The organism is Hyphomicrobium methylovorum (genome assembly GCF_013626205.1).
GTDB classification, from domain to species: domain Bacteria; phylum Pseudomonadota; class Alphaproteobacteria; order Rhizobiales; family Hyphomicrobiaceae; genus Hyphomicrobium_B; species Hyphomicrobium_B methylovorum.
In genome coordinates this window covers 506406-965390 of the sequence record NZ_QHJE01000001.1, presented here as the reverse complement: position 1 = coordinate 965390, position 458985 = coordinate 506406, and the positions used below count along the sequence as shown (strand labels likewise).

At 58.9% G+C, this 458985-nt stretch carries 431 protein-coding genes, 6 tRNA genes, 1 pseudogene and 2 riboswitches (2 of these 440 running past the window's edge); of the genes and pseudogenes, 232 read left to right on the top strand and 206 right to left on the bottom strand.

Annotated elements, in window-relative coordinates; translation table 11 throughout:
• The 6 genes from addA to ahcY all read right to left on the bottom strand — a co-directional run.
• Nucleotides 1–1019, bottom strand: the beginning of a protein-coding gene (gene addA / locus DLM45_RS04820) for a double-strand break repair helicase AddA (protein ID WP_181335918.1). The gene continues 2578 nt to the left of window position 1, outside the view; 1019 of the gene's 3597 nt are visible here — the first part of the coding sequence; its start codon is at nt 1017–1019; the stop codon falls past the left edge of the window.
• Nucleotides 1016–4138 (bottom strand): double-strand break repair protein AddB, encoded by a 3123-nt coding sequence (addB, locus tag DLM45_RS04815; protein ID WP_181335916.1) that lies wholly within the window; start codon nt 4136–4138, stop codon nt 1016–1018. The genes addA and addB overlap by 4 nt, the downstream gene beginning before the upstream one ends.
• A complete protein-coding gene (locus tag DLM45_RS04810) occupies nt 4139–4897 on the bottom strand; it encodes a nucleotidyltransferase family protein (RefSeq protein ID WP_181335914.1) in 759 nt (252 codons plus the stop codon).
• A gap of 30 nt (nt 4898–4927) precedes the next feature.
• Nucleotides 4928–6472 (bottom strand): tRNA (adenosine(37)-N6)-threonylcarbamoyltransferase complex ATPase subunit type 1 TsaE, encoded by a 1545-nt coding sequence (tsaE, locus tag DLM45_RS04805; protein WP_181335912.1) that lies wholly within the window; start codon nt 6470–6472, stop codon nt 4928–4930.
• Nucleotides 6473–6507: 35 nt separating this feature from the next.
• Complete coding sequence (locus DLM45_RS04800; RefSeq protein WP_181335904.1) at nt 6508–8988, bottom strand: sensor histidine kinase; 2481 nt, start codon at nt 8986–8988, stop codon at nt 6508–6510.
• A gap of 223 nt (nt 8989–9211) precedes the next feature.
• On the bottom strand, nt 9212–10621 hold the full coding sequence (gene ahcY, locus DLM45_RS04795; RefSeq protein ID WP_181335896.1) for an adenosylhomocysteinase: 1410 nt from the start codon (nt 10619–10621) through the stop codon (nt 9212–9214).
• Between the two features lie 399 nt (nt 10622–11020).
• Between ahcY and DLM45_RS04790 the strand changes: the two genes are divergently transcribed.
• The gene (locus tag DLM45_RS04790) at nt 11021–12496 is read left to right on the top strand and encodes a TadE/TadG family type IV pilus assembly protein (protein ID WP_181335894.1); all 1476 of its coding nucleotides are present in this window, start codon (nt 11021–11023) and stop codon (nt 12494–12496) included.
• Between the two features lie 85 nt (nt 12497–12581).
• On the opposite strand, the gene DLM45_RS04785 is transcribed toward DLM45_RS04790, so the two are convergent.
• Nucleotides 12582–13253, bottom strand: coding sequence for a dienelactone hydrolase family protein (locus DLM45_RS04785; RefSeq protein ID WP_181335892.1), 672 nt, complete (start codon nt 13251–13253; stop codon nt 12582–12584).
• Nucleotides 13254–13342: 89 nt separating this feature from the next.
• Complete coding sequence (gene pyrE, locus DLM45_RS04780; RefSeq protein WP_181335890.1) at nt 13343–13921, bottom strand: orotate phosphoribosyltransferase; 579 nt, start codon at nt 13919–13921, stop codon at nt 13343–13345.
• An 83-nt stretch (nt 13922–14004) separates the two neighbouring features.
• Between pyrE and DLM45_RS04775 the strand changes: the two genes are divergently transcribed.
• The 5 genes from DLM45_RS04775 to DLM45_RS04755 all read left to right on the top strand — a co-directional run bounded on the left by DLM45_RS04775 (nt 14005) and on the right by DLM45_RS04755 (nt 19112).
• The gene (locus DLM45_RS04775) at nt 14005–15744 is read left to right on the top strand and encodes a glycosyltransferase family 39 protein (protein ID WP_343062238.1); all 1740 of its coding nucleotides are present in this window, start codon (nt 14005–14007) and stop codon (nt 15742–15744) included.
• Nucleotides 15745–15800: 56 nt separating this feature from the next.
• A complete protein-coding gene (locus DLM45_RS04770; RefSeq protein ID WP_181335886.1) occupies nt 15801–16457 on the top strand; it encodes a TlpA disulfide reductase family protein in 657 nt (218 codons plus the stop codon).
• Between the two features lie 6 nt (nt 16458–16463).
• Nucleotides 16464–17363 (top strand): formate/nitrite transporter family protein, encoded by a 900-nt coding sequence (locus DLM45_RS04765; protein WP_181335885.1) that lies wholly within the window; start codon nt 16464–16466, stop codon nt 17361–17363.
• Between the two features lie 71 nt (nt 17364–17434).
• Nucleotides 17435–18352 carry an HAD family hydrolase gene (locus DLM45_RS04760; protein WP_181335883.1) on the top strand — a complete coding sequence of 306 codons (918 nt, stop codon included), beginning with the start codon at nt 17435–17437 and terminating at the stop codon, nt 18350–18352.
• Nucleotides 18353–18551: 199 nt separating this feature from the next.
• Nucleotides 18552–19112, top strand: coding sequence for a hypothetical protein (locus DLM45_RS04755; protein WP_181335881.1), 561 nt, complete (start codon nt 18552–18554; stop codon nt 19110–19112).
• A 2-nt stretch (nt 19113–19114) separates the two neighbouring features.
• Here the strand turns inward: DLM45_RS04755 and DLM45_RS04750 are convergent, their stop codons facing one another.
• Nucleotides 19115–20461, bottom strand: a complete 1347-nt coding sequence (locus tag DLM45_RS04750; RefSeq protein WP_181335880.1) for a glycoside hydrolase family 3 protein — start codon at nt 20459–20461, stop codon at nt 19115–19117.
• Between the two features lie 93 nt (nt 20462–20554).
• Entirely contained in the window at nt 20555–21373 is an 819-nt protein-coding gene (locus tag DLM45_RS04745; RefSeq protein WP_181335878.1) for an ABC transporter substrate-binding protein, read from the bottom strand.
• 356 nt (nt 21374–21729) lie between these two features.
• Between DLM45_RS04745 and DLM45_RS04740 the strand changes: the two genes are divergently transcribed.
• Nucleotides 21730–23034: a glycosyltransferase gene (locus DLM45_RS04740; RefSeq protein WP_343062237.1), complete on the top strand. Its 1305-nt coding sequence runs from the start codon at nt 21730–21732 to the stop codon at nt 23032–23034.
• Between the two features lie 17 nt (nt 23035–23051).
• Here DLM45_RS04740 and DLM45_RS04735 read toward each other — a convergent pair whose 3' ends face one another.
• On the bottom strand, nt 23052–23399 hold the full coding sequence (locus tag DLM45_RS04735; protein ID WP_181335874.1) for a DUF3175 domain-containing protein: 348 nt from the start codon (nt 23397–23399) through the stop codon (nt 23052–23054).
• Nucleotides 23400–23547: 148 nt separating this feature from the next.
• Here DLM45_RS04735 and DLM45_RS04730 point away from each other — a divergent pair, with 148 nt between their 5' ends.
• Nucleotides 23548–24801, top strand: a complete 1254-nt coding sequence (locus DLM45_RS04730) for an SAM-dependent methyltransferase (protein WP_181335872.1) — start codon at nt 23548–23550, stop codon at nt 24799–24801.
• 76 nt (nt 24802–24877) lie between these two features.
• Here the strand turns inward: DLM45_RS04730 and DLM45_RS16380 are convergent, their stop codons facing one another.
• Both DLM45_RS16380 and DLM45_RS04725 read right to left on the bottom strand, forming a co-directional pair.
• A complete protein-coding gene (locus DLM45_RS16380; protein WP_210269797.1) occupies nt 24878–25027 on the bottom strand; it encodes a hypothetical protein in 150 nt (49 codons plus the stop codon).
• Between the two features lie 66 nt (nt 25028–25093).
• Nucleotides 25094–25279, bottom strand: coding sequence for an aa3-type cytochrome c oxidase subunit IV (locus DLM45_RS04725; RefSeq protein ID WP_181335871.1), 186 nt, complete (start codon nt 25277–25279; stop codon nt 25094–25096).
• Nucleotides 25280–25510: 231 nt separating this feature from the next.
• On the opposite strand from DLM45_RS04725, the gene DLM45_RS04720 reads away from it, so the two are divergent.
• Nucleotides 25511–26968: a phenylacetate--CoA ligase family protein gene (locus DLM45_RS04720; protein ID WP_181335870.1), complete on the top strand. Its 1458-nt coding sequence runs from the start codon at nt 25511–25513 to the stop codon at nt 26966–26968.
• Between the two features lie 79 nt (nt 26969–27047).
• Nucleotides 27048–27338 (top strand): hypothetical protein, encoded by a 291-nt coding sequence (locus DLM45_RS04715; protein WP_181335868.1) that lies wholly within the window; start codon nt 27048–27050, stop codon nt 27336–27338.
• Nucleotides 27339–27377: 39 nt separating this feature from the next.
• Here DLM45_RS04715 and DLM45_RS04710 read toward each other — a convergent pair whose 3' ends face one another.
• The 3 genes from DLM45_RS04710 to DLM45_RS04700 all read right to left on the bottom strand — a co-directional run bounded on the left by DLM45_RS04710 (nt 27378) and on the right by DLM45_RS04700 (nt 28613).
• Nucleotides 27378–27734, bottom strand: a complete 357-nt coding sequence (locus DLM45_RS04710; RefSeq protein WP_246317539.1) for a carboxymuconolactone decarboxylase family protein — start codon at nt 27732–27734, stop codon at nt 27378–27380.
• Between the two features lie 114 nt (nt 27735–27848).
• The gene (locus tag DLM45_RS04705; protein WP_181335864.1) at nt 27849–28418 is read right to left on the bottom strand and encodes a TetR/AcrR family transcriptional regulator; all 570 of its coding nucleotides are present in this window, start codon (nt 28416–28418) and stop codon (nt 27849–27851) included.
• A gap of 121 nt (nt 28419–28539) precedes the next feature.
• A tRNA-Gly gene (locus tag DLM45_RS04700) sits at nt 28540–28613 on the bottom strand.
• 206 nt (nt 28614–28819) lie between these two features.
• On the opposite strand from DLM45_RS04700, the gene DLM45_RS04695 reads away from it, so the two are divergent.
• Nucleotides 28820–29104: a hypothetical protein gene (locus DLM45_RS04695; protein ID WP_181335863.1), complete on the top strand. Its 285-nt coding sequence runs from the start codon at nt 28820–28822 to the stop codon at nt 29102–29104.
• A 54-nt stretch (nt 29105–29158) separates the two neighbouring features.
• Here DLM45_RS04695 and mscL read toward each other — a convergent pair whose 3' ends face one another.
• Nucleotides 29159–29551 carry a large-conductance mechanosensitive channel protein MscL gene (gene mscL, locus DLM45_RS04690; RefSeq protein ID WP_181335861.1) on the bottom strand — a complete coding sequence of 131 codons (393 nt, stop codon included), beginning with the start codon at nt 29549–29551 and terminating at the stop codon, nt 29159–29161.
• Between the two features lie 287 nt (nt 29552–29838).
• Between mscL and DLM45_RS04685 the strand changes: the two genes are divergently transcribed.
• A complete protein-coding gene (locus DLM45_RS04685) occupies nt 29839–30099 on the top strand; it encodes a DUF4212 domain-containing protein (protein WP_181335859.1) in 261 nt (86 codons plus the stop codon).
• Between the two features lie 9 nt (nt 30100–30108).
• The gene (locus DLM45_RS04680) at nt 30109–31953 is read left to right on the top strand and encodes a solute symporter family protein (RefSeq protein ID WP_181335857.1); all 1845 of its coding nucleotides are present in this window, start codon (nt 30109–30111) and stop codon (nt 31951–31953) included.
• Between the two features lie 29 nt (nt 31954–31982).
• Here DLM45_RS04680 and DLM45_RS04675 read toward each other — a convergent pair whose 3' ends face one another.
• Nucleotides 31983–32468, bottom strand: a complete 486-nt coding sequence (locus DLM45_RS04675; RefSeq protein ID WP_246317158.1) for a hypothetical protein — start codon at nt 32466–32468, stop codon at nt 31983–31985.
• A 364-nt stretch (nt 32469–32832) separates the two neighbouring features.
• Here DLM45_RS04675 and DLM45_RS04670 point away from each other — a divergent pair, with 364 nt between their 5' ends.
• The 3 genes from DLM45_RS04670 to DLM45_RS04660 all read left to right on the top strand — a co-directional run bounded on the left by DLM45_RS04670 (nt 32833) and on the right by DLM45_RS04660 (nt 37260).
• Entirely contained in the window at nt 32833–35430 is a 2598-nt protein-coding gene (locus DLM45_RS04670) for a tetratricopeptide repeat protein (RefSeq protein WP_181335855.1), read from the top strand.
• A gap of 115 nt (nt 35431–35545) precedes the next feature.
• Entirely contained in the window at nt 35546–36472 is a 927-nt protein-coding gene (locus DLM45_RS04665) for a sulfite exporter TauE/SafE family protein (protein WP_181335853.1), read from the top strand.
• A complete protein-coding gene (locus tag DLM45_RS04660) occupies nt 36472–37260 on the top strand; it encodes a TIGR02186 family protein (RefSeq protein ID WP_181335851.1) in 789 nt (262 codons plus the stop codon). Before DLM45_RS04665 ends, DLM45_RS04660 begins: the two co-directional genes overlap by 1 nt.
• An 8-nt stretch (nt 37261–37268) precedes the next feature.
• Here the strand turns inward: DLM45_RS04660 and pdeM are convergent, their stop codons facing one another.
• The 4 genes from pdeM to DLM45_RS04640 form a co-directional block, all read right to left on the bottom strand.
• Nucleotides 37269–37991 carry a ligase-associated DNA damage response endonuclease PdeM gene (pdeM, locus tag DLM45_RS04655; RefSeq protein ID WP_181335850.1) on the bottom strand — a complete coding sequence of 241 codons (723 nt, stop codon included), beginning with the start codon at nt 37989–37991 and terminating at the stop codon, nt 37269–37271.
• 2 nt (nt 37992–37993) lie between these two features.
• Nucleotides 37994–40549 (bottom strand): ligase-associated DNA damage response DEXH box helicase, encoded by a 2556-nt coding sequence (locus DLM45_RS04650; protein ID WP_181335848.1) that lies wholly within the window; start codon nt 40547–40549, stop codon nt 37994–37996.
• 108 nt (nt 40550–40657) lie between these two features.
• Entirely contained in the window at nt 40658–41746 is a 1089-nt protein-coding gene (locus tag DLM45_RS04645) for a quinone-dependent dihydroorotate dehydrogenase (protein ID WP_181335846.1), read from the bottom strand.
• A 5-nt stretch (nt 41747–41751) separates the two neighbouring features.
• On the bottom strand, nt 41752–42093 hold the full coding sequence (locus DLM45_RS04640) for a DUF952 domain-containing protein (RefSeq protein WP_181335844.1): 342 nt from the start codon (nt 42091–42093) through the stop codon (nt 41752–41754).
• A 180-nt stretch (nt 42094–42273) separates the two neighbouring features.
• Here DLM45_RS04640 and DLM45_RS04635 point away from each other — a divergent pair, with 180 nt between their 5' ends.
• Nucleotides 42274–44037, top strand: a complete 1764-nt coding sequence (locus DLM45_RS04635) for a GmrSD restriction endonuclease domain-containing protein (RefSeq protein ID WP_181335842.1) — start codon at nt 42274–42276, stop codon at nt 44035–44037.
• Nucleotides 44038–44050: 13 nt separating this feature from the next.
• Here DLM45_RS04635 and DLM45_RS04630 read toward each other — a convergent pair whose 3' ends face one another.
• Together DLM45_RS04630 and DLM45_RS04625 are read right to left on the bottom strand one after the other, a co-directional pair.
• Nucleotides 44051–45700: a lysine--tRNA ligase gene (locus DLM45_RS04630; RefSeq protein ID WP_181335840.1), complete on the bottom strand. Its 1650-nt coding sequence runs from the start codon at nt 45698–45700 to the stop codon at nt 44051–44053.
• Between the two features lie 120 nt (nt 45701–45820).
• A complete protein-coding gene (locus tag DLM45_RS04625) occupies nt 45821–46474 on the bottom strand; it encodes an alpha/beta fold hydrolase (protein WP_181335838.1) in 654 nt (217 codons plus the stop codon).
• A 162-nt stretch (nt 46475–46636) separates the two neighbouring features.
• Between DLM45_RS04625 and mepA the strand changes: the two genes are divergently transcribed.
• Nucleotides 46637–48085: a penicillin-insensitive murein endopeptidase gene (gene mepA / locus DLM45_RS04620; RefSeq protein ID WP_181335836.1), complete on the top strand. Its 1449-nt coding sequence runs from the start codon at nt 46637–46639 to the stop codon at nt 48083–48085.
• Nucleotides 48086–48145: 60 nt separating this feature from the next.
• Here the strand turns inward: mepA and msrA are convergent, their stop codons facing one another.
• Together msrA and DLM45_RS04610 are read right to left on the bottom strand one after the other, a co-directional pair.
• Nucleotides 48146–48805 carry a peptide-methionine (S)-S-oxide reductase MsrA gene (msrA, locus tag DLM45_RS04615; RefSeq protein WP_181335835.1) on the bottom strand — a complete coding sequence of 220 codons (660 nt, stop codon included), beginning with the start codon at nt 48803–48805 and terminating at the stop codon, nt 48146–48148.
• A 98-nt stretch (nt 48806–48903) separates the two neighbouring features.
• Nucleotides 48904–49401 (bottom strand): hypothetical protein, encoded by a 498-nt coding sequence (locus tag DLM45_RS04610; protein ID WP_181335833.1) that lies wholly within the window; start codon nt 49399–49401, stop codon nt 48904–48906.
• A gap of 122 nt (nt 49402–49523) precedes the next feature.
• Here DLM45_RS04610 and DLM45_RS04605 point away from each other — a divergent pair.
• A tRNA-Ser gene (locus tag DLM45_RS04605) sits at nt 49524–49613 on the top strand.
• Between the two features lie 69 nt (nt 49614–49682).
• Here DLM45_RS04605 and msrB read toward each other — a convergent pair.
• Nucleotides 49683–50132, bottom strand: coding sequence for a peptide-methionine (R)-S-oxide reductase MsrB (msrB, locus tag DLM45_RS04600; protein WP_181335831.1), 450 nt, complete (start codon nt 50130–50132; stop codon nt 49683–49685).
• A 96-nt stretch (nt 50133–50228) separates the two neighbouring features.
• Complete coding sequence (locus DLM45_RS04595; protein WP_181335829.1) at nt 50229–50498, bottom strand: TehB family protein; 270 nt, start codon at nt 50496–50498, stop codon at nt 50229–50231.
• 182 nt (nt 50499–50680) lie between these two features.
• On the opposite strand from DLM45_RS04595, the gene DLM45_RS04590 reads away from it, so the two are divergent.
• From DLM45_RS04590 to nusG, 5 genes are all read left to right on the top strand, one after another.
• Entirely contained in the window at nt 50681–50956 is a 276-nt protein-coding gene (locus DLM45_RS04590; RefSeq protein ID WP_181335827.1) for a hypothetical protein, read from the top strand.
• Between the two features lie 450 nt (nt 50957–51406).
• Complete coding sequence (locus tag DLM45_RS04585) at nt 51407–52327, top strand: IS1595 family transposase (protein ID WP_181338185.1); 921 nt, start codon at nt 51407–51409, stop codon at nt 52325–52327.
• A 222-nt stretch (nt 52328–52549) separates the two neighbouring features.
• Nucleotides 52550–52852 (top strand): hypothetical protein, encoded by a 303-nt coding sequence (locus DLM45_RS04580; RefSeq protein ID WP_181335826.1) that lies wholly within the window; start codon nt 52550–52552, stop codon nt 52850–52852.
• The gene (locus DLM45_RS04575; RefSeq protein WP_181335824.1) at nt 52852–53568 is read left to right on the top strand and encodes a hypothetical protein; all 717 of its coding nucleotides are present in this window, start codon (nt 52852–52854) and stop codon (nt 53566–53568) included. Before DLM45_RS04580 ends, DLM45_RS04575 begins: the two co-directional genes overlap by 1 nt.
• Nucleotides 53569–53823: 255 nt before the next feature.
• The gene (gene nusG / locus DLM45_RS04570) at nt 53824–54369 is read left to right on the top strand and encodes a transcription termination/antitermination protein NusG (protein ID WP_181335822.1); all 546 of its coding nucleotides are present in this window, start codon (nt 53824–53826) and stop codon (nt 54367–54369) included.
• Between the two features lie 23 nt (nt 54370–54392).
• Here the strand turns inward: nusG and DLM45_RS04565 are convergent, their stop codons facing one another.
• From DLM45_RS04565 to DLM45_RS04545, 5 genes are all read right to left on the bottom strand, one after another.
• Nucleotides 54393–55622, bottom strand: coding sequence for a glycosyltransferase family 4 protein (locus DLM45_RS04565; RefSeq protein ID WP_210269795.1), 1230 nt, complete (start codon nt 55620–55622; stop codon nt 54393–54395).
• Between the two features lie 80 nt (nt 55623–55702).
• A complete protein-coding gene (locus DLM45_RS04560; RefSeq protein ID WP_181335819.1) occupies nt 55703–56527 on the bottom strand; it encodes a YdcF family protein in 825 nt (274 codons plus the stop codon).
• Nucleotides 56528–56601: 74 nt separating this feature from the next.
• Nucleotides 56602–57177 (bottom strand): WcaF family extracellular polysaccharide biosynthesis acetyltransferase, encoded by a 576-nt coding sequence (locus DLM45_RS04555; RefSeq protein WP_181335817.1) that lies wholly within the window; start codon nt 57175–57177, stop codon nt 56602–56604.
• Nucleotides 57178–57296: 119 nt separating this feature from the next.
• Nucleotides 57297–57575, bottom strand: coding sequence for a hypothetical protein (locus DLM45_RS04550; RefSeq protein ID WP_181335815.1), 279 nt, complete (start codon nt 57573–57575; stop codon nt 57297–57299).
• A gap of 91 nt (nt 57576–57666) precedes the next feature.
• Nucleotides 57667–58287, bottom strand: coding sequence for a response regulator transcription factor (locus tag DLM45_RS04545; protein WP_181335814.1), 621 nt, complete (start codon nt 58285–58287; stop codon nt 57667–57669).
• Between the two features lie 283 nt (nt 58288–58570).
• On the opposite strand from DLM45_RS04545, the gene DLM45_RS04540 reads away from it, so the two are divergent.
• From DLM45_RS04540 to modC, 6 genes are all read left to right on the top strand, one after another.
• Nucleotides 58571–61687, top strand: coding sequence for a beta strand repeat-containing protein (locus DLM45_RS04540; RefSeq protein ID WP_181335813.1), 3117 nt, complete (start codon nt 58571–58573; stop codon nt 61685–61687).
• Nucleotides 61688–62081: 394 nt separating this feature from the next.
• Nucleotides 62082–62498, top strand: a complete 417-nt coding sequence (locus DLM45_RS04535; protein WP_181335812.1) for a hypothetical protein — start codon at nt 62082–62084, stop codon at nt 62496–62498.
• 31 nt (nt 62499–62529) lie between these two features.
• Complete coding sequence (locus DLM45_RS04530) at nt 62530–63534, top strand: zinc-dependent alcohol dehydrogenase family protein (protein ID WP_181335811.1); 1005 nt, start codon at nt 62530–62532, stop codon at nt 63532–63534.
• A gap of 175 nt (nt 63535–63709) precedes the next feature.
• Nucleotides 63710–64516, top strand: coding sequence for a molybdate ABC transporter substrate-binding protein (gene modA, locus DLM45_RS04525; RefSeq protein ID WP_425485196.1), 807 nt, complete (start codon nt 63710–63712; stop codon nt 64514–64516).
• 54 nt (nt 64517–64570) lie between these two features.
• Nucleotides 64571–65269 carry a molybdate ABC transporter permease subunit gene (gene modB, locus DLM45_RS04520; protein ID WP_181335810.1) on the top strand — a complete coding sequence of 233 codons (699 nt, stop codon included), beginning with the start codon at nt 64571–64573 and terminating at the stop codon, nt 65267–65269.
• Nucleotides 65266–65964, top strand: coding sequence for a molybdenum ABC transporter ATP-binding protein (modC, locus tag DLM45_RS04515; RefSeq protein ID WP_181335809.1), 699 nt, complete (start codon nt 65266–65268; stop codon nt 65962–65964). The genes modB and modC overlap by 4 nt, the downstream gene beginning before the upstream one ends.
• Nucleotides 65965–65981: 17 nt before the next feature.
• On the opposite strand, the gene DLM45_RS04510 is transcribed toward modC, so the two are convergent.
• The 3 genes from DLM45_RS04510 to DLM45_RS04500 all read right to left on the bottom strand — a co-directional run bounded on the left by DLM45_RS04510 (nt 65982) and on the right by DLM45_RS04500 (nt 68134).
• Nucleotides 65982–66341, bottom strand: a complete 360-nt coding sequence (locus tag DLM45_RS04510) for a winged helix-turn-helix domain-containing protein (protein ID WP_181335807.1) — start codon at nt 66339–66341, stop codon at nt 65982–65984.
• 108 nt (nt 66342–66449) lie between these two features.
• Nucleotides 66450–67211: an ABC transporter permease gene (locus tag DLM45_RS04505; RefSeq protein WP_181335805.1), complete on the bottom strand. Its 762-nt coding sequence runs from the start codon at nt 67209–67211 to the stop codon at nt 66450–66452.
• Nucleotides 67208–68134, bottom strand: coding sequence for an ABC transporter ATP-binding protein (locus DLM45_RS04500; protein ID WP_181335803.1), 927 nt, complete (start codon nt 68132–68134; stop codon nt 67208–67210). Before DLM45_RS04500 ends, DLM45_RS04505 begins: the two co-directional genes overlap by 4 nt.
• 536 nt (nt 68135–68670) lie before the next feature.
• Between DLM45_RS04500 and DLM45_RS04495 the strand changes: the two genes are divergently transcribed.
• The 10 genes from DLM45_RS04495 to DLM45_RS04450 all read left to right on the top strand — a co-directional run bounded on the left by DLM45_RS04495 (nt 68671) and on the right by DLM45_RS04450 (nt 79603).
• On the top strand, nt 68671–69261 hold the full coding sequence (locus DLM45_RS04495) for a TetR family transcriptional regulator (protein ID WP_181335802.1): 591 nt from the start codon (nt 68671–68673) through the stop codon (nt 69259–69261).
• A gap of 69 nt (nt 69262–69330) precedes the next feature.
• Nucleotides 69331–70164: an oxidoreductase gene (locus DLM45_RS04490; RefSeq protein ID WP_181335800.1), complete on the top strand. Its 834-nt coding sequence runs from the start codon at nt 69331–69333 to the stop codon at nt 70162–70164.
• Between the two features lie 80 nt (nt 70165–70244).
• Nucleotides 70245–71543, top strand: a complete 1299-nt coding sequence (locus tag DLM45_RS04485) for a PQQ-dependent sugar dehydrogenase (RefSeq protein WP_181335798.1) — start codon at nt 70245–70247, stop codon at nt 71541–71543.
• A gap of 194 nt (nt 71544–71737) precedes the next feature.
• Complete coding sequence (gene hpnA, locus DLM45_RS04480; protein WP_181335796.1) at nt 71738–72736, top strand: hopanoid-associated sugar epimerase; 999 nt, start codon at nt 71738–71740, stop codon at nt 72734–72736.
• Nucleotides 72733–73902, top strand: coding sequence for a glycosyltransferase (locus DLM45_RS04475; RefSeq protein ID WP_181335794.1), 1170 nt, complete (start codon nt 72733–72735; stop codon nt 73900–73902). Before hpnA ends, DLM45_RS04475 begins: the two co-directional genes overlap by 4 nt.
• On the top strand, nt 73899–74783 hold the full coding sequence (gene hpnC, locus DLM45_RS04470) for a squalene synthase HpnC (protein WP_181335792.1): 885 nt from the start codon (nt 73899–73901) through the stop codon (nt 74781–74783). Before DLM45_RS04475 ends, hpnC begins: the two co-directional genes overlap by 4 nt.
• On the top strand, nt 74780–75622 hold the full coding sequence (gene hpnD, locus DLM45_RS04465; protein ID WP_181335790.1) for a presqualene diphosphate synthase HpnD: 843 nt from the start codon (nt 74780–74782) through the stop codon (nt 75620–75622). Before hpnC ends, hpnD begins: the two co-directional genes overlap by 4 nt.
• On the top strand, nt 75622–76875 hold the full coding sequence (gene hpnE, locus DLM45_RS04460) for a hydroxysqualene dehydroxylase HpnE (protein ID WP_181335785.1): 1254 nt from the start codon (nt 75622–75624) through the stop codon (nt 76873–76875). Before hpnD ends, hpnE begins: the two co-directional genes overlap by 1 nt.
• 38 nt (nt 76876–76913) lie before the next feature.
• Nucleotides 76914–78914 (top strand): squalene--hopene cyclase, encoded by a 2001-nt coding sequence (gene shc, locus DLM45_RS04455; RefSeq protein WP_181335782.1) that lies wholly within the window; start codon nt 76914–76916, stop codon nt 78912–78914.
• Nucleotides 78915–78919: 5 nt separating this feature from the next.
• The gene (locus DLM45_RS04450; protein WP_181335775.1) at nt 78920–79603 is read left to right on the top strand and encodes a phosphorylase family protein; all 684 of its coding nucleotides are present in this window, start codon (nt 78920–78922) and stop codon (nt 79601–79603) included.
• Here the strand turns inward: DLM45_RS04450 and hpnH are convergent.
• Nucleotides 79547–80695 (bottom strand): adenosyl-hopene transferase HpnH, encoded by a 1149-nt coding sequence (hpnH, locus tag DLM45_RS04445; RefSeq protein WP_181335773.1) that lies wholly within the window; start codon nt 80693–80695, stop codon nt 79547–79549. The genes DLM45_RS04450 and hpnH overlap by 57 nt on opposite strands.
• Before the next feature lie 403 nt (nt 80696–81098).
• On the opposite strand from hpnH, the gene hpnN reads away from it, so the two are divergent.
• Nucleotides 81099–83708, top strand: coding sequence for a hopanoid transporter HpnN (gene hpnN / locus DLM45_RS04440; protein ID WP_181335772.1), 2610 nt, complete (start codon nt 81099–81101; stop codon nt 83706–83708).
• Between the two features lie 65 nt (nt 83709–83773).
• Here hpnN and hpnJ read toward each other — a convergent pair whose 3' ends face one another.
• On the bottom strand, nt 83774–85198 hold the full coding sequence (hpnJ, locus tag DLM45_RS04435) for a hopanoid biosynthesis associated radical SAM protein HpnJ (RefSeq protein WP_181335771.1): 1425 nt from the start codon (nt 85196–85198) through the stop codon (nt 83774–83776).
• Nucleotides 85199–85209: 11 nt separating this feature from the next.
• On the bottom strand, nt 85210–86343 hold the full coding sequence (gene hpnI / locus DLM45_RS04430) for a bacteriohopanetetrol glucosamine biosynthesis glycosyltransferase HpnI (protein ID WP_181335770.1): 1134 nt from the start codon (nt 86341–86343) through the stop codon (nt 85210–85212).
• Between the two features lie 114 nt (nt 86344–86457).
• On the opposite strand from hpnI (DLM45_RS04430), the gene DLM45_RS04425 reads away from it, so the two are divergent.
• Complete coding sequence (locus DLM45_RS04425) at nt 86458–87432, top strand: MlaA family lipoprotein (RefSeq protein ID WP_181335769.1); 975 nt, start codon at nt 86458–86460, stop codon at nt 87430–87432.
• Nucleotides 87433–87626: 194 nt separating this feature from the next.
• Here the strand turns inward: DLM45_RS04425 and DLM45_RS04420 are convergent, their stop codons facing one another.
• Nucleotides 87627–88262: an ABC transporter substrate-binding protein gene (locus DLM45_RS04420; RefSeq protein ID WP_181335768.1), complete on the bottom strand. Its 636-nt coding sequence runs from the start codon at nt 88260–88262 to the stop codon at nt 87627–87629.
• Nucleotides 88263–88495: 233 nt separating this feature from the next.
• Between DLM45_RS04420 and dxs the strand changes: the two genes are divergently transcribed.
• Nucleotides 88496–90436 carry a 1-deoxy-D-xylulose-5-phosphate synthase gene (dxs, locus tag DLM45_RS04415; RefSeq protein ID WP_181335767.1) on the top strand — a complete coding sequence of 647 codons (1941 nt, stop codon included), beginning with the start codon at nt 88496–88498 and terminating at the stop codon, nt 90434–90436.
• 79 nt (nt 90437–90515) lie between these two features.
• Here the strand turns inward: dxs and DLM45_RS04410 are convergent, their stop codons facing one another.
• From DLM45_RS04410 to DLM45_RS04375, 8 genes are all read right to left on the bottom strand, one after another.
• Nucleotides 90516–91508, bottom strand: coding sequence for a lysylphosphatidylglycerol synthase domain-containing protein (locus tag DLM45_RS04410; RefSeq protein WP_181335766.1), 993 nt, complete (start codon nt 91506–91508; stop codon nt 90516–90518).
• A gap of 34 nt (nt 91509–91542) precedes the next feature.
• Nucleotides 91543–92751, bottom strand: coding sequence for a bacteriohopanetetrol glucosamine biosynthesis glycosyltransferase HpnI (hpnI, locus tag DLM45_RS04405; RefSeq protein WP_181335765.1), 1209 nt, complete (start codon nt 92749–92751; stop codon nt 91543–91545).
• Between the two features lie 94 nt (nt 92752–92845).
• On the bottom strand, nt 92846–93715 hold the full coding sequence (gene hpnK, locus DLM45_RS04400) for a hopanoid biosynthesis-associated protein HpnK (RefSeq protein ID WP_181335764.1): 870 nt from the start codon (nt 93713–93715) through the stop codon (nt 92846–92848).
• On the bottom strand, nt 93712–93993 hold the full coding sequence (locus DLM45_RS04395; protein WP_246317154.1) for a hypothetical protein: 282 nt from the start codon (nt 93991–93993) through the stop codon (nt 93712–93714). Before DLM45_RS04395 ends, hpnK begins: the two co-directional genes overlap by 4 nt.
• 173 nt (nt 93994–94166) lie before the next feature.
• A complete protein-coding gene (locus DLM45_RS04390) occupies nt 94167–94523 on the bottom strand; it encodes a hypothetical protein (RefSeq protein WP_181335762.1) in 357 nt (118 codons plus the stop codon).
• Between the two features lie 145 nt (nt 94524–94668).
• Complete coding sequence (locus DLM45_RS04385; protein ID WP_210269794.1) at nt 94669–95565, bottom strand: DUF1289 domain-containing protein; 897 nt, start codon at nt 95563–95565, stop codon at nt 94669–94671.
• 6 nt (nt 95566–95571) lie between these two features.
• Nucleotides 95572–96324, bottom strand: coding sequence for a CbtA family protein (locus DLM45_RS04380; RefSeq protein ID WP_181335761.1), 753 nt, complete (start codon nt 96322–96324; stop codon nt 95572–95574).
• Between the two features lie 18 nt (nt 96325–96342).
• Nucleotides 96343–96552 (bottom strand): CbtB domain-containing protein, encoded by a 210-nt coding sequence (locus DLM45_RS04375; protein WP_181335760.1) that lies wholly within the window; start codon nt 96550–96552, stop codon nt 96343–96345.
• Nucleotides 96553–96746: 194 nt separating this feature from the next.
• Here DLM45_RS04375 and DLM45_RS04370 point away from each other — a divergent pair, with 194 nt between their 5' ends.
• The gene (locus DLM45_RS04370; protein WP_181335759.1) at nt 96747–97310 is read left to right on the top strand and encodes a histidine phosphatase family protein; all 564 of its coding nucleotides are present in this window, start codon (nt 96747–96749) and stop codon (nt 97308–97310) included.
• Nucleotides 97311–97331: 21 nt separating this feature from the next.
• On the opposite strand, the gene DLM45_RS04365 is transcribed toward DLM45_RS04370, so the two are convergent.
• The 5 genes from DLM45_RS04365 to DLM45_RS04345 form a co-directional block, all read right to left on the bottom strand.
• Nucleotides 97332–98102 carry an ATP-binding cassette domain-containing protein gene (locus tag DLM45_RS04365; protein WP_181335758.1) on the bottom strand — a complete coding sequence of 257 codons (771 nt, stop codon included), beginning with the start codon at nt 98100–98102 and terminating at the stop codon, nt 97332–97334.
• Nucleotides 98099–99088, bottom strand: a complete 990-nt coding sequence (locus tag DLM45_RS04360) for a FecCD family ABC transporter permease (RefSeq protein ID WP_181335757.1) — start codon at nt 99086–99088, stop codon at nt 98099–98101. The genes DLM45_RS04365 and DLM45_RS04360 overlap by 4 nt, the downstream gene beginning before the upstream one ends.
• Nucleotides 99085–99921, bottom strand: a complete 837-nt coding sequence (locus tag DLM45_RS04355) for an ABC transporter substrate-binding protein (protein WP_210269793.1) — start codon at nt 99919–99921, stop codon at nt 99085–99087. The genes DLM45_RS04360 and DLM45_RS04355 overlap by 4 nt, the downstream gene beginning before the upstream one ends.
• Before the next feature lie 744 nt (nt 99922–100665).
• Nucleotides 100666–102768 carry a DUF1217 domain-containing protein gene (locus tag DLM45_RS04350; RefSeq protein ID WP_181335756.1) on the bottom strand — a complete coding sequence of 701 codons (2103 nt, stop codon included), beginning with the start codon at nt 102766–102768 and terminating at the stop codon, nt 100666–100668.
• Nucleotides 102769–102949: 181 nt separating this feature from the next.
• Nucleotides 102950–103642 (bottom strand): protein-L-isoaspartate(D-aspartate) O-methyltransferase, encoded by a 693-nt coding sequence (locus tag DLM45_RS04345; protein ID WP_210269792.1) that lies wholly within the window; start codon nt 103640–103642, stop codon nt 102950–102952.
• A gap of 136 nt (nt 103643–103778) precedes the next feature.
• On the opposite strand from DLM45_RS04345, the gene DLM45_RS16455 reads away from it, so the two are divergent.
• The 3 genes from DLM45_RS16455 (at nt 103779) to ilvA (ending at nt 106821) form a co-directional block, all read left to right on the top strand.
• Nucleotides 103779–104252 (top strand): DUF6496 domain-containing protein, encoded by a 474-nt coding sequence (locus DLM45_RS16455; RefSeq protein ID WP_181335755.1) that lies wholly within the window; start codon nt 103779–103781, stop codon nt 104250–104252.
• A 242-nt stretch (nt 104253–104494) separates the two neighbouring features.
• Entirely contained in the window at nt 104495–105199 is a 705-nt protein-coding gene (locus DLM45_RS04335) for a glutathione S-transferase N-terminal domain-containing protein (RefSeq protein ID WP_181335754.1), read from the top strand.
• Nucleotides 105200–105309: 110 nt separating this feature from the next.
• On the top strand, nt 105310–106821 hold the full coding sequence (gene ilvA / locus DLM45_RS04330) for a threonine ammonia-lyase, biosynthetic (RefSeq protein WP_181335753.1): 1512 nt from the start codon (nt 105310–105312) through the stop codon (nt 106819–106821).
• 46 nt (nt 106822–106867) lie between these two features.
• On the opposite strand, the gene DLM45_RS04325 is transcribed toward ilvA, so the two are convergent.
• The 6 genes from DLM45_RS04325 to DLM45_RS04300 form a co-directional block, all read right to left on the bottom strand.
• Complete coding sequence (locus DLM45_RS04325; protein ID WP_181335752.1) at nt 106868–107815, bottom strand: multicopper oxidase domain-containing protein; 948 nt, start codon at nt 107813–107815, stop codon at nt 106868–106870.
• A gap of 43 nt (nt 107816–107858) precedes the next feature.
• Nucleotides 107859–108215 carry a c-type cytochrome gene (locus DLM45_RS04320; RefSeq protein ID WP_181335751.1) on the bottom strand — a complete coding sequence of 119 codons (357 nt, stop codon included), beginning with the start codon at nt 108213–108215 and terminating at the stop codon, nt 107859–107861.
• On the bottom strand, nt 108212–108880 hold the full coding sequence (locus DLM45_RS04315; RefSeq protein WP_181335750.1) for a c-type cytochrome: 669 nt from the start codon (nt 108878–108880) through the stop codon (nt 108212–108214). The genes DLM45_RS04320 and DLM45_RS04315 overlap by 4 nt, the downstream gene beginning before the upstream one ends.
• Before the next feature lie 20 nt (nt 108881–108900).
• Nucleotides 108901–109917 (bottom strand): multicopper oxidase domain-containing protein, encoded by a 1017-nt coding sequence (locus DLM45_RS04310; protein ID WP_246317152.1) that lies wholly within the window; start codon nt 109915–109917, stop codon nt 108901–108903.
• A 282-nt stretch (nt 109918–110199) separates the two neighbouring features.
• The gene (locus tag DLM45_RS04305) at nt 110200–110832 is read right to left on the bottom strand and encodes a tetratricopeptide repeat protein (RefSeq protein WP_210269791.1); all 633 of its coding nucleotides are present in this window, start codon (nt 110830–110832) and stop codon (nt 110200–110202) included.
• 143 nt (nt 110833–110975) lie between these two features.
• Nucleotides 110976–111437 (bottom strand): RrF2 family transcriptional regulator, encoded by a 462-nt coding sequence (locus DLM45_RS04300; protein WP_181335748.1) that lies wholly within the window; start codon nt 111435–111437, stop codon nt 110976–110978.
• A 201-nt stretch (nt 111438–111638) separates the two neighbouring features.
• A riboswitch (cobalamin riboswitch) is annotated at nt 111639–111857 on the top strand.
• A 227-nt stretch (nt 111858–112084) separates the two neighbouring features.
• Here DLM45_RS04300 and DLM45_RS04295 point away from each other — a divergent pair.
• Nucleotides 112085–114193 (top strand): TonB-dependent receptor plug domain-containing protein, encoded by a 2109-nt coding sequence (locus DLM45_RS04295; protein WP_181335747.1) that lies wholly within the window; start codon nt 112085–112087, stop codon nt 114191–114193.
• 109 nt (nt 114194–114302) lie between these two features.
• Here DLM45_RS04295 and DLM45_RS04290 read toward each other — a convergent pair whose 3' ends face one another.
• Complete coding sequence (locus tag DLM45_RS04290) at nt 114303–114989, bottom strand: adenosylcobinamide amidohydrolase (RefSeq protein ID WP_181335746.1); 687 nt, start codon at nt 114987–114989, stop codon at nt 114303–114305.
• Nucleotides 114990–115091: 102 nt separating this feature from the next.
• Between DLM45_RS04290 and DLM45_RS04285 the strand changes: the two genes are divergently transcribed.
• Complete coding sequence (locus DLM45_RS04285) at nt 115092–115589, top strand: GAF domain-containing protein (RefSeq protein WP_181335745.1); 498 nt, start codon at nt 115092–115094, stop codon at nt 115587–115589.
• On the opposite strand, the gene DLM45_RS04280 is transcribed toward DLM45_RS04285, so the two are convergent.
• Complete coding sequence (locus DLM45_RS04280) at nt 115574–116581, bottom strand: MBL fold metallo-hydrolase (RefSeq protein WP_181335744.1); 1008 nt, start codon at nt 116579–116581, stop codon at nt 115574–115576. The genes DLM45_RS04285 and DLM45_RS04280 overlap by 16 nt on opposite strands.
• Nucleotides 116582–116622: 41 nt before the next feature.
• Here DLM45_RS04280 and DLM45_RS04275 point away from each other — a divergent pair, with 41 nt between their 5' ends.
• The gene (locus DLM45_RS04275; RefSeq protein ID WP_246317535.1) at nt 116623–117501 is read left to right on the top strand and encodes a helix-turn-helix domain-containing protein; all 879 of its coding nucleotides are present in this window, start codon (nt 116623–116625) and stop codon (nt 117499–117501) included.
• Nucleotides 117502–117529: 28 nt separating this feature from the next.
• On the opposite strand, the gene ada is transcribed toward DLM45_RS04275, so the two are convergent.
• Nucleotides 117530–118633 carry a bifunctional DNA-binding transcriptional regulator/O6-methylguanine-DNA methyltransferase Ada gene (gene ada / locus DLM45_RS04270; protein ID WP_181335743.1) on the bottom strand — a complete coding sequence of 368 codons (1104 nt, stop codon included), beginning with the start codon at nt 118631–118633 and terminating at the stop codon, nt 117530–117532.
• A gap of 172 nt (nt 118634–118805) precedes the next feature.
• A riboswitch (cobalamin riboswitch) is annotated at nt 118806–119006 on the top strand.
• A 107-nt stretch (nt 119007–119113) separates the two neighbouring features.
• On the opposite strand from ada, the gene DLM45_RS04265 reads away from it, so the two are divergent.
• The 3 genes from DLM45_RS04265 to DLM45_RS04255 all read left to right on the top strand — a co-directional run bounded on the left by DLM45_RS04265 (nt 119114) and on the right by DLM45_RS04255 (nt 124585).
• Complete coding sequence (locus tag DLM45_RS04265) at nt 119114–121468, top strand: TonB-dependent receptor (protein ID WP_181335742.1); 2355 nt, start codon at nt 119114–119116, stop codon at nt 121466–121468.
• 67 nt (nt 121469–121535) lie between these two features.
• Nucleotides 121536–123056 carry a PepSY domain-containing protein gene (locus DLM45_RS04260; RefSeq protein WP_181335741.1) on the top strand — a complete coding sequence of 507 codons (1521 nt, stop codon included), beginning with the start codon at nt 121536–121538 and terminating at the stop codon, nt 123054–123056.
• Between the two features lie 227 nt (nt 123057–123283).
• The gene (locus tag DLM45_RS04255) at nt 123284–124585 is read left to right on the top strand and encodes an MFS transporter (protein ID WP_181335740.1); all 1302 of its coding nucleotides are present in this window, start codon (nt 123284–123286) and stop codon (nt 124583–124585) included.
• A gap of 19 nt (nt 124586–124604) precedes the next feature.
• Here DLM45_RS04255 and DLM45_RS04250 read toward each other — a convergent pair whose 3' ends face one another.
• The 3 genes from DLM45_RS04250 to DLM45_RS04240 are packed head-to-tail and all read right to left on the bottom strand — an operon-like array spanning nt 124605 to nt 126987.
• Nucleotides 124605–125990: a sensor histidine kinase gene (locus DLM45_RS04250; protein ID WP_181335739.1), complete on the bottom strand. Its 1386-nt coding sequence runs from the start codon at nt 125988–125990 to the stop codon at nt 124605–124607.
• A complete protein-coding gene (locus DLM45_RS04245; RefSeq protein WP_181335738.1) occupies nt 125987–126652 on the bottom strand; it encodes a response regulator transcription factor in 666 nt (221 codons plus the stop codon). The genes DLM45_RS04250 and DLM45_RS04245 overlap by 4 nt, the downstream gene beginning before the upstream one ends.
• Nucleotides 126652–126987, bottom strand: a complete 336-nt coding sequence (locus DLM45_RS04240) for a PepSY domain-containing protein (protein ID WP_181335737.1) — start codon at nt 126985–126987, stop codon at nt 126652–126654. Before DLM45_RS04240 ends, DLM45_RS04245 begins: the two co-directional genes overlap by 1 nt.
• Nucleotides 126988–127129: 142 nt before the next feature.
• Between DLM45_RS04240 and DLM45_RS04235 the strand changes: the two genes are divergently transcribed.
• Complete coding sequence (locus DLM45_RS04235; RefSeq protein ID WP_181335736.1) at nt 127130–127408, top strand: PepSY domain-containing protein; 279 nt, start codon at nt 127130–127132, stop codon at nt 127406–127408.
• Between the two features lie 68 nt (nt 127409–127476).
• Here the strand turns inward: DLM45_RS04235 and DLM45_RS04230 are convergent, their stop codons facing one another.
• Nucleotides 127477–129099 carry an ABC-F family ATP-binding cassette domain-containing protein gene (locus DLM45_RS04230; protein ID WP_181335735.1) on the bottom strand — a complete coding sequence of 541 codons (1623 nt, stop codon included), beginning with the start codon at nt 129097–129099 and terminating at the stop codon, nt 127477–127479.
• A gap of 573 nt (nt 129100–129672) precedes the next feature.
• Nucleotides 129673–129891 (bottom strand): ChaB family protein, encoded by a 219-nt coding sequence (locus DLM45_RS04225; RefSeq protein WP_181335734.1) that lies wholly within the window; start codon nt 129889–129891, stop codon nt 129673–129675.
• A gap of 472 nt (nt 129892–130363) precedes the next feature.
• Between DLM45_RS04225 and DLM45_RS04220 the strand changes: the two genes are divergently transcribed.
• The 3 genes from DLM45_RS04220 (at nt 130364) to DLM45_RS04210 (ending at nt 132310) form a co-directional block, all read left to right on the top strand.
• The gene (locus tag DLM45_RS04220) at nt 130364–131125 is read left to right on the top strand and encodes a methyltransferase domain-containing protein (protein WP_181335733.1); all 762 of its coding nucleotides are present in this window, start codon (nt 130364–130366) and stop codon (nt 131123–131125) included.
• Between the two features lie 133 nt (nt 131126–131258).
• On the top strand, nt 131259–132053 hold the full coding sequence (locus DLM45_RS04215) for a hypothetical protein (RefSeq protein WP_181335732.1): 795 nt from the start codon (nt 131259–131261) through the stop codon (nt 132051–132053).
• A gap of 11 nt (nt 132054–132064) precedes the next feature.
• On the top strand, nt 132065–132310 hold the full coding sequence (locus tag DLM45_RS04210) for a hypothetical protein (protein ID WP_181335731.1): 246 nt from the start codon (nt 132065–132067) through the stop codon (nt 132308–132310).
• Between the two features lie 19 nt (nt 132311–132329).
• On the opposite strand, the gene DLM45_RS04205 is transcribed toward DLM45_RS04210, so the two are convergent.
• The 10 genes from DLM45_RS04205 to DLM45_RS04160 form a co-directional block, all read right to left on the bottom strand.
• Nucleotides 132330–133799 (bottom strand): Na+/H+ antiporter NhaC family protein, encoded by a 1470-nt coding sequence (locus tag DLM45_RS04205; RefSeq protein ID WP_181335730.1) that lies wholly within the window; start codon nt 133797–133799, stop codon nt 132330–132332.
• A 34-nt stretch (nt 133800–133833) separates the two neighbouring features.
• Entirely contained in the window at nt 133834–135078 is a 1245-nt protein-coding gene (gene arcA / locus DLM45_RS04200) for an arginine deiminase (RefSeq protein ID WP_181335729.1), read from the bottom strand.
• A 16-nt stretch (nt 135079–135094) separates the two neighbouring features.
• Nucleotides 135095–136525, bottom strand: coding sequence for a basic amino acid/polyamine antiporter (locus DLM45_RS04195; RefSeq protein ID WP_181335728.1), 1431 nt, complete (start codon nt 136523–136525; stop codon nt 135095–135097).
• A 274-nt stretch (nt 136526–136799) separates the two neighbouring features.
• Nucleotides 136800–139922 carry a complex I subunit 5 family protein gene (locus DLM45_RS04190; protein WP_181335727.1) on the bottom strand — a complete coding sequence of 1041 codons (3123 nt, stop codon included), beginning with the start codon at nt 139920–139922 and terminating at the stop codon, nt 136800–136802.
• Nucleotides 139916–140287, bottom strand: coding sequence for a sodium:proton antiporter (locus tag DLM45_RS04185; protein WP_343062235.1), 372 nt, complete (start codon nt 140285–140287; stop codon nt 139916–139918). Before DLM45_RS04185 ends, DLM45_RS04190 begins: the two co-directional genes overlap by 7 nt.
• 22 nt (nt 140288–140309) lie before the next feature.
• Complete coding sequence (gene mbhE / locus DLM45_RS04180; protein ID WP_181335726.1) at nt 140310–141005, bottom strand: hydrogen gas-evolving membrane-bound hydrogenase subunit E; 696 nt, start codon at nt 141003–141005, stop codon at nt 140310–140312.
• Complete coding sequence (gene mnhG, locus DLM45_RS04175; RefSeq protein WP_181335725.1) at nt 141002–141343, bottom strand: monovalent cation/H(+) antiporter subunit G; 342 nt, start codon at nt 141341–141343, stop codon at nt 141002–141004. The genes mbhE and mnhG overlap by 4 nt, the downstream gene beginning before the upstream one ends.
• A 3-nt stretch (nt 141344–141346) precedes the next feature.
• A complete protein-coding gene (locus DLM45_RS04170; protein WP_181335724.1) occupies nt 141347–141589 on the bottom strand; it encodes a Na(+)/H(+) antiporter subunit B in 243 nt (80 codons plus the stop codon).
• A 1-nt stretch (nt 141590) separates the two neighbouring features.
• The gene (locus tag DLM45_RS04165) at nt 141591–141851 is read right to left on the bottom strand and encodes an MrpF/PhaF family protein (RefSeq protein ID WP_181335723.1); all 261 of its coding nucleotides are present in this window, start codon (nt 141849–141851) and stop codon (nt 141591–141593) included.
• The gene (locus DLM45_RS04160) at nt 141844–142326 is read right to left on the bottom strand and encodes a Na+/H+ antiporter subunit E (protein ID WP_181335722.1); all 483 of its coding nucleotides are present in this window, start codon (nt 142324–142326) and stop codon (nt 141844–141846) included. The genes DLM45_RS04165 and DLM45_RS04160 overlap by 8 nt, the downstream gene beginning before the upstream one ends.
• Before the next feature lie 410 nt (nt 142327–142736).
• Here DLM45_RS04160 and DLM45_RS04155 point away from each other — a divergent pair, with 410 nt between their 5' ends.
• The 3 genes from DLM45_RS04155 (at nt 142737) to DLM45_RS04145 (ending at nt 148188) form a co-directional block, all read left to right on the top strand.
• Nucleotides 142737–143822, top strand: coding sequence for an efflux RND transporter periplasmic adaptor subunit (locus DLM45_RS04155; RefSeq protein WP_181335721.1), 1086 nt, complete (start codon nt 142737–142739; stop codon nt 143820–143822).
• Nucleotides 143822–146884, top strand: a complete 3063-nt coding sequence (locus DLM45_RS04150; protein WP_181335720.1) for an efflux RND transporter permease subunit — start codon at nt 143822–143824, stop codon at nt 146882–146884. Before DLM45_RS04155 ends, DLM45_RS04150 begins: the two co-directional genes overlap by 1 nt.
• Before the next feature lie 95 nt (nt 146885–146979).
• The gene (locus tag DLM45_RS04145; protein WP_181335719.1) at nt 146980–148188 is read left to right on the top strand and encodes an acyl-CoA dehydrogenase family protein; all 1209 of its coding nucleotides are present in this window, start codon (nt 146980–146982) and stop codon (nt 148186–148188) included.
• A 50-nt stretch (nt 148189–148238) separates the two neighbouring features.
• Here the strand turns inward: DLM45_RS04145 and DLM45_RS04140 are convergent, their stop codons facing one another.
• From DLM45_RS04140 to DLM45_RS04125, 4 genes are all read right to left on the bottom strand, one after another.
• Entirely contained in the window at nt 148239–151427 is a 3189-nt protein-coding gene (locus DLM45_RS04140) for an efflux RND transporter permease subunit (protein ID WP_181335718.1), read from the bottom strand.
• Nucleotides 151424–152470 carry an efflux RND transporter periplasmic adaptor subunit gene (locus DLM45_RS04135; protein ID WP_210269790.1) on the bottom strand — a complete coding sequence of 349 codons (1047 nt, stop codon included), beginning with the start codon at nt 152468–152470 and terminating at the stop codon, nt 151424–151426. The genes DLM45_RS04140 and DLM45_RS04135 overlap by 4 nt, the downstream gene beginning before the upstream one ends.
• Nucleotides 152471–152635: 165 nt before the next feature.
• On the bottom strand, nt 152636–153166 hold the full coding sequence (locus tag DLM45_RS04130; protein WP_181335717.1) for an RrF2 family transcriptional regulator: 531 nt from the start codon (nt 153164–153166) through the stop codon (nt 152636–152638).
• A gap of 146 nt (nt 153167–153312) precedes the next feature.
• The gene (locus tag DLM45_RS04125; protein WP_181335716.1) at nt 153313–153801 is read right to left on the bottom strand and encodes an RrF2 family transcriptional regulator; all 489 of its coding nucleotides are present in this window, start codon (nt 153799–153801) and stop codon (nt 153313–153315) included.
• 87 nt (nt 153802–153888) lie between these two features.
• Between DLM45_RS04125 and DLM45_RS04120 the strand changes: the two genes are divergently transcribed.
• Nucleotides 153889–155196, top strand: a complete 1308-nt coding sequence (locus tag DLM45_RS04120) for a phytoene desaturase family protein (RefSeq protein ID WP_181335715.1) — start codon at nt 153889–153891, stop codon at nt 155194–155196.
• 102 nt (nt 155197–155298) lie between these two features.
• Here the strand turns inward: DLM45_RS04120 and DLM45_RS04115 are convergent, their stop codons facing one another.
• The 3 genes from DLM45_RS04115 to DLM45_RS04105 all read right to left on the bottom strand — a co-directional run bounded on the left by DLM45_RS04115 (nt 155299) and on the right by DLM45_RS04105 (nt 158574).
• Nucleotides 155299–155757, bottom strand: a complete 459-nt coding sequence (locus DLM45_RS04115; RefSeq protein WP_181335714.1) for a copper uptake system-associated protein — start codon at nt 155755–155757, stop codon at nt 155299–155301.
• 43 nt (nt 155758–155800) lie between these two features.
• A complete protein-coding gene (locus DLM45_RS04110; protein WP_181335713.1) occupies nt 155801–158104 on the bottom strand; it encodes a TonB-dependent receptor family protein in 2304 nt (767 codons plus the stop codon).
• A gap of 62 nt (nt 158105–158166) precedes the next feature.
• Nucleotides 158167–158574 (bottom strand): DUF2946 family protein, encoded by a 408-nt coding sequence (locus DLM45_RS04105; protein ID WP_181335712.1) that lies wholly within the window; start codon nt 158572–158574, stop codon nt 158167–158169.
• 538 nt (nt 158575–159112) lie between these two features.
• Between DLM45_RS04105 and DLM45_RS04100 the strand changes: the two genes are divergently transcribed.
• Complete coding sequence (locus DLM45_RS04100; protein ID WP_210269789.1) at nt 159113–159685, top strand: hypothetical protein; 573 nt, start codon at nt 159113–159115, stop codon at nt 159683–159685.
• A gap of 111 nt (nt 159686–159796) precedes the next feature.
• On the opposite strand, the gene DLM45_RS04095 is transcribed toward DLM45_RS04100, so the two are convergent.
• The 4 genes from DLM45_RS04095 to DLM45_RS04080 are packed head-to-tail and all read right to left on the bottom strand — an operon-like array spanning nt 159797 to nt 162880.
• Nucleotides 159797–160627 carry an alpha/beta fold hydrolase gene (locus DLM45_RS04095; protein ID WP_181335710.1) on the bottom strand — a complete coding sequence of 277 codons (831 nt, stop codon included), beginning with the start codon at nt 160625–160627 and terminating at the stop codon, nt 159797–159799.
• A gap of 59 nt (nt 160628–160686) precedes the next feature.
• Complete coding sequence (locus DLM45_RS04090) at nt 160687–161625, bottom strand: MBL fold metallo-hydrolase (protein WP_181335709.1); 939 nt, start codon at nt 161623–161625, stop codon at nt 160687–160689.
• Nucleotide 161626: 1 nt separating this feature from the next.
• Nucleotides 161627–162097, bottom strand: coding sequence for a hypothetical protein (locus DLM45_RS04085; protein ID WP_246317146.1), 471 nt, complete (start codon nt 162095–162097; stop codon nt 161627–161629).
• Between the two features lie 27 nt (nt 162098–162124).
• Nucleotides 162125–162880, bottom strand: a complete 756-nt coding sequence (locus DLM45_RS04080; protein ID WP_181335708.1) for an SDR family oxidoreductase — start codon at nt 162878–162880, stop codon at nt 162125–162127.
• A 198-nt stretch (nt 162881–163078) separates the two neighbouring features.
• Here DLM45_RS04080 and DLM45_RS04075 point away from each other — a divergent pair, with 198 nt between their 5' ends.
• On the top strand, nt 163079–164632 hold the full coding sequence (locus tag DLM45_RS04075; RefSeq protein WP_181338176.1) for a winged helix-turn-helix domain-containing protein: 1554 nt from the start codon (nt 163079–163081) through the stop codon (nt 164630–164632).
• Between the two features lie 57 nt (nt 164633–164689).
• Here the strand turns inward: DLM45_RS04075 and DLM45_RS04070 are convergent, their stop codons facing one another.
• From DLM45_RS04070 to DLM45_RS04055, 4 genes are all read right to left on the bottom strand, one after another.
• On the bottom strand, nt 164690–166894 hold the full coding sequence (locus tag DLM45_RS04070) for a family 2A encapsulin nanocompartment cargo protein cysteine desulfurase (RefSeq protein WP_181335707.1): 2205 nt from the start codon (nt 166892–166894) through the stop codon (nt 164690–164692).
• Nucleotides 166881–167792, bottom strand: coding sequence for a family 2A encapsulin nanocompartment shell protein (locus tag DLM45_RS04065; protein WP_181335706.1), 912 nt, complete (start codon nt 167790–167792; stop codon nt 166881–166883). Before DLM45_RS04065 ends, DLM45_RS04070 begins: the two co-directional genes overlap by 14 nt.
• Nucleotides 167793–167884: 92 nt before the next feature.
• On the bottom strand, nt 167885–168853 hold the full coding sequence (gene epsC, locus DLM45_RS04060; RefSeq protein WP_181335705.1) for a serine O-acetyltransferase EpsC: 969 nt from the start codon (nt 168851–168853) through the stop codon (nt 167885–167887).
• A gap of 36 nt (nt 168854–168889) precedes the next feature.
• A complete protein-coding gene (locus tag DLM45_RS04055; RefSeq protein ID WP_181335704.1) occupies nt 168890–169894 on the bottom strand; it encodes a sulfate ABC transporter substrate-binding protein in 1005 nt (334 codons plus the stop codon).
• 376 nt (nt 169895–170270) lie between these two features.
• Here DLM45_RS04055 and DLM45_RS04050 point away from each other — a divergent pair, with 376 nt between their 5' ends.
• From DLM45_RS04050 to DLM45_RS04040, 3 genes and pseudogenes are all read left to right on the top strand, one after another.
• Entirely contained in the window at nt 170271–170621 is a 351-nt protein-coding gene (locus tag DLM45_RS04050) for a hypothetical protein (protein ID WP_181335703.1), read from the top strand.
• A gap of 312 nt (nt 170622–170933) precedes the next feature.
• Nucleotides 170934–171398 (top strand): annotated as a pseudogene (locus DLM45_RS16715) (RHS repeat-associated core domain-containing protein); the annotation flags it as partial.
• A 12-nt stretch (nt 171399–171410) separates the two neighbouring features.
• Nucleotides 171411–171809 carry a DUF4279 domain-containing protein gene (locus tag DLM45_RS04040; RefSeq protein ID WP_181335702.1) on the top strand — a complete coding sequence of 133 codons (399 nt, stop codon included), beginning with the start codon at nt 171411–171413 and terminating at the stop codon, nt 171807–171809.
• A gap of 458 nt (nt 171810–172267) precedes the next feature.
• Here the strand turns inward: DLM45_RS04040 and DLM45_RS04035 are convergent.
• Both DLM45_RS04035 and DLM45_RS04030 read right to left on the bottom strand, forming a co-directional pair.
• Nucleotides 172268–172341: transfer RNA gene (locus DLM45_RS04035), tRNA-Gln, on the bottom strand.
• A 168-nt stretch (nt 172342–172509) separates the two neighbouring features.
• Entirely contained in the window at nt 172510–173316 is an 807-nt protein-coding gene (locus tag DLM45_RS04030; protein ID WP_181335701.1) for a M15 family metallopeptidase, read from the bottom strand.
• Nucleotides 173317–173521: 205 nt separating this feature from the next.
• Here DLM45_RS04030 and DLM45_RS04025 point away from each other — a divergent pair, with 205 nt between their 5' ends.
• The 7 genes from DLM45_RS04025 (at nt 173522) to DLM45_RS03995 (ending at nt 180500) form a co-directional block, all read left to right on the top strand.
• Nucleotides 173522–174799, top strand: coding sequence for a Ppx/GppA phosphatase family protein (locus tag DLM45_RS04025; RefSeq protein WP_246317145.1), 1278 nt, complete (start codon nt 173522–173524; stop codon nt 174797–174799).
• The gene (locus tag DLM45_RS04020) at nt 174796–175542 is read left to right on the top strand and encodes an SAM-dependent methyltransferase (protein ID WP_181335700.1); all 747 of its coding nucleotides are present in this window, start codon (nt 174796–174798) and stop codon (nt 175540–175542) included. Before DLM45_RS04025 ends, DLM45_RS04020 begins: the two co-directional genes overlap by 4 nt.
• 44 nt (nt 175543–175586) lie before the next feature.
• Nucleotides 175587–176096 (top strand): DUF6790 family protein, encoded by a 510-nt coding sequence (locus tag DLM45_RS04015; protein ID WP_181335699.1) that lies wholly within the window; start codon nt 175587–175589, stop codon nt 176094–176096.
• A gap of 251 nt (nt 176097–176347) precedes the next feature.
• Nucleotides 176348–177862, top strand: a complete 1515-nt coding sequence (gene guaB, locus DLM45_RS04010; RefSeq protein WP_181335698.1) for an IMP dehydrogenase — start codon at nt 176348–176350, stop codon at nt 177860–177862.
• A 36-nt stretch (nt 177863–177898) separates the two neighbouring features.
• Complete coding sequence (locus DLM45_RS04005; RefSeq protein ID WP_181335697.1) at nt 177899–178321, top strand: MAPEG family protein; 423 nt, start codon at nt 177899–177901, stop codon at nt 178319–178321.
• Nucleotides 178322–178332: 11 nt separating this feature from the next.
• On the top strand, nt 178333–179625 hold the full coding sequence (locus DLM45_RS04000; RefSeq protein WP_181335696.1) for an RsmB/NOP family class I SAM-dependent RNA methyltransferase: 1293 nt from the start codon (nt 178333–178335) through the stop codon (nt 179623–179625).
• 290 nt (nt 179626–179915) lie between these two features.
• Nucleotides 179916–180500 (top strand): SET domain-containing protein, encoded by a 585-nt coding sequence (locus DLM45_RS03995; protein WP_181335695.1) that lies wholly within the window; start codon nt 179916–179918, stop codon nt 180498–180500.
• A 12-nt stretch (nt 180501–180512) separates the two neighbouring features.
• Here DLM45_RS03995 and DLM45_RS03990 read toward each other — a convergent pair whose 3' ends face one another.
• Nucleotides 180513–180911, bottom strand: coding sequence for an SET domain-containing protein (locus DLM45_RS03990; protein WP_181335694.1), 399 nt, complete (start codon nt 180909–180911; stop codon nt 180513–180515).
• A 93-nt stretch (nt 180912–181004) separates the two neighbouring features.
• Here DLM45_RS03990 and DLM45_RS03985 point away from each other — a divergent pair, with 93 nt between their 5' ends.
• Complete coding sequence (locus DLM45_RS03985) at nt 181005–181457, top strand: TspO/MBR family protein (RefSeq protein ID WP_181335693.1); 453 nt, start codon at nt 181005–181007, stop codon at nt 181455–181457.
• Nucleotides 181458–181561: 104 nt separating this feature from the next.
• Nucleotides 181562–183109 (top strand): glutamine-hydrolyzing GMP synthase, encoded by a 1548-nt coding sequence (guaA, locus tag DLM45_RS03980; RefSeq protein ID WP_425485194.1) that lies wholly within the window; start codon nt 181562–181564, stop codon nt 183107–183109.
• A gap of 147 nt (nt 183110–183256) precedes the next feature.
• On the opposite strand, the gene DLM45_RS03975 is transcribed toward guaA, so the two are convergent.
• Nucleotides 183257–183523, bottom strand: a complete 267-nt coding sequence (locus DLM45_RS03975) for a hypothetical protein (RefSeq protein ID WP_181335691.1) — start codon at nt 183521–183523, stop codon at nt 183257–183259.
• 283 nt (nt 183524–183806) lie between these two features.
• Here DLM45_RS03975 and DLM45_RS03970 point away from each other — a divergent pair, with 283 nt between their 5' ends.
• On the top strand, nt 183807–184862 hold the full coding sequence (locus DLM45_RS03970; RefSeq protein WP_181335690.1) for a YeiH family protein: 1056 nt from the start codon (nt 183807–183809) through the stop codon (nt 184860–184862).
• A 21-nt stretch (nt 184863–184883) separates the two neighbouring features.
• Nucleotides 184884–185810, top strand: a complete 927-nt coding sequence (locus tag DLM45_RS03965) for a LysR family transcriptional regulator (RefSeq protein WP_181335689.1) — start codon at nt 184884–184886, stop codon at nt 185808–185810.
• Here the strand turns inward: DLM45_RS03965 and aat are convergent.
• The 7 genes from aat to DLM45_RS03930 form a co-directional block, all read right to left on the bottom strand.
• Nucleotides 185807–186469, bottom strand: coding sequence for a leucyl/phenylalanyl-tRNA--protein transferase (aat, locus tag DLM45_RS03960; RefSeq protein WP_181335688.1), 663 nt, complete (start codon nt 186467–186469; stop codon nt 185807–185809). The genes DLM45_RS03965 and aat overlap by 4 nt on opposite strands.
• 60 nt (nt 186470–186529) lie before the next feature.
• The gene (gene accC, locus DLM45_RS03955) at nt 186530–187870 is read right to left on the bottom strand and encodes an acetyl-CoA carboxylase biotin carboxylase subunit (protein ID WP_181335687.1); all 1341 of its coding nucleotides are present in this window, start codon (nt 187868–187870) and stop codon (nt 186530–186532) included.
• A gap of 42 nt (nt 187871–187912) precedes the next feature.
• Nucleotides 187913–188419: an acetyl-CoA carboxylase biotin carboxyl carrier protein gene (accB, locus tag DLM45_RS03950; RefSeq protein WP_181335686.1), complete on the bottom strand. Its 507-nt coding sequence runs from the start codon at nt 188417–188419 to the stop codon at nt 187913–187915.
• Between the two features lie 61 nt (nt 188420–188480).
• Nucleotides 188481–188939: a type II 3-dehydroquinate dehydratase gene (gene aroQ, locus DLM45_RS03945; protein WP_181335685.1), complete on the bottom strand. Its 459-nt coding sequence runs from the start codon at nt 188937–188939 to the stop codon at nt 188481–188483.
• Between the two features lie 161 nt (nt 188940–189100).
• The gene (locus DLM45_RS03940; RefSeq protein ID WP_181335684.1) at nt 189101–189961 is read right to left on the bottom strand and encodes a DsbA family protein; all 861 of its coding nucleotides are present in this window, start codon (nt 189959–189961) and stop codon (nt 189101–189103) included.
• A 33-nt stretch (nt 189962–189994) separates the two neighbouring features.
• Nucleotides 189995–191401, bottom strand: coding sequence for a M48 family metalloprotease (locus DLM45_RS03935; RefSeq protein ID WP_181335683.1), 1407 nt, complete (start codon nt 191399–191401; stop codon nt 189995–189997).
• Nucleotides 191402–191625: 224 nt separating this feature from the next.
• Nucleotides 191626–194682 (bottom strand): Rne/Rng family ribonuclease, encoded by a 3057-nt coding sequence (locus DLM45_RS03930; RefSeq protein ID WP_181335682.1) that lies wholly within the window; start codon nt 194680–194682, stop codon nt 191626–191628.
• Between the two features lie 771 nt (nt 194683–195453).
• Here DLM45_RS03930 and DLM45_RS03925 point away from each other — a divergent pair.
• The 3 genes from DLM45_RS03925 to prfB all read left to right on the top strand — a co-directional run bounded on the left by DLM45_RS03925 (nt 195454) and on the right by prfB (nt 200737).
• Complete coding sequence (locus tag DLM45_RS03925) at nt 195454–196725, top strand: N-acetylmuramoyl-L-alanine amidase (RefSeq protein WP_181335681.1); 1272 nt, start codon at nt 195454–195456, stop codon at nt 196723–196725.
• Between the two features lie 148 nt (nt 196726–196873).
• Nucleotides 196874–199468 (top strand): penicillin-binding protein 1A, encoded by a 2595-nt coding sequence (locus DLM45_RS03920; RefSeq protein ID WP_181335680.1) that lies wholly within the window; start codon nt 196874–196876, stop codon nt 199466–199468.
• A gap of 134 nt (nt 199469–199602) precedes the next feature.
• Nucleotides 199603–200737, top strand: a protein-coding gene (gene prfB, locus DLM45_RS03915) for a peptide chain release factor 2 (protein WP_181335679.1) whose coding sequence is annotated in 2 segments (ribosomal slippage) — nt 199603–199671 and nt 199673–200737 — 1134 coding nt in all. Because the reading frame shifts where the segments join, the coding sequence is not laid out codon by codon here.
• 57 nt (nt 200738–200794) lie between these two features.
• Here prfB and DLM45_RS03910 read toward each other — a convergent pair.
• Both DLM45_RS03910 and DLM45_RS03905 read right to left on the bottom strand, forming a co-directional pair.
• Nucleotides 200795–201184, bottom strand: a complete 390-nt coding sequence (locus tag DLM45_RS03910) for a tautomerase family protein (RefSeq protein WP_181335678.1) — start codon at nt 201182–201184, stop codon at nt 200795–200797.
• Between the two features lie 123 nt (nt 201185–201307).
• A complete protein-coding gene (locus tag DLM45_RS03905; RefSeq protein ID WP_181335677.1) occupies nt 201308–201607 on the bottom strand; it encodes a hypothetical protein in 300 nt (99 codons plus the stop codon).
• Between the two features lie 214 nt (nt 201608–201821).
• On the opposite strand from DLM45_RS03905, the gene DLM45_RS03900 reads away from it, so the two are divergent.
• From DLM45_RS03900 to DLM45_RS03885, 4 genes are all read left to right on the top strand, one after another.
• Entirely contained in the window at nt 201822–202715 is an 894-nt protein-coding gene (locus DLM45_RS03900) for a class I SAM-dependent methyltransferase (protein ID WP_181335676.1), read from the top strand.
• Nucleotides 202712–203524: a TrmH family RNA methyltransferase gene (locus DLM45_RS03895; RefSeq protein ID WP_181335675.1), complete on the top strand. Its 813-nt coding sequence runs from the start codon at nt 202712–202714 to the stop codon at nt 203522–203524. Before DLM45_RS03900 ends, DLM45_RS03895 begins: the two co-directional genes overlap by 4 nt.
• A 4-nt stretch (nt 203525–203528) precedes the next feature.
• Nucleotides 203529–204467, top strand: coding sequence for a 50S ribosomal protein L11 methyltransferase (locus tag DLM45_RS03890; RefSeq protein ID WP_181335674.1), 939 nt, complete (start codon nt 203529–203531; stop codon nt 204465–204467).
• A 67-nt stretch (nt 204468–204534) separates the two neighbouring features.
• Entirely contained in the window at nt 204535–205128 is a 594-nt protein-coding gene (locus tag DLM45_RS03885; RefSeq protein ID WP_181335673.1) for an NnrU family protein, read from the top strand.
• On the opposite strand, the gene DLM45_RS03880 is transcribed toward DLM45_RS03885, so the two are convergent.
• The 3 genes from DLM45_RS03880 to DLM45_RS03870 form a co-directional block, all read right to left on the bottom strand.
• Nucleotides 205125–205754 carry a hypothetical protein gene (locus DLM45_RS03880; protein ID WP_181335672.1) on the bottom strand — a complete coding sequence of 210 codons (630 nt, stop codon included), beginning with the start codon at nt 205752–205754 and terminating at the stop codon, nt 205125–205127. The genes DLM45_RS03885 and DLM45_RS03880 overlap by 4 nt on opposite strands.
• A complete protein-coding gene (locus tag DLM45_RS03875) occupies nt 205754–206932 on the bottom strand; it encodes an exo-alpha-sialidase (protein WP_181335671.1) in 1179 nt (392 codons plus the stop codon). The genes DLM45_RS03880 and DLM45_RS03875 overlap by 1 nt, the downstream gene beginning before the upstream one ends.
• A 113-nt stretch (nt 206933–207045) precedes the next feature.
• Complete coding sequence (locus DLM45_RS03870; RefSeq protein WP_181335670.1) at nt 207046–208680, bottom strand: L,D-transpeptidase family protein; 1635 nt, start codon at nt 208678–208680, stop codon at nt 207046–207048.
• Between the two features lie 348 nt (nt 208681–209028).
• On the opposite strand from DLM45_RS03870, the gene panB reads away from it, so the two are divergent.
• The 8 genes from panB to DLM45_RS03830 all read left to right on the top strand — a co-directional run bounded on the left by panB (nt 209029) and on the right by DLM45_RS03830 (nt 216133).
• A complete protein-coding gene (panB, locus tag DLM45_RS03865; RefSeq protein WP_181335669.1) occupies nt 209029–209907 on the top strand; it encodes a 3-methyl-2-oxobutanoate hydroxymethyltransferase in 879 nt (292 codons plus the stop codon).
• Nucleotides 209908–210057: 150 nt separating this feature from the next.
• Nucleotides 210058–210858, top strand: coding sequence for a tetratricopeptide repeat protein (locus DLM45_RS03860; RefSeq protein ID WP_181335668.1), 801 nt, complete (start codon nt 210058–210060; stop codon nt 210856–210858).
• 39 nt (nt 210859–210897) lie between these two features.
• Nucleotides 210898–212244: an outer membrane protein assembly factor BamB family protein gene (locus DLM45_RS03855; protein WP_181335667.1), complete on the top strand. Its 1347-nt coding sequence runs from the start codon at nt 210898–210900 to the stop codon at nt 212242–212244.
• Between the two features lie 88 nt (nt 212245–212332).
• Entirely contained in the window at nt 212333–213736 is a 1404-nt protein-coding gene (gene der / locus DLM45_RS03850; RefSeq protein ID WP_181335666.1) for a ribosome biogenesis GTPase Der, read from the top strand.
• Between the two features lie 136 nt (nt 213737–213872).
• Nucleotides 213873–214139, top strand: coding sequence for a hypothetical protein (locus DLM45_RS03845; protein ID WP_246317144.1), 267 nt, complete (start codon nt 213873–213875; stop codon nt 214137–214139).
• 197 nt (nt 214140–214336) lie between these two features.
• Nucleotides 214337–214783, top strand: coding sequence for a DNA polymerase III subunit chi (locus DLM45_RS03840; protein WP_181338173.1), 447 nt, complete (start codon nt 214337–214339; stop codon nt 214781–214783).
• Nucleotides 214784–214838: 55 nt separating this feature from the next.
• Nucleotides 214839–215684 (top strand): 23S rRNA (adenine(2030)-N(6))-methyltransferase RlmJ, encoded by an 846-nt coding sequence (locus DLM45_RS03835; protein WP_181335665.1) that lies wholly within the window; start codon nt 214839–214841, stop codon nt 215682–215684.
• Between the two features lie 233 nt (nt 215685–215917).
• Nucleotides 215918–216133: a cold-shock protein gene (locus DLM45_RS03830; RefSeq protein WP_181335664.1), complete on the top strand. Its 216-nt coding sequence runs from the start codon at nt 215918–215920 to the stop codon at nt 216131–216133.
• Nucleotides 216134–216290: 157 nt separating this feature from the next.
• Here DLM45_RS03830 and DLM45_RS03825 read toward each other — a convergent pair whose 3' ends face one another.
• A complete protein-coding gene (locus DLM45_RS03825; protein ID WP_181335663.1) occupies nt 216291–216578 on the bottom strand; it encodes a hypothetical protein in 288 nt (95 codons plus the stop codon).
• Between the two features lie 287 nt (nt 216579–216865).
• On the opposite strand from DLM45_RS03825, the gene DLM45_RS03820 reads away from it, so the two are divergent.
• Together DLM45_RS03820 and DLM45_RS03815 are read left to right on the top strand one after the other, a co-directional pair.
• Nucleotides 216866–217183, top strand: coding sequence for a hypothetical protein (locus DLM45_RS03820; protein ID WP_181335662.1), 318 nt, complete (start codon nt 216866–216868; stop codon nt 217181–217183).
• 161 nt (nt 217184–217344) lie between these two features.
• Entirely contained in the window at nt 217345–218133 is a 789-nt protein-coding gene (locus DLM45_RS03815; protein WP_181335661.1) for a hypothetical protein, read from the top strand.
• Nucleotides 218134–218213: 80 nt separating this feature from the next.
• On the opposite strand, the gene DLM45_RS03810 is transcribed toward DLM45_RS03815, so the two are convergent.
• Together DLM45_RS03810 and DLM45_RS03805 are read right to left on the bottom strand one after the other, a co-directional pair.
• A complete protein-coding gene (locus tag DLM45_RS03810; RefSeq protein WP_181335660.1) occupies nt 218214–218597 on the bottom strand; it encodes a response regulator in 384 nt (127 codons plus the stop codon).
• A 135-nt stretch (nt 218598–218732) separates the two neighbouring features.
• Entirely contained in the window at nt 218733–219380 is a 648-nt protein-coding gene (locus tag DLM45_RS03805; RefSeq protein ID WP_181335659.1) for a histidine phosphotransferase family protein, read from the bottom strand.
• Nucleotides 219381–219640: 260 nt separating this feature from the next.
• On the opposite strand from DLM45_RS03805, the gene DLM45_RS03800 reads away from it, so the two are divergent.
• From DLM45_RS03800 to DLM45_RS03760, 9 genes are all read left to right on the top strand, one after another.
• Nucleotides 219641–220474 (top strand): 3'(2'),5'-bisphosphate nucleotidase CysQ family protein, encoded by an 834-nt coding sequence (locus DLM45_RS03800; protein WP_181335658.1) that lies wholly within the window; start codon nt 219641–219643, stop codon nt 220472–220474.
• Nucleotides 220475–220619: 145 nt separating this feature from the next.
• A complete protein-coding gene (locus DLM45_RS03795; protein ID WP_181335657.1) occupies nt 220620–221612 on the top strand; it encodes a DUF1134 domain-containing protein in 993 nt (330 codons plus the stop codon).
• A gap of 122 nt (nt 221613–221734) precedes the next feature.
• Nucleotides 221735–223159 (top strand): hypothetical protein, encoded by a 1425-nt coding sequence (locus tag DLM45_RS03790; RefSeq protein ID WP_181335656.1) that lies wholly within the window; start codon nt 221735–221737, stop codon nt 223157–223159.
• Between the two features lie 101 nt (nt 223160–223260).
• Nucleotides 223261–224289, top strand: a complete 1029-nt coding sequence (locus tag DLM45_RS03785; protein WP_181335655.1) for a cation diffusion facilitator family transporter — start codon at nt 223261–223263, stop codon at nt 224287–224289.
• A 232-nt stretch (nt 224290–224521) separates the two neighbouring features.
• On the top strand, nt 224522–225241 hold the full coding sequence (locus DLM45_RS03780; RefSeq protein ID WP_181335654.1) for a Crp/Fnr family transcriptional regulator: 720 nt from the start codon (nt 224522–224524) through the stop codon (nt 225239–225241).
• A gap of 819 nt (nt 225242–226060) precedes the next feature.
• Nucleotides 226061–227338 carry a hypothetical protein gene (locus tag DLM45_RS03775; RefSeq protein ID WP_181335653.1) on the top strand — a complete coding sequence of 426 codons (1278 nt, stop codon included), beginning with the start codon at nt 226061–226063 and terminating at the stop codon, nt 227336–227338.
• A 93-nt stretch (nt 227339–227431) separates the two neighbouring features.
• Complete coding sequence (locus tag DLM45_RS03770) at nt 227432–229720, top strand: hypothetical protein (RefSeq protein WP_181335652.1); 2289 nt, start codon at nt 227432–227434, stop codon at nt 229718–229720.
• A 40-nt stretch (nt 229721–229760) separates the two neighbouring features.
• On the top strand, nt 229761–231662 hold the full coding sequence (locus DLM45_RS03765; protein ID WP_181335651.1) for a type I secretion system permease/ATPase: 1902 nt from the start codon (nt 229761–229763) through the stop codon (nt 231660–231662).
• Between the two features lie 45 nt (nt 231663–231707).
• Nucleotides 231708–233072: an HlyD family type I secretion periplasmic adaptor subunit gene (locus tag DLM45_RS03760; RefSeq protein ID WP_246317143.1), complete on the top strand. Its 1365-nt coding sequence runs from the start codon at nt 231708–231710 to the stop codon at nt 233070–233072.
• A gap of 91 nt (nt 233073–233163) precedes the next feature.
• Here the strand turns inward: DLM45_RS03760 and DLM45_RS03755 are convergent, their stop codons facing one another.
• Nucleotides 233164–233862, bottom strand: coding sequence for a helix-turn-helix domain-containing protein (locus DLM45_RS03755; protein WP_181335650.1), 699 nt, complete (start codon nt 233860–233862; stop codon nt 233164–233166).
• 228 nt (nt 233863–234090) lie between these two features.
• Nucleotides 234091–234348, bottom strand: a complete 258-nt coding sequence (locus DLM45_RS03750) for a hypothetical protein (RefSeq protein WP_181335649.1) — start codon at nt 234346–234348, stop codon at nt 234091–234093.
• A 202-nt stretch (nt 234349–234550) separates the two neighbouring features.
• On the opposite strand from DLM45_RS03750, the gene DLM45_RS03745 reads away from it, so the two are divergent.
• Nucleotides 234551–236665, top strand: a complete 2115-nt coding sequence (locus DLM45_RS03745; RefSeq protein WP_343062335.1) for a CHASE2 domain-containing protein — start codon at nt 234551–234553, stop codon at nt 236663–236665.
• A gap of 12 nt (nt 236666–236677) precedes the next feature.
• Here the strand turns inward: DLM45_RS03745 and DLM45_RS03740 are convergent, their stop codons facing one another.
• The 3 genes from DLM45_RS03740 to DLM45_RS03730 all read right to left on the bottom strand — a co-directional run bounded on the left by DLM45_RS03740 (nt 236678) and on the right by DLM45_RS03730 (nt 242293).
• Nucleotides 236678–237640, bottom strand: a complete 963-nt coding sequence (locus tag DLM45_RS03740; protein WP_246317141.1) for a FecR family protein — start codon at nt 237638–237640, stop codon at nt 236678–236680.
• A gap of 356 nt (nt 237641–237996) precedes the next feature.
• On the bottom strand, nt 237997–238770 hold the full coding sequence (locus DLM45_RS03735) for a ferredoxin--NADP reductase (RefSeq protein ID WP_181335647.1): 774 nt from the start codon (nt 238768–238770) through the stop codon (nt 237997–237999).
• 289 nt (nt 238771–239059) lie between these two features.
• Nucleotides 239060–242293, bottom strand: coding sequence for an autotransporter family protein (locus tag DLM45_RS03730; RefSeq protein ID WP_181335646.1), 3234 nt, complete (start codon nt 242291–242293; stop codon nt 239060–239062).
• Between the two features lie 666 nt (nt 242294–242959).
• On the opposite strand from DLM45_RS03730, the gene DLM45_RS03725 reads away from it, so the two are divergent.
• The 3 genes from DLM45_RS03725 to DLM45_RS03715 are packed head-to-tail and all read left to right on the top strand — an operon-like array spanning nt 242960 to nt 247719.
• Complete coding sequence (locus tag DLM45_RS03725) at nt 242960–245515, top strand: TonB-dependent siderophore receptor (RefSeq protein ID WP_181335645.1); 2556 nt, start codon at nt 242960–242962, stop codon at nt 245513–245515.
• Nucleotides 245516–245569: 54 nt separating this feature from the next.
• On the top strand, nt 245570–246169 hold the full coding sequence (locus DLM45_RS03720; RefSeq protein WP_181335644.1) for a hypothetical protein: 600 nt from the start codon (nt 245570–245572) through the stop codon (nt 246167–246169).
• Nucleotides 246166–247719 (top strand): PepSY-associated TM helix domain-containing protein, encoded by a 1554-nt coding sequence (locus tag DLM45_RS03715; RefSeq protein ID WP_181335643.1) that lies wholly within the window; start codon nt 246166–246168, stop codon nt 247717–247719. The genes DLM45_RS03720 and DLM45_RS03715 overlap by 4 nt, the downstream gene beginning before the upstream one ends.
• Here DLM45_RS03715 and DLM45_RS03710 read toward each other — a convergent pair.
• A complete protein-coding gene (locus DLM45_RS03710; protein WP_181335642.1) occupies nt 247712–249073 on the bottom strand; it encodes an ATP-binding protein in 1362 nt (453 codons plus the stop codon). The two genes, DLM45_RS03715 and DLM45_RS03710, sit on opposite strands and share 8 nt — an antisense overlap.
• Nucleotides 249074–249181: 108 nt before the next feature.
• Here DLM45_RS03710 and DLM45_RS03705 point away from each other — a divergent pair, with 108 nt between their 5' ends.
• Nucleotides 249182–249799, top strand: a complete 618-nt coding sequence (locus DLM45_RS03705; RefSeq protein WP_181335641.1) for a response regulator — start codon at nt 249182–249184, stop codon at nt 249797–249799.
• 8 nt (nt 249800–249807) lie between these two features.
• Here the strand turns inward: DLM45_RS03705 and DLM45_RS03700 are convergent, their stop codons facing one another.
• Complete coding sequence (locus tag DLM45_RS03700; protein ID WP_181335640.1) at nt 249808–250686, bottom strand: SUMF1/EgtB/PvdO family nonheme iron enzyme; 879 nt, start codon at nt 250684–250686, stop codon at nt 249808–249810.
• An 82-nt stretch (nt 250687–250768) separates the two neighbouring features.
• Nucleotides 250769–251284 (bottom strand): DUF3617 domain-containing protein, encoded by a 516-nt coding sequence (locus DLM45_RS03695; RefSeq protein ID WP_181335639.1) that lies wholly within the window; start codon nt 251282–251284, stop codon nt 250769–250771.
• Nucleotides 251285–251467: 183 nt separating this feature from the next.
• On the opposite strand from DLM45_RS03695, the gene DLM45_RS03690 reads away from it, so the two are divergent.
• The gene (locus DLM45_RS03690; RefSeq protein ID WP_181335638.1) at nt 251468–252577 is read left to right on the top strand and encodes a WD40 repeat domain-containing protein; all 1110 of its coding nucleotides are present in this window, start codon (nt 251468–251470) and stop codon (nt 252575–252577) included.
• A 7-nt stretch (nt 252578–252584) separates the two neighbouring features.
• Nucleotides 252585–253367 carry a vWA domain-containing protein gene (locus DLM45_RS03685; protein ID WP_210269785.1) on the top strand — a complete coding sequence of 261 codons (783 nt, stop codon included), beginning with the start codon at nt 252585–252587 and terminating at the stop codon, nt 253365–253367.
• Here DLM45_RS03685 and DLM45_RS03680 read toward each other — a convergent pair.
• A complete protein-coding gene (locus DLM45_RS03680; RefSeq protein ID WP_181335637.1) occupies nt 253333–254166 on the bottom strand; it encodes a quinoprotein dehydrogenase-associated SoxYZ-like carrier in 834 nt (277 codons plus the stop codon). The genes DLM45_RS03685 and DLM45_RS03680 overlap by 35 nt on opposite strands.
• Before the next feature lie 170 nt (nt 254167–254336).
• Between DLM45_RS03680 and DLM45_RS03675 the strand changes: the two genes are divergently transcribed.
• The 10 genes from DLM45_RS03675 (at nt 254337) to DLM45_RS03630 (ending at nt 266164) form a co-directional block, all read left to right on the top strand.
• On the top strand, nt 254337–255464 hold the full coding sequence (locus DLM45_RS03675; RefSeq protein WP_181335636.1) for a serine hydrolase domain-containing protein: 1128 nt from the start codon (nt 254337–254339) through the stop codon (nt 255462–255464).
• 516 nt (nt 255465–255980) lie between these two features.
• Complete coding sequence (locus DLM45_RS03670; protein ID WP_181335635.1) at nt 255981–257864, top strand: PQQ-dependent dehydrogenase, methanol/ethanol family; 1884 nt, start codon at nt 255981–255983, stop codon at nt 257862–257864.
• 131 nt (nt 257865–257995) lie between these two features.
• Nucleotides 257996–259804 (top strand): quinoprotein dehydrogenase-associated putative ABC transporter substrate-binding protein, encoded by a 1809-nt coding sequence (locus DLM45_RS03665; protein WP_181335634.1) that lies wholly within the window; start codon nt 257996–257998, stop codon nt 259802–259804.
• A gap of 177 nt (nt 259805–259981) precedes the next feature.
• Entirely contained in the window at nt 259982–260509 is a 528-nt protein-coding gene (locus DLM45_RS03660) for a c-type cytochrome (protein WP_210269784.1), read from the top strand.
• A 62-nt stretch (nt 260510–260571) separates the two neighbouring features.
• A complete protein-coding gene (locus DLM45_RS03655) occupies nt 260572–261777 on the top strand; it encodes an ABC transporter substrate-binding protein (protein WP_181335633.1) in 1206 nt (401 codons plus the stop codon).
• Between the two features lie 22 nt (nt 261778–261799).
• Complete coding sequence (locus tag DLM45_RS03650; protein ID WP_181335632.1) at nt 261800–262768, top strand: PQQ-dependent catabolism-associated beta-propeller protein; 969 nt, start codon at nt 261800–261802, stop codon at nt 262766–262768.
• Between the two features lie 16 nt (nt 262769–262784).
• Nucleotides 262785–264152, top strand: coding sequence for a histidine kinase (locus DLM45_RS03645; RefSeq protein WP_181335631.1), 1368 nt, complete (start codon nt 262785–262787; stop codon nt 264150–264152).
• On the top strand, nt 264149–264769 hold the full coding sequence (locus DLM45_RS03640) for a response regulator (RefSeq protein WP_181335630.1): 621 nt from the start codon (nt 264149–264151) through the stop codon (nt 264767–264769). Before DLM45_RS03645 ends, DLM45_RS03640 begins: the two co-directional genes overlap by 4 nt.
• Nucleotides 264770–265172: 403 nt before the next feature.
• Entirely contained in the window at nt 265173–265577 is a 405-nt protein-coding gene (gene lanM / locus DLM45_RS03635) for a lanmodulin LanM (protein WP_181335629.1), read from the top strand.
• A gap of 200 nt (nt 265578–265777) precedes the next feature.
• Nucleotides 265778–266164, top strand: coding sequence for a hypothetical protein (locus tag DLM45_RS03630; RefSeq protein ID WP_181335628.1), 387 nt, complete (start codon nt 265778–265780; stop codon nt 266162–266164).
• 24 nt (nt 266165–266188) lie between these two features.
• On the opposite strand, the gene DLM45_RS03625 is transcribed toward DLM45_RS03630, so the two are convergent.
• From DLM45_RS03625 to DLM45_RS03560, 14 genes are all read right to left on the bottom strand, one after another.
• Nucleotides 266189–266527, bottom strand: coding sequence for a hypothetical protein (locus DLM45_RS03625; RefSeq protein ID WP_181335627.1), 339 nt, complete (start codon nt 266525–266527; stop codon nt 266189–266191).
• 23 nt (nt 266528–266550) lie between these two features.
• Complete coding sequence (locus DLM45_RS03620) at nt 266551–267525, bottom strand: TraB/GumN family protein (RefSeq protein WP_181335626.1); 975 nt, start codon at nt 267523–267525, stop codon at nt 266551–266553.
• 40 nt (nt 267526–267565) lie between these two features.
• On the bottom strand, nt 267566–268534 hold the full coding sequence (locus DLM45_RS03615) for a YncE family protein (protein ID WP_343062234.1): 969 nt from the start codon (nt 268532–268534) through the stop codon (nt 267566–267568).
• 1 nt (nt 268535) lies between these two features.
• The gene (locus DLM45_RS03610) at nt 268536–269072 is read right to left on the bottom strand and encodes an SRPBCC family protein (RefSeq protein ID WP_181335625.1); all 537 of its coding nucleotides are present in this window, start codon (nt 269070–269072) and stop codon (nt 268536–268538) included.
• A gap of 29 nt (nt 269073–269101) precedes the next feature.
• Nucleotides 269102–270091, bottom strand: coding sequence for a vWA domain-containing protein (locus tag DLM45_RS03605; protein ID WP_181335624.1), 990 nt, complete (start codon nt 270089–270091; stop codon nt 269102–269104).
• Nucleotides 270088–270669, bottom strand: a complete 582-nt coding sequence (locus DLM45_RS03600) for a hypothetical protein (protein WP_181335623.1) — start codon at nt 270667–270669, stop codon at nt 270088–270090. Before DLM45_RS03600 ends, DLM45_RS03605 begins: the two co-directional genes overlap by 4 nt.
• On the bottom strand, nt 270659–271663 hold the full coding sequence (locus tag DLM45_RS03595) for a vWA domain-containing protein (protein WP_181335622.1): 1005 nt from the start codon (nt 271661–271663) through the stop codon (nt 270659–270661). The genes DLM45_RS03600 and DLM45_RS03595 overlap by 11 nt, the downstream gene beginning before the upstream one ends.
• Nucleotides 271660–272640 carry a nonribosomal peptide synthetase MxaA gene (locus DLM45_RS03590; RefSeq protein WP_246317137.1) on the bottom strand — a complete coding sequence of 327 codons (981 nt, stop codon included), beginning with the start codon at nt 272638–272640 and terminating at the stop codon, nt 271660–271662. Before DLM45_RS03590 ends, DLM45_RS03595 begins: the two co-directional genes overlap by 4 nt.
• Nucleotides 272637–273494 carry a DUF58 domain-containing protein gene (locus tag DLM45_RS03585; RefSeq protein WP_181335621.1) on the bottom strand — a complete coding sequence of 286 codons (858 nt, stop codon included), beginning with the start codon at nt 273492–273494 and terminating at the stop codon, nt 272637–272639. Before DLM45_RS03585 ends, DLM45_RS03590 begins: the two co-directional genes overlap by 4 nt.
• Complete coding sequence (locus DLM45_RS03580; RefSeq protein ID WP_181335620.1) at nt 273491–274549, bottom strand: AAA family ATPase; 1059 nt, start codon at nt 274547–274549, stop codon at nt 273491–273493. Before DLM45_RS03580 ends, DLM45_RS03585 begins: the two co-directional genes overlap by 4 nt.
• A 159-nt stretch (nt 274550–274708) precedes the next feature.
• Nucleotides 274709–274978 (bottom strand): methanol dehydrogenase [cytochrome c] subunit, encoded by a 270-nt coding sequence (locus tag DLM45_RS03575; protein ID WP_246317519.1) that lies wholly within the window; start codon nt 274976–274978, stop codon nt 274709–274711.
• A gap of 137 nt (nt 274979–275115) precedes the next feature.
• The gene (moxG, locus tag DLM45_RS03570; RefSeq protein ID WP_181335618.1) at nt 275116–275691 is read right to left on the bottom strand and encodes a cytochrome c(L), periplasmic; all 576 of its coding nucleotides are present in this window, start codon (nt 275689–275691) and stop codon (nt 275116–275118) included.
• Nucleotides 275692–275741: 50 nt separating this feature from the next.
• Entirely contained in the window at nt 275742–276647 is a 906-nt protein-coding gene (gene moxJ / locus DLM45_RS03565; RefSeq protein WP_181335617.1) for a methanol oxidation system protein MoxJ, read from the bottom strand.
• A gap of 245 nt (nt 276648–276892) precedes the next feature.
• Nucleotides 276893–278752: a methanol/ethanol family PQQ-dependent dehydrogenase gene (locus tag DLM45_RS03560; protein ID WP_425485227.1), complete on the bottom strand. Its 1860-nt coding sequence runs from the start codon at nt 278750–278752 to the stop codon at nt 276893–276895.
• A 411-nt stretch (nt 278753–279163) separates the two neighbouring features.
• Between DLM45_RS03560 and DLM45_RS03555 the strand changes: the two genes are divergently transcribed.
• From DLM45_RS03555 to DLM45_RS03540, 4 genes are all read left to right on the top strand, one after another.
• Nucleotides 279164–279667, top strand: coding sequence for a hypothetical protein (locus DLM45_RS03555; RefSeq protein WP_181335616.1), 504 nt, complete (start codon nt 279164–279166; stop codon nt 279665–279667).
• 20 nt (nt 279668–279687) lie between these two features.
• Nucleotides 279688–281157 carry an ATP-binding protein gene (locus DLM45_RS03550; protein WP_181335615.1) on the top strand — a complete coding sequence of 490 codons (1470 nt, stop codon included), beginning with the start codon at nt 279688–279690 and terminating at the stop codon, nt 281155–281157.
• Entirely contained in the window at nt 281154–281843 is a 690-nt protein-coding gene (locus tag DLM45_RS03545) for a response regulator transcription factor (protein ID WP_181335614.1), read from the top strand. Before DLM45_RS03550 ends, DLM45_RS03545 begins: the two co-directional genes overlap by 4 nt.
• A gap of 78 nt (nt 281844–281921) precedes the next feature.
• Complete coding sequence (locus tag DLM45_RS03540) at nt 281922–282605, top strand: hypothetical protein (protein ID WP_181335613.1); 684 nt, start codon at nt 281922–281924, stop codon at nt 282603–282605.
• Between the two features lie 88 nt (nt 282606–282693).
• Here DLM45_RS03540 and DLM45_RS03535 read toward each other — a convergent pair whose 3' ends face one another.
• The 3 genes from DLM45_RS03535 to DLM45_RS03525 form a co-directional block, all read right to left on the bottom strand.
• A complete protein-coding gene (locus tag DLM45_RS03535) occupies nt 282694–283152 on the bottom strand; it encodes a DUF3617 domain-containing protein (RefSeq protein ID WP_181335612.1) in 459 nt (152 codons plus the stop codon).
• A gap of 41 nt (nt 283153–283193) precedes the next feature.
• Nucleotides 283194–283874, bottom strand: a complete 681-nt coding sequence (locus DLM45_RS03530; protein ID WP_181335611.1) for a vWA domain-containing protein — start codon at nt 283872–283874, stop codon at nt 283194–283196.
• A gap of 235 nt (nt 283875–284109) precedes the next feature.
• Complete coding sequence (locus tag DLM45_RS03525; RefSeq protein ID WP_181335610.1) at nt 284110–284418, bottom strand: EF-hand domain-containing protein; 309 nt, start codon at nt 284416–284418, stop codon at nt 284110–284112.
• Between the two features lie 426 nt (nt 284419–284844).
• On the opposite strand from DLM45_RS03525, the gene DLM45_RS03520 reads away from it, so the two are divergent.
• Nucleotides 284845–285225 carry a hypothetical protein gene (locus DLM45_RS03520; protein WP_181335609.1) on the top strand — a complete coding sequence of 127 codons (381 nt, stop codon included), beginning with the start codon at nt 284845–284847 and terminating at the stop codon, nt 285223–285225.
• Between the two features lie 12 nt (nt 285226–285237).
• Here DLM45_RS03520 and DLM45_RS03515 read toward each other — a convergent pair whose 3' ends face one another.
• Together DLM45_RS03515 and DLM45_RS03510 are read right to left on the bottom strand one after the other, a co-directional pair.
• The gene (locus DLM45_RS03515) at nt 285238–285519 is read right to left on the bottom strand and encodes a hypothetical protein (RefSeq protein WP_181335608.1); all 282 of its coding nucleotides are present in this window, start codon (nt 285517–285519) and stop codon (nt 285238–285240) included.
• A gap of 14 nt (nt 285520–285533) precedes the next feature.
• The gene (locus DLM45_RS03510; protein WP_181335607.1) at nt 285534–285734 is read right to left on the bottom strand and encodes a hypothetical protein; all 201 of its coding nucleotides are present in this window, start codon (nt 285732–285734) and stop codon (nt 285534–285536) included.
• Nucleotides 285735–285886: 152 nt separating this feature from the next.
• Here DLM45_RS03510 and DLM45_RS03505 point away from each other — a divergent pair, with 152 nt between their 5' ends.
• Together DLM45_RS03505 and DLM45_RS03500 are read left to right on the top strand one after the other, a co-directional pair.
• A complete protein-coding gene (locus tag DLM45_RS03505) occupies nt 285887–286228 on the top strand; it encodes a hypothetical protein (RefSeq protein WP_181335606.1) in 342 nt (113 codons plus the stop codon).
• 680 nt (nt 286229–286908) lie between these two features.
• On the top strand, nt 286909–287079 hold the full coding sequence (locus tag DLM45_RS03500) for a hypothetical protein (RefSeq protein WP_181335605.1): 171 nt from the start codon (nt 286909–286911) through the stop codon (nt 287077–287079).
• 213 nt (nt 287080–287292) lie between these two features.
• On the opposite strand, the gene DLM45_RS03495 is transcribed toward DLM45_RS03500, so the two are convergent.
• Nucleotides 287293–287658, bottom strand: a complete 366-nt coding sequence (locus DLM45_RS03495; protein ID WP_181335604.1) for a hypothetical protein — start codon at nt 287656–287658, stop codon at nt 287293–287295.
• Between the two features lie 125 nt (nt 287659–287783).
• On the bottom strand, nt 287784–287981 hold the full coding sequence (locus DLM45_RS03490; protein ID WP_181335603.1) for a CsbD family protein: 198 nt from the start codon (nt 287979–287981) through the stop codon (nt 287784–287786).
• Between the two features lie 161 nt (nt 287982–288142).
• Between DLM45_RS03490 and DLM45_RS03485 the strand changes: the two genes are divergently transcribed.
• Both DLM45_RS03485 and DLM45_RS03480 read left to right on the top strand, forming a co-directional pair.
• Nucleotides 288143–288328, top strand: coding sequence for a DUF6496 domain-containing protein (locus tag DLM45_RS03485; RefSeq protein WP_181335602.1), 186 nt, complete (start codon nt 288143–288145; stop codon nt 288326–288328).
• A 223-nt stretch (nt 288329–288551) separates the two neighbouring features.
• A complete protein-coding gene (locus DLM45_RS03480; protein WP_246317132.1) occupies nt 288552–288764 on the top strand; it encodes a hypothetical protein in 213 nt (70 codons plus the stop codon).
• A 311-nt stretch (nt 288765–289075) separates the two neighbouring features.
• Here DLM45_RS03480 and DLM45_RS03475 read toward each other — a convergent pair whose 3' ends face one another.
• From DLM45_RS03475 to DLM45_RS03465, 3 genes are all read right to left on the bottom strand, one after another.
• Nucleotides 289076–289369 carry a hypothetical protein gene (locus tag DLM45_RS03475; RefSeq protein ID WP_181335600.1) on the bottom strand — a complete coding sequence of 98 codons (294 nt, stop codon included), beginning with the start codon at nt 289367–289369 and terminating at the stop codon, nt 289076–289078.
• 87 nt (nt 289370–289456) lie between these two features.
• Nucleotides 289457–291220 (bottom strand): PQQ-dependent sugar dehydrogenase, encoded by a 1764-nt coding sequence (locus DLM45_RS03470; protein ID WP_181335599.1) that lies wholly within the window; start codon nt 291218–291220, stop codon nt 289457–289459.
• 45 nt (nt 291221–291265) lie between these two features.
• Nucleotides 291266–292240 (bottom strand): SMP-30/gluconolactonase/LRE family protein, encoded by a 975-nt coding sequence (locus DLM45_RS03465; RefSeq protein WP_181335598.1) that lies wholly within the window; start codon nt 292238–292240, stop codon nt 291266–291268.
• A gap of 299 nt (nt 292241–292539) precedes the next feature.
• Between DLM45_RS03465 and DLM45_RS03460 the strand changes: the two genes are divergently transcribed.
• From DLM45_RS03460 to DLM45_RS03445, 4 genes are all read left to right on the top strand, one after another.
• Entirely contained in the window at nt 292540–293508 is a 969-nt protein-coding gene (locus tag DLM45_RS03460; protein WP_181335597.1) for a helix-turn-helix domain-containing protein, read from the top strand.
• The gene (locus tag DLM45_RS03455) at nt 293505–294557 is read left to right on the top strand and encodes a precorrin-2 dehydrogenase/sirohydrochlorin ferrochelatase family protein (RefSeq protein ID WP_181335596.1); all 1053 of its coding nucleotides are present in this window, start codon (nt 293505–293507) and stop codon (nt 294555–294557) included. The genes DLM45_RS03460 and DLM45_RS03455 overlap by 4 nt, the downstream gene beginning before the upstream one ends.
• A 343-nt stretch (nt 294558–294900) precedes the next feature.
• Nucleotides 294901–297051 (top strand): OmpA family protein, encoded by a 2151-nt coding sequence (locus tag DLM45_RS03450; RefSeq protein ID WP_181335595.1) that lies wholly within the window; start codon nt 294901–294903, stop codon nt 297049–297051.
• A 174-nt stretch (nt 297052–297225) separates the two neighbouring features.
• Nucleotides 297226–299382: a hypothetical protein gene (locus DLM45_RS03445; RefSeq protein ID WP_181335594.1), complete on the top strand. Its 2157-nt coding sequence runs from the start codon at nt 297226–297228 to the stop codon at nt 299380–299382.
• Here DLM45_RS03445 and DLM45_RS03440 read toward each other — a convergent pair.
• Together DLM45_RS03440 and DLM45_RS03435 are read right to left on the bottom strand one after the other, a co-directional pair.
• Nucleotides 299322–300314: an alpha/beta fold hydrolase gene (locus tag DLM45_RS03440; protein WP_181335593.1), complete on the bottom strand. Its 993-nt coding sequence runs from the start codon at nt 300312–300314 to the stop codon at nt 299322–299324. The two genes, DLM45_RS03445 and DLM45_RS03440, sit on opposite strands and share 61 nt — an antisense overlap.
• A 36-nt stretch (nt 300315–300350) precedes the next feature.
• Nucleotides 300351–302477: a lytic transglycosylase domain-containing protein gene (locus DLM45_RS03435; protein ID WP_343062233.1), complete on the bottom strand. Its 2127-nt coding sequence runs from the start codon at nt 302475–302477 to the stop codon at nt 300351–300353.
• A gap of 348 nt (nt 302478–302825) precedes the next feature.
• On the opposite strand from DLM45_RS03435, the gene dapA reads away from it, so the two are divergent.
• From dapA to DLM45_RS03420, 3 genes are read left to right on the top strand one after another with little or no spacing between them, the layout of a single operon-like run.
• Nucleotides 302826–303716: a 4-hydroxy-tetrahydrodipicolinate synthase gene (dapA, locus tag DLM45_RS03430; RefSeq protein ID WP_181335591.1), complete on the top strand. Its 891-nt coding sequence runs from the start codon at nt 302826–302828 to the stop codon at nt 303714–303716.
• Nucleotides 303717–303739: 23 nt separating this feature from the next.
• On the top strand, nt 303740–304213 hold the full coding sequence (gene smpB, locus DLM45_RS03425; RefSeq protein ID WP_181335590.1) for an SsrA-binding protein SmpB: 474 nt from the start codon (nt 303740–303742) through the stop codon (nt 304211–304213).
• A 6-nt stretch (nt 304214–304219) separates the two neighbouring features.
• Entirely contained in the window at nt 304220–304780 is a 561-nt protein-coding gene (locus DLM45_RS03420) for a peroxiredoxin (RefSeq protein ID WP_181335589.1), read from the top strand.
• Here the strand turns inward: DLM45_RS03420 and DLM45_RS03415 are convergent.
• Nucleotides 304704–305420, bottom strand: coding sequence for a uracil-DNA glycosylase (locus DLM45_RS03415; RefSeq protein ID WP_181335588.1), 717 nt, complete (start codon nt 305418–305420; stop codon nt 304704–304706). The two genes, DLM45_RS03420 and DLM45_RS03415, sit on opposite strands and share 77 nt — an antisense overlap.
• Before the next feature lie 25 nt (nt 305421–305445).
• The gene (locus tag DLM45_RS03410) at nt 305446–306084 is read right to left on the bottom strand and encodes a LabA-like NYN domain-containing protein (RefSeq protein WP_181335587.1); all 639 of its coding nucleotides are present in this window, start codon (nt 306082–306084) and stop codon (nt 305446–305448) included.
• Nucleotides 306085–306426: 342 nt separating this feature from the next.
• Here DLM45_RS03410 and rpoZ point away from each other — a divergent pair, with 342 nt between their 5' ends.
• The 11 genes from rpoZ to DLM45_RS03355 all read left to right on the top strand — a co-directional run bounded on the left by rpoZ (nt 306427) and on the right by DLM45_RS03355 (nt 318170).
• Entirely contained in the window at nt 306427–306879 is a 453-nt protein-coding gene (gene rpoZ, locus DLM45_RS03405; RefSeq protein ID WP_181335586.1) for a DNA-directed RNA polymerase subunit omega, read from the top strand.
• Between the two features lie 99 nt (nt 306880–306978).
• Nucleotides 306979–309198, top strand: a complete 2220-nt coding sequence (locus tag DLM45_RS03400; protein WP_181335585.1) for a RelA/SpoT family protein — start codon at nt 306979–306981, stop codon at nt 309196–309198.
• A 78-nt stretch (nt 309199–309276) separates the two neighbouring features.
• Nucleotides 309277–309825, top strand: a complete 549-nt coding sequence (locus DLM45_RS03395; RefSeq protein ID WP_246317131.1) for a DUF2062 domain-containing protein — start codon at nt 309277–309279, stop codon at nt 309823–309825.
• A gap of 62 nt (nt 309826–309887) precedes the next feature.
• Nucleotides 309888–310688: a pyridoxine 5'-phosphate synthase gene (locus DLM45_RS03390; protein WP_181335583.1), complete on the top strand. Its 801-nt coding sequence runs from the start codon at nt 309888–309890 to the stop codon at nt 310686–310688.
• Nucleotides 310685–311104, top strand: coding sequence for a holo-ACP synthase (acpS, locus tag DLM45_RS03385; RefSeq protein WP_181335582.1), 420 nt, complete (start codon nt 310685–310687; stop codon nt 311102–311104). The genes DLM45_RS03390 and acpS overlap by 4 nt, the downstream gene beginning before the upstream one ends.
• 180 nt (nt 311105–311284) lie before the next feature.
• Nucleotides 311285–312043 (top strand): signal peptidase I, encoded by a 759-nt coding sequence (gene lepB, locus DLM45_RS03380; protein WP_181335581.1) that lies wholly within the window; start codon nt 311285–311287, stop codon nt 312041–312043.
• Nucleotides 312044–312061: 18 nt separating this feature from the next.
• Nucleotides 312062–312769 (top strand): ribonuclease III, encoded by a 708-nt coding sequence (gene rnc / locus DLM45_RS03375; protein WP_181335580.1) that lies wholly within the window; start codon nt 312062–312064, stop codon nt 312767–312769.
• Nucleotides 312756–313697 carry a GTPase Era gene (gene era / locus DLM45_RS03370; protein WP_181335579.1) on the top strand — a complete coding sequence of 314 codons (942 nt, stop codon included), beginning with the start codon at nt 312756–312758 and terminating at the stop codon, nt 313695–313697. Before rnc ends, era begins: the two co-directional genes overlap by 14 nt.
• 24 nt (nt 313698–313721) lie before the next feature.
• Nucleotides 313722–314453 (top strand): DNA repair protein RecO, encoded by a 732-nt coding sequence (gene recO, locus DLM45_RS03365; protein ID WP_181335578.1) that lies wholly within the window; start codon nt 313722–313724, stop codon nt 314451–314453.
• Nucleotides 314454–314976: 523 nt separating this feature from the next.
• Nucleotides 314977–315987, top strand: coding sequence for a hypothetical protein (locus DLM45_RS03360; RefSeq protein WP_181335577.1), 1011 nt, complete (start codon nt 314977–314979; stop codon nt 315985–315987).
• A 158-nt stretch (nt 315988–316145) separates the two neighbouring features.
• Complete coding sequence (locus DLM45_RS03355; RefSeq protein WP_181335576.1) at nt 316146–318170, top strand: acetyl-CoA carboxylase biotin carboxylase subunit; 2025 nt, start codon at nt 316146–316148, stop codon at nt 318168–318170.
• Between the two features lie 104 nt (nt 318171–318274).
• Here the strand turns inward: DLM45_RS03355 and DLM45_RS03350 are convergent, their stop codons facing one another.
• Nucleotides 318275–319123, bottom strand: a complete 849-nt coding sequence (locus DLM45_RS03350) for a LysR family transcriptional regulator (RefSeq protein ID WP_181335575.1) — start codon at nt 319121–319123, stop codon at nt 318275–318277.
• Nucleotides 319124–319381: 258 nt separating this feature from the next.
• Here DLM45_RS03350 and DLM45_RS03345 point away from each other — a divergent pair, with 258 nt between their 5' ends.
• Nucleotides 319382–319753 carry a hypothetical protein gene (locus DLM45_RS03345; protein ID WP_181335574.1) on the top strand — a complete coding sequence of 124 codons (372 nt, stop codon included), beginning with the start codon at nt 319382–319384 and terminating at the stop codon, nt 319751–319753.
• An 82-nt stretch (nt 319754–319835) separates the two neighbouring features.
• Here DLM45_RS03345 and lipB read toward each other — a convergent pair whose 3' ends face one another.
• A complete protein-coding gene (gene lipB / locus DLM45_RS03340; protein ID WP_246317130.1) occupies nt 319836–320564 on the bottom strand; it encodes a lipoyl(octanoyl) transferase LipB in 729 nt (242 codons plus the stop codon).
• A gap of 358 nt (nt 320565–320922) precedes the next feature.
• Here lipB and DLM45_RS03335 point away from each other — a divergent pair.
• Nucleotides 320923–321009, top strand: a tRNA-Leu gene (locus DLM45_RS03335).
• Nucleotides 321010–321235: 226 nt separating this feature from the next.
• Here DLM45_RS03335 and DLM45_RS03330 read toward each other — a convergent pair.
• Both DLM45_RS03330 and DLM45_RS03325 read right to left on the bottom strand, forming a co-directional pair.
• A complete protein-coding gene (locus tag DLM45_RS03330; protein ID WP_181335572.1) occupies nt 321236–322585 on the bottom strand; it encodes a lipase family protein in 1350 nt (449 codons plus the stop codon).
• Nucleotides 322586–322778: 193 nt separating this feature from the next.
• Entirely contained in the window at nt 322779–323843 is a 1065-nt protein-coding gene (locus DLM45_RS03325; protein ID WP_181335571.1) for a polysaccharide deacetylase family protein, read from the bottom strand.
• 288 nt (nt 323844–324131) lie between these two features.
• On the opposite strand from DLM45_RS03325, the gene DLM45_RS03320 reads away from it, so the two are divergent.
• Complete coding sequence (locus tag DLM45_RS03320) at nt 324132–324572, top strand: GNAT family N-acetyltransferase (RefSeq protein WP_181335570.1); 441 nt, start codon at nt 324132–324134, stop codon at nt 324570–324572.
• 17 nt (nt 324573–324589) lie between these two features.
• On the opposite strand, the gene DLM45_RS03315 is transcribed toward DLM45_RS03320, so the two are convergent.
• The 5 genes from DLM45_RS03315 to DLM45_RS03295 form a co-directional block, all read right to left on the bottom strand.
• Nucleotides 324590–325555 (bottom strand): DUF6232 family protein, encoded by a 966-nt coding sequence (locus DLM45_RS03315; RefSeq protein ID WP_181335568.1) that lies wholly within the window; start codon nt 325553–325555, stop codon nt 324590–324592.
• A 103-nt stretch (nt 325556–325658) separates the two neighbouring features.
• Nucleotides 325659–327008 carry an RAD23 family protein gene (locus DLM45_RS03310; RefSeq protein ID WP_181335566.1) on the bottom strand — a complete coding sequence of 450 codons (1350 nt, stop codon included), beginning with the start codon at nt 327006–327008 and terminating at the stop codon, nt 325659–325661.
• 94 nt (nt 327009–327102) lie between these two features.
• Nucleotides 327103–327798 (bottom strand): hypothetical protein, encoded by a 696-nt coding sequence (locus DLM45_RS03305; protein WP_181335564.1) that lies wholly within the window; start codon nt 327796–327798, stop codon nt 327103–327105.
• A gap of 11 nt (nt 327799–327809) precedes the next feature.
• Nucleotides 327810–328304: a methyltransferase family protein gene (locus tag DLM45_RS03300; protein ID WP_181335563.1), complete on the bottom strand. Its 495-nt coding sequence runs from the start codon at nt 328302–328304 to the stop codon at nt 327810–327812.
• A gap of 109 nt (nt 328305–328413) precedes the next feature.
• Nucleotides 328414–328881 (bottom strand): hypothetical protein, encoded by a 468-nt coding sequence (locus tag DLM45_RS03295; RefSeq protein WP_181335561.1) that lies wholly within the window; start codon nt 328879–328881, stop codon nt 328414–328416.
• 198 nt (nt 328882–329079) lie between these two features.
• Here DLM45_RS03295 and DLM45_RS03290 point away from each other — a divergent pair, with 198 nt between their 5' ends.
• From DLM45_RS03290 to DLM45_RS03270, 5 genes are all read left to right on the top strand, one after another.
• The gene (locus tag DLM45_RS03290) at nt 329080–329514 is read left to right on the top strand and encodes a hypothetical protein (RefSeq protein ID WP_181335560.1); all 435 of its coding nucleotides are present in this window, start codon (nt 329080–329082) and stop codon (nt 329512–329514) included.
• A gap of 58 nt (nt 329515–329572) precedes the next feature.
• The gene (locus DLM45_RS03285; protein WP_181335559.1) at nt 329573–330010 is read left to right on the top strand and encodes a DUF1489 family protein; all 438 of its coding nucleotides are present in this window, start codon (nt 329573–329575) and stop codon (nt 330008–330010) included.
• 17 nt (nt 330011–330027) lie between these two features.
• Complete coding sequence (locus tag DLM45_RS03280; RefSeq protein WP_181335558.1) at nt 330028–331134, top strand: pyridoxal phosphate-dependent aminotransferase; 1107 nt, start codon at nt 330028–330030, stop codon at nt 331132–331134.
• Between the two features lie 74 nt (nt 331135–331208).
• A complete protein-coding gene (locus DLM45_RS03275; protein WP_181335557.1) occupies nt 331209–332420 on the top strand; it encodes an MFS transporter in 1212 nt (403 codons plus the stop codon).
• A 91-nt stretch (nt 332421–332511) separates the two neighbouring features.
• On the top strand, nt 332512–332814 hold the full coding sequence (locus DLM45_RS03270) for a hypothetical protein (RefSeq protein ID WP_181335556.1): 303 nt from the start codon (nt 332512–332514) through the stop codon (nt 332812–332814).
• Between the two features lie 82 nt (nt 332815–332896).
• On the opposite strand, the gene glnA is transcribed toward DLM45_RS03270, so the two are convergent.
• Together glnA and DLM45_RS03260 are read right to left on the bottom strand one after the other, a co-directional pair.
• Nucleotides 332897–334306, bottom strand: coding sequence for a type I glutamate--ammonia ligase (gene glnA, locus DLM45_RS03265; RefSeq protein WP_181335555.1), 1410 nt, complete (start codon nt 334304–334306; stop codon nt 332897–332899).
• A gap of 90 nt (nt 334307–334396) precedes the next feature.
• On the bottom strand, nt 334397–334735 hold the full coding sequence (locus tag DLM45_RS03260; protein ID WP_181338165.1) for a P-II family nitrogen regulator: 339 nt from the start codon (nt 334733–334735) through the stop codon (nt 334397–334399).
• 282 nt (nt 334736–335017) lie between these two features.
• On the opposite strand from DLM45_RS03260, the gene DLM45_RS03255 reads away from it, so the two are divergent.
• Nucleotides 335018–336574 (top strand): NAD(P)H-hydrate dehydratase, encoded by a 1557-nt coding sequence (locus DLM45_RS03255; RefSeq protein WP_181335554.1) that lies wholly within the window; start codon nt 335018–335020, stop codon nt 336572–336574.
• 7 nt (nt 336575–336581) lie between these two features.
• Here the strand turns inward: DLM45_RS03255 and DLM45_RS03250 are convergent, their stop codons facing one another.
• Complete coding sequence (locus DLM45_RS03250) at nt 336582–337136, bottom strand: thioesterase family protein (RefSeq protein WP_181335553.1); 555 nt, start codon at nt 337134–337136, stop codon at nt 336582–336584.
• A 174-nt stretch (nt 337137–337310) separates the two neighbouring features.
• Here DLM45_RS03250 and DLM45_RS03245 point away from each other — a divergent pair, with 174 nt between their 5' ends.
• A complete protein-coding gene (locus tag DLM45_RS03245) occupies nt 337311–339005 on the top strand; it encodes a tetratricopeptide repeat protein (protein ID WP_246317128.1) in 1695 nt (564 codons plus the stop codon).
• Nucleotides 339006–339213: 208 nt separating this feature from the next.
• On the top strand, nt 339214–340035 hold the full coding sequence (locus DLM45_RS03240; RefSeq protein ID WP_181335552.1) for a L,D-transpeptidase: 822 nt from the start codon (nt 339214–339216) through the stop codon (nt 340033–340035).
• Nucleotides 340036–340115: 80 nt separating this feature from the next.
• On the opposite strand, the gene DLM45_RS03235 is transcribed toward DLM45_RS03240, so the two are convergent.
• The 3 genes from DLM45_RS03235 to DLM45_RS03225 form a co-directional block, all read right to left on the bottom strand.
• The gene (locus DLM45_RS03235; RefSeq protein WP_181335551.1) at nt 340116–341357 is read right to left on the bottom strand and encodes a DUF1134 domain-containing protein; all 1242 of its coding nucleotides are present in this window, start codon (nt 341355–341357) and stop codon (nt 340116–340118) included.
• An 80-nt stretch (nt 341358–341437) separates the two neighbouring features.
• Nucleotides 341438–341848: a thioesterase family protein gene (locus DLM45_RS03230; RefSeq protein ID WP_181335550.1), complete on the bottom strand. Its 411-nt coding sequence runs from the start codon at nt 341846–341848 to the stop codon at nt 341438–341440.
• Nucleotides 341849–341974: 126 nt separating this feature from the next.
• Complete coding sequence (locus tag DLM45_RS03225) at nt 341975–342373, bottom strand: hypothetical protein (protein ID WP_181335549.1); 399 nt, start codon at nt 342371–342373, stop codon at nt 341975–341977.
• A gap of 345 nt (nt 342374–342718) precedes the next feature.
• Here DLM45_RS03225 and DLM45_RS03220 point away from each other — a divergent pair, with 345 nt between their 5' ends.
• A complete protein-coding gene (locus DLM45_RS03220; protein WP_181335548.1) occupies nt 342719–343132 on the top strand; it encodes a hypothetical protein in 414 nt (137 codons plus the stop codon).
• 102 nt (nt 343133–343234) lie between these two features.
• Here the strand turns inward: DLM45_RS03220 and DLM45_RS03215 are convergent, their stop codons facing one another.
• Nucleotides 343235–343519, bottom strand: coding sequence for a hypothetical protein (locus DLM45_RS03215; protein ID WP_181335547.1), 285 nt, complete (start codon nt 343517–343519; stop codon nt 343235–343237).
• Between the two features lie 251 nt (nt 343520–343770).
• Here DLM45_RS03215 and DLM45_RS03210 point away from each other — a divergent pair, with 251 nt between their 5' ends.
• Nucleotides 343771–344019 carry an MDR/zinc-dependent alcohol dehydrogenase-like family protein gene (locus DLM45_RS03210; protein WP_181335546.1) on the top strand — a complete coding sequence of 83 codons (249 nt, stop codon included), beginning with the start codon at nt 343771–343773 and terminating at the stop codon, nt 344017–344019.
• A gap of 11 nt (nt 344020–344030) precedes the next feature.
• On the opposite strand, the gene DLM45_RS03205 is transcribed toward DLM45_RS03210, so the two are convergent.
• Nucleotides 344031–344885 carry a DUF72 domain-containing protein gene (locus DLM45_RS03205; RefSeq protein ID WP_181335545.1) on the bottom strand — a complete coding sequence of 285 codons (855 nt, stop codon included), beginning with the start codon at nt 344883–344885 and terminating at the stop codon, nt 344031–344033.
• Nucleotides 344886–345072: 187 nt separating this feature from the next.
• Here DLM45_RS03205 and DLM45_RS03200 point away from each other — a divergent pair, with 187 nt between their 5' ends.
• Nucleotides 345073–346089, top strand: a complete 1017-nt coding sequence (locus DLM45_RS03200; protein WP_246317126.1) for an energy transducer TonB family protein — start codon at nt 345073–345075, stop codon at nt 346087–346089.
• A 15-nt stretch (nt 346090–346104) separates the two neighbouring features.
• On the opposite strand, the gene DLM45_RS16595 is transcribed toward DLM45_RS03200, so the two are convergent.
• Nucleotides 346105–346239, bottom strand: a complete 135-nt coding sequence (locus DLM45_RS16595) for a hypothetical protein (RefSeq protein ID WP_281365422.1) — start codon at nt 346237–346239, stop codon at nt 346105–346107.
• A gap of 220 nt (nt 346240–346459) precedes the next feature.
• On the opposite strand from DLM45_RS16595, the gene DLM45_RS16450 reads away from it, so the two are divergent.
• From DLM45_RS16450 to DLM45_RS03185, 3 genes are all read left to right on the top strand, one after another.
• Nucleotides 346460–346738, top strand: a complete 279-nt coding sequence (locus DLM45_RS16450; protein ID WP_246317125.1) for a hypothetical protein — start codon at nt 346460–346462, stop codon at nt 346736–346738.
• A 36-nt stretch (nt 346739–346774) separates the two neighbouring features.
• Nucleotides 346775–348043 carry an MFS transporter gene (locus DLM45_RS03190; RefSeq protein ID WP_181335544.1) on the top strand — a complete coding sequence of 423 codons (1269 nt, stop codon included), beginning with the start codon at nt 346775–346777 and terminating at the stop codon, nt 348041–348043.
• A gap of 111 nt (nt 348044–348154) precedes the next feature.
• Nucleotides 348155–348433 carry a hypothetical protein gene (locus DLM45_RS03185; RefSeq protein WP_181335543.1) on the top strand — a complete coding sequence of 93 codons (279 nt, stop codon included), beginning with the start codon at nt 348155–348157 and terminating at the stop codon, nt 348431–348433.
• A gap of 80 nt (nt 348434–348513) precedes the next feature.
• Here DLM45_RS03185 and DLM45_RS03180 read toward each other — a convergent pair whose 3' ends face one another.
• Complete coding sequence (locus DLM45_RS03180; RefSeq protein ID WP_181335542.1) at nt 348514–348801, bottom strand: hypothetical protein; 288 nt, start codon at nt 348799–348801, stop codon at nt 348514–348516.
• Between the two features lie 155 nt (nt 348802–348956).
• On the opposite strand from DLM45_RS03180, the gene DLM45_RS03175 reads away from it, so the two are divergent.
• The gene (locus DLM45_RS03175) at nt 348957–349244 is read left to right on the top strand and encodes a hypothetical protein (protein WP_181335541.1); all 288 of its coding nucleotides are present in this window, start codon (nt 348957–348959) and stop codon (nt 349242–349244) included.
• A 125-nt stretch (nt 349245–349369) separates the two neighbouring features.
• Here DLM45_RS03175 and DLM45_RS03170 read toward each other — a convergent pair whose 3' ends face one another.
• Both DLM45_RS03170 and DLM45_RS03165 read right to left on the bottom strand, forming a co-directional pair.
• Complete coding sequence (locus DLM45_RS03170) at nt 349370–349558, bottom strand: hypothetical protein (RefSeq protein WP_181335540.1); 189 nt, start codon at nt 349556–349558, stop codon at nt 349370–349372.
• 12 nt (nt 349559–349570) lie between these two features.
• Complete coding sequence (locus tag DLM45_RS03165; RefSeq protein WP_181335539.1) at nt 349571–349960, bottom strand: hypothetical protein; 390 nt, start codon at nt 349958–349960, stop codon at nt 349571–349573.
• A gap of 143 nt (nt 349961–350103) precedes the next feature.
• Here DLM45_RS03165 and DLM45_RS03160 point away from each other — a divergent pair, with 143 nt between their 5' ends.
• Nucleotides 350104–350382, top strand: coding sequence for a hypothetical protein (locus DLM45_RS03160; RefSeq protein WP_181335538.1), 279 nt, complete (start codon nt 350104–350106; stop codon nt 350380–350382).
• A 309-nt stretch (nt 350383–350691) separates the two neighbouring features.
• Nucleotides 350692–350997, top strand: a complete 306-nt coding sequence (locus DLM45_RS03155; protein ID WP_181335537.1) for a hypothetical protein — start codon at nt 350692–350694, stop codon at nt 350995–350997.
• Between the two features lie 132 nt (nt 350998–351129).
• Here the strand turns inward: DLM45_RS03155 and DLM45_RS03150 are convergent, their stop codons facing one another.
• The gene (locus DLM45_RS03150; protein ID WP_181335536.1) at nt 351130–351837 is read right to left on the bottom strand and encodes a carbonic anhydrase family protein; all 708 of its coding nucleotides are present in this window, start codon (nt 351835–351837) and stop codon (nt 351130–351132) included.
• Between the two features lie 687 nt (nt 351838–352524).
• Here DLM45_RS03150 and DLM45_RS03145 point away from each other — a divergent pair.
• Complete coding sequence (locus tag DLM45_RS03145; protein ID WP_181335535.1) at nt 352525–353463, top strand: anti-phage phospholipase; 939 nt, start codon at nt 352525–352527, stop codon at nt 353461–353463.
• A gap of 11 nt (nt 353464–353474) precedes the next feature.
• A complete protein-coding gene (locus tag DLM45_RS03140) occupies nt 353475–354362 on the top strand; it encodes an anti-phage nucleotidyltransferase (RefSeq protein ID WP_181335534.1) in 888 nt (295 codons plus the stop codon).
• A gap of 192 nt (nt 354363–354554) precedes the next feature.
• On the opposite strand, the gene DLM45_RS03135 is transcribed toward DLM45_RS03140, so the two are convergent.
• The 3 genes from DLM45_RS03135 to uvrA all read right to left on the bottom strand — a co-directional run bounded on the left by DLM45_RS03135 (nt 354555) and on the right by uvrA (nt 358722).
• Complete coding sequence (locus DLM45_RS03135) at nt 354555–355028, bottom strand: VOC family protein (RefSeq protein ID WP_181335533.1); 474 nt, start codon at nt 355026–355028, stop codon at nt 354555–354557.
• Nucleotides 355029–355150: 122 nt separating this feature from the next.
• Nucleotides 355151–355717, bottom strand: coding sequence for a cupin domain-containing protein (locus DLM45_RS03130; protein WP_181335532.1), 567 nt, complete (start codon nt 355715–355717; stop codon nt 355151–355153).
• Between the two features lie 2 nt (nt 355718–355719).
• The gene (gene uvrA, locus DLM45_RS03125; protein ID WP_425485191.1) at nt 355720–358722 is read right to left on the bottom strand and encodes an excinuclease ABC subunit UvrA; all 3003 of its coding nucleotides are present in this window, start codon (nt 358720–358722) and stop codon (nt 355720–355722) included.
• Between the two features lie 477 nt (nt 358723–359199).
• On the opposite strand from uvrA, the gene DLM45_RS03120 reads away from it, so the two are divergent.
• Nucleotides 359200–359820 (top strand): hypothetical protein, encoded by a 621-nt coding sequence (locus DLM45_RS03120; RefSeq protein WP_181335531.1) that lies wholly within the window; start codon nt 359200–359202, stop codon nt 359818–359820.
• A gap of 1112 nt (nt 359821–360932) precedes the next feature.
• Here the strand turns inward: DLM45_RS03120 and DLM45_RS03115 are convergent.
• Nucleotides 360933–361301, bottom strand: a complete 369-nt coding sequence (locus DLM45_RS03115; RefSeq protein WP_181335530.1) for a YkgJ family cysteine cluster protein — start codon at nt 361299–361301, stop codon at nt 360933–360935.
• 393 nt (nt 361302–361694) lie between these two features.
• Between DLM45_RS03115 and DLM45_RS03110 the strand changes: the two genes are divergently transcribed.
• Complete coding sequence (locus tag DLM45_RS03110) at nt 361695–362216, top strand: single-stranded DNA-binding protein (protein ID WP_181335529.1); 522 nt, start codon at nt 361695–361697, stop codon at nt 362214–362216.
• 107 nt (nt 362217–362323) lie between these two features.
• On the opposite strand, the gene DLM45_RS03105 is transcribed toward DLM45_RS03110, so the two are convergent.
• Complete coding sequence (locus tag DLM45_RS03105) at nt 362324–362701, bottom strand: c-type cytochrome (protein ID WP_181335528.1); 378 nt, start codon at nt 362699–362701, stop codon at nt 362324–362326.
• A 139-nt stretch (nt 362702–362840) separates the two neighbouring features.
• Nucleotides 362841–363473 (bottom strand): PRC-barrel domain-containing protein, encoded by a 633-nt coding sequence (locus DLM45_RS03100; protein ID WP_181335527.1) that lies wholly within the window; start codon nt 363471–363473, stop codon nt 362841–362843.
• 321 nt (nt 363474–363794) lie between these two features.
• Between DLM45_RS03100 and gyrA the strand changes: the two genes are divergently transcribed.
• From gyrA to tgt, 8 genes are all read left to right on the top strand, one after another.
• Nucleotides 363795–366551, top strand: coding sequence for a DNA gyrase subunit A (gyrA, locus tag DLM45_RS03095; protein ID WP_181335526.1), 2757 nt, complete (start codon nt 363795–363797; stop codon nt 366549–366551).
• Nucleotides 366552–366652: 101 nt separating this feature from the next.
• Nucleotides 366653–367177 carry a pantetheine-phosphate adenylyltransferase gene (coaD, locus tag DLM45_RS03090; protein ID WP_181335525.1) on the top strand — a complete coding sequence of 175 codons (525 nt, stop codon included), beginning with the start codon at nt 366653–366655 and terminating at the stop codon, nt 367175–367177.
• Between the two features lie 27 nt (nt 367178–367204).
• Nucleotides 367205–367609: an MGMT family protein gene (locus DLM45_RS03085; RefSeq protein WP_181335524.1), complete on the top strand. Its 405-nt coding sequence runs from the start codon at nt 367205–367207 to the stop codon at nt 367607–367609.
• Between the two features lie 141 nt (nt 367610–367750).
• Nucleotides 367751–368290 carry a peptidylprolyl isomerase gene (locus tag DLM45_RS03080; RefSeq protein WP_181335523.1) on the top strand — a complete coding sequence of 180 codons (540 nt, stop codon included), beginning with the start codon at nt 367751–367753 and terminating at the stop codon, nt 368288–368290.
• A 72-nt stretch (nt 368291–368362) separates the two neighbouring features.
• The gene (locus tag DLM45_RS03075; RefSeq protein WP_181335522.1) at nt 368363–368839 is read left to right on the top strand and encodes a peptidylprolyl isomerase; all 477 of its coding nucleotides are present in this window, start codon (nt 368363–368365) and stop codon (nt 368837–368839) included.
• Entirely contained in the window at nt 368839–369252 is a 414-nt protein-coding gene (locus DLM45_RS03070) for a DUF423 domain-containing protein (protein ID WP_181335521.1), read from the top strand. Before DLM45_RS03075 ends, DLM45_RS03070 begins: the two co-directional genes overlap by 1 nt.
• An 18-nt stretch (nt 369253–369270) precedes the next feature.
• Nucleotides 369271–370374 (top strand): tRNA preQ1(34) S-adenosylmethionine ribosyltransferase-isomerase QueA, encoded by a 1104-nt coding sequence (gene queA / locus DLM45_RS03065; protein WP_181335520.1) that lies wholly within the window; start codon nt 369271–369273, stop codon nt 370372–370374.
• A gap of 51 nt (nt 370375–370425) precedes the next feature.
• The gene (gene tgt, locus DLM45_RS03060; protein ID WP_343062232.1) at nt 370426–371589 is read left to right on the top strand and encodes a tRNA guanosine(34) transglycosylase Tgt; all 1164 of its coding nucleotides are present in this window, start codon (nt 370426–370428) and stop codon (nt 371587–371589) included.
• Here tgt and DLM45_RS03055 read toward each other — a convergent pair.
• Nucleotides 371567–372469 carry a DMT family transporter gene (locus DLM45_RS03055; protein WP_181335519.1) on the bottom strand — a complete coding sequence of 301 codons (903 nt, stop codon included), beginning with the start codon at nt 372467–372469 and terminating at the stop codon, nt 371567–371569. The genes tgt and DLM45_RS03055 overlap by 23 nt on opposite strands.
• 274 nt (nt 372470–372743) lie before the next feature.
• Between DLM45_RS03055 and DLM45_RS03050 the strand changes: the two genes are divergently transcribed.
• Nucleotides 372744–372818: transfer RNA gene (locus tag DLM45_RS03050), tRNA-Lys, on the top strand.
• A 224-nt stretch (nt 372819–373042) separates the two neighbouring features.
• On the opposite strand, the gene DLM45_RS03045 is transcribed toward DLM45_RS03050, so the two are convergent.
• The 3 genes from DLM45_RS03045 to ampH all read right to left on the bottom strand — a co-directional run bounded on the left by DLM45_RS03045 (nt 373043) and on the right by ampH (nt 376011).
• Nucleotides 373043–374143, bottom strand: coding sequence for a PAS domain-containing protein (locus tag DLM45_RS03045; protein ID WP_181335518.1), 1101 nt, complete (start codon nt 374141–374143; stop codon nt 373043–373045).
• Between the two features lie 285 nt (nt 374144–374428).
• The gene (locus tag DLM45_RS03040; protein ID WP_181335517.1) at nt 374429–374767 is read right to left on the bottom strand and encodes a hypothetical protein; all 339 of its coding nucleotides are present in this window, start codon (nt 374765–374767) and stop codon (nt 374429–374431) included.
• A gap of 98 nt (nt 374768–374865) precedes the next feature.
• Nucleotides 374866–376011 (bottom strand): D-alanyl-D-alanine-carboxypeptidase/endopeptidase AmpH, encoded by a 1146-nt coding sequence (gene ampH, locus DLM45_RS03035; RefSeq protein WP_181335516.1) that lies wholly within the window; start codon nt 376009–376011, stop codon nt 374866–374868.
• 274 nt (nt 376012–376285) lie between these two features.
• On the opposite strand from ampH, the gene DLM45_RS03030 reads away from it, so the two are divergent.
• Nucleotides 376286–377176, top strand: coding sequence for a LysR family transcriptional regulator (locus DLM45_RS03030; RefSeq protein WP_181335515.1), 891 nt, complete (start codon nt 376286–376288; stop codon nt 377174–377176).
• A 160-nt stretch (nt 377177–377336) separates the two neighbouring features.
• Here the strand turns inward: DLM45_RS03030 and DLM45_RS03025 are convergent, their stop codons facing one another.
• The 4 genes from DLM45_RS03025 to DLM45_RS03010 all read right to left on the bottom strand — a co-directional run bounded on the left by DLM45_RS03025 (nt 377337) and on the right by DLM45_RS03010 (nt 381190).
• A complete protein-coding gene (locus DLM45_RS03025; RefSeq protein ID WP_181335514.1) occupies nt 377337–377642 on the bottom strand; it encodes a putative quinol monooxygenase in 306 nt (101 codons plus the stop codon).
• A 161-nt stretch (nt 377643–377803) separates the two neighbouring features.
• Nucleotides 377804–378874 carry a hypothetical protein gene (locus tag DLM45_RS03020; protein ID WP_181335513.1) on the bottom strand — a complete coding sequence of 357 codons (1071 nt, stop codon included), beginning with the start codon at nt 378872–378874 and terminating at the stop codon, nt 377804–377806.
• Nucleotides 378875–379463: 589 nt separating this feature from the next.
• Nucleotides 379464–380702 (bottom strand): MFS transporter, encoded by a 1239-nt coding sequence (locus DLM45_RS03015; RefSeq protein ID WP_181335512.1) that lies wholly within the window; start codon nt 380700–380702, stop codon nt 379464–379466.
• Between the two features lie 8 nt (nt 380703–380710).
• Entirely contained in the window at nt 380711–381190 is a 480-nt protein-coding gene (locus tag DLM45_RS03010; RefSeq protein WP_181335511.1) for a MaoC family dehydratase, read from the bottom strand.
• 428 nt (nt 381191–381618) lie between these two features.
• Here DLM45_RS03010 and DLM45_RS03005 point away from each other — a divergent pair, with 428 nt between their 5' ends.
• Entirely contained in the window at nt 381619–382212 is a 594-nt protein-coding gene (locus tag DLM45_RS03005) for a TetR/AcrR family transcriptional regulator (protein ID WP_246317124.1), read from the top strand.
• A gap of 28 nt (nt 382213–382240) precedes the next feature.
• Here the strand turns inward: DLM45_RS03005 and DLM45_RS03000 are convergent, their stop codons facing one another.
• The 9 genes from DLM45_RS03000 to DLM45_RS02960 all read right to left on the bottom strand — a co-directional run bounded on the left by DLM45_RS03000 (nt 382241) and on the right by DLM45_RS02960 (nt 391053).
• Complete coding sequence (locus DLM45_RS03000) at nt 382241–382864, bottom strand: GTP cyclohydrolase II (RefSeq protein ID WP_181335510.1); 624 nt, start codon at nt 382862–382864, stop codon at nt 382241–382243.
• Nucleotides 382861–383436: a c-type cytochrome gene (locus tag DLM45_RS02995; RefSeq protein WP_181335509.1), complete on the bottom strand. Its 576-nt coding sequence runs from the start codon at nt 383434–383436 to the stop codon at nt 382861–382863. The genes DLM45_RS03000 and DLM45_RS02995 overlap by 4 nt, the downstream gene beginning before the upstream one ends.
• Complete coding sequence (gene soxC, locus DLM45_RS02990) at nt 383423–384763, bottom strand: sulfite dehydrogenase (RefSeq protein ID WP_343062231.1); 1341 nt, start codon at nt 384761–384763, stop codon at nt 383423–383425. Before soxC ends, DLM45_RS02995 begins: the two co-directional genes overlap by 14 nt.
• A 116-nt stretch (nt 384764–384879) precedes the next feature.
• Nucleotides 384880–385902: a bifunctional riboflavin kinase/FAD synthetase gene (locus DLM45_RS02985; RefSeq protein ID WP_181335508.1), complete on the bottom strand. Its 1023-nt coding sequence runs from the start codon at nt 385900–385902 to the stop codon at nt 384880–384882.
• A 118-nt stretch (nt 385903–386020) separates the two neighbouring features.
• Nucleotides 386021–386548 carry a flavin reductase family protein gene (locus DLM45_RS02980; RefSeq protein WP_181335507.1) on the bottom strand — a complete coding sequence of 176 codons (528 nt, stop codon included), beginning with the start codon at nt 386546–386548 and terminating at the stop codon, nt 386021–386023.
• A 58-nt stretch (nt 386549–386606) separates the two neighbouring features.
• On the bottom strand, nt 386607–387734 hold the full coding sequence (gene ribB / locus DLM45_RS02975) for a 3,4-dihydroxy-2-butanone-4-phosphate synthase (protein ID WP_210269781.1): 1128 nt from the start codon (nt 387732–387734) through the stop codon (nt 386607–386609).
• Nucleotides 387735–387787: 53 nt separating this feature from the next.
• On the bottom strand, nt 387788–388879 hold the full coding sequence (sfnG, locus tag DLM45_RS02970) for a dimethylsulfone monooxygenase SfnG (RefSeq protein WP_181335506.1): 1092 nt from the start codon (nt 388877–388879) through the stop codon (nt 387788–387790).
• A gap of 78 nt (nt 388880–388957) precedes the next feature.
• Nucleotides 388958–389512 (bottom strand): NAD(P)H-dependent oxidoreductase, encoded by a 555-nt coding sequence (locus DLM45_RS02965; protein WP_181335505.1) that lies wholly within the window; start codon nt 389510–389512, stop codon nt 388958–388960.
• A gap of 263 nt (nt 389513–389775) precedes the next feature.
• Entirely contained in the window at nt 389776–391053 is a 1278-nt protein-coding gene (locus tag DLM45_RS02960; RefSeq protein WP_181338157.1) for a porin, read from the bottom strand.
• A gap of 632 nt (nt 391054–391685) precedes the next feature.
• On the opposite strand from DLM45_RS02960, the gene DLM45_RS02955 reads away from it, so the two are divergent.
• The 3 genes from DLM45_RS02955 (at nt 391686) to DLM45_RS02945 (ending at nt 394229) form a co-directional block, all read left to right on the top strand.
• Entirely contained in the window at nt 391686–393125 is a 1440-nt protein-coding gene (locus DLM45_RS02955; RefSeq protein ID WP_181335504.1) for an LLM class flavin-dependent oxidoreductase, read from the top strand.
• A gap of 193 nt (nt 393126–393318) precedes the next feature.
• Nucleotides 393319–393960 carry an isochorismatase family protein gene (locus DLM45_RS02950; RefSeq protein ID WP_181335503.1) on the top strand — a complete coding sequence of 214 codons (642 nt, stop codon included), beginning with the start codon at nt 393319–393321 and terminating at the stop codon, nt 393958–393960.
• 104 nt (nt 393961–394064) lie between these two features.
• The gene (locus DLM45_RS02945; protein ID WP_181335502.1) at nt 394065–394229 is read left to right on the top strand and encodes a hypothetical protein; all 165 of its coding nucleotides are present in this window, start codon (nt 394065–394067) and stop codon (nt 394227–394229) included.
• A gap of 17 nt (nt 394230–394246) precedes the next feature.
• On the opposite strand, the gene DLM45_RS02940 is transcribed toward DLM45_RS02945, so the two are convergent.
• Both DLM45_RS02940 and DLM45_RS02935 read right to left on the bottom strand, forming a co-directional pair.
• Nucleotides 394247–394681, bottom strand: a complete 435-nt coding sequence (locus DLM45_RS02940) for a hypothetical protein (protein ID WP_181335501.1) — start codon at nt 394679–394681, stop codon at nt 394247–394249.
• Nucleotides 394682–394822: 141 nt separating this feature from the next.
• Nucleotides 394823–395218, bottom strand: coding sequence for a hypothetical protein (locus DLM45_RS02935; protein WP_181335500.1), 396 nt, complete (start codon nt 395216–395218; stop codon nt 394823–394825).
• Nucleotides 395219–395536: 318 nt separating this feature from the next.
• Here DLM45_RS02935 and DLM45_RS02930 point away from each other — a divergent pair, with 318 nt between their 5' ends.
• Nucleotides 395537–397843 carry a TonB-dependent receptor gene (locus DLM45_RS02930; protein WP_181335499.1) on the top strand — a complete coding sequence of 769 codons (2307 nt, stop codon included), beginning with the start codon at nt 395537–395539 and terminating at the stop codon, nt 397841–397843.
• A gap of 6 nt (nt 397844–397849) precedes the next feature.
• On the opposite strand, the gene DLM45_RS02925 is transcribed toward DLM45_RS02930, so the two are convergent.
• From DLM45_RS02925 to DLM45_RS02905, 5 genes are all read right to left on the bottom strand, one after another.
• Nucleotides 397850–398626, bottom strand: a complete 777-nt coding sequence (locus DLM45_RS02925; protein ID WP_181335498.1) for a 3-hydroxybutyrate dehydrogenase — start codon at nt 398624–398626, stop codon at nt 397850–397852.
• A 12-nt stretch (nt 398627–398638) separates the two neighbouring features.
• Nucleotides 398639–399382 (bottom strand): acetoacetate decarboxylase, encoded by a 744-nt coding sequence (locus tag DLM45_RS02920; protein ID WP_181335497.1) that lies wholly within the window; start codon nt 399380–399382, stop codon nt 398639–398641.
• The gene (locus DLM45_RS02915) at nt 399379–400533 is read right to left on the bottom strand and encodes a patatin-like phospholipase family protein (RefSeq protein WP_181335496.1); all 1155 of its coding nucleotides are present in this window, start codon (nt 400531–400533) and stop codon (nt 399379–399381) included. Before DLM45_RS02915 ends, DLM45_RS02920 begins: the two co-directional genes overlap by 4 nt.
• A gap of 309 nt (nt 400534–400842) precedes the next feature.
• Nucleotides 400843–402453, bottom strand: coding sequence for a DHA2 family efflux MFS transporter permease subunit (locus DLM45_RS02910; RefSeq protein WP_181335495.1), 1611 nt, complete (start codon nt 402451–402453; stop codon nt 400843–400845).
• Nucleotides 402450–403778: an HlyD family secretion protein gene (locus DLM45_RS02905; RefSeq protein ID WP_181335494.1), complete on the bottom strand. Its 1329-nt coding sequence runs from the start codon at nt 403776–403778 to the stop codon at nt 402450–402452. The genes DLM45_RS02910 and DLM45_RS02905 overlap by 4 nt, the downstream gene beginning before the upstream one ends.
• 160 nt (nt 403779–403938) lie before the next feature.
• Between DLM45_RS02905 and DLM45_RS02900 the strand changes: the two genes are divergently transcribed.
• Nucleotides 403939–404613 carry a TetR/AcrR family transcriptional regulator gene (locus DLM45_RS02900; RefSeq protein WP_181335493.1) on the top strand — a complete coding sequence of 225 codons (675 nt, stop codon included), beginning with the start codon at nt 403939–403941 and terminating at the stop codon, nt 404611–404613.
• Between the two features lie 3 nt (nt 404614–404616).
• Here DLM45_RS02900 and asnB read toward each other — a convergent pair whose 3' ends face one another.
• From asnB to DLM45_RS02885, 3 genes are all read right to left on the bottom strand, one after another.
• Complete coding sequence (gene asnB / locus DLM45_RS02895) at nt 404617–406650, bottom strand: asparagine synthase (glutamine-hydrolyzing) (RefSeq protein ID WP_181335492.1); 2034 nt, start codon at nt 406648–406650, stop codon at nt 404617–404619.
• Nucleotides 406651–406952: 302 nt separating this feature from the next.
• On the bottom strand, nt 406953–407282 hold the full coding sequence (locus DLM45_RS16445; RefSeq protein WP_246317123.1) for a hypothetical protein: 330 nt from the start codon (nt 407280–407282) through the stop codon (nt 406953–406955).
• Between the two features lie 151 nt (nt 407283–407433).
• Entirely contained in the window at nt 407434–408279 is an 846-nt protein-coding gene (locus DLM45_RS02885; RefSeq protein ID WP_181335491.1) for an AAA family ATPase, read from the bottom strand.
• A 310-nt stretch (nt 408280–408589) separates the two neighbouring features.
• Here DLM45_RS02885 and dksA point away from each other — a divergent pair, with 310 nt between their 5' ends.
• Together dksA and DLM45_RS02875 are read left to right on the top strand one after the other, a co-directional pair.
• The gene (gene dksA, locus DLM45_RS02880) at nt 408590–409321 is read left to right on the top strand and encodes an RNA polymerase-binding protein DksA (RefSeq protein ID WP_181335490.1); all 732 of its coding nucleotides are present in this window, start codon (nt 408590–408592) and stop codon (nt 409319–409321) included.
• A 142-nt stretch (nt 409322–409463) separates the two neighbouring features.
• Nucleotides 409464–409712, top strand: coding sequence for a hypothetical protein (locus tag DLM45_RS02875; protein WP_181335489.1), 249 nt, complete (start codon nt 409464–409466; stop codon nt 409710–409712).
• 26 nt (nt 409713–409738) lie between these two features.
• Here the strand turns inward: DLM45_RS02875 and DLM45_RS02870 are convergent, their stop codons facing one another.
• A complete protein-coding gene (locus DLM45_RS02870; RefSeq protein ID WP_181335488.1) occupies nt 409739–410131 on the bottom strand; it encodes a hypothetical protein in 393 nt (130 codons plus the stop codon).
• Between the two features lie 219 nt (nt 410132–410350).
• Between DLM45_RS02870 and DLM45_RS02865 the strand changes: the two genes are divergently transcribed.
• Nucleotides 410351–412918, top strand: coding sequence for a hybrid sensor histidine kinase/response regulator (locus tag DLM45_RS02865; protein ID WP_246317122.1), 2568 nt, complete (start codon nt 410351–410353; stop codon nt 412916–412918).
• A 67-nt stretch (nt 412919–412985) separates the two neighbouring features.
• On the opposite strand, the gene DLM45_RS02860 is transcribed toward DLM45_RS02865, so the two are convergent.
• Nucleotides 412986–413174 carry a hypothetical protein gene (locus DLM45_RS02860; RefSeq protein ID WP_181335486.1) on the bottom strand — a complete coding sequence of 63 codons (189 nt, stop codon included), beginning with the start codon at nt 413172–413174 and terminating at the stop codon, nt 412986–412988.
• Nucleotides 413175–413353: 179 nt separating this feature from the next.
• Here DLM45_RS02860 and recA point away from each other — a divergent pair, with 179 nt between their 5' ends.
• The 4 genes from recA (at nt 413354) to DLM45_RS02840 (ending at nt 418189) form a co-directional block, all read left to right on the top strand.
• A complete protein-coding gene (gene recA, locus DLM45_RS02855) occupies nt 413354–414490 on the top strand; it encodes a recombinase RecA (RefSeq protein ID WP_181335485.1) in 1137 nt (378 codons plus the stop codon).
• Between the two features lie 201 nt (nt 414491–414691).
• Complete coding sequence (gene alaS / locus DLM45_RS02850) at nt 414692–417394, top strand: alanine--tRNA ligase (RefSeq protein WP_181335484.1); 2703 nt, start codon at nt 414692–414694, stop codon at nt 417392–417394.
• A gap of 125 nt (nt 417395–417519) precedes the next feature.
• Complete coding sequence (locus DLM45_RS02845) at nt 417520–417990, top strand: hypothetical protein (RefSeq protein ID WP_181335483.1); 471 nt, start codon at nt 417520–417522, stop codon at nt 417988–417990.
• Nucleotides 417991–418112: 122 nt separating this feature from the next.
• Nucleotides 418113–418189: transfer RNA gene (locus DLM45_RS02840), tRNA-Asp, on the top strand.
• Nucleotides 418190–418309: 120 nt separating this feature from the next.
• Here the strand turns inward: DLM45_RS02840 and DLM45_RS02835 are convergent.
• Nucleotides 418310–418786 carry a DsrE family protein gene (locus DLM45_RS02835; protein ID WP_181335482.1) on the bottom strand — a complete coding sequence of 159 codons (477 nt, stop codon included), beginning with the start codon at nt 418784–418786 and terminating at the stop codon, nt 418310–418312.
• Between the two features lie 374 nt (nt 418787–419160).
• On the opposite strand from DLM45_RS02835, the gene DLM45_RS02830 reads away from it, so the two are divergent.
• The 38 genes from DLM45_RS02830 to bamA form a co-directional block, all read left to right on the top strand.
• The gene (locus DLM45_RS02830) at nt 419161–419778 is read left to right on the top strand and encodes an HdeD family acid-resistance protein (RefSeq protein ID WP_246317120.1); all 618 of its coding nucleotides are present in this window, start codon (nt 419161–419163) and stop codon (nt 419776–419778) included.
• A gap of 170 nt (nt 419779–419948) precedes the next feature.
• Nucleotides 419949–420314: an NADH-quinone oxidoreductase subunit A gene (locus DLM45_RS02825; protein ID WP_181335480.1), complete on the top strand. Its 366-nt coding sequence runs from the start codon at nt 419949–419951 to the stop codon at nt 420312–420314.
• A 17-nt stretch (nt 420315–420331) separates the two neighbouring features.
• Nucleotides 420332–420871 carry a NuoB/complex I 20 kDa subunit family protein gene (locus DLM45_RS02820; RefSeq protein WP_246317513.1) on the top strand — a complete coding sequence of 180 codons (540 nt, stop codon included), beginning with the start codon at nt 420332–420334 and terminating at the stop codon, nt 420869–420871.
• 73 nt (nt 420872–420944) lie between these two features.
• Nucleotides 420945–421304, top strand: coding sequence for a hypothetical protein (locus DLM45_RS02815; RefSeq protein WP_246317118.1), 360 nt, complete (start codon nt 420945–420947; stop codon nt 421302–421304).
• 5 nt (nt 421305–421309) lie between these two features.
• On the top strand, nt 421310–421921 hold the full coding sequence (locus DLM45_RS02810; RefSeq protein ID WP_181335477.1) for an NADH-quinone oxidoreductase subunit C: 612 nt from the start codon (nt 421310–421312) through the stop codon (nt 421919–421921).
• A 74-nt stretch (nt 421922–421995) separates the two neighbouring features.
• The gene (locus tag DLM45_RS02805) at nt 421996–422295 is read left to right on the top strand and encodes a hypothetical protein (RefSeq protein WP_181335476.1); all 300 of its coding nucleotides are present in this window, start codon (nt 421996–421998) and stop codon (nt 422293–422295) included.
• Nucleotides 422296–422302: 7 nt separating this feature from the next.
• Nucleotides 422303–422752 (top strand): thioesterase family protein, encoded by a 450-nt coding sequence (locus DLM45_RS02800; RefSeq protein WP_181335475.1) that lies wholly within the window; start codon nt 422303–422305, stop codon nt 422750–422752.
• Nucleotides 422753–423097: 345 nt separating this feature from the next.
• Nucleotides 423098–424288, top strand: a complete 1191-nt coding sequence (locus tag DLM45_RS02795; protein ID WP_181335474.1) for an NADH-quinone oxidoreductase subunit D — start codon at nt 423098–423100, stop codon at nt 424286–424288.
• A 144-nt stretch (nt 424289–424432) separates the two neighbouring features.
• Complete coding sequence (locus DLM45_RS02790; RefSeq protein ID WP_181335473.1) at nt 424433–424909, top strand: hypothetical protein; 477 nt, start codon at nt 424433–424435, stop codon at nt 424907–424909.
• Nucleotides 424910–425168: 259 nt separating this feature from the next.
• Nucleotides 425169–426386, top strand: coding sequence for an NADH-quinone oxidoreductase subunit NuoE (gene nuoE / locus DLM45_RS02785; RefSeq protein ID WP_181335472.1), 1218 nt, complete (start codon nt 425169–425171; stop codon nt 426384–426386).
• Between the two features lie 5 nt (nt 426387–426391).
• Entirely contained in the window at nt 426392–427678 is a 1287-nt protein-coding gene (gene nuoF / locus DLM45_RS02780) for an NADH-quinone oxidoreductase subunit NuoF (protein ID WP_181335471.1), read from the top strand.
• A gap of 79 nt (nt 427679–427757) precedes the next feature.
• Nucleotides 427758–429851: an NADH-quinone oxidoreductase subunit NuoG gene (gene nuoG / locus DLM45_RS02775; RefSeq protein WP_181335470.1), complete on the top strand. Its 2094-nt coding sequence runs from the start codon at nt 427758–427760 to the stop codon at nt 429849–429851.
• A gap of 6 nt (nt 429852–429857) precedes the next feature.
• Entirely contained in the window at nt 429858–430928 is a 1071-nt protein-coding gene (nuoH, locus tag DLM45_RS02770) for an NADH-quinone oxidoreductase subunit NuoH (RefSeq protein ID WP_181335469.1), read from the top strand.
• Nucleotides 430925–431413, top strand: coding sequence for an NADH-quinone oxidoreductase subunit NuoI (nuoI, locus tag DLM45_RS02765; RefSeq protein ID WP_181335468.1), 489 nt, complete (start codon nt 430925–430927; stop codon nt 431411–431413). The genes nuoH and nuoI overlap by 4 nt, the downstream gene beginning before the upstream one ends.
• Before the next feature lie 111 nt (nt 431414–431524).
• On the top strand, nt 431525–432172 hold the full coding sequence (locus DLM45_RS02760) for an NADH-quinone oxidoreductase subunit J (protein WP_181335467.1): 648 nt from the start codon (nt 431525–431527) through the stop codon (nt 432170–432172).
• Between the two features lie 34 nt (nt 432173–432206).
• Entirely contained in the window at nt 432207–432515 is a 309-nt protein-coding gene (nuoK, locus tag DLM45_RS02755) for an NADH-quinone oxidoreductase subunit NuoK (RefSeq protein ID WP_181335466.1), read from the top strand.
• Nucleotides 432516–432563: 48 nt separating this feature from the next.
• On the top strand, nt 432564–434522 hold the full coding sequence (gene nuoL / locus DLM45_RS02750) for an NADH-quinone oxidoreductase subunit L (RefSeq protein ID WP_181335465.1): 1959 nt from the start codon (nt 432564–432566) through the stop codon (nt 434520–434522).
• A complete protein-coding gene (locus DLM45_RS02745) occupies nt 434519–436006 on the top strand; it encodes an NADH-quinone oxidoreductase subunit M (protein ID WP_181335464.1) in 1488 nt (495 codons plus the stop codon). Before nuoL ends, DLM45_RS02745 begins: the two co-directional genes overlap by 4 nt.
• 12 nt (nt 436007–436018) lie before the next feature.
• Nucleotides 436019–437479, top strand: a complete 1461-nt coding sequence (nuoN, locus tag DLM45_RS02740; RefSeq protein ID WP_181335463.1) for an NADH-quinone oxidoreductase subunit NuoN — start codon at nt 436019–436021, stop codon at nt 437477–437479.
• Between the two features lie 6 nt (nt 437480–437485).
• Nucleotides 437486–438262 carry a biotin--[acetyl-CoA-carboxylase] ligase gene (locus tag DLM45_RS02735; RefSeq protein ID WP_181335462.1) on the top strand — a complete coding sequence of 259 codons (777 nt, stop codon included), beginning with the start codon at nt 437486–437488 and terminating at the stop codon, nt 438260–438262.
• Entirely contained in the window at nt 438259–439971 is a 1713-nt protein-coding gene (locus DLM45_RS02730) for a ribonuclease J (RefSeq protein ID WP_181335461.1), read from the top strand. The genes DLM45_RS02735 and DLM45_RS02730 overlap by 4 nt, the downstream gene beginning before the upstream one ends.
• Before the next feature lie 51 nt (nt 439972–440022).
• Nucleotides 440023–440427, top strand: coding sequence for a methylmalonyl-CoA epimerase (mce, locus tag DLM45_RS02725; protein ID WP_181335460.1), 405 nt, complete (start codon nt 440023–440025; stop codon nt 440425–440427).
• A 44-nt stretch (nt 440428–440471) separates the two neighbouring features.
• Nucleotides 440472–440696, top strand: coding sequence for a DUF1467 family protein (locus DLM45_RS02720; RefSeq protein WP_181335459.1), 225 nt, complete (start codon nt 440472–440474; stop codon nt 440694–440696).
• A gap of 187 nt (nt 440697–440883) precedes the next feature.
• Complete coding sequence (gene proS, locus DLM45_RS02715) at nt 440884–442419, top strand: proline--tRNA ligase (protein WP_181335458.1); 1536 nt, start codon at nt 440884–440886, stop codon at nt 442417–442419.
• Between the two features lie 103 nt (nt 442420–442522).
• Nucleotides 442523–443794 (top strand): lipoprotein-releasing ABC transporter permease subunit, encoded by a 1272-nt coding sequence (locus DLM45_RS02710; protein ID WP_181335457.1) that lies wholly within the window; start codon nt 442523–442525, stop codon nt 443792–443794.
• A 5-nt stretch (nt 443795–443799) separates the two neighbouring features.
• Nucleotides 443800–444522 (top strand): ABC transporter ATP-binding protein, encoded by a 723-nt coding sequence (locus DLM45_RS02705; protein WP_181335456.1) that lies wholly within the window; start codon nt 443800–443802, stop codon nt 444520–444522.
• Between the two features lie 77 nt (nt 444523–444599).
• Nucleotides 444600–448139, top strand: a complete 3540-nt coding sequence (gene dnaE / locus DLM45_RS02700; protein WP_181335455.1) for a DNA polymerase III subunit alpha — start codon at nt 444600–444602, stop codon at nt 448137–448139.
• A 131-nt stretch (nt 448140–448270) separates the two neighbouring features.
• Nucleotides 448271–448522 (top strand): hypothetical protein, encoded by a 252-nt coding sequence (locus DLM45_RS02695; protein ID WP_181335454.1) that lies wholly within the window; start codon nt 448271–448273, stop codon nt 448520–448522.
• A 108-nt stretch (nt 448523–448630) separates the two neighbouring features.
• Complete coding sequence (locus DLM45_RS02690) at nt 448631–448978, top strand: hypothetical protein (RefSeq protein WP_181335453.1); 348 nt, start codon at nt 448631–448633, stop codon at nt 448976–448978.
• 361 nt (nt 448979–449339) lie between these two features.
• Nucleotides 449340–450329, top strand: a complete 990-nt coding sequence (locus DLM45_RS02685) for a 30S ribosomal protein S2 (RefSeq protein ID WP_181335452.1) — start codon at nt 449340–449342, stop codon at nt 450327–450329.
• A 90-nt stretch (nt 450330–450419) separates the two neighbouring features.
• A complete protein-coding gene (gene tsf, locus DLM45_RS02680) occupies nt 450420–451346 on the top strand; it encodes a translation elongation factor Ts (protein WP_181335451.1) in 927 nt (308 codons plus the stop codon).
• A gap of 85 nt (nt 451347–451431) precedes the next feature.
• Nucleotides 451432–452160, top strand: coding sequence for a UMP kinase (gene pyrH / locus DLM45_RS02675; protein ID WP_181335450.1), 729 nt, complete (start codon nt 451432–451434; stop codon nt 452158–452160).
• 83 nt (nt 452161–452243) lie between these two features.
• Nucleotides 452244–452807 carry a ribosome recycling factor gene (frr, locus tag DLM45_RS02670; protein ID WP_181335449.1) on the top strand — a complete coding sequence of 188 codons (564 nt, stop codon included), beginning with the start codon at nt 452244–452246 and terminating at the stop codon, nt 452805–452807.
• A gap of 60 nt (nt 452808–452867) precedes the next feature.
• Nucleotides 452868–453629, top strand: coding sequence for an isoprenyl transferase (locus DLM45_RS02665; protein ID WP_425485185.1), 762 nt, complete (start codon nt 452868–452870; stop codon nt 453627–453629).
• Nucleotides 453630–453638: 9 nt separating this feature from the next.
• Nucleotides 453639–454511 (top strand): phosphatidate cytidylyltransferase, encoded by an 873-nt coding sequence (locus tag DLM45_RS02660; RefSeq protein WP_181335448.1) that lies wholly within the window; start codon nt 453639–453641, stop codon nt 454509–454511.
• Between the two features lie 37 nt (nt 454512–454548).
• Nucleotides 454549–455760, top strand: coding sequence for a 1-deoxy-D-xylulose-5-phosphate reductoisomerase (locus DLM45_RS02655; RefSeq protein ID WP_210269779.1), 1212 nt, complete (start codon nt 454549–454551; stop codon nt 455758–455760).
• Nucleotides 455761–455824: 64 nt separating this feature from the next.
• On the top strand, nt 455825–456979 hold the full coding sequence (rseP, locus tag DLM45_RS02650) for an RIP metalloprotease RseP (protein WP_181335446.1): 1155 nt from the start codon (nt 455825–455827) through the stop codon (nt 456977–456979).
• Between the two features lie 284 nt (nt 456980–457263).
• Nucleotides 457264–458985, top strand: the 5' portion of a protein-coding gene (gene bamA, locus DLM45_RS02645) for an outer membrane protein assembly factor BamA (protein ID WP_181335445.1). Its footprint extends 702 nt past the window's final position; 1722 of the gene's 2424 nt are visible here — the first part of the coding sequence; the start codon lies at nt 457264–457266; the stop codon falls past the right edge of the window.

Sequence of the window (458985 nt, the reverse complement as noted above, 5' to 3'; positions counted from 1 at the left end):
GCGTCCTGGCAGCGGCTATTCAAATCCGGCCTGCTTGCTGCCAACGCTTTGGTCATCACCTTGCTTTGGGGATCGCCATCCTTCTTGATGAAGTATCCGCGCAGCGCTTCGAGACGGCGCAAGGGATCCGACGCAGCCAACGCGGTTTTAAGAAGAAGAGAATTCTTGGTGTCCGTTGCGAGCCCCGTCGCGAGATGATCTGCGATCTCGCGCAGTTCGGCTGGCGACAGAACATCGGCGCACTCCGCGCAAATATTGTCCGAAGTGATCGCAAGGCGTGCGCCGAGTGATTCACGCAAATAGGCATCGATCGCTGCGAAATCGTCATCCTCGTATTCCCGCCCGCTCGCAACATCGAGCCATCTCCGCTCTTCAACGGCGGTGTTGATAAGTGCGTCGAACTGAATGTCCGTTGCGTAACGAATGATGACGTCAAGCGCGCGGCCGAGTGCGGATTGAGGTGCCGACGTGGCATCCAGTAGCGTCTGCGAAACGGCATCCGCCTTCAGCTCCTTAGCCGCAGCATCGTCGAGCACTTTGAAATCAGGTGGCACACCGGCTTCCAGCGGAAAGCGCTGCAGTAGCCGTTCGGAGAAGGCATGGATGGTTTGAATCTTGAGGCCGCCAGGCGTCTCGATGGCACTCGCGAATAGCCGCCGCGCGAGCTTCAGCGTTTCAGCAGTGGGCCGCGAACCGGTTGTCTTGGTTAGATCCTCGGTAAGTTTCTCGTCGCTTGCCGTCACCCATTCTGCGAGCACGTCGAACACACGTCGCGACATCTCCGCAGCCGCCGCCTTTGTGTACGTCAGGCAGAGAATGCGCTCGGGCTTGGTTCCAGCAAGCAGAAGCCGCAGCACGCGAAGCGTCAAAACGTGCGTTTTACCGGTGCCCGCGTTCGCTTTCACCCACGCGGAACCGGCAGGATCGGCGGCGAGCAACTGCCGCTGCGTCGTCTCCGCGACAAGCGTTTCAATCGGGACACGTTTGGTTTCGAGCGCAACGTCGGCTTTGATCGTCATGATGTCGCCTCGGCTTCAACGTGAGCCGACCATTCGGCGACGCGCGCAAGGTGCGCGTACTCATCGTACATGTAATTGTAACCGGGACGCCGAACGGCAAGGTACGGCGTGGCGGGATCGGCGAATTTCGCGATCAGACGTTCGAGCCCGGCAAGCGCCTCCTTGGCAAGCGCCTCGGCGTCGCCCTTGACGATGCGCTCTTCACCCGGCGGCTCTCCGCCATGTGCCCGGATGTATCGCAGCGCTGCGATGGCGTTTCCCGGTATGTTTTCGAACCCACTTCCTTGAAGTGCGATGGCTGCTTCGAGCGGCAGTTGCGGAGAACGCCCCTCCGCCACGGCCGAGTCGGAAGGAATGGCACCGGTTTTGTAGTCGGTGATAACAAGCGCGGTGCCGATGTCGTCGATGCGGTCTGCACGCGCTGTCAATGTGAATTTGTCCGCACCGAGCGGCAGAACAAGGCTGCCGTTGGTTTCGACAATAACTGTGCGAACGTTCTCGCGCCGCGCTGCTTCGCCCTCGGCGAACCACGTGAGAAACCGTTTCAATCGCGGCATCCAGAACGCGGCGATCCGAGTATGGCCCGTGTATTCCTTCAACAGATCCATCGCGATTGTCGTCAGCTCTCCGGCGGGATCGGCAGGCAATACCGTCGGATGCGCTTTCGCAAATCGCGCGAGCACATCGTGCACCAGCCGTCCGCGCAAACTCGCGTCGGGAGAGTCACCGAGGGGCGGAAGCGGATCGAGTTCCAGTATCTTCTGCGCATAGATCGCATAGGGATTTGCAGTCCAGCGCTCGATCTGCGTGACGCTCATGCGCCGCGGCCGCAGCGCAACGTCCGGAACAGGCGAGGGCGGCGAAATCTCTATTCGGCGCGCGGCATCGATCCGGTCTCGCGCACGCGCCCATTGCAGCCAGCGCCCGTCGGCATCGAGCAGTTTCGACAATCCGACGCCCGAAAGGAGCGCCGAAACGCGCATCAGCCAGCGTGACGGAACAGTCGGCACGCCATCGACTTTTTCGGCGCGCGTCAGATACACGGTCTCCGCGCCGAGAAGCGAAACGAAATCGTGTGCAGCACGCCCCGAGGCTTCCTCGGGCGATGGCATGCCGAGCTCATCCCGCATCGGCCTGTTGAGCCAAGCTCCAGGATCGGACGGCTCCGGCCACGTGCCTTCGTTAAGCGAACCGAGGATCAGCACATCCGGTTGCTGCATACGCGCTTCGAATGGACCCCATACGGAAACGCGCGGATGTATGAAGTTGCCGCGTTCACGCACGTTTTCGCGTGCGAGAAGCGTTGCATAAAGATCTGCGTAGTCGGCGGCAGAAATCTCAACGGACGGCGTTTCCGGCAAGAGAATTTTGGCGAAGAACGTCGAGGCAGCGTCACCGGCTTCTTTTTGCCAAAGCGGATTTCCATCTTCCGGCGACGTGACTTCATCGTCGGGCAGCGCCGCAAGCGATTCCGCTGCTTGCGCATGGGCTCTCGCGAAATCGCTAAGCGGCCGCTCACCCCGCTCCGCATAGAGCGCTGTCAGCGGTTCGAAGGCGGCGGTCAGCCGAACGATCAGATCGCGTGCCCCGTTACGATCATCGGGCCACAATCGCTGTGCAGCGCGATGCAGGCGCTGCCCGTCAAATCTCTGACTTTCCGCGTTGTCGAGAGCAGCGCGAATACCGTCCAGGCCACGTCCAAGGTACGGCGCACGAAATGCGCTGATCTCGAGCGCGCGCGCAAACTTGCGAATATCGAACGGCTTCAGCCCCGCACGACACAGCGGATGACGCAGCAGAGCCATCGTTTCGGCCGGTGCGAAATCGCTGACCACTGCATCGAGAACCAGCGACAGGAATGCACCGGGAACAGTCTTGGCAAACGGCCGTCCGGCGCTGTCATCAACGCGAATGCCCCAGGATTCCAGCCGAACTGCAACACGGCGCGCCAGCACGCGGTCCGGCGAAACGAGAGCCGCTGTACGTCCCGGCGTCTCGACCGCTTCGCGCAAGATCAGCGCTACGGCTTCCGCTTCGTCCTGCGCTGAGGGCGCGTTGATGAGCGACACGCCAGAGAGTGCGCTTTCGATTTCTGTCTGATCCGCGTTTGCGATGTAGTCGTGCCACTTCTCGGTCGTCGCCGCGGGCCGCATTGCTTCGTTGAAGAATTCGGTCCGCTTCTGCGCCTTTATGCCGATCTTGATACCCGGCAACGTTTCGATCTCACCGCGCGCAACCCCAAGCGCGTCGATCAGCTTTTTCAAACCGAATTGCGGATGCTCAGGATGCATCGCGATCGCCTGCCAGCTCTCTTCGTCCAGTGTCTGGTCCAGCGCAGGCAGCACAATCGCTCCGTTGCGGCGTTCGACGACAGCGCGCATCAATGAGACCGTCGCAGGAATGGATCCCGTCACGCCAGCAACGATAACGGCGTCATCGCGCTTCGACGTTGCGATGCGCTCGGCTTCGGCTTGAATAGAGGCGTTCCGGCGCGCTTCGGGAGACATCAAACCGGCGCTCGCCAAATGCAGCGGCCACCACTCGGTCACGATCTTCAGAAAATCGACCGTTTTCTGCCAATGCTTCGAATGCGTATCGGGCACGAGAGACTGGATGCCCGACAGCGATACGTTCTCGCGTTCGAGATTGTCCATGAGCCCGCCGAGTTCCGCCGCGAGCTGCGCAGCTTGTGCGGGTGTCGACCCCGATACGCGCCCGCCGTCAGTGTCGGCATCGAGTCCATCCCGCCAACGGGCAACAAGCTGCATCAGCAGCAATGTCCGGTCCATCGGATCGATTGCCGGAGGCTGTTCCAAGGCAGCGGCGCCGAGCCCGGTATCATCGTCGGAGAGACTAGAGATCAGTGATAGATCCTCGTCTCCTTTTGATATCGCCCGAATGCGGGGCATGATGATTGCTTCACCACCAGCTGCCGCAAGAAACGCCTCGCGAGCCGCACGCACGGCCCGCTGCGTCGGCAGCAGCAGCGTGATATTTGGAAGGGCAAGTGCTTCCGGGCGCGCCCCACCCGCCGACGGCAAATTGCCTGAGAGGATCGCGTCCGCAAGTGCACGAAGAAACGGCACGCCGGGCGGAAGAGTGAAGACATTCCGTGTCATCTAGCCGGCACCTCGCGACACCGAGCCGGGCTTCGCTGAATCTGCGATTGCTTTCTCCGCTTCGATCACCGCTTCAGGCGTACCGACATGCATCCAAAGACCATCGAGACGGAGGCCGAAAAGCCGACCCGCAGCGCGCGCCCGATCCCAAACGTGATTGAGCGAAAACGGCCCTGCTGGCGCGCCATCGAACAGTCGCGGATGCGCAATCGAAACGCCTGCGAAAACGAACGGTGCCAGCCGCGCGCCACCGCCTTGCCGTGTCAGCCGCCCCTCCGCGTCCATCGCGAAATCACCGCGGCCGGAATAGCCAATGCTCGTCGCCATCGGCGCCATGAGCAGCAAGCTGTCCATCTTCGTTTCGTCCCACGCATCGATCAGCCGATCGAGATTAGAGCCGAAACCTTCGATCCAGACGGAATCAGAATTGTGAATCAGAAACGGGTCCGCTCCGAGCAGCGGCAGCGCCCGCACCACACCACCGCCGGTATCGAGCAATGCATCACGCTCGTCGGAAATCTGAATTGTTGGCGCAGCGCGGTCGGCGAGGTGTCGTTCGATCTGATCCGCCAGATAATGAACGTTCACGACCGCATGCTCGATCTTTGCCTCGGCCAGCCGGTCGAGCACGTGATCGATTAGAGGCTTTCCGGCAAGACGCACGAGTGGCTTAGGCAGCGTATCCGTCAACGGGCGCATCCGCTCGCCTTTTCCGGCCGCCAGCAAAAACGCACGGGTCGGACGCTTCGGAGATGTCATCGCGAAAGGTCTCCGGAAAAAAAAAACGCGTTAGATTGTTAGGGACGAGGTCCGCCGATGCCGCGGCAGGTTCTCATCATACCACGCAGCAAGATCTGGCAGCGTCTCGTGTTGCAGGTTGCGTTCGAGATACCCCCAGATCCGGGGCATGTGAGCCAGATATTGGCGCTTTCCGTCACGAATTGCCAGCCGTGCGAAAATGCCGAGAATCTTCGTATTCCGCTGCGCGCCGAGCGCCGCGTAAATAGCACGAAAGGCATCCGCATCGAATGTGCGGTCGCGCTGCGAAACGAGGCCGACGTAATGATCGATCAGTTCACGCTCTAATTTTGCGGGCACATCAACCCGCGCATCCTGCAGCAGCGATACGAGATCGTAGGCCGCGGGCCCGATCAAGGCGTCCTGAAAATCGATGATGCCGACATCGCGCGGCGCTGGCCTGTCGAGTAAAATGAGATTGGGCGAATGATAGTCGCGCAGCAACCACGTTCGCGGCGCCGCCAGCATACGCTGAAAAACAGGCGCCCACGCCGCGCTGAAACGATCCCGCTCCAACTGCGTCGCATCGCGGCCATGAAGGGCTGGCCAATACCAGTCGACAAGCAACTCGGTTTCGATTGCAAGCACGTCACGATCAATCTCGGGGATGACGAACGTCCGGGCATCGCTGATTGGAATGCGTTGCTGTGGTGCGACCGCTTGCAAAGCCGCGAGCGTATCGGTCGCGCGCTGCCACAAATCCCGCTGATCGGCGGCGCCACTGACAACGAGACCGCCGAACACGCGGTCTCCGAAATCTTCGATGAGCAGTAGGCCCTGATCCAAGTCTTCTGCGAAGATGCGCGGCGTCGAAACACCCGCAGTCGAAAGCGCATTGCCCACGGCGACGAAGGCGCCGACGTCTTCTGCGAGATGCGCGATTGCACTGTAGGCTTTGCCGTCACGGATCGGCGGACCGTCAGGCCGGCGAGGGGAATCGACGAGGATCGCGCGCGTTCCGTCAGCCTTCGTCAATCGTGCGTAACGGCGAGGCGACGCGTCCCCCTGCAGATATGCAATAGAGGTGTCCGCTTCGCCCCAACCGTTAGTTTCGAGAAAAGTGCGAATAGCCGCAAAGCGCGCAAGCCTCTGCATCAGCTCGGCCGGTGCCCGAAGCGTCACGTTCCGCCGGTTGTCCGCGCGGCCTTCTTCAAAGCGCAGCGTGAAGCGCTCCGGCGGCAATCGATTGCCACCGCGAGACGGCCATTCGATCAGCGCGATCCCGCGTCTGAGCGCGGCATCGAGACCAAGCTCGTCGAGTTCATCAGGTTCCGTCAGACGATAAAGGTCGAAATGCGCAACGTCGAAGCGCCGCGTCTCGTAACTTTGCGTCAGCGTGAACGTCGGGCTCGGCACATCAAGCAACCCGTCGTCAGCAAGCGAGCGGATCAAGGCGCGCGCAAACGTCGATTTCCCGGTTCCCAGATCACCTTCGAGCCCAAGCGTATCGCCGGGCTGCACGAGAAACGCGATTTCTCCGGCGAGCCGTATCGTCTCGCTTTCCGTCAGGTCGCGGAACTGAAATGAATTCGTCATAGAACGCCGAATTTAAACTGCCCGCCTGCCTTGTGTCATGCGCGCAGGCTCTTGGGAAGCTCGATCGCCTGCTCGGGAATACGGATGGTGACGCGCGTGCCTTTGGCTTCTTCCGAGGCAATTTCAATTTGCCCGTGATGAAGCTCGACGAGGTTTTTGGCGATCACAAGACCAAGCCCCGCACCGCGGTGCTCCGACCCCCGGCTTCGGCTTTCGAAGCGCTCGAATACACGGGAAATCTGATCCTTCGGAATGCCGATGCCGTCGTCTTCGACCCGGAAGACGATATTTCCAGTTTCGCGCCAGCAGGTGAGCTTCACCGTGCCGTCTGGCTTGGAAAAACCGACGGCATTGGACAGGAGATTGTAAAGCACTTGGCGCATACGCGCTTCGTCGCCCATGAATTCATTCACGTCGTCTGCGACCGCAATGTCGATCGTCAGTCGAGACCGCACGGCGCGTTCGCGAATACCGAGAATGGCGGCATCGATGAGCGCGCGCACGCCAACAGGCTCGAGCTTCAATTCCATGCTGCCCGCGTCGATCGTCGCGAGATCGAGAATGTCGTTGATGATCGCGAGCAGCGTTTTCGACGACGTCATGATATCGGCGACGTACTCGCGTTGCTTTTCGTTGAGCTGACCCATGAATGGGCTCGCGAGCAGCTCGGCAAACCCGATGATGCTGGCAAGCGGCGTACGCAGCTCATACGAAATATGCCCGACAAAATTCGTCTTCAGACGATCCGCCGCCACCAGCGCTTCGTTGCGTTCAACGAGCGCACGCTCGGCACGCTTCGCGTCCGTCACGTCGGCGAACGTCAGAAGCGTCGCGCCGTCCGGCAGAGGCATCAGCGCATAGTCAATGACGGCGCCTTCACTGCGGATCATCTGACCCGAAAACGTCTCACGCTCATCGAGAAAGGCCGTTACCGCCCGTCCGATGCGCAGCCACGTATCCGCGTCGGGATGAAGCGTCTGCGCCGCGGCGATCACCTCGCCGACGTGCGGAAGCTCCGCCAGCTTGCGTGCGGGCATCTTCCAGATGTCGCAAAATGCTTTGTTGAAGAGCTTTAGCCGACCGTTCGTGCCGAAAACGGCGATGCCTTCATTGAGGCTTTCCAGTGTCTCGCGCTGAACGTCGATGAGCGCGTTGTAACGGGCTTCAAGCGCAAACCTCTCCGACTCGTCGACGAAGAGGAACGTCACGCCGCCATCTGGCCGTTGCTCTGCCAAAACCCGGAGAATGCGATCGTCGGTGAGGTGCCAAACGTCTTCGAGCGGCACGCCCGTGCGATAGCACGCAAGCATCTGCGCCTTCCATTCGCGGTGGCTGACGACAGGCGCGAGCAACCCGATCTCTCTCAGCCGATCGATGATCAGGCTGTCTGTCGGCTGCGTCGCAAGCCAGTCCGGATCGAGCGACCAAAGCCGCCTGAATGCCGCGTTATAGAACACGAGCTGATGCTCGGAATTAAAGATCGCAACAGCCGTTTCAACGCGATCGAGCGTTCGGTCATAGGCCGCAATCTGGCGGTCGAGTTCGCCCTGCGCTGTCTCGATCTCGGTCACGTCGATAGCCGCGCCGGCGGTCATGTTCTCAACCGGAAGCACGACCACGTCGTGCGCCTTGCGCTCGCCCCCGGCAACAAGATGCACACGCGCTTTGTAGCTGTCACCGGCAGCAATCGTTTTCACGACGGCCTTGCGTTGCCGCGTTTCGAGAAGTTCGATCTGGCGCTCCAGCACCTCCGACTCGCTGTCGGCTTCCACTGCCGCGACATAGGCCGCATTCACCCAAACGAGACGGCCATCGGAACCGCGAAGCCATGCGGGCATCGTCAGCGTGTTGAGAAGCGCGCGGCTGGAGCGGATGTCTCGTGCAAGCTTGGAGTGACGCTCGTCGATGCGCGCAATATCGAGCTTGTACCCCGAAATATCCTTGAGACGCAGAACGGCGCGTCCGCCTGCGGCGCGGCCCTCTCCTTCAAGGATACCGCCTTCGATCGTCTTCAGAATGACGCTGAACGAACGGCCGTCCACAAACAACGTATCGAGCGCCGCTTTGAGGTTATGCGCTGAGGCAGCTTCAAGCCACTGCCCGAAGCGTAGAATTTCCGTATGCGACTCCGGCAGGCCCGCAACATCAGTCAGCGTGTGCGATACGATGCGAACGGCTTGGCCCTGTTCCCAGAAGATCAGCACCTGAGGTTCAGCGCGTATGATGGCTTCAGCCGCGGCGAGGTTGCGGCGAAGCTGCAGGCTTTCTGCTTTGGCAGTTCTCGCCTCGCGCTTGGCAACGCTCCCTTTGTGCCAGATCACGCTGCCCATCAGCACGAGCGCACCGGCTCCGATAGCGAGCAGCAGCACCGTGCGAATGTCGAAGCCGCTCGTCGTAACCTCATCTCGGGATACGAGGCTCGTAAGCAGCGTCGCAACAAAGCTCATTGCCGCAAACAGCAGCAGCGCGAGTTGCCCGCGCGTGGAGATCTTCCGGCTATGTAGTGTGGCGCGCATGAAATTCCGTTGCAGCCGCAAGTTATTCGGGTGCCGGCCACCGGGCGCACGCACGCCCGGTTGGTGATCGCCCCCGTTCACCCCGAATCAACGGCGAGTATGGGACGGCCACCGTGCTCCCGCCAGCGCGCTAACCTCCCAGAAACGAAACGGCACCGGAGTGTTCCCCCAGTGCCGCCGTTTTGATCGTATTTTGCCGCTTGTCCGCGGCCCGAGCTTCGAATCAGTAGCGATACTGCTCCGACTTGAACGGGCCTTCCGGCGAGACGCCGATGTACGAAGCCTGATCCGGCCGCAGCTTCGACAGCTTGGCGCCGATCTTCTCGAGATGGAGCAGAGCCACCTTTTCGTCGAGAAGCTTCGGAAGCGTGTAGACTTCCTTCTTGTACTTGCCTTCGTTGGTGAAGAGCTCGATCTGCGCCAGCGTCTGGTTGGTGAAGGACGCCGACATCACAAACGAGGGGTGTCCCATGGCGTTGCCAAGGTTCACGAGGCGGCCTTCCGAAAGCAGAATGATCCGCTTGCCATCGGGAAACTCGATCTCGTCCACCTGCGGCTTGATGTTCGTCCACTTGAGGTTCTTCAGGCCAGCGACCTGAATTTCATTGTCGAAGTGGCCGATGTTGCAGACGATCGCGCGGTCCTTCATCGCCCGCATATCTTCGAGCCGGATGACGTCCTTATTGCCCGTCGCGGTTACGAAAATGTCGGCGCGTGGCGCGGCATCTTCCATCGTCACGACTTCATAGCCTTCCATCGCCGCCTGCAGCGCGCAGATCGGATCGATTTCCGAGACGATGACACGGCAGCCAGCGTTCCTGAGCGAAGCGGCCGAACCCTTGCCGACGTCACCGAAGCCCGCAACCATGGCGACTTTGCCAGCCATCATGACGTCAGTGCCGCGGCGAATGCCGTCGACGAGGCTTTCACGGCAGCCGTACAGGTTGTCGAATTTCGATTTCGTGACGCTGTCGTTGACGTTGATCGCCGGGAACAGCAGCGTGCCGCTCTTCTGCATCTCATAAAGGCGATGCACGCCCGTCGTCGTTTCCTCGGACACGCCCTTGATCGCCTTGGCGACCGTGCCGAACCAGCCCTTGGGCTTCTCGGCCAGCGTCGTCTTGATGAGAGCGAACAGAACCTCTTCCTCTTCCGAGGTCGCCTTATCGAGGAATGCTGTGTCGCCACCCTCGGCGCGAACACCGAGATGGATGAACAGCGTTGCGTCGCCGCCGTCGTCGAGGATCATGTTCGGCACGCCGCCGTCACCCCACTCAAACAGCTTGCGTGTGTAGTTCCAGTATTCGACGAGGGTCTCGCCCTTCCACGCAAACACCGGAATACCGGCAGCGGCGATCGCAGCCGCAGCGTGGTCTTGCGTCGAATAAATGTTGCACGACACCCAGCGGATGTCCGCTCCGAGCTCGGCCAGCGTTTCGATCAGCACAGCCGTCTGAATGGTCATATGCAACGAGCCGGCAATGCGCGCGCCCTTGAGCGGCTTTGACGGGCCATATTCTGCGCGCGTCGCCATCAGGCCGGGCATTTCCGTCTCAGCAATGGCGATTTCCTTGCGGCCCCAATCGGCCAGGCTGAGGTCCTTGACGATGTAGTCGGAGAATTTCGCGCTCATATAGTCTCCTTGGGCGACGGCGGATGTCGCGGTTTAAATGGCTGAAGGCCAAGCGCCGGCGGATGGGAGCCGATCGCTGATGCCAGCGAGAATTTGGGACCTGCGGGGGATGCTATATCGAACCGGGCCGCTCCACGCAACAAGACATAAGCAACTCTTTATGTCTTTGCGGAGGAGATGGTTCATTTACGCGCTCTGAAGTACCCTGCCTGGTGCGCGTGTATAGGATGTGTTTAATCAAATATTAATGGATAACAAAATACTAATTCGTTCGATAAAACACAGTATATTCCGTTGATAAGATGTTAATATAGTTCGAAAATACCAATAATCGTATTAATTCGTCTTAAATCACGTTCGTATTATTGTCCCCCTCAGTACAACTCTGAGGAGCTCGAGATGGAAATCGGTGGTGCTTCTGGGCGGCCGGCGCAGCCGAGCTCCGCTTTTCTCTATGTGAAGGTTTCTCTTCGGCGAGCAGCGCGACCCTTCCAGCGGTTTTCCAAAGACACGCGCGGCGACGTCGCGATGCTGTTCGGCCTGATGGCGCTCGCAATCTTCATGATGATCGGGCTCGCGGTCGACTACGGTCGCTTTATCAACGCACGCAGTCAGACGATCGCAGCGACGGACGCGGCCGTGCTTGCAGCCGCGCGCGCGCTCCAGACCAACGGCGGCGATCAGAACGCTGCTCTTGCCGTTGCCAACGCCTACTATAGTCAGGCCGTTCAGAACCGCATCGGTGTCTACAACGACACGATCAACTTCCAGATCGCCGATAAGGCGACTGCCGTCGTCACGATTGGCAACGCCACCGTCAAGACGCCCTTCATGGGCCTCGCCGGTACGAAGTCGCTGCCGATCCTGCATGCAGATGGGACCGACTATTCGAAGGCCGTTCTCGCGGTTGGCGGCAACGCTGAACTCAACCTCGAAATCTCGATGATGCTCGATATCTCGGGCTCGATGTGTGATCGCGCCCCAAGCGACTCGCAGCCTCCTTGCGCATCGGCGACGAAGCTCGATGCGATGAAGGCCGCCGCCGCAGACCTGGTCGACATTGTTGTCTGGGCCGATCAGAGCAAGTTCAAATCACGCGTGGCGATCGTTCCGTTCTCTGGTGACGTCCGCCCGACTGCGGATCTCTTCCAGTTCGCAACCGGACAGTCTCAGACGTCGTCCCCATCGAACGTTGTCTATTCGGTGAAGAAAAATAACAGAACGACGAACTACACGTACAAGCCGAGCCCGTGCGTCGCGGAACGCCCCGGTAAGATCTACACGGACGCAAAGCCGGCAAGCGGCAATTACATCCTGCGCGAATTCACCGATGATGGAAACTGCGTCGTCGCCTCGACAGCAACCGTCATGCCGATGACTAACGACAAAACGGAATTGAAAAACCGTATCTCGAGTCTGGCTGCAAAGGGCGCAACGGCGGGTCACGTCGGTACGGCATGGACATATTACATGCTGGCGCCGAACTGGGCAGACAAGATGCCAGCCATCAGCAAGCCTACGGCTTACAAAACGGCGAACACGCAAAAAATCGCCATCCTGATGACCGACGGCGAATTCAACAGCGAGCACGACAGCAAAGGCGTCACGACAACCGAAACCGGCGCTGGTTCAAGTGTGAATGCAACGTCGTCTTCCGAGCAGGCCAAGGCAATCTGCAAAGAGATGAAGAAGAACGACAATATCGAGATCTACACGGTCGGTTTCCAGCTTGGCGGAAACTCCACAGCAATCGATACGCTGTCGAATTGTGCAACCGACGCGTCGCACTTCTATCAGTCGTCAACAGGCGACGCGCTGAAGGCCGCTTTCCGCGACATCGCTCTGAAGATCTCGACGCTCTATCTTTCGCAGTAAGCATCACTGTCCAACAAACGAAATGGGGACGCCTGACCGGGCGTCCCCATTTTTGTTTTCCAGATAACGAAACGCGAAAAGCGCACTAACCAATGTGCTGTGAAAGAAACGTGCGCACGCGTCCCCACGCGGCTTCCGCCGAAGCGCGGTCATGGACAGTGCGCTGCTCGTTCATGAATGCGTGGCTCGCATCGTAGCGGTAGAGGTCGAAATTTTTCCCCGCCGCTTTCATCGCGGCTGCGAACGCATCGACCTTTTCGGGGCTCGCGAAATCATCATCATTGGCGAAGTGTCCTTGTAGCGGAACGCGGACATCAGCGGGCTTTGCGGCCTCTTCCGGCGGTATGCCGTAGAACGTGACGGCCGCCGAGAATTCAGGTACGCGACACGCTCCGATAACGGTGACGGCCCCGCCCATGCAGAATCCCGCAATGGCAACTTTCGAACTGCCACGCAGAAGAAACTGTGCAGCGCCGCGCACAGCCTGATCTGTCGCTTCGAGGAAGTTCAGCGAATTCATCTCGCGCGCCGCAGCTTCCGTATCGTGGTAGGGAATGACGGTGCCGCTGTAGAGATCGGGAGCAAGCGCGTCGTATCCCGCAAGCGCAAACCGGTCGCACAGACCTTTGATTTGGTCCTGAAGGCCCCACCATTCCTGGATGACGACAACACCCGGCGCGTTCGCCTTTCCAGCGCTCGCAAGATAGCCTTCCGCCGTTTTTCCGTCGGGCTGCGTGAACGGAATTCGTGTACCCATGTCAAGCCTTCGCAGTTGAAGCCGGTATCGAGCGTCTTGTTTAATCGCCGCAGCGTAGCCGTTCAATAACGGACGCCGTCGGGCCGCGATCAACTCCGGAAGTCGGCCAGCGTCAGAAGCGGCACGAAATCGAGACCAGCGGATTTGAACGTTTCGGCCGCACCGTCGAGACGATCCACAACCGTGATAACGCGGACGATTGTCGCCCCCTCGCTCTTGAGCGCTTCAGCGGCTTTCAGCGCCGATCCACCGGTTGTCGTCACGTCCTCGACGACGACGACCTTTTTCCCGGCCATGCTGTCGCCCTCGGCTAAGCCTTCGACGAGCGCGCGGGTTCCATGCTCTTTGGCCTGCTTGCGGACGAAGAAGGCGGGCAGATTGCGCCTGCGGGTGTGCGCGACCGCCGCAACCGCCGAAGCAATCGGCACGGCGCCCATTTCGAGGCCGCCGACGAGATCGGCGTCGACCCCCTCGAGCTGATCGAGAATGAGGCTGGCGATAAGGAAAGCGCCCTCGCTGTCCAGCATTGTGGGCTTCATGTTGAAGTAAAACGTGGATGTCTTGCCGGACGCGAGCTTGATCGCCGGCCCCTCCTGGAACGACCGGGCGTTGATGATTTCGACCAGCCGAGAGCGGTCAGCGCTCCGTTCTGAGGGATTTTGTGCCATGCGGTTTTAGTGCCTCTTGCGTTTTCCTGCCCAGATGCGCAAACACCGGATCGAAAAACCTGTCAAGTTGGGGGATTATAGTGGTGGAGCGGCGCCGCTCGCTGTTCGAGGGTTGGGCCGTGCTCGCGTCACGGCCGGCGTTGGCGTCTCTGGCGCTCCTGTTGCTTTGTCTCGCCATCTATCTGCCCGGCGTGGTCCGCCTTCCGGCCGTCGATCGGACCGAAGCTGTCTACGCGGAAACGACGCGGGACATGGTGGAGCGCGGCGCCTGGAGCGACCCCCGTTACGGTTCTGTCGTCCATCAATACCGCCCGATCGGCACGTTCTGGGCACAGGGCGCAAGCCGCTGGCTGGCGGGCGACGCCGAGGCGCGTGAGATCGTCGTCTACCGGCTGCCGTCACTGATATTCGTTACGCTCGCTGTGCTGGCTCTCTTCTGGCTGGGACGAGGCCTTGTCGGCAACGAAGCCGCGCTCATAGCCTCAGCGCTTTTCGCGGTCGCGCCGCTGACAGTTCTGGTTTCGACACTCGCCATTGCTGAAGGGCTATCGTTACTTCCCGCAACCGTCGCGATGCTCGCGCTTGCGCGGCTCTACGCCAAGGATGACGACTGGCGGATTGCACTTCTGTTTTGGGCGGCGCTGGGTCTGGGCGTACTGATAAACGCGCTTCTCGTGCCGATCATCGTCATCGTCACAATCCTCGCTCTTTACGCAATGGACCGCGATCTTTCGTGGCTGAAGCGTCTGCGCCCTCTAGTCGGTCTGCCGATAGCGCTGGCGATTGCGTCGCCGTGGCTGCTCGTTCGCGCGCACCAAGACGGCACGCCGTTCGCAGGAATGGGCTGGAGAGAGTTTCTCGGTGCATTGGGCGGCGCGCAGGACATGAAGCTCCGTGCATTTCCCGGCACATTCCTTCTCGCCGCAATGCTCGGCTTTCTTCCCGGAACTGCGCTGATTGGCACCGCTCTGAAGCGCTTTTGGGCAGACCGGGATCAGAAGCTCGCGCGCTTCCTTCTCGCTTGGCCGATAGGTTATCTCATCTATCTCGAAGCACTGTCGTCGAAGCCCGGAACGTACATGGTGCAAACCATGTTTCCGGCATTTGCGCTCGCAGTTGCACTCGTTGTCGTCAACGAAAATGGCGACGGAAAACGGCCGGAGTGGAGCGTATTCTCCATCTGGCCAACGGCTCTGTGCGTTCTTCCGCTCGCGGTATTCTTCGGCGTGTATGGCTTTTCGGGTGAAGTGCCAGCCCCCGGAGTGGCCGCCGCCATTGCACTCGTAGCGTCGCTCTTCATTTTCAGCGGTCAGCAAGGCCGCGAGGGCGCGTTGCGGCGCTGGGCCGTAACCGGTGTCATCGCGTTGGCGCTCTTCGCAGTGACCTTGCTCGGCGCAGTTCTGCCTTCGATCGAAAAGATCTGGCCCTCTCGCGAAATCGCCCATGCGATAGCATCGTGTCCGGCCGACGAGCTGGTTGTTGCTGGCTTCCGTGAGCCGTCCGCCCGCTTTGGCTTGGGCGTGGATGTGGAACGCCAGACCCCGGAAGCTATAGCCAAAGCTCTGGCAGGGCCGCGTACAGCCGTCACCGTCGTTGAAGACCGATGGGATCATGAGGTTCGCGCCGCGGCTCAAATCGAAGCGCACAAAACACTGCCCGAGCCCGTAGGCTGCGTCTCAGCCTATAATGTCATGCGCGGGTGTCCGCTTTATTTTCGCATCTATAGAACCGGAGCTGGCGCCTCGTGCGTTGTGCCGAAGCAGTTGGCCTGCCAAACTGCACCTGTTCCGGCGGGACCTGAAAAGGTCGGAGATTGCGATTGAGTTCGGTGCGATCGCCACACGCGCGCGCACGTATTTAAAACTGAGGAATATCGCCGATGTTCAATCCCGAACGCCCCCCGGAAATCATTGCGTCGCGCTGGTTGAACTCAGACAGCAAGAGAACGCTTAAAGAAGAGAAGGGCAAAGTCGTCTTTGTGACGGTCTGCCAACTCGAATGCCCCGGCTCGCAGAAATATGGCCTGCCACAAGCTATGCGCTTGCGCCGCGCCTTCGCCGAGGACGAGGTTGCGGTTTTCGGCCTGCATATGGCTTTCGAAAAATTCGCTGAGCAAACACCGGAAAAAATCGAAGCCTATCTCCAGGAGAACGGCATCACGATTCCCGTAGCGCTCGACAAGGCTGACGGCGAAAAGCTTCCCGAAACGATGAAAGCCTATGAATTGCAGGGTACGCCCGCAATTTTGCTGTTCGACCGCCAGGGTCGTCTTCGTCGCCATTATCTCGGAGCGGTCGACGATCTTCGCATAGGCGCCGAGGTCATGGCGTTGCTGATCGAGGACAAGGATAGCCCACGCGAGATGTCGATTGCGATCGAGCGCAAGCTCGGGGCCGCGCTGATTGACCCCCAAGAACATCAGCACGAACACGGTGACGATTGCGGCTGCGGACACGATCACAGCCACGACCATCATGACCACGGACACGATCACGGTGAACCGGGCCATGTGCACGGTCCGGATTGCAAACACTGAGCTGACATGGCGAAGCCCGGCGCGGACGAGACCAAAGGCGGAAAGGCGGCTCCTGCGGATGCGCCGAAAGGCGATCAGCGTCCGGGCACCGGGCTTACCCGCAAGGAACGCCAGCAGGTTCGCGAGTCCGTTCGTCATCGCCCGGCGGTCGTCTACGAGATTATTCGCATTCAGGGCGAGATCGAACTTCGCCGCCCTATGTCCGCACTCTGGTGGTCGGGCGTCGCGGCCGGCATATCGATCGGGTTTTCATTCCTGACGGAAGCGGCACTGGCGGCTCATCTTCCCGCTTCCGAGTGGAGCACGCTCGTCGCGAAGCTCGGCTACGCGGTCGGCTTCCTCATCGTCATCCTCGGACATCAGCAGCTCTTCACCGAAAACGTGCTGACCGCTGTTCTTCCTGTCATCGCCCGCAAGCAGCTATTCTGGTTTTTGAAAATGCTGCGTCTTTGGGGACTGGTGCTCGCGGCCAATCTTACGGGCTGTCTCATCTTCGCGCTGGCGCTTGCGTGGCTCCCCATCGTTCCACCAGACGTCGGTCGCGCGCTGATGGAAATTGTCGACAACGTCATGCGCAATACGCCGTTAGAGATGTTCGCCAGGGGCATCGGATCGGGCTGGCTGATCGCCGCGCTGGTCTGGATACTCTCCGCGACCGCTGGCGTTGAGTTCATCGTCATCACGTTATTGACGTACCTGATTGCGCTGTTCGGCTTCACCCATATCGTGGCGGGCAGCGTCGAAATGCTCTACGCGCTGCTTCAACACCAGATCACCTGGGACATGGCGATATTCGGATTTTTCCTGCCGACCCTGGCCGGAAACGTGTTCGGCGGCACGGTCCTGTTCTCGGTGCTGAGCTACGCACAGGTGCGCGAAGAAATTTACGCCGATCCTGACGCCTAAGCCCTGCACGGCTTTGTCACCAGCCGCGAATCGCGCTTTTCTCCGCCCTACAAGTCGAGGGAGAGGCGGAGATGGTCGAACGGTCGAGCAAGCGCGGAAAGAAGGCGCCACCTGTCGGTCGCCGCGCGCAAAGCGCAGGCAAGGAGTCCTCGCCGTCGCCGCAGGTCATCGCTCTGGTGTACGATTTCGATGGCACGCTCTCGCCGAAGCCCATGCAGGAATATGCCTTCCTGCCAAAGCTCGGCATTGAGCCGAAAGAGTTTTGGGCCGAGTGCACACGGGTGTCCAAGGCCGAGCGCGCGGACGCGCTGATTACCTACATGCATTTGCTCTACAAGAAGGCGAAGCAGCTCGATGTTCGCATCGACCGCGCTGACCTCGTCGCGCAGGGAAAGCATGTCGAACTCTATCCCGGCGTCGAAGGCTGGTTCGATGCGATGCACGCCTACGTGCACAAACGCCCCGGCGGCGCGGGCATTGAAGTTCGCCATTATCTCGTTTCGTCGGGCCTCGTCGAAATCATCGAAGGCACGAAAATCTACAAGCATTTCTCCAACGTATTTGCGAGCGAGTACTGGTTCGAAGCCTACGACCTTCCGTTTCCGAAGCGCGTCATCTCCGATACCGGCAAGACGCAATATCTCTTTCGCATCAACAAAGGCATCGAGGATCTGGGCGAGAGCATCAATGCCCACATGCCGGAAAGCAAACGGCCGATCCCGTTTTCGAATTTCATCTATTTCGGCGATGGAGATACGGACGTGCCCAGCATGGCCTTGCTGAAGAAGAACGGCGGCCACGCGGTCGCCGTTCATGAACCCGGCGAGAGCGATGCAAAGTGCGTGGAGCTGTTCAAGGCCGGACGCTGCGATTTCTACGCTGGCGCCGATTACCGCAAAGGTTCGGACCTGTTCAGGCGCACGACACTTCTCCTTGATCGGATCATCGCCGACATTCGTGTGAAGGAAGAAGTTAAGGCATTGGGCTGATGCAACTCATTCAAAATACTTCAATTCGAATGGCCCTTGAAAGGAATTGTTTGCGAGAACGGCGCTCCATTCCCAATATGCGTTTGTGTTAAATTAGGATCGCCAGTGAACGATGGGCGTCGGATCGACTGCATCCGCGTCCGGCTCGATCGGTGAATTGATACCCCGTCGAGCAGAAGCCGAGGATAAGGAGAGCGCCATGCCCGCATCTGTATCCAAACAATCCGTCGCTTCGCACAGGCTTCGTGTCATCGGCGTTATGACGGCTGTCGTGGTCGCTGCCGCGATTTTGATGTCGATCCGCGCCCACGCCGAATCCGATCCGCACGCAAACTGCAAAACGCCGTCGCGCGTCGAAGCCATGCAGCTCTTAAACCTCTGGAAAACCGGCGTCGCAACATCGACCGCTGTTCGCGTCGCGGCCTTCTACGCCGAAGACGGCACACTGGTGCCCAGCAAGGACAGCACGCCGCTGAAGGGCAAACAGGCGATCCAGACGTATTACGACGGATTTCTGCCGCGCCATCCGCAAGTGAAGTTTGTGTCTAGCAATGTCACGCCAGGCTGCAACTCGGCGAAAATCGACGGCATCGTTTTTTATCGCGTCACGGGCGAGCGCAAGGGAACGCGCAGTCTGCTCGGCGGCCGTTACAACATCGAGTTTGCGTTCCGCAATAATATCTGGGTGATCGTCAATCACTCGCTCGCGGCTAACCCGCGCAAACTCGGTGAACCGATCGCCTCCGCTGACGTGAACTGAAGCTAGCGTTGCTGTTGCGCGTGCTGCGGACTTGCCGTTTCGAACTCGTTTTCGACGAAAGCATATTTCGCCATGCGTTCGCGCGCTTCGATCTGGCGCGCCTCGTTGATCTCGCCCTTTGTGTCCGCTTCGATCAGCGCCGACATCGCGACATCGTAATGCCGCTGGGTGTACGAGATCAGCACGAGGTCAATTCCGGCGTTGACTGCTTTGACAACCGCACCGCCCAATCCTTCGGGAGATTTCGTAACGGCGCCCATGCTGAAGTCGTCGGTAACGAGTAGCGCATCTTTCTTGTCGCTCGGACGCAGCACTGAATTGATAACGGTATCTGAGAAAGACGCAGGCGTCGTGCCGTCAATCGCTTTGACGCGCACATGGCCAACCATGGTCGCAACGCCGGGCTGGCCCATCAGTCGCCGGAAGGGCACCCAGTCAGTCAGTTCAAGTTGCGCTTCTTTCGCGGTCACGTCAGCGGCATCGACGTGCGTGTCGCGCGGCACGCGGCCGAGTCCCGGAAAGTGCTTGAGCGTGCAAATGATGTTGTATTTCGTCAGCGTATCGCAATACCAACCGGCAACGTCGGCGACGACGTAAGGATCAGCGGAAATTGCGCGCCAGTAGAGCCGCGTTTCGCCATCCTTCCGGCTCGCAGGCCCGAGGCGCAGATCGACGACGGGGCCGAAATTCATCGTGACGCCGAGGCGTTCGAGTTCCTGGCCCTGCGTTTCAGCATAGTCGCGCACGGCGGTTTCGAGGTCTTCGCCCTTCTTCAATTTTCCAACGAGCGTGCCGAGCGAGGGCTGCAGCTTCAGCGGCGGAGAGAGGCGCGATACGTATCCACCTTCCTGATCGGCCGCGACCAGCAAGCGCGGCAGCCCTTGCGCTTTGCGGATGTCTTGAAGATCCCGAATGTCCTTCGCGATGTCCGCAGCCTTCCGGCCGCGCACATTATGATCGGTGATGAAGATACCCGCGACGGCACGCTTCTCGACGAGTGTGCGAACTTCCGCGAAGCTTTCAAAGCCGACCATCAACCGGCGCCCGAGACGTTCGAGACGCGCCGGATCGCTTTCCAGAATTTCCGCGCGTGTCAAAAGTTTCTCAGGACGCTTGGGGGGCGGCGGCTCGCCAAGCGTTATATTAGGCGTGGCGGCCGTTTCCTTCGCAGCGGCGGGAGCCTTCGCTTTCGATTTCTTGCGTACGATCTTGCGATGAGCACGACGCGTATGACCGGCGTTGGCCGCATGACCGCGATACGCGCGTGCACCGGCAGACTCGGACGGCACCGCAATGTAAGTTGCCGCAAAGCCAAGGAACGCGAGCACGGGCAGAACGCTACGAATCATGGTCTCCGAGATTAGCTTGCCTAGCGTCCTAATCGAGCGGAAGAACTGGTTTACGCGCCGCTTTTTATCGGCGTCCTTACCGGCGTCTTACAATTAATAAATCCTGACGGGAAAATAGCGCTGCACCAGCTCTTCGAAACGTCCCGACGCCCTTACGCGATCCAGCGCCTTATTGAGCAACAGCCGCATCCCCGGATCGTCCCTTGAGACGGCGATCGCGATACCGTTGCCAAAGAACTTCGGCTCAAGAAAAGGCCCACCGCGCATTTCGCAGCATTGCCGCGAGAGCGTTCCGTTAAGCCAGAAAGCGAGGGATATGCCGTCGTCGAATAGGAAATCGACCTTCCCGGCCGCCAGCGCCTCGCGGGCAAGGTCGGCGTTCTCATAAATGGCCAACGGGCTGTCGCGAAAGAATGTCTTGAGGTAGGCCTCGTGTGCGCTGCCGCGGGCCACTGCGATCCGTTTACCGTCGAGGCCGCCCGGAGTCATTTCGACTTTCTGGGTCTCTTTTCGGCCTGCGAAACGGCCCGGCGTATGAAAATAGCGGTCGGTAAAGGCAACATTCGAAAGCGCTGCCGCCGTCACGCGGTGCCCTGCAATCACAGCATCAGCTTCGCCGTTCTTAAGGCCAGTGAATAGCTCTTCCCACGGCCGCGCTTTGATATCGCAAGACGTGCTGAGTTCGAGGCAGATAGCGCGCGCCAGATCGACGTTGAAGCCGACCAGCACACCGTCTTCGTCGTAAAAGTCGAACGGCGGAAAATCGCTGTCGGTCAGAAATCGAATGACCACGCGCCGCGGAGCAACATCGGTTTGCTGCGTTGCGGCCTGCCCAGGCAAAGCTGCAGACGGCGCTGTCGCCTGTGCGTGAACAGGACGAGCATCGAAGAACCCGCCAAGTCCGGCGATCATCAGTATGAGAAATCTTGCGAGGTTCAGATGCAAGTGCGTCTCTCGAGTCGAAAGTGGCCGCCGGAAAATTATCGCGACCGTGTTTAGTTCCGTTGCCCGGCGGAATCCAGAGCATATACTCCTTGTTGGCCGAACCGGGGTGGCCGAAGCGGGGGGCCGCCAAAAGAATGCTGGGAAAACCATTCGACCCGCCGAACCAACGGCGAGCGACGGAAGCACGTAACCACACGACGCCTCGACACCCTCAGCCATCCTTCCAAAGGTCGATTGGGCAACTCGATCGCGCTGTAAACGATCTACGGCGGCGCGCACCGGACTTTTCCGCCGCAAGCCCGCCTCCCTTCTGGCAGCGCATCGTGTTGCTTTTCTGGCTTGCTGCGCTGACGGCAGGGATTGTTTTGCTCGAGGAGTATGGGTTGTTCGCGTGGGCCGTCACGCTCACACTACCCTTCTTCGCCGTCGCAGCCATCCGCGCCGCCGCGCTGTGGTACGTTTTGCGGAACCCGGCGGGACGGTCCGTCCCCGCCATCGATCGAAGTTACGACGACAGGCTGCCGAGTTTTTCGGTCCTCGTCCCACTCTATCAAGAGGATGAGGTCATTCCCGATCTGGTGCGGGCGATGGCGCGGCTCGACTATGCGCCGGACCGGCTCGAAATCCTGTTCATCACTGAGGTCGCAGACGCCCCAACCAGGCATGCGCTGAAGCAAGCGGGCCTCAGCCGCAACATGCGCATCGTTACGGTTCCTCACGGACAACCGAAAACAAAGCCTCGCGCGCTGAACTATGCGCTGCAGGATGCGCGCGGAACCATCGTGTCGATCTTCGATGCCGAGGATATCCCAGACTCGAACCAGCTTCGACGCGCGGCGGAAGCTTTCGTCGAAGGTGGTCCCCATCTAGCCTGCGTGCAGGCGCGTCTCACGATCTACAATTCGGAGCGCTCGTTCTTCACCCGGCAGTTCGCTTTGGAATACACCGCGCTCTTCTGCGGCATCCTCCCCGCACTCGCCAGATTTCGGCTGCCAATTCCGCTCGGAGGCACATCCAATCACTTTCGCCGAGACCTTCTTTTGAAATGCGGCGGCTGGGATCCCTTCAACGTCACCGAGGATGCCGATCTCGGCATCCGCCTGGCGCGCCTCGGCTACGAAGTCTCGACCATCCAATCCGAAACGCGCGAAGAGGCGCCCGCCCGCTGGCGCGATTGGACCGGCCAGCGCACGCGTTGGATCAAAGGCTGGATGCAGACGTATCTCGTCCACATGCGCCATCCGCTTCGGCTCTGGTATGACCTTGGCGCATGGGGCTTCGTCGGATTTCAGATCATGATCGGCGGCATGATCCTGTCGATCCTTGTTCACCCGTGGGTTTATGTCTGGCTGACCGTAGGCGCGGTGACAGGGCAGTCGCTTCTTCCCGACGAACCCCTGTTGCGGCAGCTTTGCCTTTTGAACTTAACGGTCGGCTACGGTGCCGCAATCCTTCTGACACTCGTCACGGCGTATCGTCAGAAGCGTGCCGGATCGCTGCTGTCGGTCCTATGGCTGCCGGTCTACTGGCTTGCCATTTCATATGCAGCCTACCGCGCGGTGTTCGATTTGATCCGGCGGCCGTTCTATTGGGAAAAAACCAAACACGGTGAGAGCGCGGGCAATTGAAGAGCCGCGCCGACGTCTCAGGGCTTCCTGCCGAACGCCTTACGAAGCTCCTGCTTCGCATTGTCCAGAGTCCGCAGGCGGGCCTCCGACAGGTTCTTTCCGGCGCGATTGATGTAGAACGTCAGCATCGACATCGCCGACTGGAATGGTGTCCCCTTGCGTCGTTTACTCTTCTCGGCAGACCTTTTGAGCGACTTGGCGATGTCTGCCGCACTCCGCTTCTTGAACACGGCGTCTTCCAAATCCATCGCATCGCTATTTTCGGTAACGTCGGCTGACCAATATTTTTTGGCGTGCTGCTGCGACTTGGATGCATGACTCGAGTCATGTCCGGCGCGCTTCCGATTGCTAGGTGTTGGTTTCATGAGCGTTTTTAGAAACCCGTATGAAACGGCTTCAATTTGAAGCCAACGGTTCAGCCGCGCACGCGGTTCCGAAGTCCAGCCGGCCTGGAACCATGCCGCATCAGTTTTGTTCCCTGAATGGACGCAAATAAGTGCCGGGTGAATCGCCATGCAAAGGGCTCTCCAATCCTTCCTGAATAGCTGCATTAAGCATGGCACGCTGACTATGGAATTTCCCGGCGGGTGGCAGGTTTCAGCAGGCGACGGATCGGAACCGAAACTGCGCGTCTTGATGGCTGACAAGCGTGCCGCGGCTCAGCTCCTTTTGAATCCCGAGCTGGCGTTTGGCGAACTGTTCATGGACGGCCGATTGCAGGTTCTGAACGGCACTATTTATGATCTGCTCGATCTACTCGGCCGCAATCTTCCACACATGATGCCGCCGCAGGTTGGCCGCGTCCGGCACGCGTTGAGATCGGCGCTCAAAGGATTGACGTGGCGCAACTCCGCGCGTCGTTCCCGTCAGAACGTCCATCATCACTACGACATAGATGACCGCATCTATGCGCTCTTTCTCGATTCAGACCGCCAGTACTCTTGCGGATACTTCGAGTCCGCTCGCTCTTCGCTGGAAGAAGCGCAACTCGCGAAGAAGCGCCATATCGCGGCCAAGCTTCTCGTCCCGCCCGACGCAACGGTCCTGGACATCGGCTGCGGGTGGGGCGGTATGGCGCTCTATCTGTCGGAGTTGTGCAACGCAGACGTCACTGGCCTCACGCTCTCCGGCGAACAGTTGAAAGTCGCCAAAGGCCGAGCGGAAATGAAACATCTCGACAGTCACGTTCATTTCCGGTTGCAGGATTACCGTGCGCTTGAGGGCGCGTTCGACCGAGTGGTCTCCGTTGGAATGTTCGAGCATGTCGGCCGGAAGGACTTCGCGACGTTCTTCAATGTCGTTCGCCGAAGCCTGAAGGACGACGGCATTGCCCTGCTGCATTCAATTGGCCGCCTGGACGGCAAAAGCCCCACCAATCCGTGGTTCGAAAAATACATATTTCCCGGCAGCTACCTGCCGTCGCTCGCCGAAATCTTACCGGCCATCGAGCAGTCCGGACTGATCGTAACGGACATCGAGATCTTGCGACTTCACTACGCCGACACGCTGGCAGCTTGGCGTCAAAAGTTCATAAGCCACCGGGCCGACGCCGCCGTAGCTTTAGGAGAACGCTTCTGCCGCATGTGGGAATTCTATCTCGCCGCCGCTGAAGCAGGGTTCCGGTACGGCGGATTGGTCGTGTTCCAAATTCAGCTGGCAAAGGAATTGACCACGGTGCCGCGCACCCGCGCGTACATTGCGCGGGAAGAGGAAAGGCTACGTCAGTTCGAGCAGGCTTCCGTCTCGCGCGCTATGGCGGCGGAATAAGCGAGAAACGCACGCTCCCGGAACGCCATGGTGCTGTAATGCGACGGCTCGGTCAAAACCGTTTCGCTTATCCAGGCTATCGGATCATCGCCAACCCAATGCCGAGGATAATCGCCATCGTCGAGACGACGACAATGGCAATCAGCGCAATAAAAAAATGATATCCGTCAGAGCCATCATTCGCTGATGGGCCGACGCGTCTGTTTGAAGCTTTTAGAGTACGCATAGTTTATCATCGTTCCAGTCTGCGTGAACATCTGCAAACTCGGAACGCGACCGGGAGTTCCCTAAGCTATTTTACGAAGAAAAAATAAAGCAGCAAAAGCACTGCGAGAATATGTGCGGCGAAGATAAATCCTGTTCGCACGAAGCCGTGATAAGTGTCGAGATGGTTCTGATACTCAGCGGCAGACAAATGATCGGCCGGGTCATCGGCCATTGCGTATCCGTGGTCGGTGGGCGTCGTAGAATATGCCATGATCGCCTCCATATTTGCTTGTTATAATCTAATGTCCCCTCGTTCGGCGTCGTTCCATAGAAGCGGCATTGCATACGTCCAGCGCGTACCGCCCCGTGGAATTATAGCCGAAACTCGTTCGGAGGTGATTGCGTTTTGCTCATGCCTCCCGATCTATGAATCGATGTCTGCCGGGCCCAAGACATGGGTCCGATGGGTTGCCAAACCGATTTTGCATTAAAGGTTTTTATTATGGGAATTGCCGCGCTGGCATCTGAGTTACTTGAACTTGCCACCAAACTTCATCGGCTTATTCCTCCTCGACCCGGCGAAACCCAAAAAGTCGAACAGTTGCGCGAACGCCGATTTCGCGAACTCCTTAAGCACGCTGCCGCCAAGTCTCCGTTTTACCAGCGAAGGTTTGCGGGCCTCGATCTCGAGACTTGCGCGCTCTCCGATTTGCCGGTTCTCACCAAGGCTGAGATGATGGCAAATCTCGACGACGTTTTTACGGACCGTGCGCTGAAGCGTGTCGATCTCGAGAATTTCATGGCCGACCACGCCAACATCGGCGTGTACTATCAGGGCAAATACGCGCCGTGCCATACGTCTGGAAGTCAGGGTCAGCCCGCGATCGTCGTGCAGGACAAGCACGCGATCTTCACCAGCTTCGCCGCTCAGTTCGCACGCGGCAACAAGATCAAGCGCCGCTTTCTCCCGCATATCGGCAGGCTCGTTAATCCGGCGCGCATGGTCGTCATCACCCAGCGGCCGGGCTTCTATCCAAGCAGTACGTTCTTCAACTACTTTCCCCGAGTCGCGCGCCCGTACATCGAGGTGCAACAGCTTTCTGTTTTCGACCCGCCGGATGAAATCGCGCGCCGCCTGAACGAATTCCAACCGACCTTCATCACCGGCTACACCAGTTCGCTGGAATACCTGGCGCGCGAAGAGGAAACCGGAAAGCTGCAGCTTAAGGCTGGCGGAAAACTCGAGCAGATGAACTCGATGAGTGAGCCCTTGCCCGAGGCAACGGCCGCGCGCTTAGAGAAGACGTTCGGCGTCCATGTCACGAACAGCTACAGCATGGCCGAGTGCATGGCGTTGAGTTGCGGTTGCCCGGTTCGCCGCGGCAGCCACCTCAACACGGACCTCGCAATTCTGGAAGTCGTCGATTCCGAATATCGTCCCGTGCCACCCGGCACGCCGGGCAGCAAAGTTCTGGTGACGAACCTCTACAATCTCGTGCAGCCCATCATCCGTTACGAGATTGACGACATCGTCACGATGAGTCCCGAGCCGTGCGGCTGTGGCAACGCGTTGCCGCTTGTTGCGTCTGTCGCCGGGCGCGCCAAGGATCAGCTTTGGATAGAAATGGATGGTCGGGTCCGTGACTTGCCGATCTACGTTTTTCTCGCAGCCCTGGACGGAGATCCGAACATTGGCGAGCATCAGGTTCTACAAACGGGCCTCAACGCGTTTCGCCTCTGCGCGGCGCCTCAGCCCGGAAAAACCCTGAGCGCAGAACATATAAAATCACTCGTGCAGGATTCGCTTCAGGCCGAAGGTCTCGGCGGTGTCATCGATCTTGAAATTGAGATCGTAGATCGCATCCTGCCGGACAATGCTGGCAAAGTGCGGCGCGCTAAAAACCTTTTCGGCCCGCCGCCATCCGAAATCCCGCCAAATGCGGAACGCGTCATCGCCTGAGCAGCCCCGCGCATCTAAGCCGGAACAGGGCGCGTCTTCAGGTCGTTTCTCTTACTCTGAGAGTCGAGAGGATAACGCGATGAAAGCCGTATTGTTTGCCGTTGCCGTGACCGCTGCGTGTCTCTCACCAGCGGCTGCCGAAACCAACACTGGTCCGTCAACGCCGGAACGTCCATCCAGCGTCACTCCGCAGCAGATGGAGAAGCCGGCGGGCGGTCCATCGGAAGGCACCGTACCGCGCCCCAATCAGCCTGCAACGCAGCCGTCAGCACCGGGAATCGACGCGACTGCCAAAGGTTCGGGACCGGATGGAATGGCCGGACCGCACAACCCAGTGCCGCATCCGGAAATAAATGGCACGACGCCGTAGTCAGCGTCGTGCCAGCATTGTTGGGGGGAGTTGCTTTAATTATTCAGCCGCAGCTTTGCCTTGTGAAGCCTCGCCGACGGCATCCAGCGCCCGCGCCGAATAAACGAGAGCGGCGCCGGTGTTCATCGCAATCGCGACACCCAGAGCTTCCGCAATTTCTTCTCGCGTTGCTCCATTCTCAACCGCCTTCTGCGAGTGCACCGAAATGCAACCGTCGCAGCGCGTCGTCACGGCAACGGCAAGTGAAATCAACTGGCGGGTTTTCTCATCGAGATGTGCAGTCTTTGCACCCGCGCCGCTTGCCATCAGATATCCTCCGACCGAGTCCGGCGAAAGCTTTCCAAGCTCTCCGACGCGAGCCATGAGATCATTGCGATAGTTGCCCCAGTTCATCATCGACATTTGGATATCCTCCATTTTTCGTTGTTTTAAGTGGGTTGAAGTTTCCGGACAGGTCGCATCCGAAAGAGGTGCCTGCCTTCTAGTTGGTAGGTTTGCGAGACAAAGAATTCACTTCGTCATATTCTCCACCGCCTGCCGGAAAGCGGGCTTGATGATTGTTGGATCTTTCAGAGCCCACGCAACGACGCATGCGCCCTGCAGTGTGCTCAGCAAAAGCAGCGCGCACTTACGCGGGGAAGAGCTCAAGCGCACGTCGTTCCGCGCGACGCCGTCGCGCAAAATCGCTTCAAGCCAATCCGCATGTATCTCGAAAAAGGTTTTCACGCGCTTCTGCATGGACGTCGGCAGATAGGCGACGTCCGCGGCGAGCGCACCGCAAAGTGGCATCAAACCATCACGAAGGCTCACAGCGAAGAAATCGCCGTAGCTCAGAAGCTTGCTCTTGGTGTCTGTGCGCTTCGTAGCCAGCGCGTCGAGTTCCGCCGTGAAGCGCTCAAGATACGTATCGACCAGCACAACACCAAGAAGTTCCTTGGTCGGGAAATGATGATGGATACTGGCCTTCCGGATGCCAATGCGATCCGAGAGATCGGCATAGCTGAACGCGGCGTAGCCCTTCGTCCGGATCAAAATCTCGGCTTCAGCAAGCAGCGCAGACTTCGTTTCGGTTTGTGCCATGGGGCCGAGTGTACCTACCAGTAGGTAGGGCGTCAAACACAATGATTCGCGACGCGCTTCGTGAACGCGGTTCTGGATCGCGAGCGAGCGTGATGAACGGACTATTGGGAAAGGAAAATATTGGAGCGGGCGAAGGGAATCGAACCCTCGTATGCAGCTTGGGAAGCTGCCGTTCTACCATTGAACTACGCCCGCATCGGCTATGCGTTGGCGTTCTGCCATGTTTGTCAGCGCGTGCAAAGGGGGCAGAAGCCGCGTCAGGTGACTGGCGAAAGGGGCATTCGAGGCGCTTCGGCTTGGCGAGAGCATTTCCGCCAGCCAGCTTGTGCTGCTATAATCGCTTCGTGCCGGTTCGTGAATCGAACTGCGCCGACGCTGCCTACGCCTCGGGGGACGTTTCAATGAAGAACCAGAAGCTTTTCTCGCTACTTGCGGCGCTTGCCGTTTTGGTCGCGGGCATGCCGGCTGGCTCGGTCTTCGCGGGCGACATCGATCCCACTTTGAGCCCGCCCCCCAGCGGGAAGACGCTCGATACCTCTCTTCCGCCGCAGACCTCGACCTACGATGCGGCTAAGCGAGTCGAAGACCTTGAAGCGTCCCGCGCAGAAGTTGACGGCAAGTCGAAGTCGCCGATCAGCCTCAGCGTCACCGGTTGGGTCGGATATCAGGTTATGGTCGGAAAATAACGGCCGGGCGCGATTCGAAGAACCCGCCCAGGCCGTCATAAGTTCGAACGCGGCTTAGAGCTGCTTGCTCGCCAGCAGATCGCGAATTTCCTTGAGATAGACTTCAGTCGGCGAGGGCGGCGGCGGGGTTGCTGCAACCTTCGGCCGCTGCAATCGATTGACGGTCTTCACGAGCAGGAAGATCGCAACCGCGGTGATCAGGAACTTGATGAGGGCGTTGAGAAACACACCATACTTGATGAGAACCGGATCCGTTGGCGTCGGGATAGATACCGCCAAGTTCGAGAAATCGACGCCAGCCAACAGATAGCCGATCGGCGGCATCACGATGTTATCGACGAGTGACGAGACGATCGGCGCGAAGGCCGCGCCCATAATGACGCCGACCGCAAGATCGATAACGCTGCCGCGCATCGCGAATTCTCTGAATTCGTCGACTATTTTCATCCCAATGATCCCTTCGAAGTTGGTTCCACCGTTCCGGTCTGCCGTCTGAGCCAAACCGGGCTTTCCCCGATACCGCAATGTTACGTTGATGAGCTGATTCGTTATGCGAACGCCCTGAAAAACGGTCTGGAAAAATCACCACAGACGCCACAATCGTAAGGGAAAAACGTAATTCGGACAACGCCGTGCCATAGGCCTATTAAATGGGCTCGACGTTGGACAAAACGGGGCCGCGCCGCGCATAGTCCGGCGGGGGCGCTTAGGCGCGGGGAAGCAGGGGAGGGACGATGATCGAACGGAAAGAACGCAAGCCCTATTGGCGTCATACCAAGTGGCAGGTGCTTGCAAGCCTCATCCCGTTTCTGGCAATGGTCGTGGTGCTTCCGCTTTACGCCGAACAATTGAATCGAAACCGCTTTCTTGGCTTCCCACTAGGTTACTTCCTTGCCGCGCACGGCTTCTTCGTCATAGCCGTCATTACCGTTGCCAGCTACGTCAACCGGCAGAACGCCATCGACCATTGGCACGGCGCTCACGAGGACATGTAAGGACAACGCATGGCCTTCAGCACGCGCGCGAGATTGGTCAATCCGCGTCTCGGAATCTATTTCAGCATCTTTGCGGCGCTGTTCACCGCGCTGTTCCTGCTCGTCCTGACGTTCGAGCAGTTGGACGTCAGTGAAGCGACGCTGCGGCTGCTGTTCTTCGCAGTGCCGATCGCAATCTACGCGATCATCGGCATCTCGGTGTCATCGAATGATACGCTGAATTATTTCGCCGCCGGGCGTCGCGTCCCCGCCGCGTACACCGGTCTGCTGCTCGCCACATCTGCACTCGGCGCGACGCTCGTGGTCGCGGGAACAGGAGCATTCTTCTTCGCTGGCTTCGACGCGCTCGTAATCATGCTCGGCACCTTGACGGGCTTCGTCGTCATGGCGATTGCGCTTGCACCATTCTACAGGAAGTTCGGAGCCTACACTGTGCCGAGCTATCTCGGCCGTCGTTTCGATAGCCGTCCGCTGCGCATTGCCGCGGCGGGCTTCGTCGCCGTTCCAATGCTCCTCGTACTCGCGGCGGAGCTGCGTATGGGGGCAGTCGTCGCCGGTCATCTGATCAATGCCAATCCGAATTTGATCATCTTAATGCTGGCCTTGAGCGTCGCGATAACGACGGTTGGCGGCGGCAAGCGCTCATTCACCTGGGCCGGTGTTGCGCAATCACTCGCGCTGTTTCTCGCGCTTCTTTCAGTGGCAACGGCCGTCAGCGTGATGATCACGAGCTTGCCTGTCCCGCAGCTCGCGAACGGTCCGATGGTGCGCAATCTGGTGCGCAACGAAGTGAGCGAAGGCTTACAACTTGTCGCCGCCTGGCCGATGGCGTTCGAGCTGCCGGGCGAAGGCTTTGCCGCGCTGACGAAACCTTACACGCAACCCTTCGGCGCTATCGGCCCACTTGGCTTTGCGCTCGGCACGTTCGCGATTGCAACGGGCATCGCCGCCGCGCCGTGGCTATTGCCGCGAGTGGCCGCTTGCCCGAGCGTCTACGAAGCGCGCAAGGCGCTCGGCTGGACGACAGTGTTCGCAGGCCTCGCATTGCTGACCATTTCATCCGTCGCAGTATTTATGCGCGACTTCGCGCTTGAGACAGTGATGAGTGATCGTCTCGGACCACTTCCCAAATGGCTGTTCGATGCTGCAGCAAGCCATTTCGTTACCTTCGATCAAACGGCGAGCCGCATCGGGTTCAGCGCGCTGCAATTCGACCGCGACGCTGTACTGTTCGTGCTTCCGGGTGCCACCGGCCTGCCGCATGCGTTCACTTTTCTTCTTCTTGCAGGCGCACTCGCAGGAGCACTTGTCACCGCCGGGGCAACCATCGCGTCACTCTCGGCAGTGTTGGGAGAGGATGTCGTGCAGGGGATGTCGTGGGAACCGGCAGCGCCGCATGCCAGAGTTTGGATGTCGCGCATCTTCGTCGGCGTCGTCGCTCTCTGCGGCGCGGCCCTGACGATCGTCGCGCCGACCGACCCCTTGCGCCTCGTTCTGTGGGCGCTGTCGATAACCGGCGCGAGCATGTTTCCGGTCTTGATTCTATCTGTCTGGTGGAAACGGCTCACGGCAAATGGCGCGCTCGCTGGCGTCATCGCTGGATTTGTCGCCGCCGCGCTGGCGATTCTCTTGAGTGAATCCGGAGCCATCGGTGTCGCGACACCAATCACCGGTATCCTCGGCCTGCCCGTATCGCTGGCAGCCGCTATAGGTCTCAGCATTCTGAGACCGGAGATGTCGCGCCACCTACTGGAGATCGTGCGCGACATCCGCGTTCCGGGCGGCGAGATTATTTACGACCGCGAGATGAAGCGCCTGCAAGTCAGGCAGCACGGGCGCACGCCGCCAACCTGAGTGCGTGCGCGAAACACGCAGGCACTCCGCTACAACGATCCTTTCGGCGGCACCGGGTCAGCCGGTGGCGGTGGGTTGGCTGGTGGCGGTTCGGGCTTGTCGAGATTCTTGATACGGTCTCGGAATTTCTTGTACACGCGCTCCAGATAATCGAGCGCCTGATCGACTTCCTCTTCCGTCGGAATCTGCGCCCGTCCACCCGGCGGTTCCGGCGGCCCCTCAAGCGAACGCAGCCGATCCTTGAGTTCTTTGTTTTCCTGTTCAAGGCGCGCGGTCCCATCGGGCAGCGGCACGGGACTCGTCGCGTCATCGACAGGCCTGCATGTCCAATCTGCGGGGCTCGATCCGGCACACATCGAAACGGCGCCCGTCTCCGTATCGAGACGCAGGAATCCGCCTTCAACGGGAGACATCGTGAAACGACCGGTAGCGCTTCTCATGGGCGCTTCCGCCCACGCGGCGCTCGATAGCCCGACCGCAACAAATGCCGCCGCGCACACTCGTTTCATGTCCATGACGATGTCCTCCGGTATCTGTTCGTCCAGGCTAACGCCGAAGTATGGCAAGTATGCCGAACAGGGGCGCGGCGATCGGAACGCACTTGTACTCCTGAAATGGCGAATCACATCGCGCATCGCAACGCTCGACGGCCGCGAGGGCATTTTCTCCGTTCTGCGGCGCTCTATAAGACACTGAAAGCATTATTGTTTTTAATTCGATCAAACATTAACGCGGAATTTACCCAGCTCGCTCGACTGTTCCCTCGTCGTTTTTGTCCTGCGTCCGGAAAGATAGCCTCTCTCGTGGCACGGACACCCATCGTCCTCTGCAAGTGTGCGCCATCTCCGGCCGTTCAGGCTCCGCCGCACCGAGGAACAGATGTCGAAGCCAGACCGCAACACAGAAGAGGGCCAGACCGGCGCCGGCGACGATGGCCGCGACGAACTGAAGAAGCTCTTCGACGCGATCGGTGAGCAGCTCTCCGATGCAGACCGGCGCCACGCCGCTGCTGTCGATGAAATGCAGAGTCGTGTTTCCGATCTGGCGCACGAGACTGAGGCGCTGCGCGAGCATATGCCGGAGCCATTCAGCGAAACGTTCGGCCGCATCGAAAAGGGTGTTGCTGATCTTGCGAAACGCCTCGCGGGTCAGAACGAGGAAACGACCGACGAACATTTCGCTCCGGAACCCGCAGCAGCGCGCGTTCCCGAACCCCCTCGCTTTTCGCTGGGTTTTAGCGGCGCTGAGCCAGACGTTTCAAACGTAGAGCGACGCCTCGACGCCGACGCTCCGTCCGGTGCGCATGCCATGTGGCTCGAAGATCGGTTTTCCGACATCGCCAAAGGCATCGAGCACGCGCTCGCGGAAATCAAACCGGACTCCGGCTGGAACCGCATCGGCGAGCGTTTCGATCATCTGGAGCAGCACATCACGAACGCTCTCGAAGGCGTTGCGATGCGCTCGGATCTCGGCGCCGTGCGATTGATTGAGGCGCACGTCGGCGAAGTTGTGAACCATCTCGCGGAAACGCATCAGCATCTGATGCGTCTCGACGTCATCGAGAAACAGCTCTCCACCATGTCGCAAATGCTCGGCCTCACGCCGGGCGGGCCGGAAGGCGCGGACATCTATCACGTAGCGAACTCGAACGAAGCCCGTCTGGATATCGAAGCCATTGCGCGCGCCGCAGCGGAACAGACTGCGCAGCGCGTAAGCGATATGGCTGCCAGCAAGGGCGCGGATGGATTGCGCCCGTTAATCGATCAGATGATCTCGGAATCCCGTGCGGGCCGGGAAAACACCGCGATGCATCTCGACACGCTTCAGGAAGCGATGATCCGCGTGCTCGATCGCATCGAGGCGATGGAGATCGGAAATCCCGCAGCGCCGCAGGTGGCTGAAGCGCCGCCAGCAAATCTGTTCAACCATCAGGACACGCTCGTCGAGCGCAATCCTCCAACTCTGTTGAGCGAGATCAGCGCTCCGATGTTCGGCGGCGGCGATACACTCCAGTTCGGTCCGGATGAACCGCGCGTAGGCTTGGCGCCTGTCGAGCAAGCGGACGTCAGCGAAAGCGCGGCCATCGCATACGATCCCACCGAACAGCGCCGGAGAGACTTCATCGCTGAAGCGCGCCGGGCAAAACTTCGTCTCGCGGCGAGCGATGATGAGATCGTTATCACAGCTCCAGGAGCCTCCGGCGCGTATGCGGCCGCGTCGGGCCAGCGCGGCCAAGGCGCCGAACCTGCTACGCCGCGACCGATCCGCCGCACGGCGGCAGCAGCTCCGGCAAAATCATCCGGCCCGAGCGCGCCGTCGCCGCTTCTTATCATTGTTGCCGTCGCGGTTCTGCTGATGCTGGGCGGGCTGTGGTTCATGTTGGGTGGCCGCTCGTCGAACCCATCCGCAGATCTCGCTCCGGCGCATAGCGATACCGATAGCAGCGGCGCGCGCTCAGATTCGTCAGGGGCAGCCGACACCCACGCAACGGATGCCGTTGCGCCGGATCGGAGAAGCGAACTGCCAGCAGAGAACGGTGACGCAATTACACCGACGAGAACGGGCGCCAGAACGACGCTTCCGATGCTCGGCGTCGCCGTCGACCTCGATAATCCCGTCACGAAATCCAGTTTGCAGCGGTCGGAGCGGCATCAGGCGATGGCTGCAATGTCGGGGCAATTGGGCGCCCACGCTGCGACGGGCAGTGACGCTGTCGTCGTACCCGCGTCGATGGTGCCGAGCGCAGCAGAAGTCGAAGGCGCGGGCAAAGCGATCGCGACCGTCGAGCCCACGCGGAACGGTCCGCTGGATCTTCCTGCTGCAACAGTCGGGCCGCTCTCGTTGCGCCTCGCCGCTGCCAACGGCGATCCGTCGGCGCAGTTCGAAGTCGGTTCAAGATTTGCCGAGGGCAAAGGAACGACGCAGAGCTTCAAGGACGCTGCGAAATGGTATCAGCGCGCCGCCGATCAGGGCTTTGCACCTGCGCAGTATCGGCTTGGAACGCTGTATGAGCGCGGCCTTGGTTTGAAGACGGATCGCGCAATGGCATCGCAATGGTATCTCCGCGCCGCAGAGGCCGGTAACGTCAAGGCAATGCACAATCTTGCTGTGCTCAGCGCAAACCAGACCGAAGGCTCGCCTGATTACACGACGGCCGCGCAATGGTTCGAGCAAGCTGCCGAGCGTGGCCTCGCCGACAGTCAATTCAATCTCGCCGTGCTCTATGAAAACGGCTTGGGCGTGAAGCGTGACTTGAAACAGGCGTTCATGTGGCTGTCTCTCGCCGCGCATGGCAAAGACACGGAAGCTGGCAAGCGCCGCGATATTCTTCGCGGTAAGATGACGGCCGAAGAACTCACGATGGCGGTGTCTATGGCTGCGTCGTGGCAACCGAAGGCGGTCGATCGCAATGTCAACGATCCCCGCACCGCGGGCGAAGCCTGGAAAAAGAACCCTGAAAACGGTATGAGCGGCTAACGGCGCCGCTCGACCGAGCGCCGAAGCGGGCTTGCCGTAACGGGCGCTTTGGTGTCCCTTAATCGCGCGCAGTCTCGTTCGATTGGGAACCTACCGTGTCAACTATAAGCCAGGAATGACTCTCTATCTTCCGATAGCCGAAATGCCGGTATCGGTGGGCGTCTATTTGGCGCTCGGCGCGGCCGTAGGCTTCATGTCCGGATTGTTCGGAGTGGGTGGCGGGTTCCTGCTGACACCGCTGCTGACGTTCCTCGGCATACCCCCCGCCGTCGCCGTCGCAACCTGCAACGCACACGTCGTTGCCTCTTCGGTGTCCGGCGCGGTGACGCATTACCGCCGCAACAACGTCGACGTCAAAATGGGCACCGTCATGCTCTCGGCGGGCGTGGTCGGCACGATTATCGGCGTTGAGGTCGTCCGCCTGCTTCGCAAAGCGGGCATGTTCGAGCTCGTCGTTTCACTCGCCTATGTCACGTTTCTCGGCGCCGTCGGCACGCTGATCCTGATAGAGGGCCTGCAGGCAAGGCGCCGCTCAAAGGCGACGGGCGGCTCCTCCACGCCGCGAAAGTCCGGCCAACACAGCTGGGTCGATGGCTTGCCGTTCAAGATGCGCTTCCAGCGCTCGAAGCTCTACATCAGCGCCGTACCAGCGGTGGTGATCGGCATGTTCGTCGGCTTTCTTTCCGCAATCATGGGACTTGGCGGCGGCTTCATTCTCATCCCGGCGATGATTTACATTCTGCGCATGCCGACTGCGGTCGTCGTTGGAACGTCGCTGTTTCAAATCGTCTTCACGGCGGCCGTTGCAACGGTTCTGCACGCCACACAGAATAACACCGTCGATATCGTCTTGGCCGCCATTCTTCTTGTTGGCGGTGTGATCGGCGCACAGGTGGGCACCATGGCGGGCGATAAGCTTCGGGGCGAGGAGATGCGCATTCTGCTAGGCGTGCTGGTCGTCATCGTCGCCATTCGCATGGGCTTCGATCTGGTTGCGATACCGAGCGATCTTTATTCGCTCGGTTCGCTGAAAGGATCGTGATGCGCCGCTGGTCCTTCGCCATCGTATCGCTCATGCTTTTAACCCCGGGCGGTTCGCTAGGTCAGGCGGCTGCCGGTGCGCCCGAAGGCATCGAATCGGACGCATCCACCCGCCAAGTCGCCATCACCTCCAGTTTCACCGGAACAGAAATTCTGGTCTTCGGAACGGTCGAGAATAGCGTTCAGGAGAGCCCTGAAGCAGGCACGTACGACATCGCCGTCGTTGTCGAAGGTATGCCGCAACCCGCAATTGTCCGAAGAAAAGCGCGCGTCGGTGGCATTTGGATCAATGTGTCGTCCGTGCGTTTCGCCAATCTGCCGAGCTTCTATGCGATCGCATCCACGCGCCCCATCGACGAGTTTGCCTCCGCGGAACTGCTCGATGCGGAGGGGATCGGCTTCGATCACATCCCGATGAAGGTGACGCGTGTTGCCAGCGCCGGAGATGTGAAGTCGTACAAAGAGGCGTTCATCCGTTTGAAAACGGAGGAGGGGCTCTACGTCAAATCGAACTTCGGCGTGTCGTTCATCGGCCGCAGCCTGTTCCGCTCCACCATCGCGTTGCCACCGAATGTCCCGGTCGCACCGCTCACCGCACGCGTGTTTCTCTTCAAGGATGGCAAACTTCTCGGCCGCTCGAAAAGCACGGTGATGCTCGAACGGGAGGGCCTCGAGCGCTACTTGCATTCGACGGCGTTTTCTCAGCCGTTGCTCTATGGCTTGGCGACCGTGCTGATGGCCGTCGCCGGGGGCTTGGCAGCAGCATTCGCGTTCCGCCGAACGGCCTGAGCGGCGCGTCAGTCGTCGCGAAGAAGTCGTGGTGCAACGGGGTAAAGACCCTCGTGACCCAGCATCCACACAGCCATTCCTTCCGCGCCGAACACAGGCTCGAACGCGAGATCGAGAATATTGAGCCCGCCCGTATATGCGCCGAACGCGGGCATCACGAGCCTCAGCCCATTGCCAACGAAGCACGGACGTCTGAGCGAGGTTCCGTTGAGCACCAGCCGAGCGGCCGGATGGAAATGTCCCGCGATCTCGTGTGTCGTTGCGCCAGGGCTCGGCTCATGCCTGAGCGTGATCCCCGCAACGGTCACTTCAGAAATGACGAAGCCAGCAAGAGCCCGGTCGATCTTGGGATCGTGGTTGCCGGTGATCCAGATCCAGTCTCGATCCTCCTGCAGCATGCGCAGGGATTCGATGTCGGACACGTCCATGCGCGCGGCACCGTCCACGTCGTGGAGGCTATCGCCAAGTGCGATGACCGTTTCCGGTTGGAACCTATCGATAAGCCGCGCCAGCCGCTGCAGCGTCTCACGCGTGTCATACGGCGGAAGCATCTGCCCGCGCGCCGCGAACGCTGATCCCTTCTCGAGATGGAGATCGGCGACGATCAGCGCACGTTCCTGCGGCCAGTAGAGCGCGCCCGACATATGCGCAACGAACGCCTTGCCGCAAATCGAGATATCCTGTTCGGCAAAATCTGCGAGCCCGATCCGCTCCGGCTTCAGCATTCCCATGTCTAGGTTTCCCCCATCGCTTCCTCTACGAGGATGTCGGCGGCCTCGCGCAATATGGCGTCGCGGGCTTGACCGGAAACGACTTCACGCCCGATCTCCAATAGTATCGGCACGGAGAGTGGTGACACGCGCGTGAGAGGTTGATGCCTGATTCGGTCACGCACGCGGGCCAGAAAGTCACCGAGCCGCCGGATATCCAGAAGCCCCGTGGCGGCGTCAGCCCACGCCGCTTCCAATAGAATGTGGTCCGGATCATGGCGCCGCAGAACGTCATAAATGAGATCGGTCGACATCGTCACCTGGCGACCGGATTTGACTTTGCCGGGATGCCGCCGCTCGATCAGCCCTGCGACGACGGCGGCGAGACGGAACGTCCGCTTCATCAAGTTGCTTTCCGCCAGCCAAGCATCGAGGTCGTCGCCCAGCATGTCTTCCGCGAACAGATCCGCGAGCGACAGCCGCCCATCCGCAATAAACGCGGAAATGTCACCCAGCCCCCAAACAGCAAGTGCGTAATCGTTCGCGACAAAGCCGAGCGGCCCCGCGCCAGCGCGCTCCAGCCGTCGGGTCAGCAGCATCCCTAGCGTTTGATGCGCCAACCGTCCCTCGAATGGATAAGCCACGAGAAAATGCCGACCTGCCCGCGGGAACGTCTCGATCAAGACCTCATCCGCAGCGGGAAGAACGGAGCGGTCCTTCTGCAACTCGAGCCAGTGGCTGACGGCTGGCGGCAATCCAGGCCATGCCGCCGGATCGGCAAGCATCGCGCGCACACGCGCTGCGAGATGCGTCGATAGCGGAAACTTGTTGCCGCCGTAGCTCGGCACCATCGGATCTTCGGCAGTCGTTCGCGAAACGAACACTTCCGTATCGCGCATGCCTTCAAAGCGCAGGATTTGCCCCGCGAACACGAACGTCGCGCCGCGCGGAAGCTGCTCCGCGAAGTATTCGTCCACTTCACCTAGAACCTTGCCGCCGATGTGGGTCCGGCTTTTGGCTCTGCGGGCCGAGACGAGGCGAACCTTCAGCATCGGAGAATCGACGATCGTGCCGACGTTCAAACGATACTGCTGCGCGAAACGCGGATGCGCGACGCGAAGCTTTCCGTCCTCGGTCGTCTTCAGCTTCGCGAAGCGTTCATACGTTCTGAGCGCATACCCGCCCGTCGAAACGAAAGCCACGGCACGATCGAATTGCTCACGTGACAAGCCCGCGTATGCCAAGGCCGAGCGGACTTCTGTGAACAGGTCGTCCGGGCGAAACGGCGCCTGACAGGCCATGCCGAGAATGTGCTGCGCCAGAACATCGAGCCCACCGGAGCGTGAGAGCACGGCATCCTGCGCACCCACCTCCGCCGCTTGCTGTGCCGCCCTGCATTCCAAAACCTCGAAACGGTTTCCGGGAACAAGAAGACCGCGCGACGGCTCATCCATCCTGTGATTGGCGCGGCCGATGCGTTGCAGAAAGCGGCTCGCGCCCTTCGGCGCTCCAAGATGAATCACCAGATCGACGTCGCCCCAGTCGATCCCCAGATCAAGCGTCGACGTCGCGACGACGGCCTTAAGTTTGCCCGAGGCCATCGCCGCTTCGACTTTCTTGCGCTGGGGCGCTTCGAGCGATCCGTGGTGCAGGCCGATCGGAAGATTGTCGTCGTTGATGCGCCAGAGTTCCTGAAACGCCACCTCTGCCTGAAGACGAGCATTGACGAAAACGAGCGTCAACTTGTGCGCGCGAATAGCCTCGTACACTTCGTGCATGGCATAGCGCGCGGTATGCCCGGACCACGGAATTTCGTCTTCGCTTTCGAGGATCGTGATCTCCGGCTTCGCTCCCCCCTCGACGGTGACGAGTTCAGAAAGAAGCGTCACGCGGTCGGGCTCGGTTTGTCCCACGAGGTAGCCACGCAATTCGCTCGGTCGCGCGACAGTTGCAGACAACCCAACCGTCCGCATGTTCGGCGCAAGAGTTCGAAGACGGGTGAGGTCGAGCGCCAATAGATCGCCGCGCTTGGAAGGCGCAAGCGCGTGCAGCTCGTCCAGAATGACGGTGTCGAGATCGGCAAAAAGGTACGGCGCGTCGGGATGGCTGAGCAGCAGCGCGATCTGCTCCGGCGTCGTCAACAGGATCTGCGGCGGCTTCACGCGCTGCCGCTGCCGCCGCGCGGCGGACGTATCGCCGGTCCGCGTCTCGGTACGGATGGAAAGCCCCATCTCGCTGATCGGCTGAATGAGATTGCGCTCCACGTCGGCGGCAAGCGCCTTCAGCGGCGAAACGTAGAGCGTGAAAAGCCCCGCCCCGACTTTCTTTTTCCCCTTCGCTTGCAGCGAAACGAGGCTCGGGAGAAATCCGGCGAGTGTTTTGCCAGCGCCTGTCGGCGCGATCAGCAGCGTCGATGCCCGGCGGTTGGCCGCGTCCAGCAGCGCAAGCTGATGTGGGCGTGGCGTCCATCCTCGACGCTTGAACCAAGCCGATATTTCTTGCGGAAGAGCGGGAGCACTTCCAACCGAAGGTTGGCGTCCCGGTTTTGCACTTCGCGGCTTGGACTTCGTTACAGGCATGACGACACGGAGAACGCGCTACAATCCCCGATGGTTCTCGACCCTCGGCTCTGATCAGGCGCGTAACCTATACCAGCAATCGCCAAGGTGGTGTCCCTCGCTGGTCGTCTAAAGGGCAGTGCGAGCCCACTGGTCGGCTTTCGTGCCGCGTAGCGCCGAGAGATCGCTCAAGCCCCTGCGGCGCAGTTCCTGCGCAAGATACGACTTGATCTCGCCGATCAACCCCGGCCCACGATAGACGAGCCCGGTGTACACCTGCAGAAGCGTGGCTCCGGCCTCGATCTTGGCAAGCGCCGTCTCGCCACTGTCAATGCCGCCAATGCCGATCAGCGGAACGCGCCCGCCCGTCGCCTCATAGACGCGAGCCAGCATGCTTGTTGCGCGGCGAAAAACCGGTGTGCCGGATAGACCGCCAGCTTCGCCAGCCGAGCTGTCTTTAAGCCCGTCGCGCGCAAGTGTCGTGTTGGAGACAGCGATGCCATCGACGTTGTGAGCCAGAAGCCGTTCGCACACCGGCGCAACGTCGTCGGTTGCGATGTCAGGCGCAATCTTGACGATGATCGGACGCTGAATTCCGCCCTGCGCAACGACGCGGGCGCGCGCTTCCATCACGCGCGAAAGAAGTTCGTCAAGCGCGGCCGGCGCCTGCAAGTCACGCAGTCCGGGCGTGTTCGGAGATGAAATGTTGACCGTGAAGTAGCTCGCCACGGAGCTGAATGTGATGATGCCCGAAACGTAGTCCTCGGTCCGGTCCGCGCTGTCCTTGTTCGCGCCGACGTTGACCCCGACGATGCCGGGCCGCGAGCCTCTGGCCTCAAGACGGCGGAGTGCTGCGGCATGGCCGCCGTTGTTGAAGCCCAGCCTATTGATCAGTGCGCGGTCGCTTACCAGTCGGAAGACGCGCGGTTTCGGATTGCCCGGCTGCGGCTGCGGCGTAACGGTTCCAATTTCCGCGAAGCCGCATCCCATAGCCAGAACGGCGTCCGCAACGCGGGCGTCCTTGTCGTAACCGGCGGCAATGCCTACCGGATTGGCAAAATCGAGCCCGAAGACCGTTTGCCTGAGACTTCGATCGTCGCGTCCGAGTGCCCGAGGATGGACCCCACATTCGAGCGCCTTGATAGTCGCTTCGTGCGCGTCTTCGGGTGAAAGAGCAAACAACGCCGGCCGCGCCAGGCTGTAAAGAGTGGTCAACATCCGCTTCAAGTTTCTTCCGTCAATTCAATGCCGTCACGACCTCTCTTGAGCGGCCGGTGCCAAAGCGCTTTCGATATTGGAAGAGCGCCGTAATAGTGGGGAAACAGCGCGCCGCCGCGAGAAGCTTCCCACTTCAATTCAGGTGCAAGCGACTGTTCCTCAAATGCTATGAGAACGAGGTCATTCTGGCCACTGAAATGTTTATCTAATGTACCTTGAAGCTGCTCTTTCGAAGAGAGGTGGATGAAGCCGTCGCGAACGTCATCCGGCGAGCCCAAAAAAAGCCCCGCGGCTGCGGCCGCATTCCATTCCGAAGCTCTGGCAATCTTGTAAACGATGTGGTTCATGCGTGCCCGCGGTCGATGGCTTATGTCATTCCTGTAGGACGAAGTGATCACCTGACCCAGTGGCGCGGTTATCGGAACGTTGCTATCACGAACGTATATTCGCACAACCGCATTCATACCGCCCGCTGGTATTGCTGAAGGGCGACGCCAGAGGAAGGCGATGAGGTAAAGGTTCAATTCGTGTATCCAACTGCGTCTCTCAGCATTGCAGAGCTGTTCTCTCGACCTTTCCTTTTGAATGTTCCGATATTTCAGCGGCCGTATTCGTGGGGACGGGAAGAGGCGGAGCATCTGCTTGACGACCTGATCGAGGCCGGAGGCATCGGCACCGAGGGTGCCAGGCCGCACGACTATTTTCTCGGCGCGATCCTTTTGATGGACACGCCCGGAAACGAGACGCGCAAGCTCTCCGCCAAGATGACTGCGCGCGAATTCGACGTTATCGACGGCCAGCAACGGATCGTGACGTTGATGACGTTGCTAGCCGTCCTGCGCGATCTTGAGGAAGATCCGCGCAAGCCTGTCGGCAAGAAAATAAAGACGATGCTCGTCGCGCAGCGCGGCGGCCGCTTCTTCCGGTCTGAGCGCCTGCGCCTACATTTGGCCGGACGCGATCGCCCCGTCTTTGAAGAGAAAGTCATGCGGCCCAAAGCCGCGGACGACTTCGTTGAGAGCGATACGGAAGCCGCGTCCGGAAATGCGCTGCTGGAGGTGCGCGACCGCTATCGCACGCTGCTCTCCGAGCTGTCCGGCTCGGCACGCGCAGATCTCGCGGCCTTCGTCGCCGATCGCTGCCACGTCGCGGTGATTGTCGGCAACGATATCGATCGGGCGCATCAAGTCTTCGTGGTCTTGAACGAACGCGGCAAACGCCTCCAGCGCAACGACATCATCAAGTCCGACATTTTGAGCCGCATCTCAGGAGGCGAGATGGCTTGGGCGGCTCAGAATTGGGATGAAATCAGCGCCGCGCTGGGCGACGATTTCGAAGCCTTCTTCGGCCACTTGCGCACGATCTTCGGTTACGCGCGACTGCAAATCGTGACCGGTGTGCGAACCCTGATAGATGAGCAGGGCGGCGCCGAAACGTTCTTCAAGACGATCTTTATTCCGTACGCAAAAGCCTACGTGCTGATCCGAAAAAACGGGGCGGAAGAACTGCCGCTCGAAATGCAGCGCACGCTGCAGTATCTCAATCGACTGCCAGATGCCGATTGGGCCCCGGCCGCCATTCTCGCGTTGAAGAACTGGCAGCAGGAACCTGAGCACGCGGCGTTCCTGCTCCGCGAGATCGAGCGTTTCGCAATGCTTCTACGGCTGCTTTGCGCGGGCTCCGGCAAGCGCGTGCGCCGCTTCGCAGACCTCATCAAAGTCATCCGCACCGGCGCCCCCATCTCAATCTCTCATCCCGTTCTACAGTTGACGCGCGATGAAATGCGGAGCGTCGCCTTCCATCTCCGCGACCTTCACAAACGCAATCCAAAAATCTGTCGTTTGTTGCTATTGCGGCTCAGCGATGAGCTTGGAGATTCGGCGCTAGGCGTCGATCCCGATATCTACACGATCGAGCATGTGCTGCCGCAGCGACCCTCGGCGACGAGCGTTTGGAGGCATTGGATTCCAAGCAGCGAAGAGCGCTCCGAGTTGATAGAAAACCTCGGCAACCTCGTTCTCATCACGCAAAAAGAGAACGATCGTGCGCGCAATGCCTCTTGGGCCGAGAAGCGCGAAATCTACGGCAATGGATCAGGCGCGGCGCCGCTACTCGCCATCACGCGTGATGTGCTTGGCGAAAACGAATGGCGTCGCGATCAGATCGAGCAGCGCGAGCACCGCTTGATCGGCATGATGGAAAAAATCTGGCGCATCGACATCCTGTCGCAAAAGCCGGCGCCGCGCGTGTCTGCACCCGTTGCACAGCAGAAGATCGCGCGCCTCGTCTAAGGCGTGGGGTGGATCAGCTTCCCAGTTCGCCGTTCAACGCTTTCGCAATCAACGCACGCGTTTCGGGGATTCCATAGAGCGCAATGAACGTGCCGAGCCGTGGACCGCGCTCCTGCCCTAGCAGAACCTCGTAGATCGCCTGGAACCAGTCGAGCTTCACGCCCGGCCCGCCGTTAGGTCCAACCTTCGTCGTATCCTGATAGCGGGGTATTGCGCGCCCAACGTCCAGCAGCGCGTTCTGAATGAAATTGCTGTCGGCGTCCGTTGGCAGAGACGCGAGTGTTTCATCGAGCGCCTTCAACGCGCCGACCTCAACCTCGTCCGGCGCACGGAACTTCTTCGTCGGCCTGACGAACTGATCGAAATAGCGAACAGCGCGATCGGAGAGACGATCGAGGATCGGATTGTTTTCAGGCGTTGCACCGGGCGAATAGCGCCGCAGGAATCCCCACAGCACGTCCTTGTTTTCCGCGTTCGACACCGACACGAGATTGAGCAGCAGACCGAATGTGATCGGCAACTCAGGTGCGGGCGGCTGACCCGTGTGAATATGCCAAACGGGATTGTCGAGTTGCTGCTTTGCTTCCTGTCCCGGATAGGCGGAGAGAAACTGCAGATACTCGTCCACCGCGCGCGGGATCACATCGAAATAAAGCTTCTTGGCGCTCTTGGGCTTCTGGAACATGAACAGCGATAGGCTTTCCGGCGAAGCGTAGGTCAGCCACTCTTCAATCGTCAGGCCGTTACCGCGCGACTTGGAAATCTTCTCGCCGTTCTGATCGAGAAAGAGTTCGTAGTTGAAGCCTTCGGGCGGCGTACCGCCAAGCGCCTTGCAGACCTTCGACGAAAGCGTGACGCTGTCGATCAAATCCTTGCCGGCCATTTCGTAATCGACGCCGAGCGCCGTCCAGCGCATCGCCCAGTCCGCCTTCCACTGACACTTGACGCGTCCGCCCGTGACGAGTGTTTCGATCTTCTCGCCTGTTTCGGGATCCGCGTAAGTAATCGTTCCAGCCGCGACGTCGCGCGCGATCATCGGCACTTGCAGCACCTTTCCAGTCCGTTCGGAAACGGGAAGGAACGGTGAATAGGTCGCCTGCCGCTCCGGCCCAAGCGTCGGCAGGATGATGTCCATCACCTTGTCGTAAGCCGCGAGCATCTTGAGTAGCGTCTCGTCGAACAGCCCCGACTTGTAGCACTGGCTTGCCGAATAGAACTCGTACTCGAAGCCGAAGCGATCGAGAAAATCGCGCAGCATCGCGTTGTTGTGATGCGCAAAACTTTCGAACTTACCGAACGGATCCGGCACCTGCGTCAGCGGCTTGTCCAGATACTGCTGCAGCATCTCCTGGTTGGGAACGTTCGTTGGAACCTTGCGCAGTCCGTCCATGTCATCGGAAAAACAAATGAGATGCGTCTTGCGCTCGCCGCCCGTCAGCAGTTCGAACGCGCGCCGTACCATCGTCGTGCGCGCCACCTCTCCGAACGTGCCGATATGCGGCAACCCCGACGGGCCATAGCCGGTTTCGAACAGCACCGTCTTGTCATTGCCGCCCGGTAGACGTTCGAGCCGCTTGATCAGCCTGCGCGCTTCTTCGAATGGCCAAGCCTTGGAATTGGCGCTGGCGGCGGTGTGATCTGCTGAAAAAACAGGCGTGGTCATTGCGGGCTATTGCTGCTTTACGGTCTGGTTATGGGAGAAGGGAACTGCCGGACGAAAGGCGCTTAGCCCTCAGAAGGGCTGGCAACCGTGGGCGCACCGTAGGAGCAGCGGGGAGGGGCGTCAACGGACGCTGTCGAGCCCCAAAACAAATGCCGCAACGGCGTCGGCCGCCTCAGCAAGGTTACCTTTACGCGTGAAGCCGGATGCGCCGCGCGGACCAAAATCATGGTCGCCATCGCCGATCCAGCGAAATGCGATCGATGAAGAGAGGGTCATAGCCTCAATTTCACTCTGATTGCCGAAAGGATCGCGTTCGCCCTGCACGATGAGCGCTGGCGTTTTGAGCGAGACGAGGTGATCGGTGCGAAGCGCTTCAGGCTTCCCTGGCGGATGAAACGGGTATCCGAGACATACGAGACCCGCGATTTGGCGCTGATCGTAAAGATCGTCCGCGATCATGCTCGCAACGCGCCCGCCCATCGATTTGCCGCCGATAACGATGGTTTGCGCACCGTTCGCTTGCTGCGCAATTTCGCGCACCACATCGAGGTATTCCGGGAACAATTTTTCCATGCGCGGAGGCGGTCGCCGTTTCCCCCCGTCGCGACGTTGCTCCATGTAAGCGAATTCAAAGCACGTAACCCTTAAGCCCCGCGCACCGAGAAGTTCGGACATCGCCGCAAAAAAGGGCGAGGAAACGCCAGCTCCCGCCCCGTGGGCCAGAATAAGATGGTAGGGCGCGGACGCAGGCCCCGCCTCGATTTTGAACGTCAACCGCAACTCCTAATGGCCGTCAGATGGGGATAATTATGGTACTCCGGTATCACATCGCGCCGCCGGGAAAGCGGCCCGCAGGTCACGATTTTGTTCGGAGTCGGAATTTCGCCCGAGAGTGGAGTATAACGGCTCAGACATGAAGCAAAGGCGGGATAGGGCATGAAGGCCGCAAGGCTGTTCGCGTCGCCATTCGTTCTATGCTTGATCGGGTTCGGCCTGGTCGAGGGCGGCGGCGTGTGGCCCGTCGCACCTGCATTTGCGGATCAGCAAAAATCCGCGTCGACGCCTGAACCGAAGCCCGCTTCGCCAGCAGATACAAAACCGGCCGCTGAGACCGCAACGGACGCATCGGCGTCGGATTCAAGTCTTCCGGGGTTCGTTCCGCAGAATCACAGTCTGTCCTTCGGAAGCGAGGGTGACGGCAGCGAGGAACCAGACGGCAAAGCTGCTTCCGAATCCGACGCCAAACCTGGGTCGTCCGGATCGACACAGCGCGCCATTTCGATTGAAGTCGAGCCTATCCCGTCAGAGACAGCGAGCGTCGGCAAAGACGAAACGCTGCCCGAGTGGCCGGAATTCGTCGGTGCGAAGAATCTTTTCGGCAAAGCGAAGAAGCCAGCGCCGATGGCCGCGCGCGCAATCGGTTACTACTCACGCGGATGCCTGTCCGGGGCTGTGCCGCTGCCGATCGACGGACCCGCTTGGCAAGAGATGCGGCTGTCGCGCAATCGAAATTGGGGTCATCCGTCCTTAATCGCACTCGTCAAGAAGTTGGCGATCGAATCCCAGAAGGAAGATGGCTGGCCCGGCCTTCTCGTGGGAGACATTTCGCAACCGCGCGGCGGCCCGATGCTGACCGGACACGCCAGCCATCAAGTCGGTCTCGACGCCGACATCTGGCTCACGCCGATGCCCAACCGGCGCCTTTCCTACAAGGAGCGCGAAGAGCTCGAGGCAACATCGATGCTCGACAAGACGGGCGTTGCCGTCGATCCCAAAGTTTTCACCGGCGGACAGGCGGCGCTCATCAAGCGCGCGGCGTCCTATCCCGAGGTCGAGCGGATATTCGTCCACCCGGCGATCAAAAAGGCCCTATGCGAAGGCGCGGGAACGGATCGGTTGTGGCTCAGCAAGGTGCGTCCGTACTATGGGCACTACTATCATTTCCACATCCGCACGAAATGCCCGCCCGATTTCGCGGGCTGCAAACCGCAATTCCCGACGACGAACGAGGATGGCTGCGGCAAGGAAGTCGACTGGTGGCTGTCCAGAGTGATCCCTGCGAAAACGCCAGCCGTACCGCCGCCGGTCGCTGAGAAACCCGGCATCAAACTGAAGCCGCCGAAGCCGCCTTTGATGTTGTCGGAGCTTCCGAGCGAATGTCGCGCGCTGCTCGCCTCTAAACCGGATCCCGTGACAGTTCCGAAGGCCGCCTTGTTGACTCACGTTGCCGTTAAGAAGGCGCTCGCTCAAGCAGCGGCGGCGCGGCTGGCCTTCGCAAAGGCCACTGGGCTAGTTCCGGCCAATGCCCATGAAGCAGCGAAAAGTCCTGCGCTGCGGCCGCATATCGACCACACGGTCTCTGCGGACAAGAACAAGAAGAAATAGCACGCCGCGATCGACTGAATGTCCAATCGCGGCGCGTAGGGTATGAACGGCCCGGCGGATTTAGTCGTTAGACCCCGCCGCGGGCATCGGGCAGGCGATGCCCGTTCCGCGCAGCCCGCAGTATCCATTCGGAACCTTCGCCAAATACTGCTGGTGATACTCCTCAGCGAGAAAGACGTCGCCCGCCTCTTCGATCTCGGTCGTGATACCGCCGTAACCTTTGGCGGCAATCGCGGCCTCGTAAACGCGCTTCGATGCCATCGCAGTCGCGAATTGCTCAGGCGTGGTCGTGTAGATCGCGGAGCGATACTGCGTCCCGACGTCGTTACCTTGACGGAAACCTTGCGTCGGGTCGTGCGCCTCCCAAAAGGTCTGCAACAACCGCTCATACGGCAGGACCTTCGGGTCGAACACGACAACGACAACCTCGGTATGCCCGGTTCTGCCGGTGCACACCTCGTCATAGGTCGGGTTCGGCGTGAAGCCTCCGGCATACCCCGGCGCGGTGATCCAGATGCCGTCGCCGAGTTGCCAGAAAAGCCGCTCCGCGCCCCAGAAGCACCCCAGCCCAAACACCGCCGTTTCGAGACCCTCGGGGTAAGGGCCGTGTAGCGGGCGCGAGAACAGGTAGTGCTCAGCGGACGCGGGCAAGATCGGCGTCGCACGGCCCTTGGGGGCGGCGTCAGCCGAAGGCATCGCGATGCGGGATTTTGCGAACATGGCGGTTCGATCCTGTGCTGGAAAACGGATGATCTCTATACGCGGCGCCGAGCGCTGACGTTTCAGCGAAAGCGCGGAATTCGAACCGGGACCCGCCGTCAGTAATCGTTGACGAAGATGCGAACGCGCCGCCGCGGGCGGCCAAGATACCCGGCTCCGATGGCCAGCAGCAGAAAGATCAGCGAGGCCGGAAGAGACATCAACGTCGTCAGAAATGGATCCCAGGCACCCGACGCAATGGACCGGCTGACAATGCGTTCCAGCCCCTCCACAAATGACGGCGCGTACATATCCAGATACCGAAGCAGAGAGACGCCCAGCACCGATCCGTCGCTACCCGCGGGACGGGAAATATCCGCGGCAAATGCAATCAACGCGAACAGCGCGAAGAGTGCGGCGAGGAAACGGAGCATCAGCCGTGGCCGCGTTTCAGGGTTGATGACTGCAAGAAGTAGTGCGGCAAAACAGGCGACAGTGGCGATCCGTATGAGCCAGGGCTCCGGGGCTTCGCCCGTCGTGTGCCAAAGCCAGCCAGCAATGGCCGCGGCGCTGAGCGACAAAAGAGCGAAGAATTTGAAGAGCCGGGCGCTGGTCATTAAGCAGCATATCCTGTGAGCTGGTCCATTTCTGTGGCTGCGCGTCGCTGGGGTCAAGAGCCGTCCGACTGCACGGGAGGCGTTGCGCTTCGGGCGGCGATGCGTATAGTGCGCTGCTTCGCGGAGGGGTGGCCGAGTGGTTGAAGGCGCTCGCCTGGAACGCGTGTGGGCTCGAAAGGGTCTCGTGGGTTCGAATCCCACCCCCTCCGCCAATCTTCTTCACACAGCGCACACCGGCGCTGAGCGTCTGATCGCAGGTTTCAAGCAATCATAGTTGGTGACTACGCGACATCCTCGACCTGATCGAGGTATGCGCCATACCCTTCCGCTTCCATGGCTTCGCGCGGGACGAAACGCAGTGACGCGGAATTGATGCAGTAACGCAGCCCGCCCCGATCGCGCGGCCCATCCGGAAACACATGCCCGAGGTGGCTGCCACCATGCGTCGAACGTACTTCCGTTCGAACCATGCCATGCGAAATGTCGCTCAATTCGCTGACGTTGGCCGCCTCGATCGGCTTCGTAAAGCTCGGCCAGCCGCAGCCCGATTCAAACTTGTCGGACGACGCGAACAACGGCTCGCCGGATACGATGTCGACGTAGATCCCAGATCGCTTGTTATCGAGGTATTCGCCGGTTCCCGGACGCTCCGTCCCGCTCTGCTGCGTCACGCGATATTGTTCCGGTGTAAGCCGCGCAATGGCGTCCGGATCACGCGTATAGGTCGTCATGAGAGTACCTCGCAGTCGGTGGTAGGGAGTGTGGATACGTTCGGATCGTCCGAAAGGTTACATAATCCGCAGCCCGATAAAAATCCTGCTTAGGCCCTATCGGAAGAACTCGATAAAGAATTCGGCATCCTCCGAAGGGCGGATGTGATGAACCTGTTGGGGTTCGATGATCCCGGGCGAGCCGGGTCGCAATTCGACTTGCTCGGCGCCTTCAACAAAATACTGAACAGTGCCTTTCACCACTTTCAGCTGCGCCCATACACCAGCCTTTGTCGTGTGGTTCGCGAGCAAACCAGCGGGAACCGTCTGTGCGGTGAACACCGCGGTTGTTCGATACAGGGATACGTTCTCCGGCAATACAGCCATTTGCACTCCCAAGCGCCTCAAAAACGGCGGCGCACGCGCAACGGATTTCAACCCGCCAATTTAACAGCAACCTGATTTCATTGAGCTATTTAGCGTTCATGCCTCCGAGCTGCAAAGGTTTGTAGGAACGAACCCGGCCGTCACCCGTTTGCAGTTCAAGTCGTAAGTTAGGAGGAACAATCATGGCAATCCATACCGACCCTCAAACGGGGCGTCGCACAGACACCGATATGGTCGCGCCCGCGGCGAATAACGCGTCGTGGGGCATCGCTGCCCTCGTTGTTGTCTTGGCGCTCCTTGCTTGGTTCGCCTACGGCGCAATGACCACTCCGCCGATGAACACAACAACAGTTCCGCAGGCTAATACCACCGAGACGTCGCCAGCGCCTGTAAATCCGGCACCGCCGAATGCAAACACGGCACCGGAAACGCAGCCAACCGCACCAACCACGCCCTAACTTCAGAAAGCGAGGTGAAGCGTCATGGCATTCTGGAATGAAATGAAAACCGGAAGTCGGTTCTCGCTTGATGACGCGGCCCGTTCGGCGGATCGGAGTTTGAACTGGGTCATTCTATTTATGCTGTTGGCTTTCGCATATGCGCTTTGGCCGACGGCCGCTTGGGGTCCTTCGTTGAATCGTACGATCAATGAAGCGCCAAACGTAACGGCACCTCCAGTGCCGCATGCGGAGGTAACTCCAACTGCTCCGGCACCATCCAGCACGTCGACACCGTAAGCATTGAGACGACCGACAAACGATGACGCCCCGCAGTGAATTCTGCGGGGCGTTGTCTTGTGGATAACCGACTGGAAGCGCGTGCTCTAAATAGTCATTTAGGGGGGACTATATACTTGACAGAACGCGGTCGATGGACTACATAGATGGTCAAGGAGCAATGCCATGACCATCAACATCACTGATCCTGTCTTTCATGATGAAAGCAAAGCCCGCGAGTTCTTAGAGCTTCAGCGCTGGCCTCATGGTCCGGTTTGCCCCTTCTGCAAGGAACAGAAGAACGTCGTCCGCCTCTGTGGCGAAGCCGCTAAGAAAGGACTCGTTCTCTGCCGTCCCTGCCGTAAGAAGTTTTCCGTCACGGTCGGAACCGTCATGGAGCGCTCTCATATCCCCTTGACCAAGTGGCTCATGGGCTTCCGCCTTATGGCGTCCAGCAAGAAGGGCATCAGCGCGCATCAGATGCACCGCATGATGGGCATCACCTACAAAACCGCTTGGTTCCTGAACCACCGGATTCGCGAGGCCATGGGTCTTCCTGTCTCGTCAGGACCCATTGGAGGCGAAGGCAAGATCGTTGAGGTCGATGAAACGTTTGTCGGTGGCAAAAAGAAGAACGTTCACAAGGGTAAGCCTGAGCCCAAGAAGTACCCTGTCATTGCGCTCATTGAACGTGATGGCGAAATGCGCGTCCGCCACGTTGCCAACGTCACTCAGAAGACATTCCGCGAAGTTCTGTTCACTCAGGCCGACCGCAAGTCAATCCTGATGACGGATGACAGCACTTGGTCGCGTCAGGCTGGCAAATCCTACGCCCAGCACGAAACCGTCAAGCACTCCCTTGGCGAGTACGTCAGCAAGGGCGGCATCTCGCACATCCAGACGGCAGAGAGCTTCTTCTCTCTGCTGAAGCGCGGGATCATGGGATCATTCCACTCGGTGTCCGAAGCCCACTTACAGCGCTACGCTGACGAATTTGCATTCCGTTGGAACCATCGTGACGTGGACGATGAAACCCGTGCCAACGAAATCATCAAGGCGACGGCTGGCAAGCGTCTGACCTATCGGCCGTCTGACGAAGCCTCGAACCAATAAGCAGCTCGCGAAGCGTTTTTTGGTGTGGAGGAGGAAACGCAGCCGCTTGTAACGAATCGCGAATCTCAGGATGGAAAAGGGTGCAGCGGTGAGACGCTGCACCCTGTTTTGCGTTTCCGACTACCTTAGCCCGGTGCGGAAACACGATTGCACTTCCATACTCACCATTCGGTGACTCGCGTCAAGCGCCGGGCTCAACCTTACTCACAGGAGTGAGCCCTCATGGCAGACGTCTATTGGCTAACCTTTCGTATCCACCATGATGCTGATTACGAGCATCGCTACAATCGGTTGGTTGATCTCATTCAAAGTCTAACGACTAAGTGGTGGGCCGAACCCACTGCGTTCATAGTGTTCAGATGCGATCTGGACATCGATACACTGGCCGGTCGGGTGAAGGCGAAAATTGATCCATCGAAGGATCTGGCACTCGTCGGAATGCCTGATTACAAGTCGGCGCGCCTTATTGGCGCATCCTCCGACAAGGACATCTTTGAACTGATGCCCTTCGTAAAAAAGGTCTGATGGACATCGATTGGCACGGCAAGCAGCCGTGCCAATCGCATGACGAGGCGCAGCCTAAAGGATCTCATTTGTCCCTCGTCTTTGTCGCTTTCTTCTTTCCACTTTGCTTCGGCGTGAACGGCTTCGGCGGCGTACTCAAAGCCTTCTCAATCCCGCGCATGAAGCGTTCCTCCGCGCCTGGTTCCTCTTTCAAACGCTCATCTTTCGCAGGTTTTCGCATGACGGGACCTTTTGAACTTGATCCGGACCTCGCCAAAGAGCTTGGCTTGGTGACAAATGCTTGGTCGCATTTAGAGAGCAACCTGACCACATTATTCTGTATATTAAGCAAGCTCGAAATGCATGTAGCGGCGGCTATATTTGATCTGTTCAAGTCTACGCCGACGCAACGCGAGGCTTTGCTTCGGCTTGCTCATTTATCGCCACGGACGGGCCCCCACATGGAGACAATAAAGACTCTTTTAAAGGACTACCAAAAGCTTGCCGAGCGACGGAACGAAGTTGCTCACAATCCTTTCGGCGTCAGAGAGCAAGCCGTCTACATAATGCTCAAAACGAAAGGGAAGCCGGGTCGCTACGGAATTCCATATGACACTCGCAACATTTCATCGTCGGAGATCAAGACACTGCGAGAGGATGTCTCGGAATTTATGGATCGGCTAATGCTTCTCAACCTTGCTCTGATTGAGGACGCGAAACAGACAGCATTACTTTAAATACGTCAGCCGCCGCCTCAGAATACCAATCCGTGGCTCGCTCCGAATCTCCGCCAAGGTTCGCGATTAGAGCCTGTTTCCCAGCCTCAATCATTTCTGGCGTCACCTCTATCTGAGGGACGTTCTTTTCCTTGCCGCCCTGTCGGGATGAATCATCACACATCAGAATCTGTTCCGTCAAGTATATAGTACCCCATTTAGGACTACGTTCTATTAGCCATAAAATCAGCGCGCAAAATCTGGAGCCGCCTTCGCATGGACGTATCCGCACCCGTTCTCGATCGTCAGCCTGTGGTTCGCGCGCATTGTCCCGATTGGCTCGTTATTCAAACGCATTCGAATCGGGAAGCGCTCGCAGCGGAGAACCTGCGTAATCAATTCTACGATGTGTACGCGCCCGTCATCAGCAAGCTTGCGCGCCACGCGCGGCAAACGCGAGAAGTGCGCCGCCCGCTGTTTCCCGGCTATATCTTTGTAGCCCGCCACACGCCCGCGATGCAGTGGCGCGCAATCCGAAGCACGATCGGCGTGAGATCAATCATCACGAACGGAAACACGCCGAGTACTCTCGCGAATTCGTTCATCGCCACGTTGCAAGACCGTGAAGTAAGTGGCGTCATCGCGCGCGCGGCCGCGCCGCGGGAATTGGGTGACGTGGTGCGCCTGGCGCGCGGTCCTTTCGAAGGGCTAGCCGCAACTATCGTAGCGCTGGGGGAACACGACCGCCTTGTCGTTCTGATGAATTTGCTGAACGGTGCCGTGAGGGTCCAGGTATCCGAAGATCAGCTTTCGGCAGTTTGACGCTGAGGTCGGATATCGGCGGGTTAAGCAGCGGGTATGTTCAGATCAATCTGCTCCGCTTGATCTGAAGGTTCTCCGCTCACATTAAGGCCGAGAATTGAAGCCCACGATCGAATGGCGTGAGCTTTGTCGTAATACGCTTCGCAAGCCAGACGCGCCCGCTCCCCCATTCGTTTCGTCTCCTCGCGCGCATTCATCAATTGAAGTACCGCATTCGCAAGCGCTTCAGCGTCACCCATCTGGACATGAAGCCCGCACTTATGCTGGCGGATCACGCGCGCGATTTCACCATCCGGCGCACCAATAAAGATTGATGCTCGCCCCGCTGCAGCGATTCCGTAGAATTTACTGGGAACGATCAAGCCTTCGAGCTCGGGCCTGAGGATCACCAGATGCACGTCGGCTGCGCCAAGACTCTGCGGCAAGCGTTGACGCGGTTGGTACGGCTGAAAGGAAACAGAACGCAATCCGCGCGCGTCGGCTTCGCGAGCTGCTTCGGAGAAAAGGTGCCCGCCTCCGATGAACAGCCACCGGATCGCAGGCCACGTTGCTATCGAGTTTCGTGCTTCGATCAGCGCCGCCGCAGAGAGAAGAGTCTCCACATCATGCGCGCGCCCCAGATTGCCCGAGTACCCCACGACAAAACACCCTTTGAGCCCCCACGCGTCGCGCAATGGATTGCGATCGCCGTCGACCGGTCTCAACTCTTTGCAATCCGCCCAATTCGGAATGACGGAAATGCGTGACGCAGGAGCGCCGGTCGCGGCAAGGCGGTTTGCCATAAGTTCACCGATGACGACGTTCATATCTGCACGCCGATGCGAAGCGTTGCGGATAAAGCGAAGCGCGGAAAACACCGTCCGACCCTGCGAACCGAAGACTGAGAGCGCTTCAGCCACTTCAGGAAACAGATCTTGCGACCAGACGATGACGCGCGCACCGCGCAGTCGCGCGATCGGAACAGCGATGACCGCCAGCATCGGCGGATCCGTCATCGCAACAAGAACGTCGCCTGCGCGCAGTATCCGGAGCAACGCAAAAATTGCCGAAATATAGAACGTCAAATAATCGATTGCGCGCAACAGAAGTCCATGCCGTCCGAAATTTGACGTCGCCATTCGGATCGTTTCGACACCTGATATTCGCTCGCGCTTCGGCAAAAGATCGTCGCCGCCAGAGTAGCGAAGGCGGCTGGTAACAACGCTCACGTCCGCACCGCGTTCAGCAATGCCAAACGCAAGATCAGAAAGCATTTGAGCCGTCGCCGAGTGATCGGGATGGAAGAAGCGGTTTAAGAAAATGACGCGCAACGGCTCAGATGCCGGATCGATACCTAGCGCGCCGACTTCGCGCTAGCGGCATCGTCAGGTCCAGGAAACAGCGATGAACTGCGGCCAGTGACCCAATAGGCTACGAGTCCAAGCCATTCCTTCGCGGCAAGATCCGCCCGCGCGAGGCCAGCCGAAAACGTAGAGAACGGCCGCAGCAGATCTTCCGAGCCGCGCGTTCGAAAATCGACCGGAAATGCAGTCACCTCGAAGCCCGCCTGCCGAAACGCACCCATCGCGCGCGGCATGTGATACGCAGACGTCACGAGAAGCCACGTGTCGTTTGGCGATGCGCCCACCATTCGCCGCGTGAAAGCGGCGTTCTCATACGTGTCACGCGATTCCGTTTCGATCAGAATGCGATCCGGCGATATCCCCGCATCCACCAGAAAATCCCGGACGGCATCTCCCCCATGCTCGCGATCAAACAGAGCACCGACGCCGCCGGTGAATACAACCTTTGCGTCCGGCAAACTTCGAGCGATGCGCAAGGCCTCGGTTAGTCGCTCGGCAGCTTCGTTCAAGCCAAGCCCGCCGCGCCCAGCAGTAACCCAGCCATCCTCAAATCCGCCAAGGATGATTATGCCGGTAACGCCCGAAGTCGGCGGCGATGGTTGGCGCGCGGCGAAGCGATTCTCGAGAGAGAGAACCAGAACATTACCAACCGGCAGAAAGCCCGCGACGATGATCCATGTCAGCCCTCCTCCAATAAGCCAGCGTCCCGTCCTTGGTCGAAGACGTAGTAGGGCGAGGCCAACAAGCAGGCTTATCAGCGCGAGGTTGGATGGCTGCACAATGAAGAACGCAACCCTCGATATGACGTGAAACATTCAATCCTCGCATGCGCGTACCCCACTCGACGCCACATTGCATATCCGTGCGCGAACCCGCAATGCGCCCGCGTTCAGAGACAATAGGATTGCGTTGTGCATTCTGTGTCCGCTTCTCGGCGCCTCACGCGCACTTTGAGCGCGGGAGTTCCTGAATAGATCGACCAAGGCGCTAGGTCGCGCGTCGCAACGCTTCCCAACGTCAGTATGCTTCCAACTGCAACTGAAACTCCTGGGCCGACAATGCATTTGGCGGCGAGCCACACGTGATCCGAAACAGATATGGGCCGAACGAGCAGTGTAAACTCCGGCGATGCCCAATCGTGGCTGCCGGTGCAAAGATACGCCCCCTGCGAGACGCAACAGTGCGCGCCGATGCGAACATGCGCGAGATTATCAATCCAGACGTCTTCACCGAGCCACGTATGATCCCCCACTTCAAGCCGCCACGGAAATTTGACGCGCAGTCCCGGCTTGATGACGACAGACGTTCCGATCTGCGCTCCGAACAAACGCAACAACAAACGCCGATGCGCGCTCCCAGGAATAGCCGATCGAACAAAGAGCCATTGCACGATAAGCCAGACGGCTTCCACCCAACGCGCGCGTCCGCGATCCAGAGCGCCACTCCGATAGAGATCGAGCCGCATGCCGCTCAAATGACGAAGATCACAGAATAACCGACACGCCACGCGACCATTAGAGCGACGACAATGAGAACCGGCGCGAGAGCGATCGGGCAGAGTTCCCATTTCCTTCAGAAGCGCGATTAAAATGTGCCGATCAAACCTGAAAAGATGAGAAGAAGCTGTAAGCGCCAGACCGTTCTGTTGAGCCCTGCAGCAAAGAATGCTGCTGCGCAGAAAGCGATCGTCACAACCGCATGGAAGGCCAGGACGGCCAGATCATCAGGATTTGCATCAATGCCGGACACGATGCCAATCGCCAACGCGTTGGCGACAGCAACGCATATGAGGTCAACAACGAGTAGAAGACAGCAGTGCATCTGTATCCGGCCATCAGCCGAGGCCGGTCGGCGTCCGCTCATCCCACATCGGAACGACGCAAAAAACTAACACAAAAGGACTATATAGCAACTGTGACGCGTCCGGATTTACACAACTTCAGTGCGCTCTGAGCTAATCCTGGCTGGGCGGCGCGACCAAGCCATCGGCAATGGCGAGCGCCACGGCATGTTCGCGCGTCTTGGCTCCAAGCTTATGCCGGGCATTGCTGAGATGCATGGCAACGGTCGGTAAAGCGATGTGCAATTCCTTCGCGATTTCCGAATTGGAAAGGCCGTGCGCCAGTGCCTGCACGCATTGCGTCTCCCGCTGCGTGAGGACGGAGGCTTTTGCAGGATTCAAAATGTCATCCATCGGCATGGCGCAAATAAATATTCTCATGCAGCAAATATATGACAGTTTCGCCGACTCGAGATCAGGCGCAACCCCCAAATTATGAATATTTCGTGTCCTTATGGGCACACCTATTGGTTGCAATAGCTTTTCCAACAAAAAAATAAATGAGCAGATATTCCGAGCAAAACGCGCTCGGCGTCGAGGGAAGACGACTGGCGCACCCGGAATGCGTGGGCCGATTAGGCTGACATTTGTTGAGTAACGGGGCAGAAAAATGAACTTTGTACCGCGTTTTAGTCCGTGGACGTCGTTTTTTATGGGCGTCAGCACGGTTGCGCTCATCGCAACCTTCTCAATTCCGTCGGCCTCTGCAGCAAACTGCACGACGGCCAATAACAACGTCCTTTCCGGCGCGGGTGCCGGAGCGGGAAACGGGACAGGCAGCTGCAAAGACAATACGCTGAACGGGGCAGGCACAGGTTCCGGCAATGCCACCAGCGGCACAGCAACGATTACCGATAATTACGTGGTCGGCGCAGGCTCAGCGGCAGGAAATGGGTTAAACGTCGGAAGCGGTTCGGCGAGTGCAATAATCACAAACAACACAATTTTTGGCGCGAGTTCTGGAAGCGGGAATGGCGCCGCATCAAATTTATTCGGCTCCAATTCCGCCAATGCGAATGTGAAGAACAACACTTTCATCGGCGCTGGAACAGGCTCACTGAACGGTGCAGCCACGAACACGCCTACTGCGGGAGGTAGTCACGCCATCGGCACCGCAGACGTGCTGAACAACATCGTCATTGGTGATGGCTCCGCGAGCGCAAACGGCACCGGAACGGATTCCGTTGGTTCTGGCGGTACAGTGAACGGGAAGGCCACGGTCAGTAGCAACATCATCAATGGAATGCTCTCGGGCTCTGGCAACGGCGCAAGCCTCGATGGCAACGGTCAGGCGGTTGTGTCGAACAACCTGATATGGGGCAACGCCTCCGGAAGCCTCAATGGCTCCCACACCAGTGGCAACGCAGACGCCACCGTTACGAACAACTTCATTTGGGGCGATGGCTCCGGCAGCTCCAACGGCTTAAACGCGTCGTCCACTGTCTCCGACAATTTCATCGTCGGCAGCGGCTCCGGAAGCCTGAACGCAGGAGATATCAAAAACAATACGATTTTTGGCAGTCTCTCAGGATCGAAGAACGGACAGAACTTTTCGAACAACACAGTTTTTGGATCACTGTCCGGTAGTGGAAATGGAAATAATTTCACCGACAACACCATTCTCGGAAATGGATCAGGAAATCTCGCAGGGAATAACGTCACCAACAACACCGTGATTGGATCCGCGTCAGGCAATAGCTACGCCAACGGAGCAAGCTTCAACAAAGTCTTCGGCAACGGATCGGGGAACGGGGTCAACGGCTCCGGCAACTCTGTAGTCGGCGACCTCTCCGGGAACGACGTTACCGGCGATGCAAATAGCGCTGTTGGCTTCGTGTCTGGCAACTCCGTTACTGGCAGCTTCAACTCGGCATCCGGCCTCGTGACGGGCAATGAGGTTGTTGGGTCATTCAATCAGGCAAGCGGAGCATTGTCCGGCAATCTCGTTTCCGGAGATGCCAACCAGGTAAGCGGCGTCGGCTCGGGCAACGGTGTGAACGGCAACAGCAATAAGGCGACCGGCGACGGGTCCGGAAATGACATTACGGGTTCGAACAATAAGGTCGTCGGCGATCTGTCCGGCAACGTCATATCCGGCGATCGCAACAGTGCAAACGCCTTCATGAGCGGAAATTTCGTTGATGGCGATGACAACAATGCCATCGGCACGCTCTCCGGTAACGTCGTGCAGGGAGATCGCAACACTGCTGACGGCGATGGGTCCGGCAACATCGTGTTTGGATCGGACAACCAGGTGCATGGCACCGGTTCAGGCAATGTTGTAATCGGCAACGGCAACGTCGGCATGGGGACCGGCGTCGGCAATCTGGTTTTTGGGTCAGGCAACCAGGCGTCGGGCCTGCTGTCAGGCAACCTCGTCAACGGAAGCTTCAACTCCGCCGCTGGCTTCACCACGGGCAATGGCGTTGACGGTTCATTCAATCAAGCAAGCGGGGCGTTCTCAGGTAACGCCGTCGCTGGCAACGCCAATCAGGCGAGCGGTGTCGGCTCGGGCAACTTCGTGGAAGGTGACAGCAACAAAGCGATTGGTGACGGGTCCGGCAATGTCGTTTCGGGTTCGAACAATAAGGTGATCGGCGATTTGTCCGGTAACGTTGTGCAGGGCGATCGCAACAGCGCCAACGCGTTCATGAGCGGCAATCTCGTCAACGGGAATGACAATAACGCGACCGGAACTCTCTCAGGCAATATTGTGCAGGGAGACCGCAACACTGCCGACGGCGATGGCTCCGGCAACATCGTGTTTGGATCGGACAACCAGGTGCACGGCACCGGCTCAGGCAATGTCGTATTCGGTGACGGCAACGTCGGCATGGGGACGGGCGTCGGCAATCTGGTCAATGGTTTAAGCAATCAGGCGTCCGGCTTCCTCTCGGGCAATCTCGTCCAAGGCTCGTATAACCGGGCAAGCGGCGCATTCTCCGGCAATGCTGTCTCGGGCTTCAATAATGCTGCCGCAGGCACGAACTCGGGCAACGCGATTGCCGGAAACAACAATCAGGCGAGCGGTGCCGGTTCCGGAAACGACGTCAGCGGCAATAGCAACAAAGCGATCGGCGATGGGTCCGGCAATGAAGTAGCTGGCGACTCCAACACAGTTGTCGGAGACGATTCAGGAAACGCCGTGAACGGCAGCGGAAACATTGCGCTCGGAACGGTCGTCGGTAATGACGTCAACGGAGAGTTCAATCAGGGATCTGGGTATGCCTCGGGCAATGGCGTATCGGGCTACGGAAATCAGGCGTCTGGCTCCGCTTCCGGGAACGGCGTTACCGGCTTCAATAATCAAGCAAGCGGCTACGCAACCGGCAATGGCGTAACGGGTGCGAACAACATCGCCAGCGGCTACGCATCCGGGAATGGCGTGACGGGCGACGATAATATCTCGTTCGGAACAAATTCGGGTAACGGCGTCACGGCAAACCGAACGACAGCGATCGGAAGCAGCGCTTACGCTGTATCCGACGATTCAATCGCGATCGGGACGAACGCCTCCGCAGGAGCAGGCGGCACAGGAGCCGTCGCGATTGGCAACAATTCGTTCGCGGCCGGACCGGGCGACGCGGCATACGGTCAAGGCGCAAAGGTTTACTCGGATCAAGGAACGGCCATTGGCAACAACGCGACCGTTACGGCCGGTGCGCAGCATTCGTCGGCCATCGGCGCGGGAGCCATTGTCGATAGGCCGAACGAAATGGTGTTCGGAACGCGCAACGATACGTACACCACGCCCGGCATCACGTCCGGCTTGAGCAAGGCGCGCCAGACGGACGGACCGCTCGAGGTTGTTACGTCAGATCAAAGCGGGCATCTGGCAACGGACGGCGGATCGATATTCAAATCCCTCGACGAAGCACAGTCCGGTATTGCTCTTGCAATATCGATGGTCAATCCAGACCTCGTTGACGGCGAACGTTTCGGTATCGCTGTGAATGGCGGCTTCTATGAAGGCGCGCAGGCGGTGTCCGTCGCGGCGCAGGGCGTGATCGCTCATAACGTTTTCTTTGATGGCGACCGCGTGGCGGTGTCAGGCGGTGTCGGTGTCGGCATGGATAACGGCCGCGGCAGCAGCGTCGTCGGCGGTCGAGTGGGCGCGCAGATAACATTCAGATAGTGGAGCTGCGTATTCGCTCCGAAATGGGCGCTGCATCGGGAAACCGGAGCGGCGCCCACTGCAATTCGGGTTGCCCACAAGGCACATAGCCGAGCAGGTCAGGTTCGTGCTCTAATCGCCGCCGAAGTTCGGAGTGTGCGAACAGCGCCGGCAGATGATTGCGAAATCAAGCAGAGAAGCGAAAAGAGTTTCGCGCCGTCGCCGCGGCAACGCGTGCTTGGCAATCATATCGCTTGTCTGCGTGTCAGCGAGTGCGATTTCGTTGCACGCCGCCGCAGCAGCGGAAAAAAAGCCGGCGCCGCAAGCCCCGGCGCCTTCCGCAGACAGAAACGTAGGCGCACTACAGCGTCCGCCAGCAGCTCTCGGAGTGCCGTCGCCGAGAAATCTTTTAATTATGATCCGAACCACCTTGGTGGCGTTGCAGCAGGCTAACGTGACCGGCAATTACTCAGTTCTGCGCGATCTGGCAGCGCCGTCATTTCGCGACATCAACTCCGCCGAAAGCCTGAGTGCGGCATTTGCAGGCTTGCGCGCGAGTGGTGGTGATATGGCGCCTATCGTGCTGGCGCTGCCGACGCTTTCGCGGCAACCGTTCGTCGATCAAAACGGAATGTTGCGCGTGGCCGGAACATTCGACGTTGGGACGAATGTAGTTGTGTTCGATCTCGCGTTCCAGGCGATATCCGGCATCTGGAAGGTGAACGCAATTGCCGTGAATTTTCGCGCCGCGCAGACCGCTAAGCCAGCGCCAACCCAGCCGCCTGCAACGAAGAAGACCGAGTCAAAGAAAACCAGAACATCCACCCCTTAACTGCATGATCGCAATCTTGGAGCCCACGGCAATGAAGGCATTTCATCTCACAAAGTTCGGTATCGACGGTCTAACGCAAGTCGAAGTTCCGGACGTCAAACCGGGGCGCGGACAAGTTCTCATCAAGATGCGCGCATGGTCGCTCAACTACCGCGATTATCTGGTTGTGCGTGGCGTCTACGCGCCCAAGCTGAAATTCCCGTTCCAGATCCTGTCTGACGGTGTTGGCGAGATCGTAGCGACGGGCGAAGGCGTCAAGCGCGTCAAGACCGGAGATCGCGTCGCTGGAGCCTTCATGCAGCGATGGATCGAAGGCGAACCGTCGATGGATAAATCCGCGAGCGCTCTGGGTGGCGAGCTTCCTGGGCTGGCAGCAGAGTATGTCGTTCTCGACGAGGAAGGCGTCGTGAAAGTGCCGGAGCATCTGAGCGATGAGGAGGCCGCCACGCTTCCCTGCGCGGCGGTCACGGCATGGCACGGACTGGTCACGTCGGGCAGGCTCGCTGCGGGCGAGACCGTTCTCGTCATGGGCTCTGGCGGCGTGTCGATTTTCGCTCTGCAGCTCGCGCGCATGCACGGTGCGCGTGTCATCGCAACGTCGAGCAGCGACACGAAGCTCGAACGTCTACGCGAACTCGGTGCCGCGGAGACGATCAACTATAAGGCGACACCGAATTGGGGGGCGAAAGTCCGGGACCTGACGGACGGCAAGGGAGTCGATCACGTCGTCGAGGTGGGCGGAGCCGGTACGCTTGGCCAATCGTTCGAAGCGGTGCGCATCGGCGGTCACATCGCTCTCATCGGAGTGCTGAGTGGCGGCGCCGTCAATACGATCCCGATCCTGATGAAAAATATCAAGGTGCAGGGCATTTATGTCGGCAGTCGCGCCATGTTCGAAGCGATGAACGCCGCCATCACCGACTCTGGAATGCGCCCGGTCGTCGATCGTGTCTTTCCCTTTGCGGAGCTGCCCGCCGCTCTCAAACACATGGAAAGCGGTGCACATTTCGGAAAGATTGTGCTGAAAGCGGACTAAGCGCCGAGGCCGACCGCATAACTCGAAAAATGGATGATGAGCGCGAGGCTAGCCCCTCGCGCCTGCCATTCTGTCGCGTCCGTTGCCGAAACCATGCCTAGGGACGGATCTTGCAAACGTCCATCACCTATATATTCTGACGGCTATATTGCACCACACAAAGGACCGGCTGCTCATGCTGTCACTGTTCAGCGCGCCACGCGTTTCGGCGACGTTTGTCGTCGCGTTTCTGATGCTTGCCGGTGTACTTTCGCACCCCGTTTCCGCTCAGAAAACAGAAACCACGACGACTACGATCTTTGCCGCCGCCAGTCTCAAGACGGCGCTTGATGAAGCCGCGGCCGCTTATACCAAGAGCACGGGCAATAAGATCGTCGTTTCCTATGCGGCATCATCCGCACTCGCAAAACAGATCGAGCAGGGCGCACCCGCCGATATTTTCATTTCTGCTGATCTCGATTGGATGGACTACGTCGACAAGGCGAAGTTGATAAAGGACAGCACACGCCTCAATCTCCTGGGCAATCGCTTGGTGCTCATCGCGCCCAAGTCGAGCAGCGCAAATCGAAAAATCGAAAACGGCTTCGATCTCGCCGCGGCCCTCGGAGATGGAAAACTCGCGATGGCGAACGTCAAATCGGTTCCTGCGGGCAAGTACGGTTTGGCAGCGCTAACGAAACTTGGCGCCTGGGCCGCAGTCGAGCCAAAAGTCGCTCAGGCGGAAAATGTCCGCGCAGCTCTGGCGCTCGTTGCTCAGGGCGAAGCGCCGTTTGGCATCGTCTATGAAACGGATGCAGCCGCGGAGCCAAAGGTCAAAATCGTCGACGTCTTTCCGGAAGACAGCCACGCGCCGATCATTTATCCCATCGCTGTAACAGCAGGCAGCAAGGATCCCGCTGCAGCCGAGGCCTTCATCGGGTTCCTGAAAACCCCTGAAGGACAGGCGGTCTTCAAGGGCCAGGGGTTCACCATTCTAAAGTAGCGGCCCCCCGCAATGGCGCGTAGCGGGCGGCGTGAATGAAGCGGATCGAATATCGTGTTTGGATTTTCTGCCGATGAGTGGACAGCGATCTTTCTCAGCCTCCGGGTTGCGACGGTCGCCACGCTATGCGCAGTCCCGTTTGCGATCTTCGCTGCCTACGTTCTCGCTCGTTGGCGCTTTCCCGGAAAATCGATCCTCGACGGCGTGCTGCATCTCCCCCTCGTTCTGCCACCCGTCGTAACGGGATACTTGCTCCTGTTGACGTTCGGAAAGAAGGGGGCTGTCGGTGAGGCGCTCTACAATACCTTCGGCATAACTTTCGCGTTTCGTTGGACAGGTGCAGCGCTAGCCTGCGGGATCATGGGTTTTCCGTTGATGCTGCGCGCGATCCGGCTCTCCTTTGAAGCGATTGACCGCAGGCTGGAGACCGCGGCCGGAACGCTCGGCGCCAATCGCGCCTGGACATTCGCCCTGGTAACGCTACCGCTCGCCTTGCCTGGTGTTTTGGTCGGGGCCATTCTCTGTTTCGCCAAGGCGCTCGGCGAATTTGGAGCAACGATCACGTTCGTGTCGAACATTCCCGGAGAAACCCAAACCATTCCCTCCGCGATCTACACCTACACGCAGGTTCCGGGCGGAGATGAGCAGGCGATGCGCCTGACTCTCGTTTCGATCGTGATTGCCATGCTCGCGCTGATCGCGAGCGAAGTTCTGAACCGTCGTATTCAGAAGCGCATCGCCGTATTCGAATGACAGCGCCATTTCCCGCTCTTGCGCCCATTCTGTCGGTGGACGCACATCTCTCACGCGGCGCATTCAAACTCGCCGCCGCGTTCGATGCCGGGCCCGGCATTACCGCGTTGTTCGGTCCATCGGGGTCTGGAAAATCGACGTTGCTGAACGTCATTGCGGGCGTCCTGCGGCCCGAACGCGGACACGTCGTCCTAAATGGTGAAACGCTCACCGATACGCAGAAGCGAATTTTCCTGCCGCCGCACAAACGCCGGATCGGTTTTGTGTTCCAGGACGCGCAGCTGTTTCCTCATCTGACGGTCGAACAGAATATGAAGTTCGGCCGCTGGTTTCGCCGAGCATCGCAATCGATCGCGTCGTTCGATGTCGTGGCCGATACACTTGGCATTCTTCCCCTGCTGAAGCGGCGGCCCGCCACCCTCTCCGGAGGCGAACGCCAGCGCGTTGCGCTGGCTAGGGCGCTGCTGTCGTCTCCGCAACTGCTGTTGATGGACGAACCGCTCGCGGGGCTTGATGACAAGCTGCGGCAGGAAATCATGACCCTGATCGAGCACATACGCGATGAGTTTCGCGTTCCGATCGTTTACGTCACGCACACGCGAGACGAAGTTCGGCGTCTCGCGTCTCGCGTCGTGAAGGTCGAGCAAGGTGAGGTGGAGTCGTCAGGAAGCGTGCCTGAGATTCTCGGCGCCTAGAGAGCGTCGGGCGGCAGCTACTTCCGCGCGGTCTTCTGCGGCTTGACGAGGTGCTTTTCGATCGACGCCAGCGGCTTCGAAAAAGTACTCAACGCCTTCGCTTCCATCTCGCGATACTGTTGAATGATTTCCGCACCGAATGGCGTCAGCCGCGCAGCGCCGCCGCCCTTGCCGCCATGCTGGCGCTCAATCAACGGCTCGGAAAAAATCGCGCTGAATTCGTCCATCAGATACCAAGCGCGTTTGTAGGACATATCCATCGCCTTCGCCGCGGCTGAGATGGACCCGTGTTCGCCGATCAGTTCAAGCAGCTGAATTCGGCCATGCCCGATATACCGCTCTTTGTCGAAGTCGATACGAATCCTGATCACAGTCATGCTTGGCCGTCCTGACGTTTTACGATCCGAACCGCGACTCGCGTCAGCGGTCAGTAACATATAGTGCCGGTCACAGGGGCTTGTGAATGCCGGGATGCCAGCTTCACCTCAAGCCTTGAGGCGATACCCTGTCTTGAATATCCACCAAATTACAGTCATGCAAACTACCAAAAATCCCACGATAATTGCCAAGCTTACGCTTACATCGACATCCGAAATCTCGAAAAAGCTCCAGCGGAATGCGCTGATGAGATAGACGATCGGGTTGAACAACGCGACGGTTTGCCAGTCCGGCGGCAGCATCTTGATCGAGTAAAACGTGCCGCCCAGAAACGTCAGCGGCGTAATGATCAGCATTGGAACGATCTGCAACCGTTCGAAGCCATCAGCCCAAACGCCGATGATGAAGCCGAACATGCTGAAGGTCACCGCCGTCAGGACGAGAAATCCAAACATCCAGAACGGGTGCGCAATTCGGATGTCAACGAAGATGCTCGCCGTTGCGAGGATGATCAATCCGAGAATGACCGATTTCGTCGCCGCCGCGCCGACATAACCAAGCACGATTTCGAACGGCGAGATCGGCGCCGAGAGGTGCTCGTAGATCGTTCCTGTAAAGCGCGGGAAATAGATCCCGAACGCGGCGTTCGAGGTGCTCTCCGTCAAGAGGGACAGCATGATCAGACCCGGCACGATAAACGAGCCATAGTTGATGCCTTCGATCTGGGCGATGCGCGAGCCGATCGCCGCGCCGAACACGATGAAATAGAGCGACGTCGAAAGCACCGGGGAAACGATGCTCTGCATCAGTGTCCGTCCCCAGCGGGACATCTCGAACAGGTAGATCGCGCGAACGGCTTCCAAATTCATCGCGACTGCCTCACGAGATCGACAAATATTTCCTCAAGAGAACTTTCCTTCGTGCTGAGATCTTTAAAGCCGATCTCAGCGGCGCGCATGTCGTTCAAAAGAGACGTGATTCCGGTGCGCTCCGACAGCGTGTCATAGGTGTAAATCAGCTCGTTCCCATCGTTCGCAAGCTGCAATGCGTAATGCGAAAGCGCATCGGGAATCTCCGAAAGCGGTGTGTGCAACTGTAGTCCAAGCTGCTTTTTGCCGAGCTTTCTCATCAGCTCGACTTTCTCATCCACCAAGATCAATTCGCCCTTGGCGATCACGCCGATTCTGTCGGCCATCTCTTCCGCTTCTTCGATGTAGTGCGTCGTCAAGATGATGGTGACGCCGGATTCGCGCATGCGTTTCACGATGCCCCACATCTCGCGCCGCAGTTCGACATCGACCCCGGCAGTCGGTTCGTCGAGGAATAGGATGCTTGGTTCATGCGCCAGCGCCTTGGCGATCAGCAGCCGCCGCTTCATACCGCCCGAGAGCGCGATGATTTTCGTGTCTTTCTTCTCCCAGAGAGAAAGATCGCGCAGCACTTTCTCGACGAACGCATAATTGCGCGGCTTACCGAACAGTCCGCGGCTGAAATTCACCGTGGCCCAGGGCGTCTCGAACATATCGGTCGAGAGTTCCTGCGGCACGAGGCCGATCATCGAGCGCACTGTCCGATAGTCGCGCGCGATATCCATGCCATCGACGGTGATCTTGCCGGAACTGCTATTGACGATACCGCAGATGATGCTGATCAGCGTCGTCTTGCCCGCGCCGTTTGGCCCGAGCAGCGCGAAGATTTCTCCTCGGCGGATGTCGAGATTGATGTTCTTCAGCGCATGAAAGCCGGACGCGTAAACCTTCGAAAGGTTCGCGACGGAAATGACGGCGGACATATCTGACCCTGGCTGCTCTGTGAAAATATCGGCGTCGCGAGTCGCATCGGGTACCTGAGGGACGGTGTCAACGCAACTGCCCTCAGGTACGCGCAAGTGCAACGGGGAACCGGGCGAATTTACGAGCGTCGCCAAGGTAATGCGCACCTCTCTCGCCTAGTTCAGAAATTATCGAGGCTCGGCCCCGGCCAATTGGGCCGCTCCCCCTGCAAACGCCGCGACCGAGGAAAGGCCTCGTTATCTAAGGCGGCAACCTTCCGTCCGCAGGCCGCCACGCGATCGATGGTCTCGTCAGTTTCCTCTTCTTTGGGGAAGGCTGCGCTTCTCGCGCGCCGTGCGGAAATCCAACAGAAAACGCCTCGGAGGGCTGCTTTGGGGTCTCTCATCGAGCCTTTCATACTGCGCGGCCTCCTATTATATACCAATAAGTATAGATATACGAAGGACGGTCTCCGCGCGTCAACATTTATTTTGTATCGAAGAGTACTGAATTGTATACGATTGATCTGACCAACACAAAAAGCCGGAGTCTGGCGGTGCAAAAAGGCCGTCCTCGCGAATTCGATACAGATGAGGCGCTCGATAAGGCGCTCCATGTTTTCTGGGAGCGCGGCTACGAAGGTACGTCGCTTTCGGAGTTGACGGAGGCGATGGGCATCAGCCGCCCAAGTCTGTACGCGGCATTCGGAAACAAGGAAGATCTGTTTCGGCTGGCGCTAGACCGCTATGCGCGGCAAGGACCTGGCGCAGCGCTGCAGGAAGCACTTTTGCAGCCGACAGCGAAGCTGGTTGTCGATCGCTTGCTCCGCTCCGTTGCCATTGCGCTGACGGACCCAAACAATCCGCGCGGATGCCTCGCGGTACAAGGTGCGCTCTCGTGCGGAGAGGCGTCTCAATCCATCAAGCAGGAACTCTGCCGGCGTCGTGCCGAAGGAGAAAAAGCGCTGGCCGAACGTTTCGAGCGCGCGAAAGCGGACGGCGATCTCCCGTCGAGTCTCGAACCCGCGGGCCTCGCGCGTTTCGTGATGACAGTCACTCAGGGCATGTCGGTACAAGCCGCAGGCGGTGCGTCACGCGACGATCTGGTGGCGGTTGCCGACTTCGCGCTGCAAGCCTGGCCCGCTTAGTCCAGACTGCCGAATGTTGCTTCAGAACACTCAAGCCGATTTTTGATTGCATACTAACGGAGATGATCAATGGCCAATTGGTTCATAACGGGCGTTAGCACTGGCTTTGGACGCGCGCTCGCGGAAGCTGTTCTCGCAAAGGGAGACAGCGTCACCGGTACAGTGCGCAACGATGCAGCCAAGGCTGAATTCGAGAAACTCGCGCCCGGTCGCGCACTCGCGGTTCTCCTGGACGTGACTGATCCTGAAAGCGTTCTCCGTGGCGTCAAAGAAGGCGAGCAGAAGTTTTCTGGCATCGACGTGCTGGTGAACAATGCCGGTTACGGCCTTGAGGGTGCAATCGAGGAAGTCACTCTTAGCCAGATACGGGCGCAGTTCGAAGTCAATGTCTTCGGCGCCGTCACCGTGATCCAAGCCGCGTTGCCGAACATGCGCAAACGCCGTCGCGGCCACATCGTGAATATCACGTCGATGGGCGGCCTCACCGCATTTCCAGGCGTCGGAATTTATAACGGCAGCAAGTTCGCACTAGACGGTATTTCCGAAGCGCTTGCGAAAGAGGTCAAGCCGCTCGGGATCAACGTAACGATCGTTGCGCCGGGATCGTTTCGCACGGATTGGGCCGGACGCTCGATGGTGCATGTCGATGAGCAGATCGCTGACTATGCAGCAACGGCCGGGGCATTTCGCAAATCACTCGCGGAGCGAAACGGACGTCAGGCTGGCGATCCGCAGAAGGCCGCCGAGGCGATCATTGCCGTTGTGAATTCAGATGACCCCCCGCTCCGTCTCTTGCTCGGTCCGGATGCCTTGCGCTTCGTCGGCGCAAAACTTGGAGCGTTACAGTCGGAAATCATGCGCTGGGCGCCGGTATCCGCCGCCACCAATTTTTCCGACACTTGAACGCCGCCAATAGCTTCCCCATTCCATTCTTCTGCCTTCTCGCACGGTATATCTGCTGTGCGATCGAAAAAGGATTGATTATGCTTTTGAAAACAAAAGACCGCGTTCTGGCGGCTGCGGTGATTGCGACTGCGTCATTCGGCGTGTGCGGGGCAGTTGCGCTTGCTCAAGATGACGCTGCGAAGACAGAACCTGCGAAAGTCGCGTGCGCCGCTGATCCGGAGATCACGGTGCCGCAAGGATTTTGCGCCACGATCTTCGCTGACTCCGTCGGAGCAGCTCGTCATTTAACTGTAGCAGAAGACGGCACCGTCTATGTGAACATTTCCAACCGCCACTCGAAAATCCCGGGCTCAGGCGCCTATCTTGCGCTCAAGGATAGCGATGGAGATGGTCGTGCTGATCTCAACGAATCCTTCGGCGAGGCCACAGGCGGAACGGGCATCGCGGTCTACAAAGATTGGCTCTATGCAGAAAGCGGCGATCGCATTCTGCGTTACCCGCGCAAGCAGGGAGACTTCGCCCTTCGAACTGAGCCGGAGATCGTCCTTAAAGATCTTCCAATGAAGGGTGACCATCGCGTTCGCTCGTTCGCGATTGATCCCGAAGGCCGAATGTTCGTGAATATCGGTTCGGCTACAAATTCATGTCAGGAAGACAATCGCACCGAAGGTTCGCCGGGCATCAATCCGTGTGAGGAGCTCAAGAGGCACGCTGGCGTCTGGCTCTATGATGCCAACAAGACAGAGCAGGTGTTCTCGGAAGATGATCGCTTCGCGACCGGCATCCGCAACGCCGAAGGCATCGATTTCGATTCCAAGGGAAGAATTTTTGCGACTCAGCATGGCCGCGATCAGCTCTTTCAAAACTGGCCGAAGCTGTACACGTCCGAACAGGGATCTGAGCTTCCGGCTGAAGTGCTCGTCGAATTGCAGAAGGGCGGCGACTACGGCTGGCCGTATTGCTACTTCGATGGCGAGCAGGGCAAGCTTGTGCTCGCACCTGAATACGGCGGCGACGGCGGGAAGAAGGTTGGAGACTGCGGAGAGAAGCAGACGGCAACCGCAGCGTTTCCCGCGCACTGGGGCCCGAACGACATGAAAATCTACAAGGGCGCGCAATTCCCCGCCTCGTATCGTGACGGCGCGTTCATCGCCTTTCACGGATCGTGGAATCGCTCGTCCGGTCCGCAGGAGGGCTTTAACGTCGTCTTCCAGCCGCTCGCTGATGGGAAAGCATCCGGGCCGTACCAGGTCTTCGCCGACGGCTTTCGCAAGGGCGGCCACCGTCCGGCCGGTGTCGCGGTTGGCCCGGACGGCGCTCTCTACGTCAGCGATGACGCGGCCGGGCGCATCTGGCGCATTACCTACGGCAACTGATTTCGCGTCAGCTTCTGCGTGACGATTGAGACAATCCGGCTGTGAAAACCTGAGGAAGCAGGCGCACTGCGCTTGCTTCCTGCCCGCGCATAACGCTTGATGCGGGCCGGATAGGGTTCGCCCTCGCTGCAAAGCGGCGGAGCGTTGCCGCCATCCTCACAACACGCTCAATCTATTCTACGGGACGAACGGACTTGCCTGCGAAAGATCTTGTTTTCTTGACAGGTGCGTCGGGCTTCGTCGGCTCCGCCGTCGCGCGTCGGCTGATCGCGGAGGGGTTCGCCGTGCGCGCGCTCGTTCGGCGCGAGAGCAACCGCACCAATCTCGCAGATCTCGATGCAGAGGTTGTCGAAGGTGATCTGCGAGACGCGCAAATGCTGCAGTCAGCAATGGCGGGCGCGCGTTACGTTATGCACGTCGCGGCCGATTATCGCCTGTGGGCGCCGGATCCGCGTGAAATATTTGCGTCGAACGTCGATGGAACACGCGCCGTCATGGCAGCGGCCAAGTCCAACGGTGTCGAACGCATCGTCTATACGTCGAGTGTCGCGACGTTGCGGCCCGCAACCGACGGCACTCCGGTCGACGAAACATCTCCGCTGGATGAAGCCAACGCCATTGGCGCCTACAAGAAAAGCAAGGTGCAGGCCGAGCGTCTGGTTGAACGGATGGTCGCTGAAGGCCTTCCCGCTGTCATCGTCAATCCTTCAACGCCCATCGGCCCGCGTGATGTCCGCCCAACGCCGACGGGGCGCATCGTCGTCGAAGCCGCGTCCGGACGAATGCCCGCTTACGTCGATACTGGCCTCAACCTCGTGCACGTCGATGACGTCGCGGCGGGACACGTCTCGGCGCTGACGCATGGCCGCATCGGCGAGCGCTATATTCTCGGCGGCGAGAACGTTTCGCTGGGTGAAATGCTCCGCGAGATTGCGCACCTTGTCGGCCGGCGGCCGCCAAACGTGAGCCTGCCACGCGGTCTCATCTATCCAATTGCCTATGGCGCCGAAGCAATGGCCCGCCTAACCGGCCGCGAACCGTTTGCCACCGTCGATGGATTGCGGATGGCGAAATACAAAATGTACTTTTCATCTGCCAAAGCCGCCCGTGAATTGGCGTACCGTGCGCGTCCGGTGAAAGACGCACTCGCTGATGCTCACCGCTGGTTTCGCGAAGCGGGGTATTTGAAATGAGCGTCGCGACAGTTATCGCCGCCGTTGCCTTCGCGGCATGGTGTTATCTGCTGCTGGCGCACGGCCGCTTCTGGCTTTGTCGCCAGCGCGAAGACGATGATACGTCGCCCACCACGTTCGATGCGGGCGAGGCTTGGCCCAAGGTCGTGGCGATTGTGCCCGCGCGCAATGAAGCAGACGTGCTCCCGCGTTCGTTGACATCGCTCGCCGCGCAGAACTACCCCGGCGATTTTTCGATCCTGCTGGTGGACGATCAAAGCAGTGATGGCACCGCCGTCGTCGCGCGTAAGATCGCGGAGACAGCTCCGCGCCAGATAACCGTCGTGCCTGGGGCACCGCTTCCCGCGTCCTGGACTGGCAAGGTCTGGGCAATGAACCAAGGCATCGCCGCCGCGAATGCCTCAGCCGTCGCACCCGACTATCTCCTGCTGACAGACGCCGACATCGAATATCACCCCGGCGTCCTGACTTCCCTGGTAGCGCGCGCACGCCGCCGCCGGTTGTCGTTGACGTCGGTCATGGCAAAGCTCAATTGCGAGACGTTCGCGGAACGCGTGTTCGTCCCGGCATTCATCTTCTTCTTTCAAATGCTCTACCCGTTTGCCTGGGTAAATCGCGCCAGCCGGTCAACGGCCGCGGCCGCAGGAGGCTGCATGCTCGCCGACCGCGCCGCACTTGCGAATGCGGGCGGCATTCAAGCGATCCGCGGCGCGCTCATCGACGATTGCGCACTGGCGGCTGTAATGAAGCAGCAGGGGCCGATCTGGCTCGGTCTGTCAGAGCGGGTGCTGAGCCTTCGCGTTTATTCTTCGGTGGATGAAATTCGCCGGATGGTTGCGCGCTCGGCATACGCACAGCTTCGCTATTCGCCGCTGCTTTTGCTTGGCACAGTCGTCGGCATGGCATTGCTGTATCTTGCGCCGCCCATTCTTGCCGTTGCGGCGGGCTACCCGGCGAATTTGCTTGGCGCCGCCGCCTTTGTTGGTATGGCGATCGCCTTTCAGCCGGTCTTGCGCCTCTACGGTCTTTCTCCTCTATGGGGACTGGCGCTCCCGCTCATAGCGGCGGCGTATTTGGCGTTCACCGTCGATTCGGCCTACCAGCACCGCGCCGGGCGCGGAGGTCTCTGGAAAGGCCGCGTGCAAGCGGGCGCAGGAAAACAATGACCGTCGACGCGGACTACAAATCCGGAAAGTCCGAGCGCGACGAGAATTTTCCCGTCGCCTCGCACCTTATTTCCAGCCGACACCGGGGTCCGATCCTTGCGTTCTACCGCTTTGCGCGCGCCGCCGATGATGCGGCCGACCATGCGTCGCTCACGCCCGACGCAAAACTTGCTCGTCTCGCGGATCTCGAGGACTCGCTTCTCGGCAAGTCCGAGCGCGCGGCTGATGCACTGCCGCTTCGCGCCGCGTTGCATAAACGGAATCTTTCGCCTCAACACGCGCTCGATCTTCTAAAGGCCTTCCGCCAGGACGTGACCAAATCCCGTTACGCAACCTGGGAAGAACTCATCGATTATTGCCGCTTTTCCGCAATGCCCGTTGGCCGGTTCGTTCTCGACGTACACGGGGAGCCGAAATCCACCTGGACTTCGTCTGATGCCCTTTGCGCTGCGCTTCAGATCATCAATCATCTGCAAGACTGTGGGAAAGACTACCGGACGATAAATCGGATTTACGTTCCGCAGGACGAGTTGAAGCGCTACGGCGTCGAGGACGCTGCTTTTGCTCGCGAAAAGTCTTCCCCGGAACTCCTTCAGTGCCTGCACGGCCTCGCCAAGCACACCGCGACATTGATTCCAACCGCTGCCCTGTTGCCAAAATGCGTCGCCGACTTGCGTCTTGCCGCCGAAACCTCTGTAATAGTCGCGCTAGCTGATAAGCTCGTTGCTCGGCTTGAAACGAGAGATCCGCTGAGCGGCGGGGTTCATCTTGCTAAGTCGCATGCAGCTCTTGTAGCAGGGCGAGCTGTAGCCATGACGCTGGTTCGGCGTGTCGGGGGGAAACGCAGTATGTATCGAGCCGTCGGGGATGATACCGCATGAGTTCGCAAGAACATGAGTTGGTGTCGGAAGTGGCGCCCGCGGCGACGAGCAGCTCGTTTTACGCGGCCATGCGCGTTCTCCCGTCCGCACAGCGCGACGCGATGTATCACGTCTATGCATTTTGCCGTGAGGTTGACGACGTGGCCGACAATGGCGGTCCGCGCGAAGGACGCCTCGCGGAACTCGAGTGCTATCGCTTCGACATCGAGCAGTATTATTTGACTGGCCGCACGACGCATCGCACGCGCGATCTTGCGCCGTTCATCACCGAATACGGACTTCTGAAAGATGACTTCATCGCCGTTATCGACGGCATGGAGATGGATATCGTTCGCGATATCCAGGCGCCCGATTGGAGCGTTCTCGACCTGTATTGCGATCGCGCCGCATCGGCCGTCGGTCGGCTTTCGGTCCGCATCTTCGGCATGGACGAGGCGCACGGCATCGAGCTGTCGCATCACCTCGGCCGCGCATTGCAATTGACGAACATCCTTCGCGATATCGATGAGGATGCCGCGATGGGCCGCCTCTATCTTCCGAGAGAAGCACTGCAGGACGCAGGCATATCCACCACGGATATCGCGACGATCCTCGCGCATCCAAATCTTGATCGGGCATGCCGAGGCATCGCCATGTTGACGCGCAATTATTACAATCAGGCTGAAAGAGTCATGGCGCATTGCCCGCGTCGGACAGCACGCTCGCCACGCATGATGGCGACGGTCTATCGCGGCATTCTCGAAAAACTGATCGGGCGCGGCTGGAACGCTCCACGCGCCGATGTTCGCCGGTCCAAACGCTATGTTCTGTGGGCCGTACTGCGGGACGGCATTTTCTAATGTCTGGCGGCACGACCCACATCATCGGCGCCGGTCTTGCCGGGCTGTCCGCTGCCGCGCGCCTCGCGGAGAAGGGCAGGAACGTCGTCGTGCATGAGCTCGCCCGCCATCCGGGCGGCCGCTGTCGATCCTTTTACGAGCCGACGCTCGACCTCCAAATCGACAACGGAAATCACCTGCTGTTGTCAGGAAACAGGAGCGCGCTCAGCTTTCTCGATTTGATCGGCGCCCGCGATCTGCTGCAGGGCCCGAACGAAGCGGAATTTGCTTTCGCCGACCTCCAAACCGACCAGCGCTGGACGATCCGCCCGAATAACGGATCGTTCCCCTGGTGGATTTTCTCGCGCCGCCGCCGCGTGCCAGGAACATCCGCCTTAGATTATATGTGTTTCGGCAAATTGCTCGCCGCCGGTGCTGACGAACCCGCAGGCAAACGCTTCAACCCAGAGAATGCAGCTTATAAAAAGCTCATGCGCCCGGTCCTGCTTGCGGCATTGAACTGCGATCCGGAGGAGGGGTCATCGCGCCTCACAGCGGCCGTGCTGCTCGAAACGCTCGCGCGCGGTGGGCAGGCATGCAAACCGTTGATCGCCGCACACGGCCTTGGCCCTGCTCTCGTTGATCCCGCCGTGACATACATCGAAAAGCACGGCGGCGCCGTCCGTTTCGACGTGCCATTGCGCGCGCTCGATATTTCGGGCGACCGGATCCGCGCATTGAGGTTCGCCGAAGGGCGAATCGATCTCGCAAAGAGCGATACCGTTATCCTCGCGGTTCCGGCCTGGGTCGCGCGAACGTTGATTCCTGGATTGAAAGTGCCAACCGAATATCGCGCAATCTTCAACGCGCACTTCAAGATTGCGCCACCGCCGAGCATGCCGCGCATCACTGGCGTCATCAATGGCGCAACTGAGTGGCTGTTCGCATTCGATGATCGGCTATCTGTGACGATCAGCAATGCCGACCGCTTCAACGAAGCTGAGCGCGAGCCGCTGGCCCGGCAAATCTGGTCCGAAGTTGCGCAAGTCGCGGGCATGCCGGAAATGCGCGCCACGCTGCCGCCGTGGCAGATCGTCAAGGAGCGCCGCGCCACGTTTACGGCGACACCTGCGCAGAACGCGCTTCGCCCGGATACGGCCACACGGTGGCGAAACCTGTTTCTCGCGGGCGATTGGACGGCCACCAATCTTCCGGCCACGATTGAGGGCGCGATCCGCTCGGGCGAAAAGGCCGCCAAACTGGCGACGGCCTGATCTTTCTGATAGGACCCTCCTGCCTGGAGAGACTTTCGATGCAGCTCAATACAACAGCGCTAGACCAAGGCGTCGCGTCCGCGCACGAAACGCGCACCGTCTCTGCGGCGGACCTTGAAGCCGCGATTTCATCCGCTGCAAAATCGCTTCTGGCACTTCAGCATGACGACGGGCATTACGTCTTCGAACTCGAAGCCGACGCGACGATTCCTGCTGAATACGTTCTGATGCGCCACTATCTTGCCGAGCCGGTCGATGCCGATCTGGAGCGCAAGATCGCAAACTATCTTTATCGCATCCAGTCGGCCGATGGCGGCTGGCCGCTGTTCCATGAGGGCGCATCGAACATAAGCGCCAGCGTGAAGGCCTATTTCGCGCTGAAGATGATCGGCGTCGATGTCGACGATCCGCGAATGCAGCGCGCGCGAGCTTGGATCCTGGCCGAAGGCGGCGCAGCGCAGAGCAATGTGTTCACCCGAAATTTGCTGGCGCTCTTCGGCGTCATCCCTTGGCGCGGCGTGCCAGTCGTACCCGTCGAGATCATGCTGCTTCCGCGGTGGTTCCCATTCCACCTCGACAAAATATCGTACTGGGCGCGAACGGTCGTCGTACCGTTGACGGTTCTCAATGCGCTGAAGCCACGCGCCCGAAATCCGAAGGGCGTCGACATTCCGGAGTTGTTCGTAACGCCGCCGAACGATGTCCGCGTCTGGCCAAAGGGGCCGCATCAGAAAGCTCCGTGGTCGCAAATATTCGGCGGTATCGATCGTGTGTTGCGCTTTCTCGAACCGGCATTTCCGAAATCGTTGCGCAAGCGCTCCATCGACAAGGCTGTCACATTTGTGACGACCCGTTTGAACGGGGAAGACGGTCTCGGTGCGATCTTCCCTGCCATGGTCAATTCGGTCCTCGTCTATGATGCGCTGGGCTACCCACACGACCATCCGGACTATGTGACGGCGCGGCAGTCCGTCGAGAAGTTGCTCATCGTCAAGCCGGACGAAGCCTATTGCCAGCCGTGCCTCTCGCCGGTGTGGGACACCGCACTCGCGGCGCATGCGCTGATGGAAGCCGGTGGGCCGGAAGCGGAACGCGCAGCAGATCGCGGCTTGGCTTGGCTTGCACCGCTTCAGGTGCTCGACACCGTTGGAGACTGGGCGGTGCAGCGCCCCGGCGTTCGCCCTGGTGGATGGGCATTCCAGTACGCAAACGCGCATTATCCCGACGTTGATGACACAGCAGTTGTCGTCATGGCGATGGACCGTGCCGCGAGCCGAACCGCAGCCAATGGCGGAGATCATCGCGAGGCGATGGCGCGTGGCCGCGAGTGGATCGCGGGCATGCAAAGCAAGAACGGCGGCTGGGGCGCGTTCGATGCAGATAATAACTATGAGTATCTGAACCAGATTCCGTTTTCCGATCACGGCGCGCTGCTCGACCCGCCAACGGCTGACGTCTCGGCGCGCTGCGTATCGATGTTGGCTCAGCTCGGCGAGACGCGCGCAACAAGTCCCGTTCTCGACAAGGCCGTGCGCTATCTGGAAAGCACGCAGGAGAAAGACGGAAGCTGGTACGGCCGCTGGGGCATGAACTACGTCTACGGCACATGGTCCGTGCTCTGCGCACTGAACGCAGCCGGTGTCGAACCGGAGTTACCCATCATGCGCAAAGCCGCAGACTGGCTCCTTTCGATTCAGAATTCGGATGGCGGTTGGGGCGAAGACGGCGAAAGCTATAGCCTCGAGTACGCTGGCTATCAGCAAGCGCCCAGCACGGCATCTCAGACAGCCTGGGCGCTCATGGCGTTGATGGCGGCGGGTGAGATCGATCATCCGGCCGTGCAAAGCGGCATCGCTTATCTCGCAGCAAACCAGGGCAAGGATGGCTTCTGGGGCGAAGAACGCTTCACCGCTACGGGCTTCCCGCGTGTGTTCTATCTTCGCTATCACGGCTACTCGAAATTCTTCCCGATGTGGGCGATGGCGCGCTATCGCAACTTGAAGGCTGCGAACTCCAAGACCGTATCGGTCGGGATGTGAAAGCTATGCAGGCGCGAGGCTACGTCATCGCGGCCACGGGCCTAGCTGCCGAAGCGCGACTGGCTGCAAGCGCTGAGAACGTCGTTGCTGTTGCGAGTGGTGCCAACGAAACGCGCTTGGCGGACTTGATCGAGCAAGCGCTGAGCGATGGCGCGCGCGGCATCATCAGCTTCGGCATCGCCGGTGGATTAGACCCTGCTTTGCCGTCGGGAGCGGTCGTCATCGGCACGTCGGTTTATGCCGGTGCTCGCCACGTCCCAGCCGACGCAGCCTGGACTGCGCAACTGCGCCGCTCACTGCCAGACGCGCATGCCGGACAAGTAGCGGGGTGCTCGACCGTCATTGCAGATCCGGCCACAAAAGCTGAGGTCTTCCGTGCAACCGGCGCCATCGCAGCGGACATGGAAAGCCACGTCGTCGCGCGCATTGCGGAAGAACGCGAATTGCCGTTTGCGGTGCTGCGGGTCATCGCCGATGCAGCAAATCAGGGTCTGCCGCCGGCCGCCATCAATGGATTGAAACCAGATGGCCAGCCCGACACATTCGGCGTTCTGAAATCGCTTGCAGCCGATCCCGCTCAGTTGGTCGCGCTGATCCGGACAGGCCTCGCTGCCCGGCGAGCGATGAGCGGATTACTCCGCTGCCACCGGCTTCTTGGCCCGGGCCTCGGCTACACTGATCTCGGCTAGCTTGTTCTCGACGTGGCGCGAGAAAACAAATTCAGCAGGCCGCTGATTGTGGAGCGGAATATCCGGAGCCATCGGCCCATCGGTCTTCACGCCGCGAAGCGTAACGGCCGCGAGCTTCCACGGACGCTTCACAGCATCGACCACAGCCGTCGCTTCGAAGCCGGAATGGACCATGCAGTCGGCGCACTTCTCGTAGTTGCCGGTGCCGTACTTATCCCAATCCGTGCCTTCCATCAGCTCTTTGTAAGTCTTTGTGTAGCCTTCACCGAGCAGATAGCAGGGGCGCTGCCAGCCAAAGACAGTGCGCGTGGGATTGCCCCACGGCGTACACTGGTAGGTCTGATTGCCTGCAAGAAAATCGAGAAACAGCGCGGATTGGAAGAACGGCCATGAGCGTCCGCCGCGTCCGCGCTTGAGAATATCGCGGAAGATCTGTTTCGTCTTCGTGCGGTTCAAGAAATGCTGCTGATCCGGCGCGCGCTCATAAGCGTAGCCTGGTGAAATTGTGATTCCGCCAACTCCGAGCGCCTTCACATCATCAAGAAACTTGGCAACACGCTCCGGTTCAGCGTCGCTGAAAAGCGTGCAGTTGATGTTGACGCGAAAGCCCTTCGCCTTGGCGACTTTGATGGCCTCAACGGCGCGATCGTAAACGCCCTTCTGGCAAACCGACTTGTCGTGCATCTCCTTATCGCCATCGAGATGGATCGACCAGTTGAAGCGCGTGTGCGGTTTGTAGAGTCCAATCTTCTTTTCAAGCAGCAGCGCGTTCGTGCACACGGTGACGAACTTGCCTTTTGCGAGTGCGCCTTCGACGATCTCCGGAAGCTCTTTGTGCAGCAACGGCTCGCCGCCCGCCATGACGACGACGGGCGCGCCGCACTCATCCATCGAGTGCAGGGCATCGGCAACGGAAATGCGCTGGTTGAGAATTTTGTCGGGATAATCGATCTTGCCGCAACCCGCACAGGCGAGGTTACAACGAAACAGCGGCTCGAGCATCAGAACAAGCGGATAGCGCTTGCGTCCGGTCAAGTGCTGCTTCAGCACATACGCGCCGATCGACACGGCTTGGCCTATTGGAATTCCCACCCGTCAGTGCTCCCTTGGCGACGGCCACTTATCCGAGATTAATACCCCCAGGCAATCACGACGAGAGAACGCACGATCTTCATCCCGGCGCAATTCTCGACTCGTGTTGGCGTAAATAATAACCCCAGCTCGCGCGGAAATCTTGCCTCGTAACGCCGCGTCCCTAGGAAATGGATTGGCCTTTATTAAGAAAAACCGTAGGCATTGGCACCCCGCAAACGGAATGTACGCTTATCGCGCCATAACGCTCCGGCGTTGACGTGTCAGAAAAGCAACACAGTCCGCGCGGGGAACGGATAACGATGGTTCGGTTGTCCTGTCATGGCGCTCGCGACAATCGGGGGAACATGCACAGTCTAGAGGCAGGAGGAAACGGTTTGAAGCGGCGCGCGACGGTGCAGATATGATCGAGCATTGCGTGGCCCGGCTCGTCGGCGCGTCGATGAGATTTCCCTGGCTTACGATTTTCCTCTCCTTGATGCTTTTCGTGGGTGCGGGTCACTACATTGCGAATAACTTCGCAATCACCACGGATACCAGCCAGCTAATTTCGCCGGACCTCGATTGGCGTCAACGTGAACGTCAGTTCGATGCGGCGTTTCCCCAAGGCACCGACACGATCGATGTCGTCATAGATGGCGACACACCGGAGCGCGCAGAAAATGCCGCCCGAAAACTTTTCGAAGCTCTCTCAAGTGAAACGCCAAAGCCATTCCAAACCGTCCGCAGGCGTGACGGCGGCGCTTTCTTTGAGAAGAACGGTCTGCTGTATCTCCCTCTCGAAGAGGTGGAGCTGACAACCGCCAGCCTCATCAAGACACAGCCCGTCCTTGCAACGCTCGCAGCCGATCCCACGCTCAACGGATTGGCAAAAGCGTTGAGCTTCGTTCCGATGGGCATCGATCAGGAACGCGCAACGTGGCTCGACTATGAAAAGCCCGTCACCGCGCTCGCCGATGCCATCGAAAATATGCTGGATGGCAAGCGCTCGACGTTCTCTTGGAACGAGTTGCTGTCTGGTGAACCGCCCGAATCGGGCGATCTCCGCCGCTTTCTTCAGGTGAAGCCTGTTCTCGATTACGGCGATCTGCAACCCGGAGCAGAAGCGAGCGAGCGGATACGTGAAACCGCCAAACGGTTGGACCTCACGCCCGAACACGGTGTGCGCGTCCGCCTCACCGGCGCTGTGCCGATGGCCGACGAAGAGTTCGGCACAGTTGCCGACGGCCTGTTGCTGAACACGCTTTTGACCGTTGCGGTCGTGGCGCTGATTCTGTGGTTGGCGCTGCGCTCGGGGCGCATCATCTTCGCTGTGCTGGTCGGGCTCTTTGCGGGACTTGCCATGACGGCGGCCGTAGGGCTTTGGCTCGTCGGCGCGCTCAATCTCATCTCCGTCGCGTTTGCTGTCCTGTTCGTCGGCATTGGCGTGGATTTCGGTATTCAGTTTTCGGTCAGATACCGCCACGAACGTCATATCAACGATGACCTTCGGGGCGCTCTGGTCACCGCCGGGCGCAATGCCGGACGACCGCTTGCGCTGGCCGCAGCCGCTACGACGGCTGGCTTCTATGCGTTCCTTCCGACCGATTACAGCGGCGTATCGGAACTCGGTCTGATCGCTGGAACCGGCATGATCATTGCGTTTTTGATCAGCATCACGTTCGTCCCGGCGATGCTCGCAGTCCTCAATCCGCCCGGCGAGCCGGACGACGTCGGATATCGCATGCTGGCGCCTGTCGATCGCTTCATGGCTCGGTATCGCCACGCGATTCTGGTGCTGACTGCCATCGCGGTCGTCGCAGGATTGCCGCTGCTCACGCGCCTCGAATTCGATTTCAATCCGATCAACCTGAGAAGCGCTGCAGTCGAGTCCGTCGAGACGTTCAACGACCTGATGCAAGATCCGGAAACGGCGCCGAACACGATCCAGATTTTGACCCCCTCGCTTGCGGACGCGGAAAAACTCGCAAACAGAATTGAAAGCCTTCCTGTTGTCGAACGGACGGTCACTCTCGCGAGCTTCATCCCCGACCACCAGAGTGAAAAACTCGCCCTCATCAAAGACGCCGCGAGCCTGATCGAGCCGTCGCTTGACCCTGAGAATAAACTCCCCCCTCCCACGGACGCCGAGATCAAGGTGACGCTTCAGGAGACGGCAGATGCCTTCGCCGTTGCGAGTCAGAAGGGAAGCGGCACAGCACTCGCGGCGCGCATGGCCGATATTCTGACGCGTCTCGCAATGGCGCCGCCCGAAGCGCGCAAGCGTGTCGAAACGGAGCTGATGAGCGGCTTTAATCTGCGCCTTAGCCAAATTCGCGCGGCACTCGGCGCCGACGAGGTTACGTTGGCCACGCTGCCGCCCGACATTGTCGCTGACTGGAAGACTGCTGACGGACGGGCCCGCGTCGAAGTCGCGCCGCGCGGTGACGGCAACGACAATGCAAACCTTCGCCGCTTCGCGAGCGCGGTGCTCCTCGTCGCGCCCGAGGCGACCGGCGTTCCGATTCTCATTCAGGAATCGGCAAAGACCGTAGTGCGTTCGTTTTTCCAAGCGGGCGCGCTGGCGCTCGGTTCAATCACGTTGATCCTGTTCGTGGCGCTTAGGCGCGTCTCCGATGTGCTTCTGACGTTGGTGCCGCTCTTGCTCGCAGGCGTCGTGACGCTCGAACTCTGCGTGCTTCTGAAACTGCCGCTGAACTTCGCAAACATCATCGCTTTGCCGGTGCTGCTCGGCGTCGGCGTCGCCTTCAAAATCTATTACGTGCTGGCGTGGCGCGATGGCGAAACAAGTCTGCTGGCGTCCCCTTTGACACGCGCGGTGCTCTACAGCGCGTTGACGACAGCAACCGCGTTCGGCAGCCTCTGGTTCTCGAACCATCCAGGCACGTCGAGCATGGGCGAATTGCTTGCGCTCTCGCTTTTGACGACGCTCGCGGCCGCCGTTCTCTTCCAGCCGATCCTGATGGGCCCACCGCGCCAGAACAACGATAATGAAGGCAGTCAGACGCCCTAAGCGAACTGACCACGCTCCGTCAGTTCACCAGCGGCGAGAACTTCGTGCCGCATCCGCACCCATGTTTAAGCGACGTTGCGGCGCTCGCGCAGGAACTGGAAGAACTCGACGCCTTCGCGCAGTCTCCGCTTCATCATGTCGGGACTCGTGACCATTTCGCCGACAATCGACGCGATCTTGCCCGAGCGGAAATAGAACCGCTTGTAGAAGTCCTCGACCGAATGGAAAATTTCCGAATGCGACAGATGCGGATAGTGCAGCGGCGCAACCTGCACGCCATTTTCGTCGACGAGTTCCGCGTTGGCTTCGTCCAGCCAACCTTCCTTCACAGCCTGATTGAATAGGAACGTGCCGGGATAAGGCGCGGCAAGCGAAACCTGGATCGTATGCGGGTTGATCTCGGTCGCGAACTTCACCGTCTCTTCAATCGTCTCTTTGGTCTCGCCCGGCAGCCCAAGAATGAACGTGCCGTGAATCTTGATGCCGAGTTCGTGGCAATCCTTCGTGAACTTGCGGGCCACCTCGACGCGCATGCCCTTCTTGATGTTGTGAAGGATCTGCTGGTTGCCGCTTTCATATCCAACGAGCAGCAGGCGCAAACCGTTCTCGGAAAGCACTTCGAGGGATTTGCGCGGCACGTTTGCTTTGGCGTTGCACGACCAGGTAATGCCGAGTTTGCCGAGTTCCTTGGCAATGGCTTCGGCGCGCGGCAGGTCGTCGGTGAACGTATCGTCGTCGAAGAAGAATTCCTTCACCTGCGGGAATGCAGCTCGCGCCCATTTGATCTCGTCGATCACATGGCCGACGCTGCGGGTGCGATAGTTGTGCCCGCCAACCGTCTGCGGCCAGAGGCAGAACGTGCAGCGCGATTTGCAGCCGCGTCCGGTGTAGAGCGAAATGTAGGGATGCTTCAGATAGCCGATGAAATACTTCTCGATTTCGAGATCGCGCTTGTAGACCGGCGTCACGAACGGCAGCAGGTCCATGTTTTCCAGAACCGCGCGGTCGTCGTTGTGCACGATCACGCCGCTCGAATTCCGATAGCTGATGCCCTTCACGTTGGCGAAATCGCGACCATCGGCGATTTCCTTGATCGTGAAATCGAACTCGTTGCGCGCAGCGAAATCGACAATCGGCGCAGACTGCAGGCTCTTCTCCGCCTCGACGGCAACCTTAGCGCCGATCAGACCAGCCTTGAGATTTGGATTGACCTCTTTCATCGCCTTGATGGTTGCAACATCCGAGGCGAATGAGGGCGTCGACGTGTGCAGCACGACGAGATCGTAGTCTTTCGCGATTCTCGTAACGTCGTTGAGCTTCACCTTGTGAGGCGGCGCGTCGATCAGCTTGCTGTTCTCGATCAGCGCCGCGGGCTGAGCCAGCCACGTCGGAAACCAGAACGACTTGATTTCGCGGCGCGCTTGATAGCGCGACCCGGCTCCGCCATCGAAACCGTCAAACGAGGGAGCTTGCAAAAAGAGCGTGCGCATAGTGGCGCCTTTCAAACCGGCGTAACGGACCCATCGGGATTGACGCGATAGCGACGCCCCCGCCAACTGACAGCACCCGGTGCGAAACTCGCGAGGAAAATCGCGAAGCTAAGCAGATCGCGCAGCGGACTGAGCCACAGCGTTCCGCGGTCCCCACCGGACAGCCGCTCAACTTGTATCGGAACGAAAAGCCGGGAAGCAAGGGTGGCAGCCAGAATGCCCCCGGTTATGAGGCCGAAACCACTCACTGCGGCGGCAGCAAGCGCAAATGGTAGCGGATGCGTCACGATCGAGGCAGCGTAACCGATTGGGTCCACCAGACGAATCGTTCTCGCCCAGCGAAGTTCGTGCGCAACCAGCTTCCCGAACGAATCTTCCGAAAACGTGTGGCCGATCGTGAAAGGCGGGATCGAGACCTTGAGGCCAAGCCGGCGCACGGCGTCCCCCATCGCGTAATCGTCCGCTAGAACGTCAGCAAATGCCGGGAAGCCGCCGATTCGCTCCAGCGTCTCGCGCCTCAACGCGATGGTCGATCCGAAGCATGGCTTCGCGAGCCCGAGAAATTGCCCGACAAGCACGCTTGGAAGAAAATGCTGATCGACACCGGCAGCACCGAGTCGCGCCCAAAATCCGCCGTTCGAGCGCCCGCGATAGAGGCACGTCACAAGCCCAACCTCGGGTTGCTGCAAAGCGGCCATGACATTTCGCACATAGTCATCGCGAACCAGCATGTCGCTGTCGCTTAGGATCAGAACGTCATAGGCCGCATGGTCATACATCCCGGCCAGATTCGAAATTTTCGGATTGCGTCCCAACGAACGAGTCGTGAGCGCGAGATCGATTTCTGATTCGGAAAAGCGCGCGCGCAAGTTATCCACAGCAGCAACCGCAGGATCGTGGGCGTCTTGAACCCCCAGTACGATTTGCCGCTTGCCAGGATAATTTTGCACACAAAAGGACGCGAGATTCGATTCGAGCGCCGGTTCTGCGCCGCAAAGCGGCTTCAGCAGCGTTACGTTTTCAACTTCGCGAAGATCAGGCATCTCCTGTCGCCGAAATCTGGCAACAAGAACGCCCGCAAATAGGGCGTAAAGACTACCGATAATCGCGACAAGTGTGCAAACAAGCCACAGACACGACGCCATTCTGACGTTACTTTCTGCTTCGATCCCAAGCCACAACGCTAGCTTCTCTTGTGAAGCTGCGATACAGGGATCAGATGATCGGGCAGGGGGCCCGGTAACGGGGAACGAGGGACTGTGAAGACTAGCGCCATCCTCAGTCGGGTCGGCTGTCTTGTCATCGCCACGTCGTTGACGGCGTGTGCGGGCGTGGGATCTGCGCCTGCGCCCGTGTACCTGGCGTCCCCCGAAAAAGAATCCGAACCGAAGTCGATTGCTGATCCGTACGAAAAGAGCAACCGCTCTGTCTTCGAAAGCAATCAGGACTTCAATCACTCCGTCCTTTATCCAGCCGCGAAGGCGTATAACGAGAACGTTCCGGAGCCGGTGCGCGATCGCATCGAGTCGTTCACGACCAACCTGAACGAGCCGATGGTATTCGCGAACAACGTCCTGCAGCTCAGGCCGTTGGCTGCAGCAACGACGCTCGGCCGCTTCGCAATGAATACGACGATCGGTCTCGGCGGCCTGTTTGACGTTGCGGCAACCGAAGGCCTCACACGCCAGTCGGGCGATTTCGGCCAGACGATGTACGTCTGGGGCTATCGCGAGAGTTCCTACCTCGTGCTGCCGATCATCGGACCGACCAATGTTCGCGACGCGATCGGCACGGGCGTTGAGTTCGGTGCGCAGTTGCCTCTCGCCACGTTCATGCCGACGAAAATCGCAACGCTCACCAGCCGCGTCGATCTCGCCGGAACGGTTGCGAGCCCGCTTGCAAACCTCAGCAAGGCTGAGGATATGCAGACGCTCGAAGAGAGTTCGATCGATTTCTATTCCATGCTTCGCAGCGTGACCGATCAGAAGCGTCAGGCCGAATTGCAGGAAGCGCTCGATACCAGCGCGTTGACCAGCACGCCGCCGCCGCCCGATCCAAACGCGATCGAGCCTGTCATGACGATCGTCTCGTCGCCGACGCTGTTGCCGAACTATGGGAAGAATCTCGCGAAGACAGCGAAAGCGCGGGCAAGCAACGGCACTGTCATGATCGTTGGAACGCCGAGTGCTGCGGCTCCGGCTGAAGTATCAGCAGATACCGTCTCGACGCAGTAACGGCCTGCTGCGCCAGCGTCACTGAACGTCCAAACAACAGCTCAGTTTACGAAGCGCGCAACGAGAGAGCCGCGTCGAATTCGTGTGTGCGCGCTCGCACGATCACGCACGTGCTGATGTCATACGAATGATTGTGCGGAGAAAAGAGGACGTCATGACCGGCGCTACCGAGTCGGCCATGACGTCAGAACAAATTAGCTTCCGGCGAGTAGCCTATCGCCTTGCTTTTTCAGCGAGGCAATGAGCGCATCCGGACCGCCGGCCTTCAGTATAGAACTGAATTCAGCCCGGCGGCTAGCGAGCTCACTGATTGTGCCGTCGAGATAAACGTCGACGATTCTCCAATCGGCGCCAGTTTTCCGCATTAGGTAATTGATAGCAACGGGCTTGCCGTTACTTTGTATGATCCGCGTCTTGATCATTTTGTCGCTGGGCGCGCGGTCGGTGATTTCAGCGATTTGGAATGTCTCGCCGGAGAAACCGTCGAAGCGCTTAGCATACGTCGCGGCCATCATACGAGAGAACGCGTCGGTGATGCCAGTTTTTTGCGCGGGCTGCAGCGAATCCCAACTTGAGCCGACGGCCACGCGAGTCATCGACGCAATATCGTAGGTTTTCGAAAGAACCGGCGCGAGTACCTTATAGCGCCCCTGCACGCCCAATTGTTGAGCCTGCTTCATCGTGTCGAGCAGTTTCGCATTGAGGCCATTGATGGTCTGTTCCGGCGCGTCGGCCGCCTGCACCGCGACCGCGCCGTAAAGAGAAACCGCAGCAATGGCGAAGCCACGCACGACGGACTTTCCGAATCTGGATGCTTTGGCAGCCGGCATATTCGCTCCTGTAATGCTGAACGCGCTCGCTGAACGACAAGTGTGCTGAAAAATTAGACCGCTCAAGTGGCGGCATTTTGCTCGCGACGAAGCACCTCTTGCCATTTGTGCGTCTCGTCTGCAACACTGCCACAGCAGAGTCCTGATTATTCTATTGATTCATTTTTTGAGGCTCGTCGAGGGTCCATAAATCAAGATCAAGGACCTGTCACCGTCGGGGGGATGTCTGTCTTATGGATGCAGTAGTATCACGGCCATCCAAGACGCCGATTTTAGATCGCGTTTCAACGCCGGAAGATTTGCGAAAGATACCGGAAGCTGATTTGCGTCAGCTTGCCGATGAACTTCGCATGGAAACGATCGACGCGGTGTCCGTCACGGGAGGCCATCTCGGCGCCGGGCTCGGCGTCGTCGAGCTGACGGTTGCGCTCCATTATCTATTCGATACACCGCGCGACCGGCTCATCTGGGATGTGAGCCACCAAACCTATCCGCACAAAATTCTCACCGGGCGACGCGACCGCATTCGCACGCTTAGGCAGCCGAACGGCCTTTCCGGTTTCACCAAGCGCACGGAAAGCCCTTACGATCCGTTTGGCGCAGCTCATTCGTCCACGTCCATTTCTGCAGGCCTTGGCATGGCGGTCGCGCGCGAGATGCGCGGTGACAAGAACAATGTCATCGCCGTTATCGGCGACGGCGCGATGAGTGCCGGAATGGCCTACGAAGCCATCAACAATGCTGGCGCGCGCAACGAACGTTTGATCGTTGTTCTGAATGACAATGATATGTCGATCGCTCCGCCCTCGGGTGCGTTGTCGTCCTATCTCGCCCGCACAACCTCCAGCGGCTCCTATCTCTACGTCCGCGATTTTGCCAAGCAGTTGGCAAAGCGGTTGCCGAAAAACTGGGAGCGGCGTGCCGCGCGCGTTGAAGAATATACGCGTCATCTCTGGCAGGGCGGTGCCTGGTTCGAGGAACTGGGCTTCTATTACGTTGGTCCGATCGACGGTCACGATCTTTCGCAGCTCTTGCCTGTGTTGAAGAACGTCCGCGACGCAAACCAGGGTCCGATCCTGGTTCATGTTGTGACTAAGAAAGGCAAAGGCTATCCGCCCGCCGAAGCCTCGCCCGACAAGTATCATGGCGTTGCGAAGTTCAATGTCGTAACCGGCGTGCAGGCAAAGCCGCAGGCGTCGGCGCCGTCGTACACGCGCGTCTTCGCGGATAGCTTGATCGCCGAAGCGCGAAAAGATCCGAAGGTCGTCGCAATCACGGCGGCTATGCCGGACGGCACCGGCCTCGATGTGTTCGGCAAGGAGTTCCCCGAGCGCACGTTTGACGTCGGCATCGCCGAGCAGCACGCGGTAACATTCGCGGCAGGCCTCGCGACCGAAGGCATCAAACCGTTTGCCGCGATCTATTCGACGTTCCTGCAGCGCGGCTACGATCAGGTCGTGCATGACGTCGCAATTCAGAGCCTGCCGGTTCGCTTCGCGATCGACCGCGCTGGGTTCGTCGGCGCCGACGGCTCCACGCACGCGGGTTCGTTCGATCTCGCCTATCTCGGTTGCCTGCCGAACTTCGTCATCATGGCGCCAGCCGATGAAGCCGAATTGATGCACATGGTTGCGACGGCGGCGTCGATCGATGATCGCCCGTCAGCATTCCGCTATCCACGCGGCGAAGGTACGGGCGTTGCGCTGCCCGCTGAAGGCTCCGTTCTGCCCATCGGCAAGGGCCGCATCATGCGCGAAGGAACGTCGGTCGCGCTGCTCTCGCTGGGCACGCGTCTCGGAGAAGCGTTAAAGGCTGCCGATCAACTCGCGGCGCTGGGCCTTTCGACGACCGTCGCGGATGCGCGCTTCATGAAGCCGCTCGATACCGATTTGATCCGGCAACTGGCTCTGAACCATCAGATGCTTGTGACGATCGAAGAAGGTTCGATTGGCGGCTTCGGCAGCCATGTTCTGCAGTTCCTGTCAGACAGCGGCCTGCTCGACGGCGGATTGAAGGTTCGCTCGAAAGTCATGCCCGACGTCTTTGTCGATCAGGACAAGCCGGAAGTGATGTGTCAGAAGGCGGGGCTTTCCGCGTCTGGCATCGTTGAAACAGTGCGCAAGGCGTTCGAGATCGATCAGCCTGTAGCATCCCGCGAACGCATTTTCCGCTGATCGCCCTCGCAGGCGATCACGCGGCGAGCGCGTGTCTTTCTAAGTGCTGGAAAATCGAATGACGCAGCCGCGCGTGAAGCTACGCGCGGCCGCCGTCGTCTGCTTTGGCAAGTAGCCGTCGCGCTTCGATAGCCTGCCACACAAGCAGGATCGGAATGCTAACCAGCACTTCCCGAGCGCGTTTCAGCAACGACAGCCCGAGCGCAACCTCCGGCCCCAATCCGAAAAGCGCGCCGAACGCCACATAGCCGCCTTCCTGCACGCCAGCTGCCCAGGGCACCGCGAATGCGACGCTGCGGATCGCGTAGATCAGGCTCTCGATCACGAGGATGTCGCCGAAGCTGAGCGGATGGCCCATGAACCACAGCGCTACCCACGCTTCCGCTGCGCCGACGATCCACGCCGCGAAATGGAGCAGGGTAGAAAGAGCAAGTCTGCGCGGATCGCGATAAATGTCCTCGATGCTGTCATGCAGGCTTTGCGCTGTGCCACTGTCCGTGTTCCACGATGCGGTAAGACCGAGGCGTTCGGGAAGCGACTGCAGAACGCGGAACAAGCCCATCCTCTGCGCGGCGACGAATCCCGCCATAGCCAGCGCGGAGAGCACCACGCCGAGCAAAGCCCATCCTGCCAAGGCTTCATCGGGCCGCTGCCACGCAAGGATGACGAGACCCAGCAGCGTAAAAAAGAGCTGGCTGATCGTCTCCAAGGTGAGATCGACGACGGTGCTCGCAATCGCGGGACCCGATCTGATACCGAAGGCCGTCAGCTCGCGGGCCGCCACCATTTCGCCCATGGCGGGGATAATCGCGAGTACATTGCCGACGCTGTCGCGCACCAAGCGAACCCAATGACTGACAGCAACAGCATGCGGAAACGGCGGTAAAATCAGAACGCGCCATGCAAGAGCACATAGCACGACGGACGCGAGATACGCGGCCGTCATCGCGAGAAGCCCGCGCCACCCGGCGGACAGGACAGCCTCGCCGACCGCAGCCGAGCCATAGTAGACGACCAGCGCCGTTGCGAGCGCGATGCCGAGCAGCGCGCCGATCGTCACGCTCGCTTTCATGCGGCTGGATGAGATCCGACGCCGATTTGGAATTTCATCGTGTGCCAAGAGGTGCTTTCGAGCGCTGCGAGAGTTGAGCGTCTTCGAGGGAGCGTCGCTCGTCCGCCGCCATCAGCGAGCGATATGCGCGAATGCTGAAGGTCTCCGATCCCCAAACAATGCGATTTCCAAACAGACCGGCGGCCCATGCGAAGAAGCACGCGCATTCCCGTAAAGGAACGAGCCAGATTTCTGACGGCGCATCGATCACAAATCGACGGCGCACCAGCACATGAAGCAAGAGTCGAAGCGCGATGTGCGCGCCGATAATTGCCAATCCGATAATGCTTGGCTGCGGCAACAGCAGAACGAGCAACAGCGGTAGCGGCCACGTTACGACGGACATGAACTGATCGAACGGCCGGCATGCACGTTCGGATCGCTGCCAGCGCACCTCATGCCGAAACATCTCCGCGAAGGTCTTCTCCGCCACGACCGTATCGCAGGCGTACGGCGAAAGCACCACGCGCCATCCGCGATGCGCAACGAAGCGACCCATGGAAAAATCTTCGGCGAGGCATCGCGCCAACATTTCGAAGCCGCCGATCGCATCGAGCGCTTCGCGGCGCACGGCACTCATTGCGCCGAATACAAAATCGATCCCGCGCAAACTGGAATCGACTAGCACCGACGGCACGAACCAGTCGTTTAGATACGCTGCGCCAAAGCGCGATGGCGTATTGTCGATTGGCCAGCCCTTATAAATCGACGCAACCGCACCGACACTCGCATCGTCGAACGGCGCTGCCATCGAAGCAATGCAATTCCGGTCCACCCGCACGTCGCTATCCGCGAGAACGATGAGATCGAATTTCGCGGTCTTCATGATATTCGCGAGATTCGCTGCCTTGCGGTTCGGCCCGGCGAGCGCGCCATCAACGACAAGGCGGAGATCGCGATCCGGAAACTCACGGATCAGCCGATTGACGACGGCAATGGCGGGATCGTCCGGCGTGTGCGCGCCGAAGATGACTTCGTACAGCGGATAGTCTTGCTCGCAGAAAGACCGCAGACATTGATAGAGCGTCGGCGAGTCGCCGTAGACCGGCTTGAGAACCGATACGCCGGGTCGGGGTTCAGAACCGGTCTCCGGCCGCTCGCGGAACATCAGCGTCGCGCGGACAGCGAGCAGAAGATATGCGAGCCCAGCGAGCCCGATTACGATGCCCAAGACCTGCCAAATTGAAACGACGTAGAGCGCCATGAGATCGTGTGTTCCGGTAGCCCTGCCCAGTCACACCGGCGAGCAGCCGGGGATTCGAGCGCCATAGCATACGGCGCCCCACGATTCGAGCGCTTCAGCCGAAAGCGCCCCGGAAGGGCACCAATGTGATCCCAAGCGCCGCAACTTTTGCCTTCACGGCAGCGCTCGTGAGCGCGGAAAATTCGTCCACCGGCCGATAACTTACGGGCAGATTATCTACGCCGTCCCAACGCCGCGTCGCGGGATGAAAATAGATTTCGCACGGGCCCGCCGGGATATGATCCAGAAAAGCCAGAACGCGGCTTTCGATCATTGCGCCGCTCTCGTTCAATCCAAACACATACCGGTTGACGGGCAATCCCGCAGACCTCACGCGACGTCGCAAAAGGCGCGTCTGCGCGACATAGAAGGCCCATGCCGAAAGCCGTCCACCCAATCGATCGCCCGCTGCGCGATACGACGCCAGCGGCGGCTCTACCGGAATACGCACGCCCGGATTGCCGAAAGCCGGAGCAAGCCTCGCGATGATTTTCGAGATCACCGGATGCATGTGGAAATGCTGGTGCCCGTTCACGTGGTCGAGCGGCAGACCGGTTCGCCGGAACGCTTCAAACTGCGCAGTGATCTCCGCTTCAGCTTGCCGTCGAAGCTCGGACGAGAAAAAGAGCGCCGTACCGAACTTCGTCGGGTCTGTCGAAAATCGCCCGTCCGGCCCGACAAGCCCTGGCACTTCACTCGCTGGCAGCACAGGCCGTCCATCGACGAGCGTCAAATGCAGGCCAACGCCGAGACGCGGCAATCGTCGCGCGCGCTCAACGGCCTCGTCGCACGCGGGAGCGCCCGTCATAAGACTGGCCGCAGTCAAGATCCCGCGTTCATGCGCTTGTTCGACCGCTTCGTTGACGGGCACGGAAAGTCCGAAGTCGTCAGCGGTAACGATCAGTCTATGCGAGGAGGTTTTCAATTCGCCTTCCGGCGGGTGCGTTTGGATTTCGGCGAGGGATCGATAACCTGTCGGCACGCCGGACTGAGCTTGTCGAGCTTGCGATTGAGACAGGCCACGATGCGCTTTTCATTCGGAATTTCTGAGAAGCAGAGGCTGAGGACGTCTCCCGTACAGGCAGCCTGTTCATCCGCGGTGCCGCTGTGCGCCTGACTGGCGCTGGGCGCGACAGCGACTATGAGCGCCAAGGCCGCACCAGCGGCGAGCGCGACTGAGGCCGATCTCGATTTGCTTTTCAAATGCACCATCCGATTACGCGAGGAAAAGTTTGAACAGCAACGATACGACCTTTGCATCACGTTGAAACTAAGGCCTGTCGTCTCTCCCGTGGGTCATGCCCCACCGGCCGTTCGTATTGGAAACGCCGCCCGCGTCTCACTCGTGGTTAACGCCACGACACGGCACGCGCAGCTTAAGGCGTCGTGCTCGCAGGTGGAGACGATGTGTCCGCCGGAGCAGGCGTGCCGTCACGAACTTCGCACAGCGTCGACGTATCGAGCGATGTCTTGTTCATGAATGCCCAGTTCGCAAACGCGATGTAGCAGACAGCAACCGACTGCTTGTTCTGCATCGTCACGATCACAGTGTCGGTCTTCACGGATTCCGTTGCGCGCTTCGCAACTTCGAGCGGAACGAGCGTAACGGATCTGACCTCATAGTCTTTCGCAATCAGGGATGTGAAAGACGCCTGCTGATCGTCCGCCATCGCGTGGGAGGCGGCCAGGCCAATGGCGGCGAAAGTCAGAAGTCCAAGAGCAGCGCTGCGCATCGCGTCCTCGCATATTGTTCGAATAGGCTCCCTCGTGGTTACTCCTTCGTCGCAATAGCCTCAAGTTTGAACACGCACCATGGGCCGACACTTGGGGACAAGCCAGCTATCGAATTGGAAAGCCAATGGACAGGAAAGTGATTCGCTAAGCTGCCCGGGAGGCAGTCGGATAAAAGATCGCGATGGGCGCTGCATAATCCGGGAGCGCAAGGCTCGCCGGAATATCCTCCCCGGACTTTAGAAACTCCGGCAGCAGATGCGTGTGCGCACCATCCGGAGACTTGCCGCCAGGCATCGGAATCGGCGCGAAGACTTCAATTCGGGCAAGGACCGATTCGACAACGCGGTTGGGGCCAACAGCCAGAATCTTCATGCCGACGTCCATCATGACTTCGGACCAATGCTTGCCTGCTTTTGCTTCCAACGCGGCGACAAGTTCGGAGTCGCCAGTCCGCACGCAGAAGCGATTCGTCTTGCGCCCAATGCCGAAATCGAAAAGCCGGTCGTCACGATGCTGTTCGTCGATGGCATCGATGTCAGGACCGAGCGGCGTCACCACGCTCTGCGATGGGATAGCGGCGCGCCCTCTGGGAATTCCCAAGACGATCGATCCATCGCCGAAAGCGAAGGCTCGAACTTTGTCGGTAAGCCGCAGGCGGAACGATGCGTCCGACGCGCGCGCCGTGACGCCCTCGCCGTTCATCTCGACATCGACGTTGCGATCCGGCGTGCAGGGAAATTCAGCGACCGCGCCGGGCACGCCCGTTACCCAGGAGCCTTGGCGGTCGGAAACCGTTTGCGCCGCCCAGCTGGCAATTTCGTCGCGCGTCCAGCCGAGTAACCTGATGCGAACGGAAAGCTTATCCAAACGTGCAGGCAGCATGCGCCAGACATCTTCGCGCTGCTGTTCGCTCATCGCGATCCAGTCAGTGATCTCCGAACGCGTGCGCGCACACCCGACGCATTGCCCGACCGCCTCGTCGATCCGGCAAACACCGATGCAGGGAGAATGTCTTCTTATGACTTTTTCCTGGACGTTCATTTTGCCTCAAATGGCTTTTCGCCGTGTGCCCTCCACGAGAGCACCGAACAGCAAACCGATGGATGCCCAAAGCACGCCCTGGGTTCCTAACGCGGCAATACGAAAATCCCACAAGAGCTCAGCCGGAAACGCATTCGGGACTTCGTCGATTGATGGAAGCGCGACCGACGATAATACGATCAGCAGCAAATAGATGCCGCCCCCGGAAATCGCGCCGTTCCACGGCCCTGAGAAGGTTGCCAGCCGACGGCCGATGGTGATCGCGACGGCGAGTGCCGCCAGCGAAAATACCAGCATCGTGAAGAAGAGGAGCGTGCGCTGATCGATGCTGTCGGCGTGACCCACAGCGGGCGGATTCGCCGGGTATTTCAGGCCGGGCACGAGATACATCACCGCAAATCCCATCGCCGCCAGCACGAGCGCCATCGCACGCGGCGAAAGCGAAAAGAGCCGGCCGTCGGCGAATGCGAAGACGAGTGCAAAGAGGCCGCCAAGCGCCGTTCCGTAGACAGCGACACTCACGAAGAGGCCAAGCCCAGCCTGAACGTCCCTGCTGACAAGAGCATCTTCATCGTTATGCGAATGCGTATGAGCGCCCGCCGCATCGTCATGCGTGTGTGGCGCTTCCGCAGACGCGCTCGATTCTTCAAGTGCGATGGCGCGCTCGATCGGTGGTTCGCCCACGATGCGCGCAAAGCCAAACGCGAGCAAGCTTGCCAGAAGCCCGGCAATCATGCCCCGGAGGAGAAGCTGTCCCATAAATTGTGTGCTTCCCGGCTAGTGGCAGGGAAAGCCGAGCAGATGGCGGCCGTCATGCACAAATTCATGCACGTAGCGGCCGTTGAAAATCGAAAACGCGCCTTCTTCAACGCCCACGAAATAAAGCGCGATAAGGAACAGCAGCCCGGCGAATACGGCCCAAGGCAAAATCTCGCGCACCGGAATGGGAGCGGCGGCGGTATCGAGCGAAATCGCAGAGTAGGTCATGATGTGGGATCTTCCTGGGATTGCGCGTCCCGTTCGAATTTATGCGGACTTCACAGCAGGGTCTGACTTCCGGCGAAAGAAAATGCATTCGCCGTTACAGTGGCGCGACCGTTCCGGAGTTTCACCGGTTTCCTGCCCGTGATAGTGCCAGATCACCATAAGTTCGCCCCGAAATTTGTCAACGCGGAGCCCCCATGTCACTGCGCCTGACACTTGTCTGCGCCGCTTCGACGCCCTCTCTCCGAGCCCCGGCGTTTCCCAGGGATGACGAGGGACTTGACGATCGGGGCCTGCAGGACGCGACGAGCCTGCGGCAGAATTTCACCAAGGCTGCCAGCGCCCTGAGCAGCCCGATGCGCCGGGCGCTCGATACGGCAGCGGCGATCGGCCTAGCCGCTACGGTCGAACCCCGGCTGCAGGACGTAGATTTGGGGCGCTGGGCAGGCCGCGCTCTTGCCGAGATCCAAACCGCCGAGCCCGAAGCGCTGGTCGAATGGCTGTCAGATCCGGCCGCCAACCCTCATGGCGGCGAGTCAATGGAGACGGTATGCTCGCGCGTTGCCGATTGGATGGCCGATGTGGCAAGCGGCCGTGGCCGTGTCGTTGCTGTCACGCATCCGGCTGTCATGCGAGCGGCGATCGTAACGGCGATAGAAGCCGGCCCCGCCTCCTGTCGGCGTATCGACATCGCTCCGCTGTCCATCGTCGAACTGAGCTATTTCGGTGGCAGATGGGTTTTGCAGGCACTGTCGAAATAGTGCCGCCGAAGCGACGACAACTTAAATTCTGCTTATCGGCTGAATGATGAAGCCATCCGGTCCATCGGCTACGAACACGCGAACGCCGTAAGTGCGTTCGAAGAGGCCGCTGGTAAGCACCTCCTTCGGCGGCCCGTCGGCAACGATCCGGCCCTGGTTCAACAGCAGAATGCGCGTGCACCAGCGCGCTGCAAGCGCCACTTCATGCAGCGCGAGCACAATCGTGCGGCCGTCTTCCGCGAGCCGGGTAAGAATTTCGACCAACGAAATCTGATGCCCCGGATCGAGCCCCGCCGTCGGCTCGTCTGCGATGATAATGGGAGTTTGCTGCGCCAACATTCGGGCGATCAACACGCGTGCGCGCTCACCGCCGGAGAGCTCTGACACGACACGGTCCTGAAATTCGGCCGCATCTACTTGGCGTAATGCTTCATCTGCAATCGTGCGGTCTTCGCGAGTGAAGTCAGAGAAGGGAGCCAGATGCGGCGTTCGCCCAAGCGCCACAAGGCGAGAGGCCGTTATGGGCCATGCAACTTCACGCTCTTGCGGAAGATAGCCGATCAGTTTTGCGCGTGCATGGGCGCCCAGATCTTCAAGCCGCTGGCCATCTAAAGTGATCGCCCCATGCGAGGGCAACAGCCCGGCGGTCGTTCTAAGCAGCGTCGATTTACCCGCGCCGTTCGGACCGATCAGGCCGACAACTTCACCGGCCGAAATCGAGAACGAGACGTCGCGCACAACCTCGCGACCCTTGAGACCAACCGACAGATTTTCGACTCGAATGTTCGTCACAGCACATTCTTCCGGTGTTTGATGACAAGCCAGAGGAAGAACGGAGCGCCGACAATCGCAGTCAAAACGCCGAGCTTCAGATCGCGAGCCGGTGCAATGACGCGAACAGCAACGTCAGCGGCAAGAAGCAGAGCCGCTCCAGCCAGCGCGCTCGTCAGCAGCAGGCGTTTCGGTTCAGCGCCGACCAGTGGCCGCAAAAGATGCGGTACAATGAGGCCTATGAACCCAATGCCGCCAGCAACAGCGGTCGCCGCGCCAACAGAAGCGGCGGTTCCCAAGACGGCGAGCATCTGCGTGCGCTCCAGTCGAATACCCAGGCTCCGCGCCACGTCTGGCCCGAGCGTCAAAGCATTGAGCGAGCGGCCCAGCACCGCCAGTAGGCCCCAACCGATCAGCATGAATGGCGCCGAAAGCCAGACGTGCTGCCATGACCGGTCGGTGAGCGAACCCATCATCCAGTACATCATTTCCATCGCCGCAAATGGATTGGGCGAAAGGTTGAGCGCAAGCGACGTTAAAGCAGAGGCGAAGCTCGATATCGCGATGCCCGCGAGAATGAGCGTCAACGTGCCGGCATGCACACCGGCGAGACTTTGCAGAAGCAGAACGGCGGCGATGCTCGCGCCGATCGCTGCTAACGGAAGCGCCAGCGGGAAGACGGCCGATAGCCCCGTATAGATCGCGAGCACTGCGCCGAGTGATGCCGAAGCGCTGACGCCGAGAACAGCGGGATCGGCCAGCGGGTTGCGCAAATAGCCCTGCAGAACGGCACCGGAAAGTCCGAGCGTTGCGCCAATCATCAGCCCGAGGACGGCGCGGGGCATGCGGATTTCCCACATCACCAAGCTTGCAGCCGTATCGGAACTGGTGAACAGCCCGCGCATCGACGTCGCAATATCGACGTTAGCTGGCCCGACAAGCATCGAGCCGAAAAACAGCGCGCCGGTGAGAATTGCGAGGAGGAGAATAAGAAGACGGTAGCTCATTGTGCTTGGCTATGGTCGAGTTTGCGCGCGGCCGCAACAAGAAGGCGAACGGCCTCGAGCGTGAACGGCGCTCCGCATACCATATATTTGTCTGGCACGGACGTTAGGCCTCTGTGATGCAAAAGCGCCTGCAGCGCCGGGTGATGGAAAGCCTCATACGCCATTGCTGGGGCCGTACCGAAGCGCTGACCTTCGATGACCAACTGCGGTTGCGAGATAACAAGCATCTCGAGCGGCAGCCGAACCGTCCCTGTAAGTCCTAATCGCGCGCCGAGATTTTCTAGGCCCGCACGTTCTACGATTTCGCCAGTCAGCGTGCTGCCACCAGAGGTGTAGCTATTGGCGTAAAACAGCGCGGCAAGCGGGCGGGATGCAAGAGGCTCTGGAATTGCAGCGAGCGCTTGATCGAACTCGGTCAACAACGCTTGCGCACGCTCCGGACGTTGCAGCAAGTCGCCCATGCGCACAATCTGCTGGCGAATGTCGTCGAGAGAATTCGTCGGCGGAAACGTCTCGACGCGGAATCCGAGACGCTTAAGCATCGCGACGCTCACCTGGCTCGTGTACGTGCCCGCGATAATGAGATCAGGCGCCATCGCGAAGATTTCTTCCGCACGCCCGTGGTTCTTGGCATAGCGCTTCGCCTGCTCAAAGAGCACGGAGGATTCCGGATCGGTCGCTAAATAGGAAACGGAATAGAGTTGATTGGCCCCGATGAGCATCGCGAGCTGATCGGTGCAAAGATTCATCGAGACGACCCGATGCGGACCCGGTTCAGCCGCCGCGCCCGTCGCAAAAACCAGCGCGAATGTGCTTGCGATCGACGCCAGCAACGCACGCGCCCGACACCCGGCCCGCGGCCTCGCAGTTCGATCGTGAATTCCGTTCGCCAAGTCCGCTGCCCTAGACCGAAAGCATTCCTACATCCGCCAGCACCGCATTTCTGCGAGGGCGGCATTGTAATGGCGCTATATCGAGCGCGCAGCGCTTGTAGAGCGAAAGTCGGAAAGAGCGCAAGCTGAGGCTGCGCTCGGGAAGGGGGTCGATCTAAAGAGTGTCTAAGGTCACTCGCTGGGTAGGAAAGAAGCCCTGACCCAAATTCGCCTAGAAAATTCGCGCAGAGAAGGTGCCATCACTCGCGCGTTTTATTTTGCGAAATCGTGCCCGTCGCGGCGTCCGCACGGAACGGATAGAAGGCCCGCTCTGCCCCTGTGCAGATTGCTCACATTAGAAGCGAGAAAAGGCTGGTTTAACTCTCGCTGGTAAAGCCCGCGATAGACATTTGCCGCGTTGTCCGCGAGCTGCTCGACGCCATCGGCGCTAAGGCGCATAGCCGAAACGATCAACGCGAGCTGGCATCCTTGCTCCGAGGCAACTTCATGAATTGCCAGTTTTTCAGCTGCCCGGCGAAATATCGCGCTCGCGGAAAAGAAGCTCCGCGGATTGTAGGCGCTGATCGGAGTGAGATTTGAGGTTGATACCACCACTACACGCAACTCCAGACTCGAAAATACCTTTGTGAACGGAACGCCGAAGCGTGCAGTCGGTTGCATGAAAAGAAGCGGATAACCGCGCGGCTAAATCATAAGGCTAGGGGTCGCTGCAGGCGAATTGTTGAGATCGTAGAGCGCGGCAAAGCGCGAGATGAAGGCTTCGAGCTTCTTCGGATCCTGCAGATCGGCGATCTTCAGCTTCTTGGTGATCATGTTCGCTTGCAGGTCGATATCGGCGTTCGACATGGCGGCCGGAAGACCAAGCGCCGTTTGCGTTACCTGCAGCAACGCCTTGTCGCCAAGGATGCTGTAGGCCGATGTGATCGTCTTGGCTTTGCGCTGGAAATAGAGCGCGAGGCGCACGCCTTCGTTCTGGCTACCCGCTTCTTCTTCCAGTGTCTGCCGTGCGTAATAGTCGAACGTGGAAATGATGTTCGAGCGATCTTGCGCCTGAAGACTCGGAACCGCTCTCACTTTCCCGTCCGCATCGAAGTTAAAGGCCGCCGCAAGGGTGCGATAGATCGTTTTACCCTTCTTGTTGACGAAGCTCTTCTCATCGAGCGGGTCGCTCGTCAGAATTTTCTTCAAGTCGTCGTTTGAGAGTTTTGCGTCGGCAAATCCGTAAGCTTTCAAAATGTAATCGACGAGCCGCTTGTCTTTCAGAAGACCATCAACCGATTTTATCGTCGGCAACGTATCGCCGTAGTAAGTGCTCTCGGCCTTGGTTGAGGCGTTGGCAGCCTTCGGATCTTCTACGGCCGCGTTATAAAGCTGAACCGTCGAGAGCATGCCCGTGTTCGTCTGCGCGCTACTCACGGTCTGAGCCTTGCCGTTCGTGCCGAAATTGAAAGCGGCGGCCAGGGCTTTGTACTGCGTATTGCGACTCTGATTGGCATAGCTGCCAGGGTCGGAAAGATCGCTCGTCAGAATGAGTTTGATGCGGTTCTTCGATTCCGTGCTCGGATCCAGGCCGTATGCCGTCAAAACGTACCGATAGAGGCGCGAGTTCGCCACGAGTTCATCGACGTCGGCAAGACCCGAGACCGCTTCTTTGTAGAAGGTCGTGGCGGACTCTTCCGACTTAACGGCGTCGTCGTCATAGTTCTGCATGTACGTATCGACGATGCTCTGCATCTGCGTCGTCGATTGCGCCTGTCCCGCAGGAGCGCTTCCATCCGTTCCGAAATTGAAAGCTGCCGCCAGAGTGCGATAAGCGCCAGAGGCCTGATTCGCGGCGCTATTCGGATCGTTGAGGTCGCTCGTCAGAATATCACGCAGCATTGGCTTGGACTGGTAGATCGGGTCCAGCCCTACGCCCGTCAGCGCATAGTTCAAGAGTTGATCGTCGGCGAGAAAGTCATCGACCGACGTGATTTGCGGGATTTGCGTTTGATAATATTGCGTCTTGAGAGCGGCCGCCGCGGGGCTGCTTCCGTTTCCGGTCAGCTCCATGTTGCGATAGATCGTGCCCGCGATCTTATCGTCGGATTGCGCCGATGCGCCGTTGACCGAACCGTCTGTTGCGAAGTTGAACGCCGCCGCGAGATACCGGAACCCGGCGCTCGGTAGCGTGTTGGCGAGACTGTTGGGATCCGAAAGATCGCTCGTCAGCACGCCGCGGAGCGTCGTGTCAGACATGATGTTCGCGTCGAACCCGTAGGCAGTCACCGCATAATTGAGCAGACGCGGCTGCGCGATCAACTGGTCGACCGATGTAATGGAACCGATGTTCGCTCGATAGTATTCGGCTTCGGCCGCCGCAGCGGCGCCGCGTTTGATGCGCTGATCGGAGTAAAGTCCGATCGTGTCCGCTTCGTCATTAACTTCTTGCGCCGCGACAGGCGACGCCGAGACCTCGCCGGTCTTCGAAAAATTGAACGCCTGGGCGAACTGGAGAAAGCGCGGGTCGGTCAGTTTTCGCACGAAGCTCTTGGGGTCGGTGAGATCGCTCTCAAGAACCTTGCGCATAAAGGCCTTGGCGTAGCTCATATCCTGCAGGCCATAGGCCTTCATGGCATAGGAGTACACGCGCGAATTTTTCATGAAATCGTCGACCGATTTCACCTTGCCGATATTGTCTTTGTAATATTGGCTGTCGCGCTTGACCTGCGCTTCCGAAGCGACCCGCGATAGAGATTTCGTGAGGTCTGCCGCCAGAATTCGGTAGGAGACGAAGGTCGAGATCATCATTCGCTCCCGGTTGAATTAGATGGCGCGCGCCAAAAAGGGTGCGGAGACTGGCTTACCCGAACCTTGCGGCCGAGATGCCAAACGCCGAATCAAGCTACGGCCAAGGTCGCAGCAAATCGTTTACGTTTCGGAAAGGATGGGACGCCGCTCAGATGGCTCGCGGCAGCGGCAAGCGGACCTAACCGGATTGTGGCTCGGTCTGCTCACTGATGAGAGGGACGAAGAGCACGTTGCCGAGATCCTCTTCCAGCCAACTTCGCTCGCCGGTTCGGATCATCTTGCGCAGGCTCTGACCGCTGCCCGAGCTTCCAACAGGCATGATGAGGCATCCGCCGATGGCAACCTGCTGCTGCAACTTGGGCGGAATGAATGCCCCGGCCGCCGCAACGAGAATGGCGTCGTATGGGGCATGCTCAGGCCACCCCAGCGTGCCGTCGCTCGTCTTGATCTCGATGTTGCGAAATCCGAGCGCTTTGAGGCGTCGTCGTGCACCTCGCGCCAAGGTCCCGTGCCGCTCGACGGCATAGACGCGCCTGGCGATCCTGCTCATGACGGCGGCCGCATAACCGGATCCTGCGCCAATCTCTAATACTCGGCTTGCATTCGAGAGTTGAGCGGCTTCGATCATGACGGCGACGATATAGGGCTGCGAAATCGTCTGGTTTTCACCGATCGGCAGAGGCACATCCTCATAGGCAGAGGCTCTTAGACGGGACGGCACGAAACGATCGCGCGGCACCGAACGCATTGCAGAAAGCACCGCCTCGTCGCGCACGCCGCGCGCAACAAGCTGGTGTTCGATCATTTCGTTCTGCTCGGCTGAATAGTCAGATTGTGCGCCAGCCGGGATGACGCTCAGCATCTTTTTCATGTGCTTCGCGAACCCCTTCAAAAAGAGAACCCGTGTACGGAACGGTGGTTCCGGCAGCGCACGATCGATCCGGAACTTCACGCCGCGTCTGGCGTTGCGCCAGAACGGGGCCAACGCCAGTGAATGGAGTTCGTAAATGCCCAAAACATCGCCGCGCCAGCGAAAGACGATCGGCCGCGTCATGCACGAATACGAACATCGCGAACTCAAGAGCGGACCGGAGGGCAAGGGCGGGAAGGTAAAGAGCAGACAGCAAGCCATCGCCATCGCGCTGAGTGAAGCTGGTGCCTCGAAATACGGAAGCCAGCGCGAGAACGAGAAAAACAAACGGCGCGCCGAACTTAAGGAAGCACGGGGTGAAACTGCCCAGCAGGAGCGGGAAGGCCGGTCTCACGTCGGAGCTCGGGACCGTCGCGAAAGTTCGCCTGCGATGGGTGGAAAAAATGCGACCCGCCTAACGGCCAGAGGCCGAAAGGCAGCGGCGACGCGCGCGAGAGGTGAGCCAACGCGCGACGAACTCTATCATCGCGCGCGTGAGCAGGGCATCGAAGGTCGATCAAAAATGAGCAAGCGTCAGTTGCAGAATGCGTTGCAGTCGACAAAGCGCTGATGCGTTGAATAAGAAGCGCGCCGCACCACCGTTCGCTGCGGTCCAGAGGTCCGCAATCGCATCATAGATCTGCGTTGGAGATTAGAACGAGTCGCGCCTCGCAAACTGGTCCGACAGTACCATTTGCGATGGGAGTCATGCGATGTAATGAGGGCTATCGCCTTTGCTTCTAAGTCTGCAAGGTCTAGGTGTGAGACAGTCGGAGTTCGCGTCCTACGGCACCGACGTTGATGGGATAGATGATGACGGCGCTTTCCAATTTTCCAATTACGTCACGCTGGCCGGCCGCTCATCCGGAACTCTTGCAGCTTTACTCGGCGCCAACTCAGAATGGCGTGAAGGTTTCGATCATGCTCGAGGAGATCGGTCTTCCTTACGAGCCGCACTATATCGACATCGGGAAGGATGAAACGTGGTCTCCCGAATTCTTGTCTCTCAATCCGAACGGCAAGATACCGGCAATTATCGATCCTGATGGTCCAGATGGAAGGCCGCTGTGCCTTTTCGAATCCGGAGCCATTCTCCTTTATCTGGCCGAAAAATCCGGGAAGTTTTTGCCCGCAGAGTCGAGCAGGCGTTACGAAACGATCTCTTGGCTGTTTCTACAGATGGCCGGATTTGGCCCGACGTTCGGTCAGCTAGGTTTCTTCCATAAGTTTGCGGGCAGCGCTTACGAGGATAAGCGCCCCTTGAACCGCTACGTTACGGAATCGAAGCGGCTGCTCAGGTTGCTCGAAAATCGCCTGGACCGCCGGAAGTGGGTTATGGGAAATGACTTTACGATCGTCGATATCTCGCTGCTCGGCTGGGTCCGCGGTCTGGTCGAATTCTACAATGCACGAGAAATCGTCGCTTATGACGACCTGGTGGAGGTCCCGCGGTGGCTGGAGAGCTGCCTAGCGCGACCAGCCGTTCAGCGCGGGCTGAATATCCCGGCCCGGCCTTAACTGCGCCTACAGGGGATTGGCGGTAAGCTATTTTACCGCGCAGCGGCAGCAGGTAGACCTGCTATCCTCGGCCGCGTCGCCGTGCCTGAAATTCCCATGGAAATGATCTCGTGACCGAATACGTACGAAGGATTCTTGACGCGCACGTCTATGACGTCGCTGTCGAAACGCCGCTTGAGCCGATGGTTCGGCTGAGCCAGCGGCTCGGCGCGGATGTTTTGCTGAAGCGGGAAGACCTGCAGCCGGTCTTTTCCTTCAAGATTCGCGGCGCATACAACCGGATCGCGCGACTCCCGGCAGACGCGCGGTCGGCTGGCGTGATCTGCGCGTCTGCCGGCAATCATGCGCAGGGCGTCGCGCTGTCGGCCAAAAAGCTTGGCATCGAAGCGACCATCGTGATGCCGGTCACGACACCACAGATCAAAGTCGACGCCGTACGCTACTGGGGCGGAAACGTCGTGCTGGTTGGTGACACGTTCGACGAGGCTTACATCGCGGCTATCAAACTTGCCGCCGAACGCGGATTGACGTTCGTCCACCCTTACGACGATGGCGACGTGATCGCGGGGCAGGGAACAATCGCCGTCGAAATTCTCAATCGCCATCCTGGTCCCATCGAAGCGATCTTCGTTCCGATTGGCGGCGGCGGTCTTGCAGCGGGTATCGCATCGTATGTGAAGTTTCTTCGCCCCGAGATCCGCGTCGTCGGCGTCGAACCGGCGGACGCTGCCTGCATGAAGGCTGCAATCGATAACGGTAGCCGCGTCGTTCTCGACCGCGTCGGTCTCTTCGCCGATGGCGTTGCCGTCCGTCAGGCAGGTGAAGAAACGTTCCGCATCTGCCGAGACCTGCTCGACGGCGTACTCGTTGCCGACACCGACGCGATGTGCGGCGCGATCAAAGATATTTTCGAAGATATGCGCATTCTTGCCGAACCGGCGGGCGCGTTGTCCCTTGCCGGCCTCAAGGCCTATGCGGAAGCAAACCCGGAACGCACCGGCGCGCTCGTTGCGATTTGTAGCGGCGCCAATCTGAACTTCGATCGTCTGCGTCACGTCGCGGAGCGTGCCGAGGTCGGCGAAAGTCGCGAAATTCTTTTGGCTGTTACGATTCCAGAAGAACCCGGCAGCTATCGCCGCTTCGTGCAGGTTCTTGGCAACCGCACTGTGACCGAGTTCAACTATCGCTACGCCAAGAACGGCAAAGCGCATGTATTCGTTGGCCTTCAGACGCGCGACGCAAAGAACCGCAAGGCCGAGATCATCAAGGAACTTGAAGATCTGGGCTACGGCGTCGTCGACATCAGCGCCGACGAGACCGCAACTCTGCATGTGCGCTACATGGTCGGCGGTCGTGCACCGTCCTTGGACGACGAAGTCATCCTGCGTTGCGAGTTTCCCGAGCGGCCAGGCGCCTTGCTGCGCTTTCTTGATGGCATCGGATCCGACTGGAACATCACGCTGTTCCACTATCGCAACCACGGCGCAGACTACGGCCGCGTACTCGTTGGCGTTCAGGTGAAGCCGGAGGATCGCGCGCGGTTCAATGCGCGAATGGATTCCCTCGGCTACCCCTACGAGGATGAAACAGCAAACGACGCCTATCGGCTCTTCCTGCGTTAGCGATAGAAAAAATGGGCCTGCCGAAGCAGGCCCATGCAGTCGAGAGTCAACGCACCAGGATTTTGTCGCCTCGGCCCATTTCGGGATCGGCATCTTTGCTGAACATGACGATTGCGATAGCGCCGGAAAGCGCAAGACGCATCGAATGATTGACGAGCGCGTTAGCGCCTTCGACCGGCGAAATGAGGTCGAACGTCGCCGCATCGCCGGGTGCAATCGTATAGTTCTGCACCGCAGTCAGCACGTTCTTGGGATTGCCTGAGGGATAGACCTTATCCCATATCCCGGCGATCGGATGAAATCCGGCGAACTCGTTCGGGCCCGCGTTTACGTAGTAGATGCGCACGCGCTCACCCGGCAACGCTTCAAGCGTCTTGGTGGCGTTGGTGTCATGCACCGGGTCATACTTGAAGGGAATGCCGTTGTACGCGTTGTGCTTCCAGTTGTTGGCCATCATCGCTTTGACGTCTTCGGGATTTTCGAACATCTGATGCTCGATCAGAACGTACTCACGGTCTGCTTTCGGGAGAGCATTGGGATCTTTTGGATCGATGATGATGGCGCCAAACATTCCGCGCGCAATATGCTGGATCATTGGATCCGCGCCGCAGTGATAGAAGTAGATGCCGGGATTATCCGCGGTGAATGTGAAGGTCTTGGTTTCACCCGGCTTGACTGGTCCAAACGGACCTAGAACGTCAACGCGCGCCGCGTGCAGATCGATCGAATGCGATTTCTGGTTCGCAGCGTCGTTCTTGAGCGTGAATTCAATCGTGTCACCTTCCGTCGCCCTGAACAGCGGACCCGGAACATGACCATCAAATGTCCAAGCGAGCTCCGTTTTGCCTTCATTGTCGATCGGAACTTGTATTTCCTTGGCCGTCACCTGGAGCTTGATTGTCGCCGCCAGCGCCGCGCTGAGTGGGGCGCTGGCCAGCATCAACGCGGCAAGTCCTCCAACAGTGAAGGCGCGTTGCCGAGATTTTCTATTCATCGTCTTTCTCCCTTTTACAATCGTCATTTGGCGTTGCGCCGCTTCAGTTGCCGCACTTGCAAACAGTTCGGAGGTATTTGACCAACTCGGTGATTTCCTCGTCCGAGAGAACGCCGGCCCACGCCGGCATCAGCACCGACTTGTTGACCGCGAGGCCGCCTTCCTTGATCGCTTTGAAGAGTTCATCATCCGGTGTTCCGCCCATGCCTTTGGTGTCGGTATGGTCGCGCGGTTTTGTCGAAAGACCGGGAAGATTGATGCCGGAGCCATTGCGATTCAGGCCGTGGCATTGAACGCAGTAGGTGTTGTAAAGTCTTTCGACAGGCGACGGATCTTCTGCACGAGCTGGTGAAATCAACAGCGTGAGCCCCAGCAAACCGACGAGTGTTCGCGCGATCATGGCTTGCCTCCCAGGCTGATGACGTATGCGGTGAGACGCTGGATATCCTTGTCCTTGAGTTTCAGGATCGGCATCCAGATGTGCGGATCAATTCGCTGCGGATCTGTCGTGTAGGCCGCGATGAAATCGGCCTGCAGTCGCGCGCCGCCATCCGTGAGCGATGGTCCTGACGCACCGCCCTTGCCGTCTTCTCCTTGGTGACACGCAATGCAGCCGCGCAACTTGTTGAACGCGAGAGAGCCCATCCGCGCGCCGCCTTTGTCTCCTTTGAAGGTTCCTTCCGCGATGAGGTCGGGAGCCTTCAGCTTCATCAATTCGGCGGTTGCCGCTTCAGCAGCTGCTTTGTCGAGCTTGGGATGTGGAGGCGATTTTGTCGGGTCTGCAACGTCGTGCTCGGCGCCTTTGGTGATCGTCTTGAAATAGGGATAGCCTACAGGCCGGATAGGCTTTGGATCCTGCAGCCACTCAACGAGCCACTCAGCGTTGAACTTGCTGCCCGCATACCAAAGGTCCGGACCCTTGCGCGTCCATAGCCGATCGAGAGAAGTGTCCGCGGGCTTCGTCAATGCGTGACAACCCGCGCAACTTGGATCGAGACCGTCAGCAGAGGCCGGGCTGGCGAGCGCGATCATGAATCCCGCCAAGCCGACAAGGTGTCGTTTCATGTGAATTCTCCTTCAAATCGTCAGGGAGCGGGAATGCCTTGGAAGCCTTCGTTTTCGTGCATTCCGTGCGGCTTCTTGAGCGACTCCTCGTAGAAGAAGTCGGGCGCGAACTTCTTGTCTTTCCATTTGTAGAAAGACTGTTCTGCGAGAGGGATCTCGGTGTATTCGATCACCGTCATGATGCCGCCCATCGGCGATTTGCCGTTTACGGTGTGGCGGTCGATGTGATCGTGCACCATCCAAAGGCCGGGATTGTCCGCACGTAAGATGAGGTCGTAGCGCTCGCCGGGGCCAAGCAAGATCGTGTCGGCTGGGTATGGGTTGACGAGCGGCCGCCCGTCTTTCGCAATCACGTCGAAGGTGTGACCGTGAATGTGGATCGAATGCAGCTCATCACCTGCGCCGATCAGGCGAATGCGAACGACGTCGCCTTTCGTGATGCGAAGCGGCTGAGTATCGGGAAATGATTTTCCGTTGACCGTGAAGTAGTCCGGCTCATCACCCGGAATGCCGCCTTGGCCCGGCTTGCTCGCCCAGTTGGAAACCCAGCTGGAGAACATCATGATGTAGTCTTTGGTGACTTCCTTCTCGACCGGCAGAGGTTCTTTCGGGTCGATGATCAGCGGACCCCACATGCCGCGCATCGCGACGTGCTCATTCACGTTGACATGACAGTGATACCACATCGTTCCAGATGGCGCGGCGACGAAGCGATACGTGAAGGTCTCACCTGGTGCGATCGCCGCTTGCGTCGTGTCCGGAACGCCGTCGTTCTTCCAGGTTCCGCGCTGGTAGAGGCCATGCCAATGAATCGTGTGCGGCAGGGTCGTGTTGTTCTCGACCTCGACTTCGATTTCATCGCCTTCGACGACATGAATGAGCGGGCCGGGCGTCTGGCCGTTGAAGGAAAACGTGTGGAACGTCTGCTTATCAACGAGCGTAACGATTGTGTCTTCGATCGAGAGACTGAATTGATGCGTATCGGCCTTCGCAGGGTTGGGCCAGAGCAGCAGAAGCGTGACCATTGTCGCCAGCATCAACGCCCAAAATTCCATGACATTCATATAAAATGAATGTTTAAGCGCAAAAAAAGTGGACTTCGATTGTGCGGCGTCGCGAGTAGATCGCTGCTTGGACGACTCTTGGGCTCCAATAAGGAACGGTTGAAGCTCATTCTCGAAAACCATCGGATCCCCCGATTTGTCTGTCCACGCCATATCCCGACCTTTGCACTTCATCTGTATAAAAACAATATCTAAAATGAATGTTATAGAACGCTGCGGCAGTTTGTTCATGGGAGATGCCTTCTGAGTGCGGGATTACATGCCGGCGGAGCAAAGCGCTTGCAGCGCGAGTTTGCTGATGCCGAGTTGCTCGGCAGCTCCGGGCATGGCCTCCCAAAGCTTATCGTACCAGACTTCATCGGTCCCAACGGTCCGCATCAGTCCAACCCACTTCACCAGCGCAGGTTTGGGCTTTCCCGATTGCATCAGCCAGTGAGCGAGGTAGAAGCGCGCGATCAAGTCGTTGGGATCGGCGCGCAGAGCAATGTCGAACTCGGCCTTCGCGCGTGCGTTGACCCAGCCGCCGTTCGCGATAACGATAGCTTCGCCCAACGCGACGTGAAGCATGATATTTTCTGGATCGTTGGCGATCGCGCGTTCGAGTGCTGAAATGCTCGCGTTGGCAAATCCGGTCTGCAGCAGAGTGCCACCGATGATCTCCCATTGCGTGCGTGCATTCTTTTCAACCAGCAGAGACGGAAGCGCTGGAATGCCTTTGATTGCGGTGGGAAGCGTTGTTGCGCCGCTGTTGAGCGGACCGGTGAGCTGGTAAACCGTGAGCGGAGCCGGGTGCGTGATTGCCGGTATCAGCACAACGCTCGCAGCTGCGCCGATGCCGATAGACATCATCCCGATAACAAGTTGCCGAACCGACAGTCGAGCTTTCATGGGCGTCCAACCAATCTCGTTTTGGACGCCGTTTATACGCCACTCATTCAAACATGTAAATCATTTGCATGTTATGGTGAGCAGTCTGCCGCACCGCGTCGGATGGCGGAGAAGTCGACCGTTTCAGACCTCGCAGGTCGCTTTCAATTCGGCGGGGTTGAGGACGGCGGGTCTGGATCGAGGTCGAGAAGTCTTGCAAGCGCACGTTTCGGCCGAATCAGGTCTTCAAGCGTGTACTGATCGAGAGAGGCCAGAAATGCATTCGTTGCATCATGCAGGGCGCGGCGAAGGATGCAGGCCGGTTGGATGCGGCAATAGCCCGGTTGGTTCATGCAACCGATAACGTCCAGTTCCTGCTCGGTATCGCGTATGACGGTGCCGACGTTGATTTGCTGCGGGCGGCGGAGCAGCCGGAAGCCGCCCTTTTTACCTTGCACCGTCTCGAGATACCCAAGCTGCCCCAGGTGATGCACCACCTTCATCAGATGGCTCCGGGAAATGTCGAACCGCTCTGCGATCTCGCTGATGGTCGACAGTTCAGCCCCCTTCAACCCTGCGTGCATAAGAACGCGCAAGGAATAGTCGGCATGAAGTGTCAATCGCATCCGGGTCGCCTTGAGGTGAGTCGAGATAGCACAAACATATAATCCCTATCGATGTTTTACAAGGAAGCTACGGCGATCCCCCGCATCGCTCCACCCGGACGGAAGTCCGAGCCTTCTCAGCATAGTGACAAATCCGCATCTAGCCCGACGGCCGATATATGCTCAGCCTCGAAGGCCAATTGACTTACCCGAGGCGGTAACTTTGAATGGCCGCGTGACGGTGTTGCAACAGGTGAAAAGCTTGCTGCAACAAGAGGGAATGCGGTGCGACACGCCAGTGTCAATGCCGCGACTGCCCCCGCAACTGTAAGCGGCAAGCTTACTCCTGATATGCCACTGAAGCCTCGGAAGAGGCCCGGGAAGGCGGGAGAAAGCGCCAGAGCCGCGAGTCAGGAGACCTGCCGCCACAAGCTGCCCATCTTCCGTGCGTGGGGCGCGGCAGAACGGAGTCCCGTAGCGGCGGCTGATGTGTCAACCGAAGGGGAGTCACGTCAGGTCATGAATGTCGCGTGGTGGGGAATTTTTGTTTTAACGGAACCTGAGTCGCGCGTGGCATAGCGGCCGCGCCGTAAGTCCGTTCGCCCTTAATCGCGACTGTTCACCTGCCCTGCGCTCCCTCTTCGGTCGAATCCACCGAGGGGGACTTTATGTTGCGCCGAACCAGTATTTGCGCCGCCAGTGCGGCACTCGCGAGTATGTCGATCAGCTTCGCGGCCGTTGAAGCACACGCCCAGTCGACCGACTTGGCGACCACCGAATTGCCCCCGATCGTCGTCGAAGGTGCAACCGTCGAAAAGCCGAAGATCGCCGTGAGGCGTGCGGCTGGAAAGGACGTTGTCGTCGGCGTGCCGCCGTCCAATTCGGATGCCCCGCCCGTCGCCGTAGACGGGGGCGAGGGAGGAGCGGGCGCTTCGGCAACCGAAACCATCAGCGGCGTGCCGGCCGACCAAATCGGCTCGTCCGTCACCGTCATTTCCGCGGCCCAGTTGAAGGCGCAAGAAATACGCTACGTCGCCGACGCGCTGCGAAGCCAGCCCGGCGTCTCAGTCAGCCGCACGGGCAGTCCAGGTAGCTTGACGCAAGTCCGCATCCGTGGCGCCGAAGGAAATCAAACACTCGTCTTGATCGACGGCATCGACGCGTCCGACACGGCAAATGGCGAATTCGATTTTTCCAACCTTCTCGTTGACGATATCGATCGCATCGAAATCATCCGCGGCGGCCAGAGCGGCATCGGCGGATCGAAGGCCATCGGCGGCGTAATCAACGTCATCACGAAGAACGGCAAAGGCCCGTTGACGGTCGTAGCACGCGCCGAAGGCGGCAGCATGGGAACGCGGGAAGCCTTCGCACGCGTCTCGGCTGGCAACGACAAAGTTTGGTTCTCTCTCAGCGGCGGTTCTCGCGAGGTCGACGGCTTCGACATCTCGCCCGTTGGTCATGAGAACGACCCGACGCGAATCAGCACGCTGAACGTGCGTGGCGGCGCGCAGCTCTTGAAGGGTGTGACGCTCGACTTCACGCTCCACCACATCGATAAGAATCTTAAGTACGACGATTTCGGTTATGCGCCCGGCCAGCCATACTTGATGGCGATTGACGGCAATTTCCATAACAAGACGAGCATCTGGCTGAGCGGCGCCAATCTGACGTGGGACTCGTTTGACGGCGCATTCACGCAGGTCTTGCGCGCAACGCGCAATACGACCAGCTCTCATGACGGTGGTGACTACGGCCCCTCGACAAACGAAAGCGAAGCCAACAAGTTCGGTTATCTCGCGACGTATCGCTTCGGTGCCAGAGACTTCCGCAACAGCGTGACCGGCATGGCCCAGTATGAGGACGAAGCCTTCACGCCGATTTCGCTTTATACGGATGGCCTCGAACGCAAACGCGATCGCATGGCGTACGTCGGCGAATATCGCGGCGAATATTTCGACCGTTTGTTCCCTACCGTTAGCGTCCGGCATGACGACAACGATAGCTTCGCAGACTACACGACGTGGCACGCGGCCGTGTCTCTGCGGCTTCCCGAGATCGGCGCCCGCCCGCACGCGAGCGTCGGCACGGCTGTGACATTGCCGGGAATGTACGAACAGTTTGGTAGTATTCTCGGCCAGTTCCAGGGCAATCCGAACCTGCTGCCGGAAGAGTCGTTCGGCTGGGATGCTGGCGTCGAGTTCACAACGTGGAACGGTCGTGCAGTCCTCGACGTGACGTACTTCAACGCCAATCTGACGAATGAAATCACCGGCATTCGGGTCGGCGGGATCTATACGCCAATCAACCTCAACGGCGAAAGCGAACGGCAGGGCGTGGAAATATCCGGCCGTGCAATGCTAACGCCGGATCTCAGCGTCGGTATGAGCTATACGCGGCTGCTGGCTTACGAACCAAACGGACTTACAGAAATTCGCCGTCCGCGAAATGCCGGCCGTGCAGACCTCAACTATTCGTTCAACGACAAGCGCGGAAATCTCAATCTGGCGGCCATCTACAACGGCACAACGATCGATAACGCATATATGCCTGACTACACGCCCGTGCGTGTGAGCCTGGACTCCTACTGGCTCGTCAACGCGACGGCCTCGTACAAGCTCATGCCTGGCGTCGAATCGTATGTTCGCGTCGAGAACTTGCTCAACGAGAACTATCAGGAAGTGTACGGCTACGCGACGCCGGGTGTCGCCGCATACGCTGGCATGCGCTTCACCTTCGAGGAACTCCAGAGCAAAGCCTGGGCCGAAGGCAGATAATAACGGACCCTCCCGTCCGTCCATAAGCAGGCGCGGTTGATGTCGAAAGGCGTCAACCGTGCCGGCGAAATGGGCACCAAGGTTCTCACAATTCGGAAACAGCGTGCGCTCAAGTTGACTTGGCGTTCGCGCGCGCCAGCAAGGCTGCGAAATCTAAACGCCACTGCTCGGTGCCTTCCGCGATGGCCCGATAGACAGCGGCGCCGATCGCTTCCCCAGCCGCAGTATGCATTCCGGCGTGCGCGTCACACGGTTCTCCGATTGGCGCAGCGATGACGATGCAATCCGTACCCGTGCCGGTAATCGCCACGCCAGCCCGGCGCGCGCCCGAATCGAGAACGGCCGTGGTCCGTGCCGAGGCGACAATCGATACCCCTTCGATCAGCGCCGCCTGTGACAACGGACGGTCCACATGCGCGAGGATGTTTATCGTCCCGAACGGAATGGGCTCGCTCAGCCGTTGACCCACACGCTCCCCGTTGGACAGTCCGACCGTTGCTAGGCACGTCGCCGTGACGTCCTCGACCGTGACTTGCGCCAGGTGGTGAGCCTCGATCGTGCGCGACGTCGCCATCGCGACGGCATCCGCTAGGGAGGCTGCGGCGAGCCGTTCCGAAATCAGCGCAATCGGGTCCGCGTCGAGCGGAAGATCGGCATTGCGAAGCTCGATCCATGCAACTGTTGCGGTCGTCTGAAATCCCGGCCGCGTGAGAGACCAACTGAGAACGTGGTGAACTTCAGGAAAGGATGCGACGAGGAATGGCGGGTCGCAGCGAAGATCGAACGGCAGGTCCATTTGCAAGGCAACTCATAACAGGCGATTGTGGGGGCGATCACTCAGGCTCCGCCGAGCCAACCAGCGCGATGTGGGGTTTCAACACCCCGCCAATCGCCTACGATGAATACGCCGATTGTGAAAGGACCGATTGCCATGACGAACTGGGATACGCTGAGCACGTCAAGCGGTGAGGAGGCGTTGGCCCGCATCGTCGCTGAATTTAAAGCAGACAGCGGAACGATTCATTTTCTCGGCGATGACGGACTGTTGCACCTGTTCTCAGCGAGCGCGGGAATGCCGGACGCGGTTTTGTCCATTATCCGCACAATTCCGGTCGGAAAGGGCATGGCGGGGTTGGCCGTCGAACGCGGGCAGGCGGTCAATGCCTGCAACATCCAAACCGATTCGAGCGGAGACGTTCGCCCAGGTGCGCGCGCCACAGCAATGGCGGGGGCCGTGGTCGTGCCGATCTTCTCCGGCGAAGACATCGTCGGTGCGTTGGGCGTGGCGAACCGCACCGAGCGAACCTTCACCGACGATGAAATCGCGAGTCTGACGAACGCTGGGCGTGCGCTTGCCCAACAACGGCAAGGCGGCGTCCCTCAGTCCTCGAACTGATACGTGATCGGAAGCCAGCGATACGCTGTGCCGCTCCGCTCGACCATCCCGAGCGACGGGAATGACGTGTGATATCCAAGGATCGGCAGCCGCTCGGTTGCCGCCATCTCATAGACTTTGCGGCGCGTTGCGACGCCTTGAGCCTTGTCCATGTCGAAAAGAGCGCTCCATTCCGGATGCGCGAGCGAGGCGACCTCATGGTGTGCGCAGTCGCCCCATGCAAGCAATCGCTTGCCATTGCTTTCGATATGAAACCCAAGGTGACCGGGCGTGTGCCCTGGCGCCGCGAACGCGGCGATCCCTGAGGCGACGTCTTGCCCGGACTTTAGAAAGAAAGTTCGCTCAACGAGCGGCAGCATCACATCGCGGAACATCTTCCCCGACTTGTATTCATTCTGGTCCGGTGGACCTGCAAGCCGCTCCTCTTTCGACCAGAAGTCATACTCTTCCTGACCCACGGCGTAGCGCGCATTCGGAAACACCGGAACACCGGCTTCCGACACCCCCCCGATGTGATCGACATGGCAATGCGTAATCGCAACGATGTCGATCTGCTCCGGCTTTATTGACGCCGCCGCGAGGCTCTCGCGCAGCCGCCCTGCGGCCGGGCGAGGAATGAATCCCCCGGCACCGTTGCCCGTATCGATCAAAATCATCTCTTTGCCCGTATTGACGACAGCGGGGCTGAAGCCCGGGCGAAACTTCGCTTCGGGAAGAAGGTTGTCGCGCATGAGCTTCGCGACCTCTTCCTTGGGTCTATCCTCGCCGACGATGGGCCAAGGGCCGTCCACCATCGCGCCGCCGTCGGAAAGCACGGTGATCTCGAATTTGCCGAACTGGAAGCGCCGGAATGGGGGTTCAGATGCGCCCAGAAACGCGCCTTCTGCAGCAGTCGCACGTTTGGTCTGGCGCAGTATCGCTGGGGCAGCAAGCGCAAGCGCCGCCGCTCCGATAAACGATCTCCGCGAAGTCCCGGTATTGGATGACGACATGCAATTGCACTCCCTGGATGGCGCGAAGGTTCGTGACCGATATGACGCTTGAGCTTTTTGAGCCGGGTGAAGTACCGTCCGTCATGCAACCGGCTCCGGCCGTAGCGATTGGATCATTGGCTGAGCCGAAGAGGTGGCGCTTGTACGTTTCCGCTACGCCCGATGCCGAACCGCTGCGGCCGCTGTGGCGGCTCCACCAGGGCCGTACGCTGTTCGCCGGAACGCTGGACCGGAATGCGAGTCATCAGCACGGAGCGCCGGTGTATCTGGCGGGTCTCTGTGGCTCTTTCCGTTTGCGGATCAGAGAAAATCCCTGGCAATCGTGTCGGGCGGCTTTGATTCCAGCAGGCGTCCCGCATGAACTCGATCTCGCGGGCGAGCCGGTTTCGGTGCTTTACATCGAGCCCACAGTCGGCAACGCACACGCGCTCGCGCCTCTCGTTGGCAATGCCATTGAAGTGGGTGGTGCTCTGGTCGGCGCAACAGGTGAAACCGGCCTGATGCGCGAACTCTACGAAGACCGCGCATCGCTCAACTGGGTTGATGCGGCGATAACCGATCTCGTCGACTTTTCACAAACACGCGCCCGTCGCACGTTGGACGCACGCGTCTCCCGCGCCATTTCTGTGCTGGAATCCGCTGAGCCCGACACTCTCGTGTCCGTCACCAACGCAGCGCAGGCGGCAGGTCTCTCGGTCTCTCGCTTGCAGCATCTCTTCAGCGAAGAGATGGGCGTTTCGTTCCGGCGCTATCGTGCCTGGGTTCGCATGCTTCGCGCAATCGATGAAATCGCTGCTGGCTCAAGCTTCACCGAAGCAGCACACGCCGCAGGCTTTGCCGACCAATCCCACTTCGCTCACGATTTCCGGAAAACATTCGGTGCGCCTGCGTCCCGAAGCTTGACGAACGTTCGCGTATAGAGCCGCCGCCTTTCCGGAACGAATAGGCTCAGGTCTTCTTTTTCTTCGTGGCGTTCGCTTCACGCTCGAGCAGCACCTGCTTGCGCTCGACGCCCCATCGATAGCCTGAAATACCGCCGTCGCTGCGAATAACGCGGTGGCAAGGAATGGCAAGAGCGATCTCATTCGCTGCACAGGCGCCAGCAACTGCGCGCACCGCTTTCGGCATACCGATCTGTGCAGCGATCTCGGCGTATGTTGCCGTCATGCCGAATGGAATTTCTCGGAGCGCCTGCCAGACGCGATGCTGAAAGGCCGTGCCGCGAATGTCGAGCGGAAGATTGAAATCCTTCCCGGGCCTTTCGACCAAGCCGACGACCTGAGCAACGATGGCTTCGAATTCGCTGTCGCCCCCGATCAGAGTCGCATTGGGAAAGCGGCGCTCAAGATCGTGCACGAGTTCGCGCGGATCATCACTCAGAGTTATCGCCGAAATGCCTTTGGCGCTCGCCGCAACCAGAACAGCGCCAAGCGAACACTGCCCCACCGCGAACCGAATTTCGGTATTGGCTCCGCCAGAGCGGAAGTCAGTCGGCGTCATGCCAAGCACGTCCGGCGCGTCGGCATAAAAGCGGCCGCTGGAATTAAACCCCGCGTCGTATAACGCCTCTGTCACAGAAGAACTCTGCTTGAGATTATCTCGAACGCGCTTCTGGCGATTTGCAATTGCGTAGGCCTTTGGTGTCACTCCGGTGACGATCTTGAAAATGCGATGGAAGTGAAACGAGCTAAGACCAGCATTGGCGGCAAGGGTTTCGAGACTCGGCTGATCGTCCGCAGTCTCGATTGTGCGACACGCAGCCGCGATCATCTCCGCGTAGTGTTTATGAAGCGGCGGCTCCGTCGGCCGGCAGCGCTTACACGGCCGAAAGCCAGCGGCTTCTGCATCCGCAGCAGACGCATAGAATCGGACGTTCTCACGCTTGGCCAGACGCGATGGGCACGCAGGCCGACAAAAGACACCTGTCGTCGCAACCGAATAAACGAACTGGCCGTCAAAGCTGGCGTCGCGTGTTTTCACGGCGTTCCAACACGTCTCATCCGTCATCGAAGACGATTTCAGAGTCTTGGATTTCGGAACCGCGAGGGCCATTGCCGTTGCTCTCTCTGCCAACATGCATGAAACATAGGAGCTTGCCGCATACTCTGCACTTCGTTCCTTGCGATCAAATCAATTGGCACGACGGAGCCCAAAGCGCGGGGTGTTGCTAGAGACACAACCGCTCAAACAATCGGCCGACGTCAATTGACAGGCCTATTGATATGGCCAATCTGTTCACGTCGGTTCCCTTCGGGGAAACAATAGGGAATGCGGTACTGGCTCTCGCCAAAAGCCGCAGCTGCCCCCGCAACTGTAAGCGGCGAGACGTCGGCGATATTACCACTGGGAGCGAGAGTTTCTGGGAAGGTAGTCCGGAAGTCTAAGACCCGCGAGCCAGGAGACCTGCCGACAGTCGTGGTCACACGCGAGAACGCGTCGGGCGGGGTGCCTCGATCGTTGGCGAATGAACGCGTCCGCGCGCTCAAACGGCTTCGCTCGCGGTGACGTGCCCATTTGTACGTCAGGACTGTCATGTCTTCTCTGTTTTCTCGCGCGGGCTCCGTTTCCGAACGGCGTCGCTTGCTCGCCTCAATTTCCTTTGTCGCTCTCTCTTCTTGCTTCGGATTTAGCGCAAGCGCACAGGACGCATCGCCGCCAGCCGAGGAAGGGACGCCAAGCGCGAACTCTTCGTCCGTTCCACTACCGAGCGTCGTCGTCTCGACCCAGCAAAAAAAGAAGCCAACGACCAAGAAGAAAAAAGTCGTTCAATCGCCCGCGGCGGAAGCTTCTGAGAATCCAACCGTTGTGGGCAACAACGGCAATGAAACCGATGCCACGAATGAGTCCAGGGAAACAAATCCGTCTGGCCTGAACCTTTCGAAGCCCGCAACGAGCGGCAGCCGCCTCGGCCTAACGCCTCTCGAAACGCCCGCCAGCGTCGAAGTGATCTCTGGCGAGACGATCCGCGAACGGGGCCAGACGAGCGTCGTCGATGCCGTTACGCAGAACGCGGCTGGCTTTACATCTACGGCTTCTCCAGGCAACGGCGGAACCGGTCTCGCAACGCGCGGCTTCTCGGGCCACGGTTCCGTCATGCAGCTCTACGACGGCACACGCATGTACGTCGGTTCTGGCACCGTTACATTTCCATTCAACACCTGGACTGCGGATCGCATCGAAGTTCTGCGTGGACCGGCATCCGTGCTCTATGGCGAAGGTGCAATCGGCGGCGTCATCAACGTCGTTCCGAAAAAGCCGACGGACTATTTCGTCAACGAAGCGGAAGTCGCCGTCGGCACGGATTTTTCGCGTCGTATCGGGCTCGGTTCCGGCGGACCGATCAACGACCGGCTGTCGTACCGGATCGACGTTGCGGGCGAACAGTCTGATGGCTGGCTAAAGCAGGAAGGCGAGTTTCAGAATCTAGCCTTGTCTGGTGCCGTTAAGCTCAAGGCCGCGCCGGGACTGACATTCACTCTATCGAACGACTACGGCTACCAGGAGCCATTGCGCTACTTCGGTATGCCATTCATCGACGGGCGTATGGATAAACGCATCCGCTTCAAGAATTTCAACGTCGAGGACAGCGAGGTCCGTTATCGCGACAACTGGACTCAATTCAAGACAGAGTGGCAGGCAAACGACGCTCTCACATTCCGCAACACCGCCTATCGGCTCACCAGCCATCGGCATTGGCGCAATATCGAAAACTACGCCTATGTCTCTAATCTCGCTGATCCCCATTATGGCCAGATCAAGCGCGACGACTATATCGAGATCTACCACAATCAGGAGCAGATCGGTGATCGCTTCGACGCAACGCTCAGGCACTCGCTCTTCGGCATGAAGAACGAAGTCGTCGCGGGTTTCGACGTCAATAAGATCAATTTCCTGCACTCGAACAATTCGCCGTACAGCGGCACGAGCTGGGTTAATCCGTACAATTTCAATTCGGGATCGTTCTACGATCCAATCAATCTTCCCCCGACCGTTGCGAGCTTCAAGACAGATACCTTCCAGTATTCGCTGTTCGCTGAAGATCGTCTGGCCGTCACCGAAAAGCTCGCGCTTGTCGGCGGCATTCGTCTGGAACGTCCATCCATTGAGCGGATGAGCCTGATAACCGGAAAGGGCTTCGATAAGGACTTCTCGGCCGTCTCATGGCGCGCTGGTGCCGTCTACACGTGGCAGCCTGGTCTCGCGTTCTACGGTTCGTACTCGACCGCGGTCGACGCGCTGGGCAACCTCATCACGCTCTCGCAAGCGCAGGTTCCTTTCGATCTGGCGACGGGTCGGCAAGTCGAGGTTGGCGTCAAGCAGGACTTCTGGAACGGTCGCGGAGAGTGGACGTTCGCGGCCTACGATATCGTCAAGAAAAACTTGCTGACGCAGGACCCGAACAACTCGCAGATCACGCAGCAGGTGGGACAGCAATCGTCACGCGGTTTGGAACTATCTGCAGCGCTGCAGCTCACCGACACGCTTCGGGCAGAGGGCAACATCGCAGTGCTTCAAGCGCAATATGACGAGTTCTGGGTGAACGGAGTTTCCTACGCAGGAAAGGTGCCGACGAACGTTCCGCAGCAAGTCGCAAATCTCTGGTTGAAGTGGAATTTCGCACCGCGTTGGGATCTGATCGGCGGCGTTCGCTGGGTTGGAACAACTTATAACGATCAGGCAAACCGCAGTTCGCGCCCGGACTACGTGCTCTTTAATGCAGGGATCGATTACGCGGTGACGGAGAACAGCACGCTGTCTGTCCGCGGATACAACCTCACCGACGAGATCTATGCCACGGGCGGCGGTGCCAACTCTGACGGTTCGACGCGAAGCTGGACGCTCGGCCGTCCACGTTCCGCCGAAGTTGCGTACCGCATCAAATTCTGAATGACATCACTGGGCGGGCCACATACGGGCTCGCCCGGTTAAGCCCACACAATATTCGTTGAGAGCTATGTTAACAGGCACCAAAACGGCCATCCGAGCTGGCAAGCGTGCGCTTTATTTCGCGCACCGCTGGCTTGGAATTATCACGTGTATATTCTGCTTGATCTGGTTCATCTCGGGTCTCGTCATGGTCTACGTGCAGTTCCCTGCGTGGACCGAAGCGGAACGTCTCGCAACATTGCACCCAATCGATGTCGAGAAGATCGCGCGGACGCCAGATGAGGCGCTGGCCGTCGCAGGACTGAAAGCACAGACGACAAACGTCCGTCTCGAAATGTACGGAACCGAACCGGTCTATCGCCTTGGCCGCGGAGAAAGCACGCAAGCTGTTTCTGCTGTCGCTGGCCGCTTGATCTCGTCAGTCTCGCTGGATGAAGCAAGAGCGCGTCTCGCTTCGGTATACCCTGAAGCAAGCATCGATTATCTCGGCCCGGTCGAGCGCGATCAATGGACGGTAACGAGGCGCTTCGATGGCCACCGGCCGCTCTATCTTTTTACGCTCGGCGACCGGGCAGGAACGAACATCTATGTCTCTTCAAAAACGGGAGAGATCGTCCAGAATTCAACTTACAATGAGCGATTTTGGAATTGGCTCGGCGCCATTCCGCATTGGGTTTACTTCACGCCCATCCGTACAGACGGCGAATTCTGGCGCCAGGCAGTTATGTGGCTATCTGGTCCGCTCATCATTGGGGGGATCACGGGGCTTTGGATCGGAATTCTCCGGCTGCGCCTGCGCAGACCATACTCGCGCGGCCGCATGACGCCCTATCGCGGCTGGATGAAATGGCATCACATCGGCGGACTCGTCGGCGGCGTGTTTTTGACGACGTGGATTTTCAGCGGCTGGTTATCGGTCAATCCGTTCGGCTTCTTCGCGCGCACGCAATTCACGCTCGAGCTGAAGCAGAGGTACACCGGTGCAAAATCAGAATTCGGCATTCCGATCTCCGCGTTGAAGGCAGCGGCGCGATCGCCAGTCACGGCTTTGGAGATGAACTTCGTTTCCGGAGAGTCGCTAATCGTCGCGAAAAGCAGCCCGCAGCAAAAGCAGCTGTTTGACGGAGCGACGGGAACGTCCCGCACACTTGATCCGAAACGCCTGACCGAAGCGGCGGAAGGTTTACTCCCCAAGGCGCATCTCACGCGAACGGAAGTTCTGACGGAAGAGGACATCTACTGGTACTCGCACCATCATACCCGTCCGCTGCCGGTCTTACGCTTCGTATTTGACGACGAGAACGCAACTTGGATCCATATCGACCCAGCAACCGGCGACCTGGCCGGGTTGTCCGACACAAGCGAACGAACGCACCGATGGTTGTTCAACTTTCTGCATGACTTCGATTTGCCGGTCCTGCTCCGCTACCAGCCAGCCCGTGACATTCTGATTTGGATGCTGAGCATCGCCGGTATCATTATCTCGATATCGGGCATCGTTGTCGGATGGCGTTATCTCGCTCGTAAGGCCGATCAACGCGCAATGAGCGCGACGAGGCAAGCATTGGAAGCCAAGTCATCGTCCTGACGTTCGACGGCTTGGTGCCAGCAACGCCGGATTGCCCGATTGACCTCGCAGCCGCCGCATCTGCAGTAGCAAACGCCGTCTGGTTGCCGTCTCTGGCTAATCCACGACTGGTCGGAAAGCGCTCAATCGGCAGGATCTGCAACTTCGACTTGCCGACTCGCCTGTTGACTGAAATATTCGCGCCGCCCAATCGATTTCGATTCCCACACCAGAGCCAGGTGAGCCCTTTGTCCGAACCAAAGAACGTTTCGACGCGCCGCGTTCTCTTCGCCAGCCTTGCTGGAACGACGATCGAGTTCTTTGATTTCTACATCTATGCAACCGCGGCCGTGCTGGTCTTTCCGCAACTCTTCTTTCCCAATAGCGATCCGACGACCGCGATGCTGCAGTCGTTCGCAACGTTCTCCATCGCGTTTTTCGCACGCCCCGTTGGCGCAATTCTGTTTGGCCACTTCGGCGACAGGATCGGCCGCAAGGCAACCCTCGTGGCGGCGCTGTTGACGATGGGACTGGCGACGGTCGCGATCGGCTTCTTGCCGACATACGAGTCCGTTGGCGTTTTGGCGCCATTCCTACTGGCGACATGCCGCTTCTTCCAAGGGTTGGGACTTGGCGGAGAATGGGGTGGCGCCGTTCTGCTGGCGACCGAGAATGCGCCGAAATCCAAGAAGGCATGGTTCGGTATGTTCCCGCAGCTTGGTGCCCCGATCGGCTTCCTGTGCTCGACTGGCATTTTCCTTCTGATCACCGAAACGCTGACAAACGAGCAGTTTGAATCCTTCGGCTGGCGCATCCCGTTTGTCGCGAGCGCGATTCTCGTCTTCGTCGGCCTCTACGTGCGCCTCCGCATTTCCGAGACGCCCGCATTCAAAGAAGCGATCAAGAACGACGAACGCGTGCGCGTTCCTTTGCTGACGGTCTTCACGCAGCACATCTGGTTGCTTATTCTTGGCACCTTTGGCGCCCTCGCAACCTTCGTTCTGTTCTATCTGATGACCGTCTTCGCTCTCAGCTGGGGCATCAGTTCGCTTGGGTTTACGCGCGAGCAGTTCCTGCCCCTTCAGATGATCGGCGTGATTTTCTTCGGGATTACGATTCCGATCTCGGCGTTGTTGGCGGATCGCTTCGGTAGAAACACGGTGCTGCTGTGGTCCACCGCGCTCATCGCCGCTTTCGGGCTGTTGTTCGAGCCGCTATTTGGCTCCGGACAAATCACAAGCGTGCTCGTCTTTATGATTATCGGGTTGGCACTCATGGGCCTTACCTATGGCCCGCTCGGCACGGCGCTGTCCGAGCCATTTCCTGTCAGTGTGCGCTACACCGGATCGTCGCTGGCCTTTAATCTCGCCGGTATCTTCGGTGCGTCGCTGGCACCCTATGTGGCAACGTCGCTGGCGACGCAGTACGGGATCCAGGCTGTCGGTTACTATCTGGCAGGAGCTGCAGCTCTGACGTTCCTGGCTCTTCTCGGTCTGCGCCGAAATGCCAGCGCACATGCACAGTCGTCGTTGGCGGCAGGGGCCAATTGACCGCCATTCGCCGGTAGACTCAAACAGCGTCCGGCGTGGCGCTGTTTTTTTTGCGCGCGCTGCTTGGAAAACGCAGGGTAACGATCAGCCCCGATCCTCCGTTCTTAAGGCCCATGCTTCCGCCCCATGCGTCGGCGATATCGGAAACGATTGCGAGGCCAAGTCCCGCTCCCTCGCTTCTCGTATCGAGCCGCGCGCCGCGGACAATAACCTCGCCCTGAAGCTCTTCCGCGATCCCCGGACCGTCATCCGCAATAGCAATCGTTGTGTCCCGGTCATTGGCGCCCGCCGTAATGGATATTTGGCCGCGCGCATGCCGCGCCGCGTTCTCGATGACGTTCCCCAAAGCCTCGGCCAAGTCATCGACATGAATGCGCGCCGCAAGATCCTTGGGCACATCAATCACCCAATCAAGCTTCTGGCCTGAAGGCGTGCGCTCAACGACGCGGACAACACGATCGACGGCCACCTTTACATTCGCCGAAGCATTGCGGGCAGCATAAGCAAGCCGCGCGCGTGCAAGCTCCCGATCGACATTCCGGCGCATTGTTTCAGCGAGTGAGGATATGTCAGCGGCGATTTCCGTCTCGCCCTTAGCTTTCAACCGCTCCGTCTCACCGTGCAGAACCTGCAACGGCGTCTTGAGGCCGTGCGCAAGATCGGCGGCACGCCCCTTTGCTTTCTCGATGGCCAGTTCGCGTTCGTTGAGCAGCGCGTCGATCTCATCCGCCAAGGGTTGAACTTCGTCGGGGAAACCCGCTTCCAGTCGCCGCTCGCTACCGGATCGGATTGCCGTCAGCTTCTTACGAATAGCCGCGAGCGGACGCAGCCCGACGGTCACCTGCGCCCAGGAGGCGACGAGCAGAAGTCCGCCAATCAGCAACAAGAAGGGCAGGAGTTCGGAGGCAAAGCTCCGGACCGACGTCTGCACCTCCGCCGCATTCCAGGCGACCGCGATCCGCGCTTTTGAGCCGCCAAGCCGCGCAGGCAGCTCGATGTTCCGCTGCAATAGATAAACTTTTGCACCATCGGGCCCCGCGATCAGATGATGATGAATCGCATCGTCGACATTTAACTCGGTCGGAAGCGAGAGCGAGCTATCCCAGAGCGAACGCGAGCGCAGTTCCTTGCCGCCGGAGTCGATTGCGATCTGCCAATAGAGCCCCGATAGAGGCTCATCGAAACGCGGATCGGCAGGAGGGCGTTCAACGATCAACTGCCCATTCGGCGCCACCGCTAGATTTGCCGCAAGCTGATTGAGATAAACGTTGAGTTCGGCATCGACACGCTGTTCCACGTGCTGCTTGAATAGAACCGTCAGGCCGAATGCAGCAAGACCGAGCGCGATGAAAACCGAGAGAGCACCGGCGAGAAGCAGCCGCAGCCTCAACGATCTGAAGCTCATTTCGCGTCGTCCGCCAAGAGATAGCCAAATCCTCGCCGCGTCTCGATAAGACCTTGGCCAAGCTTCTTGCGCAGGCGCGTCACAACGGCTTCGAGCGCGTTTGCTTCGCGTGCGTCATCATCCCCGTACAGATGCTCGATGAGTTCTGACGGAGGGACGACACGCCCCTTGTGATGCAAAAGATAGCTGATCAGCCTGTATTCGAGCGGTGAGACGGCAACCTGTTCGTCGCTCACCGATACACGCATCTGCCGCGTATCAAGCGACAACTCGCCAGCCGATAGAACGGCCGAGCCGTGTCCGGTGGAACGGCGAATGAGTGCCCGCACACGCGCCATAAGCTCTTCAAGATGGAACGGCTTGGCAAGATAATCGTCGGCCCCCGCGTCGATCCCATCAACACGCTCCGACCAGGCGCCACGAGCTGTAAGCACCAGAACCGGCATCATCTTGCCCGAAGCCCGCCAACGTTTGAGCACCGAAAGACCGTCCATCTTCGGCAGGCCAAGATCGAGAATAACGAGATCATAGTCCTCGGTATCGCCGCGAAACCAAGCTGTCTCGCCATCCATCGCCGCGTCGGCCTGATAGCACGCAGCCTCTAAGGCGGTGGCGATGCAATACGCGATCTTCGGCTCGTCCTCGACGACGAGGATGCGCATCAGTCATCATCCTCGATTTTGAGAATTTTCGCCGTTTTGGCGTCGACCTCGACTTCCTTCAGTTTCCCGTCGGGCGTCAAAACTTTAAACTCGTAGACGAACTTGGTCCCCGCCTTGTCTTCGACTTCGAGTTCAACGCCAAGGATCTCCCCGGCGAACTGTGCTTTGAACTCGGCGGTAATCTCGATCAGTGGACGGATGCGGCCCTCGAGCAAGGCCTGACGTGCCAATTCGTGATCTCGTGCATCATCATCTCCCACGGCGGCGACACTGCCGCCGGCGAGAAGAGCGGCAGCCACGAACGATGCGAGCAATTTTCGAAGATGCGTTTTCATCGTTCGATCAATGCAACAGGCTTCCTGACAATTCGCTGACGGCTGCCATCAGGGCGCTGTCAGCCGCGATCAGCGAGGGTGCGGCTATTGGCTAGCCGACGTCGGCAAGCCAACACCAAATCTAACACAAGGAATTTCAGAGATGTCTAAAGTTCTGTCGCTTTCCGCCCTCGTCGTCATGATGGGTCTCGCCACACCGGCATTCGCCGACAATGATGGACGTCGCCTCAATGTCCCGGCTGACCAGTGGCTGAGCGTTTCGGAGGTTATTCAGAAGCTTTCGGCGCAGGGCTACAAGGTAACCAAGATCGAAGCCGATGATGGCGCGTATGAGTTCGACGCCACCAATGCGGATGGCGTCCGCGTCGAAGGCCATGCACATCCCGCGACCGGTCAGGTCCTCGTTGGCTATGACGACTAACACTTAGATTTGCGGCCTGGCTGGTTTCATTTTCAGCCAGGCCACAGTCATCTCAGCAGGGCTTAACGTCAGCTATGCAGACCCGGTGCTTCATAGCCGGTGCGCTCAACGTATTCCGTATATCCGCCGCCATACTGATGAATGCCATCCGGCGTCAGTTCCAAAACCCGGTTCGACAGCGCCGCCAGAAAATGCCGGTCGTGCGATACAAATAGCATCGCGCCCTCATACTGCGAGAGCGCAGCGATGAGCATCTCTTTCGTCATAACGTCCAGATGGTTCGTCGGCTCGTCGAGCACGAGAAAGTTCGGCGGATCGTACAGCATCTTGGCCATGACGAGCCGGGCCTTCTCGCCGCCGGAAAGAACGCGGCACTTCTTCTCAACATCGTCGCCGGAGAAACCGAAGCATCCCGCGAGCGAGCGCAGCGAACCTTGTCCGGCTTGAGGGAACGAATATTCGAGCGATTGAAACACGGTCTGATCTCCGTCGAGAAGATCCATCGCATGCTGAGCGAAATAACCCATCTTCACGCTTGCGCCGATGGCGACGGACCCAGCATCGGGTTGGGTCGAACCGGCAACCAGCTTAAGGAGTGTCGATTTTCCCGCTCCGTTGATGCCCATAACGCACCAACGTTCTTTGCGGCGAACCTGAAACGTCAGCCCCTCATAGATGCTCCGCGAACCGTAACTCTTGTGGACGTCTTTGAGCGTCGCAACATCTTCGCCGGATCGCGGCGCAGAGGGAAATTCAAACATCACGCTCTGTCGGCGCTTCGGCGGTTCGACCCGTTCGATCTTGTCGAGCGTCTTTACCCGGCTTTGCACTTGAGCAGCATGCGAAGCGCGCGCCTTGAATCGCTCGATGAATTTCAGTTCCTTGGCCAGCATGGCCTGCTGCCGGTCAAATTGCGCTTGTTGCTGCTTTTCCGTCAGCGCGCGTTGCTGCATGTAGAATTCATAATCGCCGGTATACGACGTTAGCGTTCCACTATCGATCTCGACGATCTTCGTCACGATGCGATCCATGAACTCGCGATCGTGCGAGGTCATCATCAGTGCGCCTTCGTAACCCTTCAGAAACTCTTCAAGCCAGATGAGACTTTCGATATCGAGATGATTGCTCGGTTCGTCCAGCAGCATCACATCGGGGCGCATCAATAGAATGCGCGCAAGCGCGACGCGCATTTTCCAGCCGCCTGAGAGCGCGCCGACGTCGCCCTCCATCATCTCCTGACTGAAGCTCAAGCCAGCCAGAACTTCGCGCGCTTGTCCCTCCAGCGCATACCCGCCGAGGCTTTCGAAGCGCCCCTGAACTTCGCCGTAACGCTCGATGATCTCTTCCATCTCGTCGGCGCGATCCGGGTCCGCCATATCGGCTTCAAGTTTCGCAAGCTCGGCCGCGATATCGCTGACAGGTCCGGCCCCGTTCATCACTTCGGAAACGGCGCTGCGCCCGCTCATCTCGCCAACGTCTTGGTTGAAATAGCCGATAGTAACGCCACGATCGACCGATACCTGCCCTTCATCGGGCTGCTCTTGCCCAGTGATGAGCCGAAAAAGCGTTGTCTTGCCCGCACCGTTCGGTCCGACGAGACCGATCTTTTCACCTTTGTAGAGGGCCGTTGAAGCCTCGATGAAAACGATCTGGTGGCCGTTCTGCTTGCTGATGCTGTCGAGATGAATCATTTCGGGAATGCGCCTTCAAAGAGATCCGGCGCTCATAAGTCAGATAGTGCGCGTTCGAAAGAGCAATGTCGCGAACTGCGCCGTTTCGCGCAGCAGTTCCAGCGACTTGCCGAAGCCGCGCGGGCAATTCCAACACATTTGGGCAAAAACAAAAGATCAGCTGATGCGGACAGCCGCACAGCCCGTCATAGCGCAAACTCGGAGAGAAGGCCGGTCCCTCCTAGAGGGCCGGCCGATTTGTCAATGGAGGAAGTAAGTAGAGAGGATACCGAAGCCGAGCAGGCCGAAAATGACCAGCAAGTTGAAGACGCTATTTAGCGCTCCGATATTATCGGTATGAGTTGGGTGATGAGAAGGATATGCCATGGGGACTCCTCCTAAGCTTGCCTGAAAGTTATATGGGCATCAGACCCGCCGAATTCCAGATGCAACGGCGTAACGACGGCGATCCCATCGAATTCAATTCCGTCAGCGTGAGGCGTAAAGCTTCGCCCGATTGAACGGGTTTGAGCGCAAACAATATCGAACGCCATTCAGATCCGGTGAAAAGCCCTTTGCAGCGCGTCGCACCGCTCACCCGGGCACACCGCGCGGAATCCATTCACCGCCTTCGTGCACAAACGCTTTCGCAACAGCATCCCAAGCGAGTGCGTGCGCGGCAGCTTCCTCGATAGGATTCTTCGCGCGGTTATCCCAGGCGTTATTGAATGTTGTGCGGTAAATGTCCTGGGCCGCTGTCGGCAGGCGATCCCGAACGGGTGCCGGAAGATCGCCGTTGGAAGGGTATCGCATGCGCACGTCCTCCACTGACTAGGCCATAAACTCAGTACGCCACATCAAAGTTCACTCGCAAATCGAGCCTTCGCAATGAAGCAGTGAATTGCAATGAGTTTCCCCTGGGAAGAACGCCACTCCTGCATCGGGAGAGGATGAACGGGTGCACGAGCTCCGGCCGACCGGAGGATAGGGGAGGGGAGAATTTACGCTGCTATAAAATTAGGCGGTGCAGCTCAGTTTCGACGTGCGAATTCAGTGGCGAAATCGCTTTTTGTATATTAACACCCTGCGCCACAGGCCGTCTCTGCGTGATCCCAAACGTGGTCGACGCCCGCTTTTTGCAACGCTACGCGATCGCTGGGCATTCCAGCAAGCGCGGCCGCCTGCACTTCGCGATATCTATCACTCCCTTCGATATCTGCGCATACGAACGACCCACTTCATTCACGAACATTCCATCCAGCAATAGTTTAGCCGAGAGCATTCTATGGCCAATGTCGTTTTGCGCGCTATCAAGTCGACGGCGAATGCCATTCTTGCGCCCGTTGGATTGCAGATATCCAAAGCCGGTAGTGGCTGGCACGAGGACACGCGCAATTTCATCCCCTTCGAGGAAACAGCTCGGGCAGCTCAGGGAGCGGGGTTTTCTATCGCTGATTACGTCGATACGGTGATGAACCAATCACCTGGTTCGTCCCAAGCCACTGTCGACTTAATGGCAGCGGCGGGAGTCTTTGCAAATGAACTTGATACCGTCGTGGAGATCGGTCCAGGCACGGGGCGGTATCTCGAAAAGACAATGAAGGCCGCTCACCCCAGGCGCTACGAAATCTACGAAACCGCCGGTCCCTGGCTAACCTATCTGGCGCAGAATTACGATGTCGTGCCGCAGGAAACCGATGGCTTCTCTCTTTCCAAAACGCCGGATATGAGCGCCGATTTAGTCCACGCTCATAAGGTTTTTAATACCGTAACTTTCATGATGTCCTGCTGCTATTGGAACGAGATGGTTCGGGTCGTCAAACCCGGCGGCTGGGCGGTATTCGATATCATGACTGAACGATGCTTGGAGGGAGATGCGCTTTCGGTTTGGGCAAAATCGGGAATTCGAAACGGCTCGTTCCCGACGGCTATGCCACGAGAATTGGCGACCCGATTTTTCGGCGATCACGGCTTCTCGCTAAAGGCGAGCCATATCGTGCCAATGCGTCCCGGCGTTACGGAATTGATGATCTTCCAGAGAAGCTAGCCAAACCCGACACCGATTATGATTTGCCCACGGATTGTCATCCTCGCGACGCGAGATGACGGGTATCCCCAATGATGCCTTAGGATACAATCGGCCAAGATATTCTGATTCGATTTCTTGGGGCGGAATCGCAATGCGGATATGGCCAGCAATCCTCCCTGTTCTCGCGGTCTTGGGAGCTTATTCGGCGCAGGCTGACGATATCAGCAGCGTCTTCAGTCCCTCAAAGCCAACTTTCAGCGTCGTTGGAAGCATCGAAGGCACGCATACCGACAATGCTTTCTTTGCCCCAAAAGACCGGCAGAGCGATTATTATTTCGAACCCAATTTGGTGTTGCGGCTCGACGGGACGCTGACCGACGACATCTTCTATCGGCTCTACGCGCGCACCACATTTGACGCATTCTCGGAGCAGGTGGGTGCGAATTCGTCCTTCGCTCTCGTTGGCGTCCGGTTGTCTCGAAATCTCTGGGAATGGACGTGGAACCTAAGCTACGAGAACCGAATGGCGTTTGACGGCGTTTATGGGGAGCGCACGTTCAACGCAAACGATATCATTGGCGTGACGACACGAGATTTCACCATCGGCACCGCCACCGTCACGCCGGCGCTTCTGCTGGGTTACCGTCGCGGCGACGTCGATGATGTGAACAGGTATCGGGTCGAAATCTGGCTCGGTATCGAGATCCCAATCAATACGAAGTGGGCGCTCGTATCAGAATCCTTCATTGACATGTACTACTTCACAGACGGAAGGAACGTCGGACGCAACGATCAGATTTTTTCGACCGGACTGGGCTTGAAGTACAATCTCGATGACAACACGTCGATCACGACGGAAGTCGTTTATGAGGCCGGCAATTCGAACCGCCCAGGGTTGGACTACCGGATGATTGAAGTCGGGCCGCGGCTCGATTTTGCATTCTAAGGAGAAGATCCATGAAACCTCGTTCGCTCGGGATCTCAATGCTGATTGTTTTTGCGGCTACCATCTGGGCTGATACGACAGCATTCAGTGCGGAGCGGCGCGGCCCGGCTGATCGTCAGCGGCGCCTCGATAGCGACGTCCAGCGCGCAGATATGCGGCAGCATCGCTTGAAGAGACTTCGGTCGCTGGACAACACTGGAAAGCCAGACGCAGCCGTGAAACCAAAGACAACGACACCGAAGGACACTGGCAACTGACGGTGCAGCCGGTTGGGCGTCACGGATCAAGTTTGCTCGGCGCAGAAGACGCGGCACTCTGCGGTGCCTCAAGCGTCCTGATTTGCAAGTACGCCAAGGCGATGACGAGCAAAGGGCTCGCGATATTGAAGATCGCATACGGCACATAGCTAAGCGTTGGAACACCGAGTGTAACGGCCATGTAGGCGCCGCAGCTATTCCAGGGGATCAACGCCGAAGACGGTGTAGCGGACGCGCCGACCGCGCGCGTCAGCGCAACCGGCGTGTAGCCTCGGTTCGCATAAGCGGATTTGAACATGCGGCCCGGAAGCACAACCGCCATATACTGATCCGCAGTCACAACGTTGGTTGTGAAGACCGTTGCAACCAGTGACGCTGCCAACGCCGCCGCCGATTTCGCCGCGTTCAGAATTGACGTGATGACGCGATCGAGAATTCCAGCCTTCTCGACAACGCCACCGAATGCAAGTGCCGTAATGACCAGCCACACCGTGTCGAGCATGCTTTCCATACCACCGCGCGACGCGAGTTCATCGATGGGCGCGAAGCCGGTGCTTGAGGTGTAGCCGCTGGCAAGAGAAAGCCAAACGCCTTTCAGAAGTGCCAGGGGATTCGGAAGACTCCCATCACCTCCGGCGAATGCGATGACGCGCTCTGGCGCGACGATGGCAGCGAGAGCGCCGCCGACAAGAGCACCGATAAAGATGGCGATGAATGGCGGATACTTGAGAATAGCCAAGCCGATGACCACCACGAGCGGCAGAAACAAAATCGGCGACATGCGAAATCCCCGCTCGATAGCGGAGATCTTTTCGCTTGCGTCGAATTCGCCAGGGTTTCCAAGCATCGCGAAGACCACCATCGCGATTGCCAACGCTACGGCGGAAATGAATGCAGTCTCCCGAATGTGGACATAGAGATCGCTTCCGCCTGCGGCCGCCGCAAGATTTGCCGAGTCCGATAGAGGCGACGTGGTATCGCCGAAATACGATCCCGAAATGATCGCGCCTGCTGCGATTGCGGGATTGAGTTCCATGCTGTGGGATATGCCCATCAGGCCGACCCCGATCGTCCCGACAGTCGTCCAAGAACTACCGATGCTTGCCGAAACGAGCGCGCAGATCAAAGCGGAACTCAAATAGAAATAATTCGGGCTGAGAAGTTCAAGACCGTAATACACCATGGCCACGAGCGTTCCGCTCAACGCCCATGCTCCGATGAGCGCGCCGACAGCGAAGAGAATAAATATCGCTCCGAGGCCGGAACTCACGCTGGATATTGCAGCGGCTTTGAGTTCTTCGAGTGTAAAGCCGTTACGCCAACCGATGAATAACGCAACCAGCGTCGCAAGTGTGAGTGCAACTTGGTTCGGCCCCTTCGAGCCTGCGTCTCCAAATAAGTAGTACGACAACGATACAAGCACGATGAGGCTTGCGATCGGAATCAGAGCTTCGAGCAGCGTCGGCCGAGATCTGCCGCTATCGCTCATTGGGCTGACGTCCATCTATGGTGGACCGGTCCGATCAGTCGGCGGCGTCACGAATGAGCGGGCACGTCATACAATGTCCGCCGCCGCGGCCGCGGCCAAGCTCCGAGCCACTGATGGTGATGACCTCGATGCCAGCCTTTCGGAGAAGTGTGTTCGTGTAGGTATTTCGATCATACGCAAATACGACACCCGGCGAAGCGCAAACGAGATTGGCGCCGCTATCCCATTGCGTCCGTTCGCGCATGTAAGCGTTGCCGCCCGTTTCCACCACTCGCATATTCTTGACGCCAAGAGATTCGGCGACAACGTCAACGAAACGTCCATTGTCCTTGCGGAGTTCGATGCCACTCGGCGTGTCAGCCGGACGATAAGAAAACGCAGTTATCTTATCGACGATATCAGGATAGATGAGAACGCAATCGCGATCTGCAAATGTGAAGACCGTATCGAGGTGCATGGCCGCGCGAAGCTTGGGCATTGCTGCAATGATTACGCGCTCGGCCGCGCCCTTCTTGAAGAGCGTTGCCGCAAGCTGGCTGATGGCTTGTCGGGACGTCCGCTCGCTCATCCCAATGAGGACGATGCCTTTACCGATCGGCATCACATCGCCGCCCTCAAGCGTTGCAAGACCGTGATCGTGAAGCGGATCGCCCCACCAAACGTTGACCTTTCCGGCGAAGTCAGGATGGAACTTGTAAATCGATGCCGTGAGGATCGTTTCCTCGTGCCGCGCAGGCCAATAAAGCGGATTGAGCGTACAGCCGCCATAGATCCAGCATGTCGTGTCTCGGGTATAGAGCGTGTTGGGAAGCGGCGGCAGCAAATACTCCGTTACGCCGGCAGCTTCGCGAATGAGCTGCAGTGTTTCGCCGCCGTGACTTTCAGGAAAGTCGTAGGTCGATAAACCGCCGATCAACGTTTCCGCAAGCTGGCGCGGTGGCAGGCCGGCCAGATAGCTCCGGATCTCGTCAATCAAACCCAAGCCAACCTGATCGGGAACAATCTGGTTGTCGAGAATCCATTGCTTTGCTTCCGGAATAGCGACCGTCTCTGCCAGCAGGTTGTGCATCTCAACGACTTCGATGCCGCGATCGCGCATTTTCTGCGTGAAGTCGAAGTGGTCTCGCTTGGCGTTATCAACCCAAAGCACATCGTCGAAGAGTAAGGAATCGCAATTGCTAGGCGTGAGACGCTGATGCGCAATTCCCGGGGCGCACACCATGACCTTGCGTAGCTGGCCGACCTCGGAATAGACGCCGTAGTTTGTTAGCGCTGCCATGCTAATGCACTCCAACTCAGATGGTGATGGAACCGTTCAACAGACCGTATACTCCCGCGATGCAGCCGACCGCCGCGATGAGAAAAAGGATCCAGTCCGTTGTGCTGAAGACTTGCTTGTTCTGCTCGCGCCGCGCCCAGATATAAAGAACGGTGCCCGGGCCGTATAAAATCGCGGAAAGAAGAAGGAACTTCGTGCCGCCCGCGAACAGCAGAAAGATCGTGTAGAGAACGGCGACCGCAGCGATAATCATATCGCGCGTGCGCTTCTGCGCTTGGCCCTCATAGGTTTCGCCTCGATGGGCCATGAGAAGGCCATACCCGGCAACGAGCAGATACGGAATGAGTGCCATCGCGCTTGTGAGATTGAGCATCAATGCAAAGGCGTCTTGCGACCAATAGGTGGTGATAACGAAGAGCTGCACCACGATGTTGGTCAGCCACAGGGCAGCGGCAGGTACCTTGTTGGCGTTCTCTTTCGCAAAGAGCCGGGGCATATCGTTGGTGCGAGCAGCCGTAAAAAGAACTTCGGCGCAAATTAGGGACCATGCGAGATACGCGCCAAGGACTGATACGAGTAGCCCGATACTGACAAACACAGCTCCCCAATGTCCGACCACGGACTCAAGAACGGCGGCCATGGACGGCTGGCGCATTCCAGCAATATCTGCACGCTCCAGAACCGCGTAGGGCAGCATGCTGACCAAAACCATCAAGCACGTGACCAGGGCAAATCCCAAGATGGTCGCGGTTCCGACGTCCGAGCGCTGCTTGGCATAGCGCGAGTAGACGCTCGCGCCTTCGATCCCGAGAAAGACAAAGACAGTCACGAACATGGTCGCACGAACCTGTTCGAACAGGCTCGTTTCCGGCATGTTTGTGCCGCCCCAGAAGTTCGCACGGAACAGATCGAATTTAAACGCCAGGAACAGGATGAGAATGAAGACCAGAATCGGAATGATCTTGGCGATGGTGACGACGGTGTTGATGAAAGTCGCCTGCTGAATTCCCCGCAGGATCATGAAATGGAAAATCCAGATCCCAAGCGAGGCAACAACTATCGCTATAGCTGTGTTTCCGTCGCCGAAGACGGGAAAGAACGCGCCCAAGGTGGATTTGATTAGAACCCAATACGACACATTCCCGATGCAGCTTCCGACCCAGTAACCAAAGGCCGAAAGGAACCCGGGATAGTCGCCGAAGCCAGCTTTGGCATAGGCATACACACCGGCGTCAAGATCGGGTTTGCGCTCGGCGAGGAACTGAAAGACGCGAGCAAGCAAATACATTCCGGTGCCCGCGATGCTCCAGGCAATCAAGGCCCCAAAGGGGCCCGTGGCAATGCCGAATGTTCGCGGCAAGGAAAAGATGCCCGCGCCAACCATGGAGCCAACGACCATGCCTGTCAGCGCATACAGCGACAGCTTCTGTGCCGAGTTCGACGCCATTGTATTCCCCTGCAATACGCAATCAGATCAGCGTGGTTCGTGAGGGTCGCAGCGAGTGAATTGGACGAGAAGGAGAAGGCATTAGGTGCGCAGTGAAACTGTGCTCAAGGAATTGGCGATCAGACGGTTAATTGTTTGATCGTTTAAAAGGCCTGATAATGGATAATTTGAACAGGTTTCACGAAGCGCAAAAGCACGATAGCAAAAACAGTCTGTAAGCGGAACATAATTGTCGATGCGACTGCGGATTGCGCGGCGCCATGAAAAAAGATGGCTAATGAGGACGCCATAGTTCTTGCGCGCCGCCGCAAGCGATGAAGAGCAGAATGAGATAATAGAGAACGTACAGATTATAGAGTTGCCCATCGCCATTATAGATGCGCCGGACCCAATCCGAGCATGCCATCGTTCCGGCGGCAACCGCGTTCCAGAATCCAACTGCGCATGGCGGAGTCAGAGTGCTGCAAGCGGACGTACAATAATCGTAGACGCTCTCGTTGCCCGATGGCGAAAGCGCCTCAGGAGACCGTCCGACGTCGTTGCTCCGTCGCAAACGTCTGATGAATAGAATGAGGCCGAATAATCCCGCTGATCCAGCGACCGCATACAACATCGTCGGCAGAGGGTTCCATGCGCCATAGATGAGCTCAAGCGACATCCCATACCAAATGAGCGTCGACGCGAAGTAGGGATCGATTGCCTGAGATAAAGGTTCGAGAAGCAATTTCGGATAGAACGCCATCACGATAATGCCCAAAGCCAAAAGCGTTTGAGGCACCAGTAACGCCCATGGCGCTTCGTCTATTTGTTCAACGTTGCGGCGAGGCTTCTCAACGAAGACAGCAGAAAGGAAGTGCCACATGTAGAGAAAGCCGACAAACGTCGACAGCACGCCCACGACAACAAGCACGTACCATTGCTTTCCCATCATGGAGCTCAGAAGCAGCCATTTTCCGCCGAAGCCTGTCAGCGGCGGCAATCCAGACATCGCGAGAATTGCAAAGGCAGAAAGAGCAAACGTCAACGGCATCCTGCGCGCAAGACCGCCGAGATCCGAAAAGCGGCGAACGCCGGTTCGCAGAATGATGGCCGCAACCGAAAGGAATAGGATGCCTTTCACCATCAGATGATGCGCAGTCAGATAAAAAGCTGTCACCCAGCCAAGGTGACTGGTCAGGGCGATCGCGGTGACGATGTATCCGAGCTGGCTCATGCTCGAATAGGCGAGCATACGTTTCATGTCATCTTCGCGGAGCGCCAGCATTGCCCCAAGCAATGTGGTGAGCATGCCGATCACACCGACGGCATAGGCGATATTGAGGTTCGTTTCTGAGCGGATGGCGATATACGTCCCAATCAGCAAGCCGAATACTGGCACCTTGCTGACCAGCGCGGAGAGCATCGCAGATAGGTCGTCCTCGGCTTCCGCGTACGCCCCGGCGACCCAAACGTGTACGCCAATCGCGCCAGCCTTGATGAGAAAGCCAACGGCAAAGAGCAGGAAGGAGGCCGCACTTTCAGATCCCGCAGAGCGAAGCGCGGTGAGGTCGGTGGTTCCAGATACAGCTGCCGCAATAGCAAATCCTGCGAGCAGGAAGAACGCAGCGACGAGTGAAAACAGAAGGTAGCGTTGCGCATCGTGTTCGGCATTGCGCCCACGAAGTATCAGCAGATACGATGAGAGCGTAATCAACTCCCAAACAAAAAAGAACTCGAGGCTCGTCGTCGAACGAGGGAGCATCAACAGAGACAGCAACATCACCGTCAGCAGCGCATGAAAGCCGGGACGTCTGTCGGAGCGATAAAGACAGGCGAGCGAGAGAACGAAGGCGCCAGCGGATAGCAGCGCGGCGAACAAAAAGCTGATCCCGGAAAGATCGCCAACGGACCAGAAGCCGATAGCCAATATGATGAGCGATACGATCGCCGACTTTGTGCGGCCAGGAAGTGCGTCGATCAGATAGACGCCGATGCCCCCCAAAATTGGCACAACAAGCCAGTGCTGAGAAAGCCCCGCAAGCACGGCTCCATAAAATCCACAAACCAGTAGGAAAAGCGCCGCGGCAACGGGCGGCAAGAGAAGCCACGGATTGTGATCCGTTTGATGATCCGCAGTATCCGAATTCAAGTGAACGACGCGCCCGAACCAGCGAAACAGATAGGCAGCCTCAAGCAGCGAGCCAACGAGGATAGCAAAAATCCAGCTATAATTTTCCGCGGCGGCGAGCGTCAACACGAGGTGCCACTTGGCCCAAAAACCTGGAAATGGAGGAAGGCCCGCTAAGGCGGCAAAGAATACGCAGAACGTAATGAGCAGCAACGGCCGCTTCATGAGAACTGCAAAGTCATCGATCGATCGCTTGCCGACATAGGCAGCAATCCAGAAAAGACCGGCTTTAGCCAGCAGATGATTGACGAACAGGCCAACCACGACGAGCGGCATGGTACCGCCGCCTGTAGGGTACAGCAGAGCAAGTGCCGCAACGAGCAGACCCATCTGTGCGATTGAAGAGCAACCAAGAAGGCGCTGCGCGTTATCCTGCCTGAGCCCGACGATGTTCGAAAAAACGAACGTGACCACGCCGAGAAACGCAATGAGGTGCAGGTGTGTGTCGAACAGAGGCAGGAGTTTATAGAGCGCGAAGAAAACACCAGCGGAGACAGCAGCAGAAATAAAAGCGGCGATTGGCGCGGGCGCCGTCTCGTAAACGTCGAGACCCCAACCATTTGCGGGGAATGGCTTTAGTTCAACGAGCAAAGCGCCAAGAATGAAGGCGAGCCCAGCAAATGCAATCAGCCCGACAATCTCGCTACGGCGAGCAATTAAGAAGTCGATATTGAGAAGCCCGGTCGCGGCGTAGAGTAAAGCGATGCCGAGCAAAAGAAACGCCGAGGCGAGCACAGTCGCCATGATATATTTGAAGCTTGCAGACTGCGCAGCGGGGCGGCTTCCAAGCGCGAGGAGGCCGTACGTGCCTATCGAAACAACCTCGATAAACACAAATAGGTTGAAGAGATCCCGAGTCATCACCAGGCCTTGCAAGCCCGTTACGATGATGAGGTAGATCAGGAAAACCGAATACGTTTCGTGCAAGATGTAAACGGTGCCGAGCAGTGCGATCGTGAGAACGCCCAAGCAGAAAATACATTCTGCAATGCCCATTCGAAGATTGATCGAGTAGGGAGGCGTGCTGCCGCCCGTCAGTATCTCGACATCAGGCGATCCGCTCAAAAGCGAAATGAGCGTCGCGATGACAATCAACGCCATTGCCATCAGAATTGACACCAGCGCGAAGCCAGCCCACGCTTTGCTCACGCGGTTCAGCAGCGGAATGAGAAAGCCGCCTCCGAAACCGAGAATAAAGATATTCAGGGGGTGCAGAAGCGCGGTTACCATTTGGAATCCGCAAGCGCATCAATCGAAAGGGTCTTCTTGGAATCGTAAAGGCGCACCGCATACGCGAGCATCATAGCGGTGACCGAAAGACCGATGACGATCGCTGTAACCACAAGCGCCGACGCAACGGGATCGACAGCCCGTGTCGAAGCCTCCTGTATCGGCAAGGCGCGATCGATAATGGGGGCGGTGCCGCCCGCAACATATCCCAGCGACACAATGACGGCGTGAATGCCGGTATCAATGAGCGAGAAGCCGATAATGATCCGCAGAATGTTTCGGTGTGTCAGCATCCCCCACAGACCAATCAAGATCAGCAGGAAGCCAGTCCCCAACACGAGCTTCGATATAGGTAGATCGAACACGAAACGCTCCTGACTTCACGCGTCAGCCACGGAACCGAACAATAATCACGCCCAGCTCGCAGCCGACCTTTATCCCGAGCAACAAAGAGAGAATCGGAATTGATCCGGCGCTGAAGAGAGAGCCGAAGGTTCCGAGCGGGAGGATTCGGCTGTCGAAAAATCCGCTCGCAAACACCAATCCAGCTACACCGGCTAAAACGAACAGGATGCCCGCAATCGACTCTGTCGCGCTGAGAAACGCGAGATCGACGCCAACTTTTGGCAATGCCAGCAAGAGCAGCAAAATCCCTGACGCGATCACGGCGCCGCCCTGAAATCCGCCGCCGGCTGACAGGTGTCCGTTCATGATGATGTAGGCAGCAAATATCGCTATCATCGGAAGTAGGATCCGTGCGCCGTTCTCTACGATTTCCGTGGCGGGTTGGGCGGGTGGCAGCGTTGCGTCGACTTTGCGCCGCCGCTGGTTGCTCTCGCCAAGAACGAGGCCGACGCCAGCAGCTACCATGAAAAGAACGGCAACTTCGCCGATTGTATCGAAGCCTCGATAGGCAAGGAGAATGCCGGTTACGACGTTCGGCGCACCGAGGTCGCGCGGAACGAGTGTCAAAAGACTTTGCCCGAGGGGAGTCGCCACGTCCCGCACGATGACATTCGCGTCAATGCCAGCGAACAGAACTCCAAGCAGGGTAATGGCCAGCACGACAAAAGCGTGTCTCACCGATCGCCCCCCGATATCGCTTGTGCGTCGTTGTCTAGGCTCTTCGCATCACCGCCGCCAAACATCGGCACTCCGAGTGCCAATGCCGCGCGCGCGAGGGCATGGGAGGAGATCGGGTTCGTCATGAAGATGAAGTAGACGATAATCAGTAGCTTCCAGGTCCAGCCAGGATGGTAGAAAGCGATGCCAAGGACGATCAGCGTGCTGCCAAGTGTCGTCGCCTTGGTGACCGCTTGTAGTCGCGTAAACGCGTCCGGCATGCGGATGAGGCCAAGGCCGGCCGAGAAATGAACGCCCGCGCCGAGCAGAACGAAGATGCTTCCGATCAACTCAAGCACGTGTCATTCCTTCGCGTATCCGGTTCGGCGGAGTGCCAATAGGAAGATGAACGTGGAGAGCCCCGATCCGATGGAGGCTTCAGCCATAGCGACATCAGGCGCAGCGAGCAGGACGTAACAGACGGCGGCGAACAGGCTCGAAAGGCCCGCGCACACGACAGCCGCAAGAACGCTTGAGAGACGCACGGCAAGAAGAGCGCTTGCCAGCATGCTGGCGCAGAGCAGGATTGCTAGCAGCTCAAGCATCTTAAAGCCCCCGCTCAAGATAACGAGCAACCGCCAGCACGCCAAGGAAACTCAATCCGCCGTAGATGAGAGCCACATCGAGATAAACGAAGCGGCCCGATACGTGCGCGTAAAGGACGATCAAAGACGTCGAGACGATTGTAAGCATGTCGAGCGCCGCGATGCGATCGATGACGGTCGGTCCGCGCGCCAGTCGAACAACGCCGAAAACCACGCTGAAAAAGATCAGCACTGCAGCGACAAGCAGAATACGATCAGCCAAAGACCTGCTCCAAATGCTTCTCGAAAGGTTCCAGGATTGTTTGCGACGCCGTCTCGGCGTCGGCATTCAGGCAGTGAACGAGAAGGCAGTCGTCATCCATCCCCAAAACCAGCGATCCCGGCGTCAGCGCGATAGAGTTTGCGATTGCTAAGCGCCCGATGGGCGATTTCAAATTCGTTTTGAGCTTGACGGTGCCTGGACGGATGTCGAGGGCGGGCGAATAGATATGGCGCATCAAATCAATGTTTGCACGCACCAGCTCGACGATGAAAACGCCTGTATATCTAATGAAGTGTAGGACCTGCGCGGAATTGAAATTGAAACCCCGCCAAACACTGGTGCTTCGCACGAAGAAAATTGAGAGCGCCAATGAAATGAACGCACCCGCCGAAATAGTTTCAATGGCTAGCGATGAATTGATCGCGAGCCAGATAAAGAACAATAAGAACCACAGTCCCCAAAAACCCTTTGGCATGGGCCCCTACCGTTACTCAGCCGCCGATCGCGTACTTGTCGGCGGTATTACGCGCTAGATTAAATCTAAAACGCCCAATGGACAACGGTGTGTACACGAATTAATTTGGCGTTTCGGTCGTTCCGACTTCTATTCTAAATTTTTATGAACTTGGTCTGGGTGTCCACCCGCACCAGCGTCATTCGCCTGCTATTATCGATATCACTTAAAATTGGAGATCGGTGGTGGCGCGCCGCCGCTCTGTGCTCCGGCAGGTGATCAGTATGGTGAACTACCAAATGATAACCAAACGATGAGCGTTCCAGTCGCGTTTGATGAAGTTCGTCGTAAGTCATCGATTGCTACGAGGTTATAGCGGGCGTCGCTTTCACGGTCGAATATGACTCTGACGACGGCTACGGAGTTCAAGAATGCGCGGCAGGAAGATTGCATTTTCGGCGCTCTTATCGATAGGCGCGCTTTTGATTTCCGGATGTAAGGAAAAAGCCGCCGAGGATCACGCGATTGCGCGTCCGGTTCGAACCGTCACGGTTGAGCCGAGCAAGGCGTCGACGCCTTTGACATTTACCGGCCGCATCGAGTCAGCGGACGAGGCCGCGCTCGGCTTTCGCATCGGCGGGCGCATGATCGAGCAGAAAGCCAGTGTCGGTGAGCGCGTCGAAGGTGGACAGTTGCTCGCGCGGCTTGATCCGCAGAATGAGATGAACGCACTGCGCTCGGAGCAGGCAAATCTCACCGCGGCGAACGCGAGGCTTACGGAAGCACGAAACGCGTTCGATCGCCAGAAAACACTGTTGAGCCAAGGCTGGACGACGCGGGCCATACACGATCAAGCCGAGCGGGAATTCAAAACAGCAGAGGCCCAAGTCGATTCTGCGGAAGCGCGCTTGCAGAAGGCGAAAGACCTGGTGAGCTTCACGGAGCTCCACGCCGACGCACCCGGGATCGTCACGGAAACGGGCGGAGAATCCGGCGAGGTTGTTCAAGCTGGGCAAATGATCGTTCGATTGGCGCGCCAGGACGGACGCGACGCCGTGTTCGACGTTCCGGCGCAAGTACTTCGAGCGGTGCCAGCCGATTCAAAGATCGTTATTCGCTTGGCAAATGACGCAAACGTTTCGGCGATAGGCAGGGTCCGGCAGGTCGCGGCTCAAGCAGACCCGGTAACGAGAACATTTGAAGTAAAAGTCGGGCTTGAGAATCCGAAGACGGAAATGCGGCTGGGGGCTGCTGTAACAGGCAGCGTAGACACGACCGACGAGGGGCATATCGAAGTCCCGGCGACGGCGCTGACGAACGATAACAATCGGCCCGCTGTCTGGCTGGTCGATACCGAGAAGCAGACAGTGCTCCTACACAACGTCGATGTGGCGCAATTCAATCCGGCAACTGTGCGCATCTCTCACGGACTCGAAGTCGGCGACGTCATCGTGACGGCTGGAGTCCAGGCGCTCCATCCAGGCCAGAGAATTCGCATTCTAGGATCTGGAAACTGATGCGGCTGAATCTCTCAACCTGGGCGCTCAATCACCGGTCGCTCGTCATCTATCTCATGCTTGTAGCGGTTGCTGCTGGCGTATTTTCCTACAACAGGCTCGGAAGAGCCGAAGACCCGACGTTCGTGATCAAGACGATGCTGGTCCACGCGGCGTGGCCCGGTGCAACGATCGAAGAAACACAAAAGCAGGTAACGGAACGGCTGGAGCGGAAGCTTCAGGAAACGCCGGAGCTAGATTTTCTGCGAAGCTTCACGCGTGCCGGGGTAACAACGATCTTCGTCAATCTCAAAGGAAGCACAACTGCGCAGCAGGTTCCAACGATATGGCAGCACGTGCGCAACAGTATCCGCGATATCCGTGGCACCCTGCCTGCAGGGGTTATCGGCCCCGGCTTCAATGATCAATTCGGCGATACGTTCGGCATCATCTACGGTTTCACGTCAGACGGATTCTCTTTCCGCGAGTTGCGCGACTACGTCGAAGAAATCCGCTCGAAATTGCTGCATGTTCCGGACGTTTCCAAGATCGAAATCCTCGGCGCTCAGGACGAGAAGATCTTCATCGAATTTTCGATCAAAGAGCTTGCTGCGTTAGGCCTTGATCGCGTTGCACTTATCAACGCATTGCAGACACAGAATATCGTTCGGCCCGGCGGCACGATTCAAACGGGAGACGAGACACTATCACTTCGCACAACAGGAACGTTCGAAACCGAGAACGACATCGCCAACGTCAATTTCTCGGTCAGCGGTCGCATGGTCCGCCTAAGCGATATCGCGACGGTAAGGCGTGGCTTCTCCGATCCGCCGCAACCGACGTTCCGTGTGAATGGTGCGCCCGCGATAGGTCTCGCGATTGCGATGAAGGAAGGCGGAGATATTCTGGCGTTAGGGAAGAACGTCACGCGCGCCATCGCGGAGGCGAAGGCGGAACTTCCGATCGGAATTGAACCGCATCTCGTTGCCGATCAGGCGGTCACGGTCGAGACGGCGATCTCGGAGTTCATGACCTCACTTTGGCAGGCGATAGCGATCATTCTGGTTGTCAGCTTCATCAGCCTGGGAGTCCGGCCGGGTCTGATTATCGCGCTATCTATTCCTCTAACACTTGCCATCGTGTTTGCGATCATGGATCTGGCAAACATCGATATGCAACGCATCTCCCTAGGCGCGCTCATCATCGCGCTTGCCTTGCTTGTCGACGATGCCATGACGACAACGGACGCAACGTTGACGCGCCTGGCGGCGGGCGATGCACCTCAAGTCGCCGCGTCGTTCGCTTTCAAAACCTATGCTGTTGCAATGCTGGCGGGCACGCTCGTAACGATGGCCGGATTTGTGCCGGTCGGGTTCGCTGCAAGCTCTGCCGGCGAATACACATTCTCTCTCTTCGCGGTCGTCAGTATTGCATTGATCGTTTCGTGGTTTGTCGCGGTTGTCTTTGCGCCTCTCTTGGGCATCTTTATTCTGAAGCCACCGAAGACAGAAAAAGGCGCGGAACCGGGCCGCATTATGAGCACGTTTCGGAAGCTGCTCGATGGAGCGGTGCAGAGGAAATGGCTCACGATCGCCGCAACTCTTACGCTGTTTGCGGGAGCCGTTCTGGCGATGCCACTCATTCCAAATCAATTTTTCCCAGCGTCGGACCGGCCAGAGCTTCTCGTCGATCTACGCCTGCCGCAGAATGCATCGATCGATGCAACCAGCAGGGTGGTTGCGCACGTCGATCAATTATTGAAGAACGATCCCGATGTCGAACGATGGAGCGCATATGCCGGACGTGGCGCTATTCGTTTCTATCTACCGCTCGACGTTCAGCTTCCGAATGACTTCTTCGCGCAAACAGTCATCGTCGCAAAGAACGTTGAAGCGCGAGATCGACTTCACGCCAAGCTTGAAAAAACACTTGCGGAAGAATTGCCGTCTGTTGTCGGCCGCATCTATCCACTTGAGCTTGGGCCGCCGGTTGGCTGGCCGATCCAATATCGCGTAAGCGGCCCCGATGTTGCGAAGGTGAGGGATATCGCGTTCCAGCTTGCCGCGGTCATTTCCCAAAGCCCCGATGCGGTGAATGTCAATTTCGATTGGATGGAGCCAACTCGAGAGGTTCGCATTGCAATTGATCAGGACGAAGCGCGGCAACTCGGGTTGAGTTCCGACGCTATCGCTCAGCTTCTGCATACAGTCGTTTCCGGAACGCCGATTACCCAAGTTCGCGACGACATCTATCTCGTCGATGTGGTTGCGCGTGCGGTCGACGAACAGCGCGTATCGTTGGCAACCCTGCGCAACATTCAGGTGCCGGTCGCAAACGGCAGGACCGTTCCACTCAGCCAGTTCGCAACATTTGAATACACTCAGGATTTCCCGGGAATTTGGAGGAGGGATCGCGTTCCGACGCTCACTGTGCAAGCTGGTGTCAAATCTGGCGCTCTCCCGGAATCCGTCGTCAAAGCGCTTGCTGAAAACGTCGCGAGCTTACAAAGCAAGTTGACGCCGCCGTACCGAATTGCAACGGGCGGAACTGTCGAAGAAAGTCAGAAGTCGCAAGCCTCGGTCGTAGCCGTCGTTCCGCTCATGCTTCTGATCATGCTGACGGTACTGATGGTTGAGCTGCAGAGCTTCCAAAGACTGGCGATCGTCTTGAGCATCGCACCGCTTGGCCTGATAGGCGTCGTGGTGGCCCTCCTTGTGTCCGGACGTCCGCTGGGTTTCGTTGCTATTCTCGGCATTCTGGCGCTGCTCGGCATGATTACCAAGAATGCGGTCATCTTGATCGGGCAGATCGAGAGCGAACGAGCACAAGGAAAGAACGTGCGCCAAGCGGCAATCGACGCGAGTACAACGCGCTTCCGGCCAATCATGCTGACGGCCGTCTCGACCGTTCTCGGCATGATTCCCATAGCTCCAACCGTCTTCTGGGGGCCAATGGCCTTTGCAATAATGGGCGGTCTTTTGGTCGCGACTATTCTGACGCTCGTTCTTCTGCCAACTCTGTATGTCGCTTGGTTCGAGTGGGCTGAAAAAGGTGTGAAGGCGCCAGAGCCAGTCAGCGGCTAGTCAATTTCGTACCAGCACGATGAAACCGAACGCGCGTGCTCCGCGTTTGGCGGTTGCGGCGATCGCCGCAAAACTCCGTCATACAAGCGAGGCACATGATGCAGGCGAGCCCACCCGAGCTCTTGTCACCTTGGCGCACGGAAAAGCGTGTCGCTTTGCAAGCTGACGCCCGTGCATTCGCGCGTGAGACGGTTCTGCCTATCGCCGATGAGCTTGATCCCAAAAAGGGCGAGATGCCCCGCTCATTGATAGATGCCATCGGACAGAAGGGCTGGTTCGGAATAACGATCCCGGAAGACAGCGGCGGCCTTGGCCTCGGCATATTCGAATATTGCCTCGTCTCGGAAGAACTCGCGCGCGCGTGGTTGTCCGTCGGCAGCATTCTTGCGCGCGGACAAGGATTAGGCACGCAGACGCTTGATCCGGATCGCCGCGCTGCCTTGCTGCAAAAATCTGCGCGCGGTCAATGGATCGGTTCAATCGCATTAAGTGAGCCGGAGGCGGGATCGGACCTTGCCGGAGTTGAGACGAGGGCTGTCCGCGACGGCGATACCTGGCTTCTTACCGGCACAAAGCGGTGGGCTGGCTTCGCGCTCCACGCGGATTTCATTGAGGTGCTGGCGCGCACGCGAGATCCGAAAGAAGGAGAACCGCGGTCGGCGGGCTTAGAGCCATTTCTCGTTGTCAAAAAGCCGGGCACGTTTCCTGCGGGCATGACCGGACACGTGATCGACAAGGTCGGATATCACGGCTTCATGACGTACCAACTCGAACTCGACGCCGTTCGCGTTCCGGAAGCCGACCGCCTCACAGGCCTCTATGGAGACCAAGGCGCCGATGCGGACGCGGGCGGATTTGCGTCGGTGCAGCGCGGCCTCAACATCGCGCGCGTACACACGGCAGCGCGAGCAGTCGGCGTCGCGCAGGGTGCTTTGGAAGACACATGGGCCTATCTGCAAGAGCGCGAGCAATTCGGACAAGCGCTTGCGGAATTCCAAGCCCTTCGTTTCGCGCTCGCCGACATGGCGGCGGATGTGGCGCAAGCGCGAGCCTATTGGCATCAGGTCGCGCATCTGCTCGACGCGGGCGAGCCCGCAGAAACAGAAAGCGCGCAGGTGAAGCTTTTGGCCACGGAGATGGCCGTGCGCGTCACCAACCAAGCCATGCAACTTCATGGCGGCAATGGATACACAACCGAACGCCGCGTGGAGCGCTACTGGCGCGACGCACGCCTCACCACGATCTTCGAGGGCACCAGCGAAATCCAGCGCCGCATCATCAGCGACCGCTTACTCGGAAAGTAGCCTCGACGGCGGCCATGGTAGCGCCGCCGACGAACGTCTATACGCCCCTCTCATCGCTCATGCTCGCTTGCCGCTTTGGAAAGCTGGTGCAGATCTCCGGTGTCTTGCCGATAGACTTTCTTCCGCCGTGGGGATCTCAACACGACGTAAAACAGCGGCGTCAGGAACAATCCGAACAATGTCACTCCGAGCATGCCCGCAAACACGGTGATGCCAGTCGCGTGACGCACCTCGCTGCCAGCGCCTTGGCTGAGCAGCAGCGGCAGCGATCCGGCGATAAATGCGACGGATGTCATAATGATCGGACGCAACCGAAGCAGGCACGCTTCAAGCGCGGCCTCTATCGTGCTTTTGCCCTGCAACTCGAGTTCGCGCGCAAACTCGACAATGAGAATAGCGTTCTTACACGCAAGACCCATCAGAACGACGAGGCCGACCTGCACGAACACGTTGTTATCGCCACCGGCCAACCACACGCCGGTCAGTGCCGAACAAATACAAACCGGCATGATCAGGATAACCGCCAGCGGCAACGTCCAGCTTTCGTACAGAGATGCGAGAACCAGAAACACGAGCATGATCGCCACAGGGAATACGATGATGGCGGCATTGCTTTGGCTGACTTGTTGATAGCTGAGATCGGTCCATTCCATTTCGATCCCACGCGGCAGCACGCGCTTGGCGATCTCGGTAATTGTATCGATGACCTGTGACGACGATAGAACGTTTGCATCCGCGTCGCCGATGACGTCGGCAGCCGCATAGCCGTTGTATCGCACGACCGGATCCGGCCCGTAGGTCGGTTCGACGGAGACGATTGACCCAATGGGCACCATCTCGCCGCGCACGTTGCGCGTACGAAGCTCCTTAATATCCTGCGCCGTCTGACGGAATGGAGCGTCCGCCTGAACCATCACCCTATATACGCGCCCGAACTGGTTGAAGTCGTTGACGTACGCAGATCCGAGATAGACCTGCAGCGTATCGAACAGATCCGTCAGCTCCACGCCTTGCGCTTTGGCCTTGAGGCGATCGACCCGAAGTTCCAACTGCGGGATGTTCGATTGATACGAGCTGACGGGATAAGTCATCCCAGGCGTTTGCGCGATCTCGGCCTGGAATGCATTGAGCGCGTGCTGAAGCGCACCGTATCCAAGTCCGCCTCGGTCCTTCAGGTAAAGCGAATAGCCAGACCCGTTGCCCAGACCCTGGATAGGAGGTGGCAGCAAGGCATAAGAGAATCCCTCCTTGATGCCCGCAAACTTCGCATTGAGCTCTGCGTTGATCTCGGTGGCTGTACGCTCGCGCTGATCGAACGGTTTCAAAATGACGTACGACGTCGTTATGTTCGGCGTATTCACTGACTGCAAGGCATTCAGTCCGGCATACGCAGGCACAAACTCCACACCGTCGATGCTGCCCGCAAGCTCATTCATTTTCTGCGCGACCTCGGCGGTGCGAGCCAGAGAAGAGCCCTCAGGTAGCTTCGATCCGGAAAAAAGATAGAGCTTGTCTTGGGTGGGTATGAAGCCACCAGGCACCAGCTGAAACAGAAAGACTGCCATTCCCAGCAGAGCAATATAGATAGCGAACGCAGCGCCTCGCCGAGAGAAGGACCGCCGCACCACGTCCTGGTAGCCCTGCGCGGTACGCTGGAAGAAACGATTGAACAATCGGAAAAACCATCCAAAGGCAAAATCCATTGCGCGCGACAGGCGGTCTTTCGGTTCCGTATTCGATTTAAGAAGCTTGGCCGCGAGTGCCGGAGACAGCGTCAAAGAGTTGATCGCCGATATCACGGTAGAGACGGCAATGGTCACCGCAAACTGCTTGTAGAATTGTCCCGTCACGCCCGAGAGAAACGTCATCGGCACAAATACGGCGCAGAGCACCAGGGCGATCGCTATGATCGGACCGGATACCTCTTGCATGGCCTTGTGCGCCGCCTCACGAGGCGAAAGGCCGTGCTCGATGTAGCGTTCAACGTTTTCGACAACGACAATAGCGTCGTCGACGACGATGCCTATGGCCAGAACCAGCCCGAATAGCGTCAGCGTGTTGATCGAATAGCCGAGTATATAGAGGCAGGCGAATGTGCCGACCACCGAGACAGGCACGGCAATCAGCGGAATGATCGATGCGCGCCACGTCTGCAGAAATAGAATGACGACGAGAACGACGAGAAATACCGCTTCAACGAGGGTATGCTGCACCGCGCGGATTGATTCACGGACGAAAACGGTTGGGTCCCACACGGCACGATAGACCACGCCCGGCGGGAACTGCTTTGCGAGTTCGTCCAGCTTTGCATACACAGCGTCTGCTACGCCCAACGCGTTGGCCCCGGGCGAAAGGAAAATGCCCACGGTCGACGCGTTTTTGTCGTTTTGAAATACGCGCATCGTGTAGTCGCCTGCACCCAGCTCGACGCGTGCGACGTCGGAAATGCGTACGACTTCCCCGTCAGCACCCGTCTTGATGACGATGGCGCCGAATTCCTGCTCGGTCTTCAGCCTGCCGCGAACATTGATTGAGAGTAGGAACTCAGTGGACAGCGGCGACGGCTCGGCACCCAGTTGCCCCGCCGAAACCTGCACGTTTTGTTCGCGCACGGCATTCAGAACGTCGGTGGCGGTAACGCCACGCGCGGCGACCTTGCTTGGGTCGAGCCAGATACGCATCGCGTAATCACCGGCGCCATAGACACCAACGTCACCGATGCCGACGATGCGAGACAGCTCATCCTTGACGTTCAGCGTGAGGTAATTGCGTAGATAGAGAGTGTCGTAGGTATTATCCGGAGAGTAGAGGCTCACGTACATCAGAGGGGTGGGCGACTGCTTCTGCGTCGTAACGCCGAACTGCCGAACCTGTTCGGGGAGTCGGCTCAGCGCCTGAGCGACCTTATTCTGCACGCGCACCGCAGCTGTGTCCGGATCAACGTCCGGCATAAACGTAACAACAATCTGCAGGCTTCCGTCGGACCCCGCGACGGACTTCATGTACATGATGCCTTCAACGCCGTTGATAGCCTCTTCCAAGGGCACGGCAACCGTTTCTGCAGTTTCCTTCGGGTTTGCGCCAGGATAGGTGGCTCGAACGACGACGCTCGGAGGGACCACCTCGGGATATTCGCTGACCGGCAAGATTGGAATGGCTATCAGGCCAAGCGAGAAAATCACAATCGAGATGACGATCGCAAAGATGGGTCGATCGATGAAGAAGCCGGAGATATTCATAGCTTCGCCCCAACGCGCGTAGCGTCAACCATTGGCACTTCCGACGCATCGACCGGTGTGCCGGACGCGTAGATCCGTTGCAGGCCGCCAATGATCACCCTGTCGCCGCGCGACAATCCCTTGTCGACGACGCGGAGACCTTCCGCTGTACGCCCTAACACAACATCCCGGCGCTCAGCGGTGCCCGCAGCGCCCAGCACGTAGACGTATTTGCGATCCTGATCCGTCAACACGGCCTTGTCGTCGATGAGAACAACCTGCGTTTCATCGGCATTCGCAAGCTCCACGCGCGCAAACAGTCCAGGGGTAAATTTCCTGTCCGCGTTCTGCAGCTTGGCGCGCAGACGGATTGTGCCGGTTGTCGAATTGACTTTGTTGTCGACAAAATAAAGCGTGCCCCGGCTTGGATGGCCCGCTTCACCAACAAGGCCGACGCGCACCGGCAGACCGTCTATCCCACGTCGCGTTGCGAGTGCGCGGTAGCGAAGGAAGCTATCTTCATCGGGATCAAATTCAACGTAGATGGGATCCTGCGACACGACAGTAGCTAGCAGCGACCGGTCCGCAATCGCCAGATTGCCGACAGTCAACTCAGCGCGACCGACGCGGCCGTCTATCGGAGCGCGAACCTGTGTGAATTCAAGATTGAGTTTTGCAATTTCAACTGCGGCTTCGGCATCCAGAACGTCAGCTTTGCTTTGCAGATAAATCGCGTGGCGCGACTCTGCCTCGTCTTCCGAAATCGTCCTATTAGGAAGGAGTTGTTGCGCTCTTTTGTGACGAATATCGGAGAGCAAGACCGCGGCGCGCACCCGTTCCAATCTCGCTTTCGCGCTGTTCAATGCTGCCTGATACGGACGAGGATCGATTGTGACGAGCACGTCCCCGCGGCGAACGTCATAGCCTTCCCTGTAAGAGATCTTCTCTATGTAGCCGCTGACCCGTGGTCGAATGTCGACGGTCTCAACAGCCGAAATGCGACCGGGGAAAGAATCCCACTGGCGAACGAGCTTCGCAAGCACTGGCGCAACATCGACCTTCACTGCCTGTGGCTCTGCTGCGCTCAAGGAGGATGCAAAACCTAGAGAGGCTAAGACGAAGGCGACCGATATACGTTTGGCGCGGGCCAACCGGCGCGAACGTCCATCGCACAGCGATGTCTTCAGATGCGACACAGGCATACTCATTGTGATTCACAATCCGTTTAATTAGGAGTCCGCCTTACTGCCGCGAACAGTTCTGTCGGACATTCGCTGGTCGACCCAGCCGTCCAGTTCATCGAAAAACGTCGCGGGAGCTATTCTGCTGAACCGCTTTGCGATGTCGCCGAGCGATTGAGATGCAAGGCTCAAGCGCATCGCCTTCTCTGCTTGCAGCATAACGCCGTGGATCGCGCACACACCGCCTGAGGCCCAGCGTGGAGGGCAGTCGCCGTACAGTGCGCAGCGCCGGCGCACCTCTTGGCAATCAAAGAGCGGCTTCTCGCCTTCGATGGCGTCGACGATATCGAGGAAAGTGATTTGTGCAGGTGGGCGCGCCAATCGATAACCGCCGCGGACACCTTCATGTGCCGAAACTATTCCGGCCCTTTCAAGCTTGGGCAGAATCTTCGCGAGGAAGGTCGGAGAGACGCCCTGGAGTTCGGCAAGGTCTCGACTGCTCATCGCGGGATCATCGCGAACTGCAAGCCATAACAGGCAGTGGATCGCGTATTCGACGCTGGTTGTTATATGTGCCATAACGCGGATAATATCAGTCCGAGTTATTTCGTCAAGAAGAACTAAGACTAAACAAGTCCGCGTTTATGGGAAAAGTGACGCACTTCGTCGAAGCAGGTGCAGTTGCTCTGCAGGACGATAATTGTGAGAGACGACCGTCGAGGCGTTTAAGCTAGCTTCTCCGTCAGCCAATGCTGGAGTGTATCGCGTCTGCGAGCCGTTGTGCTGGCCACAGCGGCGGCGGCGAGGTCACCGATTGAAACAGCGCGGAGTTCGGCCCGCCACGCAGTCTCTGCTCTGTTGAACACCGCGTGGATACCGCATGGCCGGCGGAAGTCGCCGGCATTTCCACCACATGGCCCCTGTTGGCGAATTTCAGAGCATCGAAACGCTCGCCCATCGCCTTCGATGGCCGAAACGATGTCCCACAGTGAGATCGCGCTTGCCGGTCGTGCAAGACGGTATCCGCCAGTCGGTCCCTTAATCGAATCGACGATCCCCGCGCGAGCAAGCGCTTGCATGTGCTTGGCCATGTAGGCTGGTGGCAAAGCGTGGAACTCGGCCAACGCGTTCGCTGGCAAACCTCTGCCCGCGGGCAGCGCCGAGAGCAGAACGCACGCATGCGCCGTCCACTCAACTCCATCGCTCATCTTCATATGCTTGGTTCCAGTTGTCCTATTGCGGATAAGAAATATCCGATATAAAGCGGACAAAAAATATCCGAGAAGGCGTAAGATATCAAGATGACGCGTAATGTGAACATCGTTGGCGGCGGGATCGCGGGCCTCATAGCCGCAATTGAATTGGCGCGAAGCGGACTAAGAGTGACGCTTTTTGAGAAGGCGACAGAACTGGGTGGCCGCGCTCGCACGCGGGAAGTGCAAGGGTTTCGGTTCAATCAGGGTCCGCACGCGCTCTATTGCAACGGCGCATTCAAGCGAGAGCTGGACCGACTGAAAGTCGGCTACACGGGAGCGGCTTCACTGTCAGGAGGGCGCAAGGCGATTCTGCAGGGAAAATTGTATGAACTTCCCGACACGATGACATCGCTCCTGTACACGCGATTGTTCGGGATGCGCGATAAGCTTGCCTTTGTGCGACTGCTCAAAACGATAGCCAAAGGCGCGACCGGTCCTGGAACATATGCCGAATGGCTCGATGCGCAGTTGTTATCGCCAGCCGTACGGAAAGGTGCCGAGTCCCTGGCGCGTCTGCAGAGCTACGCAAACGCTCCTGCGATTGTTTCAGCAACGAAGATGCTGGAGCAAATGAAGATCGGACTAGGCGGCACGCTCTATGTGGACCGCGGTTGGTCGTCGTTAGTTGCGGCCCTAGCGGACGCGGCGATCGGTGCGGGCGTGCGCATCAATCGCCAATCGGCAGCGATGCATTTGGTGTCAACGGATGAATTTTCGCAGCTCAAGCTGCGCGATGGGAGCGAGCATCTGGCTGATGCAACAATTTTAGCTATCGGACCGCGTGACGCTGCGAGTCTCGCGCCGGGAATTGTCAGCTTGGGGCGGGAAGCGGACGAAGCAAGGTCCGTGCGCGTCAACACGCTCGACCTTGCGCTTCAGCGATGGCCATTGGGTGCTCATGAATTCGCCATCGGCATCGATGTCCCGTTCTATGTTTCGCTCCACTCTGGCGCCGCCAGCCTTGCTCCGGACGGAGGCGCTCTCGTCCACTTGGCAAAGTATCTTCCGATCAACGTAGGGCCGGGGAGCAACGCAACTCAAGAACTGGAGAGCGTGGCCGATCTCGTATTACCGGGTTGGCGCATTGAGGAAGTCGCGCGCCAGCAACTGAGGGGCATGACGGTTATGCACGGATTGCCACGGGCGGATCGTCCCCGTCCTGATGTGGTCGTCACCGACGCGAAAGGGATATTCATTTCTGGCGACTGGGTTGGCAGTGAAGGCATGCTCGCCGATGCTGCGGCTGCCAGCGCCATACGCGCCGCGCGCATGACAATTGAATTTCTGTCTGCGACCGAGCCTGCTAGGCGAAAGCCCGCTCTCAATACAAACGCTTCTGAAGCTGCTCGGTAATTGCGAAGGGTGTCAGCGTCTGAGTAGACGCCATCACCCTTCACAATTTTAAGTGATCCAGGAAAGGCCGCACGGTTCTAGCGCGGCAAATCCTGGAAAGTATCAATGGGGGTGGTGATGCTCTCCGCCGCCCATATCAACTACACCTTCGAACAGCGAGAATTTCGCCACCTGATCTGGCGGAAGCTCGGCCTCACGCTGGGCGATTTGCGTCGCGAGCGCTTCCGCCGTTTCTGCGGGGATCCCAGCCGCCACCAATCCGGGCGCCGTGCGGATCCCATCACCCGCACACAGGATAACACGCCATCGGCCATCGCCGTTTTTTAGAAGAGCGCGGCCACCGCGAGCTTTCTCAGACCATCCCGCGACGGCATAGGTCCCGCTGACCACAATCGGCGCAACCGACATCGGCTGATCGGGTTTCTCCCACGTCGTCTTGATGAGAAGCGAGATTTGGTCTTCGTCACTCGACTGATTATCAGCTCGGGCTTCCAGTCCCCCAGATACGCCAATGGCAAAGCCCGCGAACAATAATGCGCCGATGGCGGAGAAAGAAACCATCCTCCTCCGCGGATGTGAGTACGTGCGCGTCATTCTTGGCACCTCACCACTTAACCTGAACGCCAGCATAGACGGCGCGACCTGTGCCCGGCTCGAATAGCGGCGAGTCGTATTTCGCGCGGTCAATGATGCTCGTGCTCGCGATGTAAGCTTCGTCGGATAAATTGCGGCCCTCGATGTAAGCCGTGATCGGGCCGTTATTATCAAATCCGAGCTTGAGGCCCCAGATCGCGTAAGCTGAAGTCGTCAGCGTGTTGGCGCTATCGGCGAAATAAGCCTCCGGCACCACTTCCGTCGTCGGGCCGAAGTAGACCCCACTCGGATGCTTATAAAGCAGTTCGGCATTCAGCATGTGCCGTGGAGCACCCGGCAATGTGTTGTTCCCGAACTTGGCATCATTGTCGAAATAGAAGTCGTTGAGCGTGTAGGCTGCGCGCAGCCAAAGCTTGTCCGGTGTGTACCCTTTCGCGAATATGCCTTTCGCCAGCACCGCGCTGCCGCCAATCTCAAGTCCCTGGTGAACCGTCCGATCGGCATTCGACACGTTACAGTTTCCGAACGCGCTGTAGAGACATTGTAGCTCGTTCTTGATTTCGGCTCGATAGGCGGTGAAATCCCAAGAATAATCTTCGTAATCACCGCGCGTGCCGATCTCGTACGTCGTCGCGCGCTGTGCACGGATTTCCGTGAATGGGGTGACCGGTCCTGCCATTCCGGAAATGGACTCTCCGAAGCTCGGAACTTCCGCGCTGCGAGAGATGTTCGCGAACACCTGAGACGATCGATCGAGATTCCAGAGAATGCCGCCTTTCGGGCTCCACAGATTGAATTCCGTACGTCCGGATTGATCGCCATTCGACAGAAAGAGATCATGCCGGGTGCGTGTCGCATGTAGGAACTGCGTGCCGCCGACAAGTGCGACGCTCGGTAGGATGTAGAAATGATCCTCGATATATGCAGAGAAATTCTGCGCCAGATCGTTGGAATCGGTCGTCAGATTCCCTTTCTTTCCGCCGATATTCTGATACTGCCGCGTATCAATCGCTCCATTGAGCAGATTGGCGCCGACGACGAGACGGTTTTCATGCCCAGCAATTCGGCTGGTGTCGGTCAGGCGGGCAAACCCGCCGTAGTCGTTGTATTGATAATCGAGCCACTCATAGATCGGATGCATCAGGTGGCGATCAACGTAGAACGCACCGAATTCCAAGAGCGTACCCGGCGCCATGCGGACGGCAGTTTTGTTCGCGATCCTGACAGTGTCGATATTCCGCTGCCAGTCGCCACTAACGTTGTTTGCCGCTGCCGTCTCCGGCGTCGTCAATGCGCTCTCGCGCGAAACGCTTCCAGGAATGCGCTGTCGAACTTCGTTGGCGTTGACATAGAACCGCGTCTCGACATCCGACGACAAACGGTAGCCGATATTGAATGAGCCGCGAACACTGTGGCCGTCGCTATGCTGTCGGAACCCGTCGGCTTCCTGCCAAGTGCCGGCCATGAAATAATCGACTGGTCCGGAAACCGCACCGGAGCTTGCCGAGAGCTTGTGGAACCCAAAGCTGCCAATGTCGACGCGCGCTCCGAACAAATCCGCGTCATAACCGGTCGGCATCACGAAGTTGATCGCGCCGCCAAGCGAGTTGGCGCCAAAGCGCAAGGCGTTGCCGCCTTTGTAGACTTCAAGGTAACGGTATGCGCTCGGATCGATTTCCTGAAAATCGCCGTAACCGTCCGACGTGTTTATCGGAATACCGTCCATGTAGAGTTGGATGGAACGGAGATGAAAATTACGCGACAAACTTGAGCCGCGGATCGACAGGCGCGTGTCGTCTCCCCACTTCGGCTGGACGAATACGCCCGGCACATAGTTGAGCGCATCCTTGATCGTGACGGCAGGAGTCGAGCGCTGGAATTCACTTCCGGCCACCACTTCCACCGCTCCCGGCGTCTGCTGAATTTCAGCGCGGGCTTCGGCCACCGTCGGCACCGATAAGCTGCCTGAACGCTGCGCCGGGATTCCGCTGGCCTGGCGTGGACCATCGCTCATAGCGGCTTGATTGGCGTCCTCATCGGGCGCCATCGGCACCGGAGAGCCGGCCGAAATGCTCTGCTGCCCTTCCTTCGCTGCTACACGCGGTTTGCGGGCTTTTTGCGTGGATGAAGGTGACTTCTTTTTCTGTACGACCTCGACCGCGGGCAAAGTCGCGCCGGGCGCCTCGATTGGATCGGCCTGCGCCGAAACATCGGCCTCCTGAGCGCGCGCATTCGTGACAAATGCAGCGAGTGCCACAACAGAAACCGCACATACGGATATGATCGCCGGGTGACGGCGAATTCGTGATGACATTGCTAAAACTCCTGAAAGATCGAATTCGGGCGCAGACGTCCGCACCCGGTGGATTCCGGCGTTCAGGAGATTGTTGGGGGACCGCGGGACCCAAGCTGAGGCCCGGCGCGTACGGGCGGCAGATCGACCGCAAGCATCGGAAGCTCTGCAGCAATGACACGTCGAACGGACAGTATTACGCCGCCATCAAGCGTCGGCAGCAGCAGCGTTCCAAGGACGCTGAACGTACATTGCTGGCCGGTCTTGGCATCGGTTTTACCCGGCACGATTTTGCCGGTTTCATCCACCTCGACCGCCACCATGCCGTGCACGGTGCAGATGATGACTCGGAAGTTTCCATCCTGGGCGGCGGCGACGTCGGGCATGAAGCCGACGGGGACCAGCGATCGCAAGGCAAACGCAATCGCCAGGAGGCGGACAATCCACCCTCCCGCGCGCCGCGCTCCGCCTGCATTTGCGCAGATCGACATTCCGTCTGAGACCTCATCGCACCAACAGATGCTTCCTTGAGGCTAGGAAATACATCCGACGCGCCGCAAGCTCATTAAGCCGAATGCCGGACAAACATTCAGCAGACGTAGCAATACTGCAACAAGCCGTTTGCCGAGACTGCGAGCCGCACCGTTCAAAGTAACTACGTAGAACTACCTTCTTTCGGCTTTCCTTACGCTTCAGATAAAATTCTTTGACTCTCTCTATGGCAGAAGAAGTGACGGAACGTGTTCCGCAACGCCGGAGGATCGAGCGACGCTTTCGGCCGCAGCCCGCTAAGCCATCCCTCGCACCGGCCCGTCGAGCCGGCATTGACAGCGAGCACCATGGAGCGCGCCATATACGTATTCACGCGAAGCTAGTCGTTGAGTATATGCAGTCGCCCGATCCAATTGAGTGACTTGTGGTTGCCGGTAGCCTCAAGGCATCGCATCGAGCACGGGATTAAAACGGATAGCCGCTTTTTTGTTTCCGGAAATAAGCTGGACGCAACTCAAGTCGAAAGAGAAAAAATCAATGCGTATATTGGCTGGGGCGGCAGTTCTCGCTTCATTTCTCTGCGCAATCTGTGCAGAGACCGCTTTCGCGCATGAGGGATTTTTAGAGCCTCAGGTGAAAGTCAATCAGGTTAAATCTCAAGACAAGCTCATCGCCTGCACCATTGAGTTTATGACCTCGGTGAAGGACGATATTTATAGAAGCGGGGAATTGAGCGTCGTTACGGGCAGCATCAATCTGGTTTTGGCTGACGACGGTCGCCCACTCACGCGCTTCAAACTTGTTGGGTTTGACGTCGCTTCTGGTGGTCTCGAGCGGTTCAAGGTCGATACTGTTTCGCTATTCGATGCTGAGGGCCATCCCTACGACGCGGCGAAACTCGGCTGCGATGACAAGAACGATTTTTGTGGCGAGATGACATCGGAAGGATTCAAGGGTGCCACGGCGGCCATAGGCAAGACCGGAAGTGTTCACCTCGATTACGGTCGCACGGCAAGCGGAGCCCATGTGCCGGTAGATATCCCTGTTTCGAAGGGCGAGGCGCCGGCACTAGTTGAATGCACTCAGAAGCTCGACAGTGGGGCTCATTAAAGCGACAAGTATGATCGTGTATCACTGGCCGCGCGCCGTCCTCAAGAACGCGGCCAGTGGAAAAATCGACAGACGTGCAAATGACCTGAGCTTTACGCCGACAAGTGCGGACTAGGTCGTGATGAATTTGAGAAGATCGGGATTGATCACATCGGCGTCTGTTGTGCACATGCCATGCGGTAGGTGCTCGTAGATTTTCAAAGTGCTGCTTTTCAGAAGCTTCGCCGACAGCGGCGCCGAGTTCGCGATCGGAACGATCTGGTCGTCGTCGCCATGCATGACGAGCGTCGGCACATCGATCACCTTGAGGTCTTCGGTGAAGTCCGTCTCCGAGAACGCCTTGATACCGTCGTACTGAGCTTTGGCACCACCCATCATGGCCTGGCGCCACCAGTTCCGGATAACCGCCTCCGAAGGCTTCGCACCGGGCCGGTTGTAACCGTAGAAGGGGCCGCCAGCGAATTCGAGATAGAACCGCGAGCGGTTGGCCGCCAACTGTTGGCGCAACCCGTCGAAAACTTCGATCGGCAGGCCGTTGGGGCTGGTGGCGGTCTTGACCATGATCGGCGGCACCGCACCGATGATCACCAGCTTCGCTACGCGTACTTTGCCATGACGCGCGACGTAGCGCGTCGCCTCGCCTCCGCCAGTCGAATGTCCGACGTGAATGCAATTACGCAGGTCGAGATGCTCGACGACAGCCGCTGCATCCGCAGCGTAGTGATCCATGTCGTGGCCGTCGCTGACTTGACTGGAACGGCCGTGACCGCGTCGGTCGTGCGCGATGACGCGAAAGCCCTTGCCGAGGAAGTACAGCATTTGCGTATCCCAGTCGTCGGCGCTGAGTGGCCAGCCGTGATGGAAGACGATGGGTTGCGCAGTCTTCGGCCCCCAATCCTTGTAGAAGATCTGGACGCCGTCCTTGGTGGTGATGGTGCTCATCGAAGGTGCTCCTGTGCTTTGCGTTCGAGAATGCATCGAGACGTGGCGAGGTCGGACGCTCAATAGTCCCAGAAGGCGGGGACCCACCGGTACGCGTCGCCATTGATCGCGACGTGCCCGACAGACGGGAACGGCAAGTGAGTGGCCACCAGCATTTCGCCGGTTTTGGCGAGCTCTCGCAAAAGTCGAACACGGACGCGAGCAGCTTCTTCAGGGTCGTGCTCGAAGCCATTGTACCAGTTGGGTTGCTCGAATCCGACCGCGAATATTGCATCGCCAGCGAACGTTAACTTGTCGGGACCCGATGCCAAGCGGACCACGCTATGCCCAGGAGTGTGGCCGCCGGTGCGGTAGACGCGGACCCCAGGCGCCACCTCGTGCTCCTCATCGAACGGTTGCAGATTGTTGCGGTACAGCTGCACGAATTTCTTCGCAGCCGACCTGAGTGCATCGGGAAATCCGGCAGGCATGTTGGTTTTGGAGAAGTCGGGAGATTGCCAGAATTTGACCTCGGCAGCGGCCACATGAATTCGCAAGTCTGGGCGCAGGCGCTCTTTCACGCCTTCCACCAGCAGCCCACCCACGTGGTCCATGTGCATGTGAGTGAGTACAACGTCGGTCACTGATCCCAGATCGATGCCGGCAGTCTCCAGGCGCTTGATCAACTGTCCGGCGCGCGGTAAGTGCAAGTCTGGGTCAAGCCCTAGTCCGGCATCGACGAGGATGGTCTGATCGGCGCTGCGCACCACGACAGCATTGAGAGCCCAGTCGAATGCGTCGGACGGTAAGTACATATCGCGCAGCCAAGCCGCGCGGGCAGCGGGGTCGGCGTTGTGTCCCAACATAGCTGTTGGCAGCGGAAGCACGCCGTCGCTGATGACCAGCACATCGATCTCGCCAATCCGCACTGCGTAGCGCGAGGGGACCAGTTCATCGAGGCCAGATCGCGCGGGGCGCGCGGAGTCGTTCGAACTTTGGCGTTTCTCTACATTCAACATTCTACAGATCTCCGTAGCTCTGAGTTGAGTGGCTGTGTTGGTCACGGGTCGTCGCGACGTTCATGCCCGTTCGGCCAGCGGCGTTATCAGCGACAGCCCATGCTGTGATGGCGAGGCCGATGACGGCCGGAAGTGTCACCGCCGGGAAGTCGCGCGCCAGGGCCGAGGGCCCACAAATGCCAACTGCGACTTCCCAGAAATGAAAAAGGGCGTGGCCTGATAGCCAGATCGACGCGGTTCCCCAAAACGGCACCCGCAGGTCGGCCCGCGCGGCGCCGAGCAAAAAAGCGCCGCCGAGAAGCAGGAAGATCAGCCCGATATCGCGGACGAAATGTTGGTTGAATGGTCCGGTCGTCGTCACACCGGGTACGATTGAATACCAGTGCTCCGGATCGATGAGCATGAAGACGCCATTAGCAATGGCAAGGATGCCGAGCAAAAACGCTGCGGCGATGCAAGTGGTTTTGAGCATGACGATGTCTCCCGCGTGATGAAGGGATCAAGCGGTTACCGGTAATTGGCGTAGCCAATCGGCAAAGCGGATCGAGCCGAGTATCGGTGCAGCTCCTGGGGTCAACGATTTATCGTCGAGTTCGGTCCCGAAGTAGCGGGCATGAATGTCCGCGATAATTTCCCGACGATCACTCACCTGCGCGAGATGCTGCCGCACGAGGGAGTCGAGTGGGATCTTCTCCGGTCCCGCCAGCTCGACGATGCCGTTTCTCGGCTTGCCCAACGCAATCTCAGCTACGGCTGAAGCCACATCGTCGGACGCGATAGGCTGCAGAAGCGCAGGCGACAACCGGATCGTGTTGCCCTGGACGGCAGACTGAGCGATTGCGCCGACGAATTCGAAAAACTGGGTCGAGCGCACGATCGTGTAAGGAATTTTGGAGTGCTCGATCAGCCGCTCTTGCGCGACCTTTGCCCGCAAATAACCGCTGTCGGGAAGGCGATCGGCGCCGACGACCGAGAGCGCCACGTGATGGCGCACGCCCGCTGCGGCCTCAGCCGCAAGCAAGTTATGTCCGGCGGTCTCGAAAAACTCGAGCACGGCTTTGTCTTCGAATGACGGAGAATTCGCCACATCAACGACAACGCTGGCGCCAGCAAGCGCTGCGGCCAGTCCCTCCCGCGTAATCGTGTTAACCCCGCTGTTCGGCGACGCCGCCAGAACGTCGTGGCCCTTGGCACGGAGCAAATTAACGACCTTCGAGCCGATAAGGCCGCTGCCTCCAATGACGACAATTTTCATGACACATCTCCAACTTGAGCACCGCACTCGGTGCGCGTGGTTGGAATTGCCCCGTCGACGGAGGAAAGGCTTTGTGAAAACCTCCAAATGCCCTTTAGTTTATCTTGGAATATCGTCCAAAGAGCTGGCCAAGGCATGGGACAGCGCTGGGCCGACGACGGTGGCTCTCTCCCGCAGGGCCGGTTGACGGAGCTTCAGGTGCAATTTCTTTTCGCAGACTGCGTGCTCGACGAGGAACGACGCGAGCTCACCCGAGCCTCGCAAGCCGTCAGCGTCGGGCCGCAGGTTTTCGATCTGCTCCTCTATCTGGTTCAAAACCGCGACCGCGTAGTGAGCAAGGATCATATGATCGAATCTGTGTGGGGCGGGCGTATTGTCTCGGAATCAACGCTCACCAGTCACATAAATGCAGTTCGCAAGGCCATCGGCGACAGCGGAGAGGAACAGCTTCTGGTTCGTACCGTCCCGCGAAAAGGCTTCCGCTTTGTCGCCGACGTTAGCGAAGCACAGAATCCCGAACGGCTGTCGACTGATGCTTCTATCTTGTCGCTGGAGGCAACCAAGCCGTCGATAGCCGTCTTACCGTTTCAGAATTTGAGCGGCGATCCGGATCAGGCGTATTTCGCGGACGGCGTCGTGGAGGAAATCATCACCGCGCTGTCGCGCGTCCGCTGGCTGTTCGTCATCGCGCGCAATTCGAGCTTCACGTACCGGGATCGTGACGTCGACCTGAAGCAAGTCGGTCGCGAACTTGGCGTGGGTTATGTGTTGGAAGGCAGCTTGCGCAAGGTTGGCGATCTCGTTCGCATTACGGGTCAGCTCATCGACGCTTCAACCGGCACGCATCTCTGGGCCGAGCGATTTGAAGGGCAGCTCGAAAATATCTTTGCGCTACAGGATGAGATTTCCGCGAGCGTCGTCGGAGCCATTGCTCCGCAAGTGGAACTCGCCGAGATCGAGCGTGCAAAACGCAATCCAACGCGCTGCGCGACGGCCTATGATTGCTATCTGCGAGGCCTCGCGCAGATGCATCGGGGAGACGAGGAAGCCATCGGAGAAGCGATTACGTTTTTCAAGCGCACGATAGAGATCGACGTAGAATCCGCGTCGGCGCACGCCATGGCCGCTTGGTGCTATTTCTGGCGCAAGGTCAATGGATGGTCGACCGACCTTGATAAGGACGAGTCAGAAGGTCTTCGCATGGCGCAACGCGCTGTTGAACTCGGTCGCGACGACGCGGTAGCCTTGACGCGCGGCGGCCACGCGCTTGCCCACTTCACCCGCGATCTCGATACGGGAATCGCGCTGCTCGACCGGGCGATATTCCTCAACCCCAACCTCGCATCGGCATGGTTCCTGGGCGGTTTTCTCAGAACGTGGCACGGCGAATGTGAGAGCGCCATCGAGCATTTCGAGCGGGCCATGCGGTTGAGCCCCGTCGATCCCGAACTCTACCGCATGCAAGGGGGCATCGCGATGGCGCATCTATTTGCCGGCCGGATAGAGGAAGCGTCAGTGTGGGCCGAACGGTCGTACCGAAATCTGCCGAGCTTCCTCATGGTCGTGGCGCTGCTTGCTTCGACGCGAGCGCTTAGCGGCCGGCAAGAGGACGCGCGCAGAGCAATTGAGGACGTGCAGAGGCTCAATCCTTCGCTGCGCGTTTCGAACATAGCCGACTGGCTCCCAATCAGCCGTCCCGAGCACATTGCGGTATTTGCAGATGGCCTGCGGAAAGCAGGGCTTGCGGAGTGACCGAGAGCGAGACACCCCAATTAGGCGACGGCGGCAGACAACCGTTCAAAATTTGATCTATGCCGAAATGGACGAAATCGTCGTTTCCGCTTGGATGTCATTGAGTGCGCTGACAAGGACGTCGATTTCTTCGCGCGTATTGTAGAACGCGAAGGACGGACGAACGGTCGTTTCCTGCCCGAAGCGACGCAAGATCGGCTGCGCGCAATGGTGGCCGGAGCGAACTGCGATCCCATATCGATTGAGGTGCGATCCGATCTTTTCGCTCGGTATGCCGTGAAGCGTCAGAGAGATGACGCTCGCCTTTTCCGGCGCAGTTCCGATGATGCGAAGGCCGGGAATTTCTTTCAGCCGGTTCGTCGCATAAACCAGAAGCTGGTGCTCGTATTCAGCGATGTTGTGAAGGCCGATCCGTTCGACGTAATCGATCGCCGCGCCGAGTCCGACGGCGTCCGCGATGTTGCCGGTGCCTGCCTCGAAGCGTTGCGGAGACGTGTGAAATTCACTTCGCTCGAATGTCACGTCGCGGATCATGTTGCCGCCTGTCTGATAAGGCGGCAGCGTGTCCATGAGATCTTTTTTGCCATAGACGACGCCGATGCCCGTTGGCGCAAAAATCTTGTGACCGGAGAAAACGAAGAAGTCCGCGTCGAGATCTTGCACATCGACTTTCATATGTGAGACCGACTGTGCGCCATCGATGAGAACGCGCGCACCGACGCGGTGAGCCATATCGACGATCGTTTTCACGGGCGTGATCGTGCCAAGTGCATTCGACACCTGCGTAACCGCGACGATCTTGGTGCGAGCGTTGAGAAGCTTGCCGAACTCATCGAGGAGAAGGGCGCCGCAATCATCCACCGGAGCGACGCGAAGCTTCGCGCCTTTTTCCAGGCACAGCTGCTGCCAAGGAACGATATTCGCGTGGTGTTCGAGATTCGTAATGACGATCTCATCGCCGGGCCCAACGTGCTGGCGGCCGAACGTAGCTGCAACGAGATTGATGGCTTCCGTTGCGCCGCGTGTGAAGATGATCTCGTCCACGGATCCAGCATTCAGGAAGCGGGCGATTTTGTTCCGCGCGCCTTCGTAGGCATCGGTCGCGCGCGCTGCGAGTTCGTGCGCTGCTCGATGGATGTTCGAGTTCTCATGTTCGTAGAAGTATTTCAGGCGTTCGATCACGGCCTTCGGCTTCTGCGTCGTAGCGGCGTTGTCGAACCAGATCAGCGGACGTCCATTTACAGTCTCGTCGAGGATCGGAAAATCGCGCCTTACCGCATGAACGTCGAAGCCACGGCCGCTTCCAAGCGTATGCGTCTGCGGGCCGGAAATCGTCGACTGCGTTGGCTCGCCAGCCGCTGTAACGTCATTGAGAAAATAGAAGCGCGAGCCAGCATCGCCCATCAGCGCGGAAATAGGGTCGGCGGCAAGCGGCGCGAGAAGCGACTTCAGTTCCGCCTCGAATGGAACAGCGATGCGATCATAATTCGATGCAGATCCGCTCGAGCGCGGCGTTTCAATCCCAGTATGATCGTTGAGCAATTGCGGTGGCGGCGTTGTTGCTGGCGCTTGCGGAGGAGAAGCGCGATCCACGCCGGGCAGGGCGGTTACAGGGTGCGCGGATTCCGAATGAGCCGTCGCGCCGCGCGACCCGCCGTGGCCGGAAAGGGATGGCCCGGCATCCACGCTGGAAGGAAGAGAGCCGCTCGGTGTGCCCAGCAAACTGTCGATGATTGTAAGGTCAAGCGACGTCGTCTCTCGTGGCGACACAGAAGTCGGGAAGCCAGCGGAAGGAACGTTTCCGGGTCCGGCGGAAGCGGGCAACAACTCCGGCGCAACGTGCCCCGCATCAATGTAAGGAGACGCGCCGACGCCAGAAAGCGAAGATCCATACCGATCCGCTGACGGCAGTGACGGAACACCACCTCCAAGCAATCCGACGAGAACGCCTTGATCGGGCAGCGACGCATTAATCGGCGATAGCCCGACGGACGACGGCGTTGGCAATCCGACTGCGGCGGCAGCATGAGGAGCAGCACTCCCTCCGACGCCGACAGGAAATGCGCCGACTCCGCCAAGAGACGGTCCGGAGGGATAAGACGGCGATTGCCCGGGAAGTGCCGCGAACAATTCGTTCGCGAGCTTCGTCAAAGTCGCCACATCCGGCAATCCCGAGGGAGCTTGAGCGGTCGGCCCATGTCCGAGCGCCGCCGCTGCAAGTCCGTCGAGGCTGTTGTTCTGTCCGATGTCAGCTGTAGGCATGGTACTTGGTCACATCCACGTTCTCCAGTACACCGACAGCGTCATCCGTGAGGATGGCAAGCGAGCAGTAGAGAGAGACGAGATAAGATGCGATGGCCTGATCATTGATGCCCATGAAACGGACCGACAGGCCTTTCGATAACTCGCCTGGCAATCCAGGTTGGAAAAGTCCGACGACACCCTGCTTCGCTTCACCCGTTCGGATCAGCAGAATGTTGGTCTTGCCGGCCTTTACGTCGAGCTTGTCGGACGGAACCAAAGGAATTCCGCGCCACGTGAGAAACGGCGAACCGAACAAATTGATCGTCGGCGGAGGAACACCGCGGCGTGTGCATTCGCGACCGAAAGCGGCGATTGCCAGCGGATGCGCAAGGAAGAATGCGGGCTCTTTCCAGACTCTTGAGATGAGTTCGTCGAGATCATCCGGCGTTGGAGCGCCCGAGCGCGTCTTGACTTTCTGAGACGACGCCGCATTCGGAATAATGCCGTATTCTTTATTATTCAGCAGCTCACTTTCCTGCCGTTCCTTCACCGTTTCAATCGTCAGCCGAAGCTGTTCTTTGATCTGGTTATGCGGAACGCTGTAAAGATCTGATACGCGCGTATGAATATCGAGAACCGTTTGCACGGCGCTCAGCAGATATTCGCGGGGATTGTCGACGTAATCGACGAAAGTCTGCGGCAAGATTCGCTCGTCGCGCAACGAACACGCCACTTCAACGCTGTCGGCGTCCTTCACTTTATTGACGCGATAGATGCCAGCTTCGACCGGAACCCAGCTCAGGAAATGGACGAGCCACCGAGGAGTGATGCTCGACATCTGCGGTACGGTCTTTGTCGCATTGGCTAATTGCCGGGCGGCGATATCACCTAATGCCGTTTGAACTTCGTCTGCCATGGATTACCTATTATCGATTTAATTAGAGTATTGAATTCCGCAGATTTGCTTATCTGCGGCGGAAGAAACTCGTCAACGACGTTATATTGGAATCAGATCCCGGCGCCGTGATCGAACGTCTCACTGCGAACCTGGGCTTGAATGATCGTGCTGAGCGGCGGCACGCTGCGGGTCAGCCATACATTGCCGCCGATCGATGATCCGTGCCCGATGGTGATCCGTCCGAGTATCGTCGCGCCCGCATAGATGACGACGTCATCTTCGACGATCGGATGTCGCGGCTCGCCTTTGACGAGTGCGCCTTGCTCATCAACCGAAAACCGCTTCGCACCAAGCGTCACCGCTTGATAGATGCGGACGCGCTCGCCGACGATAACAGTCTCGCCTATTACGACGCCGGTACCGTGATCGATGAAGAAGCTTCCGCCGATTTGCGCACCCGGATGAATATCGATACCCGTTTGCGAGTGTGCGAGCGCCGCAATGATGCGAGCAACAACCGGCGCGCCAAGTGAATGCAGCGCGTGCGCGATCCGATGATAAATGATCGCCTTCACACCCGGAAAACTGAGCAGAACCTCTTCAGTGCTTCGCGCCGAAGGGTCTCCGCTGTACGCGGCATGAATATCGCTTTCGAGAAGCTCGTAGATGCCCGGGAGACGATCCGCAAAGATCTCGACGATCTTTTCCGCAGGCTGGTGAACGTGAGTCCCGCTGATGCGCGCGTAATCCACAAAGCCATGCTCGCGGCGGATCTGTTCGGCCAAAAGAGCCAACGCTTCGTTCAACGTGCTACCAATGAAGTACGTCAGGCCATCTTCGCTGTGATCGACCGCGCCCGCGTGCCGCGGAAAGAGAGATGCATAAATCCTGTTGACGACCTGTTGCAGCAACTCGGGAGACGGGATCGGCGCGCTGCGGTTACCCGCAGAGACGACCCGATGGCTTCGACGGCGAGCATCGCGCAATTGCGATACGATCGCTTCAATATCCCACGGCGACGCTTCGATCCGCTCGGCGGCACCGCTTCTCTGAATGCTGGCTGTAAAACCCTCACGCATGTTCGTATCCGCAATTGTCTCTTGATGATCCAGTGATTAGTGCCGTGTCGTTGTGATCTGATCGTAGATGCCGCCGTCAGCGAAATGGGTGGCCTGAATTGCCGACCATGGCCCGATCTCGGTTTCGGCGTTGAATGTTTCGATCTGCGGCAGCCCCGACGCGCTGAGAATCTCAGCGTTTTGCGGACGGAAGTGATGTTTCGCGATGATCTTCTGAGCTTCGTCCGAATACAGAAAATCAAGGAATCCCTTCGCCAGCGCCTCGGTCTTTCTTGCCTTGGCAACCTTTTGGACGACAGCAACCGGCGGCGCAGCTTCGATGCTCAGCGACGGATAGACGATGTCGAAATTGCTTCCGTCAATTTCGGACTTGATGAGGGCAGCTTCGTTCTCGAATGATACGAGTACATCGCCAATTCCGCGCTGCGTGAATGTAGTCGTCGCGCCGCGACCGCCGCCATCGAACACCGGCACGTTGGCGAATAGTTTGGAGACGAAATCTTGTGCTTTATCGTCGGTGCCGAGTTTTCGCTTTGCGTAGCCCCACGCCGCCAAATAACTGTAGCGACCGTTTCCGGACGTTTTCGGGTTCGGAATGACGACCGACACACCGCTTCTAATGAGATCATCCCAATCCTTGATATTCTTGGGATTGCCTTTCCTTACGAGAAAGACGCTCGTCGTCGTGTAGGGTGCCGCGTTGTTCGGAAATTGCTTCCGCCACTCGCTGTCGATCAATCCCTTCTTTGCGAGAAAGTCTAAATCTGTCGCTTGATTGAGCGTGACGACGTCGGCGTCCAGCCCCTGATCCACAGCCTGAGCTTGCTTGGTCGAGCCGCCGTGAGATTGTTTGACCTCGACGTTTTCGCCAGTCTGATTTTTCCAGGCGGCCACGAATGCCGGGTCGATCTCTTTGTAAAGCTCTCGAGAAACGTCGTAGGACGCATTGAGAATGACCGTCTGCGCCGCGGCGGTGTACGGAAGCAAAGAAACAACTGCCGCGGCCAAACCGAAGCGAGCGACAAGACGTCGGGCGATCATATGGATTTCCATTCGTAAGTTTCGATCGCCAGAGCTTTTCAAAACCCCTCAAATCTTCAAACCAAGAAAAAATGGGAAGCTTAGAAGCGACGCATCAGCGGTCTACGCGGATCGCTACAGATCCAGAGGCGTGAGATGCATTTAGCGCGATCGTAAAACTAGGAAATCCTCCGCCGCCCAAAGTAAAACAATGCCTCATTGATCGCAAACGAACACCCGCAACCTGTGAAACATGTGGATCGTCCAAGTCCACAGCCCAAACCTTAGCGTCATGGGACATTGGCGCGGCCTGCTTGACTTTGTGCATTTTCCAACCGCAACTTTGCGCGCCGACGTTGTTGCCACTCACCCTCAATAATTCTACGGAGAAACTTGCGTGGCAAAATCCCTGCCAGATCCCAACTCGCGGCTTTGTATTTGGATCGAAGACGGAGAAGTAAAATGTTATGCAAATAGACCTGCGTTGCTCTACCTGGCTAAAGAAATTCGGCGAATTGCGGACGCTAAGTCAGATGATTATTATGAGGTGCACCTGAAGTCTGAATTGTTCAGTTTGGCCAAAAGTGGATCTGGTGCAATCCCAAATGTCTGGGTTGTCGACAAGAGGAAACCGGCGCAGTCTACGCATCTTGCTCTAACGGATTTCGAAGTGACCATCATGCACGTAGGTGAGAGTGAATTGGATAAATTGCGAAAGTCACAGCATTCAAGGGACGCAAGGGATTAAAGTAGCCTGTTTACTATTCTTGTAATCGTTTTGGTTGGCGATTGATCAATTCTCATCGTTATTATTTTCGTTCTCCCGGAGACGGAAATCGCACCGACGCGGCAAGAACGAGCTGAGGTCGATCGACCCATCGCTGCCATCACCAACGTCAATACGGCTTCACCCGCTACGCTGTACGTTCACGTCGATCACCTCAATCGTCCGGTCACTATGACAAAAGCTAGCAAGAACTCCGTGTGGGAAGCGGTTTAGAAGGCTTGGCGTACGCCACACTCTCCAACGGGATCGGAGTCGCTCGACGCCCCCTTCCCAGGTCAATGGTTCCAGCTCGAAGCAGGTCTCAATTACAATTGGCACCGCCACTACGACCCGGCAACCGGACGATATACCCAGCCCGATCCTCTCGGTTTTGTTGATGGACCAAGTGTGTATGCGTACGCGGGGGATAGCCCGCAGAGATTTGTCGATAAGGATGGGCAACAGATATTAGCACTGCCCTGGTGCCATTCATCACCGTTAGCTTTTGCAGCGTGCACACTGCCACCGATAATTGCGATGTGCATGCCAAGCCGACCGCCGGGATATTGGGATGGACCTAAGGGCGCTGGCGCGTGGGGACGCAGAAATAATAAAGCTCCAAGAGAAACTCGTCGAAAGTTTCATGATATCAAACAAAATGACCCTGGATCTCGAGGTGATGACGACTATTTTACAAATCCTGACACTGGGGATGTCATAGGTCCCGATGGCGAAAGTGCAAGCAATCTTGGCGACTAGAAGGAAGAGGGTATGGATGTTGCGTTGTATCTGTATGGCGAGAAGCTTTATCCTCCTCGTGTTACTGAGGTCATGAAAGTTTTGCCGACAAAATCCTGGTCTAAAGGAGAAAAAGTTGTAGGCAAAAATTCTGGTACCGTAGTGGTTGCTAAAACCGGCCTATGGATGCTTAAAACCAATTCCGCTTCGGACGATATTTGCGTGCATTTGGACGAGTTGCTCAACGTTCTGGAAATAGCAAACATCGAAAACATACATCAAATTTTAGGAGTTCAGTTGGCGAAGGTTGACATATTTATATTGGGCGAAAGTAGTTCGAAAATTACCCTCAGCATAAACGATGCACGGCTTTCCAAGTTGGCGTCGCAGAAATTGAGAATGGATATTACATTGGGTCGTTTAGAAGTGTAATATTTACGAGCAAAGTAGCGAGGAATTGTTCCGCCACTGCGAATGAAGCAGCTCCTCGTTATCGGATAAAGATTGGTCAATTCCAAGGTCGATCGCCGATCGTTACCATTACGGGCGTCATGCCGCCTTAGTCGGAGAGCTCGACGCTCAACTAGCGCTCCTCTTTTATTCTTGGCGACACGGCAGATGACTGATGATTTGTCGGTACTAATGCCAACTGGAAGTTTGCTTTGTTCACCAAGGTATCGATGATTATGAAATCGTCAGTACGGCAGCCGAGAAGAGGCTTGAAGCGAAATAGCGGAGGTTGCTGGTAAGCAATTTCGCGAAGACGAGGCGCATAGGCTGCTCGTAAATTGACCGATGTGGGAACATTGGGGGAGCTAGAGTCTAGCCTCGTGGTTCGGACAGTCGAACTGGGCCGAAGTCCCAAGAACATTCAATGGGCTAGCAAGCTGTGGCTGGGGGACTAGGATTCGAACCTAGACAGGCAGAGTCAGAGTCTGCAGTCCTACCATTAGACGATCCCCCAATGCCGGGATCGAGCGGACGATGTCCGCCGGAGCGCGGGTCATAGCAGCCGCGCATCGGGTTCGCAAGCTGGCACCTGTCTGAATTCGGCAGCCGTCCAGGGCCGTTCTGTCGCGCCGAGGCCAGAGCCCAGCCAGCCGCTTGCCGTGCGGCGCGCTGGGCCACCGCGCTAATCGATCAGATCTACCAGCTCGGGCCGGTACTCGAAATGCATGGTGTCGTAGTGATACCAGCGGCCGCCCCAGATGAACCCGTGTTTCTCGAAGATCTTGACGATCTCCTCCGGCACCTCGTTCCGGTAGCGCGGGGCGCCGTTCGCGCCGTGCTTGTTCCAGCGCCAATAGTCCGAACGCTTCACGCCAATATCGATGGCGATGCCATACCCATGAGCGGAGAGACGGTTCGTCCCCGCAATCGGCCGGCAAATGTACGTTCCCGCAGATGGCACAAGGAAAACGTCGAACTTGGAGGGCAGCGCATCCAGTTCGTCGCTGACGGCTTGCAGCTTTTTCGCGGCGCCATTTACGGTCGTGAAGAGCAGGGTCTGCTTGGAGCGTTTGGGCAGCCAGGCTACGCGCGCAAGTGATCGTGCGAATCCTGGCTTTCGGCAATCGCCGTAGATCTTGCTGAAGAACGCAGCGTTCCGCGCACGACCGGGATCGGAGTCATGCTCTGGCGGCGTGAGCGAAGCGCCCCATGGATAGGGCTGACGGAACATGTCGTCGATATCTGGATCCGCGAGTCGTTCCTCAGCCGATTTCGCTTTGCCATCGTCGAAGAGGAGACGCGTACCGTCCAGGAAGACAACCGACGTCCCGTCGATACCAGAGACGAACTCGGGATAGGCAGCCTTGAGGCGCGCCGCAATGCGGCTGCGGTCCAAATCGGTTTCGGCGGCGCCAGCGGTAGCGGATGCAACGCACGCGGCCAGCAGGACGCAAAGGAACATTAACAACGGCCGCAATGAACTCAGCATGTTCAAATCCGATGGCGTTAAGGCAGGGAGACCGTCATCGTGCGCATTGTTCACCCTGAGTTTTCGCCGTTTTGCCCGCCGGAGCTTTACGGAGCTTGGCGACCTGATACACTTGCCCTCAACCGAGGTCCAGAATGTTGGCCTGAAGTGCGCACGGCGTCCGTCTAGGAAGCTCGTGCTATGACCAGGTCCTGGAGAGAAAACGTTGAAGCCTGTTGAACCAGGTCCTGACGCTGCGTCCCGTATTGAAAGGGCCGCAAACGGCGAGGATGCTCCGCTCTCAGGTCAATCGTATCCGTTTCAGCGCGGCAGCGACACGGATCGGCGCAACCATCTATCGAGCGCAGCGTCGAAGTCGTTTCCGCGCCAATCATCACGCGCGGACGCGCCCAGCCGCGGCCTGCAACACGGCGATGGCGCCGACGTCGGCAACGAGCCCGTGTATGGCGCACTCGATCTCGGAACGAACAACTGCCGCTTGCTACTCGCGCGTCCCTCACGCCGGGGGTTTCGCGTCGTTGACGCGTTCTCGCGCATCATCCGTCTGGGCGAGGGCGTGAGTCAGGCAGGCCGCCTCGGTGACCAAGCCATGGCGCGCACCATGGACGCCCTGAAGGTGTGCGCAGGAAAGCTGCAGCGCCACGGAGTTGAGCGCGCGCGTCTGGTTGCGACGCAGGCGTGCCGCGTCGCATCGAACGGGCCATCATTCATTGCACGTGTTCGCGAGAGCTTCGGGTTGGAGCTCGAAGTGCTGACGCCGGAGATCGAAGCGCGTCTCGCCGTTGCGGGTTGCGCCACGTTGATCGATCCCGAAGCGGAATTCGTTCTCGTCTTCGATATCGGCGGCGGCTCCTCGGAAATCATCTGGCTCGATATGACTCGCCTGCGCTCGCGCCGGGACGTGCTCGCCGGCCGGGCGGATCTCGAGGACGCAATCGTCGCCTGGGCCTCGTTACCAGTCGGCGTGGTGACGCTGTCGGAAAAGTTCGACGGCCGCAATGTCACGCCGGAAACCTTCGCGGCGATGTCGGACGCTGTGGCGCAGCTCCTGCTGCCATTCGAGGCCAAGCATCGTTTTACTGAACGTCTGGCTGGCCGATCGGTGCATTTGCTTGGCACCTCGGGCACGGTTACGACGATTGCGGGCGTGTTGCTTGATCTCGACCGTTACGATCGGAAGCGCGTGGACGGGATATGGCTTAACACGTCAGATATTGACGACGTAACCAACGAGCTGCTGGCGCAAAGCTATGAAGAGCGCGTTCTTCAGCCCTGTATCGGTCGCGAGCGGGCCGATCTCGTACTTGCCGGTTGCGCTATTCTCGACGCAATTATGAAACTCTGGCCTGCCAGCCGGCTGCGCGTCGCTGACCGTGGCTTGCGCGAAGGAATTCTGATGCACTTGATGATGGAAGACGGCGTATGGCGGACCGGCCGCCGGCGGCGTGGTAAGCGCCGGTCCGGACAAGGATCCGCAACGTGACAGGTAAGGGCGGCGGCGCAAAAAGCGGCAAGGGCAAGGGTACGCGCAGCAGTTTGAGTGGCGGGCAGCGTCAGCTCCGAACGGCGGTGAAGAGCTCCAACAAGCGAACGGCATCATCGCAACGGTGGCTCGAGCGCCAGTTGAACGACCCCTACGTGGCGGCCTCGAAGCGTGAGGGCTTGCGATCGCGCGCGGCGTTCAAGCTGCGTGAAATTAACGGACGTTTCAATTTCTTGAAGTCCGGCCAGCGCGTCATAGACCTCGGCGCCGCGCCCGGCGGCTGGTCGCAAATCGCGGCCGAGATCGTCAAGGCTCTCGATGGTAAGGGGCAGGTCATCGCGATCGACTATCTGAATTTCGAACCCATACCGGGCGTCGAAATCCTAGAGATGGACTTCACGGCTCCCGAAGCCGAGGACGAGTTGAAGTCGCGCCTTCGCGGCGGCCGCGCCGACGTCGTTCTGTCAGACATGGCTGCGCCGACAGTCGGACACGCGAAGACGGATCACTTGCGCATCATCGGTCTCGCGGAAATTGCGGCGGCGTTTGCGGCAGACGTGCTCGAACCCGGCGGAACGTTCCTTTGCAAAGTCTTTCAGGGCGGAACAGAGCGCGGTCTGCTCGATATGCTGAAGCGGGATTTCGCCGTTGTGCGCCACGTGAAGCCGCCAGCAAGCCGTGCTGAAAGCTCGGAGCTTTACGTGCTCGCGACGGGATTCAGAGGCGGTGCGTCAGAAGAATAACGCTGCGGGATAGACACGCATCAGGAAACTGAGGAGACAATTCGATGGCTGACGCAATTCGCTTCGTTTTGACCAATCTTCCGGCCCTTCTGTTCATATCCGCGGTGTTCATCGCATTCATCACGCGCAGCCCAGCATCAAAAGCACATCGCTATCTGGCTTGGCTGCTGCTTCTCTCGGTCGGCGTCGAAGGCGTTTGGGCAGGAGCGTTCCACGTCTTCTTCCCGGAGACGGCAGCGTCTTACATTGGCTGGCAAGACAGTCCGTTTCAGTTTGAGATCGGCGTGGCCGATATGGCGATCGGCATCACCGCGATAGTCTCGTTCTGGCGTAGCCTCGATTTCAAGACGGCCGTCGTTTGCTATATCGTGTTGTTCTACATCGGCGTCGCGATTGGACACGTGCATCAGGCGATGCTCGCCAACAATTTCGAGCCCGGCAACTTCGGCGTGCTGCTGTTGTTGACCCTCGCCAAGGTGGTCATCCTGACGGGGCTGGCGATTGCAGCAAACAGGGAAGCGGCGGGATCGGCGGCGCCAATGTCAGCGCGCTGAGGCGAGGTGCCTTCGACCGTATCCGGCCTTGAATCTGACGGAGGCTTTGAACCCCCTGCCACGCTATATCGCCCAGTTTGGCGACATCCATGTGACGTTAAACTGCGTACGCCCTGAAATAGCGTACGTTGATCCACATTTGACGCGGGCGCGATGGCTTCCAACGCTGGTATCTTGGTGCTATAGACCCCGCGACAATGTTCGCCCTTGGGGGCTGGAACGTGTCGCCCCCCAAATCTGGAGAAGTTCGCATGACTTCGAGCCTGTCGGCGCTCGACTCGGGGGTCGCTTTAACCTTTGACGATGTCCTGCTCGTACCGGGTCCCTCCGATGTTATGCCCGGCCAAGCCGACGTCTCCTCGCAGCTCACGAAATCCATTCGGCTGAATATTCCGCTTCTATCGTCGGCGATGGACACGGTGACAGAGTCCCGCCTCGCGATCGCGATCGCTCAGGAAGGCGGCATCGGCGTCCTTCATCGCAACCTCACGATTGATGAGCAGGCCCGCCACGTCGCGATCGTAAAGCGCTACGAAAGCGGCATCGTCCTCAATCCCGTTACGATCTCGCCCCGCAAGACGTTGCAGGAAGCGTTGACGTTGATGGCGGAAAAGGGCGTTACGGGCGTTCCCGTCGTCGAAAGCAAGAATGATTTGCCGGATGGCAGCGCAGGTAAAGGCAAGCTCGTCGGCATTCTGACCAACCGCGACGTGCGCTTCGCCACCAATCTCAATCAGCCGGTATTCGAGCTGATGACCAAGGAAAACCTCATCACCGTGAAGCGCAATGTTGCGCGTGAGGATGCCAAGCGGCTGCTGCACCAGAACCGCATTGAGAAACTGATCGTCGTCAACGATCAGAATGAATGCATCGGACTCATCACCGTCAAGGACATCGAGAAGGCTGCGAAGTATCCGCACGGCTCGAAGGATGCGCAGGGCCGGTTGCGCGTAGCAGCAGCGACCACGGTCGGCGAGGATGGCCACGAGCGCACCGCGCGTTTGATTGAAGCCGGTTGCGACGTGATCGTCGTCGACACGGCACACGGACATTCGGCCAAGGTGATCGAAGCCGTTGCCCGGATCAAAAAGAAGTCGAACAGCGTACAGGTCATCGCCGGTAACGTCGCGACGGCGGACGCAACCAAGGCGCTGATCGACGCTGGCGCAGACGCCGTCAAGGTTGGCATCGGGCCGGGCTCTATTTGCACGACCCGGATCGTGGCAGGCGTTGGTGTTCCGCAGCTCACCGCCGTTATGGAATGCGCCAAGGAAGCGGCACGTTCAGGTGTTCCGGTTATCGCTGACGGCGGCATCCGCTTTTCCGGCGACATAGCAAAGGCAATCGCCGCAGGCGCATCATGCGTGATGATCGGCTCGCTGCTCGCCGGAACCGATGAAGCGCCGGGTGAGACGTATCTTTATCAAGGCCGCACATACAAGTCATATCGCGGCATGGGCTCTGTCGGAGCAATGGCGCGGGGCTCGGCTGACCGTTATTTCCAGGCGGAAGTGCGCGACGCGCTGAAGCTCGTGCCGGAAGGTATCGAGGGCCAGGTTCCCTACAAGGGACCGATGGGCTCAGTCGTCCATCAGCTTGTCGGCGGCCTTCGCGCAGGCATGGGCTATCTCGGAGCCAAAACCATTCCGGAAATGCAGAAGCGCGCCAAGTTTGTGCGCATTTCTCCGGCGGGCATTCGGGAAAGTCACGCTCACGGCGTTCTAATCACACGGGAAAGCCCCAATTATCCGGGATCCGGCGTATAGTCGTCCGCATCGGCTTTATCCAACAGAGAGGCTCCGATGACGGTCACTGATTTTCTTCTGCCGACATTCGTTCTCGTCGCGCTCGCGTTCGCGCTCCATTTGATGATGGCGCGTGAGCGGATGGGAGCCTTGATGAGTGGCAAAGTCGCGCCCAAGGACGTTGACCTGCGCCAGCCGAATTGGCCCGCGCGCGCGACGCAAATCGCCAACGCGTATCACAATCAGCTTGAGCTCCCGATGCTCTACTATGTGCTGATTGCCTTCATCCTCATCACCCGCGTCGGCGATATTCTGTTGTTGGTGTTGGCTTGGCTCTTCGTCATCTCGCGTCTCGTTCATGCCTACATACACGTCACCAGCAACAACATCTCGTGGCGTTCCAAGGTCTACGGCCTCGGCTTGGTCTTGCTGATCGCGATGTGGATTATCTTCGCAGTCAAGATTTTGACCGCTGCCTGAATGGAGTTGTTATGAGAGCTGGAGCCCGGATCGCCGCGGCGATCGAGGTTCTGGACGCGATCCTCACTCGTTATCAGCCTGTCGCCATCGCATTGACCGATTGGGGCAAGACGCATCGATTTGCGGGATCTGGCGACCGGAACGCTATCGGCGGCCTGGTGTATGACGCGTTGCGTCACCGGGCGTCGCTTGCCTGGGCGCTTGGCGCCGACACGCCTCGCGCGCTGGCCATAGGTGCGGCTCCGTCTGCGCTGGGCCTTTCCACCGAAGTCGTGATTGCAGCTTGTGACGGCGCCGATCATTCGCCGGGACCGTTGTCAGACGAGGAACGCTTGGGCCTGACACGTGATCGCGCAGACGCGCCGGCCTGCGCCCAAGCCGATATCCCCGAATGGCTCTGGCCTGCGTTTTCCAGCCAATTCGGCGAGAACGCCGTCGCTGAGGGGCAGGCGATGGCGAAACGCGCGCCAGCAGATCTGCGCGTCAACACGCTTAAAGCTACGCCCGAGAAGGTTTTGAAAGCTCTGACGAGCTTCGGCGCAGTCGCGTGCCCGATATCGCCGATCGGCGTTCGAATTGCTCCGCCGGAGGGTGCGCAGCGAACGCCGAACCTTCAGGCTGAGGCTGCTTTCCAAGCCGGTTGGTTTGAAATCCAGGACGAAGGCTCGCAAATCGCGGCCTTGTTGGCAGGCGCTGGCTCGCGCAAGCAGGTGCTGGATCTCTGCGCTGGGGCGGGCGGTAAAACGCTGGCACTCGCGGCCGTCATGCAGAATACCGGGCAGCTTTATGCCTACGACGCCAACCGTCTGCAGTTGAAGCCCATCTTCGACCGCATCAAGCGGGCGGGGGTGCGCAACGTTCAGGTGCTTCGCGGCGGCGATGAAGCAGCCCTTACCGCTCTCGGTCCGCGCTTCGATGTCGTTCTGTGCGATGCGCCATGCACCGGCTCAGGCACTTGGCGGCGGCGTCCCGATGCGAAGTGGCGATTGAAGCCCGACGCTCTGGCGGCGCGCATGGCGGAACAGCGTTCGGTACTGGCGCGCGGCGCGACCCTCGTGAAGCGCGGCGGCCGATTGGTGTACGTGACGTGCTCCATTCTGCCCGAGGAAAACACCGGCCAGGTCGCCGAATTCCTTGCGGCCAACAGCGAGTTTCGGATCATTCCAACGGCTGAAGCCTGGGCCGCGGCCGGATCGGCAGAGTTGCCCCCCTCCGCTGACGGGCGCAGCGACTCACTGTTGCTCACGCCCGCCCGGCACGGCACGGACGGCTTCTTCGTCGCCGTGCTGGAACGCGCGAGCTAGACCTTTCCCGTCCAAATTTTCAGCATGCTCGGCTGGCCGGATCAGCCGAGCCGGGCCTCCCGTTGGCGTAAGTTTGAGCATCTCTAATGGGTCCCAGATCCGCGATGATCTGAAATAAAATTTGACCGGCGTATAGCACCGCAATTGCCCATCTTTCGACGTTGACATCGCCAGCGGCCATCTTATGTGATGCGTCGTTTGTCATTGGCTGACGACAAATCTAGGGACGCGCTGCGGTGTCGTTTCACTCCGTCGCGTCTCCTGCTCACACGGCCAGTTGGGGTCACTGAATGAGCGACAGGCCAAACTCCTTTCTTTCTCCCAAGTGCGAAGTTCATCTCACACCCAACCGCGGCGGCCACACGGTCGTTGCACGCGGCGCGATCGCCAAAGGCGAATTGCTCGTCGTCTGGAGCGGCACGCTCGTAACCGGTGAGGAGCTGAACAGCTTGTCTCCGACGGTCCGGCGCTACTGCCTTCAGGTCGAGGAAGACCAGTATCTCGTATCGCTGTCGGATTGTGAGCCCCCGGACTACGTCAATCACAGCTGCAGCCCGAACGCTGGACTATCCGGGCAGATCGCTCTCGTCGCGATGCGCGATATCGCGGCCGGTGAAGAGATCACCTACGATTACGCGATGAGCGACGGCTCGCCTTACGACGAGTTCGCATGCTCGTGCGGCTCACCGCACTGTCGCGGCCATGTCTCGGGTGACGATTGGCGTCGGTTCGAACTTTGGCAGCGCTACGCGGGCTATTTCTCGCCCTATCTGCAACGCCGCATCGCGAGCGAAAAGGTTCTTCGAGCCGTTGCGGTCAAACGCAGGGCGTATCGCCGAAAGGCACCAGCGGTGAATGTGCTGCCGGGCGAATGATAGACGCCGCGTCTATCGCTCGGTGCCGAGCTTGCGGTTCGCATCCGCGTCGAAGCTTTGGTAATCGCACGTCAGTTCTTCACCGGCAGCAATATCGCGCGTCGCGACGTCGTACCCTTCCACAGCGCCCGCTTCGTGAACACCTGCGGTATTTGGATCGTCGGCGTGGTTCATGAAGCGCGCATTGTCGGCGCACAGCACGTAAAGCCCGCTGGCGTCGTCGAGGTAGACGTGATCGAGAAGATTGCTGCGCGCGGGCTCAGGCAACGCATGGATCTCGTCGCCGCGAAAAAGCCTGTCGAACTCCGGCACGAACCGCCACGTCACTGTGCCCTTCTTGATGTCCTCAGCCGCGAACAATCCGATTCCGGCGATGGGGCTCAGGCCAAGCTTCGTCTTGATTGTCAGCATCGATTGTCATCGCCTCGCTTGGCCCGTATGGATTGGTCGCGAAGGCATATCCTAGGCTCGGCGTGAAGTTGAGGAAATGGACACCCAGTAGCAATGAAAAACATTGGCTCCCTGATCGTCTTCCTTGCCCTGGTTCTACTGGTCGCCATGTCGGGCGTAACCTTCCGGCCCGGAGCCTGGTACGAGTCCCTTGCTAAGCCCGAATGGACGCCGCCGAACGGACTGTTCCCGATAGCGTGGAGCATTCTCTACATCATGATCGGCATCGCCGGTTGGCTCGTTTGGCGAGCCGCGGGATGGAGTGCGGCCATCGTCGCCTGGGGCGTCGGACTTTTTCTCAACGGCCTATGGTCGTACCTGATGTTCGAGCGGCACGACATCGGCTTGGCGTTTGCTGACATCACCGCGCTCTGGCTTGCGATCGTCGCGTTTATCGTCCTCGCCCGGCGGATCGATACCCGGGCGGCCTACCTATTCGTCCCCTATCTGCTCTGGGTAACTTTTGCCGCGGCATTGAATTGGACCGTCTGGCAAATGAACGCGTAGGCCGCAATTTCGGCGCCCTTTGCACGCCACGCGGCGGCCTTGCCGTTGCAGCAGAAGCCGCGATCGCGTAGGGGGAGGGCTCTGAAAGGGAGATGCCCGCAATCGTGACAGACTCAGTCCTCATCATCGACTTCGGCAGCCAAGTAACGCAGCTCATCGCGAGGCGCGTACGAGAATCCGGCGTTTACTGTGAAATTCATCCCTTCCAGAATGCCGCCGAGGCCTTCGAAAAGCTCAAGCCGAAAGCCGTCATCCTCTCTGGCGGCCCGGCCTCCGTCACCGAGGACGGTTCGCCCCGCGCGCCGGCTTCGGTGTTTGAAGCAGGCATCCCGGTATTTGGAATCTGTTATGGCCAGCAGACGATCGCGACGCAACTCGGCGGCGCAGTCGAAGCCGGGCACCATCGCGAATTCGGCCGCTCTTTCCTTTCGGTCAAAACAGCGAGCCCGCTATTCGAAGGCGTATGGACGCCGGGCACGCAGCATCAGGTCTGGATGAGCCATGGCGACCGCGTAACGCGCTTGCCGGAAGGCTTTGAAGTTATCGCAGCAAGCGAGAACGCGCCCTATGCGGCCGTGGCCGATGAAGCGCGGCGCTTTTATGCCGTCCAGTTCCATCCCGAAGTCGTACACACCCCGGATGGCGCAAAGCTCATTTCGAACTTCGTCCACCGCATCGCCGGGCTGAAATCCGATTGGACGATGGCGGCCTACCGCCGCGAAATGATCGCCAAGATACAGAAGCAGGTCGGCAAAGGTCGCGTTATCTGCGGTTTATCCGGCGGCGTCGACAGTAGCGTTGCAGCCGTCCTGATCCACGAAGCGATCGGCGATCAGTTGACGTGCGTTTTCGTTGACCACGGCTTGATGCGCCTCAGCGAAGCCGACGAAGTCGTGAACCTGTTCCGCAATCACTACAACATCCCCCTCGTGCACGTGGATGCCTCGAAGCGCTTTCTCGATGCGCTTGCTGGCGTTTCCGATCCTGAAGCGAAACGCAAGGCGATCGGCAAAAACTTCATCGATGTGTTTGAAGACGAAGCAAAGAAGATCGGCGGCGCAGAGTTTCTCGCCCAGGGCACGCTCTACCCGGACGTGATCGAAAGCGTATCGTTCACCGGTGGACCGTCGGTCACGATCAAATCGCATCACAACGTCGGCGGCCTTCCCGAGCGAATGAATATGAAGCTCGTGGAACCGCTGCGCGAGTTGTTCAAGGATGAAGTGCGCGCGCTCGGCCGGGAACTCGGACTGCCCGAAGCATTCGTCGGTCGCCACCCGTTCCCAGGGCCGGGCCTCGCGATCCGCATTCCAGGCGAAATCACGGTCGAAAAGCTCGATATTCTTCGCAAAGCCGATGCGGTCTACCTCGACGAAATCCGCAAGGCAGGCCTTTACGACGCGATCTGGCAGGCCTTCGCCGTGCTCCTTCCGGTGCGCACCGTTGGCGTCATGGGAGACGGCCGGACATACGATCATGTGCTCGGCCTGCGCGCCGTCACGTCGGTCGATGGCATGACGGCTGACTTCTTCCATTTCGACATGGAGTTTTTGGGCCGCGTCGCAACGCGCATCATCAACGAGGTAAAGGGCGTGAACCGCGTCGTCTACGACGTCACCTCGAAACCACCCGGTACGATCGAGTGGGAATGATTTTGGCTTGCTTAAGCGCGGCCGATAGCACGTCAGAGTCTTCAAAACACACCGAACTGGCCGCTAGCCGTTCGTAGAAGAAACAATCGCCTCGAAGCTCATGGCTTCGAGGCGTTGCTGTGTTTGCTTGTGCTGACAGTCGGACTGTTACCAGCCGTAACGGCAATCCAGGAAGCGGCGCTTCCAGTAGCGCGATCCTGTGTACTGCCAGCGGTTATAGAGATAGCCGCAGCTTGAGTAGCCGCCGTTCGAATATCCGCCGCCACCGAGAACGATACGCAGCCCGTGATTGTGGTGATGGTGATGCCCCATCGAATGGCCTCCACCATGGCCGTGTGCGCTTGCACTAGCGACATCACCGCTCATAGCGGCGACGACGATGGCGGTTCCAACGATGAGAGACTTGAGGGACATGGGGGTGCTCCAGAATTGAGTTGCAAACGAGCCTGGAAGAAATCCGGTTGGCTCCGTCGCGATGGCGAATATTTCAACGCAATCTCGATGAGCGGACGGTCGCACGGAGACACGCGCCCGCCTGTTCCGCGCGGAACACCTCATGATCTGCGTAATTCTGGAAACGGATCAGCCGACACGCAGCACAGCAATCGTTCGATTAAAACGATTAAAACAACAAATATTATGAATTGGATCGATTGATTGAATGCCGCCAATGTTGCTCCACGAATGGAGCTAAGAAATGCCGGAAACAACGTCTCAGACCCGTGATCTGCAGAACTCTATAGCTGCGCAATCCTCACGCAGCAGCGTGGCTGCGATCTGGCCGGGGCTTCTGTTGTGCTCAGGCATTGCGGCGGCGTCGTTCGGCTTGCGAGAACTGCCGGGCGTCGCGATCTTCAGCCCGATGATCCTGGCAATCGCGCTCGGCATCGCGCTTCACAATTCCATAGGAACGCCAAGCCTCGCCAAGGCCGGCGTAACCTTCTGTCTTCGCAGGGTGCTGCGCGTTGCGATCATCCTGCTGGGCCTGCAACTGACGGCCGAGCAAGTAATCGACGTCGGAGCAGGAGGCATTGCCATTATCGCGGCTACGCTCGTGTGTACGTTCCTATTTACGATGTGGCTCGGTCAGAAGCTTGGCGTGGAGCGCAAACTCTCCGAATTGATTGCCGCCGGGACTTCGATTTGCGGCGCATCAGCTGTCATCGCAACGAATACCGTCACCGATGCTCCTGACGAAGACGTTGCGTATGCGGTCGCCTGCGTCACCGTCTTCGGATCGATTGCGATGTTCGTCTATCCGCTGATGCCGGGCGTGTTGCATCTGGACGCTCATGCCTACGGGCTTTGGGCGGGCGCCTCGATCCATGAGATCGCGCAGGTCATGGCGGCCGCCTATCAGGACGGCCAGCAGGCAGGGGATGCAGCGGCAATCGCGAAGCTGTCGCGCGTCGCGATGCTGGCGCCGGTTGTGATCGTGCTCGGCATTCTTGCCACGCAGAGATCGCGGTCCGGCAACCAAACACGCTCGCCCTCCAATGTGCCGATGCCATGGTTCGTTCTTGGCTTCATCGCGATGGTCGGCGTCAACAGCCTCGTCACGGTGCCTGCAGAAGCAAAAGCGCTGATCGTTGCTCTCACGACGTTCCTCCTGTCGATGGCGCTTGCCGCCATGGGGCTTGAAACGGATATAGCGAAGCTCAGGGCGAAAGGCGTTCGGCCCTTGCTTTTAGGCTTCGCAGCCTTTCTCTTCGTGGCGACATTCAGCCTATGCCTTATCGAGACCGTAGGTTGAGAACTGCCCAAGAGATGACCCATGACGCTCGAACAGCTTCGTATCTTCGTTGCCGTCGCTGAGCGCGAGCATGTCACGCAAGCAGCGAAAGAGCTGAGCCTGACGCAATCGGCGACGAGCGCCGCGATCTCGGCACTCGAAACCCGTTACGCCACCAAGCTGTTCGACCGCGTTGGCAGACGCATCATGCTCACTCAGGCGGGCAAGATTTTTCTCGTTGAGGCCAAGGCAGTTCTGGCGCGCGCGACGTCCGCGGAAAAAGTGCTCGCGGATTTGGCGGGTCTTGAAAAGGGTTCGCTGACGATCGGTGCAAGCCAAACTGCGGGCAACTATTGGCTGCCTGCCATCATTCGCCAGTACCAAGAACGGTTTCCAGGAATTGCTATCGCAATGAAGATCGGGAACACCGAAACGGTGGCTGCCGATGTCGAAGCCGGAATCACAGACCTTGGATTCATAGAAGCAGACGTCGACAACCCCGCGCTGTCCGTCGTGCCTGTTGCTGACGATGAAATTGTGTTGGTTGCGGCGCCCGGCCATCCGTTGGCGAAGCGAAGCGGACGGCCAACTTCGGCGCAGCTTGCGGGTGCGTGCTGGGTGGTTCGCGAAACAGGCTCGGGAACGCGCGCCATTCTCGAAGCGGCCCTGTTGAAACTCGGCATCCAACCGGGACGCATGGATATTGTGCTGGAATTGCCATCCAATGAGGCTGTTCGCGGCGCCGTTGAAGCCGGAAGCGGGATTACGATCATCTCGAAAGTCGTGGTGGCCGCATCGCTCAAAGCGAAAACGCTCGTCGCCCTCGACGTTGCGTTTCCAAAGCGCAGATTTTTCGCGCTTCGTCACAAGGAACGCTATTTCACGCGGGCCGAGCGTGAATTCGTCGATGTGGCGATGAAGAGATCGGACGCAAATCCGGCAGCACGCAAGCGCGCTCAAAAATCCTAGCCGACGATCTCGGCAACTTCGGCACCCGTCGCGTCGCGGCGCAACGCGAAAAAGTCCGCGTCTACTTCCAGCGCCTTTTCCAGCTGAAGCTGAAACGCCGTGCGATTGAGTTCAATCGTTCCGAACTGGCGTAGGTGTTCCGTTACGAATTGCGTATCGAGCAGCCGGTAACGGCCCTGGATCAAGCGCGCAGCAAGGTGCACCAAAGCGATCTTCGAAGCATCGCGCTCCGTCGAGAACATGCTCTCGCCGAAGAATGCGCTTTTGAGCGCGACGCCGTACAGCCCGCCCACCATCTCGTCGCCGTTCCAAACCTCGATCGTGTGACACGAGCCCAGTTCGAAAAGATCGCGATAGAGCGAGCGAATACGTCCATTGATCCAGGTGGACATGCGCCCGGCGCGCGGCGCAGCACATCCGTCGATCACGCGCTCGTAGTCGCTGTCGACTTTGACCGTGAACGGCGTCGTCCGAACAGTCCGCAGGAGACGTCGCGGAATATGAAGATCGTTGAGAGGGAGCACGCCGCGGTGCTGAGGCTCGATCCAGTAAAGTGCGGGATCGTCCGCACTTTCGGCCATCGGGAAAATACCACAGCTGTAGGCCTTCAGGAGAACCTGCGGTGTGATCTCGAACAGCGGGTCATCGCGCGAAGCCATGCCGGTACTCGCCAAGCGGACAAACGAGAGGTGCGCGAACGTCCTCGCGCAAAGGCAACTCTACTTCATCCCGAGATATTTTTCGAGCCAGTGAATGTCATACATGCCATCCGCGATATCGGGCTCTTTTACGAGATTTTGAAATAAAGGGATCGTTGTATCGATGCCGTCGATCACAAACTCAGAAAGTGCGCGGCGCAACCGCATGAGGCAATCGTTGCGCGTCTTGCCGTAAACCACCAGTTTGCCGATCAAGCTGTCGTAGTACGGCGGTACGCGGTAGCCCTGATAAACGCCGCTGTCCACGCGCACGCCAAGCCCGCCCGGCGGATGCCAATACGTGATCTGGCCCGGCGAAGGGCGGAAGTCAGTGGGATTCTCGGCGTTGATCCGGCATTCGATTGCGTGTCCTCTCAGCTCGACGTCGTCCTGAGTGAAGCTGAGTGGCAATCCAGCCGCGACGCGGATTTGTTCCAGCACGAGATCGACGCCCGTTACCATCTCGGTCACCGGGTGCTCGACCTGCAGGCGCGTGTTCATCTCGATGAAGTAGAATTCGCCGTCTTCATAGAGAAACTCGACGGTGCCCGCGCCGCGATACTTGAGCTTGCGCATCGCCGCGGCGACTGTTTCGCCGATTTTCTGGCGCTGCGAAACATTGAGCGCAGGCGAAGGGCTTTCTTCCAGCACCTTTTGATGGCGGCGTTGCAGGGAACAGTCGCGTTCGCCAAGGTGCACGGCATTGCCGCGGCCATCTCCAAAAACCTGGATTTCGATATGGCGTGGCTTCTGCAAATATTTTTCGATGTAGACAGCGTCGTCGTTGAACGCAGCCTTTGCTTCGGATCGCGCTGTCGATAAGGCTTCGCCAAGTTCCGCAGCCGACGTCGCGACCTTCATGCCGCGTCCGCCGCCGCCTGAAGCGGCTTTGATGAGGACGGGGAAGCCCATTTCCTTGGCGACTTTCATCGCCTCGGTCTCACTGTTGATCGCTCCGGCAGAGCCCGGCACCACCGGAATGCCGAGGCGCTTCGCAGTCTCTTTCGCTTCAATCTTGTCGCCCATGATGCGGATATGTTCCGACGTCGGGCCGATGAAGGTGATCTTGTGTTCTTCGAGAATTTCGGCGAACCGCGCGTTCTCGGAAAGGAAGCCGTATCCGGGATGCACGGCGTCGGCGCCGGTAATCTCGCAGGCCGTCACGAGAGCGGGAATATTCAGATAGCTTTCGCGCGCCGACGGAGGACCGATACAAACGCTCTCGTCCGCAAGACGCACATGCATGGCGTCGGCGTCGGCCGTCGAATGAACGGCAACAGTTGCGATCCCGAGTTCGCGGCAGGCGCGCTGCACCCTAAGTGCGATCTCTCCCCGGTTTGCGATCAGAATTTTATCGAACATCTGGGCTCCAGCGTCGTTCCAGTGCGTCGCGCACTGTCGGCGCTATTCTATGATGATCAGGGGTTCGCCGTATTCGACGGGCTGCGCGTTCTCGACCAGGATGGCCTTGACCGTGCCCGACCGAGGGGCGGGAATTTGGTTCATAGTTTTCATGGCTTCGATGATGAGCAACGTATCGCCCTGCGTGACCTTGCTGCCGATCTCGCAAAAGACTGGAGCGCTGGGTTCTGGCGAGCGATACGCAGTGCCGACCATCGGTGACTTCACGGCGCCCGGATGCTTGGAATAGTCAGTCCCGTGAGCAGCCTTGGGGTCTGACGCAGGTGCTGCCTGCGGTGCCGCTGCTGCCGGCAAAGCCGCGACGGGCGGCGGTGCGTAAGCATAGGACGGCTCGGCTTTGATCGAGATTTTCTTCGCCACGCGGATTTTAAGGCCGCTCTTCTCGATTTCGATCTCGGTCAGGCCCGTATCGTTGAGAAGCTCAGCCAGCTCGCGGATCATCTGGCCTTCGGCGCTGCCCGGCTTCTGCCCCTGGTCTTTTGCGGTCATAGGTCCTCTATCCTCGAGGTTGGTCCGGTTGCGCCGATTTATAGCCTAAGTGAAGCGACGGTCACGCTGACTTCTGGGATTTTGCGCCCAGGATCCCCGCCATCGCCTTTATAGCGAGTTCGTAACCCGTACCGCCAAGGCCGCAGATGACGCCCGTTGCCGCAAGTGAAACGTAGGAATGCTGGCGAAACTGGTCGCGCCGGAAGATGTTGGATAAATGCACCTCGATCACCGGCAGCTCGGCGGCCTGGAGGGCGTCGAGAATGGCAACGGAGGTGTGGGTATAGGCGCCGGCATTGATGATAATGCCCTTCGCCTTGCTGCGTGCCTCCTGCACCCAGTTCACCAGCTCTCCCTCGATGTTGGATTGCCGAAAATCGAGGGTTACGCCGTTCCGTTCAGCCTCTGCCTCGGCCCGCGCGCGCAAGTCCGCAAGCGTTTCGCTACCGTAAATTTCCGGTTCGCGAACACCGAGCAGATTGAGGTTGGGGCCGTTTAAAACGTAGACGACGGGAAGCATGATTGGAGGTGTCCGGGCGCTGGGCAAATCCCCAGCCAATGGAAGGAACCCCGGTCTACCAGCTTTCTCCGTGGCCGCAAAGTCAGGGCAGGGCGGGCACATCGTCCGCCCTGCGCAGGTATTAATTACAACACGTTAACGCACGTTTCCGGTCGTGCCGATCAGCACGTGGAGCAGCCCTTCTTACGGAAATCGGTGACGAGCGTCTCAAGCTGCGCATGCAAGTCTTCCGGAGCCCCCGGGATGGACTTGTCGCCGACGAGGAAGTGCGGCGTGCCGTTGATGCCCATCTCCTTCGCGAGAAGCATCATGTCCTTCAGCTCGTTCGTGATCTCATCGCTCGCCATGTCGGTTTTGAGCTTGTCCACGTCGAGGCCAAGTGAACTCGCGAGCTTGAGAGCACTGTCCTTATCAGAATGCCCTTTCGCGCTGAGCAGGGCCTGATGCATTTCCCAGTATTTGCCTTGGCGCTTCGCAGCGAGAGCGATGCGCGCCGCTTCTTCCGAGCCCTTGGATAGGATCGGCAATTCCTTGAAGACGAGGCGAACCTTCGTATCGTCCTTTATGAGCTGCTGCACTTCCGACAGGCCGCGCTTGCAGTAGCCGCAGTTGTAATCGAAGAACTCGACGACCGTGATATCGCCATCGGGATTGCCCGCCACCGAGCTGTTCGGATTGCGATAGATCCTCTTGTGGTTGCTATCGATGAAGGACTTGAGCTTGGTGTCCTGATCCTTCTGAACTTTTTCCTCGAGTGCCGTCTGCACGTCGAGCATCACGTCGGGATTCTTGATCAGATAGTCACGAATGATTTCGCCGAGCGCTTTTTTCTGATCGTCCGAGAAGGTCGACCCACCGGCCGTCGGCGTAATCGGCTCAGCATGCGCAAAGCCCGACGGTCCGGACGGTGCGGCTGCCAGGAACGCAGCAAGCGCCAATGCCCCACATACGGGAGTGAGTGCCATCGGTTTAGCCGCGCGAACGAGCTTGGCAGCCTGTCGAAAAAGACCTGTCGGTGTCATGATTTATGATCTCACTGTGGGGGCTGAAGCCGCTTACGTTTGCGGCTTGTAGTTGATGATGTCGTCGTTCTTTAGCCATTCCGGCGAACCGGACCTGAGTTGCGCCTGGGCGCGCTTCGCAAAGTTTTGAGCTTGCTTCACGTCGCCTTCGTAAAAATACGCCTGCGCCGTCATGGCGTCGGCTTCTGGTCCTTTTCCCTGCTTGTAGTAGGCGTTCGCCAATAGCCGGTACGCCCGTCCGTTTTGGTCTGTTACCAGCGCCTTACGTAAGAGATCGACCGATTCCTTCAACCCTGCCGCATTGTTACCGTCCTGCAGGGCGCTCGCGAGCTCGACCTGGATCAGCGGACTTCCGGGTGCGAGCGCAAGCGCCTGCCGGAGATCGGGAATGGCCTCTTTCTTGCGGCCGGACCGCATGAGCAGATCCGCCTTCAGTTCATAGAAGTAGGGGTATTCCGGATTTTCCCGGATCATAACGTTGATGTCCCGCACCGATGCTTCGAGTGCGCCGCCCCCGCCGCGAAAGAACAGGGCGATCGCACGGGCATACCGCGCCGGAAGCGACGTGTCGCTCGGGGGATATCTGTTCGCCACCGTTGATGGAGACTCCAGATAGCCCGAAAGCTTGGCGCGCATCAGGTCGTGGCGCAGCTGAAGCGAGGGCGGGTCCTTCTGATTGGCATACGGGCTCGACCGCACGAGTTCGCTCAGTCGTGCAAGGCGATCTGTCGAAAGCGGATGCGAACGAATGAACGGATCCTGCAGTCCTTCCGAGAGATATTCTTGCTGTTTGAAACGCTCGAACGTTGCGAGCATTCCCTGGCCTGACTGTTTCGTCGCCGTCAGATACTTTAGGCCAGCCTGGTCGGCAGCCGATTCCTGAGACCGCCTCTCAGCCAGCAGACCCTTCATGATGATGTTTGTGCCGCCCTGCATGATAGCCTGGCCGCCCTGCATGGTTTCTTGGCCAGAGCTTCCGCCTGCAACGCCACCCGCCACCATCGCGCCGATGCCGAGAACTTGAGTGAGCAACGCGCGCGTTTGATCTTTCGCGATGCGCGCGCGCAGGGCCGCCATGTGCCCGCCTGCGATATGGCCGCTTTCGTGGGCAATGACGCCGATAACTTCATTCGGCGTGTTGGCCTGCATGAGAGTGCCAGTGTGGACGAAGACGTTAGCGCCGTCGACGACGAACGCGTTGAATGCGTCGTTGTTGACGATGCGAACCGTCACACGGCCGCCGCCGATGCCCGCGGCGCGGAAGACGGGTTGAGCGTAATCCTGCAGCAGCGCTTCGATTTCAGCGTCGCGGATCAGCGGAAGCCCTTGCGCCTGCGCCGCGCCAACGCTCATCTGCAACGCAGTCAGCATCGCACCGGCAACGACGATTGAGCGCCCCCGCAGCAACGATCTGAATTTTGCAGTACACGTTGCAGTCATTGTGACGGCCTTAACCTCGAAGCGCGTTTCGACAACACGCGGATAAGCAGGCAAATTTATGCGGCGGACCCCTCAGGGTCAAACGCTCTCGGCACTATCCGAACAGTCATTACAATTGGGCGCCACAATGGCGCGGCTCCTGCATGGGGCAGAAATGGAAAAGGCCGCAGCGAACGCTACGGCCTTTTGCCAATCGATTGAGTTCGATGAAACGGGGCGCGGCCCTATTCGCCGCTGAGTTTGCGTTGCCACCAACCCTTGCGTTGCGGCGCTGCAGCAGTCGATGCCGCGACATCCTCAGTCTGTTCGCCAGAACCGATCACCACGCGCTCGATACGCGGTTCAGTTGATCCCGATTCATGCCGTCGGCCACGTGCCGGTGCCGCCGGGGCAGGCGCAGGCGCCTCTTCGGCAACGGGCGCGGCTGCTGCAGGTTGTTCGACCTGAATGGGAGCTGGCTCCACGGCCTCAGGCTCGTCACGTGCCGCCGCCGGGGCGTCGTCCTGGTTCGAGTCGTCTGACGGCTTGTCCCAAACGCGCCGTGGCTTGCGCGCGCTTGCTGACTTGCTGGCTTCAGCATCTTCCTGCGTGTTTACGGTCTCAACATCCGAGGCCGCATCCGGCTCGAAGTCATTGCGTTCATCGCCATCCGAATCCGGCTGCGAACCATTATACTCAGGCTGGTCGGCAGCATCCGCGGCAACAGCATCACCGTTCTCGCGATTGCGATCGCGGCCACGTCGTCCACCGCGGCGGCCGCGACGGCGGCGCTTCGCTGTGCGTTCGCCATTGGCCTCGCCGTTTTCCGCATGTTCGGCATCCTGAACGGTCGGCTGTTCACCGAAGCCGTCCTCGTCGCCGTTCTGCTCGTCGTCCGCGCCCTCTCCGGCAGTTCCGTTGGCGCTGAACGAGTGGCCGTTTTCATCGTCGCGCGAGCCTGCGCTGTAGCGGTTGTCATCTCCACGATCGCGATCACGTCCACCGCGTCCGCGACGCCGACGCTTCCGCCCACGGCGCGCGCCGCCTTCTTCTCCCTCACCACGCGAGTCGCGCTGGCGATCAGTCGAGTCGTCTTCGACGTCCCCGACTTCGATAATGTGTTGGTCGCCGTCAAATGCTGGCGGCTCATTCTCGCTGTCGAAGCCCCAGTCCATATTGACTGCGGCGTGTTCCGCACGACGAGGCGCAGCCGTTACGGCACCGCGATCGACTGTAAAGTTCGCGCCCTGAACGCGGTCGCTTCCCATGACCGTCACGGAATGGCCGTGGCGCACTTCCATGTCGGCGATGTAGGCGCGCTTGCTGTTCAGGATGTAGAGCGCAACGGCGGGTGTCGTCGTTGCGATCAGCGGGCAATTAGCGCCTGCGGTGATTGCATCTTCGATACCGCGCAGAACCGCCAGCGCCACGCTCTCGGTCGACCGGATAATGCCGGTACCTTGGCAATGCGGGCACTGCGACGTCGATCCTTCGAGCACGCCGGTTCTGAGACGCTGGCGCGACATTTCCATGAGGCCGAAGTGCGAAATGCGGCCAAGTTGAATTCGGGCTCTGTCAAATCGCAGCGCATCCTTCAGGCGTCGCTCGACGGCCCGGTTGTTGCGCTTCTCCTCCATGTCGATGAAGTCGATGACGATAAGCCCGGCGAGGTCGCGCAGCTTCAATTGCCGGGCGATTTCGTCGGCAGCCTCAAGGTTCGTCGCCAGCGCGGTTTCTTCGATCGAGAATTCGCGCGTCGATTTTCCTGAGTTGACGTCAATCGCGACCAGCGCTTCCGTCTGGTTGATGACGATGTACCCGCCGGACCGCAGCGTGACCTGCGGCTGGAACATCGCGTTGAGCTGCCGCTCGACGCCGTAGCGCGTGAACAGCGGCGTCGGATCGCGATACGGCACCACGTTCTTGGCGTGGCTCGGCATCAGCATCGTCATGAAGTCGGCCGCTTCCGCATGCCCCTCTTCACCCGCGACGACAACTTCCTCGACGTCCTTATTGTAGAGATCGCGGATAGACCGCTTGATCAGGTCGCCTTCTTCATAAACGAGGCTCGGCGCGGTGGACTGGAGCGTCAACTCGCGCACGCTCTCCCAAAGCCGCAGCAGATATTCGAAATCGCGCTTGATCTCTTGCTTCGTGCGCGCGGCACCTGCCGTGCGAATGATGAGCCCCATGCCCTCCGGAACTTCCAGCTCTTGGGCAATGGCCTTCAAACGCCGACGATCCTGTGCGTTCGTGATCTTGCGGGAAATGCCACCGCCGCGTGCGGTATTCGGCATCAGAACGGTGTAGCGGCCAGCGAGCGAAAGGTACGTCGTAAGTGCGGCGCCCTTGTTGCCACGCTCTTCTTTGACGACCTGAACCAGAATGATCTGCCGACGCTTGATGACTTCCTGGATCTTGTAGGTGCGCGGCCGGCGGCGCGGGCGCGAACGACCGCCGTCGCGGAAGCCCGACTCTGAACCTTCTTCCGGCTGTGCATCGCCTTCGTAGTCACCTTGCGGTGCGTGATCATCCGGCTGCGCGTAGTCGGTGTGATGATCTGGCTGCTCGCTGAAAGTATCCTGCTCCGGCGCCGGGCCTTCCTCGGAGGGCGCCTGAGCGGAGTCGTGCGTGTCCTCAGCGGCGTCGCTGGCGACAACTTCGGGTTCAAAGGTGTTGTCGTTCTGCGCGGTGTCAGGCTGGCCGGTTTCGTCGTTCGCAGCGTCTGCGATCGTCTCCGGCGTCGCGAAGCGCACATCTTCGCTGGTGATGTGAACCGACGCGGCAAACGTCTTCGACGTAGTAACTTCCCCGTCTCCGCCAATTTCCTCGATGTGTTCGTCTTCTTCAACATCGACGATGTGAGAGGGTTCGGTTTCGTCGTCGCCTTCGCCCGAGTCCTGTTCGCTGAAGCCGCCTTCTGACGCGTTGGATTCGCCCTGCGAACGATCGGCTGCACGTCGCGACATGGCTTCCGCGCGCCTGTCGGCGGCAGCTTCGAGTTCCGCTTCTGCAGCCGCTTCCTCGTCGAGGAGCGCCTGCCGATCGGCAACCGGGATCTGGTAGTAGTCCGGATGGACTTCGTTGAAAGCTAGGAAGCCGTGGCGATTTCCGCCGTAGTCGACGAATGCCGCCTGCAACGAAGGTTCAACGCGCGTCACCTTTGCGAGGTAGATATTTCCCCGCAGCAATTTGCGGGCGGCGCTTTCAAAATCGAATTCTTCTACGCGGCCATTCCGCTGCACCACGACCCGGGTCTCCTCGGGATGCGTGGCATCGATAAGCATTTTCGTATTTGACATGGATTGAATTCCCTGGCGCGCCGAGGCGGCCCACATTCTGCGCCGTTTAGAACGGCAGCTATTGCGGGCGTCGCGCATCGGCGCGTTGTGCTGGCTGAACGGATGAATCGGATAATCGGCCGACGCTCTGCCCGCAGCATTTGCGGTCCGATAGCGCGCCGCGAAAGCGGCGGTTCGGACGCGCGCGCCGGCGGGATGGAGATCCCGTTGATGCCGGCTTCAATGGTGCAGCTCGTCGTCATGGCCTGTCGTGTACAGCCCGGCTCACGCCCAAATACGGGACGTCGACCGGGAATTGGTTGTGCGACGCCAAACTGGCGTCGGGTGATCATTATTCGGCCGCCTGGTCGATCGGAGCCTGTCCGAAGACGGTCCGGGTGGCCGGCACAAGATACAAGTCCCTTGACGAACGGCCGGGGCCGAGGCGTCAAAGCGCGCATGTCGCAGGGCGAGACCGAATTTTCATAGGGTCCGCTTCAAGCGGATGCGATCCGAAGTTCCCGATTACCTGTGAACGCAGAGCCTATTCACTGCAGCAGGCCGACCGGGGTGCGCTGACGCTTGCCGAACCTTCCCAGCCAAGGCGGGATGTGTCTTCAGCGCCACCGAATATGGTGAAAGTCTACGAGGTCCCCCCTGGACTGGCAAGTGATATAAAACACCAGGCGGGGGGCCGTCACAGACCATCAGGTCGACAATATATCGTGCATCGAAACAAAGCCTTAACGATAATCGGGCAGGCGCGGAGATTGCCGGAGGGCGCGGAGGGAAATGGCCGGGGGCGGAGCAGAACTCAGAAACAAGGTTCAGTCTGCCATCGTGCGCTGGGTCATCGGGACGTTGGCGCTGGTCGTTCTGGTGCTTTCGAACGGGCCATTGGCGGCCGCAGGGGCCCAAGCAACGGCTGTTCAGCTATCCGCGACGGCCAAAGCCACGACCTTCGAACTGACGCTCAGCGAGGGCCTCACGGCCCAGGTTTACACGCTGGCAAGCCCCTATCGCGTGGTTCTCGACCTGCCGGATCTAGACTTCAGGCTCGATCCTTCCGAGGGGAAGAAGGGCAAAGGCCTGATTTCGGCATTTCGGTACGGCCTGTTTGCCGAACATAAGGCCCGGGTCGTGATCGACACCAAGGGTCCGGTGAAAATTGCCTCGGCCGGAATGACGCGGATACCGGGCGGCACGGCCGTCAAGCTCACGGTCATTCTCAGCCCTACGGACGCGGCATCGTTCGGCAACGGCACCGGAGCATCGCGCTCCGCCGCTCCGCCAACCCCGGACCTGTCCGGCGCACTTCCTCTGATGGATGCCGAGCCGAAGGCCCCCAAAGCGCACGCCAAGCCAGTCATCGTGATCGATCCGGGCCATGGCGGCATCGATCCCGGCGCGCTCGGCGCCAACAATGTCTCAGAAAAAACGATCGTTCTGGCGGTCGCCCTACAACTTAAATCCGTGCTTGCAAAAACGGGTCAATACGACGTGCGGTTGACTCGCACCGACGACGTTTTCGTTTCGTTGGACCGCCGCCTCAAGTTCTCCAGCGAGAGCAGCGCCGACCTATTCATCTCGCTGCACGCGGACTCGATAGAACAGAAGAAGATGGCGGACTCCATTCGCGGTGCCACCGTCTACACGCTGTCGAACAAGGCGTCGGACGAGCAGGCCCGCATCATGGCCGAAAAGGAAAACGCTTCGGACCTCATCGCCGGCATCCAATCCACCGACCAGGGTGGCGAGGAGGTCAAAAATATCCTAATCGACCTCCTGAAGCGCGAAACCTCGAATTTTTCTCAGGACTTCTCGCGCCTGCTCGTCAAAAAGCTGAAAAAGAACATCGCCACCTCGCGGATCCCCGAGAGATCGGCCGCTTTCAAAGTGTTGAAGCAGACGCACGCGCCATCTGTGCTCGTCGAACTCGGCTATGTGAGCAACAAGGTCGAGGAGCAGGAAATGATGACAGTTGCTTGGCAGTCGACGGTCGCCGAGGCCATCGCCGCGGCCGTTGAAACGTATTTCAACAAGCGAACCGTCTCCAAGCCGTAAAGCTGGGGGCATCCGGACGACGTGCTGCCACATTCCGTGCTAATGTGCGAAACGGCCGGGTTGTTTTTGCTGCATCGCGGCAATAAACACGGGGTTCTGACACGCCCGGACGCTAAACCATCGACAGACTGACGGAATCTCGAATTTGATGCGTTCGCCAACGCTGCCGCCGCCATCGGCACCGAAACGTAGACGAAAGCGGCGCAAGAGCTTGCTGCTGAGCTTCCTTGGCTTCAGCTTCGCGACGTTCGTTCTGCTCTTTATTGCGGGCTCCGCCGGTGCCGCATTCCTTGTCTGGCAGGTCTCACGCGACCTCCCGGACTACGAAAGTCTGTCGAAATACGAGCCCCCCGTCATGACGCGCATCCATGCGCACGACGGCTCCCTGATTTCCGAATTCGCCCGCGAGCGGCGTATCTTCGTTCCGATCAACACGATCCCCAAGCGGGTGATCGGCGCGTTTCTGTCAGCCGAAGACCGTCGCTTCTATGAACACGGCGGCATCGATTTGCAGGGTATTGGCCGTGCCGTATTCGCAGCCGTCGAAGCCAAAATGCACGGCTCGAACAAGCGCGCCCAAGGTGCCTCCACCATTACTCAGCAGGTCGCAAAAAACTTCCTGCTGACGAACGAACGCTCGGTTGAGCGCAAGATCAAGGAAGCGATCCTCGCCGTCCGCATTGAGAGTGCCTATTCGAAAGACAAGATCCTCGAGCTCTACCTCAACGAGATCTTCCTCGGCATGAACTCCTACGGCGTCGCCGCCGCGAGCCTGACCTACTTCAATAAGGAACTGAAGGATCTGACGATCGAAGAGGCCGCGTATCTGGCGGCCCTGCCGAAAGGTCCGAACAACTATCATCCGTTCCGCCAGAAGGCGAAGGCGACCGAACGGCGAAACTGGATCATCGGCCAGATGGCCGAGAACGGCTACATCACTGAGGAAGAAGAAGAGCAGGCGAAAAAAATTCCGCTCACCGTCAACCTGCGCCAGGGCGGATCGCACATCTCGACTGCCGAATTCTTCACGGAGGAAGTCCGCCGCACGCTTCTCAACCGCTACGGCGAGGAGAAGCTCTATGGCGGCGGATTGTCGGTGCGCACCACGCTTGATCCGCAGTTGCAGAAGATTGCACGCCGCGCGCTCATCAATGGTCTGGTGAAGTTCGATCGCCGCCGTGGCTGGCGCGGTCCCGTCGCCACGATTGATATCGCAGGTGACTGGGGCGTTGCGCTCGGCGCGATCCGCAGTCCCAATGACATCGACCCCTGGCGCCTCGGCGTCGTTCTCGAAACGCAGAAGGCCAAAGCGATCGTCGGCTTCAAGCCCGGCCGCCAGCAGGACGCGTCACTTGTTAAAGATCGCGAAGCCGTCGAGGTCTCGTTCGAGGAAATGAAATGGGCGGCCAGGCGCGTCGGCAAGAAGGGTGAAGGCAAGTCGCCGGGCGATATCCTGAAGCCGGGCGATGTCGTCTACGTTGCTCCGAAAGATCCGGCAAACATCAAGGGCGCTTGGTCTTTGATGCAGATTCCCGAGGTCGGCGGTGGTCTCGTCGCGATGGATCCCTACACCGGCCGCGTGCTCGCAATCGCTGGCGGCTTCTCGTTCGATATGAGCCAGTTTGACCGCGTGGTGCAGGCCAAGCGACAGCCGGGCTCGTCGTTCAAGCCCTTCGTCTATACCGCTGCGATCGACAACGGATACAAGCCGACGTCGATCATCTTGGACGCGCCGATCGAAATCGCTCAGGGACCAGGGCAGGACATCTGGCGCCCGGCGAACTACGACGACAAGGACGCGACCGGACCCGAAACGCTGCGCTACGGCATAGAGCGCTCGCGCAACCAGATGACTGTGCGTTTGGCGCAGGATCTCGGCATGCCGCTGATCACCGAGTACGCCAAGAGGTTTGGCCTCTATGACGATTTGCTTCCGGTGCTCTCGATGTCGCTTGGTGCGGGCGAGACGACGCTGCTGAGAATGGCCACCGGCTATTGCATGCTGGCCAACGGCGGCAAGGAGGTCAAATCGACCTTGATCGACCGCATTCAGGATCGCTACGGGCATACCGTTTGGCGTCACGATGAGCGTCAGTGCATGGGGTGCACGGCGGATCACTGGGCCAATCAAGGCGAACCGGATTTGATCGACGAACGCCGTCAGGTCATTGATCCGCATTCCGCCTACCAGATGACATCGATCATGGAAGGCGTCATCCAGCGCGGCACCGGCAGCGTTCTCAAATCTCTCAATCGCCCGATCGCAGGCAAGACGGGCACCACGAACGAAGAAAAAGATGCGTGGTTCATTGGCTATACGCCGACCATGGTTGTCGGCGTCTATCTCGGTTACGACACGCCGAAGCCGATGGGGCATGGCAACACCGGCGGCATGATCGCCGCTCCGATCTTCGGTGAATTCCTGACCGCCGCGCTCGCGGACACCCCCGCCGCGCCGTTCCGCGTTCCGCCGGGCATCAAGTTCGTACAGGTTGATAAGAAGACAGGCTTGCGCGCGACAGGCGAGAATACCGATACGATCCTCGAAGCTTTCAAGCCAAACGAGGAACCGGATGACGCGTATTCAATGATCGGCATTGCGCATGCCGGTGCACCGGCTGGACCACCCGCCGTGTATGGTGGCGGCGATGCGTATGCGGCTCCAGCAGCGCCCTCGCGTCCGCCGCCCGGCACGCCTTCGGCACGAACCGACGGCGGGCTCAGTCCCAACGGCTTCTGGTAAACCTTGGAGACGCCGCGCGCATTGCCGCGCATGAGTCAGGTTCGTTTACAGGTTCGCTTCGCCTGACTATACCTCGCCACCTGCTTTTCTCTTGAACACGATCGCACCGGCGTCGCCGGTTTCTGGAGGTTGTCATGCGCGCTGAAGCGCAAAAATTGTCCGATGACATCGAGGAGGCAATCGTCCTCCTGAGGAGGTCTCTTTGACTGGGATACGGCCGAAGACCGTCTAGCCTCGTTGAACGCCAAGGCCGAGGATCCAAGCCTCTGGTCCGATGCCAAGAATGCGCAGAAAATCATGCGCCAGCGCCAGATGCTCGAAAGCGCGGTCAGCGATTTCAAACGTCTGCAGCGCGACTATGAAGATGCGTTGACGCTCATCGAACTCGGCGAATCTGAGGACGACGAAGCGAGCATCACCGAAGGCGAGGCGCAGCTTAAGCGCATCGATCAGGAAGCGCATCGCCGCTCGGTCGAAGCAATGCTCTCGGGCGAAGCCGACTCCATGAGCACCTATGTCGAAGTTCATGCCGGTGCGGGGGGCACCGAAAGCCAGGACTGGGCATCGATGCTGGCGCGCATGTACGCGCGCTGGGGCGAGCGTCGCGGTTACAAGGTCAAGTTGATCGACGAAAGCGCTGGCGAAGAAGCTGGCATCAAATCGGCAACCTTCGAGATCGATGGCGACAACGCCTACGGCTGGCTGAAAACCGAAGCGGGCGTTCATCGCCTAGTGCGCATTTCACCGTTCGATTCGAACGCACGGCGGCACACGAGCTTTGCGTCCGTCACCGTCTATCCGGTGATCGATGATTCGATTGAGGTGGAGATCAATCCATCCGACATCGACATCTCGTTCGCTCGCTCGTCGGGCGCCGGTGGACAGCACGTCAACCGAACGGAGTCAGCCGTGCGGTTGGTCCACAAGCCGTCAGGCATCGTGATTTTCGCCCAGGAACAGCGCTCGCAGCACCAGAACAAAGACATCGCCCTCAAACGATTGAAGGCGCGGCTCTATGAAATGGAGTTGAAAAAGCGCGAGGCCAAGGCATCAGCAGAGCAAGCCGCCAAGACGGACATCGGCTGGGGACATCAGATCCGATCGTACGTTCTGCAGCCCTACCAACTCGTGAAAGACCTGCGGACGGGCGCGCAATCGACGAATCCCGATGAAGTTCTCGACGGCGACATCGATCCGTTTATCGAGGCAGCGCTGTCGCAACGTCTGAAGGGCGGCTCCGACAACGTCGTGATCGACGATCTCGATTGATAGGGCGGGGCAGGGCGGCGCCTGCGCTGAACCTGCTCCGCTTTCTTCCGCTGCGCGCTACAACTCGCCGGTTAGGAATTGCGCGCGGCCAAGCCCAAACGACCAATCTTCGTCCGAGTTCGTCACCATGCTGATCATGACGTCAGCGGGAGCGATACCGCATTCCGATTGGAGAGCTTCCGTCACGAGACGGTAGAAAGTCTCTTTCTGCTCGCGCGTGCGCGGCCGTGTCGTCACCTGGATATTGACGAACTTATTGGTCCTCGGAATGTCGAGACCCGTATCTTCCATGATTAGCGTGCCGGGCGAATGTTCGTGCACGATCTGATAGCGATCGCGCTCAGGAACTTTGAACGCGGCCAGCATCGCACGATGCACGGCATCGAGCAGAGCCTTCGTCTCGGCTTCGCTTCGACCCTTGTAGAGATCAAATCTGAGTAGCGGCATATTGATAAGCTCCGTCCTGCTCGGCAGGTGGCGACCCTAGTCCAGGCGCGGACGGAACGCCATTAGCCAAACAGAGAGACAGCCGTGCTTCACGCGCAGCCGACGTGTGACGGAAGCTCGCAATTAGCGCAGAGAACCAAATCCGGATCTGCCGAGAGTGTTATACGAATTCTGGCTCTGCGGCGGGGGCCGGAACTGCCACGGAGGCAAGGCCGAATCATCAACGGCGTTGGCTTTTCCGCCGCTCACACCGAACTGCAAGCCACCGAGCGGTTCGGACAGTGCCTTCTCGGCCGGATCCTGGAATTGCGCAGCTTGGCCATCCTTGCCGCCGATCTGCGTAAATTCAAATGCGTAGGCACCTGCAGGCGCCAGCATCGCCAGAATGAAAGCCCCGCGCGCGATAACGCGATTAAGACGCATCCCCGCTCCCTCCAGTAGTCTTGCGTGCAACAACGTATCCCGCTCTTAACGTGATTTTGGGATTGCATTTTGACTTCATTGCACATTTTCAGAATGTGTGACCGTCATGCTACGCACACGCATTCACCCGCCGCGGGGCAATGAAGAGCGTGCGCGTCTTTGTGGGATCATTCGTGCTACAGCCCCGACGTTTTTGCCTGGATCGCTTTTGCTGATGTCTTCACCCGACCACTTGCAACTCGTCACGTCTGACGGTTTCGCGGACTACGTGCTTCTCGACTGCGGATCGGGGCGCAAGCTCGAACGATTCGGCAGCGTGATCGTTGATCGCCCGGAGGCGCAGGCCCTCTGGCAGCCGCGGCTACCGAAAAAAGAATGGATGAAAGCGCACGCTGCTTTTTCCGCGTCCGGGGAAGACGACGAGAAGGGCAAGTGGCGTGTCGACAAACCGGTGCCCGATCAGTGGCCTGTGAAAATTGGCGGCCTCACTGTTCTGTGCCGTCTCTCGGGTCTCTGGCATCTTGGCCTCTTTCCTGAGCAGGACCCGCACTGGCGCTGGATAAAGGAGCGGCTCGCCACCTCCAAATCGAAACCGCCACGCGTTCTGAATCTCTTTGGCTACACCGGTGCGGCCTCTCTCATCGCCGCGCAACACGGCGCTGAAGTCACGCACGTGGATGCATCGAAGAAGGCCGTGCAATGGGGCAAGGACAATCAAACAGCCTCAGGCCTCAACGCCGCAAAAATTCGTTGGCTCGTCGATGACGCCGCCAAGTTCGCCGCGCGGGAAGTTCGCCGAGGCAAAACTTACGACGTGATCCTTGTCGACCCGCCGAAGTTCGGACGCGGACCCGATGGCGAAGTCTGGGACTTGTTCGCGAACCTCCCTGCATTGCTCGGCGATCTGGCGAAGCTGCTCGCGCCCGGCGCGGCAATGGTGCTGACGGTTTATGCCATCCGCGCGTCCGCGCTCGCCTTCGATCAACTGATGCGGGAAGCGCTCGCGGACAAAGGCGGCACTTTTGAATCCGGCGAACTCGCTCTTCGTGCGCAGAGCGGGCTGTTTCTCCCAACGTCGCTATTCGTCCGCTGGAGGCAGGCCGGATGAACGAACCGAAAATCATCACCAGCTTGACCAACGACCGCGTGAAAGCCATCCGCGCGCTCGACATGCGCAAGGTGCGAAAGGAAACCGGCCTGTTCGTAGCGGAAGGCGCTTCGCTTCTCGTGACTGCACGCGATCATGGTTTTGTGCCTGAAACGCTGGTCTATCAGACGGGAACGGCGGCGACGGGCATTGCGCGCGGATTGGTGACGCATGCGCTCTCTGCGGGTGCGGAAGTGCTCGAAGTGTCCGAAGCGGTGCTGACAAAACTGTCGTCCAAAGACAATCCGCAGACGCTGCTGGGAGTCTTTCGCCAGCAGTTCGCGCCGCCGCCCGATCTCACGAGCATGTCACATAGCGACACTTGGCTTGCGCTCGAAGAAATTCGCGATCCGGGCAACCTGGGAACCATCATTCGCACCGCCGATGCCGTCGGCGCTGCAGGTGTGATCCTCGTTGGGACGACGTGCGATCCCTACGCGCTCGACGCGGTGCGGGCCACGATGGGATCGATCTTCGCGGTGCCGATCGTCAAAATGGATCGGCCGCAGTTCACTGAGTTTGCCAAGCGTTGGCCGGGCGACGCGATCGGGACGCATCTCACCGCGCGCCACGATTTTCGCAGCGAAACATATCGCGGGCCGCAACTCATCGTCATGGGAGGCGAAGGGCCGGGCCTTTCCACGGCCGTCGCTGCGGTTTGTTCAAAGCTTGTAAAAATCCCGATGGCAGGCAATCTCGACTCGCTCAACCTCGCCGTAGCAACTGCTCTGATGCTCTACCAAGTCCGCGGCCCTCAACTGAAGCTCTAGCTCGATGCGCATTGAATACCACCGCACGCTTATTGCCGATCACGCGCGGAACGACGCTTTCTTTCGCGCGTTGAAGGCCGTCATCGAGCCGGGAAAAACCATCGTCGCTGACATTGGCGCGGGCACCGGCCTCCTGGGTCTGATGGCATCAAAGCTCGGTGCGAAAGAAGTCTTCCTTTTCGAAACGGCAGAGGTCGCGGGGGTCGCTACCGAAGTTTTGATGGCGAACAAAGCGAAGTCCTGCCACCTCATTCCGTGTCACTCGACGGAGTTCGACGACAAGCTCACCGTCGACGTCATCGTGTCGGAAACGCTCGGAAACTACGCGCTCGAAGAAAATATCATCGCGACGATGTCCGACGCCCGCGCACGATTTCTGAAGCGGAAAGGGCACATCATTCCGCAAGCGATCGTACAGTTCGTCGCGCCGGTCATCTCTCCGCGCATTGACGACGAGCTTCGCGTTTGGAGCCGCGTCGGAAACGGAATTGATCTTTCCGCCGCACAATACCTGACGATGAACAACGCCTATGTCCGCCAGCTTGCAACCGAAGAACTGCTGGACGGCGGCAAGTCTGCCGTCGCTTGGGATTCCGTCGACCTCACGCGCGACGTGCGCTCGAAACGCAAAGGCGAAGCCGAATGGCGGGTCAGCAGATCGACGCGCATCTATGGCTTCGCGGTCTGGTGGGAGGCGACGCTGCAAAGCGGAATTGTGTTGTCCACGGCGCCGTCCGCGCCCCGCACGCACTGGGAGCAACTCTATTTTCCGCTGTCCGCCCCGATCGACGTCAAATCGCGCGAACGCATCGGGGTTGAGCTTCGTTCGCGTTCCTCAGAATCCGCCGGAACGCATCTCGCCTGGACCGCAATTCACAAAAATGCCAACGGCGAAGTCATTGCGAAGCAGGCCCACGATCTGGATAAGGGCTATCTTCCCTAGGGCCCTACTGTTTCGCGACGAAGAACGATGCTAATTCGAGTGAGCACTCGAAGGGAGACTACTGCCAATGATGGTTCTGATCGTCGGCCTGATTCTATTTTTGGGCATTCACTTGCTGCCGACGTCGCCCGAATTGCGCGACGGCTTGAAGGAGCGGCTCGGTGAGAACGTCTACAAAATTCTGTTTTCTCTGATCTCTCTGGCGGGCCTGGTCGTCATCGTGCTCGGCTTTCATAAGCTGCAGCTTCATCCAGGCAAGAACCCCATTCTGTGGGATCCGCCGGTATGGACTCGCCATATCGCAGTCGCGCTGATGTTCCCCGCGATGATCCTGCTCGTCGCCTCGATCATTCCGTCCCGCATTCGAACGGCCACGCGCCATCCGATGCTGATCGCCATCAAGATTTGGGCTTTGGCGCACCTCTTGGCGAACGGCGATCTCGCATCGCTGTTGTTGTTCGGATCGTTCCTGGCGTTTGCGGTCTACGACCGGATCTCAGTGAAGCGCCGCGTAACGGCCACGCCGTCCAGCTTCGCCCAGCCACCTGGCGCGTTCAATGATGTGATCGTCGTGGTCGTGGGCGTCGCGCTTTACGCGGCACTGCTGTTTGGCGGACACCAGTGGCTCATCGGAGTGGCACCGATTCCGTCGCTCTCCTAGAGCGACGCCTTCGGATGCGCGATTGAGCGTGAGCGCCGCAAGAGCGCTTCAGTGATGATGCCGAGCCATGCGCCAATGGCCGCGAACCAACCGACGGGATCGATCAGGTAATCCCAGAGATTGAGGCTGCGGCCCGCGCTAAGCAGATACCCGATGATCGCGATATCCAGCGCCGCGACGACGAAGAAATATCGACGATAAAGCGCGTAAGCGAGAAGCAATCCGACGGCGGCTGCCAGCGTGTAGCCGCTGTATCCCAGCACATAGGTATCGTAGTTGAGAAAGCCGGTTGCGCCCGGATACAGCACGGCACCTGCTACGATCAAAGCGGCCGTTCCAAATCGATATTCGCTATTGCGTTCCGGTCGCGCGCCAGTGAGTGCGGACACGGTCAGCACGATCAGCAGAAGAAGCCCTGGCGCCGACGGTCGTTCGACAGTCGATACCAGCCACTCGAACGCCGTGCGATCCGATATCGGCGTCAACTCCATCACGACGAGCGCGGCAAACCCGATCCCGATCCGGACGGGAACACTGAAATGCACGATGCGGCTCAGAAACACGAACGTGCCGAACACCAGCAGCGTCGCGCTCGAGCGATCCAGCAGATAATCGATGATCCACATTATTTGCGCGCCGCGAGGAATTGCAGGTGATGTTCAATCCATGCGCTGGAAATCCGCGCGTGATCGATCGTTTTATCGACGCGAGAAAAGACGATATCGAATTGCCCCGGCGCTGTTTGCGCGAGATATGGATACATGATGCCGTTAGACGGACTCTCTTTCGAGATGGCTTCGACCGTGCCGATGCGCTGCCAGTTTTGGCCGCTGAGATCGGAGATCGCGAGCTTGACGTTGAGTTCCGACTGCGGATCGTCGTTGAAAGCAAGAAGGATATGGTTCGGACCATAGCGCACAGCCGAAAGCGGCGCGCCCGGATTGGGAAGCCCAACCGGCTTCGGCTTCGACCACGTCTTGCCGCCGTCTTCGGTGTGCGAGAGAAGAACCTCTCTCGGCACACTGCTGGTCAACCGGCGAACGAACGCAATAGCGCGCGTCTTCCCCGTCACGACGACCATCGGCTGATATCCGACCTTGCCGCCGTTACCCATACGCCGCCTGTCGATCACGCGGCCGTTCTCATTGAGTATGAACATGACCGGAAATTTCCGGTTCATCTCATGATACGCGGGCAGCCCGATGCGGCCGTCCGCAAATCGCACCGGCGGCGACTTCGTAAGATGAGACATGTTGAGAAACGGCGAACCGTAAAGCCGCTCGGCCGGTCCCCACGTCTTCCCGTTGTCGTGGCTGCGCATAAGCAGGATTTCGCACGTCGCCCATCCGCTGAGACGTGACGCAGAGAAAAAGAGCCAGAGTTCGTTTTCAGAAAAACGAAACGGTACGGGATTGGCGAGAGACTTGATCCTGATCCCGATATCGCTGGTGACAGCAAGACTGTTGGTGATCGGAGCAGCTTTTGACCACGCGCCGTTTTCGTAATGCGCCGCAACGATCTCGGCGTTCGCCGCGCCCTCATAAACAGCGCGGTACCAGAAGGCCATCAGACCCGTTGGAGTCGCGACGATGGACGGGCCATGCACAAAATCGGTTTCGCCTGGAGGCGTCAGTTTTTCCCGCTCGATATCCAGCGTGCCCTGAATGGGCGACGGTGGTACGACGTCGGCAAATTCCCAGGCGCGATTATCCGGCGCGGACGTGTACAGCAGCAGTGCGATAAGCACGCTCGAGCACACAAATGCAGCCCACGTTCCGATCGTCCTGGTCGTGGGGCTTGTCACCGATCCATCCAATTTTATAGGAGGCGCCCGGTATACCGTCGCTATCCGCGATGTCAACGCGAGCCGGGCAGAGCATCCGTCGCGCCTCAGGCATGCTGCTGGGTTTGGTGTGACTATTTTGTCAGGATAACAAATTCGGTTCCGCTGCCGTTCTCATGCAGCGGCAGTTCGCGATCTGAAATGATGAGTGATGCGCCGGGCCGTGCCCGTTCGCTGAGCATTGCAAGAAGGTCTTTCGGCATTTCGAACGCATTCAACGCAGCCGTCGCAAGTTCAACATTACTGGAAGGCTGTACTCCGGCCGCTGTACGCCCGCGGCGCGAGGCCGGCGGCTTTTGGGCGGTGACAAGTCTCCAGTCGAACGTATTGGGATCGGTGCCGTAACGCATGGCTGTAAAAACATGCGTGCCGAACTGTCCTGCATCCGGCGTAACGGTGATCGGGGCTTCGAGCACGGGTTCGAAGCCTTGACGGATATAGAGCCGCTGCGCCTTGAGGCTGACGAAAACCGAAATCGGCTTAGAACTAAGACGCGCGTCGTTATCGCTGTCGGCAACATCGGCTTGCGCGGATTTGAGATCTGTCTGCGCCTGCCGGATAGCTTCGCTCGTGGCGTCGCGCGTCGCGCGGAGCATGAACACGCGCGCCTGCAATTCGGCGAGGTTCATCTCGCCCTTGGCGGCCGCATTGCGTGCAGCGTCGGCTTCGCGTGTCCGCAAAAGGATTTCATTTTCGAGTTGAGCTTCGCGGTCGGAGGCCGCAGCGCTGTCACTGTCGTTCGCCATGAACGCCTGGAAATCGCGAATGGCCTCTTGCTGCTGCGCCTCGGCCGTCTTGAGCGCAGCCTTTGCAGGTTCACCCGCCCGCTGGGCCTTCACGAGTTCAGCATTCGCAACAGAGAAATCTTTCTCGGCGGCTTTTGCTTTATCGTTTGCGGTAGCCAGCGTCATTTCCGCGATCTTCAGGTCGGAACGAACCCGCGCCGCAGTCTCGCGCCGCATCTGGTCGAGTTCGAGCCGCGTCGCCGGACGCCGCCCGGGATCACGCGGCATGTCCGCAACGGCGCGCGCAAGCGCTGGTGTAATTCCGATGAGCATCGGAAACTCCAGTGCATCGGTCGCGGATGAGGAGTCCTTATCGCCCGTATCGTTCGAAGCAAGACGCGGGTTCTGCGCCGCCGCAAGGTTCATCGCGCCAGCGTCATCTGCGGGCAACGGATTGAACAGTTTCGGACTGCTGAATGGGATCGGCGTCGTCTCTTCATTCGTAACAACGACGCGCGTGCCGATGTTCGTTATGCCGAATAGCTTGCGCGAGAACTGATGGGGCAGACGAATGCAGCCGTGCGACGCGCGGAAACCGGGCACAACACCGGCATGTAGCGCAATGCCCGACCACGTGAGGCGCTGCATGTACGGCATGTCCGCAGCATAGATATTGCTCGTGTGGTCGACGTTCTTCTGAAGAATGGAAAACACGCCAGTCGGCGTGGCGAAGCCCGCGCGCCCAGACGAAACGCGAGATGACGTAACCTCGCCATCAGCGTCGAAGGCGCGCACTTTCTGCTTCTGCAGGGAAACAACGAGGATGAGAGGCGTCTTGGATTGCGGCGCCGCTGCCACCGCTGGGGTGCGGCTGTTCTTCGGCTTGGCATCGGCTTGCGGTGAAGCGAATGCCGCCGCAACAACGGCGACTGCGGCGACGGATCGCCACGCAATAACTCGGAAATCTTTGCCGAACCGACGCACGCGACCCACCCGACGGCAAACAAGAAACCCGCACTTCACCGATACAAGACTCGATCCGAACAGGGTCGCGTTGATCTCGGCAGTGCCCTAAGCGTCGTTATCAGACCGCTTCCGCCGCGTGCAACGAACTCCGCCCGCTAACCACCAATGGACCGTTTAGCTGTTGCGCTAATTCAACGGTTTGAGCTCTCGAACCCTTTTGCTGTGCATAGTCTGTGGTTAAATTTACCATTGTCCTCGACTTTTCGCGACGCATATCCGTTGGCGAGGAAGGTAAGCGCTACGTAAGCGCTTGAGACGAATGACGCGTTGCAAAGGGGCTCTCTAAGGCCCAGTGAATGGAGCACGATGTCGATCCACGTTAATCCGCGGCGTGTAACTGCGCCTGATATCGCAGCGCGTAAGGGCGGTGCTCCCATCGTTGCCCTGACGTCGTATCACGCGCATACGGCCGCAATTGCCGACAAGCACTGTGATTTTCTCCTCGTGGGAGACAGTCTCGGCATGGTGATGCACGGCTACGAAACCACCGTGCCGGTTCCACTCGAACTGATGGTAATGCACGGACGCGCCGTCGTTCGCGGCTCTAAGCGCGCACTCGTCGTCGTCGATATGCCCTTTGGCACTTACGAGGAAAGTCCATCGATGGCTTTCCGCAACGCCGCGCGCGTCATGAAGGAAACCGATTGCGGTGCCGTGAAGCTTGAAGGCGGAAGACGCACTGCAGAAACAACGCGCTATCTCGTGGAGCGCGGCATTCCTGTCATGGCGCACATCGGCATGACACCGCAGTCGATCAACGTGCTGGGTGGTTTCAAAACGCAGGGACGATCGCGCGATCAATGGGAAGCGATTGAAGAGGATGCTCGTCTCGTTGCGGAAGCGGGCGCTTTTGCTGTCGTGCTGGAAGCCATCACCGCGCCGCTGGCAGAACGCATAACCAAGGCAATCCCGATCCCGACCATCGGCATCGGCGCATCTGCCGGTTGCGACGGCCAGATCCTGGTCATGGAAGACATGCTCGGCATTTCGCCGGACGTTCCGAAATTCGTGAAGAAATTCGGAGCTATCGGCAAGGCGATCGATGACGCAATCGCCGATTACGCCGCCGAAGTTCGCGCCCGGACCTTCCCAAAGGCAGAGCACACCTATGCCCTGAAAGGCAACGAAGCGTCCGACAAAGCCTCGGAGCAAGCCACGAAAAAGCCGAAGACTTCGAGCACTTAGCCGTTAAGCGCCCGAAAACTCAGCGCAATTGTGTGAGAATTGAGCGCCGCACTTGCTCCCGGCGATTGCTTGGTTATTGATGCCCGTTGAATTGGGCCGGTCTTGGGGCCGGCGCCGAAAATCGCGACACGCGGGAGCATAGGAATTACGATGGCCGAAGATAATGACAGCCTGATGCGCGAGGTGGAGAGTGAGATCCGCCGCGAGCGAATGGAAAAAATCTGGCAGCGCTATAACGGGCTGATCGTTGGCGGCGTCTTGGCGTTTCTCGTGGCTGTCGGCGGCTACCAGTTCTTCCATCATCGTCAGGTTGAGGCGGCCTATACAGCGGGCGCCGATTTTCTGGCGGCTGGAAATCTAAGCGATCAGAAGAAGCAGGACGATGCCGATAAGGCGTACGCCGCGATTATTGCAGATAGTCCTGCAGGCGTTGCCTCTCTCGCCAAGCTTCGTCTGGCCGGAGCTGAAGTCAAAGCTGGCAAGACGAAGGAAGCCATCGCCACATTTGACTCCCTCGCGACCGCCTCGGGCGCGGATAATCTGTTGAGAAGCTTTGCACAACTCCAAGCATCGTCCCTTCTGATGGAGACGGCGGACTATTCTGAGATCGAGAATCGTTTGAAACCTCTGCTTGGCGATGACGCGCCTTACGACAGAAGTGCTCGTGAGCTGCTCGGTGTCGCCGCGTACAAGGCTAAGAAATACGACGAGGCGCGCAAGCATCTCGAACCGCTGTTGACTGACCCGCTTGCCGCCCAGGACATTCAGGATCGTGTGAAGATCCTGCTGGCGGATATCGCTTCGGCGGAAGTTGGGTCTGCTCCGGCACCGGCCGTGCAATCCGAGGCGAAACCCGCCACGCCGGAAGCGACGGCCGCAGAGAAGCCTGCGGAGCCGACCACCAAGTCGGATTCGAGCACGACGGCGAACGGGGCCGATAAGAAGCCGTAGTGTGATGCGACGTAGGGGCGAAAGGGAGTAAGCGGCTTGATGTGGGGGAGAAAGCGCGAATCCCGGCAGCTTCTGGCTGTTGTCGCAGCTGGCTTTGCCGTTGCGCTGCTTGCGGGCTGCGCTGGGCAGGGTCCGACGCTGCCAAAGGTGTCCGAGCTCAATCCGTTCAAGGAAAAGCAGCAGCCGCTTCCAGGTCGCCGCATTCCGGTGATCGAGACCACCGAGAGCATCACCGACAACCTCGCTGACGCCGACAAGCCGATCATCGTTCCACCCGCACGCGCCAATGAGGCATGGCCGCAGCCAGGCGGCGACCCCAACAACGCTCCGGGCAACCTCGCGCTCAACGGCGCTCTGCGTCAGGCGTGGAGCGCTGGGATCGGCGAAGGCTCGTCCAAGACCGGCCGCGTAACAGCCAGCCCCATCGTCTACGATGGCCGCATCTACACGCTCGACGCAGCTGCGAACCTGACCGCATTGTCCTTGACCGGTGCGAAGGCATTCTCGTTCTCCACCAAGCCGGAAGGCCAAGTCGGTCTGGGCGGCTACGGCGGCGGGCTCGCTGCAGAGAATGGCCGGCTGTACGTGGCCAACGGATACGGCATCGTAAGCGCGTTGGACCCGCAGTCCGGCAAAGTGATCTGGACCAAAGACCTCGACGTACCGATCCGCGCCGCACCGACGGCCGCCGGAGACCGCCTCTACGTCATAACCATCGACGGCCGCTTCTTCTGCTTCAGCGGCGTTGATGGCAGCGAAGTCTGGTCCGCACGCGGACTGCCGCAAACGGCAAGTCTAATGAACTCGACAAGCCCGGCCGTGGACGGCGACATCGTTGTCGTTCCGTATCCCTCCGGCGATGTCATCGCCTACAAACTCTCTGACGGTACCGCTGTGTGGTCGGAAAGCCTGTCGCGCACCCGTCAAACCTCGCAGATCGCATCGATGAGCGACGCGGCGCGTCCCGCGATCGATAACGGCGTGGTTTACGCTGTCGGTCACGCTGGCCGCATGGTCGCCACGCAGGCGAAATCCGGGGAACGGCTCTGGTCGTTGACCGTGCCGAGCTCTCAGCCCCCGTGCGTTGCGGGCGATACGGTTTACGTCGTTAATACCGGCGGCCGGGTGCTGGCCCTTGCGCGGGATAGCGGTAAAACCCGGTGGACGATGCAACTTCCGCAAGCAAAATCTTGGGCCGGACCGGTGCTCGCGGGCGGAACACTGTGGGTCGTATCCGGCAGCGGCGAAGTCGTGGGCGTTGACGCAGCGACCGGTAAACAGGCGAGCCAGATGAGCGTCGGGGAGGCGGTTTATATCCCGCCGATCGTGGCGCAGGGTCGCATGTTTGTCCTGACTGACGCGGCGAAACTGATCGCTCTCAACTGAGAATTGCGCTAGAGAGCCCGAATGCTCGCCGTTGCGGCAGGGCTCCGCCGCCGTTGTTTAACGGCCCAATCTCCATTGAGACTGTACTTTGTCGTCGCCAGCATCCCTTCCGCTCATCGCCATCGTCGGCCGTCCGAACGTCGGAAAATCGACGCTCTTCAACCGGCTGACGGGAAGCCGCGCGGCGCTCGTCTCCGATCTGCCGGGGCTGACGCGTGACCGCCGCGAGGGCACCGCGAAGCTGCTCGGCAATGAATTCCGCCTGATCGACACCGCCGGTCTGGAAGAGGCGCGCCAAGGCTCCATCGCCGATCGCATGCGCAAGCAGACCGAGCAGGCGATCGAAACTGCGGACCTCGTGCTTTTCGTCATCGACGCACGGGTTGGCGTGACGGCCTCAGACAGCGCATTCGCCAAAATTGCGCGTCAGTCCGGAAAGCCCGTGGTGCTTGTTGCGAACAAGGCGGAAGGCCGCCAGGGCGACGAGGGAATTCTCGAAGCGTTTTCCCTAGGCCTCGGCGCACCGATCGCAATCTCGGCTGAGCACGGCGAAGGCATCGGCGACCTCGCAATCGACATCATGGGTGCGCTGGGCATCAGCATGCCTGCGCCTGTCAAAAAACGTCACCGCGACGACCCTGAGACGGAACAAACTCCCGCGGTTCCGGCGCCCGAAAGTCAGCGCCTGATCCGTGTCGCAATAGTTGGCCGGCCGAATGCCGGGAAATCCACGCTCGTCAATGCACTGCTTGGCGAAGACCGCATGATCACCGGACCCGAGCCGGGCCTGACGCGTGACAGCGTCTCAAGCGAACTCACCTACAAAGGCCGGCCGATCCTGCTGTTCGATACGGCAGGCCTCCGGCGCAAAGCGAAGATCACCGAGACGGCTGAAAAGCTTTCGGCAAGCGATGCCATCCGCGCCATTCGTTTTGCTGAAGTCGTCGTTCTACTGGTCGATGCTGAACGTCCGTTCGAGCACCAGGATCTCACCATCGGTCACCGCGTCGCCGAAGAAGGCCGCGCGCTCGTGGTCGCGGTCAACAAATGGGACCTCGTTGAGGAAAAACAGAAGACGTTGCGGGAATTGCGCGAAACCGTAGCGGAAAGTTTGGCACAGGTGCCAAACGTCCCCCTAGTGACAATCTCTGCACGTTCGGAAAGCGGCCTCGACCAATTGATGTCCGCGATCATTAAAGTTCATGAGACCTGGAACCGGCGCATATCGACGCCAAGGCTCAATCGCTGGCTCGAAGAGGCAATGAGCCGCCACGCGCCGCCTGCGTCTCACGGCCGCCGCATAAAAATTCGTTACATTACGCAGCCTTCGACGCGCCCGCCGACTTTCGTGGCATTCTGCCAGCGGGCTGACGCACTGCCGCAGTCCTATGTGAAATACTTGACGAATTCGATGCGCGACGCCTTCGACCTGCCCGGCGTTCCGATCCGATTCAGCCTTAGAAAAGGCGAGAATCCATTCGCTAAAGGGTGAGGTAACGCTAAGTTTGCGTTGCGATTTGTTAATACTGACCGGCTGCGAAACGCTGGCATTAAAACAATCGCTGCGCTAGGTGTGACCTCGCTCCCCCATCCACCAACAACAACTGAGAATGATCGAGGGAATAGTTATGAGAAAGCTTCAAAAGGCGCTTCTATCTGCTGCGTTGACGGCAGGTGTCTGCTTCATCGCCGTCGCGCCAGCCAGCGCCTTTTCGGCGAAGGTGAGAAAAGCTTGCGCCGGTGACTACCAGAACTTCTGTTCGCAATACTCACCGGACAGCACAGAACTTCGTCGTTGCTTCGAGAGCAACCGCAAGGGGCTCACGCGCATCTGCACGTCCGCACTTGTCGACGCTGGCGAAGTTCCTGCACGTTATCTGAAAAAGAAGCGGTAAGAATTGCAGCGGGCGGGAGCAAGCGTCGAAAGAATTCGCGTCATGCTCACCGCCCGCACGGGCGTCAGCTACAAAGAACCAGCGCCGCTCCGGACGAAGTTAGATAGGGACCGCCGCGCCGACTTCAAGAGCTGATAACGATGTCCTATCTTCGCGAGCACGCGATGTCGGAAAGTCGTTTCTAGGGAGCGCGCAAAATCGACGTCTACTTCTACCATCTCGAAAATCACACGCTTGAACGCGTCCTGCCGAGTCTCATCGAGAAGACCTTGGCGCGGGGTTGGCGTGCGGTTGTGCAGGTGGGCAGCGAGGAACGCCTGGAAGCGCTCGACCTCGCGTTGTGGACGTACGCCGACGATAGCTTCCTGCCGCACGGCTCCGCGAAGGCAGGCTTCGCTGCGGACCAGCCAGTCTTCCTGACAGTCGGATCGGAAACGCCGAACGGCGCAGGCGTGCGCTTTCTCGTCGACGGTGCGGAAGCGGAGGAATTCAGCGGCGCCGAACGCTTCGTCTACGTTTTTGACGGGCACGATGATGCTGCGCTCCAAACAGCTCGCTCGCAGTGGAAAGCGGCTAAAGCCGCGGGATGTTCGGTAACGTACTGGCAGCAATCGGAATCGGGCCGCTGGGAACAGAAGGCTTGAGCACCGAAGCGCGCCAAGCCAAAGCTGTCAGCATTGCATTTTCGGCCACCAGACGATGAATTACCGCCACGGCTACCACGCTGGAAACTTCGCAGATGTCGTGAAGCACGCCATCCTTGCGCGCATCATCACGTATCTGAAGCAGAAGCCGCAGCCCTTTCGCGTCATTGATACGCACGCCGGTCAGGGTCGCTACGACCTGACGTCTCCGGAAGCGGACAAGACCGGCGAATGGCGCGACGGCATCGACCGCATCTACAATGCTGATCTGCCCGCCGCAGTCGCAGATTTGTTGTCGCCGTACCTCGACAGTATTCGCGCGTTGAATGACGACGGTGAGCTGCGCTTTTATCCGGGCAGCGCCCTCATCGCTCGCATGCTGATGCGCCGCGAGGATGCGCTGGTGGCCAACGAGCTTGAACCTTCGGCCTTCGCGTCGCTGAAGGAGGAGTTCAACCGATCGAAGAACACCACGGCGCTCAACATAGACGCACGCTTCGCCGTGAAGTCGCTCCTGCCGCCAAAGGAGCGGCGTGGCCTCGTCGTCATCGATCCGCCGTTCGAGGACAGATCTGAGTTCACAAATCTGGCGGCTGCAGTCGAAGACGGTCTGAGCCGCTTCGCGACCGGGACCTATTTGATCTGGTATCCCGTGAAAGATACCGCCGCCGCCGATGGGTTTGTGTCCGCCGCTACTGCCCGGCCGGGAAGCAAGTTCCTGGACGTGCGCCTGCGCGTCTGCGCTCCCTTTCCGGGGCTCGGGCTGACAGAAACGGGCGTGCTCGTGCTCAATCCGCCTTACATCTTGCGGCAAGAGCTTGAAATCATTCTTCCAGTCCTGGCGGCCGCTTTAGCAGAGGGCGACGGAAGCGCATTCACCCTCACGGACATTGGCAGATAGTCTCAAACTGCATTGCTCTGCAGCATTTCATCTTGCACAGAGTTGGCATTTACGGGATAAATTGCCGCACGCTGGACTAGGGCATCGGCGGCCCGCGCTGCGTGTATCTCCCTTCGGCTCGTCAGCCGTGCGGAGAAGCGAGCGTGATGCTGCCGGGGATGTAGTGCTCTTCCAAGCGGCGGTGCTCCGGCTCACGCCGGTGACTTGCACCGCGAATGCGCCAGGAGAGACGCATGCGCCAGACAGGCACGGTCAAGTTCTACAATTCTCAAAAAGGCTACGGTTTCATCAAACCCGACGATGGCGGTAACGATGTGTTCGTACACGTTACGGCTGTCGAGCGTTCGGGCATCGGTGAGCTGAACGAAGGTATGCGGATATCGTTCGAGACCGAACCCGATAAGCGCGGAAAAGGCCCGAAAGCCGTCGACCTGCAAAAGGCCGGATAAGGCGGCGGTGCCCGTCTGATGAGACGGGGATCGGAATGGAATAAAAACCGGGGACCGGCAGGATCCTTTGCGGCACGCGAGAACCGCGCCCCGATTAGTCCGTACACTGCCAAAAAAAGGCCCGCCGATTTGGCGGGCCTGTCGTTGTTCTTGAAGATCAGGTTTTCGCCATCGCGTTGCGGATGGCTCCGATGATGGTCAGCAGCACGCCGCCGCCGACACCGCCGCCAACGATCTGCGTGAGAATGTAGGCGGGATCGAATGATCCGCCGGACACGGCCGTATTAAAGACCTGCTCAAGGATTTGACCGCCGACACCGCCGCCGACGATACCGGCAAGAGTGTTTCCAAGTGTCCCAAGGCTCAGGTTTTTCATCATGCCCCCGGCGACGTTTCCGCCAACGGCACCACTGATGAGCTGGATGAGTAGGGTCGCAATATCCATATGACGTCTCCACGAGCTGAGTGGGCTTGTAGCCCCCCGGATTTAATCCGCGACAATCGACTTCGCCGTCCGAACGCACCCCGACAGTGGGAATCATACCACACAAAGGATGCCGAACTGCATGACAGACCGCGCGAATCGCAGCGATGGGAGGTAAGCGTTGTTCAGAAGCTACAGCAGATTGTGAATTGGGCCGGTCAATCATTTATTCAGAGAGATGAACGACAATTCCGCTATGCTTTAAGTGCGTCGCGCAAAAGACGCGTTCGCCTAGGAGAGGCCATCCAATGACGTCCAAGTTCTTTTCAGTTGCTTTGCTTGGTGGGTTGGTTGCGATTCTGGCGTTTCCAGCGGATGCGGCGCCGAAATCCCGGCAGGCCGCCCAGGAAGAGGGCTATACCGTTCGGCGCGGCCCTGGCGGTTACTCCTACAACTATTCGGATTCGATCAATACCTACGGCGATAGCCGCAGCCGGTACGGCGCTGCTTCGTCCTATCGCGATCCGCGTCTTGACCGCCAGACACCGGCGGGACCGTTCGATCACGGCTTCTTTTTTGATTCCGCGATCGGCACCAACGGCGGCGACGCTCCGTATATGCACTAAACAGTGCGCCTTATGTTGGCCCATATGCTCACGTCGTCTGTGGGTAATGGGACACAAAGGTGTCGACAACTGCAGTGCAACCGCTGACTCACTCTCGTCCTCCGGTTCGCCAGCAAATATAGTCGCTCCCACGAGTTTCGGTCTCACGGGGGAATAATCGTATGCGCCTCTCGCTCAATGTCGTTGCAGCAGTCGCAGCAGCAGCCAGTTTGGCGGCGGCCGTCTCGACGCCTGCATTTGCCGCGTGCAAGCGCTACGGCTTCACCGTCAATGATTACGGCAAGGACGGTCCCACGAAGGATGCAAAATCGCTCCTTGATAAGATGATTGCGTCCAAGATGGCCGAACAAGGCATCAAGGACTACAGCACTGGCAAGAAGAGCGTGTCTTGCGACCTCTTCCTCGACTTCATCGTATTCGATGAGCACACCTGCACCGCCGAAGCGACGGTCTGCTGGGGCGGATCGCAGCTCCCGGGATCTGAGCGGGCGTCTTCCGACGACGAGGGAACCAGCAAGGCAGCCTCCAGCGAGGCTGGCGACGCGAAGCCCGCGAAGACGAAGAAGAAGGATCTGGCGAAGAAGTCAGACAGCGCAATCGAGAAAACGAAATCCGCAGCGAACGTCGTAGCTGATCCCAAGCCGCATCGCCCGAAGATCGCGAAACCTGCGGCTGCCCAAGCTCAACCTGTAGAGGCGGAGCCGGAAGCACCAGCCGCTGCTGCAGCGGAACAGGAATCGTCACCGGCAGATACCGCTGTTGCAGCGCCGGAAGAGCCTGCTGCATCGGAATCGGCTGCTGCCAAAGCGCCCGCAGCGAGCCAGGTTGAAACCGGGTCGCTCAACGAGGGGCACGCCGAACATAAAGCGCACAAGAAATCTGCCCCGAGCAACGATGATGACGCGGCAGGCTATCCGAGCCCGGTTCCGCCGCAGGAACCGACGGAATAAGTCGCTTCAAATTCATCGATACAGATACGGACGGGGCAGATGTTTCTGCCCCGTTTTGTTTTTCGGCAGCGCGTTGAAGGCTACTGCGCCGACTGATTAGAGGAGGCCCGAATCTCCGCGAGCTTCATTTCGATGATCTCGCGGTTGAACGGCTTCAGCAGAAAGCTATCCGCCCCATGTGACAGCGCACGCTTCACGTCGTGCGGATCATGCTCGGTCACGACGTAGATGATATGCGGCCGTTTTTCCAAGGGCAGAGTGCGCAGCTTGGATATGAAGTCGATGCTGTTGCAGTCGGGCATGCGCCAATCGACGAGGATGTAATCCGGCGACTCTGTCCTCAGGCGCTCGAGCGCGGCAACCGGACCATCGGCTTCACTTACGCGAAAGCCCAAGCCCTCGAAAATGAGCCGGCTGAATTTTCTGATGATCTCTGAATCATCGATAACGAAACAGTGCAGCATGTCTGTGACCGTGTATCTACTGCGCGCGCGTCCGCTATCGCTCTTGCATCAGAATGCAGTCGAAGCCTTAAATCGCCGTTAATCAGTTAGACGAAAGTCCAGCTCTGAAAACGGTCGCTCGCGCTGGGCCCGCGGCTAGGCGATCGACTTGGCGACCAGCAGGATGTCCGAGCCGTCTTTCAGGATCTCGAGGCGCATCTCTGCGGTCGGCGCAATGCGCCACGTGTAGTAGGCCTGGATCGTAATGGCATCGAGCGGGAGCTGATTGCCTGCCACGAAGTCTGTCAGATACTGCGGAGGGCGTGCGCCAGTCCCGGAGCAGCGGATCAGATAGTTCGGCTTCTCAAAAGTTCCGCCGATGCCGACATCGATCTCGCCGCCGCGCGGCAGCGCCGTCACGGCCGATGCGATGAGATTGAGCAGCAGCTTGACCTTGTCTTTTCCGACGAGACCAGGGGCGCCGCGCCAATTCAGCTTGTGCTTGCCCTGTGTGATCTTCACAAACCCGCGCGAGATTTTTTCCGCAGTGTTGAGATCGATCATCGATCCGGCGGAGCCAGCCGCGCCGAAAGCGAAGCGTGCGAACTCCAGACGTGCGGAAGCCTGCTCCGTCACGTTCCGAATGACGTTCATTGCATAGCTTTTGGCCTGCGCGTCGTCGTCTTCGTCGAGGATCTCAAGTCCGTTGACGATGGCGCCGACCGGATTGATGATATCGTGACAGATGCGGCTCGAAATGAGCGCTGCAAGTTCAAGATCGGTTGGCGGAACGCGCTGGTTCATTACGTACCCTTTGTTGCAAGGCCTGATCTGCTGATGCGCATTCAAAGCGCGACAGCGCGACGCGAGCCAACGGGCCGCTTGCGAAATTGCATTAAGCTCTGATACATGCGCCGGAACACGGTTGCCAAGTCCTGGGACCGGCAGTGGGCGAAAGCTCCGATTTTTCATTCAAGACATGAGTCTTGAGCGCAACGGTCGGGCCGTCGTGCTGTTAGGCACGTGCGGGGCGCCTTGGCAAACCAAGAGACACTGGCCGAATCATGCAGCCGATCGATATCGAAGATCACGATGCACTCGTAACAGCTCTGCTGCCGACGGTGCGCGCGGCTGGACGCCTTGAAATGGCATACTTCGCCAAGGGCGTGGAGATCGAACAAAAAGCTGACCGCTCTCCCGTTACAATCGCTGACCGAGAAGCGGAACTCGTGATTCTTGCGGATCTCGCCAAGATCGCGCCGGAGATTCCCGTCGTCGCCGAAGAAGAAATCGCTGCAGGTCGTCCTTGCGAATACGCGCGCCGCTTCTTTCTCGTCGATGCGCTCGATGGCACGCGTCTGTTTATTCGCGGCAAGCCCGAGTTTTCGATCAACATCGGATACGTCGAAGACGGCAAGGCCCGCTTCGGCTTGATCTATCTACCACCGTCTGAGCGGCTGTTCGTGACCCGAGCTGACGGCTTCGCGTACGAGGGGCAGCTTTCGCTCGCGCCGGGAGAAGAACCGCCCGAAGTTACGTTTCATCGCATAACCACGCGCACCCCCGATCCGGAAACGCTGGTGGCGTTCAACAGCCGCGGCACCGGCAGCGCGAGTGCCCAGCTTCTCGCGGACCTGAAGGTCGCCGACGCGCGGCCGCTCGGTTCAGCCATGAAGTTCTGTCTCATCGCCGCCGGAGAGGGTGACCTCTACGCGCGCTTTGGTGAGACCTATGAATGGGATACGGCCGCGGGTCAGGCAATCCTGGAAGCCGCTGGCGGTTCGGTGACGACGCCGGAAGGCGAGCCGCTGACATACGGCCATTTCCAACGCGGATTTCGCAATGGCCATTTCGTGGCCTGGGGGCGCCAGCCGCTGTGGCGTCGCGGCAGCACTTAGTCGTCCGGCGCATAAGCAACCTGGAACGGCCATACTTTAGCAACAGAATCCCGCGATTCTCCGTACGGGTTTAGAGGGGCGATCCGATGCGAAGCTCACGGTCGAAGAGCGCGCGCCGGCTCGACAATTTCGTGGGGTCACAGAGATGAACCGCGTCTCAATGAGGTCGCCAGGCGCAAGTGCGCGGCGCATGCCGGGCTGGTCTTTGGCATTGCCGCTTGCACTCTTGCTGGCCGTAACGGGATCGAGCGCGGGCGCCGTGGACGATGCGTACCGTCCGCCGTCGGACTCTTACAATCAGGGCGGCTCCTACAATCAAGGTGGTTCCTACGATCAAGGCGGATACGCCCGCCAGGGCGATTCCTACGCGCCTCCGTCCTCAAATTCCTATCGAGGTTCGCCGCGGCAGGGTGGGGGAGATGCCGGCTATCCAGCGCCGCAGTCCTACGATCAAGCCGGGCAAGGCGACGGCTATTCACAGGGGCGTAACGGCGGCAACAACGCCTACCAGCCCTATGGCAGCTCGCAAGGCGGCGGCAATTACGACTCGAGCGGCTATGGCGAACCCTACAGCGATCCGCCGCAGCACAGCGCCAGCCGCGATGATCGATACAACGCAGGTCCTCCCCCGTACGACGAGCGCGGCCCGCGGCGATCGACTTACACGGAAGACGAGATCATCCGCGCCGGAGGCAACTTTTTCGGGAAAGTCAGCGGCAGTCTGGCTTCAGCCATCGAATGGGCGTTCCAGAAGGCGGGCCGGCCAAACGGATATATCCTCGGACAAGATGCCGGTGGAGCGTTCGTCGCTGGCCTCGCCTACGGAGAAGGCACGCTCTACACCAAGGATGCCGGTACTTCCAAAGTCTATTGGCAGGGGCCTTCAGTCGGCTACGATTTCGGAGCCGAAGGCTCTAAGGTCATGACGCTGGTATACAATCTGCGCGACCCGGAAGACATCTATGACCGTTTTGGCGGCGTGGAGGGCGCGGCTTACCTGGTTGGCGGTGTAAGCGTGCAGTGGCAGAAGTCCGGCCATGTCACACTCGCGCCAATTCGCGCGGGAGTGGGCCTAAGGCTCGGTGCGAACGTGGGTTATTTGAAGTATACTCGAAACCCGACATGGAACCCGTTCTGAGGGATAACCCCCTGAGTACGGTGATTTACGGTTGCCGGACGCCGGGAATATGTACTTCACTCGGCGACAGGGACGTGCGCTAGCGGCGGGGGCCGTGTGGCGATCAACTCAGGGTTTGTTTCTTGATCACCCTTTATGCCGCGATGCTCGTTACGCTGGGCTTCTTGATCGCGGCCCTGATTATTGTCGTGCTTCTTCCGGCATATCGCCGCCGCATCGAACGCTTCGCCACCGAAGCATTGAAGCGCACGCTGCCGCTCACCGAAGAAGAAATTCGCGCCGATAAAGATCGCCTTCGCGCCGAATTCGCGATGGACCTTCACAAGCTCGAAACGAAGGTCGAGGAAGCGAGCCTCGCAAGCGCACGCCAAAGCGTTGAACTCAATCGTCGCGACGCCAAGATCCAGGAACTCACCGAAGCCATCGACAATCATAAGATGAGCGTGGGTGAGCACGAGAACGCACGCCGCGTTCTTGAGCAAGCCATCCTCGATCGTCTGCCAAAAGTCGAGCAGCGCCTCACCGAAACGCGCAAGCTCCTGGCCGCGCGCGACCGCGAGATCAGGGAGCTGCTTGCGACCAGTGCGAAGCAGGCGAACGCCCTCGATGAGGCAAGCCAGCTCAATACGCAGCGCGAAAAAGAACTCGTCAAACTGCGCACGACGCTCAATACGCGCGCCGCGCGTAACCGTAACGCGCGCGCCGATGAGCGTGACGATGGCAACGTGGCGTTGCGCTCTGAATTGGAAGCGCTGCGCGCCCAATCACGCCAGCAAGCCGATCAGATAACCAAGCTACAGTTTGAAGCCAGAAAAGCGAGCGTGACGATCCCGGCAGGTGAATCCGTTACCGCCGAAATCAAGAAATTGACCGCCGCGCTCGCCAAGTCGGAAAGCGAGCTGAGCAAGATGAAAGCGAGCGTCGGCGGCGACGATGCTGCGCGTATGGCGCTCGAAGATCGCTTGGCGGATCTGCAGGCTGCAAGCGATGCCAAATCGAGCGAGATCGCAAAGCTCAAGGCTGCTGTAAAATCGTACGAAGAGAAAGCCCCGCAGCCCGGCGCCATCTCGCAGCAGGCCGACCTCAGCGCCTTGCAGACCGAAGTGGACGAGCAGCGCAATACGATCGCTGCCCTCAAGGCTGAGATCGCGTCGAGTCAAGAACGTCTGTCGCGCCAAGCGGTGCATTTCCACGAAGAGCTGCGCCGCATCACGCCCCGGACGCATGCCGAAGCGGAAAGTTCAGAAAGCGAAGCGCCGCGCAAGCCGCTGGCCGAACGGATTGCCGAGCCACGTCCCGTGCGCCCGCCGCCGCTCGACGTCGTTGCTGCATCCGATGACAAAGCGCGCGACGCCCGGCCGGGGTCATTCCTCCGTTCGCTCAATGGGACGGCCGCAAACGGCAACGATAGCTCGGACGGGCCCGAAGGACAGCAGCCGCCGCCGCTGCCGATGACGGAATCCCCGCCGAAAGTGCCACCGGCTATTCCGGCAGCCGCGCGCCAGCCGCGCCTTCTTGAGCGCATCAGCGGGCTGAATAAGCGTTGACGCTAAAGGTCCTCACGGAACGGCATAGCCCGGTGCGCGTTTGAATTCGTCTGACACGTCGGCTAGCTTCCACCGACCCCCTGAGTAGCGACCGCGAGACTATGGCTGACGATCCCTCTTCCCAGAACTCGACGCCAAGCCGCGAGGGATCGGACGTCGATCATGATCATCGCGATGACCACGATCACGATGGCCACGATCACGACCACAGCCATGGCGGCGGTCATGTTCATGCACCGAAAGATTTCGGCACCGCGTTCGCAATCGGCGTCGGGCTGAACGCAGCATTCATTATCGTGGAAGTGGCGGCTGGCATCGCCGCAAGCTCTGTAGCGCTTCTCGCTGACGCCGGTCACAATCTCAGCGACGTCCTCGGTCTGCTGATCGCTTGGGGCGCGAGCATCCTCGACAAGCTGCGCCCGACGTTGCGTTACACATACGGTTATAAGTCGTCGACGATCTTGGCCGCGCTCGCCAACGCGATGCTGTTGCTCATCGCCGTCGGTGCGATTGCTTTGGAAGCGGTGCAGCGGCTCGGGTCTCCCCCAGCCGTCAACGACATGATGGTGATCGTCGTGGCGGGCATCGGCGTGGTGATCAACGGCTTCACCGCAATGCTGTTCATGTCAGGGCGCGAGAGTGATGTGAACATTCGTGGGGCCTACCTGCACATGGCCGCCGATGCCGGAATTTCTATGGGCGTCGTTGTGGCGGGCATAGTCATGTTCATGACGGGATGGGACTGGCTCGATCCCGTTGTCAGCCTTGCGATCGCTGTCGTGATCGTCTGGGCCACCTGGGGCCTTCTTCGGGACTCGACCCGGCTGGCGCTCCAAGCCGTTCCGGACAACATCAACCCCGAGCTCGTGCGAAGCCGCCTTGCAGCGCTGCCGGGAGTCGCAAGTCTCCATGACCTCCACATTTGGCCGATGAGCACCACGGAAACGGCGCTCACCTGCCACCTGGTGATGCCTGACGGGCATCCGGGCGACGCCTTCATTTCTAATGCCGCCAATATGTTGCGCGAGGAATTCCAAATTCGCCACGCAACGCTGCAGCTCGAGATCGGCAACGACGCGCCCTGCGGCCTCAGTCCAAGTTGCGCCGGTAGCGCACCTTGTGACCCCTGAACGGCCACACCCAAAATTCTTGCGGCAAGAACCTGGAACCGCTGGTGGCGCAGTGGGTTATTCAGTCTGCTAACGATTTAGGACAATCGGAAGTACCCAATTTACCGCGAAGGCAATCGAGGGACTGCCATTTCGCGCGTTATCGCGCTATACAGGACGAGTTATGTCGCTTGAGAGTTGAAGGCGAGGAGGGGACCGCCGGAACTGCAAGCATGCGTATGGAGTGTGCGCAATGTTGCAAACGGTCATTGAGAATGCCGTCCCCGCCCCACCCGGAATGGGCTCGCAACTGAGCGAATCCGGACCCGATCGCGAACTCGCAAAGAACGAATTCCTGTTCGAAGCGAACGATCTCAAAACCTGCATCTATCGTGTCGAAACGGGCGGCCTCCGCATAACGGCAGCGCGTCCGGACGGAACCACGGAACTGGTGGAGCACGCGCTCGCCGGAGATCTCGTAGGTCTCGGGTTCCTTGAGCGGCATGCTGTGAGCGCACACGCCGTTGTGCACACGACGGTCTCCGAAATTCCGTTGAGCGATATGGAACACATCACGCATCTGGACCCGGTAGCGAAAGCCCGGCTCGATGCAGCCGTCGAGCGTGAGTTCATTTATCGCCGCGATAGCCTTGTGCGCGCTGGGCAGGAAAGCACCACAGTGAGGCTGGCTGCGCTTCTCTGTGCATTGTCGAGCCGCAATGGGCGAGAAGGGCTGGACAGCACAGTTCTCGAAAACGATCTCGAATGCGCAGTCGTTGCTGACTATTTGTCGGTAAGTTTGGATGTTCTGGCGCTTGCGCTGGCACAGCTCAAAATGCGCGGTTTGATCGAACCTGCGGATGCCGGACGTCTACAGATTAAAGACCTCCAGGGTCTCTCAGAGTTGGCTGGTCAGGATTCATGCGAATTGTTGCAGTCGGACCTGCCACGGGGCAGGCGGCGGTTGCGTTAGCTTCGCAAGCCAATTCGACAAAACGCCAATTCAATAAGCCGGAGCCAAAACTCCGGCTTTTGTTTTGCGCGCTTCGCCAGCGCGGACTGTCGCTTCCGCCAGTTGTGGCGATGCAATGAAAATTGAGACAAAGATAAGCCAGCACCGCCCGTCCGCGCGTGTTGGACAGCAGAAGCACCTCGAACTTCCCCTGAGTTCGAGGTGTTTCTGTTTGTGCTTGCGGTTGAACGCTGAAGCCGCTGCGCACCCAATTAAATAAAATATCGATCGCTATTTCTTTTTCGGAATTGATTCTGAAGAGGAAAAATACGGCGTCTCATTTTGATATAAAAAGTAAATAATAAATAAGATCCATTCCTTCCATTTTTTTCGATCGTTTAAGGGGGATATGAACGAATGGAGGGTATGCTTTCGTCCTATTAGACCAAAATACCAAGTCAAGAAATTTTAAAAAATAATTGAATTTGAACGACTTGTTCACGACCCCACTGTCGTTTCAGACAGCTTCGCGATTTCACTAAATAGGGCAGTGTAATTTGAGATGAGCAAAAGAAATGGCCGGAAACCCATTCAGGTCCTCAATGCTCGAATTACGCGAGGAAGCCGAATATGAGCCAAACGATATCTGTGTGGGATTGCGCGCCACATGACTGTCCACCGCCATGTGAACCTCCCCCGCCTTGCGAGCCGCCACCGTGCGAACCTCCTCCGCCTTGCGAGCCTCCCCCGTGTGAGCCTCCGCCACCGCCGGAGCCGCCTTGCCCGCCAGACGATTGCTCGCCGCCTCCCACTCATTGCCCACCGGAGCCCTGTGAACCAATGAACAAGACAACCAACAACTACTATTCCTACGATAGCCACAACGTGACGACGACCACGACCAACAACATCACGACTATCGATAGTCACAACACGACCTCGACGACGACGATCAACAACTATTCCGTCAGCGATAGCCATGACACGACGACGAACGTCTCGCTGATCGACGGCGGTGTTCTCAACAATCTGTTGTCCGGCAACAACCTGCTGAACCTCAGCAATATCCTGAGCGGCAACACGATCGGCGACGTCCTGAGCAACAACAGTGTCCTGAGCCCCACGCTAAACGTTGGCGACGTGAACGTCGGCATCTCCGATCTGGTGCACGATGTTCTGAACCCAAGCGTCCTGAACAATTTGGACGTCGGCGGCGTGCTGAACAACCTGGATGTTGGCGGCATTCTCAATCCAGAAATCACCACCGGACTGCTCAACGGAGCAACAACGACGATCGGCGATATTCTTTCCCCGTCGGTCGGTAATGTGCTCTCCGGAGTCGACGTGTCGAACCTGCTCAATGTCACGGACGTTGCGAACGTTCTTCCGGTCGTGGGTGACGTGCTCAACAACGTCGACGTAGCGGATGTTTCCCATCTGACGGCGACGGTTGGCGACATTCTGCCGATCGGCTCGGAGGTCCTGAGCAACATTGGCAACGGCAACCTGACAGACATCAATATCCCGGTCGTATCCGATGTCCTGAGCGGCAACGTCACCAACATTGCCCCCGTCGTTACGGATCTTGTCGGTCACGTCGCTGACGGAAACTTGTCGAACATCGACGTTCTGTCGAATATCGCAGCTCCCGTGACGGGTGTTGTTGGTAACGTCTTGAGCGGCGACGTCACGACCGGCGTTGCACCTGTCATCGGCGATATCCTGAGCCACATCGCTGACGGCAATCTTGGCGGCGGTCTCGGTAACATCACCGACGTCGGCGGCATTGCAAACGGCTCGATCGGCGATGTCGTGGCGAACATCGCTTCGTTCGATCTGCACGATCTCTCCTCGGTCGCGAACATCTCCGACATCGGCCACAACCTGACGGCCGACATCATCGGAAACGTGGCATCGCATCTCGGCGGATCGGATCTGACTGCAAACCTCGTCAACAGCCTCGGATCGGTTGATCTTTCGGATGTTGGCGCGGTCCTTAACAGCCACACGGTGAGCGATCTGGTCGCGACCAATCTCGACCTCGATCACCTCACGAGCAATCTCAATCTGTTCGATATCGGCAACATCACAAGCCTGCTCGATACGCATCACTCGTAACTGCCAAAACCGGCCGCTCATTTGAGCGGCCGGTTTTTTACCCGAACCATCACGTTCCATCAGAATTTTCGAGCGGCATTAGAGGACGGTCAAATGTCATTCCAATTCGGTAGCTCAGTATTCGGAACTTCGAAGAAGTCGGAAACGATCGATGCGAAGGATCAGCAGGCCCCTGATAGACAGCGCGGCATGTGGAACTTTCTGACGTGGTCGTTCTTCTTGGCCAATTTCCTTGTTGCGACCGAGATTGCGGGACAGTCGGCCCAAGCAGCAACCGTCGATGGCGACGGTAATTCTAATCAGCCGTCCGGCGACGGCGCGAGCGCGTCCCTAGGCAATCGAGCGCCAATCGATCACGTAAGCCTGGAATCGACTCCGCTCGATATGGGTAGCAACGCCGCCCAGACAAAAGTTGTGATGGCGCCCATCGACACGATGACCGCTAAGATCCCGGACCTGGTGCCGGTTCAAACGATTTCAGGAGGCCTTCAGTCCGCTGGAGGCGGCCACGGCGGATCTTCAATCTCCATAAGCGAGTTCGGTACGGTCAATAATTTCTTTTCCATCGACAGCCACGACACGACAAACAACATCACAAACAATTTTCTCAATTTAGACAGCCACAATAACACGACGACGATCATCACCAACGTAATCCATATCGTCGATCATACGGTCGTAGAGCCGGTGCTCAACACCGTGACCGATGTCGTTTCGACGGTCGGCGATACAGTTGGTAATGTCGTTGGAACGGTGACTGATACGGTCGGCACGACAGTCGGAACCGTCGTGAACGTTGTCGACGCGGTTGTCGACGTTGTCCCGGACTTGGTTTCGACAGTCGGCGATACGGTTGGCAATGTCGTTGGAACGGTAACGGATACGGTCGGCACGACCGTCGGCACCGTGGTGAACGTCGTCGACGCGGTTGTCGACGTTGTTCCGGACCTGGTTTCGACAGTCGGCGATACGGTCGGCAACGTCGTCGGAACGGTGACCGATACGGTCGGCACGACCGTCGGCACCGTGGTGAACGTCGTCGACGCGGTCGTCGATGTTGTGCCGGACCTGGTTTCGACTGTTGGCGATACGGTTGGCAATGTCGTTGGAACAGTGACCGATACGGTCGGCACGACGGTCGGAACCGTTGTGAACGTTGTCGACGCGGTCGTCGACGTTGTTCCGGACGTCGTTTCAACTGTTGGCGATACGGTCGAGCACGTTGTCGGCGCAGTGACGGATACCGTCGGCGGAACGGCTGCTGGCGCTCTTGGCGCGGTTGACGCTGTTGCAGGCGTCGTTGCTGATCTCCTTCCCGGAGCTGGCGACGCCGTCGCTGACGTCGTTAGCGCCGTGACCGGAACGGCCGGCGCGACCGTCGATACAGTGTTGGACGTTGCCAATAGTGCAACGACCGTTGTGACGGACGTCGTCTCTGACGTTGGCAGTACAGTTCACGACGTTGCCTCGACAGCAACAGATACGGTCGTCGCGACCGTCGATACGGTGCTGGACGTTGCCAATAGTGCAACGACCGTTGTGACCGACGTCGTCTCTGACGTTGGCAACACGGTTCACGACGTTGCGTCGACCGCTACGGATACGGTCGTCGCGACCGTCGATACGGTGCTGGACGTTGCCAATAGTGCAACGACCGTTGCGACGGACGTCGTCTCTGATGTTGGCAACACGGTACACGACGTCGCTTCAACAGCAACGGATGCAGTTGTTGCGACCGTCGATACGGTGCTGGACGTTGCCAATAGTGCAACGACCGTCGCAACCGACGTCGTCTCTGACGTTGGCAACACGGTTCACGACGTTGCCTCGACCGCAACGGATACGGTCGCCACGGCAGCCGATACCGTTCTGGATGTTGCGAGCGCCGCAACAAGCACCGCGACGGATCTCGTATCCGGCGCCGCCCATGCCGTAGGAGACGTCGCATCTTCTAGTGTGGTGGCTGATATTGTTGGGGCTCCGGTAGACGCCGTCTCCTCGGTCGTATCCGCTGCATCGAACCTCGGCGGTGGTGCCACAGACCTTCTGTCTACTGCGCTGAACGGCATCGGCATATCGTCGTCTGGCTCGATTTCATTTGACGGCGATGGAGCTTCTGCTTCGCACGACGTTGCCGCAGGCAGCGATGGCTACACACCATTCAATCTTGCGATCAGCGACAGCACGATCGGCAGCATCGTGCCGATCTCGGTCGATACGGGCGGTATTACCACGATCCTCGCAAACGCCATTGGTATCGGATCAGGAACGCCAAGCAACACGACGCAAGACACGCACGACGATGCGCCCGCCCACCAGACAGACCTCCATCTGCCTGTGCTCGACAATCTGCACTCACACCTTCACTCGCTGTTCGGTTGAGTGCTGACATTCGAGTGAACCAGGGGCGAGGTGCGGGCAAATGAATAACATTCTATTCGCAAAGTCATTGCGCGACGAAGAGGATAACGGCGGAAGCGTTCGCGCTTCCGTAGCGCCCGGCGCAAATTCGAGCGCCGTCGAAGATCTCGGCAATCAGCAGCAGCCGCACGCAGCTCTCCGTCGCCTTTCCGGAATTCGGCAGGCTATGGCAGGCAGCGCGTCTGCGGCGATGCCTGAAACTCATTCCTCGCAAGAGGAACGCTCCGTCGATCCAATGGCGCAATGGCGTTCGACGGCCCGGCGCACCTTTGCGTTGGTCGCGCTCTTCTCTATCTTCGTCAACGTTCTGATGTTGACGATGCCGATCTATCTCTTCCAGATCTCAGATCGCGTTCTGACCAGTCGCAGTTTCGATACTCTGCTGATGCTCTCCGGGCTGGCGGTCGGTCTTCTCGCAACCCTTTCGATTCTTGATATTCTGCGCCGTCAGGTTCTCGGCCGCCTTGCTGCATCGATGGAAGTCATTCTCGGCGGACCCATCCTCGCGAGCATCGTGATGTCGGCGCCGACAGGTGAAGGCGGCAACGTGCAGTCGTTGCGGGCACTGCATCAGGTGCGCAGCTTCCTCTCCAGCCCAACGATGCTGCTGTTGTTCGATGCGCCGCTCGCGCCGTTCTATTTCGGTGTCATTTTTCTTATTCATCCGCAGCTCGGAGCGATCGTTCTCGGCGCTGGCGTGATCCTGTTCTGCATCGCGCTCATCAACCAGACGGCGACGGCGGGTCCCCTGAGCCAGGCCGGATCCTTCTCATCGAAAGCTGATGCACACGCCGACTCCCTCGCGCGCAACGCCCAGGTAATCAACGCCATGGGCATGCTCAACGAAAGCATCCTGCATTGGGGGCGTGAGCAGGCAAATGCCCTTTCGTCTCAGATCAATGCTCACGAAAGAAATTTTTGGATCAGTGGTGCTTCCAAATTCGTGCGCCTGATTACGCAGATCGTGCTCCTTGGCTGGGGCGCACATCTTGCACTCAATGGAACTCTGACAGGCGGAATGATGATCGCCGCATCCATCATCGGTGGACGCGCGTTGCAACCGCTCGAAGGTATGATCGAAGGCTGGCGCACGCTCATCCAGACGCGGGCATCCTACGCGCGCGTCCGGCAAGCTATGGAAGGCTTGAGCAAGGAAAAATCCAAACTCCGTCTGCCAAAGCCAACAGGAAAACTTAGCGTTGAGCGGCTGCTCTATATTCCGCAGGGAACGCGCGAGCCGGTGCTCAATGGTTTGAGTTTCGAACTGAAGGCGGGCGAGTCGCTCGCGATTGTCGGACCTTCAGGTTCCGGAAAATCGACGCTCGCACGTGTTCTGGTCGGCTGCCTCTTTCCGACTGCAGGCAAGGTGCGCCTCGACGGCACCGAGCTCCGCAACTGGGATCGCCGTCAGTTCGGTGAGTTTACCGGCTACCTGCCGCAAGAAATCGAGCTGTTTCCGGGTTCGATCAAAGAGAACATCTGCCGCCTGCGCACGGATCTGCCGGACAAGGATATCTATGACGCTGCAGCTGTTGCAGGCGTTCACGAGATGGTTTGCCAGTTGAACGCGGGCTACGAAACGGTTCTCGACCGGAATGGCGCGCCGCTGTCCGGAGGTCAAAAACAACGCATCGCGCTTGCGCGCGCGTTCTTTGGAAATCCGTCGCTCATCGTTCTCGACGAGCCGAATTCGAACCTCGACTCTTCGGGCGAGCAGGCGCTGGCCGACAGTATGAAGAAAGCCAAAGAGCGCGGAGTTACGATCGTTCTGATCACGCAGCGTCCGGCACTCCTGAACTCTGTCGACAAAGTTCTCATTTTGCGGGGCGGCCGCATGGAAGGCTTCGGAGCTCCGCGTGACGTACTGCATCGCCTCGTGCGTCAGGCGGCCGCACAGACGTGACGGGTTGGAAATAGGTCTGAGGGACGAGCGTTACAGAACAGGGGAATGAAAATGCTTCTTGGCTGTCCGGGAATTGACCAGTGGCACACGTCGGTGCCGAGAAGTTCGCGCGTGCCAAGCCTGTTAGGTCTCGGCGTCGTCGCAGTCTGTGGATTGGGATTTGGCGCTTGGGCAACAACTGCGCCGCTAGATGGCGCGGTCGTAACGTCAGGCACGTTCGTTGCGGCCGGACAGAACAAGCAGATCCAGCATCTCGAAGGCGGTATCGTCAGCAAAGTCGAAGTTGGCGAAGGGCAGCTCGTTGACGCCGGTCAAACGCTGGTTCGTCTCGATCCCACCACGTCCGTCGCAAGGCTGCGTATGCTGATGGTCCGAAAATATCGTCTCATCACCGCTCAGGCCCGATTGGAGTCAGAGCTGGCGGGCCGCGCGAGCTTCGAGCTTCCAACCACGGCGGATATTGATATCAACGACCCCGAAGTGAAAATGATCGTTGCGCGTCAGCGTCTGGAACTTGACGCGCGTAAAAAGAAGATTGAGGCGGAAGAGGCGGTTCTGCGCAAGGAAATCGCGGGCCTGAACGAAAACATCAACGGCTATCAGGCGCAGATCACCGCAACCCAACAGCGTCTCGATATCTTTCGCGAAGAGCTGAAAGCCAAGACCGACTTGCTGTCGCGAGACTTGATCCGTCGAACGGAAGTATATGCCGTACAGCGTGATGAAGCGGCGCTGACTGGCGAGATGGGAAGTCTTGTCGGACGTGTCGCCGATAGCCGCCAGCAGATCGCGCGCGCAGAGCAGCAGATTGCGTCTATTCATTCCACGTCGATGCAAAAGTCGGTGGAGGAACTACGTCAGACCGAGTCGGATCTCGATGACGTGACAGAGCAGATACGGTCGGCAAAAGACATTGTCGAGCGAACCAATGTAACGGCTCCGGTGCGTGGCATCGTGGTCAAGCTCAATCAGCATACGCGTGGCGGCGTCGTTTCCGCAGGCGGTACGATACTGGAGCTTCTTCCGGTCAACGATGAGCTTGTGATCGAGGCGCGCATCAGCCCAAATCAGGTCGTGCATGTGAAGAACGGACAGGCTGCTGTCGTCCGGCTTTCCGCGCTCAACCAGCGTGTCACGCCGATGATCGATGGCGAAGTCAGCTATGTTTCGGCCGATACCATTTCCGATCGCCCGCAGATGCGGACAGAAACGCCGGAGCAATCCGATCGCGGTTCGTTCATCGTTCGCGTCAAGCTCGACGAAAAGGACGTGCGGGCGAAAGTGGCAAACTTCAAACCGACACCCGGCATGCCAGCTGATCTCTACATCAAAACCGGCGAACGGACGTTCTTTGACTACATCATGGAGCCGGTGACGGACAGCTTCTCGAAGGCATTCCGCGAGAAATAGGAAAGCAGGCGGCCGGGTATGAAAGCCCGGCCGCCATTGCCATGCGCGAATAAACGCACAGCCCAACTGAAAAATCTGAGTTGATTGCGATTTAGATGGCGATCAGACGCTGCGCAACGACCTGAGCAACGGCCTGCGTCGTCGTCGTGCAGTTGAGCTTTTCGCGCGCGGAATTGAGGTGAAAGCGAACCGTTCGCTCGCTGATGCCCAGTATAACGCTCGCTTCCCAAGCGGACTTCCCCGCTGCGATCCAACGCAGGCAATCCAGTTCGCGCGCAGAGACGACCAACGCTTCTGATGTATCGATCCCGTTGCGGCGCAGAATGTGACTGTGAAAGTACGTGCCGAGAATTTTGAGCTCGGCGGTCTGCGGTTCCTCAAACGTATCGTACTCGGTATCGCCTTCATTGCGGGAAAAGCCGATCAGCGCAGTTTCCGAACGCCTCGGATCGAGCTCAAGCGCCGAGATCGAAGAACGATGTGCATTCAACTGTTCATCGGTAAGCGCCGTCGACGGCGAGGCGGGAGTTCGAGCTGCCTTTACGAAAGGAATATGGTCGAGACGCTGAACGGGGATTGGCTTGGTGGTGATCGCCTGGCTCGCCATTTCGCCTGTAAATGCGCAATGCACGAATGAGCCGGCGGAACCTCTGGGAATATTGATGCTGAGATATGCGATATCGCTGAGATTATAGATCGATTTGGCGGCCGACAAAAAGGCAACGCCCTTGTCGCGCGTGACGACAAGAGATCTATCGTCAATCAGCTCGGCCAGTACACCCTGCAACATACGGAGAGCTCGCGCTTTTCAATATATCCTCATGTTGCGCCAATCAGAAAAATACTCGGTAAATGTGGGGCCGAAAATTGAATCCAATAGGCAGGCGAGTGCGCAAAAAGAGCTGTTAATGCAGGCATTAATGATAGTGGTTGAGGTCAGGCATAGGGCGCCTGTCGGATCCGCCAATGGCGAGAAAGCGGCGAGGCTGTTACCTTCCAACCCATGATATGGGAACCTTCATATACCCGCCTGTCGGACCTGCTGGCCAACGCAAGTGTAAAGCAGCACTTGCAAGTTGGAACCGGCGACTGCAAAGGCAATGAGATGCGAAAGCTCGTTCGAGAACTGCTTCGCGCCGTCGAGGACATGAGCCTCAGAGAACGTGAAATCCTGTTGAGCGATCTGAACCGCTGGATCTTGGCTGGCCGCCGCCGCCAATTCCAAATCGTCCGCTCTGGTGGCAATCTGAGTATCCGCCTCTCGCGCAATCATCACGCGTAATACCGAATAGGGCACTATGCCGAGCGGCTTGCTCCGTGCAACAATCCGCTGAGGTGCCAAAGCTGTCGTTTCAAGTGACCGGCACCGGAACGAGACGAAGCCTTCCCTGATTGAGCCGATCCGAGTGCACCTCCGCTGGCCTCTCCGTATCCTCATCGCATGCGGCGTGCTCGCTGGATGCGTTGCATTGCGCATTGTGGATCCCGAACCGGTCGCGCGACTTCGCCTTTCGGTGTTCGATAGCTATCTTCGAATGTCCCCCCGCACGCCCGACCCGGAGTTCCCGGTGCGCGTCGTCGCGATCGACGAGACGTCGCTGGCGAACATCGGGCAATGGCCGTGGCCCAGAACGAAACTGGCGGAACTCGTTTCCCGTTTGAGCGAGTGGGGCGCGAAGTCCGTCACGTTCGACCTCGTTCTCGCCGAGCCTGATCGTCTCTCGCCGCAAGAACTCGCGCACGCTCTTGGAACCGAGCGCATCCCGACTGATATGGTCGCGCAGATTGCCAGATTGCCGTCGAATGACGCGCAATTGGCGCAAGCACTGTCGAAAGCGCCCTCCATCGTCAGCATAGTTGGAGATCGGTCCGGCGCGCGAACGCTCGAAGCTTATCGCGGCGGCATTTCCTTTGCGGGAGATAACCCGGCCGAATTCGTACCCGCATTTCCGGCCGGAATCTCGAGTCTTCCCGAATTGGTCGCCGCAGCCAAAGGGGTCGGCGCGGTAAACTGGCTGCCATCGCAAGATCAGATCGTTCGGCGCATTCCGCTCCTGATTTCGATAGCCGGAAAAATCTATCCATCGGTGAGCCTCGAGGCGATGCGCATCGGGACGGGTCAGTCGACAATTTTCGTCAAGTCATCGGGCGGGAGCGGCGTCGCGTCATTCGGCCAGCGAACAGGCGTCGAGAGCATTCGCGTCGGCGAACGGATTATTCCGACGGATGCTCAAGGCGAATTGTGGTTGAAGTTCGCGCCTACCAATCCACTCCGCACGATTTCAGCGAGCCGCATTCTGGATGGAACGCAAGATGCCTCCGACATTCGCGGACGTCATATTTTTATCGGCGCGACCGCTGCTGGGTTGCTCGATCTGCGGGCCAGCCCACTTGATCCCTCAATTCCGGGCGTCGAGGTTCACGCGCAGGCCTTGGAGCAAATGCTCTCGGGAGAGCATCTTGTGCGCCCGGCTTACGCAACGGGAGCCGAGCTTACGTTTCTTGTCATTCTCGGTGCAGCCGTGATCGCTTTGATGGCGACGAGCGGCGCGATCACCGCAGCGGTCGTCGGTGCGATCGCGGTCGCAGCAAGTTGCGCTGCATCCTGGTTTGCATATGCCCGCTACGGGCTGTTGCTCGATCCCGTTTACCCAGCCCTATCTGTCGCGTTGCTGTATATCGCGACGTCGTTGCCGAAATTCATCCAAACCGAAATCGAACGCGCGCACATTCGCGCAGCTTTCAGTCATTACGTAGCGCCGCCCGTCGTTGCCGAAATTGCTCGCGACTATGATGCGTTAAAGCTCGGCGGAGAGAAGCGGATCGTGACGTTGCTATTCGCCGACGTGCGTGGTTTCTCGGCCATTTCGGAGAATCTGGATGCAGAGTCTCTGGTGCAATTCATCAATCGTTTGTTCACGCCCATCGCCGAGACAATTCTCGCGAACCGCGGCACGATCGATAAGTTCATGGGCGACGCCGTCATGGCGTTCTGGAACGCGCCGCTGCCAGACGAAGCGCATGTCGAGAATGCGTGCCGCGCCGCTCTTCGTATCGCCGAGGATCTTATGCAGAGAAATGCCGAACATGATTTGCTCGGACGCTCGGACGGCGAAGCACAACGACCCGTTCGCATGGGCATTGGACTGAACACGGGAGAGTGCGTCGTCGGCAATGTCGGTTCGCCGGAGCGCTTTGATTATTCCGTGCTGGGAGACGCCGTGAATATGGCAGCGCGCTTCGAGGAAGCCACCAAGACGTTTGGTGCGGGCATCATTGCAGGCGAGAGAACGATGGCAGGTGCGCCGAATTTCGCATGGCTTGAACTCGGCTCCGTTACACCACGGGGGAAGATGCGACCGGAGCGGATTTTCGCACTCGCCGGAGATGAGAATTACGCAGCCTCGGAAGCGTTCGCAAATTTGCGCTCGGCGCACGCGCGCTTGCGTTCGGCGGAGATCGAGCCGGCGGACTACGCGAGTGCTCTCGCAGAATGCCGCGCGTTAGCGCCGCATGTTGTGGCGGCGTACTACTCCGAGCGCCACGACAGAACATCGAAAACACCCGTCGCAGTCGAGTCGGCGAAATCATAATTTCGCGGGTGCTTAGCGACCCATTCGCCCGCCAGCGGGTCCCATGTTTCCACCGCCGCCGCGCATGCCCCCGGGGCGAAACCCACCCATGCCGCCACCGCCGACGACGATGTCCATCCCGCGCGCGCCATTGCCCCAATCGTCATCATCGTTGCGCGGACGTTTGGCGGTTCTCGTCGGCTTCGACTTCTTTGCGTCCTTCTTTTTCTTCGGCACCGCATTTCGCGGAGCGCTATCCGGCTTGCGAATCTGGAAACGCGGATGCGGATTGAGGCAAGCCTTTTCCTGCGATGGCGGAAACGCGCCGTCCACAATCGATGCGCGCGTCAACAACGGCTTCGGATCGACCGATGGAGCATTGATGACAAATGGAAACGCCGTGTCGAACTGCACGGACGTATTGTCGGGAAGCTGAGACCAGTTGACGGGTTTGCTCACCGTGCCATCGCTGGCGATGTGAACGAGCTGTCCAGGCTGCTCCAGAACATGGCAGACATTGCGCTTGCCCGTTGCTTCCAAAGCGCCCTCGTGCAGCAACAGCCAAACGGATTTGTCCGGCAGAATGTAGACGTCGAATACGGTGCCGCGAACGGTGATCGAGGCGTTCGGCGTATTGATGACATAAGTTGGCTTGGCGGCAATGCCCGTGATGAAGCGGAACGCGCCCTTGGTCATATTGATGATGATCGAGCCGGTTTTCTTTTCGCTGTCGTAGACGAACTTATCGAGGACGAGACGCGAGCCCGGACCAAGTGCGAGCTTCGTGTCGTCGTCGAGCCGGAACTCGCCTTGGGCGTCCGTGTTCACCTCGATGACTTCGTCTTGGCGAACGTCGTCACCATTTGCGAGCTTGCGCTGCTTCTCGGCAAAATCCGCCATGACGATATTGGTGATGATGACAGCATCTCCAATGCGATCACCGGAGGCAGCCTGCGCACCGCCAACGTGGAGCGCCGGAAAGCCAACTGCGATCAAAGCAACACATCGAGCCAAGTTGGAAAACGCGCGTGACATTGCGGTGCCTTTGGGAAAAGCCCTCAAGAGGGGTGCACGGACCTTCGGAACATATCATGAGGCCGTAAAGCGGGATATTGCATCCGCATGCACCGGCACGCTGTTCCCGGGGGAACAAGCAGTCGGTTAACTGCCGCCCCGGATTGCTCGACTTGGTCTCGCAAGAAGCAAAAGGTGTTTAATAGCTAATTCGCTATAACGAACGCATAGGCAGTACGGATTTCGCAGAGAGCGGCGTCGAGGGGCTAACCCTCAAAAGTTACCCTGCCGATCAAACGGGACGCGCGAACAACCTTCCAGCTCGCGCGCGCCATTTCCTATTTCTCGACGAACGCCTTCTCGATCACGAAGTCGCCGGGCACGCCCGACGTGCCTTCGACAAATCCGTTCGCGAGGCAGTACTGCTTGATCTGGGACAGCATATCCGGGCTGCCGCAGATCATCACGCCATCCTGCTCGGCGGAAATATTCGCGAGGCCAAGATCGTTGAAGAGTGTGCCGGACGCCATCAGATCGGTGATCCGGCCGCGATTGCGAAATGGCTCGCGCGTGACGGTCGGATAATAGATCAGCTTCTCGCGGATGGCGTCGCCGATGAACTCGTCGCGCGGAAGCTCCTGCATGATCCGATCGCCGTATGCGAGTTCGGAAACAATCCGGCACCCGTGCACGAGAACAACTTTCTCAAACCGCTCGTAGGTTTCGGGATCGCGAATGATGCTCATGAACGGCGCAAGCCCAGTGCCCGTACCAAGCAGATAAAGATTCCGCCCCGGGCGAAGGTTCGCAACGATCAATGTCCCCGTGGGCTTCTTGCCGACGAGAATGCGATCACCTTCCTTGATATGCTGGAGGCGAGATGTCAGCGCTCCGTCGGGAACCTTAATGCTCAGAAATTCGAGGTGGTCGTCATAGTTAGCGCTCACCAGGCTATAGGCGCGCGTCAGCGGCCGGCCATCGATCTCGAGACCGATCATCACGAACTGACCATTCTCAAATTTGAGGCTCGGACTGCGCGTTGCAGTGAAGCTGAAGAGTGTGTCCGTCCAGTGCCTTACCGAAAGAACGGCTTCGTGCGAAAATGCTGACATCCACCTGCTCGTCTTGATCCCATGGGCCCGACGCCGGTCTTTATAAAGCGCTAAACGGTCCAGGCAAGATCACTTGCTGACGCGCTTGCTCATGGCTTCGGCCTCGATGACAGCGCGAATTCTTCAGCGATTCTATCGATTTCGCCCAACGGTTTAAAATGTGGCTGGCCATATCGAGCGACGTTCCAGCGACGTTTGCGACATGCCTGCGCCTCCGGGGCAACTCTAACGCAGAAGCGCGCCCGCATAGTCGTGCAGGCGCGCCGTTACGAGAAGGACGTTTCGTAAATCAGAAGCCCACGGTGAGCCGAGCAGAACCGATGTGGGCCAGATAGTCTTGGCGAACGTTCGCGTCGTAGTTGATTTCGAAGTTCATGCCCGGATTGATCTGGGCAATGAGCCCGGCACCGAGAGCCGCGGTGTCGCGACCAACGTCCGGTCCGGCCGCGGTAAAGGTGCCGCCGCCCGCAGCGAAAGCGGCCGAAACCGTCTGTGCGCTATCGAGGAACTCGTGCAGCCAAGCTGCTCGCCCTTCGATGACGGTGTCGTTCGCGATCGGAACGATGGCTTTGACGCCGAGAGCCGAGACGAGCGAGTCGTTGCTCTGGCTGTTGATCGCAAGACCCACGCCGCTACCGTTGTCGGTCTCGGTGTAGCCGTCCTGATCGAGATTAGAGTAGGTCAACGATGCAATCGGCGTGAAGATCGTTCGAGCGAAGTGCATCGGCGCGCCGACTTCGAGCGAAGCGTTGAACTGTCGCCCATCATGATTGGCCCGGGCGACATCGTTCAGCGGTCCAACGTCAATGACCCGCTGGGTTTCGTAATCGTGCCACGTGAAACCTGTGCGGCCTGTCGCATACCAGCCAGCTCCGCGGAACGAGCCGTAAGCCTCGATCAGATAGCTGTCGATCGTGGTACGGTTTCCGAAGGTATCGCCTTCGCCGTCAATCGATGTGTTGGCATAGCCGCCCGCAACGCCCACCCGGAAGCCAGGTGAGATCCAGTTGTCATAGCCCGCGATGATGCCGTAGAGGCGGGCATCGTACCCATCGACGTTCTGACGTTCATTCTGATCCATTCCGGCGCCAAAGGCATGGCCCCAGAGCGCTGCGCTTCTTGGCGCAACGTATTCATCACCGCCGTCATCCTTGAGGCTGCCGCCAAGGTTCGAGCGGTTTGGATCTTGCGCAGGTTTCATCCCAAGACCCGACGGAGACGCGTATTGACCGTAGTTCCCCGTGCCGCCAACGGCCGCGAGACGCGTGTCGATATGCTGTCCAACGGCTGAGTTGAGTGTGATCGCCGCCTGCTGCGTGGCAAAGTTCGTTTCCGGCGCAAGCTGGTTGCCCGCTCTCGCGACGTCTGCATCATTCGAGAGTTGCTGTATCGCGCCGCCCAACGCATTCAACACGGGGCTGTCACCGCTTTGATTGATGAGCGCGTTGATGGTCGTTGCTCCCGGCGAGGACATGCCGTCGATTTGCGCCGCGTCCTTCACCTCAGACGAAAGCAATAGTTTGCCGCTGCCGGCCTTCGTAGCAGTCCAATCGACGAGCGCTGTATCTGTCGCTGAAACGGTGCCGCCCGTCACTGACGAGGCGACTTCGAACACATCGCCCGAATGCACGATCCATGCTGTTGTCGGGCTAATGCTCGTAGCGCTGCCGAGCGTCAGCGTTCCAGCTGAGAAGCTCAAGTGACCGAGGTTGGTAGAGGGCGTAACCGCCGATCCGCCGGGACCGTAGATCGTGGTAGCGATCGTCGCGTTGTTCTGGAGTGTAATGCCGCTGGCGTTGGTGCCCGTCACGTGTGCGTCGTTCAGGCCAAGCGACCGGAACTTCTGAATGCTGGCAATCGACATATCGTTGTGGAAGTTGACAGTGTTGTCGCCTGTTCCGTTCGTTGCGATGATGCTTCCTTTAAAGCCCGTGCCGTAAAGATCGATCGTGTTGACGCTATCGGCGAAATCCGTAATGCGGATCACAGCATTCTGTGCGCCGCCGGAGACCTCCGTGCCAAACTGCCCATAGTTGGAAAACGAGAACGTCCGCGCACCTTGGATCGTATAAGGAACCAGCGTGCCGAGCGCTGTGCAGGATGCGTTGGCAGAGCCGCCATAGGTCGATGCACAAACAGTCGTCGCGCTCTGGTTCACGGTAATAGTCTGAGTAATTTCACCGAAGTTTGTAACTTCGTGTGCTCCGGAACCGAGGTAGATATTGCCGTTGATTTTACCCCAGTTGTTGATCTCGCTGTTGCGGGTATTGGCGTTCGTAGGAGTCAACTGACCACTCGTGTTGGTCTGAGCAAAGCCTCCGGCCCCAAGAGCATACGCAGTCAGCGGGTTCGCATCGACGGCCAGAACGTCACCTTTGATGACGCCTGAGGAATAGTTGTTCACTGTCAATTTCGATGCGCTTTCGATGGCTCCTTTTCCATCCACTACGAGTGGAATGGGATTATCCTCATCTGGGCTGTCGGGGTCGGCTGCAAACTGTGATCCGGCATAGCTGCCGATCGCGTAGTGTCCGGATGAAATGCTGTCGGATGCCACCCAGGAATTATTTTGAATGGTGCCTGCGTTGTTGATGATTGTCTGCGATGAGCGCCCGTAAATCGCAGATGTTCTCGCGCCCGTCACCTCGATAACGCCGGCAGACTTCGAGCCGGACGCGGCGGCATTGTTGACGGTCAACAGACCTGGAGTGTCGTCGGTGTCGATAGCCGCAACGATGTTGGTACCTGACGAGGATCCAGTGCGTGTGCCCCTCAGGATGCCGCCCGCGTTATTATCTACCGTCATTCCGAGCTGCTGCTCGCCGAAATAGATCGCACGCGCAGTGCCATTTCCGTTGCGTGTGACTTCGATCAAACCGTTATTTATGATGTGGTTATTGTCGTAGTAGTTCTCGCCGGTCGGAACTGACGTATACACGCCGTAAATCGTCGCCGTGCCGGACGTCGTCATCGATATCGTGCCGTTGTTTACGACAGTGTTGTTCGATCCATCGAAGATGACGCCAAAGGTATTGGTGTTGCTCGCAACCGAATTGCTATTGTCGATACGACCGTTGTTTGTGACCGTAATTCCTGGACCGACGACGATATCGACCTCGTTTCCGTGGACGTCCTCGCCTTCCTTAGTCTTCGTAACGAAGGTCGGGGGCACGGCCGAGTCCTCGTCGAAATAAAAAATCTGGGGCAAGACGATGCCGCCGAGACGTGCAGTGCCACTCGTCGGCTGGCCCGTCGTCATATTGATGTTCGTTCCGGTCGAGCTGTTGACCTGGAGAAAGTCAGTTGCGTAGACCGTGGTGCCGCTATCGATAGTTACGGTTTTGGTCGACGAATTGGCGGCTATGCCGGGGGTGGTGCCCGCACCAGTGCACGTGACTGACGTCCCAGTCTGAGTGCAAGCAGCCATTGCCTGGTGTGACACGCCCATACTGAGCACAGCCACGAACGTTCCAAGTGCGATATGCGCCGGCGTCCGGCGAAATGGGTGCGTGAATGAAGTCATGACTCCCCCCGCTCCCGAATTGAGTTCGGGAGACTTTGTGGCCAAAGAATTCGAAGTCGGTCCCGCAGAAGTCAGCAGACATCATTCGGACACTGGGCGTGTCCGTCGAAGCTGCTCAAATTTCATGCGGGTTGAAACGTTAGATAAGTTCGGTATTCGGCGTTGTTCTGGAAAAACTCAGTATGTGACGTTATTTTCCTGTTCTGCTTATCTTGCCGGCGATCCAGCCATAGAGCGGTAAATGTATGGGCCGTTCTGGGAAGCATTGCTAATATCGCTGTCACATCTCCGATATGGGACTAATTCCTCGCGCGGACGAAAGCGGCAAATTCGTTTTTTCTGTTGCCGGATTAATACATCTCCCGTTTTGCGGACCTTGCTCGTGGTTTGCACACGCTCTTGTCCGCATCAAGCTTTCGACAGTTTCAAAGACCGCTCCGCGACGCATCACGCCCGACGAACTCGGCTTTCAAAATCCCGCGCGCGTAAAAGCTGCGGCGAAATTCCAAAACATTACATAATTAGTAGACAATAGTTAGGGTGTGTGCATCCTTAGCCACGCAGGAGGGTCACGCGTCCGTAGAGATGCTGTGACTCCGTCGGGACTGCGTGCCGAAGCGCGTGAGGAATTGGGCCGGGGGGCCAAACTAGGCAATGAAGAATGTGATGACTGTACGCAGCCGCTCTGGCCTGCGGGCAAAGACGGCTGCGGTTGCGATTATTCTGGCGTGTCCCGGCATTGCCAGCGCGCAGCAGCCCGACGGCGCTGACGCTTCGGCCGCAAGTGAAGCAGCACAAGATGTAGACAGTGCTGCGCAGCTTCCGCAGGTCGAGGTTGTTACGCAGACCAAGCCGAAGCCCGCGCCGAAAAAGCGTGCGAAGAAGCAAGCTCCGCAGGCCGTTGCGAGTGGATCGACAGCCGCTCCGACAGGCGTTGCGACGCCATACGCGGACGGCCCGCGCGCGCCGTCCGGTCCAGGTGCCGCTGCAATCGTCGACGGATACGCAGCAACGAATTCGACGTCCGGCACGAAAACCGACACACCTCTGCGGGAAACGCCGCAGTCTATCTCCGTTGCGGGCAAGGAGCAGATGCGCGACCAGGGCGTGCAAACGCTCGATCAGGCATTGCGCTATATGCCTGGCGTGCAGGCTGAGCCGTATGGCGTCGACAGCCGCGGCGACTTCGCCAGTATTCGCGGCACCCAGGCGGCATACTTTCTCGACGGAATGAAGGTTTCAAACGGCTACTCCGTAAGCACCGCGCCGATCGAGCCATATGGGTTGGAGCGTGTGGAAGCACTCCGCGGACCAGCCTCGATGCTCTATGGCCAGGCGCCGACAGGCGGCATCATCAACGCGGTGTCGAAGCTGCCGTTGGATGTGCCCTACAACGAGATCGGTATCCAATACGGCTCGTTCGACTTCAAGCAGACGCGCTTTGATTTCACCGGACCGATGACCACCGATGGCAAGTGGCTGTACCGCGTCGTTGGTCTCGCGCGCGACGCGGATACTCAGGTCGACTACGTGGGCAACGATCGCTTGTTCCTCGCTCCGTCGATCACCTATCGCCCGACGAACGACACGACCGTCACGGTCCTTGGTAATTTCCGAAAGGACAAAGGCGGCTCCACAGAGCAGTTCTTCCCGAACATCGGCACGCTAACGCCCAACGTCAACGGACAGCGCGTCCCAATCAACACCTTCGCTGGTGAGCCGGGGGACTACAACAATACGGAGCAGCAATCCGGAACGTTGTTGTTCGATCATCGCTTCAGCGATGCGCTGAAGTTCCACCAGTCGATGCGTTACGCGCACACGGCAAACGATACGGACTCGACGTACTCCGCGATCTTGTCACCTGCGCGCTTCGGGTATCTCAACAGTTTGTTCGCGATGATGAGCAGCCCGCCGTTCAATTTACCCATCGCTCCGCTGGACCCGTCGAATGCGCCGTTCCTGAATGCCGGGCAAAGCGAGATCGCACGCGCACGCACAAAGACGTCTCAAGATACGACTGTATTTAACTCGGATACGAACTTCGTTGCGCGATTCTCAACGGGCCCGTTCGAGCACAAGGTGCTCGGTGGCTTCGACTATATGCGCTATTCGCAGACCAGTGCTTCGGCAGGCCTGCTCGTCGACAACGTGTTGACCTCGTCGACGCAACCATTCTTTCCGATACAATCGGTCTTCGATATCTACGCGCCACAATACAACAGGCGGACGGTCTTCCTATCGACCACCGATCCACGCGTCTTCGTGCCCGCGAACGACATCAAGATGTATGATTTGGCGCCTAAGGTGCAGCAGCAGACAGGCATCTATGTGCAGGATCAGCTGAAGCTTGGCCAATGGCAAGCCATCCTTGGATTGCGGCAGGACTGGCTCTCGGCAGCTCAAACCGGCAACCCGACTGAGCACGAGGATGCACTGACCGGGCGCGCTGCGCTGATGTACAATTTCAAATCCGGTCTGTCGCCTTACGTCAGCTACGCAACGTCCTTCAGCGCGAACCCGGGTGTTCCGGTGGCGGACAATCTATACGCGTCGTTCCTCGATACGCGGCCCGCTCAGGCAAATAGGGGCGAGCAGGTCGAGGTGGGCTTCAAATACCAGCCGAATGGCGCGCCATTCCTCATCAATGCCGCGATCTACGAACTGACCGATCGCAATCGGATCGTGCAGCCGGACATCCTATTCCAGGCGGTTCAGGGCGCGGACGTAAAAGTGCGTGGCTTCGAAATCGAGGCTGCGGGTCAGCTCACCAGGGAAGTCAAGGTTATCGCCAGCTATAGCTATACGGATGCGAAGTACGAGAAGTATCCGGAGCTATTCCCGTTTCCATCCGGCATTTCTCAGTTGATGCAAGGTGAGAGAACGGAAGGCGATCCGAAGCATATGGCATCACTCTGGGGGATCTATAGCTTCCAGGACTCCTGGCTTCGCGGCCTCTCGTTCGGCGGCGGCGTTCGCTACACCGGCGAAACCGACAGCGTTGCACTCGACGTAGCCACATTTGAGAGGCTGTCAGTTAAGACGCCGGGCTTTACGCTCTTCGACGCCATGGTCGCCTATGAGAAAGACGATTGGCGTTGGGATTTGACGGTCCAGAACGTTGCCGACAAGTACACGGTGACAACGTGCACTGCCTCGCGCGGCGACTGCTTCCTGGGACAGGCGCGCACGATCATTACGGGCCTTACCTACAAGTTTTAGATCGGCGTCGGCTGCGATCTCGCCCGCCGGAAACACTAAGGAACGAGGATCCGTTTGCAGACGGTCGACGCGCTTACACAAAACGTGTCGACAGCGCTCGCGGGCACGATGTTGATCGCAGCGGGAATTTGGCTGCTGCGGCTGAACTGGCTGGCCCGACCAAATGGCTCGTGGCTGAGGGTTCTCAGCGGCTGGGCGCTCGTCATTGCTGGCTTCGTGTGCTTCGCTTTGCAATCGAGCGCAGAAGTCGGCATCGCCTATGGGCTTCTCGCGTTGGCGCTCGCCGCCTATGCGATCGTCGCGCTGACGATAGAACGGCGAGGCAATAAGCTTCGTTCTGCCAGCTCGTTGGCTGCGGCACTCGAACCTGAAGACCGCCCGACCAATTGGACGCGAGCCATCGCCAAAAGTTTGCTCTCGATCGTCCTCGCAGGTGTTGCCGCAATCGGGGTCGGCGTTGCCTTTGCGGTCGCCATGCCGTTCGGGGTGCACGACCGCGTCGTTATCGGCGGCATATTGGTGCCGGTGCTGTGGGGAGCGGGCATGGCGTGGACGCTCGCCGACGCGAAGATCCTTCGCGCGACCCTTTTGCTGCTCGCGATTTCCGCGACCGGCTATGCCATCGCTTTTCTACCGAAATTGCTACCCGCATGACTGAAGTCGCAAGCAACGAAAGATCATCCACACAAATGCGCCGAAAGCCGTTTCTTTCGCCCGCATTCGTCAAGGCTATGCTTGCTGGACACTCGGCATTGGGTCTGGCCTTCGCCGCGCTGATCTACATCGTCTGCATCACCGGCACTGTTTGCGTTTTCATGCATGAACTCAATCGCTGGGAGCAGCCCGACGGCCCGTTGATCCAAACGCCGTTATCGCTCGATGCTATCGGCGAAGCAGTCACCAGCGGCTACGCGCAAGCTGTGGCGGACAACGCGCACGACCATATCGACATCACCGGTCCATCTGCGCTCAATCCCCGCCTCGTCATTTCATACCAAGGCCACGAAGGCGGCGGGCGTGGTGAATGGCTCGCTGACGCAGACGGACACCTCGTTACACGGGTGGTGGCCCCGATGTCGGAATTCGTCGGCGCGCTTCACATGAATCTGCATTTGCCGCGCGTATGGGGGATGTTCCTTGTCGGACTGACGGGAGTTGCGTTGCTGTCGTCGCTGCTATCTGGTCTGCTCTCGCATCCGCGCTTGTTCAAGGATGCGTTCGCCTTTCGATGGGGTGGCTCGAAGCGGCTTCAGGAAGCAGACATTCACAATCGTCTCGGCGTATGGGGATTTCCGTTTCACTTCGTCGTGACGTTGGCGGGAGCGCTGCTCGGGCTTTCGACATTGATTGTCGGCGTGCTCGCGCTGGCGGCCTACGACGGAGATTCCGAAAAGGCATTCTCCGCTATTCTCGGGCCAAGGGCCGAGGAAGTGGAGGTGGCGGCACCGCTACCTGACATCAAGGCGATGATTGAAGCTGTGAAGAAAGAGCGCGGCGATGCCGTTTTCTTTTCAGCTAACTTTCAGCACCCCGGCCATCAGGGACAGATCGTGCATCTGGCAATGCGCACGCCCGGCCACCTTGCATTTGCCAACATCTATTATTTCGACGACGCCGGAAAATCGCTCGGCGACGGCGGCCTCGAAACAGGCGGCATCGGGCAGCAGATCCTCGGCGTGCTTCAGCCGCTGCATTTCGGTTGGTTCGGAGGCGCTGGCATCAAGTTCGTCTACGTGCTGCTCGGTCTTGCGTTGACTGTGATTACGCAAAGCGGTGTCGTTATTTGGTTGGCGCGACGTCGCGATAAAGGTCGCGCGGTTCCGGTTTGGGAGCGCATCTGGGCCGCCGTCGTATGGAGCCAGCCTGCAGCGCTCGCGCTGACGGCCATAACATCGCTCGCAACCGGTAAGAATTTTCTGCTTCCGGTCTATTGCATAGCTGTTGCTCTGAGTTTCGCCCTCGCGCTTTTGTTGAAGAATGCCGCGCCAGTGCGCGCTTGGCTGCAAGCCGCCGGCGCGATAACCAGCGCCGCGCTTATCGCGGCTTATGCGATCCGGTGGTGGGGCAGGGCAACCGATCCGGCAGCGATTTATGTCTCGCTTGCGATCTTGGCAATTGCGGTGCTCCTCGCGGTCGTCGCCTGGGGCACCTGGCGTAAGTTCGCCCGCGCGACGCGGGCAGAAGTGGTTCCTGGCGTCAGCTAACGGCCAGACTTGCTGGCAACGTCACGCTGAGGTCAGTGCCTTTGCCCTCGACAGACGCGAACGAAAACGATCCGGAAAGCGCACTGACGCGCTCGCGCATGGCCCTGAGACCGAACCCGTCCTGACTCGGTTCAGGCCGCCCGTGCCCATTGTCACGGACGGAAACCTCAACAACCCCTACGTTGTTCTGATCGCTTCCACCGGTCCCCAACGGCGGCTTCTCCCGCAAGAATACCCCGACCGAAATATGTTCTGCGCCAGAATGCCGAAACGCATTCGTCAGCCCTTCCTGAATGATGCGATAGACGGTCAGCCGAGTGGATTCATCCAGGAGGTCGAGCGTCCCTTCGAGATTGAGATCGATTTCAACGTCGCTCTTTCCGCGCCGCCACATCGCGACCATCGCCTGAATAGCGCCGCTGAGACCGAGTTCTGACAAACCGGGAGGAGTGAGCCGCTCAAGAACACGACGGTTCGTCTGTCTGAGCTGATCGACGTGACCGATGATCTGGCTGGTCAGGCGCTGAGACTTGGTGAGGTCGGGCTCGGGCTTCTCAAGTTCGCGTCCCAAAAGCGCGCCATCCGTCCGCATCGAAAAGAGATACGGTCCGAGCTCGTCGTGAAGTTCACGGGCAATGTCTCGCCGCTCCTGATCTTGAATGAGGATCATATGCGCCGTGAGACTGCGGTTCTCCTTCTGCGCGGTCTGCAGAGCGGCCGCGAGACCGTTGAGACTCCCGCAAATGCTTTTTAGTTCGGGCGGGCCTTCTTCCTTCACCCTGAAGTCAAAGTCACCAGCCTCCAGCCGACCCATTGCGTTCCGCAGCGCATGCACAGGCTTGAGAGATCGGTTGATGATCACCCACGTCAGAAGCAGCGTTACCGCCAGGATGATGACGCCCAATTGGAAGATGCGGGCGATAGCTTCCCAAAGCTCCTCAAGCTCGTCTCCGGGGCGCGGTAAAATCTCGATCGTGTCGATCACCTTCCCGCCGACTTCGACGGGAATGCTCAATGCCGTGAGAGGCTCGGATTTTTCCCACGGAATCCACGAGCCTTCTTCGACCTCTTCCGCGCCTTTTCCGGCATCTATCGGAGAGGACGCGAGCCGCACCGAAGCATGACGAAGGTTCCTGAGTTCTCCAACAAGTCGGTTCAGCGCTTCCTGAGGGTCTGCAGACTCTTTCAGCGCTTGCAGTGACGACTTAATCAGCGTTTCCGTTAGGAAAATCGTGCTTTCGTTCTCGGCTTCCGTTCTTGGCTTCGCATCGATCAGAATGAATCCGATCATGAAGAACAGGCCAAGCGCCATGAGAAGTGCAATGGCCAGATTGAGCCGCAACTGAATGGACATGGAAAACCGCCGCCTCGCTCAGGAAAAATTCTCGAAATTTCTGCGTTGAATTTCAGTCGTCGCCGGTTAGAACCAAACAATAAAAGGTCAATAAGAGCGAAGCCAATCGTGAAACTTCTCGTCGTCGAGGACCACCCGATCGTCATTTCCGGATGTCGCGCGCTGTTCTCGGAAGATGATGGAGTGGAAATGGTGGAAGCGCGGACAGCCGCCGCGGCGCGCGCCGCCGTGCAGAGCGAAAATCCCGACGTCACCGTCATCGACATCAATCTCCCGGACGCCTCCGGACTTGAACTGACGCGGGAGTTCACTGCGGCCGATCCGAACATGCGCATCGTCGTGTTTTCGATGAGCGACACGCCGATGCTTGCTATCCAGGCGATTGAGTGCGGCGCCAAAAGCTACGTGAGCAAAAACGGCGATCCCTTCGATTTGCGCGATGCGGTGCTTGCGGTCGCGCGGGGCGAATCTTGGATTTCCGACGAGCTGATTCAGGAGATGGCCTTGCTGCGCGCCAAGGCTCGCGGAACGACGGCGCTGATGAGCGACCGCGAACATCTTGTCCTGCGCATGCTGGCTCGGGGGCGCAGTATGGCGGAGATCGCAAACGAGATTTCCGTATCGTACAAAACGGTTGCCGCCGATTGCGCGATGCTGCGGACCAAGCTCGGCGCACGCACGTCGTCTGAAATGGTGCGTATCGCCGTCGAACTGAAGCTCGTCTAGCACGGCAGCTAAGGCTTGAGGTCGCGGGCTATCCGAAACCCGACCGTCTGGTTGCGGAAAGACGGCCAGTTCCGCAATCGCATCGCAGATCGCATCTGGCGAGGCTCGTAAAAGCAGGACCCGCCGCGAAAAACGCGCAGCCCTTCGACAGCGTCCGGCACCCCGCAACTCTTCGATTGTCGCGCGGAACCATCCGATGGGCCGCTGCTGTAAGCCTCGCAGAAATAGTCCGCGACCCATTCCCAGGCATTCCCGTGAACGTTGAAAAGACCGAACGGGTTTGCCTCGAAATGATCGACCGGGAACGGGCCATCGCCGTCGCGTTCGCTGCCGCAGCCCCGGCAACACGCCATGACTTTGCCGTTCAGCTTGGGTTCGTAGCCCCACCAGTATCGCGTCTTGCTTCCTCCACGCGCTGCGTATTCCCACTCGGCTTCTGACGGCAAGCGATAGCGATGCCCGGTCTTCTTCGATAGCCATGCTGCATAAGCATTTGCGTCGTCCCAACTGATCCCAACGATCGGTTGATCGTCGCCCGTGATGTAGGCGCCCATACTCTTGTACGTAACGCCTGTACCCGTTTGGATATTGTTGTCGTTGCCAGGCTCCAACCATTCCGGGGGAGGGCAGCCCTTCGCAGCAACACATGCCATGTACTCAGACGTACGAACTGCAAATCGGCCAATTGCAAATGATTTGATGGAAACGGCGTGCAGTTCTTCTGACGGCAAGCGGCCTTGTTCGTTTGCAGGAGAACCGATTTCGAATCCCGGCGGCGACGCCGGAACGACGACCAGCGTAGGGCAATGCTCCTGCGGGCAATCGTTGATCACTTGTGGATCGCCTGCACGCACACCGGTTGCAAACGGCGCAGCGAGAGCCGCCACGGCAACAAGCGTCAGTGCGCAATTTGAGCGTCCGCGAGGCGTAGAAGGCCTAATCGAGATCCGACGACGTATGCCTGCGAACTTATTGCACCATGAATTTCGAGCCATCTGAACCCTTCGCCTCGCCGGGCTTCAGATCCCCGCATGCTTCGCCAAGATACTTCCCGGTCTGTGCGATGGTGCGCTTGATAACCACGGACTGGTTCGTCTTCTCCGGATCACTCGTCGTGCTATCGATTTTGATTTCGAATCCGGATTTGAAATCTCCGCTCATGCTCGTTGTGGAAATAACCTTCCGCTGATTGAAGGTGCAATCGGCATCGACAACCGTTCCGCCGTTTTCGGCTTTGATGTCATAGGCAGCGCAACTCCGTTTGTGCTCCAGAATGCTGTTCTGCACCGTGTTGTGTTCCATCGCCTGATCGACGCAGAGAGTCATGGTCTGATCGCGTGGACCATTTCCCTCATCCATCGTCGTCTTGAGTTCCCAGAGCCCGGCTTTGCGCTCTGGCAACGCGGCTTGTTCCGCGCTCAGCGCGGGCGCTGCGCCGCTCGTCAGGATCAGCAAGGGAACGAAAAGCAAGATCGGTAGACGCATGAGGGGTCTCCTAACGGCGGACGGGCTTTTGGTGGATGCCGCAAGGACGCTCTCTAAATCGCACCCGGCGGCCACTGCAACGGTTGGATGACTTGAACAAGAATAACGGGAAGTATTCCCATTGTTGCTGCCGATTATTCGTTAGCATGGTGCTGCATTCGGTCAATACCGGAAGGAGCCGCGATGACGTTCGGAAAAATAGCGGTGCTTTCCGCGCTCCTTCTCTGCGCAGTCGCGTCTTCGGCGGCACTCGCGGATGCACCGACGCTAACCGAGGCGAAGTTGCTCCTGGCCGGGCATACCCGCGACCTCTGGGCAGCGATGTACAGTCCTGACGGCCGCCACATTCTGACAGCTTCGAGCGACAAAACCGCGAGGCTTTGGAACGCGGAAACGGGTGCGGAGATTGCCGTTCTTAAGGGTCATGCTGAAGGCGTGCGCAACGCTGCGTTTAGTCCAGACGGCAAGATGATCGTCACCGTCGCTCGCGATGGATCAGGCAAGCTTTGGGATGGTGAGACCGGCGCAGCAAAGGGCGATCTCGTCGGACATACCGCGATGACCGAAGCGGTAACATTCAGTCGAGACGGCAGCCGCATCGCAACCGGATCGCTGGATGCAACGGCACGCATCTGGGACCCAGAAACGGGCAAGGAGCTGCTGAAACTCGTCGGGCATGATGGAAACATCGCGGACGTGGAATTCAACGCCGATGGATCGCGTCTCGTCACGGCATCGAACGACCGGACGGCGAAAGTCTGGGACGCAAAGACTGGCGCATTGCTTTTCACGCTCGGCGATCACGGCGGCATGGTCACGAGCGCAGTATTCAGCCCGGACGGAAAACTGATCGCCACCTCGTCGAGCGATAAACTCGTCCGGCTTTGGGATGTGGAGAAAGGCACGCTGGTGCGAACATTGGAGGGACATAAACGCGGTATTCTGCGTGTCATTTTCGATGATAGCGGGAAGAAGCTCTACTCAGCATCGACGGACAAGACGGCGCGGCTTTGGGACGTTGAAACCGGCGCGAGCGTTGCCAGCTTCGAAGGGCATACGCGTTACGTCATGCGGCTGGCGTTGAGCAAAGATAATATGCTCCTCGTGACGTCCTCGCATGACAAGACCGCGCGCGTTTGGGACGCAAAAACTGGCGCGCCGCTTGCCGTATTGGCTGGCCATTTGATGGAAGTGGAAGACGCCGAATTCTCACCAGACGGAAAAAGCGTCGTGACGGCCTCGTACGATGGCAAGGCGCGCGTATGGGATATTTCCAGCTTGGTGCGCAAGTGATCTCAAGATGGGATTAGCGCAGACACGGGACCTGATCGTCAGCCGTCGCTGGAATTGGGCGTGTATCGCATTTGCAGCGATCACCTGGACGCAATCATTTGGCGCGGTAGCGCAACCCCAGAAAAGCGATCCGCGCGGCGACTGCTCGAAAGATCTTATGTTTGTCTTCGATGCGTCGGGATCCATGGGCACGACCGACTTGGGACGTAGGGAGCCGCATATTGCGCGCGTGAAAAGCGCCTTCCGGCGCATCGTTCCGGAAATCCCCGCGACGCGCCGGATGGGATTGATCGTCTACGGACAGGGTGCCTACAACCGATGCGACAGCATCGAGCTAAAGCTCCGGCCGCAAACGAATGCCGGGGCAACGATCCTGGCCGAGATTGACAAGATCACGCCCGCAGGGCGCACGCCTCTGACGGAGGCCGTGAAAGACGCTGCCGATATTCTCGACTACCGCAACAATCCCGCCGTCGTCGTGCTGCTGACGGATGGCGAGGAAACATGCGCGGGTAAACCCTGCGATCTTGCCGCGAATTTGAAAGCGAATGCGGCCGATCTAACGGTTCACGTCATCGGATATCGTCATCGCGAAGCGAGCGGGCTTGGTGCCGTCTTCGGCGCACGCTGTCTCGCCGAAACGACGGATGGTCTTTATCTATCCGTCGAAACGGAAGACCAGATCGTAGAAGCGCTACGCCGAACGCTGACCTGTCAACTCACGACAGACAATCAAATCAACGAACGCGCGCCCATCATGAGGGCGGAGATATCGCTCCCTGCGCCTTGAAGGTCGCCCCTTCCGTATCCGTTGCACTGAATTCGAGATCGGCGGGGTTGTTGGTTCCGAAAGTGAACCGGATATTGGGATCTTCCGAAATCGAGATGCCGCCTTCCATCCGCCAAAGAAGATTGTCGCCTTGGCGTACGTCGATGGAATTCACAAAGCGGGCAGGGGTATAGTCGCCCGTCTTCTTATCCATCTGCAGTCCGGTAAAATTCGGATGCCGGATCATGACGCGAGCCTCGCGCCACGCTGTCGCCTGGTCGCCGTCACGGAGAACGACGAGCTGTGTTTGCCCCAAGCGGGCCAGCGCATCAGCCGGATCTCTCGATGCGGGTGCCGAACATCCTCCCGAGCCAATGACGAATTTCGACGCCATATGCAGCGTGCCATCGGTCGTTTCCAGAATGGCGCGGACACGGCTGAACGCATCGACGCGAACACGCGTCGCAATCGTTCGTTCGCCGACGTCAGGTCCGTTGCGGAACGCATCACCGAACGCGAACGTCGCGGCGACTGGAGAGGGATTGCGGTCGATAATAAGGGTGAGAGACTTCACCGTTGGCGCAACGGATGACGGAACTTTGATGGACACCGGCACGACGGCTGCGTCATCCGCTTGGTTCGGCGCGAAGATCTGCACGCTTCCGTCATTCTCGATGACAGCTCTATTCTGGAAAACGCTTTCTCGAATATCCGGCCAAGGATCGTCGGCGGCAGCAGCGGATTGCGTTGTGATGGCGGCCGCAATTCCCGCGACAAGCAGCAGGAGCGCCATGCGGTTTATAGAATACGACTGTCGCATCTTGAGCCTCCACAGTTCCGTTGAAGAGCCCCAACGGTGATGACCTGCAATGGGCTCCGTGTTTACGCCGAACCGGAGCGGGAGCGAAGTCTCTATTGCGTTCCCGGCTTTCATCGGGAGATATTCCCAGGACGGCCGTTGGCAGGTGGGTGACTGGAGTAGCCACGCGCATGAGGATTTTACTTCTCGCCGTCGGTCTATGGATATTCACGCCATCGATGAGTTTGGCAACTGGCGCACGCCCGCTGGCGGAACGCGTTCAGGCGCTCGTCGCAGACTTTATGAGTTCTGGGTCAACGGCTGGGCAGCCTGCCGTTCCCGCCATGAGTGTTGCGATTGGCCGTGACGGAAACGTGCTGTTTGCCGATGGATTCGGCGAGGCCAGAACAGGCGTTCCTGCAACGTCGCGCACGATCTACATGGTTGGATCGCTGACGAAGCAGTTCACGGCGGCAGCGATCCTTCGATTGATGGAAAAGCATGATCGCGCGGGTCTGACGGGCAAAGAGCTATCGCCATCGCTTCCGGTTGCCGATGTTTTGCGAGTGGCCGACGCATGGGCGATTGAGGGCGGTCCGCCGATCACCGTTAGTCATCTCCTTTCGATGACTTCGAACTTGCCAAACTTCACCAGGAAGCCGCCGCGTCAACTCGATCCCTGGGGCAGCGTGCCTGCGCGCAAGCTTCTTGGCGAGTTGGGTGACTTCCGGCCGAGCGGCTATCCGGGGGAATTCGAGTACTCCAACACCAGTTATTTCCTGCTGGCCGAGATCATGGAAGCGGTGGAGTTAGCCGGGCACTATCGCAGCTATCGCCAGACTCTGAATGACGAGATCTTCGCTCGTCTTGGGATGACGCAAACAGGCTTCGCATCCGACCCAAAAATTGTGGCCGCTCTCGCTGATCCCCACTTCACGCGTCCACCGCCGTTTGCCGCGCCCGATTGGCTAAAGGGCAGCGCCGACGTCGCGAGTTCGGTCATGGATCTCTTCCGCTGGAACACGGCACTTATGACGGATGAAGTTCTGACGCCGACGATGCGCGATCTCATGCTTTCAGATCAGGCCCGGGTTGATGTCTGGACTTACTACGGGATGGGTTGGTTCATCACGCACAAGGGCGGAATGGATCGCTATTTTCACACCGGCACGGTCTCGGGATTCACGTCGTTTAACTTGATCGTGAAAGGGACTTCGAAAAGCTGGATTTCAGTTTCGCTGCTCGCAAATTGCGACGGGCTCGAAGGTATCAGTGACCTGGGAGAGAAGCTGGCCGCGCTCGCACTTGAGACGGACTGAAAACGCCTCGGGAGAATTGACGAACAAAATTCGGGAGTTTTGCCCACTGGCGCGCGTGCAGATTCCTAGAGAACATGCTTGAGCCACGTACAATTTGGCGCCGAGCGGATCTCCTCCTGTTCTCCTGCTCGGCGCCAATTTTTTTGTGCGGTCGGCTTCGCAATGATGAAGACGTCGGCGTCATCAAAGACATTCTGTTCTGTAATATCGTCACAAGCGCGTGATGAGGAAATCTTCCTATTGCGGGCAGGAAGAAGTCCCATGGTTGGTGAGAAAAACGGACACTAACGTCCGCCTGTCAGCCCGATCGCGATCTGCATCAAGAATGGATCGAAGTCGGGCCGGTACATGGCCGGGATCGTTCGCCGGCAACCCACTTTCCAGGTCTTCCTGAATGATCCCAGACCACTCCTGTCTGGGTCGAGTGTGTTGCTCGCCTCGAATTCCCGGCCGGACGGGCTCTCTTGAATTGCAAGCGCGGAGACGGGCCCGCAATTGGCCAGGAGGAAACAAAAAATGAAATTCAGATCGCTCCGTTATGCAACGGGGGGAATACTGGCGATGCTGATCGGCTTTGCCGCTCCGGCCATCGCTCAAGACGAGGTGGAAAAGCACGCCGCCAATCCGAATGAGTGGGGCGCACCCGGCCGGGACAATGCCCTGACTCGGCACAGCGCATTGAAAGACATCACGACAGACAACGTATCGAAGCTGCAGATGGCGTGGTCGCAGTCGACCGGCGCACTCCGCGGCCACGAAGGCCAGCCGATCGTGATTGAAGACGTTGGCGGCAAGCCAATGATGTTCTTCGTTTCCGGCTGCCCCGAAATGTCGAAGTGCAACATCGCTCAGGGCCTTGACCTGTCAGACCCCGATCATCCCAAGCAGATTTGGAACTACGTCAAGCAGACGGACCGTGACGAGACGGCCGTGCCGCGCGCATGCTGCGATACCGTGAACCGTGGTCCCGCATATGCTGATGGCAAGCTCTACTACGGCACACTCGACGGCTTTTTGATCGCGCTCGACGCTCAGACGGGCAAGGAAGTTTGGGTCGTCAAACACGCGTGGCCTGAAAAGGGCGAAACCATCACCAGCGCACCGGTCATCGCCGGAAACCTCGTGATCAGCGGTTTCGGTGGCGATGAATTCGCGGCACGCGGCCGCGTCGCTGCATACGATCTCAAAACCGGAAAGCAAGTTTGGAAGTGCTACTCGACCGGTTCGGATAAGGACGTGTGCCTGACGAAGGACACGAACAAGGCCAATCCGCATTTCGGCGTTGCCGGTAAAGATCTCGGCATACACACACACGTCGGCGACGATTACAAAATCGGCGGCGGCGCGGCATGGGGCTGGTTCAGCTACGATCGCGAGCTGAATATGGTCTACTATTCGACCGGCAACCCGGGTCTCTGGAGCCCGTCGTATCGCTGCTCGAAGAAGACGCACGAAGAGTGCAACACGGGTGAATTCGACAACAAATGGTCGATGACGATTTTCGGTCGCAAGGCCGACACCGGTGAAGCCGTCTTCGCCTATCAGATGACCCCGTTCGATCAGTGGGACTATGACGGCGTCAACGAAAACGTCCTCGTCGATATGAAAATCGACGGCCAGGATAAAAAGACGCTCGTCCACTTCGATCGTAACGGCTTCAGCTACGTTCTCGACCGTACCGACGGCACGCTCCTGCGTACCCACAAGTACGTCACTGTGAACTGGGCCGAAAAGATCGACATGAAGACCGGTCGTCCGATCAAGGTTCGTGAGCATTCGCCTCTCGAGCGCGGCCGCAACGTCAATGCTTGCCCCTCAGCGATGGGCGGCAAGGACCAGCAGCCTTGCTCGGTCGATCCCGCGGAGCCGAACAAGTTCTATTGCCCCACAAATAACTGGTGCATGGAGCTTGAGCCGCAAGAGCGTAGCCATACCCAGCAGGGCACGGTCTATGTCTTCGCGAACGTCTACATGTTCCCGGAGAAGCCCGGCATCACCGGAAAGATCAAGAAGTTCGACGTCCTGACGGGCGAAACGGATTGGGAAATTCCGGATCAGTACCCCAACTGGGGCGGAACGCTGACGACGGATGGCGGACTGCTGTTCTACGGCTCACTGGGCGGTGATTTCCGCGCTGTCGATCGTAACTCCGGCAAGGTGCTGTGGTCGCGCAAGCTCGCCTCAGGCATCATCGGCAACCCGATCACCTACAAGGTTGGAGGCAAGCAATACGTCTCGATCCTTTCGGGCATCGGTGGCTGGATCGGCGTGCCGGTTACGGCGGGTCTCGATCTCAACGATAAGTTCGGTGCGATCGGTGCAACGGCCATGACCAAGGCTGCCAACCTCGACAAAATTCCTCAGGCCGGAACGCTCTTCACGTTCCGCGTGATGGAATAGTCGAACGCACGGGGCACACGGACGGCGCTGGGCGAATGAAGTTTCGCCCGGCGCCGACGTCTCTCGAAACCCTTTCCGTGTGCCGCATATCGCAAGCGAATACTCGTTTTGGACCGACCCGGAATTTTTTGATGATGCGTTATTCGTTTGCCGCGGCCCTTTCGCTTTTGTGTCTTTCGTTGGCGCTGCCTGCTGCAGCCGATGATCGAGCGAACAAGGATCAGCAGCGGCTTGAGGCAGCGCTCGCGCGCCTGGAAGCACAGTTGCCGCTGACGTCGGCCGATCACACGGCGCTCAAGAAAGCCGCCATCGCACGCAAGCTGAGCGGACTGCGCGTTTGCGGTGATCCCGGCAACATGCCGCTCTCCGATATCAATCGTGCTGGGTTTGAAAATAAAATCATCGAACTCATTGCAGCCGAGATGGGCACGCACGTTACCTATTTTTGGCGTCCCTACCTTGAGCGCGGAATTACGCGACAGACATTCGAGTCCGGCGAATGCGATGTTCTTCTTGATCTTCCTGTCGGCTTTGAGCGCGTACTGACGACGGAGCCGATCTATCGCACGACGTACGTTCTCGCGTATCGCAATGATCGCGGACTCAAGATCAAAAACCTCGACGATCCGCAGCTCAAGACGCTGTCTATCGGAACCTTCCAGACGTCCTCATTGCGCACCGCTCTCGCCGAACGCGGTATTCGCACCAACGTGAAGCTGCACGTGCTGAGCCACAACGCCGATCTCGACCCGTCCGTTCAACCTTGGCGGCAAGTGCAGGACGTCATCGACGGCAAGCTCGACGTCGCCGCCGTCTGGGGCCCCTTTGCAGGTTGGCTCAAGACCATGAAAGGCGCGCCGATCGTCGTCCAGCCTGTCAATCTCGACGAAGACGACGTTCCCCTTGAGTTCGATCTCACGATCGGCTTGCGCAAGATCGATTGGATTTTGAAGTACAAATTCGATCTCGCGATCGATGCCAAGAAGGCCGAGATCGAAAAAATTCTGCGCGACTATGGCGTGCCGCTCGTTCAATGCAGTCGCTGTTACGTGCCGGGAGATCTCCCCTCGCACGGCATTTATACAAAGCCGCTTATTGATGAGCAGGCCAACGCGAACGTGCCGGTAGCGCCGGACCAGAAGGTCACGCGCGAGAAGCTCGAAGCCTGGCTGAAAGAGGGCGTGAGTGTCGATCAGGAATTGTCGAACGCGGTCTTGGCAGGAGATCTGACGCGCGTGGCGTTCCTCATCGAGAAGGGCGGCAACGTCAACAAGCTCAATTCCGAAGGCTACGCGCCTTTGCACATTGCCTCGCGCAATAAACGTTCCGAGATTATAACCGCGCTCCTCGACAACAAGGCAGACGTCAACCAGCGCGACCGGGACGGCTTCACGCCGCTTCAGCATGCGGTTCTCCGCGATTTGCCGGACGCGGTAACGGTGCTCGTCAAACACGGCGCTGACGTTGAACTTCGGACGCCCAACGGTGTAACTCCGCTCGCCCTCGCGATCCTGCAAAATGCTTACAAGGCAGCGATTGCGCTTGTGGACGCGGGCGCCGACGTCGAGGCGGCGGACGGCGAAGCGAAGCTCACACCATTGATGCTGATTTCCGGAACCGAAAGCCGCGAGTTGACTCTCGGCGCCGGTGTGTCCCGCATTGAAAAACTCAATCCGACCGATCCAGGTCCGCTGGAGGTTGCGCGTGCGTTGATCGCCAAGGGCGCGAAAGTAAACGATGTGTCGGGCTCTGGCGTGACAGCGCTCATTCTGGCCGCCGCCCATAACAATGCGCCGATCGTCGGAGCGCTTGTGCAGGCCGGTGCTGATCCCACGCTCAAATCGCGTGACGGTCAGACGCCCGCCGACGTCGCACGCCAGAACGGGAACACGGCCGTCGTGAGTCTGCTCAATCTGCTGTCCCAAGCGCGACGCAATTGACGATGCGCAATCGGAAATTCGGGAATTTTAGGAAAGAGCGAACGGTTTAAATAATCGCCAATAGTCACGTGAATGGGAAATTTCACGCTTTCAACGGCAAATGAAGAGGATCAACTCGTGAGATACTGGAAGACCCTTTTAGCTTTATCGGCTGTCGCACTTTTCGGAGTGACGGCGATGACTTTGATTTCGTCGCGCCCGGTAATTGCTGATGATGAAATTGCGATCGATCCCGACGATCCGCAGGCCGAGGCCAAGATGGCGGCGGCCAAGGCCTATAAGGAATTCAAGGCGAGAAAGCCGACGCCGGTAGAGAACAAACCTCCGCTGGAAGTCGACAAGGGACATCCCCTCGGTTCGATGAAAAACCCTTACACCGATCAGCCAGACAAGATCGAAGAAGGCAAGAAACTGTACTTCTCTTACAGCTGCAACGGCTGTCATGGCGGCGGTGGTGGCGGTGGCATGTGTCCCCCGCTCACGAACGAAACCTGGGTGTATGGCAGCGACGACGACATTCTGTTTCGTCTGATTTCGCAGGGCAGTCAGGAGCTACAGAAGAATTACGGATTGGCGCGCAAAGGCCAGGAAAGCGTCGTCGGCCCGATGCCGCCATTCGGCGAACTGATCAAGACCGACGATGAGCTCTGGAAAATCGTTGCCTTCGTGCATTCGCTTTACAAAGGTTCCAAGAGGAATTGGTGACTCGAGGCAGATGCACGGGCAAACGCCATCAACGCGCGCTTGTTAGCGCAAAGTGCTTTGCCATGGCGGTTGTAACATTCGCATTGACGTTTGCGGTGCCGGTGCAAGGCGGCGACGCCTTGCCCGGAGTCGATCCGGCAAAAACGACCACGATTAAAATGGCGTATCTCGGAAAAGCCTATGCGGAGATTGAACCGCTCTCGCTGGTCGACAAAATTTATACAGACAAGGGTATCCAAGGCGCGCGCGTCGGATTGGAGGAAGACAATCGCACCGGGCGCTTGATCGGTCAGAACTTCACGATGCTCGAAGCCATCGTGCCGGAAACGGATGACATCAAGACCAAGGCCCGAGAGGTCCTGGCATCGGGCATCTCTCTGATTATCGCCGACTTGGAACCGGCCGATCTTCTTGCCGTTGCCGATCTCCCCGAAGCGCAAAGCGCCATCATTTTCAATATCCGCTCCAACGACGACGCGCTGCGCAACGAGAATTGCCGCACGAACGTGTTTCATATTCTGCCGGACTGGGCCATGCGGGCGGACGCGCTTGCGCAGTACCTGATCTGGAAGCGCTGGCGAAATTGGGCGCTCATCTCAGGCACCACGCCTGACGATAAAGAGTACGCCGAAGCCGTGCGCCGCGCCGCGAAACGCTTCGGCGGCAAGATCGTCGGCGAAAAAACCTACACCTATCACGCTGGCTCGCGGCGCACCGATACTGGGCACCAGCAAATTCAGACGCAGATGCCGCTGCTGACGCAAGGCCTTGGCAACTATGATGTCATCATCGTTGCCGACACCGGCGAAAGCTTCGGAGACTATCTGCTCTTCAACACGTATGAGCCGCGCCCGATCGCTGGAACGCACGGCCTGATGGCGCTCTCTTGGCATCGCTCTTACGAAGAAGCCGCTGCAACGCAGATGCAGAACCGCTTTGAGCGCAAAGCAGGTCGCATCATGACCGAGCGGGATTACTCCGGCTGGCTCGCGGCCCGCACATTCGGCGAAGCCGCCACACGCACTAACTCCGCCGACGTCGCCACGCTGCGCGCCTATCTGATGTCAGACCGCTTTGAGGTTGCTGGCTTCAAGTCTCAAGGCATGACGTTCCGAAAATGGGACCGGCAATTGCGTCAGCCAATTTTACTCGCAGGCCCAAGAGCGCTTGTTTCCGTTTCGCCTCAGGATGGCTTCCTGCATCCGAAATATCTGACCGATACACTCGGCTACGACGAACCTGAATCCAAATGCCGAAACAAGAACTGAAAACCCAGCATCGGAATGCACCATGAAACGTTTTGCTTTTGGCCTTGCAATCGCGTCCTGCGCATTCTCCCTGCCGGCGGCCGCGGGCACGGCATTTATCAGCAATGAGAAAGACAACACCATCACCGTTCTCGATACTGAGACGTTGAAGGTCGTGAAAACGGTTCCGGTCGGTCGACGTCCCCGCGGGATGGTTCTCTCTCCCGATTACAAGACGCTTTACATCTGCGCTGGCGACGACAACCGCCTCGATGTGATGGATACGGCAACGCTCGAAATTACTGCCACGCACGAAACGTCAGGTCCGGATCCCGAGCTCCTCGACATCGATCACGCAGGAAAGCTGCTCTACATCGCTAACGAAGACGATGGCATGGTCACCGTCGTCAACACGGCGGACGGCAGTGTAAAGGGCGAAATTCAGATCGGCGTCGAACCGGAAGGCATGGCGGTCTCGCCGGACGACAGCATTGTCGTCGCCACGTCTGAATCGACCAGCATGGCTCATTTCATCGACACCAAAACACTGAAGGTCGTCGCCAACGTTCTGGTCGATACGCGCCCGCGCGTCGCTCGCTACACACCGGACGGAAAACATGTTTGGGTCACGGCCGAGGTGGGTGGCACCGTCTCCGTCATCGACGCGGAAACACGCCAGATCGCCCAGCGTCTGACATTCGATATTCCAGGCGTCCGTCCGGAACTCATCCAGCCGATGGGCGTGCAGTTCTCCGCTGACGGCAAGCGCGGGTTTGTAGCGCTCGGCAGGGCGAACCGCGTGGCTGTCATCAATACCGAAACATACAAGGTCGAAAGTCTAATCCTCGTCGGGCAGCGCCCCTGGCATCTGGACTTCAACGCCGACCGAACAAAGCTTTTTACGGCGAATGGCCTCTCGAACGATGTTACCGTCATCGACGTCGCGTCGTTGAAAGCCGAGAAGTCTGTGCCTGTAGGACGTTTGCCTTGGGGTCTTGTGTTTAAACCGTGACGCTTGGTGGTTCACCATGTCGCTTCGCCAGCGCTTATTGTTGCGCGTCGCCCTCGTCCTGGGGCTTAGCCTCATCATGGGCGCGGCGATGTCATATTGGCGGGCAGCAGGAAAGATCCGCACCGAGTTGCACGCGGCGTTTGTCGTCGGCGAGCAGGTTCTGAAAGACGCCGTCGGCGAATTGGAGCGATCCTCCGCGCCGTATCAGCAGATGCCTAGTGTCATCGATCGGTTCAGCGGTGGCCGCCACCTCAAGGTTTCTCTGATCGGCATGAACGGTGAGCGCGTCGCGGAATCGCGCATCGCAATGCCGTCTGACCCCGCGCCCGATTGGTTTATCGCGTTGTTTGGAGGTCCGCCCGAAACGTCAAGTATCCCGGTGCCGGACAACGTCCATGGCTATCAGTCGTTTCTCATGGAGGCCGACCCTCGCAACGAGGTGCAGGAATTGTGGGAGGATCTGGGAAGCAGCCTTGTCGTTATGGCAATACTAACTGGCTTGGTTTCGGCGCTGATCTATTGGACGGTCGGTCGCGAACTCAAGCCTTTGATGGATCTCAATCACGCGCTTTCTCTTGTCGCGCAGCGCGATTTCACAACGCGACTTCCGGAAACGGGCTCTCGCGATCTGCAAGCGGTGGCGCGCGGGTTCAACCATATGGCGGTTCAACTCGAGCAAGCGGAAGCATCGAAAGCGCTGTTGGAAGAGCAACTTTCGAGCGTGCAAGACGAAGAGCGGGCGGAACTCGCGCGCGATCTGCACGACGAGATCGGACCGCTTCTGTTTTCGGTCGGCCTCGATACCGCGGGCGTGCAAAAGGCGCTTGGGACTGGCGTGAATAGCGATGCGCTCGAACGTCTTGAATCCATACGCGAAGCGGTCAGCTTGAGTCAGAAGCGCGTGCTTCAAATCCTCGGTCGTCTAAGAAGCGGAACGGTGGAAGACCTCGGTCTCGACGCATCGATCAAGCGGCTAATCGAGTTTTGGACATCGCGCCATCCGACGCTCAAGGTGGAAGCGAGTGTTCCGGAAGATGGCGTTGGTGCCGATCTCGATCCCGTCGTCTATCGGATTGTCCAGGAAAGCATGAGCAACGCCGTACGCCACGGCAAGACGACCGCGATCGATATTGCCGTATCGCGGGACGAGGGGCAGGGCGTTCGGGTGAGTGTCAAAGACAACGGCGGTGGATTGAAATCGCTGCGTGCTGGGCACGGATTAACCGGCATGCGAGAGCGCGTTGCATCGAAATGCGGAGTCTTCTCCATTCAAAACCGCACCGATGGGGAAGGCGCGCTCGTCGAAGCACAATTCCCACCAGAGTTTTCCGCTGAATCCATACAACCAAATCAACATCTTGAAGCAGGGTCGAACGTGCCATGAAACTCCTTCTGGTCGATGATCATGTTCTCGTTCGCCAAGGCGTGCGGCGACTTCTCTCGGCAATTCCAAACGCCGAGATTTACGAAGCAGCGACGAGCCACGAAGCCCTCGCGGTCTTCCGGCAGCAGTCGCCGGATGTCGTCATCCTCGACATCAGTCTTGCCGGGGCGAGCGGACTGGAACTCTTGAAACGGTTTCAGATTGAAAGCCCGAACGCAAAAGTTCTGATGCTCAGTATGCACGCTGAGGCGATTTACGCGGCACGGGCCGTACAGGCGGGCGCGCGAGGATACATCTCCAAAGGCGCGTCTGCGGAAGAACTCGTCACGGCTGTGCTGCGCGTTGCAGAAGGAAAGCGTTACGTCGAACGAGAGATCGCAACAGACCTCGCGTTGAAGCAGTTCTCCGGCGACGGCGACCTTCTCGAACGTCTCACAATGCGAGAGATCGAAATCTTGCGGCTCCTCGGCGAAGGAAAAAGCCTGACAGCAATCGCCTCCACACTCGGCGTCGCCTACAAAACGGTGGCGAACGCCTGCAGCTTGATGAAGGGCAAACTTGCGGTCGAGCGAACCGCGGATCTCATCCGCATGGCGCTGGAAATGCGCAAAACGTAATCCGAACCGCTTGACGCTCAGCCAAGAAGCCTGCGAAGCATGGCGAGAAGCTGTTGGTCTATTCCGCAGCAGCGCGGCATCACGATCGATCCGCCCATGACACAGAGCCACGAACCCTTCTAAGAAGCTTCGTGTTCCGCCGCTCGTTCGGCGATTGTTGTGTCCCGTTCGGCCGCCGACCGGCCCCGAGCCGGGCCGTCCTCCAAGCCACAAGTCGGCCCCCATCCCATCTCAAAACCGCTCCCGGGAAAAATTCCCTAAATTTCGGGAAAAATTTCACCAGACATCGGGAAGTAATCCAGTGTTAGTTTGCAGTTATTGCCAATGAGAGGGAAACCATCCCGATATTTTCTTCCGATTTTGGGGGATTTTGCAGGCAATACAGGCAAAGGAGCAGTTTTTGATGAAAACGACCAACATCGGCGCAGCGGTTTTGAGTGCACTGGCGATTCTGGCATTTGTGCCTGTAGGACCGGTTTCGGCAGCATCCGCTTCGCTGACGGCCCTCGATCCCGACAACGACGGAACTGTCGATTTGCCGGAAGCAAAAGCAGCGGCAGCCAAGCTTTTTAAGAAGTTGGACCCCGATAACGACGGCACGCTCGACGCCAAGGAACTCGAGGGGCGCATCGACGAAGCCGCGTTGAAGGCTGCCGATCCGGATAACGACGGCACGCTGGATCAGGCGGAATTCGAAAAAGTGGTCGAGCAGCGGTTCCACGCTGCCAATCCCGATAATGACGGCACGCTGGACGACGAGGAACTCGCGACAGCCGAAGGGAAGTCATTCCTGCTTCTAGTGGAGTAACTGCGGCGGCCGCTCGGCGGCATGGCGCCGAGCGGCCACGCGCATCGAACGAAAAGGACGACAGGTTGGACAAATAGGCGCGGATTATTGCCCATTACCGATTCTTCCTTCAGTCTTGAAGAAAAAATAGGACAGGGCAGGAGACGCGCTCGGTTGGTTTGGGGTCACGCAAGTGAGCCGTTAACCTAGGAGACGACTCGATGCTCTTTCGAATCTCTTCCTTTCCCGTATCTCTCGCGGCAGTGGCTGTGGCGTGCATGGCGGGCGCCACCGTCAAAGCAGACACGACGCAACGCGTTTCGGGATACTTCTGCGGCGCCAAATCAGATCAGATCGCATTCTTGCAGCGTCGCGCAGCAGGAGACGCCGGCGAGATCGCCGCCAACGTCGTGAACAAAGCGGCCGGCAAGCAAACATGCGCTTACTTCTTGCCAGCAACCGCAATTCCGGCCGACGAAAAAACCGTCATGTCAGGCGGCATCGTCTACCGGATGCAGAGCTTCGTGTTCTTGCCGGAAAAAGTTGAACGGTGGACCGGCACTTATTTCGGTTCGCTACAGACGACAAGAAACTACAGCGAGCTATAAGCGCCGGAATTCGTTCCGTGTCTGTTAGAGGTCCTGCTTCCGGATATTTTCCGGTGTCTGACCGTCGGGCAGACACGGCTTTGCGCTTGCAACGCACTTGAATTTGTCCGGCGGCTCTTTGTGACACTTGATGGTCTTGTCCTTGGCTTGCTCCCAGAACTCATAACCTCGGCCAAGCGCGCCTGCGCGTGATGACCACCAGACGGTCGCTGCTTTCTTGGCGTCTTCTTCCGTCTTCCCTGTCGTCTCACCGCTATCGACTTTTTCTCCACAGAAACCGGCTGCCGTCGCAGGCATCGACATCGCCAGCGCACCGATCACGCCAAAGGCGGCGAATGCCGCATATGTTTTGAACTGTCTCATGTTGAACTCCGATCTACGGTTGATCATTCGATAGCGACGGTCGAGAAGCCCTTCTGCTTCAGCAGCGCAACGAGGCCTTCAGGTCCGATTTGATGCATCGCGCCGACGGCGATAAACGCGCCGCCTTTGTCGAGGAGCGGCAATGCTCGCTCCAGCATGCGCGCGTTGCGCTTGCCGACGAGCTCCGAGCGCAGCGATTGAAGCATATCGTCCGTTAAACCCGCCTGCGGCGCCATGATTTGCGTCAACGACCAAACTGCGTCGAGCCGACGGAATCGGTAGAGCTGCGCCATCGTTTCCGAGATGTCGTCGACGCGCGGATGCAGTTCGATGCTCGCTTTGAGCCACGCCACCTGAAGCGCTGACGGAATGGACGCGAGCGATTGATATTGCTCCAGCGTCGTCTCGAGCCCAACGATCGGCAGGTTGTTGTTCTCGGCTCTCTCGACGATGATCGCGTCGATCGGCATGAGCCCGCGTTCCTGAAGCGAATGCTGACAGGGAGAATCCGCGAGGAACATGGTCGCGGCCCATGGCTTGAGAGCAAACGCCATGCGCCCCGGATAGCCCGCCGCGATGAGCGCGCGCTCAACGACGGACATCTCGTGCTCGTCGAGAACGCGCTCTAGCTCACGGTCCAGCGAAACCATAAGGGGGTTCGCGTCGGCCATGGAAGCCTGCCAGGCTTCCTTCGATGCAGGCTGCGCAGCTTCGACGGCAATGACTTTCGATGACGCGATCGCACGCCGCACCGCGGGTGAAAGCGTCTGCATGCTTTCGTCGATAACGTGCACCGTGCCGAACAGATAAGAGGGCGCGAGGTTGTCCTTCTCGATCTTCCAGAGCACGGCCTGGGCATTGGCGACGCGTGCCGCCTCGGCAAGGATCTGCTCCAGCCGCGGCCGATTCTTGAGATCAAGTTCTTCCAGGACGCTCGTAGCGTTGCAGGGAGGTGCTTTGTCCTGACTTGAAGATTGAGCCGAGACGCCGTGCGTCATGACCAAAAGCGCGGAAGCGGCGATCGCAACGACTGCGCCGCTATGGAAGCGCAGGCCCTGCGAGAACCATGCGAGGCCCGCTCGGACATTTGATACGCTTCGTCTCTGCTTTCGTCTCAAGATCGACGACCGAGACGCTTGAAGAAAACCAATTGGCGACATAGGCCTTCCTTCCGCTCTCCAGCACAATCAATCCTTCGGGGTATCGCCCGACCTTGACGTCCGCGCGAACACTTGGCTTTGCATCATCGAAGATCGAGATGCTTCCGCCTTCTTGGTTGGAAACGAGAACTTGGGTGTCGTCTTTCGCGAAAGCAACGCCATAAGGCATCGCATGCGTCGCCGGACTCGAAACGACAGCGAGCTTTTCCGTATCGATAATCGACAGCGTCGCTGATTGAACATTCGCGACAGCCAAGCGCCGCTCGTCCGCACTTAAAGCTAAAGCAAATGGTGCGCGCCCGACCGGGATCGTCTTCAGGATGGTATTCGATGGCGCATCGATCACGCTGATGCTGTCAGACTCGCGGTTCGCAACGAATATTCGTGCGCCGTCGCGGGAGGCAACGAGGTGGGCGGGGGAATGTCCCGTCGCCAATGAGGCTGTCACTTTGCCGGTTGCTTCGTCGACGACGGAGACGCGATTGGCGCTCCAGTCGCCGACATACAACGTTCCCTTCGTCCCAGTCGCCAAGCCGAACGGTTGCCCGCCAATCTTCAGACGACGAGCTATGGCCCGCGTCTTCAGATCAACAACGAGGACTTCACCGCTATCGGGCTCCGTAACGAAGGCTTCCGAAGAGGCCGAACGCAAAGCAAACGACGCAGGCTTGCCCTTCAATTCGATCTTCGTTGCGATCTCGTCCGTCTCGGGATCCACGATCGAAAGGATCGCATCGTCTTGGCTTAAAACATAAATCGCCTGACTGCTACCGCTCGCCGCCACCGGCGCCGAAACGCCGATGGTCAACGCAACAAATGCAGCGAGAGCAGCGCCGGCGCCTCGCACTTTATTTGCCCTCAGCTTTCGCCTTGAGCCCTTCGAGACCAGCCTTGATGAAATCGGTCGTCGCTTTCACCGCAGCTTCGTCGTTCTTGTTTTCCGGCGGCTCGTTCGTCGTATCGGCGCGATAAAGGCGCGACACCCATTCGACGTTGCTGCCACCGTCCGCTGGCGTCACCGTGATGACAGCCGAATAGAAGCTGACGGGGAACGCATCGACATTTTCAGTTTGCAGACGCCAGCCGAACGACATTCCCTTGTCGTCGATATCGTCGAGGCTTTCTTCAAGATCGCCGCCGCTTTTGAGAGTGATGACGCGCGTCGCGCCCGGCTCGCTGCCGCCTTCAGCTTTAACGTTGGCGAGGCCTGGGTGCCAGGTTCCGATAGCGCCAAAATCTTTGACGATCTTCCAGACATCCGCGGGCGGAGCGTTGATCGTGATCTTCTCTTCGACTTTCTGCGGCGTCGGACCGTGGGCATGCGCCAAGCTGAAGCCGCCCACAAGGAATGCAAATGCAAGAATAATATGACGCGAAAAGATCATACAAATCTCCTGGTTTTTAGTTATGCGCATCAAGATGTCGGCTGGTGGCGGCCCCAGCGGCGATTTCGAATTCCGCCATCGAAAAGAGACAAAGCGTAAAGAGTGACGAGCAGGCCGAGCGCCAGCAGTGCAGGAATGAAAGCCATGTTCGTTGAGATCGGCAGCGAGCGCGCACTGCCTGCAGACAACAGCGGACCTGCAAGGCTGCGCGTCTTTTGCAACTCGACATAAGTCAGCCCGGTCAACTGCGCGAGCGTTTCCAGATGCTCGGTGCGGACCGAAGACAGGTGCTCTTCGCCCCCTTCCGGCGCCTCTCCGAAGGGTGCGTTGCGTGCATTGTATCCAGCACGATGCTCTGCACCTGCTGGCGCCGCGCCGATGCGGTTGTCCTGCGGAACATCGCTCGGACCGTAGTCGCCGATCTGTCGCCCCTCATCGTCGTATTTCGGGATAGGTGACTTCTCCGTTCCGCCTACGCCGACGATCAGGCCTTTGACTTCACCCGGCTTGCCGTCGAATTCGATCGGCATGTCCGCGCGCAATGGGGGTGCTTCGTGTCCGTCCGTCAGGAAGATCACGTCGGCTTTGAGGCTTTCGGCGGTTGCAATGCTGGAGAAAAGACCGCGCGATATGTAGCTGTCGGCCTGCCACGCCATGCGCCAATTGATTTCAGAAATCGCGCCTTCGAGAGCGTCGTAGTTGCCACAAATCTCAACCGGATCGAACAGCAGAAAAGACACGCGCTCGGTGAATAGCCCGAGGCCCAGCTTCGACTCGCACGGCAAATTCTGCATCATGTCGATCAGAGCTTTGCGCGAGGCTTCGAGACGGCTTTGCGTGCCGGGCGGTTGGCCCATGTCTCGCGTGTTCATGCTGCCGGTGATGTCGAGCACGGCCAAAGCGTTCGCGACTTGACGTTCGCGCACGACATGAAATCCGACAATGGCCAGAGCTGTGAGAACGAGAGCCGCAAGAAGCAGCAGCATTCGCCTGTCGATGTGAATGCCAGCAAGTGTCATGGCAGGCCTTTCGGCACACCGGGAAGATCGGTCCAGAGTTTCTTGGGCGTCTGTTGCTCGTCGTCCGGCAGGTTGTCGGCTTGCGGCAGGTCGCGAACGATCCGCATGGCAACATCGAGATTGTAGCGCGCGTCCCAATCGTCCGGCTTCAGCTTCAACGCCATGCGGTACTCGGACTTGGCAACATTGACGAGAGCGGTTCCACGGTCGATGTCGCCCTTGCGGACGAACTCAGTCGCCTGTCGCGTTCTCTCATTGGCGATATTGAAAAGAGCGAGGGCGCGAACGTCTATCGAGATGCGCGTTTCGCTGCTACTGTACAAAGTTTGCGCTTCGTCCAGTCGATCGCGGCGAAGAAGCTCGTTGATACGCGCAAGAACCTCTTCGGATTCTGCGCGCGCGGGCTGAATTTCGACGTCCTTTCCGTCGAGCAGGGCCTGAATGTTTGTGTTCGCATTCTTCGTCCGCAGAAAATCGGCGCCGACCAAGAGCGTCGCCGCCGCTGCCAAAATCGCGAGAAGCCAGATAATCGGACCTGTCCAGATTCTGAGTTCGTTGATCTGATCTTTAAGCTGCATGGGTGCCATCCTGAGATCGCCCGAGCGAACGTTCGCACAGCTTTGCCGCCAGCAGGCCGCCGAGCGCGAGCGCCGCCAGCGCATAGGCCCAGCGTGACAGGTCGTATTGTGGGATACGCTCGGAATAAACGATGGGTGTCTGTTCGAGCTTGCCAATCTCGGTGATCGCTGTCTTCACCGCTTCGGGGCTCTCGGCTTCGAATGCGCGGTATGGCACCTTCAGGCTCTCGAAGAACTTGTTGAGATGCCGCTCTGGTAGAACTTGCGGCGTATCTTCTGCGCCGGGAGGCGGAACTTCGAAGATGCCGTTCGTTCCTTCAGTCCTGAGATAGAGCCAATAGAGATGCACAGGCAGCCGCGCAAACTCGGTGCGCAGGCTTTCCTGCACACGCCGACCAATCACGCCAGCGCCGTCCGAAACAAGCACGATCGCGCGAGACGCTTGCGATACGTCCGCCGCCATCATGTCGAGGCCCATGCCGAGGCCGCGTCCGATGTCGGTGAACGATAGCCCTCGGCGGTCGATAGCATCGATCGCACCGAGAACGAGGTCTTTATGATCGGTGATCGGGGCGATGTGGATAGGTGCAGTTGAGAAGGCCGCAATGCCAAAGCGATCATTGGCGCGCTCTTTAACGAATTCCTTGAGCAAACGCTTCGCTGCTGCCGACTTCGATTCCTCCGCGCCGCTCGGCTGCCGTCCAGCAAACGTATCGTCCATGCTCGACGAGCGGTCGATCAATAGAACGATATGCGCGCCCTGGCCGAAACGGTCGATGCTGCGTTCGCGCAACGAAATGCCCGCTACGCCGAGAATGAGCCCAGTGATCGCAAGAACGCCGAGAAGACGCAGGCCGATGTCGATCGCTTGCGACAGGCGATCGATTTCAATTCCGGCGAGTGACGGAAAGCCATCCTGCTTCTGTCCGCTGAGAAACAGCGGAATGAGCGCCAGCGGCAGCAGATACAGCGCCAGTGGGTTCGTGAATATCATGCCGCCTTTTCCTCGCGCGCGAGGTCAGCAACAAGATGGCGAACATCCTCTACAGAAAACCGGGATTCCGCCGCAGCCTTGTCTCCGGAGAAAAAATACATCCGCGAGCTTTCGAAGAATTCACGAAGCCGCAGCGACAAGTCAGAGAAGCGCTCATGCTTGGAAATGAAATTCGGAAGATCGCCTGCGAACACGCGGCCGCCATGCGCTTCGTCGAGCGCGCGATGCAGCACGAGCAACGATTCGGCATATCGATCGTCGCTCGACGATGCGGACTGAAGCTTGCGGATGCGCCGATCTGCAATCGTGAATGGACGCCCAGCCCGTCGCGAAAATGGCCATATCGCATAGTGCCAAAGCAAAAGCGCGAGAGAGAGAAGCAACGCCGCGGCCGAGAGTCCAAGAAGCTTTTCCAATCGGCCCGTCGGTATCAGATTGGCGCGAGCATCTGGCCGAAGAATTTCAGAAATCTCTGTCTTTCGGTCCGGCATCACGTCATCGAGCAAGATGTCGCGAAGGGGAGAAATCGTCAGCTGCAATGCAGGTATCGAGGCGGAAGCTGGTGGAGCTTCCCCTTCGTTGCGATGTTCGTCCTTAGCGCCATCAGCTGGCGGTTGAACGCCGGGATTGCGAAACTTGAGCGGGTAGGGCGGAATCTTCAGCTTTGTCGCCTGAAGGGCGGAATAGAAGATCTGGTATTTGAGAATGATCGTATGCGTTTTTGCGCCGTGCGCTTCGCGAACGCTGTGATCGACGGAAGTGAGATCAAGCCAATATGTCAACGAGCCTGGACGCGGAAGGCTGCCAGAAATCAACTCCGTATCGCCTGTCGTCACGACTTCCACACGCCGCTCGAGCGTGTCGCCCATGAAATAGCCGAACGCCCGAGGTTCAAAAATATTCACCGCCTCGATCGCGGCTTGAACCGGTACGGGGAACAGCAACAGGAACAGGATTGTCGCCAGTTTCCGCATCATGCGCTTCCATAGACCAAATAGGTTGTCAGCCGCATCCAATCGATCCGGTCCCGGATCGTGAACATCTCTCGCGCGGATGCATCGAACACTTGGCGCACGCGGTTGCGTCGCGCTTCGCGCAACACCCGCCAGCGTTCCTTCAGCGAAGGGCGCATGGCAATGAGGCGGCGCCGGCCGGTCTCGAGATCACGCAGATTGACGAGCCCCCAATCGGGAAACCCATCCGTCTCCAGGCTGTCTTCAAGCTCGATCGGCACGACATCGTGAAACGCAAGCGTTTCGCCTGCGAGCTGCGCTTCCTTCTCCGACCAATGAAAATCGGAAATCAGAAAGACAAGTTTCTTTGACCCGACGAGTGCAGCCGCAGCCTCTCCAACGCCGCTTACGCCCGGCGTATCCGGTCGATAGGCCCTGAGCCGTTCAACGGCTTTCGAATGGGCCGCACGCGAATGCGTTCTCCGGAGCAGAAGATCGTCCCGCAAAGTCGCATCGAACGGATAGAGCGCAAACGTATCTCCCGCCCGTTCAGTGCAAATTGCCAGTGCTTGCGCCAAATCAGACGCCATCTGGATCTTGTCGCAACGGCCACGAAAAGCCATCGATGCCGACACATCGACCAGAACAACGACATCGATCGCACTCGGCTGCTCGAAGCGACGGACAAGCAGGCGTTCGAACGGGTCGTTCAGCGATGCCCGAATAGCAATCCGGCGCGGATCCGGCAGAGAAAGGAGCGGAACAACGTCACGAAAGAGCCCGCCGCCGCCAAAAAGATAGCTGCGGTGAGACCCTGCGCGCAGCCCGCTGGTTCTCCACGGAATATGGTAGGCGACGTCTTGCAGCTCGGCATTCATGGCGCCGGGACGCTCGCAAAAATCTGATCGATGAGTGAACGCACCAGCTCTTCCCGCCGCAACTCGTATACGGGCGAGAGGAAGATGCGATGCGCCATGCACTCGTAAAAGATATCGCGAATGTCTTCGGGAACGACCATCTCGCGACCCGCGAGCCAAGCCGAGACCCTGGCAGCACGGATGAGATAGCTCATGCCGCGCGGGCTGGCGCCGCCAGCGACGAGGCGTGTCATGTCGACACCCGGAATGGAAACATTCGCCGCCGCCGGATCGCGAACAGCCTTCCAAAGGTCGAGCGTATATTTTTCAATCGCCGGGCTCACGACGACCGACGACTGGATAATTTTCGCCAGCGCATTGATCTGGCGATAGTCGATCACGCCTTCTTTGAGGGCTCCGATCAATTGATCGACATCATGAAAGCGCGTCTCGAACAACAACGCACGACGAGACTCGTCGTCGGTCGGCGAGCCAATAGAAACTTCCATCAGGAAGCGGTCGCGTGCAGCAGCCGGAAGTTCGAACGTCTCTTCGCGTTCGATGCGGTTGCGATCCGCAAACACGAGAACGTGCGGAAAGAAGTGTTCGGTATTGAAGGCGGTGATGCTGCGTTCGGCCATCAACCGGAGCAGCAACGAGTGCACCTGCGGACGAGCGCGGTTGATTTCGTTGAAGAAGAAAACCGAGAGATCGCTGCCATGCCGCAGAACCGGTCCGGGCTCCACGCGTGGCTTACCGTCCTCGTTGAGGAACGTGTAATAAATCATGTCGGAAGGCATCAGATCGATGGTGCCTTCAACGCGCTCGTAAGAGCCGCCGAGAGCGTGAGCAACCGCTCTGAGCAAAGTCGTCTTACCGACGCCGACGTCACCTTCCAGCAGAACGTGACCGCGCGCGAACACAGCAATCACAAGTAAACGGATGGCGCGTTCCTGGCCAACGATAGCCCGACCGACTTCGCCTTCGAATTCAAGCGCGCGTGCGCGCCAGTCTTTGAGATCCATGCGATCCGATTCCGCTGCATCCTGCTCGCGGCCGATAACGGGGCGGTTCATTGCAGGATTCCAAAGCTACGCCGGACCGGCGGAGATAAACCCCGCGCAGCTCGGAGCGCGAAAGAAAAAGGGGTGCTGCGAAAGCAGCACCCCCAGTGACCTCGGAGAGGAAGTTCGTCTTGCAAGCGCAGCAAGATCCGAGGATTAGCAGGGGTGCGTCTACTGGATCTTCTTGACGTCGTAGACCCACTTGCCGGTCTTCTTGAAGTGAGCAGCGCGCTGAGCGTTGCGTGCTTCTTCGCCCTTGCGGGACTCGACCTGCTTTGCAAGTTCCTTCGGGTTATGCTTCGGGTCGTACTTCGAGCCCGCGATTTTCTCCGGGAAGCCAGGCTTCGGCTCCCAGCAGTTGCCGGGTGCTTTGCACTTGGTGCCATCGTAAGCCATTGCAGCAGGCGTGGTCATGCCAACGAACCCTGCGGCAACGAGCATTGCTCCGGCGACGATCGGGAGTGAAATCTTCTTCATCGGCTTTCCTCCATTTTCTTCTACTCAGTTCAGACGGTCTTTCCGTCCTTGTTGTTCCCGTACCAGCTTCGTATGAACGGCCAAGCCGCGCCATACGAAAACTAGTTGCCGGAAATCTTGCATTCCTGCTTCTCGGCAGCGGCCTTGCCTTGGCTTTCCCACTTCTTCAGATCGAAGGGTTTGAAAGCTTTCTTTTGCTCGTCCGTCAGCCAATCCGCATCAGACACATCTTCAACTTGAATGTGCCGGATCCAGGCGATGAGCTTCAGCATGTTGTCGAGCTCGATATCCGAGTGCGGACCCATCATGCCGTTAGCGCCGCCAAAGATCGTTTCGAAAATACCCTTGTCGGTTTTGTTCTTTGGATAGGTCCAGTAAGCGTCAGCCAAGCCAGGACCGACTTTGCCTTCGCCCACGTGGCCGTGGCAGCCAGAGCAGGATTCGAGGTAGACCTCTTCGCCTTTCGGCAGACAGCCCGGAACTTCAGTGTAAGGGTTGACGCCCGTCTCTAAAAACTTCTTCACCGCCGGAGTATCCCGGCCTTCCGCCGGTGCATTCGCGTCGATATCAAGCACGTCGCCCGTCACGGTATTCCGGAAAGTCTCTTGGCCAATCGAAGGTCCGCTGGCCACAAGTGCGCACAGAGCTAACCCCGCTGCAAATACTGCTGATTTCATTATCCTGGTTCTCTTTTCTCTAATGTCGACGCTACAGCCCTAGACTTCCGTTATGTCCGAGGCGGCGGCGATACGAATGGAATACCCTCTTCCGTAAGTATCGCTTCGATCTTCGATTGGACCTGAGGCAACGCCTTATCGATCGCTGCCAGCAGATCCTTGTCCGACTTGCGAACTGCAACGGATTGATCGAACTGGAACGGCACGTGTTGGCCATCAGACCGCACGTTGTCGTCTGGAACGAGTGTCATCTTCAGCGCGCCAGAAGATTTAACGTAACGCGCAACTTCGGGAGCGAATGCCACCGCAAGATCGGCCGTCTTATCGGCGACTTCGCCTATCATCCGCTGCGGAGGTACGCGCGTGTAAGCATTCCGCTTGTCTTTGAAGTTCGTCAGAGATGAAACGTAATTGATGTTGTCGTTATAGAGATCGACTTCATTCATCATCACGTCTGCCGGAGTGCCCTGAACGAAGCTGATCTTGCCAGCCTTGTGCAGATCGGGTGACTTCCAGCTATCGATCTTCAGCGGTGAATCGGTGCGCTGAACGAAGACATAAGATGCCTTGTAATACGGGTGAGACGTCAGCACGCGCTCGTCACCGGTATCGACGCCGATGACGACATCACACAGATTCTTGTCGAGCTGATCGCGAACCGCATAGATCGCCGGCTTTGGTGACCATACGAACTGAACCTTGCGATTCAGAGCTTCCGCCAAAACCTTGGCAATTTTGTTCTCGTACCCGCTTTCGTCCATTACCGAATAGGGCGCTTCATTAGCGGCCGCACAAACGCGAAGAGTGGACGTATCTACAGGAGTAGACGCTGCCTCTTGGGCAAACGCGGGATAGATCGAAACGAGCGCGGCGACGGAAACGCCAACCGCAAAAACAGTTCCCGCAATCTTGGCTGCGGAGAAGGCATCTTGTTCGGCTCGGAACTTGAGCAACATGCAACGAACACCTTTCGAAAATAGCCCGGAGTTCAGCGTCGAACCTGAGGGATTTGGCGATCCGATTTGAACTGCGAACTCAGTAGTAGCGTCTGCTTTGAAGCTAGGTCGCTCGCGAGGCGGCCGACCGCGTAGTGAAGCTAAATCGGCTGCCGCCACGCGGCTCAGCATCTCTTCAGACACCGAGCTGGGGAAGGATCGCGGCGGACAGCGTCCGCCGAACGCCGCGATCCCTAGCTTCTAGATCAGCCCTTCGTCCATTCGCCGACGTTCACGTCGTCGTAGGGGTTCTTGCCATCAAGCGAGAACACTTCGAGGCTGCCGCCCATCTGCGTGTAGCGCTGCAGGTTCTTGAAGGCGCCAACCGCACCGAGACCGGCCGTCGGATCCTGAAGGTCGAACACGAGGCCAACGCCCGGCCAACCACCAACGCCCGACATAACGGCGATGTACTGCACGCCCTTATGTTCGTACGTCATCGGGTAACCGATCACGCCGGAAGGCAGCTTGTGCTTCCAAAGCAGTTCGCCGGTGTCCGAGTTACGAGCTTTGAGGAAGCCATCGAGCGTTCCGTAGAACACCAGGTTGCCTGCGGTCGCGAGCGTGCCGCCCCAGACCGAGAAGCGCTCCATGTGCTCCCACTTGTAGGTGTTGGTGATCGCGTTGTACGCCTTGATCTGTCCGAGACCGAGGTAGTTCTGGCGATCGCCCTTCGGGCCAGGATACATCCACAGAGTTGCACCGACGAAGAACTGGCCGGCACGATAGGGAAGCATAAATGGTTCCCAGTCCATGCAGATGTGGTTGATGCCCATGAAGAACAACTGCTTCGTGGGATCGTAAGAGTCGTGACCCTGGTTGTGGTAACCCATGGCCGACGGGCAGATTTCGGTGCCCTTATGGTCCATGCGCGTGCCGAACTCCGGATCGCGCACCGGGAGGCCCGACTTCAGGTCGACGTGCTTGAACACGTTGACGGTGTCGTCGAGTTTGTCGGCCGAGATCAGGTCGCCGTTCTCACGATCGAGCGTGTAGACGATGCCGTTACGGTCGGGATGGGTCAGGAGCTTACGCTTCTTGCCTTCCTTGTCCGTCTGCTCAGACAGCATGATGACGTTCACGCCAGCGAAGTCCCACTCGTCGTGCGGGGTCTTCTGGTAGCCGAACTTCATCTTACCGGTGTCAGCGTCGCGGGCCGTGATCGTCATGGTCCACTTGTTGTCGCCGGGACGCATCGTTTCGTTCCACGGAGCCGGGTTGCCCGATCCGTAGTAGATCAGGTTGGCTTGAGGATCGTATGCGTACCAGCCCCAGTTCGTGCCGCCGCCGATCTTCCAGGCATCGCCTTCCCAGGTCGCCGTTCCGAGGCCCTTCTGGCCGTAGTGCGGGTTGGCGCTGTTGAAGTCGTCAGCCAGACCGATTTCTTCATCGGGACCGGTTGCGTAGTAACGCCATGCCTGCTCACCCGTCTTGACGTTGTAAGCAGTGACGTGGCCGCGAACACCGAGCTCAGCGCCCGACGAACCGACGATCGCCAAGTCATGAACGACATACGGAGCCTGCGTCAGCGTCTGACCGACCTTGATGTCGCCGTTCTCAACCTTCCAGAACTCTTCGCCAGTCTTGGCATTGAGAGCCACGAGATGGCCGTCGAGCTGCGTCTTGATAACCAGAGCAGGCGTCTTGTCGTCGCCCGGCCAGTAAGCCAGACCGCGGTTCACGAGATCGCAGCAAGCGACTGAGCGAGCAGCAGGGTCCTGCTTCGGGCTGTGCTGCCACAGGATGTGGCCCGGGTCGTTGAGGTTGAGAGCGAACGTCTTGTTCGGGAACGATGAGTGAACGTACATCATGTCGCCGATCACGAGCGGCGCACCTTCATGACCATGAAGTTCGCCCGTCGAGAACGACCAAGCATGCTTGAGCTGCTTAACGTTTTCAGCGTTAACCTGCGTAGATTCGCTGTAGTTGTTCGAATCGTAGTTCTTACCGGGCATTACCCAGTTTTCGTTGCTCTTCGAAAGCTCGATGAGCTTATCATTCGCGTAAGCGCTGGATGCGACGCCGACCTGCAGAGCAACAGCAATTGCCATACAGGACGCCGACATCAGCATTGGTGTGCTAACGACTTTTTTCATGCCCATTAACCTCGCGTTTCCAATCCCAGCCTTTGTTCTCGGGACGTCGGCAACTACTCACGAGTGGCACACTCGCTGTCGCTTTCGCCCCTCTTCTCGAAGGCCCGAACAACGTCTAGGCGGTGACCTCGCCTAAACCATTTGCTCTTCGGTGCCGCGCTGTGCGCCACGGGTCGCTGGTGATCCGTTGAATTCGCAATCAGCACGGGGTCGGACCGTAACAACGTAACTGGGAGCGGTCTTCAGACGCATCGGCAAATAGCACCGGGAAGAAATGGCAAAGAACGCTGCAGAGGTTGTCCTAGTATCGGTCGAGAGTGTCTGGCATACGTCGCAAATAGCGGCGTCATACGGGCGCGCACAGCATAGTTTGCCTGCACAATGTCATTTCCAATTTTTCGAATTGTAATTTTTCTATCAGCGCTCGTCCTCGCGGGTTGTGGCGACGAGCAACCGCGTGAGCGCGCAGCGGAACATCACTCCGGCATCAAGAAGTCCGGCGTTGAGACGAGCTGGCTTGGTGCGCGCGATGAGATTGAACCTGTCGATTGGTTGGTCGCGCGCCAGAAGCAGGTGGGAAGGCCGATCAAGGAAGGCGACGAAGCCGACCTCGAGAAGGCGTTGGCGAGAGCTTCAGCGCTGTTCAGAGGTGAGCCGCGCATGATCGCCAATCGCGCCGTCCAGCTTGAAGAAATGCTGAGCACGGAAGGCGAGCATGAAAGCGCGGTTTGGCTCATTACGGCATTAACCGGCGTTGTCTCAGAGCCGAGCCGCGTCGAGAGTTTCGGCGCGGTAGGCCAGCAGTACTACAACATGCGAAAGGCCGGTTTTACTGGCAAAAAGGCGCTTGAAGAGTTGTCGAAGCGTTACGGCGCGTCCGGCTGAAATGAATACTCAAGGCCCCAATGATTTTTAACAAGAGCAAGTTCTCAGGCGCTGCGTGGCTGGGACATTCGATACGACACCAGGTGTTGATCGCGATGTCGTTGATGCTGCTCGTCGCATCGATTGTTGCGGGAACGATAGCCGTCATCAACGGTCGTAATGCGGTTAACGTAGAGATCGAAGCGTCGATGGATTTCGCAGAAGGATATCTTCGCGAACTCGTCCGGCGGATCGCCGCCGAAGACCATCTTAAAGATATCGATGTGCTGGTATCGCGAGAGGTTCAGCATCTCCGTCACGCGCGCGTCTACATCCAAGATCCGGGTCAGCCTCTACGTCCTTTGTTGTCGCCGAGCGCTGAGAATGCAGAGGAGCCTTTGAGCGCAGTTCCGGATTGGTTTGAGCGTTTGATGATGCCTGCGGGAGGTGAAGAACACGCGCGTCTGATCCTAATTCCGCAGAGGCAAACCGCACTAGTTTTACGTGGCGATCCGGACGATGAAATTGCCGAGAAGTGGCAAGAGCTGGCTTCTTTGGCCGTGGTTGCGGGCGTTTCCATCGCGCTTTTGCTTGCGGCGTTCTATTTCGTCCTGGGTTGGATCCTTGTACCGCTTGTCGCACTTGCCCGCGGCCTAGTGGCACTTGAAGCCGGATCGCGCTCGCAACGCCTTGACATTCCGCGCGTTGGCGAAGTCGCCGACATCGCACGGAAGTTTAATTCCTTGGCGGCGTCTCTCGATCAAACCAGGTCCGAAAACGGTGAGCTTTATCGCCAAATACAGTCCGTTCAGGAAGACGAGCGGCGCGAGATTGCGCGCGAACTGCACGATGAAGCCGGGCCGTGCCTGTTTGGAATCACCGCGAACGTGGAATCGATAAGCACGCTCGCCAATGGTCTGGAGAAAAAAGACGCGGAACGCATTCAGAATCGGACCAAAGAGATTCTCGAAATCACCGATCGTATGAAGGCGATGAACCGTGCGCTGCTGAAGCAACTCCATCCCGTTTCGATCGGCAAGGTGCCGCTTTCAGCACTGATTAAAGATCTGGTCTTTGATTTTGAGCGCAGGCATCCCGATATAAAGTTCACGGCATCGATCGGTCCATTGGTTGGCGCTTATGGCGAGAAGATCGATTTGACCGTCTATCGTTCTACGCAAGAAGCCTTGACCAATGCGGTTCGCCATGGCGACGCAACCAGCATCACGGTCGAACTCTGGGAAAGGCGCGATGATCGAAGCGCACCCGACGCGACGGTCGACGATGTAACGATCCAGCTTCGTGTGAGCGATGACGGAAAGGGTCTCAAGCCGGGGGCCGAAGCAGGCTTTGGCTTGTCAGCGATGCGCGAACGTGTGCTATCAGCAGCCGGCAGCCTCGTCATTGCTGGTAACAAGTCAGGCGGAACCTCGATCTCCGTTCGACTCCCTGCGCGGCCGATAGAGCTAACTCGATCGAGTGCAATCGAACTGACCCGGACCAATCCATGACCAAAATTCTCGTTATCGACGATCATCCGGTAGTCCTGCAGGGATGCCGGCGTGTGCTTGAGGACGCTGGTATCGAAGACATCACGCTCGCGTCGAATCTCATCGAAGGGTTCCGCGCCTACCGCAACGATCGTCCGGATGTCATCATCATCGATCTCGCGATCAAGAAGGGCGTGCTGGTTGGCCTGACGTTCATTCGTAGGCTGCGCGTCCACGATAAGCACACGCCTATTCTTGTGCTGACGATGCACGAAGATCCGATGATCGCGAGTCAATCGCTCCGCCTGGGCGCAAATGGATACATCCTGAAGGACACCTCGTCCGTCGACATCGTCAAGGCGCTGCAGATGGTTCGCCAAGGCAAGCCGTTCCTCAGTCACGCCATCGCATCCGCAATCGCGGTGATGGAAACGAAGGGACGAACCAATCCGCTCAGCGGCATGACGCTGCGCGAGCTGCAGACGTTGGAACTCATCGCCCAGGGCAAGCAATACGCCGCCATCGCTGAAGAGTTGCACGTCAGTTACAAGACGATCGCCAACACCTGCTCGCAGATCAAAACCAAGCTCGGCGTCAAGTCGCTACCGGAGCTGATGCGTATCGCAATCGATCATCTTCCGGAGATGGCAGGGCACCGCGGAAGCGACCGCGGCGGCCTGCAAGATCGCGGCGGGAAAATTTGGTAACGAAAAATGCCGTGACTTGGCAGGCGCTTTCGCGTCATCCGTTCGCCTTTATAGGAACCTCCAACCCCGGTGGAACTCATGCGCGTCGTTTTAATTGCTTTTCTCGTTTTATTTTCGGGGCCTGCCCTGGCTGACGCAGACTGCAAAAAGAAGGTCGATACGGCTTTTGAAAAATTGCGCGAGTCAAAGGCTTTCCGTCTCGAAACGAAAATTACCAGCCCTCAGGGTTCACTCGATATGAAGGTGGACTACGTTCTTCCGGATCGTATGCACCAGACGGTGCTTCTCGGTAAGGACGCGACACCTCTCGAGATGATCGTAGTCGGCAAGAAGGCATGGTCCAACCAGGGGCAGGGCTGGGCGGAGTTGCCAGAGAATTTTGCTGAGACCGTCGCGAAGCAAATCCGCGAGTCGGTTGCGGAGTCGCCGAAGGGCGCGACTGATTACAAGTGCGTCGGAGAGAAAGACTTCGAAGGCAAGAGCTACGAAGTGTTCGAAGGTGTGCTGGCCACGCCGCTCTCGGCCGACGCAAAAGAAAAGGGCCCGCGCGTAACAGCAGTCGCGGTTCCGAACCAGAACAGCGTCTATGTCGATAAGGCAACCGGGCTTCCGGTACGCAACATCGTCACGCCCGTTACCGAGCCGGATAAGCGCCTGTTCGATGGCACGTTCACGATACTGCACGACGCGAAGATCGACGCGCCGCAGGTAGCGGAAGCGCCAGCACCACCGGCTGCTGCACCGCCGGTAGTTCCGAATTGATCGGAAGTCTGCTCGCTCGCAGCTAGATCACTACGACAATGTTCGAAAAAGCCGACTGCTGTGAAGCGGTCGGCTTTTTTGTTGGGCGCTACTTCTTGGTAGCCGGTTGTTCGATCGTTTTTTCATCGCACGTCGGTCCGATGAACTTGCCGTCAATGGTGGCGCCCATGTGCGGTACGCCGTCTTGCGGAGGATCGAACGTAACCTTCGATATTGAGCGATACCACGTTTGGAAATCGCCGGTTAAAAGCGAGCTGATCTTCTGCGTGCCGTTAGCAGTCTTACAAACGACATTGACGAAGATCTCATCGTGGATCCGCTTCACGTCGGGCTTTCCGCAATTCGGATCTTCCGTGCCCGTAACGATGTTGTCGCTTTCCGTGAGGCAGGCATCGAAGGTTTTCATGCCGATGCTCTGAGCGACAGTCGTGATTTGCCAATGGCCAGGTTTGCGAACCGGAAGCGGAACCGTGACGCCCTCGGCAATCGCAAAATGAGGAAGTATGAAAAGGCCCACGCTCAAGGACAGAATGGCGGCGGATTTCATCGCAAACTCCAGATCAAATATATTGGCGAATTGCGCGCGCTCTAATGCTGGCGCAGGAGCGGCTTGGCGGGCTTATGCCATGCAACCTCAGGACAGCCCAGGGATTTCGTAAGCGCTCGAACGAGCGCATCTATCGTCTCGACGGTGGCCGTGTAGCCGCCCGTCTGTTCAGCTAGGCATTCCGCTCCGGACGAGGCGCTATAGCCGTCGAATGACTGCAGCTTATATCCGATGACGTGCACCGTGACATTCGGATAGGACGCTTTCAATTCGCTCGCCAGCTTGCACGGATTTCCACCGCACGTTTCTTCCCCGTCCGTAACGAGCACGATCGTGCCAACACTATCGCTGGTTCGAAATGAGCGCGCAGCCAAACGTACCGCTGCGGTAAGTGACGTGCGTCCCTCCGGCTTCGCGCGTTCGACTTCGGAGATGATCCGGCTGCCTGCGTTCGGGATCGGGCGAAAACGTAGCGAGACGTTGCGGCACGTATCGAAATGCGGGCCTGGTCCATAGATAATCAGACCGAGATTGCGAACTTTGGAAACAGTCGGGACGAAGCGTGAGATCGCTTGTCGGACGCGATCAATCCGCGATGGCGCACCATCTGGGAAGTCGCTTGCGGCCATTGAGCCAGACGCATCGAAGACGATCATGGCATCGGAAGTACAGGTTGGTTTCGCTGCAATTGCAGGCTGAGTAACGCAAACCACAAATGCCATTCCAGTGATAACGAAAGAACGCAATCTGGAAAGGAACATCTGGCACGCCCACCTGTCCGTCCGCTGGGCGACTATAGGCGATGCCCAGGTCATGGGTCAGCGCAAATCCAAAGCCCCAAGCGATATCGGACAATCGTCCGTCGTCACCAGGTCTCCGAAACACGGTCCCAAAAATCGAAACCCGGAAGTTGCCTGCCGGGTTTCGAAATAGTTCGTAGCGTTCCAGGCCGCCGAATTAGTACTGCTTCGGGCACCAAGATTCGCTGGACGACTTGCATGCCGTCGGGAAGGCCTTCGCCATCTTTTCAGCAGCTGCCCATTCGTCTTCGTCGATGCTGTTGTTGGTGTCGGTGTCCATCGCCGTGAAGGTCGGAGCAGGATCCAGTTTAAGTTTCTGGACGTTATCTTCCCACTCAACGCGGCTGATCGAGCCGCTGCCGTCCGTGTCGAGGGTCTTGAAGTTTGCAGTCCAATCCGAAGCAGACGCGGCTCCAATGCCGGTCAGCAAAAATACGGAAACAAGCGCAGCGCATGTCTTGGTCATTACGTTTTCTCCCTGGCGTCGATTGTTTTAAGTTGAATAACGCTCCTGGTCGCCGATACGGAGGAGGCCGCGAAGCCACCTCCGGGCAACACCTCAACGGGCACCTTTCTGCTTGTTCTGCGCAATGGAATGCTTGGCAAACCTCTCCGGGATATTCTGGAAGACCGAACGCGGCTTCTAAGCCGTCGTGCGTTGTTTAATTCAGGCACAGCAGCGAATTTTGACTGGTGCTCATTCGCTCCAGACTCGGTTTTTAACCAGAGTGGCTGCATCCAAATCGTTCGAATTTGACGACACGGACTTTCTTGGGGCGGCGCGTCCGAGAATTCTTCTCGATTTGGTGGAACCAATGTCCCGCTCGAAGGTAGCAAATGCGGGGAGGCTGCCGCGCAGCAAAGTTGCGCGCAACCGAGACGGGATGGGGCAATGTCCGAGAAGGGGAAATTTCGCAACGATCCTCGATTTGAACCCGAGGGAGCACACGCGTTATTCGAGAACGAGAAAACGTTGCGTGTATTGCTGAGTGCGAGCGGTTCTGCCGTCAAAACCTACGCGCATTCGGATAACCTATATTTGCTCCGTTGCTACACCCGAGCCATCGACGCATCGTCGATCGATGAAGCCGTATTCTGGCACAGCGAAATCGTCAGCGAATTGTCCGTTGAGATTCACACCATCAGTCGAAAACCCTGGTCGCCGCAAATGAGGGCGAAGGTCATAGCGGACCTCACCGAACGTCAGGATCGACACGCGATCGTGGTGGACCGTCTGATGTGCATCACCAAGCCCCTGACTTGGCGCCTCTAAACTGAGCCGAAGTTACGAAGCGGAAAGGCGAGCCGCAATGTCTTGCCGACGTTTCAACTTTTCTCGTTGCTCGTCGCCAGTTGATTGACTGCGAAGCTCGGTCAGCTTCAGCTTGATCACCTGACACTCCGCTTCAATCGCCGCCTTGGCCAAGCGGATCTCATTGAAGGCACGTTCACCACGCGGATTGCTCAGGCGCATAGCGTGCGCCTTTTGCAGGCGAGCCACAGACGCCTCAATGCGATCGAGACGTGTCAAACAGCCAGTTATGAGTGTGTTGGGATCGTGAGCCACTGGAACCGCCGTTCTTAAGCTGCGTGCCGATCACGGAAGTCCGAAGAATATACTTCGTCGAGAACTTCGTGGAGCTGCCGACGCGCCTGACGCAGATGCTCTGAGCAATCGATGCGATTGGCTTCATCAAGCGTGGGAGAGGTCTTCAACTCCTTCTCGAGTTCATAGACCGCCTTCAAGACGTCGTAGACGTGAGACACCGTTTTATTCCGCATAACGCAAACTCCCGTTTGATACGGCGGTAACGGCAACACAACAGGTCGAGTTCCCCAATTACTCGTTTGTGACGTTTCTGGAAGCTGACGGAAACGCGCTGCAACATGAATCACGATCTCATTGTGCGTCGCAACTTGGCCCCATTCCGGCAATGACATCAGAGTCGAACCGCGTGTCGGCATTCTGCTGCGTGTGGTTCGACGAGACGCGGCTACAGGGCGGCTCGCCGACATCGTTTAGCGGGGACGTGATGGGACCATTTCGTGTGGTCGTCTGGTGCAAAGCGTGCCAGGACGACGAAGAAGGCTGTTTTGGCGGAGGCACCGAGGCCATCGGCAAGTTTGAAACGCGCGAAGAGGCGGAAAAGGCCGGCACCGAATATTGTCGCGGGTTTCCCTACGCCTATCGCATCGAACGCGACATGCCAGTTACCACATCCAACATTGGATCAATGGCATGGGCGTCTGAACTAAATTTGTGGTTCGCGAAATAGCAGCATAGAAAACGCCGCTGAAACCATGCGACGTATGCTTAGAAAGCGAATTGACTTGTAGTCTTTGCCAGCTTTGCAAACCTACGTGAACACTCTCCGAGAACTCGCTCAGACCCATTGAAGTGGTCGCGGGAGATGATCGCGTTTGCTCGCGAAATCCAGTCACACGCCGCGGAATTTGCACGCGCAAATGCACGGATTTCCAAAAGAATACCCCGACGGCGGTGGCCGTCGGGGCGAGGCTAGCTAGGAGATTGCCGGGCCGCTGAAGCGGACGACCCGACACCTCTGAGTGTGCTGCAACACGTCGTCGGTTGCGAGCATGGAGATGGCCAATGACTATGCGGCCTATGTCTTTTGGCATAGCGGGTGCGTAACCGCTGAACCGTCCGAAAAATCCCGGGAACTACCGCACATAAAGCCGGTTCTTCCTTGAAGGAGGATTTCGGTGAGCGCGTTTGCAACAGCGGTAACACTCACGACGGCGGCAGTCGTTGCGAGTCTTGTGTTCATTTCCACCTTGAGCCGCGTGCGAGCTGATGGTGGATCGCACTCTCATTCGCCTGGCGATGGGCGAGCCGAACTTTTCCAATCCTATAGTGACGACGGAATGGAGCATGAGCGCCCTGCACGAACGTCGCTAAGTGACGAATCGTTGGCACAGCAGCGGATCATGGAAGATGAGTAATACGCTCACGATGATACTGGTGCTTGGCGGCACATTGGTTGTCGCGATTGCGCTGTTGTACGCATCTCTTACGCAAGAGCGTCCGCGTTCCCGAAGAAGCGAGCGCGAAGCCGCTGCGACCGCCGCAATGATCGCCGCGAGAGACCGGGACGCCCGTGAGTGATAGCTTCAGCCTCGCGGAACCGTAGAGCAAACCGGGCGTTCGTGATCCATGACAAATGGAACGAACGATCCCGCGCAAACGCCCCCTCCCAATAAGGATCCGGGCGAACTCCCACCGTTGCCGCCGGAGCCCAAAGAGCCGCCGCAACCGAAGCCAATTCCTCTCGATGATCCCCCACAGCCGAACGAAAAGCCGGTGCGGAAGTAACTTGCGCTAGTGACGGAGATCGTACTGTGCATCCGCAGTCGTCTCTGCTTCTTCAAGCAACGCTTCGCCCAGCTCAGCAGCTTGAGCGGCAGAGAGACCATAAGGTGTGTCGTCTTCGAAACGCACCAGAACGACAGACTCGTGCCGACCGCGCCCAACTGAAAAACTGTCGGGCATTTTGGTCAATCCAGTGTGGGAAGCAGCGCTTACCGGGAGAGCTTGCAGCGCCGCTGCGAGGCCCGCGAGTGCTTCTGGACTAAGACTGAGAGCCTGCCGATTTCCGTGTGCGTCGGTCAGACAAAGCTCCAGCCGCGACGTTGCTCGATCATGTTTCGAGCTCACCAACATTTCTGCAAAGAACTTCTTTGTCATTGCAAAACCCCCACCCAATCCCGCGTTAGCAAGATTCGCGCAGGTAGAGGTGAGGCATTTCGGGTCTGACCACAAAAGAAAGGCTCCCGAAGGAGCCTCTCTCATTTCAAAACCGGACAGAAACCTTAGAGGCCGTTCGACCAGCGATCGACTTCGTCCTTAGCCTTATCCTTAGCATAGCCATAACGCTGCTGAAGAACACCTTCGAGCTGCTCACGGTTACCATTGATCTTCGTCAGTTCGTCGTCGGTGAGTTCACCCCACTTCTCTTTGACCTTACCGGAGAACTGTTTCCAGTTACCTTCGATGCGATCCCAATTCATTCCGAACCTCCTTGTGCTGTGGCTCATGTGGTGTGCCTCAGAAACGTTCGCGATCGCCGGACGGTTCCGCGTACTTTGCGCGCTGCGAATGTGATTTTCGACGGAACCAATTGAAAATGTCGCTGTTGGTTTTGCAGTCATTTTCCAACTGAGGTGTTCACATGCCCCGGAAATATTCCAAAGCCGCTTCCAAAAAAGTTGGACGCGCCATGCATGAACGAAAGAAGGGAACGTTGCGATCGAGCAGCGGACGCAAAGTCACGAGTAAAAAGCAGGCCCTTGCGATCGGGCTTTCGGAAGCACGCCGCGCCGGCAAAAAGGTGCCGAAGAAGAAGACGGGAGCGTGAGCGTTTTAAAACCGTCGTTCAATATACAAACCGATTTTCAATTTGTTCATTTGCTTAGGCCATCTTCCACGCATGTTACGGCCGTTTCTGCCCTTTTTGCCGCGATAAAATAGCGGAACTCAGAAACGTCACATCGCATTGGTATGGTGCATTCGGTCATCGACCGAATTTGGAGAATTGAGCAATGCATCCCTGGATGGCGTTTTGGATTTGGTCGGAGGCTATGAGGCGGGCTGCATTTTCCATTCCGACCGTCAACGTGCGCGAAGAGGCTCTACTCGACAATAAAACGAAGATCCTATTGCCGTCTGCAGACGTCATTCGCGCAGAAAACTATTTGCAGACGGGCCTCATCGATCACCCGTTGCCAGACATTCTGCTCGATCGGCTCGCTGATCTCTATTGGACGGAGCGCGAAGCAGAGCTTCCAATTTAATTCGGCTCACTGATGTCCGTAGGTTGCTAGACGTTGGCATCGCGTCCGACGCGCAACCCTCACATCCAAATCAAGAATTGCGGTTCCGATTGCGCGAGACGTCCCGGCGGAACTCATGCCGGGACGCCTTCACCACTTGCATCCCCGTATGACGCAATACCGATCGCAAGGGGTGCACTAGTCGAACCCGGAGATCGCGAAGAGAGTTTCGCAATGTCTATAAAACCTTTGTGGATAACCTCGCGACGGCAATAAATAAGCGCTCCGGCCCATGAAGGCCGAAACGCTCGATTTAAATCTGTTAGATCGCTTTAATCGCAGTAGCGATAGCCGTCTTCATAGTAGCAGTCGCGGTAAGCACCCGCCGCTCCGGCTGCGATGGCCGCGCCAATACCGAGCGCGATCCAACGTCCGTCTCGCCAATATCCGCGGCCACGATGGTAGCCTCGATGGCTATACCTCTGACCGTGATAGTGGCCGCCTCCGCCATGATGCCCATACGCGTGATGACCATGATGGCGCGGCGCTGCTTCAGCCGGAGGAATGGCGGTCGCTAACGAAAATGCTGCGGCAACAGCCGCTAACGGGATGAGTGAGTTTCTCATTGAATCTCCTATCGAAAGCAGAGGCCAGTGACGGCCTATGCTGTTGATCGGATAAACGTCCCGCAGCGGCGATTGTTTCCGCGGCTTTTACTTCGCCTTTTGGTGACCAATGGCCCAAACATAGCTCGTCACCGCGGCCACTTCCTTATCGGAGAGCGCCACGCCGCCCATGGGCGGCATAGCACCAGGGTGTTCCTTCGGTTCGGTAACGCCATCTTCGATGGTCTTTTGTAAACCGGCGACGCTGCCATCACTCCAAAGCCAAGTCCCTTTCGTCAGATCGGCACCGACCGGCGTACCGATCCCGTTTGCACCATGGCAACCGGCGCAGGTCGCACCTGCGACTTCGCCGTGGAATATTTTCTGACCAAGCGCGACGTCTTCGGCAGTCGCGCCTTCCGGCACGGGAAGCGCAGCCATCTTGCCCGCATCCGGATGAACGCCTTCCGGCGGCAGAGCGTCTGGTGAGGCAGAAGCTTCGACGGCGGGCGTTGCGGCAGCTTCAATGCCGACCGAAGGATCACCATTGAACGTCACACGCCAAATCCGTCCGGCCTTGTCGTCGCTGATGTAGAGCGAGCCATCGGGTCCGATTGCCAAACCCGAAGGACGATGCGCTGCGCGACCCGGATCCTTGAACTTTCCAGCGAACCCATCTGCGAACACAACGTAGCCGCCAGACGTCTTGCCATCTGCCAGCGGCTGAAACACGACGTTATAGCCAGCCTGCGGATCGGGCGCGCGGTTCCATGATCCGTGGAAGGCAATGAATGCACCGCCCGCATAGGCCTTCGGAAATTGCGCACCCTTGTAGATTTTAAGATCGTTCGGTGCCCAGTGCGCAGGGAATACCGCAGTCGGCGGCTCAGCCTTGTCGCATTCGCCGACCTTCTTGCCGCCGTCTCCACCGAACTCAGGCGCCAACACCAGTTTCTTCTGATCGGGATCGAAGTAGCACTTCGGCCAACCGTACGACGCGCCCTCCTTGACGATCATCACCTCTTCAGAGGGAAGCTCAAAACCTTGCTTGGCAGTGTAAAGCTCCGGCCAGTTTTCATGAAGCTGATCGCGGCCGTGCTGTGTTGTGTAAAGGCGGCCCGACGCATCGAAATCGAGACCTTCCGGATTGCGGATGCCGGACGCGAAACGCTCCTTAGGTGAAAAGACCTGGTCCTGCTTGTTGGCGTCATATCGCCAGATGCCTGCACGCGTTTCGAGCTCAACGCAGGGATCTTTGCCGGGCGAGCGTGGCATGCGGTTCTTCACCTCGCACGCATTCGTTGCCGAACCCATCGAGACGAAAAGGTTTCCGCTGCCATCGATAGTGAACGGATGCATCGGATGGTCGCCCGTGATGGGCATTCCGCTCAAAATCGTCTCAGGCTTGCCGGTCGGCGCGGTCTCGCCGTCCTTCAGCTTGTAGCGAACGATCCGATCGTTGATTTCGGCATAGAGCCAGCCATCGTGAAGAGCGATGCCGGTGCCGCCGTGCGCGCCTTCCGCGAACGACGGGCCGAAACGTTTGACGCTGTCCGCGTGTCCCGATCCTTTGGTGTCTTTCAACGCGACGAGGAAACCGCCGTCCGGCGGTGTATCGTTGCCGTAATAGACGCCGCTCCACGTGTTCACGTAGAGCGTGCCATCGGGCGCGACGGCGAGCTGACGCGCGTGACCCACTTTATCGGCAACGATCGTTGCGCAGAAACCCTTCGGCAGTGTGATCCCGGCAGCGGCCCCCTCAGGGCAAGTTTTTTCCTGGCTGGAAGCAGGTGTTGTGCCGGCGCTGGAAATTGACAACAGGGCGCCGGCAGCCAGCGCAAAACGCGCTGGCCGTGAAAAATGGATAGTCATCGCAATACTCCTTCGTCGCTAAAAATAGCGCGCGGATACGTCCGCTTAGTTCTTCGCTGGAACTTTCGTGACCTGGAACGGCAGCTTCGGAGGACCGGCCTTGGGGTCGAACAGGTGCGGCAGCTGGCCTTCCGTCACATAGTAGGCACCATTCACAAGTGCGACGGACGTCGGGCCGGAAAATCCATCCTTGATCGTCTCGATTTCAGCCGTGTCGCCTTTGATCGTGACACGGTCGATCGAGCCGCTGCCTTCGGCCATGATAAATGTGTTCTCGCCGTCGACAGGCCGCAAACCGTCAGCAAACTGAAGCGCACGCGATGGCTTCAGCTTCGTGATCTTACCGGGGCTGCCGTCCTTCACTTCGACACGATAAAGCTCAGCATTTGTGTATGTGTTGAGATAGAGATTGCCGTCGGTGCCGATGGCAATTCCATCAAGCCCTGCGCCTTCCTTCGGCTGATTGAACTCTTCGCTCTCGAGCCAGACTTCAAACTCTTTTGCGCCCGGCTTCAGCTTGAGGATCTGCGGTGACGACGTGTTGGTGACGTAGATCGAACCATCGTTCGCAATCGCCGCGTCATTGCAGATGCTGCCGTCCTTCGGCAGCTTCACGCTCCATTTGCCTTCGCCACTTGCAAGATCGAAAGCCTTCAAATGACTTCCCTTGACCTCACTCGGTCCCGGTACGCCGATCCCCGAAGCGTCGTTTGAGCAAACCAGAAGTTCGCCGGTCTTGTCGTTGACGAGCACGCCAAACGTGGAGCGCGTGTCGAATGCGCCCGGTTTGATCCATTCTTCTGACGTCGAAGCGCCTGGCTTGATGCGGAAGATGCCGCCGGACGCAAGGCTGCTCACGTACAACGTGCCGTCCGACGCAGCCGCGATGCTCTCGGGATAAGCGCGATCACCGGCAACGGCGATGGCGTTCATGTCGTTCGCTGATACCGGCGAGGCAATCGAGATCACACCGGCAAGTGTCAGCGCAGCGGCTTGGGCAAGACGCATTTGAATTGTCATAATGGATGTCCACGGTTGCAGAAAAAGAGATCGTTCACGGGGCGCCGGAACTAGCGGCCCGGCAAAGGTAATCACGTGGTCCGCATTGCCAACATTCTCAAAACCGAAACCGGGGCGGAGCTTGAAGGGTTCCACCTGCCGGCACTCCGGCAAATCGTCGAGGCGATTGGCATTGCGGGTTAATAGAGACAGTCACCAGCGCTCATTGCGCAGGGCAGTGCAGTGCGAAGATAGGATTGCCCCCTCGCGTCTCAAATGTCATATATCCGGCAATTCAGGACATTCAGTTGAGGTCGCGCGTGCAAACAGTCGACTTTGTTGTTTTCCCCGGCGTCTCCGTCATGGAGCTCGGCGTTACCGCGGTTTTCGAGCTCGCGAACTGCCTGACGGGCAATGAATATTATCGAATGCGCTTCGTTTCTGAGGCGGGTGGTCTCGTCAAAACGTCGGCCGGAGTGGCAATCGAAACCGAGACATTCATCGAAGATGCCGTCGACACGGTCATAATCGGAGGTGGCGACGTTTCAATTCCGCCAAGCGCGGGCATGGTCACTTATATTCGTCGCGCCGCCGATCGCAGCAGGCGGATCGCGTCGATCTGCACGGGCGCTTTCGTTCTCGCGGAGGCAGGTCTACTCGATGGCCGCCGCGCGTCCACCCATTGGTATTACGCGCGCGAACTGCAGTTGCGTTTTCCAAACGTGAAAGTGGATGCCGATCGCATCTTCTCGAATGACGGAGCGATCTGGACCTCTGCGGGAATGACGGCGGGCATAGACCTCGCATTGGCACTCATCGAAGATGATCTCGGCGCTGAGGTCGCGCGTATCATCGCGCGCAAGCTCGTCGTCTACCATCGGCGCGCGGGTGGCCAATCGCAATACTCGGCACTTCTCGAACTCGAACCGAAATCGGATCGCATCCAGTTGGCGCTGGACTACGCGAAGCGCAATCTCAACACTGATCTTACAGTCGCGGCTCTGGCGAACGCCGCGCATTTGAGCCCGCGCCAATTCAGTCGTGCATTCCGCACCGAAACGGGTCAGTCACCCGCAAAGGCGATTGAAAAACTCCGCGTTGAGACGGCTCGATTGATGATGGAACAAAGCCATCACTCGATTGACGTCGTTGCGCGGCAAACCGGATTTGGCGACGGCGACCGGATGCGCCGGGCATTTTTGCGTGTATTTGGCCAGCCGCCGCGGGTCATCCGCCGCAACGCCCGCGCCGAGGTGGCAGGCGCTCAGATGCCAGAGACGCACGCATGAGCGCTGTGCCTGAAGATCGAAACCTCAAAACACTTGCCACGACATCCGCGGCAAGGATGGCTCCTCTCGCGACGTTACCCGTGTTCTTCAAGCTCGCCGGGAAACACGTTGTCGTTGCTGGCGGCACGGACGCCGCGCTTTGGAAATCCGAGCTGCTGGCCGCCGCCGGTGCGAACGTCGAGGTCTTTGCGGACCAGTATGTAAGTGGATTTACAGAACTCAACGCATCAGCCGTCAACGGGCGCGTCACGCTGGAGAGACGAAGTTGGCAGCCTTCTGACTTACGTGGTGCCGCGCTGGCGATCGGCGCCATGACAGAAGATCGAGACGCGGACGAGTTCGCCAACGCCTGCCGCGCGGCAAGCATTCCGGTCAATGTCATCGACCGTCCAGCGTTTTGCGATTTTCAATTCGGCGCAATCGTCAACCGCTCACCGCTGGTCGTCGCAATCTCGACAGATGGCGGCGCGCCCGTTTTCGGCCAAGCGATCCGCTCGATCATCGAAAGCCTGCTGCCCGACGGGTTCCGGCGCTGGGCGGAAGCAGCAAAAGAGTGGCGCCGCGACCCGGTCCTTGAGGCGGAGCCCGCCGCGCGGAAGCGAACCTTCTGGACCTGCTTCGCCGATCTCGCGATGCGCGACGCCGCGCGTGCCCCGACGTCCGCTGACCGCGTTGCGCTGCTTGAAGCCGCGTCAGATCCGGCAACCATCGAAGCAGCCGCCGTTCCTGTGGTTGAGGTTGGTTCCAGCGCCGAGACATTGACTCTTGCGGCCGTCCGGGCGCTTCGAGCCGCCGATGTCATCCTGTTCGAAGATGGCGTTCCACCTGCCGCCCTCGATTTCGCACGCCGTGAATCTGAGCGTCACTGCCTTGCAGGCCCAGGCAAGACCCCATCAAACGGGTCAATAGAGAGACTGGTCGCCGCCAACGCCGGACGCCGGATCGTCTGCCTTGTGTGCGCGTCCCCGCGTGACATGGCGGGTCTGAGAGATGGTCACCCGGTCGCCTCCGCGATCGCTGCGGCGGGAAAATCCGTCATTGTTCTCTAAGCGCGCTCGGCGCTAGCGACAGTCTCTAGGGATTAGCGGCCGGAAAATGCGCTTTCGCCATAGCCTTGCCCAAATGCGAGCAATAGGCCACGGCAAGACGAAAATCGTATAGGCAAGCGCGACTTAGACCCTAAAATACCCACAAATTCATGACGTTAGTTAATGGCGGTGGCGAGCCTCCTCGGCTTGGAATGGCCACGGCACTTGACTATACTCCCATCGGGGGTCCGCTCGGATCAAAGTCTGGCCACGAGACGGAGCGGTCGCGTATCGCTTCTTCTCCTGCTGAGCTTTGGCCGTGCTGCGGGGCTCCGCGTTTTTTTGGTTTCGGAGTCGCGTGTGCATGCGTTGCAATCCCTCATATTGGCTTTTGGGACTGATCCCGATCGCGATTCTGAGTTGGGTTGCCGTTGAGGTGCAGCGCGACGACATCGAAAGCGATCTCGCCCGGCGCACATCCGAAGCATTGAACAGGGCAGGGCTCGGTTGGGCCGCTCCGAATGTCTCAGGCCGCGACGTTATTTTGACGGGACGCTCGCCGGAAGACCGCGGACCCGGCCTCGCACTCGCCTATGCAAAGAACATCTGGGGCGTTCGCGTCGCGCGTAACCGCGCGGAACTCATCGAGCATGTCGATAACTACCGCTGGTCGGCAACGTCCGACGGACCCGGTCGGCTGCGTCTCGGCGGCTACGTTCCGTCCGAAGCTGCGCGCCAGACATTGCTCGATGCCGCACGAAATGAATTTCCGAAGGCGGCAGTCGCCGATGAAATGCGCCTCGCGCGCGGCTCGATCGATCGCGACACCTGGCTGGCTGGGGCGAAATTCACACTCAAGAATCTAGCGGCCCTGAAGCGGGGCGAAGCCGAGCTTTCGGCGCTCGATCTGTCGATGCGCGGAGAAGCGCCAACCTCGGCGGTATATCGCGAAGTTCGAACCGCGCTTGAGAGTCGTCGTCCTCGCGGCGTCAATCTGGCATCCGCAAAAATTTCCGCTCCGATCGCAAAGCCGTTCGTGTGGGCAGCCCGAAAGGGCGGTGACGGCGTAACCCTTTCTGGCTTTGCACCGACCGATGGCGATAAGGCAAAAATCGCGTCGCGCGCCAAGACGCTCTTCGGCAAGATGACGATTTCCGATCGCTCCGACGTAGCGGACGGCTCGCCTAAGGATTGGGCAAAGGCCGTCGCCGTCACGCTCGACCAGTTGGCGCAATTGAAATCGGGTGAGGCGTCATTCAGCGATAGAAACCTGACGTTCACCGGCGAAGCTGCGGACGAGCAGGTGGCAACGGCTGTCCGCCGTTCGCTAAAGCTCGACGTGCCGCAGAACTTCAAGATCGTCGACCGCATCCATTATCCGCGCTCCGATCTGGCTCTGCCGAGCGGCGGCTATGTGATGGGCATCGTCAACACCGGAACGAACGTCGATGTGATCGGCATGGTCCCGAGCGAAGCCGCACGCGCCGCTCTCGTAGACGCCGTGCGCGCGCGGTTCCCCAACCGCACCGTGAACGACAAAACGCAGGTCGCAGCCGGTGCGCCGGAAGGCTGGCAACAATGCGTCGTTGCCGGGCTCGCGTCATTGCCGCGTCTCAAGAACGGAAAGTCGATCCTGTCGGATCGCAAGCTCGACGTTTCGGGCGAAACGGATGACTACGCGGCGGCACAAACCGTACCGGGCGACGTTAAGGCGGCCGCCGGGCAGACGTGCGAGACGACGGCGAACATATCTTTCACCGGCACAATGAAAACGGATCTGTCATGGAAGGCGATCCGTGAATCCAACAGCATGATCACTCTGGAGGGTGAAGCTCCCGACGACCCGTCTCGCCTCCGCCTGATCGAGAATGCTCAAAGGATTTATCCAGGCGAAAGTATTGCAGACAACATGAAGGTCGTCGGTGCGTCGGCCGAACCTTGGTTGTCGGCATCGCGCGTCGCGCTCGAGCAACTCTCCAAGCTGAGAAATGGAGACGTCTCCATCGAGGGTAAGAACTTGGCGATCCACGGCGCAGCCGAAACGGATCGTGTCGCCAACGATGTCCGCAGCGTCCTTTCGACGGACTTGCCTCCCGGCTTCAAGGTGACGGATGCCATCACGGTCATGTCGGTTGAGGAAAAGGCGGCCGATAGCTGCCAGACGCTGATGCGCCAAACGTCGTCGAAGGGCGTCATCAATTTCGATCGTGCCAAGGCGGACCTGACGCAGGATAGCACCCAGACTCTGAAAGACCTGGCCGAGATCGCGAATGAATGCCCCGCGTTTAGCATCCAGATCGAAGGCCACACAGACGCCGAAGGCACTGACGAGCGCAACCAACGTCTATCTGACCGCCGAGCGCGCGCTGTTGCAGATTTTCTTGGCGCGCACGGTGTCGACGCGCGCAGGCTGACGACGATCGGCTACGGCGCGACGCGTCCGATTGCCGATAACGCGACGGAAGCAGGGCGCGCCAAGAACCGCCGCATCGAATTCAACGTCAAGGTCAATTGAGGCCGGAGAGGGCGAAGCACGAAATGGACTATTTGTTTGTGAAGCTCTTCTGGTGGATTGCGTTGGCCTTCGCGCTGGGGCTCGCCGCGGGTTGGTTTTCATGCCGAGAGCCGAAGGCATGAGGAAATGCACTTTGAAACCGGGCTCTCCTGCCGACGGAGCGGACGGACGTAGATGACACATCTGTACGTTCAGACATTTCTACTGCTGCTTGCCGCGTATTTTCTCGGCGCCTTTCTCGCGTGCACGCTGAAGCGCGCGCTCTTCGGTGTGCGCGAAGCCGAACCCGTGTATGTTCCGGTCGATTCCGGCGTCGATCAAAACTACCCCGCACCAGCGCCCGCACCCGTTTACGTGCCGGTCCACACTTCGCGCGCTGCTCCGCAGATGGTTGCTCCGCGTTCGATTGATCCTGTCCAGCCGCGGATCGACGTGCTGCGCCGCCCCGAACCGCGCCCGGTGCCGAAGCTGGTTGACCCAGCACGCTTTGAACGCGCGCTGATGGGGCCGGATCCGAACGAAGGCATCCCGAGGCGCGCGATCGTCGAAGTTCGCCCGGCAGTTCTGGCAGCCGTCACCGGCGACTATCTCACGGGAACGTATGCGCCGCCGGCTGAGCCGGAACCGGAACCCGTGTATGTGCCAGAGCCCGTCTACGAGCCAGAGCCCGTCTACGAACCCGAGCCGGTCTATGAACCGGAACCGGTTTACGAGCCCGAACCTGAACCAGTCGCCGCTCCGGTGTTTCAGCCGCAGATCGAGCCTGCTGTTCGCACCGAAGACGAACCGTCGTCGTCCGATGAAGACGTGGCGCCAACGGAATCCGCCGAGGCCGAAACAGACGATCAACCGACCACAAGACGTTCGCGTTTGACCGACGCGACGACGTCGGCAGCAGCGGCGGCAGTCGCGACGGCCAAAGCCGCCGCAGCCGCGTCGATCTCGTTCCTTCCGAAATTCCGTGACTCAATGCGCTCGAAAGCAGCGACGCGAGAAGACGCGAACGAAGACGATCGCGAAAGCGCTGATGAAACGAAGCGTCCGAGCGGAGTGGAAGACGAGCCGTCAAACGAAAGCAGCCGTGAGGAAACAGAAACCTCTCGCGACGCAGATACCGTCGCAAAGGCCGTCTCCGAATCCGAAGCAGAGCCTGAACCGGACCTCGAACCTGAGTCTGCAGAAGAACCCGAGCCAGAACACGAAGCAGAACTCGAAACAGAACCTGAGCACGAGCCCGAAGCAGAACCGGAGCCCGAGCTTGAGCAAGAACCTGAGCCAGAGCCGGATCTCGAACCGGAAATCGAGCCCGAACCCGAGCCGATCATCCCAATTCCGGCACCGAAGCCGCAGGAGCGTCCCCGCGTCTTCATCGAAGGTGGAGATGATTTCCAGCGCATTCGCGCGATCAACTCAGACCTCGAACAGCGCTTGAAACATGAGGGCGTGAACGACTTCGAGCACATCGCCGCCTGGACCGCGGCCGACGTCAATCGCTTCGGACAATTGCTTGAAATCCCCGGCCGGATCGACCGCGAACAGTGGGTTGAGCAAGCGCAAATTCTCGCGAAGGGCGGAGAGACGTTCTATTCGCGCAATCGCCTCGCCGCGCTGAACGCGGCAAAGCCCGTGGCGACAACCATCGCGTCCGTAACGCAGGCAGCCATCGACTCCGAGACGCCGAAGGACGACGAGTCAGAAGGCGACCACTCGGAGGAAGAACACGACGAGTCTTCGCCCTCCACCGAAACTGCGCCGGAAGCTGAAGCGGACTCTGAGACCCACCTTGAAGACACTGATAGCGCTCCGAAACAATTGGGCGTCGCCGCTGCAAGCCAGGGTCGATCCGTTGCGGAAATGGCAGCAGCGGCTGCGGCGGCAATCGCTGCGGCATCTGCCAGCGTGACGCGCGGACTGCGTCCCATCGAGCCGATCTCGCCGCTGTCGAAGGTCGATCCGAAAATCTCTATTCCTGCGAAGCTCACGGACGCGATCAAAGAGAAGGAAGCCGCGAACGCCCCGGCGCCTGCCGAGAAGCCGGAGCCTGCGAAACCCATCGCCGCCAGCGATGAGCCGCACGACGATCTCAAGCGCATCCGCGGAATTGGCGTCCTGAGCGAAAAGCGCCTGAATGGGATGGGCATCACGCGCTACGAACATATCGCCAACTGGACCAGCGGCGATATCGATCGTGTGAGTCAGGTGCTCGAATTCAAGGGCCGGATCGAGCGCGAGGGCTGGGTCGAGCAGGCGCGCATTCTATCGAGCGGCGGTCATACGGAATTTTCGCGGCGCGTGGATCGCGGCGAAGTCGATACCAGCCGCGAAACGTAGTTGAAGTCGCTGCGCGTCATCGCCCCGTGATGCACACCGTCATGAACTTCGTCCGTATTCGCGAAGAACGAGGCGATCGCTCCGATCGTTGGCGCGTCGCGCAAAAGCGGCGCGTGTCCTTCACCCGGAACCGTCACCGAACTCATCTGCGGATGCCGCCGCCGCATCTCTTCGACGGTCGCTTCTGACAACAGATCGGAATTGCCACCTCTAAGAACGAGAAGCGGAACGCGCTTCAGTGCCTCGAACTGCGGCCAGAGAGCAGGAATAGGACCGTCGAGTACCGAGAGACATTTCGTGAGCTTGCTATCGTATCCGCTCGTCGGCTTGCCGTTCTTCTCGTTGAAGAGTTGCCGTGCAACGGCGTCCGTATCTTCGTCTGTCAGATTAGGAAAATCGCGCTGGGTGAGATCCCGAACGATGCGCGCGGCGTCTGGCCAATTTTTCGGCACAGGAATCCGGCCGACGTAACCGGCAATTCGCGCAAGCCCGTCCATCTCGATAAGCGGACCAATATCGTTCAAGACAACAGGTCCGACCAAAGACGGTTGAACGGCCGCGAGCACCATCGTGATCAGTCCACCGCGAGACGTTCCGATGATGCCCGCTTCGCGCAGTCCGAGCATCGTCATGTAGTCGATGGCATCCTGCATCTCGATCGGAACGGCGTAGTTCTTCCAATCACGATCGTGCTCGGAAAGGCCGCGTCCGCGCGTATCGAGCGTGAAGACGTCGCGCGCAGGACTGCTGTTCTGGCTCAGCGCCAGCGCGATCGTGTGGAAGTCGCGGCTGTTGCGTGTCAGTCCGGCCAAGCAAACGATCGGGCGGGCACCGGCCGGTATCGCCGCGCGATAATGCCGGCCGTAGAGCCGCAATCCGTCACGTCCATGAAAATAGATTTCATCGTAACCTGTCGCGGTCTCGGTGGTCATCAGCTTGCTGTCGTCCCGTATCAAGTCCGCGCGGTATCAGCCTTCGTTGCCCGAGGGGCGGGCGCGTGTGTTGGCACTTCCCGTCGATTGCCCGTCGTGAATTCGAATGAGATCCTGCTGCATGCGCAGAGCATTCTTGGTGTCGCCAAGTCTGGACCGATAAATCTGTATGTTCGCAAGAACTTTCGTCACGTACTCACGGGTTTCTTTGAACGGAATGCGTTCGATCCAGTCGACTGTATCGACATTCGGATCGCGCGGATCGCCGTTCTCACGAATCCATTGGCGCGCGCGGCCAGGCCCCGCGTTATAGCCCGCGAGCCCGAGAACATAGGAGCCCTTAAAGTCTTGCATGCGGTCGGCGATATACGCCGATGCGATCATGACGTTATAGGGCGTGTCCGTCGTGAGCTTCGCAATTTGGCATTTGATCTTGTAGTCGCGGCAAACGTGGTTCGCCGTGATGGTCATCACCTGAAGCATGCCTTTTGCACCGGCGCCTGAAATGGTCTGCGGTTCGAACTCCGTCTCCTGCCGCGCGATCCCGAGAAGCAGCGCCGTCTCCGGCGGTGGACGCAGCGGCTTGTAGGCAGGGAACGGCTTCACCGGATACGAATACATGAGCAGATTCTGCCCACGCGCCACCGAGCTTTTCGCCAGCCGGAGCGACATCTGCGGATCGCCGAGAACTTCGGCGATATGGGCAATGATGCCGCCTTCGGCTTCGCTCGGGAACGCGCTCTGCAATCCGGTCAAAAAGCTCCGCGTATAGGCGCGCGATAGATTGGCCTTGCCAGCAATGATCAACGCCTTCGCAGCGTCGAGCGTATTGAAATTACGGATCTGCTCCGCGGTCGGAAGCGCGGGCGGCGTGATCTTGATCGACCGGCGTTCGGGATCCAGAACTTGCATCGCGAGAAGCCCGTGGAACGTGTCCGGGTTCTTCGCGGCGAGCTGATACCGAGCCATTGCGCCTGCACGATCGCCGCGAGCATCTGACACGCGACCGAGCCAATAAGCGGATTTCGCGCGGCTTAACGGACCATCGGCGGCTTTCGCCATGTCCTGGAAGTGACGTTCCGCAGCCGTCGGATTGTTGAGGTAGCGCAGTGCAATCCAGCCCGCCATGAACGTCTGATCTTTGAGCGGGTTCACGCTGAGCGGTCCGGCGTCCTTCACGAGCCGGTAGGCAAGCTGCATTTTTCCAGCCTTGAGCGCGCCATACGCGAGTTCGCGCCGCTCCGCCCACCACTCATCAAGTTCGGCAATCTTTTTGGGATCGGTCGGAACCGAGAGAATGATGCGGGATGCTTCCTCTATCTTTCCGGCTTTGCGCAGCATCTGCACGCGATGAAAGTCGAGCCCGTGATCGTCGCTCTCACCGGAAGAGACAGCGGCCAGTTGGCTGTCAGCGTTCTTTGCCCTGTTGAAAACAGCGAGCCGCGCGGTTGCGATTTTCTGCTCAGACGCGGGAAGCAGCGGAATGAGCCGCTTCGCTGCCGCCGCTCGTTCAACGCGGTTGGCTGCAAAGCGGACGTTGTTCGTTACCATCCGGTCGAAGCGCCACTTGTGATCGGCAGGCGTCAACAGCTTCCCGAATCTCGCAATGAACCCGCTTTCAAGCTCCGGCGCGATCGTCATCTCGCGCCACACTTTCGCAGCGAGAGCGCGAGCTTTCTGCGTGTTCCCTTCCGCGAGATACGCGGAGGCAAGGGCCGCATTGCCGACGCCCGTCTGCGGGCCGCCGTTCTTCAGGAAGTCCTTGATCTCCTGCGCGCTACCGCCATCTTTGAAAAGCGCTTCCTCCAGCCGCTGCGTAATCATCTCGCGATTTGGCCAGAGTGGATTGTCTCGCAGGAACGCCTGAAACTCCGCAGGCTTGCCAAGACCCCACCGGAGACGGATCCAGTCGGCAAGTTTGCGGGCAACCGGATCTGAGATCCCGTTACGGGCATCCATGAACGCATCGATGTCGCGCTTACGGACCGCAGCAGAGGCCTCACGAAGGCGACTCGCATCGCCGGACGAGGGTGTCACCGACAACAAGGGAGCGAGAGCGGCGTCAAGCTTTGCGAGGTGCTGCTTTTCGGCAGCAGAGATTGTAGGGGCTGGGCTGATGCTCGGCGTGCCCTGCGCGCTGGCAGGCACCGAAAACCCGGCCACCGCAAGAGCGAAAAGGCCAGCAAACGCGCGGAAAGAAGCGCGTCGGCGAAGGCTAAAAGGCGCGACCGAGGAAGAAATTGTAGGCATGGCTCTCATTCGCTGAGACGCGGCACTGCCGATCTTGCGGCGGGCCAGCCGAGCGCCTAATGTCGCTGGACCTGCGTCGCCGGTCATCGTTTCTCCAGCATTAAGGGGTGGTATGGTGTCTGGCGCAAGCATTTCACACCTGGCGAGGTGGCATGCTCGTGCGGCGAGACCATGACCCGTCGCTCTTATATGGGGCTGACGGGACAGTAGGTTCTTGAGTTAACGAGTCGGCCGTGTGCTGATCCAATCCAAGGCAACCGCATGTTCAACGGCTCCATTACGGCTCTCATAACACCATTTCGCAACGGCAAAGTGGATGAGGCCGCCTTTACCCGCTTCGTAGACTGGCAGATTTCGGAAGGCACGAACGGCCTCGTTCCTGTCGGTACGACCGGCGAAAGCCCGACGCTAGACCACGATGAACACAAGCGCGTCATTGAACTTTGCGTGCTCGCCGCCAAGAAGCGCGCGCCGGTTATTGCCGGTACGGGATCGAACTCGACGGACGAAGCGGTTGAGCTGTCGCGCTATGCGCAGGAGATTGGTGCGGACGCGGTGCTGATCGTCACGCCTTATTACAACAAGCCGTCGCAAGAGGGGCTTTATCAGCACTTCAAGGCGATCAACGACGCGATCTCAATTCCGATCGTTATCTACAACATTCCGGGGCGCTCGATTGTCGACATGTCTGTCGAGACGATGGCGCGTCTTTATGAACTGAAGAATATCGTCGGCGTGAAGGATGCCACCGCGAATCTCGCGCGTCCGTCACAGGTTCGCGCAGCGCTTGGGCCTGATTTCTGCCAGCTCTCCGGCGAGGACGCGACGGCGCTTGGCTTCATGGCGCATGGCGGGCGTGGTTGCATCTCGGTCGCGTCAAACGTGGCGCCGCGGCTTTGCGCTGAGTTCCAGCGCGCCTGCCTCGCGGGTGATTTCAAGACAGCGCTCGCGCTGCAGGATCGCTTGATGCCTCTGCACGACGTTCTCTTCATCGAAACCAATCCCGGCCCCGTGAAATATGCGGTCTCTCGCCTGGGACTGTGCTCAACCGAAATGCGGCTGCCGATGGTTCCGATTTCGGAAGCCTCCCGCAAGGCGATTGATCGCGTGCTCGTTCAGCTTGATCTTATCGGCGCTAAGGCTGCCGAGTGATCGCATCTCGGACCGATTGATCCATGGCCGCCAAACGCGACGACGGCACGACGCTTGTCGCCGAAAACCGCAAAGCACGTCACGAGTACTTCATCACCGATAGCTGGGAGGCGGGCATCGAGCTCCTCGGCTCGGAGGTGAAATCGCTGCGCCGTGGCCAATCCAACATCGCCGAGAGTTACGCATCGATCGAGGATGGTGGCATCTGGCTGATCAACAGCTACATCGCCGAATATCCCGGAGCCGCGCTCTTCCCACATGAGCCGCGCCGCAAGCGCCGACTGCTGATGCACGGGAAGGAGATCCACAAAATTGGAATCCAGATCGCTCGCAAAGGCATGACGCTCGTTCCGCTCGAACTCTATTTCAACGAGAAGGGCCGCGCGAAAGTGAAAGTCGGCTTGGCGCAGGGCAAGAACCACTCGGATAAACGCCAGGACGCCGCCAAGCGCGACTGGAACCGCCAGAAAGCGCGGCTCTTGCGCGATAAGGGCTAAGTCGACATGGCAGCTCAATCAGGCACACCGAAAAGCTCGCCCGCAAACAACACCGGCGTTCAGCACTTGCTTGCTGGAACACGTGTTCCTGACGTTCCGCTGCCTGCAACGCGTGGCGCTGACGTCAATCTTGCGCGTTTTCAGGAACGCGCGATTGTCTTCGTCTATCCGATGACGGGCACGCCGGGACTTCCGAACCCGCCCGATTGGGACAACATTCCGGATGCCCACGGATCGACGCCGGAAACGGAAGGCTTTCGCGATTGCTACGCCGAGTTCGAAGTTGCCGGATACGAGATCTTTGGATTGAGCGGCCAGTCGCGCGACGAGCAACGCGCCTTCGCCCAGCGTGCCGGAATCCCGTATCTTCTGTTGAGCGACGAACGGCTTGCTTTCGCTGACGCGCTGAAACTCCCGCGGTTCGAAACGGGAGGAAAGACTTATCTAGAGCGGCTGACATTGGTCGTTCGAGACGGGATCATCTACCGCGTCATCTACCCCGTTCGTCCGCCCGCTTCCCACGCGCGCGAACTTTTGCAGGCCCTGAATCCAGCTCGCCTCGGATAGCTGCAAAGACAGAGCGGAACATTTCGCGCGTCAGCCTTCCGGTGTTCGTATTGTATCGCGAGCAGTGAAAGCTATCGAACATCGCGAGATTCGGTTCGAGCTGGTGGCGTGAGCCGTGCGCAAACGGAAAGAGCGCTTTGCGCTTTCCGAGCGTCGTCAGCGTTTGCTCATGCGCGATGCGGCCAAGCGCGAGAAGGATCGTCATCCGAGGCAGATGCGCGAGCCGCGATTGAAAAAACGGGCGGCAAGTCGCGATCTCTTTGGGCTCCGGCTTGTTCTGCGGCGGCACGCAACGCACCGAATTCGTGATGAGACAGTCCAGAAGCTCAACGCCGTCGTCGGGCCGCGCGTCGTAGTTGCCCCGCGCGAAGTGAAAATCCAGCAGCGTCTCGTAGAGAAGAACGCCCGCATAGTCGCCTGTGAACGGGCGGCCAGTCCGGTTGGCGCCATTACGCCCGGGTGCAAGTCCGACGATGACCAAGCGCGCAGTCTCGCTGCCGAACGACGGAACAGCCCCGTTGAACCACGACGGCTCATCGGTTTCGTTTTCCATGCGATAGGCAACAAGCCGCGGGCACCGCGGGCATTTCACCGGCGCTTCAGGGGGAAAGCTCTCGTTCTCTGCCAGACCGACCGGCATGGACCGAGCGTGCCTCTTTTGTAGATCAGATTTCTTCTTCGGCGAGATCATCGTCGCCAAGATAGTCCGGTTCCCGACCGCTCGGAGCCGGTCCACGACCCTGATAGCCGCGAGCCTCGCGAGCGGGCGCTCTGCCCTGCGTCCGGCCAACCTGATCTTCAAGGTCAGCCAGATCGATGAACTGATCGGCCTGCCGCCTCAGTTCGTCGGCGATCATAGGCGGTTGCGTCTGCAGCGTCGAGATCACGCTGACGCGCTTACCCTTTTGCTGCAGGGCCGCTACGAGGCTTCGAAAATCCCCATCGCCCGAGAAGATGACCAGATGATCGAGGTGGTCGGCAAGGCGCATCGCGTCCACCGCCAGTTCGATATCCATATTGCCTTTGATCTTCCGGCGACCGGTGGAATCCGTGAACTCCTTGGTCGGCTTCGTGACCATCGAGAAGCCGTTGTAATCGAGCCAGTCGATCAACGGACGGATGGACGAGTACTCCTGCTCTTCAGCAAGCGCGGTGTAGTAAAGCGCGCGGATGAGGTTGCTCTTTTGACGGAACATCCCAAGCAAACGCTTGTAGTCGATGTCGAACCCGAGCGATTTTGCGGTGGCATATAAGTTTGCGCCGTCAATAAAGAGGGCGACCCGCTCCGTCGGATAAAAGTGCATCGAAATATCCTGCGCTATTTAATTCATTGAATGATGTACAGTATTGTATGGTCAATTAAGCCGCACACCTTCAAAAGTTAAAAGGGTACTTCTACGCAGTAGATCAAGAAAATCTGATCTCACGGCCTTTCGTTTGTGTGCGACAAAAAGTCTAGTTCGGTGCAGCAAAATTTGCTGCGTTTGCACACCGAACGTCACCGGTGCCTTGATTTTTGAGCGCTAGCGTGTCAGTAATGAGGTGAACGTCACGGGAGACTTCCCGGGCATAGTCGCGCTTCAGCGTCAGGTTGCGCTACAACTCCGATAAGCCGCCGAGATTTAACCAAGGGAAGGTCAGCCTTCATGGCTCGCGTTACCGTCGAAGATTGCGTCGATAAGATTCCCAACCGTTTCGAGTTGGTGCTGCTCGCAGCGCACCGCGCTCGCTCCATCACCAATGGCAGCGCGATGACCATCGCCGCCGATGACGACAAGAATCCCGTTATCGCTCTCCGCGAAATTGCAGAGCGCACGATCGCGCCGGACGATATGCGCGAGACTTTGATTTCGTCGATCCAGAAGAACACCGAAGTGGATGAGCCTGAAGCCGTCGCCGCTCCGCTTCTTCCGCCTGATCGGCGCGCACCGATGCTCGGCCGCGATGATCTTTCCAACGACACGCAGGTCGATGTGATGACCGAGGAGCAGCTGCTCCGCGGCTTGGAAAGCATGACGCCGCTTGAGCCATCAGCCAACATCGGATCGGGCCCCGGCCCGCGCGAACGTGACCGCGATCCGCGTGACCGCTCGCGTTAAGCCGCGTCACGGGTGCGCGCGTCGCTGTCACACCGTGAAATCCTTTAATAAGTTTACGGTCTTCGGCTAGCTTGCGCTCGGAAGGAGTGCGGCGGCACCATGATGCGGCAATACGAGCTCGTCGAACGGGTTCTCAAATACGATCCGAAGGCAGACGAGGCGCTTCTTAATCGCGCCTACGTTTACGCCATGAAGGCGCACGGCAACCAACGCCGCGCGTCGGGCGCCCCCTATTTTTCTCATCCTCTCGAAGTCGCGGCGATCCTGACCGACTTGAAGCTGGATGACGCCACCATCGCTACGGCGCTGTTGCACGACGTCATTGAGGACACTGACGCCACCCGCACCGAAATCGATCAGATGTTCGGCCCGGAGATCGGCAGCCTCGTCGACGGTCTAACCAAGATCAAGCGCCTCGACCTCGTCTCGAAGAAAGCCGAGCAGGCGGAGAATTTCCGCAAGCTCCTGATCGCGATTTCGACCGACATCCGAGTTCTGCTCGTCAAGCTCGCCGACCGCCTCCACAACATGCGCACGCTCGAGCACATGAAGCCGGAGAGCCGTCGCCGCAACTCCGAAGAAACGCTCGATATCTACGCCCCGCTCGCCGGCATGATGGGCATGCAGGCGCTGCGCGAAGAGCTTGAAGACCACGCATTCCGCTGGCTGCACCCCGATGCCTATCAGGCCGTAACCGAGCGACTGAGCGATATGCGCAACCGCAATCGCGGCCTGGTCGAAGAAATTCGGCAGGCGATCGCTCGCAAATGCGCGGATGCCGGTATCAAGGCAGATACGATGGGGCGCGAAAAGAAGCCCTACGCCATCTGGAGCAAGATGGAGCACAAGCAGATCAGTCTCGAACAGCTGTCGGACATCTACGGCTTTCGAGTGCTCGTCGATTCCATCGAAGACTGTTACCGCGTGCTCGGCATCGTCCACACGACGTGGAGCACCGTGCCGGGCCGCTTCAAGGATTACGTTTCTGCGCCGAAGCGCAACAATTACCAGTCGATCCACACGACCGTTTATGGTCCGCGCCACCAGCGCGTCGAACTGCAAATTCGCACGCACGAAATGCACCACACCGCAGAATACGGCATCGCGGCGCATGCGATTTATAAAAACGAGCAGGCGCACGCCCGGAACGGCCACGACGCCGAGAGCGGCGATGATAGTCCTTACGGGCGTCTGCGTGCGATGATCTCGACGCTGCTCGAAGCGGCGAACCCCGAAGAGTTCCTCGAGCATACGAAGCTCGAACTTTTTCACGATCAGGTCTTCTGCTTCACGCCGAAGGGTCGCCTCATCGCCCTTCCTCGCGGCGCAACGCCGCTCGACTTCGCCTACGCGGTACACACCGACATCGGCAACGAAGCAATCGCCGCCTACATCAACGGCCGCCATATGCCGATCGACACGCACTTGCGTAACGGCGACGAAGTGGTGATCGAGACTTCGAAAAATCACGTCCGCCCGGCCGCGTGGGAAGCGTTTGCCGTCACGGGAAGGGCTCGTGCCGCTATCCGGCGCGCAGCGCGAGAGGCGGAGCGCCGGCGCTTCATCGCACTCGGTCGCCAGTTGCTCGGCTCGTCTCTGGCGGGTGCCGAGGTCGACTACTCGGAGGAAAAGATCAAGGCTGCGGCTTTGAAGTCTGGTTTCAAGTCCGCAGACGAGATGTTCGCAGCCATCGGCCGGGATGAAATCGCGTTGTCGGATCTCCTCGGCGTGGTCATCCCTAACGCGCCAGCCGAGCAAAACGAACCTTCGTACAAACCGGCCCGCAAGTTCGGCCGCGCTCAAGCGCAGGACGGCTGGGTCAATATCGACAAGGTAACCAGCCTTAAATTTCGCTCGTCCGAAATCGACGGCGCCACGGCTGTTTCAATCAGCGGACCGAGCCAGGACCTGCCAATCCGCTTTGAGCCGGGCGGCGCTGTGCCGGGAGACCGGATCGTCGGCGTGATGGCGATGGGTGAGGGGATTCGGGTGTTCCAGATCCATTCGCCGCGGCTAAAGGAATACGAGCAAGAGCACTGGATAGATGTGACTTGGGACATCGATCCTGAACATCCGCAGCGATTTCCGGCCCGAATCAGTGTTACCGCTCTAAACGCGCCGGGGTCGCTGGCCGATATCGCTAGGGTTATTGGCGAGACGGGCGGCAACATCGACAACATTAAGATGGCCAAGCGGGCAGCCGATTTCACCGTGATGCACATTGACCTCGAGGTTTTCGATTTGGTGCATTTGAACCACATAGTAGCAGGCCTGCGGGCTAAACCCGCAGTCGCGAAGGTGGAACGGCTCTTCGAGTAGGTTATAACCGCGTGGAAACCGGGCGCGGGTTGAATTTGATACAGGCGTGAAATGGTACGTCACGGTTTGCGAAATCGGTTGTCGGTAGCGTGGGAGTCCGTCGGGCGATGGACGTCCCTGCTTGCGCCGCTTCGTAAGCGCCTCTCCTATTACTGGCGCCGTCTTCTCCGCATCAGAGCAACGCCACATGAAGTTGCGCTGGGCTGCGCCGCAGGCGTGTTTGCGGCCTGCACCCCCTTCATCGGGTTCCAGATGGCGATGGCGGGTGCGCTCGCATTCCTGCTCCGCGTCAGCATCCCCGCAGCCATGCTCGGCACATTTATCGGCAATCCATTGAGTTGGCCTGCGATCTGGGGCGCATCGTACGTCGCGGGCGTCTGGGTGCTCGGACACGACCCAGCCTATGCGACGGAACATTTCGTTGAGACGGCCAATGCCTTGAGCAAAACGCTGCTCGAGCCTTCGCCCGAAACGCTCGACACAGCCGTCGTCACCCTGTCGCCATTTGTTGAGCCGATGGTCGTCGGCGGACTTCTCGTCGGTCTGGTCGCGGCACTGTTTAGTTACTATCCTACGCGTCAGGCCGTGCGCGTTTTTCAGAAGCGCCGTAGAGTTCTGAGCAGCTGAGTTGACGTCAGCACCTGCTTTTCATTTTCATTCGATTGGTAAGTATCGTGGCTGCTACCCGTATGCCTATTGAAACCGCCGAAACGCGGGGTCCGCTTCGCCTCGGCGTAAACATCGACCACGTCGCGACGCTTCGTAATGCGCGTGGCGGCTTGCATCCCGATCCGTTGCGCGCCGCGCATCTGGCGATCGAGGGCGGCGCCGACGGCATCACCGCGCATTTGCGTGAGGATCGTCGTCATATCTCCGATACCGACATCACCCGCCTCAAGAACGAACTCACCCGCCCGCTCAACCTTGAGATGGCGGCGACCGACGAGATGCTGGAAATCGCCATTCGTCACGTTCCGAATGCGTGCTGCCTCGTGCCGGAACGGCGCGAAGAACGCACCACGGAGGGCGGTCTCGATGTTATCGGCAGCGCCAAAACTTTGACGCCGTTTATCGCGCGTTTGCAGGATGCGGGTATTCGCGTTTCGCTCTTCATCGAGCCCGATCCCAGAACGATCGAAGCTGCAGCCGAAGCGGGCGCCGATATTGTCGAGCTGCATACCGGTCGCTACTGCAATCTCGCCCTTGCGCATGACGCAGCCGGAGTGGCTCATGAAGTTGCACGCCATGCGGAGGCCGCCAGGGTCGCTGCGAGCGTGGGCCTGGAAGTCCACGCCGGGCACGGCTTGACCTACAACACAGTCCGGCCAATCGCAGAGCTCTCCGAAATCATCGAACTCAATATCGGGCACTTTCTGATCGGCGAGGCGATCTTCGGCGGTTTGCCAGCGGCAGTTCGCCGGATGCGCCTTCTCATGGACGACGCGCGCAACCTGTACGCCACGCGCCGCACAGCAAAAGCACGCGTATGATCGTCGGCATCGGGAACGACCTCTGCGACATTCGCCGCATCGAGAAATCGATCGATCGCTTTGGTACGCGCTTTCTAAACCGCGTGTTTACTCCCGAGGAGCAGCGCAAGGCCTTCTCGCGTGCCCACCCGGCGCGCACGTTCGCAAAGCGGTTCGCGGCGAAGGAAGCGGCAACGAAGGCGCTGGGGACCGGATTTCGCTACGGTGTCCATTTTCGCGACATTGGCGTCGTCAACTCGCCCGACGGTCGGCCAACACTGGCGCTTGCTGGCGGCGCTGCCCGGCGCCTTGCGTCGATGACGCCCGAGGGGTTTCAGGCACGCATCGACGTCACTCTGACCGATGAGTACCCGCTGGCCGAGGCAGTCGTTATTATTTCACTCGTTGCCGCACACCCTGCAGCGCCTGGCAAATAGGACGCGCTACTGCAACTTTGAAAACACGGCGAAATTGAACGCGACGTCCTGTATCTGCTTACCTTTTCGTCATGTTGCCACCCCTCGTTGCAGCCATTATGCAAAGTCGCTATAGCGGTCCGCTGACACAAAGCGAGTGCCCCGGCCAATGCCGCTCGGCGGCCGCATAGGAGCCCCTGCATGAGCCTTGGTACCAAGACGTCGAGATCGAGCTGGTCTGAAACCCTCATCATCGTCGTCGAAGCACTCGCCATTGCGATGTTCGTAAGGGTCTTCTTCTATCAGCCCTTCAACATTCCATCGGGCTCGATGAAGGAAACGCTGCTGATCGGCGATTACCTGTTCGTCTCCAAGCTCTCGTATGGCTACAGCAAATACTCCTTCCCCTTCAGCCCGAACCTGTTCTCCGGCCGCATCTTCTCGGCCGAGCCCAAGCGCGGCGACGTCGCCGTCTTCAAGCTGCCGCGAGACAACTCGACTGACTACATCAAGCGCGTGATCGGCTTGCCGGGCGACGAAATTCAGATGAAGGACGGCCAGCTCTTCATCAACGGGCAGGCCGTGCCCAAAACCCCCGCCGGCGAATTCACGACGCGCGAAGAGGGACGGGAACGCACCATTCCGGTTTTCGAGGAAACGCTGCCGAACGGCGTGAAGTACAAGGTGCTCGACAGCGATCCTAACGGCCCGCTCGACAACACCGGGATCTACAAGGTCCCCGAGGGTAACTACTTCATGATGGGCGACAATCGCGATAACTCGACGGACAGTCGCGTTCGCAGCGCCGTCGGCTTCGTACCGCTCGAGAACTTCATCGGTCGCGCTGAAATCATCTTCTTCTCCGCGCGCGTCGACGATCCCGATGCCCTGCGTTTGTGGACGCCATGGACGTGGCCATTCGACATACGCTGGAATAGGTTCTTCCAACTCGTTCGATGACCGCAACGGCGCGTGGCGATGTTGAGACCTCGCAAATTCAAGGAACTGGAAACCAAGCTCGGTCACCGGTTCAAAAATCAGGATCTTCTGGAGCGCGCGCTAACTCATGCGAGCGTTCGCGGAGGCAAGATCGCGCGTTTCGATAACGAACGATTGGAGTTTATCGGCGACCGCGTGCTGGGTCTCGCCATCGCTGAAATCCTGAACGAACAGTATCCGGATGCAAATGAGGGCGAACTCGCGCGCCGCTATAACCGGCTCGTGCGGGGAGAGGCCTGCGCGAAGGTTGCCCGTGCGATTAGCCTCGGCTCCCACCTTATATTGTCGGACAGTGAAGCCGACAGCGGCGGTCGCGATAAGACGACCATCCTGGCAGACGCGGCCGAAGCCCTGCTTGGGGCTGTCTTCATCGACGGAGGCTTCGACAAAGCTCGCGCCGTCGTCCATAATCTATGGCGGGAACAATCCGAGCTTGTTCCCGAAGTCGCCGTGGACGCCAAATCGGCGCTGCAGGAATGGGCGCAGGGCCAGGGATTGGCACTGCCGAAATACACGGTTATCTCGCGCAAGGGTCCTGACCATGCGCCGCGCTTCACTGCCGAGGTGGTGATCGCAGGCCGGGAACCGGCACGAGGCGAAGGCGCTTCGAAACGTATCGCCGAACAGGCCGCCGCAACGGTCCTGTTGACGCGTGAAGGAGTAGGAGGCCCGCTTGTCGACAACTGAAACAGAACAGCCTGCAAACGTGCCCGAAGAGGGCCGTCGCTGCGGGTTCGTGACGGTGCTTGGCCCGACAAACGCGGGCAAGTCGACGCTCGTCAACGCGCTTGTGGGCACGAAGATCGCGATCGTCTCCCACAAGGTGCAGACCACGCGCGCGCCCATTCGCGGCATCCTGACGGAGGGCAGCAGCCAGATCGTCTTCACCGATACGGCCGGCATCTTCAATCCGAAACGCCGCCTCGACCGCGCTATGATCGATGCCGCTTGGGGTGGCATCGAAGACGCGGATGTCATTCTGCTGGTCATCGACGCGGCGACCGATCCCGACGACGACACGATGAAGATCGTCGAACGGTTGAAGTCCGCCAAGAGCAAGCGCATCGCGGTCCTGAACAAGGTCGACCGCGTGGAAGACAAAACCAAACTTTTGAAACTCGCCGAGAAGCTGGACGGCGCGTTGGCGTTCGACAAGGTCTTCATGATCTCGGCGCTCGAAGGCAAAGGCGTTACCGATCTCAAGAAGCATCTTCTCGAGATCGTACCCGAGGGCCCTTGGCACTACGCCGAAGACGACGTGACCGACGTGCCGATGCGCACGCAGGCCGCCGAGATGACGCGCGAAAGCATCTATCGCTTCCTGCACCAGGAGCTTCCGTACACGACGACGGTGGAAACACTGAGCTGGAAGACGCTGAAGGATGGCTCAGCCCGCGTAGAGCAGACGATCTACGTTGAGCGCGACGGACAGAAAAAGATCGTCCTCGGCAAGGGCGGCGCAACCATCAAGAAGATTTCGAGTTCCGCGCGCAAGGCGATCGAAGAAATGGCCGGTCACCGGATCCACTTGTTTCTGTTCGTCAAAGTGCGCGAGAATTGGGAAAGCGATCCAGAACGGTATCGCGAAATGGGCCTGCCTTTCCCCAAGTCGTGAGGCGCCCAGCCGCTTGGCGCGATCATGCAGTGGACCGACGAAGCCATAGTCCTATCGGTAAAATCGCACGGTGAAACCGCGGCGGTCGTGGAGCTGTGGACGCGAGCTCACGGCCGTCATCTCGGCCTCGTACACGGCGGGCGCTCGCGGCGGCTGCGGCCGTTGCTTCAACCAGGAAATCACGTTGACGCAACCTGGAAGGCCCGCCTGAGCGATCAGCTTGGCCACGTCTCGATTGAGATGCGCCGCGCCTTCGCAGCCGAAACGCTCGACGACGCAAGTGCTCTCGCAGCGCTTTCGACCATGACGGCCCTGACGCATCTGCTGCCCGAACGCGATCCCCATCCGAACCTCTACGAGATCACGCTTTTCGTTCTCGGCTTTCTCAACGACGCGACCGTATGGCCGCCGCTGCTTGTGCGCTGGGAATTGGCGTTGCTCGATGAGCTTGGCTTTGGGCTTGACCTCAGTCAGTGCGCGGCAACCGGCAGCAACGACCGATTGATCTATGTGTCGCCGAGGACGGGCAGGGCAGTCTCCGCCTCCGCGGGTGAGCCCTATCGCGACAAGCTGCTCGCGCTTCCGCAATTTCTGACGCGCGACCGCGGTGGTCACGTATCGAATTCAGATATCGGATTGGGCTTCGCGTTGACGGGGCATTTTCTCGAACATCGCGTCCTGCTGCCGCGCAATCAAACGCTGCCGGAATCGCGTGCGCGCCTGCTTGCGCATCTGTCGGCTTGGTCGCCGGGCTAACGCGCAACGGAAAAACATTTCGCCAAAAATCTGCGACGGAACCCGGCGCGTGCGCCGTTTCCTAACTGACAGTCGAAATAAGGATCGCGGGATCCGATGTTTCAGACAGTCTCTTCCTGCGGCCGCCAGGCCGCCCGTGCAGACTTGGCATTGCTTGGCATTCCATGGGCAGTCGCTGAGATAAAGCACCCGTCCGGATTCCCCCGCCGGACGGGTGCTTTGTTTGGCACCCGGAGACCCGCGTGAATGACATGCGAACAACCACCTATTCGCCGCATCTGCTTTCATCTGCCGTTCATGCCGAACGGGACAGAAAGGTGCGGAAATCTGCTTTCTGTTGCGCTTGCGGGAGCGCGACAGACCCAACGAGGGCCGCAGCCAAAACTGCGGCCCTCGATGCCCATCAGATGCACCTCGGCACGTTCTGCTCCGGCAGTCCGACAATCGGTCAATTTTTAAGGGCCGATTAAGTACTCCCACTTACTCTTAGCCTCGGGTCGGGGTTTTGGGTCGTGGGTTTGCGATGAGTGAGCTGCAGTCTGTTCCAGTTGCTGAAATTCTAAAGCGTGGACGTATTGATGCTAGCGACATGCGCGCTTTGCGGCATGTGTTCTATGAGGACGGCATCGTCACGGCAGGAGAGGCTGAGCTTCTCTTTCAGTTGAATGATAGGTGCACGCCGCATACGCCCGAGTGGTCGGACTTCTTTGTTGAAGCGATCACCGACTACATGGTTTTCCAGGAAGCGCCACAGGGCTACCTGACCCTCACCAACGCCAATTGGCTGATTGACCGTGTCTCGCGCGATGGCCGCGTCACGAGCAAATCTGAGATGGCGCTCATCATCAATATTCTCGACAAAGCGCGCTGGTCGCCAGTCAGCCTTACGAAGTTTGGGCTGGAGCAGGTTAAAGCCGCCGTGATCCATGCCGACGGTCCGCTGCGTAAAGGCAAGACTTTGCCTCCCGGCCAGATCACCGAAGGCGAAGTCGATCTTCTGCGGCGCATTCTCTATGCGTTCGGCGGCGACGGAAACGTGGCTGTCACCCGCGAAGAAGCCGACGTCCTATTCGACATCGACGAGGCCGTCCGCAATGGCCCGGCGAACGCGGCATGGACGGATCTCTTCGTTAAGGCAGTTGCCAACGTGATGATGGCAGCGTCGGGCTATTCCGTGCCGTCCCGCGAAGAGGCTCTGCGCCACGAAGCCGGTGCCAGCATCGGTGAGCAGTCTATTTCCGTTCTCAGCACACTTCTGAAGATGGCCCAGTCCAACTTGGCGTCGGTACGGGAAGCTTACCGCGATCAGACCGCCGAAGAGCGGGCTTTGGCGCGTCTGGAGCACCAGAGAATCGAAATTATTACCAACGAAGAGATCACGCACGCCGAGGCGAGCTGGCTCGTCGCACGTCTGGGGCGGGATGGTCATCTCAGCCCCAGCGAAATGGCACTAATTGCCTACCTGAAGCAGGAATGCCCCAGAATCCACCCCGCGCTCACGGAAGCGGTGGAGAGGCTCGCCCGCGCGGCCTGATCCGGCTCAAAGGCGTCGTGCGGCAGCGAATCGCAGTCGCGGCGGGTCTGCCGCGGCCCCGGCATGTTTACTGGACCTGATGCAGCCACTAGAACGGCGCTCAGTAGTCCCATAAGCATCTCCAACAAAAAGATTTCGGGAAGGATCGGGGTCGGCCGATGTTCAAGAAGATTTTGATCGCAAACCGCGGTGAAATCGCGTGCCGCGTTATTAAGACGGCACGCAGGATGGGCATCAAGACGGTTGCCGTCTATTCCGACGCCGATCGCGATGCTCTCCATGTCGAGATGGCCGACGAAGCCGTCCACATCGGACCTCCGGCCGCCGCTGAATCCTATCTGTTGATGGATAAGATCATCGCCGCCTGCAAGGCGACGGGCGCTGATGCGGTCCATCCCGGTTATGGCTTTCTCTCCGAGCGCGAGTCCTTCCCGACCGAGCTGCAGAAAAACGGCATCGTGTTCATTGGCCCGAACGCCAAGGCCATCGCCGCGATGGGCGATAAGATCGAAAGTAAGAAGGCCGCGGCCGCAGCCAAGGTGTCGACAGTCCCCGGTTACATGGGTGAGATCAAAGACGCCAAGCACGCTGTTCAGATCTCCAACGAGATCGGCTACCCCGTCATGATCAAGGCTTCGGCCGGCGGCGGCGGCAAGGGCATGCGCATTGCCTATAATGCGAAAGAAGCCGAAGAGGGCTTCCAGCTTGCACGCTCTGAAGCAAAATCATCGTTCGGCGACGACCGCTGCTTCGTCGAAAAGTTCATCGAAAATCCGCGCCACATCGAAATTCAGGTTTTGGGCGATAAGCACGGCAACGTGATTCACCTCGGCGAGCGCGAATGTTCCATTCAGCGCCGCAATCAGAAGGTGCTCGAAGAAGCCCCATCGCCGCTTCTCGACGAGAAGACCAGAAAGCTGATGGGTGAGCAGGCCGTCGCGCTCTCCAAAGCCGTTGGTTACGATAGCGCCGGCACCGTTGAATTCGTCGCTGGGCAGGATCGCTCGTTCTACTTCCTGGAAATGAATACTCGTCTCCAGGTCGAACATCCGGTGACCGAGCTCATCACCGGCATTGACCTCGTCGAGCAGATGATCCGGTCGGCTGCTGGCGAAAAGCTTGCGTTCAAACAGTCCGACATCAAGCTTAAGGGCTGGGCCGTCGAAAGCCGCGTTTACGCCGAGGATCCGTTCCGCAGCTTCCTGCCGTCCATCGGCCGCCTCGTGAAATACCGCCCGCCTGCCGAAGGTACGAAGGACGGCGTCACGGTCCGCAACGATACCGGCGTCTTCGAGGGCGGCGAGATCTCGATGTTCTACGATCCGATGATTGCCAAGCTCGTGACGCACGCTCCGACGCGCACCGCCGCCATCGAAGCGCAAGGCGTCGCGCTCGACTCTTTCTATATCGACGGCATCCAGCACAACGTCCCGTTCCTGGCGACGATGATGCAGCACCCGCGCTGGCGCGACGGCAACCTCTCGACGGGCTTCATCAAGGAAGAATTTCCTGACGGCTTCGTTCCGCGCGAACCTGAGGGCAAGGATCTCATCACGCTGGCCGCTGTCGCAGGCGCCATCGACCATCTCGGCAATGCGCGCCGCCGGGGCATCACGCATCAGATGTCGGGCCGCTCCGTCGAATTCGCCAAGCGCCGTGTGGTGAAGATCGGATCGAAAACAGTGCTCCTCGAAGCGATGGGCGAAATTCCAGGTCCTTATTACGTCTCGATCCTGGATCCAGCGGGCGAGCCAACCAAAACTCTTGAGATCACCTCTGATTGGTGGCCGGGCGAACCGGTCTGGAGTGGCACGGTTGGCGGCGCAGAGGTTGCCGTGCAGGTGCGCCCGATCGCCAACGGAACGCTCCTTTCATTCCGTGGCATTCAGGCGCCCACGTACGTCTACACGACGCGCGAGGCCGAGCTGGCGGCGTTGATGCCGGTGAAAGTCGCCGCCGATATGTCCAAATATCTGCTGTGCCCGATGCCGGGTCTTGTGAAAGCGATCAACGTCACCGAAGGCCAGGAAGTGAAGGCCGGGGACGCGCTGGCCGTCGTCGAAGCGATGAAGATGGAAAACATCTTGAAAGCGGAGCGCGATGGAAAGGTGAAGAAGATTGCCGCCAAGGCCGGAGACAGCTTGGCCGTCGACGCCATAATCATGGAATTCGAAGGCAAGTGATCGAGATGGGATAGACCAGCCTCGACATTCATTATGCAAAAAGGCCGTCCCATTTGGGCGGCCTTTTCGTTTTCTCGCATCGCTGATTGTTCGATGGATCGACGTCAGGCGAGCTTCGTCGCGGCCCGTCGGAGACCGCGCAGGATGGGCTCGTAGGCCTCCTCGTTCCGCGTTTCCGGGTAGACCATATAGACCGGATAAATGAATTTGCGGGACCGTTTCGGCTCTCGCAAGACGCCGCGACTGATCAATTTGCGCACCATGCGGGCCGGGAAGTATCCCGAACATTCGTTCGTGAGCAGGTAGTCCAGCCCCATCGGTCCAAGATCGAGACTGATCGCCGGATTGGCGTGTTCCGGAAACGCCGTAGCGTGGTCCTGCACGAAATCGCTGCCCCAATCGACCAGCAAATAGTCCGTCGCCGCGCGCCGCGCGCCGACTTTACTCGACGAAACCAGCACGAATTCCTCATCGAAAAGGTGCTCGATCGTCAAACCGGGAGGTGGCGAAGGCCGGTACATGACGGCGATATCGAGGGTGCCCTCGATAAGCCTCTGGCTGAGCGCGGCCGAAGCTCCGGCGGTAGCGGAGACAGCAATTCCCGGAATTTGAATCCGAAGACCCGCGATCCACTTCATCAAAAATCCGCTCCAGAGACTGAGCGGTGCGCCGACCGAAATGTGCTCCGGATGCTGATCAGCGAGCGAAACCTGCAACTGCGCCTGCTGCCAGACACGCACCATGGCCAGTGCATGCTTTTGAAATAGTTCACCCGCTCCGGTCAGGTCCGCACCCGTCTTTGAGCGCGTAAACAGCGGTCTTCCGAGCAGTTCTTCCAGGCCTTTGATTCGCGCCGAGACCGTTGATTGCGTGATGTTCAGTTTCTTGGCGGCATCAACGAAGCTGCCGGTCTCCGCAACAATCAGAAATGTTCGTGCGAGATTGACGTCCATTGGGCGATGCCTCGACGCGTTCGATAGAAACTCATCTATCGAAATTTTCGATAGTACCAAACATCAAATTTCGTTTGTGCATCGGTTTGAAACTTATCAATGTCGGCGACGACCCGACTCGAGTTGGGTCGACGGACGTTTCGTCGTCTGTCAACGTTCAAACGGAAGGACGATCTAAAATGGCTAAAGCTGCAAAAGCTGCGAAGAAAGCCACGAAAAAGGCTCCTGCCAAAAAGGCAGCGAAGAAGAAGAAGTAAATTGACGTTCTGCCGCGATCTCGGGAGCGGCCGTACGAAGCTTCGAGTTTTTACGGTTTGCACGATCGCAACTCTTCTTACGACCTCGGTCGCTGCAGCGGCCACGATTTCCAACCGCGGTGACAAAGAGATCAAACTCACAATCACCGAGGGCTCGTCTCGCAAAGACGAAGTTCTGCCACCTGGCAAGGTCATCGACGGGGTCTGTCGGAAGGGCTGCATCATCCGCCTCAACGACAGTTCAAAAGACGAGTACGAACTCGAAGGTTCGGAAAGCGTCTCGGTCGAAGAGGGATTTCTCTACTACGATCAGCCCGACAACAGAGTCGCGCCTCGACCCGGCAGCGGTTCTGGCACTGGCGATCAGAAGTAGATGAATAAGATCGCGGTAAAGTTTTTTGAGGCGCTCGTGTCCACCGACACGGCGCCTTTTTCATTTCTTTCTCAATGCCTTGCTAGTTGCGCTCTGAACGCGGTTCGGGTGGCGGGCCACCTATCGGTTCCACCGATACGACAGGCCCGAACACATGCCGAAACGTAGCCCGCAGCGCTACGTCGACATCATACTGCGTCACCGGCAATCCGAGATCCGCAAGACTCGTCACGCCGTGTCCCTGGATCCCGCAAGGAACGATCGCTTCATAGTGAGACATCTCTGGGTCGACGTTGATGCTGATGCCATGACTGGAAACGGAGCGGCTGACACGCAATCCGATCGCCGCGATTTTATCCTCCGTTGAACCGGACACCGCCGGTCGGCGGACCCAAACCCCGACCCTGTCGCGCCGCGTTTCCCCCTTCACGTTAAACGTGGCGAGCGTCGCGACGACCCAGGTCTCAAGTGCATTTACGAATCCGCGAACATCGAATCCGCGCGATTTGAGATCCAGCATCACGTAAACGACGCGCTGACCCGGGCCATGATAGGTGAACTTGCCGCCGCGGCCGGATCGAAACACAGGGAATCGCGCTGGATCGAGAAGGTCGACGTCCTTCGCGCCGGTTCCACCCGTGATCAGCGGCGGGTGCTCCAGCAGCCAGACGAGTTCGCGCGCGGTCCCATCGCGGATCTGTCCCGCGCGCTCCTTCATAAAATTGAGTGCGAAGGGATAGTCGACCGGCGCTTCGCCGATGGACCATTCGACCGGTGAGATGTCCGCGATCGCAGCTGCTCCGTAGGTCATGCTCATCATCCCGAGTTGAAATGGCGAAGCGCGCCGCCATTCGGAATCGAAATTCACTGAGAACTATAAAGAACCGAGCCGGACGCTGAAGCGCGAATGCACATCGATTTGTCGGTTCGGTCGAACATGCTTTCAGTGTAGGGCTGGCGAAAAGTGCAGTTCGGACCAGGCACGCGCCGAAGGAAGAACCGCGTCCGCGACGCAAAGTCCTCGGTTTTCCGAGGCGGACGAGAGGCTTGGGGCCAATCTGCCGCTTGCCTTCCTCGGATGCCTCTGTTACCTGCACGTCTTCGCGGAAACATCGGGCGGCGCACGGCGCGGTTCGGGTTTTCGATCGTTGAGGTAACGCCTCGAAAATGCGGTTGTGGCGGAATTGGTAGACGCACCACCTTGAGGTGGTGGCGCTGGAAACGGCGTGGAGGTTCGAGTCCTCTCAACCGCACCACTCTTTTAAAAAATCAACAAAATAAATAGCTTAAAGAATAGCGCAGAGGCGAAGATCGCCGCTGCCTACTCTTTAGCTAGCGTGTGACGCCCGCTGGGCATGGCGTCGGGCAGCCCCACATATCGGTGCAGCCGATACAACCGATGTCGCCGCGCGATGAGAGCCCGCCCGCCAGAGAACCCAGAGACTCACAAAGTCCGCGGTCGCTAGAGCACTGCGCGTCGCTCTAAGCCGTTACCGGCGTTTGGTCCGCCGGGTAATTCTTTCTGGCCCAAGTCTGCACGAGATGGTCCGCGACCGACGAAATCACGTCGTCGTCGCGCATGTATGCGTTGTGATAGAGCGCATCACTCAGGCGCTTCCACATAGTATCGGGATCAGCGATGCCGCCTTCCGGGCCCTCAGCCATAACGATCGTATCGTAGAGCTTCTGCGCAGCAACGAACACCGCCGCATCATCGATGCCGCCGAAGCTGAGTGCTTCAATGCGCTGTTCTTTGGCCCCCGACAGATAAGGGGGCATACGTCGGATCCCGGTAAGCCTGAACGGTCCATCGCCGCCGAATGCTGCGCCCAGAACGCCGCCGTGAATGGCAGAGCTCAGAAATTTTGCGTAGAGCCAGCCGCCGCCCGCTCGCGCAAGACCGGCGATTCCCAGGAAGATCGCGCCGTACACGATGGGAATGAGCAGGAGGAAAGTGAAATCCGCCGCCATGCCCAATCCGAACTCTCCGGCGGAAATTTTCGTGACGATTGGGTTGAGAAAGTATCCGCCGAAGGCGATGAACAGTCCCGCCGTCGCAACCACCCCGGCCAGCGAGGCAAAGGCCGTCAGCGACCGCACCGCAGCTTCCGTCTTCACGTAATACGGCGTCAGTATCGCAGCCTGCTCCAAGAGGCGCATCGCTTCATCGCGCGGGCTGTAGATCACCAGCCAATCGTCGGGCGAAAGCGCGGTTTTAAATCGGCGCATCGCGAACGAGCGATGAAACACCTTGCGTAAACCAGCAAAGAGACTCCACAGCGCGAGAAGAAGAAGCCCGCCGAAGACGACAATCGTTTCGATCAGCTTGGTCGTGCCCGCATCGAGAATGGAGACGAGATACCAGACCATGATCGGTGCAATCACGGCCCCCATCAGGATTTGGAACAAAGCGATCGCAAGCGGAACCGCCTTCAGGCGGCGGGTGAAAAAGGGCGTTCCGAAAGAAACGATCCCGCCACGGCTGCCAGCGCGCGAAGCGCGGGCAAGTGCTTCCTGGGTGATGTTGCCGCCGTGACTGTGCGCGATCACGGCATGCGGCCGCCGCATCTTGCCCAGGTCACCAAGAAGACGAACGAGGTCCGATGAGCCGCGAAGCCGGTCGTAGTCGGAATTCGCGCCAGACCATCGAAGCGGCATGATCTCGGCATCGGCAATGCCACGCCGCTCAAGTTCTCCGATGAGGCGCTGCGTAAAGGTCGAACCCTTCTGCCACCAGCTGTCACCTTCGTCAGACGCAGCCGCATCGTTTGTGCCGTGTACGGTTACGATTACGGGCCCGCCAGCGGCGTGCTCCGTCTTACGCCCAAACATTCTTGACGCCCCCCGGCTCCCATTATGATCTCAGCAGACATTAGACTGGCGTCGTGCTGGCGGGAAAGGGGAGACAGAGCGCTGCGAGCGCGAAGGATTTTCGGTCGCAATAGGCGCAACAATAACGGCCTCGCCAGTTGCAATGCTGGCGAGGAGGACTTTATGAGGCGGGTTCCGTGCGCCGCTTTCAGCTTCAGTTGAAGAAGTTCATCTGCCAGGGAAAGCCTTCTTCCTGCTTGGCAGGTTTTTTGGCTTTGGCAGGCGTTGCCGGAGCCCCATTCGCCGCGCCGGCATTTTCGATCTGAGCCGGTTTGGTTGCCGTCTTTTTAGCAGCGGGCTTTTGCTTTGCGCCGGGAGCGGGCGTCATCGACCACACAACAGATCGCGGAGCCATAGGGTTCGCGTTCTTGGCGGCCGTTTTTGCTTCGAACACTTTCTCGGCGTCGACATCGAACGCTTCCAGTGTCTCCACCGGACCCTTCGGTACGATGTGGACCACCTTGAACCCGTGCTCGTGCAAATCCTTCAGCAGGTCCGGCAGCATCTTGGCCGTCCAAGCATGGATGTCGTGCATCAGGATGATGCCCTTCTTCCGCTTGATGAGCTGCGCCATGATCCGCTGCTCAACCACGCGAGGGCTGCGTGTGAGATAGTCTTTTGAATCCACGTCGATCCAGACGGCAGCGATGTTCCGGCTATCGAGATAGCTTTCAACTTTGCGGTTGGAACTCAGATACGGAAAGCGAAACAGCGGCGTGACAGGCGAGCCTTTCGCCTTCGAAACCATAGAAATCGCGCTTTCGATCTCCTGCTGAGCCTTGTCGAAATTCACCGCCCGCATGTTTTTGTGCGACCAGGTGTGAGTTCCGATCGTATGTCCCGCGGCAGCGACTTCCCGAACCATGGCGGGGTTCGAAAGCGCCATTTGCCCGACCATGAAAAACGTGGCCTTGGTGCACTGATCCGCGAGCGCCTTGAGGATCGCAGACGTCGGCGCCTTGATCGGGCCGTCGTCGAACGTCAGCACCACTTCGCCGTCTTTGAGAAAATTGGTTGCGTCAGCGCGGCCGCTGCCGATTTGCGCGCCGCCCTTGGTATCGATTTCGACAATTCTCGAAACGCCAAGCAGCTTCGGATCGCTAGCGCATTGATCGACCTTCACGGGGCCGCCAGGCTCAAATTCCGCAGCGAGCGGCGAAATCGTCACCGCAGTCATCAGGGCCGCCAAAGCAAAGCCGAACACCGAAACCTGTCGCATGATCATCCGCTTTCCGAGAGATGATGAACTTGTAAGAAGGCAAATATGAATGTTCAACCAACAGCGCCCCTCATGCGGAGCGATACGGTTACAGAATGTTACCCAATAGTCGCGTTCCATTGCGGCTGTAATACAACCTTTGTCGGCATTCGGGCGTGCTCGTGGAGAAACCCGGCTAAAGAGACGCACACGCGGCCAGAGGATGTTCTGCAACTTTAGCGTTTCGCGAGCACAAATACTCGCGCAAATGAAACAGGCGAAACACCTTACGAACCCCCAGAGTGACACATGACAATTCGCGTTCGACCCGTCGTTGCCGACGATGAGGCAGCCTGGCTCCAGCTATTCCGTGACTACGTCACGTTCTACGAAGCCACCGTTGGCGAAGACGTTCTCATGTCGACGTGGCAGCGACTGCTGGCTGGCAGCGACAATATGATGGCGCTGATTGCACTCGACGAAACCGGCCGTCCGGTCGGCATCGCGACGCTTGTGTTCCACCGCTCGACGTGGTCGCCCACTTGGTATTGCTATCTCGAAGATCTCTTCGTTGCGCCAGACGTGCGGGGCGGCGGCGTTGGCCGCGCTCTGATCGAAGCAACCTATCAGGAAGCGGATCGCCGGGGCGCTACCCGCACATATTGGGCCACGCAGGAAAAAAACGCGGCTGCACGCGCGCTCTACGATCGCCTCGCGACGCTGACCGATTTTCTCCAGTACCGCCGCTAGAAAAGATCCGCGATCGCCTACCGTGAGGCGCCGCCGAGTTCACCAATGTGGTCGAATAGCTCGACCGCCTGCGGATAGGCTTGCAGGATCTGCGAGAGATCGTTGGACAGTTCGCGCAAGCGGGCTTTCTGCGCTCCCGTCGGCGTTCCCGCGCGCATAAGCAGCTCTAGTTCTGAAAGCCGCTGTTCGAGATGCTGCGTTCCCTGTTGCCGTGCATAGAAACGGTGCATCTCGACGATCGCCGAAAGAACGCCACTGTAATCCACGAACGTATCGCTCGTGTTGCTCGGCGCTGCCCCATTCGCTGCAGGCATTTGCGGAGCACCGTTGCGCGCCTGTCGCGGCGGCGCGGTCCGCACAGGTTCGGATGGCAGACTCTGGCGCAGTCTCGGAGTACCGGACTGTGGTGTGTGGCGCTCGATAGCACCGCTTCCATTGCTGAGCGCCGGCTGCGCGGTCCCGTTGAGAGGTTGCGCCGGGCCGGGGCTTCCGCCTGACAGCGAGTCGATCTGGCCTTTTTCGAAATTGATAACGAACGCCATTGTGTCGTCGGCGTGATTGATTTTGTCCGTCAGAATATTGCGGGCTTCCTCCAGGATCGAGCGATCGTGCGCGGAGAATCGCGAAAGCACGCCATCGTTGGAAGAAATGATGAGATAGTGCGTCTTGTCGTCTGGCCGGAGCGCGAGTGCCGCGAACACAAGCGTCATGATGGCGAGCACGACGGTTGCCCCACTTGGCGCAAGCGCGCCGAGCGAAAAGTCGGGCCGCATCGAGCCGAAGGTCACCAAAAGAAAAAGTGCTGCCAGACACCAGTAAAGAACGGTCGGCTTGGAAACGACATGCGTGCCAACGCTCACCGTGGAGATGTTGGCTATGGCGATCGTGCGGGTTGGCGTCGTCAGAACGCGGCGTTCGATCCGCAACGTAGAGAACGTTTTAGTCGCCGCAGAACTTTCCGTAATCCGTCCGTGAAATTTCATCGTACTGCAGCCCGCCAAGAGGGCTTCTGCCCTTAGTTCTCAAGCAGACCATAGGCGGTGGCGAAAGCCAACTGAAGCTTTCACGCCCTGTTGATATCCGCTGTTAGCTCGCAGGAACGTCGAGCTTACGGGTCAAGTTCTCGAATTCCCTACGCAACTCATCGTTCTTGAAGATCTGCTCGAAGCTGGGTGATTCGAGTCGTTGGATGGCCTCGAATGACGTCGAGCTATCGCGCATCAGATTGCGGAGTTGCACGCTAGCCTCCACCGTCTCGTAGGTGTTGTCCGCGATCTTGAGATCGTGCGTCGCTTTCAGCCGCGCCTTGGCGATCTGCTCGCGCTGCTGCTGAAGATAGCGCCGGTATGCCTTCGCTGCGGAATCGGCGAGCTTCTGACTCTCTCGATTTGATTCGAGCGCGCGCTGCTGATCTGGCCTGTTCTCGGCCTTCAAAAGCTCGGCCGTGCGTCCGCGCGCTGCGGCGATATCCGCAATGATCGCTTCAAGTCGCGGCAGATAATGCGTGTCGATTTTCGTGATCGTCGCGTCCTGGGCCTGCACCAGCATCGCGAACAGCGCGGCGTGCATCGCAAAATACCGCCGGGCCGCCGTCATGTTATCACCGGACGTGCTGATGAGCTTGGCGAGCTGCCCGTCGATCATCTTCGCAGCGTTGAAGACAGCAACGAGCCGCACGAGATCGCCCGACAGAACGCTGTCGAGAAGCAAGTCGATCTGATTGTCCTGAAGCTCGATGCCCGACGCGCGCAGCGCTTTGGCGATCTCTTCCTTCTCGGCTTTGATCTGCTCGCGGTTCGCTTCGATGCGTTTGACGTTTTCGGCAATCCGTTTGTCGATGTCAGCGACTGTATCGGTCAGGATGTTGCCGAACCCCGCGTCCTTCGGCGCAACGAGCTGCTTTTCCTTCAGCTTCACGTTTGCGTCTTCGATCTCGCGGATGTTCCGGCGCAGAACGTCGAGCTTCTTTTGCACGTCGACGACGGGCACATCGGTGACGATCGCCAGAGCCGCGTCGAGCAGGTCGCGCACCTTGGCGTCGCGGTCCTCGCGCGTTTCCTTCCAGAACGGAGGAATGATGTAGTCGTCGCGGCTGGGAAGTTTCTGCGCACCCGCCCGCGTGCCCGCGGCATTGTTCAAGATCGCATCGACAGCGACCATGAGCGCCTTTGCTTGTTCATATTGCAAATCGCCGTCGCGCGGGTCGGCCGCGGCCGCTTCCTGTTCGGATACGGATTTTTCCTCGGCGGATGGCGGCGCTTTGGTTTTCTCTTTCGTGGGATCCAGCGAAGGTACCGGCGCTGGTGTAGGCGCGGTTTTCAGCAGTTCGCCAATAGCGTCGCGCTTCGCAGACTGAGCAAGCGCACAGTGCGGAACGATGAAAAGTGCAACGATCGCAAAAGACAGGGCCGTTGCGGGCCGCCGCTGAACCGACATAAGGCGCCTCCGTCTCAGCCAATGACACTGAAAATTCAGGCAAATCAATGATCACCGCAATTGCGGCAGCCGCGACCGTCCCGGCCGTCTCAGTCTACCGGCCCGCTGCGGCCAGGATCAATTGCCGGAAATCACTGTCGACGCTCCGCGCGTCGTCGAGCGCGAGCATTTCAGGAAAAGGCGCCGGCGCCTTCATAACCAAATCGGCGGAAGTCACACGGCCAGCGCCGGCCGGTCCGAAACGGCCAAATAGCCGAAGCATTTTAGGCTGCGGAAACAGCGCCGCGAAGGCCGTCGGTGCCGCCATGATGACGAGCGGACCCTTAACGGAGATCATTACGTCGGGAACGGTCTGGCGGACCTCTCGCAGAATAAGATCGGCAAGCGGCCTCAACCCTTTTGCGGTCGCCAGCAGTTCAGCAACGCCGTCTCCGGACGTCGGCTGCGCTGCCGTCACCTGCGATGCGGTCGGGACGTGAGTAGGCTGCAGCCGCTCCCGGCGCGGGGGTTCATCATCGACGACAGCGCCTGCGCGAACCGGCCGATCCCTCGGCAGCCCGTTCCCCGTCGCGTCAGCATAAATCAGCCGTCCGCCATTGTAGTGAATGCGTTCCAGCCACGAAGCCCACGCGAACTGAAAGCCCTGATGGCGCAGCCAGTCGATGATCGCATTGCGCTCATTATGTCCGCTTGCTGAAATCGCAGCCATCCACGCAGCGAGATCACGGCCGGTATCCTCATGGAGACCAGCAACGAACTCTCGCTCCTTTTCCGCATAATCGGTGCTCATGGCTTGCTGCGTCAGATCCAGCGACGAGAACGCGATTTGTAGTCGAGGTAAGCCTCGCCGAAGGTCTCTTCGAGATGGCGTTCTTCGGGAATGATCTGAAGCACGGTTATGAGAACAGCGAAAACGAGTCCGGCAACGACGAACCAGATCGATTTCGTGATCTCAGCCGTGCCCAGCAGGATCAGAACTTCACCGAGATAGATTGGATTGCGAAAACGTACATATGGGCCAGACGTGACGAGGTGGGTCGCGGCCACGTCCGGCAGGACTGTCGTTCCGGCTCTCATGAGCGCCCAGATGCCAAACCCCGCCAGAAGAATGCCCAGAGCGCCGAAGCCGAGGCCAACCCAGTGCGCAGGCGAGTCGTCCATTCCAGGCCAAGGCAGCGGATAGCTGGTTGTCAGCGTCATCGCTGCCGCGACGGCTCCGATCAACAGAACTGGGGGCCAGGGAAATCGGGTCGGACCGCGCGTCGCGCCGCCGTCAAGTGTCTCTCGTTCGCTCATGGCGGCAGTCTACAGACAAATATCGCGACCGTCAGCCGATGCGACAGCGCATGCAATCCCGACTGCGTGGCAAAAGCATGCGCGCAATAGGCGGGGGCTTGACCGGCCTCTACGGTTTGCTCGATTTCGCCTTCTTCGGAGGCGGAACCGTCGCCGAGGGCGATTGCATCGGATCGGTCTGTTTCAATTCTTGTTCGAGATTGTAGCTTTTGCACCCCATGGATGCGAGGCGTTGATTATAGCTCTGCAGCCGATTGAGATCGCTCGCCTGTTGTCCGCTTGGATCTGACCCTGTCGCAGTAGCGCCGATCGTCGACGCAGCCGATTGCATCCCGCGCGACAGACTGGACGACTGCTGTCGCGTTTCGTGTCCGCGCAGTTGCAGGATGAGAAGCTGAATCCGCCCCGAAAGCTGCTTGCACGTCATCTTGCTTTCGTCGAGCGGTGCCTGCCGCCCAGTTCCGCCCTTTGCTTTGGCAGCCAGGGCACTCGGTACGTGAAACAGTGCGCCAGCGCCGAGTGCCAGGAGCAGGGCGACTGCCGCGATAGCCGGGTGTAGGACGGAGCTGTGACGCATAAGGGCCTCTTGGTAGCAAAGGGCGGTTTTCCAACACGATTTCAGGGCAACGCCATGGCAAACTCAGCGTTTGCTGGCAGTAGCGCCTGCCGCATCGTGTCGGTCTTGTCTCCGATGTTCGTTTTGAATACGAGCGTGGTAAGGTCGGACAGGGTGTGGTCGGGCTGGGCTTTCGTCGGTTTCAGAGGAAGACATTCAATGGCGATGATGCGCGTAGCGCTGGTGCTCTGCCTCGGTGCGATATACGCGACGGCTGCTGCCGCCGACGAAGAGAAATCGCCCGCGCACTACGCCTGCGATTTCAAAGCGGGATTTTCCTGGTCCTACGAAGGAGGAAAGTTCGCGTCGTCGCCGCCATCCGAACTCAAGTTTGAAATCGGTAACGTCGATCTCGAAAAGCAGTCGGCGACGCTCGTGCTCGATGGAAAATCCGCAAACACCCTCAAGATCGTGCGCGCACTCAACGCCAATCACTTCCTTGAAGTGGTCAACGAGGGCTTCCTGAACCTCACCACGATCTATGACCGCGACCCCGCAACCGGCGAATTTCCGGCTGTTCATTCTCGCCACTTCGGGTTGTTCGGCCAGCCGATGTTCGCCCAATACGCAGGAACCTGCACCGAGAAACCGTAAGCTCGAGGCTGTGGACAGCCGAGTTGCCGTTTCCCGGACGTAGGAGCACAAAAGGGCCATGACCCTCAATCTCGTGAAGCTCTGCGCGGGCGCCGATTCCATCGAAGACTTGGCCGCATGGCAGGCACAAAAACGCCAGACGAAGACGCACGAGGGTAAATCGTGCGCGTTTCATCCAACGTTCCAAGCGCCGAAGCGCCGCGACGAGTTGCTCGACGGCGGATCGCTCTATTGGGTCATTCGCGGAACGATCCTCGTGCGCCAGAAACTCGTCGGTCTTGAGCCCGGCAAGAAGGATGACGGTTCACCGTGCTGTCTTTTGCTGCTTGCACGCGAACTCATTCCGGTACGCCCAACGCCGCGCCGGGCATTTCAGGGCTGGCGCTATCTCGACGCGGCCGACGCTCCGCCCGACTTGAAGCCCGGCCGGAAAAATCAGATATCGATGATGCCGACGGAAATGAAAAAAACGCTCGCCGATCTCGGCCTGATCTGAAGCGGCAGAAACCATCCATGTCCCGACCGCCGTTCACGCCCATTATCGCGGCCCTTCCCAAGCTTGTGCCATTCGTCGGTCCGGACGCGATGGAGCGCGCGCGGGGACGCCCGTTCCGTGCTCGCCTTGGCGCCAACGAAAGCAGTTTCGGCCCGTCGCCAAATGCGATCTCGGTCATGCGCGAAGCGGCCGGAGAAAACTGGAAATACTCAGATCCAGAGAACGCCGACTTGCGCGCGGCGATCGCCGATTTTCACGGTGTCTCGCGCGACTGCGTTGTGATTGGCGAAGGCATAGATGGCCTGCTGGGGCTGACGTGTATGCTTTTCCTCAGCCCGGGAGACGCAGTCGTTACGAGCGACGGCGCATATCCGACATTCAATTTCCATGTGCGGGCCCACGGTGGCGCACTGCAATTGGTGCCGATGCGGGAATTCCGCGAAGACATTCCGCGCCTGATCGACGTTGCCAAAGCGACGTCCGCGAAGCTGATCTATGTTTCCAATCCCAACAACCCGATGGCCAGTTGCTGGAGCGCATCGGATCTCGACGCGTTCATCGCGGCCCTTCCTGCAAACACACTACTCGTCCTCGATGAAGCGTATTGCGATACCGCGCCGCCCGCTTCGGTTCCCGCGATTGACTGCGCCAATCCTCAGGTGCTCCGCCTGCGCACTTTCTCGAAGGCTTATGGCCTCGCAGGCGCGCGCATCGGTTATGCTGTCGCCGAGCCGAGCCTCATCGAAGCGTTCGACAAAGTCAGAAACCACTACGGCATCAATCGCGTCGGCCAGCTTGGTGCACTCGCCGCTCTGCGGGACCAAGTTTACTTGAGCGAGGCTCTCTCGCGCATCGCAGCCGCCCGCACGCGCATCAGCGCCATCGCAAGCGATAACGGTTTGACGCCGCTGCCCTCGGCAACGAACTTCGTCGCCGTCGACAGTGGGAAAGACGCCATCTTCGCCGAGCGTCTGCTCAAGGCGCTTCTTGAACGAGATATCTTTGTCCGCAAGCCGGCTGCTCCCGGCCTTGATCACTGCATACGGATTTCATGTGGTATTGATCCGGAGCTGGATATCTTGGCTGAGGAACTGCCGAAGGCTCTCCGCTCAGTTCGCGGATAAAGCCGTAAAAAGTCCGGCCACTGTGTCGCGGAAAATCCTGAGACACTGCATCAATCCGCCGGTATGGGAATGAAATGACCGCAACTGCAGATACGCGGCAGCTTACCTGGCTGCAGCGTCACAAAAGCCTTGCCGCTGTGATTTCGACGTCGTTCGGCGTCGGCCTGTCATTCGGCATCGGCTTTCCGCTGACATCGCTGACGTTCGAAGCCTGGCAGCAAGCAAACTGGATGATCGGCCTCGCCGGAGCCATTCCTCCGATCGCGATCATGTTCGCTTTGCCTTTCGGTCCGCGCTTCATAACGAAAGTCGGTCCGGTCGCCGCAATTCTGACGGGCTGCATTTGCGGTGCACTGGGCTTTCTTGCGCTTTATCTTTTTCAATCACCGTGGGCGTGGCTCGGCATACGCTTCCTGATGAGCCTTGGCTTTGCGCTGCCGTGGCTGGCGGGCGAGACATGGATCAACTCGGTCTCCGAGGAAGCGACGCGCGGCCGTGTGATCGCGCTTTACGCCATGGCGTTCTTTCTTGGCTTCTCGATCGGGCCGGTTCTTTTGCAGGAATTTGGCTTGAACGGACTCTGGCCCTTCGCCACGGCTGCAATTGTGACAGCAGCGTCAAGCCTGCCGATCTTCCTCGCGCGCAAGCTTGCGCCAGAGTTTCATCATGATGTTACGCGCAATCCGATGGCGGTCGTGCGCCTCGTTCCCGCGGCAATGGCATCGGGCTTCATCGGCGGATTTGCCGAAATCACAAACCTCTCGTTGATCCCGAACGTGGCGATCGCCGCCGGGCGATCTCATGACGAAGCCCTCGCATTGCTGACGACGTTGACGATTGGTGGCGTGATCCTTCAGTTCGCGATCGGCTGGCTCTCGGACAAGATCTCGCGCATCGCAATGACAGTTGCGCTTGCGGCCGCCTTTGTCTTCCTCGTGTTCGTGATGCCGGAGGGGCTAAAAACGCTGCCGACGGCGCAGGTTTTGGTGTTCCTGCTCGGCGGCGTTGTTCTGGGCTTTTATACGCTCGGACTCGCGGTGATCGGTGAGCGGGTCGACGCCGGAGCCCTTGCAGCTGCCAATGCGATCTTCCTCGTGATGTACCAGGCAGGCGCAATTGTCGGACCGCTCGCGGCAGGCTTGGCTATGACGTTCTCTCCAGTCACGGGCTTCGTCACGACGATGATCGGATTGATGCTTGTTGGCTTGGCGGCTGTCCTCATCGCCGAATTCATCAACCGGCGAGACATTCACGCTGGCTCGCGCAACGGGCAGAACCTTGGTTAACAGAATGTTTGCGGTGTCGCTGTAGCTTGCAAAGGTCGGCGCTCCTCGTCCGTCGGAGGAGGGTGCCGCTCACTAGGTGCAAGGTGCTCGCATGCGACCTGTTCTGTCGTTCTTCTCCGTCCTGGCTTTCGGCGCCGTGTCTGCCGCCGCGCTGATCGCGCTTATGCCGTGGCTCACCGGATTCGCGCCCGAGAGCCTCAAAGGCATAACCGGCGCACTCGAATTCAATTCGGTAATGATCGGGTTGGTACTGGGCTTATCGCTCGGCTTGCTCGGACGATACAACTGGGCCGACATCCCGCGTCGTGCCGTGACGTGGTTCCTTGTCCGCGAACGCCAGTTTTTTTACTACGTGCTGATCGCAATCTGCGCCGTGGTGCTCTTCTACTATTGAGATCGCGGCCGCCGGGTCAGCCCACGAAAAAAGGCGGCCCCAACCGGGACCGCCTCTGATCGTTTGAAACGTCGATCCGCCGTTAGACGGAATAGTACATATCGTACTCGACCGGATGCGGCGTCATCTCGTAGCGCATGTTCTCTTCCATACGCAGCGCGATGTAAGCGTCGATCATGTCGTCGTTCATGACGCCGCCAGCCTTCAAGAACGAGCGATCCTTGTCGAGGCCGTCGAGAGCCTCGCGCAGCGAACCTGCCACGGTCGGAATTTTAGCAAGCTCAGCCGGCGGAAGATCGTAAAGGTTCTTGTCCATCGCCGGGCCGGGATCGATCTTGTTCTGGATGCCGTCGAGGCCAGCCATCAGCAATGCCGTGAAGGCGAGGTAGGGGTTCGCGCCCGGATCGGGGAACCGGACTTCAACGCGCTTCGCCTTCGGATTGGTGACGTGCGGGATGCGGCACGATGCAGACCGGTTGCGCGCGGAGTATGCGAGCAGAACCGGAGCCTCATAGCCAGGCACCAGACGCTTGTACGAGTTCGTCAGCGGGTTGGTGAAAGCGTTGATCGCCTTCGCGTGCTTCAGGATGCCGCCGATATAGTACAGGCACATCTGCGAGAGGTCGGCATACTTGTCGCCAGCGAACATCGGCTGGCCGTCCTTCCAGATCGACTGGTGAACGTGCATGCCCGAACCGTTGTCGCCAAAGACCGGCTTCGGCATGAACGTCGCCGTTTTTCCGTACGCCTGCGAAACGTTGTGAACCACATACTTATAGATCTGCATGTGGTCGGCCATCGTGATCATCGGGCCGAACTTCACGCCCAGCTCATGCTGAGCGGCCGCAACTTCATGGTGATGCTTCTCGACAACGACGCCCATTTCCGTAAGAACGGAAAGCATTTCGGAGCGAATGTCCTGCGCGCTGTCGATCGGCGGAACAGGGAAGTAACCGCCCTTGACGCGCGGACGGTGACCAAGGTTGCCCATCTCCATTTCGGTCGACGTGTTCGTCGGAAGCTCGCCGGAGTTCACCTTGAAGCCAGTCGAGTACATGTCGGTCGAAAAGCGCACGTCATCAAAAATGAAGAACTCGGCTTCCGGGCCAAAGTACACTTTATCGCCGAGGCCGAGAGACATCATGTATGCCTCTGCCTTCTTCGCGATCGAACGCGGATCGCGCTCGTAAGGCTGTCCGGTCGACGGCTCTAGCACGTCGCAGAAAATCGCAACGGTCGTCTGAGCGAAGAACGGATCGATATGGGCGGAGGACGGATCCGGCATCAGCGTCATGTCGGAAGCTTCGATCGTCTTCCAGCCAGCGATCGAAGAGCCATCGAAGGCGTAGCCGTCGACGAAAATGGATTCATCGACGCAGCTCACGTCGGCAGTGACGTGCTGCATCTTTCCTCGTGTATCCGAGAACCGGAAATCCACGAACTTGGCTTCCTTGTCCTTGATGTAATTCAGGACGTCACTTGCGGTCTTCATAGATACTCCCCTGGTCTCAAATAATTGGTTGGGTTCTCATGCAAGCCGCAGCGCCGGTCTCGGTGTGAGCGGCCGCTGCGGGTTTGCGGTTCAGATAGCGTCGCGACCGGATTCGCCCGTGCGGATGCGGATGGCGTCCTCGATTGTCGAAATAAAAATCTTGCCGTCGCCGATACGGCCGGTTTTCGCAGCCTTTTGGATTGCCTCAACGGCTTTGTCGAGCATGTCGTCGTTCAACACGACTTCGATCTTCACCTTCGGAAGAAAGTCGACCACATACTCCGCGCCGCGATAGAGTTCCGTGTGGCCTTTCTGGCGGCCGAAGCCCTTCGCTTCGATCACCGTGATGCCCTGCAAACCGATTTCCTGCAGCGCTTCCTTCACTTCATCGAGTTTGAAGGGCTTAATAATCGCTTCGATCTTCTTCATTTTCGCCCCTTGAGAGGTCATGGACTGATGTCGTCGGCGACCCGCGCCGTGCCCACGCGCCTACGGTTAGCAGACCGCGTGCCAGTTTCGAGGTTGGTGAATTTATCACGCAAATTCAAAGTATTGGAGAAAATCCAGCAATTCGACGACAGGCTCTGCTTAGCCGAAAAGATTAAAAATTGTGCGCCTTGACTGTTTTTTAGGCGGCACATCTAACAAACCCCACTCTCGGATGTTGTGCCGACTACGGCATGATCCGAACCCGAACCGGAGCCCGATGAAATGACCGACTTGGACGACTTGCTGACGACATCCGAGATGGCGGAAGCCGACAGGCTCGCGATCGCGGCCGGAGTGCCAAGTCTGAAGCTGATGGAAAGCGCCGGAGCGGCAGTTGCCGAAGCGGCAATCCAGATGTTGCGCGGCAGGCCGAACGCCCGCATCGCAATCCTGTGCGGGCCGGGCAACAACGGCGGCGACGGCTTCGTGGCGGCGCGCTATCTGAGTGAAAAGAATTTCGATGTGCGCGTATCGCTGTTGGGTGAGCGATCAGCGTTGAAAGGCGACGCGGCTGAAATGGCGCGGCGTTGGCTCCTTCCACTCCGTCCCGCAACGGAAGACGCGCTTCAAAGCATGAGTCTCGTGATCGACGCGATATTCGGCGCAGGCCTCTCGCGCGGACCCGAAGGCGCGGCTGCGGACTTGATCGAGGCCGTCAACGCAAGCGGCATTCCGGTTCTCTCCGTTGATGTTCCAAGCGGCTTGGACGGATCGACCGGGCAAGTTTCGATCCCGTGCATCAAAGCAAAGCGAACAATCACATTTTTCCGAAAGAAGCCGGGCCACGTTCTGATGCCAGGCCGCGCGTTCTGCGGTCACGTCACCGTGGCACAGATCGGAATCCCGGAGAGCGTGCTTGGCGAGATCAAGTCCGGCATTCGCGAGAACACGCCCGCAGGTTGGCTTTCCGAATTGCCCCAGCTCGAAGACGGTGGCCACAAATATGACCGCGGTCACGCCGTCGTTCTGTCGGGCCCGCCGCATCAGACGGGTGCCGCACGCCTGAGCGCACGCGGCGCGCTTCGCGTCGGGGCGGGCGTCGTGACCGTCATCGGGACTTCCGCAGCAACGGCGATGAACGCAACGCAGCTTACCGCCATCATGGTTTATCCCGTCAACGGATCGGCGGCCCTAAAGGAGTTCCTTTCCGACAAGCGTCGAAACGCTGTGCTGGTCGGCCCGGGCGCGCCTGTAGGTGCCGATACCGCAGGCGATGTGCTGACGATCTTGAAATCTCAAGCAGCGGCAGTCCTCGATGCCGGAGCCTTGACGTCATTCTCCTCCGGCAATGCAGACAGCGAAGCGAATATTGGATTTCTGCACCGGGCGACCGAAAGCGCAGCTACCCCCGCCGCACTGTTCGAGGCGATTAAGGGACGCGCAGAGCCAGTCATCATGACACCGCACGAAGGCGAGTTCAAAAGGCTGTTCGGCGATCTGGAAGGGTCAAAGCTCGATCGCGCACGTGCTGCCGCGGCTCAGTCCGGAGCGATCGTCATCTTGAAGGGAAGCGATACCGTCATCGCCGCGCCGGACGGCCGGGCAGCGATCAATTCCAACGCGCCGCCAACACTCGCGACTGCGGGATCGGGAGACGTGCTCGCCGGGTTCGTGCTCGGACTTCTGGCTCAGCATATGTCGGCCTTCGAAGCGGCATGTGCAGCGGTCTGGCTACACGGTGATTGCGCCCGTCGCTTTGGTACGGGCCTCATCGCCGAGGATATTCCCGAGATCATGCCGGAGGCTTTACGCGCCCTCAAAGATGGCGTGTCCGAGTAGTTGCGTTCTAAACGCGTCCGGCCTGCTTCAATTGATCGTCGGCGTGCAAGAACGCTTCGACTTCGGGCGTCGCCGGAGGGCTCGTTTCCGAAACGCCAATTTCCGCCATCAGGCGCGAGATCTCGATAAACTTGCGTTCGGCGCGCGAATAGAGCCCGCCTTTGAAGAGCGCCCGTGCAGCAACCTGGCCACGACGCGGACCGTCCGCGATGATGAATGTCTGCTCCATCACGACAAGATTTGCGCTCCAGCACAGCAGCCGGGTGTCGAGCCGGAACCGTTGAAACGGTCGAAGCTCGCGTTGAAAGCGGATCGTGATGGCGCTGGCGATTGGCGTCCACTTATGGCGCATCACACTGCGCCAAAGGCTGGATCGCACCATGGTATCCAGGCGGCCGAGATCCATCAGAGTCAGATAGCGGCCGTTGTTCAAATGGAGCGAGAGGTCCAGATCATGCGGCCAGACACGGAAGTACAGCGATGAGATCGAGCGTGGCAAATCGAGCACGCCCCGTCGACGTGCCGTGAATAGGACCCATAACAGCCGTATCCAGAGATTCATTGCGAAATCCGAAGCGCCATGCCGAAGGCTAGGCTGGCCAAATTCTCACGTCAAACCGCTCCAATCATGGGGCAGGGGCAGTTTTCGCCATTGCTCAGGAGCAGGCCACAATGGCACGTTAACCTCGCCGCGGGCGACTCGGGTGCCCGTACAAGGAACGCGTCCGCGATACCGATGACATTGTCGATCCGATTGAAACACATTGCGCCGATTGTTCTGCTGTCATGTGCCCTGATGGGCCAGGCCGCAGACACGCCGGGTGATGCCGAAGCAGCGCCGGTGCCGCCATCCGTCTCGGACGGTGCCTCCCAACTCGTGCATGGCGACGTAGCGAAGGCGATCGCCACTTACACGGACGCCCTGCGCGACACCGGTCTCGCCAACGACCGACGCGCGACGATCCTGAACGACCGTGGTGTTGCCATCGCGCGCAGCGGCCAAACCAAGCTTGCGCTCGAAGACTACAATCGCGCCGTCGAACTTTTTCCCGAGTATCCCGTTGCCTACAACAATCGAGGCAACCTGCTGCTCGCGCTGGGCCAGCTTGGCGAGGCGGTCAAGGATTTTGACCGGGCCGTTCTTCTCGCTCCAGGTTACGCGGCAGCGTACTCCAATCGCGGCAATGCAAATATGAAGCTAGGCCATACGGCTGAAGCGCTCGCGGACTTCAGCAAGGCAATTGAGCTTATGCCGGCAAGCGCGCCGCCGCTTTCGGGCCGAGGCATCGCGTACTTGTCCGTCGGCAAACCGCACTCCGCCATTCGCGATTTCTCTCGCGCGGTCAGCGCCGATACGCGCTTCGCATCCGCTTACCGCAATCGTGCCGAAGCCCGCATGACGATCGGTCAGCGTGACGAGGCAATCGAAGACCTTTCACGCGCGGTAGCGTTCGACGTGAACAACCAAGAACTCTACGTCGTGCGCGGCTACGCATATCTGCTGGCGGGCAACACGGCCTCCGCGTTGAAGGACTTCTCCCACGCTATCGAACTCGATCCGAAATCCAGCGCTGCTTTCGAAGGCCGAGGCCTTGCCAACGGCCGCGCCGAAGCTCCGGACGATGCTTACGCCGATCTCAATCGCGCAATCGAACTCGATCCGCGTTCGCCGGTCGCCTACGCATTCCGCGCGGTCGTCTACAAGCAGAACGGTCAGCCGGACATCGGCAGCAAAGACGTTGAGACGGCTATCAAGCTCGATCCCAAATCGCCAGAGGCGTTGTGGGCCGAAGGCGAGATCGCCGAAGCAAGCGGACAGGCTGACGTCGCAATTACGAATTTGCGGCGCGTACTCGAAACCAAACCCGGTTGGCAGTTCGCCGCTGACGCGCTCAAGCGGCTCGGTGCGCCGACTGATGATGGGGAAAGCAAGCCGCAACCGGATCTCGACATCGCCAAGTGGCATGTCTACGTGCGCGGCAAAGACTACTTCGCCGTAGCGGACGATTATCCGCTCATTCGCGTACCGCTGGAAATGATCGGCGAAGGCGCGCCGAAGCTCCTCGAGTGGGAAATTAAGGCAGCGCCATACTCTGGATACGGCATCCTGCGGTTCTCAGGCGGGCGGGTGGCTGTGAAAAACGGCTTCGAGGAAACCGAGCTTGCGGCGATCATCGACATCAACGGGAATAAAGTCCTGGCAATCCAGCCAAATCGCCAAGGCGACCGGATTGCAACCTGGACGTGGGAAGGCGACCATCTACAAGTCGCGAGCGTGGATGGCGTGACTGACGAATACCAGCTTCGGCGCGTTGCAGTCGCCACCGCGAATTCGGCACCGAGCCAGCGCCGCTATGATAGTGCCGCCAGCGAGCGCCAAAGGCGGTATGCGAAGCCGAAAACGATCTTCGATCTTCTATTCGGCAATTGATATTGTAGCATTTTTCCGTGCACGCACGGTCCGCGTGCGGCGGCATATGAGTAAATTCCAATTCAACGCTGAAACCATGCAGAAATGAAGCGTTGCGGAATCGTACCGCGACATCCCAGTTTTTTCGCATCGCATTAAGGGTTCAGCATCATTCGGCATATTATGTGGTATCCAGATTGACCGGTGTATTGCGTAGGGAGAGTTTCTGATGTGGCCTGTACGGTTTTTAGCGGTAGCGTCGTTAGCTATCGCACTTGCAGCTCCGGCGTTTGCCGAGAACGATCAAGCCGAAACACCAGCAGGCAGCGTCTCGGAATCGTCGTCAACGGCGTCCAGCCCTGCAGATGCTTCCGACACGGGAGCCACAGAAAAGGCGGAAGCGCCTAAGCCGCAGCCCCGCCCGCATCCGACGCTGATTGCAAACATCAACCTCGCCACGCAAACGATGTCGGTGAAGGTTAACGGTCAGACGCAATATACGTGGCCGATCTCATCCGGTGTTGCCGCTCACGCGACCCCGACGGGAACGTTCTATCCGCAGTGGACCGCGAAATCGTGGTTCTCGCGCAAATACGATAACGCTCCGATGCCGCATTCGGTGTTCATCCATGGCGGCATCGCGATCCACGGCACAGTGCACCTTCGCTCGCTTGGCCGTCCGGCATCGCACGGATGCATTCGCCTTGCCCCGTCGAACGCTCGCACGTTCTACAATCTCGTTCAGAGCCACGGCATGCGCGCAACGAAGGTCAGCGTTCATGGTCGTCCGAACTGGAGCAATCCGGCCGTCGCGAACCGCAACTCCGAAACGCAGAACAAATACGCGAGCAACCAAGGTGGCGGTTGGCTCTTTGGTGGTGGCAGCTCCTGGGACAACAACGGGCAGTCGCAGTACGTGAAGATCAAGCCGAGCCAGGTTCGCAAGGGTGGCTACGCACTCATCGGCGGCCAGCGCATGAAGGTCTATCGCGCCAGCAATGGCGACCTCGTCTACAAGCGTCCGCACGTCGGCTACGCGCAGAACAACTGAGCGAAAGAGCCGATCTCGCCGAAATTTGAAAAGGCCCGGGAACAACCCCGGGCCTTTTTGCTATCTGGAGCGATCGCAGATCAGAATGGGTTCCACGTCGCCTGCTCGGTGAAGCGGATGTAGCCGATATTCGCGCCAATCCGCATGCCGACTCCTGTCCGGATCGGCGCCATGATAACCGGCCCGCCCTTCAGCAGCGTCAGGCCGACGCCGCCGACGAAATACGCCGAGCCGTCGATGCCGGTGAAGTAGCGGTAGAGATCACCCGAATTGCCCATGCGATAGATGAGAAACAGCGTCTGCGATCCCGCGGCGCCGACGTCCGTTCCGACGGATGGACCGTGCCAGTAGACCTGCCGCGTGCCGCGCTCGTTGCGCATGTAAAGCGTGCCCTTGCCAAAGCGGAGCCCCGCCAAGAACGCGCCGCCGCCTTCCGTGCCAAGAACGTACGCCGATGGTCGGCCCATCTCTTTGAACGCATGCTCGATCACGCTGGCGAGGTTGGTCGAGATCGTGCCGAAAAATCCGCGCGTCACATCGCGAATTTCGTCGATCGTGTACCCATCCTCGGAGAGCGGCGGATGACTTGTGCTGCCGCCGGGCGTCCGCATCGCCAGATCCGGTGAATAGGCGTCGTTTGGTTTTGCTTCGCCCGGCTTGGTTTCACTCGGGTGTGTATCTGCGGTCCAAGCAGGCGAGGGACGCGCAGGTTTTTCAGCCTTAGGAGCAGACGGAGCCTTCGGAGCTTTTTCGGAGACAGGAGCCTGCGTTGGCGGTCGAGCCGGCGTTGGTGCCGGAGGCTGAATTTGAGCCTGAGCTTGAGCGGGTGGTGGCGTTACGGCAGGCTTCGCAGCGGTCCGAGAACCACCGGGCGAAGCCTCCGCGATCTTCTCATCCAGGCGCCGCAGCATGTACTCGGACTTCGCCCGGATGACTGCGTTGAGTTCGGCTGACGCTGCCTTCACTTCGTCGAGCTTCGAGCAGTCCGGCGTCGCGCCCTCGGGAACGCGCCCCAATGAGTCGACCGTCATCAAAAGCTCGCTGCTTTTCCTGTCGTACTCCGTCAGCGTCGAATCCTGGATGGCATCAAGCGCGGCGTTTTCGTAGTCAACGTCGTTCAGCTTCTTCACTTCTTTATAGCGGCGCATGCGCTCTTGGATCTTCGGCTGCGCCGCGAGCGTCAGATTGCGCAGGCTCGCGCCCGATTGATCGACAGCATCGGAAAAATCCTTCGCCGTACACGTTGCAGCCTGGGCCGCCGGAACCGGTGCCAAGAAGAGAAGCGCAGCCGCGGCCGCGGTGAAAAGCATGGCCGATCGCATAGAGGATGCTCCAGATGGGTCATGAACGGCCGAGCAGCATACGCGCCACACGCCGCGAGTCCTAGCGGATACAAACTTCCTTATTTGCGTGGCAGCGATTTGGCGGCGAGCTTCGCCATGAACCGGGCCGTATCGACGAGAATACGCGTATGCCGCCCCGTTCCGATGCGCTCGGTTCCATCATGTGCACTAACGTCGAATGTCAGCTTGCGTCCATCGATGGCGGTCAGCGTCGCCGTCGCGGTAACTGTAAATCCACGCGGTGTCGGCGCCGAATGTGTGACATCCAGATGCACGCCGAGACTTTGATGACCTTCAGGCAAATGCGCCTCGATGCAGTCGACCGCGGCGCCTTCCATCAGGGCGATGAGCATGGGACTGGCAAATACCGGGACGTCGCCGCTGCCGACTTGCGTCGCCAGGCGCTGCTCGGTGACGAGCGCGCTCGCCGACCCTGTGAGGCCCACCACGAGCTTCGAAAAATCTGCCATAGGCCCGCTCCAGTTTTAAAGGAGGGGCCATAACGGCGAAATCGTTCTCGGACAATCGGTATTATCAAAATGAGTGCCGGGAATTTCACCTCCGAGAACCGGCCCCGCTCTTAACCGGTCCCGCACTTAATGCGCAGCCTGCGCCCCTTCCAGCAGACCCGGCAGCACCGTGCCCGATGGACCGACATCCGAAATGGCGGCCGCGCAACTCTCGTCAACCACGATTCTGCACTGGTTCGGGTCGCCCTCGATCTTGCAGTGCTCGATCTTGGTCCAAGCATTGTAGATCCGCGAAGCCTGGGCTTTGAACGCTTGCAGGTCGGCTTCCGTATAGATCAGGTCGAGCGCGTGGGCCTTTGTGGTCGCCCTCGTGCCGCTACAAATTTGCTCCGCGCCAAGTGCCTGACCATAGCGCGACCCGACGTCGTAGGGCGTCAATTTGGCGACCGCGGTGCGTGCCGCCTCGATGTCTTCCCGCGACGGCAACGCCGCAAGAGGCGTGATCACCGCTGGTATAAGAGGCATGAGGGCCATGGCCAAAAATAGTAAATGAACGGCTCGTGCAGTCGCCGTGAGCATGTGTCGGCCTTCCCGGAGGTATCTCGCGCCGAAGGATAGCATGCGACGCGCGCTTCGGAACCCAGCAGATCGATCGACCGTCCTCGGCTCAATTCGATGCGAACACAGTTGAATTCGGCATATACTTTTTCGTAAGTACGATTGTTTCGTGTTACGGCGGGAAAAGCTGAGGCTTATATCCTAGCTGAACTGCGGGATCGGGCGGAAACGCACGCTCCGCATAGTCCGAGTATCCCAACGCAAGCCGAGGATCATCGGCTGAGCGTCAGCGCCGTCGAAGGAGAGCTTCAAATGAATCGCCTTGCATTATCCGCAATAGCGCTCGCGGCTGCCGCCGTCCTCAGTGCCGGACCCGGCTACGCGCTGACTGCAAAAGAATGCAGCACCAAATACCAGTCGGCGAAATCGGCAGGCACGTTGAACGGCAAGTCATGGAATGACTTCCGCAAGGCGGAATGCGGCGAGGGTGCCTCGGCTGCAGAAGACAAGCCGGCAACGAAATCGACGGCGACTGGCGCGTCCGGTGCGGTCTTCCCGAAGGCGATCGATTCCAAATACAGCAAGGAGTCGGCGGGTAAGGCGCGTATGCACACGTGCCTCGATCAGTACAAGGCAAACAAGGCGTCGAACGGCAACGGCGGCATGAAGTGGATCCAGAAGGGCGGCGGATACTACAGCCGCTGCAACGCCGCGCTGAAGGGCTAGAGCGCGAGCGTTTGATCTTTCCAAATGCGAAAAGGCGAGGCTGCGGCCTCGCCTTTTTTGTTGCCTGGAGTATTCGCCGGGGAAAAGCGCAGCGCGGAAGCTTTAGCGCTTCAATCCCTGGTCGCGATGCCAGGCGAGGAATATCGTTGTAACCAGCGCCGTCAGAAACATGGTTCCAAGGATGGCGGGCTGACTCATGAACGCGCGCCACACGTCAAAGCCGTTCAGCCAGCCGCCGCGCCCGGTGAGCACGTTGTTCAAGACGAGGATGACCAGTGCCACGAAGGCGGTCACAGCCGTGGCGCACACTGCTTCAACAACACGTTTTGTGAGCCGGGGGACCGAAATGGAATTACGGCCGATGGCGAGTTGAGTCCGGTCCGACATGATGCGCTCCGTCTAATTATGGTCAAAGGGCACGCCAAAGCGCTCCACCCTCAATTATTCTCCCTATCTATCAGATTCGCCGCAGGAACGTGGCAAGCACGAGGCGCGGATTTGCTTCGGTTATGCAAATGTTGATGTTTTCTCGATTATTCGGTCACCATGTGCTGCACGAGCTAATCGGAGCAGGACGCGATGAGATAAAATGTCTAGCTGCCGAGCAACTGCCCGAGCGAAGTGAAGTTGGAAAGCACATGCTGCGAACTGGTATTTTCATTGTGGCGATAACCGCGACAGCCGCCGTGTCGTCCGCGCGTGCGGATACGATCTTCGACGTAGAGCACGCCCGGGCGAACGCGCGTGCCGGTCTCGTCAGCGAGTACGATGCCGAGATGCTCCAGCGCTGGGGCGCATTGAGCGGCACCTATCCTCCGACGCGTTTCTCGAGACCGCACACATACAGATCGTATGACCGCAAGCGCCATTGGCGCAGAGCGCGGTAGCGGCATACGGATCAGTCGGCCGTGATGCGTTTCATAAACGCCATGGCCGCATTCGGTGCGCGCACCTTGCCTTCGTGGATGAAGAATACGAACGTGTCGCGCGGCTCGCTCTTCGCCTGCGTGTCTTTATCGGCCGCTGGCAGATCGTCCGGCTGTCCGCCCTTTGCCCATATCTTTGCCCGTTCCGCCCATTGGTCGAGCGCCTTCGGCTTATAGGCGGTCGGCACGGTGTCATCGCCTGTCTGTAATCGCAGGTAAACAAAGTCGCTCGTGACGTCGGCAATCGCCGGATACGTTGCGTGATCGGCGAAAACCACCGCAGCAGACTTACGCCGCGCCAAAGCTATGAACTCTGGCGTGCAGAACGACGGGTTGCGAACCTCCAGCGCATGACGAAGGCGCACGCCGTTGAACGTCTCCGGGAGCAGATCGAGAAACGAGCCGAAATCTGCTTCGTCGAATTTCTTAGTCGGAGCAAATTGCCAAAGAAGTGGGCCGAGCTTCGCACCAAGCTCCGTCACACCGGAGTCGAAGAAGCGCTGGATCGATTCACCCGCACCGGAAAGCTCACGCCGGTTCGTCGCGTAACGCGGACCCTTCACCGTGAAGATGAAGTCGTCAGGCGTTTCCTCGCGCCAATTCGCAAACGTCGCAAGCTTCTGCGATCCATAGTAGGTGCCGTTGACTTCGATGACGGGGAGTTGGCGGCTCGCGTACTGAAGTTCCTTGGCGTGCGCCAAGCCGTCTGGATAGAAAACCCCGCGCCAGGGCTCGAACGTCCAGCCGCCAATCCCTGCGCGAATGATGCCGGATTTGCCCGGCCGGGCCTTGATTGCACGTGGTTTTTGCGAGGGTGCGCGCCCCATTCTTATGTCCCTTTTCCGGCCATGCTATCGGGCTAATCAAAAAGCGGGCGCTTGAGTTGCCGCGAATCAAGCGATACCCGCGGCGTCGGCGCGCACGCCCAATGTAACCACAGCATTTTGCGCCACTTATTAGAACGAAAGTTTATCATTTCTGGCCCGCCATGGGGCAACCGGGTAATCTTTGGAAATGGATCAAGCCGTCAATACGAGTCCGGAGGGGATGGACAAGATTGCCGACCTGACGACCGCTGGCTCCGTTCACTGGGCCGCGTCGACGCAACGCGAGCGCAATTTTTGGATTGCGCTTGGATGCGCCTTGCTTCTGCACGGCTCGGCGTTCGTCGGTGCGTTCACGAGCAAACCAAAGTACATCGGCGATCCATCAGGCAGTGAGAAAGCGCTTAGCGTTTCGCTGATCACCGAGGCTGATCTCGAAAGCCAGACTTCCGCCGTCGAGCCGCCGAAGCCGCCGCCTGGAGCTGAACCGCGCCCGCCGCAAGAAGCTCAGCCGCCGCAACCGACGCCGCCTGAGAAGCAGGTGAAAGAGCAGCCGGAGCCACCACCGCCCGAGCCGCAGAAAGAGCCAGAAAAGCAGGAACCTGAGAAGGCCGAGGAAACGCCGACAAAGGCGGAACAGGAAAAGCCTGACGACGCGAAGCCAGCGGAACAAGTCGCGAAGGCCGAAGACAAGGCCGCCGAGACTGTTCCGGAAGATCTCTTCACGCTCGATTCGGAAAATCCGAATGGATTGAAGGTCGAGGAGAAGCCTAAGCCGAAGCCGCCACAAGCTGCGAAAACCGCGCCTAAAAAACAGGCCGCGCAAAAGCAGAAGCGCATGTCGTCGCTGGATCTCTCAACACCGAGAGATATGATGGAGCCCTCGTTCAATCCGGGGCGTTCGGCTGCGTTTCAGCGCCCACCTGGCATAACGCGATCAGGTTTGAATGATGCGTTCGCGCGTGCCGTCATTCGCGCGTTACAGCAGACGATGCCGCAACTGACGAATACGTATGGCCGCGTGACGGTTCGAATATTTTTGACGGAATCCGGAGACGTACAGGAAGTCCGGCTGCTGGCTGGCGCCAAGGATCCGTCGCTCAATCAAGATGTCGTCTTCGCTGCGCGCCAGACGAGTTACCCAATCCCGCCGGCCGGCTCTAACAAAGCCGACCGGACGTTCATGGTCACATACATATACGACTGAATCTCTGCGCCGGAGTTAGCGCTCCGCTGTTGCAGGAGCAGCGGTCGTCGCGCCGAGCTTCATCGGTGCATAGTCAGGCTCAGGCGATTCACGGCGGCAAGCACCGAGAGCGAGCGAAACGAAGCAGATGCCGAGAACGATGGCTTTCATGGATTTGACCCCTCGTTGAAGTTTGAGTGTTTGCGACTGCGTACCTTTCGCACACAAAACGTCATGGGCCGACGCTCGTTCCACGATGCTGCGCACATCAAACGAACCTGTTGCAATCAAACAGCAGTTCTAACCTAAACGATGATATCCACGATATGTTATGCTCATCTCCACCAAGAGGCGCTGTAGGCGCTTTCTAGAATAGCCGTGGGAGAGAGCAATGCTTTCAAGACTGTGCGCGGCAATCGTGTTTGCATCCGCGTTCGGAGCCGCCACTGTGACGGCGGCTGAGAACCACGATTCAGGTGACGCGGTAGAGTCAGTCGGCGATCTTCTGCGATCGGGTTGGGAGATCGCGGGCTACGCGAGCAATTCTGACAACCGCTCGACCTTCATCCTATTCAAAAAGCCGAACACGCACTATCTCGTCCAATGCCTCACGGGCTACGATGTAACGCGACAGCCGCGCGTTTTTGAGAACTGCTATCGGCTGCCGTAGCGTCGGGGACGCGCGCACACGAAAGGCCCGGGGGAAATGCAAGAAGCGGGGTTGCGCCGCGCAGCGTGGTTCGTTGTCGGACTCTTATGGCTGGTCGCGACGCTTAATTATCTCGATCGGCAACTGGTCGTCACGATGCCAGGGCCGATCAAAGCCGATCTGCATATCGGCGACGCGCAATTCGGGTTGTTGTCGTCCGTATTTCTCTGGATTTACGGAATTTGCTCTCCGATCGCCGGTTACGTGGCCGATCGTGTCGGCAAGCGACCGGTCATCATCACAAGCCTTATCGTTTGGTCCGCGGCAACGTTCGTAACCGGGATTGTCACCTCGTTCGAAGGCATGCTCGCAGCGCGCGCGCTGCTCGGTGTCAGCGAAGCGTTCTACATGCCAGCCGCTGTTGCATTGATCGTCGAATACCATCGCGGGCCAACGCGTTCGCGCGCCACGGGCTTACACCTCAGCGGCGTTTACATGGGCTCCGTTCTCGGCGGACTCGGCGGCGCTTTCGCAGAAGCCTTCGGATGGCGCACGGGGTTTCTCATCATTGGCGCGATCGGTGTCGCTTATGCCCTCGTGTTGATGATCATCTTTCCAAAGCCAACCAGCGAGAACGATGAGATTGAAGCGCTTGAAGTTGAAACCCAAGCCGCTTCAACGCCGAGCGTCGGCGCGTTTCAGGCATTGCTGTCGACACCGGGCTTTCGCTTTCTACTGGCCATGAACCTTCTCAATGGCGCCGCGTATTGGCCGGTGCGAAACTGGTTGCCGGAATTCTTTAGATCGGAGCTTGGCGTCACGCAGGCTTGGGCCGGGGTTTATGGTCCGATGACCTTTAACGGAGCCGCCTTCATGGGCATGCTGATCGCCAGCCATGCCTCCGACCGCTGGTCGATAACCAATCCGAGAGCACGCGCGCTCGTTCCTGCAATCGGCTTCTTGATCGCTGCGCCCTGCCTCGTGGCCGTTGGGTTCATCGACTTCGTGCCGCTCATTCTTCTCTGCGTGCTCGTCGCTGGCATGTCGCAGGGCTTCCTCGATTCCAATCTTATGCCAGCCGCATGCACGGTCACAGATGTCCACCATCGAGCAACAGCGTATGGCCTCCTCAACTTCGTCGGCACGACAGCTGGCGGCGTCATGACGTACGTCGGCGGAATGTTGAAGGAACGTCACGTGCCGTTCGGCGACATGTTTCAAGCGGCGGGGATCATGATCCTGTTCGCGGGCTTGCTGTTGTTGCTCGTGAAGCCGCGCACCGCCGTCGCCGCGCCCATTAGGCAACCGCTTCCAGCGGACAGCTGACGCAAATAATCGTCTCTCACATAGGCTTTTGGAGATAGCTCATCTGGCAGCTTGTTCCGCCGCTGCACCTTGCTCACTTCAAAGACGATGGGGTGCAAAGGAGCTTGGAACATGAAACGCACTCTTACCAAAATCGCGACCGGCTGCGCTTCAGCCGCTTTGCTACTCGGCGTCAGCACGATCTCTGCAAACGCCTACTACATGGGCTATGCGAACGGTGATCCGGGCAATTGGGTCTTTTGCCAGGAGCAACACAACGGTGCGTCTCCGCCCGAGACGAGCCAGGTAATGCCCGGCCCTGACGACTACTATGGCCGGAGGATCGTTCGCCACGAGCGGCCAACCCACGCACATCTTCGTATGGATACGCGACGGCGCACATATGAATAGGTCTTACGCGTGAACCCTCAAGATACGTGAAGGACTGACGTCTCCGGTCCTTCACGTGAGGCGCAAGCAAGTGCAATGCTTCAGGCTGTCGGCTTCAACGGCGCTGGCGGATGGCTCGGCTCGCGGTTGAAGAACCTGAGCGTGAGATAAGCGCCGATCCAAGAACCGACGATCGCAAAGCCGACGTAGAGCCAGTTGTTCGTGTAGCTGATAACCGCGAACGACGAGAGCATGTACCAGACGCTGCTCCAATTCGCGGCGGCGAGGGCGCGCTTTGCGACGACGGAAGACGTGAACATCACGTAAGCGGCATCCGTAGCTGCGGTCGCAACCAAAACGCCCGCGCCAATCCAATAGTCGATCGCCATCGAAGCCTCCTGTTTCAATCGCCGGAATTTGCGCATATCGGCCTGCCGAAATCGACGCCATTCAGCGAAAATTAGTCGCGGACGAAGCCCATCCTTGCGCGTCTCGCCGCTTGGTATTAGCACCACAGAAAATCCGGCCCAGGGAGTTCAGACACATGGCTGACGTGAAAGACGTGAATGCCGCAATCGCGGAATTGAAGCGCGAGGTCGTCGAATTGTCGGGCCTGTCGCTCGCAACCGGAGTGATCCTCACGCAGTTGCTGCAAAAGATTGCCACCCGGGAAATGAATCCGCAGGGCGCCGCCACTCAGATCGTGAACAATGCACGAGACGCAATCGAAGGGTTTACGGCAGCGAACTCGTCTGATCCGGCAATGAAAGCGCGCGCGTTGGAAGCAGTGAATCAGTACGAGGGCCAGATCCGCTCCGTCCTTCGCGACTAATCAACGTTCGTCCTAACAACCAACGCACACGGCGGCCGGCTCGCGGAACGCGTGTCGCCGTGTGCAACTAAGAATAATCAACGCACACGGCGGCCGGCTCGCGGAACGCGTGTCGCCGTGTGCAATCAAGATGCAGGCCGTATACGCTTCAACAAATCCCAGACCGTCAGCGACGCCAGCCCGCCGACGACACCGCCGACGTAACTCGGCAGCGGAAAGTTGAAAATCGACTGCCACATCAGCCCCACAACCCAACTCGCGAGCAGCATCGCGGCAACGGTAACGAGCAGACGCTGCCAGAAGGGAAGAAACATCGGTCGTCTCCGTCACAATGGGGCATGGCCGCGCCCAAACGCGGGCCAAGCGATGATTGCAAAAAGCACCGTCGAAATGAGCAGACCGATCGAGCCGACGGCCGCAAACAGTTCGCCCGACTCATATCCAGCAAAGATCTGAGCCAAGCCTGCAATCAGCACTAAGATGCTCGCTTGCGCTAGCCAGAAGTGCACGTTTGCCCATCGGCTGGAAGCGCGCTCAGGGAACAAATGATAGAAAAATCCAATCAGCGTAAAGCTCACCCAGCCGATGAGTAAAAGATGCGCATGCGTCGGCATTTGCGTGTGATCTTTGGTAATGCCCATGAGCAACCCGAGCGACATGCCGAGCACGGCATAAATTAAGGCGCTAGCGAAGAAACGGCCTGCGAGTCCCGTCATTTGCGGATCTCCTGAGAGGCGTGGCCTTACGTCGCCATATGTGTCGGAACGCCCGCGCGGGGGACCGCGTTGGATACCCCGAACAGCGAATTCGCCACCCGCATACGGCGGACGTATTGGCGAAAAGTATAAGGAGTCAGGCGATGAAATGGAATTGGGCAGCCGCCGCAAGTGCGGCTTTGGCCGTGGCCATCGCGGCACCTGTCGCGCAGGCAGATTCAATCAGTGGTGTGGAAGGTGCGCGTGCGAAGGATCGCGCCGGGTACCATCTGAATCGGCAGGATCGCGAGCAACTGAGGCGCTACGGCCGCAACGACGATTACGGCTGGCGCGGCGGCTATCGCAATTACGGCTATTACGGCGGACCGGGCGTGAGCGTTTACATCGGCCCCGGCGGTTATGGCGATCCGTACGGATACTAAGAAACTTCTCACTCGCGGTGGTGAGGCGGCGGACAGCAATGTCCGCCGCATTTTTTAAACTCAAACCGCCTTCTCTCTACCTCGACGTGCAAGCGCCGCCGCGCGGATGACAAAAGACAATCTAACACAACAAAATAATCCGCGATCACTTTTTTTTCTTTTTTATGCGGCGGAAAAGCCTCGCTTGAACGTTACGTACTCATGCACGACAAAGCGGCTGGCGGTGCCAATCTGCCCGCTGCGATTTCGAGCTGGCCTGCAAACACGCAGGCTGCAAGAACGCAATTTGATAGTTAGGAGCGACTACATATGAAGCGTCTCATCATGGTTGGGCTCATGGCCCTTGGAGCGGCTGTTGGAAGCACCGCCGCCTCCGCAGCGCCCGCGACCAGCAACGTCGCTGGTCTGAGCCAGTCCACGAGCGGCATCGAGCTCGCTCAGTATCGGGGTCATGGCGACTATCGTCGTCATCGCCACTTCCGGGAACGGAGCTATCGCCATCGCCACTATCGCGGCAATGACCGGTATCGCGGTTGGCATCGCCATCACCACCGTCCGCACGGCTGGCGTTCGCGCGGCTGCGTAGCAGTCGGACCGGTCTGGATGTGCCCATAAGCACGACCTCGGATAGATGCCGATAGCGGCATCACGGTTTGAGCCGGGCGGAGCAATCCGCTCGGCTTTTTTGTCGTCCGCACGCGGCGGCCGGCTCGCGGAACGCGAGTCGCCGTGTACAAACAAAGCTCCTCACTCCAGAAACGCGATCCGCCCGGTCGCGACGTCGTGCATCGCCGACACGATCTTGAGCTGCTTGGCGGCGACGCGGCCGCGAAGAACGTCGCTCATGTCTGACAGCCGTTCCACGCCGAGGCGGGCATTGGCGATCGCCACCTGTTGCACGAAATCGGCGTTCTTCGACGTATGCTCGCCGGGAACGTTCTTGCAGGCTTCAACCGCGGGCTTGATCTTCGCCAGGAGCTGCGTGAGCTCGCCAAGCTCTGCGCCGTCGATCGCGCCCTTGATCGCGCCGCACTCGCTATGGCCGAGAACCACGATCAGTTGCGCGCCAGAGATCTTCGTCGCGAACTCGGAGCTGCCGACAATATCATCGTTGATGACGTTGCCCGCCACGCGAGCGCTGAAGAGGTCGCCGATGCGCTGGTCGAACACAAGCTCGGGCGGCACGCGAGAATCGATGCAGCCGATCACGATGGCCGACGGGAATTGTCCGTACGAGGTTGCACGCACTTGCTCGACCAAATCGCAATTGCGCATGTTCCGCGAAACGAAACGCTCGTTTCCGGCCTTGAGTTTTTCGAGCGCGGCGTCGGGCGAGAGAACCGCTTGCCGTTCGCGCGTCAGCGCCGCGCATTGATCGGCGGCGAACGATCGGTCGAAGGTCAGCAGGCTCGCGGTGATAGCGGCGCCGCAGCAGAAATGTCGTCGAGAAAGCATCGCGCATCCTCCTTACGTTGACGCCCGAATAGGACGACCAAGTCTTTAGCAAGGTGTTAGCAGCGCTGGTTAATAAGCACAGATTTAAAGAGACGCCTACGGATGAGCTGTGCACTGCACACGGCGGGATCTATCACGCGGCGGAAGACGCGCCATCCGGCCGGCTCCGCGAAGCGGAGTCGTTGGCGCCATCAATAAACGCGCACGGCGGCCGGCTCCCGGAACGGGAGTCGCCGTGCGCCATCAATTAAGCACGAAGCGGCCGGGTCACGCGGCGTAGGCAGTCGCAAATCGAAGTCTCAGAACCGGTCCGCTCCGTGACAGACCGAGAACAGGGTTCCGACCAGATCACTTAATGAAGCGGGATGCTCCGCACACGGGCTTCTCACCCCGTGCGGACCCGATCCTTCGCCTTGTCCGCATCACGCGCATTCCGCGAGCGGCAACGCGCCCGGCGGCCGGTTCGACGAAGAAGAGTCGCCGGGCGCAATCAAAAGCTCCTTCCCCACCCGAGCCCCGCGCGACGCCTCGCCCGCAGCCCTTGCCGGATGGGTGAGGAGATTGTACCGTGTACTGAAGAAGTGGGGATAAGATTTTTATGGGAATGGCAATCGCAGTTTGGTGCCATAATAAAAGGCGCTAGCTAGCTGCTTCGGGGGGGAGGCACTTAGGCCTCAAATGGAGCCAATGGCCGATTTCTCAGCCGAAAGGCCATGCCGCATTCTGAGCTTGGATGGAGGAGGAGCTAAAGGCTTCTATACTCTCGGTGTCCTGCGCGAGATCGAGGGTATGGTGAAAAGCCGCTTACACGAAAAATTTGACCTCATTTTCGGTACGAGTACCGGTGCAATTATCGCCGCTCTCCTGGCGCTCGGGAAAAGTGTGAAGGACATCAGCGACCTTTACGAGGATAACGTCCCAAAAGTAATGAAGAAGAAGAAGCGCATGAGCAAGTCGGCCGCTTTGAAAAAACTCGGAGACGACGTGTTTACGGACGCGATGTTCACCGACATGAAGACCGGCGTAGGGATCGTAACGACGCGGTGGGTCATCGAGCGGCCCATGATCTTCAAAACGAGCGTCGAACAGGCTCATGGTAGGAAAGGAACTTTCTCACCCGGCTTCGGCGTGAAGGTTTCGGACGCGGTCCAGGCATCGTGCTCGGCATACCCGTTCTTCGAGCGGAAGACGGTGAAGACGGATATGGGAGACCTCATCGAACTCATTGATGGCGGATACTGCGCAAACAACCCAACCCTTTACGCCATCTCAGAAGCTATCATGGCCCTGAAGCTCTCTCCCGAACACCTCCGCGTCGTGAGCTGCGGTGTAGGCGTATACCCTTCGCCGAAGCAATCGTGGTTTGGCACAACGAAGTGGGCGCAAAAGCTTCCGAGTGTTCAACTTCTCCAAAAGACATTGGAGATTAACACGCAGTCTATGGATCAGCTCCGGCACGTTCTATATCAGCACGTCCCGACTGTTCGGATCAGCGACACGTTCGAGCAGCCCGAAATGGCGACGGACTTGTTCGAGCACAATTGTACGAAGCTCAACATTCTGCGCCAGCGAGGAAGAGAGTCTTTCGCGAAGGCCGAAACCGATTTGAAAAGAATTCTTTTGTAGGAACCAGTTTTATGATTTCCGAGGATCAGCTCAAGACTTGGGGCAAGCAAGGCTCGACCGGGCAGTTCACGGCGACACATGACACCTTGAAGACCTGGCTCAACGATAGCAACTCGCCTTTCTGCACGAAGGATTTTAGCATCTTCCTACAAGGGTCGTACAAGAACGATACCAACATCTATGGCGATAGTGACGTGGATGTCGTGATCCAACTCAATCAGACCTTTTACCCGGATCTCTCGATCCTGACTGATGAAGAGGAGCAACTATGGAAGGCCGCGCATTCTGATGCGGAGTACACGCTCAAGCAGTTTAAAAACGACGTGACGAGCTGGCTCGTGAAGAAGTACGGAAGCGACGTCCAGACCGGCACAAAGGCGATTTGTATTAAGGGCAATGGCAATCGGCGGAACGCAGACGTGCTCGTGTGCTGTAAACACCGCCGCTATGAGCGTTTCAGAAGCTTGAACGATCAGAGTTGTCAGGACGGAATTTCATTCTTCAATTCGAGCGGCGTGCGGATCGACAATTTCCCAAAACAGCATAGGGATAATTGCGCGAAAAAGCATAGGCACAGCAACAACTGGTTCAAACACACAGCACGAATTTACAAAAATCTACGTAACACCATGATTGAGAAAAATGTGATTGAAGACAATCTAGCGCCCTCGTACTTCATCGAAGGTCTATTGTGGAACGTCCCGCTCGATCGCTTCGGGGGTACAGAGCAACAAAACCTTTTCGATACGTTGGATTGGCTGTGGAACGCGGATCGCAGCAAATTCGTTTGTGCAAATGATCTCTGCTCCTTATTCCATCCCACATCGCTCGTGACTTGGCGCGCCGAGAAGTGCAAAAAATTTCTCAGCAAGGCCATCGGCTACTGGGAAGCTGCCTAGCCGACGCGGCGGAGCGTCGGCCGCCACGCGTGTCCCCCAACCCGGCAATGCCCTCAGAGCCTCTGAATAGGCTTGATGACGCCCTCGCACTTCCCCAGCGGGAGATGGGGACGGCAATATTCCGCCGACTGCTTTTCGGTTTCTGATAGGCGCTCGTCGGCTCCTGTTCCGGGAGCCGGCCGCCTCCCGCCTTCACCCCCGCCTTGCCCGCTCAATCGCGGCAACATCGATCTTCCGCATCGTGAGCATCGCGTCGAACGCGCGTTTGGCTTCGGCGCCACCGGCGGCCATCGCGTCGGTCAGCACGCGCGGCGTGATCTGCCAATTGATGCCCCACTTGTCCTTGCACCAGCCGCACATGCTTTCCTGTCCGCCGTTGCCGACGATGGCGTTCCAGTAGCGGTCGGTCTCGGCTTGATCTTCGGTGCTGATCTGGAACGAGAACGCTTCGCTGTGCGGTTTCCCTGGTCCGCCGTTGAGGCCCATGCACGGAATTCCGGCGACGGTGAAATCGACGACGAGCGCGTCGCCCGCCTTGCCGGATGGGTAATCGCTCGGCGCGCGGTGAACGGCCAGCAGCGCGCTGTCGGGGAATGTCTCGGCGTAGAAGCGGGCGGCGGCTTCGGCGTCCTTGTCGTACCAGACGCAAATTCGGTTTTTGGACATCGGGTTTCCTTTTCTGAACGGTGGGTTCTTATCGGAGCAGGCGCTTCGTTCTTCTAAGACGATCTTGCCCGGTCCGTTCCGACATCCGCCCAAACTTTTCTTCCGATGCCCGTCTTCGCCGCTCACCTCGGGGAGAGGGAGCGACGGCGCTGCTGCTTAGGCTGTCTCCCTGCAGAGAAGGCGGATGGCCTCATTCCGCGTTGGGACGCCAGCCTTAGTCGGCCGTCTTTGTGGGTGAAGTCCCAAGTGTTGTCGGCACCGAGCGCGGCTTTGATGTCGTCGTTGGGATAACTGCCCTCATCGCCAGGCGTGCGATCTCCAACTTCGAGATAGATCACCGGGCCGGTGCTGCGATTGACGAGATGATGCGCGACGCCGCCAGCGGCAAACCCCGCGCACATCCTGGGGGCGAATTCGACTTCGCCAGCGTCCGTCACGAGCGTCGGCGTGCCTTCGAGAATGTAAACGAATTCGTCCTGCTTGCTGTGGCGATGCAGCAGCGCGGACTCGCCGCCGGGCAGCAGCGTCGTGAGATTCACACCGAAGTTTCTGAGGCCAAAGATGTCGCCGAGGGGCCGCTTCTCGCGCATTCCCATGCGGCTGAAGAATGGTTCGCGATAGTTCGATGGTATGGTCCGAAGCGGAGCGTTCTCGGCTGTGATCGCGAGTGGTGGTTCCGCTTCGGGCATGGCTACTCCGCGGCTTGCTTCTTCAGTTTCTTGGCGTCCCTGTTCGGGAGCTGGCCGCCGAGCGCGGTCTTCGGCTTGCGCGCGAGAACGGGCTTTAAGTACTGCCCCGTATAGCTTTCCTTGACCTTCGCGACGTCCTCAGGCGTGCCAGCCGCAACGATGGTGCCGCCGCCGTCGCCGCCTTCGGGGCCGAGATCGATGATCCAGTCGGCCGTCTTGATGACTTCGAGATTGTGCTCGATGACGACGACCGTGTTGCCCGCGTCCGCAAGCTCGTGCAGCACCTCGAGCAGCTTGGCGACGTCGTGGAAGTGCAGGCCCGTCGTCGGCTCGTCGAGAATGTAGAGCGTGCGGCCGGTCGCGCGGCGCGAAAGTTCCTTCGACAGCTTGATGCGTTGCGCTTCGCCGCCCGAGAGCGTCGTCGCCTGCTGGCCGATGTGGATGTAGCCGAGGCCGACGCGCGCCAGCGTTTCAAGCTTGTCGCGGATCGATGGCACCGCTTTGAAGAACTCCGCGCCTTCCTCGACGGTCATGTCGAGAACGTCGGCGATGGACTTCTCCTTGAAAGTGACGGCGAGCGTCTCGCGATTGTAGCGCTTGCCCTTGCATTCCTCGCACGTCACGTAGACGTCCGGCAGGAAGTGCATCTCGATCTTGATGACACCGTCGCCCTGGCAGGCTTCGCAGCGTCCGCCTTTGACGTTGAACGAAAAGCGCCCCGGCTCGTAGCCGCGCGTCTTCGATTCCGGCAGTCCGGCGAACCATTCGCGGATCGGCGTGAAGGCGCCCGTGTACGTCGCCGGATTGGAGCGCGGCGTGCGGCCGATCGGGCTTTGGTCGATGTCGATGATCTTATCGAAGTGCTCGATGCCGGTGATCTTGTCGTATTCGCCGGGATGATCCTTCGCGTTGTTGAGCTTGCGCGCCACGGCCTTGAAGATCGTGTCGATCAGCAGCGTGGATTTCCCGCCGCCCGAGACGCCGGTGATGCACGTGAGCAGCCCAACCGGTATCGACGCCGAGACGTCCTTCAGGTTGTTCGAGCGCGCGCCGGTAACGGAGAGCATGCGCTTGGGATCAGGCGCGCGGTGCGTCTTCGGAATGGGAACGTAGCGCGTGCCGGAGAGATAGTCGCCGGTGATGCTGGTCGGCGTCGCCATGATGTCGGCGGGTGTGCCCTGCGCGATGACTTCGCCGCCGTGGATGCCCGCGCCCGGTCCAATGTCGACGACGTGGTCCGCCGTCATGATCGCGTCTTCATCATGCTCGACGACGATGACGGTGTTGCCGATGTCGCGAAGATGCTTGAGCGTTTCAAGCAGCCGCGCGTTATCGCGCTGATGCAACCCGATCGACGGTTCATCGAGAACGTACAGCACGCCGGTCAGCCCCGACCCGATCTGCGAGGCGAGGCGGATACGCTGAGACTCCCCGCCCGAAAGCGTGCCGGACGCGCGCGAAAGCGTCAGGTATTGCAGGCCGACGTCGTTGAGGAACTTCAGCCGGTCGCGGATCTCTTTCAGGATGCGTGTGGCGATCTCGGTCTGCTGCTTCGTGAATGTATTCGGAATCTCGGCGAACCAGTCGTTCGCGGTTCTGATCGAGAGATCGCAGACTTCGCCGATATGCTTGCCGCCGATCTTGACTGCGAGCGCCTGCGGTTTGAGGCGATAGCCATTGCACGCTTCGCACGGATGCGCCGCCTGATAGCGCGAGAGTTCTTCGCGCACCCAATCGGAATCCGTTTCCTTAAAGCGCCGCGCGATGTTGCCGATCACGCCCTCGAACGCTTTCTCGGTCGAATAATTGCGTGTGCCGTCCCAGTACGTGAAGACGACGTCTTCATCGCCCGAGCCGTAGAGGATCGCGAGCTGCACATGCTTCGGCAGACGCTCCCACGGCGTCTTCATCGATACCTTGTAGTGCTTCGCGAGGCTTTCCAGCGTCTGCTCGTAGTAAGGCGAGGAGGCGCCCGTTTTCGCCCACGGGAAAACAGCGCCCTTTTCGAGGCTCAGCGATCCGTCGGGCACAACGAGGTCGGGCTCGAAGCGGAGTTCCGAGCCGAGACCGTCGCAGACCGGGCAAGCACCCGCAGGCGCGTTGAACGAGAAGAGACGCGGTTCGATTTCGTCGATCGTGAATCCTGAGACCGGGCACGCGAACCGCTGCGAAAAGACGATGCGCTCGTGCGTGTCGTTCTTCGATTTGTTGGCGCCTTCCGTCTCTGATTTCGGCAACGCCTTATCCACGAATTCCGCAATCGCGAGACCATCGGAGAGCTTCAGTGCCTGCTCGAAACTATCCGCGAGACGCGTGCCGAGATCTTTCTTCACGACGATGCGATCCACGACGACGTCGATGTCGTGTTTGTACTTCTTGTCGAGCTTCGGCACGTCGCCGATCTCGTAAACGGTTCCGTTGACCTTGAGGCGCTGATAGCCCTTCTTCTGCCACTCGGCGATTTCCTTGCGGTACTCGCCTTTACGGCCGCGCACGACGGGAGACAACAGCAACAGACGCGTGCCTTCCGGCAATTCCAGCACGCGGTCCACCATTTGCGAAACGGTTTGGCTTTCGATCGGCAGCCCGGTCGCGGGCGAATACGGAACGCCGACGCGCGCGAAGAGCAGGCGCAGATAGTCATAGATTTCGGTGACGGTGCCGACCGTCGAGCGCGGGTTCTTGCTCGTCGTCTTCTGCTCGATCGAGATGGCAGGCGACAGCCCGTCGATATGATCGACGTCCGGCTTCTGCATCATCTCGAGAAACTGCCGCGCATAAGCCGAAAGACTTTCGACATAGCGGCGCTGACCCTCGGCATAGATCGTATCGAATGCGAGAGACGATTTGCCGGAACCTGAGAGGCCCGTGAACACGACAAGCGCGTCGCGCGGGATCTCGAGATCGACGTTCTTGAGGTTGTGTTCGCGCGCGCCGCGGACGTGGATCGTCTTCATCAGATCGGACCCCGGGCGGGCGGGAGACTTCTTGGACGGTGATTTCATGGGCGAAGGTCTATCCGAGGGCCGAGGAGGCGGCAATGCGGCCGTTCAGGAAGCCAGAAATGGCATTCTCCGGGCGGATTTCAATGGAATTGCCGCGGTTGGCTGCTGTCACGCTGTCGCGGCTGAGCTGCAGGGCCGGGCGGTAAGACCGCCCATCCTCGATAGGGTGAGCGAATGGAGACGGATCGGGGATCCAGCACAAAAAGTGCCGAAGACCCGATGGCGCGTCGGCCAAAGATGACGGAAGAATTTTTCTATCGCGCCACTCCCAACCCGCCGGGCGGCCGGCTCGACGAAGGAGAGTCGCCCGGCGCCAACAGAACCTCCGTGCGGCCGGTTCGAGGAAGGAGAGTCGCCCGGAGCAAACAAAAACTCCCGCCGCCCAATACTGAATACGCGTTCACAACGCTGTATGTGTTCCGCCACAAGGCCGGTATAAGGTGCGCTCAGCCAACGACGAACAAAAAGGCCGTTTCCATGAGCGACGCTTCCCTTTCGAAACTGAGCAACCCGTCTCATCCGGTGACGCGCACTCTGACGCTCATCAAATTGCTCGTTCTCGCGGTCTCTGTCGCCGCCGCAATCCCGACCGCGCGAAACCTCTATTTCTCGTGGACGAATGGTGTGCCGTTCGATCAGGTCGATCACCGGCTAGCGCAGGCCGCTTTGTTGGAGAAGAATTTCGATTGCAAGATCGATTACCGGTCGCTGTCGATGCAGGGCAACGCGCGCATAGAAGTCGGAAGCTGCAACAAGACGGGCGACATCTCGATCCGCGTGAAATCACCGAATGGCCAAATCAACTACGAATGGATTGCGTTCGATCGGTTGCCGAAGCCGAAGTCCGTGCAATCCGCAAGCTTGATGCCATGGCTGATCGCGAGCGCTTATGCAGGCGAGCGCAAGCCGCTGCCTGAAGGGTCGTTCGAAGTTGCGCAGGACGCCAGCGTGTTGTGCCAGGCGAAGGATTCCAACAACAACATTATCCGCGTCACGCAGACCGGCAATCAATGCGTTCGCGAAACGGTCTCGATCTTCCGCGGGTCGGTTGAAAAGAGCGAGTCCGTTCCGTGCGCTACAGCTTGCCCAATCAAATAGCGCATACGATGCGCGCCTGAGCGAGCTGGCTTACATCGCAGACTTTGCAGCAAGCCGTTATTGATACCGTCTTCGTTGGATTTCACTCCGGCGAAGACGTGCTGTTTCGCAATCACGCGATGGCGTTGAAAAACCAATCGCATCGAAACTCCGTTCGCGGGCGCGAAAATCTTTCGTAAAATTTGTGATCGCGGAAGCGTCGATGATGCCTTGACGTCATGCGATTTCAGTCCCAGATTTATTGATGTTACGGTGCTGTTGTCGTCATTCGGTCCTTTGAAAGAGGCGTCTCGGCCGGCGGGTCGACGAGCCGGGGACATTGGATGGCGAGCCAGTGGGGCGCATGCGGCGAGTGAGGCTCGTGCGTTAAATGGTAAGGCAGCAAGCGTGACACGGCGAAACTGTTCGAGGAGGACTATGACTCCACCGGGTTACAAACCTGGACCTCGAGACCTGATCACGAGGTCCGCAGTTTGAAGGGCGCTCTCGAGAAATTGGCCGCGTCCAAGCAAACTGTCGTTCGCACAATTTGGAATCTTCACACGAGGGCGGATGTCCGAGTGACACACCAGAGCCTCGCTTCAAACGTCCGGTTTTAGTCTGGGCGAACCATCGAAGGTAAAACCGAACCCCGCGCGGATCCAAGGACCCGGCGGGGTTTTGATTTTTGAGCGGGTAGAGTTTTCGCTGCACCCTCGTCATCCTCGGCTGAGCGCGACTTAGTCGCCTCGAAGACCGGGGATCCAGCGCAAAAGTCGCCGAAGGCGCAAAATCGCTGATCGCACTGCGTGGAAAAAACTTGGTCGGCTTTGCCGAGTCTCACGCTGGATCCCCGGCCAACATTCGCTTCGCTCATTCGGCCGAGGATGACGGAAGAAACGCGCTGGCGGCCGGCTCGACGAAGGAGAGTCGCCAGCGCCACAGAAACTCCGGCCGGCTCGACGAAGAAGAGTCGCCAGCGCCAAGGGAGGACTTCGCCCGGCTCGACGTTCGCTCTTCGGCCGAGGATGAAGATAACATTGGTCTTCCGGCCAGAACTCACTCTCACCCCACGACTGCATCCGGCGGCCGGCTCCGCGAAGCGGAGGCGCCGGATGCAGCAAACGAGAGCCTCAATCTTTGTGATTGGTGATCGCGACGAAGGTGTCGTCGTTCTGGCAGCGCCGCTCATGCATCAGGAAGTCGTAATATCCGCAGCGCCCGGTGCCCGGATAGGCACGACAGGCACCCGGACGCGCCTTGTAGATCGTGCAGCGGCGAAGTTTGGTATCGAAGAATTGGCAGATGCGGCCGTAATGCGGATCGCGCTTGCGGCGCATCAGATACTTATGGCCGTGGCCTTCGCGCGTGAATCGCTTCTTCGCCGTGCTGTAACCGAGGTTAAAGTAGGTCGCGAGCCGCTCGACGTCGCGCTTATTGAGAGCAATGACGGGATATGAGCAGCAGTACCCGGGGCAATTGCTACAATTGTACTGGGCCATCGTGCAGTCGCGGTGCTCCGGTAAGGCGCATACAACGACGCGCGTGAACGGCTATCGCCATACTCCAACGTGAAGACCAGTCAAGCCACGTCAGCGGTGATCGTGCGCTTTCTCAACATCGCGTCACAGGAAAGTTCGAGTCGAAGGGCGGCGAGCCTTGCCTCAGCAGGTCGCGCAGCCTATATAAGAACATTAGTAGAACAACGGCGGGACGGCGCTGACTTGGGCCTGAAGGATGAAAGGTCTGTGCAAAAGCTCGATCTCGTGCGCAGCAGGCGGTCCTAACCGCTAAGGTCGCCAAGAGATTCTCGCGTCCGAAGCTGATACAACCAGCGCGGACGCCGCTATGCCGGCAGCGGATGTCGCCAACTGAAGTTTGTAGGAGATGAGCACATGGCAGGCTCGGTCAATAAAGTCATTCTCGTCGGCAACGTCGGCAAAGACCCGGAAATCCGCAGGACGCAGGACGGCCGTCCGATCGCCAACCTGAGCTTGGCGACCAGCGAGACCTGGCGCGACAAGTCCTCGGGCGAACGCAAGGAAAAGACGGAGTGGCATCGCGTCGTTATTTTCAGCGAGCCGCTGTGCAAGGTCGTCGAGCAGTACGTGCGCAAAGGCTCGAAGCTTTACATCGAAGGCGCGCTGCAAACCCGTAAGTGGACGGATCAGTCCGGCGCCGAGAAGTATTCGACCGAGGTCGTGCTGCAAGGCTTCAGCGGTACGCTGACGATGCTTGACGGTGCCGGTGGCGGTCGCGGCGCGTCCTCGGGGATGCAGGAAAGCGGTCCCGATTACGGCAACGACGGCGGTTTCGGCTCATCGTCTGGCGGAGATCAGCGTCGCGTTTCGAAGTCGAGCGGCGGCGGTAAGAGCAGCAGCTTCGATAAGGCGCTCGACGACGAAATCCCGTTCTAAGCGTTTCGCATTCGAGCGGCCGCGGGCCGCTTCAGCGTCGCCGATCCGGTATCGGGTTTATCGAACGCACATCTACAGGCGCGCATCATCCGCGTGAACGAACCCGCTCACTGCGGGTTCGATTTGAGAAATTCGATGATCTGCGAGCGGACCTTGGCGTCCGAGATGCCGACAAACGGCTTCATGTTGTTATTCGGAACGACGCTATCCGGATTGGCGATGAACTTATCCAAAGTGCCTTCATCCCAGACGATCTTCGCGTCCTTCATCGACGGCGAATAGGAATAGCCCTCAACCGATCCCGCTTTCCGGCCGATGATTCCGTGCAGGTTCGGACCAAGCCGGTTGTCGCCCTCTTTCCACGTGTGGCAGGTGCGGCAGTGATTGTTGAAGACCTGTTCGCCCGACGGCTCCTCGGCAGCGGAAGCAGCAGTTGAGAGCGCCGCCGAAAGAAGAAATGCCGCCGCGATGACGATGATCTGCATAATCAATCCTCCGTGGTTGGCATAAATCTGATCTGTAGCGGGAAATATTCCCGAATACGTTGGAAACGCAAAAGGCCCGGTACTGTTCCGTACCGGGCCTTTCAGAGATTGCGCTGGATGAATCGCGGTTAGGCGATCGTCATTGGGCAGGCTTTGCTTCCGGATGGGCCGGTTGCGCCGCAGCCTTCGCTTTGTCGATGGCCGACTGAGCGTCTTCCTTGGCCTTCTCGAGCGCGGGGCCCGCTTTTTCCTTCGCCGACTCGTAGGCGTTCACAGCGGCGTCTTTCGCCTTCTGCAGGGCGGGACCGGCATTTTCCTTGGCCGCCTCGTAGGCATCCTTCGATTTATCGCGCAGCTCTTCGCCCTTTTCCTTCGCGCGCTGCACCCAGCCCTTGGGCGGAGTGATGCGTTTGAAAGCAGGCGCGGCCGTCAGCGTTTCTTTCGTCGCCGTGGGCATGACGACGTTCATCTTGCCGTCGGTGGATTCGATGCTGAGCGCAGAAATATCGACGCCGACTTTCTTCTCGCCCACGCCAAGCAAACCACCAACTCCGACGATGACGCCGACGATTCGATTGTCGCTTTCGACAATCAGATCCTCGATGTCGCCGAAGACCTTGCCGTCGCTGCCGTGAACGTTGGCGCCGAGAAGGCGGTCTTTCGCAAGATACTGCGTCGGCTTCTGTTCAGTGAAAAAGAAGTCTCCCGCCACAGCCGGAAGCACACCGGCCGAGAGCATGAAAAAGGAGAGCGCGAGATGATGAACTTTCATCGAATGGGGTCCCTGTTGCGATGATAAGCGAAGTGCCCGGTGGTCTAACATGGCCACTGGAGCAAGACGTGGGCAGCGCTTTTACAAAGCTATCCGTCTTTAGTCGCGACAAGCTCTGAGGGCTTATGTGGATGAGCTTTGCTTAGGTCCGCCCGTGCCGTATAAAATATTGAAAACACATGACAAATTTTGGCGGGCCTGCTAGCGTCATGTCGCCGCGCCAATGGCATTCGCGCACCAGTTGGGCTAAACTCAAAACCGCATCTTCTGCGCCGCGCGCTGATACTCGCGTGCATCCCGCCTTCGAGAAAGAACTGACCTTTGACCGATAGCAGCGACGACGAGAAATCCGGCGGCCGGGAGCCGAATGACATTCGCCCGATCTCCATCGCCGAGGAGATGAAGCGCTCGTATCTCGACTACGCGATGAGCGTCATCATCAGCCGCGCGCTGCCCGATGTGCGCGATGGTCTGAAGCCGGTTCACAGGCGCATCCTTTACGCGATGAACCGCCTGCATCTCGACTGGAACAAGAAGCATATGAAGTCGTCGAAGATCGTCGGCGACACGATGGGCGACTTCCATCCGCACGGAAACATGGCGATCTATGACGCGCTTGTGCGTCTTGCGCAGGATTTCTCGATGCGCGTGCCGCTGGTCGATGGCCAGGGCAACTTCGGTTCGATCGACGGCGACCCGCCTGCCGCAGAACGCTACACGGAATCGCGTCTCGCGAAGATCTCGCAGTTCCTGCTCGACGATCTCGACAACGACACGGTCGAATTTCGCGATAACTACGACGGCCGCTTGCAAGAACCGAGCGTGCTCCCGGCGAAATTTCCGAACCTGCTCGTCAACGGCGCGGGCGGCATCGCCGTCGGCATGGCGACGAACATTCCGCCGCATAACCTGGGCGAGATCATCGACGCCTGCATCGCAGAGCTCGACAATCCCGAAATCACGATCGATGAGCTGACGCAGATCGTTCAAGGCCCAGACTTCCCGACGGCCGGTCTGATCCTCGGCCGCGGCGGCATCCTCTCGGCCTACCACAAAGGCCGCGGCTCGATCATCATGCGCGCGCGCGTCAACATCGAGCACATCCGGAAGGATCGCGAAGCGCTGATCGTTACCGAAATTCCGTATCAGGTGAACAAGCGCGTCCTGATCGAGAAGATTGCCGATCTCGTGCGCGAGAAGAAGATCGAAGGCATCTCCGATCTCTGGGACGAGTCGAACCGCGAAGGCATCCGCATCGTTGTCGAGCTGAAGCGCGACGCCGTCGCCGACGTGGTTCTCAATAACCTCTACAAGTATTCCGATCTGCAGACGACGTTCGGCGCCAACATGCTGGCGATCAACGGCGGCCGTCCGGAAAGTCTGACGCTGCGTGACATGATCACGGCGTTCACCGCGTTCCGTCAGGATGTCGTCACGCGGCGCGTGAAGCATTTGCTGAATAAGGCGCGCGATCGCGCTCACGTCCTCGTCGGCCTCGCGATTGCCGTCGCCAACATCGACGAAGTCATCAAGCTCATTCGCCATTCCGCTTCGCCCGCTGAGGCCAAGCAGGAATTGATGGCGCGTGACTGGCCCGCGAAAGACATGGCGCCGCTGATCGAATTGATCGCAGACCCGCGCCACACGCTTTCGTCCGGGGGCACCTACAAACTTTCGGAAGAGCAGGCGAAAGCAATCCTCGAACTTCGTCTCGCGCGCCTCACCGCACTTGGCCGCGACGAGATCGCGGACGAATTGAACAAGATCGCGATCGAGATCAGAGAGTATCTTGCGATATTGGCATCGCGTGCGCGCGTCGTCGAAATCGTCAAGGGCGAGTTGACCGCGATCCGCGATGAGTTCGCAACGCCGCGCAAGACCGAAATCGTCGACATCGAAGGCGAGGTCGAAGACGAAGACCTCATTCAGCGCGAAGATTGCGTCGTCACCGTCAGCCACAAGGGCTATATCAAGCGCGTTCCGCTCGCGACGTACCGGGCGCAGAAGCGCGGCGGCAAGGGCCGCTCCGGCATGGCGACGCGTGACGAGGATTTCGTCACCCAGCTCTTCGTAACGTCGACGCACACGCCGGTGCTGTTCTTCTCTTCGCGCGGCATGTGCTACCGCATGAAGGTGTGGCGTCTGCCGGCGGCATCTCCGCAATCGACGGGCAAAGCGCTCGTCAACCTGCTGCCGTTGAGCCAGGGCGAAGTCATCACCTCGATCCTGCCGCTGCCGGAAGACAGCTCAACCTGGGGCGAACTCGAACTCATCTTCGCGACGCGCAGCGGAAACGTGCGGCGCAACGCGCTCACCGATTTCGAGAGCATCAATCGCAACGGCAAGATCGCGATGAAGCTGGATGAAGGCGACAGCATCATCCAGGTCGCGATCGCACGCCCCGAGCAGGATGTGCTGCTGACAGCCGCGGGCGGCCAATGCATCCGCTTCCTCATCGGCGACGAGATCCGCCTATTCAAAGGCCGTGACTCGACGGGCGTTCGCGGTATTCGCCTCGAAGAGGGTGACGAAGTCATCTCGATGGCGATCCTCGATCACTTCAGCGCACCGGCTGAAGAACGCACCGCCTATCTGAAGCAGGCGAATGCGCTGCGCCGGTCCGACGAGGCGGAAGACGCCGAAGTCATAGCCGAGACGGATACCGAAGCTGATCCCGAAGAGGTATCGGCCGACGCGGTGACGTTGCCGCCCGAACGGTTTGCCGAGATGCAGGCAGCGGAGCAATTCGTACTGACGGTTTCGCGAAACGGCTTCGGCAAGCGCACGTCGTCGTATGAGTTCCGCACCTCGGGTCGTGGCGGCAAGGGCATCCTCGCGATGGTTGCCAACGACAGAAACGGTCGCTTGCTCGCGTCGTTCCCAATTGGCGAAAGCGATCAGATAATGCTGGTAACAGACGCCGGTCAGCTCATCCGCTGCCCAGTTGATGGCATCCGCATCGCGGGCCGCAATACGCAGGGCGTGCGCATCTTCAAAACGGATGCCGACGAAAAGGTCGTATCGGTGGAGCGCATAACCGAGGAAAACGCTGAGAACGGCGAAGCGTCCGAAGCATGATAAAACGGCAATGACGATGCCTGATGCGAAAGGCTTAGGTTAATTTCCGATTGTCTCCGGATAAGCTTGCTCTCACAGCAAAAGCGAAGCTAAGAGTGCCTATGGCATCGAAGCGACAAGCGACAAGCGAGCGCAAGGCGAAAACGGGCTTCTATTCGGGCTCCTTCGATCCGGTGACTCTCGGCCATACCGATGTTATTCGCCGCGCGGCCGGAATTGTTGATCGCCTTGTAATTGGTATCGGCAACAATCCAGGCAAAACGCCGATGTTTTCGACGGCTGATCGCGTGGCGATGCTCGAAGACGAGCTTCGTCCGATTGCTGACGAGACGGGCACGGACATCGCTGTCGTTACGTTTACTGGCCTCGCCGTCGATGCTGCAGCTGCACATGACGCAACTGTCATTATTCGTGGATTGCGTGACGGCACAGACTTCGACTACGAAATGCAGATGGCGGGCATGAACGGCGACATGGCACCCACCATTCAAACGGTTTACGTCGCTGCGTCGCCAGCGGTTCGTCATATAGCGGCAAACCTCGTTCGCGCGGTCGTCTCCATGGGAGGCGATCCATCACCATTCGTATCGAAGCACGTTTTGAGGCGCCTAAAAGACTGCAAGTAAGATCCGCTCAAGCAACTGAAGAAGTGAATGTCGATAATCATTCGCGTTAAATCGGAGCTTCTCTCGCTGTTGCGCAGTGTGCCGTCTGGCCGGGTGACGACCACCGAAGCGCTGGGTTATCGGATCGGCGTATCGCCGCCCTTGGTTCAATCGCTGCTGGCCCATTTGACGGAAGAAGAACGCGACTACGTTCCTTGGCATCGTGTCGTTGCAAAAGGCGGCGCTATAGGCCGCGGACCTAATCGCGATCGTCAATTCGCGCTTTTGATCCGCGAAGGCGTACACGTCTCGCCCGCTGGCATCATTCATGATCTGACGCGCTATCTGGCCGGAGATCCCTATTCATCGACCCCAGAACCCGCTGATTCCGCAGGCCCCGAGAAAGAAACGGCAGGGCAATTGTCGCGCTCGCGCGGAATGAAGCATTACTGATTGCCGCGCATCAGCAAACCTTGCAGGCGGGCCGTCAAATCGCCATAAGGGCGGCAACACTGCCCCAAGTGACCATCGGCCAGCCGACGTCCATTCGGCCAACGGTCTCGCAAAACCAAGATCAGCAATATGAGGAACGCCATGGTCCGTCGTTTGTCTTTTGTCGTCGCGTCCCTATTCGCCGTCGCTTTCGCGGCAGCAACGTCGGCCAATGCCGCCGGAGATAAGCTCGTTATCGAACTGCCAAGCGGCAAGGTCGTTATCCAGCTCCGCCCTGATCTCGCACCGAAGCACGTCGAGCGCGTCAAGACGCTCGCCGCTGAGGGCTTTTACAACGGCGTCAAATGGCATCGCGTGATGGAAGGCTTCATGGCTCAGACCGGCGACCCGACGGGCACCGGCATGGGCGGTTCGAAGCTTCCCGATCTGCCCGCGGAATTTTCGCAGGAACCTTATAAACGCGGCACCGTCGGCGCAGCCCGCACGGCCGATCCGAACTCCGCCAACAGCCAGTTCTTCATCTGCTTCACCGATACGGGATGCAGCGGCTTGACCGGCCAGTATACCGTCTGGGGCCAGGTCATTTCCGGCATGGAAAACGTCGACAAGATCAAGCGTGGCGAAGAAGGTTCCGGCACCGTCACGGATCCAGATACGATGGTGAAGGTTTACGTGGAATAGCGGCGTCTACGTCACGTCGCTTGCGCGCGCTCCATCGCGGAGCGCAACCAACTCTCCGAGAAAGGATGGCCTATGGCCGACTACAAAGACCCTGAAAACACGCTCCTGATCGAAACCAGCAAAGGCCCCGTCGTGATCGAGCTTCGCCCCGATCTCGCGCCAAAGCACGTCGAGCGCATCAAGACGCTGGCGCGCGAAGGCTTCTACGATGGCATCGTATTCCATCGCGTCATTCCAGGCTTCATGGCGCAGACCGGTTGCCCGCAGGGCCGCGGCACGGGCGGATCGAAACTCCCGAACCTTCCCGCTGAATTCAACACCGAATCCCACGTCCGTGGTGTCTGCTCGATGGCACGTGCGTCCGACCCGAATTCGGCGAACAGCCAATTCTTCATCTGCTTCGACGACGCGTCGTTCCTCGACAAGCAATACACCGTCTGGGGCAAGGTGATCGAAGGCATGGACAGCGTTGACAAGATCAACAAGGGCGAGCCCCCGCAGCAGCCGGATAAGATGATCTCGGTTCGCGTCGCTGCGGACGCCGCCTGATGTCGACGCCGACACAAGGTGAACGCCCATTCGGCGCGACTTCGGTCGCGCCGTTTCTCGCTCTCGTATGGGCAGGTCTCGCAGGCGCCAGCGGCGTAGCTCTCGCAGCCGCGGCGGCCCACAAAGTGGAAAGTCCGGCACTCGCGAGCGCCGCGACGATGCTGATTGTCCATGCGGTTCTCGCGGTCGCACTCATCGCAATCGCATTTCAGTCCCGCTGCGCCAAGCTCTGGTGGGCGACTGCATTCGGAATTCTCTTCGCCGCCTCCCTTTTCTCCGGCTCGATCGCCCTGCGCGCGCTGACCGGCGAACAGCTCTTCCCGATGTCGGCTCCGATTGGTGGTACGCTGATGATGGTCGGCTGGATCGTCATCGCGATTTTGGGTTTGGCGCACGCCGTCCGAAAGCGCTGACCGGAAAGCTGGACGCGCATGCGCACCGATCTTTTCGATTTTGAGTTGCCTGACGGCGCGATTGCCCTTCATCCGGCCGCGCCGCGGGATTCTGCGCGTCTGCTGATCGTCAAGCCGGTTGGAGGAAGTTGCGCGCGCGACGATGCCGATCTCGCTGAAAAGACCGTTCGCGATCTCCCCGATCTTCTCCAGCCAGGAGATGCGCTGGTCTTCAACAACACGCGCGTTATTCCAGCCGCGCTGTCCGGTATTCGCAACCGCGCCGGGACAGAAGCCAAAGTCGACTTCAACCTGACGAAGCGCGTGAGCGCCAATTCTTGGCGTGCGTTCGCCCGTCCGGCCAAACGTCTTGAGCCGGGTGATCGTGTACACTTCGGACACGGCGGAGAAAGCTGCTATCTCGGCACGCTGGACGCGACCGTATCCGCCAAGCTCGACGCGGGTGAAGTCGAACTCAGCTTCGATCTCTCCGGCGCATTTCTCGATGAAGCCATCGCTGCTGTCGGCGTCATGCCGCTGCCGCCATACATCGCGTTGAAGCGCCCGGCGAGAGATACCGACGTCAAAGACTATCAAACCATTTATGCCGCCAAGGATGGCGCCGTTGCCGCGCCGACCGCCGGGCTGCACTTCACGGATGAGCTACTAGCCGCGCTCGATAAGCGCGGCGTCTCCCGCCACTTCGTGACGCTGCATGTCGGTGCTGGAACCTTCCTGCCGGTGAAGGTCGACGACACGGCCGAGCACGTCATGCACTCGGAATGGGGTACGGTCTCGGCCGAAACCGCAGACGCCCTCAACGCGGTGCGCGCTCGCGGCGGACGCATCGTTGCAGTCGGCACGACGTCGCTTCGGTTGCTCGAAAGCGCGGCGCGCGATGATCGCACCATTGCGCCATGGACCGGTGACACCGCGATCTTCATCACGCCCGGCTACCGCTTCAAGGCCGTCGACCTGCTGATGACGAATTTCCACCTGCCGCGCTCGACGCTCTTCATGCTCGTCTCCGCGTTCTCCGGCCTCGGCACAATGCGCGCCGCTTACGGCCATGCCATTCACTCTGGCTACCGCTTTTATTCCTATGGCGACGCCAGCCTGCTATTTCCGGCCGAGGCAAGCTAGTTGCGCCGTGTTGAGGCCCCGGAACAAGACGACGAAATTATAAAGGCACGCGTGGATAACCCAGTTTCACAAGGCGAAGCGTTCGCCTTTCAACTCAAGAGCACGGATGGCGCGGCGCGCCTTGGGGCGATCTCGACTCCACGCGGAATTATTCGTACGCCTGCGTTCATGCCAGTCGGCACCGTGGCGACCGTCAAAGCGCTCTATCCTGAGCAGGTGCGCGACTCTGGCGCCGATATCCTTCTCGGCAACACGTATCATTTGATGCTGCGGCCGGGTGCAGAGCGCGTCGCGCGCCTTGGCGGCTTGCATAAGTTCATGCGCTGGAACGGTCCGATCCTTACGGACTCCGGCGGTTTCCAGGTCATGAGCCTCGGAAAGATCCGCAAGATCACAGAGGAGGGCGTCGCGTTCCAGTCGCATATTGACGGCTCGCGGCACATGCTTTCGCCCGAGCGTTCCATTGAGGTCCAGTGCCTGCTCGGCTCCGACATTCAGATGCAGTTCGACGAGTGCATCGAGCTTCCTGCTGAGTACCGCGAAATCGAACGCGCGATGGAGCTGTCGTTGCGCTGGGCTGAACGCTCGAAGCGCGCATTCCAGTCGCAAGTCGCGTCAGGCGGCGCCAGCAATGGTCAGGCGCTGTTCGCAATCGTGCAGGGCGGAACCGAGCCAGCGCTGCGCCATCGCTCTGCCAAAGAACTCGTCGCCATGGATTTCCCCGGCTATGCCGTCGGCGGCCTCGCGGTCGGCGAGGGGCACGAGGCGATGATCGCAACGCTCGCCGAAACCTTGCCTGCGCTTCCGGTTGGCAAACCGAGATATCTCATGGGCGTCGGCACTCCGCTCGATCTGATCGAGTCGGTACGCCTCGGCGTCGATATGTTCGATTGCGTTATGCCGACCCGAAACGGCCGCCACGGGTACGTCTTCACGTGGGGCGGTGTGCTGAACATGCGCAACGCCAAACACGCGGAAGATCCGTCACCGCTGGACGAGCTAAGCTCGTGTCCCGCCGCGCGCGAGCATTCGAAAGCCTATCTGCATCACCTGATCAAGTCGGGCGAGCTTCTTGGCGCAATGATACTGTCGTGGATCAACACCGTCTTTTATCAGGACCTGATGGCGGCCATGCGCGGTGCGATTGCCGACGGACGTTTCGACGATTGGGCCGCCGAAACCAAGGCGCGCATCATAAAGCCTGCCGCTCCATAGCGGCCGTCCGGCTTTCGATATGCGCCACGCGCTCGCGATGAACGAGATAGATCCCGGACAAAACGACGACGGCAGAACCGATCACCGACCAGCGGTCCGGTACGTCGCCGAATACCAGGAAGCCCAGCCCCGTCATGCTCAAAAGCTGGAAGTAGAGAAACGGCGAAACGGATGACGCTGGCGCGAGCCGGTACGCGTGAATGAGCAGGTAGTGCCCGAAGCCGCCCAATGCGCCGAGCATGCTGAGCAGAAGCCATTCAAACGCGCTGGACGGCCAGACCCATTGCGGGATCGCAAACACCGCGCCCGCAAAGACGCCGACAAGCAGCGAGTAAAAGAGCGTCACCAGCGGTGGATCCACATCCGACAGCTTACGCGTGACGATCATGAAGAGTGAATAGACCGCCATCGAGAGAAACGCGGCGAGAAAGGCCGGATGAAACTCGGTAATGCCGGGACGCACCACGATCAGGATGCCAATGAACCCAACGACGATCGCGCACGCCCGATGCCGTCCGACGTATTCGCCGAGAAACGGTCCGGCAAGCGCCGCGACGACCAACGGGGCAAGAAACGCAATCGAGATCGTCTGGTCGAGACGAAGGTATTGAACGGCGACGAAGTTGCAGACAGTCGTCGCCACCATCAGCGTCGAACGCACAAGTTGAAGCGACAGCCGCTTCGTCTGCAGAAGTTTCGGAATTCTGGCTGGACCGAGGATGGCGGTCATCAGCAAGGCTTGTCCCAGAAAGCGCACCCACACGATCTCGGCCGTCGGAACGCCGAGATGGCTGCCGAGATACTTGGCGGTCGTATCGAGGCACGCGAATAGCGTGACGGCCAGGCACATGAGGCCGACGGCCTTCAGGCGATCGGGCATGGGGCGCCAGATGTTGAGCCGAATGGCATAGGTTGCAGGAGATTCGCTTTGGCCCGGCAACGCGCAGGACAGACCGTAACCATAGCGCCGCCTGCCGCCATTGTGCTCCGTCGCAAATAGCCGCGTGACCGCGACGGGACAGCAATGGCCACGCGAAACACGATGAAACGGCCACACGCAGCGAGGCTATTTAGCACACACCGCCGAAGTCGCCCCTGAGGTGTGCGCGAAGGCTTGCGCTCAGCCGAAAAGACAGGTAACCGGACCCACTTGTGGGCCCGTAGCTCAGCGGTAGAGCATCTGACTTTTAATCAGAGGGTCGTTGGTTCGATCCCAACCGGGCTCACCATTCCTTTCAAGGTGTTAGCGAATTTCGGCAAGCTGCCGAAATTCGCCGGGCGTGATCCCGGCGCGATCCGGTCCGGTGAACAAGCGGACCAGTGTGCGCCCGCCAGCTTCTAGAAAACATATTGTTAAAAGACACAGCGCTTGAGCTTGGCAGCAACTACGTGCGCGGCGCCCATATCGCGCGCAGGCTCTTCAATGAATTGAGGCTTGCTCTAAAGAGGCCGCTCAGCAGACCAGCAGATCACGCTGCACACGTCGGCGACCGATACAGCTACGCCTCACGCGCTGGGAGGCAGGGGAAACGCAATTCGACACGAGGCCATCAGTACGCCAGATGCGATCAATCGTGCCATCACCGGACCGAACGATGCGGTCGATCATTTCAGTTCCGAATCCGAGGCGCACGGGAGGAGACTTAATTTCCGGGCCTCCCGTTTCTATCCATTGCAGATCAAGAATGTTATCGGCAGCCGCCCAGCGGACAGTGACATTGCCAGCTTTCGTGCTGAGCGCACCATACTTGAACGAGTTTGTAGCGAGTTCGTGGAGGAAAAGAGCAAACGTCGTCAGTGCATCGCGACGGAGAAAAGCCGCGCTTCCGATGATGGTGCATCTATCTCCGTAGGGATGCAGGACCGATGAGACGATGGCGGAAGCGTCGATGTGATCTACGTCACTTCCACCGCGTTGTTCGGAAACAAAAACCGCATCGAATGCGCGCGACACGGAAAGAAGTTTGTCCGCGAAAACTTCGATGGCACGTTCCGGTGCATTGGACGCCGCCGCTTCTCGTTTGGAAATAGATACAAGCCCCATCACGACAGAGAATAAATTTTTAATCCGATGGTTCATTTCGCGAGCGAGAAGCTTTTCGCGATCAACCGCTTCGGTCAACTTCCGTTCGAGTACAACGGTTTTGGTGACATCGCGGGATACGCAGAGGATTGATAACACTTGACCAGAGCCATCAATGAGCGGTGTCAAAAGATTATCCCAGTGCGCCGTCCCCTGCGGGGAAATGCTTTTGCCGGGAAATCGCGCGATCTTGCCAGAAGCAGCTTTTAGGAGTGCGTCTGTGCCATCGGCAAATACGTCGGGCGGAAGCAAAGGTAGCCAAGGCATGCCGAATGCGGAATCTTCAGGGACACCAAGCGCGCGGCAACCTGCTCGGTTCATCATCAGTAACTTGCCATCGACCGAAATCACCTTGATGCAATCGGGCGTGGCATCCAGCATCTGTTTTTGAAGATCGGAGAGGGTAGGATCGCCGCCCTTTATGGCGCCGGGGAACATGATCCGCGCATAAATATCGGCGGCTGCTTGCATTTCCCGTGCTCCAACCCATACACCGCAAGAACTCCCAAATATCGTGCGTTCAGTACGGCCTTACAAGTTCAAGCGAATGGTACTTTCGGACGGTTGCCGGATATCGCTAAGGTTTCGTGATCACTGATTTTAATATGGATCCGCACGCCGGGCTGCGTGCCCCACCTTCGGCGTTTGCCGTTTGAAAAGCAGTCAAATAACCCAGCCGGGCTTACATTGCGTTCAAGGTTTTAGCCGGGTGCAATCCGCGGAAGGAGCAAGGCTCTTCCCTTGGATGCGCAAACGCTACCAGCGCGGTCCGACGTAGGGCGGCTGTACGCGTGCGTCGGCGCAGTATTCGCCGTTCCAATATCGAAACTCGCCGCAATTAGCGGGCGGTAGCGGAACGACTTCCAGGAACAGCGATTCATCATCAGTCGGGAAGGCGCGTCGGCGCGGCGGAGGCGGTTCAATAAAGTCTTCGTCATAGTACTCGTCATAATATTGACGGTGCCCGACGGTGATGACCGCATGACGATCCTGCGCGCTGGCGAAGGTTGGCACGCTGGGGTGCGCGACGCAGGGCGAAGCAGACAGGAAACCGACAGCCGCGATACTCACGAAAAAAGTTTTGGCGCACTTCATGGGCGCAACTCCGAGCCGACTGACTGATCAAATTATAAGACGGGCCTTGCGGCAACGGAGGCAAAACCGTCCAATCCGGTTAAGGATTTGTTCTTACGTTAGCGCGGAGCGAGCTGGCCGATCAGTTCGTTCGCGAACGCGGGCATATGGGTTCCGGCCGAGAAGTCGAACTTATTGATCGAGATAAATACGCCGACGCCGCGAGCCGGAGAAAACGCGATATAGGACAGCGTGCCCTGCCGCCCTCCGGCCTTTTGCAAGATGAGCGGCCTGGTGCCCTCTGGGGTCATCATGACCCAGCCAAGACCCATCGCATCCATGTGGCCCGACTCGTCCAAACCGGAGACTGGGTTGAGGCCATCCCTCACGATATATGCTGCGTGATCGAGGGTGCGCATCTCGGCGCCATCGCGCCCGAACTGATCGAGATGCCATTTCAGCCAACGCACCATATCATTCGGCGTGGAGAACAGCCCACTCGCAGCCGCCTGCATATCGCTGACGTCGCTGAGCGGGTAAACCTCGCCAGTCGGCGAATGCCCCTGGAACAAGCGAGCCTTTTGCGCATCGCTCATCCGGACGACGGTATCTTTTAGTCCCGCCGGGGCGAAGATCCGCTCTTGAAGCAAATCCGCATAAGGTTTGCCGCTGGATTTTGACAGGGCCTCGCCAAGCAGATCGAACGCGTAATTGGAATAGTGGAGCCCGGAGCCCGGCGCGAAGAGAAGCTGCTGATCCTTCAGAGCGCGTGCATACATCTCACGCGAAACGAGCTCCGGCTTTTCCGGATCGCGCATCATATCGACTTCACGGGGCAGACCAGAGCCATGAGTGGCGAGATCGAGAAGCGTGATATCGCGGCCATCCTTCGTCGGCACCTTGGTATCCGGCCAACCCAGCTTGTCCTGCAGACGATCGCTAAGTTTGACAGTGCCATCGGCGACGAGGCTTGCCAGCACTTGGCCAGCGAACACCTTTGAGATCGAGCCGACCCGGATCATCGTATCGCCATCCGGTTCCCCGGCGCCATCCGCGCGCTCGCCGAAACCGACAACGATGCTTTCGCCGTTTCGCACGACACCAAGCACCATTCCGGGAACGCCCATCTGCAGGAACGCGATCTGTCCTTGGAGGGTAACGAAATCCTTGAGGAGAAGATCGTCCGCAGCGGCGTTCGCAGAGCTGCACAAACAAACGCTCAATGAGATCACGGCTGTTCGGATGGCCCGGCCGATCGTTTTCATAGCTTGATTTCATCCCTGATTGTTGCGGCTGCCGCCTGAGTGGTCTCAGGTCATAATCCATCGCCCGAATAGGGCGTGTACCGACTGATAATTGGGGTTAAACTTTAATTGCCGTGCGCTCGATATCTGCGGAAGCGCGAAACGGCTTGGAAAATATTGGCAGTTCTTTCAGCTGAAACACGCGCTGAGAGCCCGATTTGCCGGCAAGACGGCCGTTGACGGATTTTCCTCAATCCGTAAAATGCAGCATCAACTGCATCCAAAAAGAATACAAATGGACAAGCTCGACGCGATGGGCGCTTTCGTGAAGGTGGTCGCGAGCGGAAGCTACGCCGAAGCTGCACGGCGCCTGGGATTGACGCGCTCTGCAGTGAGTAAAGGCGTTATGGAGCTCGAACATCATCTCGGCGTTCGTCTACTTGACCGAACGACGAGACGCGTCGCGCCAACAGAAGCAGGTCTCGCCTACTACGAGCGCTGCCTCGCAATCCTCGCCCAGCTTGAGGAGACGGAGCAGCAGGTATCCCGCCTTCATGATGAGCCGAAAGGCCTTCTCAAAATCAACGGGCCGCTGTCGTTCGGAACGCGCTGTCTTGGAAAGGTCGTCGGCGAATTCATGTCGCGCTATCGCGACCTGAGAGTCGAGCTGACACTGACCGATCGCTACATCGATCCGCTGGAAGAGGGTGTGGACGTCACGATACGGATCGGCGTGCTGAAAGACTCGAGCTTAATTGCCCGGCGCGTATCTTCGACGCGGATGCTGATGGTGGCATCGCCAGAGTACCTGAAAACACACGGCACGCCGAAGTCACCTGCGGATCTCTCGTCCCACAAGTGTCTTACCTACGGCCATACGACGTCGATGCAGAAGTGGTCGCTCGCTGACAGCGGAAAACTGACGACCAGATCCGTCACGAGCTACATGGCATCGAACAATGGAGACGTTCTGCGCGACGCGGCCGTGTCTGGCATCGGCATCACGATGCTTCCGGAATTCATCGTCGGTTCGGACATCGCGGCAGGTCGGCTGCGCTCGATTTTACCGAAGCATGCACCTGCCGATCTCGATATCCACGCGCTCTACGCGCCCAATCGCTACCTCGCGGCAAAGACGCGTGTCTTTATCGATTTCCTCGTGCAGAGCCTTGGAAAGAAAAGCTGAGAATGTGCCGTGCGCGTCGAGCTTCGCGCTGACTTCGTCAACAGCAGAGCCGGGGATTGAGCCAGCGCACTTCACGAAAATTCAGGCCGCGGGATTTGCACGCCCCACGGCCCGAACGTACGACCAGGAAGTCATTCGACAGTTGCGCTTCGGCGCTGCGTCACCGGCCTTTGGAAGCGATGACGTCGGCGGGATGAATTTCAGGCGCGGCTTCGAGATACGGCGGCACTGTTGCGAAAATGAGCTTTGCCGCTTCGCCCGTCATATGAGCATCGCGACCAGCCGTTCCGCTGAAGAGGTCGACCAGGAAGATCATATCCGGATCGGTATTCGAGCGGAGAACCAACCAAAGCGGTGTCCCGGGCTCGTTCTCAACGTGAGGCAGAGCGGCAGCGATGAGACGCGCCACCGTCTCGCCCTGTCCGACTTTGGCTTTGAAGGGAATAACACCAGCAACAGTTTCCATTCGTACAAACTCCAATGAGCAGCGCTTGATTGCGCGGCGGTTGTCGACATCGCGTCTGCGGCGCGAACGAATTTGCGGAAGTGATCGCAGATAGAAGAAGGATGCCCGGCGATGGGCTCGATCCGCCGGGCATCCTCACGAGAGCTTGAGAGGAGGACACCTCAAGCTACGTCACCCCATTGGCCCGGCGTTTTCTGACCGGTCCAGAGATAGGGTTCTTGCAAGCCAATTCCGAACACGAGCGGGATGATCATCGACCAGTTCACGCCCATGTAGGCGTAGGTCAGCAGTTCCTCCATGCTCGAGAAGACCGGTCCGACCAGCTTCACCAGCAAGCTCGCGACAACCACGTCCAGCACCAGATAGAACGCGCAGGCAAGCAAGCCGCCCCACGGCATCGCGATCATCGTGAACGGCCAGTTGTGCGTGATGACCGGCATCGCGTAGTTGATCGATGTCGCCGTCATGAAGCAGAGCAGCCAGAAATTGCCGTCTGTGAAATGGCCCATCGACCAGAACGACGAAATGGGCGACTTATCGAATTCCCAAAGCCCGGCGAGCGCTGAAATCTGGAAGCAGAGAGCGGCCGTCGCGAACAGGATCGACATCATAACGACGGCGCGCGCCGGCTGTGCCAAACCCCGGGTGAGGTATGTGAGCGTTCCTGTGCCAAGTCCGAGGAGCAGGAATGGGAACCACCACGCCGGAACCCACTTAATGGCCGAATGCGTGATGAGATACGTGAGGCCCGCAAATACCAGCAGGTGGATGTAAACCTGACGGTGAGGCGGCAGCTTCGCTACGAGGAAGTTGTTTCCGGCGAAGCAGAAGAAAGCAAAAAGAAACCACGTGGTGCCGACCAGCGGAAAGATGCCGTCGGCTCCGGGGCCGACAAGGAAGATGAGCTTCGCGCTCCACCATCCGAGAAACCATGAGACGGCGACAAGAACTATACCGCGAACGGTTGTGTTTTCGATGCCGTTGAACGGCCAGAAGCCGCTAACAACGAACAGGCACGCCCACCATGCGGAGAAAATCTGCCAGCTGACGTTGTCGAGCCAGAATGATTTTTGGATGTCGTCGCCAACCCACGGACCGATGGGATTTGCGATCACCCAAAGGTTTACGAGATAGCACGACACAATCGACAGACCGTAGATCCACAAGAACCCCCGGACGCCCTCATTCAACCGAAACGGCGCTATTTCCGCCGTTGGCGTTGTTACCGACATCGTCATCCTCCTTTGATTGTTTTCTTATGCTGAGCGCTGGGATTGCTGTGCCGTCGGGGAATGGATCGGTCTTGCCGTCCGCGTTCCAGGTCTCTTCACGAGGGCGCACGCAATCCGTCGGCGCGGGTGACCCGCCGCCGATTGCTGTCGTCTCATCAAAGTGACTTTGGACGTCCCTCTAGGCCGGTACGGCTTTCTCAATATGGCTGAGCATTGGCGTTTCCTAAGAGTCGATTGGTCATTTTTATGTATCGACCGGTCCATACTCTATACGCTAAAACAAAAAGTCAACACAGGTTCGGAGATGTGTCGGTGATAGATTGTGAAACTCCGCAACGAGACGCTCATCACATCGCAAGCGCAGTCACACGCGCTGCGCGTCAAATTTGTGGGTGTGTGTTAGTTTTTCGGAAGCTGCACAGTAAATATCTGTATGCGGACTAAAATACAAATATCGTTCGGCCGCAGTATCTGCTCAGAGCAGCAAACGCAGACGGCAAACTATGCCGCCGCCCATACGTCGATTACAGACTCAAACAATAGCTTTGACGGCGGAGTCGCCACCAGTAGGCGCGACCGCGCGACGGTCCTACTTCAGACCGCCGCTAATCTTCACGGCCTGCGGCAGCCGTCGCAGCGCCAGCATCGCCAACGTCCCTATGAAGGGTCCGGGAACGAGCACGATGAAGGCCCATTGCCATCCGCCTAGGTAGTCGACGAGGATCGGCATCACGCGGATCGCAATAACCGTCAGCGCAAATCCCAGGCCCAACTGAAGCGCCAGCGCGGTGCCGACGAATTGCGACTCGCCAACCTCCGTCACGATCGCAGCGAACTGCGCGGAATCTCCAATTACTGAAATTCCCCAGATAATGGAGACCAGAATGAAAACCCAAAGTGGCGCGTTGAACGCGAAGCCGATCAGAAGCGCGCACAAGCCAGAAATCGTCATCATGATGGACGTCGTCGCGGTGCGTCCGATGCGGTCGGCCATAAAGCCACCGAGGACGCATCCGACGGTCCCCGATGCGATGACAACGAACGTGATGATCGACGCGCTCGGTGTCATCAATCCCCGAGCGTGCAACGTGGCTTGCGTAAACGCGAGGAACCAGCCCCACATCGCGTAGAGCTCCCACATGTGACCAAAATAGCCGACGTTCGCGAGCATCACGGCACGGTCGCGAAGCACCTGTCCGATCTTGCGCGGATCGAATGTCGCCCGGCCAAACGGATGCGGGCCTTCAACTGCAAATCGAGCCATCAGCAGTGCGCCGACCACCGTCATGGCCGACGTCGAGCTAACGACGATCTTCCAGTTCAAATCGTTCGTAAGCGCGCGTAGCAAATGCGGAAAGGCCGAGCCCAGTGTTAAAGCCGCAATCACGCAGCCGAGCGCCAAGCCGCGAGCCTGCACAAACCATGTGGAAATGAGTTTCAGTGCGGGCGGATAAACTCCCGCAAGTGCTAGCCCTGTGATGAAGCGCAGGGCAATGGCTGTCTCTGCCGTCGGAGCAACGAGCAGAGCAAGATTGGCGGCAGCCGCAAGTGCCGCGGATGCAGACATCAGAATGCGCGGGGCCACGATGTCGGGAAGATTGAAGAAGCTCGCGCCGAGCGCTCCTACAACAAATCCAATCTGGACGGCGTTCGTGAGCCAAGCGACGGTGCCGTCATCGAGCGACCAGACATTGCGAAGTTCGGGTACGATTGCGGTTGCCGAAAACCACGTCGTCATCGACAGCACGATCGCCAAGCATAGAATTGCGAGCGTGAACCATCGAGATCCGCTGGCGTGTTGCGCAACGGGCTGGGAAGAGGCCGTCATATCGCTCCTCAATTCGAAGCTTTCTGTGGGGATGACGCGAGATTTCGCAGCGGCGTGACATAGACCGTCGCCGTTCCCGAAAGGCACGGCTGCCCGTCTTGCGCATATATCGTGGTCGCTAATTCGCAAATTGGTTTGTCGTCGCGAACGGAGATGACTTCGACCTCGGCCGTAATTTCCTCATTCACGCCGACAGCACGTAAAAACCGCCAATTCACACCGAGGAATACGGTGCCGGGCCCTGGCAAATCCTCTGCGACAATTGCATTGAGAAGTCCCGACGTTACACCGCCCTGAACGATGAGGCGTCCAAACACAGATGCTTCGGCCAATTGAGCGTCATAATGCAGTGGATTAAAATCGCCGGTCATTTCCGAAAATCTGGCGATATCATCCTGCGACGTCACGCGTGACCGGCGCGCCCGCGCTCCGACTTCCGGTTTTCCTTTGAGCGTTTGGTCCCAGATCGAAGATAGTTTCGTGCTCAAAGTATGGCTCCAATGAACCCACGGAATTTATCCGGCAGGGCGTTCGACGAATATGGTTCCAGGAAACTCAACGCGACGGACTTTCCTTGCCATTTCCGCACGTCCCAAAGGGTGTTAATGCGGCATATATTTTGGGGTCGGCCAGCTTCTATTTATGTACCGTTATCACGACTTCCCGGGGTCGATTCAAATCGACTTCCGATGAATCTTGCAGCATATTCTAGGGGTCGCCCAACTTCCAAATATGTGCTGTTATCACCGGTGTCTGGAGGCGATTCAAATTCGACTTCTGACTAATCTTGGAGGCTTCATTGTCACGTTCAGATGTGAAGATCTCGTCCCAGGCCGGGCGGAAACGATCTTCCTTGACACATAGCACTGGTGTACCGACTAGTCCACACACAGAATGGTCTAACGCGGGTTCCAAGATGGCTGTGTCGGGCGGTCCGCAATTTGAGCGGATTCAAAAAATTGCCGCCGATCTGTTCGCGACGAGAGGGTATCGCGCGGTCGGCGTTGCGGAGATTGGTGAAGCGGTCGGTCTCGGTCGCGGCGCGCTGTACTATCACATCAGCAGCAAGGAAGATCTGCTGTTCAGCATCGTCGTTCGATACATCGAAGACTTGGTGGCTGCAGGCCGGGACTCGCTCGAATCTGAGCCCGACCCGAGGAAGCGGATTTACCTTCTTAGTCGCAAGCTGATGGCGACCATATTTGCCAATTTACCAGAGATGACAGTCTGCTTCCGCGAAGCGGATTGCTTGACGGGCCAGAGGCACCGCATCGTTTCCGACCTGCATCAGGCCTACCAGGATATCTGGATGAACACCTTCCGCGAAGGCGAGAAGAAAGGTCTGTTCCGGCCGCTGCCGACGGTTGCGATCAAGGGCATGCTTGGCATGTATTTCTACAGCTTCCTTTGGCTCAAGCCGTCGGGAAGAAGATCATCGCGCGAGATCGCCGACATCTTCGCCGACATGGCCTTGGCCGCCGCCGAAGCCACCGACCGCTCCGCGCCGTAGGAATGTGCGCCGCCTGGCGCCGACATAGTCAGCAGTCGTGCGCCATGCGCAGCCGCTTCGTTTCCAGATACCGCTCGTTGTGAGGGTTAGCCAGTACCCTGAGCGGAACGCGCTCCACGACACGGATTCCGAGACCGGAAAGCGCCGTCTCTTTGAGCGGATTGTTCGTCAAGAGCCGCACGTCTCTCATGCCGAGGTCTGCCAGCGCGCGGCTCGCCAGAGTGAAATCGCGCGCATCAACCGGCGCGCCGATCGCGAGATTGGCTTCGATGGTGTCGAGCCCACAATCCTGAAGAGCATAGGTCTTTAGTTTTCTGAAGAGACCAATGCCGCGCCCCTCGTGATAGGGCAAATAAACGAGCGCGCCATACGGGCAATCACAAATCGTCTGCAGCGCCGCCTGTAGCTGCTGTCGGCAGTCGCATCGCAACGAATGAAATATATCGCCCGTCACACATCCTGAATGGATACGAACGATCGGAATATGGTCGCTGCAAATATCCGCGGCGCGATGGAGGAGAACAACAAGCTGGTCGACGCCATCGCTGTAGGCGTGAGCGTCCAGCATGACGGTCTTGCCGCCCAGTTCGATCGGTAGCGAGGTTGCAGCATGCTGCAAAGCTTCCGACGCAAACTCACGCGAAGCGCTCATTTTTTCGGAGCGACCGGCTGCACGTTATAGAGATCGATCGTAGTCCCCGAGGCGTCGAAAAATGCGTTGGCATTGGGCATGACGACTTTCGGAAGCGTCTTCTCGTTCATTTCCGTCTTGTCGTCGATGATCTTTCCAGCAGAGAGAATGTACGCTGCCAGCGCATAGACATCGTCCGGCGAAAGCGATCCGGGTTGATCGAACGGCATGGTGCGCCACATGTAATCGTAAAGAGTCGAGACGTGCGGCCAGTAGCTCTCAACAGTCTTGAGAGGTTTGTCCGTCGTCAAACTTCCGCGCCCGCCGATAAGCCGCGGTCCGCCAAGCTCCTTCGAGCCTTCCAGATTCTCGCCGTGGCAGTGCGCGCAGCGTTCGGCATAGATCTCTTTGCCGGTTGCCGCGGTGCCTTTTCCGTGCGGCAGCCCCGTTCCATCGACCTCAATGGCAAAGAACGCGTTCAGGTCATCGGCGCTCATGGGTGTGCCGACGTCTATCCCTGTTGGATCCGCTTGCGCACTCATCGGCGCGATACCAAGCAATATGACGGCGCAGAGAGACTTAAACATGGACATTTGACACACTGCCGTCTGCCGCAACGGCCCAGCTTTGAATGGCGTTATAGTGATAGACAGAATGCAAGCCGCGCACCTTGATGAGATCCGTACGCGTGGGCTGAACGTTGCCCGCGTCGTCGATGCACCGGCTTTGCAGCACCGCAGGCTTCCCATCCCAGTGCCAAGGATAGCTGAAGCGAACCGTACAATTGGGCTCGGGGACGGTATCGAGACGCGCCGGTGCCCAGGACTTCCCACCATCGAGCGAGATGTCGACGGCGTTGACACGGCCGCGCCCCGTCCAAGCGATCCCCGAGATCAAATAGAACCCAGCCTTCGGCAGCATCATTTCGCCGGACGGGAACGTGATGACCGATTTTGGATCCATCTGCAGTGTGAACTGCTTGGAGCGACCGTCTTTCATGAGATCGGTATACGCCGCAGTCTCTTCATGCGTTTGGAACGGGCGATTGCTCACCTGCAGGCGGCGGAGCCATTTGATCTGCGTGTTGCCTTCGTAGCCTGGCAGGATCAAGCGAAGCGGATAGCCTTGCTCTGGCCGCAACGCTTCGCCGTTCTGCCCATACGCGATCAGCGCGTCGCTCATCAGTTTGTCGAGAGGAATGCTGCGTGTCATCACGGCAGCATCAGCGCCTTCGGCCAGAACCCAAGCCGCGTTTTCCTTCAGTCCGACCTGCCGCGCCAGCGCAGCAAACGGTACGCCCGTCCACTCCGAAGTGCTCAGCAGGCCGTGCGTGAATTGAACGTTTTTGCCTGTAGGCTTTTGCCATTCGAAAAGCGTGTTGCCCGAGCATTCGATGAAGTAGCGGCGCGTAATCGACGGCAGACTTTTGATGTCCGCCATCGTGAACTTCTTCGCAACGTCTACGAGGCCGTGGAGATACAGATCGTGACGCGACGGATCGATCGTCGGAATGCCGCCGTGATGGCGTTCGAAGTGCAATCCCGATGGCGTTAGATTGCCGATCGTCGCCGCGAGAGGCGTGTAGGTCCACGACGTAGCGTCAAGCGGCCTGTCTTCTTTTTCGCGAACCTCCGTCTCGAATTGAGAACGCGTGCCGTAACCGCCGTCCTCATGAACGCCGCGGCCCATCACTTTTGTCGGATCGTCCGGCACGTCATAAAGAGCGGCGCCTGGGGGCGCTTTCGTCTTGTCAGCGGCCATCGCGGTTGCGCTCATCACGCCCGATGCAGAGGCGGCGACGGCGGACATGAGCAAGCCACGCCGACTGAGTTCGACATGAGGCTTCATGCCGTCGCGACACGGGCAATCCTCCTCGACGTTGGATGAAATCGTTGGCTCGCTGTCTCGATCGTTCGACACCCGGACCTCTCTACAGAACGGCGAATTCATTTATTTGTATGTATCAGGCGGTACAATAAAAGTCCACGGCGATATCCATTTCGATGCCGGGGAAACGCATTTCGCAGACGCCGATGTTAGAGAGTTATGGCCGACTGCCCGCGCGCGCCTGCTGCCGTACTGGCAAAGGTGCCTGCACGCCGCTTCAAGACGCTATCGACCTCCGGGTCGGCGCTGAGAAGACGACGCGTCATCAGGCAATCCTGATCGATCTGCTGCATCAGCGCCTCGACACCGGAGAACGTCCGTTCGGAACGCTGGAAGGCAACGAACTCGACCAGCAGTCTCTCGCCGTAAATGTCGCCAGCGAAATCCAGAATATGGACTTCGATTCGCGGCGCGCCGTCATCGAATTGCGGGCGTGTGCCGTAGCAGGCAACGCCGTTCAAGATCTCGCCATTCAAGAGAACGCGCACGGCATAGATGCCAAAGCCGAACTGGGCATTGTGATTTGGCGCGAGGTTGGCCGTCGGAAAACCGAGCTGCCGTCCGCGCTTATCTCCGTGCACAACCTCACCTTCGATCGTCCACCGCCGGCCGAGAAGATGATTGGCGCCTTTTATGTCACCAACAGTTAGCCGCGACCTGATGAGTTCCGACGTGATGATCTCGCCGCCATCCATCGAACACAAAGGAGGAACGATGTGGACCGAGAGGCCCGCGTCAGGCGCGACTTGAGCAAGCTCGGCAATCGATCCCGCTCTATTCAAACCGAAGCAAAAATTCTGGCCCGCAACTATCGCCTTGGCGGCCATATGTTCGGCCAGAACCAGTTCGACGAATGCCGACGGCCAGAGCGAAGCAAGCTCGGCATCGAAGGAGAGCGTAACGACATCATCCACGCCCGCCTCTTTCAACAGACGGCATTTCTCTTCATGGCTCGTGAGCTGAAGAAATGGTGCGCGAGGCGTGAGAACGGATCGCGGATGCGGATCGAACGTCAGCGCTACAAGGAATCGATCGTCGATCTCGGCAAACTTGGAGGCGCGCTGCAGAAGGTCTCGGTGCCCGCGATGAACGCCGTCGAAGTTTCCAACAACGACGTATGCGCCCCGCAGGCGGTCCGGAAAATCGGATAATGTCTGCAACGTCCAGAACATGAGTGACGATCGAATGACGGTTGCCGGTCGTTATATCGGAAATTGAAGCGACGTTCTAAAGGCGTATCGCTTCAATATTTTTACGGACGCGAAGCGGATGCTGCGTCCGCACGGTTCGTTAAAGGTGAGAAATCAGGCCATACTTTGCGTCATGATAGATCAGTGGCTTGACGGCATCCACGCCCGTGCCGATCACGTGACCAACGAAAAGCGTATGGGTGCCGATCTCAATTCTCTGGGTAATTTCACATTCGAGATGGGCGGCCGCGCCATTGATCAAGGGCACGCCATGAGCGCCTAAAGCATATTCAACGGTAGCGAACTGATCGTCGCCCTTTCCTGCAAAGTGCTCAGCAATGTGCTTTTGACCATCAGCCAGAATGTTGACGGCGTACGCACCCTTGCGGTCGATGTGCGGGTGAGTGCGGGCGGTCTTGTTCACGGCGATGAGAATTGTCGGTGGCTCGGCGCACACGCTGCAAACCGCGGTGGCGGTGAAGCCGTAAAGCGTGCCTTCCTCTTCCGTCGAAATAACGGTCACACATCCCGCAAGCTGCCGCATCACGCCACGGAAAGCGCCTGCATCAACTCCAGTTGCGGCTTCGTTCGATGCCCCGCCGCCCGAACGAATTGATCCCATCTGCATAGCTATCGTCTCTCTCACTATTCTATCTTGATTGCTTGGCCGAATGACTACGGCGAATTCACAAGGTCTCTTGGCCGGTCACCGTCAGTCCGTATCCTTCGATGCCAACGAGCGTTTGTTCGCGATTGGCCAGCATAACCATTTCGGTGACGCCGAGATCGACCAGGATCTGCGCGCCAATTCCATATTCGCGAAGTTGAGTGCCGGGCCGGGAGTGCGGGCTGCAGTTGCGCACGCGTTCCGAAAGCGCACCGCGACGCCCATCGTTCAGCAGAACGATTACGCCTCGGCCGCGCTTCATGATTTTAAACATCGCGCTGCTCACGCCTTCGCCGTCGCGCGCAAGAACAACGTCGCTGATCAGATCGGAGCGGTGCAGACAGACCGGAATAGGTCCGGGCTCTTCAGTGATGTTGCCTTTTACGAGCACAGCGTGCTCCGAGCCATCGACGGTATCGCGATAGATGACGAGCTCCCACTCGCCAAAGCTCGGATGATGAATCCCAGACGTTGCAACCGCAGTGACGAGCCGCTCGTGCCGAAGCCGATACGCGATCAGGTCAGCGATCGTGCCGAGCTTGATTTGATGGCGATAGGCGAACCGCAAAAGATCCGGCAGCCGCGCCATCGATCCATCGTCATTCATGACCTCGCAGATCACGCCGGAAGGATTGAGGCCCGCAATGCGGGATACGTCCACAGCGGCTTCAGTATGTCCGGCCCGGACCAGCGTGCCGCCTTCACGCGAGATCAGCGGGAAAATGTGCCCCGGAGTGACAATGTCGTTCGAGGTGCTTTCCGGATTGATTGCGACCGCAATCGTTCGCGCGCGATCACCCGCGGAAATGCCGGTCGTTACGCCTGTGCGCGCTTCAATCGACAACGTAAAGGCAGTTTGGAAACCACCCTGCGCGCTCTGTGCCATCGCGCTCAGCTTGAGATGAGAGACGCGTTGGGGCGTTAGCGCCAAGCAGATCAACCCGCGTGCGTGACGGGCCATGAAGTTGATGATGTCTGCGGTCGCAAACTGAGCAGGGATAACAATATCCCCCTCGTTCTCGCGGCCTTCGTCATCCACCAGAATAAAACACCGGCCGGAGCGCGCTTCTTCAATTATCTCTTCGGCCGAACTTATATCGGCAGAAGGACCGTCATCCGCATCGTGGTTGGTGAACATGACGTTCATTACTTGTTTCCTTGCCCATATTACACAAGGCGTCGATTGGGCCGCTTCTAAGCTTATCCAGTCGCAGTCTTCTTCACCGAATTCGCGGCTTCCAATTCGCGCACGAGTGGAATGACGCGCTCGCCGAAGAAACGAGTCTCGTCGTGAAAGTGTAGAAACCCGCAGAGCACGGCATCTACGCCGATTTTCTGCATTTCATAAATGCGTTCCGCAATCTGCTCCGGCGTGCCGATCAGATTTGTCTTAAAGCCGTCGTTGTATTGAACCAGATCGCGGCTTGTGGATTTCGCCCACATGCCCTTGCCGTCCTTCGTCGCTTGCCCGGCTTCTTTCACGGCAACGCGGAAGTTTTCGACGGCCTCGGTATCGGCACTATGTACGATGCGGTCGAGTTCGGACTTCGCTTCGGCTTCAGTCTCGCGGGCAATCACGAAAGCATTGGCGATAAACTTCACAGTCCGCCCTTTGGCGGCTGCAAGCTTACTAACGTTGGTGATCTGCTCTTTGAAGCCGGCCAGCGAATTGCCGTTCATGAAATACCAATCGGAAACCGATGCAGCCATCCGTTGCGCGGCAGCAGAATTTCCGCCTTGGAAAATCTCAGGCATCGGCCGACCTGGAATTACCAACGGCTTCGGCTTCAGTGTGTAACCGTCAATCTGCCAGTATTTTCCAGCGTAGGAAAAGTCGTCCTCGCTCCAGGCGCCGCGCAGAATTTCGATGAATTCCTGCGAGCGAACGTAGCGCTCGTCATGCTCGAGCCACGGCACGCCCAACACGTCGTATTCCCGGCGATACCAACCGCTCACGACATTGATCGCCCACCGACCGTTGAAAATCTGATCGGCTGTTGCGGCATGCTTCGCGATCACGCCGGGATGAAACATCCCTGGCAGAATGCCGGTCACGATGTTGATCGACTCGGTATGAGCGAGGAGGGCGGTCGAGAATATCAAAGAGTCGTGCTGATACTCGGCGCCGTAGCTTCCCATGAATCGGATTTGGGTAAGCGCATATTCGAAGCCGACGGATTCCGCGATCTTCGCCAGCTTGATATTATACTGCAGTCCCCAGTCGGTACGCTGAGGAATTTTACTGACGACGAGGCCACCGCTGACATTGGGAACCCAATGCGCGAACTTCATCGGACTTATGGTCTTTGGGCCCATCCCAAAAAATACCTTTCGGTGTGGACGAATGACACCAAACCAGCGAAAGCCGGCTTACTGTACCAGTTCCGGAATTGCTTTAGAATGATCGACAAGAGTGACAGCTTCGCGCGCAGCACGATCGACGCGGCTTTGCAGCGCTGAGCTGGAGATTGCGCCGTTAGCGAAATCTTCGCTGAGACCGTAGAGGCCGGTCGTCGCCGTTTGGATCGCAAAGAATCCCATAAGCGGACGAAGCTGATGCTCGATAACCAAACCATGCAGCGGGGTGCCGCCGGTCGCGCACAGCACCGCTTTGCGATCGCGCATGGCGTCACGATCAACCAGATCGAAGAAGTGTTTGAGAATACCGGTGTACGCTGCCCGATAGACGGGCGTTCCGATAATCAAGATATCCGCACTTTCAGCGAGGCGTAGAAGCTCTTCGCCCTTTGCGCTGATGTCCGGGCGGGTGAGGCCGCACATGAATTCCGGCCCAACGTTCGACAACGCGATCGAGAAATTCTCGACGGGAGTCACCTTCGCGATCGCGTCAGCAACAGCGTCAACCAGGATCCCCGTCTTCGAGGGCTGCGTGGGACTACCGTTGATTTTCACCACCGTTAGCATCGAACGTTTCCTGCAGTTTCTATCGAACCAAATGACTGGCTCATTGTTTGTATCGATCGGTCCATCATTATTTGAAAATCCTCCAGACGCAAGCGCAATCTGCCATCTGGTGAATGTCTTCAGTGTTGAATTTCGCCTTCTTTGCAGAATTCTAAGCGCTGTCGTTCCTGGCGGTTTCGTACGCACAATTCCTAAAAAAAAGTCCGAAGCCGTGAGGCTCCGGACGTAGTCTAGGGAGAGGTTTTTCGAAGTTTCTGGGCAGGTCAGAAACTGATCATTGCGCCGGCTACGATCGTAGACATGTCCTTGGTATCGACACCGGGAACATCGACCGAGTGATCGCGGTAACGGAGCCATACGGACATCGCCGCAGCATCGATTTCCTGGACGACGCCAACACCCCACCAGGTCGTGCTAGAGCCTTCCACCACCTGCGATGTATCGGTGATGCTATCGTTGATCATGGCGCTGTTATTGGCACCAAGATATTCGCCGTAAGGAATTGTAGCGCCGATAGGCGTCATCTTAAGCCGGACACCGCCCTTGAAATACCAGGTATCGGTATCCGGGTTATTCATCAGATTGGCCGTCTCGGTCAGGTGACCATATCCGGCAGTGCCGAATATTCCGGTCGGCATATGCTGCAGGTAGATGCCAGCCTGGGTGTACTTCAGCTTGCCGCCGAAGGTAGCGCCCAGGTTCGGATCGTTCGTTTCGCCATACGAGGCCGCCAAGGCAACTTTCACATCGCCGATGTTGCCGGAGTAACGGCCGAGGACAGACCACTCGTCGTCTTCGCCCCAAGATACCGCGCCAGAAAATCCAGCAATTGCGGGCGTATCGTAACGGACGACGTTTCGGGGAAGACCGTCGCAGTCGCCCGGACCACCGCCCCAGCCACGGCACGAAGATGCGTTGCCCCAGATCATCGACTGGCCGGGTGCGAAGTTGCCGCGAACGTTAAAGCCGAAGACGTCGTAGCCAACCCAGTACGCAGCAGCCAGCGTTCCAGAACTATCGAGCGAGACGACAACGTTATCGTCCGCCTGCGATTGCTTGCCGACGCTGACTTGGCCGTACGTGTTGCTCTTCAGGAACCAGTACGAGTAGTGGACCTGAGCGGAGTTCGGGCTTCCGGTAACGCCGGGTCCGTTCGCTCTATTCGCATTCGTCGAATAGACGTCGCTGTCGATCAATTCGATGTGCAAGACGTAACCAGCGCTCACATCGTTGGTGATCTGTGCGCGTCCGGTAAAGTTGACGTTGCTCGCGAATGCCGTGCCGAGGCCGGTGAGATACGTGTTGGATTCAACACCGTCGTCCCAATTCACGATTTGCTGCGCAACCCATCCCGAAACCGTAAGCGAAACCTTGCGGTTTCCTTTCCGGGCCGTCGTTGCCTCGAGCTCCGCAATTCTCTCTTCGAGATCCGCGCAGCAGTTGCCGCCCAAATCGGCCGCCTGTGCCGGCAGAGCGCTCAGTGCGCCAACCGCCAACACAATTCCAGCCGTGGCGGCTGTTGTCTTTTTTCGTAGTGCCATCATTCCCCATCACGAATCGATAATGCAAGCTACCAAACCGACCGAACGGTACAAACATATTAAAATAGCGACCGGACGGTACATAACTGTAGGGGCTTAAGGTTGGATGCTATTCGCAAGGAGGCGTACAACCGAAAAGTAATTGTTCGTCAGCGGGCTAACTGGATCGGCAACAGTCAAATCGAATTCTTCATCACGGCAGCCATTATTTCGCAGTGAGAGCGCAGAAATTTGAACTCAGCACGCATTTAGAGCGCTCACGCATCAACGAATCGGTCTCGTTTCTTACGCGCGTCGTTAGCTGAGGAGGCTCACTCGATTGCAATTGATACGTTTGTTGCTTGCTTCCCACTAAAATCCTGATTATGTGGACCGGTCGGTACAAGTTCAGGATTTGAGATGCAATTGTTCGGGAAGTTGCGAGGGCCGGCCGATCCCCACCCAACGAACTTCACGGATGATCGGGCTGTGGGCCAACCGGTGGCCGCGGCTGCTTCGAAGGCAATTGAATGAGGAGCGAACGCATCCAGGCAAAGGGTACCGGGCATTCAAAAAGCCACGGATCCGAGCCTGACCGGAAGACTGACGGTGCAAGACAACAACCTTGACAGCGCAAAGAACGAGGAAACGCGATGAAACCGAGGATAATCCTCAATGCCTTCGATATGACCTGCGTCACCCATCAGGCGGCGGGCACTTGGCGGCATCCGTCCAGCCAGGCATCGAAGTACAACGACATCGACTACTGGACGAATATGGCGCGCGAATTGGAGCGCGGCTGCTTCGACACGCTGTTTATCGCTGACGTCGTCGGCGTCTATGACGTTTATCGCAATTCTGCCGAAGCAGCGCTTCGCGACGCGGCTCAGGTTCCGGTCAACGATCCGTTCGCCGCGATCTCCGCAATGGCTGCCGTAACCAATCACGTCGGTTTCGGTGTTACCGCCGCGGTGACATACGAACCGCCGTATCTTCTCGCACGCCGCCTTTCGACCCTGGACCATCTGACGAAGGGCCGTGTCGCCTGGAACGTCGTCTCGTCTTATCTGAACAGCGCCGCTCTCAATATCGGCATGGACAAGCAGATCGGCCACGACGAACGTTACGACATCGCCGAAGAGTACATGGAAGTCATGTACAAGCTTTGGGAAGGTTCGTGGGAAGATGGCGCCGTTCACCGCAATAAGGAAACGGGCGTATTCACGGATGGCGCAAAGGTCCATCCGATCAAGCACGAGGGCAAATACTTCAAGGTGCCGGGCTTCCATCTGTGCGAACCCTCGCCGCAGCGTACGCCGCTGATCTTCCAGGCAGGCGCATCCGGCCGTGGACGTCAGTTCGCATCGAAGCATGCCGAAGGCATGTTCATTCTGACGACCAATGTCGAACAAGCGCGGAAGATGACGGACGACATCCGCAGCCAGGCTGAAGCACAGGGCCGCTCGCGCGATTCCGTAAAGATCTTCATGCTGCTCACGGTCGTCACCGGCCCGACAGACGAAGCTGCCGAGCGCAAGTATCAAGAATATCTGTCTTACGCTGCTCCGGAAGGCATGTTGGCACTCTTCGGCGGATGGACGGGCCAGGACTTCTCGAAGTTCGATCCCAACGAGCCGCTGAAGGCGATGGACAACGACAGCCTGCGCACCACACTTGAATCTCTCACGTCCGGCAGCGACCGGCAGTGGACGGTTCAGGAAGTGATCCGCAACCGCTGCATCGGCGGCTTGGGCCCGGTTCTTGTTGGTGGCACGAAAAAGGTTGCCGACGAACTGGAGCGTTGGGTCGACGAAGGCGGCATCGACGGTTTCAACCTCGCATACGCTGTCACGCCGGGTTCTACGACGGACTTCATCGACTACGTCGTGCCGGAGCTGCGCAAGCGCGGTCGCGTTCAGACGTCGTATAAAGAGGGTACGCTTCGCGACAAGTTCCTCGGAACGAAGGACGGCAAGGTTGAAGCCACCCATCCGGCCGCGCAGTACCGTGGTGCGTACGCCGGTAAGGAAAGCGTCGCGACCCACACGATTCCGTCGAAGTTCTCAAACGCGAAAGCTCTTGAGACGACCTGATGTAAGCCTGTTTGGTGAACTCTACGCCAAACGTTAGAGGAGCCGGCGCCAGGAGCCTTGATCCTTCAAAGATCAAATTCTTCTGCGCCGGCTTTCTTGTTTTAAGTGTGCGAGTCTTTCGGCAAGGCGCGCGAAAAAATAGCGTTACAGGCAACGCTTTTCTCGCCACTTCCTCGGCAAGCGAGACGGACAAATGCTCTGGATTGAAATCGACAACTCGGTATTGAGAGAAAATCGGCTCGGCTTCGGGCAGCGGCCAGCCTTGCTTCTGATAGATTTCGTTCAAGCGTACACCAGTCCGTCGTCCTGCCTTTATGCGAGTGGAATGTCGCGTGCAGTTGACGCGGCGTCGGAGCTCTTATCGTTTGCCAGGGAGAGCAATATCCCTGTCATTCACACCAACATGAAGTATGCCGAAACGGGCGCTCTGAACGACAGCGTCTGGTTCCGAAAGATTCCGTCGCTGGACGTGATGAAGGTCGGCAATCCGTTATCGGAGTTTTGCGAGTCCGTTGCGCCCGCTCCTGGTGAAGTGGTCGTCACCAAGCAGTATCCGAGCGCATTTTTTGGAACCGACCTTGAGCAGATTTTGCGCGAGCAGGGGATCGATACGATCGTGCTGGCCGGTGGCAAGACCAGTAGCGGCATTCGCGCAACCGCCGTCGATGGCATTCAGCATGGCTTCCGCGTGATTGTCGTAAAGGAATGCGTCGGAGATAGCTGTTCCGACTCTCACCGCGTCAATCTTTGCGATATCGACACTCACTACGGAGACGTCGTCTCAAAGGACGCCGCGTCCAACGCCTTCGGTATGAAGGTTTCCGTTCCGAGCTGAGCGCTCCGCGAATTCCAGTGTTTATCGCCGCTTGAGCTGAACGCGTAGCGTTGTTCGGAACCAAAAGAGCTGTGCCGCCTTTTCAAATGGAAAGGAGATGCACAATGTCCGCCGATAAACCGAAGCCGCTGGAACATGAGTTGCCGGACGTAGAGCGCCGCGAGAATAAACCGGCTGATGAAAAGCCGCCGAAATTCCAGCCGACCGATGACCCCGATGATCGCACTGAAAAAGGTGATGCCGACCGGAAGCGCCAATCACAACGGTAGCGCGGAAAAGCTCCGGTTCAGCGAGCTGACTGACGCGCGGTAAGCGTGCTGATGTTCAGTCCGGTGTGATCAAGCGTTTCGGAAATGAGAGTCACCGGCGCGCGATTTTCAACTTGATGAGGACGGACAGCAACTGCTGCTGCGGCACGCTTGTGCCGAATGCGCTTGCGTGGCGGCTCGGACGCGGCGCGAACAGGTTCCTTCTCGGCCACTTTCTCAGTTGCCGCTTGAGCAGGGGCCTCGCGTGAAGCTTTCTGCGCTGAGGCCTCTGCAGCATCATCAATTGCTTTGACGAGCCCGCCGCCGAGACCCATGTAGCCGCCGCTCCAGGCGACTTCGATAGAAATGGATCCGGTTGTCAGCATACCCTGCGCCGCGCTGGTCCCAACGAAGCCAAAGCTCGCAATTGAGACGGCGGCGGCAATCGTGATGTGGAGCTGGGAGGTCGTCACGGCGCAAAACCCGCTTCAGAAGAAGTTGGGCTCCAGTCGAGGCGCTTCGGGTAAACAAATCGTTAACAACCGTATAGTCGCGAGACGAGATAAGGCAGCCACTTGCAAACGGGTCCGATCAGCAACTCGAAGGCGTTGCGATCAGTGAATGGTGGGAACGAACGGCTTCGCGAGCTCGGCATTGATGTCGACCGGCGTGCATCCTCCAACGCGCATCGCCTTGTCGAGATCGTCCGCTTCCTGTCGCAGGCGCGTCTTTCGCTCGAGATTGTCCTGGTCGACGTAGGCCTGCCCCTGCATGAGTTGGAACACACCCGCGAGCGTCTTGGGGGCGGATTGCTCGTTAGATATCGCTTTGTTGACCGTCTTCAACTGGCGAAGGATGCCGTTCATCGTCACCGTCATGGACGCGCAGGGATCGGCGGGTGTCGACGACTTTTGATGATGCTTTGCCGAGGCGCTGCCAAGGCCGAGGGACATCGCAAAAACAAACACGATCGCGTAAGCCAGCGGCCGGATGACGGATTGTTCGCGCAAGGCGACCCTCCATGATTTGCAACGGGTTTGACTCAAACCTCTGTTCGAAGCTGCGCGTACGCTGCGAATAACTGCGAACAGGCTTCACGGAGCGGAACGAATCTCATCCTGATAACTAGGCGTAGCCGGAGTCGCGTCGCGAAAGTTTGGCAATTTCTGGGGGGATTTGAGGTTCAGCTATTCGCTTGGCGCAGGGCTGTGAGGAGCCGAACCAATCGAAATCTGATTGAACGCACTGGACACGAATTGTTTGTTATAATATACGGAATCAAAAACGCGGCTTGGGGTAGCCGCGAAGTCGGTTTCATGGGGGCAGGGATGCGCGCGCGCGCTTCGGTTTCAGCAGTTGTTTTCGCCGTCGGTGCAGCGAGCGCGTTGAGCGCTGCGCTCGCGCAAGATCACAATGGTGGGGCCGCTGCTCCGCAAAACGAGGGCGAGGCAGCTCCGCCGACGGTCGATGGCGTGGCGCAACTGCCCGCCGTCGTCGTGACCGGGCAAAAGAAGAAGCCGGCTGCTAAGAACAAACACGTCGCCAAGAAGAAGGCGCCCGCATCGTCGGAACCGGGTTCCGCCACCGGCTATCCTGAGCCCACGCCGCCGACTCAGGACGCAATCGAGCAGTCCGCACCAGCGGCTTCCGCAGAGGCGCGATACTTGCCGCCGCCTGGTTCTTTGATCGCGCCGCAGACCAGTGGCAACGCGACGACGATCACGCCTTCCAGCAATATTCTGCCGACGCACGGCGCGACGCTGACGGATTCATTGCAGAACCAGCCGGGCGTTGCTGGTTCGACATTTGCGCCGGGTGCGAATAGGCCAATTCTGCGCGGGCTCGATAACAGTCGCGTCCGTGTGCAGGAAAATGGAATCGCGACGGGCGACGTATCGGACATCAGCGAGGATCACGCAGTCCCAACCGATCCCTACAGTGCCGACAGCGTGACTGTCATTCGTGGCCCGGCAACGGTGCGATACGGATCGAATGCTATTGGCGGCGTCGTGAGCGCGGAGAACCAGCGCATCCCGACTGAAATTCCCTATAACGCCATCAGCGGCGAAATCATGGGTGGCCTGAGTTCGGTTGATAACGGCCGTGACGGAGCATTCAAAGCAACCGCCGCGTCGCAAGGCTTCGTGGTTCATGCCGATGGGTTCGCACGGCACGCGGATGACTACGATACGCCGGAAGGCAAGCAAGAGAACTCGTTCGTCGATAGCCGCGGCGCGTCCATCGGCGGCTCTTATATCTGGCGCGACGGCTTCTTCGGCGTGAGCTACACGCGCTTTGACAGCCTCTATGCCGTGCCCGGAATTGAATCTGCCGAAGAAAAATCGCGCATCGACATGGGGCAAGACAAGATCAGCGCTAAGGGCGAATGGCGCGCGCCGAGCCTCGGGATCGCAGCCGTGCGCAGCTGGTTCGGGTGGACGAATTACGCGCACAACGAACTGGCGTTCGAAGCCGACGAGAACGCCGATGCCGTGGCCTCGCGCTTCACGAACAAATACACCGAAGCACGCGCCGAAATCGAAAGTATGCCGGTGATGACGGCGTTCGGCGCGCTCACCAGCACTGCGGGCATTCAGATCAGCAATCGCAAACTCACCGGCACGAGCTTCGAAGGCGACAGCCTGCTCGAACCCAACACGACAGACACCATCGGCGGATATTTTCTTGAGGAACTGCGGATCTCGAAGCCGCTCAGGTTACAGGCGGGATTGCGCATCGAGCACGACGATGTTCGGGGCACGATGTATGACGATATTCTGGATCCAGAGCCCGATAGCCTCGTCGCGCAGCGGAAATCCTTCGATCCGAAAAGCGGAAGCCTCGGTCTGCTCTACGATCTGCCGCACGGAATCGTGGCCCGGTTGACGGGACAATACGCAGAGCGGGCGCCGGTGGCGCAGGAACTCTTTTCGAAAGGCGCGCACGAAGCGACTGGAACGTTTGAGATCGGCAATCCCGACATCGGCATAGAGACCGCCAAGTCAATTGAACTTGGCTTCAACAAAGCCTCCGGCCGTTGGCGCTTCGATACGTCCGCCTACTACACGAAGTATGACGGATACATCTTCCGCGATCTCACCGGCGAAACGTGCGGCGAAACGATCAATACCTGCGGATCTGGCGATCCAGACAACGAGTTCAAGGAAGTCATCTTCGATCAGCGCAACGCGACGTTCTATGGTGTCGAGCTGGCAAGTGAGTACGACGTCGCGCGTATCTTCAGAGGACTCTGGGGCGTCTCTGGGCAATACGACTTCGTGCACGCGCAGTTTGAGAACGGCGAGTACGTGCCGCGCATCGCACCGCATCGCCTTGGCGGCGGCATCTACTATCGCGACGACGTCTGGCAGGCGAAACTGACGTCGCTCTATGCGTTCCGTCAGGACGATATCGCGCCGCACGAAACGCCAACGGCGGACTACACGCTGCTCAACGCCGAGGTGAGCTTCACGATGATGCTCGATCCCGAAGGTGGCGTTACGCCAAAGTTCGTCATCGGCCTCAAAGGCGAAAACCTTTTGAACGAGGACATCCGCAACAGCGCCTCGTTCAAGAAGGATGAAGTGCTGGCGCCCGGCGCGAATGTCCGGCTGTTCGGCAAGCTCGCGTTTTAGGCGCGATCAGTTCATGTGCCATCCGTGGCTGACGATGATGCTCTCACCCGTCAGCGCGTTGGTTTTGAAGGCCGCAAGGAACAGCGCAACCTCAGCGATATCCGTCACCATCGTGAATTCCTTGTCGACGGTTTCGCCGAGCATGACTTCCTTGATGACGCGCTCTTCCGAGATGCCGAGTTCCTGCGCCTGTTCGGGGATCTGTTTATCCACGAGCGGCGTGCGAACGAATCCGGGACAGATGATGTTGGCACGCACGCCATGCTTCGCGCCTTCCTTGGCCATCGTGCGCGTCAGGCCGAGCAACCCATGCTTCGCCGTGACGTAAGCAGACTTGAGCGGCGAGGCTTCGTGGCTGTGCACTGATCCCATGTAGATCAAAGAGCCGGAACCCTGCTTGTACATATGCTTGACGCAGGCTTTCGTCGTCAGGAACGCGCCGTCGAGATGGATCGCGAGCATCTTCTTCCAGTCGGCAAACGGGAAATCTTCGATCGGATGCACAATTTGGATTCCGGCATTCGATACGAGAATATCGATCTGGCCAAACGTCGAGAACGTCTTGTCGACGCCCGCATTGACCTCGTCTTCCTTCGTCACATCCATTGCAACGGCGATGGCTTCCTTGTCGCCACCAAGTTCCTTCGCTGCCGCTTTCGCTGCATCGAGATTGAGATCGGCAATGGCGACGCGCCCGCCCGCTTCAACGTAGCGCCGTGCGATCTGATGGCCGATGCCGCTTGCAGCACCCGTGATAAGGGCAACTTTACCGTCGAGTTTCATGACGCACGCTCCTTACTTCGTTTCCAGGTAATCGTAGACGACCTTGCCAAGTCCAAGCGTGATGTCGGCAAGGATATGCGTAGCCGAAATAACTTCGAGCACCGGCAGATCGGCGACCGGAGCAAGTGCATGAGGCCTGAGATCCAGCGCGGCTGGACCACTCCAAGCGCCTTTGATGACGACGTCTTCGAGACGGTAATCAACCAGCTCCAGAATGCGGGGCGTGCCGTCAACATGCGGAATAATTTTTAGAAGATAGTTCGGAATCGCCAGCGATTTTGCGATCGCATCTAGATCAAGCGCCTTGTGCTTGTAGCCCATTGTGCCGGTCGCGATCCGGACATTGCCGTAGTCCAGCGTGCCGACGAAGGTATCTTTGTCGGGGCCGAGCGTGGGTTGCGCATATTTTTTTGGAAAACCCCAAAGCTCTCGCCCGCCGTAGATCGGCGGACCGTCATTCAGAAACATCGCGTGCGTATAGCCGCCAGCAACGCCGTTGAATTTGACTGGAATGACCTGACCGGACTCCGTGTAGTCGCCGAAGCCGGTTGAATCGGGCATCCGGATGAATTCGTATTTCACGATCGGATCGTCGAACGTCAGCGGTTCCGGAATAACCTTCGCAAGAGCGGCCTTGTCCGTCCGATACGTGATGATCAGATATTCCCGATCGATGAAGCGATATGGACCAGGTGGAAATGCTGGGCTCGTAAGCGGCATCGCGTAAGCGGTCTTGCGGACGTCGGATATCTTCATGACGGCTTCTCCATCGAGGGGGGCTGGAGGTCCTTAGTGCAATCGAGCACGAGCACGCCGTCCTTCGGCGGCTCGCGATTTTTCCAATCGTCGCTTTCGAGCGTGCTTTCCACATCCTCTCGCCCGGCCTGCCAGTGCTCGTTGACGGTGTAGCGCGAGAATTCGTAGTCGTTCGATTGCGTGGAATAGACAGCGCGCCTGTGAATGAGGTGCACGAGTGTGACGGCGGCGCTGCTGCTGAACTTCGACAGAAGCGCCCAATCGAAGCTGCTTTTGATGGCATCGGGAATGTGAGCATCAAGCCGGCGTACAGCGCGGCGCAAAGACTGAAGAACCCGGAAGTAGTCAGTGTTAAGTCGCGTCCGGCTCGAGTATCGGATTTCCTTCTCACGCGTCTGTACGTCGAACAGCGTCTTGGGCACTTTCCCTCGAGCACTGAACAGATCGATCTGGAAGACGCACGTGTTGTCCTGCGGGAAGCCGCCTTCGAAAACGTACTGCAGCGGCGTATTCGAAACGATGCCGCCATCCCAATAGAGTTCGCCGTCGATCTCGATTGGCGGAAACCCAGGAGGCAACGCGCCCGACGCCATGATGTGCTCGGGCGTGATCGTGTCGCGTCGGGTGTCGAAGTATTTCAGATTCCCGGTATCGACCTGCACAGCGCCGACGCTATACCGGATCGCGCCCGAATTCAGAACGTCGAAATCGACAAGCTCAAGCAGCGTCTCTTTGAGCGGCCGCGTATCGTAAACGCTGATCGCGTCGAGCGAGCCTGGCGGATAAAAAACGGCGGGCGGATAGCGCGGCGTGAAGAAGCCGGGTGCGCCGGTCGACGCGACAATCGCCGCGCTCGTTTCGTTGAAGAGCTTGCGCGAGTTATCGTCAGTCGCCAGCGGCGGCAGCGTTAGGCGGCTCGAAACGCGATCCCAGAATTGGCGGAGGCGCGGAACGCGGTCTTCAAAGCGATTGCCTGCGATGATTGCTGCGTTGATCGCGCCAATCGAAATGCCCGCAATCCAGTCGGGCTCGATTCCGGCCTTGGAAAGAACTTCGTATGCGCCTGCCTGATACGCGCCGAGGGCTCCGCCGCCTTGCAGCACGAGCACGTTCTTCTCGCGGCTTCCGCCGTTGGCTTTTTGTTTAGACATGGTCCTCGATCGGCCGGTGGGGGAAAAGGCGTAGACGAGGTAACTTTGAATATCTGGATATCAAACGTATGATGCTGCAATGCGTCAGATCACTCCCAATGGCAAGAGGGCCAAGGGAATCTGCGCCGCAACTGCGCCCGCACAGGGTAAACTTCCTGTTACGTCCCGCTTCGGAAATCGTGGCAAAGCGCGAGCGCGCTCAAATCGGCAAACGCGAAGCAAGGGACGCCGCGCCACGGGGGAGACGCAGCGTCCCTTGCTCATGCTCTCTCGTCATGGGGGAGAGACGAGGAGCGAAACAGATGGCGGCTAGTGTCCTCCAGTTCGCGCAGGAACGTCAGACGGTTTCGCCATCATCAATGTAAGCAGTGCGGCCCCGGCGAACAGCACCGTGAGCAGTAGAAAGAGATCGGCAAACGACATCACGTTCGCTTGTTTACGCACCAGCATGCTCAATTGTTTCATCGCCGCGAGATCGCCGTCCGGCAGCGCCTGGGAAACGGACTGCTGCATCTTGGAAAGCTGATCGAGCGCGACATCGCGTCCCCACGATACGCTCTCGTGCAGCCGTTCAAGATGCAGGTCGAGCCGCTTGTTGAGCACTGTGTTGATCATCGCAAGGCCGACGGCCCCACCGAGATTTCGCGTCAGGTTGAACAGCCCGGACGCGTTCTTCAACTGATCTGTCGGCAGCGTGCCGAGAGAGAGGTTGTTGATCGGCACCATGCACAGCATCAACGAGCAGCCGCGCAAAATTTGCGGCACGAACAATTCCCAGAAATCCCAGTCGGACGTGATCGCCGTCGTCAGATACGTGCCGGTGGCAAATCCCGCGAAGCCGATCATCAGCAGCACGCGGGCGTCAAGAAACTGCGAGAGCCGACCGGCAATCGGCGCGGTCAGAAACATGGCGACGCCCGTAACGAACATCGTCTCGCCGATCATCAAAGCATCGTAGCCGCGCACCTGCGCCAGATAGACGGGGTAGATATATGTCAGCCCGTAGAGGCCAATGCCGAGCGTAAAGCTGAACGCCGAACCGAACGCGAAGTTTCGGTTTCGGAATGCGCGGAGTTCGACGATGGGGTATCGCGCAGTCAACGCCCGCCAGAAGAAGACAACAGCGCCGATGACGGTCAGAACGCCGAACGTCGCAATCGTCGTGTCGTCGAACCAGTCATAGCGCGGCCCTTCCTCGAGAACGTATTCGAGCGAGCCGAGAAACACCGCCATAGACCCAAGGCCGATGAAATCGAAACGCTTGAACAGCGAATGGTCGGGCTTGTCGAAATCGACGAGGAAATAGACGGAAATCGAAACCAGAATTCCGGGAATGATGTTGACGAGAAACAGCCAGTGCCAGCTGAAGGAATTCGTCAGATAGCCGCCAACGGTCGGGCCAACGGTCGGTGCCAGCGTGGCGACCAGACCGATGATCGGCGAAACGACATTGCGCTTCGACGGCGGAAAGAGCGAGAACGCGACCGCGAATACGCTCGGGATCATACCGCCGCCGATAAAGCCTTGCAGCGCGCGATAAACGATCATTTGATCGATCGTCGTTGCGGTGGCGCAAAGCGCGCTTGCCGCCGTGAAGCCGATCGCAGCGGAGAGGAACAGCACGCGTGTCGAGAGCGCGCGCGCCAGAAAACCCGAAAGCGGAATCATAATGACTTCCGCAATCAGGTAGGCCGTTTGCACCCACGGAATTTCGTCGGCGCTGGCCGAAAGCCCAGCCTGAATTTCCGAAAGCGACGCCGACACGATCTGAATGTCGAGGATCGCCATGAACATGCCGAAGACCATGGCAATGAAGCCCGCGAGCTGTCGCGGCGTCACGCCGATCCATTGCAGCGTTTCCGGCGATACGTTGGAAGCCGGGAACGAGGATGGTCCTGCGATGTCGGATGCGCTGCTCATGGGAGTTCACCGTTTGCGAACGGTCCCTTATTTCGCGGCGTGCTGCTGTTCGGTTTTCGGACTCGTACGGTATCGATGTCGACAACGACCGAGAGCCCGGGCCGCAACCGGCCCTGCGCTTCGCTTGCGGGAACGGCAATGCGGACAGGTACGCGCTGCACGATCTTTGTGAAGTTGCCGGTCGCGTTCTCAGGCGGAAGCAATGAGAACTGCGAGCCAGATGCCGGCGCCACGCTTTCAACGGTGCCCTTCAGCTTTTGCCCATCAAGTGCATCAATGGACACTTCGGCTTCCTGACCTGCCTTCACAGTTGCAAGCTGCGTTTCCTTGAGGTTGGCATCGACGTAGACCTTGTCGAGCGGAACCACCGCCGCTAGCCGCTTGCCGGGCGTGACGTAGTCACCGACCTGTACGTTCTTGTTTCCAATCACACCGTTGAACGGCGCGCGAATGATCGTGAACGACAGATCGCGCTCGGCCTGATTGACGGTAACCTTCAATTCCTTTGCAAGCTGCTTGGCCTGATCGCGTTGAGCGTGAAGGAGAACGATGTTGGCGTCGGCCGCTTGAATGGCCGCTTCGTTTGACTTCACCTGCGCACGCGCACTGTCGCGTGCCGCAATCGCCGCATCGAGCGCGGCCTTGGTTGAATAGTCCTTCGCGGTCAGCGCGCTTGTGCGCTGATAGTCTGCTTCCGTCTTGAGAACGGTTGCCTTCGCGGAATCGAGCTGCGCACGTGCCTGCTCGGCGGTAGCATCCGCCGCGCGAATTTGTGCTTCGAATGTCGTGATGTTGGCGTTCTGCGTCGCGAGCTTCGCCTGAGCCTGATCGAGCGCAAGCTGGTAGTCGCCGGAGTCGAGACGAACGAGAACGTCGCCTTTCTTGACCGGTTGATTTTCGACGATCGGAACGTCCGAAACGTAGGCCGGAACCTTAGGCGAGATCAGCGCCATGTCGGCGCCGACATAAGCGTCGTCCGTCGAAACGATGTACCGGCCGACAGTAATGTATTGATAGCCGAACCAGGCAGCCGCCAACGCGACGATCGCGCCAACCCCGATGAAAATCGGCTTCCGGCTACGGCGCGGCTTCTCTTCGGCACCGGCGGCGAGCGCCGTGTCGCCCTCTGGCGCACGTGCTGCTGGGGGTTCTTTCTGTTCGGCGAGCGGCTGAGCTTCGGCCACGGTCGTCTGAGTAGCTGCGCCAGAGCCATCGGCATCCTTGCTGCCGCGAACGGATCGCAGCCGGAAATCGGAACGGCTGGCCGCCGGTTCGGAATCTGAAATCTGGTCCGGAAATACTCGGTTTGCAGTTTCGCGGCTCATAGCGCCCATTCCTCAGCGTACAAATCAAACCAAACGGTTTAGTTTCTCGCGGTTGACATAGACCCGGTAAAGGCCGATATCAAGTGGAAACTGAACCGTACGGTTCTTAATGTTGTGAGGCATTTTGGATAGCCCGAAAAACCAGTTTGGAATCAAAGCTATGGACACGACTGAAGCCCAAGCCGCGCCAGCCACCGAACGCCGCGGCGGTCGGCCCGCAGCCGGAACCGACCCGGCCAAGCGCCGCCAGATCCTCGAAGGAGCCGGGCGGATGTTCTCCACGCTGGGCTTCGACGGGACCAGCATGAGCGACGTTGCTAGGGAAGCGCAGGTCTCGAAGGCGACGCTCTACGTCTACTTCCAAGACAAGGAGCACCTGTTCACCGCCATCTGCGCGGAGCGGCGCGACAGGAACATTTCAGAGCTGATCACGCTGTTGGATCCAGCCCAGCCTGTTGATGCAACTCTTCGGCATTTCGGCCGGCAGATGATGGTTTTGCTGTCTACGCCGTTCGTCATTGCTGCGCATCGCATCGTTATCGGTGTGGCGGAGCGTATGCCGGAAATCGGGAAGGAGTTTTTCGAAGCTGGTCCGAAGCGGACTGCAGTCGCGCTTGCGAGCTTCATCGATACTCATGTCGAAGCAGGCCGCTTGCACGTGCCCGATTCATACTTGGCTGCCGCGCAGTTTCTTGAGCTCGTCCAGTCGCTCATCTTCCGCCCTCGACTCTACGGCGCCATCACCGAGACGCCGACAGAAGCCGAGATCAACACGGTCGTCGACTCCGCGGTCGCAATGTTTCTGGCTGCCTATGGGCCTGCGGCGCGCGGCTAAACCTCAACCGACAGCGTTCTGCGGCTCGGCAAAATCGAGGTCGGAATAATCGGTATCGATACCGGCAAGCGTACGCCAATCAGGAAGGTTGGCGAGTGTCGGATCGATGAACGTGTGATGCCAAAGCTGCGTCGCCAGTACCGCGACGAGGCCGAGTTCCATCGAGCTGCGTTGATAGAAGCGCGTCGACAGCTCAGTGTACTGCGTACGCCACTTCGTGACCTCGGCGGGATCGAAGTAGCCCGCTTTCTTGATCGACTCTTCGCTGAGAAGTTCATCGACGTAGGGGAGGCGTTGATCGAGAAAAAACCCGTCGAGCGGCGCGCGGAACATGCCCTTCGGACGCCACGCAACAGATTTCGGCAGCCACCTCTCCGAAACGCGCCGCAACAGATATTTCTCTCGGAAGCCCTTCAGCTTGAGGTTCGGATCAATACCCGCAAGGAAGTCGAACACGTTGTTGTCGAGGAACGGATAGCGCATCTCGACGGATTGGCTCATCGCGATCCGGTCGCCCTTGAGACTGAGAAGCTGTCCCGGCAGATGGATCTTGCCGCCCCAGTAAACGGCGCGATTGATCGGATGCCAACGGCGAAGGCGATCGAGATTGGGCTGGAACGCCAGATACGGATCATGCGCAGAAAGTTCGGAAAGCATGCGCGAACTGTAGAAGCGGAAGCGCGACGCTCCGAGCAGATCGTAAAACCGCTGGAACGCATGCGGACCGCCAGCCGAGGTCACGCAGCGGCGCAAGTAGGCACCCGCTTCCTTGCTGCAACCGAGCCACGTAAAAAATCGCTCCGTGACGGCGTTATCGAGCCGTCCGCCGGAAATTTTGCCGAGCAACTCAACACCGCGCTGGAACTTGTACCAGGGGTACCCGGCGAGCCATTCGTCGGAGCCTTCGCCGGTCAAAGCGACTTTGTAGCCGTCTTCATGCACGGCGCTCGCAAGCATCATAAGTGCGGTGCACGAGGTATCTGTGACCGGCGTTTCGGTAGCGACGAGCAGGTTCTGATAGTTCGCAACGATCTCGTCTGAACCGCAGGCAACGACCCGCGGATGCGCGTCGAGATGCCGTGAAATAATTGCCGCTTGCTCCGTTTCGTCGAGCTTTGGATCGCGGATCTTGACGGTATAGGTCGCAGGCGCCTTACCAAGGATGTCCTTGGCCATCGCAACGACGGTGCTCGAATCCACGCCGCCCGAAAGATACGACGCGACCGGAGCATCTGCGCGCAAACGGCGTCGAACGCTGTCGTGCAAGATGCTTTCAAGCCGGTCGACGTATTCCGTCTCGTTTGACGGGCGCGATTCCTGTCCCTGATCCGGGAAATCCATATCCCAGTATGTGCGTTCGCTGATTTTCGCTTCGTCGTTCGAGCCACCGCGTTCGATCGTCAGGAAGCGTCCCGGCGGCAGAATGTTGATGCCTTCAAAGCAACTGAACGGACCTGCAACCGCCAGAAAGTTGAACACCGCATCGATGCCGCGCCGATCAGGCTTCGGTTCTACGAGCCCCGTCGCGAAGATCGTTTTGATTTCTGATCCAAAGATCAGCCAGTCCGTTCCGAAGCGCGTCGTTCGTGTCCAATAGAGAGGACAGATGCCGAACCGGTCACGCGCGAGAATGAAACTCTGTTTGCGCTCGTCGAACAGTGCGATTGCAAACTGCCCATTGAGCTTCGCGAACATATCGCGCTCATATTCCTCCCACATGTGCGGAAGGATTTCCGTATCGCAATGCGTAACGAGCTTATGCCCACGCGCTGTGAGATCGTTGCGCCAGTCGTCGTGATCGTAGATTTCGCCGTTGAAAACGACCGAGACCGTCTTGGTCTCGTTGTGCATCGGCTGATGACCGTCAGATATTCCGACGATGCTGAGCCGCTTCGAAGCAAAACCGAAACCGGGCCGCTGGAGATACCCTTCTTCATCGGGTCCGCGGTGATGCATGGCGTCTGCGGCGCGCTTCAGGACAGATGACGGGATGTTCCGCCGTCCATTCAGATCGATGATGCCGAAGATTCCACACATACGCTTTTCCAAACTGGGTGAGAGATTGGGCAAAGCCCGATAGGCACAATCATGTACCGGTGATAGCGAGCGCCACTTCCGTTTCGGAAGGATGCCATTGAAAAGCTCGCCGTGATCTTAACAGCGTTATATTTACACGCGCCATCGTCTATATGGCCAGTCGATTGCCGAATGGTGGTCGAATCTCGCGACAAAGGCGCACAAGCAAAGGGCACCGGACGGCGTGCGCCCGATGCCCCCAAATTTCTTCAGTGCGCTGATCGCGTGTCCACGATTGAGCCACGCAATGCACGCCACTCCGATCAAGGAGTCGTCGCCGGAGCAGGTTCGCTTGCCGGTGCTTCGGGCGCCGCGGCTTTCTCTGCAGCTTCCTTATCTGCAGCAGCCTTTTCCTCAGCAGCCTTGGCGTCAGCAGCGGCCTTCTCTTCAGCAGCCTTAGCCTCGGCAGCGGCCTTTTCTTCGGCAGCCTTCGCATCGGCAGCGGTCTTGTCTGCTTCAGCTTTCGCGTCAGCAGCGGCCTTTTCTGCAGCGGCGTTATCGGTTGCAGCCTTCTCGGATTCAGATTTCTGACTGTCGCAAGCGGCGGCGCCGAGCGCGCCAACTACAGCCAAAGCGATTAGAACTTTTCTCATCTAATTCTCCCTAGTCTTAGCCGGGCAGTTCTGTTTCTCAGGTCGCAATCGGGCATAGATGGGTAACTGTTGATGGAAAGCAAGCCGATCTTCGAACCTGCACGCCCTGATAAATTGGCAAATTTTGGCAATTCGACAAGGGAGTGGTGAGTTATTCACCCTTTCGGCGCGCGACAAATGCGAGACGCTCAAGCAAATGAGCATCTTGCTCGTTCTTGATCAGCGCACCGGCAAGCGGCGGAACAAGCTTGCGCGGATCCTTTTCGCGCGCGAGAGCCGGGTCGATATCGTCGTGAAGTAGCAGCTTCAACCAATCGAGCAATTCAGACGTGGACGGCTTTTTCTTCAAGCCCGGAACGTCGCGCAATTCGTAGAAAATCTTCAGCGCTTCGCTCACCATCCGGCTCTTCAGGCCAGGGAAGTGAACCTCCACGATCTGACGCATCGTCTCCGCGTCGGGGAATTTGATGAAATGGAAAAAGCATCGGCGCAGAAATGCGTCCGGCAATTCTTTTTCATTATTCGATGTAATCAGAACGATCGGCCGCGTTTTTGCCTTGATCGTTTCGCCCGTCTCATAAACGAAGAATTCCATGCGATCGAGTTCGAGCAATAGATCGTTGGGAAATTCAATATCGGCCTTGTCGATTTCATCGATCAAAAGAACGGAGCGATGTTCCGCAGCGAATGCCTCCCAGAGCTTTCCGCGCTTGATGTAATTGCCGATCGATTTGACGCGCTCGTCGCCAAGCTGCCCGTCACGCAGACGCGATACCGCGTCGTATTCGTAGAGGCCCTGCTGCGCCTTAGTGGTTGACTTGATGTGCCACTCGATCAGCGGCGCGTTGAGCGCTTGCGCAACTTCCTGCGCGAGAACGGATTTGCCCGTGCCCGGTTCGCCCTTGATCAGCAAAGGCCGCTGCAGCGTGACGGCAGCATTCACCGCGACCTTGAGATCGGCGGTTGCAACGTAAGAGGACGTACCTTCAAATTTCATGATCTGTCCTAGTGGGAATGGCTGCTTACGAGCCTAATGGTCGGCACCGGAAGCGGGCAAGATGACCGAAGCGCACGACAAAGCTGGACGAATCCACCGCCGCCGCGTTGCTGCACGCGCGATGTGCCGTTAAACAGTTGGATTTATTGAATTAAATGAACACTCCATAATTCGCCTGGATCGCATTGCAATGCTTGACACTCGCCCCCCGCCCCATAGATAAGGGTCGGCCGGAAAGCGTGGTCGAATCGACGGCTCGCAGACGGACAGATTTAAGCTCGAGCCCACGTAGCCTCTGGGGAGGCGGTCGATGAGCAAGACTACCGCAAAGGCGGGAAAAACGGCGGCGGCCGCTAAGAAGACGGCCAAGGCCTCCGCAACGGCGAAAGGCGGGAAAGCACAGGCGAGCAAGCCTGCGGCCGCCAAGCCGAAGGCTGTGAAATCCGCACCGAAGGTCGCGGCAGCCAAAACACCGGCGAAAAAGTCGGCGGCCACCACCGCGAAACCGGCGGTAGCCAAACCAATAAAAGCAAACGCTCCGGCGCGCACAGTAGCGGCCGCAAAATCAGTAGCGTCGAAAAAATCAGAGGGTACGAATAGGAAGATGGCTCCGCGCGTAAAGATTGCCGATATCGCTCTGCCGCCAGATTATCGGCCGTCAGAGAACGAACCTTTTATGAACGATATGCATCGGGCGTATTTTCGTAAGCGTCTTATCGAGTGGAAAGACGAAATCCTGCGGCAAACGCGTGAAACGCTCGCGATATTGCACGAGGATTCAACTCAGCACGCTGATCTTGCAGACCGCGCGACGTCGGAAACCGATCGCGCTACGGAATTGCGCACGCGCGACCGCCAGCGGAAGTTGATTGCCAAAATCGACGCTGCACTCGGCCGGATTGAAGACGGCACTTATGGCTATTGCGAGGATACCGGCGAACCGATCGGTCTCAAGCGTCTCGACGCTCGTCCAATAGCCACGCTCTCCGTCGAAGCGCAGGAGCGCCATGAACGCCGCGAACGCGTCTATCGCGAAGAATAAGGCGCGCTAGCCAGGGGGTAGCCGCTCCAGCGGCGCCCCATTTCCAGACGACGATTTACTTTTTGTTAACTTCTCGTGGGCACTCTTCAGATTGGGCCAGAATTGCGGGTCCGAACAGCAGAGTGTGATCGATATGTTTTCTATGCTGCGCATATTGGCGGCCGTAACGACCGTCGGAGCGGTCGCGACGCCCGTGGTAGCGGAGCCGTCGAAAACCTCGCCAAAACTGGACGAGCATATGCTCCGTGGGATCGCGCATCCCGCGTCACTGACGGTAACGCTGAAACCCCGGCACATGCTTCAAGGCGGTAAGATCGCAAGCGCCGTTGCGCCGCTCGATCTCCGCACTCTGACGCTGGCCGATTTCGGTGACGTTGACAGCGCCAGGTAGCGCAACACCCTGAAATCAAAGCGGACCTAGAATTCCGGCGGCTGCGGCTCAGCGCGTTCCGGTGCTTCTCTACTCCGCCCGAAAAGCGATGCTCGCCGTACCGGAGCGGCTTCCGCAACCGGGGCAATCTCGGCCCTTGGCGCCGCTTGTCTGCTGGCAATGCCCGATTCAACGAGCACATCGACCGGGCCGCCGGTCATAATGAGATGCTCGACATCGTCTCTCCGGATGAGAATGAGCTTCCGCCGGCTATCGACATTGGCGAATTCAACGACCGCAAGCCGCCGCTCCGTTTTGGGCCGGAAAATGAGCGCAGAAGGCGTCGTTCCGCCGAGATAGGCGCGAACGAACACCGCGATCCCCGCGATAAGCGCCGCCACAACCGCTAAAATGAACGTCCAGAAAATATAGGTCTGCATCCCTGCCTCGTTTTTAGGGCCAGCTGGCGCGCCAAGAAAATTCAACAATCGGCAACGTTCGTTACCCGGGAGTTGACTGCATGTTAACCCTCTTGGAGGAAGTCTTAGGCAACAGAAAAGAGCCGACTCGTTGCGGCACAGTTGCAGTTGCGTTTGAGTTCCAGTCACATGATTCAGTCCGACGTTCCCCTGATCGAGAATCAGTTAGATTCTTGTGCCATGAAGGATCGCGAGGCGTTGAGGGTCGATGCCGCCCCGATCGATCCGCTGATTACGGCGGAGGGGTTCGGCAGCTTCCTACCCACCATTATTATTGTGGCCGCCACAGCGGCTCTCGTCTTCGGGCTGCTGGCCAGTGGCTCCGCTGAGCCTCTGCTGCTGACCATCATTGCCGTGCTGGCGATGCTCGGCATGTTTCTGCTCTTCGGCGTCGCGGCAGGCCACATTCGCGTCGGGCCGCGTGTCGCTCCGGGCGACCTTCTTAAAGCCGCTGCCGATTCCGCCGCCGAGCCCCAGATCATCGCGCATGACGACGGCACCGTAGTCTACGCGAACGCAGCCATGGAGCGGATGTTTGGCCGCCACGAGGTTGGCCCGTTCGCCGCGCTCGAAAGCACGATGAACACCGACCCGGAGGCCGCGCAAGCTCTCTATCGATTGATGCGGGCAGCAGAGCGCGGTGAAGCGCACACCGAAGAAATCCCATTGCGCCCCGCCGCGCATCGCAGCACCTCGTTCGTCCGGATCGCCGTTCGTCCGTTCGCCGCGCCACTCAGCGATGCCGACGCGTCGTCCGCCGACAAGCGCCTCGTCCTCTGGCGCATTGCCGACATCTCGACCGAAAAAGCTTACGAAGAACAGCGCATCGGCAATCTCCAAGCCTCGTTGACGGCGTTCGACGCCATGCCCGCGGGCTTCATGGCGATCTCCGGCGCTGACGGAACGATCCGGCACGTCAACGCAGCCTTTGAGCAATGGCTCGGCTATCAAACCGGCACGCTCCGCTCGCGCCGTCTCGCCCTTGCCGATCTCGCGGGACCGGAAGGCGCGCGCCTGCTGAAGCAATTGGCCGAAATCCCGGAATCCGATCAGCGCGTCGTCGATCTCGACCTGACGCGTCGCGACGGACGCATGGTGCCCCTGACGCTGCTCGTAGAACCCGCCGAGGAAGGCGTTGCGCTGGGCTTCACGATCACGGCCATCAACCGCGTAACAGCCGGCCTTGTCGACCGCAGCGATCAGGACGTTCGCGCCTCGCAATTCTTCCAGTCCGCCCCGTTCGGCATTGCGGCTCTCGATGGCGAAGGCCGGATCGCGAACTGCAACGCGGCCTTCATGCGGCTGGTACTCGACGGGCGCCCCGCACAAGACATGTTTGCGCTCGACGTACTCGCGAAAACCGCTGACCGCGGCGATCGCACGCGCATCGAAACCGGTCTTGCGGAAGTTCTTGCCGGACGCGGCAACGTGCAGCCCGTCGAGATCACGACGGGCGATCAGAAGCAGATCACCTGTCGCGTGTTCATGTCGCCGCTCGCAGCCATCGCCGGTGGCGCGGCAGCCGTGCTCTACGTCATCGACGCAACCGAGCAGAAAGTGTTGGAAAGCCGCGTCGCTCAGTCTGAAAAGATGGAAGCGGTCGGCAATCTTGCAGGCGGCATCGCGCACGATTTCAACAACGTGTTGACCGCGATCATCGGTTTTTCCGATCTGCTGCTGCAGACGCATCGCCCGAGCGACCCAGCTTACAAAGACATCAAGAACATCCAGTCGGCTGCCAATCGCGCCGCTGGCCTGGTCGCCGGTTTGCTCGGCTTCTCGCGCAAGCAGACGCAGCAGGTGACGACCGTCAATCTCGGCGAATTGACCGCCGACATGAAGCCGATCCTGAAGACCCAGGTCGGCGACCGGATCGAACTCAAGATCCAGCCCGAGCGTGATCTTTGGTATGTGCGCGCCGACAGCGATCAGCTGTTCAACATCGTGCTCAACCTCGTTCGCAACGCGCGCGACGCGATGCCCTCCGGCGGCTCCATCACGATCCGCACGCGCAACGTCAATGAGCGCGAAAGCCAGAAGATGGGCGCCATCGTCGGCATTGCTTCGGGCGAGTATGTGCTGGTCGAAGTGGCCGATACCGGCACCGGCATGAGCCCCGAAGTGATGGCCAAAATCTTCGAGCCGTTCTTCACCACCAAAGGTGTCGGCAAAGGCACCGGCTTGGGCCTTGCGTCGGTGTACGGCATCGTCAAGCAGTCGGGCGGCTTCATCTTCCCGGAAAGCGAGATCGGCAAAGGCACGACGTTCAAGCTGCTGCTGCCGCGTTACCTCGCGGACGAGAATGACGAGACCGACCGTCCGCAACAGCAGCCGCAATCAATGGCCGCCGCGCGCCGCGATCTGAACGCGACCGATCTCACCGGAACCGGCCGCGTGCTGCTCGTCGAGGACGAAGTCGAAGTCCGCCAGTTCGCCGTGCGCGCGCTGAAGCGGCAGGGCTATCAGGTGCTCGAAGCGGCCGATGGCGTCGAAGCTCTCGAAATCATGGCCGAGAACGAAGGCATGGTGGACATCGTTGTCTCCGACGTCGTCATGCCGGAGATGGACGGCCCATCGCTCTTCAAGGAACTACGCAAGCGCAATCCATCGATCAAGGTGATCTTCGTTTCGGGTTATCCCAACGAAGCCTTCCGCGAGAGCATGGGCTCCGACGACTTCGCCTTCCTCCCGAAACCGTTCTCCCTCCCGCAACTCGCCGCCAAAGTGAAAGAAGAACTCGCGAGCTAGCGGTCGGTGGGTGGCAAAGCGATCAGCCCGGAGACGACGGACGTCTCCGGGCTGGAAATTGAGGCGGTTATCGCTTTCTCAGAACGATCTGACGCTCCTCCGGCACATCCTCCGTTTTCCAAGGCGGATTTTGTCGACGTTCCTCGTCGGTCATGCTCATGCGTCGAGCGGTATTCCGGGCTTCAACTTCGGTGGCAAGTCGCCAGCGTTCATCCTCTGTCAGCTCCGAAACGTTGCAATACCGGATCTCAGGCATAGTCGGACCTCCTGTTGTCTCCTACCTATAGGCGCTGAGTCGAATTTTGCGGCGAGCCGCCCCGCCCGCTGAGGAAAAGGCAATAAGAACAAAACGTGATTGACCTGTGGAGAACAAATCATGTACATATGTCCTGAATTGAAGCTGCGGCGCGCTTGCCATATTGAAGGACACAGACGATGGACCGATCGGATTTGACGGTGCTCGAAGGGGGCAAAATGGACAAAAAGCAGGCGCTAGAGCAGGCACTCGCACAGATCGACAAGCTGCACGGCAAAGGGTCGATTATGCGCCTCGGCGCCAATGATAAAATGGATGTCGAGGCCATATCGACCGGCTCGCTCGGGCTCGATATCGCGCTGGGAATCGGCGGCTTGCCCAAGGGCCGGGTCATCGAGATCTATGGGCCGGAATCGTCCGGCAAGACCACGTTGACGCTGCACGTCATCGCCGAAGCGCAGAAAAAGGGCGGCATTTGCGCATTCGTTGACGCTGAGCATGCGCTTGATCCGTCCTACGCAAAGAAGCTCGGCGTCAAAATCGAAGACCTTCTGATCTCGCAGCCCGATACGGGTGAGCAGGCGCTGGAAATCGCCGACACGCTCGTGCGATCTGGCGCGATTGACGTTCTGGTGGTCGATTCCGTCGCCGCACTGACGCCGAAAGCAGAGCTCGAAGGCGAAATGGGCGACATGCAACCCGGCATGCAGGCCCGCCTGATGAGTAAGGCGCTCCGCAAGCTGACGGGTTCGATTTCGAAGTCGAACTGCATGGTGATCTTCATCAATCAGATCCGCATGAAGATCGGCATCATGTTCGGGAACCCGGAAACGACGACAGGCGGCAACGCGCTCAAGTTCTACGCGTCCGTCCGGCTTGATATCCGCCGTATCGGCCAGATCAAGGAGCGCGAGGAATCCGTCGGCAACCAGACGCGCGTCAAGGTCGTGAAGAACAAGGTCGCCCCGCCGTTCAAGCAGGTTGAATTCGACATCATGTATGGCGAAGGCATCTCGAAGGTTGGCGAATTGCTTGATCTTGGCGTCAAGGCGGGCATCGTCGAGAAGTCAGGCGCATGGCTGTCGTACAATGGCGACCGCATCGGCCAGGGCCGCGAGAATGCCAAGACCTACCTGAAGGAAAACCCGAAGGCGGCAGCCGAGATCGAGCACGCCATCCGCGCCAACGCCGGCCTCATCGTCGAAAAGATGCTGGCGACCCCAGAAGCCGGCGAAGACGATGGCGAGGAGCCGGACGAGGACGGCGTGTTGCCGGACGACGACAGCGGCAAGAAGATCGCAAAGGGAAAGCGCTAACCGTCTAAGCGCGGCAAACCCGCTTTTCCTTTGGGCCGCGACAGGCTGCGACAATGGTCTCTGCCTCGGGCCGGGCCATCCCCATGAATGCCCGTCGCCGTTTCTGGACACCTTACAAGGCCGCCGCTACAACGGCGGCCTTGATCCGTTCCGGACACGTCGGACGAAAGATCACGTCCCGAAAAGGCTCGAAAGCACCACATGGCTGGCGTCAGCGAAATCCGTTCCTCGTTTCTCAACTACTTCGGCAAAGAGGCACACGAGGTCGTGCCGTCGTCGTCGCTCGTACCGCGCAACGACCCGACGCTGATGTTCACGAACGCCGGCATGGTGCAGTTCAAGAACGTGTTCACCGGCCAGGAAACGCGCAGTATCCCGCGCGCCGCATCCTCACAGAAGTGCGTCCGTGCGGGCGGCAAGCACAACGATCTCGATAACGTCGGCTACACGGCGCGCCACCACACGTTCTTCGAGATGCTCGGCAATTTCTCGTTCGGTGACTACTTCAAGGACCGCGCGATCGAACTCGCGTGGAACCTGCTGACGAAAGACTTCGGCCTCGACAAGAACCGCCTGCTCGTCACCGTCTATCACACGGACGACGACGCATTCGCGATCTGGAAGAAGGTTGCGGGTCTCCCGGATTCGAAAATCATCCGCATCCCGACGAGCGACAATTTCTGGCAGATGGGCGATACGGGCCCATGCGGTCCATGCTCGGAAATCTTTTTCGACCACGGCGACAAGATCGCGGGCGGCCCGCCAGGATCGCCGGATTCTGAGGGCGACCGCTTCACCGAGATCTGGAATCTCGTCTTCATGCAGTTCGAGCAGCGCGCGCCAGGTGATCGTGTCGATCTTCCGCGCCCCTCGATCGATACGGGCATGGGCCTCGAACGCATCGCGGCGGTTCTGCAAGGCAAGCACGACAACTACGATATCGATCTTTTCGCGAACCTCATTCAGGCGATCCGTCAGGAAGCAGCGAAAGCTGGCGCACCGGACTCGGGCGGCGATGTCGGGCCTGATTTCGTCCGCGTCGCGCGCCGCGTCATCGCCGATCATCTGCGCTCCACGAGCTTCCTGATTGCCGACGGCGTGCTGCCGTCGAACGAGGGTCGCGGCTACGTGCTCCGCCGCATCATGCGCCGCGCAATGCGTTACGCGCACCAGATCGGCTGTCACGATCCGCTGATGCACGCACTGGTTCCCGCACTCGTGCGCGAAATGGGTGACGCCTATCCGGAACTCGTCAATGCACAGCCGCTCATCACCGAGACGCTCAAGCTCGAAGAGACGAAGTTCAAGAAGACGCTGGACCACGGCCTGAAGCTGCTGGGTGAAAGCTCGGCCGACATGAAGTCGGGCGCTGTGTTCCCCGGCGACGTCGCGTTCAAGCTCTATGATACGTTCGGCTTTCCGCTCGATCTGACGGAAGACGCGCTGAAACCGCGCGGCATCTCAGTTGACACCGCCGCTTTCGAAACGGCGATGAAAAAGCAGAAAGACGCCGCGCGCGCCGCATGGAAAGGTTCAGGCGAAGCCGCGACGGAAAGCCTTTGGTTCGAAATCCGCGACAAGACGGGCGCGACCGAGTTCCTCGGCTACGACACGGAAACGGCCGAAGGAATTGTCACGGCGCTGGTCGCAGGCGGCAAGGAAGTCGCGAAGCTGTCGGCTGGTGAAGAAGGCGCGCTGGTGCTGAACCAGACGCCGTTCTACGGCGAAAGCGGCGGCCAGGTCGGCGACGCAGGCATCATTAAAGGCCCGAACGGCGCGCGTTTCCGCGTGACCGATACGCAGAAAAAACTCGGCGATCTGTTCGTGCATCGGGGTGTGGTCGAAGCGGGCAGCTTCGTTGCCGGTAACGCGGTTGAGCTTGAGGTCGATCACGCGCGGCGGTCCGCAACGCGAGCGAACCATTCCGCAACTCACCTTTTGCACGAAGCGTTGCGTCAGGTGCTCGGCACGCATGTCGCGCAAAAGGGCTCGCTCGTCTCGCCCGAACGGCTGCGGTTCGACTTTTCACACACCAAGCCGATGACGGCCGAAGAGGTGAAGTCGGTCGAAGACATGGCCAACGCCGTGCTGATCGAAAACACGCCCGTCGTAACGCGGCTGATGGCGCTCGATGAAGCGCGCGCGTCTGGTGCGATGGCGCTCTTCGGCGAAAAGTACGGCGACGAAGTTCGCGTCGTGTCGATGGGCAAGATGCAGCCGGGCGCAAACAAGGCCTGGTCGGTCGAGTTGTGCGGCGGCACGCATGTTGCGCGTACGGGCGATATCGGCCTCGTGCGCATCGTCGGCGAGAGCGCGAGCGCCGCTGGCGTCCGCCGCATCGAAGCGCTGACGGGTGAGGGCGCGCGCAGCTACCTCGACACTCAGGATCAGCGCGTGAAGGACGCGGCGAGCCTGTTAAAAACCCGGCCGGACGACCTCGTTGAACGGATCCGGGCACTGGTGGACGAAAGAAAGACTCTCGAAAAGCAGCTCGCAGATGCAAAAAAACAAATCGCGCTGGGCAGCAACGCGGGCGGCGCATCGGCAGCCGCGAATGGCGACTCCGCTATCCGAAATATCGGCTCGGTGAAACTTCTCGCGCGCACAGTGCAGGGATTGAACCCGAAAGATCTGCGCGGCCTGATCGACGACGGCAAGAAGCAGGTCGGCTCGGGCATTGTCGCCGTTGTCGGCGTGACGGAAGACGGCAAGGCCGGCCTGGCCGTCGGTGTTACGGCGGATCTCATTCCGGCGTGGAGCGCGGTCGATCTGGTCAAGGCGGGTGCGGAAGCGCTGGGTGGCAAAGGCGGCGGAGGCCGTCCCGACATGGCGCAGGCGGGGGGACCCGACGGTGCCAAGGCGGACGATGCCCTGAAAGCCATCGAAGCGTGCCTGTCGAGCTGACCGCCGCGTTTCGGGGGCAGAGCAGCGTTCGGTACGCATTGCCATTAATTTATCTAGGCATTTTCCTGGTTCGGTCGGGAAAAAACGGTATATAGGCCCTTTCGCAAGCGGAGGTTGCCTAGCCCATGGTTCGCATTCGTTCTCTCAGCCTTGCCGCGCTCGTATGCCTGTCTGTTCCGGCAGCGGCGAATGAGTCGCTCGTGAAGCCCGCGCCGACGCCGATGCCCACCGCCGGGCCAACCGTTTCCGCCGCCGAAGCATTTTGCGGCGACCCCTCTGGCAGCGCCGAGGACCTCATCAATCGCTACTCGACCAAGGCGGGCCTGAAAGAGGTCTACAAGAGCGACCAGTATGTGGCCTACAGCGACGACGAGAAGAACAGCACGGTGATGTACACCTTCACCGCGAAGGGCAATCCGGCGTTCCCCGCAGCCGTATGCCGCAAGCCCATCCATAAGGGCGATAATCTCGTGATCACGATGTCGATCGTCTGCGACGGAGAAGCGGAAGCCTGCAACAAGCTGCGCAATGACTTCAACGTCATGACGGCCAAGATGCAGGCCGAGGTGGATCAAAAGATCAAGTCGCACAATTAAGTCGCGCCGGAGGGTGACATAAGGCCCTTCAGAAAGCGCCGATCCGGCTTGACGGGCCGTTGCGCTTCACGTATTCCGGCCGGGTGACTGCGGGCGCTTCGGCGCCCGTGACTTTCTGGATTGCGGGAGTAGCTCAGTTGGTTAGAGCGCCGCCCTGTCACGGCGGAGGCCGCGGGTTCAAGTCCCGTCTCTCGCGCCAATCCATCGAAAAAATCAGCAAATCTTTATCGTAGCCGCGGACAACTGGTCCGCGCGCTGGCCGGTGCGTAAGCACCCGCCGACTGGCCTCTCCGCCATAGTCTACCGGACGGAAGAACCGTTACGGGTGAATGTAGAGATATGACCGCTGCTGCAAGCGGATCAGCTCGGCGACACCGCTCGGCACGAGGTCTGTTTCCTTCACGCCGTATAGGTGCTTCCAATCGAGGTTTCGTTCGGCAAGCGTATTTTTGCAGATGAGAAACTGCACGCCTTTGCTGCGGAGTTCATCGATCTTGTCCGCAAACGTCTTGTCGGTCTCTGCAAGCTGAAAAAGCGTAACGCCGTTGCCGTGGTTCACAACCTTGATGTCGATGTGTCCCTGCCCAACGGCTTCGATATGATTCTGGATATTCTTCAGCAGCGATTTGAAATACGCCGGACTGTCCTGGCCCCGGCCGTTATTATGGTAGAGGGCCTTCTGATCTTGGTAGGGTCTTGATACGGGCGCCGGTTCATTCGCATGCGCGGTGCCGATGAGCGCAGAGAGCGCAATCGCAAGAGCGGTGACATAATAAAGAAGCTGTTTCGTCGGCATTATCGTTCCTTGTGTTCGTGGCACGAAGCGAAGACGGATCGAGACGGACCGTCCGGTGGGGCCGAGTAACCGGGAGGGACATCGCGGTTATGCATCATGGCTAATATCCCAATACCTCCATCCTCCAAAGTGGAACGGGATCGCTAAAAGCTTAGAGGTGACGGAAATCCTTCATTTGCCAGCAGTTGAAGGTTTTGTCCTGGCCCGGTAGATTGCGTTCATTCTGCATTAGACGCTGCGTTCGAAATCGCATTTCATTTCTGTATCGCCTGACGTCCGGTTGCTCGCACTGAGATGTGTCGGAGATGACCGTCTTTTCGCTACGGCAGCCCACTCAACGCTACGCCCATGCTCGGCAGATAATGAGGTCATCAATGGAACTCTCTGAAGTTCGCCCTACGCCCATCGCGGTTGGCACGATGATTCACGCGCTCGCGGAAAACTGGTGGCTTATTCTTCTGCGCGGGCTCTGCGCCATCGCGTTCGGCATCCTGGCCCTCGTCTGGCCCGGCGTAACCGTCATGACGCTCGTCATCATGTATGGCGCCTTCGCGCTCGCAGACGGAATTCTCGCGTTGATTGCCGCCGTCAAGGGCGGCGCACCGGCGCCACGCTGGTGGTTGGCATTGGTCGGGCTGATTGGCATCGCCGCGGGTGCGATGACGTTCCTCTGGCCGGGCATCACGGCACTGATCCTGCTGCTTCTCATCGCGTCCTGGTCGATCGTCTCCGGCATTTTCCAGATCATCGGCGCCATCCGCCTGCGCAAGGAAATCGAGGGCGAATGGCTTCTGATCGCGTCGGGCGTCATATCGGTGCTGTTCGGCATCCTTCTGATACTTCGACCGGAGGCTGGCGCATTGGCGCTGATATCGGTCATCGGCGCCTTCGCGATCGTCTATGGCGCGCTGATCGTCGGCTTCTCGCTTCGCCTGCGCCGCCATCTCGGACAAGGCGGCCAGCCTGGTCGCGGCGGATCCGTTCCGGCCTGATCGCTCGTCTGGAGAAATGGAGGAAGGGTGCGACCTCTTCAAAGAGAGCGTGACCTTTCCTGCAGTTGCGCCGTAGTACGTCCTAGGCTAACACCGAAAGACACGGCGTGCGCGGCGCGCTGCAACTGAGTCGGTCCCTTCCAGGGCGCATGTTCACCGGACGAGACGCGATGATCGATCTAGCCTCTCACTACCTGCCTATCGTGATGTTCATCGGCGTCGCGCTGGTGATCGCGGCGGCCCTGATGATTGCGCCGTTTCTCGTGGCGATCCGCAATCCGGACCCCGAGAAGGTGTCCGCCTACGAATGCGGCTTCAATGCTTTCGACGACGCGCGCATGAAGTTCGAGGTGCGTTTCTACCTCGTATCGATCCTCTTCATAATTTTTGATCTTGAGATTGCCTTCCTCTTTCCTTGGGCCGTTGCCTTCAAGGAAATTGGGGTATTCGGCTTCTGGTCGATGATGGTGTTCCTCGGCCTTCTCACGATCGGCTTCATCTACGAATGGAAGAAGGGAGCACTCGAATGGGAGTGATCCGCACGAGCGACCGCATGGCGGCCGCCGCCCCTGGCACATCGCTGGTTCGGGGCGCAGCGCCAGACCCGTTTTTCGCTGACGTTTCCAATGAACTCGCCGACAAGGGGTTCATCGTCACGACGACGGACGACCTCATCAACTGGGCGCGTACGGGCTCGCTGATGTGGATGACGTTCGGCCTTGCGTGCTGCGCCGTCGAGATGATGCAGGCATCCATGCCGCGTTACGATCTCGAGCGCTTCGGCTTTGCGCCGCGCGCTTCGCCCCGCCAGTCGGACGTGATGATCGTCGCCGGTACGCTCACGAACAAGATGGCCCCCGCGCTGCGCAAGGTCTACGACCAGATGCCGGAGCCGCGTTACGTCATCTCGATGGGAAGCTGCGCCAACGGCGGCGGCTACTACCATTATTCATACGCTGTCGTTCGCGGTTGCGATCGCATCGTGCCCGTCGACATTTATGTTCCCGGCTGCCCGCCGACGGCTGAAGCGCTCGTTTATGGCGTGCTGTTGCTACAACGCAAAATCCGTCGAACAGGTACAATCGAACGCTAAGTTCGTCCGCGGAGGCCAAGTGCTCCATCGGTTATTCGCCATTGTTGGAAGTTTATTGGGGGCTGCCGGTGCTATGAGCGTGCCGGCGATCGCCCATGCTGACGACGCACCGAACCTGGTCGGCACCTGGAAGGGCAAAACCGATTCGATCGGCGATATCTTCGGCCTGAGAACGCGCGACCGGATCGTCCACATCAGCGAGCAAACCGATCGCCGCTTTCGCGGGTACTTCGTCTACGAGGATGGCCGAAAGGATTTTTTCGGCATCGTCTATCCCGATAACACGTCATTCGCCTGGGTGTCGCCAACGAGCAAAGGCACCACGCACGGCCGCATCCTCGGCCCCGATCATGTCGCTGCCTGCTATGTCGAAGCTGGCCCCGAAGCGACGGCGGGGTGCTCCGACTTGACCCGAACAGATAAGAAGCCATAGCCGCCATGACCCAGTTCGATCCCGCTGTGCTTGCAAATCACGCTGCCGCTTTACTCGGCCCGGCCGTTGTCGCGACGTCGACGACCCGCGGAGAGGTGACGATCACCGTGACGTGCGAGTCTATCGTCGAAACGCTGACGGCTCTGCGCGACGATCCCAAATGCCTCTTCGAAGTTCTGATCGACATTTGCGGCGTCGATTACCCGGAGCGGGCTGAGCGCTTCGAAGTTGTCTACCATCTGCTGTCGCCGCGTTTGAATCACCGCATCCGCATCAAACTTTCGACGAGCGAGACGAAGCCCGTCGCCAGCGTCAATGACGTCTTTCCGGCGGCCAACTGGTACGAACGCGAAGCCTACGATCTTTATGGCATCCGCTTCACCGGGCATCCCGATCTTCGCCGGTTGCTGACGGATTACGGCTTCCAGGGTTATCCGCTGCGTAAGGACTTCCCGCTCACCGGCTATGTCGAGGTGCGCTACGACGATGAGAAAAAGCGCGTCGTCTATGAGCCCGTAAAACTCACTCAGGAATTCCGCGACTTCGATTTCGAAAGTCCCTGGGAGGGACCGAACTACGTGCTGCCGGGTGACGAGAAGGCGCCGCGGACTTCCTGACACGCGTTGTTAAGGCGAACCGCGGACTCTGCGATTTGCTGCCGTCCTGAAATCTTCGGCAACCGGACAGGAAGATGGATTTTGAGACGAATGCCGTCATTTCAGTCGCGTTGTTCGCTACCGCCTTTGCGCTCGACTGGCCGCGCGCGCTTGCAGGCCTGATCTTCGGCGCGATCAGCCGCTTTCTGCCCTATGCTACGATCTTCGTACCCATCGGGGTGATCGCAATCGCGGCCACCGGAGAGTTCATCTATCCATGGATTGGCCGCACGTCGGAGCCGAGCTTCGGATCTTTCGTGCTTGGCTTGTTTTCGGTCGCTGCCACGGCATCCAATCTTTATATTACGATGCGAAATCTGAAAGACAGGCTGTGAGGTTCTCGTGAAACCGTCGCTCCAGGTCGGAGACAAGACGCAGTTTTCGTTCCGCATCCCCGCAACGAAGACGGTGCCGCACCTCTATCCCGAGGCGCGAGAGTTTCAGCTCATGCCGACCGTTTTTGCCACCGGCTTCATGGTTGGCCTTATGGAGTGGACGTGCCTTCACATCCTGGCGCCGCACCTCGAAGAAAATGAAGGATCGCTCGGCGTTCACATTAACGTCTCGCACATCGCCGCAACGGTTCCGGGTCAAACGGCGACAGTTGACGCCGAATGCACCGCGATCGACGGTCGCCGCGTGTCTTTCCGCGTTAGAGCACATGACGGCATTGATCTGATTGGCGAGGGCGAGCATCAGCGAGTGATTGTCGACTGGACCAAATTCGAGCAGCGCGTAAACGACAAAGCCCGCCGCGCTCGCCTCTCACCCATCAGCCGCAACGCAGGCTAAAGGGAATCGACGCCGATGACGGTCGTTGCGCACCAAGGCCCGATTGCGTTCACTGGGGCGCAGCATATCCAGCCCTACGCATTGGCCGAGAGCATCGACCGAGCCTATTTCCAGTTCTTCAAGTCGACGCTTTTCACCAAAATCGAGGGTAACAACCGCGATTCATCGCGGCTGGACGCATCGCCGAAGGTGACAAGCCTGCACGGGTCGAGGAAAACGTTACCGACGACAAGCTGCCCTATTACGAATTTGCCGACGAAACGCATAAGATGACGGGTGCCGAATTCTTCGCGCATATACCAGCGAGGGAAATGCCGACTAACGCCGGCACCGATCGAGGATAAAATGGCCGAGACCGAAATTCGCAACTTTAATATCAACTTCGGACCGCAGCATCCGGCAGCGCACGGCGTGTTGCGCCTGGTGCTGGAGCTCGACGGTGAAGTCGTGGAGCGCGTCGATCCCCATATCGGCCTCCTGCACCGCGGCACCGAAAAGCTGATCGAACATAAAACCTACATGCAGGCGATCGGTTACTTCGACCGGCTCGACTACGTCGCGCCGATGAATCAGGAACACGCATTTTGTCTCGCGGCAGAACGTCTCTTGAACCTGCAGGTACCGCGACGTGCGCAGATCATCCGCGTGCTGTATTCCGAAATTGGTCGTCAGCTCTCGCATCTGTTGAACGTCACGACCCAGGCCATGGACGTTGGCGCGTTGACGCCGCCGCTCTGGGGCTTCGAAGAGCGCGAAAAGCTGATGGTGTTCTATGAGCGTGCATCGGGTTCGCGCATGCACGCCAAATATTTCCGCATGGGCGGCGTTCACCAGGATCTTCCGGAAAAGCTGATCGACGACATTTATGCGTGGTGCGATCCCTTCCTGAAGGTCGTTGACGACATCGACGAACTTCTGACCGAAAACCGCATCTTCAAGCAGCGCAACGTCGACATCGGCGTCATATCTCTCGAAGACGCGTTCGCGTGGGGCTTCTCGGGCGTGATGGTTCGTGGCTCCGGCGCCGCGTGGGACTTGCGAAAAGCGCAGCCCTACGAGTGCTACGACGAACTCGACTTCGACATTCCCATCGGCAAGAACGGCGATTGCTACGATCGCTATCTGATCCGCATGCAGGAAATGCGCGAATCCACGAAGCTGATGAAACAGTGTTGCGAGCTGCTGAAGTCAGCCAGCGGGCAAGGACCGCATGTTGCCGACAACAAAAAGATCGTGCCCCCGAAGCGTGCAGAGATGAAGCGTTCGATGGAAGCGCTGATCCATCACTTCAAGCTGTACACTGAAGGTTTCCATGTTCCGCCCGGCGAAGTCTACGCGGCCGTCGAAGCACCGAAAGGTGAGTTTGGCGTCTACCTCGTCGCCGATGGATCGAACAAACCCTATCGGTGCAAGATCCGCGCGCCGGGCTTCCCGCATCTTGCAGCGATGGACTTCATGAACCGCGGACACATGCTGTCCGACGTCTCGGCCATCATTGGATCGCTCGACATCGTCTTCGGAGAAATTGACCGCTAGCAAAGGTTTTTCTTACCGGCCGGAACTTTTATACCAAAGGCCTAGAGCGAACATTTGTGGCGGCTAGCCAACGCCACAACCCTCTGGCAAAAGCAGGTTTCGTCTTTCGTCTTTCGTCCTGTAGCACCTGGAAGGTGGCCGCGTATGATCCCTTATGCAACGCCCGTCGTAGATAACCTCTTTCTGCTTGCTGTCGCGGCCTTCGGTTGGGGATTGAGCCTTGCAACGTATCGGTTGTTCGCTCAGTCGCGCGCCTGGCCGATGGGAGCATTGCAGGCGGATGCGCCGTTCATTCCGGTACTGATTGGATTGGCCGGTCTCTTTGCTGGGCTGATCTTCGCGACGGCACGCGGCGCCGACGACGGCGGCTGGGTCATCATCGCATTCGGCGTTCTGCTGGCGATGATCTGGACAGGGATACTCCGTGTCGCGTCCCAACTCGCTCTGATCCTCGCGCCCATCGCGACGTTTCTTTTGCTGCTTGGTTGGCTCGCCGTTCCACTTGGATATTCGGAGCGGCGCTGGGCAACGGAACGCCCTTCAGAAACGCTCGAGCGGCGGGGCATTTTGAATCCATCTCCCACTGTCGATCCGCACACGCCCACCGCACCGAACCCATGAGTTGCGAGCAGCAATTGTCGTCGTTTCAATCTCGCCGCTTTTCGTCGCACCTGATCTAAAACGCAATTTGTTGGAGGCAACGAGCGATGCGCGACACAAGTCTTTGTGTCGAGGGCACGTTGCCTCTACTGGACCGTACTCAAGCTCGCAGTCTAAAGTAGTTCAAGAGTCGGCGTGAATTATCGGACGTGAGTTGGACCCGAATACCTTGGGAACACTCTGCTCCAGCGCCGCGCGAAGATGTTACCGGGAGCCATTGATGGCCGTTCGCAGATTGTGTCCCGACCAGCCCGCTGAGTTTGCATTCACGGCGGAAAATATGGTGTGGGCGCGTGAGACGATCGCGAAGTATCCGCCGGGGAAGCAGGCGTCCGCGATCCTGCTGCTGCTTTGGCGCGCGCAGGAGCAGGCGGGCGGCTGGCTGCCGGAGCCTGCCATTCGCGCGGTTTGTGACATGCTCGACATGGCCTACATTCGCGGCATCGAGATCGCGACCTTCTACACAATGTTCCAGCTCTCGCCCGTGGGAACGACTGCGCACCTGCAGGTTTGCGGAACGACACCGTGCATGCTGCGCGGTTCGCGCGACCTGGTCGCCGTCTGCCAGTCCCGCATTGGTCCGCATGCGCATATACCGAATGCGGACGGTTCGCTGTCCTGGGAAGAGGTCGAGTGTATCGGCGTCTGCGCAAACGCCCCGGTCGTGCAGATCGGCAAGGATACCTACGAAGACCTGACGCCTGAGCGTCTTGAAGCCATCATCAATGAGTTCGAAGCCGGGCGCACGCCGAAGCCGGGCTCGCAAACCGGCCGCACGGCATCCGCGCCCGCAACCGGTCCGACAACGCTGAGCGACAAAACGCTTTATGACGGTTCGACGATCGGCGCATGGCGAAAGCGCTTCGAAGAAACGGAAGGCGCGTCCGACGACGCTGCCAAGGAAACGCAGCCCGCGTCAGCGCTCGCATCTCCCGCGCACAAGGCAGCAGTAGAGCAGGGCACGTCGCCATCGTCTCCCGACAAGACAGCGAGCGCCGCACCGATCCATCCGGCGGCCCTAACGGCAATGGCGAATGCAGGTCTCGTCAAGGAACTCAACGAGCGCGGTGACGGCAAGGCATTGTCATCCGGCGAACTCGACCGGCTGAAATCAGACTTCATCCGCGACCGCGCGATCGCGGCCGCCCGTGCAGCGGCTGCGAAGCCCGAACTTTTGACCGAGCCGCGTGACGGCAAAGCCGACGATCTGTCTTTGATCTGGGGCGTCGCCGATAAGATGGTCGAAAAGCTGAATGAGATTGGCGTCTGGCATTTCGATCAGATCGCACGTTGGACGCCCGAAGACGTCGCTTGGTTTGAAGCCCGGCTCGAAGGATTTAAGGGCCGCGTTACGCGGGACAAATGGACCGAGCAGGCGGCAAAGCTTGCGTCGGGATGGCGTCCCGAAAACAAGGCCGGTGAAAGGCCGAAGGACTAACGCGCATGCTCCAGGATCGCGATCGCATCTTTCGCAACATCTACGGCCTTCACGACACGAGTCTGAAAGGCGCGAAGAGTCGTGGCGTGTGGGACGGCACGAAGTTCTTCATCGATAAAGGGCACGACTTCATCATCGACGAGGTGAAGAAGTCCGGTCTTCGCGGGCGCGGAGGCGCGGGCTTTCCTACGGGGCTCAAATGGTCGTTCATGCCGAAGGCCGATTCCCGTCCGAGCTATCTCGTCATCAATGCCGACGAATCCGAACCCGGCTCCTGCAAGGATCGCGAGATCCTTCGTCACGACGCTCACCTGCTGGTCGAGGGCGCGCTGCTGGCCGCCTTCGCGATGCGTGCGCACGTCAGCTACATTTACGTTCGCGGCGAATTCATCCGTGAGCGCGAAGCGCTTCAGCGCGCGGTGGACGAAGCCTACGAAGCGCGCCTGATCGGCAAGAACAACATTCACGGCTGGGATTTCGATCTTTACGTCCATCACGGAGCCGGCGCTTACATCTGCGGTGAAGAAACCGCGATGCTCGAAAGCCTCGAAGGCAAGAAGGGCCAGCCGCGTCTGAAGCCGCCGTTCCCCGCGAACGTCGGGCTCTATGGGGCACCGACCACGATCAACAACGTGGAAAGCATCGCCGTCGCTGGCGAAATTCTACGCCGCGGTGGCGCTTGGTTCGCGGCGCTCGGCCTGCCGAATAACACCGGCACGAAGCTGTTTCAGATCTCCGGTCACGTCGAAAACCCATGCGTCGTTGAAGAGGAAATGGGCATTCCGCTCAAGGAACTCATCGATAAGCATTGCGGTGGCATTCGCGGCGGCTGGGACAACCTGCTGGCGGTCATTCCGGGTGGATCGTCCGTTCGCTGCATCACGGCTGAGCAGGCCATGAACGTCACGATGGATTTTGACGCGCTCGGCAAACTCGGCTCCGGCCTTGGAACCGCGGCCGTCATCGTCATGGATAAATCGACGGACATCATCGCCGCGATCCGACGCATCGCTTACTTCTACAAACATGAAAGCTGCGGCCAGTGTACGCCGTGCCGCGAAGGTACGGGCTGGATGTGGCGCGTGCTTGAGCGCATGGAGCGCGGCGAGGCCGATAAGCGTGAAATCGATCTGCTGTTCGACGTGTCGAAGCAGGTTGAGGGTCACACCATCTGCGCGCTTGGCGACGCCGCGGCCTGGCCGGTGCAGGGTTTGATCCGCAGCTTCCGTCCCGTCATCGAAGCCCGCATCGACGCCTATCAGGCGAAGCACGCGCGCGTGGCAGCGGAGTGATTAAGATGGATCTGCGCAGCGTGCGAGAACTCAGTGTTTCGGTGGAAATGCTGGCCGCCTACAGGAAGGGCCAAGCCTGATGGCAAAACAACTTATCGTCGATGGCGTTGAGATCGAAGTCGAAGACGGCACGACGCTGATGCACGCCTGCGAAATGGCGGGCGCCGTCATTCCGCGCTTCTGCTATCACGAGCGCCTCTCGATCGCTGGTAACTGCCGCATGTGTCTGGTCGAGGTGCAGGGCTCTCCGAAGCCCATCGCCTCCTGCGCCATGCTGGTCAACGACCTGCCGCCGAACAAGGATGGCTCGCCCAAGGTTATCAGCACCACAACGCCGCTCGTCAAAAAAGCGCGCGAAGGCGTGATGGAATTCCTGCTCATCAATCATCCGCTCGATTGCCCGATTTGCGATCAGGGCGGCGAGTGCGATTTGCAGGATCAGGCCATGTCGTTCGGCATGGGCGGCTCTCGCTACCTCGAGAACAAGCGCGCCGTCGAAGAGAAATATATCGGCCCGCTCATCAAGACGATGATGACGCGCTGCATCCACTGCACGCGCTGCGTTCGTTACATGACCGAGGTCGCGGGCGTCGAAGAACTCGGCCTCATCGGCCGCGGCGAAGACGCCGAGATCACCACCTATCTCGAACGCGGCATTCATTCGGAAATGAGCGCCAACGCAGTCGATCTCTGCCCCGTCGGCGCGTTGACGCATCGCCCTTGGGCGTTCGCCGCACGACCCTGGGAAATGGACGCCGTCGAGACCATCGACGCGATGGACGCGCTCGGCTCTGCAATTTCCGTCGATACCCGCGGCGGCGCCGTCATGCGCATTCTTCCGCGCAACAACGACGCCGTGAACGAGGAATGGATTTCGGACAAGACCCGGCACGTTGCCGACGGCCTCAAAGTCCAGCGCCTCGATCAGCCCTACATTCGTCGCGATGGACGCCTCTATCCCGCGAGCTGGCCGGACGCTCTCGCCCTCGTTGCTGAGAAACTGAAGGCCGCAGCGCCCGATAAGATCGGCGCGATAGCCGGCGACCTCGCCGGTGCCGAAGAGATGTTCGCGCTCAAGGGCTTGCTCGGCAGCTTCGGCGCAACGTCGATCGATTGCCGACAGGCGGGCGACAAGCTGGATCCAAAGCTCGGCCGCGCCAGCTACGTTTTCAACTCTTCGATCGAAGGCATCGAGGAAGCGGACGCAATCCTGATCGTCGGCTCCAATCCGCGCATCGAAGCGACGGTGCTCAACGCGCGCATCCGTAAACGCTGGCGCACCCAGCCGACGAAAATTGCGCTGATCGGTCAGAAGGTCGATCTGACACTTCCGTACGATTATCTCGGCGCTGGACCCGACACACTCGCAGACGTCGCGAGTGGCAAGCATCCGTTTGCTGAAACACTGAAGGCCGCGAAACGGCCGATGGTGATCGTCGGCCAATCGGCATTTGCGCGCGAAGACGGCCTGGCAGTGCTTTCGCTCGCAGCGCGTCTCGTGCTCGCGATATCGAGCGGCAAGGACGCGGCTTGGAACGCGTTCAACGTGCTGCACACCGCGGCCGCGCGCGTCGCGGGTCTCGACCTCGGCTTCGTGCCCGGCAAGGGCGGCAAAGACACGGCCGGAATTCTCAGTGGCGGCATGGAATTCGTCTACCTGCTTGGCGCCGATGAATGCGATCTCTCGAATCTCGGTTCCGCGTTCGTCGTTTATCAGGGAAGCCACGGCGACAACGGTGCTGAGCGCGCTGACGTCATTCTGCCGGGCGCTGCGTACACAGAAAAAAGCGCGACCTACGTGAACACTGAAGGCCGCGCGCAGCAGACGTTCAAAGCGGCGTTCTCGCCGGGCAGTGCGAAAGAGGATTGGACGATCCTTCGCGCCCTCTCGGACCGCACAGGCAAAACGCTCCCCTACAACACGTTGCCGGAACTGCGCGCAGCGATGTATCGGGTCGCGCCGCAGCTCGCCGCGCTCGACGCTGTAGAAACGCGCGTCGTCTCAGGTTTGGAAACGCTGGCGAAGCTCTCCGGACAGCCAACGGCCGCGCCATTCGCGACTGCCATTCCGGACTTCTATTTGACGAACCCGATCGCGCGCGCGTCCGCCGTCATGGCAGGATTGAGCGCACTGCGGAGTTCACACGATCAAAAGCTCAACGCGGCGGAATAGGACATCATGCTCGAAACGCTCGCGACCTTTATGACCGACTACGGTTGGCACCTGTTGGCGCTGATCGGCTGGTCGCTGCTTGTGCTCGTCGGCTTGCTGATGATCGTTGCCTACCTGCTGCTGATGGACCGCAAGGTCTGGGCCGCGGTGCAACTCCGGCGCGGCCCGAACGTCGTCGGACCTTTCGGACTATTTCAGTCGTTCGCCGACCTCTTGAAGTTCGTCTTCAAGGAGCCCGTCATTCCAGCAGGTGCCGACAAGGCAGTGTTCCTGCTCGCACCGCTGGCGACAGCCATGTTTGCGCTCTCGGCGTGGGCCGTGATCCCGGTGAACGAAAATAGCTGGGGCCGCTGGGTCATCTCCGACATGAATGTCGGCATCCTCTATCTGCTCGCGATCTCTTCGCTTGCCGTTTACGGCGTCATCATGGGCGGATGGGCGTCGAACTCGAAGTATCCGTTCATGGGCAGCCTGCGCTCGGCAGCGCAAATGGTGTCCTATGAAGTATCGATCGGCTTTGTCATTATCTGCGTGCTGCTGTGCGTCGGATCTTTGAATCTGACTGACATCGTCAATGCGCAGAAGCACGGCGTCGGCACGCGCCTCGGCCTCACTAATTCGTTCCTGGATTGGTATTGGCTGGCGCTCTTCCCGATGTTCGTCGTGTTTTACATCTCGGCGCTGGCTGAAACGAACCGCCCGCCATTCGATCTCGTCGAAGCGGAATCGGAACTCGTCGCTGGCTTCATGGTTGAATACGGATCGACGCCCTATCTCCTGTACATGCTGGGCGAATACGTTTCGATCACAGGCATGTGCGCGCTGATGACGATCCTGTTCCTCGGCGGCTGGTTGCCGCCCCTCGATATCTGGCCGCTGAACGAAGTACCGGGGTTCCTCTGGTTCCTGCTCAAGGTTGTCCTGGTGTTCTTTATGTTCGCCATGGCCAAGGCCATCGTTCCGCGATACCGCTACGACCAGCTGATGCGGCTCGGATGGAAAGTGTTTCTTCCCTTGTCGCTTGCCATGGTTGTCATCACCGCCGCCGTGCTGAGATTCGGAGGCTTCCTGACATGAGCGTCGCACGCGCAGCCAAATCGCTGCTGTTGACGGAATTCGTCGCCGCGTTCTTCCTGACGATGCGTTACTTCTTCGCTCCGAAGAAGACGCTGAACTATCCCTATGAGAAGGGTCCGCTGTCGCCACGCTTTCGCGGCGAGCACGCGCTACGCCGTTATCCGAACGGCGAAGAACGCTGCATCGCCTGCAAGCTCTGCGAAGCGATCTGCCCGGCACAGGCGATCACGATCGAGGCGGGACCCCGCCGCAATGACGGCACGCGTCGCACGACGCGTTACGACATCGACATGACGAAATGCATCTATTGCGGTCTGTGCCAGGAGGCCTGCCCCGTGGATGCAATCGTCGAAGGCCCGAACTTCGAATTCGCCACTGAGACCCGCGAAGAGCTTTTCTATGATAAGGATCGGCTCCTCGCGAATGGGGATCGGTGGGAGCGCGAAATCGCTAAAAATATCGCGCTCGACGCGAAATATCGCTAAATCCCTTTCCATTGCGCGTGGTGCGCTGGCGAGGGGAGGGATGCTCGCTCGCGGCATCCCGGAAGACTGAATCCCGCGCAAGCGGAACGGAACGATCAGGAAGCGACGACGATGGCGGCGGCATTGTTTTTCTATCTATTCAGCGTGCTGGCGGTCGCCTCCGGCGCGATGGTGATCCTTGCGCGAAATCCCGTGCATGCGGTGCTGTTTCTGATCCTGGCGTTCTTCAACGCGGCGGGCCTGTTCGTTTTGCTCGGCGCTGAGTTCATCGCGATGCTACTCATCGTGGTCTATGTCGGCGCCGTCTCGGTTCTGTTCCTGTTCGTCGTCATGATGCTGGACGTCGATTTCGCGGAATTGAAGGCGGGCTTCATCAAGAACGCGAAAGTCGGAGCGCTTGTCGGCGGCATCGTGCTCGCGGAACTCGTCGCACTCTTTACGTACAGCGGCTTCGTATCGGCCCCAGGCGCAACGAGCGCAGCAGCCGCGCCAATCCCGACCGGCATCACCAACACGCAAGCGCTCGGCGAAATTCTCTACACGAAATACGTCTACTTCTTTCAGGTCGCGGGCCTCATCCTGCTGATCGCGATGATCGGCGCCATCGTGCTGACGTTGCAGCATCGCAAGGGCGTCAAGCGCCAGTCGATATCGGACCAGGTCGCGCGCGGCCCGGCTACGGGGCTCGAAGTCATCAAGGTGCCGAGCGGGGGATCGCACGTTCCTCAATCGACGCGGCATGCGGAGCCCGCCGAATGACAACGATTCAAGAAATTACGTGGGGGGAGGGGCAATGACGATCGGGCTCAGCCATTATCTGACGGTCGCCGCATGCCTGTTCACACTCGGCATCTTCGGCATCTTCATCAATCGCAAGAACGTCATCATCATCCTGATGTCGATTGAGTTGATCCTGCTCGCGGTGAACATCAATCTCATCGCCTTCTCGCACTTCAACGGCGATCTGGTGGGGCAAGTCTTCACGCTGTTCATCTTGACCGTTGCTGCTGCCGAAGTTGCGATCGGGCTGGCGATCATCGTCGTCTATTATCGCAACCGCGGCTCCATCGCGGTCGAAGACATCAACATGATGAAGGGGTAACGGGGTGGGGTTTTCTAAGAACTTCGCAGCGGACACTGGGGACCGCACATGATCTATGCGACGATCGTGTTCCTGCCGCTTCTCGGCGCGTTGATCGCTGGATTGTTCGGCCGTCTCATCGGCGACCGTCCGAGCGAAATCATCACGACCGCGTTCCTGATGATCTCGGCGGCGCTGTCCTGGGTGACGTTCGTGGAGGTGGCGCTCGGCCATCAGACACACACCGTCACGCTGATGCGTTGGATCGCGTCCGGTGAACTCGACACCTCGTGGGCGCTGAAGGTCGACGCGCTGACGGCTGTCATGCTGGTCGTCGTCACCACCGTTTCATCGCTCGTGCACCTCTATTCCATCGGTTACATGCACGAGGACGATTCCCGTCCCCGCTTCTTCGCCTATCTCTCGCTCTTCACCTTCGCCATGCTGATGCTGGTGACAAGCGACAACGTCATTCAAATGTTCTTCGGCTGGGAAGGCGTTGGCCTCGCGTCGTATCTGCTCATCGGCTTCTGGTATAAGAAGCCTTCCGCAAACGCCGCGGCGATCAAGGCATTCGTCGTCAACCGCGTCGGTGACTTCGGCTTCGCACTCGGCATCTTCGGGCTGTTCTACGTTTTCCAGACGGTGAACCTCGACGCCATTTTCGCCGCCGCGCCCGGCGCCGTTGGAAAGACATTTGTTTTCGCCGGCTATGAAGTCGACATCCTGACGACGCTCTCGCTCCTGCTGTTCATGGGCGCGATGGGCAAGTCAGCTCAGTTTCTGCTGCACACCTGGCTGCCGGACGCCATGGAAGGCCCGACGCCCGTGTCGGCGCTGATCCATGCGGCGACGATGGTGACGGCAGGCGTCTTCATGGTCGCGCGCTTGTCGCCGATCTTCGAACTGGCGCCGTTCGCCCTGCAGATTGTGACGTACGTCGGCGCGATCACCGCGATCTTCGCTGCCAGCGTCGGCCTCGTGCAGAACGATATCAAACGCGTCATCGCCTATTCGACGTGCTCGCAGCTCGGTTACATGTTCGTCGCCTGCGGGATCGGCGCATACGGTGTCGCCGTTTTCCACCTCTTCACGCACGCCTTCTTCAAGGCTCTGCTGTTCCTTGGCGCCGGGTCGGTCATCCACGCCATGCACCATGAGCAGGACATGCGGGTGATGGGCGGGCTGCGCCGGAAAATTCCTTGGACGTTCGCCGCCATGCTCATCGGCACGCTGGCATTGACAGGCGTCGGCATTCCGCATCTCGCGGGCTTCGCTGGCTTCTATTCCAAGGACGCGATCATCGAAGCGTCATACGCGGCCGGCACGCCGAACAATTACGCGTTCTGGCTTCTCGTCATCGCAGCCTTCATGACGTCGTTCTATTCGTGGCGCCTGATCTTCATGACATTCTATGGCGAAACGCGCGCCGATCATCACACGTACGATCATGCGCACGAAAGCCCGGCGACGATGATGGTGCCGCTTGCGGTGCTGTCGGTCGGAGCGACGCTTGCGGGCCTTGTGTTCGCCAGCCAGTTTATCGGTCACTCGGAAAGCGAGTTCTGGGGCGCAGCGATCTTCCGCTCGGAGCACAACCATATCCTGCAGGCGATGCATGAGGTTCCAGGATGGGTCCCGTTCTCATCGTTGATCGCGATGCTGCTCGGTCTGGCTTTGGCGTGGGTCTACTACATCGGCGCGCCATGGCTCCCCGCCGCAACGGCGCGCATGTTCCGCCCCGTTTATCTCTTCCTGCTCAACAAGTGGTACTTCGACGAGCTCTATGACCTCATCTTTGTGCGTCCCGCATTCGCCATCGGCCGCTTCTTCTGGAAGGGCGGAGACGGCGCAGTGATTGACGGCGCCATCGACGGTACTGCAGCGGGAGTCGGCCGCGTCACCGCGCGCGTGGTGAAGCTGCAAACCGGATATCTCTACCATTATGCCTTCATGATGCTGATCGGAGTCGCCGCCATCCTGACTTGGCTTACGTACAATGGCTTCTTCGGCGGGGTGGCCCGATGAGCAACATTCTCTCTGTCGTCACCTTCCTGCCGCTCGTCGGCGCGGTGCTCATCGCGACGCTTAATGCCGAAGCCAAGGGTAACGCACGCTGGATCGCGCTGTGGACGACGATCGTCACGTTCCTGCTCTCGCTAGTGATCTGGTGGGAATTCGATCCGCTGAACGCCGGCTTCCAGTTCGTTGAGGAATACGCCTGGCTCGGCTCGTTGAAATACAAGATGGGCGTCGACGGCATCTCGATGCTGTTCGTCATCCTCACCGCGTTCCTGATGCCGTTCTGCATCCTGGCGAGCTGGGAATCCATTCAGGACCGCGTCAAGGAATACATGATCGCGTTTCTTGTTCTGGAAACGCTGATGCTCGGCGTCTTTTCTGCGCTCGACCTCGTGCTGTTCTACCTGTTCTTCGAGGGCGGCCTGATTCCGATGTTCATTATCATCGGCGTCTGGGGCGGCAAGCGGCGCGTCTACGCCAGCTTCAAGTTCTTCCTCTACACGCTGCTTGGCTCGGTTCTGATGCTGCTCGCCATGATGGCGATGTACTTGCACGCAGGAACGAGCGACATCCCGACCTTGCTGCAGACGAAGTTCCCAGCGGACATGCAGTGGTGGTTATGGATAGCGTTCTTCGCGTCGTTCGCCGTCAAGATGCCGATGTGGCCGGTTCACACCTGGCTGCCGGACGCGCACGTCGAAGCGCCAACGGCCGGTTCCGTCATTCTGGCGGGCATCCTCTTGAAGATGGGTGGATACGGCTTCCTGCGCTTCTCGCTACCCATGTTCCCGATCGCGTCGGCTGAGCTTGCGCCGTTTGTATTCGCGCTCTCGATCATCGCGATCATCTACACGTCGCTCGTTGCGCTCGTGCAGGATGACATGAAGAAGCTGATTGCCTATTCGTCCGTCGCTCATATGGGCTACGTTACGCTCGGCATCTTCACCGCGTCTCAGCAGGGTATCGATGGCGCGATCTTCCAGATGCTCTCTCACGGCATCGTTTCCGCGGCGCTCTTCCTCTGCGTCGGCGTCATCTACGATCGCACGCACACCCGCGAAATCGCCGCTTACGGTGGTCTGGCCGACCGCATGCCGAAGTACGCATTTGCGTTCATGGTCTTCACCATGGCCAACGTCGGTCTTCCCGGCACGAGCGGATTCATCGGCGAATTTCTGACGCTGATGGCCGCGTTCAAGACCAACACCTGGGTCGCGATTCTGGCGGCGACGGGCGTCATCCTGTCGGCACCCTACGCGCTCTATCTTTATCGGCGTGTGATTTTCGGAGTGCTGGACAAGCCGAAGCTGCGGGCCATTCTCGATCTTTCACCGCGCGAGATCATCATACTGGCCCCGCTGATTATCCTGACGATTTTCTACGGGGTCTATCCGGCGCCGGTCCTCGACGTGACGTCCGCTTCCGTCAAGAACCTCGTACAAAACTATCAGTCGGCGCAGCAAAGCGCGGCCGCCGAGCTGGCGCGATGAGGACCGAATTCCATGGATAGCGCTGTGCTCCATACTCTATTGCCGCATTTCATCCTGGCTGGTGGTGCAATCGCCTTATTGATGGGAGGCGTCTTCGCCACCGCAGGCGAGCGCACGGGCCGCGGCGTCTCGTGGCTGGCGATTGGTCTTCTCGTGGCCGCACTCGTCGCGATGTTCGCGCAAAGCGGAAGCGTCACCTTGTTTGAAGGCGCGCTCATCTCGAACGCCATGACGCGCTTTTTGAATATCCTCATCCTGGTTGCGGCAGCCATGTCGCTGCTGCTGACATTCGACGATTTCGGACGCGCTCGTCTGATGGTGTTCGAATACCCGGTTCTGGTCGTGCTCGCCACGCTCGGCATGTTGCTGATGGTGTCAGCCAATGACCTGATCGCGCTCTATCTCGGCCTCGAAATGCAGAACCTGGCGCTCTACGTCATCACGGCATTCAAGCGTGACAACGTGCGGTCGAGCGAAGCTGGCCTGAAATATTTCGTCCTGAGCGCGCTTGCATCCGGCCTGGTTCTCTATGGCGCTTCGCTCATTTATGGCGTCACCGGCTCGACTGGATACGCGCAAATCGCAGCCGCCGCTGCAGCACCCGAAATGATGTCGAACATCGGGTTGACGGCGGGCCTCGTGTTCGTGCTCGTCGGATTGGCGTTCAAGATTTCGGCCGTTCCGTTCCACATGTGGACGCCGGACGTCTATCAGGGCGCACCGACGCCGGTGACGGCATTCCTCGCGAGCGCGGCTAAGGTCGCTGCGATGGCTCTCGTCATCCGCTTCGTACAGGTCGCGCTGCCCGGCATTTCCGGACAGTGGCAGCAGATCATCATCTTTGTATCGATTGCCTCGATGGCGCTAGGCGCTTTCGCGGCCATCGGTCAGACGAACATCAAACGGCTGTTTGCCTATTCTGCCATCGGCAATATCGGCTTCGCGCTCGTCGGCCTCGCGGCGAACAGCCCTGAGGGAACGGCTGGCGTGCTTATCTATCTCGCGATCTACGTCGTGATGACGCTCGGTGCCTTCGCCTGCGTGCTGTCAATGCGCCGCGAAGGCGGTCAGGTCGAAGACATCTCAGATCTCGCCGGACTCGCCAGCAGGGATTTGCCCTTCGCGTCCGTGCTTGCGCTGCTGATGTTCTCGCTTGCTGGAATCCCGCCGCTCGCTGGCTTCTGGGCGAAGTGGTACACGTTCCTTCCGGCGATCCAGGCGGGGCTTTATCCGCTCGCCGTGATCGGCGTCGTAACGAGCGTGGTCGGCGCGTTCTATTACCTGCGCATCATCAAGATCATGTTCTTCGATGAACCGGCGGAAGCGTTCGTCCCGCGCGAAACAAAAGCCTCCGCGGTGATGATGCTCTCGGCGGTGTTCGTCCTCGCTTTCGTGCTTCCGATGATCGGCGGCCATCTTGTCGACGCCGCAACGGCCGCAGCCGCGGCGTTGACGTCCGCTCCCGGTCGCTGATCGGATATGGAAGTACCGCTCGGCGCACACATTCTGCATCTCGCCGAAACCGGTTCGACCAATGCTGACGCGATGCGGCTGGCCGTCAAAGGCGAGCCGCTCCCGCTCTGGATCGTAGCCGATCGTCAGTCTGCCGGGCGGGGCCGCTCAGGACGCACGTGGGAATCGCCAGCGGGCAATCTCTACACCAGCGTGGCATTCTGTTGCGATGCCGCAACAGATGCGGCCAGCCAATTGTCCCTTGTTGCCGGAATCGCACTTTTTGATGCCGTAAGCGCCACAACGCACCTTGCGCGCGAGGCGGGACTACGCCTCAAATGGCCGAACGACGTTCTGGTGGGGAGAGCCAAGATGGGAGGGATACTCGTCGAGAGCACGACCGCTCGCGGCAGTCCCGGATTCCTCGCGGTTATCGGCTTTGGCCTGAATATCGAAGCGCCCCCGCCTGGTCTTGAACAAACCGCAACGGCCATTGCGCACCACACATCCGCGCCGCACCGTAATGCGGTGTTCCCTGCGCTCGCAGCCAAAACCAAAGACTGGCTCGATGCGTGGGACAATGGCGCGAATTTTGCTTCTATTCGACAAGAATGGATGAAGCGTGCGGGCGCCTTGGGTGAGCCGGTAACGGTTCACGCCCCGGACGGCAGCCGGTTATCCGGCACCTATAGGGGCCTCTCGGAAACGGGCGCGCTGCTCGCAGAAATCGATGGCGCGGCGCGCCAGATCAACCACGGCGATGTAATGCTCGGCGGCAGCGCCGTGCCTGATGGGGACGTATGAACGAGCGGGCGAAGCCACGAAACCGGCCTGATAACGCAAAAGCGGACGAATTGGTGTTCGTCGCCCTCGGCGGCCTCGGCGAAATTGGAATGAACACCTACCTCTACGGGTTCGGACCGAAAAGATCTCGTTCGTGGCTGATGGTGGATCTCGGAATCACATTCCCGAGTGAATCGGAACCCGGTGCCGACGTCGTTCTGCCGGACCTCCGCTACATCGTTTCGGAACGCAAAAACCTCGCTGGGCTGGTGCTGACGCACGCGCACGAAGACCACATCGGCGCCGTTCTCGACCTCTGGCCTTCGCTCGGCTGCCCGATCTTCGCAACGCCATTCACCGCCGGGATGCTGAAGATCAAAGCGATCGAGGCCGGCCGTTCAGCCCTGCCGATCCGCGAAATTCCCATTGGCGGGCGCTTCGAAGCAGGCGCCTTCGATGTCGAAATGGTCAGTCTTACGCATTCGATTCCTGAGCCAAACGGCCTCGCAATTCGCACGCCCGCAGGTCTGGTGTTCCATACCGGCGATTGGAAGTTTGACGCGACGCCGGTTGTCGGCAAGCCGCACGATGTCGAGAAGCTCAAGGCGCTGGGAGAAGAAGGCGTTCTCGCAATCATTGGCGACTCGACCAATGCGATGCGCGAAGGCCGGTCTGCGTCCGAGGAAGACGTCGCAAGATCGCTTGCCAAGATTATCGCAGACGCGCCACGCTGCGTCGCCGTCACGCTCTTTGCTTCGAACGTCGCCAGAGTTGTCTCCATCGCCGAGGCGACGCAACGCGCCGGACGAACACTCGTCGTCGCCGGTCGCGCGCTTCATCGCATTATCGAAGTAGCGATCGAGACGGGATACCTGCCGCGATCGTTTGCCCACGTTGACCAGCAGCGCTTTCAGGATTTCTCGCGTAACAAGGTTGTGGTGTTGAGCACCGGCAGCCAGGGCGAGCCGCGCGCAGCGGTCGCGCGGATTGCCGATGAGTCTCATCCCGACATCTCGCTCGACAAGGGTGACCTCGTCATCTTCTCGTCGCGCACCATTCCCGGAAACGAGAAGGCCGTTAGCCGCGTGCAAAACAAGCTTGCGCGGCTTGGTGTCGATCTCATTACCGATGCGGATGCGCTGGTGCACGTCACCGGCCATCCACGTCGCGACGAGCTGAAAGATATGTACGCCTGGCTCCGCCCGCGAATTGCGGTTCCGATGCACGGCGAAGCGCGCCACTTGCGGGAACATGCCAAGCTCGCGCGCGAAGCGGGCGCCGCGAAAACGTTCACCATGATCGATGGTGAAGTCCTGAAGCTTTGGCCAGATCCGGCGACTGTCGTTGATGAAGCGCCCGTCGGCCGCTTCTACCGCGATGGAAACCTGATCGTCCCGGAGGTCGAGGGGCCGGTGAAAGCGCGGCGCAAGCTGTCGTTTGTCGGCATCGCGGTCGTCTCCCTCAGCCTATCGCGGCGCGGAGAAATCCTGGCCGAGCCGGGCGTCGTACTCGAAGGCATTCCGGCGCAAGACTGCGACGGAGACTCGATGCACGAACGCGTGCTCGACGCGATCGACGGGACGTTCCGCTCGATCCCCCAAAAGCGGCGCGGCGATATCGCAATGATCCAGGAAGCCGTCCAAAAGACCGTCCGCGCGACCATTAACGAAGCCTGGGGCAAGAAGCCGGTTGTCAAAGTGCTCGTCTCCGTGCTCGAAACCAGAAGCTGAAGCGGTCGGCTGATCGCGGGCGCAGCGAAGGTCTAGGGAGACGTGAAGACAATGATCGGACGACTGAACCATGTGGCGATCGCGGTGCGGGACATCGACAAGGCTTCCGCGGTTTATCGCAACGCTCTGGGTGCCAACGTAGGCGCGCCGTTCGACCAGCCCGAACACGGCGTCAAAGTGGTCTTCATCGAACTGCCGAACACCAAAATCGAACTTCTGGAACCTCTCGGCGAAAACTCGCCGATTGCGAAATTTCTCGAAAAAACGCCCGACGGCGGGATCCATCACGTCTGCTACGAAGTAGACGATATTATCGTGGCGCGAGATCGCCTGAAGGAGCAGGGCGCCCGGGTTCTTGGCGATGGAACGCCGAAGATCGGTGCCCACGGCAAGCCCGTGCTATTCCTGCATCCCAAGGATTTTTGCGGTACTCTCGTCGAATTGGAGCAAGTTTGAACGGGGCTTGGGCGGGCCTGATTGACGGAAAAGGATAAGGCCGCATGCGAGCTTCAGTTGCCATCGCCACCTTCTTCTGCCTCTGGTTTATCACGCTGTTTGTGGTGTTGCCGTTCTTCGCCCATAGCCAGGAAGAAGCAGGCGAAGTCGTTCCCGGAACGCCGGAAGGCGCGCCTGCAAAGGTCAATCCGCTCAAGGTGATCTGCGTGAATACTGTCGTGGCGATCATCGCCTTTGGCATCGTTTACGGCGTGATTGCCAGCATCTAATATCTTTCGGCTGAGTATCCAGCTTGGGGCGCGCATACGCTGGCCGGGAGCGCGCGTGTTCGCGATCCCGTCCTAATCGGGCTCCCGCCATTGCATGCTTTGGCGTAACGGGCTATTCGGCGCTGACTCGTTCCGCAGGCTCGCACCTCGTCGAGCCTAATTTCCTTCACTAAAAGCTGAGCCATCGATGAGCAAGCGCGCCCTTTCCGTATCCCGCGAGCAGAACTTTCCGGAGTGGTATCAGGCCGTCGTCCGTGATGGCGACATGGCCGAGACGAGCCCGGTGCGCGGCTGCATGATCATCAAGCCGTGGGGCTGGGGCGTGTGGGAACGCGTGCAGGCCGAACTCGACACGCGCATCAAAGATACTGGCCACGACAACTGCTACTTCCCGCTTTTCATTCCGATGAGCTTCATCGCGAAAGAGGCCGAGCACGTTGAAGGCTTCGCGAAAGAGATGGCTGTCGTCACCCATCACCGCCTCAAGAACGAGGGCGGCAAGCTAGTGGTTGACCCCGACGCGAAACTCGAAGAGCCGCTGATCGTCCGGCCGACGTCGGAAACCATCATCGGTGACGCGTTCCAGCGTTGGATCAAGAGCTATCGCGATCTGCCGCTACTCGTGAACCAGTGGGCCAACGTCGTGCGCTGGGAAATGCGCACGCGCTTGTTCCTGCGCACCGCCGAATTCCTCTGGCAGGAAGGCCATACCGCGCACGCGGATCGCGAAGACGCCGTTGGCGAAACGCTGAAGATGCTCGAAGTCTATCGCACGTTTGCGGAAGACGTCTTGGCAATGCCGGTGATCGCTGGCGAGAAACCTGCCAACGAGCGCTTCCCGGGTGCCGACAACACCTATTCCATCGAAGCGATGATGCAGGACGGCAAGGCACTGCAAGCCGGAACCTCGCACTATCTGGGAACGCACTTCTCCGAAGCACAGAACATCCAGTTCCAGAATGCGCAGGGCCAGCTCACCTATTGCCATACGACGAGCTGGGGCGTCTCCACCCGCCTGATCGGCGGCGTGATCATGACACACGGCGACGATGACGGCCTTCGGTTGCCGCCGATGATCGCACCGCGCCAGATCGTTATCGTGCCGATGCTGCGCGAAAAGCCGGAGGACGCCGCGCTGATCGAGTACTGCGCGTCGCTCGAGAAGGAATTGAAGGCGGCAGGCATCCGCACGCTCGTCGATACGAAGCCGCTGAAGTCCGCTGAGAAGCGCTGGAACTGGGTGCGCCGTGGCGCGCCGATCATCGTCGAAATCGGCGGCCGCGATGCGTCCGGTGGCAACGTCACGTTCATGCGCCGTGATCGCCTGCGCGACGGCGACAAGGTGATCTCGCATACGAAGGAGCGCGCCGCGTTCGTTAGCGAGGCAACGGCGCTGCTGAAGGACATCCAGGACACGCTTTATGCGGAAGCGAAAGCACGTCTCGACGGCAACATCGTCTCGAACCTCGCCTCGTTCGACGATCTCATGAATTATTTCGGTCCGGCCGAATCAGATGATGACGAAGCTGGCGCTTTCAAAGGCTGGGCGCGCGTGCCCTGGTCGCGCCCGGAAGGCGCGGCGCTCGAAGCGATTGCCGACCGTCTGAAGGGCCTGAAGCTTACGATCCGAAATGCGCCAATTGGTCAGCCGGAAATCTCCGGGAAGTGCATTTTTTCCGGTGAACCGGCCAAGGAATACGTGTTGATCGCACGCGCCTATTAGCGCACCTCTCTGCTAAAAAGCGGACGGAGCCGGGGGCGGCCTTAACTGCGACACAGGGGGGTGCAATGCGGCGCGCTCAAGGTGTCAGATGGAGCGAGGGGCTATGACGACGGACGCGCGCGACACCAAGCCCTTTTCGCCCTTCGAATGGATGATCGCGGGGCGCTACCTTCGCGCCAGACGGAAGGAAGGCTTCATCTCGGTCATCGCCGGGTTTTCCTTCCTCGGCATCATGCTCGGCGTCGCAACGTTGATCATCGTCATGGCGGTGATGAACGGCTTCCGCCACGATCTCTTCAGCAAGATCATGGGCCTGAACGGCCACGTCATCGTGCAGAAGATCACAGACACCTTTGACGACTATGAACCGATGTCCGCGCGCATCGCAAAGCTGCCGGGCGTTACGGCGGCGATGCCAGTGATCGAAGGCCAGGTCATGGTCTCCTCTCCAGCGCAGGCGCTTGGCGGCTTGGTGCGCGGTGTCCGCGAAAGTGACCTGCAGGCTCTGAAGCTCGTTTCGGGAAACATCCGCGCTGGCACGCTCGATCACTTCGACCAGGAGAAGGGCATATCCATTGGCTTGAGGCTCGCGAACCAATTGCGCGTCGGCCTCGGCGATATGGTGACGCTCGTGACGCCGCGCGGAGCAGTCACGCCGTTCGGAAATGCCCCACGCTCAAAAGCCTATCAGATCACCTCGATCTTCGAACTCGGCATGTCTGAGTACGATCGCATGATGATCTTCATGCCGCTCAACGAGGCGCAGAAATATTTCTCCAAACCGGGAGAGGTCGACGTCATCGAGATCGTCGTCAAAGACCCGGAGCAGGTGGATGGCTACCGCGAGGCGATCACAGATGCGATTGGGCCATCGATTGCCGTATCGGACTGGCGACAACGCAACGAGACATTCTTCAACGTCCTCTCCGTTGAGCGCAACGTGATGTTCATCATCCTGTCGCTCATCGTGCTCGTCGCGGCGCTGAACATCATCTCTGGCCTGATGATGCTCGTTAAAGACAAGGGCCGGGACATCGCCATTCTGCGAACGATGGGCGCCAGCAAAGGCGCGGTGATGCGAATATTCCTGATTACGGGCGCATCGATTGGCATCGTCGGAACGCTTGCCGGTCTCGTAATCGGCGTCATTTTCTGCTGGAATATCGACCACATCAAAACGTTCGTATCGTGGATCACCGGAACGACGGTCTTCGATCCGAGTGTATATTATCTGACGAAGCTTCCGGCGGAGATCGACGTGCATGAAACGGGCGGCATCGTGCTGATGGCCCTTGCACTCTCGGTCATCGCCACGCTCTATCCGTCGTGGCGGGCCTCCCGTCTCGATCCCGTCGAAGCGCTTCGATACGAGTGATGGCAATGGAAACGACACCGGCCGGCACCACATTCGTTCCTGTTCTGCAGCTCGAAGGCGTGACGCGTTCGTTCCGCCAGGGCGATCGCGACATCACCGTGCTGAGAGGCGTCAACGCCGCGCTGTGGCCCGGACAAGCCGTGGCGATGGTCGGGCCCTCAGGCGCAGGCAAATCCACGCTGCTGCACATTGCGGGTCTTCTCGAAGCGCCGACGTCGGGCCGCGTGCTCGTCAACGGACGCGACTGCGCGACGCTTTCGGAAGCCGACCGCACGCGGATGCGTCGCCGCGAGATCGGTTTCGTCTACCAGTTCCATCAATTGCTGCCGGAATTTTCGGCGCTCGAAAACGTCGTCATTCCACAGCTCATTCAGGGGCACAGCCGCAAAACGGCGGAGGCGCGCGCAATGACGCTGCTGTCCGGCTTGGGCCTCGGCGAGCGCGCAGAACATCGCCCGGCCGAATTGTCGGGCGGCGAACAGCAGCGAACCGCGATCTGCCGCGGACTGGCAAACTCGCCGCGATTGCTCCTCGCAGACGAACCAACCGGCAACCTCGATCCGCATACCTCCGAGCACGTTTTCCGCGAGCTTCTCGACCTGATCCACCGCCAGGGGCTTGCCGCGCTGATCGCGACCCACAACATGCAGCTTGCGAAGCGCATGGACCGCGTATTGCAAATGCATGAGGGCCAACTCGTCGAGATTGCTCCGGCCTCGATCGGTTGAACGTCGGCTATCGACTGCAAGTGGATAGCCCCTTTTAGGGCAATGGCGCCGCGCCGTTGCGTGGCGGATTATGGCGCATGGCTGAACTGATTCGTCCCAATCCGCGCTTCGTGCACCTCAAGGTCCACTCGGCCTATTCGCTGCTGGAAGGCGCGTTGCCGATCTCGAAGCTGGCCAAGCTCGCGGTTGAGAAAAACCTGCCCGCGATCGGCCTGACCGATACCAACAATCTTTTCGGTGCACTCGAATTTTCCGAGAAGCTTTGGCAGTCCGGCGTACAGCCGATTGCCGGATGCACGCTCGACATCGATTTCGGCGACAATCGCGAGACGCAGCCGTCAGCACTTCGTTCGCTGAGTAACGAGCCGCGAACGCGGCCAGCCGGAAAGATCGCGCTGTTGGCGATGAACGCTGACGGCTTTTCCAATTTGATGCGTCTGTCGAAGGTGCTGAATTTCGAGCCCGCGCCAGACGAGCCCGCGCACGTAAAGATCGCGCGCCTTGAAGAGCTGTCGAACGGCCTCATCGTACTGACGGGCGGTCCAGAAGGCCCGATCGATATGGCGTTGAAAAACGGCCAGCAAGACCTGGCCGCCGAACGCCTGAAGACGCTCGAAAAAATATTCGGCAATCGCCTTTACGTCGAAGTGCAGCGTCACAACCTGCCGGACGAAGCGGCCGTCGAGCCTGCGCTCATCGATCTCGCATATGCGCGCGGTGTGCCGTTGGTTGCGACCAATGAAGTTTATTTCGCCGCGCGCTCCGACTACGAGGCGCATGACGTTCTGCTGTGCATCGCCGGTGGCCGCTACGTCATTGAAGATGATCGCCGGCGCGCGAGTCCGGAACACTATCTGAAAACCGAAGACGAAATGGCGGCGCTCTTCGCCGACATCCCTGAAGCGCTCGCCAATTCGGTTGAAATCGCGGTGCGATGCGCATTTCGGCCATTGGGCAAAAAGCCAATTCTGCCGCGCTTCGTGCAAGGCGACGACAGCCTGAGCGAAATCGAAAACTTCCGCCTCGAAGCCGCCGAGCTGAAACGCCAAGCCAAGAAGGGCCTTGAAGAGCGCCTCGCAGCTACCGGTCCGGCGGAAGGTTTCACAGTCGACGACTATGAGAGTCGCCTCGCATACGAGGTGGACGTCATCACGCAGATGAAGTTCCCCGGCTACTTCCTGATCGTTGCCGACTTCATCAAATGGTCAAAAGCGAACGACGTGCCGGTTGGTCCGGGCCGTGGCTCGGGTGCCGGTTCGCTCGTCGCTTACGCGCTGACGATTACCGATCTCGATCCTCTCCGCTTTGGTCTGCTGTTCGAACGCTTCCTCAATCCCGAGCGCGTTTCGATGCCGGACTTCGACATCGACTTCTGCCAGGAAAAACGCGACCGCGTGATCGACTACGTGCAGAAGAAGTATGGCGCGGATCGCGTGGCGCAGATCATCACGCACGGCAAGCTGCAGGCGCGGGCCGTGCTGCGAGACGTCGGCCGTGTGCTGCAAATGCCGTACGGTCAGGTCGATCGTCTTTGCAAACTCGTGCCGAACAATCCGGCCAATCCGGTCACGCTTCCGCAGGCCATCGAAGCTGAACCCAAGCTGCAGGAAGAACGCGACCGCGAGCCGATCGTCGCGCGCTTGCTCGAAATCGCGCAGAAGCTCGAAGGACTTTATCGCCACGCCTCGACGCACGCGGCGGGCATGGTGATCGGCGATCGTCCGTTGGACGAATTGGTGCCGCTCTACCGCGATCCGAAATCGAACTTCCCGATCACGCAATACAACTGGAAGCTGGTCGAAGCAGCAGGGCTGGTGAAGTTCGACTTCCTCGGCCTGAAAACTCTGACCGTTCTGAAGAAAGCCGTGGACCTGATCGAAAAGGGACGCGGCATCAAAGTCGATCTCGCGGCGCTGCCGCTGGATGATCGTCCGACGTATGAGATGCTGGCGAAAGCCGACACGGCAGGCGTGTTCCAGCTTGAAAGCACGGGCATGCGCGAAAGTTTGAAGCGCCTGAAGCCGGACCGCTTCGAAGACATCATCGCCATGGTCGCGCTCTATCGCCCGGGCCCGATGGACAACATCCCGACTTACATCCATCGCAAGCACGGCGAGGAAGAGGTCGACTGCCTGCATGACATGCTCGAAGGCATCCTGAAGGAAACCTACGGCGTCATCATCTACCAGGAGCAGGTCATTCAAATCGCGCAGGTCATGGGCGGATATACGCTCGGCCAAGCTGACTTGCTCAGGCGCGCGATGGGTAAGAAAGACAAGGCTGAAATGGCGAAGCAGCAAGCGCGCTTCGTCGAGGGCGCGACTGCGAACGGCGTCAAGGAAAAGGACGCAATCTACATCTTCGAACTCGTCGACAAGTTCGCGGGCTACGGCTTCAACAAATCGCATGCCGCCGCATATGCGCTCGTCAGCTATCACACGGCCTATTTGAAGGCGAACTTCCGCGAGGAATTCTTCGCCGCCTCGATGACGCTCGACATGGGCAACACCGATAAGCTCGCAATGTTCGCGTCCGAAGCACGCAAGTCCGGCATTCGCATGCTGCCGCCATGCGTCAATCAATCGGCCGTGGATTTCGGCGCAGAACCGGCAAGCAGTGACGGAGCACCGGGCGCAATTCGCTATTCGCTCGCGGCGCTGAAGAACATCGGAGCAGGCGCCGTCGAAACGATTGTCAACGAACGCGATAAGGGCGGCCCGTTCACCTCTCTCGGCGATTTCGCCGGACGCGTCGATGCCAAAGCTCTTAACAAGCGCGCGATCGAGACGATGGCAAAGGGCGGCGCGTTCGATGCCTTGCACGGCGACCGCGCAGCCGTCGCTGCGAACGCCGATACGATAGTCGCCTCAGCTCAGCGACGCAGTGCCGATGCGGCACAAGGCACGACGGACCTTTTCGGTGGCGGAGGCATGTCATCCGATCTCGTGTTGCGCTCGACGGAAGGCTGGACGCCGATGGAGCGTCTGTCCGCCGAGTTCGAGGCGATCGGCTTTTATCTCTCAGGTCATCCGCTCGATCAGTATGAAAGCGTGCTGAAGAAACTCGGCGTGCGCCGCTTCAGCGAGTTCGAAGTGATGGCGGAGCGTGGTGCCACCGCGGCGCGGCTTGCGGGCATCGTCATCGCGGCGCGCGAACGCCGTTCGCAAAAGGGCAACAAATTCGCCTTTGCATCATTCTCGGACGCGACAGGTCAGTTCGAGGCTGTGATCTTCTCCGATACGCTCGCAGTCAGTCGCGATCTTCTCGAGCCGGGTAAGCCCGTCATCGTCTCTGTCGAGGCGGAGCGTGACGGCGAAACTTTGAAAATGCGCGTGCAGTCTCTCGAAGCGCTCGACAAGGCGGCGCAAAGCGTTCCGCGCAATTTCACGATGGTGCTCGACGAACGGCAATGTGCAGGCGCGGCTGGCGCGCGGCTCATGGATATCGGCGCACGATTGAAGCCTGCATCGCGCGGTGGCGAAATCCGATTGGTATTGCCGTTGCAGGATCGCGGCCGCGAAGTGCAATTCATTCTTCCTGGCCGCTACGAAGTTTCGCAGCAGGATGCAGGAAAATTTGAAGCTCTTCCTGTCGTCACCGAGATCGTCGAGTTCTGAACGTCTGGTTGCACGCGAAGCGACCACATCTCACCGAAAATTTTTCTCCACATCAGCGACGGCTTGCCGGCTCGTTGAGCGTTAGCTGTGTGGACGTGTGAGAAGCGTCGGTAACTAGATAGGAGACTCCTATGAAGAAGAGCCTGATAGCAGCGGCAGCGTTCGCCGTAATCTCTCTGGGAGCCGCAGGCTCCGCAAGCGCCGGTGTTCCGAGTGGACTGAACGGCATTAGCGCCCACGCGAATACGACAGTCGCAGAGCAGGTGCAGTACCGTCGCGATCACCGTCATTACAAAAAGCGCCACTACAAGAAGAACTGGTGGCACAAGAAGAAGTGGGTTTGCCGCTATCGTCACGGCCACCGTCACTGCTTCTGGCGCTAATCCGTCAGCCCCTTTCCCGATGGAAGGCAGTGCTTTGCCACTGCCTTCTTATCACCCAGTTTGAGCGCATAGTGCCGCTCCCTGAGCCAGCCGAAAACGAGGCATGATATGATGAAATTCTCTGCCGCTTTGGTCACTGCTTTGCTGTTCGCTTCCGGGGCCCAGGCGGCCGACGAGAAGAAGATCAGCGCGGATGACATCAAGAACATCCTCAGCGAAACGGCATCTGACGCAAACAAGGTCAAAGCCTACTGCGCGATGTCGAAAAAGATGGATGAAGTTGGCGACGACGAAAAGAAAGCTGAAGCTGCCGGCGATGAGATCGACGGATACTTCAAGGCTCTCGGCGATGACTTCATGAATGCTTGGGATGCCGGGCAGGACGCCGCCGACGGATCGCCGGAAGCCAAGGCGATGGACGAAAGCATGGCCGCGCTCGATGAGAAGTGCAAATAGCACTCAAGACGGGCTCACCCGCGCTCGGGCCTCGTCCCCGCGTGAGGGAATAGATTATCTCCCCATCATCGAAGACGCACTGCGAGCCGCGAGAATGCGGAGCCGGAGTGCGTCTTTTTCATGCGCGGGATAGGTGTTACAACTTGACGACCGCGCACGCCGCAGACCAGACGCGGCCTCCCGACGCTTGCGCGCGAACGCGTTCCCCCGTATAGAGCCCCCATCTCACACGCGAGACATTACGCGCCTGCGGATTGAAAGCCCCGCATCGTGCTCCGGTGGAGATTTCGCAAGTCTTTGAAAGGATTTGCATATCTCTTCTCAAGTCTCGCGGAGGTCTAACCGGAAAAGGGAACGAACGATGGCACTTCCTGCCTTCAATATGCGTCAGCTTTTGGAAGCTGGCGTTCACTTCGGCCACCAGTCTCACCGCTGGAACCCCAAGATGGCGCCGTTCATCTATGGGTCGCGCAACAAAATTCACATTCTCGACCTGACGCAGACGGTGCCGATGATGCACCAGGCTCTGCTCAAGGTTTCTGATACCGTCGCTGGCGGCGGTCGCGTGCTCTTCGTTGCAACGAAGCGCCAGGCATCCGACGGCATTGCCGAAGCTGCAAAGCGCAGCGCTCAGTACTTCATCAATCACCGCTGGCTCGGCGGCACGTTGACGAACTGGAAGACGGTTTCTCAGTCCATCCGTCGTCTGCGTCAGCTCGATGAAATTCTCGCGGACCCGCAGGGCCGTACGAAGAAAGAAGTCCTGACCCTGACGCGCGAGCGCGAGAAGCTCGACAAGGCGCTGGGCGGCATCAAGGACATGGGCGGCACGCCGGACCTGCTCGTCGTCATCGATACCAACAAGGAATCGATTGCGATCCAGGAAGCACGCAAGCTCAACATCCCGATCGTCGCCATCGTTGATACGAACTGCGATCCGGACGGCATCGACTATCCGGTTCCGGGCAACGACGACGCCGGCCGCGCCATCACGCTCTATTGCGATCTGATGGCACGCGCAGCACTCGACGGTCTTGAGCGTTCGCAGGGATCCGCAGGCGTTGACATCGGTGCATCTGAAGCGCCGCCGGCCGAAGATCTTCCGAAGGTGACGTTCAAGGGCATCGAAGCGCCGCGTGGCGAAGCCGATGATTTGAAGCGCATCACCGGCGTCTCTCCGAAGATCGAACAGCGCCTGAACGACGCTGGCGTCTTCCACTTCTGGCAGATCGCCGACCTCGATGACGATCACGTGGCCGCCCTCGATCGCCTTCTGAAGCTGAAAGGTCAGATCGCGAAAGAGGATTGGACCGCACAGGCGAAGAAGCTGGTCGAAGCCACCGCCGCATAACTGTGGCTTCGGGTCCAAACGCGGGCCGGGCTTTGATATTCAAATTCAATAGAGGCGCCATTTGGCGCCTCAAACCTAATAGGTGACAGGATGACGACGATCACCGCTGCAGACGTGAAAAAGCTGCGCGACATGACAGGCGCCGGAATGATGGACTGCAAGACGGCGCTGACCGAAACGAACGGCGACATCGAAGCCGCCGTCGATTGGCTGCGCAAGAAGGGTCTCTCCAAGGCCGCCAAGAAGTCGGGACGCATCGCGGCCGACGGTCTGATCGGCGTCGTTGCGAAGGGTCGTGTGGGTGCTGTTGTCGAGGTCAATTCCGAAACGGACTTCGTGGCACGTAACGAGCAGTTCCAGACGCTCGTTCGCGACATCACCGGATTGGCGGCGGATGCTGGCGGCGACCTGAAGAAGCTTCTCAGCGCAACCTATCCCGGCACCAAGAACAACGTTGAGACGCACGTTCAAGAGATGGTCGCGACCATCGGCGAGAACATGACCGTGCGCCGCACGTCGGCTGTTTCCGTCAAGGAAGGCGTGATCGCCGACTACATCCACAACCGCGTCGCTGATGGCCTCGGCAAGATCGGCGTTCTCGTCGCGCTCGAAAGCGCTGGCGATGAGCCGACGCTATTCGAACTTGGCCGCCAGATCGCGATGCACATCGCGGCTGCATCTCCCGTCTCGCTCGACATCGACGCGGTTCCGGCCGACGTGATCGAACGCGAAAAGGCGATCCTTGCTGAAAAGAACCAGGGCAAGAAGCCTGAGGTCCTCGAGAAGATCATCTCGGGTGGCATCAAGGCGTTCGCCAAGGAGAACTGCTTGCTCGAGCAGCAGTACATCCACGACACGTCGAAGACCGTCGCTCAGGCCGTCAAGGAAGCTGAGAGCCGCGTCGGCAGCGCCGTGAAGATCACGGGCTTCATCCGTTACGCGCTGGGCGAAGGCATCGACAAGAAGGAAGAGGATTTCGGCGAGGAAGTCCGCAAACTCGCGGGCGGCGGACGCTAGTCGAAATGGCTTTGCCGCTGTAGGTATCAGCCGGCTGGTTCCCTGAACCGGCCGGCTTTTTTGTTATCTGATGGGAGAATGCACGATGGCAGCGGCGAAATTGAAATACAAAAGGCTGCTGCTGAAGCTGTCCGGCGAAGCGCTGATGGGCAATCAGGCTTACGGCATCGACATGACGGTTGCCGATCGGCTGGCGAATGACGTGGCGGAAGCAACCGCAGCGGGTGCCGAAATTGCCATCGTCATCGGTGGCGGCAACATTTTCCGCGGATTGAGTGCTGCCGCCAAGGGCATGGACCGCGCCACGGCGGATTACATGGGCATGCTCGCGACTGTGATGAACGCACTCGCGTTCCAAAACGCGCTCGACCATCGCAATGTGCCCGCACGCGTCCTTTCGGCCATCCCCATGCAGACGATCTGCGAAAGCTACGTGCGCCCCAAAGCATTGAGCTATCTGTCAAAGCCGCAGGTCGTGCTGTTCGCGGCAGGCACAGGAAACCCGTTTTTCACCACCGATACGGCCGCCGTTCTCCGCGCCATCGAAATGAACTGCGACGCCGTTATAAAGGCCACTCAGGTCGATGGCGTCTATTCGGCCGACCCCAAGAAAGACCCGAGCGCAACGCGCTACGACCGCCTCAGCTATTCCGAAGTTTTGGCTAAGAATCTCAAAGTGATGGATGGTGCGGCCATTGCACTTGCCCGGGATAATGGACTTCCGCTAATTGTGGTTTCTATCGAGGAACCGGGAAATCTCTTGAAGACGCTGCGCGGCGAAGCCCGCCAGACGATTATCGAGGGCCCCGGCTGAACCCGGGTTTCGAGTTTTTACGACAGCGCCTGCTTTCGCGCCCGCAAAAGCTTTGGCCCGAGCCCGCTGGGAGGATTTAGAGAATGGCTGCCCCTACGCATGATATCGCGGACGTTGAACGGCGCATGCGCGCTTCGCTCGACGCTCTGAAACGTGAATTTTCCGGCCTGCGCACCGGCCGCGCCAGCGCCAACCTGCTCGAACCAGTGCAGGTGATGGTCTACGGCGCGCGTATGCCGCTCAATCAGGTTGCAACCGTATCAGTTCCTGAACCGCGTATGATCTCGGTACAGGTCTGGGATCGCAGCAACGTAATGGCTGTCGACAAGGCCATTCGCGAGGCCAACCTCGGCTTGAACCCGATTATGGACGGCCAGGTGCTGCGTCTGCCGATCCCGGCTTTGACGGCCGACCGCCGCCAGGAACTGGTCAAACTTGCGCATAAGTATGCCGAGCAGGCGAGGATTGCCGTGCGCAACGTGCGCCGTGATGCGATGGACGTTCTGAAGAAGCTCGAAAAAGACGGCAAGATGAGCGAAGACGACCACCGCGGAAACTCGGAAAAAGTGCAAGAGTTGACTGACCGCCTCGTCAAGGAGGTTGACGCGACGCTTGTCACGAAAGAGGCTGAAATTCAGAAAGTCTGATCTAGTGCGCGGGCCACTCCGGCTCGCGGACTTTTTGCGCGATCGAATTCCCGAGGGCCAGTGGCACTGATAGCCAAACGATCAGAAGGCGGCGGGGCCGAGCGTCTCCGGTCGCCCCGCCATGTCGCTATCATCATGGACGGCAACGGGCGCTGGGCCAAGGAGCGCGGCCTGCCACGAACGCTCGGGCATCGCCAGGGCGTCGAAGCCGTCCGCCAAGCGGTGCGCACCGCAATCGAGCTGAACATCACCTACCTCACGATCTTCAGTTTCTCTTCCGAGAATTGGAAGCGCCCCATCGAAGAGATCGACGACCTGATGGGGTTGATGAAGCGCTTCATCCGCCGCGATCTTGCAGAACTGCATAAGGCGGGCGTTCGGATCCGCGTCATCGGCGAGCGTCAGCATGTCGATAGCGAACTGACCTCGCTGATCGACGAGGCCGTGAACCTCACCCAGCAGAACGACCGTTTGATCCTCATCATCGCCTTCAACTACGGATCGCGGGGCGAGATCGCGCGCGCGGCGCGGCGGCTGGCAAGCCAGGTCGCCAACGGAGAGCTTGAAGCATCCGCCATCACCGTGGAGGTCATGGCCAACGCGATGGACACGTCCGGCATTCCCGATCCCGATTTGCTGATACGGACATCGGGCGAAATGCGCCTCTCGAACTTTCTGCTATGGCAGACCGCTTACTCCGAGTTCGTGTTCCTTGATTGTTACTGGCCTGATTTCGACAAGGCCGCGTTCGAAGGTGCAATCGAAGAGTTTCACGCGCGAGAGCGCCGTTTCGGCGGGCTCACACAGCGCTCGACCGCATGAGAGGCGTCTATGTCCTCAGATGATCCCGGCAAGCCTCACCCACCGCGCACATATCAATTGGGCGGACTTTCGCCCGAACTGACACAACGGATCGGCTCTGGCGTCGTCATCGGCGTAGCCGCGCTGGCGCTGACGTATTGGAGCCCATTCGTCTTCGCGCTGCTGTTGCTTCTCGCCGGAGTCGCGATGACCTGGGAGTGGGGCCGCATGGTGCGCGGAGCCATGCCCGACGCTGCGGGCATCGTGCACGCACTGGCAGTTGCGGCCGCAGTCGCATTGACCGTCAGTGATATGGCGGGCCTTGGCATCGCCGTAACGCTCATCGGTTCAATAGCCGCTGGCGCACTTTCGGTCGGCAGCGGACAGGCGCGCTTGTCCGCACTCGGCGTGCTTTATACCGGTCTTCCCGTGATCTCTCTCGGCTGGCTCCGTGGCGATGAGCCGTTGGGTTTTCTCGCTGTCCTGTTCGTCATCGTCGCTGTCGTCGTCACGGATGTTGCGGCGTACGCGTCAGGGCGAACAATTGGCGGACCAAAACTTTGGCCCGCGGTTTCGCCAAACAAGACGTGGTCTGGTCTCATCGGTGGCGTCGGCGGAGCGTGCGTCGCGGGAGCGCTTTTCTCGATTCTCTCGGGTAGCGGAAATGTAGGCTGGCTCGCGTTTCTCGGACTCATTCTCGGCGCTGTTGCGCAAGCCGGTGATCTCGCGGAATCGGCCATGAAACGCCACTTCGGCGTGAAAGATTCGGGCGATCTGATCCCTGGTCACGGTGGCGTGATGGATCGGCTCGACGGCATTGTAACTGCGAGCGTTTTGGCGGCTATCACCGCTTTCACGATTGATGCGTTTGCTCCGGCGCGCGCGCTGCTATACGGATCGTAATTGAATGATAATTTCAGTAAGTGCACCAGGAAATGAAATGTCGCGAAATGCGGTAGCGAAGGTGCGCGAAAACTCAGCACGCCCGATGCGGTTGACGGTGCTTGGTGCCACGGGATCCGTTGGCAAAAGCACGCTTGATCTCGTCTCGCACTCGCCCGGCCGATTTGAAATCGTAGCACTCACCGCGCAGTCGAATGCGCGCGAGCTTGCCGCGCTCGCCCGCCTGCACAACGCAAAGCTCGCCGTCATCGGCGACGAAAAGTGCCTGCCAGATTTGCGTGAAGCCCTCGCAGGAACGTCGATCCTTTCTGCGGCAGGAGCGGACGCGCTTGTTGAAGCCGCATTAATGCCGGCCGATTGCGTGCTGGCGGCAATCGTAGGCGCTGCTGGCCTTCGCCCGACATTCGCTGCAGCGTCCCGCGGCGGACGCGTCGCGCTCGCGAACAAGGAATGCCTCGTTTCGGCCGGGCACGTCTTCACCGCCGAAGTTGCCCGCTCCGGCGCCGAGCTTCTACCCGTCGACAGCGAACACTCCGCTGCATTTCAGGCGCTCGCAGGAGCCAACCCCGATACGATCGAGAAAATCGTGCTGACTGCTTCCGGCGGACCGTTTCGCACGTGGCAGCGCGAGGCGCTCGAATCGGTGACGCCCGAGCAGGCGCTGAAGCACCCGAACTGGTCGATGGGTTCAAAAATCACCATCGACAGCGCGACCCTGATGAACAAGGGTCTCGAGCTGATCGAAGCGTTCCACCTCTTTCCTGTCGGCGTGGATGCGCTCGATTGCATCGTGCATCCGCAATCCGTCGTCCATTGCCTCGTGAGCTACGTCGATGGCTCAGTGTTGGCACAACTCGGCGCGCCCGATATGCGAACGCCGATTGCCGTCGCGTTGGCTTGGCCGGAACGCATGGTAGCGCCGACCGCGAAGCTCGACCTTGCCAAGCTCGGCTCGCTGACCTTCGAAGCACCCGATGAAGAGCGTTTCCCGGCCCTCCGCGTGGCGCGCGAGGCGCTGCACCGCGGCGATACGGCGCCCGCCGTCCTCAATGCGGCGAATGAGATCGCTGTCGGCGCGTTCTTGGGCGGCAAGCTCAAATTCCTGGATATTGCGAACCTCGTCGAGCACACGCTCGAAATCGCTGAGCGCCAGGGCGCGATCGCCCCCGCATCCAGCTTGGACGACGTTCTGGCCGTTGATGATTGCGCGCGGCAACTGGCTGAAGAAGCTTTACAACGCTATGTGTAACGTCCTCGACCGCCCGCACGGTTGACACGCGCTCCCCGCGAACACGCTGAAGGACTGAGCTTAGATGGACTTTTTGACGACCCTGACCTCCGGAATCTGGAGCTACGGCATCGTGTTCCTGCTGGTGCTGACCGCGGTGGTCTTCATCCATGAGCTCGGGCATTTTCTGGTTGCGCGCTGGTGCGGCGTCACCGTCAAGGCGTTCTCGATCGGCTTCGGCCCTGAGATTTACGGCTTCTACGACAAGCACGGCACCCGCTGGCGCTTCGCCTGGATTCCTCTCGGCGGCTACGTCAAATTCATCGACGACGACAACGCGTCGTCCCAGCCTTCCGGCAGCAAAACAGCGGATCGGCTTTCGCCTGCCGAACGCGCAGGCTCATTCCAGTCGAAATCCGTAGCCGCTCGCGCCGCTGTCGTCGCCGCCGGTCCGATGGCCAATTTTATATTGGCAGCAGTCATTTATGCCGGTTTGAACGCCACCGTCGGCGTTCACATTCTCCCCGCATACGTTGACGCGGTCGTCGCCAATTCGCCCGCCGAAAAAGCAGGCTTCAAGTCCGGTGACCGCATCGTCGCGATCGACGGCAGGCAGATCGAGCGATTCGACGATCTACAACGCATCGTTGGCTCGAGCGCTGGCCAGCCATTGACGTTCACGGTCGAGCGCGGCGGTGAAATGCTGCCGCTCGTCGCCACGCCGAATGCCGATGAGCAGCGCGACGCCTTCGGGCGCACCTTCCGCCGGGGCATCATCGGCATCCAGCGCTCGGTAGCGCCGGGCAAGATCGTGACCAAGGACGTGTCGCTGCCGGAAGCGCTTATGCTCGGCGTCAGCGAAACCTATGGCAATATCTCGCAGACCGTTGCTGGGCTTTGGGAAATCATCACTCGCCGTCAGTCGGCCGAGCAGATGGGTGGTCCGATCATGATGGCGGAAGTCACCGCCAAGGTCGCGGAACTGGGCATCGACCCGATGCTACGCTGGATCGCTTTCATCTCGGCGAACATTGGCTTCTTGAATTTGCTGCCAATTCCGATCCTCGATGGCGGACACCTTATGTTCTACGCCTACGAGGCCATTCGGCGGAAACCGGTGAGTGAGCGGCTGCAGCAAGCAGGCTTCCAGGTCGGTCTGGTGATGCTGACCCTGTTGATGGTTTTTGTGAATTTCAACGACATTATGAACGTTTGGCGCAGACTGACTGGGACCGGCTAAAGCCCCGCAGAATCATGCGGGAGTGACGTAAACTTACAACTTTGCGGGTCCTCACTGAATCGTTAAAAGCAAGGGGATGGCCACTGTGCCGAAATCCGAATCGGGGGGACCGAACGGTGTTTCGCAACAAGGCCTAAGGGGACTTCAGTAAGACGACTGCGTATCGACGGACGACAACGAAAACAGAAGACAACAATAAGAAACGACGCATGAGTGTGACGCTGCCGCCGACAGCTCGCATGTGAATTTCCGGGGGTCGGCGGCACACGGGGGCTAATCCGCGTATGCAGAGAATTAAGGTCATTTTGGCGGGCTTGCGCTTGATCCTTGCGCTTGCACTCCTTTCGCCAGTGATCGCGATGGGAGACGCAGCCTGGGTTTCAGGCGCGGCGTACTCTCAGGGCGTCATTCGTAACATTGAGGTCGTGGGCAACCGTCGTGTTGAGCCCGAGACCGTCCGCTCATATCTGCAATTCAATGTTGGCGAGGGCTACTCCGCCGCCAAAATTGACGGATCCATCAAGGCGTTGTTCGCCACGGGTCTGTTTGCTGACGTCTCGATCGTGCCGAAGGGCCCGACGGTCGTTGTCACTGTCCGCGAAAATCCTGTGATCAATCAGGTCGCGTTTGAGGGTAACAGCGAAGTCGACACTGCAACGCTGAACGGCGAAGTGCAGTTGAAGCCGCGCACGGTGTTCACGCGCGCCAAGGCTCAGGCCGACGTGCAGCGCATCCTGGACGTCTATCGCCGCCAGGGTCTGTTCGCCGCCAGCGTCGAACCGAAGATCATTCAGCTTGAGCAGGATCGCGTAAATCTTGTCTTCGAAATCACCGAAGGCGGCGCGACCAAAGTCAAAGGCATCAACTTCGTCGGCAACCACGCCTTCAGCGACAGCCAACTGCGCGACATCATCTCGACGACGCAGCAGGGCTGGTTCGACTTCCTGAAGGGTACGTCGATCTACGATCCGGATCGTATGAATCTCGATCGCGAGTTGATCCGTCAGTATTACCTGAAGAACGGTTACGCCGACGCGTCGGTAACGGCAGCGAATGCTGAAATCGATCCGGACGGCACGGGCTTCCTCATCACGTTCGCAATTGACGAAGGCGCTCTCTATACGTTCGGCGCGGTCAATATCGAAAGCTCACTGCCTGACGTTGAGCCCTCCGCCTATATGGGCGAGCTGCTGACGCAGAGCGGCGCTGTCTACGACGCCTCGCAGGTTGACAAGACGACGGAAAAACTGACGCTCGCAGTGGCTGATCGCGGTTACGCTTTCGCACGCGTCCGTCCGCGGCCCGCTCCGGATGCTGCCAATCGCACGATCGCCGTTACCTACGTTGTTGACGAAGGTCCGCGCGTCTACATCGAGCGCATCAACGTCATCGGCAACACGCGCACCAAAGACTTCGTCATTCGCCGCGAATTCCGCTTGGCGGAAGGCGACGCCTTCAACACTTTGATGGTCGATCGCTCCAAGAAGCGTTTGCAGGCGCTTGGCATCTTCAAGAACGTCGACATCAAGCGTCGTCCGGGCAGCGCGCCCGACCGCGTGGTTCTCGACGTGATGGTTGAAGAACAGTCGACGGGTGAACTCTCGTTCGGTGCCGGTTACTCGACGAACGAAGGCGTGATCGGCGACGTGTCGATCTCCGAGCGCAACCTGTTCGGTAACGGACAGTTCCTCCGCTTGCGACTCGCTGGCTCCTTCCAGCGTATGCAGGTTGACCTGTCGTTCACCGAGCCGCGCTTCCTCGACCGCAATCTGTCGGCAGGCTTCGACCTCTACTACAAGCAGCTCGATTACGGCGATGAAGCTGGCTTCCAGCAGCGCAAGGTCGGCGGTCAGGTTCGCCTCGGCTTCCCGATTGCTGAAAACCTGTGGATGCAGACGGCCTATAGCCTGTCGCGCGACGAGATCTTCGGCGTTGCCTACAACGCATCTCGTGCAATTAAGGAAGCGTGCGGCGCGACCGGTACCAGTCTGAACTACGGCAATGCG

Excerpts from the sequence above, each read along its gene's own strand:
- addB (WP_181335916.1), bottom strand. The coding sequence starts at position 4,138 with ATGACACGGAATGTCTTCACTCTTCCGCCCGGCGTGCCGTTTCTTCGT.
- DLM45_RS04810 (WP_181335914.1), bottom strand. The coding sequence starts at position 4,897 with ATGACATCTCCGAAGCGTCCGACCCGTGCGTTTTTGCTGGCGGCCGGA.
- tsaE (WP_181335912.1), bottom strand. The coding sequence starts at position 6,472 with ATGACGAATTCATTTCAGTTCCGCGACCTGACGGAAAGCGAGACGATA.
- DLM45_RS04800 (WP_181335904.1), bottom strand. The coding sequence starts at position 8,988 with ATGCGCGCCACACTACATAGCCGGAAGATCTCCACGCGCGGGCAACTC.
- ahcY (WP_181335896.1), bottom strand. The coding sequence starts at position 10,621 with ATGAGCGCGAAATTCTCCGACTACATCGTCAAGGACCTCAGCCTGGCC.
- DLM45_RS04790 (WP_181335894.1), top strand. The coding sequence starts at position 11,021 with ATGGAAATCGGTGGTGCTTCTGGGCGGCCGGCGCAGCCGAGCTCCGCT.
- DLM45_RS04785 (WP_181335892.1), bottom strand. The coding sequence starts at position 13,253 with ATGGGTACACGAATTCCGTTCACGCAGCCCGACGGAAAAACGGCGGAA.
- pyrE (WP_181335890.1), bottom strand. The coding sequence starts at position 13,921 with ATGGCACAAAATCCCTCAGAACGGAGCGCTGACCGCTCTCGGCTGGTC.
- DLM45_RS04770 (WP_181335886.1), top strand. The coding sequence starts at position 15,801 with ATGTTCAATCCCGAACGCCCCCCGGAAATCATTGCGTCGCGCTGGTTG.
- DLM45_RS04765 (WP_181335885.1), top strand. The coding sequence starts at position 16,464 with ATGGCGAAGCCCGGCGCGGACGAGACCAAAGGCGGAAAGGCGGCTCCT.
- DLM45_RS04760 (WP_181335883.1), top strand. The coding sequence starts at position 17,435 with ATGGTCGAACGGTCGAGCAAGCGCGGAAAGAAGGCGCCACCTGTCGGT.
- DLM45_RS04755 (WP_181335881.1), top strand. The coding sequence starts at position 18,552 with ATGCCCGCATCTGTATCCAAACAATCCGTCGCTTCGCACAGGCTTCGT.
- DLM45_RS04750 (WP_181335880.1), bottom strand. The coding sequence starts at position 20,461 with ATGATTCGTAGCGTTCTGCCCGTGCTCGCGTTCCTTGGCTTTGCGGCA.
- DLM45_RS04745 (WP_181335878.1), bottom strand. The coding sequence starts at position 21,373 with ATGATCGCCGGACTTGGCGGGTTCTTCGATGCTCGTCCTGTTCACGCA.
- DLM45_RS04735 (WP_181335874.1), bottom strand. The coding sequence starts at position 23,399 with ATGAAACCAACACCTAGCAATCGGAAGCGCGCCGGACATGACTCGAGT.
- DLM45_RS04730 (WP_181335872.1), top strand. The coding sequence starts at position 23,548 with ATGCAAAGGGCTCTCCAATCCTTCCTGAATAGCTGCATTAAGCATGGC.
- DLM45_RS16380 (WP_210269797.1), bottom strand. The coding sequence starts at position 25,027 with ATGCGTACTCTAAAAGCTTCAAACAGACGCGTCGGCCCATCAGCGAAT.
- DLM45_RS04725 (WP_181335871.1), bottom strand. The coding sequence starts at position 25,279 with ATGGCATATTCTACGACGCCCACCGACCACGGATACGCAATGGCCGAT.
- DLM45_RS04720 (WP_181335870.1), top strand. The coding sequence starts at position 25,511 with ATGGGAATTGCCGCGCTGGCATCTGAGTTACTTGAACTTGCCACCAAA.
- DLM45_RS04715 (WP_181335868.1), top strand. The coding sequence starts at position 27,048 with ATGAAAGCCGTATTGTTTGCCGTTGCCGTGACCGCTGCGTGTCTCTCA.
- DLM45_RS04710 (WP_246317539.1), bottom strand. The coding sequence starts at position 27,734 with ATGATGAACTGGGGCAACTATCGCAATGATCTCATGGCTCGCGTCGGA.
- DLM45_RS04705 (WP_181335864.1), bottom strand. The coding sequence starts at position 28,418 with ATGGCACAAACCGAAACGAAGTCTGCGCTGCTTGCTGAAGCCGAGATT.
- DLM45_RS04695 (WP_181335863.1), top strand. The coding sequence starts at position 28,820 with ATGAAGAACCAGAAGCTTTTCTCGCTACTTGCGGCGCTTGCCGTTTTG.
- mscL (WP_181335861.1), bottom strand. The coding sequence starts at position 29,551 with ATGAAAATAGTCGACGAATTCAGAGAATTCGCGATGCGCGGCAGCGTT.
- DLM45_RS04685 (WP_181335859.1), top strand. The coding sequence starts at position 29,839 with ATGATCGAACGGAAAGAACGCAAGCCCTATTGGCGTCATACCAAGTGG.
- DLM45_RS04680 (WP_181335857.1), top strand. The coding sequence starts at position 30,109 with ATGGCCTTCAGCACGCGCGCGAGATTGGTCAATCCGCGTCTCGGAATC.
- DLM45_RS04675 (WP_246317158.1), bottom strand. The coding sequence starts at position 32,468 with ATGGACATGAAACGAGTGTGCGCGGCGGCATTTGTTGCGGTCGGGCTA.
- DLM45_RS04670 (WP_181335855.1), top strand. The coding sequence starts at position 32,833 with ATGTCGAAGCCAGACCGCAACACAGAAGAGGGCCAGACCGGCGCCGGC.
- DLM45_RS04665 (WP_181335853.1), top strand. The coding sequence starts at position 35,546 with ATGACTCTCTATCTTCCGATAGCCGAAATGCCGGTATCGGTGGGCGTC.
- DLM45_RS04660 (WP_181335851.1), top strand. The coding sequence starts at position 36,472 with ATGCGCCGCTGGTCCTTCGCCATCGTATCGCTCATGCTTTTAACCCCG.
- pdeM (WP_181335850.1), bottom strand. The coding sequence starts at position 37,991 with ATGGGAATGCTGAAGCCGGAGCGGATCGGGCTCGCAGATTTTGCCGAA.
- DLM45_RS04650 (WP_181335848.1), bottom strand. The coding sequence starts at position 40,549 with ATGCCTGTAACGAAGTCCAAGCCGCGAAGTGCAAAACCGGGACGCCAA.
- DLM45_RS04645 (WP_181335846.1), bottom strand. The coding sequence starts at position 41,746 with ATGTTGACCACTCTTTACAGCCTGGCGCGGCCGGCGTTGTTTGCTCTT.
- DLM45_RS04640 (WP_181335844.1), bottom strand. The coding sequence starts at position 42,093 with ATGAACCACATCGTTTACAAGATTGCCAGAGCTTCGGAATGGAATGCG.
- DLM45_RS04630 (WP_181335840.1), bottom strand. The coding sequence starts at position 45,700 with ATGACCACGCCTGTTTTTTCAGCAGATCACACCGCCGCCAGCGCCAAT.
- mepA (WP_181335836.1), top strand. The coding sequence starts at position 46,637 with ATGAAGGCCGCAAGGCTGTTCGCGTCGCCATTCGTTCTATGCTTGATC.
- msrA (WP_181335835.1), bottom strand. The coding sequence starts at position 48,805 with ATGTTCGCAAAATCCCGCATCGCGATGCCTTCGGCTGACGCCGCCCCC.
- DLM45_RS04610 (WP_181335833.1), bottom strand. The coding sequence starts at position 49,401 with ATGACCAGCGCCCGGCTCTTCAAATTCTTCGCTCTTTTGTCGCTCAGC.
- msrB (WP_181335831.1), bottom strand. The coding sequence starts at position 50,132 with ATGACGACCTATACGCGTGATCCGGACGCCATTGCGCGGCTTACACCG.
- DLM45_RS04595 (WP_181335829.1), bottom strand. The coding sequence starts at position 50,498 with ATGGCTGTATTGCCGGAGAACGTATCCCTGTATCGAACAACCGCGGTG.
- DLM45_RS04590 (WP_181335827.1), top strand. The coding sequence starts at position 50,681 with ATGGCAATCCATACCGACCCTCAAACGGGGCGTCGCACAGACACCGAT.
- DLM45_RS04580 (WP_181335826.1), top strand. The coding sequence starts at position 52,550 with ATGGCAGACGTCTATTGGCTAACCTTTCGTATCCACCATGATGCTGAT.
- DLM45_RS04575 (WP_181335824.1), top strand. The coding sequence starts at position 52,852 with ATGGACATCGATTGGCACGGCAAGCAGCCGTGCCAATCGCATGACGAG.
- nusG (WP_181335822.1), top strand. The coding sequence starts at position 53,824 with ATGGACGTATCCGCACCCGTTCTCGATCGTCAGCCTGTGGTTCGCGCG.
- DLM45_RS04565 (WP_210269795.1), bottom strand. The coding sequence starts at position 55,622 with ATGCTTTCTGATCTTGCGTTTGGCATTGCTGAACGCGGTGCGGACGTG.
- DLM45_RS04560 (WP_181335819.1), bottom strand. The coding sequence starts at position 56,527 with ATGTTTCACGTCATATCGAGGGTTGCGTTCTTCATTGTGCAGCCATCC.
- DLM45_RS04555 (WP_181335817.1), bottom strand. The coding sequence starts at position 57,177 with ATGCGGCTCGATCTCTATCGGAGTGGCGCTCTGGATCGCGGACGCGCG.
- DLM45_RS04550 (WP_181335815.1), bottom strand. The coding sequence starts at position 57,575 with ATGAGCGGACGCCGACCGGCCTCGGCTGATGGCCGGATACAGATGCAC.
- DLM45_RS04535 (WP_181335812.1), top strand. The coding sequence starts at position 62,082 with ATGATCCGAACCACCTTGGTGGCGTTGCAGCAGGCTAACGTGACCGGC.
- DLM45_RS04530 (WP_181335811.1), top strand. The coding sequence starts at position 62,530 with ATGAAGGCATTTCATCTCACAAAGTTCGGTATCGACGGTCTAACGCAA.
- modA (WP_425485196.1), top strand. The coding sequence starts at position 63,710 with ATGCTGTCACTGTTCAGCGCGCCACGCGTTTCGGCGACGTTTGTCGTC.
- modC (WP_181335809.1), top strand. The coding sequence starts at position 65,266 with ATGACAGCGCCATTTCCCGCTCTTGCGCCCATTCTGTCGGTGGACGCA.
- DLM45_RS04510 (WP_181335807.1), bottom strand. The coding sequence starts at position 66,341 with ATGACTGTGATCAGGATTCGTATCGACTTCGACAAAGAGCGGTATATC.
- DLM45_RS04505 (WP_181335805.1), bottom strand. The coding sequence starts at position 67,211 with ATGAATTTGGAAGCCGTTCGCGCGATCTACCTGTTCGAGATGTCCCGC.
- DLM45_RS04500 (WP_181335803.1), bottom strand. The coding sequence starts at position 68,134 with ATGTCCGCCGTCATTTCCGTCGCGAACCTTTCGAAGGTTTACGCGTCC.
- DLM45_RS04490 (WP_181335800.1), top strand. The coding sequence starts at position 69,331 with ATGGCCAATTGGTTCATAACGGGCGTTAGCACTGGCTTTGGACGCGCG.
- DLM45_RS04485 (WP_181335798.1), top strand. The coding sequence starts at position 70,245 with ATGCTTTTGAAAACAAAAGACCGCGTTCTGGCGGCTGCGGTGATTGCG.
- DLM45_RS04475 (WP_181335794.1), top strand. The coding sequence starts at position 72,733 with ATGAGCGTCGCGACAGTTATCGCCGCCGTTGCCTTCGCGGCATGGTGT.
- hpnC (WP_181335792.1), top strand. The coding sequence starts at position 73,899 with ATGACCGTCGACGCGGACTACAAATCCGGAAAGTCCGAGCGCGACGAG.
- hpnD (WP_181335790.1), top strand. The coding sequence starts at position 74,780 with ATGAGTTCGCAAGAACATGAGTTGGTGTCGGAAGTGGCGCCCGCGGCG.
- hpnE (WP_181335785.1), top strand. The coding sequence starts at position 75,622 with ATGTCTGGCGGCACGACCCACATCATCGGCGCCGGTCTTGCCGGGCTG.
- shc (WP_181335782.1), top strand. The coding sequence starts at position 76,914 with ATGCAGCTCAATACAACAGCGCTAGACCAAGGCGTCGCGTCCGCGCAC.
- DLM45_RS04450 (WP_181335775.1), top strand. The coding sequence starts at position 78,920 with ATGCAGGCGCGAGGCTACGTCATCGCGGCCACGGGCCTAGCTGCCGAA.
- hpnN (WP_181335772.1), top strand. The coding sequence starts at position 81,099 with ATGATCGAGCATTGCGTGGCCCGGCTCGTCGGCGCGTCGATGAGATTT.
- hpnJ (WP_181335771.1), bottom strand. The coding sequence starts at position 85,198 with ATGCGCACGCTCTTTTTGCAAGCTCCCTCGTTTGACGGTTTCGATGGC.
- hpnI (WP_181335770.1), bottom strand. The coding sequence starts at position 86,343 with ATGGCGTCGTGTCTGTGGCTTGTTTGCACACTTGTCGCGATTATCGGT.
- DLM45_RS04420 (WP_181335768.1), bottom strand. The coding sequence starts at position 88,262 with ATGCCGGCTGCCAAAGCATCCAGATTCGGAAAGTCCGTCGTGCGTGGC.
- dxs (WP_181335767.1), top strand. The coding sequence starts at position 88,496 with ATGGATGCAGTAGTATCACGGCCATCCAAGACGCCGATTTTAGATCGC.
- DLM45_RS04410 (WP_181335766.1), bottom strand. The coding sequence starts at position 91,508 with ATGAAAGCGAGCGTGACGATCGGCGCGCTGCTCGGCATCGCGCTCGCA.
- hpnI (WP_181335765.1), bottom strand. The coding sequence starts at position 92,751 with ATGGCGCTCTACGTCGTTTCAATTTGGCAGGTCTTGGGCATCGTAATC.
- DLM45_RS04390 (WP_181335762.1), bottom strand. The coding sequence starts at position 94,523 with ATGCGCAGCGCTGCTCTTGGACTTCTGACTTTCGCCGCCATTGGCCTG.
- DLM45_RS04385 (WP_210269794.1), bottom strand. The coding sequence starts at position 95,565 with ATGAACGTCCAGGAAAAAGTCATAAGAAGACATTCTCCCTGCATCGGT.
- DLM45_RS04380 (WP_181335761.1), bottom strand. The coding sequence starts at position 96,324 with ATGGGACAGCTTCTCCTCCGGGGCATGATTGCCGGGCTTCTGGCAAGC.
- DLM45_RS04375 (WP_181335760.1), bottom strand. The coding sequence starts at position 96,552 with ATGACCTACTCTGCGATTTCGCTCGATACCGCCGCCGCTCCCATTCCG.
- DLM45_RS04370 (WP_181335759.1), top strand. The coding sequence starts at position 96,747 with ATGTCACTGCGCCTGACACTTGTCTGCGCCGCTTCGACGCCCTCTCTC.
- DLM45_RS04360 (WP_181335757.1), bottom strand. The coding sequence starts at position 99,088 with ATGAGCTACCGTCTTCTTATTCTCCTCCTCGCAATTCTCACCGGCGCG.
- DLM45_RS04350 (WP_181335756.1), bottom strand. The coding sequence starts at position 102,768 with ATGATCTCGACCTTCGTCTCCTACCGAATTCTGGCGGCAGACCTCACG.
- DLM45_RS04345 (WP_210269792.1), bottom strand. The coding sequence starts at position 103,642 with ATGAAAAAGATGCTGAGCGTCATCCCGGCTGGCGCACAATCTGACTAT.
- DLM45_RS16455 (WP_181335755.1), top strand. The coding sequence starts at position 103,779 with ATGCCCAAAACATCGCCGCGCCAGCGAAAGACGATCGGCCGCGTCATG.
- DLM45_RS04335 (WP_181335754.1), top strand. The coding sequence starts at position 104,495 with ATGACGGCGCTTTCCAATTTTCCAATTACGTCACGCTGGCCGGCCGCT.
- DLM45_RS04325 (WP_181335752.1), bottom strand. The coding sequence starts at position 107,815 with ATGAATAGAAAATCTCGGCAACGCGCCTTCACTGTTGGAGGACTTGCC.
- DLM45_RS04320 (WP_181335751.1), bottom strand. The coding sequence starts at position 108,215 with ATGATCGCGCGAACACTCGTCGGTTTGCTGGGGCTCACGCTGTTGATT.
- DLM45_RS04315 (WP_181335750.1), bottom strand. The coding sequence starts at position 108,880 with ATGAAACGACACCTTGTCGGCTTGGCGGGATTCATGATCGCGCTCGCC.
- DLM45_RS04310 (WP_246317152.1), bottom strand. The coding sequence starts at position 109,917 with ATGCTGGCGACAATGGTCACGCTTCTGCTGCTCTGGCCCAACCCTGCG.
- DLM45_RS04305 (WP_210269791.1), bottom strand. The coding sequence starts at position 110,832 with ATGAAAGCTCGACTGTCGGTTCGGCAACTTGTTATCGGGATGATGTCT.
- DLM45_RS04300 (WP_181335748.1), bottom strand. The coding sequence starts at position 111,437 with ATGCGATTGACACTTCATGCCGACTATTCCTTGCGCGTTCTTATGCAC.
- DLM45_RS04295 (WP_181335747.1), top strand. The coding sequence starts at position 112,085 with ATGTTGCGCCGAACCAGTATTTGCGCCGCCAGTGCGGCACTCGCGAGT.
- DLM45_RS04290 (WP_181335746.1), bottom strand. The coding sequence starts at position 114,989 with ATGGACCTGCCGTTCGATCTTCGCTGCGACCCGCCATTCCTCGTCGCA.
- DLM45_RS04285 (WP_181335745.1), top strand. The coding sequence starts at position 115,092 with ATGAATACGCCGATTGTGAAAGGACCGATTGCCATGACGAACTGGGAT.
- DLM45_RS04280 (WP_181335744.1), bottom strand. The coding sequence starts at position 116,581 with ATGTCGTCATCCAATACCGGGACTTCGCGGAGATCGTTTATCGGAGCG.
- DLM45_RS04275 (WP_246317535.1), top strand. The coding sequence starts at position 116,623 with ATGACGCTTGAGCTTTTTGAGCCGGGTGAAGTACCGTCCGTCATGCAA.
- ada (WP_181335743.1), bottom strand. The coding sequence starts at position 118,633 with ATGGCCCTCGCGGTTCCGAAATCCAAGACTCTGAAATCGTCTTCGATG.
- DLM45_RS04265 (WP_181335742.1), top strand. The coding sequence starts at position 119,114 with ATGTCTTCTCTGTTTTCTCGCGCGGGCTCCGTTTCCGAACGGCGTCGC.
- DLM45_RS04260 (WP_181335741.1), top strand. The coding sequence starts at position 121,536 with ATGTTAACAGGCACCAAAACGGCCATCCGAGCTGGCAAGCGTGCGCTT.
- DLM45_RS04250 (WP_181335739.1), bottom strand. The coding sequence starts at position 125,990 with ATGAGCTTCAGATCGTTGAGGCTGCGGCTGCTTCTCGCCGGTGCTCTC.
- DLM45_RS04245 (WP_181335738.1), bottom strand. The coding sequence starts at position 126,652 with ATGCGCATCCTCGTCGTCGAGGACGAGCCGAAGATCGCGTATTGCATC.
- DLM45_RS04240 (WP_181335737.1), bottom strand. The coding sequence starts at position 126,987 with ATGAAAACGCATCTTCGAAAATTGCTCGCATCGTTCGTGGCTGCCGCT.
- DLM45_RS04235 (WP_181335736.1), top strand. The coding sequence starts at position 127,130 with ATGTCTAAAGTTCTGTCGCTTTCCGCCCTCGTCGTCATGATGGGTCTC.
- DLM45_RS04230 (WP_181335735.1), bottom strand. The coding sequence starts at position 129,099 with ATGATTCATCTCGACAGCATCAGCAAGCAGAACGGCCACCAGATCGTT.
- DLM45_RS04225 (WP_181335734.1), bottom strand. The coding sequence starts at position 129,891 with ATGCGATACCCTTCCAACGGCGATCTTCCGGCACCCGTTCGGGATCGC.
- DLM45_RS04220 (WP_181335733.1), top strand. The coding sequence starts at position 130,364 with ATGGCCAATGTCGTTTTGCGCGCTATCAAGTCGACGGCGAATGCCATT.
- DLM45_RS04215 (WP_181335732.1), top strand. The coding sequence starts at position 131,259 with ATGCGGATATGGCCAGCAATCCTCCCTGTTCTCGCGGTCTTGGGAGCT.
- DLM45_RS04210 (WP_181335731.1), top strand. The coding sequence starts at position 132,065 with ATGAAACCTCGTTCGCTCGGGATCTCAATGCTGATTGTTTTTGCGGCT.
- DLM45_RS04205 (WP_181335730.1), bottom strand. The coding sequence starts at position 133,799 with ATGAGCGATAGCGGCAGATCTCGGCCGACGCTGCTCGAAGCTCTGATT.
- arcA (WP_181335729.1), bottom strand. The coding sequence starts at position 135,078 with ATGGCAGCGCTAACAAACTACGGCGTCTATTCCGAGGTCGGCCAGCTA.
- DLM45_RS04195 (WP_181335728.1), bottom strand. The coding sequence starts at position 136,525 with ATGGCGTCGAACTCGGCACAGAAGCTGTCGCTGTATGCGCTGACAGGC.
- DLM45_RS04190 (WP_181335727.1), bottom strand. The coding sequence starts at position 139,922 with ATGGTAACCGCGCTTCTGCACCCCCTGAATATCTTTATTCTCGGTTTC.
- DLM45_RS04170 (WP_181335724.1), bottom strand. The coding sequence starts at position 141,589 with ATGCTTGAGCTGCTAGCAATCCTGCTCTGCGCCAGCATGCTGGCAAGC.
- DLM45_RS04160 (WP_181335722.1), bottom strand. The coding sequence starts at position 142,326 with ATGCCAAAGGGTTTTTGGGGACTGTGGTTCTTATTGTTCTTTATCTGG.
- DLM45_RS04155 (WP_181335721.1), top strand. The coding sequence starts at position 142,737 with ATGCGCGGCAGGAAGATTGCATTTTCGGCGCTCTTATCGATAGGCGCG.
- DLM45_RS04150 (WP_181335720.1), top strand. The coding sequence starts at position 143,822 with ATGCGGCTGAATCTCTCAACCTGGGCGCTCAATCACCGGTCGCTCGTC.
- DLM45_RS04145 (WP_181335719.1), top strand. The coding sequence starts at position 146,980 with ATGATGCAGGCGAGCCCACCCGAGCTCTTGTCACCTTGGCGCACGGAA.
- DLM45_RS04140 (WP_181335718.1), bottom strand. The coding sequence starts at position 151,427 with ATGAATATCTCCGGCTTCTTCATCGATCGACCCATCTTTGCGATCGTC.
- DLM45_RS04130 (WP_181335717.1), bottom strand. The coding sequence starts at position 153,166 with ATGGCACATATAACAACCAGCGTCGAATACGCGATCCACTGCCTGTTA.
- DLM45_RS04125 (WP_181335716.1), bottom strand. The coding sequence starts at position 153,801 with ATGAAGATGAGCGATGGAGTTGAGTGGACGGCGCATGCGTGCGTTCTG.
- DLM45_RS04120 (WP_181335715.1), top strand. The coding sequence starts at position 153,889 with ATGACGCGTAATGTGAACATCGTTGGCGGCGGGATCGCGGGCCTCATA.
- DLM45_RS04115 (WP_181335714.1), bottom strand. The coding sequence starts at position 155,757 with ATGGTTTCTTTCTCCGCCATCGGCGCATTATTGTTCGCGGGCTTTGCC.
- DLM45_RS04110 (WP_181335713.1), bottom strand. The coding sequence starts at position 158,104 with ATGTCATCACGAATTCGCCGTCACCCGGCGATCATATCCGTATGTGCG.
- DLM45_RS04105 (WP_181335712.1), bottom strand. The coding sequence starts at position 158,574 with ATGTCGATCTGCGCAAATGCAGGCGGAGCGCGGCGCGCGGGAGGGTGG.
- DLM45_RS04100 (WP_210269789.1), top strand. The coding sequence starts at position 159,113 with ATGCGTATATTGGCTGGGGCGGCAGTTCTCGCTTCATTTCTCTGCGCA.
- DLM45_RS04095 (WP_181335710.1), bottom strand. The coding sequence starts at position 160,627 with ATGAGCACCATCACCACCAAGGACGGCGTCCAGATCTTCTACAAGGAT.
- DLM45_RS04090 (WP_181335709.1), bottom strand. The coding sequence starts at position 161,625 with ATGTTGAATGTAGAGAAACGCCAAAGTTCGAACGACTCCGCGCGCCCC.
- DLM45_RS04085 (WP_246317146.1), bottom strand. The coding sequence starts at position 162,097 with ATGCTCAAAACCACTTGCATCGCCGCAGCGTTTTTGCTCGGCATCCTT.
- DLM45_RS04080 (WP_181335708.1), bottom strand. The coding sequence starts at position 162,880 with ATGAAAATTGTCGTCATTGGAGGCAGCGGCCTTATCGGCTCGAAGGTC.
- DLM45_RS04070 (WP_181335707.1), bottom strand. The coding sequence starts at position 166,894 with ATGCCTACAGCTGACATCGGACAGAACAACAGCCTCGACGGACTTGCA.
- DLM45_RS04065 (WP_181335706.1), bottom strand. The coding sequence starts at position 167,792 with ATGGCAGACGAAGTTCAAACGGCATTAGGTGATATCGCCGCCCGGCAA.
- epsC (WP_181335705.1), bottom strand. The coding sequence starts at position 168,853 with ATGCGTGAGGGTTTTACAGCCAGCATTCAGAGAAGCGGTGCCGCCGAG.
- DLM45_RS04055 (WP_181335704.1), bottom strand. The coding sequence starts at position 169,894 with ATGATCGCCCGACGTCTTGTCGCTCGCTTCGGTTTGGCCGCGGCAGTT.
- DLM45_RS04040 (WP_181335702.1), top strand. The coding sequence starts at position 171,411 with ATGGATGTTGCGTTGTATCTGTATGGCGAGAAGCTTTATCCTCCTCGT.
- DLM45_RS04030 (WP_181335701.1), bottom strand. The coding sequence starts at position 173,316 with ATGCTGAGTTCATTGCGGCCGTTGTTAATGTTCCTTTGCGTCCTGCTG.
- DLM45_RS04015 (WP_181335699.1), top strand. The coding sequence starts at position 175,587 with ATGGCTGACGCAATTCGCTTCGTTTTGACCAATCTTCCGGCCCTTCTG.
- guaB (WP_181335698.1), top strand. The coding sequence starts at position 176,348 with ATGACTTCGAGCCTGTCGGCGCTCGACTCGGGGGTCGCTTTAACCTTT.
- DLM45_RS04005 (WP_181335697.1), top strand. The coding sequence starts at position 177,899 with ATGACGGTCACTGATTTTCTTCTGCCGACATTCGTTCTCGTCGCGCTC.
- DLM45_RS04000 (WP_181335696.1), top strand. The coding sequence starts at position 178,333 with ATGAGAGCTGGAGCCCGGATCGCCGCGGCGATCGAGGTTCTGGACGCG.
- DLM45_RS03995 (WP_181335695.1), top strand. The coding sequence starts at position 179,916 with ATGAGCGACAGGCCAAACTCCTTTCTTTCTCCCAAGTGCGAAGTTCAT.
- DLM45_RS03990 (WP_181335694.1), bottom strand. The coding sequence starts at position 180,911 with ATGCTGACAATCAAGACGAAGCTTGGCCTGAGCCCCATCGCCGGAATC.
- DLM45_RS03985 (WP_181335693.1), top strand. The coding sequence starts at position 181,005 with ATGAAAAACATTGGCTCCCTGATCGTCTTCCTTGCCCTGGTTCTACTG.
- DLM45_RS03975 (WP_181335691.1), bottom strand. The coding sequence starts at position 183,523 with ATGTCCCTCAAGTCTCTCATCGTTGGAACCGCCATCGTCGTCGCCGCT.
- DLM45_RS03970 (WP_181335690.1), top strand. The coding sequence starts at position 183,807 with ATGCCGGAAACAACGTCTCAGACCCGTGATCTGCAGAACTCTATAGCT.
- DLM45_RS03965 (WP_181335689.1), top strand. The coding sequence starts at position 184,884 with ATGACGCTCGAACAGCTTCGTATCTTCGTTGCCGTCGCTGAGCGCGAG.
- aat (WP_181335688.1), bottom strand. The coding sequence starts at position 186,469 with ATGGCTTCGCGCGATGACCCGCTGTTCGAGATCACACCGCAGGTTCTC.
- accC (WP_181335687.1), bottom strand. The coding sequence starts at position 187,870 with ATGTTCGATAAAATTCTGATCGCAAACCGGGGAGAGATCGCACTTAGG.
- accB (WP_181335686.1), bottom strand. The coding sequence starts at position 188,419 with ATGACCGCAAAAGACCAGGGGCAGAAGCCGGGCAGCGCCGAAGGCCAG.
- aroQ (WP_181335685.1), bottom strand. The coding sequence starts at position 188,939 with ATGCTTCCCGTCGTCTACGTTTTAAACGGCCCCAACCTCAATCTGCTC.
- DLM45_RS03940 (WP_181335684.1), bottom strand. The coding sequence starts at position 189,961 with ATGACACCGACAGGTCTTTTTCGACAGGCTGCCAAGCTCGTTCGCGCG.
- DLM45_RS03935 (WP_181335683.1), bottom strand. The coding sequence starts at position 191,401 with ATGACTGCAACGTGTACTGCAAAATTCAGATCGTTGCTGCGGGGGCGC.
- DLM45_RS03930 (WP_181335682.1), bottom strand. The coding sequence starts at position 194,682 with ATGTCAAATACGAAAATGCTTATCGATGCCACGCATCCCGAGGAGACC.
- DLM45_RS03925 (WP_181335681.1), top strand. The coding sequence starts at position 195,454 with ATGGCCGGGGGCGGAGCAGAACTCAGAAACAAGGTTCAGTCTGCCATC.
- DLM45_RS03920 (WP_181335680.1), top strand. The coding sequence starts at position 196,874 with ATGCGTTCGCCAACGCTGCCGCCGCCATCGGCACCGAAACGTAGACGA.
- DLM45_RS03910 (WP_181335678.1), bottom strand. The coding sequence starts at position 201,184 with ATGCCGCTACTCAGATTTGATCTCTACAAGGGTCGAAGCGAAGCCGAG.
- DLM45_RS03905 (WP_181335677.1), bottom strand. The coding sequence starts at position 201,607 with ATGCGTCTTAATCGCGTTATCGCGCGCGGGGCTTTCATTCTGGCGATG.
- DLM45_RS03900 (WP_181335676.1), top strand. The coding sequence starts at position 201,822 with ATGTCTTCACCCGACCACTTGCAACTCGTCACGTCTGACGGTTTCGCG.
- DLM45_RS03895 (WP_181335675.1), top strand. The coding sequence starts at position 202,712 with ATGAACGAACCGAAAATCATCACCAGCTTGACCAACGACCGCGTGAAA.
- DLM45_RS03890 (WP_181335674.1), top strand. The coding sequence starts at position 203,529 with ATGCGCATTGAATACCACCGCACGCTTATTGCCGATCACGCGCGGAAC.
- DLM45_RS03885 (WP_181335673.1), top strand. The coding sequence starts at position 204,535 with ATGATGGTTCTGATCGTCGGCCTGATTCTATTTTTGGGCATTCACTTG.
- DLM45_RS03880 (WP_181335672.1), bottom strand. The coding sequence starts at position 205,754 with ATGTGGATCATCGATTATCTGCTGGATCGCTCGAGCGCGACGCTGCTG.
- panB (WP_181335669.1), top strand. The coding sequence starts at position 209,029 with ATGTCGATCCACGTTAATCCGCGGCGTGTAACTGCGCCTGATATCGCA.
- DLM45_RS03860 (WP_181335668.1), top strand. The coding sequence starts at position 210,058 with ATGGCCGAAGATAATGACAGCCTGATGCGCGAGGTGGAGAGTGAGATC.
- DLM45_RS03855 (WP_181335667.1), top strand. The coding sequence starts at position 210,898 with ATGTGGGGGAGAAAGCGCGAATCCCGGCAGCTTCTGGCTGTTGTCGCA.
- DLM45_RS03845 (WP_246317144.1), top strand. The coding sequence starts at position 213,873 with ATGAGAAAGCTTCAAAAGGCGCTTCTATCTGCTGCGTTGACGGCAGGT.
- DLM45_RS03835 (WP_181335665.1), top strand. The coding sequence starts at position 214,839 with ATGAATTACCGCCACGGCTACCACGCTGGAAACTTCGCAGATGTCGTG.
- DLM45_RS03830 (WP_181335664.1), top strand. The coding sequence starts at position 215,918 with ATGCGCCAGACAGGCACGGTCAAGTTCTACAATTCTCAAAAAGGCTAC.
- DLM45_RS03825 (WP_181335663.1), bottom strand. The coding sequence starts at position 216,578 with ATGGATATTGCGACCCTACTCATCCAGCTCATCAGTGGTGCCGTTGGC.
- DLM45_RS03820 (WP_181335662.1), top strand. The coding sequence starts at position 216,866 with ATGACGTCCAAGTTCTTTTCAGTTGCTTTGCTTGGTGGGTTGGTTGCG.
- DLM45_RS03815 (WP_181335661.1), top strand. The coding sequence starts at position 217,345 with ATGCGCCTCTCGCTCAATGTCGTTGCAGCAGTCGCAGCAGCAGCCAGT.
- DLM45_RS03810 (WP_181335660.1), bottom strand. The coding sequence starts at position 218,597 with ATGCTGCACTGTTTCGTTATCGATGATTCAGAGATCATCAGAAAATTC.
- DLM45_RS03805 (WP_181335659.1), bottom strand. The coding sequence starts at position 219,380 with ATGAACCAGCGCGTTCCGCCAACCGATCTTGAACTTGCAGCGCTCATT.
- DLM45_RS03800 (WP_181335658.1), top strand. The coding sequence starts at position 219,641 with ATGCAGCCGATCGATATCGAAGATCACGATGCACTCGTAACAGCTCTG.
- DLM45_RS03795 (WP_181335657.1), top strand. The coding sequence starts at position 220,620 with ATGAACCGCGTCTCAATGAGGTCGCCAGGCGCAAGTGCGCGGCGCATG.
- DLM45_RS03785 (WP_181335655.1), top strand. The coding sequence starts at position 223,261 with ATGGCTGACGATCCCTCTTCCCAGAACTCGACGCCAAGCCGCGAGGGA.
- DLM45_RS03780 (WP_181335654.1), top strand. The coding sequence starts at position 224,522 with ATGTTGCAAACGGTCATTGAGAATGCCGTCCCCGCCCCACCCGGAATG.
- DLM45_RS03775 (WP_181335653.1), top strand. The coding sequence starts at position 226,061 with ATGAACAAGACAACCAACAACTACTATTCCTACGATAGCCACAACGTG.
- DLM45_RS03770 (WP_181335652.1), top strand. The coding sequence starts at position 227,432 with ATGTCATTCCAATTCGGTAGCTCAGTATTCGGAACTTCGAAGAAGTCG.
- DLM45_RS03765 (WP_181335651.1), top strand. The coding sequence starts at position 229,761 with ATGAATAACATTCTATTCGCAAAGTCATTGCGCGACGAAGAGGATAAC.
- DLM45_RS03760 (WP_246317143.1), top strand. The coding sequence starts at position 231,708 with ATGAAAATGCTTCTTGGCTGTCCGGGAATTGACCAGTGGCACACGTCG.
- DLM45_RS03755 (WP_181335650.1), bottom strand. The coding sequence starts at position 233,862 with ATGTTGCAGGGTGTACTGGCCGAGCTGATTGACGATAGATCTCTTGTC.
- DLM45_RS03735 (WP_181335647.1), bottom strand. The coding sequence starts at position 238,770 with ATGTCAGCATTTTCGCACGAAGCCGTTCTTTCGGTAAGGCACTGGACG.
- DLM45_RS03730 (WP_181335646.1), bottom strand. The coding sequence starts at position 242,293 with ATGACTTCATTCACGCACCCATTTCGCCGGACGCCGGCGCATATCGCA.
- DLM45_RS03725 (WP_181335645.1), top strand. The coding sequence starts at position 242,960 with ATGACTGTACGCAGCCGCTCTGGCCTGCGGGCAAAGACGGCTGCGGTT.
- DLM45_RS03715 (WP_181335643.1), top strand. The coding sequence starts at position 246,166 with ATGACTGAAGTCGCAAGCAACGAAAGATCATCCACACAAATGCGCCGA.
- DLM45_RS03710 (WP_181335642.1), bottom strand. The coding sequence starts at position 249,073 with ATGTCCATTCAGTTGCGGCTCAATCTGGCCATTGCACTTCTCATGGCG.
- DLM45_RS03695 (WP_181335639.1), bottom strand. The coding sequence starts at position 251,284 with ATGCGTCTACCGATCTTGCTTTTCGTTCCCTTGCTGATCCTGACGAGC.
- DLM45_RS03690 (WP_181335638.1), top strand. The coding sequence starts at position 251,468 with ATGACGTTCGGAAAAATAGCGGTGCTTTCCGCGCTCCTTCTCTGCGCA.
- DLM45_RS03685 (WP_210269785.1), top strand. The coding sequence starts at position 252,585 with ATGGGATTAGCGCAGACACGGGACCTGATCGTCAGCCGTCGCTGGAAT.
- DLM45_RS03680 (WP_181335637.1), bottom strand. The coding sequence starts at position 254,166 with ATGCGACAGTCGTATTCTATAAACCGCATGGCGCTCCTGCTGCTTGTC.
- DLM45_RS03675 (WP_181335636.1), top strand. The coding sequence starts at position 254,337 with ATGAGGATTTTACTTCTCGCCGTCGGTCTATGGATATTCACGCCATCG.
- DLM45_RS03670 (WP_181335635.1), top strand. The coding sequence starts at position 255,981 with ATGAAATTCAGATCGCTCCGTTATGCAACGGGGGGAATACTGGCGATG.
- DLM45_RS03665 (WP_181335634.1), top strand. The coding sequence starts at position 257,996 with ATGATGCGTTATTCGTTTGCCGCGGCCCTTTCGCTTTTGTGTCTTTCG.
- DLM45_RS03660 (WP_210269784.1), top strand. The coding sequence starts at position 259,982 with ATGACTTTGATTTCGTCGCGCCCGGTAATTGCTGATGATGAAATTGCG.
- DLM45_RS03655 (WP_181335633.1), top strand. The coding sequence starts at position 260,572 with ATGGCGGTTGTAACATTCGCATTGACGTTTGCGGTGCCGGTGCAAGGC.
- DLM45_RS03650 (WP_181335632.1), top strand. The coding sequence starts at position 261,800 with ATGAAACGTTTTGCTTTTGGCCTTGCAATCGCGTCCTGCGCATTCTCC.
- DLM45_RS03645 (WP_181335631.1), top strand. The coding sequence starts at position 262,785 with ATGTCGCTTCGCCAGCGCTTATTGTTGCGCGTCGCCCTCGTCCTGGGG.
- DLM45_RS03640 (WP_181335630.1), top strand. The coding sequence starts at position 264,149 with ATGAAACTCCTTCTGGTCGATGATCATGTTCTCGTTCGCCAAGGCGTG.
- lanM (WP_181335629.1), top strand. The coding sequence starts at position 265,173 with ATGAAAACGACCAACATCGGCGCAGCGGTTTTGAGTGCACTGGCGATT.
- DLM45_RS03630 (WP_181335628.1), top strand. The coding sequence starts at position 265,778 with ATGCTCTTTCGAATCTCTTCCTTTCCCGTATCTCTCGCGGCAGTGGCT.
- DLM45_RS03625 (WP_181335627.1), bottom strand. The coding sequence starts at position 266,527 with ATGAGACAGTTCAAAACATATGCGGCATTCGCCGCCTTTGGCGTGATC.
- DLM45_RS03620 (WP_181335626.1), bottom strand. The coding sequence starts at position 267,525 with ATGACGCACGGCGTCTCGGCTCAATCTTCAAGTCAGGACAAAGCACCT.
- DLM45_RS03610 (WP_181335625.1), bottom strand. The coding sequence starts at position 269,072 with ATGATCTTTTCGCGTCATATTATTCTTGCATTTGCATTCCTTGTGGGC.
- DLM45_RS03605 (WP_181335624.1), bottom strand. The coding sequence starts at position 270,091 with ATGACACTTGCTGGCATTCACATCGACAGGCGAATGCTGCTGCTTCTT.
- DLM45_RS03600 (WP_181335623.1), bottom strand. The coding sequence starts at position 270,669 with ATGCAGCTTAAAGATCAGATCAACGAACTCAGAATCTGGACAGGTCCG.
- DLM45_RS03595 (WP_181335622.1), bottom strand. The coding sequence starts at position 271,663 with ATGATATTCACGAACCCACTGGCGCTGTATCTGCTGCCGCTGGCGCTC.
- DLM45_RS03590 (WP_246317137.1), bottom strand. The coding sequence starts at position 272,640 with ATGATGCGGAAACTGGCGACAATCCTGTTCCTGTTGCTGTTCCCCGTA.
- DLM45_RS03585 (WP_181335621.1), bottom strand. The coding sequence starts at position 273,494 with ATGAATGCCGAGCTGCAAGACGTCGCCTACCATATTCCGTGGAGAACC.
- DLM45_RS03580 (WP_181335620.1), bottom strand. The coding sequence starts at position 274,549 with ATGAACCGCCCCGTTATCGGCCGCGAGCAGGATGCAGCGGAATCGGAT.
- DLM45_RS03575 (WP_246317519.1), bottom strand. The coding sequence starts at position 274,978 with ATGCTCGTTGCCGCAGGGTTCGTTGGCATGACCACGCCTGCTGCAATG.
- moxG (WP_181335618.1), bottom strand. The coding sequence starts at position 275,691 with ATGAAATCAGCAGTATTTGCAGCGGGGTTAGCTCTGTGCGCACTTGTG.
- moxJ (WP_181335617.1), bottom strand. The coding sequence starts at position 276,647 with ATGTTGCTCAAGTTCCGAGCCGAACAAGATGCCTTCTCCGCAGCCAAG.
- DLM45_RS03560 (WP_425485227.1), bottom strand. The coding sequence starts at position 278,752 with ATGTCGGCGTCCTGTATGGCAATTGCTGTTGCTCTGCAGGTCGGCGTC.
- DLM45_RS03555 (WP_181335616.1), top strand. The coding sequence starts at position 279,164 with ATGTCATTTCCAATTTTTCGAATTGTAATTTTTCTATCAGCGCTCGTC.
- DLM45_RS03550 (WP_181335615.1), top strand. The coding sequence starts at position 279,688 with ATGATTTTTAACAAGAGCAAGTTCTCAGGCGCTGCGTGGCTGGGACAT.
- DLM45_RS03545 (WP_181335614.1), top strand. The coding sequence starts at position 281,154 with ATGACCAAAATTCTCGTTATCGACGATCATCCGGTAGTCCTGCAGGGA.
- DLM45_RS03540 (WP_181335613.1), top strand. The coding sequence starts at position 281,922 with ATGCGCGTCGTTTTAATTGCTTTTCTCGTTTTATTTTCGGGGCCTGCC.
- DLM45_RS03535 (WP_181335612.1), bottom strand. The coding sequence starts at position 283,152 with ATGAAATCCGCCGCCATTCTGTCCTTGAGCGTGGGCCTTTTCATACTT.
- DLM45_RS03530 (WP_181335611.1), bottom strand. The coding sequence starts at position 283,874 with ATGGCATTTGTGGTTTGCGTTACTCAGCCTGCAATTGCAGCGAAACCA.
- DLM45_RS03525 (WP_181335610.1), bottom strand. The coding sequence starts at position 284,418 with ATGACCAAGACATGCGCTGCGCTTGTTTCCGTATTTTTGCTGACCGGC.
- DLM45_RS03520 (WP_181335609.1), top strand. The coding sequence starts at position 284,845 with ATGTCCGAGAAGGGGAAATTTCGCAACGATCCTCGATTTGAACCCGAG.
- DLM45_RS03510 (WP_181335607.1), bottom strand. The coding sequence starts at position 285,734 with ATGCGGAATAAAACGGTGTCTCACGTCTACGACGTCTTGAAGGCGGTC.
- DLM45_RS03505 (WP_181335606.1), top strand. The coding sequence starts at position 285,887 with ATGACATCAGAGTCGAACCGCGTGTCGGCATTCTGCTGCGTGTGGTTC.
- DLM45_RS03500 (WP_181335605.1), top strand. The coding sequence starts at position 286,909 with ATGAGTAATACGCTCACGATGATACTGGTGCTTGGCGGCACATTGGTT.
- DLM45_RS03495 (WP_181335604.1), bottom strand. The coding sequence starts at position 287,658 with ATGACAAAGAAGTTCTTTGCAGAAATGTTGGTGAGCTCGAAACATGAT.
- DLM45_RS03490 (WP_181335603.1), bottom strand. The coding sequence starts at position 287,981 with ATGAATTGGGATCGCATCGAAGGTAACTGGAAACAGTTCTCCGGTAAG.
- DLM45_RS03485 (WP_181335602.1), top strand. The coding sequence starts at position 288,143 with ATGCCCCGGAAATATTCCAAAGCCGCTTCCAAAAAAGTTGGACGCGCC.
- DLM45_RS03480 (WP_246317132.1), top strand. The coding sequence starts at position 288,552 with ATGAGGCGGGCTGCATTTTCCATTCCGACCGTCAACGTGCGCGAAGAG.
- DLM45_RS03475 (WP_181335600.1), bottom strand. The coding sequence starts at position 289,369 with ATGAGAAACTCACTCATCCCGTTAGCGGCTGTTGCCGCAGCATTTTCG.
- DLM45_RS03470 (WP_181335599.1), bottom strand. The coding sequence starts at position 291,220 with ATGACTATCCATTTTTCACGGCCAGCGCGTTTTGCGCTGGCTGCCGGC.
- DLM45_RS03465 (WP_181335598.1), bottom strand. The coding sequence starts at position 292,240 with ATGACAATTCAAATGCGTCTTGCCCAAGCCGCTGCGCTGACACTTGCC.
- DLM45_RS03455 (WP_181335596.1), top strand. The coding sequence starts at position 293,505 with ATGAGCGCTGTGCCTGAAGATCGAAACCTCAAAACACTTGCCACGACA.
- DLM45_RS03450 (WP_181335595.1), top strand. The coding sequence starts at position 294,901 with ATGCGTTGCAATCCCTCATATTGGCTTTTGGGACTGATCCCGATCGCG.
- DLM45_RS03445 (WP_181335594.1), top strand. The coding sequence starts at position 297,226 with ATGACACATCTGTACGTTCAGACATTTCTACTGCTGCTTGCCGCGTAT.
- DLM45_RS03440 (WP_181335593.1), bottom strand. The coding sequence starts at position 300,314 with ATGACCACCGAGACCGCGACAGGTTACGATGAAATCTATTTTCATGGA.
- dapA (WP_181335591.1), top strand. The coding sequence starts at position 302,826 with ATGTTCAACGGCTCCATTACGGCTCTCATAACACCATTTCGCAACGGC.
- smpB (WP_181335590.1), top strand. The coding sequence starts at position 303,740 with ATGGCCGCCAAACGCGACGACGGCACGACGCTTGTCGCCGAAAACCGC.
- DLM45_RS03420 (WP_181335589.1), top strand. The coding sequence starts at position 304,220 with ATGGCAGCTCAATCAGGCACACCGAAAAGCTCGCCCGCAAACAACACC.
- DLM45_RS03415 (WP_181335588.1), bottom strand. The coding sequence starts at position 305,420 with ATGCCGGTCGGTCTGGCAGAGAACGAGAGCTTTCCCCCTGAAGCGCCG.
- DLM45_RS03410 (WP_181335587.1), bottom strand. The coding sequence starts at position 306,084 with ATGCACTTTTATCCGACGGAGCGGGTCGCCCTCTTTATTGACGGCGCA.
- rpoZ (WP_181335586.1), top strand. The coding sequence starts at position 306,427 with ATGGCTCGCGTTACCGTCGAAGATTGCGTCGATAAGATTCCCAACCGT.
- DLM45_RS03400 (WP_181335585.1), top strand. The coding sequence starts at position 306,979 with ATGATGCGGCAATACGAGCTCGTCGAACGGGTTCTCAAATACGATCCG.
- DLM45_RS03390 (WP_181335583.1), top strand. The coding sequence starts at position 309,888 with ATGCCTATTGAAACCGCCGAAACGCGGGGTCCGCTTCGCCTCGGCGTA.
- acpS (WP_181335582.1), top strand. The coding sequence starts at position 310,685 with ATGATCGTCGGCATCGGGAACGACCTCTGCGACATTCGCCGCATCGAG.
- lepB (WP_181335581.1), top strand. The coding sequence starts at position 311,285 with ATGAGCCTTGGTACCAAGACGTCGAGATCGAGCTGGTCTGAAACCCTC.
- rnc (WP_181335580.1), top strand. The coding sequence starts at position 312,062 with ATGTTGAGACCTCGCAAATTCAAGGAACTGGAAACCAAGCTCGGTCAC.
- recO (WP_181335578.1), top strand. The coding sequence starts at position 313,722 with ATGCAGTGGACCGACGAAGCCATAGTCCTATCGGTAAAATCGCACGGT.
- DLM45_RS03360 (WP_181335577.1), top strand. The coding sequence starts at position 314,977 with ATGAGTGAGCTGCAGTCTGTTCCAGTTGCTGAAATTCTAAAGCGTGGA.
- DLM45_RS03355 (WP_181335576.1), top strand. The coding sequence starts at position 316,146 with ATGTTCAAGAAGATTTTGATCGCAAACCGCGGTGAAATCGCGTGCCGC.
- DLM45_RS03350 (WP_181335575.1), bottom strand. The coding sequence starts at position 319,123 with ATGGACGTCAATCTCGCACGAACATTTCTGATTGTTGCGGAGACCGGC.
- lipB (WP_246317130.1), bottom strand. The coding sequence starts at position 320,564 with ATGACCTACGGAGCAGCTGCGATCGCGGACATCTCACCGGTCGAATGG.
- DLM45_RS03330 (WP_181335572.1), bottom strand. The coding sequence starts at position 322,585 with ATGTTTGGGCGTAAGACGGAGCACGCCGCTGGCGGGCCCGTAATCGTA.
- DLM45_RS03325 (WP_181335571.1), bottom strand. The coding sequence starts at position 323,843 with ATGCGACAGGTTTCGGTGTTCGGCTTTGCTTTGGCGGCCCTGATGACT.
- DLM45_RS03320 (WP_181335570.1), top strand. The coding sequence starts at position 324,132 with ATGACAATTCGCGTTCGACCCGTCGTTGCCGACGATGAGGCAGCCTGG.
- DLM45_RS03315 (WP_181335568.1), bottom strand. The coding sequence starts at position 325,555 with ATGAAATTTCACGGACGGATTACGGAAAGTTCTGCGGCGACTAAAACG.
- DLM45_RS03310 (WP_181335566.1), bottom strand. The coding sequence starts at position 327,008 with ATGTCGGTTCAGCGGCGGCCCGCAACGGCCCTGTCTTTTGCGATCGTT.
- DLM45_RS03305 (WP_181335564.1), bottom strand. The coding sequence starts at position 327,798 with ATGAGCACCGATTATGCGGAAAAGGAGCGAGAGTTCGTTGCTGGTCTC.
- DLM45_RS03300 (WP_181335563.1), bottom strand. The coding sequence starts at position 328,304 with ATGAGCGAACGAGAGACACTTGACGGCGGCGCGACGCGCGGTCCGACC.
- DLM45_RS03295 (WP_181335561.1), bottom strand. The coding sequence starts at position 328,881 with ATGCGTCACAGCTCCGTCCTACACCCGGCTATCGCGGCAGTCGCCCTG.
- DLM45_RS03290 (WP_181335560.1), top strand. The coding sequence starts at position 329,080 with ATGGCGATGATGCGCGTAGCGCTGGTGCTCTGCCTCGGTGCGATATAC.
- DLM45_RS03285 (WP_181335559.1), top strand. The coding sequence starts at position 329,573 with ATGACCCTCAATCTCGTGAAGCTCTGCGCGGGCGCCGATTCCATCGAA.
- DLM45_RS03280 (WP_181335558.1), top strand. The coding sequence starts at position 330,028 with ATGTCCCGACCGCCGTTCACGCCCATTATCGCGGCCCTTCCCAAGCTT.
- DLM45_RS03275 (WP_181335557.1), top strand. The coding sequence starts at position 331,209 with ATGACCGCAACTGCAGATACGCGGCAGCTTACCTGGCTGCAGCGTCAC.
- DLM45_RS03270 (WP_181335556.1), top strand. The coding sequence starts at position 332,512 with ATGCGACCTGTTCTGTCGTTCTTCTCCGTCCTGGCTTTCGGCGCCGTG.
- glnA (WP_181335555.1), bottom strand. The coding sequence starts at position 334,306 with ATGAAGACCGCAAGTGACGTCCTGAATTACATCAAGGACAAGGAAGCC.
- DLM45_RS03260 (WP_181338165.1), bottom strand. The coding sequence starts at position 334,735 with ATGAAGAAGATCGAAGCGATTATTAAGCCCTTCAAACTCGATGAAGTG.
- DLM45_RS03255 (WP_181335554.1), top strand. The coding sequence starts at position 335,018 with ATGACCGACTTGGACGACTTGCTGACGACATCCGAGATGGCGGAAGCC.
- DLM45_RS03250 (WP_181335553.1), bottom strand. The coding sequence starts at position 337,136 with ATGAATCTCTGGATACGGCTGTTATGGGTCCTATTCACGGCACGTCGA.
- DLM45_RS03245 (WP_246317128.1), top strand. The coding sequence starts at position 337,311 with ATGACATTGTCGATCCGATTGAAACACATTGCGCCGATTGTTCTGCTG.
- DLM45_RS03240 (WP_181335552.1), top strand. The coding sequence starts at position 339,214 with ATGTGGCCTGTACGGTTTTTAGCGGTAGCGTCGTTAGCTATCGCACTT.
- DLM45_RS03235 (WP_181335551.1), bottom strand. The coding sequence starts at position 341,357 with ATGCGATCGGCCATGCTTTTCACCGCGGCCGCGGCTGCGCTTCTCTTC.
- DLM45_RS03230 (WP_181335550.1), bottom strand. The coding sequence starts at position 341,848 with ATGGCAGATTTTTCGAAGCTCGTGGTGGGCCTCACAGGGTCGGCGAGC.
- DLM45_RS03225 (WP_181335549.1), bottom strand. The coding sequence starts at position 342,373 with ATGCCTCTTATACCAGCGGTGATCACGCCTCTTGCGGCGTTGCCGTCG.
- DLM45_RS03220 (WP_181335548.1), top strand. The coding sequence starts at position 342,719 with ATGAATCGCCTTGCATTATCCGCAATAGCGCTCGCGGCTGCCGCCGTC.
- DLM45_RS03215 (WP_181335547.1), bottom strand. The coding sequence starts at position 343,519 with ATGTCGGACCGGACTCAACTCGCCATCGGCCGTAATTCCATTTCGGTC.
- DLM45_RS03210 (WP_181335546.1), top strand. The coding sequence starts at position 343,771 with ATGCTGCGAACTGGTATTTTCATTGTGGCGATAACCGCGACAGCCGCC.
- DLM45_RS03205 (WP_181335545.1), bottom strand. The coding sequence starts at position 344,885 with ATGGGGCGCGCACCCTCGCAAAAACCACGTGCAATCAAGGCCCGGCCG.
- DLM45_RS03200 (WP_246317126.1), top strand. The coding sequence starts at position 345,073 with ATGGATCAAGCCGTCAATACGAGTCCGGAGGGGATGGACAAGATTGCC.
- DLM45_RS16595 (WP_281365422.1), bottom strand. The coding sequence starts at position 346,239 with ATGAAAGCCATCGTTCTCGGCATCTGCTTCGTTTCGCTCGCTCTCGGT.
- DLM45_RS16450 (WP_246317125.1), top strand. The coding sequence starts at position 346,460 with ATGCTTTCAAGACTGTGCGCGGCAATCGTGTTTGCATCCGCGTTCGGA.
- DLM45_RS03190 (WP_181335544.1), top strand. The coding sequence starts at position 346,775 with ATGCAAGAAGCGGGGTTGCGCCGCGCAGCGTGGTTCGTTGTCGGACTC.
- DLM45_RS03185 (WP_181335543.1), top strand. The coding sequence starts at position 348,155 with ATGAAACGCACTCTTACCAAAATCGCGACCGGCTGCGCTTCAGCCGCT.
- DLM45_RS03180 (WP_181335542.1), bottom strand. The coding sequence starts at position 348,801 with ATGGCGATCGACTATTGGATTGGCGCGGGCGTTTTGGTTGCGACCGCA.
- DLM45_RS03175 (WP_181335541.1), top strand. The coding sequence starts at position 348,957 with ATGGCTGACGTGAAAGACGTGAATGCCGCAATCGCGGAATTGAAGCGC.
- DLM45_RS03170 (WP_181335540.1), bottom strand. The coding sequence starts at position 349,558 with ATGTTTCTTCCCTTCTGGCAGCGTCTGCTCGTTACCGTTGCCGCGATG.
- DLM45_RS03165 (WP_181335539.1), bottom strand. The coding sequence starts at position 349,960 with ATGACGGGACTCGCAGGCCGTTTCTTCGCTAGCGCCTTAATTTATGCC.
- DLM45_RS03160 (WP_181335538.1), top strand. The coding sequence starts at position 350,104 with ATGAAATGGAATTGGGCAGCCGCCGCAAGTGCGGCTTTGGCCGTGGCC.
- DLM45_RS03155 (WP_181335537.1), top strand. The coding sequence starts at position 350,692 with ATGAAGCGTCTCATCATGGTTGGGCTCATGGCCCTTGGAGCGGCTGTT.
- DLM45_RS03150 (WP_181335536.1), bottom strand. The coding sequence starts at position 351,837 with ATGCTTTCTCGACGACATTTCTGCTGCGGCGCCGCTATCACCGCGAGC.
- DLM45_RS03145 (WP_181335535.1), top strand. The coding sequence starts at position 352,525 with ATGGCCGATTTCTCAGCCGAAAGGCCATGCCGCATTCTGAGCTTGGAT.
- DLM45_RS03140 (WP_181335534.1), top strand. The coding sequence starts at position 353,475 with ATGATTTCCGAGGATCAGCTCAAGACTTGGGGCAAGCAAGGCTCGACC.
- DLM45_RS03135 (WP_181335533.1), bottom strand. The coding sequence starts at position 355,028 with ATGTCCAAAAACCGAATTTGCGTCTGGTACGACAAGGACGCCGAAGCC.
- DLM45_RS03130 (WP_181335532.1), bottom strand. The coding sequence starts at position 355,717 with ATGCCCGAAGCGGAACCACCACTCGCGATCACAGCCGAGAACGCTCCG.
- uvrA (WP_425485191.1), bottom strand. The coding sequence starts at position 358,722 with ATGAAATCACCGTCCAAGAAGTCTCCCGCCCGCCCGGGGTCCGATCTG.
- DLM45_RS03120 (WP_181335531.1), top strand. The coding sequence starts at position 359,200 with ATGAGCGACGCTTCCCTTTCGAAACTGAGCAACCCGTCTCATCCGGTG.
- DLM45_RS03115 (WP_181335530.1), bottom strand. The coding sequence starts at position 361,301 with ATGGCCCAGTACAATTGTAGCAATTGCCCCGGGTACTGCTGCTCATAT.
- DLM45_RS03110 (WP_181335529.1), top strand. The coding sequence starts at position 361,695 with ATGGCAGGCTCGGTCAATAAAGTCATTCTCGTCGGCAACGTCGGCAAA.
- DLM45_RS03105 (WP_181335528.1), bottom strand. The coding sequence starts at position 362,701 with ATGCAGATCATCGTCATCGCGGCGGCATTTCTTCTTTCGGCGGCGCTC.
- DLM45_RS03100 (WP_181335527.1), bottom strand. The coding sequence starts at position 363,473 with ATGAAAGTTCATCATCTCGCGCTCTCCTTTTTCATGCTCTCGGCCGGT.
- coaD (WP_181335525.1), top strand. The coding sequence starts at position 366,653 with ATGGCATCGAAGCGACAAGCGACAAGCGAGCGCAAGGCGAAAACGGGC.
- DLM45_RS03085 (WP_181335524.1), top strand. The coding sequence starts at position 367,205 with ATGTCGATAATCATTCGCGTTAAATCGGAGCTTCTCTCGCTGTTGCGC.
- DLM45_RS03080 (WP_181335523.1), top strand. The coding sequence starts at position 367,751 with ATGGTCCGTCGTTTGTCTTTTGTCGTCGCGTCCCTATTCGCCGTCGCT.
- DLM45_RS03075 (WP_181335522.1), top strand. The coding sequence starts at position 368,363 with ATGGCCGACTACAAAGACCCTGAAAACACGCTCCTGATCGAAACCAGC.
- DLM45_RS03070 (WP_181335521.1), top strand. The coding sequence starts at position 368,839 with ATGTCGACGCCGACACAAGGTGAACGCCCATTCGGCGCGACTTCGGTC.
- queA (WP_181335520.1), top strand. The coding sequence starts at position 369,271 with ATGCGCACCGATCTTTTCGATTTTGAGTTGCCTGACGGCGCGATTGCC.
- DLM45_RS03055 (WP_181335519.1), bottom strand. The coding sequence starts at position 372,469 with ATGCCCGATCGCCTGAAGGCCGTCGGCCTCATGTGCCTGGCCGTCACG.
- DLM45_RS03045 (WP_181335518.1), bottom strand. The coding sequence starts at position 374,143 with ATGCAAGCAGCCGCCGATATTTATGCGCGGATCATGTTCCCCGGCGCC.
- DLM45_RS03040 (WP_181335517.1), bottom strand. The coding sequence starts at position 374,767 with ATGAAGTGCGCCAAAACTTTTTTCGTGAGTATCGCGGCTGTCGGTTTC.
- ampH (WP_181335516.1), bottom strand. The coding sequence starts at position 376,011 with ATGAAAACGATCGGCCGGGCCATCCGAACAGCCGTGATCTCATTGAGC.
- DLM45_RS03030 (WP_181335515.1), top strand. The coding sequence starts at position 376,286 with ATGGACAAGCTCGACGCGATGGGCGCTTTCGTGAAGGTGGTCGCGAGC.
- DLM45_RS03025 (WP_181335514.1), bottom strand. The coding sequence starts at position 377,642 with ATGGAAACTGTTGCTGGTGTTATTCCCTTCAAAGCCAAAGTCGGACAG.
- DLM45_RS03020 (WP_181335513.1), bottom strand. The coding sequence starts at position 378,874 with ATGTCGGTAACAACGCCAACGGCGGAAATAGCGCCGTTTCGGTTGAAT.
- DLM45_RS03015 (WP_181335512.1), bottom strand. The coding sequence starts at position 380,702 with ATGACGGCCTCTTCCCAGCCCGTTGCGCAACACGCCAGCGGATCTCGA.
- DLM45_RS03005 (WP_246317124.1), top strand. The coding sequence starts at position 381,619 with ATGGCTGTGTCGGGCGGTCCGCAATTTGAGCGGATTCAAAAAATTGCC.
- DLM45_RS03000 (WP_181335510.1), bottom strand. The coding sequence starts at position 382,864 with ATGAGCGCTTCGCGTGAGTTTGCGTCGGAAGCTTTGCAGCATGCTGCA.
- DLM45_RS02995 (WP_181335509.1), bottom strand. The coding sequence starts at position 383,436 with ATGTCCATGTTTAAGTCTCTCTGCGCCGTCATATTGCTTGGTATCGCG.
- DLM45_RS02985 (WP_181335508.1), bottom strand. The coding sequence starts at position 385,902 with ATGTTCTGGACGTTGCAGACATTATCCGATTTTCCGGACCGCCTGCGG.
- DLM45_RS02980 (WP_181335507.1), bottom strand. The coding sequence starts at position 386,548 with ATGCAGATGGGATCAATTCGTTCGGGCGGCGGGGCATCGAACGAAGCC.
- ribB (WP_210269781.1), bottom strand. The coding sequence starts at position 387,734 with ATGAACGTCATGTTCACCAACCACGATGCGGATGACGGTCCTTCTGCC.
- sfnG (WP_181335506.1), bottom strand. The coding sequence starts at position 388,879 with ATGAAGTTCGCGCATTGGGTTCCCAATGTCAGCGGTGGCCTCGTCGTC.
- DLM45_RS02965 (WP_181335505.1), bottom strand. The coding sequence starts at position 389,512 with ATGCTAACGGTGGTGAAAATCAACGGTAGTCCCACGCAGCCCTCGAAG.
- DLM45_RS02960 (WP_181338157.1), bottom strand. The coding sequence starts at position 391,053 with ATGGCACTACGAAAAAAGACAACAGCCGCCACGGCTGGAATTGTGTTG.
- DLM45_RS02955 (WP_181335504.1), top strand. The coding sequence starts at position 391,686 with ATGAAACCGAGGATAATCCTCAATGCCTTCGATATGACCTGCGTCACC.
- DLM45_RS02950 (WP_181335503.1), top strand. The coding sequence starts at position 393,319 with ATGCTCTGGATTGAAATCGACAACTCGGTATTGAGAGAAAATCGGCTC.
- DLM45_RS02945 (WP_181335502.1), top strand. The coding sequence starts at position 394,065 with ATGTCCGCCGATAAACCGAAGCCGCTGGAACATGAGTTGCCGGACGTA.
- DLM45_RS02930 (WP_181335499.1), top strand. The coding sequence starts at position 395,537 with ATGCGCGCGCGCGCTTCGGTTTCAGCAGTTGTTTTCGCCGTCGGTGCA.
- DLM45_RS02925 (WP_181335498.1), bottom strand. The coding sequence starts at position 398,626 with ATGAAACTCGACGGTAAAGTTGCCCTTATCACGGGTGCTGCAAGCGGC.
- DLM45_RS02920 (WP_181335497.1), bottom strand. The coding sequence starts at position 399,382 with ATGAAGATATCCGACGTCCGCAAGACCGCTTACGCGATGCCGCTTACG.
- DLM45_RS02915 (WP_181335496.1), bottom strand. The coding sequence starts at position 400,533 with ATGTCTAAACAAAAAGCCAACGGCGGAAGCCGCGAGAAGAACGTGCTC.
- DLM45_RS02910 (WP_181335495.1), bottom strand. The coding sequence starts at position 402,453 with ATGAGCAGCGCATCCGACATCGCAGGACCATCCTCGTTCCCGGCTTCC.
- DLM45_RS02905 (WP_181335494.1), bottom strand. The coding sequence starts at position 403,778 with ATGAGCCGCGAAACTGCAAACCGAGTATTTCCGGACCAGATTTCAGAT.
- DLM45_RS02900 (WP_181335493.1), top strand. The coding sequence starts at position 403,939 with ATGGACACGACTGAAGCCCAAGCCGCGCCAGCCACCGAACGCCGCGGC.
- asnB (WP_181335492.1), bottom strand. The coding sequence starts at position 406,650 with ATGTGTGGAATCTTCGGCATCATCGATCTGAATGGACGGCGGAACATC.
- DLM45_RS16445 (WP_246317123.1), bottom strand. The coding sequence starts at position 407,282 with ATGAGAAAAGTTCTAATCGCTTTGGCTGTAGTTGGCGCGCTCGGCGCC.
- DLM45_RS02885 (WP_181335491.1), bottom strand. The coding sequence starts at position 408,279 with ATGAAATTTGAAGGTACGTCCTCTTACGTTGCAACCGCCGATCTCAAG.
- dksA (WP_181335490.1), top strand. The coding sequence starts at position 408,590 with ATGAGCAAGACTACCGCAAAGGCGGGAAAAACGGCGGCGGCCGCTAAG.
- DLM45_RS02875 (WP_181335489.1), top strand. The coding sequence starts at position 409,464 with ATGCTGCGCATATTGGCGGCCGTAACGACCGTCGGAGCGGTCGCGACG.
- DLM45_RS02870 (WP_181335488.1), bottom strand. The coding sequence starts at position 410,131 with ATGCAGACCTATATTTTCTGGACGTTCATTTTAGCGGTTGTGGCGGCG.
- DLM45_RS02865 (WP_246317122.1), top strand. The coding sequence starts at position 410,351 with ATGAAGGATCGCGAGGCGTTGAGGGTCGATGCCGCCCCGATCGATCCG.
- DLM45_RS02860 (WP_181335486.1), bottom strand. The coding sequence starts at position 413,174 with ATGCCTGAGATCCGGTATTGCAACGTTTCGGAGCTGACAGAGGATGAA.
- recA (WP_181335485.1), top strand. The coding sequence starts at position 413,354 with ATGGACCGATCGGATTTGACGGTGCTCGAAGGGGGCAAAATGGACAAA.
- alaS (WP_181335484.1), top strand. The coding sequence starts at position 414,692 with ATGGCTGGCGTCAGCGAAATCCGTTCCTCGTTTCTCAACTACTTCGGC.
- DLM45_RS02845 (WP_181335483.1), top strand. The coding sequence starts at position 417,520 with ATGGTTCGCATTCGTTCTCTCAGCCTTGCCGCGCTCGTATGCCTGTCT.
- DLM45_RS02835 (WP_181335482.1), bottom strand. The coding sequence starts at position 418,786 with ATGCCGACGAAACAGCTTCTTTATTATGTCACCGCTCTTGCGATTGCG.
- DLM45_RS02830 (WP_246317120.1), top strand. The coding sequence starts at position 419,161 with ATGGAACTCTCTGAAGTTCGCCCTACGCCCATCGCGGTTGGCACGATG.
- DLM45_RS02825 (WP_181335480.1), top strand. The coding sequence starts at position 419,949 with ATGATCGATCTAGCCTCTCACTACCTGCCTATCGTGATGTTCATCGGC.
- DLM45_RS02820 (WP_246317513.1), top strand. The coding sequence starts at position 420,332 with ATGGCGGCCGCCGCCCCTGGCACATCGCTGGTTCGGGGCGCAGCGCCA.
- DLM45_RS02815 (WP_246317118.1), top strand. The coding sequence starts at position 420,945 with ATGAGCGTGCCGGCGATCGCCCATGCTGACGACGCACCGAACCTGGTC.
- DLM45_RS02810 (WP_181335477.1), top strand. The coding sequence starts at position 421,310 with ATGACCCAGTTCGATCCCGCTGTGCTTGCAAATCACGCTGCCGCTTTA.
- DLM45_RS02805 (WP_181335476.1), top strand. The coding sequence starts at position 421,996 with ATGGATTTTGAGACGAATGCCGTCATTTCAGTCGCGTTGTTCGCTACC.
- DLM45_RS02795 (WP_181335474.1), top strand. The coding sequence starts at position 423,098 with ATGGCCGAGACCGAAATTCGCAACTTTAATATCAACTTCGGACCGCAG.
- DLM45_RS02790 (WP_181335473.1), top strand. The coding sequence starts at position 424,433 with ATGATCCCTTATGCAACGCCCGTCGTAGATAACCTCTTTCTGCTTGCT.
- nuoE (WP_181335472.1), top strand. The coding sequence starts at position 425,169 with ATGGCCGTTCGCAGATTGTGTCCCGACCAGCCCGCTGAGTTTGCATTC.
- nuoF (WP_181335471.1), top strand. The coding sequence starts at position 426,392 with ATGCTCCAGGATCGCGATCGCATCTTTCGCAACATCTACGGCCTTCAC.
- nuoG (WP_181335470.1), top strand. The coding sequence starts at position 427,758 with ATGGCAAAACAACTTATCGTCGATGGCGTTGAGATCGAAGTCGAAGAC.
- nuoH (WP_181335469.1), top strand. The coding sequence starts at position 429,858 with ATGCTCGAAACGCTCGCGACCTTTATGACCGACTACGGTTGGCACCTG.
- nuoI (WP_181335468.1), top strand. The coding sequence starts at position 430,925 with ATGAGCGTCGCACGCGCAGCCAAATCGCTGCTGTTGACGGAATTCGTC.
- DLM45_RS02760 (WP_181335467.1), top strand. The coding sequence starts at position 431,525 with ATGGCGGCGGCATTGTTTTTCTATCTATTCAGCGTGCTGGCGGTCGCC.
- nuoK (WP_181335466.1), top strand. The coding sequence starts at position 432,207 with ATGACGATCGGGCTCAGCCATTATCTGACGGTCGCCGCATGCCTGTTC.
- nuoL (WP_181335465.1), top strand. The coding sequence starts at position 432,564 with ATGATCTATGCGACGATCGTGTTCCTGCCGCTTCTCGGCGCGTTGATC.
- DLM45_RS02745 (WP_181335464.1), top strand. The coding sequence starts at position 434,519 with ATGAGCAACATTCTCTCTGTCGTCACCTTCCTGCCGCTCGTCGGCGCG.
- nuoN (WP_181335463.1), top strand. The coding sequence starts at position 436,019 with ATGGATAGCGCTGTGCTCCATACTCTATTGCCGCATTTCATCCTGGCT.
- DLM45_RS02735 (WP_181335462.1), top strand. The coding sequence starts at position 437,486 with ATGGAAGTACCGCTCGGCGCACACATTCTGCATCTCGCCGAAACCGGT.
- DLM45_RS02730 (WP_181335461.1), top strand. The coding sequence starts at position 438,259 with ATGAACGAGCGGGCGAAGCCACGAAACCGGCCTGATAACGCAAAAGCG.
- mce (WP_181335460.1), top strand. The coding sequence starts at position 440,023 with ATGATCGGACGACTGAACCATGTGGCGATCGCGGTGCGGGACATCGAC.
- DLM45_RS02720 (WP_181335459.1), top strand. The coding sequence starts at position 440,472 with ATGCGAGCTTCAGTTGCCATCGCCACCTTCTTCTGCCTCTGGTTTATC.
- proS (WP_181335458.1), top strand. The coding sequence starts at position 440,884 with ATGAGCAAGCGCGCCCTTTCCGTATCCCGCGAGCAGAACTTTCCGGAG.
- DLM45_RS02710 (WP_181335457.1), top strand. The coding sequence starts at position 442,523 with ATGACGACGGACGCGCGCGACACCAAGCCCTTTTCGCCCTTCGAATGG.
- DLM45_RS02705 (WP_181335456.1), top strand. The coding sequence starts at position 443,800 with ATGGAAACGACACCGGCCGGCACCACATTCGTTCCTGTTCTGCAGCTC.
- dnaE (WP_181335455.1), top strand. The coding sequence starts at position 444,600 with ATGGCTGAACTGATTCGTCCCAATCCGCGCTTCGTGCACCTCAAGGTC.
- DLM45_RS02695 (WP_181335454.1), top strand. The coding sequence starts at position 448,271 with ATGAAGAAGAGCCTGATAGCAGCGGCAGCGTTCGCCGTAATCTCTCTG.
- DLM45_RS02690 (WP_181335453.1), top strand. The coding sequence starts at position 448,631 with ATGATGAAATTCTCTGCCGCTTTGGTCACTGCTTTGCTGTTCGCTTCC.
- DLM45_RS02685 (WP_181335452.1), top strand. The coding sequence starts at position 449,340 with ATGGCACTTCCTGCCTTCAATATGCGTCAGCTTTTGGAAGCTGGCGTT.
- tsf (WP_181335451.1), top strand. The coding sequence starts at position 450,420 with ATGACGACGATCACCGCTGCAGACGTGAAAAAGCTGCGCGACATGACA.
- pyrH (WP_181335450.1), top strand. The coding sequence starts at position 451,432 with ATGGCAGCGGCGAAATTGAAATACAAAAGGCTGCTGCTGAAGCTGTCC.
- frr (WP_181335449.1), top strand. The coding sequence starts at position 452,244 with ATGGCTGCCCCTACGCATGATATCGCGGACGTTGAACGGCGCATGCGC.
- DLM45_RS02660 (WP_181335448.1), top strand. The coding sequence starts at position 453,639 with ATGTCCTCAGATGATCCCGGCAAGCCTCACCCACCGCGCACATATCAA.
- DLM45_RS02655 (WP_210269779.1), top strand. The coding sequence starts at position 454,549 with ATGTCGCGAAATGCGGTAGCGAAGGTGCGCGAAAACTCAGCACGCCCG.
- rseP (WP_181335446.1), top strand. The coding sequence starts at position 455,825 with ATGGACTTTTTGACGACCCTGACCTCCGGAATCTGGAGCTACGGCATC.